Here is a 374028-nt window from a genome sequence, read left to right as displayed (position 1 = left end):
CTTGCATGTGTTAAGCACGCCGCCAGCGTTCGTCCTGAGCCAGGATCAAACTCTCCAATAAGGTTTGTTCGCCCCGGCAAGGACTAGCTGACAAAGATAAATCCTTGCCGCTGTTGTCCATTACCAAAGGAATCCACATCTGACACCAGAACCAAAGTCCCAGTGCCGACGGGGTAAATCATAATTGGCACTAACTTTCCGACACCCTGTTGAGTTCTCAAAGAACAAACACACACCACTCAGCAACCGATTAAGTCACCCTGGGGTTTTTGTTTACCGCTTATCTTGCTTGAGTTACTCTAGCAGGCCCATTCTCGCGTCTCAAACCGGGGTATTAATCCCTGTCGATCTGCTTGGTTCTGCTTTTTGGCTACCGGCCCGGCCACTCGCGATCAACTCCGTGGAGTGATCCGCTCGCCCGGCTCGCTGGCGCCTCTAGCAACTCTACCCGGTCGGTCTCGCTTTGCAAAATCGGCCCTCGCGGCCCGACTCGCTGCACCACCCGGCACCCGATCCCCCCAGCTAGGCCAGCTGGATCAGGTCACCCCTCGGGTTCGTCGCTTTCCGGTTGTTTCTTCCGGTCCGCCCCGTTCCCTCCGGGCAGAGAGAAAGTTACGCGACGGTTCACCGTCGGGTCAAATCGAGGCGGCGTGGCAGCGGTCACCCGCTGTCGGCCAGGGCGGACTTCGGGGGACTTCCAGGCAGTCGAACGGACATCGTCCCAGGTCAGATGCGGTCCCGATCACGTCCGGATCACGGGCGACTCGCGAAGCCGACAGTGTGCCGTCGGGGCTCGGATCGTGTCCGTCGGGCTCGGATCGGAAGCCGCCGTCCCGGGCGGGCGGGTCCAGGCTGGAAGGCGGCGCCCCAGATGGAGCGAGTCCGGGCCAGGAGCCGGTGAACCGGAGGGGCGGCGCGGGCCAGGAGCTGGCGCCCCGGGTGGAACGAGTCCGGGCCGGGAGCCGGTAGACCGGAGGGACGGCGCGGGCCCCGCCACCAGGGAGGTGACGGGGCCCGGGACACGTGCGGTTACTTCTTGGCGGCCTTCGTCGCCGTCTTGCGGGCGGCCACCTTCTTCGGGGCGGCCTCGGTGGTCGGCTCCACAGCCATCTTCGAGGCCGCGGTCTTCTGAGCACCCGCCTTCGGGGCAACCGACTTCGCAGCTGCCGCCTTCGGCGCCGCCCCGGCCTGAGGAGCGGCCACCGCCCTGGCGGCCGTCACCGCCTTGGCGGTCGCCTTCTTCGGCGCACCGGCGGCCGCGATCGGGGACTGCCCCTCCAGGAGCGGGCGCAGGTACGCCCCCGTGTGGCTGGCCTCCACCTCGATCACCTGCTCGGGGGTGCCCTCGGCCACGACCAGGCCGCCCCGGCGTCCGCCCTCGGGGCCCATGTCGATCAGCCAGTCCGAGGTCTTGATGACGTCGAGGTTGTGCTCGATCACGATCACCGTGTTGCCCTTGTCCACGAGGCTGTGCAGCACCATGAGGAGCTTGCGGACGTCCTCGAAGTGCAGTCCGGTGGTGGGCTCGTCCAGGACGTACACCGTTCGGCCGGTGGAGCGCTTCTGGAGCTCGGCGGCCAGCTTCACCCGCTGGGCCTCACCGCCGGACAGGGTCGGGGCGCTCTGGCCCAGCCGGACGTAGCCCAGGCCCACGTCGACCAGCGTCTTCAGGTGCCGGTGGATCGAGGTGATCGGCTCGAAGAACTCCGCGCCCTCCTCGATCGACATGTTCAGCACGTCGGAGATGGTCTTCCCCTTGTAGTGCACCTCGAGGGTCTCGCGGTTGTAACGGTCGCCCTTGCAGACCTCACAGGGCACGTACACATCCGGGAGGAAGTTCATTTCGATCTTGATCGTGCCGTCGCCCGCGCACGCCTCGCACCGGCCGCCCTTCACGTTGAAGGAGAACCGCCCCGGGGTGTAGCCGCGGACCTTCGCCTCGACCGTCTCCGCGAAGAGTTTGCGGATGTTGTCGAACACCCCGGTGTACGTCGCCGGGTTGGACCGCGGGGTCCGGCCGATCGCGGACTGGTCAACGCCGACCACCTTGTCCACGTGCTCCAGGCCGGTGATCCGGGTGTGCCGGCCCGGGACCAGGCGCGCGCCGTTGATCTGGTTGGCCAGCACCGTGTAGAGGATGTCGTTGACCAGGGTCGACTTGCCCGAGCCGGACACCCCGGTGACGGAGATGAACTGGCCGAGCGGGAACGCCACGTCGAGGCCGTGCAGGTTGTGCTCGCGGGCGCCCTTGACCACGAGTTCGCGGCCCTTGGTGCGGGGGCGGCGGATCGCGGGGACCGGGATGGCGGTCCGGCCGGAGAGGTAGGACCCGGTGAGGGACTTCTCGTTGGCGAGCAGGTCGTCGACCGTGCCGGAGTGCACGATGTGCCCGCCGTGCTCGCCGGCGCCGGGGCCGATGTCGACGATCCAGTCGGCGGTGCGGATGGTGTCCTCGTCGTGCTCGACCACGATCAGGGTGTTGCCCAGGTTGCGCAGCCGGACCAGGGTCTCGATCAGGCGGTGGTTGTCGCGCTGGTGCAGGCCGATCGAGGGCTCGTCCAGGACGTAGAGGACGCCGACGAGGCCCGAGCCGATCTGGGTGGCGAGCCGGATCCGCTGCGCCTCGCCGCCGGACAGGGTCGCGGCGGCCCGGTCGAGGGACAGGTAGTCGAGGCCGACGTCGAGGAGGAAGGTCAGTCGGGCGGTGATCTCCTTGAGCACCCGTTCGGCGATCATCTTCTGCCGGTTGTTCAGCTCCAGCTTCGCCAGCAGCTCGACGCACTCGCCGATCGACAGGGCGCACAGCTCGGCGATGTTCTTGCCGTCGATCAGGACGGCGAGGACCTCGGGCTTGAGCCGGGTGCCGCCGCAGTCCGGGCAGGGGACGTCGCGCATGTAGCCGGCGAACTTGTCGCGGCTCCACTCCGACTCGGTCTCCTCGTGCCGGCGCTCCAGCCAGGGCAGGACGCCCTCGAAGTTGGCGTAGTAGGAGCGCTCGCGGCCGTACCGGTTGCGCCACTTGACGTGCAGCTGGGTGTCCGCGCCGTACAGGATGGCCTTCTGGGCGCGGGCCGGCAGCGCGCGCCACGGCTTGTCCATGTCGAAGGAGAGCTGCTCGGCGAGGGCGGTGAGGAGTCGCTGGTAGTACTCCGAGGTCTGGCCGCCGGACCAGGGCTGGATCGCGCCGTCGGCGAGGCTGCGCTCCGGGTCGGGGACGATCAGGTCGGGGTCGACCTCCTTGCGGACGCCCAGGCCGGTGCAGGTGGGGCAGGCGCCGTAGGGGGCGTTGAAGGAGAAGGTGCGCGGTTCGAGGGACTCGATCGACAGCGGGTGGTCGTTAGGGCAGGCGAAGTGCTCGGAGAACCGGCGCTCGCGGGCCGGGTCGTCCTCCGGGAGGTCCACGAAGTCGACGAGCAGGATGCCGGCGGCCAGGCCGAGGGCGGTCTCGACCGAGTCGGTGATGCGCTGCTTGGCGGACTTCTTCACCGCGAGCCGGTCGACGACCACCTCAATGGTGTGCTTCTCCTGCTTCTTCAGGGTCGGCGGCTCGGTCAGGGAGTGCACGACCCCGTCGACCCTCGCCCTCGCGTAACCCTTCGACTGGAGTTCGTGGAAGAGGTCCACGTACTCCCCCTTGCGGCCGCGGATCACCGGGGCGAGGACCTGGAACCGGGTGCCCTCCTCCATGGCGAGGAGGCGGTCGACGATCTGCTGGGGGGTCTGCCGGCTGATCGCCTCGCCGCACAGCGGGCAGTGCGGCTCGCCGATCCGGGCGTAGAGCAGGCGGAGGTAGTCGGACACCTCGGTGATGGTGCCGACCGTGGAGCGCGGGTTGCGGGAGGTGGACTTCTGGTCGATCGAGACGGCCGGGGACAGGCCCTCGATGAAGTCGACGTCCGGTTTGTCCATCTGGCCGAGGAACTGGCGCGCGTAGGCCGACAGCGACTCGACGTAGCGGCGCTGGCCCTCGGCGAAGATGGTGTCGAACGCCAGGCTCGATTTGCCCGAACCGGACAGACCGGTGAAGACGATCAGCGCGTCGCGCGGGAGGTCGAGGCTGACGTCGCGCAGGTTGTGCTCTCGCGCGCCACGGATGATCAATCGGTCCAACACGATGCGACCCTCACGAAGTTTTTCGGCGGTGACGTACCCGGTCAGCGCCCAGACGGGCGCCAGTCAGCCACTGTATCCGTGCCCTCTGACATTTTGTGTCTGCCCAGCTGGCGGGGCAGTTTGGGGGTGTCGGGGACCCGACTAATCTCCAGGACGACGCCGCCGTCGGGGAGCACGATCAGCCCCTCGTCGGTGACGGTCTCCAGGCTCGTGACCACCGACCGTCCCACGCCGAGCAGACCCAGGGTGAACCCGACCGGGAACGGCACCGGCGGGGCCGCGACTGTCGGCAGGTCCTCCGGGCGCCAGCCGGCCGGGTCGTCGAGGAGGACGGCGTCGAGGTTGGCGGCCAGGGCGCGCGCCTCGCCGGGCCACACCCAGGTGGTCCGGCGCGGGAGTACCGCCTCGATGGTCTTCGGGCCGTCGGTCCAGGACCGCAGGACGACCCAGTCCCCCACGCAGGGCATGGTGAGCGGCGAGCGGGCGCCGCGGGAGAGCATGGCGCCGCCGAGGCTGCCCCGGACGATGCCCGCGGCGGTGTAGATCACGCAGATTCCCTGGTCGACTCTGAGCACGCGTCCGGGGCGCAGGCCCCGACGTCGGTACGGGGCGAACGCCGCGGCCAGGTCCTCGCCCCAGCCCAGGGAGTCAAGATCAATGCTCATCAGGGGATCCACGCTAGGTTCAACGGCCCCCGCGTTCCAGCCGATTATCCTGCATCACATGACCACCGACCCACTGGCCCTCCTGGCCGAACTCGAGCGCGCGACGGCGCGGCTCGCCCGTACCGTCGGGGGGCTGACCGACAAAGAGGTCGCCTCACCCTCCCTCCTACCCGGTTGGACCCGGGGCCATGTGCTCACCCACCTGGCCCGCAACGCCGACGGACTGGTCAACCTGCTGACGTGGGCGGAGACGGGGGTGCGGACCCCGATGTACACCAGCTACGAGGACCGGACGGCCGCCGTGGAGGCCGGGGCGGGCCGACCGGCCGCCGAACATGTCGCGGATGTGACCGACGCCTCGCGGGCGTTCGCGGAGCGGGCCGCCACGGTGCCGGCGGACGCCTGGAACACGGTGGTCTGGACCCTCAACGAGAAGCGGATCCCGGCGCTGACCGTGCCGTGGCTGCGGCTCAAGGAGGTGGAGATCCACCACGCGGACCTGGATGTCGACTACGGTTCGGAGTCCTGGCCCGAGTCGTTCGTCCGGCGGTTGCTGCGCGAGGTGACGCACGACTACACCGGTCGCAAGGACGCGCCCCGGATGGTGCTGACGGCCACCGACCTGGGGGCGCAGTACGTGGTCGGGGACGGGGAGGGCGCGCCGACGGTCAGCGGGCCCGGGCACGCGCTCGCCGCGTGGTTGATCGGAAGAGGGGCACACAAGTCGCTGGTCGGGACGTTGCCGACCCTGCCGAGCTGGGGCTGAGATGGACACGCACGAGACCACCGACCTGATCATCAAGAAGTTGTCCGTCGGCTCGTTCGACAACAACGCGTACCTGCTGCGCTGCCGGCGTACCGGCGAACAGTTGTTGATCGACGCGGCGGCCGAGCCGGACCGCCTGCTGGAGCTGGTCGGACCCGACGGGCTGGCGACGGTCGTCACCACGCACCGGCACCCCGACCACTGGCAGGGGCTCGCCGAGGTGCTGGAGTCGACCGGGGCGGCGTCGGTGGCGCACGCCGACGACATCGAGGGACTGCCGGTCGCGGCGGACCCGGTCGGGCCGACGGTGCGGGTCGGCGAGGTGGACCTGGACGTGATCCACCTGGTCGGGCACACCCCGGGCTCGATCGCGCTGCACTACCGGGACCCGTCAGGTGTCGGACACCTGTGGACTGGAGATAGTTTGTTCCCGGGTGGCGTCGGGAACACCCAGGGCGACGCGGAACGCTTCGCCTCCCTGATCCACGACGTGCGGACCAAGCTGTTCGACCGGTTCCCCGACGACACCACGGTCTACCCGGGGCACGGCGCGGACACCACCCTCGGCCGCGAGCGGCCCGCCCTGCCCGAGTGGGAGGCGCGCGGCTGGTGACCGCCGGAGTGACGGGCGTCGCCCACACAGTGACGCTCGTCAACTTTTGGGGGGCATAGGACCGATTTCCACTACCCTCAGATGCACACAACACCAACGTGCCGAGGGAGGTCCGGTGTCCGTCGTCGACGCCTCCGTGCCCACGCTCCCGGGTGCCCTCGACAGCCTGTTCGCGCACGCCGCCGACCGGGCCGCGCCGCCGCTGGAACGGATCCGGTTCATGGCGAACTGCGCGAGCGCCCTGGACGAGCTGTACATGTCCGGTGACGCGGGCCGGCGTCCCGACCTGGCCGCCGACTGGCTGCGCGCGCTGACCGCCGAGGCGGTGCCGACGCTCACCGCCGCCGGGGTCACGCTCGTCGACTGGACCGACCTGCCGACGGCGAGGGCCGACCGGCTCAGCGGGTACTTCCGGGACCGGGTGCTGCCCGTGCTCACCCCGATGGCCGTCGACCGGGCCCGGCCGTTCCCGCACGTCCGGGGGCTGGCCCTGCACCTCGCCGTGCTGCTGGACAACCCCGACGGCGGGCCGCACCTGTTCGCCTCCGTGCGGATGCCGACCACCACGCCCCGGTTCCTGCCCGTCGGGTCCGGGCGCTACCTGCCCGTCGAGGACCTCGTCGTGCGGCACCTGCCCGACCTGTTCCCCGGGATGCGGCTGGTCGACTGGCACGCCTTCCGGGTCACCCGGTCGGCGCCCGGCACCCCGCCGGTCCGGCTGGAGGTCGACGCCGACGTGTGCGACCGGGCGCTGGACCTGCTGCTGGACGAGCTCGAGGTGCGGCCCGAGGACGTGCTCCGGCTGTCGGGGCTGCTGGACCTGTCCGCGTTCCGCGAGCTCTACACGGGCTGAAAACCCTTCGTCTGGTACCGGATGACGGTTTGGTCCTTCTTCGTCCCGCCTGGTCAACCGGTTGGCAGTGCCCCCGGCGCGTCCTAGGGTTGGTCCATGGAGGAGGAACGCAAGTTCGAGGTCGACGAGGCGTTCACCCTGCCGGCGGAGCTCCTCGACGACCCGGCAGTGTTCGCCCTGGCCCCCGTGCGGTTGCGCGCGACATACTTCGACACCGCCGACCTGCGGCTCGCCCGCGCCGGCGCGTCGCTGCGGTTCCGCACCGGCGACGCCGAACCGTGGACGGTCAAACTGCCCACCGACCTGCCCGGGATCCGGCACGAGGTCAGCCTCGCCGGGCCGTCCGGGCGGGTCCCGGCGGAACTGGCGGACCTCGTGACCACCTTCCGCCGGTCCGAACCGCTCGCGCCCGTCATCGTGCTCCGCACCGTCCGGCAGCCCTACGAGGTGCGCGACGAGGCCGGCGCGGTGCTCGCCGAACTCGTCGACGACCACGTCAGCGTGCTCGTCGGGCGGCGGGTCGTCACCCGGTTCCGCGAGATCGAGGTCGAACGCAAACACGGCGGGCGCGACGTCCTCGACCGGGTCGCCGCGACCCTGACGACCGCCGGGGCCGTCGAGGGCGAGTTCACCGCCAAACACGTCCGGGCGCTCGGCTCCCCCGCCACCGCCCCCGCCGACCTGGCCGCCTCACCCCGGCCCGTGTCCCGGAAGAAGGCCACCGCCGCCGACGTGGTCGCCGGGGGCATCCGCCGCGACATCGGCCTCATCGTCGCGCACGACCCGCTCGTCCGGCTCCGCGCCGAGGTCGGGCAGGGCGACACCGCCGTGCACCAAATGCGGGTCGGCTGCCGCCGGCTCCGCAGCCGGCTGCGGACGTTCGCGCCGCTGCTCGACCCGCGCTGGGCCGACCCGCTGCGCGCCGAACTGGCCTGGCTCGCCGGTGTGCTCGGCGGGGTCCGCGACGCCGAGGTGCTCCGGGCCCGGCTCGCCGCGACCGCCGCCAAGGACCCGCTCGCGCCCCTGGACCCCGGACTCGTCGCCGAACTCGACGCGGCACTCGCCGACCGGCACCGCGACGCGCTGCGGGAACTCGACACGGCGCTGACGTCCGAGCGGTACCTGGTGCTCCTCGACCTGCTCGTCACCGTCGCCGCCAACCCCGGCATCGGGCGCGCCGGGCGGGCACGGGCCGCCGAGGCGCTGCCGCCGTTCGTCGCCCGGACCTGGAAGAAGCTGCTCAAGGACGTGCGCGGGCTGCGGGACGACGGGCCCGACGACGGGTGGCACGCGGCGCGGGTGCGGGCCAAGCGGGCCCGGTACGCGGTCGAGGCGGTGGTCGGGGTCGTGGGGCGGCCGGCCAGGAGGTTGGCCTCGGCGTTGGCCGCCGTGCAGGGGGAGCTCGGGGAGCATCAGGACGCCGCGATGGCCGCCGAGGCGTGGCTGGAGCTGGGGGCGGTGGATCCCGGGCGGTACGGGGTGGTCGTGGGGCGGTTGGTGGAGCGGGAGCGGGGGGCTGTGGTGGCGGCCCGGGGGAGATTCGGTGGGGTGTGGGCTGGGGCTCGGCGGGGGAAGGTGACGGAGTGGCTCGGGTGAGGCTTTCGCCGGGCTGGGTGGGGCTGTGTGAGACAGGGTGGGAGGCTTCGCCGGGCTGGGCGTGAGCTTGCGGGTCGGAGGCTTTCGCCGGGCTGGGTGGGGCTGTGTGGCAGTGGGTCGGAGGCTTGTGCCTGGCTGGGCGGTGCTGGGGGCTGGCGGGGGCTGTCACCGGGCTGGGCGGGGCCCGTCGGCGTGGGGCAGAGGGGCGGCCTGGGCTGGGTCGGGCTGATGCGCGGCGGGGACCGCCCCACTCGTAACCCTCTGATGTTTGTGGTTCAGAGGTTCGGGAGCGGGGCGGAGAACAGCCAGGCGCCGAAGAGGTCGTCCAGGGGTTGCTGGGCGTAGCTGGTCGCCAGGGCCGTGAACTGGGCCGTCGTGACCGTGCCGTGCCGGTGGTCCGCCGTCCAGGCCAGCATCATCGCGAAGAACCGCTGGTCGCCGAGCCGGTGCCGCAGCGCGTGCAGGGTCAGCGCTCCCCGCTTGTAGACCCGTTCGTCGAACATCCGGCGCATCCCCGGGTCGGCGAGGACCAGATCCTGGGGGGACGCGGCCAGCCGGGCGTGCCACTGCCGGGCGTGCAGGGTCGCCGCCGGACCGCCGGACCGCTCCGACCACAGCCACTCGCTGTACGTCGCGAAGCCCTCGTTCAGCCAGATGTGCCGCCAGTCGGCGACCGTCAGGCTGTTGCCGAACCACTGGTGGGCCAGCTCGTGCACGATCAGCCGCTCGTGGGTGCGCAGTCCGTCGACCAGGTTCGCGCCGAACACCGACATGCCCTGGGCCTCGATCGGGTCGTCGAGATCGTCGTCGGTGACCACGATCTGGTACTCCTCGAACGGGTACGGCCCGAACAGCAGTTGCAGCTGCTCCATGATCTCGCCGTGCCGGGCGAAGTCGTGCAGGAACGCGGCACGCAACCTCGGCGGGTACGCGGCCCGCTGCGCGACCAGCCCCGTGGCGATCACCCGCTCCTCGTACCGGCCGATCTGCACGCCCATCAGGTAGGTCGGGGTGGGCTCGGGGCGGTCGTACACCCAGGTGGTGGTGCTGCCGCCCCGCCGGCGTTCCGTGAGGTTCCCGGTCACCAGCACCGTGTACGGCGAGTCGGTGGCGACCGTGACCCGGTAGGCGGCCTTGTCGGCGGGGTGGTCGTTGCACGGGAACCAGGACGGCGCGCCGATCGGCTGGCTGGCGACGAGGGAACCCTCGGTCAGCTCGTCCCAGCCGATGTCGCCCCACGGGCCGCTGACCGGGTGCGGGTTGCCGGCGTAGCGGACCTCGACCGTGAACGTCGCCCCGTTGGACACCGGCCTGGCCGGTGTGACGTGCAGCTTGTGGCCCCGGTGTGCGAACCGGGCCGGTTTGCTGTCGACCAGGACCCGGGTGACCCGCAGGCCCGCGAGGTCGAGGCTCAGCCGGGACAGGGCCTGGCGGGCCGTCGCGGTGATCCGGGCGTGCGCGGCGAGCCGGTTCGGGCCGACCCGGTAGTCGAGGTCCAGGTCGTAGTGGGTGACGGCGTAGCCGCCGTTGCCGTGCGCGGGGAGGTAGGAGTCGCCGGAGGTGTCCGCCCCGGGTCCCGGCGCGCCGGCCGCCGGGCGGCTCACCCGCGGTTCCACACGGCGATCGGGTTGCCCAGCCAGCGCGAGTCGGCCGGCACCGCGTCGCCCCGGGTCACCAGCGAACCGGGACCGACCGTGGTGCGGGCCCCGATGCTCGCGCCCGGCAGGACGATGCCGTGCGGGCCGAGGGTCGAGCCCTCCGCGAAGTCGACGCCGGACATGCTCATGATCCGGTCGTGGAACAGGTGGGTCTGCACGACGCAGCCCCGGTTGACGGTCGCGCCGGCGCCGAGGCGGACCAGGTCGGACTCCGGCAGCCAGTACGTCTCCAGCCACACGCCCCGGCCGATCCGCGCGCCCATCGTGCGCAGCCACAGGGTCAGCCACGGGGTGCCGCCGATCCGGCCCACGAGCCAGGTGACGGCCAGTACCTCCACGAACGTGTCGGCCAGCTCGTTGCGCCACACGAACGAACTCCACAGCGGGTGCTCCACGACCCGGAACCTACCCACCAGCAGCCACTTCATCACCGTGGCGGTGAGGCTCGCCAGCACGCCGGCGACCAGCAGCACGACGCCGGACAGCAGCGGGCCCCCGACCGGGCCGAGCCAGAACACCGCGCCCAGCACGCCCACGGCCAGCGCCGCCGAGCACATCACCGGCACGATCCGGGCCAGTTCCACCAGGGCCCGGGCCAGCTTGAGCCGGACCGGCGGCCGGAACGTGCGGCTCGTGTCGGCCGACTCCACCGACCGGCTGATCGCCATCGGGGGCATGCCCAGCCAGGAGCTGCCCTTCTTCGCCTTGCGGGGCGTGGACGACAGGACGCCGACCAGGCCCCGGTTCGGCACGCTGCGGCCCGGGGCGGTCATGCCCGAGTTGCCGAGGAACGCCTGCTTGCCGACGCTCGCGGGCGCGATGTGCAGCCAGCCGTGGCCCAGCTCGTAGCTGGCGACCATCGTGTCGTCGGCCAGGAACGCCCCGTCGGCGACCGTGGTCATCGAGGGAAGCGCCAGGACCGTGGACGCCTCCACGTTCTTCCCGATCCGCGCCCCGAGCAGCCGGAGCCAGACGGGGGTGAACAGGCTCGCGTACAACGGGAACAGGCCCGTGCGGGCCATCCCCATCAGGCGCTCGGTGAACCACGCCTGCCAGGCGACCCGGCCGTGCACCTTGTGGTAGCCCTCGCGCAGGCCGATCGAGAGCAGCCGGACGCCGAGGAGGACGAGGAGGGCGTAGGTCAGGAAGTAGCCGACCGTGGCGGCCGGCACGAGCAGCAGGGCGGTGCGCAGCGCGTCGGGCAGGGTCGCCGCGTCCGCGGTGGCGTAGCCGATCCAGGCGACGGCCGGGGCGGCGGCGACCAGGGGCAGCAGGCCCAGGAACAGGGAGGTCGTGCCGTAGACGAGGGACCAGAACCGGCTGCGCGGCGGGCGCTCCTCCGGCCAGCGGCGCGGGTCCGGGGTGTCCTCGGCGGCCGGCGAACCCGCCCAGCGCAGCCCCGCCGGGACCACGCCCAGCACGGTCGAGCCGGCGGCGATCTCGGCACCCTTGCCGATCCGCACCCCGGGCAGGAGCGTGCTGCGGCCGCCGACCCGGGCCCCGGCCCCGATCCGGACCTTTCCGATGTGTACGCGGTCCCCGTCGACCCAGTGCCCCGACAGGTCCACCTCGGGCTCCACGGCACAGCCCCGGCCGAGCTTGAGCATCCCGGTCACCGGCGGGGCCGAGTGCAGGTCGACGTCCTTGCCGATCTTCGCGCCGAGCGCCTTGGCGTACCAGGTCATCCAGGAGGCGCCCGACACGCCCGTGACGCCGCTGAACTCGGCGAGCTTCTCGGCCGTCCACAGCCGCAGGTGCACGGAACCGCCGCGCGGGTAGCGGCCCGCCTTCACGCCGCGCAGCAGCAGGCGCGCGCCGCCGGCCGCCAGCGCGATCCGGCCCGGCGGGCTGAACAGCACCACCCAGCCGGCCAGCAGCCACCACCACGAGGTCGTCGGCGCCCACGGCGTGTCCAGCAGGTTCGCCAGCGCCAGGGCCACCACCGACCAACGCAGGCCCACGAGGGTGAGCAGCGGCAGCAACAGCAGGGACTGGACGAGGCCCGTCCGACGCGGGGTCGGCGCGATCTCCCGGCGCACGCTCGTCTCGCCCGACAACGCGTCGAGGAACGCGGCCAGGCCGCCCAGGGTCGGGTTCTGGTAGATGTCGACGATCGCGACCTGCGGGAACCGGGTGCGCAGGTGCGCCACCAGCTGGGCCGCCGACAGGCTGCCGCCGCCGTTGCTGAAGAAGTCCGCCTTCGAGGCGCCGACCTGCACGCCGAGGATCTCCGCCCAGGCCTCCGCCAGCCACAGCTCCGTGCCCGAGAGCATCGTGCGGGCCAGGTCCATCGTGGACAGCGGCCAGGGCAGGGCGGCCCGGTCGACCTTCCCGGAGGTACGGGTCGGCAGGGTCGCCACCCGGGCCAGCAGCGGCACCAGCGCGGCCGGCAGGTGCTTGCGGAGCCGCTTGACGGCCTTGTCCGCGTCGAACGAGTCCGGGGCCACCACGTAGCCGACGAGCACCTGGTTGCCGGCCTTCGTGCGCTGCACCGCCGCCGCCGCGCCCACCACGTCGGGCAGGGCGGACAGGGCCGCGTCGACCTCGCCCAGTTCGATCCGGCGGCCGCCCAGCTTGACCTGCTCGTCGCCCCGGCCCATGAACAGCAGGCCCTCGGGGTCGGCGCGGACGATGTCCCCGCTGCGGTACGCCCGGGCCCAGCCCAGCGACTCCAGCGGCGCGAACTTCTCCGCGTCCTTCGCCTCGTCGAGGTAGCGCGCCAGGCCCACCCCGCCGATCACCAGCTCGCCCGTCTCCCCCATCGTGACCGGCTGGCCGTCCGGGCCGACGACGGCCAGCTCCCAGCCGTCCAAGGCCAGCCCGATCCGGACCGGGCCCTCGCCGGTCAGCTTCGCGGCGGTGGCCACCACGGTCGCCTCGGTCGGCCCGTACGTGTTCCACACCTCCCGGCCCTCGACCGCGAGCCGCTCGGCCAGCTCCGGCGGGCAGGCCTCGCCGCCGAAGATGAGCAGCCGGACCTCCTCCAGCGCGTCCGTGGGCCACAGCGACGCCAGGGTCGGCACGGTGGACACGACGGTGATGCCGCGTTCGACCAGCCAGGGGCCCAGGTCGACGCCGCTGCGGACCAGCGCCCGGGGCGCGGGGACCAGGCAGGCGCCGTGCCGCCAGGCGAGCCACATCTCCTCGCAGGAGGCGTCGAAGGCCACGGACAGGCCGGCGAGCACCCGGTCGCCGGGGGCGAGGGGCTCCTCCTGGAGGAAGATCCGGGCCTCGGCGTCGACGAACGCGGCGGCGGAGCGGTGGGTGACGGCGACGCCCTTGGGCTTGCCGGTGGAGCCGGAGGTGAAGATGATCCAGGCGTCGCCGTCGAGGGTGGCCTCGCCGGTGGCGGGGCCGTCCGGTGCCGGGGCCGGGACGGGGGCGGTCGGCGGGGGTTCGCTCTGGTCCGTGGCCGGGTCGGCGGGTTCCGGGGTCACCGGCCGGGGCGGGTCCACGATGGTCAGTTCGCCGCCGTCGCCGAGGACCGCGCGCACGCCCGCCTCGCCGAACACCAGCTCCGCCCGCTCGTCGGGGTCGTCGGCGTCCACCGGCACGTACGCCGCGCCGGCCGCCAGGACGCCGAGGATCGCGAGGTACAGCTCGGCGGTGCCCGAGGAGATCCGGATCCCGACCCGGTGGCCCGCGCCGACGCCCGCCGCGTGCAGCCGGCCGCGCAGCGCCTCGACCTCCTCGGCGAGCCGCCGGTAGCTCAGGGGCGAGCCGTCGGCGTCGAGGGCGGGGGCGTTCGGGTGCCGGCTGACGGTCTCGTGCAGGACGTCGACCAGGGTGCGTCCCGTCGGCGCCTCGGCGGTCGGGAAGACAGCGCGGGCTGCGACTGCGGTGGTCACCGGGGTGCCTCACTCTCCGGGCCCAGTTCGGTGCCCGACCTACAACCCTACGACAGCACGGTGAACGGGGCCGGTGTTCGGTGTGCAGAGCCACAGCAGCGTCGCAGGCCACGGTGACGCGGGTGTGGCGAACGGGTGAACGGGCCCCCAACCCGGTCGGGGAGGCACGTCACAGGAAGGCGCGGACCAGCCCCGTCGTCGCCGCCGCCGCGATCAGCACCACCAGGAACGGCGCGCGCAGGACGAGCGCCAGCACCGCCACCCCGAGCCCGGACAGCCGCGCCGGGTCCGCCGTCACCTCCCGGCCGCTCGTGAGCACCTGCACGGCGATCAGCGCGGCCAGCAGGGCCACCGGCACGAGCTCGGCGAACCGGGCGACCCTCGGCTGGTCGAGGAGGTCGCGGGGGGCGGCGAGGCCGGCGAGTTTCAGGGCGTAGCAGCCGACACCCACGGCGGCGATCGCGAACCACAACGTCATCGGGTACCTCCCGGGCGGCCGACGCCGGTGCCCCCGACGCCGCGCAGCGAGACCACCAGGGCCGCCACCGCCGCGACGAGTACCGGGGTGCCGGCCGGCAGCCACGGCGTGCCGGCCAGCGCCAGCCCGGCCCCGCCGACGGCCACCCAGCGCGCCACCGGGTCCGCCGCCAGGCGCGGCCACAGGATCGCGAGGAACGCCGCCGGGGCCACGACGTCGAGGCCCAGGGCGGCCGGGTCGCCGATCCGTTCGACGCCGAGCGCGCCGACGAGGGTGGAGAGGTTCCACAGGATGTACAGGGTGGCGAACGACGTCCAGAACCCGGCCCGGGCGGCTCCCCGGTCGGGCTGGCCGACCGCGACGGCCGTGGTCTCGTCGATCACGCCGTGGGCGGCGACGAACCGGCGCGCGCCGGTCACCCGGAGCACGTCGGCGAGCCGGAGCCCGTAGAGGGTGTTGCGGCCGCCGAGCAGGAGGGCGCCGACCGCGCCGACGAGGAGGCTGCCCCCGGTGGCGACGACGCCGACCAGGGCGAACTGGGACGCCCCGGTGAACGCGACGAGGCTCAGGGCGCAGGCCTGGGCGACGCTGAGGCCGGAGGTGACGGCGGTGGCCCCGAAGGCGAGGCCGGACACGCCCACGGCGAGGCCGAGGCTGAACCCGGCCCGGACGGCGGCCCGCCGGGTGACGGAGGGGGTGGTGGTCACGGGCATACCCCAGACGCTAGGCGCCCGGGCCCCCGCGATCTTGTACGTTCTTGCGCCCCGTCCCGCCCACGTCCCTGCGGTACGCCCCCGGGGGCACGCCCAGGTACCGCCGGAAGTGCCGGGTCAGGTGGGCCTGGTCGGCGAACCCGACGGCCGCGGCGACCCCGGCCGGCCGTTCCCCCGCCGCGAGCAGCGACCGGGCGCGCCGGATCCGCTCCCCGACCACGTACGCGTGCGGCGGCAGCCCGGTAGCCGCCCGGAACGCCCGCTGCAACGCGTGCGGCCCGAGCCCGACGTGCTCGGCGAGCTCCGCGAGGGTCGGCGGGGCGGTCAGGCGGTCGTGCAGCAGTTCGCAGGCGAGGGCGACGGCGCGCGGGGCGGCGGCGGGCCGCTCGGCGGGGGCGGCCCCGGCGTTGAGGCCGAGCAGGGCCACGAGGACCGCGTGCTGGGCGCTGGACGCGGCCAGGTCGTCCCCCCGGTCGGCGGCGCGGACGGCGGCGAGCAGCAGCCGGTACGCGGCCGGGTCGGTGACCGTGGACTCGCGGAACCAGGGGGTCCCGGGCCGGCCCAGTTCGGCGGACACCGCCCGCACGGTGGCCACGTCGGGGTAGATGATCCGGTACGACCAGCCCTCGGGGACGCCCGCCTGGCCGGTGTGCGGGACCTCCGGGTTGACGAACACGAGCGCGCCCGCGCCGGCCCGGACCCGGCCGCCGTCGACGTCCCACTCCTCGACGCCGTCGACGATGGCCCCGATCGCGTACTCCTCGTGGGCGTGCCGGGCGAACACGTGCCGGACGAACCGGGCGGTGAGCAGTTCGGTGCCGGGCAGGGCGGTGCGGCGCCAGTACCTCGCCCGCTCTACCCCGTCGATCCCCATACGGCCCACTCTAGGTCGGGGGCCGGGCGCCGCCGAGAGCCAATCAGGAGCCCCTGGACCCGTTCCCCGGTGTTCGCGGGACGTCGAGGGGCCAGCCGCCGGGCCGTCCCGAACGGCCCCGTCCGGCGCAGGCCCCTGGAGCTGGACGTACCACCGGAGGAGCTGGCCGAACGGCTCGTCGACGTCGTCGCGACCGGTAGGTGGCCCTGGCCCCGGGCGATCGCCGCCCTGGAGTCGCTGGACCTGACCGCTGTGGCCCCGCGACGGCGTGACCTGGCGGAACGTGACACCCGGGTCGTGCCGATGGACCGCCAGGCCGACGACCAGCTCCGGGAGGCGGTCCGCCGGCCGCTCGCGGGACCGGACCAGTCCCACTAGGTACCAGATGATGGTTTTTTGGGGCTTTATGAAAGTGACAATCGGCACCCGGGGCCCGGCCCGTCGAGGGGACCAGGGACGATATAGGGATGTCGCTCCGCTCCGATCTCCGCAACTTTGCGATCATCGCCCACGTCGACCACGGGAAGACCACCCTCGTCGACGCCATGCTCCGTCAGGCCGGAGCGTTCAGCGCCCGCGCCGAACTCGTCGACCGGGCCATGGACTCCGGCGATCTGGAGCGTGAGAAGGGCATCACGATCCTGGCCAAGAACACGGCGGTGCACTACCACGCGCCGGACGGCCAGGAATTCACCCTGAACATCATCGACACCCCCGGCCACGCCGACTTCGGCGGTGAGGTCGAGCGCGGCCTGACCATGGTCGACGGCGTGGTGCTGCTCGTGGACGCCTCCGAGGGCCCGCTGCCGCAGACCCGGTTCGTGCTCCGCAAGGCCCTGGCCGCGAAGATGCCGATCGTCCTCGTGATCAACAAGGTCGACCGGCCCGACTCGCGGATCAAGGAGGTCGTGGACGACACCTACGAGCTGTTCCTCGACCTCGACGCCACCGAGGAGCAGATCGACTTCCCGATCGTCTACGCCTGCGCCCGCGACGGCATCGCCTCGCTGACCCAGCCGGCCGACGGCACCGTCCCGGAGGACAGCGAGAACCTCGAGCCGCTGTTCCGCACGCTGCTCACCACGATCCCGGCCCCGACCTACACCGAGGGCGCGCCGCTCCAGGCGCACGTCACCAACCTCGACGCCTCCCCGTTCCTCGGCCGGCTCGCGCTGTGCCGGGTCCGCGAGGGCGAGATCCGCAAGGGTCAGCAGGTCGCCTGGTGCAAGACCGACGGCACCATGCAGAACGTCAAGATCACCGAGCTGCTGATGACCGAGGGCCTCGAGCGCAAGCCCGCCGAGAAGGCCGGCCCCGGCGACATCATCGCCATCGCCGGCATCGCGGACATCATGATCGGCGAGACCCTCGCCGACTCCGAGAACCCGGTCGCGCTCCCGCTGATCACCGTCGACGAGCCGGCCATCTCCATGACCATCGGCACCAACACCTCGCCGCTCGTCGGCCGGGTCAAGGGCTCCAAGGTCACCGCCCGGATGGTCAAGGACCGGCTCGACAAGGAGCTCGTCGGCAACGTCTCGCTCCGGGTCCTGCCCACCGAGCGCCCCGACGCGTGGGAGGTGCAGGGCCGTGGCGAACTGGCGCTGGCCATCCTCGTCGAGCAGATGCGCCGCGAGTCCTACGAGCTGACCGTCGGCAAGCCCCAGGTGGTCACCAAGCAGATCGACGGCAAGCTGTGCGAGCCGGTCGAGCGGGTCACGATCGACGCCCCCGAGGAGTACCTCGGCGCGATCACCCAGCTGCTCGCCACCCGCAAGGGCCGCATGGAACACATGACCAACCACGGCACCGGCTGGGTCCGGATGGAGTGGCTCGTCCCGTCCCGCGGCCTGATCGGCTTCCGGACCGAGTTCCTCACCGACACCCGGGGCACGGGCATCATGCACCACGTGTTCGAGAAGTACGACGGCTGGTTCGGCGAGCTGCGCACCCGCAACAACGGCTCCCTCGTCGCCGACCGGGCCGGCGTGGTCACGGCCTTCGCGATGACCAACCTGCAGGAGCGCGGCTCCATGTTCGTCGAGCCCACCACCGAGGTGTACGAGGGCATGATCGTCGGCGAGAACTCCCGCGCCGACGACATGGACGTCAACATCACCAAGGAGAAGAAGCTCACCAACATGCGGCAGTCCACCAGCGACGAGACCGAGAAGCTGGTCCCGCCGCGGAAGCTGTCCCTGGAGCAGTCGCTCGAGTTCTGCCGCGAGGACGAGTGCGTGGAGGTCACCCCGACCGCCGTGCGGATCCGCAAGGTCAGCCTCAGCGCCACGGACCGGGCCCGCGCCACGGCTCGCCGCAAGCACGCCTAGGCACCCGCGTCGGAAAGGCCCCCACACTCCAGGTGCGGGGGCCTTTCCCGTTCACAAACCATCATCCGGGTACGAGTGACCGCGCCCCCTGGCCCCTCCCGGGCTCACCACGCCCACCCGCGCCCACCCCGACGGTCGGCGCGCGATCCCCCGCGTCCCCTCGGCGCACCATCCCGCAGCGCCCCGCCCCACCGAGGCGCGCCATCCCCGGCATCCCGCCCGACCCCGGTGCGCCATTCCCGGCACCCCAGGGCCTACCCCCCGCGCTCCGGCACGCCCTCACCCGGCTCTCCCGCCTCTTCCCCAGGGATCCGCACCCCCTCCGGGCTGGCGCGCCCCACCAACCCTTTTCTGGCCCCTCCCAAGCTGGCCACGGCGACGTAGTGTCGTCGGGGTGACGATCACCGAGGTCCGTACCCACCGGCTCAGCATGCCGCTGCACACCCCGTTCGTGACCGCGCTGCGCACCGCCACCACCATCGAGTCCCTCGTCGTGGAGCTCGTCGACGCCGACGGCCGGTCCGGGCTGGGCGAGGCGCCCGAGGTGTGGCGGGTCACCGGCGCGTCCCTGCCCGGGGCGGCCGCCTGCGTCGAGACCCTCACCCCGCTGCTCCTCGGCGCCGACCCGGACGACCTGGTCGCGCTCACCCGCCGGATCGCGGCCGCCGTCGTGGGCAACGAGTCCGCCAAGGCCGCCGTCGACGTCGCCCTGCACGACCTCGCGGCCCGCCGGCTCGGTGTCCCGCTGGTCCGGCTGCTGGGCGGGACCGCGCTCCGGGTGGCCACCGACGTCACACTCGCCGCCGGCACTCCGGAGCAGCTCGCCGCCGCCGCGCGGGCCCGGGTCGCCGAAGGGTTCACGGTGCTCAAGATGAAGGTCGGCACGGACGCGGCCGGGGACCTGGCCCGGGTCGCGGCCGTCCGCGAGGCGGTGGGCCCCGGCTCGGGCTCGGGCCCCGGCTCCGGCTCCGGCTCCGGCTCCGGCTCCGGCTCCGGGGTGACGATCCGGCTCGACGCCAACCAGGGCTGGACGCCCCGGGAGGCCGTCCGGGTGATCCGCCGGATCGAGGACGCCGGCCTGGACGTCGAGTTCGTCGAGCAGCCCGTCGCGGCCGCCGACCTCGACGGCCTGGCCTGGGTCACCGACCGGGTCGACACCCCCGTCATGGCCGACGAGAGCGTCTTCTCCGTCCGGGACCTGGTCGAGGTCATCCGCCGCCGCGCCGCCGACCTCGTCAACGTGAAGCTCGCCAAGTGCGGCGGCCTCGGCCCCGCCCGCACCCTCCTCGAACTGGCCCGCGCCCAGGGCATGGGCACCATCGTGGGCTCCATGATGGAGGGGCAGCTGGGGGTCGGGGCGGCGGCGAGCCTCGCCTCGGCGTACGGCACCACGGCCGTCGCCGACCTCGACGCCGCCTGGTGGCTGACGGCACCCCCGCTCCGGGACGGCCCGCGCTACGACGGCGCCACGGTCGTGCTCCCCGACGCCCCCGGCCTCGGCGTCACCCTGGACGGGCGCGGATGACCCCGCCCCCACGACCCCGCCCGGTGTGCGCGAATGACCCCGGAACCCCGGCACTCGGCCCCGCGTTTGCGGACGACCCCGCACCCACCACCCCGCTCGGCGTGCGCCAAATGGCCCCGGACCCCACCACCCCGCCCGGCGTACCCGGATGGCCCTGGCTCCTGGGGCCTCGCCCAGCCTGCGCGAATGACCCCGGCCCCCACGACTCCGCCCGACGTTCGCGGATGACCCCAGACCCCACCACCCGGCCCGGATGACCCCGGCTCCCGGCGCCTCGCCCGGCGTACCCAGGAAAGGAGCGTTCTAGATGCTCTCGGTTTTCGTCGCCGCCCTCGGCGAGCCCGGCGCGCCACGGCCCGCCTGCGAACGGAACGCGGACGTGCCGCACTACGCGGCCAGCACGATGAAGGCGGCCGTCCTCGCCGCGCTGTACCGCGCCGCCCTCGACCTCGACGCCCCCGTCCCGGTCCGCAACGGTTTCCCGTCCGCCCTCGACGGGGTCGAGTTCGCCAGCACGCCCGGCTACGACAGCGACCCCGAGGTGTGGGCCCGGCTGGGCGGCGAGGCGACCCTGCGCTGGCTGGGGTACCGGATGGTGGTCCGCTCCTCCAACTTCGCCACCAACCTGGTCCTCGCGCACGTCGGGTTCGACGCCGTCGCCGACGTGTGGCGGACGGCCGGCGCGCGGCACAGCGTCACCGGGCGCGGGATCGAGGACTACCGGGCCAACGAGGGCGGCATCGCGAACCTGGTGACCGCCCGGGACCTGGCCGCTCTGATGGCCACCCTGGAACCGGAGGTCCTCGACGTGCTCGCCGCCAACGAGCACCGGGTGGACCTCGCGGCGGGCCTGCCCGCGGGGACCAGGATCGCGTTCAAGAACGGCTGGATCGACGGCTGCCGGCACAGCGCGGGCATCGTGTACCCGCCCGACGCCCCGCCGTACGCCATCGCCGTCTGCTACTCGGGGCCGCTGGCGAACGGCCGGGCGACGGGTGACCCGGCGGCCCGGCTGCTGGCCCGGATCTCGGCGGGGGTGTGGGCGCGCCGCCGGTCACTGGGCGCGCCCTAGGCCGCCGTGTGCCGCACCGGCCGGGTAGGACGTGCCGACAAGCCCCGGCCCGGCCCGCATGCCCCGACAACCGGCCCGGGAGAGCTACGGCAATCCCGCATGGGGCGCCCTCAGGGTCAGCATGTCGTCGGGCGGTGCCGACAAGCCCCGGGGCCCGATCGTCGGGCAGTGCCGACAAGTAGACGTCATCCTCGGTACGCCTCCGCGAGCAGACGTCAGTCCCGGCGAGCCACCGACAAGCAGACGTCGGCCCCGGCACGCCGCCCACAAGCAGACGTCGGTCCCGCCGCACCGCCGACGAATCCCCCTCGTCGAACGCCCAACGCCTCCCCGGTCCCGGGCTGTGACCGGGCAGACGCACCCCAAGCTTCCTAGGGGGCTGGCTCGAATGAGGCGCGCCTCCCGGCGTACCCGTCGAAGGGTCTCATGCCAGCAGGTTCCGGCGCAGCGCCGCCGGCTCCACCCCGAGCCCGGCCGTCACGAACGTCGCGAAGTCCGGATACCCCCGGTCGACCTCCTCGAACGCCGCCGCCAGATACGCCTCCCGCGCCTCGATCAGCGGCGCGAACAACCCCACGTCCCGGACCAGCCCCCGCACCCGCAGCCCCTCCAGCAGCGCCCGCGACTGGTCGGCCGAGGTGTTGGTCCGCAGGTAGTCGGCGAACACGGCCTCCCGGTCCACGCCCACGGCGGTGAGCGCGACGGCCGCCAACCAGCCCGTGCGGTCCTTGCCGGCCGTGCAGTGGAACAGCACCGGAACGCCGGCCGGATCCGCCAGGGTCGCCAGCGCCGCCCCGAACTGGGCCCGCGCGCCCGGGTGCGTGACGAACCAGCGGTACATGTCCACCATCAGCTGCTCGCCCCGGCCGTCGCCGAGGAGCTCGGCCTGCCGGTCGGGGTCGCCGCTGCCGATCGCGGCGGTCATCAGGGCGTAGATGTCGAGGTCCTCGTCGTAGACGGAGAGGGCGCGCAACACCGGGCCGGTCGGCAGCCGGTCCGCGCCCAGGGTCGCGACCTCGGGGCCGCCGCGCAGGTCGAGCACGTGCGCCAGGCCCCAGCTCTCGACGACCGCGATATCGTCGTCGGTGAGCCGGACCAGCGAGTCCGCCCGGTACGCCCGGCCAGTGGCGAGTCTCTCTCCCCGCGCCGTGACGTGTTCTCCGAGGTCACGGGTGTTGGGGGCACCGCTCAGCAGAGTCATGGCCCCATGGTGCCGGACGGACCGGTTATCTTGGCCTTCGGGTGTCGGAAGTCCACAGCGAGGAGAGAGTCATGCACAGGGCGACAGTGGCGGTCGGGGTGGGCACGGTGTGGACCGGTCCGGAGGCTGCGCGGGATGTCGACTCGCCCGCGTTGAGCACACCCGCGCACCCCCGGCACTGGCTGAACGCCATGACCACCGCCGACCGGGCCGACCTCAACGGCCGGACGCTGACCCAGGTCCGGCTCGGCGAGTCCGTGCTGGTCGACGAGGTGCGCGGCGAGTGGACGCGGATCATCGCCCCCCGGCAGAGCACCGACCAGGACGAGCGCGGCTACCCGGGCTGGCTGCCCAGCGCCCAGCTGACCGAGTTCACCCCCGCCGACGAAGCCGACTACGTGGTCGACGCCACGAGCATCGCCCTGCTCGACGAGCCGAACGGCGACGTCACCCTGCCGGCCGTCGTCCTCGGTACCCGGCTGACGTCCGCCGGCCCCTCGCAGCGCGGCTGGGCCCCGATCCGGGTGCCCGGCGTCACCGAGCCGCTCTGGGGGCGGCTGCGTGACCTGCGGGCCGCCGACGCGCCCGCGCCCGACGCGATGACGGTCGCCTGGCGGATGCTGGACGTGCCGTACGTGTGGGGCGGCCTGTCGGCGTACGGGATCGACTGCTCCGGCCTGGTGTACGTGGCCCTCGGCGGCGCGGTGCCCCGGGACGCGGCGGACCAGTACGCGGCGGCCACCCCGGTCGAGCGGGGCACGGAGCAGGCCGGCGACCTGTACTTCTTCGCCCGGGACGGCCAGCCCGTCCACCACGTCGGCTTCGTGGTCGGCGACGGCCGGATGCTGCACGCGTGCGGGACCACCGGCCGGGTCGTGTGCGAGGAACTGACGGCGGAGCGGGTCGCGACCCTGTTGGGGATCGGCCGGCTGTAGACGCGACAGGGCGGCGACCTCCTCGGAGGTCGCCGCCCTGATCAGAGGCTTTCTACGACGCAGCGCGCAGGTCGCGCTTCTTGTCCCGCGAGGACTTCGCCAGGCTCAGCACCGTGGTCACCACGAGCGTGCCCAGGATGATCGTGAGGGACAGCCAGATCGGGATGTGCGGCACCCAGGAGATCTTCTCGCCGCCGTTGATGAACACGACGTTGTTCTCGGCGAGCGCCTCCATCACCAGCTTCACGCCGATGAAGCCGAGGACGATCGACAGGCCGATCGACAGGTAGACGAGGCGGTCGAGGAGACCGCCGATCAGGAAGTACAGCTGGCGCAGGCCCATCAGCGCGAACACGTTGGCCGTGAACACCAGGTAGGGCTCCTTGGTGAGCCCGAAGATGGCCGGGATCGAGTCCAGCGCGAAGATCAGGTCCGTGGTACCGATCGCGATCATGACGACCAGCATCGGGGTGAACATCTTCCGGCCGTTGAGCCGGGTGGTCAGGTCCGCGCCGTGGTACTCCTTCGTCACCGGCAGCACCCGGCGCGTCACCCGGATGAGGATGTTCTCCTTGAACTCGTCATCGTCGGTCTCGCCGCCCTTGGCCAGCTTGATCGCCGTGAACACCAGGAACAGGCCGAAGAAGTAGAAGACCCAGACGAACTTCTCGATCAGCGCCGCGCCGGCCGCGATGAACGCGCCACGCATGATCAGTGCTATCACGATGCCGACGAGCAGCACCTTCTGCTGGTAGATCCGGGGGACCGCGAAGTTCGCCATGATCAGGACGAACACGAAGAGGTTGTCCACCGACAGGCTGTACTCGGTGACCCAGCCGGCGAAGAACTCACCCGCGAACTTGGGCCCCGAGGTCGCCAAGATGCCGAACCCGAAGGCGACGGCCAGCCCGACGTAGAAGACGACCCAGAGGGTGGACTCGCGGATCGACGGCTCGTGTGGGCGACGGCCCACGATGGCCAGGTCGAACAGGAGCAGGGCGGCGAGCCCGACCATGGTCGCGATCCACACCCAGGTTGGGATATTCACTGTTCCTCCGGCAGGCGCAAAGCATCACCGGAGGTCTCTTCCGCCGCTACGACCAGCGACCGACGGTCCCGGGTTCCCGAGGGAACCGTGCTGACGAGACCGCCGCGGGGGAATACTCCCCTCCTTGTACGCCCCATTGTCTCCCATGGCCTGCGCGGAAACGACTTCGGGGCGCAACTTGTCTGCACTGTCACCACCGCCCGGCGGGTTCGCACCCCGGCGTCCGGTTCGCCCGCGCCGGCCGCCCCACCACGGACAGCGCCTGCCGTCAATGCGACGTATCTGCATGAACACGGTATTCATGGCCCGATGATCCCGACCGCACGGTCCTGAGGCCCGGTCCGAACGTGGCCACGATCGCTCTTTGCGTACCTTGCGTGAGCCTGTGGACACTGGCAGGCTGCGGTGCATGATTCTCGAAGTCGCCCTCATCGACGTCGTCCCCGGCCAGGAGGAGGAGTTCGCCGCGGCGTACGCCAAGGCCCTCCCCCTGCTCGCCACCACCCCCGGCTGCCAGAAGGTCCGGATGACCCGGGGCATCGAGTCGCCGTCGAAGTTCGTCCTGCTGGTGGAGTGGGACAGCGTCGAGGCCCACGTGGAGAACTTCCGGAACTCCGAGCGCTTCGAGCAGTGGCGGGGCCAGATCGGTGGGTACTTCGCGGCCCCGCCCGTGGTGGAACACTTCAACGACCTGTAGGCACCTGTGACCGGCACGCCCGGGGTCCGCCCCAGGCGTGCCGAAACCCCGCGGACCACCAGACGGGTACCGGCCGGCACGGGTGCCCCCAGGTTCAGGCGTTCGCCCGGCGCACCGACCCGCCCGGCCCACCCACGGCCCGCCCGTGGATCGTCACCGTCTCCGGCAGCGCCACCTGCCGCACCATCCGCACCTCGTCGAACCGGACATCGCCCACCGCGAGCCCGTTGGGGACGACCCCGTACACCGTGAAGCCGCAGTCCTCGTACAGCGCCACCGCGCCGTGGTTGTTGCCCCGGACCGACAGCAGCGCCACCTCCACGCCGACGGCCGCCACCGCGTCGACCAGGCTCGTCACGACCCGCCGCCCCAGGCCCAGACCCCGCGCCGACGGGTGCGCCATGATCCGGCTCAGCAGGGCCGTGTGCCCCTGCGGTCCGGGCGCGCCCCGCGCCCACGAGCCGAGCGCCTCGACCCGGCCGTCCACCCGGCAGAGCACCATCCCGGCCCGGCCCCCGGCGATCCCGCCGAGCAGCGAGTCGATCCACGCGTCGACCTCGGCCCGGTCGGGGGTGGCCAGGAAGCCGACCGCGCCGCCCACGTCCACGACCGCAGCGATCACCCGGTGGATCTCGGCGCGCAGCCGCTCGTCGGGCACCCCGACCCACTCCTCGACGACCACAGCCACCGACCGCCCGGCACCGTCAGGGTGGCGCGGGCCCGCCGGTCGCCTCGCGTCGGCATCGGCGGCCGGTCCGGGCCAGGGATCCGAGGGGCCCGGGGAGACCGGGCCCGCACCCGGGTCGCGTGGGCCGGCCCCGGTCTCCCCGGGGCCCCGCCCGCCGGTCACACCCCCGCCGCGTCGAGCTGCCGGAGCTCCTTCTTCAGCTCCTTGATCTCGTCCCGGATCCGGGCCGCCACCTCGAACTGCAACTCCCGGGCCGCGCCCAGCATCTGCTCGTTGAGCTGACCGATCAGGTCGGCCAGGTCGGCGCGCGCCATGCCCGGCTCCGCCGCCGTGGTGCTCCGGATCCGGCCGCTGCCCGGGCCGCCCGGCACCGGGGACTTGCCCCGGGACAGCTGCCGGCCGCCGCCGACCAGCGCGGCGTCGGTCTCCTCGGCCTCGCGGTAGATGCCCTCGAGCACGTCGCGGATCTGCTTGCGCAACGGCTGCGGGTCGACGCCGTGCGCCTCGTTGTACGCGATCTGTTTGGCGCGGCGCCGGTCCGTCTCGTCCAGCGCCTGGGCCATCGACGGCGTGATCTTGTCCGCGTACATGTGGACCTGGCCGGACACGTTCCGCGCCGCGCGGCCGATGGTCTGGATCAGCGAGGTCGCCGAGCGCAGGAAGCCCTCCTTGTCGGCGTCCAGGATCGCGACCAGGGACACCTCCGGCAGGTCCAGGCCCTCGCGGAGCAGGTTGATGCCGACCAGGACGTCGTAGTCGCCCTTGCGCAGCTCGCGGAGCAGCTCGACCCGGCGCAGGGTGTCGACCTCCGAGTGCAGGTACCGGACGCGGATGTCGTGTTCCAGCAGGTAGTCGGTGAGGTCCTCGGACATCTTCTTCGTCAGCGTGGTGACCAGCACCCGCTCGTCGCGCTCCGTCCGGATCCGGATCTCGTGCATCAGGTCGTCGATCTGACCCTTGGTCGGCTTGAGCACCACCTCGGGGTCGATCAGCCCCGTCGGCCGGATCACCTGCTCGACGAACTCGCCGCCGGTCGCGCGCAGCTCCCACGGGCCGGGCGTCGCCGACAGGTAGACCGCCTGGCCGACCCGCTCCGTGAACTCGTCGAACCGCAGCGGCCGGTTGTCCATCGCCGACGGCAGCCGGAAACCGTGGTCGACCAGGGAACGCTTCCGGGAGGCGTCGCCCTCGTACATCCCGCCGATCTGGGGGATCGTCACGTGCGACTCGTCGATGACCGTGAGGAAGTCCGCCGGGAAGTAGTCCAGCAGGCAGTGCGGGGGGCTGCCGCCGTCCCGGCCGTCGATGTGCCGGGAGTAGTTCTCGATCCCGGAGCAGAAGCCCACCTGGCGCATCATCTCCAGGTCGTAGGTGGTGCGCATCCGGAGCCGCTGGGCCTCCAGCAGCTTGCCCTGCCGGTCCAGCTCGGCGAGGCGCTCGGCCAGCTCCACCTCGATCTGACCGATCGCGCGCTCCATGCGCTCCGGGCCGGCCGCGTAGTGGGTCGCGGGGAACACCACCATCGAGTCGACCTCGCGGACCACGTCGCCGGTCAGCGGGTGCAGGTAGGAGAGCTTCTCCACCTCGTCGCCGAACAGCTCGATCCGGAGCGCCAGCTCCTCGTACGCCGGGATGATCTCGATCGTGTCCCCGCGCACCCGGAACGTGCCCCGGACGAAGGCCACGTCGTTGCGGGTGTACTGGATGTCGACCAGCCGGCGCAGGAACGTGTCCCGGTCCAGCTCCTCGCCCATCTTCACGACGGCGGCCCGCTCCAGGTACTCCTCCGGCGTGCCCAGGCCGTAGATCGCGCTCACCGTCGCCACCACGATCACGTCCCGGCGGCTGAGCAGGCTCTTCGTCGTCGAGTGCCGGAGCCGCTCGACCTCCTCGTTGACCGAGGAGTCCTTCTCGATGTAGGTGTCCGACTGCGCGATGTACGCCTCGGGCTGGTAGTAGTCGTAGTAGCTGACGAAGTACTCCACCGCGTTGTGCGGCATCAGCTCGCGGAACTCCGTCGCCAGCTGCGCGGCCAGGGTCTTGTTCGGGGCCAGCACCAGCGCCGGGCGCTGCAACTCCTCGATCAACCACGCCGTCGTGGCGCTCTTGCCCGTGCCCGTGGCACCCAGGAGCACCGAATGCTCCTCGCCGCGCCGCACCCTCGCGGCCAGCTCGGCGATCGCCGTCGGCTGGTCGCCAGCCGGCTTGTAGTCACTCACAACCTCGAAACGACCCGATGCCCGGGGGATGTCCAGCGCCATGGAACCCACCGTACGCGCCAGGTACGACATCCCCGATTTACGATGCGCCAACAAGCCCCAAAAGCATTGTGCCCCCAAGATCCCGGGGCTAGCCTCGATCGTGCAGCAGGCGGTGGCGACCTTTCCCGGCGGATGACCTCGGTCAGAGCCCCGGGCACCGGTCGCAGCTCCCGACCCCACACGTCGGTGAGCGCATCGGGCGTCGGTCGACCTCGTGTCGACCGGGGTCGTCGAGCCTGCCAAAAGGGAGAGCTTCGCCCCACCTGGCGAAGCTCTCCTCTTTGGGTGGGTGGGGCCCGCTGAGGGCGACGATGCGCGCGTTGTCGGCGTTTCCGCATACAACACCGGTATGCGGAAACGCCTCCGCCTTCGCCTCGCCGCCCTCAGCGGGCCAAGACGTCAGGTCAAAACCTCAAAAACCTTTTTTGGTTACGAATGGGGCGGTGACCCGGGCGCATCGGCCGGGGCCCAGGATGTCTCCGTTGCCCACTTTTCCGCCAGCGCGCCCGCCTCGTTGAACCAGGGTTCCTTCGCGTCGGCGTACTCGGAGGCCGTCAGGCCCTGGGCCGCCAGAGTGGCCTTGAGCTGGGCGTACGCGGACACCTCGGTCGGGTTGGCGCGGAGCCAGTCGCGGAAGAGGAGGGCCCAGCGCCAGCCCGGGGAGCCGACGGGGCGGACGTGCAGGTTGACAGGGCGGGCCGGGTCGGCGGCGCCGTGCACCCTTTTGTACCAGATGGTGGTGTCCGGGGGTTTCGGATTGTCCCACCACTCGCCCGGGTTGGCGGGGAAGCCGGCGGCGGCCAGCAGGGGGGCCAGGCGGTCGGCGGCGGCCAGGTCGGCGACGCCCAGCTGGAGGTCCAGGATGTCCTTGGCGGGCAGGTCGGGGACCGAGGTGGAGCCGATGTGGTCGAGGGTGAGGGCGAGGTCCCCGGCGGCGTGGGTGATCCGGGCGGCCAGCCGGGCGTACTGCTCCGGCCAGGTCGGGTCCGGGGCACTGATGACCAGCTCGGGCGGGCGGGGGGCGCGCTGGCCGGCGCGGAGGTTCGCCTCGAACGCGACGAGTCGGTCCCACACGGCGTCCAGGCGGGCGTGCAGCTCGGCCAGGGTGCCCGAGTTGTCCACCTCGATGTCGGCGGCGGCCCGGCGCTGATCGTCGGTCGCCTGGGCGGCCATCCGGGACTCGGCCTCGGCCCTCGGCAGGCCCCGTCCGATCAGGCGCCCGATGCGGACGTCGTGGGCGGCGCGCACGACCAGTACCAGGTGGAAGGTCGGAGCCAGGCCCACCTCGACCAGCAGCGGGATGTCGTTGACGACGACCGCGGCCTCCCCCGCCCCGGCCGTGAGTTCCTCGGACCTGGCGCGGACCCTCGGGTGGATGATCCGTTCGAGGCGGGCCCGGGCCGACGGGTCACCGAACACGACGGCGGCGAGCGCGGGGCGGTCCAGCGCGCCGTCCCGGAGCACCCCCTCGCCGAAGGTGGCGACGACCTCGGCGAGCCCGTCCGTCCCGGGTGCGACGACCTCGCGGGCCAGCACGTCGGAGTCCACGATCACGGCACCCCGCTCCGCGAGGTGCCGGGCGACGGCGCTCTTGCCGGCCCCGATACCGCCGGTCAGTCCCACTCTCAACATCTCCCGACCCTACCGACCCACCACCCCGACACCCTCCCCGAGCCACCAGGACGCCCCCGGCACCCGACCACCCCGGCACCCCGAGCCCTCCCCCTGACCCTGCCCGGCCTTCCGGGCTGGCCTCCCCCGCTGCCTCGGTCCCGGCACCCGACCAGCCCGGCACCCTGACACCCGCTAGCTCCCGGCCCGCCCTGCGAGCATGCGAAAGGGCCCCGGCGCTGCGCGCCGGGGCCCTTTCTACGAACTACGTGCTACCTACGCCTTGCCACCCGCGAGCTTCTCGCGGAGAGCCGCGAGCGCCTCGTCGGTGGCGAGGGTGCCAGCCGGCTCCTCGGGGGCCTTGGAGGCCGTCGGGGTGCTGCTGGTGCTCATGCTGGTCGCACCGGAGCCACCGGTCGGCGTGCCGACCGTGACGGGCTGCGGGTTCTCCGCGGCCTCGGCGTCGGCGACACGGGCCGCCTCGACCTGCTTGGCGTGCGCCTCCCAGCGGACGCGGGCGTCGGCGTACTGCTTCTCCCACACCTCACGCTGCGCGTCGAAGCCCTCGAGCCACTCGCCCGTCTCCGGGTCGAAGCCCTCCGGGTAGATGTAGTTGCCGGCCTCGTCGTAGGTGGCAGCCATACCGTAGAGGGTCGGGTCGAAGTGCTCGTCGCCCTCGACGAAGCCCTCGTTCGCCTGCTTGAGCGAGAGCGAGATCCGCCGACGCTCGAGGTCGATGTCGATGACCTTGACGAGAACGTCGCCGTTGACCTGGACGACCTGCTCCGGGATCTCCACGTGGCGCTCGGCCAGCTCGGAGATGTGCACCAGGCCCTCGATGCCGTCGTCGACCCGCACGAACGCACCGAACGGAACCAGCTTGGTGACCTTACCGGGCACGATCTGGCCGATCTGGTGGGTCCGGGCGAACTGACGCCACGGGTCCTCCTGCGTCGCCTTCAGCGACAGGGAGACGCGCTCGCGCTCGAGGTCCACGTCGAGAACCTCGACCTCGACCTCCTGGCCGACCTCGACAACCTCGGACGGGTGGTCGATGTGCTTCCAGGACAGCTCCGAGACGTGCACGAGGCCGTCGACGCCGCCGAGGTCCACGAACGCGCCGAAGTTGACGATCGAGGACACGACGCCCTTGCGGACCTGGCCCTTGGCGAGCTTGTTGAGGAACTCGGTGCGGACCTCGGACTGGGTCTGCTCGAGCCACGCGCGGCGGGACAGGACCACGTTGTTGCGGTTCTTGTCCAGCTCGATGATCTTCGCCTCGAGCTCACGGCCCACGTAGGGCTGGAGGTCGCGGACGCGCCGCATCTCGACCAGGGAGGCCGGCAGGAAGCCCCGGAGGCCGATGTCCAGGATGAGACCACCCTTGACGACCTCGATGACGGTGCCGCGAACGACGCCGTCGTCCTCCTTGATCTTCTCGATCGTGCCCCACGCGCGCTCGTACTGGGCGCGCTTCTTGGACAGGATCAGCCGACCCTCCTTGTCCTCCTTCTGGAGAACAAGGGCCTCGATCTGGTCGCCCACAGCGACCACATCGGCCGGGTCAACGTCGTGCTTGATCGACAACTCGCGCGAGGGAATGACGCCCTCGGTCTTGTAGCCAATGTCGAGCAGGACCTCGTCCCGGTCGACCTTGACGACGGTGCCTTCGACAATGTCACCGTCGTTGAAGTACTTGATGGTCAGATCAATGGCGGCGAGGAAGTCTTCCTCAGAGCCGATGTCATTGATTGCGACCGTATTCGTCGAGGAGACCTCGATGCTGCTCGTCATGTGGGCAGGTGCTCCGGTTGGGTTGTCGATCGTGTGTGCGGTGCGTCCGTGGGCCCATCCGCCGGCCTCTGCCAGCAGTTGCGGGCCTGCTCCCTGCCGAGACGCGCGACCCACCAACGCGTCGTCCAGCCTACCCCGCCCAATACCACACGGTCCAACCGTCCCCCGGCATAATGTCACGCCGTGAACCAAACGCACACCGCCCGAGGGGCCACCACCCGAGCTGAGAGCCGGCAGGCGAACACGCACTGGTGGGACAGTGACGCAGATCACTACCATGCCGAACACGGCGAATTCCTCGGCGAGGTGCTGCTGCGCTGGTGCCCCGAGGGGCTCACCGAGGAGCGCGCCGGACTGCTCGGACCCGTGGCCGGGAAGCGGATCCTGGAGATCGGCTGCGGGTCGGCGTCCAGCTCTCGATGGCTGCGTACGCAGGGTGCGGAGGTGGTCGCGACCGACCTGTCCGCCGGCATGTTGCGGCACGCCGTGGCGGGCAACGACCATTCGGGGGTACGGATCCCGCTCGCCCTCGCCGACGCCGAGTGCCTGCCCTTCCGGGACGGCGCGTTCGATGTGATCTTCACCGCATTCGGGGCCGTTCCGTTCGTGACCGACTCGGCCCTCGTGATGCGCGAGGCGGCCCGGGTGCTGCGCCCGGGAGGCCGGTGGGTGTTCTCCGTCACGCACCCGATGAGATGGATCTTCCCGGACGATCCGGGCGAGGCCGGGCTGGTCGCGATCCACTCGTACTTCGACCGGCGGCCGTACGTCGAGTACACCGACGGGGTGCCCACCTACGTCGAGCACCACCGGACGCTCGGCGACCGGGTCCGCGAGATCGTGGCCGCCGGGCTGACCCTGGTGGACATCGTCGAGCCGGAGTGGCCCGAGGGGCACACCCAGGAGTGGGGCCAGTGGAGCCCGCTGCGCGGAAAGATCTTCCCGGGCACCGCGATCTACGTGACCACGAAGCCGGAGTAGGCCCCGGCGACGGCTCGGGGCGCGCCGGCCCTCCTGGGGCGAGGGACACCGCGCACGTGCGGGCACGCCGCTGGCGAGGCGGAAGGTCCGGTCGTGCGGGGCAACCAACCGGCCCGTGGGGCGCCCCGGCTCTGCGGGACGCCCCACGGGCCGGGTGCGGCGGTCACGCGCGGCGGATGGCCGGGAGGGTGAAGGCGGCGGCGACCGAGGCCGCGATGAGGACCCCGCAGACCGCGCACGCCGCCGGCACCCCGACCGCCGTGCCGAGGAGCCCGAAGAGCGTGAACGAGACGGGTACCAGGCCGAGGCCCTGGAGGACGAAGATGGAGCCGACCCGGGCCCGGTACCCGTCGGGGATCAGGTTCTGGGTCGAGCCCGCGAGCAGGGAACCCGCGACGCCGCCCGACGCCCCGATCGCCACCATCGCCGCGCACACCGCCGGCAGGGTCGGGCCGTAGCCGACGAACACCACGCCCACCGCCTGGACCAGCATCACCCACAGGCCGATCGTGACCGGGCGGGTCCACTTCCGGGCGAGCAGGACCAGCAGCGCGCCGCCCGCGCCGCCCACCCCGAGCGCGCCGAGCATCCAGCCCTGCCCCGTCGCGCCCCAGCCCTCGGCCACCGAGCGCAGCGGCACGGCGAGGTTGACCGGGCCCGTCACGCAGAACTCGAGGGTGGTGAGCACCAGGAACACGCCCCGGAGCACCGGCTGGCCGATCACGTAGCGCAGGCCGTCGCCCACCTCGGCGAGGAGGTTGCGGCGGGGCTTCGCCTCGCGTACCCCCCTGGTCTCGAACTGGGGTCTGATCTTCGCCAGGATCAGCACCGAGAGGGCGAAGCTGACCGCGTTGACCCCGCACGCGAGCGGGAAGCCGCCGACCGCGACGAGCAGGCCGCCGAGCGGCGCGCCGAGCAGCAGGGCGCCCCGGTTGGCGAGCTGGCGGGCGGCGACGGAGGCGGGCAGCTGGTCGCCGGGCAGGATCAGGGCCGGCAGGGCGGTGACCGCCGGCATGTACGCCGCGTCCACCGCGCCGAACACCAGCGCCGCCCCGACGAGCAGCCACATCGACGTGCCGCCCAGGCCGGCCAGCGCCGCGACGGCCATCACGAGCACCCGGAACGCGTCGGAGACCAGCATCAGCTTCCGCAGGCCGATCCGGTCGCCCAGCGCGCCGCCGAACAGCATCAGCACCGCGCGCGGGATCGAACTGGCCATCGACACCAGGCTGGTGAGCAGCGGATCCCCGAGCTGGGCGGCGGAGAAGGCGAACGCGATGAAGTAGATCTGGTCGCCGACGAGGGACAGCCAGTAGCCGGCGAGCCAGCCGAGGAACGTGGGGTTGCGGTAGGGCCGCTGGGGCGTGGTCGCCGGGGCCTCGACGGCGGCGGTCACGGGACGTAGGGGAAGGCGTGGGCGAACAGGTAGACGAACTGGCGGTCGTCGGACTCGTCGATCGGCCGGTCGCCCCAGCGCCGGAACAGCTCGGCCAGCTCGGCGGTGAACTCCGCGAGCTCCGCGCGGTCGACCCGGATCGCGCCGTTGGTGCTCCACGACGCGTCGCGCCACTCCTCCGGCCAGTCGTCCTGGTTGCGCAGGTACCCCTCCAGCAGCTGGAACCGGCGGCGGATCGTGTCGGCCGTGACCGCCTCGGAGATCGCCCGGCCCTCGCTGCCGGCCGGGAAGTCGCCCTCGCTCCAGCTGATCCCGCCCGGCACCGACCGCCACCAGCGCTCGCGGCCGTCCCGCGCCAGCTCCGGGGCCTCGACGACGAAGCCGAACCGGGCCAGCTGGTGCAGGTGGTAGCTGACCTTGGCGACGGCCAGGTCGACCCGCTCGGCGAGGGTGCTCGCGGTGGAGGGGCCGAAGGTGTTGAGGAGGCCGTAGAGGCGCAGCCGGAGCGGGTGGGTGACCGCCTTGAGGACCGCGGGGTCCTTGATCGGCGTGGTCTTCTCAGTCATGTGTGCAAGATTAGTTGCACAGTTTTAGTTGCGCAAGATTTCTTGACTAACTTCCCGGCTCCGTTCTCAGCGGAGCAGGGCCTCCACCAGGTCCGAGCCCAGCCTGCCGACCGCCGCCAGATCCAACCGGTGCAGCGTGTACCGGCCGCGCCGCTCCCGCTCCAGCAACCCGGCCCGATGCAGGACGGCCAGGTGCCGGGACACCTCCGGGGCCGACAACTGCCACGCCTCCGCCAACTCCCCCGTCGTGTGCGCACCCCGGGCCAGCAGCCAGCACAGCCGCATCCGGGCCGGGTTCGACAGCGCCTCCATCCGCCGGCGCACCAGATCCAGGGGCACCACGGCCTCCGGGGCCACCGGGTACTGCACCACCGGCCGCCAGCCCGGCTCGTCCGAGACCACCAGGTGCGGCCAGCCGAACGCCGTCGGCGCGAACGTGATCCCCCGCTGCTCCGCGGTGGCCGTACTGACCCGGAGCTTGTCGATCAGCAGCTTCGTACCCCGCACCGACAGCGCCGGGGACATCGCCTCGACCGCCGCCGCCAGCCCCTTCCGCCGGTACAGCTCGGACTTGTCCCGCGCGTCCGTCACCAGCCGCACCCGGACCTGCCGCCAGGCCTCGGCGAAGAACGCGGCCTCGCAGTCCTCGAACAGGCGGCGCAGCCAGGCGCGCAGGCCCGGGAGGTCCGTGAGGAGGCGGTCGACGAACTCGGCCTGGGCGGGGCCGCGGGCGCGGGAGAGGGCGCGGGCGCGGGTGGCGGACCGGTCCTCGGGGCGCCCCGGGGCGGGTGTGGCCCGACCGGCCGGCTCCGGGGTGCCTTCCGCCGGGTCGGCGGTTCGCTGGGGGGCGGGTGCCCGGTGGGGATGTCGCGGGTCGAACTCCGCTGGGCCGGGTGCCCCGTCGGAGTGCCTCGGGTCGGCGGGCTCCGGCTCCGCTGGACCGGATGCCTGGTCGGAGTGTCGCGGGTCGGCAGGCTGCGGCTCCGCTGGGCCGGGTGCCAGGTGGGAGTGTCGTAGGTCGGCGGGCTCTGGCTGCGCTCGGCCGGGTGCCCGGTCGGAGTGTCCCGGGTCGGCAGGCTCCGCTGGGCCGGAAGTGGCCGGGACGGTCACACCGACGGCGTTCGACTGCGCGGCAGCCTGCGTCCTTCGGCCCGGCCCCGGACGGGTCCGGCGGGCCCGACGGTCGGCCCCGCACGCCGGAATGAACGCGGCGTGCCGGAACGTGTCCTCGTCGAGCGCGTCCAGGTCGTCGAGGTCGTCGGCGAGGGTGGCGCGGACGGCGGACGGTACCAGGAAATCCGCCCTGCCGACCTGCCACAGGAAACTCGCCGCGTCGATCCGGTCCGCGAGGTCCGCCGGCAGCGTCGCCGCCACCGCCGCCGCCCAGGCGTGCTGCGCGGTATGGTGCGTCGGGGCGCTCAGGACGTGCAGGGCGCTGATCAACTCGCCCAACGGCGACGGACCGAACGCGACCTGCGGATCCGCCCCCAGCTCGATCGTCAGGGTCACCCCCCGATCCTCGCAGGCCACCCGGGACCGTCCGGCCGGAGTTGACGATGATCGTCAAGTGGCTGCCCGGCCCGGTCCCCCGGCGGCCACCGTGGCGGGCATGAGACTTCACGCGCTGGCGGCGGTCGGGGGCAGCCGACGGTACTCCGCGGCCCTCTTCGTCGACGCCCTCGGAGCCGGCCTGCTCCGCCCGTTCATGCTGCTCTACGGCCTGCGGGTCCTCGGCCTCGGACTCGCGCCCACCGGGGCGGCCCTCACCGCCGGCCTCCTCGTCGGACTCGCCGCGATCCCCCTCGCGGGCCGGTGGATCGACCGCTCCGGCGGCCGGTGGCCCGTCATCGGCGCGCTGCTGATCCGGGCGGCGGGCGTGGTCGTCCTGCTCGCCGCCGACTCCCTCGGCACCTTCGTCGCCGCTGCGGTGCTGCTCAGCTGCGGCACCCAGGCCTGGCCGGCCGCGCACGCCGCCGTCGTGAGCGCGCTCGTCACCGGGCGGGAACGGGATGTCGCGCTGAGCGCCGGGCGGGCAGTGCGGAACGCCGGACTCGGGGTCGGGGCACTGATCGCGACCCTGACGTTGGCGGGCGGGGCCGGGGCACTGCGGGGATTGGCCGTGGTGAGCGGGGTGGGGTTCCTGGTCGCCGGGGGGCTGGTGTGGCGGGTGCGGGTGCCGGCGTTGGGGCCGGTCGTGGACGGGGCCCGGTCGGTCGGGTGCGCGGAGGGTGCACGGTCGGCGGGCGCGACCACTGAGGCTTCGGATCCCGCCGGTGACCGGGCCATGACTCCGGCGCCCGCCGGCGCGTCACGATCGTGCGGGACGTTGGCGGACACACATTCCACACCCCCAACCTCGACGGGTACGCGGCCCGCGCGCGCGACGGCTGACGCCCCGACTCCGGCCGGCGTGTGGCCGGAAGGTGCGAGCGCTACCGGCGTCGCGTTTGCGGCCGCTCCACCGGTGCGAGGGATCCCGGCGGACACGCCATCTACGCACCAGAACTCCATGGCTACTCAGCCAGTCGGCACGACGGCTGACGGCCCGGCCCCGGCCGACGCGCGGTCGGAAGGTTCGGGCGCTACCGGTGTCGTGTTTGCGGGCGCTCCACCGGTGCGAGGGATCCCGTCGGACACGCCATCTACGCACCAGAACTCGACGGCTGCTCAGCCAGTCGGCACGACAGCTGACGGCCCGGCCCCGGCCGACGCGCGGTCGGGACACGGGAGCGCCCTTGGGGTGGGGTCCAGAGCAGGCTCCGCGTCGAGGGCGGGCTCCACATCCGAGACGGGCTCGGCATCGGGGGCGGGCTCGGCGCGGGGGGTGGGCTCGGCGCCGGGGGTGGGGTTCGAGTCGCGGGCGGCCTCGGCGTCGGCGGCGGGCTCCGAGTCGGGGGCGGGCTCCGAGTCGGGGGCGGTCGGGGGCTCGGGAACTGGGCGGGTGGCTGGCGCCAGGCGTGGGGCGCGGGGGCGGCGGGCGTTTCTGGTGCTGTTCCTGGGGAACCTGCCGTTCGCGCTCATGTTCGACGTACTCGAGGTGGCGCTGCCCGCCGTGTTCCTCGAACAGCTCGGCAGCGGCGCGGCCTGGCCCGGGGCCGTGTTCATCGGCAACACCGTCCTGGTGATCGCGCTGTCGGTGCCCCTGGTCGTCCGGTTCGCGGGCCGGTCCCGGCGGAGCGTGTTCGGGCTGGCCGGGCTCGCGTTCGCCGCCGCGTACCTGGGCTTTCTCGGCGCCGGGAGCCTGGGCGGGCTCGCGGGGACCATCGGGGTCGCGGCGTGCGCGGTGGTCTACACAGTCGCCGAGATCCTGTACTCCGGCACCGGCACGGCACTCGTGATCGCCGCCGCTCCCCCCGGGCGCCTGGGGCGGGCGCTGGCCCGCTGGGAGCTGTCCACCGGGCTCGGCAAGGCCCTGGCGCCCCTGGTGCTGACGGGACTGTTCGGGATGGCCCCAGCGGCCCTGTGGGTGCCGTTGGCGGTCGCGACCGGGGCGGCCGGCCTGGCAGTCGCCCGATACGGCCCCTCGGACCCGACGGCCACAACCGCGCCGGCCAGCCCTCGGGAGCACCGTTCTGTAGAACACGGCCTTGGAGAACACGGTTCTGTGGAACCCGCCGGATCCGCAGAACCGGCGGACACACTCGAACCGATAGGCCCAGTGGAACGAGTCGACGCCCCCGAGCCGTCAGGACCTGTGCTCATGCCCCGATGACCTGCCGCCCGCCACGGGGCCGCCCCACGACCTGGGTCCCCGACATCAGGCGAGCTACCCGCCGGCACCAAGCCACACCACGACCAGGCAAGCTCCCCGCCGGCAGCAGATCGCCCCATGATCAGGCGCCCTGTTCGCCGGCACCAGGCCGCCCGACGACCGAGCGAGCTGCTCGCCAGCACCAAGCCCGCACCACCGCGCCCACCAGTCGCCGTCACCGGACCCGACCGTTAGCCCCCATGCTCCCGGCACCTGGCCCGTGCGGCCAGCCCTGGCACGTGGCCCGGGTGCCTAGTGGCCCGCCTCCGACCAGTCCGCCCCGGCCCCCACCGACACCTCCAACGGCACCGCCAGCTCGTGCGCCGCGCCCATCTCCCGGCGCACCACCGCCTCCAGCCGCTCCCGCTCGCCCGGCGAGACCTCGAAGATGAGCTCGTCGTGCACCTGGAGCAGCATCCGCGACGCGAGGCCCTCGGCGCGCAGGGCCTTGTCGACCCGGAGCATCGCGACCTTGATGATGTCGGCGGCGGTGCCCTGGATCGGGGCGTTGAGGGCCATCCGTTCGGCCATCTCGCGGCGCTGGCGGTTGTCGCTGTTGAGGTCGGGCAGGTAGCGGCGGCGGCCGAGGAGGGTCTCGGTGTAGCCGTCGGCGCGGGCCTTCACGACGATCTCGCGGAGGTAGTCGCGGACGCCGCCGAACCGTTCGAAGTAGCCGTCCATCAGGACCTGGGCCTCGCCGGGGCTGATCCCGAGCTGCTGGGACAGGCCGTAGGCGGACAGGCCGTAGGCGAGGCCGTAGGACATGGCCTTGATGCGGCGGCGGTGCTCCGGGGTGACCTCGTCGGTCTCGAAGACCTTGCGGGCGACCGTGGTGTGCAGGTCCTCGCCGGACTGGAACGCGGCGATCAGGTCGGCGTCCTCGGAGAGGTGCGCCATGATCCGCATCTCGATCTGGCTGTAGTCGGCCGTCAGGAGGGTCTCGTAGCCGTTGCCGACGACGAAGGCGCGCCGGATCCGGCGACCTTCCTCGGTGCGGATCGGGATGTTCTGCAGGTTCGGGTCGGTGGAGGACAGCCGGCCGGTCGCGGCCACCGTCTGGTTGAGGGTGGTGTGGATCCGGCCGTCGTCGGAGACGCTCTTGAGCAGGCCCTCGACGGTGGACTTGAGCCGGGCGACGTCGCGGTGCCGGAGCAGGTGCTCCAGGACCGGGTGCTGGGTCTTCTCGAACAGGCCCTGCAGGGCGTCGGCGTCGGTCGTGTACCCCGTCTTGATCTTCTTGGTCTTCGGCAGCCCCAGCTCGTCGAACAGGAGCTGCTGCAACTGCTTCGGGGAGCCGAGGTTGAACTCGCGGCCCGCCACCGAGTACGCCAGCTCGGCGGCCGACTTCACCTCGGCCGCGAAGTGCGCCTCCAGCTCCGACAGGTACTCCGTGTCGGCGGCGATGCCCGCGCCCTCCAACCCGGCGAGCAGCACGCCGAGGGGCTGCTCCAGGTCGACGAGCAGCGAACCCGCGGCGCCCTGACCGGCGAGCTCGGTGGTCAAGGTCTCGGCGAGCTCGCGGGTGGCGGCGGCGCGGAGCATGAGCGCCTGGGCCTCGCTGTCGGAGTCGGCGCCGAGGCCGTCGAGGGTGAGCTGGCCGTTGGCGGGCTCGTCGGTGCGCAGGTCGCGGCCCAGGTAGCGGCGGGACAGCTCGGCGAGGTCGTAGCTGCGGGCGTCGGGGCGGGCCAGGTAGGCGGCCAGGGCGGTGTCAACGGTCAGGCCCGCCAGGGTCCAGCCGTGCGCGTTGAGGCCCCAGAGCGCCGGTTTCGCGTCGTGGACCGTCTTCGGCCGGGTCGGGTCGGCCAGCCAGGCGGCGACGGCGGCCTCGTCGGCCGGGTCGAGGCCGGTGGTGGTGAACCAGGCGGAGGACTCGGGGCCGGACACCGCGATGGCGTCGATGCTGCCGGTGCCCCGGCCGAAGGTGCCGGCGAGCGCGAGGCCCGCAGTGGCGGGGCCGAGCTTGGCCAGCCAGCCGGCGACCTCGCCGGAGCCGAGGACCACGCCGTCGAGGCTGGCCATGGCGTCGGCGGCCTCCGGCTGGTCGGAGCCGAGGATGCCGGTGAGCCGCTCGCGGAGCACCCGGAACTGGAGGGTGTCGAAGACCTGGTCGATCTCCTGCGGGTCGCCGCCGGACCAGGTGAGGTCGTCGGGGGCGCAGGGCAGTTCGAGGGTGCGGAGCAGCTTGTTCAGGCTGGCGTTGCGGATCACGGACGCGAGGTGCTCGCGGACCGCGTCGCCGACCTTGCCCTTGATGTCGTCGACCCGGGCGATGATGGTGTCCAGGTCCCCGTACTGGTTGATCCACTTGGCGGCCGTCTTCGGGCCGACCCCGGGCACGCCCGGCAGGTTGTCGGAGTCCTCGCCGACGAGGGCGGCCAGGTCCGGGTAGCGGTCGGGGGTCACCCCGTACTTCGCCTCGACGGCGGCCGGGTCGAACCGGTTGAGCACCGAGACGCCCTTGACCGGGTAGAGCACCGTGACCTTGTCGTTGACCAGCTGGAACGAGTCGCGGTCGCCGCTGGCGATCAGCACCTCGAAGCCGGCCGCCACCGCCTGGGTCGACAGGGTGGCCAGGATGTCGTCGGCCTCGAAGCCAGGCATCTCCACATATGTCACACCGAGGGCGTTGAGCACCTCGTGGATCAGGGAGACCTGGCCCTTGAACTCGTTGGGGGTCTCGGACCGGCCGGCCTTGTACTCCTCGTACTGCTCCGTGCGGAAGGAGCGGCGGGAGACGTCGAAGGCCACCCCGACGTGGGTCGGCTTCTCGTCGCGGATCAGGTTGATCAGCATCGAGGTGAAGCCGAAGACAGCGTTGGTGGGCTGCCCCGTCGTGGTGGCGAAATTCTCCACGGGCAACGCGAAGTACGCCCGGTATGCCAGCGAGTGTCCGTCGAGGAGCAGCAGCCGTTTCACGCAGGTGAGCCTAGTCGCTGCCTATGACAAAACCCGCTCCGCCCCACTCTCCCGGTCGGCCGGGACGCCGCGCGCGTCGGGCACCCGCCGGCCGCATCGGCCCACGCCCCGGACTGCCGGCCCGCGGGCCCCCGCTGCCGGCCCGCCGGCCCCCGCCGACGGCTCCGCCCCGCCCTCCCGAAGGAGCAGCGGGGCGGAGCAGTACCCGAAAAGTGGTTTCAGAGAACTTTGGACAGGAACGCCTTGGTGCGCTCGTGCTGCGGGTTGGCCAGCACCTCGCGCGGCGCGCCCGCCTCGACGATGACGCCGCCGTCCATGAACACCAGCGAGTCGCCCACCTCGCGGGCGAAGCCGATCTCGTGGGTGACGACCATCATCGTCATGCCGGACCGGGCCAGGTCCCGCATCACGTCGAGCACCTCGCCGACGAGCTCCGGGTCCAGGGCGCTGGTCGGCTCGTCGAACAGCATCACCTTGGGCTCCATCGCCAGCGCCCGGGCGATCGCCACCCGCTGCTGCTGGCCGCCGGACAACTGGCTCGGGTAGGCCCCGCCCCGGTCGCCCAGCCCGACCCGGGTGAGCAGTTCCAGGGCCTTCGTCTTGCACTCGGCCCGGGAACGGCCCAGCACCTGCGACGGCCCCTCCATGATGTTCTCCAGCGCCGTGAGGTGCGGGAACAGGTTGAACCGCTGGAAGACCATGCCGATGTCCCGGCGCTGGGCGGCGATCTCCTTCTCCCGCATCTCGTAGAGCTTGTCGCCCTTCTGCCGGTAGCCGATCAGGTGCCCGTCCACCGTGATCTGCCCCGCGTTGATCTTCTCGAGGTGGTTCACGCAGCGCAGCAGCGTCGACTTGCCGGACCCGGACGGGCCGAGCACGCAGCACACCTCGCCCGCCGCGATCTGGAGGTCGATGCCCCGGAGGACCTCGTGCAGACCGAATCTCTTGTGTACGCCGGAGATCGTGATCATCGGTTGCCTCCGAACCGCCAGAAGGCGCCCTGGTTGCGTCGTTGCCCGGCGCCGAACTTCCGCTCCAGGAACGACTGGACGACCATGAGCAGACTGGCGATGAACAGGTAGTACAGCGCGGTGGCCACGAGCATCGGGAACACGTTGAACGACGCGGTGCCGACGGCCTTGAGCTGGTAGTACAGCTCGAAGATCACGGGCGCGTACGCCAACAGCGACGTGTCCTTGAGCATCGCGATCGTCTCGTTGCCGGTCGGCGGCACGATCACCCGCATCGCCTGCGGCAGCACGATCCGGCGCAGGATCCGGCCCTTGGGCATGCCCAGCGCGGCGGCGGCCTCGGTCTGGCCCTCGTCCACGGACTGGATGCCGGCCCGGACGATCTCGGCCATGTACGCGGCCTCCGACAACCCGAGCGCCAGCATGCCCGCGACGAACCCGGTGAGCAGGGTCGCCGTGTCGAAGCCGAACAGCCTCGCCTCGAAGTTGTCGAATCCGAACAGCGCGCCGAGCTGGCGGTCGAACGGCAGCCCGAACTCCAGCCGCTTCCACAGGAACCCGAGGTTCGCGAACAGCACGATCAGCACGACCCGGGGCATCGCCCGGAACACCCACGTGAACAGCCACGCCGCGCCGGACAACACGGGGTTGTCCGACAGCCGCATGACGGCCACGACGATGCCGACCACGACGCCGATCGTCATCGCGATCGCGGTGCCGGCGAGCGTGCCGCGCAGCAGGCCGTCGATGACGGGCGGCCGGAACGCGTTGTCGACCATGAACGGCCAGTCGAACCCGGCGTTCGTCACCAGCAGGTGCACGAACATCGCGGCGAGTACCGCCAGCACGACGACGGCGACCCAGCGCCACGGGTGCCGGACGGGCACGACCTTCATCGGCCGTACCCCGCCCGGGATCTTCCGCTCGCTCACGACGGGTTGATCTCCGAGGTGCCGGGGAGCTTGCCGTCCTGCACGTTCCACTTCTTCAGGATCGTGTCGTACGTGCCGTCGGCCACCAGGGCCTTGTGCGCGTCGCGCAGCGCCTCGGCGAACGCCTGCTGGTCCTTGTTCAGCACCCAGCCGTACGGCGCCGAGTCGTAGATCTTGCCCTGCAGCTCCAGCTTGCCGCCGGTCTTGGCGACCGCGTCGACGCACACCGGGGAGTCGGCGAGCATCGCGTCGTCCTTGCCGGACGCGACGGCCGCGGTGGCGTCGGCCTGGGCCTGGTACGGCGAGACCTTGATCTCCGGCTTGCCGGCGGCCTTGCACGCGGCCTGGCGCTTGGGCAGGTCCTCGGTCTCCTGTACGGTGCCGGTCTGCACGGCGATCTTCTTGCCGCACGCGTCGTCCGGGGACACCTTCTGCGGGTTGCCCTTCGCGGTGATCCACTGCGTGCCGGCGCTGAAGTAGCTCACCATCAGCGTGTTCTTCTTGCGCTCGTCGTTGATGGTGAACGAGGAGACGCCGGCCTCGTACTTGCCCGACTGGACACCGGGCAGGATGTCGTCGAAGGCGCTCGTCGTCCACTCCGTCTTGAGCCCGAGCTTGGCGGCGACGGCGTTGAACAGCTCGACGTCGAAGCCGATCACGGTCTTGCCGTCCGCGTCCAGGTACTCGTTCGGCGGGTACGTCGAGTCCACACCAATGCTGATCTTGCCGTCGGCCTTGATCGCGGCGGGCACCTTGTCGGCGAGGGCCTTGTCGACCGTCGTCTTCGCGGTGGCGTCCGCCTTCGGGGCAGCGTTCTCCTTCTCGCCGCAGCCGGCGATCCCTGCCATCAGGGCGACCGTGCCGAGAACCGCCAGAACCTTGCGCACGGGGTCTCCTCCCAGAGTTTGCGTGGCCCGGCGGGCGGGCCGGGCCACGTCGAGCACTAGCTCAGGCCACACCCAGGTAGGCCTCTTGCACGGACGGGTCGACGAGCAGCTCGGCACCGGTGCCGGACTTGACGATCCGTCCAGTTTCCAGGACGTACGCGCGGTGCGCCCGGGAAAGCGCCTGCTGCGCGTTCTGCTCCACCAGCAGGATCGTCGTACCCTGCTGGTTGATCTCCGTGATGATCGAGAAGATCTGCTGGATCAGGATCGGCGCGAGGCCCATCGACGGCTCGTCGAGCAGGAGCAGCGTGGGTCGGGCCATCAGTGCCCGCCCGATCGCCACCATCTGCTGCTCGCCGCCGGACATGGTGCCGCCGACCTGCTTGCGCCGCTCGGCCAGCCGGGGGAACAGCCCGAAGACCCGCTCCAGGTCCGCCTTGATCCCGGCCTTGTCCCGACGGGTGTAGCAGCCCATCTCCAGGTTCTCCAGCACCGTCATGCCCGGGAACACGCCCCGGCCCTCCGGCGACTGGCTGATCCCGCGGATCACCCGGCGGTCGGCCCGCTCCTTGGTGATGTCCTTGCCGTTGAACCGGATCGAGCCCTGCGACACCGGGCGCAGCCCGGAGATGGCCCGCATCGTGGTGGACTTGCCGGCGCCGTTCGCGCCGATCAGGGCCACGATCTCGCCCTCGCCGACCTCGACGCTGATGCCGTGCAGGGCCTGGATCCGGCCGTAGTGCAGCGACATGTTCTCGATCTCAAGCAGCATCTTCAGGCACCCCCAGGTACGCGGCGACGACCTTCGGGTTCGCCCGGACCTCCGCCGGACTGCCCTCGGCGATCTTCTTGCCGAACTCCAGCACGACGATCCGGTCCGTGACCCCCATGACGAGGCGCATGTCGTGCTCGATGAGCAGGACGGTCAGGCCCAGGTCGCGGATCTTGCGGATCAGGTCCAGCAGCCGGGCCTTCTCGGTCGGGTTGAACCCGGCCGCCGGCTCGTCCAGGCAGAGCAGCTTCGGCTCGGTGGCCAGCGCCCGGGCGATCTCCAGCCGGCGCTGGTCGCCGTAGGACAGGTTCTTCGCCTGCTCGTCGGCGTGCGCGGTGATGCCGACGAAGGTCAGCAGCTCCAGCGCCTTGTCCCGCGCGGCGCGCTCCTCGGCGATGTAGCGGGACACCCCGAACGTCCTCGCGGACGCCAGCCGGACCTTCGCCCAGGCACGCACGATCGGGTTGCCACCCTCGGGGACCACGGGCAGCGTGTGCTCGTTGCCGCGGACCCGGCTGATCCGGAACAGCGCGCCGGGCACGCTGGTCTTGTGCCGGACGTCCGTGCCGACCAGCACGTTCTCCAGCGCGGTCATCTCGGGGAACAGCCGGATGTTCTGGAACGTCCGGGCGATGCCCATCCGGGTGATCGCGTACCGGGGCTTGCCGCTGACCCGGTCACCGTCGAAGGTGACCTGGCCCGACGTCGGCTTGTACACGCCGGTCATCACGTTGAAGCAGGTGGTCTTGCCCGCGCCGTTCGGCCCGATCAGGCCGAGGATCTCGCCCTTGCGGACCTCGAAGTTGACCTGGTCGAGGGCCACGAGGCCGCCGAACTTCAGCGTGACGTTGTCGACCCTCAGCAGGGTCTCGGTCGGGGCGTCGGTCGCCACGGAGGTGCTCGTCTGCTCGCTCACGCGGTCGCCTCCTCTGCCACGACCGGCGGCTGGGAGCTGCGGTACCGCTTGGGCAGCAGACCCTTCGGCCGGAAGGTCATGACGATGATCAGTGCCAGACCGAAGGCCAGCAGCCGGTACTCGCCGGTGTTGAGTTCGACGCCGAACAGTTCGATCCCGCGGAGGCGCTCCGGCAGGTACCACACCAGGATGGCGCCGAGCGTGACGCCGGCCAGGTTGCCGGCACCGCCGACCACGACCATCGCGACGAACAGGATGGAGGTCAGCAGGTCGAAGCTGTTGGAGCCCATGAACGCCTGCTTGCCGGCGAACAGCGCGCCCGCCAGGCCGCCGAGCGCCGCGCCGATCGCGAACGCCCACAGCTTGAACTTGAACGCCTGCACGCCCATGATCTCGGCGGCGTCCTCGTCCTCGCGGATCGCGACCCACGCCCGGCCGACCCGGCTGTGCTCCAGGCGGCGCGAGGCGTACATGCAGAGGATGACGCAGGCGAGGGCGAGCCAGTACCAGCCGAGGCTCGTCGCCGACCCGAAGATGGGCAGCGTGCCCCAGGCGGGGTCGAGGAAGCCGCCCCCGCCCTCCGGCCAGGTGCCGGGCGGGTACGGGATGTTGCCGATGCCGCGCTGGCCGTTCGTGAACGCCGAGTTCTGCGCGACGAGCCGGACGATCTCACCGAAGCCCAGGGTCACGATGGCGAGGTAGTCGCCCCGGACCCGCAGCGTGGGCCAGCCGAGCAGCACCCCGGAGATCATGGTGACCGCGATGGCGATCGGGACGCAGATCAGCCACGGGTACTTGGTGGCCAGCGGCGACTGCGGGGAGCCGAACAGGGCCACCGAGTACGCGCCGACGGCGAAGAACCCGATGTAACCGAGGTCGAGCAGGCCCGCGAGGCCGATGACGACGTTGAGGCCCACCGCGACGACGATGTACATCGCGACCGTGAACAGCACCGTGGTGAAGTCGATCTTCGTGGTCCGGATGATCGGGTCGATGATCGGGATCTGGACCCGGGGCAGCACCACCAGCAGCAGGACGAACGCGAGCCCAGCGGCGAACCGCCAGCCCTTCGGGATCGCCCGCCAGCGGTCCCCCATCTTGGCCAGGAAGCCGAGCCGACGGCCGTCGGCCTTCAGCAACTTGTCGATCATGCTCGAGCCCTCCCCATCGACTCGCCCAGCAGACCCGTCGGCCGGAACATCAGGATGAGAACCAGGACGGCGAACGGGACGACGTTCATCCAGATCGTGCCGAAGATGCCGGCGCCCCAGTTCTCGGCGAGGCCGAGCAGCAGGCCGCCGATGAGCGCGCCGCGCAGGTTGCCGATGCCGCCGAGCACGGCCGCCGCGAACGCCTTGACGCCGAGCAGGAAGCCCACGTCGTACTGCGCCGAGCCGACCTTGACGATGTGCAGCAGCGCGGCGCCGCCGGCCATCAGGCCGCCGATCATGAAGATCAGCATGATCACGCGGTCGCGGTTGACGCCCATCAGGGCCGCCGCGTCCGGGTTCTGGGCCACGGCGCGCACGCCCCGGCCGAGCCGGGTGCGGTTGATGAACTGCTCCAGGCCGAACATCATCACGACCGCCGCGACGACGATCATGATCTGGACGTTGTCGACCGACGCGCCGAAGAGCGAGAAGACCTCTTTCGGCTGTACCAGCGTGATCGCGCCCTTGAGCTTGCGGTCCGTCAGCAGACCCACGGCCTCGAACAGCACCACCGAGGCGCCGATCGCCGTGATCAGGAAGACCAGGGAGGGCGGATTCTTCCGCCGGAGGGGCCGGTAGGCGACCCGCTCGACGAGCAACGCCGTGCCCGCGGATGTCAGTGACGCCGCGACCAGGCCCGCCACGAGGAGTGCGATCACCACGCCGGTACCCGGACGCTGGGCGTTCAGGTCGTAGCCGAGCATGTCCCAGGCGATGATCACCGCGAACGTCCCGGTCATGAAGACCTCGGAGTGCGCGAAGTTGATGAGGCGGAGCACGCCGTAGACGAGCGTGTAGCCGAGCGCGACGAGCGCGTAGATGGCGCCCTGAGTCAGCCCCCCGACCGACAGGCTCCAGAAATTGTCCAACCAGTAATCGAAATGCACAGCAGACCCCCACTGGCCCCTTGTCTTATGGACTGGCCGGGGGCACTCGTGCCCCCGGCCAGATCCGTCTTGTCGAACTGAGCGCTACTACGGCTTCGGGATCTCCTGCAGAGCGACGATCTTGCCGCCCTCGACCTTGTAGGCCCACACGGCGACGGCGGAGAGGTCGATCTCGCCCTTGTCGGTGAACTTGAAGGTCGTGGTGACGCCCTTGCCGTTGTACGCGTCGACGAACTTCTCGACGTTGGGGCGGGTGATGTTGCCGGCCTTGACGGCGGCGACGAGGATGCTCGCGGCGTCGTACGCCTCGGCGGAGTAGGTGCCCGGCTCGTTGCCGGTCGCCTTCTTGTAGTCCGCGGCGAACGAACCGGCGGCCTTGTCCGGCGGCACGCACGGGCAGGTCAGGATCGCGCCCTCAGCCGCGTCCTTGCCCGCACCCTCGATGAACTTGTCGTCCTTGACGCCGTCGCCCGAGACGAAGGTCGCCTTGACGCCCTGGCCACGGAGCTGCTTGACGAACGGGCCGGCCTCGGCGTAGTAGCCGCCGTAGTAGACCGCGTCGGCGCCCGAGGACTTGATCTGGGTGATCAGGGCGGAGAAGTCGGTCTGACCCTTGCTCGTCGTACCGGTCGCGACCGGGGTGACGGTCTTCTTGACCTCGTCGGCCAGGCCCTTGCCGTACTCGGAGGTGTCGTCGATGACGAACACCTTCTGAGCCTTCAGGACGTCCTTGATGTAACGGCCGGCCGCCGGGCCCTGCGCCGCGTCGTTGCCGAGGGCGCGGTGGAACGTCTTCCAGCCCTGGTCGGCGAGCGTCGGGTTGGTGGCCGACGGGGTGATGATCGTGACGCCGTTGTCGGAGAGCTTGCCGTTGGCGGCCTTCGACTCACCGGAGAACGCGGGGCCGACGACACCGATGATCTTGGTGTCCTGCACGATCGCGTCCGCGATACCCGGGGCGGCCTTCTCGTCACCCTGCGAGTCGTTGTTCGCGAGCTCGATCTTGCAGTTGTCCGCGGTCTTCGCGGCGTTGTACTGGTCGATCGCCAGCTTCGCCCCGTCGCGGATGTTGATGCCCAGCGCGGCGTTCGGACCGGTCAGAGCGCCGAAGAAGGCGATCTTGACACTGCAGTCCTTGCCCGCCTTGTTCGCGTCTTCGCCGCTCTTCACGCAGCCGGCGCTGGCGCCCAGGGCGAGCGCGAGTACCGCTGCGCCGCCGAACGCCCGTACAAATGTCTGCCTCAAGGCTCCGAGCCCTCCTCCGTCGGTTGGCCGGCGTGGTCCACGCAATGTGAACGGGGACACACACCAGTCCGTGCGGCGGAAAGCTACTCCGAAATCGGGGCCGAGGGAAACACCTTGCACCGAGGCACACCCAAAACGTTACGTTTTCTTTTGCTGATCTTCGGAACCGACGCTGTCCGAACCCGTCTGATCAGCGATTATGCGGTCCGAGACCTGCCGCATGGACATCCTGTGGTCCATCGCGGCGCTCTGGATCCAGCGGAAAGCCTGGGGTTCGGTCATGTTGAACTGTGCCATCAACAGCCCCTTTGCCCGTTCCACCACCTTGCGGGTCTCCAGCCGGTCCGTCAGGCTCGCGACCTCGGACTCCAGCGCGTGCAGCTCCGCGAACCGGGACAGCGCGATCTCCACGGCCGGAACCAGGTCACTCTTCTGGAACGGCTTCACCAGGTACGCCATCGCCCCGGCCGCCCGGGCCCGCTCGACGAGGTCGCGCTGGCTGAACGCGGTCAGGATGACCACGGGGGCGATCCGCGCGCCGGCGATCTTCTCCGCCGCCGCGATGCCGTCCATGATCGGCATCTTGATGTCCATGATGACGAGATCCGGGCGCAGTTCCTCGGCTAGTCGGACCGCCGTCTCCCCGTCGCCGGCCTCTCCCACGACGTCATAACCCTCCTCCGTGAGCATCTCGGCGAGGTCGAGCCGGATCAGGGCCTCGTCCTCGGCGATCAGAACCCGGCTGGCCTGGGCTTCGCTACTCACGGTCGGGTACCTCCTGGCGGGTCACTACTGTCGGCCTCAGCGTAGTGGGTATGCTGAACCCCGCCTTGCGCCCCTGTAGACCAATCGGCAGAGTCACGGTGCTCAAACCACCGCCAGTGTGGGTTCGAATCCCACCGGGGGCACACAGAACGACGGTCGTCCCGCTCACCGGGGCGACCTTTTTTCGTTCGGCGTGTCGTCCCACCAGCCGGTCGTGTCGTCCCACGGACCACCGGAGGCGCGTTCGGGACGCGCCTCCGGTGGTCGGGTCAGTGCCCTAGTCGGTCACTCTCCGTCGCAGTGCGAGCAGCAGGCCCACACCCGCCAGGACCATGCTCACGGCCACTCCGACCAGGAGCCCGATCCTGCCGCCGGTCACGACGAGGCCGTCGGGTCCGGGTCCGGGGGTGGTGGGAACCACCACGGGGGTACCGGTCGTGGGGCCGTTGGACATCGACGGGACCGGGGTGGGGGTGGCCGTCGGGGTGGCCGTGGGCGTTGCGCTCGGGCTCGGGCTGGAACTCGCGCTCGGGCTGAGACTCGGGCTCGGACTCAAGCTCGGACTAGGACTCAGGCTCGGGCTAGGACTCAGGCTCGGGCTAGGACTCAGGCTCGGGCTAGGACTCGGACTCAAGCTCGGGCTGGGACTCGGGCTGGGACTCGGGCTCGGGCTAGGACTCGGGCTGGGACTGGGACTGGGACTCGGGCTCGGGCTCGGGCTGAGACTGGGGCTAGGACTCGGGCTCGGACTGGGGCTCGGGCTGAGGCTCGGACTCGGGCTCGGACTCGGGCTCGGGCTGGGACTCGGGCTCGGGCTCGGACTGGGGCTCGGGCTCGGGCTCGGGCTCGGGCTGGCGCTAGGGCTCGGGCTCGCCGTAGGAGTCGGAGTCGGGTTGCCGCACCGGGGCAGATCCCCGTCGAACGGATACGAGTGCAGCTCCTGCCCGCCACCCCCGCTCACCAGCGAGGCGTGGGTCAGCCCGCCCGTGGTGAAGAACCGCCCGTTCATGCCGGGCATCCGGACCGTGGTCATGCTCGCGGGGTTTCCGACGAGCACACTCCCCTGGTACTGGCCGGCCCCGTCGAACGCGATCGTGTCCGCCGAGGGCACGTTCCACAGCAGCTTCTGGCGGAACGGCTTCCAGTTCGCCTCGGCCCCGCTCGTGGTCCGCACGATCAGGGTGCCGGTCTTGACGACGTTGATCAGGATCGTGGCCGCGGCCGGCATGTTCGCGAAGACCATGTCCACGGCGCTGGTGCCGTTGGCCGCGACGATGTCGGCGTCGACGTTGATCACCTGGAGCATCGAGCTGCCGTCGCCGGTGAAGGTGGCGGTCGAGAACTCCACCTTGAAGGTGCCGGTCGGGGCGACCCGACTGGTGTCGGCGTAGCACTTCGAGGCGGTCTCGAGCTCGCCGCGCAGGTTGGCGTACCCGGCGACGGCGTTGACGTCCTTCACCGAGGTGTCGGTGACGTTGCCGGTCAGCGTCCCCGCGTACCTGACCACGCCCCCGTCGGCCGCCAGCGTCTGGTTGGCCGCGACGGACACGTTGCCGCCGACGGTGAGGTAGTCCGTGTTCGGCGAGGGCGGGACCCGCGAACCCGCGCCGACGACCCCGACGTTGTAGATCAGGCCGCTGGTCGTGTCCTTGTTCATGTCGAAGTTGCCGAGCACCACGATCTTGCCCTCGGACTCGGCGACCTTCTCCCGGACCAGGTAGTCGGCGCCGACGAAGGTGTTGATCCCGTCGTCGTACGACACGATGGGGTCGCTGTTGGGGTCAGTCCAGTTGGCGGGGCACTTGCCCGGCACGCAGGGCCCCAGGCCGCCCGGCAGCGGGTCGGCGAAGCCCGGCAGTCCCACCGCCAACGAGAACGCCGTCGCCGCCGTGAGCCCGACGGCGATGGCCGCCGCGCCCATTCTGGTTGTGCGGTCTACCCTCACGACGCCCCCCGAGGCCGATGGGTCAAAGCGCCCCAAGGGTATCTATTCCCTTTTATTCCGCAATCACGACACGCGAAGAAAAACCAGCCCACAGAATGAGAAAAAGCCGGGCGGCCACCACGGGCCGCGCGGCTCTGATCCGTGCGGCACGGGGCCTCTTCCCACGCGGTTCGGAGCCCCCGTCCGCCACCGCCGACGGGGGGCGAAACGGGCCGACCATCATGGAACGCCGGCCCGGCGCGCCGGCCCCCGTGAGCCGGGTCTCCCGCCGTTTACCGGCGCGACGTCCGTCGATCAGGCGAAGTACGATCCCCGGATGCTGAATTCGGGGATTGTAAGAGACATTCGGCGAGTCCTTCGTCCGGAAGAATGTCTTTTCCTGTTCTTTGGTGTGGTGCTCATCGTCCTCATGGTCTACACGGGCGAGGGCTACGCCACACTGCTCGGTCTGGTCAGCGACGTCCGGTTCCCCGCGATCGTCGCCGGCATGTGCGCCGTGGTCTACGCCCGGGCCTACTGGCGGGCCCGCCTCGACACCGTGCACCCCGCGCTCCTCAATCCCCGGGTGCACGGCGGGACCGGCCCGTGGCCGGCGAGCCACCGGCACCGGGCCAACGCCGGCTGGCGCACCCTCGGCCGCACGCTCCGCGAGTTCAGCCCGCTGTTCGCGTGCATGGCGATCTACGAGGCGCTGCACGACCTGACGCCGATCCTGCGCCCCGACGTCGTCGACCGGCATCTGGTCGCCATCGACCACGCCGTGTTCGGTACGGACGTCAGCCGGTGGCTCAACGACCACATCGGCTCGCCCCAGATGACCACGATCCTGACGTACTGCTACGTGAGCTACGCGTTCGCGCCGCCGGTCTACGCCGGGCTGCAGTACCTGCGGGGGCGGATGGACGCGTTCCGGGACTTCTCGCTGGCCATCGCGATCACCGCCTTCATCGGGTACTGCGGCTACCTGCTCGTCCCCGCCGTCGGCCCGTACATCTTCCAGGCGCACCTGTACCCCGACCCGCTGACCGACTGGGGGCACGGCGGGCTGCTGGACACCCTGAACAAGATGAAGGGCAGCGCCCGGGACGCGTTCCCCAGCCTGCACACCGCGATGACCACGGTCGTGCTGGGCCTGATGTGGCGGGACGCGCGCCGGCTGTTCTGGACGTACCTGCCGGTCGCGCTCGGCCTGTACGTCTCGACCATGTACCTGCGGGTGCACTACGCCGTGGACGTCGCAGCCGGGTTCGCGACCGCCGCGCTGGCCCTGTTCCTCACCAGCCGGATCAACTCGTGGTGGCACAACCGGAAGCCGGCGGTCCCGGAGACGGCCCCCGTCACGGCGGGCATCCCCCGGCAGCGGGCGGGCTCCGCGCGGGAGAAGACCCCGGTCTGACAACGCGGTGCCGGGTGGCCCGGCCCGCGCGTACCCGGAGAAGGGCTCTGTGGTCTAGGACCAGGCGGCCGGGTCGGCGGCCAGCGCCGTGATCCGCTCCGGGAGCTTGCCGGCCGCCACGTCCGCGACGGTGACCTCCTCCAGGATCTGCCGTTCGGCCGCCCGGAGCGCGATCCAGACCTCCTGGAGCGCCCGGGCGGTGCCGGTGTAGCCGAGGTCCTCGGGCCGGTGGCCGCGCACGTTCGACAGCGGGCCGTCGATCACCCGGATCACCTCGGCGAGGTGGATGTCGGCGGCGGGGCGGGCCAGCCAGTAGCCGCCCTCGGGGCCGCGCTGGGCGTTGACGATCCCGCCCCGGCGCAGCTGCACGAGGATGCTTTCGAGGAATTTGGGCGGAATGTCCTGGGCGCGGGCGAGCTTTTCCGCCGTCACCAGCTTCTCACCGGACGCGGCGAGCTCGGCGCAGGCGCGCAGGGCGTAGTCAACCCGGGCGGAGAGTCTCATGATCGGAGGGTACGGCCTCCGTCAGCCGACGCGCCGGAGGAGTCCCTCTTGTACGGCGCTCGCCACATGCCGGCCGTCCCGGGTGAACATCCGCCCGTTGGCCAGGCCCCGGCCCCCGGAGGCCGACGGGCTCCAGCAGTCGTACAGGAACCACTCGTCCGCGCGGAACGACCGGTGGAACCACAGCGCGTGGTCCAGGCTCGCCCCGATCACCCCGCCCGGTCCCCACACCTCCCCGTGCGTGGACAGCACCGAGTCCAGCAGGGTCAGGTCCGAGGCGTAGGTCAGCAGGCACGCGTGCAGCAGCGGATCGTCGGGCAGCGTGCCGTCGAACCGCATCCAGACCCGCTGCCGGGGCTCCGTCGGCCGGTCCCCACTGCGGGTCCAGCCGGACTCGCCCACGTACCGCACGTCCAGCGGCCGGGGCACGCCCGCCCAGATCTGGGCCCGCTCCGGGTACTTCTCCAGCTGCTCCAGCATCGTCGGCAGCTCGTCCGGCCCGGGGACCAGGTCGATCGGGGAGTCGCTCTGGTGGTCCATCGGGTCCCGGCCGCCCTCGTCGCGGTGGAACGAGGCCGACATGAAGAAGATGGGCTTGCCGTGCTGGATCGCGGTCACCCGGCGCACCGAGAAGGACCGGCCGTCGCGGATGTTCTCCACCGAGTACACGATGGGGATGGTCGTGTCGCCGGGCCGGACGAAGTAGCCGTGCAGGGAGTGCACCCTGCGGTCCGGCTCCATGGTGCGGCCGGCCGCGACGAGGGCCTGGCCGGCGACCTGGCCGCCGTAGACCCGCTGGGGGCCGACCGGGGGGCTGATGCCCCGGAACATGTTGACCTCGACCCGCTCCAGGTCCAGGACCTCCAGCAGGGCGTCGAGCGCCTCTTGACCGACCATCGCCACAGCGTCATCCCACTTCGTTCGATGCCGCGAGGCGGCGGATCCACGGTGCCGCGTCGCTGCGGCCACGCCCCCGCCGGGCGGCGGACCACGGTGCCGCGCGGCGGCGGCCACGCCCCGACTAAGCCGCCACCGACGGCCCACGGTCGCCGGGGCCGGTTGCCCCACGCGGCGACCACGGTGCCGCCGGGCGGCGGACCACGATGCTGCCACGCCGCGGCCCCCGGTGTCACGCCGCGACCGCGACGGACCCCGGTGCCGCGACGGCGGCCGGGCTACCTACCGATTCTCCGTCAGGTCACCCAGGCGGTGCAGGCGGATCGTGTTCGTGGAGCCGGGCGTCCCGGGGGGCGAGCCGGCGACGATGATCACCGAGTCGCCGAGCGTGGCCACCCCGAGGCCGAGGAGCGCCGAGTCGACCTGGCGGAACATCTCGTCGGTGTGCTGCACGAACGGCACCAGGAACGTCTCCACGCCCCAGGACAGCGCCAGCTGGCAGCGCACCGAGGGTTCGGGGGTGAACGCCAGCAGGGGCAGCTCGCAGTGCAGCCGGGCCAGCCGCCGGACCGTGTCGCCGGTCTGGCTGAACGCGACGAGGGCCTGGGCGTCGACCGCGTTGGCGATCTGGAACGCGGCGGCCGTGATCGCGCCGCCGGGGGTCTTCGGGGCGTGCCGGAGCTTCGGGGCCTTGAGCTCGCCGGCCTCGGTGGTCTCGATGATCCGGGCCATCGTGGAGACGGTCAGGATCGGGTACTTGCCGACCGAGGTCTCCCCCGACAGCATGACCGCGTCCGCGCCGTCGAGCACCGCGTTGGCGACGTCGGACGCCTCGGCGCGGGTCGGGCGGGAGTTCTCGATCATGGAGTCGAGCATCTGGGTGGCGACGATGACCGGCTTGGCGTCCTCGCGGCACATCTGCACGGCGCGCTTCTGGACCAGGGGCACCTGCTCCAGCGGCAACTCCACGCCCAGGTCGCCGCGGGCCACCATGATGCCGTCGAACGCGTCCACGATCGCGTCGAGCCGCTCGACGGCCTCCGGCTTCTCGATCTTGGCGAGGACGGGCACCCGGCCGCCGGCCTCGTCCATGATCTCGTGCACGAGCTTGATGTCGTCCGGGGACCGCACGAACGACAGCGCGACCATGTCGACCTTGAGGCCGAGCGCGAACCGCAGGTCGGCCGCGTCCTTCTCGCTCAGCGCGGGCACGGACACCGCGACGTTGGGCAGCGAGATGCCCTTGTTGTCGGACACCTGGCCGCCCTCGAGGACCAGGGCCTCGATGTCGGTGCCGCCCTCGACCCCGAGGACCTCCAGCGCGAGCCGGCCGTCGTCGATCAGGAGCCGGTCGCCGGTCTTCACCTCGGCGGGCAGCTTCTTGTAGGTGCAGCTCACCCGCTCGGCCGTCCCCAGGACGTCGTCGCTGGTGATGACGACCCGGTCGCCGTTGCGCCACTCGACGGGGCCGTTGGCGAACTTGCCGAGCCGGATCTTCGGGCCCTGCAGGTCGGCGAGCACCCCGACCGCGCGCCCGGTGGCGTCGGCGGCCTCGCGGACCAGATGGTACACCCGTTCGTGGTCCGCGTGCGTGCCGTGGCTGAAGTTCAGGCGGGCGACATCCATTCCGGCCTCGACGAGGTCGCGGATGCGCTCGGGGGTGGAGGTAGCAGGGCCGAGAGTGCAGACGATTTTCGCGCGACGAGTCACGTGTTCGAGCCTAGTCGGGGTGTTAGCCCAGCGTGACGCCGGTCTCCGTCGTCCCACGATGAGAACCATGACGTCCATGGCGAAAACCCCGCATAAGCATTTAATTCGAACCCATCGATGGGTACCGGCGGGCCGGTCGGGAAACCGAAGTGAGCGGATTTCGGATCCGACCTGCGGCGGTCCGTGCCAGGCGGCATGCTCAGGAGACGGGGAGGACCAGCCGAGGAGGGACCATGAGCAGCGCGCGGGACATCATGCACGCCGGGGTGGAATGCGTACCGGAGATGGAGACCCTGGACCGTGCGGCCCAGATGATGCGGGACCGCCAGGTCGGCTCGCTGCCCATCTGCGGGGCCGACAACAAGTTGAAGGGCATCATCACCGACCGCGACATCGTGGTGAAGTGCGTGGCGCACGGCCTCGACCCGTCGAAGGTCACGGCCGCCGAACTGGCCCAGGGCCGGATCTTCTGGGTGGACGCGGGCGCCGACGAGGACGAGGTCATCCAGATGATGCAGGACCACCACATCCGCCGGCTGCCCGTGATGGACAGCGACATGATGCTGGTCGGCATGATCAGCGAGGCGGACCTGGCCACGCACGTGTCGGAGGAGAAGCTCGCCCGGTACTGCAACGCGGTGTACTCGGCCCCGCCGAGCATGTAGCGCCCCAGGCCCCTGGTAGCGACACTTTGCGAAAAGGTGTCGCTACCAGGCCGTTTCGCAAGCGCGCGGCTGCCGGGGTCACTCCCTCGAACATGGCGTACAGAACGTACAGCCCGTACAGTCGAGGCATGTCCGAGGTAGCGCGCGAACTCACCGTCACCGACGCACGGGAGCAGCTCGCCAGGGTGGTCAACGAAGCGGCCTACGCGGGTGCGATCACCTATCTCACCCGGCACGGGCAGCGGATCGCGGCCATCGTTCCGGTCAATGTGGCCGTGGCCGCCGAGGAACTCGAAGACAACCACCTTGCCGCGCTGGCACACGACGCCCTGACGCGCATCGAGAGTGGCGAACCCACCGTCGAGTGGTCGGCGCTACGTGCCGAACTCGACGAACCCGAGGAGATCTAGCCGCTCGGCTCTCATTTACGCGCGCTTCTGCGCGTAAAAACTCCCCTACGCGTTGCCATGCGTCTTCGCATGATGCTAGCCTGACATGTCATTCGGACACCTAGCCATGCTCGTGACTAAAACGACGCCAGGCGCTGAGCACGCAAACGGAGCATTTCTGTTCATGAGCTCGCATATCCCCGAGCATGGCACTCACGAACCCTCCGCACCCCTGAGAATCGAACTCGACCCAGAGGCGGCGCGGCAGCTCCGCAAGCTCGACCGGGCGACCCGCACTCGGATCGGCACAAAAATCGACGGCCTGAGCGTGAATCCCCGCCCGGCCGGCTGCACCCCGCTCGTCTCCGACCCCCGCCTACTACGCCTCCGGGTCGGCGACTGGCGCATCGTCTACATGATCAACAACGGTTCACTGACCGTGCTGGTGGTTGCCATCGCGCACCGCGACAGCGTGTACCGCACGAAATCCTGACCACAGCCCGGCAATGAGTTCCCTGTCGCCCACATCGGGAGTGAAACCACCGTGTCGCCCGTAGTCTCCACAGTGCAAGAACACCCCACGCTGGCCGCCGCACAGGCAGCCGCCCACGATGAGGCCAGTGCCACCGGTGCCCGAATCTTTCCCGGCATCGTCTTCCGTCAGGGGGAAAGGACCGTCATCTCGACGAGCTTTCCCATGACGTTCATCGCCAAACACATCCGGTTCGACTCGGCGACCAAGGGCGGCAACCCCAAGGACGCGACCAACCGTCCCCTGATGACCGACCACGCCCGGTCCATTCGGGACTATGTCCTGGCCAACAGCTCCTACTACATGCTTCCGCCGGTCACCTTGAGCGCGGGCGAGCTGCTGTCGGTCCACGCACCGGTCAGCAAGGCCCCCACACGTACGGGATTCATGGTCATCCAGGACGAGACGAGGTTCAGCATCACCGACGGGCAACACCGCATCGCCGCGTTGGTCGGGCAGATTGGCGGGCGGGGTCAGTCCGGCGGCGCGGTCGAGATCAACGAGGATCTCCGCACCGATGGGCTCGCGGTGATGATCGTGTTCGAGAATGTCCGCGAGAGGATCCACCAGGACTTCGCCGACGCGGCCCAGACGAAGCCGATCCCGGCCAGCCTCCTCGCGGCGTACAACATGAGGGAACCCATCAACAGGGTCCTGTCGAGGTTCGTCGCGGAGACTCCCCTGTTCTGCGGGCGAATCGACCAGACCTCGAAGACGCTTCCGAAGATGTCCCAGTCGGTGTTCCTACTCAACCAGGTGCGCGCGATGGTGAAGGAGCTGTTGTTCGGCGACTACGCCATGAGCGAGGACACCTTAGCGCCCAAAGCCGCGCAGCTCCTCGGACGGGAGCAGCAGCAGGATGTGTTCGTCAGCCGGGCGACCGAGCTCGTGCAGATCCTCACCGAGCATATGGAACCGTGGAAGTCGATCGTGGCTCTGCCCGAGACCGGGGAGACGAATCCCATCCCCGAATTCCGCCAGCAGTACATCAACATGACCGCGACGGGGCTCAACGTGATCGGCCGGATCGGCTTCGTGGCCAAGGATCTTCCAGACGAGGAGCGGCACCTGCTCTATCGGAAGCTGGCCACAGAGGTGGACTGGCGACGCGAAGCAGCGATCTGGCAGAACAAAATCATCTCCGGAGGAAAGATCCAGACTCAGAGGGGACCTGTCACGGCAGCCGTTCTGGCCGTTCGCACGACGATCGGCATCTGAGCGGCCCGGGGGCCTGGCCGGATAGCGGCCCGCCCCCGGACTCCGCACTACACAGCGAGTGCCCGTGATGCGGGGCTGACCGGCGCGGGCAGCGCCCCCGGCGCCCCCAGGTAACTGTGGATCGAAGAGGCCGCCGCGCGCCCCTCGGCGATCGCCCACACGATGAGCGAGGCCCCCCGGTGCGCGTCCCCGGCCACGAACACGCCGTCGACGGCCGTCTGCCAGTCGTCGGCGGCCGGGATCCGACCGCCCTGGGCGAGGCCGAGCGGCGAGTCGGTGCCGGCGAACCCGATCGCGAGGAGTACCAGGTCGGCGGGCAGCACCCGGGTGGTACCGGGCACCGGGGTCGCGACCCGGTCCACGACGGTCACTTCGTCGATCCGCACGCCGGTGACCCGGCCGTCGGCGCCCTCGAACTCGGAGACGGCCACCCCGAAGGCGCGCTCGCCGCCCTCCTCGTGCGCGGCGTAGTCCCGCAGCAGCCAGGGCCAGGTCGGCCACGGGTCGCGTTCGCCGTCGCGGCTGGTGGGCGGCACCGGGTACCGGTCGAGCTGGGTCACGGAGGCCGCGCCCTGCCGGTGGGCGACGCCCAGGCAGTCGGCGGCCGTGTCCCCGCCGCCGATGATGACGACGTGCTTGCCGGCGGCGTCGATGGCCGGCTGCTCGCCGAACGCGATCCACCGGTTGGCCTCGACCAGGTGTTCCATGGCCTGGTGCACGCCGGAGAACTGCCGGCCGGGGGTGTCGACCTCGCGGCCGGCCAGGGCCCCGACGGCGAGCAGGACGGCGTCGAACTCGGCGCGCAGGGCCGCCACGTCCGTGACCTCCACCCCGCAGGAGAACACGACGCCCTCGGCGCGGAGCTGGTCGAGCCGGGCCTCCAGGACCGTCTTCTCCAGCTTGAAGTCCGGGATGCCGTAGCGCAGGAGCCCGCCCGGGGCGTCGTCGCGCTCGAACACCGTCACCGCGTGCCCGGCCCGGACGAGCTGCTGCGCGGCGGCGAGCCCGGCCGGCCCGGAGCCGACGACGGCCACCCGCCGCCCGGTGGACAGGGACGGAAGGAGGGGCGCCAGGGACGCCCGGTCCCCGATCGCCTGCTCGACCTGCTTGATCGTGACCGCGTCGGACGCGATGCCGAGCACGCACGCGGCCTCGCACGGGGCGGGGCACAGCCGGCCGGTGAACTCCGGGAAGTTGTTCGTGGCGTAGAGCTGCTCGGCCGCCGCGTCATAGCGCCCGGTGCGGACCAGGTCGTTCCAGTCCGGGATCCGGTTGCCGAGCGGGCAGCCGTCGTGGCAGAACGGGATGCCGCAGTCCATGCACCGCGACGCCTGGGCGGTGAGCAGCTCGTCGGACGCGGGCAGGTAGACCTCGCGCCAGTCGGAGATCCGGACCGGCACCGGCCGGCGCGGGGCCGTCTGGCGGCCGTGGGTGAGGAAACCCTTCGGATCAGGCATGGACGACCTGCCTTTCGGAAACCACGGCCAGCGCCGCCTTGTACTCCCGGGACATCACCTGGGTGAACCGCGCCGGGTCCCACTCGGACAGCAGGAGCGCCGCCGTCGTGGAGCCGGTGAGTTCGAGGTGCTGGGCGACGATGCCCTTCAGAGCGGCCGGATCCGCGACCGGCTCCAGGTCGACCAGCTCGCGGTTGACCATGAGCGGGTCGAGGTCGAGCACGTACGCGACGCCGCCGGACATGCCGGCCGCGAAGTTGCGCCCGGTGCGGCCGAGGACGACGACGGTGCCGCCGGTCATGTACTCGCAGCCGTGGTCGCCCACGCCCTCCACGACGCCGAGCGCCCCGGAGTTGCGGACCGCGAACCGCTCGCCGACCTGGCCGGAGGCGTGGAAGGCACCGGACGTGGCGCCGTACAGGATGGTGTTGCCCGCGATGACCTGCGCGGACGCGGCGAACCGGGCGGAGACGAACGGCCGGAGCACGATCCGCCCGCCGGACAGCCCCTTGGCGACGTAGTCGTTGGCGTCGCCGTACAGGCGCAGGGTGACGCCGCGCGGCAGGAACGCGCCGAACGACTGGCCGGCCGTACCCCGCAGGGTGATGTCGATCGTGCCGTCGGGCAGGCCCGCGCCGCCGGCGTGCCGGGTGACGGCGGAACCGAGCAGAGTACCCACCGACCGGTCGGTGTTGTGCACGTCGACGGTGGCCCGCAGCGGCCGGCCCGGGGTCCACCGGGACACCAGGTCCAGGTCGATCTTCGACAGGTCGTGGCTCTGGGTGGTGGTGCGCCGCCGCGCGGAGTCCACGTCCGGCATGTGCAGCACCGGCGCGAGGTCGAGGTCGCCGGAGGTCTGCCTCAACAGCTCGACCCGGCCCACGGCCTCGTCGATCGACCGGAGCCCGAGGGCCGCGAGGTACCCGCGGACCTCCTCGGCGAGGAACAGGAAGAAGTTCTCCACGAACTCGGGCTTCCCGGTGTAGCGCTCCCGGAGCACCGGGTCCTGGGTGGCGATGCCCACCGGGCAGGTGTCCAGGTGGCAGACCCGCATCATGACGCAGCCCTGCACGATCAGTGGGGCGGTGGCGAAGCCGTACTCCTCGGCCCCGAGCAGCGCGGCCACGACCACGTCCCGGCCGGTCTTGAGCTGGCCGTCGACCTGCACCGTGACCCGTTCGCGCAGGCCGTTGAGCAGCAGGGTCTGCTGGGCCTCGGCGAGCCCGAGCTCCCAGGGCGCGCCGGCGTGCTTCAGGGAGTTCATCGGCGAGGCGCCGGTGCCCCCGTCGTGGCCGGAGATCAGGATGACGTCGGCCTTGGTCTTGGCCACGCCGGCCGCGACGGTGCCCACGCCGACCTCGGACACCAGCTTGACGTGGATGCGCGCCGCGTCGTTGGCGTTCTTCAGGTCGTGGATGAGCTGAGCCAGGTCCTCGATGGAGTAGATGTCGTGGTGCGGCGGCGGCGAGATCAGCCCGACGCCGGCCGTGGAGTGCCGGGTCTTGGCGATCCAGGGCCAGACCTTGTTGCCGGGCAGCTGGCCGCCCTCGCCGGGCTTGGCGCCCTGGGCCATCTTGATCTGGATGTCGTCGGCGTTGACCAGGTACTCGCTGGTCACGCCGAACCGGCCGCTCGCCACCTGCTTGACGGCGCTCCGTCGCTCAGGGTCATAGAGGCGCGAAGGGTCCTCGCCGCCCTCGCCGGTGTTCGACTTGCCGCCGAGCCGGTTCATCGCGATCGCCAGGTCGGTGTGCGCCTCGGCGCTGATCGAGCCGTAGGACATCGCGCCGGTGTTGAACCGCTTCACGATCTCCGACGCCGGCTCGACCTCGTCCAGCGGCACCGGCTCCGTGTCGGTGAAGCCCAACAGGCCGCGCAACGACCCGCTGTCGGCGGTCAGAGCGTCGACCTTCGACGTGTACCTGCGGAACACGTCGAACTGCTTCGACCGCGTCGCGTGCTGGAGCAGGAACACGGTCTCCGGGTTGAACAGGTGCACCTCGCCGTCGCGCCGGTACTGGTACTCCCCGCCCGTGCCCAGTTCCGTCGCGCCCCCGTGGGCGGCCGCGTGCCGGCGGGCGACCGCGTCGGCCACCCCGTCCAGCCCGATGCCGCCGAGCCGGGCGGTGGTGCCCGCGAAGTACCGGCCGACGAGTTCCGTGGACAGGCCGATGGCCTCGAAGACCTGCGCGCCGCAGTACGAGCTGACGGTGGAGATGCCCATCTTGCTCATCACCTTGAGCACGCCCTTGCCGAGCGCCTTGACCACGTTGCGGGTGGCCTTCGCCGGCTCCAGGGCGAGCCCACCGGTGCTGATCAGGTCCTCGACGGACTCCAGGGCGAGGTACGGGTTGACCGCCGCCGCCCCGTACCCGATGAGCAGGGCGACGTGGTGCACGGCCCGGCAGTCGCCCGACTCGACGACCAGCGACGCCCGGGTGCGGGTCTGCTCGCGGACCAGGTGCTGGTGCACCGCCGCCGTGAGCAGCAGCGACGGGATCGGGGCCAGGTCCGCGGTGGAGTCGCGGTCGGACAGCACCAGGATCCGGACGCCGTCCTCGATCGCCTCGGACACGTGCCGGCAGATCTCGGTGATCCGGGCCTTGAGGCCGGCCGCGCCGTCGGCGACCCGGTACAGCCCGGAGACCCGGACGGCCTGGAAGCCGGGCAGGTTGCCGTCCTCGTCGATCGACAGGATCTTGGCCAGCTCGTCGTTGTCGATCACCGGGTAGGGCAGGGTGATCTGGCGGCAGCTCGCCGGCCCCGGGTCGAGCAGGTTGTGCTCGGGCCCGATGGTGGTCGCGACGCTGGTGACCAGCTCCTCGCGGATCGCGTCCAGCGGCGGGTTCGTGACCTGCGCGAACAGCTGGCTGAAGTAGTCGTACAGCAGCCGGGGGCGCTTGCTCAGCGCGGCGATCGGCGTGTCGGTACCCATCGAACCGAGGGGTTCCGCGCCGGAGGAGGCCATCGGGCCCAGCAGGAGACGCAGCTCCTCGGCCGTGTAGCCGAAGGTCTGCTGCCGGCGGAGCACCGAGGCGTGGGTGTAGACGATGTGCTCGCGCTCCGGGAGGGTCTCCAGGTGCATCAGCCCGGCGTGCAGCCAGTCGGTGTAGGGCTGCTCCGCCGCCAGGGACGCCTTCACCTCGTCGTCGGAGACGATCGTGTGCGCGGCGGTGTCGACCAGGAACATCCGGCCCGGCTGGAGCCGGCCCTTGGCGATCACGGTGGCCGGGTCCAGGTCCACGACCCCGGCCTCGCTGGCGAGGATGACCAGGTCGTCGGAGGTGCGCCACCAGCGGGCGGGGCGCAGGCCGTTGCGGTCCAGGACGGCCCCGATCTGGGTACCGTCGGTGAACGCGACACAGGCCGGCCCGTCCCAGGGCTCCATCAGCGATCCGTGGAACTGGTAGAACGCCCGCTTCGCGGGGTCCATGTCCGGGTCGTTCTCCCAGGCCTCGGGCACCATCATCAGCACCGCGTGCGGCAGGCTCCGCCCGGACAGGTGCAGCAGTTCGAGCACCTCGTCGAACGTGGCGGAGTCGCTGGCCCCGGGGGTGGCGATCGGGAACAGCCGCCGGATCCGGCCGGGCAGCACGGTGCTGTCCAGCAGGGCCTCGCGGGCGGCCATCCAGTTCCGGTTGCCCTTGATCGTGTTGATCTCCCCGTTGTGCGCGACGAGCCGGTACGGGTGCGCCAGCGGCCACGACGGGAACGTGTTGGTGGAGAACCGGCTGTGCACCAGCGCCAGCGAGCTGACGATCCGGGGGTCGGTCAGCTCGGTGAAGAACGTGCCCAGCTGGGCGGGGGTGAGCATGCCCTTGTAGACGACGGTCCGGGTGGACAGCGACGGGAAGTACAGGGGCGCGCCGCGTTCGCGGGACTCGCGCTCGGCCTGCTTGCGGACGCAGTACACGACGCGTTCGAGGTCCATGCCGCTCTTGCCCTCGTCCGAGGCGAGGAAGACCTGCCGGATCAGGGGCATCGCGTCGACGGCGTCCTGGCCGAGGCCCGTCTCGTCGGTGGGGACGTCGCGCCAGCCCAGGATGTGGGCGTGCTCGGCGATCGCGAACTTCTCCAGGACCCGGGTGTCGTCGGTCTCCATGAACACGAGGCCGGTGGCGTAGTGGCCGGGCGGCGGGAGGTCGAAGTCGACCGTGGCCCGGTAGTACGCGTCCGGGATCTGGATCATGATGCCCGCGCCGTCGCCGGTCCCCGGATCCGCGCCCTGCGCGCCCCGGTGCTCCATGCGAACCAGGGCGGAGAGCCCCTTGCGTACCACATCGTGGGACGCGCCACGAAGGTCCGCCACGAAGGCGACGCCACAGGCATCGTGTTCGTTGGCGGGATCGTAAAGGCCCTGGAGTGCGGGGATGCGGGAACCAGGCATCGAGCCTCCTGACGCGGTCGCATGGTGGCGGGACAGCGTCGGCCCGGTAGGTGGAACTGAGTGTACGCGACCGGAGGTGTCTAGCAGTACACCCGTCTTGTGATCAAAGTAACGAGCGGATGAATTGGCACATTCAGAATAGTCGCGACAACAGCTCGGCACCCAGATACGCCACCGGAACACCCGCCAGCAGGCCCGCGGCGAAGAAGACCCAGCCCGCCCGCGGCACCCGGTCGCGGGACGCGCGGATCCAGTGGTCGACCTGGGAGACGACGAGCAGCAGGGCCGCCGAGAAGACGATCAGCACGAACACCCCGACCGCGAACCGGCCCCACCACGGCAGGTCGTCGGGGAGCAGCCGGGCGAGCAGCCAGGCGAGGACCGCGGCGGGCACGTAGAACACCAGGGCCGCGCCACAGCCGGCGGTGCGGACGCCGAGGTTCGCGCCGGCGGGCAACATGGCAGTAGCGTACCGCCGGGAGTCACTGTGTGTAATGTCGGAAATCCGTCGCGGCGCGAGGTTTAGGCCGCCCGCCGTCCCCCACGGAAAACACGCGACGGGTACGGCGGGCGGCGCGGCCTCAGCAGAGCATGTCGCCGCAGCGGGCGCGCAGGATCGCGACCGAGTACCGGGTCAGGCTCTGTCCGCCCTGGCTGTAGGTGACCGTCGCGTAGATCTCGCTGTCGAACGCCCCGCCCGGCACGGACACCGCGCAGGCCACCGAGGACGAGGTGCAGCCGGTGATCACGGAGGTGTACGGCCCGCTGATGTTCCACGAGTAGGTGTAGGAGCCGGAGAGGTTCTGCACCTGGAAGGCCACGTTGTAGGTGGTCGCCGGCATGCTGTCGTGACAGCCCGCGCTCCAGGTGAAGATCGTGCCCGGCGCGATGCGGCAGCCGAACGTCTCGTCGCCGAACGCGGCGGCGGCGGGCGAGGTGGCGCCCAGGGTGAGGGCGGTGGCCGAGACGACGGCCGCGACGAGGCCGACCAGTACGGAACGCAGGCGAGACTTCATGGGAATCTCCGCTCTGGGGGGAATGTCGGGCGAGCCTAGCAACGCCGGGAGCCATCATTCAAGAGGTCTTGAACGTTGATCATCCATCGAAGATGAAGAATGGCATACCCGGCCCGGCGGTTCGGTCGCAGACCGGGTGGAGGGTGCCGGCCGGGGTGGGGCGGGACAGCAGGAAGCCCCGGCCACCACGTCGGCGGCCGGGGCTTCTCGTACCCGAAGAAAGGGTTATCGCAGGAAGGGTTTGCGCTTGCGGGTCTGCCACAGGTACGCCGGGTTGTTGCGGAAGTAGCGCCGCCACAGCCGCTTCGGCTCCTTGGTCAGCCGGAACGCCCACTCCAGGCCGCGCTTCTGGATCCAGGCCGGGGCCTGGGGCACGAGCCCCGCGTGGAAGTCGAACGCCGCGCCCACCCCGAACAGCGCGGGCGCGTCCAACCGGCCGACGTGCGCCGCCATCCACCGCTCCTGCTTCGGCGTCGACAGCCCGACCCAGACCAGCTCGGCCCCCGAGGAGTTGATCTCGCGGACGATCGCGTCGTCCTCCTCGGGCGTCAGCGGCCGGAACGGCGGGGAGTGCATCCCGACGATCTTCAGGCCGGGGAACCGCTCCGTGAGCTTCGCGGCGAGCAGCTCGGGCACGCCGTCGTTGCCGCCGTAGAGATAGGAACCCCAGCCGCGTTCGGCCGCGCGGGCCAGGACGGTGAGCATCAGGTCCGGGCCGTAGACCCGGGTCATCCAGTCCGCGCCGGCCTGGTGGCCCGCCCACACCATCGGCATGCCGTCGGGCGTGGTCAGGCCCGACTCGTTGTGGATCCGCAGCAGGTCGGCATCGCGCTGCGACTCCATCACGCCGTGCACGCCGGTGACGCACACGTAGTGCCGCTCGCGCTGGTCGACCCAGCGGGTGACCTCCTCGACGGCCATGTCCATGTTGACCGCGGACACGCCGACGCCGAGGACGTCGACCCGCTGGATCGGCGGGGCCTGCCCCTCCGACCGGGGATGCAGCCCTGACATCAGTTGGTGTACGCCAGACCCGCGGCCCGGGCCTTGGCCTGCTCCAGGATCCACGCGTACGTCTGGGCGATGCCGTCGCGCAGCCGCGTCGAGGGCTCCCAGCCGAACTCCTTGAGGATCAGCGTGTTGTCGCTGTTGCGGCCACGGACGCCGAGCGCGCCGGGCACGTGCTTGTAGCTCAGCTCGACGCCGGCGATGTCGGCGACCAGGGCGTAGAGCTCGTTGATCGTGACGACCTCGGAGGAGCCCACGTTGATCGGCTCGTCGAAGTGGCCCCGGGTGACCCGGAGGATGCCGTCGACACAGTCGTCCACGTAGGTGAACGAGCGGGTCTGCAGGCCGTCGCCCCAGATCTCGATCTCGTGGTTGCCGGTCAGCACGGCGTTGGCGACCTTGCGGCACGCGGCGGCGGGGGCTTTCTCGCGGCCGCCGTCCCAGGTGCCGTTCGGGCCGTAGATGTTGTGGAAGCGGGCGATCCGGGTCGCCATGCCGTAGTCCTCGCGGAAGTGCCGGGCGAGGCGCTCGGAGAACAGCTTCTCCCAGCCGTAGCCGTCCTCGGGCATGGCCGGGTAGGCGTCCTCCTCCTTCAGCGCGACGATGTCGGCGTCGGTCTGCTTGTCGGCCGCGTAGACGCAGGCCGAGGAGGAGTAGAAGAACCGGTCGACGCCGGCCTCCTTGGCGGCCATCAGCACGTGGGTGCTGGTGAGCACCGACAGCATGCAGGCGGCCTTGTTGTTCTCGATGAAGCCCATGCCGCCCATGTCGGCCGCCAGGTTGAACACCTCGCCGGCCCCGCCGTCGACCACGGCGCGCGCGTCCTGCAACAGGGAGACGTCGGCGACGACCTCCTCGGCGGTGTCGAACCTCTGGTACCACTCGTTGAGGGGTTTGATGTCCACCGCTCGGACGGTCTTGCCCTCCGCGAGGAGTGCCCTGGTGAGGTGTCCGCCGATGAACCCGCCGGCCCCGGTGACTACCGCGTCGATCTTCGCCATGCTTGAGGGTCTCCCATTCTTTTCCGCTCGACCCAGGATACTCGCGTTACTTCTGTTCTGTTTTATCCACGTTTGTCGCCGTCTCGGCGGGGGCTCCGGCGGGCTCCGCCGGCTCGGGATCCCCGTCGGTGTCGGGCTCGACGGCCGCCGCGTCGGCCTCGGCGGTCGTCGCCTCGGCGTCGGGCTCGGTGTCGGGCTCGGCGGCCTCGGGCCCGGAGGTCTCCGGGTCGGGCGCCCCGGGGTCCGGATCCTCGGACCCGTCGTCCTCGCGGTCGCCGTCCACCTTCGCCGCCGTGCCGGGCTCCGGCTCCCAGTCGAGGGGTACGGGGCGCAGCTCGTCGCCGATCGTGACCAGCTTCTCCTGGGGCATGCCGCGCTTCACCACGAAGTACGCCAGCGCGCCGAGGAACACCGCGATCGAGACCCACACGTTGATCCGGACACCCAGGAACTCGTTCGCCGTGTCGGTGCGCATCGCCTCGATCCAGGACCGGCCGGCGGTGTAGCCCATCACGTACAGCGCGAAGGCCCGGCCCCAGCCGAGCTTGAAGCGCCGCTCCGCGAAGATCACCAGGCCCGCGACCCCGACGTTCCACACGGCCTCGTAGAGGAACGTGGGGTGGTAGAGGCCGTCCTTGAGCAGCGGCTGGTTGTCCGGGCCGGTGAGCGCGCGGCCGGTCGTCGAGTCCCACTCGTGCACCTGGAGACCCCAGGGCAGGGTGGTCGGACCGCCGAACAGCTCGTTGTTCACCCAGTTGCCGAACCGGCCGATCGCCTGCGCGACGGGCAGCCCGGGGGCCAGCGCGTCGGCCACCATCCGCAGCGGCAGGCCCATCCTGCGGCACGCGATCCACGCGCCCAGGGCACCGCCCGCGACACCGCCCCAGATGCCGAGGCCGCCCTCCCAGATGTAGAGGGCCTTGATCGGCTCACCGGCCGCACCGAAGTACGCCTGCGGGGAGGTGACCACGTGGTAGAGCCGGGCGCCGACGATGCCGAACGGCACCGCCCACACCGCGACGTCGAGCACCGCGTACTTCGGCGCGCCCCGTCGGCGCATCCGTACCTCGGTGATCCAGCAGGCCACGACAATGCCGAGCACGATGCAGAGCGCGTAGCCCCGGATCGGCAGCGGACCGAGGTGCCACACGCCCACGGAGGGGCTGGGGATCGATGCCAAATTCACCCGCGCACCTTACCCCGCACTCCCCCCGCTGGCGAGATCAGCGTGCCGGCCGTGGCGTCGCCGGATGGTTGCCGGCGTTCACCAGTTCCTTCACCGCGTCCTTCGGGCTCTTCTGGGTCACCAGGCCCTCGCCGACCAGCACCGCGTCCGCGCCCGCCGAGGCGTACCGGATGAGGTCGTGCGGACCCCGTACCCCGGACTCGGCGATCTTGACGACGTTGTTGGGCAGCCCCGGCGCGATCCGCTCGAACGTCGACCTGTCGACCTCCAGGGTCTTCAGGTTGCGCGCGTTCACGCCGATCAGCCGGGCACCGGCCTCCAGGGCGATGTCGGCCTCGTCCTCGTCGTGCACCTCGACCAGAGCTGCCATGCCGAGGGACTCGATCCGTTCGAGGAGCCCGACGAGCACGTTCTTCTCCAGCGCGGCCACGATCAGCAGCACCATGTCGGCGCCGTAGGCCCGGGCCTCGTGCACCTGGTAGCTCGACACCACGAAGTCCTTGCGCAGCACCGGCACGTTCACCGCCGCACGCACGGCCGCGAGGTCGTCGAGGCTGCCGCCGAACCAGCGGCCCTCGGTGAGGACGCTGATCACCCGCGCCCCGCCGTCCGCGTACTGCGCGGCCAGATCCGCCGGGTCGGGGATGTCCGCGAGGGCACCCTTCGACGGCGAGGAACGCTTCACCTCGGCGATCACCCCGACCCCCGGGGCACGGAGTGCCGCATAGGCGTCGAGCGCCGGCCGAGCGGCGGCTGCGCGCTCCTTGACCAGCTCTAACGGAACCTGCTGTTGGCGGGACGCGACATCTTCGCGAACCCCGGCCAAAATTTCGTCCAGCACACTCACCGCGGACTCCCCTCTCCGGGCGCCATGCGGCCGATCGTAGGGCCAGGAACTCAGGGACCCGGACCCGGGGTATGTCCCACCTCACGTCACGGAATCGTGCATAATGCGCGACCTCTTGGCGACTCGGGCGTTAACCTCGGATCTTTTCACCGCGTTATCAGGATAAGTGGTGACCATCCGGGCGGGTGGGGTCCTCCCCCCGATCCAGGGCCGACCACATGTCGTCCTTCCGCTCCGTTCCGCGCTCGTAGCGCGCGCCCATGGTCGGCCAGCCCGCGCCGAACCGGAGGGTCGCCGCGCCCGCCGCGCACAGCGCCAGGCCGGACAGCGCGTTGCCGGCGGGCAGGAGCACCCGGGCCGCGCCGTCGGCGTCCAGGCCGTACCCAGAGGCCGCCAGGACGCCCAGGCCCGCCAGGACCAGGAGCGCACCCACCAGGCGGCGTCCGAGGCCCCTGGTGGCCAGCAGGGCGCCCGCGCCGGCCATCGCCACGACGGCCGAGGGGTTGAGCCACCCGGTGGTGTCCGCGCCCGAGCGGGTCAGGCGTTCCGCGGGGAGCGGGTCGGGGCGGGCGACCAGCTCGACCAGCCAGGGGCGGGTGCCCAGCCAGAGGGCCAGACCGGCGAAGACCAGGACACCCACGACGGTGTACGCGAGGCCACGGCCGCCGGTGAGGCGCGCGGCCAGGGAACGGTCCCCGGCCGGGTGGTCCCCGGCGGGGTCGCGCGGTGCGGCGCGGTCGCCGGGGGGCCGCTCCGACGCGTGGTCCGCCGGGGATGGCGCGTGGCCCGCCGGAGGTGCCGCGTGGCCCGTCGGGGGTGCCGTGTGGTCCGCCGGAGGTGCCGCGTGGCCCGTCCGGGGTGCCGTGTGGTCCGCCAGAGGTGCCGCGTGGCCCGTCCGGGGTGCCGCGTGGCCCGTCCGGGGTGCCGTGTGGTCCGCCAGAGGTGCCGCGTGGTCCGTCGGGGGTGCCGTGTGGTCCGCCGGGGTCGGGTCCGGGTCGGCGGCCATCAGCCGGTCCCCTGCCACCCGTCGGCGACCTTCGCGCCGGCCGGCGGGGCCGGGTGCCCGTGGGCCGGCTCGGCGGGCGTCGTCGGGCCCGCCGGGCGCATCGTGCCCGCCGAGGCGATCGCCGACAGCACCGCCGCCGCCTTGTTGCGGGTCTCCAGGTCCTCCGTCGCCGGGTCGGAGTCCGCGACCACCCCGGCCCCGGCCTGCACGTACGCCCGGCCGTCGCGGATCAGGGCCGTGCGGATCGCGATGGCCATGTCCAGGTCGCCGGCGAAGTCGACGTAGCCGACCGTGCCGCCGTACAGGCCGCGCCGGGTCGGCTCCAGCTCCTCGATGATCTCCATCGCGCGGACCTTCGGGGCGCCCGACAGCGTGCCGGCCGGGAAGGTCGCGGTCAGCGCGTCCAGGGCCGTGCGGTCCGGCTCCAGCTCGCCGACGACCGTGGACACGATGTGCATCACGTGGCTGTACCGCTCGACCTGGAAGAACTCCGGCACGTGCACGCTGCCCGGCACGCAGACCCGGCCCAGGTCGTTGCGGCCCAGGTCCACGAGCATCACGTGCTCCGCGCGCTCCTTGGGGTCCGCGAGCAGCTCGTGGGCCAGCGCCGTGTCCTCCTCGGGGGTGGCGCCGCGCGGCCGGGTACCCGCGATCGGGTGCAGCAGGGCGCGGCGGCCGGTGACCTTGACGTGCGCCTCCGGGGAGGAGCCGACGATGTCGAAGTCGTCGAACCGCAGCAGGTACATGTACGGGCTGGGGTTCGTGGCCCGCAGTACCCGGTAGATGTCCAGGGGGTCGGCGTCGGTGTCCGTCTCGAACCGCTGCGAGGGCACGATCTGGAAGCACTCCCCGGCCCGGATCGCCTCCTTGGCGACCTCGACGGCCTTGCCGTAACCGCCCTCGGGGGTCCGCCCGGCGACGTGCTCCGCCGGCATCCTCGTCATGGTGGCGACCATCGGCGGGGTGGGCTGGGCGAGCGCGGCGGCCATGGCGTCGAGCCGGCGGACGGCGTCGGCGTAGGCGTCGCCTCCCGAAGCGCCGGCCTCGGGGAGGATGGCGTTGGCGATCAGCAGGACCGAGCCGTCCAGGTGGTCCAGGACGGCCAGGTCGGTGGCCAGCAGCATGCCCAGTTCGGGCAGGTGCAGGTCGTCCTCCGCGATCACCGGGAGCTTCTCGATCCGGCGCACGATGTCGTAGGCCAGGTAGCCGACGAGGCCGCCCGTGAGGCTCGGCAGGCCCTCCACCCGGGGCGAGGCCAGCAGCTCGGCGGTCGCGCGGAGCATCTCCAGCGGATCACCCTCGACGGGTACGCCGGCCGGCGGGTCCCCGAGCCACACGCCGCGCCCGTCGCGCTCGGTGAGCGTGGCGCAGGACCGGACCCCGATGAAGCTGTACCGGGACCAGACGCCGCCCGACTCCGCCGATTCGAGCAGGAACGTGCCCGGCCCGCCGGCCAGCTTGCGGAACATCCCGACCGGGGTCTCCGCGTCGGCCAGCAGCCGGCGGGTCACCGGCACCACCCGGCGGCCGGCGGCCAGTGCGTGGAACGTCGCCTCGTCCGGGAGGATCTCGCCGGTGGTCATGCCAACTCCAAAGGGGTGAAGAAGCAGCTCGGTGCGCCGGTGTGGCAGGCGGGACCGGTCTGGTCCACCTTCAGGAGCAGGGCGTCGCCGTCGCAGTCCAGGTCCACGGACAGCACCCGCTGGACATGACCGGACGTGTCGCCCTTGACCCAGTATTCCCCTCGGCTCCGCGACCAGTACGTCGCCCGGCCGGTGGCCAGGGTGCGGCGGAGCGCCTCGTCGTCCATCCAGGCGAGCATCAGCACCTCGCCGGTGTCGTGCTGCTGGGCGATCGCGGCCACCAGGCCGTCGGCGTCGCGTTTCAGTCGGGCGGCGATCTCGGGTGCCAGAGTCTCGGTCACGAGGAGTGATTCTTCCTGATGTCGTATCGGTACGTGCCCCAGCGGGCCACGAACGGCCGGGACCGCCGGTCCGCGCCCACCCGGTCGAGCAGGTCCACGGTCAGCCGGCCGATCGCCGCCTGGGCCCGCTTGCCCGCCAGGATGCCCGAGGACCGCAGCTCGAACCGGCCGTAGGAGCCCGCGTCGACCCGCAGCCAGCGGGCCGCCCCGAACGGGTCGGAGAACGCGTCGACCCGTTCGACCGCGTCCACGGGCAGCCGGAGCTCCTGCCAGTCCTGTCTGCGGCCCTTGGCGCGCAGGACGAGCGTCGCGCCGCCCAGGGTCACCTCGACGTCGGACAGCACCGTCCGGCGCAGCCAGAACACGCCGCCGACGATCAGGACGAGCAGGACCGTCAGGTACAGGAACGGGGCGCCCACCGCGAACCTGCGGGCCGCCGCGTTGCCGATCAGGCCCAGGGTGGCGAACAGCGTGACCATCCCGAGCAGGCCGAAGCCGAGCCCCGCGACGATCGAGCCGGACAGGGTGGTGGTGCGCAACTGGTAGCGCTGGGCCTGCGCGGGCGGCGGCCCCGGGCGGCGCGGCCGGCCCCGGGCGCGGTCCACGGACCAGCCGACGGTGTGCGCGAGCAGGTAGCCGGCCACGGCCCCGGCCAGGCCGCCCCAGCCGGGCCAGCCGGCGAGGGCCCCGACCGCGACGAGGACGAGCATGCCGGCCACCCGCGCGGGCGCTCGGTTCCACCAGGCCATGTCATTCCCCTTCGCCGTCGTCAACATATGCGAGGGCGGGGGTGGCCGCCCAGCGGGTGACCCGACATTCCGGGAAGTGGGCGCGCCGTACGGGAGCCGGAGGCCCGGGGAGGACGCCCGCCGGATGGTGTAGCCGGGCGGCGTGGCCGCGCCCGCCGCAGCCCGGGGCCGGGAGCCCGCCCCATCGGCGGGGACGCGGACGGCCCCGGGCGCTGGGCCCGGGGCCGTGCCGTCGCGTACCCGTCGAAGGGTCTAGCGGGTCTGTTCCAGCCAGGAGGCGTAGAGCTTCGCGTAGACCGAGTCGGTCTGGGCGACGAGGTCGGCGTGCGGCCCGCGCTGCACGACCCGGCCGGCGTCGAACACGATCACCTCGTCGGCCGCCTGGGCCGTGGAGAGCCGGTGCGCGATGGCGACCGTGGTCCGGCCCCGGGTGACCGCGTCGAGGGTCCGGGCCAGTCGGACCTCCGTGGCCGGGTCGACGGCGCTGGTCGCCTCGTCGAGGACCAGCAGGTCCGGGTCCGCCACGTAGGCGCGGGCCAGGGCCACGAGCTGGCGTTCGCCGACGCTGAGCGCCTCGCCGCGTTCCCCGACCGGGGTGTCGAGGCCCTGGGGCAGGCCCACGACCCAGTCGGCGAGCCCGAGGCCCTCGAACGCGGCGAGCAGCTCCGCGTCGGTCAGGTCCGGGCGGGCGAAGCGGACGTTCTCGGCGACGGTGGCGTCGAACAGGAAGCCGTCCTGCGGCACCATCACGACCCGGCTGCGCAGCGAGGCGAAGCTGACCTCGTCCAGCGGCTCGCCGCCGAGCGAGACGGTGCCCGAGGTCGGGTCCATCAGGCGGGTGAGCAGCTTCGCGAACGTCGTCTTGCCGGAACCGGTCTCGCCGACCACCGCGATCTTCATCTGGGCCGGGATCACCACGTCCACATCGGCCAGCACCTTCGGGCCGCCCGGGTAGTTGAACTGCACGTTGTCGAACATGACGCCCAGCGGGCCGGCGGGCAGCGCCCGGCCGGGGACCGGGTCGGCCACGTCCGGGGCCACGTCGAGGACGTCGAGGACCCGCCGCCAGCCGGCGATCGCGTTCTGCGCGTCGTTGAGGATCTCCGTGGCCATCTGCACCGGCTGCACGAACAGCGCGACCAGGAACATGAACGCCGTCAGTTCGCCGACGCTCAGGTCGCCGCCGAGGCCCAGCGCGACACCGAGCAGCACGACCCCGGCGTTGACCAGGCCGGCCGCGAGCTCGCCCAGGGAGAAGATGCCGACGGAGGTGCGCAGGCCGCGGTACTGGGCGACCCGGTACTCCTCCACCGCCGTGTCGAGCCGGTCCGCAGTGCGCTCGTGCACGCCGTACGCGCGGATGACGCTCGCGCCCACCACGCTCTCCGCGACGACGCCCAGCAGGGTGCCGACCTTGACCCGGGCGATGCCGTACGCCTTCGCCAGGCGCTTCTGGAAGTGCCGGATCACGAAGGCCAGCGGGCCGAACGCGGCCCACACGACGAGGGTGAGCTGCCACGAGTACACGGCCATGATCACGGTCGCGACGAGCAGCTGGCCGAAGCTGATGATCAGGAGCATCCCGCCGAACTGGAGGAACTGGCTGATCGTGTCGATGTCGCTGGTCACCCGGGATACGAGCGAACCGCGCCGCTCGGTCTGCTGGTGCAGGGTGGACAGGTCGTGGATGTGCCGGAACGTGCGGACCCGCAGGCCCGCCAGCGCGCGCTCGCTGACCGTGAACAGCCGGACGTTCATGAAGTAGCCGCAGGTCACGGTCACGGTCAGCATCGCGACCGTCAGAGTCACGATGGTCGCGATCGCCCGCATGTCCGGCACCCCGGACGCGGTGCGCAGGCCCTTGTCGATGCCCTGCTGCACGGCCACCGGGACCGCGATCTTGCCGGCCGTGGCGACGACCGCCAGGCACAGCGTGCCGACCAGCCCGGTCCGCAGCTCCGGCGACAGGGCCAGGCCCCGGCGCATGGTGCCGTAGGTCGACTCCTCGACCTCCTCGACTGTGGCCGTGGTCACGCGTCCTCCAGCTCTTTCTCCGCGATGTCGTCCGGGTCGGTCAGGTCCTCGGCGAGCGCCTCCACCCGGCGCGCCTCCTGCTGCTCGTACGCCGTCACCAGGTCGATGTAGCCGGGCACCTTCGCGAGGAGCTCCTCATGGGTACCCGTCGCGACCACCCGGCCCTGTTCGACGTAGACGACCTGGTCGGCGAGCGCGATGGTGGCCCGCCGGTACGCCACGACCAGCACCGACGCCGAGGAGCCGCGCACCCCGGCGAGGACCGCCGCCTCGACCCGGGGGTCGACCGCGCTGGTCGCGTCGTCCAGGACCAGCAGCCGGGGGCCGCCGGCCAGGGCCCGGGACAGGGTGAGCCGCTGGCGCTGGCCGCCGGACAGGCTGGTGCCGCGCTCGCCCACCCTCGTGTCCAGGCCCTCGTCGAGCTTGCCGACGAACCCGGCCGCCTGGGCCAGGTCCAGCGCGGCCCACACGGCGTCGTCGTCCACGCCCTCGCGGCCGAGCGTGATGTTGCCCCGGATCGAGTCGTCGAACACGAACGGCAGCTGCGGGACCAGGCCCACGGTCGAGGCCAGCGCCGCGCCGCTCAGGTTGCGGGCGTCCACGCCGTCGATGCTGACCCGGCCGGAACCCGGGTCGACCAGGCGCGCGGCCAGGGAGGCGATCGTGGACTTGCCGGCGCCGGTCGGGCCGACGAGGGCCACGGTCCTGCCGGCGGGGACCGTGAACGACACGTCGGTGAGGACCTGGGTGTCGTCGTAGGAGAAGTCGACGTTGGCGAAGTCGAGGACGGCGGGGCCGGAGCCGCGGACGGTCGTCGCCCCGTACGTCATGTCGCCCTTCGCGGTGATCACGTGCTGCAACCGGTCCCAGCCGGCGACGCTGCGCGGCAGCTCGCCGAGCACCCAGCCGATCGCGCGGACCGGGAACGCCAGGATCGTGAACAGGAACGCCACGGCCACCACGTCGGCGACCGTGACCGCGCCGGCCGACAGCCGCCACGCGCCCACGACCAGCACCGCGAGCGTGCCGAGCTGGGGCAGCGCGTCCATCGCGGGGTCGAACGCGCCCCGGATCCGGCCGACCTTCACCATCGCGTCGCGCAGCTCGTTGGCCCGCTGCTCGAACCGGACGGTCTCGGCCTCCTCGCGGCCCATGGTCTTGACGACCAGCGCGCCGTCGAAACTCTCGTGGGCGATCTCGCTGACCTCGGAGCGCAGCTGCTGGGCCCGGGTGATGTTCGGGGACATCTTCCGCGAGTAGATGACGTTGAGCGAGAACACGGCGGGGAAGACCACGAGGCTGACCAGCGCCAGGACCCAGTCCACGGCGAACAGGGACGCGACCGCGCCGACCAGCATGACCAGGGTGCCGACGGCCATCGGGAACGGCGCGATCGGCGACCAGGCCGCGTCCACGTCGGCGTTCGCGTTGGACAGCAGGGTGCCGGTCGGGTGCTTGGAGTGCCACGCGAGGGGGAGCTGGAGGTAACGGCTGGTGACCCGGCGCCGGTACGTCGCCTGGAGGTGGAACTGCATCGCGCCCGCCCCGAGCCGCCGGCCCAGGATGCCGAGCACCTTGACCAGGGACACCGCGAAGATCGCGCCCGCGCCCAGGGCCAGCGAACCGCCGGCCACGTGCCCGGAGTCGAACGCGGGGACGACGATGTCGCCGATCACCCGGCCGACCACGTACGCGCTGGCCACCGTCGCCAGTCCGAACACACAACTACCGGCCACCGCGATCGCGAACCGACCTGGTTCGTCACGGATGGCCTGGCCCAGCACCCGCATTCCGCGGCCCAGAACACCATTGTCCATGTCAGCTCAACTTCCGTTCTTGGTCCTTACAAGTTCTAGCTGTTCCACGTGACGAACGCATCTCGAATGCGATCTAGATCACTGTCCGTTACGCGGTTACGCTTCCGGAATGACCTCCTACGCGCTCCGTGAAAGGCACCTGCTCGCCGACCTGCTCCTGGAGGTCGGCCCGGACGCCCCCACGCTGTGTGGCGACTGGGTGACCGCCGACCTCGCCGCGCACCTCGTGCTCCGGGAGCGGCGGCCCGACGCGGGGCTCGGCGTGTGGATCCCCGCGTTCGCCGGCTGGACCGACAAGGTGGCCGCGTCGCTGCGGGACCGGAAGACGTATCCCGAGATCGTGGAGCTGGTGCGGCACCGGCCGTGGTGGATCGCCCCGCTCGACGAGACCATCAACCTGATCGAGTACCTCGTGCACCACGAGGACGTCCGGCGCGCCACGTCGGGGTTCGAGCCGCGCGACCTGACCGAGGGTTTCGAGCACGCGGTCTGGGGCCGACTGCGCGCCCTGCGCCTCCTCCTGGGTAACGAGTCGGTGCGGCTCGTGGCGCCCGGTGTCGGCGAGCGGACAGCGGGGACCTCACCCACGGTGACGGTGACCGGGCCGCCGAGCGAGCTGGCGCTGTTCTGCTTCGGGCGGCAGCGGGTCGCGCAGGTGGCCTACGACGGACCCGAGGAGTCGGTGCGGGCGCTGCGGGTGGCCAAGCTCGGGTTGTAGCCGGGCCCGCCCCGCCGGGGTCGGCGGCCCCGTTCCGTGCCGACTCCGGGACCTGGCACCCGGCCAGGCTGGGCCGGAGCCGGTCGGCGGGGTACTCTCGCGCAATATTGAAGGAACCTTGCAATAAGGAGCCGGCATGCTGATCCCGCAGCCCACGTCGCACGAGCCCCGCCCCGGGCGGTTCCCGCTCACGGCCGACACCGGTGTGCACGCGCCCGACGCGCCGGAGGTCGCCGACCTGCTCCGGGCACTGCTCACCCCGGCCACGGGCCTGGCTCTGGCCGCCACGGAACCGGGCCCCGGGGTGATCTCCCTGCTGCTCGCCGACGGGGACCTCGGCCCGGAGGGCTACACCCTGGAGGTCACCGGGGACCGCGTCGTGGCCACCGCCGGCACCGCCGCCGGGCTCCGCTGGGCCGTGCAGACCCTGCGCCAGCTGCTGCCGCCGTCGGTGTACTCGCCGACCCCGGTCGAGGCCGACTGGTCCGTGCCGTGCGGCCGGACCACCGACCGGCCCGCGCACGCCTGGCGCGGCGGCATGCTCGACGTCGGCCGCTGGCACCACCCGGTGTCGTTCCTGTACGAGTTCGCCGACCTGCTCGCCGCGCACAAGCTCAACCGGTTCCACCTGCACCTCACCGAGGACCAGGGCTGGCGGTTCGACGTGCGGCGCTACCCCCGGCTGACCTCCGTCGGGGCGTACCGCAGCTCCTCCCCCATCGGGCACACCCTCGACAACCTGTCCGACCACACCCCGCACGGCGGGTACTACACCCAGGACGAACTGCGCGGGCTCGTGGCGTACGCGGCGCGGCTCGGGGTGACCGTGGTGCCCGAGATCGACCTGCCGGGGCACACCCAGGCGGCCATCGCGGCGTACCCGGAATTGGGCAACCGGCCCGACGTCCAGCACGAGGTGATGAACCGGTTCGGGATCAGCGAACACGTCCTCAATGTCGAGCGGTCCACGGTCGAGTTCATGTGCGGGGTACTCGACGAGCTGATCGACGTGTTCCCCAGCGAGTACATCCACCTCGGCGGGGACGAGGTGCCGCCCCGGGAGTGGTCGGAGAACCCGGGCGCGCGGGCGCTGATGGCGGAGCTGGGGATCGGTACCCCCGAAGGCTTGTTGGGGTGGTGGATCCGGCAGCTCGCCGACCACCTGGCCACCCGGGGCCGCAAGGTCATCGTGTGGGACGAGCTGGTCGGGGCGGGCGCGCCGGCCGACGCGGTCGTGATGGCCTGGCGCGGGCCGGAGCGGGTCGACGAGGCGCTCGCGGCCGGGCACCCGGTGATCGCGACCCCGCAGAGCCACCTCTACCTGGACCACGCCGAGTCCCTGGCCCCCGGCGAGCCGCTGTCCATCACCGGCCCGCTGCCCCTGGACAAGGTGTACGGCTACCGGCCCGGGGACGGGGTGCTCGGCGTGCAGGGGAACCTGTGGACGGAGTACCTGCCGAACGCGGCGCGGGCGGAGTACAACCTGCTGCCACGGTTGGCGGCGGTGGCCGAGGTGGCGTGGGGCACGGCGGGGGACGTCGCCGGGTTCCGGGAGCGGCTGGCGACGCAGGTGCTGCGGTACGAGGCGGAGGGTGTGAACTACCGGGCGCTGGACTAGGCCACGTCGCGGGCCGGCCGGTCGCCCGTCGCGGAATCTTCACGGCTCACCCGCCCGGTCCGCACCCCGGGCTCGTAGCCTCACGGCCATGGGGCGGTGGCGGCACGGGATCGGCCAACTGCTGGCGTTCGGCTGGCAGGAGGCGCTGAGCTGCGTGTTCGCCGTCGGGGTGTTCGGCTGCCTGGCGCTGTCCCGGCTGGTGGCGCTGCCGCTCGCCCCCTACGACGCGGTACTCGTCGGGTGCCTGCTGCTCACCGGGGTGCTGTGGGCGACCGGGGTGGAGACGACCCGCGAGGTGGCCGTGATCGGGGTGTTCCACCTGGTCGGGTTCGCGCTGGAGGTCTACAAGGTCCGGATGGGCTCGTGGTCCTACCCCGGCCACGGCCACACGAAGCTGTTCGACGTGCCCCTGTACAGCGGCTTCATGTACGCCGCCGTCGGCAGCTACATCCTGCACGCCTGGCGCCGGTTCGACCTGGAGCTGTCCGGGTACCGCCCGGTGCCGGTGACCGCCCTGGCCGTCGCGGTGTACGCGAACTTCTTCACCCACCACCGGCTGCCCGACCTGCGGTGGCCGCTGGCCCTGGCCCTGGTCTGGGCGTGCCGGCGGACCTGGGTGTCGTTCCGGGTCCGCCGGGCGCGGTACCGGATGCCGCTGGCCGTGTCGTTCGCGCTGATCGGGTTCTTCCTGTGGCTCGCGGAGAACGCCGCCACCTACCTCGGGGCGTGGCGGTACCCGCACCAGGCGGGCGGGTGGCAGCCGGTGCACGCGGCGAAGTTCGGGGCGTGGTCGCTGCTCGTGGTCGTGAGCTTCGTGCTGGTCGCGGCCGTGCGCCACCGCCCCGGGGCCGGCGGGTCGGGGGCCGCCGGGCCGGGGCCGCCGGGGCCGCCTACTCCCGGCTGATCGAGCGGGTGATCGCCGGCAGGACCGCGAACGCGAGGAGCCAGCCCAGGACCGACAGCGAGAACCACACCCAGAACCCCGACCCGTGCGGCCGGAACTGCACCTGATGCCCGAACGGTGAGGTCGGCAGCAGCGCGTCCAGGGCGTACAGCCACGGGCGCAGGACCGCCTGGTGGTGCTCGGCCACCGGCTGCGGCGGGTGCGCGGAGAAGTAGGCCGTGCCCGCGGCGAACGCGCCGATCAGCCACAGGACGGCGCGGCCGGGCGCGTAGCCGTACCCGATCAGGAGGTCCTGCAGGCCCCGCCAGAGCTGGACGGCGAACCGACGCGGGTGGCGCCAGTCGCGTTTCCACAGCTCACGGTGCTTGCGGAGCAGGGTGAGCCGGGCCCAGCGCGGGTGGCCGAGCCGGCGGTAGACGGCGGCGAGCTGCTCGTAGGGCTGGGCCGCGTACACGCCCTCGGCGTCGCGGAGCCACCGGCCGCGCAGCCGGGGGTGCAGGTCGGCCGGGGACAGCCGGTCGTAGGTGAGGCCGTCGAGACGGAGCGGCACCTCGTCGCCGGCCTTGCGGCACTCCAGGTCGCCGATCCGCGCGCCGATCAGGTCCACGCAGCCGCCCACCGCCGCGTGCGGGCGCAGGCGCAGGGTGCGGGCCTCCAGGCGGGCGCAGTCGAGCAGGACGGGTACGTCGCGCCACTGCCGGGACTCGCCGCCCGACAGCGCCGCGTCCCCGAAGTCGACCGTGCCCACCACCCGCGCGCCGTCGAGCCGGATCGTGCCCTCGGCGGTGAACCGTTCCAGGCGCAGCTCCACGGTGCCGTCGTCGGTGACCCGCTCGGCGGGGCGCGCGGTGCAGAGCAGGTCCCCGGCGATCGTCAGGTACTGCCCGCTGAACGCCACCGCGTCCCGGTTGCGCAGGGTGGCCCCGGACAGGTCCAGGGTCTTGCCGACCACCGCGCCGGACAGGAACACCTCCCCGTCCACGGTGAACGGGTGCCGGGCCCGCAGGTCGCCGCCGACGGTCAGGTTCGCCGCGTCCAGGGCGGTGCCCTCGGCGGTGACGACCGCGGCGTCGAGGCTCAGGGTGCCGGTGACGGTCGCGCCGACCAGGGACGCGCCGTTCGTGACCGTCAGGCCGGCGCCGAGCCAGGGGCCGCAGTACAGGTCGCGGCCGACGGTGAGGTTGTCCGCCGCGAGGGCCGGGCCGTCGGCGCTGGTCAGGGAGCCGGCGCTCAGGTTCAGGCCGCCGCGGACCGTCGCACCGCCCAGCCGCAGCGTGCCGACGCAGGTCAGGGGCAGGAACGTGCCGGCCACCCAGCCGCCGGTGAGGAACAGGTCGCCGTCCACGCCCAGGTTGTCCAGCAGCGCGGCCGGGCCGAACGCCGCCTCGAAGTGCGCCCCGATCAGCTCCGCGTTGTGCCGGACCGTGGCGCTGTGCAGCCGGAACGCGCCCTCGCCGGAGCTGGGCGCCCCGGGTTCGGCGCCGCCGGGATCGACCGGGTTCTCCAGCACGCACACCAGGCCGTGGGCGAACAGGCTCTGCTCGACGGTGAGCCGGTCGCCGCCGAACGCCGCCAGCCGGGAGGCGTTGCGCAGCTCCGCGCCGCTGAGGATCAGGTTGCCCTGGATCAGGCCGCCGTACATCTTCACCGGGCCGGTGACCCGCAGCTTCGCGCCCGCCCAGCCGGTGCCGTCCACGTTGCGGGCCACCGTGATGTTCGTGGCGTCGAGGGCGATGCCGTCCGGGTCGTCGAGGACCGCGCCGCTGAGCAGCAGGTTCCCGCCGATCCGGGCCCCGGACAGGCTGACCGCGCCCCGGGCCTCGAACGGCTCGTCGGGCCCGCCGGCCAGGATCACGTCCGCGTCGGCGCGCAGGCCGTCGGCCCGGAGCGCGAAGCCGGTGGACTCGCGGACCACGCCCTCGGGGACCTCCGGGGCCGGGTCGACCCGGTCGGCGGCCAGCAGCTCCGCGTACGACAGGTCGACCGCGCCGCTGACCGTCGCCCCGGACAGCGTGAACTCGCCGTGCGAGCGGAACCGCAGCTCCCCCACCGGCAGGGCCGACAGGGCGCCGGTGACCACGGCCCGCTCGGCGTCCAGGGTCCGGCCGCCGGGGCTGGTCAACAGCGCGCCCGCCAGGGTCAGGGAGCCGCCGACCCGGGCGTCGGCGAGAGCCAGCAGGCCGACCGTCTCGAAGGGGATGGGCACCGTCCCGTCGAGTCCACTCTGGAAGGACAGGTTGCCGCCGATCGTGGTGTTCGTGGCGTCGAGGGCAACGTGGGACTCCCAGAGCGGGCAGCCCTCCAGGTACGCGCCGTCGAACACCACGTCGCCGCTGACCGTGGCCCGGCTCAGGTCGATCCGGCCGCGCGAGTGCAGGGTGGCCCGCAGCGAGTCGTCGCGGTGGATCAGCGCCCCGCCCCAGTGGCAGATCACCGCGTTGCCGACCGTGAGGTTGGAACCGTCCAGGGTCACGCCGCCGGGGTTGTCGAGGATCGCGCCGTTCAGGTGCAGCGCGCCGTTGATCTGCGCGCCGTACATCAGGATCGCGCCGGCGGAGCGGAAGTACTCCACCTCGTCCTCGTCGGGGACGTACGCCCGGAGGAACACGTGCCCCTCCACGACCATCCGCTCGGCGAACAGGGACACGCCGCCGGGGTTGAGCAGCTGCGCGCCGTCGAGGGCGATCGAGCCGCCGACCCGCGCGCCGGGCAGCTGGAGCTGGCCGCGCACCTCCAGCGGCAGCCCGTCGAGCACCACCCCGGACAGCGACTGGCCGATGGTGATCTCGCCCGCGTCCAGGGCCACCGCGCCCGGTTCGGGGGCCTCCAGGAGCGCGCCGTCGACGCTGAGCGCGCTGAGCCGGGCGTTGCGCAGGAACAGGGTGCCCCGGATCCGGGGCCGCAGGTCGGGGCCGAACGGCCGGCAGATCAGCGCGCCCTCGACGCTGAGGCGTTCGGCGTTCACGGCCAGCCCGTCGGTGCCGGAGCGCAGGTCGGCGGCGTCCAGGTAGACCGAGCCGCCGACCCGGGCGTCCGCGAGCCGCAGGCCGCCGTCGGCCCGGAACGGCACCAGGACGTCGTGCCCCGGACAGGGCGCCTCGTCGCACCGGCGGTCCGCGACACCGGCTGCTGCGAATCTTTCGGGTGACCAGACCGAGCAGCTGATCGTGTACCGGGCCGGGCCGCACCCGAGCGTGCTGCCCACCCCCAGATGCGTGGCGTCGAGCACCACCCCTTCCGGGTACGACAGCTCCGCGCCCTCCAGCAGCACCGCCCCCGACACGGTGGCCGCGAACAGGGTCGCCTGCCCGCGCAGGGTGAACCAGGCGGCGTCGGTACCGGCCAGGTCGATGAAGCCGCCGCACGCCAGGTTCTGGCCGACGGTGAGGTTCTCGGCGTACAGGGCCAGGGAGGTCGGCGGGTCGGCGGTCAGTTCGGCGCCGCGCAGGTACACGCTGCACCGGACCGCCGCGCCCTGGAGGTTGAGCTGCCCGGTGGAGCGGAACGGCACGATCCGGCCGTCGACCTCGCGGGCGGAGCAGTGCAGGTCGGCCTCGATCGTGGTGCTGTCGATCCGCAGGGTGGTGCCGCCCGGGTTGGTCAGGGTCGCGCCGGCCAGGCTGAGGGTGCCCTTGACCTGCGCGTCGGGCAGGTAGATCTCGGTGGCCACCGCGCCCTCGAACTCCAGCGGCCCGTCCACGACCAGGCCCTGGGCGGTGACCCGGTCGAGCCGGCAGTCGTTGAACCGCAGCGCCCGGGTCCGCGCGTCGGTGAGGACGACGGTCTCGGCGACCCAGCACCGGGTCAGTTCCAGGGGGTGGGTGAACTCCGCGTCGGTCAGGTCGAGCCGCCCCGTGATCAGCGCGCCGGTGATCCGGACGGCGGCCGTGCGGCCCTCGGCGGCCGGGGCCGCGCCCCGGAGCAGGGCGACGATGTCCTCGGCGGCGATCCGTTGGTCGGGGGTCCAGTCGGCCGGGGTGGCGCCGGGGGCGGTCGGGTCGGGGCCGGCGAGGACGAGGGTGTCACCGCGTTGGAAGTGGTCCCGCAACCTGGTCTCGACCATGATCGAATTCTGCCGAACCGGGCAAGTCACCACAATGGCCAGTCACATTCCGGACTGTGCCCGGGGTTGCCGGTCGGCCCGGGACCGGCGCGACCGCTGGAGCGGGGACCGCCGCGAGGCCCGGGGCCGGAACGACCGCTGGAGCGGGGACCGCCACGAGGCCCCGGACCGGCGCGACCACCGGAGCGGGGACCGCCGCGAGGGCCGGGGCGGGGATGTCCGAGGCCGGGGCGGTCGGGCGGGTCGCCCGCGCGCCCCACAGCACCCCGCCCACGACCAGCACCGCCCCCACCAGGTCCGTCAGATGTGGCCGTTCACGCAGGGCCAGGGCCGCGAACCCCAGGCCGAAGAAGGGTACGAGGAGGGCGAAGGAGGACACGGTCGCCGCGGAGTACCGGCGCATCAGCGCGCCCCACACCCCGAACCCGAACAGCGTGGACACGACCGAGCCCCAGAACACCGCGCCCACCTCGGGCCAGCCCATCGCGCGCAGCGCCGCCAGGTCCCGGGCCGGCCCCTCGAACACCAGGGACAGCGCGAGCAGCGGCAGGGTGGCGACGGCGCTGACCCAGACCATGAACCGCAGCGCGTCGGGCGGCGCGGCCCGGCGGGTGAGCACGTTGGACACCCCCCAGGCGGCGGCCGCGCCGATCAGCAGCGCGAACGCGCCCAGCGGCAGGTCGCCGCCGATCCGCAGCCCGACGACGGCGATCCCGCAGGCGGCGATCCCCAGGCCGACGAGCTGCCGGCGGCGCGGGCGCTCCCCCAGGGCCAGGAAGCCGATGACCAGGGTGAACCCGGCGGCGCTCTGCAACAGGACCGAGGACAGCCCTGCGGGCATGCCGGCGTGCAGGCTCCCGTTCAGCAGCGAGTACTTGACGACGCCGAGCACCAGGCCGACCGCGACCACCCAGCGCCACCCGACCCGGGGCCGGCCGAGGAACAGGATCGCCGGGAACGCCGCGAACCCGAACCGCAGCGCGTTGAACAGCAGCGGCGGGACCGTCTCCAGCCCGACGTGCAGGAAGACGAAGTTGGCGCCCCAGACGGCGGCGACGAGCAGGGCCAGGAGGAGGTCGCGGGGTCTCATGCCCCTGAGCCTGCGCGCGGCAACCATGAAGCACCAGTTCATTCTTCTTCAGGATTGAATTAGTGTTACTACATGATTGAGCTCGCCCGGCTGCGCGCCCTGCACGCCGTCTCGCTGTACGGGACGGTGCTCGCCGCCGCCGACGCCCTGCACTGCACCCCGTCCGCCGTGTCCCAGCACCTCGGCAAACTCGAACGGGAGATCCGCGCACCCCTGGTCGAGAAGGACGGCCGCCGGCTCCGCCTCACCGAACTGGGCCGGGTGCTCGCCGACCACGCCGGCCGGGTGCTGGCCGCCGTCGAGGAGGCCGAGTCCGCCGTCGCCGCGCACCGCGACACCGTCGAGGGCCGGGTGACCGTCGCGTCCATCGCCACCGCGTGCCGGGGGCTGCTGCCGCACGCGCTGGAGACCCTGGCGGCGGCGTACCCGGACCTGACCGTCGCCGTCCGCGAGGGCAACCCGAACGTGGGCCTCGACCTGGTCCGGCGCGGGCTCGCCGACCTCGCGGTGGCCGACGACTGGCCGGAGGCGGTCCTCGAACTGCCGCCCGGCATGTCGCACCTCGAACTCGGCTTCGACGTCGCGGACCTGCTCGCCCCGGCGGGGCGGTTCACGGGGCCGGTGGCGCTGGCGGACCTGATCGGTGAGCGGTGGATCTCGGCGACCCCGGGGGCGATCTGCCACACGTGGCTGCTGCGGGTGCTGCCCGGGGTGCGGCCGGATTTTCTCATCGACGAGTTCGCGACGCAGTTCACGCTGATCGAGCGGGGGTTCGGGGTGGCGTTGGTGCCCCGGTTGGCGCGGACGGGGGTGCCTGCGGGGGTGGACATCCTGGAGGTGACGCCCACACCGACCCGGCGGATGGTGGTGGTGTGGCGGACGGCGGCGGGGAACCGGCCGGCGATCCGGGCGACTCTCGGGGCGTTGCGGGAGGCTTGGGCGGCGCGGGGGTGAGGGCCGGGCGGCAGCCCGGCCCGGGCGGGGGCTCAGCGCCGGCACGGCGCGCGCGACCCGGGGACAGGGGCGAACCGATGCGTGCCGGGGGCTGCCCACCGTAACCGTCTGATCGTCTTTTCGGGGTTGACCCGGGACCGTCCCAGCGGGTGGACCCGCCTAGGGTGGGGGCATGAGCGTCGCGATCCGTGTCATCCCCTGCCTCGACGTGGACAACGGCCGGGTGGTCAAGGGGGTGCGGTTCGCCGACCTGCGCGACGCCGGCGACCCCGTCGAGCTGGGCGCCACCTACGACGCGGCCGGCGCCGACGAGCTGACGTTCCTGGACGTGTCCGCCTCCGTGGCCGGGCGCGGCACCATGCTCGACGTGGTGCGCCGGACCGCCGAGACGGTGTTCATCCCGCTCACCGTGGGCGGCGGGGTGCGCAGCGTCGACGACGTGAACGCGCTGCTGCGCGCCGGGGCCGACAAGGTCGGGGTGAACACGGCCGCGATCAGCAGGCCGGAGCTGATCCGGGAGATCGCCGAGCGGTTCGGCAGCCAGGTGCTGACGTTGTCGCTGGACGTGCGCCGGTCGGGGGACGGTTTCGAGGTCACCACGCACGGCGGCCGGCGGGGCACGGGGCTGGACGCCATCGCCTGGGCCGCCCGGGTCGCCGAGCTGGGGGCCGGGGAGCTGCTGCTCAACTCGATCGACGCGGACGGCACGAAGGCCGGGTTCGACCTGGAACTGATCCGCACGGTCCGCGCGGAGGTCGACATCCCGCTGATCGCGAGCGGGGGCGCGGGGGCGGTCGGGGACTTTCCGGCCGCGGTGGCGGCCGGGGCGGACGCGGTGCTGGCGGCCAGCGTGTTCCACTTCGGCCAGCTGAGCGTCGCACAGGTCAAAGAAGCCCTTCGAGCGGCGAGTCTGCCAGTGCGTTGAGGTCCTCGTCGGGCAGGTAGGCCTCGACCTCGACCTGGACCAGCTGTTCCGGGTGCAGCAGCCGGGTGACGACCACGGTCGCGGCCGGCTTGACCACGCCGAACAGCTCGCCGTGCGCCCGGCCGACCGCGTCGGCGTGCATCGGGTCGGTGATGTACATCCGGGTCCGCACCACGTCGCCGACCGAGGCCCCCGCGTCCACGATCGCGTCGAGGGCGATCCGGAACGCCTCCTTGGTCTGGCCGCCCGGGTCGCCCACGCACCGCACGTCGCCCTGCACGGTGGCCGTGCATCCCGCCGTGACGATCCAGGGGCCGGCCTTCACGGCCCGGGCGTAGCCGTACAGGCTCTCCCACGGGCCGCCGGTCGTATATCGCTCCACAGACATGTCCTGATAACGCCGGTACACCGTGGATCGACACTGGCCTGTTCGGACAGTTTCGGGGCCACCGGTGCGTACGGTGGCCCCGAAACCGGTCATACCGTGATAGACCAGCCCGACAGGTTGCCGAAGTTCCAGGCCTTCGTGTCGGTCACCCGCAGCGTCCAGGTGCCGGCGGCCGGCGAGCTGACCCCGGGGACCTGGTAGGTGCCGCCGGAGTAGGTGGTGCAGCTCCCGGTCGCTTCCTTCAGGGGGTACTGCGCCCCGTTCGGCGCCACCAGCACGACCGCCAGGTCCGAGCCGCACCAGTGCGAGGCGGTGACCTTCACCGTGACCGTGCCCGCGGCGTTGCCGGAGGCGGTCGAGGTGACCGGGCTGTTCAGCGTGCCCGGGTCGGGGATGAAGCCGCCCTGGTTGCTGGTGAAGGTCCGGCCGGCCGGCGGGGCCGTGGTCGGCGGCTGCGACGTCGGCGGCCGGGTGGTGGGCGGCGCGCTCGTCGGCGGCCGGGTGGTCGGCGGCTGCGAGGTCGGCGGCGCCGTGGTCGGGGTCGACCCGCCGGTGACCAGGGTCAGGCCCCACTTGGTGAGCGCCTCGCTGACCGGCTGGAAGCTGGTCGTCGGGTTGCTCTGGCCGCAGCCGTTGCCGCCGCCGGAGTGGATGCCCACGGCCTTGGCCGTCGTCCCGGTGCCCATCACGTACGCGCCACCGGAGTCGCCGCCGGCCGAGCACGCGTTGGTGCTGGACAGGCCGTCGATGACCAGGCCGTTGCCGTAGTTGACGGACTGGTTGACCGCGGTGACCGTGCCGCAGGTCCAGTGGCTGGTGTTGCCGGACTTGCAGATCGCGGTGCCCACGACGGCCTCGCCCACGCCGTTGACGCTGACGGCCGCGCCGCCCCAGGTGTTCACGGTGTTGCTGAGCGTCCAGGCGTTGGCGTGGTTGACGGCCACGACGCCCATGTCGCCCTCGCGGGCGTTGACGCTGCGGCCGCCGCCCACATTGGAGGTACCGAGCTGCTCGCCCTTGGTACCCGAGGAGTTCTTGCCGTACGCGGCCTGGTTGGAGTCGTTCGTACAGTGCCCGGCGGTCACGAAGTGCTTGTTGCCGGACGAGTCGGTGGCCCCGAACGCGACGGAGCAGTTGGACTCCGTGCCCGGCCACCACGGGTCGCCGGCCTGCACGACCCCGGTCTGCTGGGCGTACGGCCGCGCGACCTCCTCGACCCGCACGGCGTCGCCGAGGGCCTTCGCGCGGGCGGTGAAGTCGGCGGCGGCGACGTTGTCGTACACGGAGACGACGACGGAGTTGGTCCGCGCGTCCACGCCCCAGCCGGCCACGCCCGGCGCCCCGCCCTCGGCCAGCCGGCCGAGGTTCCGCGCGATGCCGGCGAGTTCGGCCGAGGACCGCGCGACGGTCCGCGGCACACCCCCGGCGGCCCGGACCCGGGCGGCCGAGGCCTCGTCGGACACGGCGACGGTGAGCTTGCCGGTCGCCGGGTCGAACCACGAGCTGGCGACCAGCTCCCGGTCGAGGGATCCGGCGACCCGGTGGGCCGTCTCCTGCTGGTCGAGGCGCGCCCGCGCCTGCGGGGCGGTGAGGCCCAGGTCGCGCTGCATGCCGGCGAGCAATCCGGGGGACGCGGTCGCGCCGCCGGCGCCGGCGTACCCGGCCAGGGCCGGATAGGCGAGCGCCACACCCGTCGTCACCAGTGCGGCCGTGGTCACGGCCAGCCAGATCCTGCGTTTCATCGCACATCCTCAGTTGATCGTCGGTGTGCGTCAGAACGCTAGGGATCGACGGGCGTACGGGATATAGAGGTTTCCCTTGTCCCTACGGACAGTTACGGAAAGTTATTTCACGGTGACAAGATCGGCGTTGCCTTTCACCCTGCGTTAAGGAATTGTGCAGTAACGTCATCGAGACAATCGAGTCGATTGGGGGGTTGACAGTGCGACTAATCGGCCCTGCCGTCACCCTTGCCCTCGTCGGGCGGGACGAACTGCTCGCCGACCTGCACACCCGGCTCGCCCAGGGCGGCCAGGTCCTGCTCACCGGCCCCGACGGCGCCGGCAAGACCGCGCTCCTCGACGCGCTGGTCGACGGCACCGACGGGCCCTGCCTGCGGGCCGGCGCCCTGCGATCCGACGCCACCACGCCCTACAGCCTGGTCGCCGAGGTGCTCGCCGCCCTGCCCGAGGAGCTGGTCGAGGCCCTGCCCGGGCCGCAGCGCGCCGCCGCGCACGCCGTCCTCCGGCTCGCCGACCCGGTGCCCGGCCAGCCCGACCGGCTCGCCCTGCGGATCGCCGTCGCGAGCCTGCTGCGCCGGTACGCGCCCCGGCTGATCGTCCTCGACGACGTCCAGTGGGCCGACCCGGAGAGCGTCGCCGTCCTCGGGTACGCCCACCGGCGCGGCCAGCCCCCGATCCCGCTGATCGTCGCGGAGCGTAACGGCTGCGGCGGCCGGGGCCGGGCGCTGTGCCCCTCGCCGGTCACCGAACTGGCCGTCCCGCCACTGAGCTCCGACGATGTCGCCGCGTTCCTGGAGGCGCACGGGCTGCCCTGCCGGCTCGTCGGGCCGGTGCACGCGGCGAGCGGCGGGAACCCGTACCTGATGCTGGAGATCGGGCGGGCCGTCGCCGCCGGCGCGGGCAGCACCCGGCCGCTGGAGGACGTCGCGCTCCCCGAACGGCTCCGCGACCTGATCCGCGAACGCCTCGCCGCCGTGCCCGACCGGGTGCTGGACACCCTGCTCCCGGCCGCCCTGACCGCCGCGCCCACCGTGAGCCTGCTGCGCCGGGCCGGCCGGGACACCGCCGCCGAGGACCTGGCCGTCGCCGAGACCGCCGGGCTGGTCACCGTGTCCGACGGCGGGGCGGTCGCGTTCACGGCCGGGGTGCTGGCCACCGCGCTGACCGCCGACGCGTCCTGGGCCGACCGGACCGCCTGGCACGCCCTGCTCGCCGAACACGCCGCCGACCCGCTCGACCGGATCCGGCACCGCGCCCTGGCCACCGACGTGCCCGACGAGGAACTCGCCGAGGACCTGTGCGCCGCCGGCCGGACCGCCCGAGACCGGGCCTGCTCCGCCGAGCTGCACATCCTCGCCGCCGAACGCACCCCGCTCTGCCACCCCGAGGGCGCCGAGCGGCGGCTGCTGACCGCCGCCGAGGAGGCCGGGCACGCCGGCCGCACCGACCTGGCCCGGTGGGCCGCCGACGCCCTGCTCGCCCGGGCCACCGCGCCCGCCGTCCGGGTCCGGGCCCACCTGGCGATCATCGACGCCGCGGGCCAGGCCCTCGACGACCTGGACGAGACGTTCGCCCGGGCCGTCGCCGACGCCGCCGGCGAACCCGCGCTGCTCGCCGCCGTGCACCTGCGCCTCGCCTGGCGGGCCAACCTGTCCGAGGGCTCCCCGCAGCGGGCCCGGGCCGAGGCCGCGCGCGCCGCGACCCTGGCGGCCCAGGGTGGCGACCGGGTCATCGAGGCGATGGCGCTGACGATGCAGGCCCGGGTGGAACGCATCCTGGGGGTACCGGACTCCGGCCGCACCCTGGCCCGCGCGCTCGCCTGCGACGCCCCCGAGGCCCCGATGGGACTGCGGAACACGCCCAGCTACCTCGCCGCCCGGCACGCCGTGTACGACGACCAGCTCCCCCAGGCCCGCGCCGCCCTGCTCGGCCTGCTCCCGGTCGCCGAGCGCACCGGGGCCGAGGACCTGATCGAGGTGCTCCGCAGCCTGGCCGAGGTGGAGGCCAAGTCCGGCCGGTGCGTGGCCGCCCTCGACCACGCGCACCGGGCCGTCACCGTCAGCGAGGAGGCCGGCCTGTCCCCCGGCCCGTCCTGGTTCACGATGGCGCAGGTCGAGGCCACCGGCGGCAGCTTCGCCCGGGCCCTGGGCTACGCCGAGCGCGGCGCGCACGCCTCCGAGGAGGAGCACGACGTCGTGTTCCTGTCCCGCAACCTGCACGTGTACGGGCTGGTCAAGCTCATCACCGGCGACGCCACCGGCGCGGTCACCGCCCTGCGCCGGGTCCGCGAACTGGAGACCGCCGGCTACGTCCTCGACCCGGCCCTGCTGCGCTGGCACGCGGACCTCGCCACCGCCTTCGTCGCGGCCGGCGACCCCGACGAGGGGTACGCCCTGATCGCGGCCACCCGGCTCACCGCCCTGGCCCTCGACCGGCCCGGGGTGCTCGCCGCCCTCAGCCGCGCCGAGGGCATCTACCGGTCCGCGCTCGGCGACGCGGCCGGGGCCGTGGACCTCCTCGACCGGGCCGCGCTGGACTTCGCGCTGCTCGGGCTGCCCGTCGAGCACGGCCGGACCCTGCTGGCGCTGGGCCAGGTCGAGAAGCGGCGGCGCCGGCGCGGGGCCGCCCGGGAGGTGCTGACCGCCGCGCTGGAGGCGTTCGAACAGACCGGGGCGCGGCCCTGGGTGACCCTGGCCGCGACGGCGCTCGACCGGCTGGAGAGCGGGCCGGCCGAGCCCCGGGCGGCGGTGATCCAGCCGTTGACCGGGACCGAGGCCCGGATCGCGGAGCTGGTCGGGCAGGGGGCCAGCAACCGGGAGGTGGCGGCGACCCTGTTCCTGAGCGTGAAGACGGTGGAGGCGACGCTCACCCGGGTGTACCGGAAGCTGGGGGTGCGGTCGCGGACCCAGTTGAGTACGTTGCTGCGGTCGGGGTGAGGTGGGGCGGCGCGCGGAGCGCGCCGCCGAGGGGGCCGGACGCGTGCCGGGTGCCCCGGATCACGCCTCCCGGAGGACCGCCAGCGCCTCGGTCACCGTGAACGCGCCCGCGTAGAGCGCCTTGCCCGCGATCACGCCCTCCAGACCCTCGACCGTGGACAGTGCGCGCAGGTCGTCCAGTGTGGACACCCCGCCGCTGGCCACGACCGGCTTCGACGTGTGCGCGCACAGGTCGCGGTACAGCTCCAGGTTCGGGCCGGACAGCATGCCGTCCTTGGTGACGTCGGTGACCACGTACCGGGCGCAGCCGGCCCGCTCCAGGCGGTCGAGGACCTCGTACAGGTCGCCGCCGTCCTTCGTCCAGCCGCGCGCCGCCAGGGTCCGCCCCCGCACGTCCAGGCCGATCGCCACCCGGTCCCCGTACTCGCCGACGATCCGGTCGCACCACTCCGGGTCCTCCAGCGCGGCCGTGCCGATGTTCACCCGGGTCGCGCCCGTGGCCAGGGCCGCCTCCAGGGACGCGGTGTCGCGGATCCCGCCGGACAGCTCCACCTTCGTGTCCAACCGGGCCACCACGTCCGCCAGCAGGGCCGCGTTGGAGCCCCGGCCGAACGCCGCGTCCAGGTCCACCAGGTGGATCCACTCCGCGCCCTGGTTCTGCCAGTCGAGCGCGGCGGACAACGGGTCGCCGTAGGAGGTCTCGGTGCCGGCGGCGCCCTGGGTCAGGCGCACCGCCTGCCCGTCGGCGACGTCCACGGCGGGCAGCAGTTCCAGCGTCATCGGGTTCTCCGGTCCAGGGTCATCACGATCAGGGCGGGACTCGCCACCAGGAGCAGCAGCGTGATCGCCAGCTGCGCCGGGAACGAGTCCAGGTAGAACCAGGTGAGGAACATGAGCGCGGCGGCGACCAGCACGATGCCGGCCCGCTCGGCGCGGCTGCGGCGGGGGCTGATCCGGCCGGTACCCCTGCGGCGGGGGCGGAACAACGCCCGGAGCCGACGGCGCCGGGCCTCCTTGCGTTCCGCCTTCAGCCGGCGTTCCTGGCCCTCGGCGAGCCGGGCGGCGCGCTTCTTCGCCCGCTCCTTAGCCACGGCGCGCCCCTGCGGCGGCCGGCATGTCGCGGAACCCGGCACGCGCGGGCGCCCGGCCACCCGGCCGACCGGTCACAGCGTCGCCACCCAGTTCCGCAGCAGCCGCGCCCCGGCGTCCCCCGACTTCTCCGGGTGGAACTGGGTCACCGACAACGCCCCGTCCTCGACCGCCGCGACGAACTCCTCGCCGTGCGTCGCGGTGGTGACCCCGGCCGCGCCCCACGGCCGGGCCGCGTAGGAGTGCACGAAGTAGAACCGCTCGCCCTCGACGCCCTCGAACAGCACCGACCCCGGCGCGGCGACGACCGGCGACCAGCCCATGTGCGGCACCACGGGCGCCTTCAGCCGGGTCACCCCGCCCGGCAGCAGCCCCAGGCCCTCGGTGTGCGTGCCGTGCTCGTCGCCGGAGGAGAACATGATCTGCGCGCCCACACAGATGCCCAGCACCGGTCGCTCCGTGCGCAGCCGCTCCCGGATCATCGCGTCACCGCCGAGGTCCAGCAGGCCCGCGACGCACGCAGCGTAGGCGCCGACCCCGGGCACGACCAGCCCGTCGGCCTCCGCCGCGAGCGTCAGGTCGTCGGTCACCGTGACGTCCGCGCCCGCCCGGACCATGGCCCGCTCGGCGGAGCGCAGGTTGCCCGAACCGTAGTCCAGGACGACGACCCGCCTCACTTCGGGAACATCCACAGGATGCCGCCGACCAGCGACAACACCCCGAGCAGGCCGACGATGGCGACCGCGACCTTCGACCGCTCCTGCTGCTGCAACGACCACGCGCCGCCGAACAGGATGCCCGCCAGGGCCAAAAGCACAATGCTCACTACAGAATTCCCTTGGTACTAGGAACGTCCGTGCCCTCGATCCGGATCGCGTCCCGCAGCGCCCGGGCGACGGCCTTGAACTGGGCCTCCACCACATGGTGCGCGTCGGGCTGGGCTCCGGGCCGCGCGGCCCGCTGCACGGTCACGTGCAGGGTGATCCTCGCATGGTGCGCGAACGACTCCCAGATGTGCCGGGTCATGCTCGTCGGGTACGTCGGCCCGATCGTCGGCGCGAGCCCCAGGGGCTCCTCGTGCACGCAGTACGGCCGGCCGGACAGGTCGACCACGGCCTGGACCAGCACCTCGTCCAGCGGCACGATCGCGTGCCCGAACCGGCGCACCCCGATCTTGTCCCCGGCCGCCTCGGCGAACGCGTCGCCCAGGCCGATCGCCGTGTCCTCCAGCGTGTGGTGCGCGTCGATGTGCAGGTCGCCCTCGACGGCGATGTTCAGGCCGATCCCGCCGTGCCTGCCCAGCTGGTGCAGCATGTGGTCGTAGAACCCGACCCCGGTGGACACCGTGACCGGGCCGCCGTCGAGGTCGAGCTCGACGAGGACCTTGGTCTCCTTGGTGACCCGCTCGACCCGTCCGGTCCTCACAGTGACTCCTTCACAGCGCGCAGGAACGCGTCGGTCTCCTCGGCCGTGCCGGCGGTGACCCGCAGCCACCCGGCCAGGCCGACGTCGCGGACCAGGACGCCCGCCGCCAGCAGTTTCTCCCAGAAGACGGCCTGGTCGCCGCCCACCTGGAACAGGACGAAGTTCGCGTCGGAGTCGGCCACCGCGAGGCCGAGGCCGCGCAGCTCGGCCACGATCCGGTCCCGCTGCTCCTTGATGGCGGCCACGGTGCCGAGCAGGACGTCGCGGTGCGCGAGCGCGGCGCGGGCGGCGGCCTGGGTCAGCGCCGACAGGTGGTACGGCAGCCGGACCAGTTGGACGGCGTCCACCACGGCGGGGCTCGCCGCCAGGTACCCGAGCCGGCCGCCCGCGAACCCGAACGCCTTGCTCATCGTCCGGGTCACGATCAGCCGGGGGAACTCGGGCAGCAGGTCCAGCGCGCTGGGCGTACCGGCCCGGCGGAACTCCGCGTACGCCTCGTCCACGACCACCATGCCCCGGGCCGCGCGCGCGACCTCGCGGATGGTGTCCAGCTCCAGCGCGGTACCCGTCGGGTTGTTGGGCGAGCACAGGAACACCACGTCCGGGTCCGCCGCGCGCACCTGGGCCACCGGGTCGGCGAGGCCGAAGTCGGCGGTGCGCTCCCCCGGGATCCAGGTCGTGCCGGTGCCCAGCGCGAGCAGCGGGTGCATCGAGTAGGTGGGCGTGAACCCGAGCGCCGAACGCCCCGGCCCCGCGAACACCTGGAGGATCTCCTGCTGCACCTCGTTGGAGCCGTTGGCCGCCCACACCTGGTCGGTGGTGACGCCCAGGTAGTCGGCCAGGGCGGCGCGCAGGGCCACGGCGTCGCGGTCGGGGTAGCGGTTGAGCTGGGCCAGTTCCGCGCCGAGGGCGGCGGAGATCGCGTCGACGACCTCGGTGGGTACCGGATAGGAGTTCTCGTTGGTGTTCAGCCGGACGGCGACGTCGAGCTGGGGCGCGCCATAGGGCGACATGCCCCGGAACTCGGGCCGCACGGGCAGTTCCGCACCACCCGCCGACCCGGCCCCGCGCGCGGTCACGACTCCGACCCCGGGCACGACGCGGGTCGCTGCCCCGGCGACGGGCCGGTCCCCGGTCACCGGAACCTCGCCGTGACGGCCTCGCCGTGTGCCGGCAGGTCCTCCGCCTCGGCGAGCGTCACCACGTGCCCGGCGACCTCCCGCAGCGCCGCCTCGTCGTAGTGGATCACGTGCACGGCCTTGAGGAACGTGTGCGTGCTCAGCCCGGACGAGTGCCGCGCGCACCCGCCGGTGGGCAGCACGTGGTTGGAGCCGGCGCAGTAGTCGCCCAGCGACACCGGGGACCAGGCCCCGACGAAGATGGCGCCCGCGTTGCGGACCCGGTCGGCCACGGCGGGCGCGTCGGCGGTCTGGATCTCCAGGTGCTCGGCGGCGTAGTCGTCGACCACGGCCAGGCCCTGCTCGATGTCGCCGACCAGCACGATGCCGGACTGCGGCCCGGTCAGCGCCTCGCGGACCCGCTCGTGGTGCTTGGTGGCCGCGACCCGGGTCTCCAGTTCGCGGTCGACGGCGTCGGCCAGTTCGACGCTGGTGGTGACCAGCACGCTCGCCGCGAGCGGGTCGTGTTCGGCCTGGCTGATCAGGTCGGCGGCGACGTGCGCCGGGTCGGCGGTGGCGTCGGCGAGGATCGCGATCTCCGTCGGGCCGGCCTCGGAGTCGATGCCGACGGTGCCCCGGAGCAGGCGCTTGGCGGCGGTCACCCAGATGTTGCCCGGCCCGGTGATCATGTCGACGGGGCGGTTCTCCTCGGTGCCGTAGCCGAGGGCGGCGATGGCCTGGGCGCCGCCCATCGCGTACACCTCGGTCACGCCGAGCAGGGCGCACGCGGCGAGCACCCGGCGGTCGGGGAGGCCGTCGTTGTCGGCCTGCGGGGGGCTGGCGACGACGATCTGGCCGACACCGGCGACCTGGGCGGGGACGACGTTCATGACGACACTCGACGGGTACATCGCCAGGCCGCCGGGCACGTAGAGCCCGACCCGGCCGACGGGCAGCCACTTCTCCGTCACGGTGCCGCCGGGGGCGAGCGTGGTGGTGTGCGAGGGGCGCAACTGGGCGGCGTGCACGACGCGGACCCGGGCGATGGCCTCCTCGAGGGCCGCGCGGACCGGGCCCTCCAGGGCGTCGGCCGCCTTCGCGATCTCCGCCTCGGGCACCCGCAGCACCGGCGTCTCCACGCGGTCGAACCGATGCGTGGCCTCCTTGACGGCGGCGGCCCCATGCTCGCGGACCGCCTCCACGACCGGCCGGATCTGTTCGATCGCGGCGGTCACGTCGAACCGGGCGCGGGGCAGCAGCCCGCGCGGATCCCTGGTGTCACCCCGGAGGTCGATGCGGTTCAGCACCCGCTCAGCCTAGTCGGCGCTCCCAGCCACCGGACGGCTCGGTCCCAGCATCCGATCGACCCGTGACCAGGGTCACTCCGCCCAAGATCAAGATCCGCGACCGTCGACGGGTACGCCACCCGAGCGCTCCGATTCCCGCCGCTCGGTGCGGCGCACACCCACGGCTCGACGAGTCGCCCGCCCGCCCGGACGCGTGGCCGGGTGCCTTCACGGCCGGTCACGCCCCCACTCGTAACCCTCCGATGATTCTGACTTCGTGTCCGAATCCGGGCGCAGGCCCGGGAAGCGGGACCAGCCGGCGATCATCGTGTAGGTGAACACGGCCGCGAGCGCCTGGGCGGCCAGCGCGCCGCGCGGGAACACGGGCACGCCGAGGATCCGGAAGAACTCGCCCGAGTTCAGCGACGGGGGCCGGTAGAACTGCCAGCCGGCCTGGGCGGTGCGCTTGATCTCGGCGTAGTCGTCGAGGCCGATCCGGCGGCCGATCTGCCAGGCGACGCACGCGCCGAGCAGTGAGCCGACCATGAGGCCGAGGAGCACCGCCGCGCCGCGCCACCGGCGGAGCAGCAGCCAGACGCCGAGCCCGAGCAGCACGCCCACCGCGAGGCCGATCAGGGTGAAGACGACGTCGGAGCCCACGTACTCCTCCGGCTCCGCGTCGGCGAGCAGCGGCCCGTCGGCGGTCATCTGGACCAGCACCCGGGGGGCCAACGCCGACCAGAGCACGCCCAGCGGGGCGCCCAGGACGGAGATCGTCAGGACGACGAGCAGCCCGGCCAGGATCTCCCGCGGCCAGTCCCGGCGCGGCCGGGGCGGGGCGGGGGTCCCGTAGACGGCCGGTTCCGGCCAGATCGGGGGCGGCGGGGTCGGATACTTCTCCGGGGTGCTCACCCGCCCATCCTAGGTGCGGACGCCAGGTTGCGCCGGGCCCCGCGATCCGGGGCCCACCACCTGCGAAAACACCCTTTCCGGACCGAAGCGGCGGATCGACGTGGAGCTCCGCCGGCCTGCGGCTCGCCCGGCACCGGGCAACGCCGTCACGCGGGAACCCGGGGCCGGTGGCACGTCGTCACCCGGGAGGCCGGGGCCGGCCGCGCACCGTCGACGGAGGCCGGAGCCCGGAGCCCTGGGCACGGCCGCGCGCCGGTTAGTCGACGCCCCCCGCGCCCAGCAACGTCTTGATCTCCGACCGGAACGCCACGTCGTTGCGCACCTTGAGGTCCGCCCCCAGCGCCAGCAGGGTGTCCCCCGACCGGCTGCGCAGCCGCAGGTGCACCATGCAGTCGCCCCGGTGCCCGAGGATGATCCGCTTCAGCTCGTGCACGGTCGGCTCGACGATCTTGTCCCAGGTGGAGTTCAGCACCACCGGCGGGTTCGCCGCGAGATCCGCCTCGGAGACCTCCAGGATCAGCATGTCCGAACCGACGACGCTGATCGCCTGGTCGCGCTTGTTCACGTGGCCCTTGACGGTCACCACGATGTCCTCGGCGAGGTGGTGCGACAGCAGCTCGTACGTCTTGGGGAAGAACAGCACCTCCACCGAGGCGTCCAGGTCCTCCAGCATCACGATCGCCCAGCTCGCGCCCTGCTTGGTGATCCGGCGCTGCACCCCGGAGATCATGCCGGCGATGGTGACGGGCATCCGGTCGTTGACGTCCTCGTCGATCACCTCGACGATGCTCTGCTCGGAGTTGGCCTTCAGGATCCGTTCGGCCCCGGCGAGCGGGTGGTCGGAGACGTACAGGCCGAGCATGTCGCGTTCGAAGGCCAGGAGTTCCTTGCGCGGCCACTCGGTCGGCGTGAACTGCAGGTCCAGCCCCACCAGGCCGTCGTCGGAGCTCTCCTCCAGCCCGCCGAACAGGTCGAACTGCCCGACGGCCTCCTGGCGCTTGAGCCCGACCACCGCGTCGATGGCCGTCTCGTGCAGCTCGACGAGGCACTTGCGGGTGTGGCCGAGGGAGTCGAACGCGCCGGCCTTGACCAGGGACTCGACGGTCCGCTTGTTGCAGACCACCAGCTCGGACTTCGACAGGAAGTCGGGGAACGACGTGTAGTTGCCCTTGGACCCACGGGTGGCGACGATCGAGGCCACCACGTTGGTACCGACGTTGCGGACCGCGCCCAGCCCGAACCGGATATCGGAGCCGATCGGGGTGAACGCTCCGGCGGACTCGTTCACGTCCGGCGGCAGCACCTTGATGCCCATCTTGCGGCACTCGCCCAGGTACATCGCCATCTTGTCCTTGTCGTCGCCGACGGACGTGAGCAGCGCGGCCATGTACTCGGCCGGGTAGTTCGCCTTCAGCCACCCGGTCCAGTAGGAGATCAGCCCGTACGCGGCGGTGTGCGCCTTGTTGAACGCGTAGTCGGCGAACGGGACCAGGACGTCCCACACCGCCTTGATGGCCTCGGCGGAGTATCCGCGTTCGAGCATGCCCGCCTCGAACGGCACGAACTCCTTGTCGAGGACCTCCTTCTTCTTCTTGCCCATGGCCCGGCGCAGGTTGTCGGCCTGGCCGAGGGAGTAGCCGGCGAGCTTCTGCGCGGCGCGCTGGACCTGCTCCTGGTAGACGATCAGGCCGTAGGTGAGGCCGAGGATCTCCTCCAGGGGCTCTTCCAGCTCCGGGTGGATCGGGGTGATCTCCTGCTGCTTGTTCTTGCGCAGCGCGTAGTTGATGTGCGAGTTCGCGCCCATGGGCCCTGGGCGGTACAGCGCGAGGACGGCGGAGATGTCCTCGAAGCTGTCGGGCTTCATCAGCTTCAGCAGCTGGCGCATGGCCCCGCCGTCGAGCTGGAACACGCCCAGGGTGTCGCCCCGGCCGAGCAGCTCGTACGTCTTCGGGTCGTCCAGCGGCAGCGTGAGCAGGTCGATCTTCTGACCGGTGGTGTGCTCGACGTTCTTCACGGCGTCGGCCATGATCGTCAGGTTCCGCAGGCCGAGGAAGTCCATCTTCAGCAGGCCGAGGGACTCGCACGTCGGGTAGTCGAACTGGGTGATGATCGCGCCGTCGGCGTCGCGGCGCCACAGCGGCACGTGGTCGATCAGCGGCTCGGCGGACATGATGACGCCCGCGGCGTGCACGCCGGTCTGCCGGACCAGGCCCTCCAGCCCCTTGGCGACCTCCATCACCTTCGCCACGTCGGGCTCGTTGGCGACCAGGTCGCGGACCGCGCCGGCCTCGGCGTAGCGCGGGTGCTTCGGGTCGAAGATGCCCGAGAGCGGGATGTCCTTGCCCATCACGGCCGGCGGCATCGCCTTGGTGATCTTGTCGCCGAGGGCGTAGGGGAAGCCGAGTACCCGGCCGGAGTCCTTGATCGCGGCCTTGGCCTTGATCGTGCCGAACGTGGCGATCTGCGCGACCCGGTCGGCGCCCCACTTGTCCGTGACGTACTTGATGGTCTCGTTGCGCCCGTGCTCGTCGAAGTCGATGTCGATATCCGGCATCGAGATGCGCTCGGGGTTGAGGAACCGCTCGAAGATCAGCCCGTGCGCGAGCGGGTCGAGGTCCGTGATGCCCAGGGCGAACGCCACGATGCTGCCGGCCGCCGAGCCACGCCCCGGACCGACGGAGTGCCCGTTGTTCTTCGCCCACATGATGAAGTCGGAGACCACCAGGAAGTACGACGGGAAGCCCATCTGCAGGATCATGTTGATCTCGTACTCGGCCTGCGCGCGGTGTTCCTCGTCGTACCCGTCCGGCCAGCGCCGGTCCATCCCCGCCCAGACCTCCTTGCGGAACCAGGAGTCCTCGGTCTCGCCGTCCGGTACCGGGAACAGGGGCATCAGGTTCTTGAACTTGAACATCCCCTCCGTCTCGACCTTGGAGGCGACCAGCAGGGTGTTGCGACAGCCCTCGGCCCAGATGTCGGAGGTGTCGATCGCGCGCATCTCGTCGGCGGACTTGATGTAGTAGCCGTCGCCGTCGAACTTGAACCGGTTCGGGTCACTCAGCAGCGAGCCGGACTGCACGCACAGCAGCGCGTTGTGCGCGTCGGCCTCCTCCGGCCGGGTGTAGTGCGAGTCGTTGGTGACCACCGGCGGGATGTTCAGCTTGCGGGAGATCTCGACCAGGCCGTCGCGGACCCGGCGCTCGATGGACAGCCCGTGGTCCATGATCTCCAGGAAGAAGTTCTCCTTGCCGAAGATGTCCTGGTACTTCGCGGCGGCCTTCAACGCCTCCTCGGTGTGCCCGAGGCGCAACCGGGTCTGGATCTCCCCCGACGGGCAGCCGGTGGTGGCCATGATCCCGGCCGAGTACTCCGCGATCAGCTCGGTGTCCATCCGGGGCTTGTAGTAGTAGCCCTCCATGGAGCCGCGCGAGTTGAGCCGGAAGAGGTTGTGCAGCCCCTCGGCGTTGCGGGCCCACATCGTCATGTGGGTGTAGCCGCCGTTGCCGGAGACGTCGTCGCCCTTCTGGTCGGGCGTGCCCCAGTTGATGCGCTTCTTGTCGAACCGGGAGGCCGGCGCCAGGTAGGCCTCGACGCCGATCACCGGGGTCACCCCGGCGGCGGTGGCCTGCTTGTAGAAGTCGTACGCCCCGTGCATGTTGCCGTGGTCGGTGATCGCCACCGCCGGCATCTCCTGCCGGTTCACCTCGGCGAACAACTGCTTCATCCGGGCCGCGCCGTCCAGCATCGAGTACTCGGTGTGCACGTGCAGATGCACAAAAGAGTCACTCATCGGCGGGGGCCTCCTCTGGAGTTGGGGAACACCCCGAGCCTAACCGGAGCCGCCGACGGATTCGATCGAGGCACGCCCTCTAGAAGCCGTCGCTGACCGCCGTCGCGGCCTGTAACCACGCCATCCGGGTCTCCGGCTTCAGGCTGGCGTAGTCGATGCTCGATCCGGATTCCAGAGCCGGGTCATAAGGGACGACAGCGACTGTCCGGGTACGGCTCTGGAAGTGTTTGACCAGGTCACCGAGCATCGGCGACGGGGTCGGCGTGGGGCAGGACAGCAGCGTCACGGCATTGGCCACGATGTCGCCCATGCCCATCTCCTCCAGCAGGTCGAGCATCCAGTCGGCCGTGAACGCCGCGTCCTCCCGGGGGACGGACGTCACCACCAGCTGGTCGGCGGCCTTGATCACGGTCTGCCAGTTCGCGCTCTCGACGTTGTTGCCGGTGTCGACACAGATCACGTCATGGGTACGCCGCAGCAGCTCCAGCACCCGCCACACCATCGGCGGGTCCAGCAGCCGGGCCACCCGGTGGTCCTCGTCGCCGGCCAGCACGTCGTAGGAGCCGTCGGCGGCGTGCCGGAGGAACTCGTCCAGCCGGTCGCGGAGCTCCTCGCCGCTGGAGTTCTCCACCTCGACCAGGTTCTCGATCAGGTGCCGGATCGTGCGCGCGTGCCGGGCGCTGCCGGCGCGCAGCCCCAGGGTGCCGCGCAGCTCGTTGTCGTCCCACGCCAGGACGCCCCGGCCCCGGGCGCTGCCGATCGTGGCCGCGCACAGCACCGTCGCGGTCGTCTTGTGCACCCCGCCCTTGGGGTTGGCGAACGCCACCACCTTGGCCGGGCCCATGTCGCGGCGCAGCCGGGCCACGTACTCGTCCACCGCGGACGCCTGAGCGGCCCGCTGACCGCCGTTCTGGGGGTCGCCGTGGTCCGCGCCACGATCGCCCCTCCCTCGGCCCAGGAGGTTCCGCCAGCGCGGCGCCGCCTCACCTGACCGGCTCCAGCCGGCCTCGGTTCGCTCCGCCACTGTGTTCGTCCTCTCGCCGCCCGCCTCGACACGTCAGCGTATTCGGTTACCTAACGCTCCGGACAGGGGCTGGGTGCGCGAACCTCCGTCGATCCGGGTCGGGGTCGCGGTCGGGGTGGGCGAGGGTGAGGAGGGCCACTCCGGCATCGGGCCGGTCGGCGGGGCCGTCGGGGCGGGGCGGTCGGGCGTCCGGGCGGGCGACGGGCTCGGGGCCGGGGTCGGCGTGGGCGACGGGGCGGGCTGCGGGTCCGCCGGGTCGGAGACGACCGTGTGCTGCTCGGGGAGCAGGGGCTGGAACACCGCCTGCTCCGGCCGGTCGAGCCCCGGGGTCGGGTCCACGGCGCGCACCCCGGGCCGGCGGGACAGTTCCGTGAGGGTGGGCGGGGCGGCCCGCACGACGGCCGCGTACACGCAGGAGCAGTGTTCCCGGTACGCCGTCGCCTCCAGCCCCGCCTGGGCGGCCCGCGCCTCGTACTCCTCGCGCAGTTCCCTTTCCCGGGGGCTGTCGCCGGTCAGCCGGCCGGCGAGGCGGCGCGCGGTGCCGATCTCGCCGTCCTTGCGCTGGGCGGCGGCGTCCATCCCCGCGACCACGTCGTCGGGCAGCCGGCGCACGTCGACCGCGATGACCTCGGTGGAGATGCCGGGCAGCGGAACCCGCAGGTACACCCGGGAGGGGTGCGCGTTCTCCAGCAGGGCGCCGAGCCGGTCGGGCCCGAGGTACGCGGCGAGGGAGACCAGCGCCAGGGTCGGGCGGTCCACGCTGGCCAGCCGCACCTTGGCCCCGGCCACGTACGCCGGGACCGAGTCGCCGTCGGCCACCCCGACCCGCAGCGGCGTACCCGCGTCGTGGCCCCGGCCCGGCACCGGCTCGCGGGCGGACAGCACGGCGGCGAGCAGGACGGCGATCGCGAGGGTCATGCCGACGGCGGCCAGGGCGGCCCGGCGGCTCCGGCCACCGATCACCCGGCGCACGGCGGCGGCGAGCGGCGGCACCACCCGCCGGTCCAGCCGGTGGAGCAGGTCACGCACGACGACTCCCTAGGGAGCGTCACCCCGCAGGATGCGCAGCGCCCGCTCCAGATCCTCAGGGTAATCGCTGGTGAACTCAACGTAGTTTCCGGTACCGGGGTGGGCGAAGCCCAACGTGCGCGCGTGCAGCCACTGACGGTCCAGTTTGAGCCGGGCCGACAGGGACGGGTCCGCGCCGTATGTCAGATCCCCGACACACGGGTGCCGCAGCGCGGAGAAGTGCACCCGGATCTGGTGGGTCCGGCCGGTCTCGAGGTGCACGTCGAGCAGGCTCGCGGCCGGGAAGGCCTCCAGCGTGTCGTAGTGCGTCACGCTCGGCTTGCCACCGGACATCACGGCCCAGCGGTAGTCGGCGGTCGGGTGCCGGTCGATCGGGGCGTCGATCGTGCCCCGGGACGGGTCCGGGTGGCCCTGGACGACCGCGTGGTAGCGCTTCTCGACCGTGCGCTCCTTGAACGCGCGCTTGAGCACCGTGTACGCGACCTCGCTCTTCGCCACGACCATCAGGCCCGTGGTGCCGACGTCGAGCCGGTGCACGACGCCCTGGCGCTCGGCGGCGCCGCTGGTCGAGATGCGGTAGCCCATGCCGGCGAGCCCGCCGATCACGGTCGGCCCGGACCAGCCGGGGCTCGGGTGCGCGGCGACCCCGACCGGCTTGTTGACCACCACGATGTCGTCGTCGTCGTGGACCACGACCAGGCCGTCGATCCGCTCGGGCGTGATGCTCGGCGGCTCCGGCGGCGGCGGCAGGGTCACCTCCAGCCAGGAGCCCGCCTTCACCTTGTCGGACTTCCCGGCCCGGACGCCGTCGAGGAGGATGTTGCCGTCCTCGGCGAGGTCGGCCGCGACGGTCCGGGAGACGCCCGTCAGGCGGGACACCGCCTGGTCCAGGCGCAGGCCGTCCAGGCCGTCGGGCACGGGCAGGGTACGACTTGTCATGCTTTCTCCGCCTTCACGACGCGGGTGCCGTTGAGCCGGCGCCCCGTCAGTTCGAGAACGACGGCCAACGCGACCCCGCACACCAGCGCGGAGTCCGCGAAGTTGAAGATCGGCCAGACGTCGCCGTGCTTGTCGAACAGGCTGAGGAAGTCGATCACCGCGCCCCGCAGGGGGCCCGGCGCGCGGAACAGGCGGTCCACCAGGTTGCCGGTCGCGCCGCCCAGGATCAGCCCGAGGGCGATGGCCCAGGGCATCGAGCGCAACCTCGCGGCGAACCGGATGATGACCGCGACCACGGTCAGGGAGACGACGGTCAACACGACCGTGTACCCGCTGGCCAGGCTGAACGCCGCCCCCGTGTTGCGGGCGAAGCTCAGGTACAACGCGCCGCCCAGCAACCGGACGGGCTCGCGGCCCTCCAGCGCGGACAGCGCCCAGATCTTCGTGCCAAGGTCAACGGCCAGCGTGGCCAGCGCGAGAAGCGCCAACCACAGTACTGGCCGCTGCTTGTGTCCTGTTTCTTGGGATTCCGGGGTACTCAGCGCCGCTCCTCCAGCTGCTTACACGTCACACACAAGGTAGCGGACGGGAAAGCGGCCAGGCGTTCGACCGGGATGGCGTTGCCACACTTCTCACAGTGGCCGTAACCGCCCTCGTCGACCCGCTCGAGCGCGCGCTCCAGCTGGGTCACCCGCTCGAGGAGGTTGTTGGCCAGCGAGATCTCCTGCTCGCGCTCGAAGGTCTTCGTCCCCGTGTCGGCCTGGTCGTCGCCGGCCGAGTCGGTGAGCCGCTCGCGCTGCATCTCGTTGGAATCGGTGATCATCTGCTCGTACTCGCCGCGCAGCTCGGTGAGCCGATCGGAGAGCGCGACGCGGATCTTGTCGGTGTCCGAGGCACTCCGGGCGGAGCCACGGGCAGTCTTACCGGCCACGCTCTTGGTGGCCGTACTGGTATCGGCTGGCTTGGCCATCGTCGCTCCCTTGGCCGCGGATCGCGCGGCGGTCGGCGGTGCCTTCACGGGGGGTGTCGCCGGGGCCTGGGTCCCGGCGGCCTTACTGGTCTTCGAACCTGTCACTACCCGAGGCTTGGCATCCTCGGCGATCTCGGCACCCGCCGCAGTCCTTTTCTCGACCCTCGGCGTTCGAGTCGTGTTCGAGACCGCCGCGGCGGTCTTCTTCGGGGCGGGCGCCGCCGTGGTGGTGGCGGGTTCCGCGCCCTCGGGGGCGGCCTTCTCGACCGCACTCTTGGCAGCCTTGGCCGGGGCGGTCCTGACCGCCGCGACCGGGGCGGTGACCTTGGCAGCCTTGACCGGAGCGACCTTCCGCGAAACCCCCGCACGCTCGGCCATGACTGCCCCCAAGAGAGAAAAAATGGGTACGCGGCGGGGCGCCGCGCACTCCAGAGGGTGGCAAGAATACGTAACGAATCGCCGAGCCACAAACACGCCACACCTGAGGACGCGTTTTTACAATTTTACGCCCAGCCCCACCAAACCGGTCACGACTCGAGAAGATCGCGTAACCGTCCCGCGACCTGGGGAGTGTCCGGTTCGACGGTGAGGAGCTTGTCCCGGCTGGTCTGCCCGGTCCGGAGGGCCACGGCGCGCGGCCTCAGGCCCAACGCGCTGGCCACGGCCCTGATCACGGCCTCGGTGGCCCGGCCGTCCACGGCGGGGGCGGACACGGCCACCACGAGCGCCGGCCCGTACGGCCCGGGGTAGCTGCCGCCGACCTTGGTCCGGGAGGCGCCGGGGCGGACCCGGACCGCGACGGTCAGCGTCCCGCCATTGTCTGCGGCGTTGGCCCGGCTACCGACGGGCACGGTCGCGCCCCCTGCCCGGAGGCGGGCGGGTGGCAGGGCCGGTCGTGCCCGGCTGGAGGCCACGGGTGACCGAGCCGAACTGGGGAGCGCGGGTGGCCGAGCCCATCCGGCCGGTGGCTGGGCAGGTCCCGGACCTCCGGCGGCCGGTCAGCTCCGGCCGCCGAGCGTGGTCGCCGGCTCGCACAGCCCGCACGGGGAGAAACCCAGGGCCTGGGCCTCGCCGACCGGCAGGGGTTCGGGATCGCGGCCGACCAGGTGGTGGCAGCCGGAGAGGTGGTAGCGCGGCCGGCCGTCGACGACCCAGACCCGGGTGGTCAAACGGCCGATCCGGGAGGCGACCGCCGGCGCGACGTCCTGCGCGGGTGGCTCGTCCTCCGGGTCGTCGTCCTCGTACTCCGGGTCGTCGTCCCCGTCGGCCGCGGCGCGGTTGGCCGGTCCCGCGAACGCCGAGCCCCCGAGATGGCCCGGCGGCGGCGCGGAGACCGGCTCGGCCGGCGGCGCGGTGTGCGGAGAGGAGTCGGAGCCGAGGTCGACGGCTTCGGTGCGGTTCGCGTCGGATTCGTCACTGTGCGTAACGGAGTCGGCGCCACCGAGGACAGCGGAGGTCGCGGGTGGAGAGTCGGCGTCGTCCGGGGACGCGTCGCCGGGTCGCGACCCGAACCAGTCCGGATGCGCCACCTCGGCCGCCGCGAGCCGCTCGGCCCGCCGGACCCGTTCCGCGTACCGGTCGGGCAGGGGCTCCTCGACGGACTCCCCGGACGGCTCGACCGGGGACGTGTCGGATTCCCGACCCTGGGCGGCGAGCGTCGCCCGGGGTGCCGTCGTCGGGGCGGTGACCGGCTGGCGGGAGCCCCGGTAGACCAGGACCGCCGCCACCCCACAGAGCACGATCGCGCTGATCAACAGCACGTTCGAGGCCTGGATCAGCCCGAAGACGACGAGCACCGCCGCGACGAGGATGAGCAGGAGACTTCCGACTATCACGGCTCACCCCCGCCGCGTCACAGGTGGATGGTCAGCGGCCCGGACCGTCGAGGCTGTTGCGCCCCGCCGGACCGTACCCGCCGCCGCCGAGACCGGCCGTGGCCAGCCCGCCGGCAGGGGTGCCGTTGCTCCGGCCGCTCTCGGCCCGGGTCAGCTCGTCCTCGAGCCCCTGTCCTTTGCCGGACAGGTCCCGCAGCTGGCTCTCCAGGTACGCCTTGAGGCGCGTCCGGTACTCCCGCTCGAAGGCCTTCAGCTCCTCGAGGTGCTTCTGCAGCGCGTTGCGCTTCGTCTCCAGGCCGCCCATGGCCTCCTGGTGCCGCTGCCGCGCGTCCCGCTCCAGCGCCTCGGCCTTGCCGCGCGCGTCCCGGGTGACCTCGTCGGCCTTGGCCCGGGCCTCGGCGAGCACCTTGTCTGCCTCACGGCGCGCGTCGGCGACGTGGTCGTCGGCCGTCCGCTGCGCCATCATCAGGACCCGGAGCGCCTGCTGCTCGCCGGCGTCGCCACCGGCGGCTCCGCCACCGGCGTTGATCTGCTCCAGCTCCTGCTGCATCTGCCGGGCGGCCTGCTCGGCGGCAGCCTTCTCCCGCTGGACGCGCTCGAACTGCGCCTTCAGGTCGGTCAGCTCAGCGACGAGGCGCGGGTCGTTCCCCCCGCCAGCGGGGGCCTGACGGCCACCGGCGGCGCTGGCCGCGCGGATGTCGGTGTTCTCCTCGATCAGTCGGGCGAGCTCGCGCTCGACCTCGTCGAGGAAGGCGTCCACCTCGTCCTCGTCATAGCCCCGCTTGCCAATCGGGGGTTTCTTGAAGGCGACGTTGTGCACGTCGGCCGGGGTCAGCGGCATCGGAACTCCTCGGGTCAGTTAGAGGCCGCGCGGTCACACGGTCCCGGCGGCTAGGCCGCCTGGACCAGAGGCCCTACTACGAAATACATCAGCACTAACACGATAGCGAGCAGAGCTAGGAAGGCCAGGTCCACGCTCACCGTACCAATCCTGAGCGATGGGATCACTCGCCTCAACGCCCGAAGGGGTGGTTCAGTGACGCTCCACACGCACTCCATCGCCGCTGCGGCCCCACGGCCGGGTCGCCAGCGGCGGGACAGGGAGCGAACCCAATCCAGCACAATGCGGGCGAGCAGGAAGAGGAAAAAAACGTATAGGAGCAGGTAGACGACCTGGACTACGTTCGACAGCACCGGCCCTGCGCCCTCGCTTCAGCTCTGGTGGAAGAACCCGCCCTCGGCGATCTTCGCCTTGTCCTCAGCGGTCACTGTGACATTGGCGGGTGAGAGCAGGAACACCCTGTTGGTGACGCGCTCGATCGTACCCCGGAGTCCGAAGGCCAGGCCCGCCGCGAAGTCGACCAGCCGCTTGGCGTCCGCCTCGTCCATCTCCGTGAGGTTCATGATCACGGGTGTTCCGTCCCGGAACCGCTCCCCGATCGTCCGTGCCTCGTTGTACGTGGTGGGGTGCAGGGTCATGATCCGGTAGTTCGTGTCGTCCTCTTCCACCACGACCGCCCGTTCGCGGAGCTGCACCTGCGGAGCGAGCGCGAGATTGTCCTGAGTGAGGGTCGTCACACCGGCCCGACCGTCGCGCAGGGGTCGGACACTCGCCCGCTCCGCACGGGTCTCCATCGCGGCGGCGGCGGCCCGCAGGCGCGGGGCGTCCTCCTCGTGCTGACGGCCCCGGGAGTCCTCGTGGTGCGCCTCAGGCTCCTCGTCCTCGTACTCGTCGTACCTGTGGTCGCGGTCCCGATCCCGATCACGGTCCCGCGAGCTGGGCCGACGGTCACGCTCCGTGTAGCGGCCGTTGTCGTTCTCGTCCGCGTAGCGGTCCTCGTCATCCTCGATGAGGCCGAGCCAGACGCCGGCCTTCCGCAGAGCACCCATAGCGTCTCCCCCCTCGCAAACGTTGGTCTGTTAATCACACCGATGTGATTCGATGCTCGTTCAGGCTAACCCAGCCGGCGGCCGGCTTCCGAGGATTGCGCTGCCGACACGCACATGAGTGGCACCGAACGCAATGGCCTCGGCGAGATCGCCACTCATACCGGCCGACAGCACGGTGGCTGTCGGATATCCGACAAGAAACGTCGACGTGTACTCCGCGAGAACACCGAACGCCCGCGCCGCCTCCCAGTCCAGGGGAGCCACCGCCATCAGTCCGCGCAACCGGAGCTCCGGGCGGGCCAGCACCGCGTCGGCGAGGGCCGCGAGCTCCGGCCGCGGTACGCCGCCCCGGCCGACGGCCCCGTCGAGGCTCAGCTGGAGCAGTACGTCGAGCGGGCGGTCCGGACGCTCCCGGGCCACGGCGGCGGCCAGGGCCTCCACCAGGGCCGGGCGGTCCACGGAGTGCACCATGTCCGCGTACCGGACCACGGAGCGCGCCTTGTTGCGCTGGAGCTGCCCGATGTAGTGCCAGATCGGCTGCCCGGCACCGAGCCCGGCCGGGCCGGGGATCTCACCGGCCAGCGCCTCGGCGACCAGGGCCGCCTTGGGAGCGGCCTCGGCGTCGCGGTTCTCCCCGACGTCGCGCACCCCGAGATGCCGCAGGTGCACGACGTCACTGGCCGGATACGTCTTGGTGACCGCGACCAGGGTGACCTCGCCGGGATCGCGCCCGGCGGCGGCACAGGCCGCGTCGATCCGCGCCCGGACCCGCGCCAACCCGTCGGCCAACTCCCGGCGCCGGGTGTCCCCCGCGCTGTCGGCGGCCGACTCCGGGCCAGAACCCACGCCCCTGCCTGCCGGGCGGCCCCCACCCCGGGCGTCGTGCCCGGAGCCGGCGCCGCCCCCGCCGGAAAGGCCCTCGGCGGAGCCCACCGCACCCTCCGCCGGACGACCCGACCGGTCGGAGGCAGCGGACGAGCCGCCGGGAACCCCCGACGGCTCGACCTGTGTCGCCGCGTTCTCTCCGGCGCCCGGCCCGCGGCCGCCCGCCGGCGTCTCCTCAGGTAACAGCTCAGGCACCGTTCTTCAGGAAGTCCGGAACGTCCACGTCGTCGAACAGCACCCGGCGCGGCGCCGGCTGGGTCGGTGCCGGGGTCGCCGGACGGACCGGGGTCACGTTCGACGGGGCGGACTGCTCGACCGGCTGCGGGGCCTTGCGGGCGGGCTCGGCCGGCTTGTACGCCGGGCTGCCGCCGTCGAAGCCCGCCGCGATCACGGTGATCCGGACCTCGTCGCCGAGCGCGTCGTCGATGACCGCGCCGAAGATGATGTTCGCGTCGGGGTGCGCCGCGTCGGTGACGAGCTGCGCCGCGTCGTTGATCTCGAACAGGCCGAGGTCGGAGCCGCCGGCGATGGACAGCAGGACGCCGCGCGCCCCGTCCATGCTCTGCTCCAGCAGCGGGCTGGAGATCGCGGCCGTGGCGGCCTCGACCGCGCGGGAGTCGCCCCGCGAGGAGCCGATCCCCATCAGCGCGCTGCCGGCGCCGGACATGACGCTCTTCACGTCGGCGAAGTCGAGGTTGATCAGGCCCGGCGTGGTGATCAGGTCCGTGATGCCCTGGACACCGGACAGCAGCACCTGGTCGGCCTGGCGGAACGCGTCCATCATCGACATCGACCGGTCGCCGAGCGCCAGGAGGCGGTCGTTCGGGATGACGATGAGGGTGTCGCACTCGTTGCGCAGGTCGTCGATGCCCGACTCGGCCTGGACCTGCCGGCGCTTGCCCTCGAACGAGAACGGCCGGGTGACCACGCCGATGGTGAGCGCGCCGAGCTTGCGGGCGATGCTCGCGACGACCGGCGCGCCGCCGGTGCCCGTGCCGCCGCCCTCGCCGCAGGTCACGAAGACCATGTCGGCCCCCTTGAGGACCTCCTCGATCTCGTCGCGGTGGTCCTCGGCGGCCTTCTTGCCGACGTCGGGGTTCGCGCCCGCGCCGAGGCCCCGGGTGAGCTCGCGACCCACGTCGAGCTTGACGTCGGCGTCGCTCATCAACAGCGCTTGCGCGTCGGTGTTGATCGCGATGAACTCGACGCCCTTCAAGCCGACCTCGATCATCCGGTTGACGGCGTTGACGCCGCCCCCGCCGATCCCGACAACCTTGATGACCGCGAGGTAGTTGTGCGGAGTTGTCATCGGTCTGCCATCCCTTCGAGGTGATCTGCTCGCCCGTTCAGGGTGCCCGCGTGGTGCACGCTTCCCCCCGTGCCGTCTGTGGCGAAGGACAAAACTCTAACTCTCTACTAGAGACTTACAGTTATGTCAACTTCCTGTACTGGCCCGGAACGTATTCCGCATCCGGCCTCAAACCAAAGACATCCCCCGGCGTGTCGCGGATCTTGTTCCGAACTCTGGGAACAGATCACCGCATCACGGGGAAGTCCGGCGCGCTGACGTCGATGACCGCACCAGGACGGCCGAGCAGCAGCGTCGCGGTACGCGACTTCTTGTCGCTGGCCTCGGCGTCGCCCCAGACCACGGAACGCCCCTTGGCCAGCTCCAGCCGGATCCTGGTGACCGACTCGGCCTCCAGAGTACCCAGTTGGGAGCGCAGTTCAGGACTCAAAGCCGACAGGACCCGCAAAGCGGCCTGCGTGGTCGGATCCGAGGGCCCCGGACTGGGCAGCCTCAACAGCGGCAGACCGGCCGGGCGCGTGCCGACGACCTGGAACAACACGCCCTCGCGGTCGAGCAGACCAAAGGCCTTGTCCTGGGGTACGACCGCGATCGGCCTACGCTCCGTGACGGTGACCACCACGGCACTCGGCCACGACCGGGACACGTCCACCCGCTCCACCGGGGCCAGCTGGGCGACCCGGCGCTCGGCCCCGTCGGTGTCGACTCTGGCCAGTGGCGTACCGGGCGCGACCCTGGCCGCCTCGCGGATCTGCTCCGGGCTGAGGATCGCGGCCCCGCGGACCCGGACCTCGGACACGGAGAGCAACGGACTGCCGTAGACGCCCCAGGTCAGCAGGGCGAGGACGACGAGTCCGGCGGCCACGAACAGCCACGGCCGGGCCGTGTTCAGCCGGCGCTGGCGGGCCCGGGCGGCGAACCGGCGCACGGAGACCGGCACCGCCTCGCGTCGGGCCCGGACCAGCTGCCAGCGCCGGGGCACGTCAGGCCCCGGGGTCCGCGCCGCGGGTGGACAGCGCCGCCAGCAGCTCGTCGCCCAGCAGCGAGATCGGCGGCGCGCCCATGGTCACGACCACGTCGCCCTGGCGGGCCCGGCGGGCCACCTCGGCGGGCACGTCCGACCAGGACGGCACGAACACCTTGCGGTCCTCGTCGAGCGCGACCGCGCGGGTCAGCGCCGCGCCGCCCTCGCCCGGCTCGCGGACCTCGCCCGGGCCGAACACCTCCATCACCACGGCCTCGTCGGCCAGCGACAGGGCGGCGGCGATCTCGGTCTGGAAGTCGCGGGTCCGGTACATCCGGTAGGGCTGGAAGACCACGATCAGGCGGCCCGGGTCGGCCACCCCGCGCAGGGTGCGCAGCGCGGCGTCCATCGAGGTCGGGTGGTAGGCGTACTCGTCGTAGACCCGGACGCCGTCGGCGGTGCCCTTGAGCTCGAACCGGCGGCGGACCCCCGGGAACGCCGCCAGGCCCTCCACCACGCAGGTGGCGTGCAGGCCGAGCCGGAGCGCGGTGAGTACGGCTGCGGCCGAGTTGAGGGCCATGTGGTGGCCCGGGGTCGGCACGGTGATCTCGCCGAGCGGCTCGCCGTCCAGCCAGGCCCGGTACCGGGCGCCGGAGGAGTCGGACGTGACGTCGGCGATCCGCAGGTCTGCGTCCTCGGCCTCGCCGTACGTGAACACGGTGCGGCCCTCGGCGCGCAGCTGGTCGGCCAGGCTCCGGCACCGGACGTCGTCGGCGCAGGTGACCACGAAGCCGTCCGGGGTGGTCTGCCGGCAGAACTCGGCGAACCCCTCGGCCAGCCCGTCGAGGTCGCCGTACGTGTTCAGGTGGTCGGCGTCGATGTTGGTGACCAGGGAGACGTGCGGCCGGTACCTCAGGAAGGATCTGTCGCTCTCGTCGGCCTCCGCGACGAAGTACTCGCCGGTGCCGTGGTGCCCGTTGGAGCCCGCCTCGGAGCTCTCCCCGCCGATGCAGAACGACGGGTCCTGTCCGCAGTGCTGGAGGATCAGCGTGGTCATGGAGGTCGTGGTGGTCTTGCCGTGGGTGCCGGCCACCGCGATGGTCCTCCGGCCCGTCATCGTGGCCGCCAGGGCCTCGGAACGGTGCAGGATCCGCAGGCCCAGCCGGCGGGCCTCGACGAGTTCGAGGTGGTCGTCGGGGATGGCCGTGGAGTAGACCACCGTGTCGACGTCGCGCAGGTTCTCCGCGACGTGCGCCATGTGGATCACGCCGCCGAGGGCGCGCAGGCCGACCAGCGACGGCCACTCGCGCAGCTCGCTACCGGACGTCGGCACGCCCCGGGTGAGCAGCAGGCGGGCCAGGCCGCTCATGCCGACCCCGCCGATGCCGATCAGGTGGACCCGGCCGAGGTCCTCGGCGGTGACTCCGTCGTCGATCAGGGACTTCACGATGCACCATTCTGCTCGTTCGACAGCTCGACGGCCCTCATGCGGCGCTCCCGCGCGGCGCGGTGGCGACCAGCTCCTGGACATAGGACAGCAGGGCCTCGTCGCCGTCGCGGCGGCCGTACCCGGCGGCGGCGGCGCTCATCGCGTCGAGCCGGGCCCGGTCGCCGAGCAGCGGGATGACGGTCGACTCGACCCAGGCGGGCACGCAGTCGGCGTTGTCGACCAGGATGCCGCCCCCGGCCTCGACGACCGGGAGCGCGTTGCGGCGCTGCTCGCCGTTGCCGAACGGGAGGGGTACGTAGATGGTCGGCAGGCCCAGGGCCGCGACCTCGGCGCAGGTCATCGCGCCGCCCCGGGACAGGACGAGGTCCGCCGCCGCGTACCCCAGCTCCATCTCCTTGAGGAACTCGACGGTCACGTACGGCGCGTCCAGGCCGGTCGGGATCTCCACCGGCTCGTCCTGGCGGGCGCCGGTGATGTGCAGGACCTGGTACCCGGCGGAGGTGACCGCCTTGGCGGCCCCGGCCATCGCCAGGTTGATCTGCCGGGCGCCCTGCGAGGCGCCGAACACGAACAGGGTGGGCCGGTCGGGGTCGAGCCCGAAGTGCGCGCGGGCCTCGGCGCGCCGGGCCGCCCGGTCGAGCCGGGTGATCGAGGTGCGCAGCGGCACGCCGACGACGCGGCCGCCGGCCAGGGACGGGACCTTGAGCTGGGCCGGGAAGCCGAGGGCGATGTGCCCGCCGATCTTCATGCCCATCTTGTTGGCGACGCCGGGGGGCACGTTGACCTCGTGGATCACGGTGGGGGTGTGCCGCCGCCACGCCGCCAGGTACGCCGGAACCGATACATAACCACCGAAACCGACCACGACCTCGGCCTGGACCTCGTCGAGGATCGCGCGGGTGGCCCGCATCGCCCGGTACATCCGGGGCGCGGTCTTGAGCAGGTCCACGTTCACCGAGCGCGGCAACTGGTACGCCGGGACGTTCCGCAGGTCGTAGCCGGCCGCCGGGATGATCTCGTTCTCCAGGCCGCGCGGCGTACCCAGGCAGGTGATCCGGATGTTCGGGTCGTGCCGCCGCAGACAGTCGGCGAACGCGAGCAACGGATAGATGTGTCCCCCGGTGCCGCCGCCGGCGAGAACCACTGACCTCATGCGCTGTCCTTCACTTCGATCGGCCCTGCGTAGTCGAACCGCTGCGCTGGCGGGGGCGGGTGACCCCGCCGGCCGGACGCCCGGCGTCCCCTCTCCGCTCGGAGGGCCCGGCGGAGGTCAGGGGCGGCAGCGGTGCCCAGAGTATCCGGCCCCACTTCCCCGGGGGCCGGGCGTGCAGCGCGGCGGCCGCCTCCGGCTCGGCCCGGGCGAACGACGCGAGCATGCCCACGACGGCCACCGACACCACCAGCGAACTGCCGCCCGCCGAGATGAACGGCAGCGTGATGCCCGTGATGGGGATCAGGCCGATCACGACCCCGATGTTCAGGATCGCCTGGCCGGACAGCCAGATGGTGGCCGCCCCCGCCGCGAGCCGGCGGAACGGGTCGGTCACCCGGCGGGCGATCCGCAGGCCCGCGTAGGTCAGGACGGCGAACAGGGCCAGGACCACCATGCAGCCGACGACGCCCAACTCCTCGGCGATCACGGCGTAGATGAAGTCGTTGGCGGACTCGGGCAGGTAGCCCCACTTCTGGCTGCCCGCGCCGAGGCCCACGCCGAACCAGCCGCCGTTGCTGATCGCGAAGTACGACTGCATGGCCTGGAAGCCGTCGCCGTCCTTCATCCGCTCCGGGTGCAGGAACGAGGCCAGCCGCGCGCTCCGGTACTCGTTGCCGACGAAGATGAGCACCAGCACGCCGGCGACCGCGATGCCCAGCAGCAGGCCCAGGATCCGGGTCCGGACGCCGCCGATGAACAGCAGCGCGCCGAAGATGGTGAGCATCGACAGCATGGTGCCCAGGTCGTGGTACCCGACGAGGGCCAGCAGCAGGCCCGCCACCGGGAACAGCGGGACCACCAGCTCCTTGAGGTCGCCGAGCAGCTCGCGCTTGCGGACCAGGATCTCCGCGCCCCACAGCAGCAGCGCCAGCTTGGCGAACTCCGCCGGCTGCACCTGGAACGCCCCGACGTGCAGCCAGTTGGCCTTCTCGTCGACGCTGATCCCGGCGAAGGCCAGCTTGCCGCCCATCTCGCCGCCGATCAGCATGAACAGCTGCACCGGGATCGCCACGGCCATCAGGACCGTGCCCACCGACCGGTACGTGTTGACCGGCAGCCGCTGGAACAGCCAGAAGCCGACCAGCCCGAGCATCGCCCACATGCCCTGCTTGGCGACCACCGCGAACGAGTTGCCGGTGTCCTTGAACGAGTCCACCCCGGTCGCGGAGAACACCATCACCAGGCCGATGGCGACGAGCAGGCCGACGCTGGCCAGGAGCAGGTAGTACGACGCCAGGGGCCGCGACAGCAGCCCACGCAGCGCCGCCAGGGGGCTCGTGGACAGCCGCGGGGACGTCATTGCCCTAGTCCCCGCACGGCGGTCTCGAAGGCCGCGCCACGGGCCGCGTAGCTGGCGTACATGTCCAGGGAGGCCGCCGCCGGGGCGAGCAGCACCGTGTCCCCCGGTACCGCCAACCGGGCCGCCGCCGCCACCGCCTCCGCCATGGCCCCATCATCGGTCCTCGGCACATCGACCACCGGGACGTCCGGGGCGTGTCGCGCCAGCGCCCGGGCCAGCTCGCCCCGATCGATCCCGATCAGCACCGCCCCGGACAGCCGGTCGGCGACCGCCGCGACCAGGTCGTCGACGTCCACGCCCTTGAGCTGGCCGCCCGCGACCCAGACGACCTTCGGGTACGAGCGCAGCGACGCGTACGCCGCGTGCGGGTTCGTGGCCTTGCTGTCGTCCACGTACAGCACGCCGCCGACCGTGGCCACCGGCGCGTTGCGGTGCGGCTCGGGCGTGTACCCGGACAGCCCCGCCCGGACCGCCTCCCGGTCGACCCCGTGCGCCAGGGCCAGGGCGGCGGCGGCGAGCGCGTTGGCCACGTTGTGCGGCCCGGACGGCCTCACGTCGTCCAGGACGGCGATCTCGTGCGCGTCGCCGTCGGCCATCCGGTCGATCAGCATGTGCTCCACGACGCCCAGGTCGCCCTGCCGGGGCGCGTCGAGGGTGAACCCGATCGCCCGGCCCGCGTGCCGCCGCAGCTCGCGGGCCACGTACGCGTCGTCGCGGTTGCCGACCGCGACCGGCCCGCGCCACACGGCCTTCTTGGCGCCCGCGTAGGCGTCGAAGTCGCCGTGCCACTCCAGGTGGTCGTCGGCCAGGTTCAGCCACGCGCCGGCCTGCGGGGCCAGCGTGCTCGACCAGTGCAGCTGGAAGCTGGACAGCTCCACGGCCAGCACGTCCAGGTCGCTGGTGACCGCGTCGACCAGGGGCACGCCGATGTTGCCGAGCGCCTCGGTGCGCAGCCCGGCGGCGCGCAGGATCGACACCAGCATGGTCGTGGCGGTCGTCTTGCCGTTCGTGCCGGTGACCGCGAGCCACGGGGCCGCGTCCGCCGGGCGCAACCGCCAGGCGAGCTCGGGCTCGGAGTACACGTCGAGGCCCTGGGACGTGGCCGCGACCGCCAACGGGTGGTGCGGCGGGAAGCCCGGCGAGACCACCAGCTCGTCGACCCGGTCCAGGAGGTCCTTCGGCGGCTCGTCGCTGACCAGCGCCTCCGCGCCGGCGGCCGTCAGGCGGTCGACCCAGTCGCCCGCGGACCGGTCCAGGACCGTGACCCGCGCACCGCGCCGGAGCAGGGCCTCGGCGGACGCGATGCCCGCCACCCTCGCCCCGGCGACCAGGAACCTGCGGCCCTCGGGCCGCCAGGGAACTTCCGGCCCCATCAGCCGTACGCCCGCAGGAAGTCGGAGTAGAAGACGCCCAGCGCGATGAGCACGCCGAGCCCCGCGATGATCCAGAACCGGACCACGATGTTGACCTCACTCCAGCCCTTGAGCTCGAAGTGGTGCTGCAACGGCGACATCCGGAATATTCGTTTACCGGTGGTGCGGAACGAGATCACCTGGAGCACGACCGACATCGTGATGATCACGAACAGGGCGCCCAGGATCGGGGTGAGCAGCACCGTGCGGGTGGCCATCGCCATGCCGCCGATCAGGCCGCCCAGGCCCAGCGCGCCCGTGTCGCCCATGAAGATCCGGGCCGGCGAGGTGTTCCACCACAGGAAGCCCAGCAGGGCCCCCGCCGCCGCCGCGCCGACCATGGCGATCTCCAGCGGGTCGCGGGAGACGTAGCAGTAGGCGCCGGCCTTGGCCGCCGGGTACTCCGGGCACCAGTGCCGGTACTGCCAGAACGCCATCATCGTGTACGCCATCAGCACCAGGATCGACGCGCCCGTGGCCAGGCCGTCCAGCCCGTCCGTCAGGTTCACCGCGTTGCTCATCGACATGATCACGAAGATGAAGATGACGATCGCCGTCACCTTGCCCGTGTACAGCCAGTCGATGTCCCGGACCAGCGACAGGTTCTCGCTGCCCACCGTGAGCGAGAAGTCCTTGTAGCCGTGCACGGTGCGCGGGAAGCTCAGCGCGATCCAGCCGAACACGCCGCCGACCGCGATCTGGCCGAACAGCTTGCCCTTCTTGCTCAGGCCCGCCGAGTTCTTCTTCCGGACCTTGATCCAGTCGTCCAGGAAGCCGACCAGGCCGCAGCACACGAACAGGCCCAGCAGCACCAGGCCGGTGATCGTGAACCCGTCCTCGCGGCCGCCCTTGGCGCCCATGTTGAGCTGCACCAGGTGGCCCGCCCCGTACGCGATGACCGTGGCGAGGATGAAGACCACGCCGCCCATCGTCGGGGTGCCCCGCTTGCCCAGGTGGGTCTGCGGACCGATCTCCCGGATCGGCTGCCCCGCCTTCAACGCCCGGAACACCCGCACCGCGAGCGGTGTGATGAGCAGCGACAGTACGAACGCGACGAATGCCGCTGCGATGACGGCCCTCACGCCGACAACCCTTCCCTGAGCGCGTCCGCGACCTGCCAGGTCCGGTACCGCGAGCCCTTCACCAGCACTACGTCACCGGGGCTCAGTGCCCCGTCCAACAGCGCGATCGCCGCCTCCTGGTCCGTCACCCGCACAGCCTCTCCTGCCCAGTCGGCCACCTTCTCGGCGCCGTCGGCGAGCGGACCCGCCCCGTCACCCACGGCGACCAGCCGGTCCACGCCCAGCTCGGCGGCGAGCCGGCCCACCGACTCGTGGCCGGGGACCTCCTCCGCGCCGAGTTCCGCCATGTAGCCCAGCACGGCCCAGCTGCGCCGCTTCCCGCTCATGTCCGCGAGCGCGCGCACGGCCGCCGACATCGAGGCCGGATTGGCGTTGTACGAGTCGTCGATCACCGTGACCCCGTCGCGCCGGTCGAACACGTCCATCCGTCTGGCGGAGACTAGCCGCAGCCGGGGCAGGATGTCACCCAGCTGTGCCAGCGACAGCCCGAGCTCCCGGCCCACGGCGGCGGCGACCAGCACGTTGCCCACCTGGTGACGACCCGAGACCCCCAGAGCCACAGGGGTACTGCCCTCCGGCGTGACCAGCGTGAACGCCGCCCGGCCCCGGTCGTCGACCGTGACGGCCTCCGCGCGCACGTCCGCGTCCGCCGCCTCGCCGACCAGCAGCACCCGCGCCCGGGTCCTCGGCGCCATCGCCCGGACCCGGGGATCGTCGGCGTTCAGGATCGCCAGGCCGGTGTCCGGCAGCGCCTCGACCAGCTCCGCCTTCGCCGTGGCGATGTTGTCCTGGGAACCGAACTCGCCGATGTGCGAGGTGCCCACGTTCAGCACCGCCGCGATCCGGGGACCGGCGATCCGGCACAGGTAGTCGATGTCCCCGATGTGCCGGGCGCTGTACTCCAGCACCAGGAACCGGGTGTCCTCGTCCGCCCGCAGCACCGTCGACGGGTGGCCCAGCTCGTTGTTGAGCGAACCCGCCGGGGCGATCGTCGGCCCCAGCTCGGCGACGACCTGCGCGATCAGGTCCTTCGTGGTCGTCTTGCCCGAGGAGCCGGTCACGCCCACGATGGTGGCGTCCAGCCGGGGCGCGACGAAGGTGGCCAGCAGGCCGATCGCGCGCAGCGGGTCGTCCACCACGATCGTCGGCGCGTCCACCGGCCGCAGCCCGATCACGGCCACCGCGCCCCGCTCCACGGCGGCCGGCGCGAACTCGTGGCCGTCGACCTTCTCGCCCGGGAAAGCGATGAACAGCCCGCCGGGTACGACCTTGCGGGAGTCGTGCTCCACCGGGCCCGTCACGCGGGTCTCCGGGTCGCCGCCGACGAGCGTGCCCTCCACCGCCCGCGCGATGTCCGCCAGGGTCAGTGCGATCACTCGGTCCTCCCGGTCGTGGTACCGAACCGCTCGCCGAGGGCGGCGGCCAACTCGATCCGGTCGTCGAACGGCAGCACCTCGCCCGCGACCTCCTGGCCCTTCTCGTGGCCTTTGCCCAGCAGCGCGATCGTGTCGCCGGGTTCCGCGATCCGGACGGCCTCCTCGATGGCCGCGCGCCGGCCGGAGACCTCGAAGCAGGAGCCCGGGCCGCCGAGACCGCCGGTTCCGGGGATCCCCGCGATCAGCTCCGCCCGGATCACCGCCGGGTCCTCGGTGCGCGGGTTGTCGTCGGTCACGACCACCACGTCGGCACCCGCCGCCGCCGCCGCGCCCATCACCGGCCGCTTGGCCCGGTCCCGGTCGCCGCCCGCGCCGATCACGCAGATCAGCCGGCCCGCCGTCACCTCGCGGAGCGCCGCCAGGGCCGCGGTGACCGCGTCCGGCTTGTGCGCGTAGTCCACGACGCCGAGGACCGGCTTGTCCACCACCAGTTCCAGCCGGCCGGCGACCCCGGTGCACGCCGCGACGCCGTGCGCCGCCACCTGCGGGTCCACCCCGACCTCCACCAGCATCGCGATCGCCAGCAGGGCGTTGGCCACGTTGTGCCGGCCGGGCAGGCGCACGCCCGCCGCCACCGGGCCGGCCGGGCCGACCGCCGTGAACGTCTGCTCGTAGCCCGAGCCGGCGATGTCCGTCGCGTACCAGGTGGCCTCGGGGTTCCCGGCCACCGAGAACGTCACCGTGTCCGCCGTGAGCAGGGCCTTGAGCGCCGGGTCGTCGTGGTTGAGCACCGCGCGCGCCGACCGGCCGTCGAAGAGGCGCGCCTTGGACGCGAAGTAGTCCTCGACCGTGAGGTGCAGGTCCAGGTGGTCCATGCCGAAGTTGGTGTAGCCGCCGACCGCGTAGCGCACCGCGCCGACCCGACCGAGCTTCAGCGCGTGGCTGGACACCTCCATCGCCACCGCCGTCACGCCGCGCTGCACCGCGCGGGCCAGCAGGGCCTGCAGGTCCGGGGCCTCGGGGGTGGTGCGCACGCTGCCGATCGTCTCGTCGCCGAGCCGGGTCTCCACCGAGCCGATCATGCCGGTCACGTGGCCGGCGGCCCGCAGACCCGACTCCAGCAGGTACGAGGTGGACGTCTTGCCCGCCGTACCCGTCACGCCCAGCATCAGCAGGCGCGCGCTCGGGTCGCCGTACACCCGGGCCGAGACCGTGCCGAGCACCGCGCGCGGATCGGGCACCACGAGCGCGGGCAGGCCCTGCTCGACGGCCCGGTCGGCACCGGCGGCGTCGGTCAGCACCGCGACCGCGCCGGCCGCCCGCGCCTCGGCGAGGAACTCGGCACCGTGCCGGCGCGCGCCGGGCAGCGCCGCGTACAGATCACCGGGGCGCACCTCCGAACTGGCGAGGGTCACGCCGGTGACCGGCACGGAGTGGACGGGGGGCGTCGAGCCGACCAGCGCGGCGAGTTCCGCCAGCGGACAGGGGCGGACGTTCTCAGGTCGTGGGTAGCCTGGCACGGCCCCGTACCCTACCCGCACCGGCCGGTGGCCCGACGCACCACCACGCCCTCCGTGATCTCCTCCGCACAGTGTTTTATCCGTGTAGCTGGAACTCTGGCGGGTTTGTTCCACTCGGGGGTACTCCGTACTTACGGAGCGTGAAGCTCATCACGTCCTTGAACACCGAACCGCAGATCGAACTGCCCTCCTTGCCGGGCGTGTACGTGAACACCGCCACGACGTACCGGGGGGCCTCCGCCGGGGCCATCCCGATGAAGGACTGCACCTCGTACTGCCGGTAGTTGCCGTTGTAGGCGCCCGTACCCGTCTTGCCCGCGACCCGGAACCCGGGGATCGCCGCCGAGTGCCCCGTACCGCCGTCCGCGGTGGTCACCGCCTCCATCGCGGTGCGCAGCTCCTGGGCGTGCACCGGGTCGAGCACGCGGTGCTGGGCGGGCTTCGCGGCCGGCTTCACCTTGCCGTCCGCGCCGACCGTGGCCTTGAGCAGGTGCGGCTGCACGTACAGCCCGTCGTTGGCGATCGTCGCGTACGCCCCCGCCATCTGGAGCGGCGTCGTCGACACCCCCATGCCGATCGGGATGGAGCCCTCGCTCTCCGAGGTCCAGTCGGCCGGGTCGGCCACGATGCCCGGCGCCTCGTTGGGCAGGCCGACGCCGGAGGACGCGCCCAGGCCGAACTTCTTCTGGTACTCGTACAACTTCTGCGGTCCGAGTTTTTCGGCAATGTGGACGGACCCCACGTTGCTCGACCACGCCAGGATCCCCGGCAGGGTCAACTGACCGGTGTACGGGTGCGTGTCGCGGACCTGGAGCGTGCCCTTGCGGATCTCCGGCGTGACCCCGACCAGATCCTTCGCCTTCACGCTGCCCTCCTGCAGGGCCGCCCCGATCGTGATCGCCTTGTGCACCGAACCCGGGTCCACGACCTGCTGGGTGCACGAGTCCGGCGGCGGCGGGCCCTGCGGGTTCGCCGCGTTGTACGTCGGGGTGCTCGCCATCGACAGCACCTCGCCCGTGCGGGCGTCCATCACCACCGCGCACGCGAACGCCGCGCCCGTCTTCGCCGCGCCCTGGGTCAGCAGCCGCTGCGTCTCGAACTGCAGGTCCCGGTCCACGGTGAGCCGCAGGTCCGTACCCGGCCGGGCCGGCGTCGTCCGGCTGAACCCGCTCGGGATCACCTGGCCCGTCCGGCTCGTCTCGAACTCCCGCTTGCCGTCCTCGCCGTAGAGCACCTTGTCGTAGGCGAGCTCCAGCCCGAACTGGCCCCGGCCGTTCTGGCCCGTGAAGCCCACCATGTTCGCGGCCAGGTCGCTGCCCGGCACCTCGCGGCGGGTGTCCCGGGACACGACGATGCCCTTGAGGTTCAGGCCCATGATCCGGTCCCCGGTGTCCACGTCCAGGCCGCGCTGGAGGATCACGTACTGGTTCGGCTTGCCGTCCTCGTGCTTCGTCCGCTGCAACTTCGCCGACAGGTCGGTGCGCGACACCCCCAGCAGCGGGGACAGCGCCTCGGCCACCGCGCCGGGATCGTCGATCAGGGTCGGGTCCGCGTACACGAACCGGGCCTCGACGCTGTGCACCAGCACGTTGCCGTCGCGGTCGAGGATGCCGCCGCGCGCGGCCGGCAGGATCAGCCGGGTGAGCCGGTCGCTGAGCCCCTCCGCCGCGTAGGCCGCCGCGTCGGTGATCTGGAGCTGGATCAGCCGGCCCCCCAGCACGGCGAACAGCAGCAGGATCATCGCGACGCTGACCCGGAGCCGGCGGCGCGGGTCGGCCAGCCGCTTCCGGCGGGCGGGCCGGGTGGAGTCGGTGGTGAAGAACCTGACGAGCTTGCCGAGCCGGCGGGGTTCGGCCGGCGGGCGGGGCCGCACGCCGTCGCGGCGCGGTTCGACGGCCTTGCGGGTACCGCGACTCTTCGGGGCGTCGCCGGCGCGGCGGGGCACGGCGGTGGGCCTGCCGTCGGTGGTCCGGGGCGGGCGGGCGGTCCGGTTGCCGGCGCGGTCGGTCGTCCTGGCCTCGCCCGTCTCGCGGTCGGTGGTCCTGCCGGATCGGGCGGCGCGCTCGCCGCGGTCGGCGGTCCTGCCCGGCCGGGCGGCGCGCTCCTCGTCCCGCTCGTCGCGGGAGCCCCGGACCCGGGCCGACCTCGCCGCGTCGTCGGCCTCGGCGGCCCGACGCGCGCCGGAACTCCGGCGCGCGTCCGTGGCCTCGTCCGCCTCCCGCCCGGCGTCCGCCCGACGGCGCGGCCGGGGCGGGGCGGTGGTCTCCTCGTCGGCGACGACACGGAGCCGGGGACGCTCGGTGTCCCCGGCGTCCCCGGCCTCCTTCAGTGTCCTGCCCCGAGGGGTGTACCGCCGGGCGTCGGAGATCGCACTCCGGTCCCGGCGGAGCGGCACCACGTTGTCGTCGCGCGGCTGGTCTCTGGGCCTGCCGCGATCCGTTGCCACCGTGCTACCTCCTCGGCTGCCCTGCCGGCTGCGGAACGCCGAGGATCCGGCCGTCGGGCAGGGTGATGTACGCGGGCGTGCCTGCCGGCACCATGCCCTGGCGGGCGGCCTCGGCGGCCAGGTAACCCGGGGCCTCCTTGTCCGCCAGTTCCTTGTTGAGCTGCTGCTCCGCCGTCTGCAGCTCGGCTTGGCGCTTCTGCAGCTCGGTGAGCTTGAAGGCGTCCTGGTTGATCTGCGTGTTCAGCAGCAGCAGGCCCACGATGCCGCCCACGATCAGGACGAGCGTGAGCACCACGAACGGCATCCGCGCGACCGTCACCGGGGCCGGCGGCGCCAGGCGCAGCGCCTCGGCCCGGGTCCGGCTGGCCGCCGGGGTCTCCTCCGGCAGTCGTTCGGGCTTGAGCGCGGCGGTGCCGACCGTGACCGGGTCGACGTCGACCCGGCCGACCACCTCGACCTTCTTCGGACGCTTCGGAGCCACGGGCTCGAAGTCGAAGTCGGCGTCGGTGACCAGGGTCAGCTTGCGGTCGCCACGGCGTGCCGGGGCCGACCCGCCCTGGGCCGAGACCCCGGCCCGGGTCGGGCGACGGGTGGACGTGCCGGTGAAGTCGTCATCGGACGGGATGTTGCGCGCGGTGGCGGTCATCGGACCACCTCGCGTCGCTCGGCGTGGGTCATTGTTCCTCCCCTTCGCGGAACCGCCCCCCGGGGCTCCGCGTTGGCATGTGGGTACGACGTCCCTCGGCTCTGGTGGCCTCGGTGCGTCGCGCCGCCGATTCACGTATGCGTTCCGCGCCGCGGAGCTTCGCCGAGGCCGACCGCGGATTGCTCGCGATCTCGGCCTCGGTGGGCGGCTCCGCGCCCCGGGTGATGAGCCGGAGTTCCGCCGCGCCCTCGGGCAGCTCGACCGGGAGGTCGAGCGGACTCGTCGAGCGGGCCCGTTTCGTCAGCTCTCGCTTGACGATGCGGTCCTCCAGTGAGTGGTACGCCAGCACGGCTATCCGACCGCCGACGGCCAGCGCTTCCAGCGCCGCCGGCATAGCCGTCTCCAGTGCGGACAACTCCTCGTTGACCTCGATGCGAAGGGCCTGGAAGGTCCTTTTCGCAGGGTGCCCACCTGTTCGACGTGCCGCGGCCGGAATCGACTCGCGCACCAGTTCGGCCAGGCGGGACGACGAGGTCAGTCGCTCACGGTCCCGCTCGCGAACGATCGCGGCGGCAACCCTGGATGCGAACTTCTCCTCGCCGTAGACGCGGAGGATGCGACTCAGCTCCTTGGCTGAGTAGTCGTTGACGATGTCCTCTGCGGTACGGCCCCGGGTCGGGTCCATCCGCATGTCCAACGGCGCGTCCTGCGCGTAGGCGAAGCCGCGGGCGGCCTCGTCCAGCTGCAGGGAGGACACGCCGAGATCGAACAGCACGCCGTCCACCCGCTCGTAGCCGAGCCGGGCGAGGACGTCGGTGAACTCATCGTACACCGCGTGCACCGGGCGGAACCGGTCGCCGAAGCCGGCCAGGCGCTCACCGGAACGCCGCAGCGCCTCCGGGTCCCGGTCGAGCCCCACGACGGTCAGCCGCGGAAAAGTCGTGAGCAGGGCCTCGGTGTGCCCACCGAGACCGAGCGTGGCGTCCACGCAGACCGCGTCGCGGTCCTCCAACGCCGGGGTGAGCAGGCCCAGGATCCGGTCGAGGAGGACTGGCACGTGCGTACCCGGTGTGTGCTCCGCCGGGACCCCCCCGGGCCGACGTCGCGTTGACTTGTCCTTCATCTCGCCCCCCTTACCCTGTCCTCAGCGGCTCCGTGCCGCGAGATTTCCTGGCGCCGGGGAAGTGGCGCCAGGCAATCTCGCGGCACGGTCACCGCATATCCACGGAGCTCGCGACGCGCCTCGGAGTCCCCGAGAGCGGCACCGCCCCAGCCCGCGTGGCTACAGCCCCCCGGGCAACACCCCCTCCTCGATGTCAGCGAAATCGTCCTCGCTGTCCTCGAGGTAGGACGTCCACGCTGTGGCGTCCCAGATCTCGACCCGGCTGCTGGCCCCGATCACGACGAGTTCCCTGTCCAGGCCCGCGTAACCGCGCAGGTGGACCGGGACGGTGACCCGACCTTGCTTGTCGGGCACCTCGTCGTGGGCGCTGGCGAAGAACACCCGGCTGTACGCGCGAGCCGCCTTGTGCGTCATGGGCGTCTCGTGCAGTTGCTCCGCGATCCGCCGGAACTCGGCCATCGGAAACACGTAGAGGCAGCGTTCCTGCCCTTTCGTGATCACCAGACCTCCAGCGAGTTCGTCGCGAAACTTCGCCGGGAGGATCAGCCGACCCTTCTCGTCCAGCCTGGGGGTGTGAGTGCCGAGAAACATCCGACATCTCCCTCCCCCCGGATGGAGCAGTCAGCAGGGCCTCCCGACCCCACCAATGCGCTCCACCATACTCCACTTCCCTCCACCTGCAACGGCGAAACGGCGTACATCGATCCTGAAGAGGGGGTAAACACGCAGGTCAGAGGGGGTGGAGGGAGGTGGAGGGCAGAACGCTTCCGCCGGTTGCGGTCGGCTAATCGACAGCGTGTCGCGCCTTCACAAACCCTCAGAATTCACTGGATTTCAGCCGGTTCGAGACTCCTCGTGGGCGGCTGTCAATCCATCGGTGGAGGGATGTGGAGGGGTTCGGAAGCCCGGAACGCCCCGCACGAAGAGGACCGCGTAGGAGCAGAGGACGATCGCCGCCGCCGAGCCGACCGCCAGGGCCGGTATCCCGACGAGGTGCATCAGGACCGGGGTGACCGCGAGCCCGACCGGATTGAGGACGAACGTCAGCAGCGAGTCGAGGGAGAACACCCGGCCCTGGAGGTCCGCGGGGAACTCCCGCTGCAACGCCACGGTCCACAGCGCGAAGAAGACCGAGATGCCGGCGGCGCCGAGCAACTGCGCGAGAACATAGACCCAGAGGGGTACCGGCACGGCCAGGAACAGGCACATCGGCGCGAACAGCGCGAGCGCGTGCATGCCGGTGACCCCGGGGCGCTTCGGCCGGTACCGCAGGATCAGCAGCCCGCCCAGGATGCTGCCGACCCCCTGGAAGAAGGCGAGCGTGCCGTAGCCGCTGGCGCCGTAGCGCTCCATCGCGACGATCGGCAGCAGCACCGTGAACGGGGCGAAACCGATGACGACCTGCACGGTGCCCTGGGCCATGATCACGGCCACCCACGGCCGCTTCCAGACCGCGCGGATTCCCTCCACCGCCTCGCGGAACACCCCCTGGACCGCCTCGGACCGGGCGACCCGGGGCAGCGGGATCGCCAGCAGCGTGACGATCGACACGGCGAACGTGGCCCCGTCGACGGCGAAGGCCCACCGGGCACCGACGGCCACGGCGTCGGGGGCGTCGCCGCCCGCCGTGGCGATCAGCAGGCCGGCGAGCGCGCCGCCCACCGCGAACGCGCCCTTGTTGGCGATGCCCTGCAGCGCGTTGGCCTGCCGGAGCTGTTCGGGCGGCAGGATCTGGGCGAGCGAGGCGCGGAACGCCGGGGTGTAGAGGGCCGCGCCGAAGCCGCCGAGCGCGGACAGCGCGCCCAGGGTGGCGAGCGGGGTCCGGCCGGCGAGCAAGATGTAGCCGACGACGACGCCGAGCCGGACCACGTCGGCGACGGCCATCACGGCGGTCCGGGAGTACCGGTCGGCGATCACCCCGCCGAGGAGCATCGGGACGCCGTAGCCGAGGGAGTAGCAGGCCAGGGCGATGCCGAAGCCGGACGGGCCGTGGTAGTGCAGGACCAGCGCGGCCATGGCGACCGGGGTCATCCCGTCGCCGAGCACGCTGACCGCCTGGCCCAGCCAGAAGATCATGAAGCGTCGGTTCGCCAGGAGTTCACGCACGGTGGTCACCCTCCGGGTTGATCGGGCCGCGCGCAACCCGATTACTCTGGGCGGGTGAACACCGAACCGGTTCCCCTTCCGCTGAGAGCCAAGCTGGCCACGACGCTGCTGAAGAGCGCGGCCGCCCTGTCGCGGGCCACCGGCCGGGGTGACGGGTCCGTCATCGGCGGCCGGGTCGGCCTGAAGGTCGAGCCCCAGTTGCTGGCCCTGCTGGCCCGGGGGCGCGAGGTCGCCCTCGTCAGCGGGACGAACGGGAAGACCACCACCACCCGGTTCGTCGCCGCCGCTCTGGGCGTCCTCGGCGACGTCGCCACCAACAGCTTCGGCGCGAACATGCCCACCGGGCACACCACCGCGCTGGCCCAGTCGGTCGGCGCGCCGTACGCGGTGCTGGAGGTCGACGAGCACTACCTGCGCGGGGTGCTGCCGCAGACCACGCCCCGGGTGGTGGCCCTGCTCAACCTGTCCCGCGACCAGCTCGACCGCGCGATGGAGGTCGGCATGATGGCCGAGGCGTGGCGCAAGGCGCTCGACGGCGTGCACACCCACATCGTGGCCAACTGCGACGACCCGATGATCGTGTGGGCGGCGTCCACCAGCCGCGAGGTGACCTGGGTCGCGGCCGGCCAGCGCTGGCAGGAGGACTCCTTCGTCTGCCCGAACTGCGGCCGGCACCTCGACCGCGAGGGCGTGCACTGGGCGTGCCCCGGCTGCCAGCTGCGCCGGCCCACCCCGACCTGGTCGCTGGACGACACGGACGCGGTGCTGGCCCCCGACGGCAACCGGTACGAGGTGACGTTGCAGCTCCCCGGCCGGGTGAACAAGGCCAACGCGGCCACGGCGCTGGCGGTGGCGGCCCGGTTCGGGGTGTCCCCCACCCAGGCGCTGCCCCGGATCGCGCAGGTGGCGTCCATCGCCGGGCGGTACGCGACGGTGGTCAAGGGCGACCACGTGATCCGGCTGCTGCTCGCGAAGAACCCGGCCGGCTGGCTGGAGGCCCTCGACATGGTCGAGCCGGGCTGCCCGGTGCTGCTCGCGATCAACGCGCGCGACCCCGACGGGCTGGACACCTCCTGGCTGTACGACGTCGACTTCTCCCCGCTGCGGGGCCGGCACGTGCTGGTCAGCGGGGACCGGGCGTACGACCTGTGCGTGCGGCTCGACATCAACGAGGTGCCGTTCGAGCACGTGCCGAACTTCGGGACCGCTCTGGCGCGTACCGGCAACGGGCGGCTCGAAGTGATCGCCAACTACACCGCGTTCCAGGACATCCGGGCGGAGCTTGACCGTGTCAACTGAGGCCATCCGCATCGTCTGGGTGTACCCGGACCTGCTCTCCACGTACGGCGACCGGGGCAACCTGCTCATCCTCGAGCAGCGGGCCCGACGTCGCGGCCTGCCGGTCGAGGGGATCGGCGTGCACTACGACCAGCCGCTGCCCGACAGCGCGGACATCTACCTGCTCGGCGGCGGCGAGGACCGGCCCCAGGTGCTCGCGGCGGAGAAGCTGCGCGCCGACGGGGGCCTGCACCGCGCGGTCAGCCGGGGCGCGGCGATCTTCTCCGTCTGCGCCGGGTACCAGCTGCTGGGCACGAGCTTCTACGGCAACGGCGAGCGGTACCAGGGCCTCGGGCTGATCGACCTGTCCTCGGACCGGGGCGAGACCCGCGCGGTCGGCGAGCTGGCCGGCGACGTCACCCCGGAACTGGGGCTCCCGCCGCTGACCGGGTTCGAGAACCACGGCGGGCGTACCCATCTGGGGCCGAACGTCCGCCCGCTCGCGGCGGTGCGGCACGGGGTCGGCAACGACGGGACCACCGAGGGCGTGTGGTCGGGCCGGATGATCGGCACCTACCTGCACGGTCCGGCGCTGGCCCGCAACCCCGCGCTCGCGGACCTGCTGCTGTCCTGGGTGGTCGGCCAGCAGCTGCCGCCGTTGCAGGACGAGTGGCCGACGAAGCTGCGCGGGGAACGCCTCGCGGCGCTGGGCTAGACCCTCTTTCCGGGTACGGAGGGGCCGCCAGGCCCCTCCGTCGTTCCGGGCGGAGCCTTCTCTTCATCGAGACGTGGCGATATGCTGCCTCGCGTCTGTCTATAGTAGATAGACGTTCGACGCCGCTCCGCCACCCGAGGAGAGCACATGAACCGCACCGCCGTCGCCCGCATGTTCGCGGGCCTGACCCTCGTCGCCGCCACCGGGGTGGCCACCCTGACGGGCGCGACCCCCGCCCACGCCGCCTGGTGCGGGGTGACCGAGGGCGAGGTCGTCGTGGACCCGCCCGTGCTGAGCGCGTGGGGCTACTACACCTGCTCCACCGGAGCGGAGGGCTCCGCGTACTACCGGATCGAGCGGCTGAACTACGACAGCACCTGGGTCACGGTCGGCTCCGGCTACCACGCCGTGTACGCGTGCGTCGGTTCGGCGGCCAACGCCTACCGGTTCTGGCAGCGCACCCCGGCCGGCTGGTGGGTCGGCGGCGTCTACCACCGCGCCTGCGGTTAGCCGGCGGCCCGGGGAGGCCCGACAGCCTCCCCGGAACCCGCTCAGACGACGACCGAGACCATCCGGCCCTTGACGACGATGACCTTCTTCGGGGTCCTGTCGTCCAGGGCGCCCGCGATCTCGGCCAGCGCCGCCGCCTGGACCTCGGCCTCGGGCAGGTCCGCCGCGACCTCGATCCGGCCCCGGACCTTGCCGTTGACCTGCACCGGGTACGTCACCGTGTCGGCGACCAGCATCGCCGGGTCGGCCACCGGGAAGTCCACGTAGGACAGCCCGCCGTCGTGGCCCAGCCGGGACCACAGCTCCTCGGCCAGGTGCGGCGCGAACGGCGACACCATCAGGACCAGCGGCTCCACGACCTCGCGCGGCGGCACGGCCAGCCCGGTGACGTGGTTGGTCAGGCCGATCAGCTTGGCGATCGCGGTGTTGAACCGCAGCTCGGCCGTGTCGCCCCGCACGCCGTCGACCGTCCGGTGCAGCAGCCGGCGGGTCTCCTCGTCGGCCGGCGCGTCGCCGACCCGGACCGCGCCGGTCTCCTCGTCGATCACCAGGCGCCACACCCGCTGCAGGAACCGCTGCGCGCCGACCACGGCCCGGGTCTCCCACGGGCGGTTGACGTCCAGCGGGCCCATCGACATCTCGTACACCCGGAAGGTGTCCGCGCCGTACTCCTCGCACATCGCGTCGGGGGTCACCACGTTCTTCAGGGACTTGCCCATCTTGCCGTAGCTGCGCTTGACCTCCTCGCCCTCGAAGAAGTACTTCCCGTCGCGCTCGGTCACCTCGGCCGCCTCGACCGGGAACTCGCGGCTGTCGCGGAACACGTAGGCGTCGACGTAGCCCTGGTTGAACAGCCGGCGGAACGGCTCCTTGGCGGACACGTAGCCCAGGTCGAAGACGACCTTCTGCCAGAAGCGGGCGTACAGCAGGTGCAGGACCGCGTGCTCGACGCCGCCGACGTACAGGTCGGCGCCGCCCGGGTCGCCGTCCGCGCGCGGGCCCATCCAGTACTTCTCGTTGTCCGCGCCGACGAACGCCTCGGCGTTGGCCGGGTCCAGGTAGCGCATCTCGTACCAGCACGAACCGGCCCAGTTGGGCATGGTGTTCGTCTCTCGGGTGTACGTCCGCACGCCGTCGCCCAGGTCCATCTCGACCGTGATCCAGTCGGTGGCCCGGCCCAGCGGCGGCTCCGGCGAGCTGTTCGCGTCGTCGGAGTCGTAGGTCTTCGGCGAGAAGTCGTCGATGTCGGGCAGGACGACGGGCAGCATCGAGTCGGGTACCGCGTGCGCGAAGCCGTCCTCGTCGTACACGATCGGGAAGGGCTCGCCCCAGTACCGCTGGCGGCTGAACAGCCAGTCGCGCAGCCGGAACGTGGTCGCGCCGACCCCGCGCCCGGTCTCCTCCAGCCACGTGATGATCTTCGCCTTGGCCTCGGCGACGGCCAGGCCGTCCAGGCTGATGGCCGGCCCGCCGGCGAACCCTTCCGGGGTCGCGCTGTTGACCGCCACGCCGTCGCCGGTGAACGGCCCCTCGAAGCCCTCCGGGGCCTGCACCGTGCGCACGATCGGCAGGTCGAACGCCTCGGCGAACTCCCAGTCCCGGGTGTCCTGGGCGGGCACGGCCATGATCGCGCCGGTGCCGTAGCCGGCCAGCACGTAGTCCGCGACGAAGATCGGCACCTCGGCGCCGTTCACCGGGTTCACGCCGAACGCGCCCGTGAACACGCCGGTCTTGTCCTTGCCCTCGGTCTGCCGCTCCAGGTCGCTCTTCGTGGCCGCGAACTTGCGGTACGCGGCGACGGCCGCCGCCGGGGTCGCGTGCCCCCCGGTCCACCGCTCGCTGACGCCCACCGGCCACGCGTCCGGCACCAGCGCGTCGACCAGCGCGTGCTCGGGGGCCAGCACCATGTACGTCGCGCCGAACAGGGTGTCCGGGCGGGTGGTGAACACCCGGATGTCGCCGGCCGGGGAGGCGAAGTCGACGTGCGCGCCCGTGGACCGGCCGATCCAGGTCCGCTGCATCGTCTTCACCGACTCGGGCCAGTCCAGGGCCTCCAGGTCGGCCAGCAGCCGGTCCCCGTACGCGGTGATCCGCATCATCCACTGCTTCAGGTTGCGCTTGAAGACCGGGAAGTTGCCCCGCTCCGAGCGGCCGTCGGAGGTGATCTCCTCGTTGGACAGCACCGTGCCCAGGCCGGGGCACCAGTTGACCGGGGCCTCGGAGATGTAGGCCAGCCGGTGCGCGTCGATCGCCCGGCGCCGGTCCCCCGCCGACTTCTCCGCCCAGCCGGGCTCGGCGGACAGCTTCTCGACCAGGGTGTCGATCGGGCGGGCCCGGTCCTGCTCCGGGTCGTACCACGAGCTGAAGCACTTCAGGAAGATCCACTGGGTCCAGCGGTAGTACTCCGGGTCGGTGGTCGCGAACGAGCGGCGCTCGTCGTAGCCCAGGCCCAGGCGGCGCAGCTGCTGCCGGTACCGGATGATGTTCCGCTCGGTCGTGATCTTGGGGTGGGTGCCGGTCTGCACCGCGTACTGCTCCGTCGGCAGCCCGAACGAGTCGAAGGCCATCGGGTGCAGCACGTTGAAGCCGGCCATCCGCTGGAACCGCGAGTACGCGTCCGTGGCGATGTAGCCCAGCGGGTGCCCGACGTGCAGGCCCGCGCCCGACGGAAACGGGAACATGTCCATCACGAACAGCTTCGGGGCGCCCGCGCGGGGATGCGCCGGGTCGGCCAGCTCGCCGGTCGGGTTCGGCGCGTGGAAGGTGCCGTCCACCGCCCAGATCTCCTGCCAGCGCAGCTCGATGTCCTGGGCCATCGCGGCCGTGTACCGGAATGCCGGGGTATCTGTCTCGCTCATTGTCTCCACCTGTGGTGTTCGGTCGGACTCGTCGTCACGCCCGGTCCCCGGGCTTCAGGCACAAAAAAGCCCCTCACACAGGAGGGGGCGCCGTGCTGGTTGGACCCGTCAGCACGGCTCGATAAGGAGCAGGAAGAACCCGGTCATGGTGGCATCATACCCCGAGCGCGCGACCGGGCCCCGGCACCGTCCGGCGGGTGCGGTCCGGCGGGCACCGTCCAGCGGGCACGGTCCAGCGGGCACGGTCCAGCGGGCACGGTCCAGCGGGTGCGGTCCGGTGGGTGCGCGGTCCGGCCCGTGGGCCGCGCTACCGGGTGCGGTCCGGGCGGCGGGCGGCCCCGGCCGCCGGAGGTGGTCCGGGCGGCGGGCGGCGACCGGCGGCACCGGGCCGCCGCCGCCGCCGGCCGGGTCAGCGCGGGGCGATCCGGAACTCCGGGGCCGCGGGGCGCTCCATGTACGTGTGGTCCGGGGCCGCGAAGCCCAGCTTGGCGTACAGCGGGTGCATGTCTGCGGTGTGCAGCATCCACCGGAACTGGGCCCCGGGCCCGCCGTCGACCATCAGCTCCACCAGCGCCCGGCCCAGCCCGGCCCCGCGGTGCGCGTGCTCCACGTAGACGTCGTTGAGGATGGCGATCGACTCCCCGTCCGAGGTCGCCCGGCCGAAGCCGACCATCCGGCCCGACGCGCGCTCGTAGGCCCCGACGACGCGCCAGGCCCGGTCGAGCTGGCGGTCGAGGACGTCGCGGGTGCGCCAGGTTCCCCAGTACGCGTGCCGGGAGAGGAAGGCCCAGGCCGCGTCGCGGTCGATCCGGGCGGGTTCGTCGTCGAGCTCGTACGCGTCCACCCGCACCAACCTAGCGGTACGCCGACATCGCCGCCTGCGCAATTTCGTGCTCGGCGGCGGACAGGATCGCCCGGAGCATCGGGTGCAGCGCGGCGGACACGGCGGCGAGGTGGCCGGCGGGCAGGCCGTCGAGGAACACCCGGCTCTCCAGCCCGAGGATCCCGACGACGGCGCACAGGGCCGCGTCGGCGACCGGGACCTCGTCCTGGCCGCGCAGGGCGTAGCGCAGCCGGGCCCGGACCCGGACGGCCAGCTCGGGGTCGACGGGCTGGATCCGGGTGACCGGCACGAGGCCCAGCCTGCGGGTCTGCACCTTGCGGAGCAGACCCGCGGCCGTGAGCGCGCCGGAGATCCGGTCGTGGCTGTCCGAGGCGACGGCCCGCAGCCAGTAGTTCGGCGGGTGGTTGGCCACCGAGAAGATCGCCCCCAGCGCGCTGTCGGCGACAGCCAGGCCGGTGGGTCGGCGTTCGTAGCCGATCACCTTGCCCTCGCTGACGCCGATCCGGCCGGCGAGCATGAGGTCGATCAGGACGGCAGTAGCCAGGCCGACACTCAGCGAGGGCATGTGGATGTACGGTTTGCCTTCGCTGGAGTGGGCCAGCAGGTAGAGATCATCGCCAAGGGGCACGTTCAGATCCTCGCAGCAGCAGCCCGGAGTCTGTCGTGCACCCCGTCGTACGGGAGCGCCCCCCGCAAGACGGACTTGTCGATCTTGGCCACCATTGTGTAGTTCGGGTCGCAGACATTGCCGACCGGGGCCTCGCCCGCCTGACTGACGAGCTGGTACGCGTCGAGGGTGTCCAGGCCGGTCAGCCCGCTGACCCAGGTGACCAGGTCGTGCTGGCTGATCCGGAACGCGTCCTCCAGCGGGCGCGCCGACCCGGTGGCCATGATCGCCGAATCGGACTCGAAGCGCGGCCACGGGGTGGCGTGCCCCTTGATCACGTCCACGATGACGACGGTCTCCATCGCCGACTCCACGGCCGTGCCGCACACCTCGCCGTGCCCCTGCCGGGCGTGCCCGTCGCCGAGGGCGAACAGGGCACCGGGGACGTTCACCCCGAAGTACGCGGTGACGCCGGCCCGCAGCTCGGGGCTGTCCATGTTCCCGCCGTGCGCGTCCGGGGTGATGGTCATCCGGGACTCGAACGCGGCCGGGGCCACCCCGACCGTGCCGTGCATCGGGTCGAGCGGCAGGTCGACCGTGTAGTCGGAGTTGCGGGCCGAGTAGCGCGCGATCCCCTTGGCCACGTCCAGCTCGTACACCCAGATGCGTTCTTCCAGGGGTGGTTGCAGCGTCGGGGTGTGCGAGGTCGAGGTCAGCGCCCCGAAGTGCGGGAACGTGGTCGACACCGCCCGGTCCCGCGCGGGGGTGATGGACACGAAGTGCACGGCGAGGGTGTCGCCGGGCTCCGCGCCCTCCACGTGGAACGGCCCGGTGACCGGGTTCAGGTACGGGAACTCGCACACCTGGGAGGGGAGGTCGTCGAAGCCGAGCACCTTCCCCCCGAAGCAGTCCTCGGTGTAGACGGACAGCGCGTCGCCGGCCCGGAGCCGGGCCACGGGGGCCCGGCCGCCGAACGTGTACGCGTAGTCCTCCGGCGTGGGCCGGTAGGTCCGCATCTCCATCAGCCCTTGTCTTCCATTCCCGACAGTCGCGGCCGACGGCCCGAGAGGTAGAGCCCCGCGACGATGAGCAGCCCGAGGCCGAGCCAGACGTAGCCCACGATCTGGTGGGTGACCTTCTGGTTGTAGATAACGTACCCGAGGATCAGGAAGCCCAGGCCGGGCAGCACGAGGTGGCGCAGGTAGTCGCGGCTGCGCAGCCGGACCAGGAAGTGCCACACGACCGCGACGTGCAGGATCATGAACGACAGCAGCGCGCCGAAGTTGATCCAGCTCGCCAGCAGCGGAATGCCGTCCGCCCGGAGGTTCATGCCGATGCCCAGGATCAGGGCGACGGCGCCGACGAGCACGACCGCGTAGACGGGCACACCGCGCCGGGGGCTGATCCGGGACAGGATCTTCGGCAGCTGCCGGTCGCGGGCCATGGCGTAGATCAGGCGCGAGGTGGCGACCTGGGCGACCAGGGAGTCCGCGAAGCCCCACGCGATGGCGGTGGTCACCGCGGTCAGCACGGCGAGCCAGTGCCCGCCGGCCGCCGTCGCGACCTCGTAGAAGGCCGGGCCGTTGTTGTCACCCGTGGCGAGCAGGGCGGCCGGGTCCTCGACGTACATGGTCGCGACCCAGGTCTGGACGATGAAGAGCAGCCCCGCCAGCAGCAGCGCGGCGAACATCGACCGGCCGATCTGGCGCGCCTGGCCCTTGTTCTCCTCGGAGAGCATCGCGACGCCGTCGAATCCGAGGAAGGACAGTGCTGCCACGGAGACGCCGCCGAACGCCAGTTGCCAGGAGAAGGTCTGGCTGTTGTACAGCGCGTCCATCGCCGAGCCGTGGCCCTTGCCCTGCGCCAGCCCGACGATGCCCACGACGAGGAAGATCGCCAGCACGATGAGCTCGCCGACCAGCATGACCTTGGTGACGAGCGCCGTGAGCTTGATGCCCAGGAAGTTCACCACGGTGTTGAAGGCCACGAAGCCGATCAGCCACAGCCACACCGGCACGGACGGCACCACCAGCGCCATGAACGCCGAGGCGATCAGGTAGAGCAGGCTCGGCACCAGGATGTAGTCGAGCAGGATCATCCAACCGGCGATGAACCCGACCGGCGGGGCGATTCCCCGGCCGGCGTAGGCGTACACGGAGCCCGCCATGGGGAAGACCTTGGACATCTGCGAGTACGAGTAGGCGGTGAACATCAGGGCCACCACCCCGATCGCGTACGCCAACACCACCATTCCGCCGGAAGCCTGGTAAACGCTGCCGAAGATACCGAATGGTGCGATCGGGACCATGAAGATGAGCCCGTAGAACAACAGATCGGTAAAGCTCAGCGACCGTCTGAGCTCCTGGGGGTAACCGAACTGTTCGAGGGATTGCCCCTGTTGCTGGGTAGTCATAACGCGGCAGAGTAGTCCCGTTACTTAAAAGAGAAAAGGTTTCCCTAGAAACTTCTGAGGACGTCGAACGAAAGTCCGTCAGCCCGTGCGAGGTGCACGGACTGCGCCACATGACGATGTGTCACGGTGAGCATTCCCCGCCCCGCCATAATGGACACACCATCCGATGTGACGTCAATCTCAGCCGAATGCAGCGAACGGGCACGGTCCGCGAGTGCCGCCAGCAACCGGAGACCGCCGTACAGACCCTCGGCGTGCCCGTTGAGGATCGGGGCCGGGGTGCCGAAGCTCCGGGTGTAGCGGCCCGTGAAGTCCAGGCACGCCTCCGTGGCCATCGAGGCGAAGAAACCCATCGACGCGTACAGCTCACCCGTGTCGTCGCCCCCCGCGCCCAGCAGGCCGTTCTCCTCCAGTGCCGCACACAGCCGGACCACCCGGCCGGCCAGCGGACTCGCCGCGAACGCCCGGTTGAACAGCGTCAGGTCCGCGCCCACGAGGGTGAGCAGCACCGCGTCGGCCCGGGAGGCGGCGATCGCGTGCAACAGGGGGCCCGGATCCGTCAGGCCCCGGGGCGCGTGACGCTCGGTGACCACCTCGGCGCCGCAGGCCTTCAGGTACCCGGTGGCCGCACCGTGCAGCCGGCGCGGCCAGACGTAGTCGTTGCCGACCAGCGCCCAGCGCCGCCGGCCCCTGACCTCGGCGAACCAGCGGAGCACCGGGAGCAGCTGGCGCTCGGGGGTCTCGCCCGACAGGTACACGCCGGGGGTGTGCTCGCCGCCCTCGTACGGCGGGGTGTAGACGAACGGCAGCCGGCCGCCGAGCGCCCTGGTCAGCGCGATCCGGACGTCGCTGGCGTGCGAACCGACCAGCGCCCGGACCGCGCCCGCCTCGACCAGGCCCATCACGTCGGCGGTCACCTCGACCGGGGACCGCCCGCCGTCCACCAGGACCAGCTCCACCGGGCGGCCCAGGATGCCGACGCCGGCGTTGAGTTCGGCGACCGCGAGGGTCGCGCAGTTGACCGCGGCGGGGCCGACCATGCCGAGCGTTCCGGACAGCGGGATGACCAACGCGACCCGGACCGCCTCGTGCGGTTCCGGCGCCAACAGTCGGGCTTCCAACAGGTCACTGACGATGGTCACATCCGTGCGCACCAGCCGAGTATCGTCTGCACAGACCGTGAGGGAAAGGGGCGCCCCATGCCAGCGAGTGACTTGCGCACACACCTGGCCTACGCCCTGAGCGCGGCGGAACGGGCGGCGAACCGCGAACTCTCGGCGGCACTGGCCGAGTCCGGGATTACCGTGGAACAGTGGCGCATTCTCAGTGCCCTGGCCGAAAACCCAGGTCAGCCCATGGGCGAGCTGGCCGAGACCGTGCTGATGCCGCACCCGACGCTGACGAAGGCGGTCGATCGGCTCGTGGACTCCGCGCTGGTCTACCGGCACCAGGACCCGACGGACAGACGCCGGGTCGTGGTGTACCTGTCCGATCAGGGGTCGGCTCTGCTCGATCGCGCCAAAAGGCGTGCGGCGTCCCAACACAGAGCGATGGAACGGGCGCTTGGTCCGGAGCGGACCGAACGGCTGATGCACGACCTCGTCGCATTGGTCAGGATGATCGAGTAGGCTCCGTTCCCCGTGCCCGGACGGTAACCGAACTGATGCCGTTCTGCCGGCACCATCAACCGTTGAAGCTGAAAAAATTCAGTCCGTTCCTGAACTGAATGAGGAGGCCCCTGGTGACCACACCGCGCACCGCCGACGAGCTCGGACCGCCCCTGGGAGCGGAAGAGCTGAAAGAGGCGACCTCCGCGATCGTCGCCAACATCGAGCAGGTGATCGAGGGCAAGACGGCCATCGTCCGGCTGGCACTCGCCGTCCTCCTGGCCGAAGGGCACCTCCTCATCGAGGACGTACCCGGCGTCGGCAAGACAAAGCTCGCAAAGGCCCTCGCACGGTCGATCGACTGCTCGGTGCGCCGGATCCAGTTCACCCCGGACCTGCTGCCCAGCGACGTGACCGGCGTCAGCGTCTACAACCAGGAGAACCACGACTTCGAATTCAAGCCCGGGGCCGTGTTCGCGAACCTGGTCGTCGGCGACGAGATCAACCGGGCCTCGCCGAAGACCCAGTCCGCGCTGCTGGAGTGCATGGAGGAACGACAGGTCACCGTCGACGGGACGACCTACTACCTCCAGACGCCGTTCATGGTGATCGCGACGCAGAACCCCATCGAGATGGAGGGCACCTACCCGCTGCCCGAGGCCCAGCGCGACCGGTTCACCGCGCGGCTCGCCATGGGGTACCCGGCACCGGGCGCCGAGCTCGCGATGCTCGACCACCACGGCGCGTCCGACCCGCTGGACGAGCTGCGCGCCGTCACCGACGCGAACATGATCCGCCGGCTGATCCACACCGTCCGCCAGGTGTACGTGGCCGACAGCATCAAGCAGTACGCGGTCGACCTGGTCACCGCCACCCGCGAGGCCCCCGACCTGCGGCTCGGCGCGAGCCCCCGGTCCACCCTCCAGCTGCTGCGCACCGCGCGCGCCGTCGCCTCGCTCGAGGGCCGCGACTTCGTCCTCCCCGACGACCTGCAGGCGCTCGCCGTACCCGTCCTCGCGCACCGGCTCATCCCGACCGCCGAGGCGCAGCTGGCCCGCCGCACCACGGACGCGATCGTGTCCGACATCCTGCACAAGCTCCAGATCCCCACCAACGACCAGCACAACTCCAGGCGGCGATAGCGATGCGGGAGGCACTGGCCGGGCTCACCACACGGGGCCGGTCGTTCCTCGCGGCGGCCGCGGCGGCCCTGCTGTCGGCGATCGTGCTCGGCGAGAAGGACCTGCTCCCGGTCGCCCTGCTGCTGGCCACGCTGCCGCTGCTCGCGGCGGCGGCCATCTCCCGGACCCGGTACCGGCTGACGTGCAGCCGGGTGCTCGACCCCCGGCGCGCGTCGGTGGGGGCCAGCGCCCGGGTCGTGCTCCGGCTGCAGAACCTGTCCCGGATCCCGACCGGCACGATGCTGCTGGAGGACCGGCTGCCGTACGCGCTGGGCTCCCGGCCCCGGCTCGTCCTGGAACGCCTCGGTTCGTACCAGACGTCCACTGTGGCCTACACGGTGCGCGCCGACGTGCGCGGCCGGTACGAGGTCGGGCCGCTCATCGTCCGGCTCACCGACCCGTTCGGGCTGTGCGAGCTGACCCGCTCGTTCCCGTCCACCGACCGGCTGACCGTCATCCCGCAGGTCACGCCGTTGCCCGAGATCCGGCTGGCCGGCGAGTACGCGGGGTCCGGCGAGAGCCGCGCCCGGTCGGTGGCCGTGCACGGCGAGGACGACGCGGCGACCCGCGAGTACCGGCACGGCGACGACCTGCGCCGGGTGCACTGGCGCTCCACCGCGCGGGTCGGCGAACTCATGGTCCGCCGCGAGGAACAGCCGTGGGAGTCCAAGGCCACCATCGTCGTGGACACCCGGGGCACCGCGCACCGGGGCGAGGGCCCCACCTCCAGCTTCGAGTGGTCCGTGTCCGCCGCCGCCAGCATCGCGCTGCACCTGCGGCACGAGGGCTACAAGCTGCGGATGGTCACCGACACCGGCGCCGACATCGACGCCAACGAGGGTGACGGCGAGGGCGCGATGCTCGACTACCTCGCCGACGTCAAGCTCGGCCCCCGGGGCGACCTGACCCGGCTGATGGAGCGGATCCGGCGCCGGTCCGACGGCGGACTCGTCATCGCCGTCCTCGGCCTGATCACCCCGGAGGAGGCCGAACTGCTGGCCGGCCTGCGGCGTACCGGCTCGATCTGTGTGGCCTTCCTGCTCGACAGCACCACCTGGCTCCAGCTTCCGCCCGGCCAGCGGGCCGCCGCCGAACAGGCGCACGAGGCCGGCGCGCTGGCCCTGCTCCGGGCCGGCTGGCGGGTCGTCGGCGTCCAGCACGGCTCCCGGCTGGCCGCGCTGTGGCCGCAGGCCGCCCGGGGCAACCAGGGCTTCGCCTTCCGCGCCGCCATGGCCGAAACCGTCTCCACAGGGGTGAATCCGTGACCACCTGTCCGTCACCGACCAGGGGGGTGCGGCGATGACCCAGCGCCGGCACGTGGCGATCATCGCGGGCATCGCGTCCCTGCTGTCGATCGCGCCCCTCACGGCGGTCTTCGAGCACTGGGGCTGGCTCCTGATCCTGTCGACCATGCTGGTCGTGCTGATCGTGGGCGCGGCGGTCACCGCCCGGGCCCTGCGCGCCCCGGCGTGGGCGCAGCCCCTGATCACGATGTCCGTCCTGCTGCTGTTCCTGACCTCGCGGTTCGGCGAGGGCGCGCTGTTCGGCGTCCTGCCCACCCCGGGCGTGATCGGGCACTTCAACGACCTGCTCAAGACGGCCGGCGACGACATCCAGCAGGTCGCGGTGCCCGCCCCCTCCCGGGTCGCGCTCCAGTTCCTCACCCTGCTCGGCGTCGGCATGGTCACCCTGCTCGTCGACATGCTCGCCGTCACGCTCCGCCGGCCCGCGCTCGCCGGCCTGCCGATGCTCGCCATCTACTCCGTGCCCGTCGCCGTCATGGAGAGCGGCATCCCGGTGTGGCCGTTCGTGCTGGGCGCGACCGGGTACCTGTGGCTGCTCGTCGCCGACAACACCGACCGGGTCCGGCGCTGGGGTCGGCGGTTCAGCGGCGACGGCAAGGACATCGACGCCTGGGAGCCGTCCCCGATGGGGGCCGCCGGCCGCCGGCTCGGGATCGCCAGCCTCGCCGTCGCCGTCGCCCTGCCCCTGCTCGTGCCGAGCCTCGGCAGCGGCATCCTGAACACCGTCGGGGTCACTGGCAGCGGCGAGGGGCCCGGCGGCACCGGACCCGGTCGCGGCGGGTCCATGGTCAACCCGATCACGCAGCTCCAGGGCTTCCTGATGCGCAACGGGACCATCGAGATGGCCCGGATGACGACCGACAACCCCAATCCGGGGTACCTGAAACTGGCGGTCGCCGACGAGGTCACCGACTCCGGCTTCCGGCCCTCCAACCCGCACACCCCCAAGGCGCTCGGCTCGCTCCCCGAGCCCGGCCAGGGCATGCCGTCCGACGTGAAGCGCCAGCAGCACACGGCCTCCGTCGAGGTGCTGACGCTGGACACCCCGTACCTTCCGCTGTACCCCCGGGCCAGCACCGTCGACGCGAAGAAGGTCAAGGGCAGCTGGCAGTACGACCCGATCACCGGGGTCGCGTTCTCGAACAAGGGGAACAACGCGCGCGGGGCCAAGTACACCCAGAGCTACGTCGAGTACGCGTTCTCCGCCGACGTGCTCCGCCGGGCCCCCGACGTGAGCCCCGAGGACCCCGCCGTACAGCTGTTCACCCGGGTGCCGCAGAACGCGTACGTGGCCTCCGAGGTGCTCCGGGCGACCAAGGGCGCGACGAACCAGTACGACAAGGTGCTCGGGATCCTCAACAACTTCTCCGACACCAACGGGTTCAGCTACACCCTGAGCACCAAGCCGGGTACCAGCGGCAGCCTGATCGAGGACTTCCTCAAGAACAAGAAGGGGTACTGCGAGCAGTACGCCTCCGCCATGGCCTGGATGGTCCGCCAGGCCGGCATCCCGTCCCGGGTGGTCACCGGCTTCACCCAGGGCCAGCAGGTCCCGGGCTCGCCGAAGACCTGGAAGGTCACCAACTACAACCTGCACGCCTGGGTCGAGGTGTACTTCGTCGGCTACGGCTGGGTGCCGTTCGACCCCACCCCGTCGGCCCTGGTCGCCGGTTCCGTGGCCCTGCCCTGGGCCCCCGACCCGAGCCGGCCGAACCCGACCCCGACCAACGGCGGCCCGTCCTCCGGCCCGACCGACGAGACCGACCCGCTCGCGCCGAAGACCGACCCGGGGTTCAAGGACGGCGGCAACGACCCCGCCGCCGGCGCGGCTGCCGAGAAGCCGGCCCAGTGGCCGTACTACCTGGTCGGCGCCCTGTTCCTGCTCGCCCTGCTCCTCAGCCCCGCCCTGGCCCGGATCCTGACCCGGCGACGGCGGCTCGCGTGGACCACGTCCGCCGACCCCGACGTCATCCGGCAGAACACCCACCAGGCGTGGACCGAGTTCGGCGACCTGCTCACCGACTACGGGCTCGACAGCGACGCCATCGAGACGCCCCGGGGCCTCACGGCCAGGCTCACCGGCCGCACCGTCGGCGAGCGCGCCTTCGCCGGGCTGCTCACCGGGGCCGCCGCCGAGGGGGCCAAGCTGCTCGGTACGGCCGAGGAACGCGCCCGGTACGCCCGGGAGCCCCTCGCCGGGGAGGGCATGCGGTCCGCGCTGGACGCCGTGCGCGCCGGGCTGCGCAAGGACTCCGGTCGGGGCGTGCGGATCACGGCCGTGCTGCTGCCGCCGTCGACCATGGAACGGTGGCGGCGGGCGACCGGGAACGCCGGGTTCGCGACGGTGGAGTGGCTGGCGAAGCTGCACCACCACCTGACGCCACGGAAGCTGTTCCGGACGCGTTGAGAGGTACGTGACACGGCCCCCGCACCTGGTGGTGCGGGGGCCGTTTCGTGGCGGATACGCGTGTGCCGGATGGGTGGACGGCGATAATGGCGGCGTGGAGTATGTGTCCAGGGTGCCCGGCCCGCCGCTGGACGGGCTGATCGATGACCTCTACTACCTGGAGGGCGTCCCGCCGTACTCCCGGTTGCTGCTGCCGGCCGCGCCCGCGCCATTGCTCATCGTCAACCTCGGGGCGCCGTTTCTCCTTCGCGCGGGCACCGACGTGGACGCCGTCGAGTACGCCGACGGTTGCGTGGTCGCCACGCCCACGCGTGCGTGGGAGTTCAGTTACCCGACCCCGACCCGGTCCGTGGGCGTGCACTTCAGGCCGTGGGGCCTGGCACCGTTCCTTCCGATGCCCGCGTTCGAGTTGTGCGACCGGCCCGCGACGGTGGGGCAGATCTGGGGCCGGCCCGCTGCCGCCGCGTTGCGACACCGACTGACCTTGGCGGACGCGCCGCACGACATGCTGGTGTTGTTCGAGGAGGAACTGGTGCGACGGCTGCGGGCGATCGACGGTCTCGACCTGGTCCGCCACATGAGCAGCGCCATCGCGGCGACAGGCGGGACAGTGCCGATCAGCGACATCGGAGTGGCGGCCCGCGCCAGCAGCACGTACTTGGCGAAGCGGTTCAAGGCCGTAGTCGGTGTCACGCCGAAACGGCTGGCTCGCAGCTACCGCTTCAGCTCCACCGTGTTGGCGCTCGACGTCACCGGACCGATCGACTGGGGAGCCGTCGCCGCTGGCGCGGGCTACTTCGACCAGGCCCACTTCGTGCGCGAGTTCCGGGAGTTCACCGGGCTCACGCCGACCCGGTACGCCGAGGTCCGGCGACGGTTCCTGCGCGATCATCCCGACCACGTCCTGGACGGCTGGCCGCTTCCGGCCGATTGATTTCGTACAAGAGCGACAGCGCACGCCGCACAAGACTGGGGACTCCAGACAGAGGGGGAATCATGGGGAAAGTGGTCATGAACGCGTCGGTGTCGGTGGATGGTTTCATCGCGGCCGACAACGACGATCCCGGTCCGATCTTCGAGTGGCTGGTCAGCGGTGACGTGCCGTTGGACGACAGTGGCGTTCTGAAGGTGTCGCAGGCCTCGTTCGACTACGTCCGGCCGTACTGGGACGAGATCGCGGTGACCATTGCCGGCCGGCACGCCTTCGACATCACCGACGGCTGGGACGGGACGCCCCCGAGTGGGATCGACCATGTGGTCGTGGTGAGTCACCGTGGTGCGCCCGAGGGCTGGGACCTCCGGGCGCCGTTCCACTTCGTCGACGGCATCGAGGCGGCCGTGGCCAAGGCGCGGGAGCTCGCTGGTGACCGCACCGTCGAGTTCGCCGCTGGCGACGTCGGCGGCCAGGCGCTCGCGGCAGGCTGGGTCGACGAGGTACGCATGGACGTCGCACCCGTCGTGCTCGGGTCCGGCAAGCGATACTTCGGCTCCGTCGACGCACAGCACCTGTTGGAAGGCCCCGACGTCGTCGTTCAGGGCAACCGGGTGCTCCACGTGCGCTATCGGGTGCGCCGTTGACCGCCCTGACCTGACCATGTGATGAGCCCGTTTCGTGCGTGCGGCCATGCTGGGCTCGTGCCGATGCGTGTCGGGTGAGGGACGCGGCGTAACCGTCTGCTGCGTTTGACCGGGATCTCCGGGGTGGGTGGGCCGACCGACGGCGCGTGCGCGGCTTCGGCCCGGAGATTGTGGGGACGCGTCGGGGCCCGGCCGGGACTACCCGGCCGGGCCCCGTGCACGACAGGTCAGCGGTCGTCCATGCGGCGACGCCAGCGTTCCTCGAGACGGTCGACGAAGGAGGACTTTCGGGTGCGGGTCCGGCGCGTGGCCTGACCACCCACGGCGCGCAACTCAGGGCGGTGCGCCCGGCGTTGCGACTGCAGTCCGTAGGCCGCGGACCCGAGCATCACCACAAAACCGGCGACACCCAGCAACGGGACCTTACTGACCACGCCATACATCAGCAGTGCGAGGCCGATGACCAAGAGGCCGCCGGCGGCGACCAGGCGACGCCGGCTGCGGTAGCCCGGGTCACTGGCCCGCACCGCCGAGGCGAATTTGGGGTCATCGGCGAGCGACCGCTCGATCTCCTCGAACAGTCGCTGCTCGTGCTCGGAGAGCGGCACGGCACTCCTCCCCGGTCATCGAGCCGACCCGGGCGGGTCGGCGGACCGCGCAGCCGTTCGGCTGCCTATAGGCCAGTCTACGAGGGGGTCACCGACTCGGAAAGCCGGATGTTGGCCAGTTATCAAACCTGACCGGATTCCGCACTTTCCAACTCGGGGTGTAGTGGACCTCCACCCGCTGTCACTCCTCTATCCTGCCACCTTCAGGGCCTTCCTGGGCAGTCGATCTCAGGTCACGTTCATTACCCGGTTTCCGCCCGGCCATCCCACCGCCCCGGGGGCGCAACAGGCTGGCCGGCCGCAGCGCCGCCGACCCGAACCGGGCGGTCACGGCGTCCGAGGCCTGGTCAGCCTCTCGCCAGCCCCGGTCGGGCTCCCCCAGGGTCATCTGGCGGGGCTGTCCGTCGGCACCGACGAGGCCCTCCACCCGCACCCCGATCAGACGAACCGGGCGGGAACCCACAGACTCCCGCAAGATCTGATAGAGCGACCAGGACGTCTCGAAGACCTCCCTGGTCACGTCCGTGGGCACCGCCAGGGTCCGGGAGCGCGACACGGTACTGAAGTCGTCGAAGCGGACCTTCAGCGCCACCGTCCGGCCCACCATCGCCGCCGCCCGCAGCCGCCGGCTCGCCTTGTCCGCCAGGGCCAGCAGCGCCCGGCGCAGCAGGTCGGGCTCCGTGACGTCCAGGTCGAACGTCGTCTCGGCCCCGATCGACTTCTCCACCGAGTCCGTGACCACCCGGCGGGGGTCGCGGCCCCACGACAGTTCGTACACGTGGCGGCCGACCGCCTCGCCCAGGGCGCGGCGGAGGGTCGCGGTCGGGGCGTGCGCGATGTCGCGGACCACGGTCAGGCCCAGCCTGCGGAGCACCTCGGCCGTGCGCTCCCCCACACCCCACAGCGCGCCGACCGGCAACGGGTGCAGGAAGTCCAGGATCAGTGCCCGCGGGACCACGAGCATCCCGTCGGGCTTGGCCCGGGTGGAGGCCAGCTTGGCCAGGAACTTGTTCGGGGCGACCCCGACCGAGCACGTCAGGCCCATCTCCGCCGAGACCCTGGTCCGCAGGCGCTGGGCGATGCCGGCCGGCGGGCCGAACAGCCGGACCGCGCCGGAGACGTCCAGGAACGCCTCGTCGACGGACAGCGGCTCCACGAGCGGGGTCACGTCGCGGAACAGGGCCATCACGGTCCGGGAGGCCTCGCTGTACGCGGTGAAGTCCGGCGGCAGGTACACCGCGTGCGGGCAGGCGCGGCGGGCGCGGGCCATCGGCATGGCGCTGCGGACGCCGAACCTGCGGGCCTCGTAGCTGGCGGCGCTCACCACGCCCCGGGGGCCGAGCCCGCCGACGATGACGGGTTGGCCGCGCAGCTCGGGGCGGCGGCGGAGCTCGACCGAGGCGTAGAAGGCGTCCATGTCGACGTGCAGGATCGGGCAGCCGGCATCGTCGGCGCCCGGACCGAACCGGACGTCGCGCTCCTCGGGGAGCGGTTGATGACGGCCCACAGCCGTGAACCTACCGGGGCGGTACGACAATCAGCGGAATGCCGACCTCTTCCGGCGTGACCGAGCCGTGGTACCCGACCAGGTCGGACGCGCCCGCTTCGAGATCCGAGGCGATCACGACCCGGCAGCCGAGACAGGTCACCACGAGATCCCCGATCCGGGCGCGGTGCGCGGCGGGCACCGGACCGAACCAGCCGGAGTCGATCGCCTCGGACCTGCTCACCACCGAGGCGGTGTCGCCGAGGACGGCGCGCCACGCTGCGAGGACGTCGGACTCCGCGCCGGGCAGGGTGTGCACGTAGCGCACCCGGGGCTCGCCGGCCAGTACCCGCACCCCGGACCGCAGCTCGGGAACGGCGTCGAAGTCGATCCGGTCCTCCTCGGTCACGTTGACCATGCCGTGGTCGGCGGTCACCACGAGCGCGGTGTCCGCCGGCAGCTCGTCGACCAGCCGGCCCAGCATGGCGTCGACCGTCGCGACCTCGGCCAGCCACTCGGGCGAGCCGACCCCGAAGAGGTGGCCGGCGGTGTCGACCCGGGGGTGGTACCCGTAGACCAGGCGGGCGTCGCTGGCCAGCACCCGGTCGACGAGCGTGCCGGTGCCGGCCGGGACGTAGGGGGCGCCCCGGTACGCGGCGACGGTCAGGCCGCTGCCCTCGTACGCCGCCGGGCCGAGGACCGCCGTGGACACCCCCGCCGACTCGAACCGGGTACGCACCGGCTGCCAGACGCCCGGGTCGGGTTCGTCCCGCCACTGGGTGTGGTCGAGCACCTCGTCGGTGCCCGGGACGTTGACCCGGAAGCCGAGGACGCCGTGCGCGCCGGGCAAGGCGCCCGTGCCGAGACTGACCAGGCTCGCGGGGGTCGTCGACGGGAAGTTGCAGGCGATCTCGGTCATGCCGCCGAGCCGGCCCGCCCGGATGTCCTCCAGGACGGGGGCGACCGGGGCGGCGGACGGCAGCACGCGGGAGCCCAGGCCGTCGAACAGCAGCACCACGACCCGGCGCGCGCCGGCGAGTCGGGCGGTCAGGTCGAGGCGGTCCGGGCCTTCGCCGGTGATCGCGGCGAGGACGCCGGGCAGGATGTCGGAGATCGAACCTGTCATGCCCGCTCCCTGGGGTCGGTGGTCCGGGTCAGGTCTGGTTGGTTGGGGTCGGTGGGGCTGGGGTGGGGCCGGGTGGGGTGGGCCTGGATGGGTCGGGTGGGGTCGGCCCGGGTGGGCCGGGTCAGGTCTGGCTCTCTGGTGCCGGGGTGGGCTCGGGTGGGCCAGGTCCGGTCCGGCTCTCTGGTGCCGGGGTGGGCCCGGATGGGCCGGGTCCGGTCCGGCTCTGTGGTGTCGGCGGGGCCCGGGGTGGGCCGGGTGGGCGGCCGGTGGCTGGGTCGCTGGGCCGGCCCGGGGGTCATGACCTGCGGGCCAGCAGGTGGATCTGGGTGGCGATGTCCCGGTACGGCGGGACGGCGGCTGTGGCCAGCTCGAACCGGAGCAGTGCCTCGTACGCGCCCGGCTCGGTGTCCAGCAGCGCGCCCGGGACGAGGTCGGCGGCGACCCGGACCCCGTGCACCTGCTCGACGGAGAGGCCCGCCCGGGCGAGGAGGGCGGAGGCGGAGTCCGCGTCGTACCGCCGCAGGAGGGTGTCCCGGGGGCCGCCGCGCCCGTCGGGGTCCTGGAAGGTCGCCAGGGCCGCCGGCAGCTGGCCCGCGATCGCGCGGGCCAGGGCGGCCGCGACCCGGTTGGCCACCACGATGCTGGCCGCGCCGCCGGGGCGCAGCGCCCCCGCGAGGTCCCGGGCCACGGCGACCGGGTCGTCCACGAACTCCAGCACACTGTGGCAGAGCACCAGGTCCGCGCCGCCGGTGGGCACGAGCTCGCCGAGCCGGTCCGCGTCGCCCTGCACGGCGGTGACCCGCTCGGCGACGCCGGTCTCGGCCGCGCGCCGGGCCAGGGCGGCCAGGGCGTCGGGGCTGGCGTCCACGACGGTCACCGTGTGGCCGGCCTCCGCGAGGGGCACGGCGAACCCGCCCGTGCCGCCCCCGACATCGACGATGGTCAGCTTCTCGCCGGCCCGCCGCTCCAGCTCGGCCCGCAACACGGCCCAGACGACCGCTGTGCGCGGCGCCGCGTGGGTACGCTCCACGGTTCCCTCTCCTTCGTCGACGTCAACGCCTGGAAGCCTAGCCTCCCGGCGGTGGGCAGCAGCCGGACCCGACCGTGTCCGACGAGGGTGAGCGGGTCGAGGTAGACCCGGCCCCGGCGCAGGCCCCAGTGCAGGCAGGCCGGGGCGCCGCAGCCGGGATGACCCGGGTCGAGCGTGCCGAGTGCCGTGCCGGCTCCGACCATGGTCCCGGCCCTGACGGACGACTTCACAGGTTGGTACGTGGTGAGCAGGCCGTTCGGGTGCGCGACGCTCACGACGCCGACCCCGGCGATGACCCCGGAGTAGTGCACGGTGCCCGGGCCGGCGGACAGGACGGGCTGGTCGGGGGTGCCGGCGAGGTCGACGCCCCGGTGGCCGGGGAGCCAGGGGGCGGGCGGGGGCTCGAATCCGCGGAGGACCGCGGGGCGGGGGGTGAGAGGCCAGCGGTATCCGGAGGCGGGGGTCGGGGTGTCGAACTGTGCGCGGCGGGGAGTCGGGGGTGGGCAGTACCCCGGAAATGGGGTCGGGTCTTCGGGCTGGGCGAGGCGCGGTATCGGCGTGCGCAGCCGGCCGTACCCAGGAAATGGGGGTCGGTCTTCGAGCTGGGCGGGGCGCGGTGTCGGCGTGCGCAGCCGGTCGTATCCCGGAAATGGGGGTCGGTCTTCGGGCTGGGCGAGGCGTGGCGTCGGCGTGCGCGGCAGGCCGTACCCGGGGAATGGGGGTGGGTCTTCGGGCTGTGGACTGGCGGCTGTGGGAGCGGCGTCCGGGGCGGGGATGTTCGGCGGTGACTGCGTGGTGGCTGGTTCGCGCGTGGGGGCGGCCGGGGTCGGGACGGCGAGTAGGAGGGCGAGAAGGGCGCTGAGGAGCGGCATGGCCCCAGGGTCGCCCCGCCCGCCCCCGCACCCGGCTCCCCTGTGGATAACCGACCCGCCTGTGGATAACCAGGTGCAGGTCACGCCACTCCTGGTCGGAGAGCCGGGCAGCACCCGACGGGCGCCCCACCCGAACGACGGCGCCGAGACCGCCGCAACCCGTGGCTCAGCGTCTCGCCCGTGGCGCAGCGTTTCGCCCGTGGCTCAGCGTTTCGTCAGGGCGGGAAGCCGCTCGGCGAGGCGTTCGTACTCCTCGGCCGTGTTGTACACCTGCGCCGACAGCCGGAGGATCCCCATGCCCTGCCAGAAGCTGAGCGCCACCTCGGCGCGGATCTCCTCGACGATGCGGGCCCGGAGCGCCAAGGCCGCGTCCTGGCTGTCCACCAGCCCCGGCCGGAGCGGGATGGGGCGCATCGGCACGCCCGACGAGCCCGGGGTCGGGGCGTCGAGGGCGGCGGCGACGATCCGCTGGCCGTACTCCACCAGGGCCGTGTTGTGCGCCCGGACCTCGGCCCAGCCCAGGTCGCGGAGCACCTCGATGCCGACCGGGGCGGCCAGCCAGGCCGAGTAGTCGAGGGTGCCCTGCCACTCGATCGCGCCCGGGAAACCCCGGTGCGCCTCCCAGGACACGATCGTCGGTTGGATGCTCGGCCGCCACCGCTCGGCGACGGTGAGGACGGCGGTGCCGCGCGGCGCGTACGCCCATTTGTGCAGGTTGCCGAGCCAGAAGTCCGCGCCCAGGGCGGTGACGTCCACGGCCAGCGCGCCGGGTACGTGCGCCCCGTCGACCAGCGTCGCGACCCCGAGCGCGCGGAGGGCGGCCACGATCCGGGCCACCGGGAACAGCAGCGCGGTCGGGGAGGTGATCTGGTCGACGTACGCCAGCCGGGTCCGGGGTCCGACCGCCGCGACCAGGGCCTCGACGATCTCGTCATCGGTGGCGGCGAACCCGACGGGTACGGTCACCACGCTCGCCCCCACCCGGGCGCACGCGCGCTCCAGCCCCATGGTGACCGCGCCGTACCCGTGGTCGGTGACCAGCACCTCGTCGCCCGGCGCGAGCGCCACCGAGTCGGACACGATCTGCGCGGCCGTCGTGGCGTTGGCGACCAGGGCGGTCCCGTCCGGGTCCGCGCCGAGGAACTCCGCGATCGTCCGCCGCGCCGCCTCGACCCGGTCGATGGCGACCCGGCTGAAGAACCGCATCGGGTTGGACTCGACCTCGTCGCGGACCGCCTGCTGGGCGCGTTGGACGGGCCTCGGGACGGCGCCGAAGGAACCGTGGTTGAGCTGCAGCGTCGTCCGGTCGAGGGTGAACAGGTCCCGGGCACCGGGCAGTGGAGTGGGAGGGTTCGCCATGGACCCCGAGGCTAGGGCCTGGCGGGGGTCCGGGACAGGGGTACGGGGGAAAGTCTCATCCGGGGGCGCGGGGACGCGGGGTCGGTGCGGGACACGTCAGCCCCGGGTGGGCTCGACTCGGCGTGGGGTCGGGCCGCCGGTGGGGCCGAGCGGGTTCGCCTGGTGGATGGGGCGGGCTGGGCGAGCACGGCTGGCCCGTCGGGCCCGGACACACGGGTCCGCGCGACCTGGCCGCAGCCGGCCTGCCAGGCCCGGGAGCACGTGGGTCTTCCGACCTGGGCGTAGCTGGCCTGCCAGGCCCGGGAGCACGCAGGTCGTCCGACCTGGGCGTGGCTGGCCCGCCCGGAAGCACGCGGGTCCTCCCAACCTGGCTCAGCCAGCCCGTCGGGCCCAGCGAGCACGCAGGTCGTCCGACCTGGCCGTAGCCGGTCCGTCAGGCCCGGGGGTGGGCCTGGTTGTAGGCCTGTCGGAGCCGGTCCACCGACACGTGCGTGTAGATCTGGGTCGTCGCGAGCGAGGCGTGTCCGAGGAGCTCCTGGACGGAACGCAGGTCCGCCCCGCCGTCGAGCAGGTGGGTGGCGGCGGCGTGCCGGAGGCCGTGCGGCGACAGGTGCGGCAGTTCCGCGTCGCCCGCCGCCCGCTCGACGATCCTGCGGGCGCTGGACACGCCGAGCCGTCCGCCCCGGTCACCGAGGAGCAGGGCCCTGTTCTCGGGCTTCTCCGTGCGGTACAGGGCCGCGCGGCTCCGGCCCAGGTACGCGTTGAGGGCCAGCTCGGCGGGGACCCCGTACGGCACGGCGCGTTCCTTCGCGCCCTTGCCGAGGACCCGCAGGACCCGGCGTTCGCGGTCGATGTCGTCCAGGTCGAGGCCGCACAGTTCGCTGACCCGGATGCCGGTGGCGTAGAGGAGTTCGAGGACGAGGCGGTCGCGCAGGCCCGCCGGGGTCGTGTCGTCGGCGCCCTCGACGAGCGCGGTGGCCTGCTCGGCGCGCAGCACGGCGGGCAGGTCGCGGTGGGCCTTCGGGCTGGCCAGGAGCTGGCCCGGGTCCACGTCGAGGAGGCCGGTGCGGTGCGCCCACGCGCAGAACACCCGGGCGACGGCCGCCCGGCGCGCCAGGCTGGCCCGGGCGGCGCCGCCCTCGCGGACCCCCGCCAGCCAGCCCCGCAGGACCCGGATGTCCAGCCCGGCGACGGCGTCCTGCCCGGCGGCCGCGGCGTGTGCCAGGAGGGAGACCGTGTCCGCCGTGTACGCCCGCACGGTGTGCACCGACCGGCCCCGCTCGCTGGCCAGGTGCCGGGCGAAGTCGTCCACGGCGTCCCGCATGGCCTCGGGCAGCGCGGCATGGCTCTCGTGGGCGGTGCTCACCCCCCGACCCTAGCGCCCGCTCCTCCATGCCGGACGTTCCCGCCGCACACCCGACGCCGCCCGGGGACGAAGGCTCGCTCGTGACCAGGCCCGCCGTGACACCCGGTACCCGTCAAGCGCACGGTCCCCCGAGCCCTGGAGCCGCCCGGCCGCTACGCACCGGCCTGCGGCTCGCGCCGTCCGAGCCGGGCACTGTCCACCGCTTCCGTGCCCCCGGACCACCGGTCCAGGGCTCCCGCGCGGAACCTACGCCGCCGGACGCGCCACCGGTCGCCGCCGCGTCTGGAACCGCCCCTGCTCGTCCTCCACGACCAGCTCCCGCGCCACCAGCGCCGGCAGGTTGCGCCGCGCGTCCGTCGGCGACACCCCCGCCACCACCGCGATCTCGGCGGCGGAGATCGCGCGCCCACGGGGTACCGCGTCGAGCACCCGCGCCGTCAGCGCGTCCAGCCCGTCGCGCTCGGTGGCGCGGCCCCGGACCGGCGGCGCGGCGTACTCCCCGATCCGGCCGACCTCCTCCAGGATCTGGTCGGGCGTCGTCACCAGCCGGGCGTGGTGGTCGCGGATCTCCGCGTTGCTGCCCTCGCTGGTCGCCGACGTCGCCGGCCCGGGGCACGCCATCAGCACCCGGTTGAGCTGGAAGGCGCGGCGGGCCGTGCTCCGGGCCCCGCTGCGCGCCGCCGCCTCGACCACGACCGTGCCCCGGGACAGGGCCGCGATCAGCCGGTTGCGGACCAGGAACCGGGTCCGGTGCGGGGTCGCGCCGGGCGGCCACTCGGAGAGCAGCAGGCCCTCGGCCGCGATCTGTTCGAAGAGGCCGGCGTGGGCCACCGGGTACACCGTGTCGATGCCGCAGGCCAGGACGGCCACCGTGCGGCCACCGGCGCCGAGTGCGCCCCGGTGCGCGGCCGCGTCGATCCCGTACGCGCCGCCGGACAGGACCGTCCAGCCCCGCTCCGCCAGGCCGAAGCCGAGCTCGGTGGCCATGTACAGCCCGTACTGCGAGGCGGCCCGCGCGCCGACCACCGCCACGGAACGGTCCACGGTCTCCGCGACGGACCCCGCGCCGCGCACCCACAGGCACACCGGCGGCTGGCTGTCGACATCGAGGCCGGTGGCCGCGCCGCGACTCATCCGGGCCAGGTCCTCGGCGCGGGTCGGCCAGTCGGCGTCCTCGGGGGTGACCAGGCGCGCGCCCAACCGTTCGGCGGCCTCGCGGGCCTCCTCCGCGAGCCGCCACGGATCCCGGTCGCCGAGCCGGGCCCGCGCGGCCAGGGACAGGCTCGCGACGTCGTCCGGGGCGTCGGGCCCGTCGAGCAGTTGGCGCAGGGCCTCGACCGGCCCCGAGGTCCGCACGAGGCGGGCGAGGACGGCGTTGCCGGGTTCGACCAGGCTCGCCAGGACGATCCGGGCCAGGGTGACGGTCATGATGTGCTCCTCAGTCGTAGGTGGATTGCCTCACGGACATCGCCCTTGTCGGGCCGGACCCGGCCGCCCAGGTCACCCAGGGTCCAGGCGAGCCGCAGCACCCGGTCGTACCCGCGCGCGGAGAGCAGCCCCAGTTCCAGGTACCGGGTGAGGTCCTGGCCGACGGAGACGGGCAGCCGCCACGGGGCGCTCCGCAGCTCCGGGCCGGGCACCTGGCTGTTCGCGGTCCAGCCCCGGCCGGCCCAGCGCTCCTTCGCGGCGGCCCGCGCGGCCCGGACCCTGGCCGCCACGGTCGCGGAACTCTCCGCCGCCGCGTCCACCATCAGCTGGGCCGGCGTGACGGGACGGAGGCTGAGCTGGACGTCGATCCGGTCGAGCAGCGGGCCGGAGATCCGGGCCAGGTACCGCCGGCGGGCCAGGGAACTGCACAGGCAGACCAGCGCCCCGGTCGCGCACGCGCACGGGTTCGCGGCGATGACGAGTTGCACCCGGGCCGGGTACTCCGTGGTGCCCCGGGTCCGGGCCAGGCGGACCCAGCCGGACTCCAGGGGCTGGCGCAGGGTGTCCAGGACCGTGCCGCTGAGCAGCGGGGCCTCGTCCAGGAACAGGATGCCCCTGTGGGCGAGGCTCAGCACCCCGGGCCGGGCCAGGCCGCTCCCGCCGCCGACCAGGGCCGCCGCGCTCGTGGTGTGGTGCGGGGCCTGGAACGGCGCCCGGCGGATCAGCGAACCGTCCGGCGGCAGGACGCCCGCCACCGAGTGCACGGCGGTCACCTCCAGGGCCGCCTGGTCGTCGAGCGGCGGCAGCAGGCCGGGCAGGCGCTCGGCGAGCATCGTCTTGCCCGCGCCCGGCGGGCCGAACAGCGCCAGGTGGTGTCCGGTCCGGGCGGAATTGCATCTGATGCAAGGTCTGGAGGTGTTTGGGGCAGGTGCTGGGTCGATGGTAGACGCTCGGCGAGGCGTGGAGGAAGGCTGCGACCTGGGGGTTTGCGATCGCTTCGCATCGGATGCATGATTCGGTCATCCGATGCGAGAGGCTTCGAGGTGGTCAAAGGGGCTCATGAGCCGGAGGGATCTGCTCGTTTGGAGCTGGTCTCGGGTGTTCGCCTGCTGCACGAGGAGGACATGGTTTTCGAGGCCATGTTGAGCGGGTGGGCGCGGCAGCAGCGTGGCGGACGACGGCTCCAGCCGAGGACGATTCAGTCTCGGGCGTCGGTGGTCCAGCGGTTCCACGTCTTCACCGAGAGCTTCCCCTGGCACTGGCGGGCCGCCGATATGGACGCCTGGATGACGGAGCTGCTCAGCGAGAACGGCTACAGCGACTCCACGATTCGGCAGTACCAGGGCGCGATCCGGGGATTCTGCGACTACCTGATCGATGCGAACTATCACTGGGTCGAGGAGTGCGAGACCCGGTTCGGCACGCATCCGATCCAGATCTGCCACGAATGGAACACGGTCTCTCACCTGCTCGACTACGAGGGCGACCCGGGTCGGCGGCCGTTCACCCGGCAGGAGTTGCAGCAGTTCTTCGACTACTGCGACGACCGGGTCGAGCTGGCGGTTCGCAGCCGACGCAAGGGGGCGTTGGCCGCCTACCGGGACGCGACCTTGTTCAAGGTGATGTATGCCTGGGGGCTGCGACGGACGGAGACGTCACGGCTGGACGTAGTGGACTTCCACCGCAACGCCCAGGCGCCCGAGCTGGGCTCGTTCGGGATGCTGCACGTTCGCTACGGGAAACGGTCGGCCGGGTCGGCACCGAAGCGACGGGAGGTCCTGACCGTCATGCCCTGGTGCGTCGAGGTCGTGGAGGACTACATCGCCAACATCCGACCCAGGTTCGGATTCACCGACCACCCGGCGTTGTGGTTGACCGAGCGGGGAGGGCGGTTGAAGCCCCGAGAGATCAACAGCAGGTTCGAGGACTATCGCGACGCCTTGGGGCTGCCGAAGGAGCTCGTTCCGCACTGCCTGCGCCACTCCTACGTCACGCACCAGGTCGAGGACGGGACTGATCCTCAGTTCGTTCAGCACCAGGTCGGGCACGAGTATCAAGCCACGACGGCCGTTTACACCTCCGTCAGCGGCGACTTCATGAACACGATGATGCGCAAGGCGCTCAATCGGGGCTGGGAACAGGAGAACTGACGATGACGGCGAAGCTCGACTACCAGTGGCACCTTCGGAAGCTCATGGCCAGCCAGGACATGTTCTCCACCGCACAGCTTCGGCCACTCCTGGCCGAGCGGGGCATAGAGCTGTCAACCAGCCAGGTCTATCGGCTGGTCACCGAGACTCCCGAACGGCTGAGCCTGAAGCTGCTCATGGCGTTGTTGGACATCCTCGGCTGCACGATGGAACAGCTCATCGAGCCGGTCGCGACGACGGTCCGCCTCCGCAAGGCCGCCGCGGCCGGTTCCGCGAAGGGCGTCGGGGACTTCCGGCCCAAGCGGGCCAGAATCACCCCTGCGGAGTAGTCGATGCCGCTGCCACTGACGGCGGCGACCCCCATGCCCACCGCCTTGGAAGACTCCCTGGTGGAGATCGCCGCTGCGCTGGAGCCGGGGTTGAGCCGCGAGACGATCGTCTCGGCGTTGAAGGCCGGTTGCAGCACACGGGCCAAACGACGCCGGGCCGCCCAAGCCGTGATCACCGACCCCGGACTGCTGACCTGCGGGCGGCCGGACGGGCCCGTCGCGGTTGACGACTTCATCCACAGCCTCGCCGCCGCCGGGGCCGCTCACGTCGTCCTGCCAGCCTGCCCGTCCTGCCAGAAGCCGTCGCCACTGAGCGAGGGCTGGGAGCAGACGAGGATCTGTCGTCCCTGCAAGGGAGCCAAGCGGCGCGTTGCGCACCCCTGCGAGGTTTGCGGCCGACGCCGGTTCGCCCACCACGACCGAGAGGGCCGGAAGGTCTGTCGGCGCTGCCGCCCCGGCCAAGACGTCGACCCGGTCGAAGTGATCGCCGAACTGGTCGCCCCGCTGGCGGCCGGAGTCGACCCGGTCGCGTTGCGCGGGGCGATCCGGTCGGTGACCAAGTTCCCCTACGACCTGCTGACGCTGTCCTGGGAGATCGAAGACCGCCCGGACCTGCTCACAGGTCAAGGCCAGCAAGGCTCCGCACCACTGGCCCGGCTCGTCGTCAACCTAATCGCCGCCGGGGCACCCGGCGTCATCGCCCCGCCCTGCCCGCAATGCTCGAAGACCCTGCCGCTGACTCACACCCGCAACGGACTTCGCGTTTGCAAGCCCTGCTACCGCAGGACAGCCCCGACCGAGCCGTGTTCAGGCTGCGGACGCGACCGGGCCCCGCACGGCCGCACGGACGACGGCGGAGCCCTTTGCGCCACCTGCTTCAACATCCACCCCGACAACCTGATCACCTGCATCCGCTGCGAGAAGATCCGACCGGTCGGCCGGCGCACCTCCGACGGCACACTCTGCAAGATCTGCTACCGGCTACCCATCGCCCTCTGCTCGATCTGCGGCAAACAACGCCCCTGCTTCCAGGCCAGCACCGCCCTGCCCCGCTGCGAGAACTGTTCGCGGATCCCGGACCTCTGCGTTCGCTGCAACAGGACCGTCCAGGTCATGGCCCGCATCCCGGAAGGACGTCTCTGCCAGACCTGCTGGGCGAAAGAGCCCAGCTACTTCAAGACCTGCGCCTCCTGCGGCTCCGTCGAACACCTCCGCCACCAGGGACTATGCGACCGTTGCGCCTGCGACAAGCTCGCCCGCAGCATGCTCAACGGCCCCGACGGGCAACTCCGCGACGGTCTCGAACCCGTCCACCAGGCGCTGGTCACCACCAACCGCCCGGCCGGGGTCATGATCTGGCTGACCCGTCGCTCCCACGCCGCCGATGTCCTTCGGCGGCTCGGCACCGCCGACACCCCGATCAGCCACGACACCCTCGACCAGCTCGCCCCGGACCAGTCGATCGAGCACCTCCGCGCCATCCTGGTCGGGGCCGGCGTCCTGGAACCCCGCGACGAACGCATCATCGGCATCGAACGCTGGCTGGCAACCGCCACCTCGGACCTGGACCCCGACGACCGCAAGCTGGTCCAGGCGTTCGCCACCTGGAACCAGCTCGGCCGACTCCGCCGACGGCTCGCTGGCCGGCCGGCCAGCCAAGAACAGGTCACCGCCGTTCGCGCCAACATCCGCGAGGCCCTGCGCCTGCTGGCCTGGCTCCGCGAACACAACCGGACCCTGGCCACCTGCACCCAATACGACCTCGACATCTGGATAGACGAAGGCGCCAGCACCCGGCTGCACTCGCGGACGTTCGTCCGCTGGGCCGTCGCGAACAAGCACGCCACCCGCATCGAGGTCCCAACCCCTGCCCGGCTCAACCCCACCGACCCGATCGATGACGACGCCCGCTGGGCGCTGGTCCGCCAACTCCTCCACGACGACACCATCCGACTCGAAGACCGCGTCGCCGGACTCCTCGTTCTGCTCTACGCCCAGCCAATCACGGCCCTGGCCCGCCTCCGCGTCGACCAGGTCCACCAAGACGGCGATCAAGTTCACCTCCACCTCGGCGACGCCCCACTCGAACTGCCCGCCCCCTTCTCCCACCTCGCCGCGGCCCTGGCCACCAACCGCCGCAGTTGGGCACTGATCGGCCGGAACAAGCCTTCCCCCTGGCTGTTCCCCGGCGCCCACCCCGACCGACACCTCAGCCCGGTCCATATCGGCACCCGCCTCAAACGCCTGGGCATCTACTCCCGGCCCACCCGCAACAGCGCCCTACGCGACCTCTCAGCCCAGCTCCCGGCCGCCGTGATCGCACGCCTCCTCCGGCTCAGCGTCTCCACCGCGACCCGATGGCAACAGACCGGCGGCCACTGGACCGAATACGCCTCCGAAGTCGCCCGCCGCCAAGACACCCGGACCGACCCATTCCTCAAGGACTGATATCCGTGCTTGCCAACACCGGCGGCGGCGACCTCCAGCCCGCGGCGACCGTCCTCCTGGCCGGCGATATCGGCCAGGTCGGGCCCGCGCGCCGGGGTCGCCCGGGTCTCCTCGGGCGGGTCCAGCAGCTGGCCGGCCCCGCGGGCGAACGCGATCAGCCGGCCGAGATCGTCCACGGCCTTCACCAGGATCCCCGGCACCAGGGCCGCCTCGCAGGCGTTGCCGAGGGGCACGACGACCCGGCGCATCCCCGCCCGGGCGGCGGCCAGCACGGCCGGCAGGGTGCCACGGACGGGCCGGACCTGGCCGTCGAGCCCCAGCTCGCCGAGGAACACGGTGTCGGCGACCACGGCGGCCGGCAGCGCGCCCTGGGCGCACAGCAGCGCGACGGCGATGGCCAGGTCGAACCCCGAACCCGACTTCGGCTGCGAGGCGGGCAGCAGGTTGACGACGGCGTGCCGGGACGGCCACTCCTCGCCGCAGTTGACGATGGCGGCGCGCACCCGGTCCCGGGCCTGGTTCAGGGCGGTGTCCGGCAGGCCGGTCAGGAGCAGCCCCGGCAGGCCGGCGCGCACGTCGGCCTCCACCTCGACCAGGTAGCCGCGCACGCCGGTCAGGCCGATGGCGTGCACCCTCGCGTACCCCATCAGAAGGCTCCCCGGAGGTGTTCGACCGTGGCGGGGCCGCTGCGCCGGGGCCGGACGCACACGACGTCGAACCGGACCTCGACTGTGGACAGTTGGGTCACGGCGAGCCAGCGTTTCGCCAGCCGGCGGAGCCGGGCCACCTTCGTCGGGGTCACCGCGTCGGCGGGCGTGCCGTGCGAGTCGCCGCTGCGGGTCTTGACCTCGCAGAAGACGAGCGTGTCGGCGTCGCGGGCGATGATGTCGACCTCGCCCTCGGGACAGCGCCAGTTCCGTTCCAGCAGGACCATGCCCGCGTCGAGCAGGTAACGGGCCGCGACCCGTTCGCCGTACTTCCCCACGCCGTCCTTCGCCGCCACGCGCCCCCACCTCCGTCACCCCGACCCGACCGGTCGAACGCGACAAACGATGCCGGCCCGCCGCGCGCACCGGAGCCAACCTGTGGACAACCACCCCGCCTGTGGAAAACTCCCCGGAAATAACCCCAGGTGGAGGCGCTGGGCCGTAACGGGGGCACCCGCACGGGTAGGTCGGCAGGGACCAAACCCGCGGCCCAGACGGGTACCGGACGAGCAGGTCACCCCGGCGCGACGAAACTCCTCCCGCCCCCACCAACCGGCCGCCTAGACTGTCGGCGAGTCCCGATCCCCGGCGATGGCCCGCGTGCGCCGCGAAGCACGCCCCCGATGCACCCACGCACCACCCCGGGCGGAGCCGCCCACCCCCGATGAGCCCCGCGATCCGGGTCCGTCCGCGCCGCGAACTCCGGGCCGCCCGCCGCCGATCCGCCCACCGCTGCTGGGGCCACCTGATCGCCGCCCCGCTCTGGCCCCTGCACGGCACCAACCTCGGCACCCTGCTGCGCACCTGCGACGCGGTCGGCGCCTGCCTGGCCGTACCGCCGTTCCCCTGGGTCGACGAGGCGCTGGCCAGGGGAAACACTCTGCGCCGTCCGACCTGTGTGCACCGGGTCCGCGATCCGCTGCGCTGGCTGGCGGACGAACGTGCCGCCGGTACGCGGGTCCTCGGCGTCGAGCTGGCCGACGAGGCGGTCCGGCTGGCCGACCTACCGGCCGCCCGGCAGCGCACCGTCGCCGTCCTCGGCCACGAACGGACCGGCATCCCGCCCGAGGCCCTGGACCTGCTCGACGCGTGCGTGGAGATCCCGATGGTCGGCACCGGGCTGAGCCTCAACGTGGCGGTCGCCGGCTCCCTGGTGCTCTACAGACTCGCCGGACTGCTCTGAAAACCGACCCCAGTTGGCCGGAAACACGGAACGACCCGGACCCCCACGGGGCCCGGGTCGTTCCGGTCAGCTCAGATCTCGCTCGGCAGGGAGATGTCCGGCTTCTCCAGCTCCTCGATGTTCACGTCCTTGAACGTGACCACCCGGACGTTCTTCACGAAGCGCGCCGGCCGGTACATGTCCCAGACCCAGGCGTCCTGCATCTCCACCTCGAAGTACACCTCGCCGTCGCCGTTGCGCACCCGGAGGTCGACCTGGTTGGCGAGATAGAAGCGGCGCTCGGTCTCCACGACGTAGGAGAACTGACGGACGATGTCGCGGTACTCCCGGTAGAGCTGCAGCTCCATCTCGGTCTCGTACTTCTCGAGATCCTCAGCACTCATCGTCCACCGCCGTCCATGCCGACATTCTCACTCACGTAGCCCCCTGATCGCGCGTCGACCCCCGACGCCACGCCGATCGTGGCACCTTCTAGGCGCTAGCGTACTTTTTGTCCGAAACTCGCGCCACGTTCGCGTACGAGCGCCGGTGTTCCGGGCACGGGCCGTGCTCCTCGAGCGCCGCCGCGTGCACCGGGGTGACGTAGCCCTTGTGCACCCCGAAACCGTACTCCGGGTAGGAGGCGTCCAGGTCGACCATGATCCGGTCCCGGGTGACCTTGGCCAGGACGCTCGCCGCCGCGACGCACGCGGCCACCTGGTCGCCCTTCCAGACCGCCAGCCCGGGGACCCCGGTGCCGTCGACCCGGAAGCCGTCGGTCAGCGCGTAGTCGGGCCGCAGGTCCAGGCCCGCGATCGCGCGGCGGAGGCCGGCGATGTTGCAGACGTGCAGCCCGTACGTGTCGATGTCGGCCGGTTCGATGATCACGATCGCGTAGGACACCGCGTGGGCGAGCACCTCGTCGAACACCCGGTCCCGGGCGGCGGGGGTGAGCAGCTTCGAGTCGGCGAGCCCGGGCACCGGGGTACCGCCGAGCACGGCCGCCGCGGCCACCAGCGGGCCCGCGCAGGCACCGCGGCCGGCCTCGTCGGCCCCCGCCACCGCCGCGAACCCGCGGCGGTGCAGGGCCTTCTCGAGGGCGTAGAGCCCGCCGTCGCGGCGGATCACCCCACGGGTCGGAGAGATCATGACGGCGGGTCGGGCACCTTGTCGTAGGAGTCCGGCACGGACAACCACCTCGCCCGGTCGAACGGCCAGAACAGGACGAAGGCCCTGCCCACCACCGACTCCTCCGAGATCGTCGCCGTCGTCGCGTCGTGGCTGCTGCGCACGTAGTGCTCGCGGGAGTCGCCCGAGTGGTAGCGGTGGTCGCCCATCACCCACAGCCGGCCCTTCGGCACCACCACGTCGAACGGGTCGGGGCTGGGGTCGCGCTCCACGCCCGGCTGGTCGTAGACGTAGGAGGACTCGTCGAGGGGCACGCCGTTGACGGTGAGCCGGTTGTTGTCACAACAGACGATGTGGTCACCGCCGACCCCGATGACCCGCTTGATGAAGTCCTTCTCGTCCGGATTGCTCCGCCAGCCCTGCGGGGCCTCGAAGACGATCACCTCGCCGCGGTGCGGGGAACGGAAGTCGTAGACCAGCTTGTTCACCAGGACCCGGTCGTCCTTGACGAGCGTCATCTCCATCGATTCGGACGGGATGTAGAACGTCTGGAGCACGAACCCCCGCACCAGGAGGGCCACGACCACGGCCACGACCAGGAGGAACGGCAGTTCACGCCAGAACGATCCAGAACTCTTCTTACTGGTCTCCTCGGCAATCACCAAGGGAGCCTACGTCCCCGACGCCGTGCTGTGTGCACCGACACCGCCATGCCCGGTATTAACAGACCCATACCCAAGGGAGCCATGGCCACGTGTCGCGGTTCCAACCGGAGGGCGTTCAGCTTCGGTACCCCGGAAAAGGTCTCCGGCACGGACAGCGAGCCCCACCGGCCCGCCGGCCACGCGATCACGAACGCCCGACCGATGATCTTGTCGATCGGCACCTGCCCGTTGCACCGGGAGTCCTGCGAGACGGCCCGGTGGTCGCCCATCACGAACACGTGCCCCGGGGTCACGGTCACCTTCGGGAACTTCCGCGACCGGCACTCCTGGCCCGGGATCGACTCCTGGAGCAGCGAGTTGTCGGCCACGTAGGGCTCGTCGAGGCCCTTGCCGTTCACCGTCACCCGGCCCTCGGCGTCACAGCAGGCCACGACGTCGCCCGGTACCCCGATGATGCGTTTGATGAAGTCCTTCTCGCTGGGCTCGCTGAACCCGACGAGATCGCCGAACCCGCGCCCGATCCGGCCGAACAGCCCCGAACTGGGGGCGGCCACGACCTCGGGCGCCCACTTGTCCGTGCCCTGGAAGACCACGACCTCGCCCCGCTCGGGCTGCCACAGGTCGTAGACGACCTTGTTGACGAGCACCCGGTCGCCGATCATCAGCGTCGGCTCCATCGAGCCGGACGGGATGTAGAAGGCTTGCACCAGGAAGGTGCGGAGCAGCACCGCCATGCAGAACGCGATGATCAGCAGGAGGGGCATCTCCTGCCACCACGGCATCTGCTGACGCCGCTCCTTGATCCGCTGTCTGATGCCGGCACGGCGATCGCCCCCGGGTTCACGTGAACCACGGGGGCGATCAAACGGTCGTTCGGGCTCGCTCACGGGAGAGAGCCTATGTCAGACGATCTCGAAGCGGCTAGCTGACCGGCTTCGGGTCGCGGAGCTCCTTGATCTTGGCCTTCTTGCCACGGAGCTCGCGCAGGTAGTAGAGCTTGGCGCGACGGACGTCACCGTAGGTGACGACCTCGATCTTGTCGATCACCGGGCTGTTGATCGGCAGGGTCCGCTCGACGCCGACGCCGAAGCTGACCTTGCGGATGATGAAGGTCTCCCGCAGGCCGGCGCCCTGGCGGGCGATCACGACGCCCTGGAAGGCCTGGACCCGGGAACGGTTGCCCTCAACGACCCGAACAGACACCTTGAGCGTGTCGCCGGCGCGGAAGTGCGGGATGTCAGTCCGCTGAGACTGGGCGTCTAGGGTGTCCAGCGTGTTCATCGCTGCTGCTTCCCTCGTGCTCAAGGCGCGCATAGGCGCGCGGGTCGGTCAATACGGTTTGGGGCTGCCAGAAGCAACCCCACTACTCTGCCACATCCTGGGCTGATACCTGAAATCCGGCCTCGGACAGGGCAGCGAGATCACGCTTGTCAAGCGTGTCGTAACTTCGTTTCAGCAGGTCAGGCCGCTGCTGTGCCGTACGTAACAGCGACTGGTCACGCCGCCATCGAGCAATTTTCGCATGATCCCCCGAGCGGAGAATCTCCGGGACCCCATGCCCGCGCCATTCGGCCGGTTTCGTGTACATCGGCGCCTCGAGCAGGCCGGCCGCGTGCGACTCCTCCAGCAGCGAGTCCGCGTTGCCCAGCACGCCCGGCAGCAGCCGCGTGACGGCCTCCAGGACCACCAGGACGGCCACCTCGCCCCCGAAGAGCACGTAGTCGCCCAGGGACACCTCCTGGACCCGGCAGACGCCCCCCGCCTCCGTCAGCACCCGCTGGTCGATGCCCTCGTAGCGCCCACAGGCGAAGACGAGGTGCTCCTCGGCGGCCAGCTCGTGCGCCATCGCCTGGTCGAACCGCCGCCCGGCCGGGCTCGGCACCAGCAGCAGGCTCGCGGGCGTCAGGGCCGTGTCCAGCGCCTGACCCCACGGCTCCGGGCGCATCACCATGCCGGGGCCGCCGCCGTAGGGCGTGTCGTCCACCGTGCGGTGCACGTCGTGGGTGAAGTCCCGCAGGTCCGTCACGCGCAGGTCCAGCGCGCCGGTGCCGCGGGCCTTGCCGATCAGGGACAGCTCCAGCGGGGCCAGATAGTCCGGGAAGATCGTGAAGACGTCGACTCTCACAGGTCGAACAGCCCGCCGGGCGGGGTCACCACGACCCTGCCGCCCGCCACGTCGACCTCGGGCACGATCGCCGCCACGAACGGCACCAGCGCGTCGTGGGTGCCCGGCCGGCGGACGACCAGCTGGTCGTGCGCGGGACCGTGGATCACCCGGACGACCTCGCCGATCTTCTCGCCGTCGACCATGACCGCGAGCCCGACCAGCTGGTGGTCGTGGAACTCGTCCGGGTCGTCGATCTCGGGCAGGTCCTCGACCTCGACACCGAGGAACACGCCCCGGAGGCTGTCGGCGGTGTCCCGGTCGTTGACCTCCTCCAGGGCGAGGAGGAGGCGGGCCTTGCCGGCCGTGGTGTGCTGGCGGGCGAACTCCAGGGTCAGCGGACCCCGGGCCACCGGGTCGGTGGTGAACACCGTCCCGGGGATGAAGCGATCCTGGGGGTCGTCCGTGCGGAGTTCCGCGACGACCTCGCCACGGATCCCGTGCGGACGGATGATCCGCCCCACAATCAACAACATGACCTGAACTCCCACACAGAAGAGAAGTGGCGCCGGGTAGTCACCCGGCGCCACCAACAGACGTGCCTAGTACGCGTCGACGATCTCGACCCGGACCCCACGGCCACCGATCGAACCCACGACGGTGCGCAGCGCGCGGGCGGTACGCCCGCCCCTGCCGATCACCGTGCCGAGGTCGTCGGGGTGCACCCGGATCTCCAGGCGCGCGCCGCGCCGGGAGTCGACCATCCGCACCCTGACGTCGTCAGTGTGCTCGACGATGCCCTTGACCAGGTGCTCCAGCGCGGGGCGGAGCACTTCAGGCGTCCGCGCCTGCGTCCGCAACAACGGCCTGCTCCTCGGTCTTGGTCTCAGCCTCGACGGCCGGGGCGGCCTCGGCCTTGGGGGCCTCGGTCTTCTCGGCGGCCTTCTTGGCCGGCTTCTTCTCGGCCTTCGGGGCCGGGGCCTCGGCGAGACCGGCGGCGAACTTCGACTCCGCCTCGTACGCGGCCTTCTTGTCGGCGCGCGGGGCGGCGACCTTCAGCGGCGCGGGGGCCTCGAGGCCCTTGAACTTCTGCCAGTCACCGGTGAGCTTCAGCAGCGCCAGGACGGGCTCGCTCGGCTGCGCGCCGACCCCGAGCCAGTACTGCGCCCGCTCGGAGTTGACCTCGATCAGCGAGGGCTCCTCCTTCGGGTGGTAGATGCCGAGGAACTCGATCGCCTTGCCGTCGCGCTTGGTGCGCGAGTCGGCGACGACGATGCGGTACTGCGGGTTGCGGATCTTGCCCATCCGCAGAAGACGAATCTTTGTAGCCACGGTAGAACTGCTCCTGAGCGGTAGCTTCGGTTGAGTGGCTTCGCGCCCGTGGGGTTGGGCGCTGGCTCCTCGGGTGGACTGCCGCCGTGCCGGGGTTAGAGGGCGCCGACACGACAGTGTTACCAGCCGACCATTCTGCCAGACCATCCCGCGATCGGCGCCATCGGGCGGCCCGGCTCACTCCCCGGCGCGGCCCCGCTCACTCCACCGGACAGCCCCGGGCCGCCGGGTGCGCGTCGTCGAGCGTGCCGCACTGCCACTCCAGGGTCGGCCGGGGCTGCCCGACCTGGGCGAGCATGACCAGAACGACCTTGTTCCTGGGTACCTGTCCGGTAGGGGCGTGCGCGTAGTCGATCAGGCCGCTCGCGCCCACGAAGGGCTTCGGGTCCCCGATCCGCCAGATCCCCCACCGGATCTCGCCGGGGCTGACCGGGATCTGGGCGCCGTTGGCCTGGATCCGCGACACCGCCTGGGCGATCACCAGCACCGCGTCCCGGCCGATCAGCGCCCGGCCGTCGAGCGCGTCGTCGCACTGCCGGGAGAAGAGCTCCTGGTAGAGCTGGTAGAACCGGGCCGGCTGGCAGCCCGTCAACCCGCCGCCGGTCGCCAGCGCGGCGCTGCTCGCGAACGACATGTAGCGCAGTTCCACGTTCGGGAAGCCGGCGAGCTTGCCGTCCAGGACGAACCGGGTCGCGTCGTCGCCAGCCAGGATCCGGACCCGCTTCGACGGGCAACTCTGCGACAGGCCGCTGAGGAACTCGCTGAGCTCCGCCTCCCGGCCGGCGAAGAAGGGCAGGCTGTCGCTGCCGCACGCGTCGATCCCGCGCTGGGCGGCCGTCGGGAGCGGCAGGGTCGGGGCCGCCTCGGTGCGGTAGCGGCCCTGGCCGGGGAGTTCGACCGTGAGCCCCGCCTTCGCGAACTCCTCCTCGGCGTCGCGGGCCAGGTTGTCGCTGTAGGTGTCGGCGGGGTCGCCCGAGGCGTACACCCGGATGGTGGTCGCCTGGAGTTTGACCTTCGCGAACGCCGCGGCGACCGTGGCCTCGCGCCGGTTGGCCGGGCCCACCTGGTGGTAGAGCGGATACAGCGTGGGCAGCTCGTCGTCGGAGGTCACGCTGCCCACCATCGGCAGCCCGGCGGCCTGGAGCCGACCCATCGCGACCTTGGTGGGGGCGAGACTCTGGCCCATGCCGGTGACCGCGACCACGCCCCGGCGGGCGGTCAGGGCCACGACCAGGTCGGCGACCCGGGGCGCGTGGCCCATCCGGTAGCCGGCGTTGGCGATCAGCACCCGGATCGGGGTGCCGGACTCCACCAGTTCGCGCTGGGCGACGGCGACGCCCTCCAGCTCCTCGCGCGCGCCCTTGAGCAGGGCACCGGAGGGGCTGGACACCGAGATGGCGGTCATGTGCACGATCGTCACGTAGGCCCGGCCGCTGCCGACGATCTCGGCGTTGCGGGCGCCGATCGTGGTCTGCACGGTGCGCAGCCGGTCGATCTCGGCCCGCCGGACGCCCAGGGTGGAGGACGCGGGCGCCTTCGACAGATCAAGATCGTTCACGAAGGGGTACGACCCGTCCGACACCCCCACGCACTCGCGCCCCACGGTCAGCACGTCCACGCCGCCGACCGGCCCCGCCAGTCCGCAGTGCTCCGCCGACCACGTCCGGCGGTCCTGGAACCAGGTGCCGCCCACCCCGCCCAGGAGCGCCACGACCAGCACCCCGGCGACCGCGGGCCAGACCCAGCCGGGCCACAGCCGGCGTTCCCGCAGCGTGAACGGCACCTCGGTCACCGGGGCCGCCGCGTCGGGCACGGACAGGGACTCGATCTCCTGGCCCTGCACCCCGTTGTCGAGCTGCTGGCGGAGCGCCGGGGCGGCGATGGCCAGTTCGCCCGGGGGTTCGGCGAGGGGTTCGGTGTCGGCGACGAGCAGGAGCAGCGGGTCGCCCAGGGCCGCGCGGCGCTCGTCCAGCAGGGCCTGGAGCAGCCGGGGCCCGACCGGGGCGCTGGTCAGGTCGTCGATCAGGAGCGCGACCGGGCGGCGGCGCCACCGGGGCCGGGTCCAGCCGAACAGCCGGCGGGTGGACGCCGCGCTCAGGTCGGCGAGGAACGCGGCGACCAGCAGCTGCTCGACCTGCACCGGGTGCCGTTCGACGTGCCGGGCGTTGCCGAGCTGGCGGCTGAACCCGGTCAGTCCGGCTGCCCCGGCCGGGTTCAGGTACGGCTGGGTGGTCAGCCAGCGGGCGTGCCGGCCGAACCGGCCGATCAGGGCCGCCGCGACCGCCGTCGCCGGGGTGATCAGGGCGCCGACCAGCACCCGGAGCCACTCCTTCGGCACGGCCTCCTTGGCCTGGTCCACCGCGCCCAGCCAGCGGACCAGCCGCCTGCGGAGCCGGTCGCGGTTGGCCGCGTCGGCGGTGCCGTCCTGGGGCAGGGGCTGGAGCAGGTACTCCACCAGCTGGTGCCTGCGGAACCGCAGCCGGCCGCCGGAGGCCCGCGCCCCGGCCAGCAGCTCCACGAGATGGGCGAGCACGGCGCGCAGGTTGTCCCCGTCGTCCGCGGTGAGCTGGAGCCGCGCGGTCGGGATCTGCTCGGAGAACCGGAGCTTGACCCGGTCGAGCAGGTCGGCGTTCGCCGGGCCCCGGACGAGGTGCACGACCGGCATCCGGCGCCGCCACCGCCGCCAGCGCAGGTTGGGCGGCGGCGCGTACAGGCTGCCCAGGAGTTCCATCAGCTCGGCGGCACCGTCGAAGGCGGGGAGCGTGTCGCGCCGTCTCGTCATGAATCCATGATGGACGATCCGACCCGCTCCCCCGCCACGCCGCTTTGTCCGATCAGTGACGTGGATCGGACAGTACGGATCAGTGCCGGATCACCAGCCGGGCCGCGCGGCCCTGCTCGCCGGACGCCCAGACGTACTTCCCGTCGGCCACCGACACCGCGTCGAAGCTGCCCGCGTCGAACTGCTTCCAGGTGATCCCGTCGACCGAGTAGTCGCTGCCCGTGGGGCCGACCGCGATGTACTCCGAGCCCGTCCAGACCGCGCCCGAGCGGTACCCCTTCGGGGCGGTGTCGGCGACCTCGGTCCACGTCGCGCCGCCGTCGTGCGTGACGGCGAGCAGCTGGCCGGCCCGGTCGGGGGCCGCGAAGTCCCCGCCGATCGCGATGCCCTCGGTGGCGGTGCGGAACGCCAGGGAGAAGATGCCGCCCGACTCCAGGCTGCGGACGGGGGTGTTCGCCACGGTCCAGTTCCGGCCGTGGTCGGACGAGTGGAACACCCGGGCGAACGCGCCGCCGCCCGTGGCCAGCCAGTAGTCCTGGCCCCGGGCCACCAGGCAGGTGCCCGACGCCGCGAACGCCGCCTCGCCCGGCAGCGCCGCCGGCATCCCGGCCGGGTCCACCAGCGACCAGGTCCGGCCGCCGTCGGACGTCGACTGGAACCGGAACTTGCCGTCCACCGGGTCGGACATCACCAGGCCGTGCTGGCGGTCACCGAAGGCGGCGCAGTCGTAGAAGGCGTTCTCGTCGGTGTTCTGGAACGACTTCGTCCAGGTGCGGCCGGCGTCGGCCGTCACGTAGATCCGGGAGTCCGTGCCCGGGCCGATCGACAGCGCGACCGCGTTCCGCGCGTCGAACGCCTCGATGTCGCGGAACTGGAGCGTCTCCACGCCGGCCGGGCCGACCGAGGCCCAGTTGTGCCCGGCGTCGGTGGTGCGCAGGATCCGGCCGCCCGAACCCGAGGTCCACGCGATGTGCGAGTTCACGGCGGCCAGGCCGCGCAGCCGGGAGGTGGTGGGAGTGGAGTTGAGCTCCCAGGCGTACGTCCGGTGCGGTGCGGCCTGGGCCGCCGTACCCGACAGGGGGATCAGGGCGGCGACCGCTGCGGTCACGACGATCTTCTTCATCATGCATCCGGAAAGTACTCTAAGGACGCAGGTCGGTCCACGTTCCGTCGAACGGGAACTCCCCCGCCTCGATCAGTTTCACGACCCGATTCCCTTCCGCCCGGATATCGGCCGCCTCCGCCGCCGACCAGAACCGGGGATCGCCGGTCTTGGCGGCGAACGACTCCTCGTCCTTCCACTGCCAGGTCCGGTCCGGCTCCACCCAGATGTCGAGCTCCTGGTCGGTGACGTGGACGCCGTCGGGGCTGCGGGTCTCCAGGTTCACGTACCAGCCGGCGAACTCGCCCGCGTCGGTGAAGAACCACCAGACCGCGTGGTCCGCGCCGTGCGGCTGGAAGATCAGCACGCCGTTGCCGAACCAGACGTCGTCGGAGAGGGGGAAGCCGCCCTCCGGCCAGTCGTCGCGGGGGATCTCGCGCAGCGGCGGGTCCGTCAGGGTCCGCCGGACCGGGGTGCCGCCGGGCAGGGCGAGCAGCGGGCCGCGCTCGTCGTCGAGCACCGGGCGGACGGGCAGGATCTGGCAGACGACGCCGCCGAAGGACAGTCGGATCTCGTGGGGCATCGGCCCACCATAGCCAGAGGGGCGGCCGTCAGGCCGCCCCCGTGTGCTCCGTGCTCGGTGACCCTGGGCGGTGCCGATGGCACCGGGCCGGGGCCCACCGTAACTACATAAAAATCTCTTTAGTACGAACGCGCCAGGTACGCGGTCAGGCCGGGCTCGTCCTGGCTCAGCGGCACGCCGCCGTCCTCGCGGACCAGGCAGCGCACGCTGACGGCCGACTGGTTGGCCTTCGCCTCGCCCTCGACGCCGACCTTGTCCCACGCGATCCGCGCGAACCCGGAACCGGCGACCTCGATCGCCTCGTCGAGGGTCGCGGCGTCGGCGGTCTTCGCCGCGCGGGCCGCGAGCGCCTGGTCGTACAGCGCCTGCTGGTCGGACTCCAGGGCGTTGAGCACGGCCTTGACCACGCCGTCCACGGTCACCGCGACCTTGGAACTGTCGGTGCGCCGGGCGATCGTCACGTTGCCCTCGGCGATGTCGCGCGGGCCGATCTCGATCCGGACCGGGTAGCCCTTGAGCTCCGCGTCCACGGCGCGCCGGCCGAACGGGGTGTCGGTCCGGTCGTTGACCTGCACCCGGACCCCGGCGGCGCGCAGCTCGGCGAGCACCCGGTCGGTGGCCTCGGACACGCCCTCGCCGTCCTTGACGACCATGACGTACGCCTGGATCGGGGCCAGCTTCGGCGGCACCCGCAGCCCGTTGTCGTCGCCGTGCACCATGATCAGGCCGCCGACCATCCGGGTGGACACACCCCAGGAGGTGGTCCAGGCAAGCTGCTGGCCGCCCTCCTTCGCGGAGAAGGAGATGTCGAAGGCCTTGGCGAAGTTCTGACCCAGCTCGTGGCTGGTGCCCATCTGGAGCGCCTTGCCGTCGCCGGTCTGGGCCTCCAGGGTGTAGGTGCTGGTCGCGCCCGCGAACCGCTCCCGGTTCGTCTTGCGGCCCACGTGCACCGGGATGGCCAGGACGTTGACCATGAAGTCCTCGTACACCTCGTGCAGGATGCGGCGCGCGTAGTCGCGGGCGTCCTGCTCGTCGGCGTGCGCGGTGTGGCCCTCCTGCCAGAGGAACTCGCTGGTCCGGAGGAACACCCGGGGGCGCATCTCCCAGCGGACCACGTTGGCCCACTGGTTGAGCAGCAGCGGGAGGTCCCGGTAGGACTGGGTCCACTTCGCCATGAACTCGCCGATGACCGTCTCGGAGGTCGGCCGCACGACGACCGGCTCCTCGAGCTTCTTGCCGCCGCCGTGGGTGACGACGGCCAGCTCGGGGCTGAAGCCCTCGACGTGCTCGGCCTCGCGCTTGAGGTAGCTCTCGGGGATGAACAGCGGGAAGTACGCGTTCTCCGCGCCGGTGGCCTTGATCCGCGCGTCGAGGTCGGAGACCATCCGCTCCCACAGGGCATAGCCCGTCGGTCGGATCACCATCGTTCCGCGCACGGGGCCGTTGTCGGCCATCTCGGCCTTGGAGATCAGATCCTGGTACCAGCGGGGAAAGTCTTCCGCCCGGGGAGTGAGCACACGCGCCATGGGCACCGATCCTAGTCGCGGGCCGCGCCGTCACCTCGGCGACCCCTTTTCAAACGCTTATACCCGTTTAAGGGTACTTAGTCGTTAATGATCCGTACACTCGGGCCCGAGAAGACTTTTTCAGTACGGGAAGTCGCACACCTCGCGCAGCCCGCACACATGCTCCGAGGAGAACAATGAGGACACGCACCCCCATCCTGTCCGTGCAGGCCCAGGTGGCCGGCGCGGTCGGGGTGTTCGCGGCCCTGGCCGCCTTCGCCATGACCACCGGTGCGGGCGAGGCTCCGGCCGTCGCCGCGCCCGTCGCCGCGCCGGTCGCCGCGCCGGCCGCGCCCGGGGTCAAGGCGGCGCCCATCGTGGGCCTCGCCCCGGCCAGCCACAACTTCGGCGGCCACCAGGTCGGCACGACCAGCCCCACCCAGACGTTCACCGTCACCAACACCGGCAACGCGCCCTACGCCATCACCTCCGTGACGATCGGCGGCACCAACGCCGGGGACTTCCTCAAGAGCGAGGACACCTGCACGGGTACGTCGGTCCCCGGGCCGGCCGGCAGCTGCACCGTGAAGGTCGCGTTCAAGCCCACGTCGGGCGGGCCGCGCTCCGGCACGCTCACGGTCACCGACCAGGTGGGGCCGGAGCACGTCCGGGTCGCGAAGCTGTACGGGTCGGGGTCCCAGTCGGGGCCGACCCCGTCCATGACGCCGTCGCCCTCGGGGTCCCCGTCGCCTTCGCCGTCGCCGTCCACGTCTCCGTCCCCTTCGGCGACCGCGTCTCCGTCGGCGACCGCCAGTGTCACGCCGAGCGCGCCCGTGACGACGCCGCCGACGCCGGAGCTGCCGGTGACCGGTGGGGGGCCGTTGGTGCCGACGCTGCTGGGGGTGGCCGGGTTCCTGGTGGTCACCGGGTTCGCGTTGCGGCGGTTGACGAAGGCTCGTAAGGCGGCGTAGCCGCAGGAGGGACGCTCTCAGGGGTGGGCCACGCAGGTGGTGCCGCCGCTGGGAACTGGCCGGGGGTGACGGGGGCGCGTATGTGCCCTGTCATCCCCGGTCGGCGTCGGGGGCGGGTGGTTGGCGGGCGGGGTGGGCGGTTGGCGGGCGGGGCGGGCCGTTGTCGGGTGTTGCTGGCGGCGCGGGGGGTGATTCAGGGGTTCGCGCCGCGCGGGGTCAGCCGCACCAGGATCAGGCACGCGCCCCGGGTCTCCACCCAGGCGCCCTCGGCGACGTAGTCGCCCGGCTCCAGGTCGATCCGCAGGTGTTCCTCCCCTGCGAGCTCAGCGCCGCCGTATGCCGAGTCGAACAGGACGACGGGTTCCGTGATGGCCCAGCCCACCACTGACGTCCACACCGCGTCCGGGAGGAGTTCCCCGACGAGTGCGGGGAGGTCGACGTCGCTATCGGCGGCTCCGAGCCGGACGAGCGTCCGGTGCGCCGGCAGGTACGTGGTTCGGAACTGCTCCTCGCCCAGTACCAGGACCTGCGCGTCGTGGAAGTCGATGACGTCCACGTACTCGTCGACCTCGCCGGCCCGGTCGTGGTCGCCGGTGCCGTCCGGGTACGGGTCCGGGGCGCCGGGCCAGTCGGCGCACGCCGACTCGGGGACGAGGATCAACGGGCCGAACAGTGAGGTCACCCAGGTCGGGGGCATGCTGCCTCCACTCGACGGTCGGACGGGCGCCGGGGAGCCGGGGCCAGGGCCGCGGGGTGGTCGGCCGGGACGAAGGTACAGCGGGTGGGCCGTGGTGGCGGGCAGGCGGTGCGATGCGGTGCGGGCGGTGCGGCGGCGGGCAGGCGGTGCGATGCGGTGCGGGCGGTGCGGCGGCGGGCAGGCGGTGCGGTGCGGGCGGCACGGCGGCGGGCAGGCGGTGCGGTGCGGGCGGCGGCGCGGGGTGCGGCGGTGCGGAGCGCCGCCGCTACAGGAGGACCCTGCCCCGAAGAATGATCCGGACCGGCTCGCGGACCGTGGACAGGTCGCGCCGGGGGTCGGCCGGGTAGACCACCAGGTCGGCGAGCCCGCCCTCGACCAGGCCGGGGAAGCCGAGCCACTCGCGCGCCTTCCACGACGCGGCGGCCAGTACGTCGAGGGCGCTCATCCCGGCCCGTTCGTGCAGGAGCAGCATCTCCTCGGCGGCCAGTCCGTGGCTGATCCCGCCGCCCGCGTCGGTGCCGATGAAGATCTGCACCCCGGCCTCGTACGCGGCGGCCACCACCGCCGGGAAGTCGCGCTGCAGGCGGCGCATGTGAGCCGCGTACACCGGGAACTTGCCGTCGGCCTGGCTGGCGATGCCCTCGAACGTGTCGATATTGATCATGGTGGGGGTCAGGGTGGTGCCCCGGGCGGCCATGGTGTCGATCAGGTCGAGGGACAGGCCGGTGCCGTGCTCCACCGAGTCCACCCCGGCGTCGACGAAGATCCGCACGGCCTCCTCGTCGAAGGTGTGCACCGCGATCCGCGCGCCCGCCGCCTGGGCCTCCGCGACGGCGGCCCGGATCACGTCGGCGTCCCAGGACGGGGCCAGGTCGCCGGTGTCGCGCTGGATCCAGTCCCCGACGATCTTCACCCAGCCGTTGCCGGCCGCCGCCTGTCGGCGGACGCCGTCGAGCAGGGTGTCGGCCTCGTGCTCCTCGCCGATCCCCCGGAGGTAACGCTTGACGGGGGCCAGGTGCCGGCCGGCCCGGGCCAGGCGGGGCATGTCCTCGGCGTCGTCCAGTTCGGCGTACGGGAACGGGGAGCCCATGTCGCGGATCGCCAGGACACCGGCGTCGCGGTCGATGGCGGCCAGGCCGCGGGCCTCGTCGAGAGAGGCCACCGGACCGCCGCCGGGGCGGATGCCGGGGTGGCAGTGCGCGTCCACCAGGCCGGGGAGGATGAACCCGCCGTCGACCACGGTCGTCGCGTCGGGCACCGGCTCGAAGGTGACCCGGTCGCCGACCAGCCACAGGTCACGGACCTCGTCGTCGGGCAGGACGACACCACGCACATGTAGGGCCATGGCCCTCTTTCTACCAGCCCCCACCACCGGGTGGCAGGGGCTGGGCACACGTACCAAATAAAGCTATTTGTCTTTCTTGAACTTGTTGAAGTCGATCTTCGGCAGCTTGAAGCCGGGGGGCAGGTCCGGCATGCCACCGGCCGGCGGGAGCTGCGGGGGCAGACCCGGCGGCAGGGTCGGCATCCCGCCCTTGGCCCGGGCCCCGGACGCGCCGCCGCCCTTCTTCTTGGCGTCCTTGCGCTTGTTCTTCTGCGACTTCGTGAAGCTCGCCTTGCCCCGGCCGGGCAGGCCCATCATGCCGCCCATCTGGCGCATCATCTTCTGCGCCTCGGTGAACCGGGTGATGAGCTGGTTGATGTCCGTGACGGACGTGCCCGAACCGTTGGCGATCCGGGTGCGGCGCGAGGCGTTGAGCAGCTTCGGGTCGGTGCGCTCGCCCGGGGTCATCGACCGGATGATCGCGGTGACCTTGTCGAGGTGCTTGTCGTCCACCTCGGCGATCTGGTCCTTCATCTGGTTCATGCCGGGCATCATCGCCAGCAGGTTGGAGATCGGGCCCATCCGGCGGACCGCGAGCAGCTGGTCGAGGAAGTCCTCGAGGGTGAAGTCCTGACCGCCCATGAGCTTGGCGGTCATCTTCTCCTTCTGGTCGTCCTCGAAGACCCGCTCCGCCTGCTCGATGAGCGTGAGCATGTCGCCCATGCCGAGGATCCGCGACGCCATCCGGTCGGGGTGGAAGACGTCGAAGTCCTCCAGCTTCTCGCCGGTGGACGCGAACATGATCGGCTGGCCGGTCACGTTGCGGACCGACAGCGCGGCGCCACCGCGGGCGTCGCCGTCCAGCTTGGACAGCACGACACCGGTGATGCCGACCCCGTCGCGGAACGCCTCGGCCGTGGCCACCGCGTCCTGGCCGACCATCGCGTCGATGACGAACAGGACCTCGTCCGGGTTCGTCACGTCGCGGATCGCGGCGGCCTGGGCCATCATCTCCTCGTCGATGCCCAACCGGCCGGCGGTGTCGACGATGACGATGTCGCGCAGGTGCCGCTTGGCGTGCTCGATCGCGTCCCGGGCCACCTGGACCGGGTCGCCGACCCCGCTGCCCACCTCCGGCGCGTAGACCTCGACGCCGGCCCGCTCGCCCAGCACCTGGAGCTGCTGGACGGCGTTGGGCCGCTGGAGGTCGGCGGCGACGAGCATCGGCTGGTGGCCGAGGCCCTTGAGGTGCAGGGCGAGCTTGCCGGCCAGGGTGGTCTTACCGGCGCCCTGGAGGCCGGCGAGCATGATCACCGTGGGGGGCTGCTTGGCGAACTGGAGCCGGCGCGCCTCGCCGCCGAGCACCCCGACGAGCTCCTCGTGCACGATCTTGATGACCTGCTGGGCCGGGTTGAGGGCCTTGGAGACCTCGGAGCCCCGGGCGCGCTCCTTGAGCTGGTGGATGAAGGACTTGACCACGGGCAGGGCGACATCCGCCTCGAGCAGCGCCATCCGGATCTCCCGGGCGGTGCGGTCGATGTCGGCGTCACTGAGGCGCCCCTTGCCCTTGAGCTGGGCGAAGATGCCAGAGAGCCGGTCGGAGAGCGTGTCGAACACGTCAGGTCATCCCTTGGTGGTGGTTGAATCCGCGTCGCTCCAGACTACCGGCCCCGTCCCAGTTCATTCAGGCCGGTCAAAAGCCTCATCTGGTACCCGCCACCCGCCGCGACTTCCGCTGTGACGTAGCTAATAATGTTGCGATGCGTATCCCGTACGAGCGGTACTTCGACCTGCGGGCCATCCCCCAGGGGGGCATGGCGATGGACTCCTACGAGTACCTCAGTCAGGTCACGGCCTCCGCCGTCGAGAACGCCCCGATCTGGGACGCGCACACCCACCTCGGTACGGACACCGACGGCAAGACGCTGAACGCGGAGGGGCTGCTCGCCGACCTGGCCAAGTTCGACGTCACCGGGGCCGTCGTGTTCCCGTTCAACGACCCCGACCAGGGCGAGGACTTCCACGTCCCCAACGAGCGGATCTTCGCCGAGTGCGCGCCGCACGCCGACCGGCTGCTGCCGTTCATGCGGCTGAACCCGCACGGGCCGTGGGAGGCGGAGTACGAGACCTGCCTCGCCCGGGGCCACGTGGGCGTGAAGCTGCACCCCCGGGCGCAGGAGTTCGAGATCGGCTCGGACCTGGTGCGCCCCATCTACAGGCGCGCCGCCGACGACGGGCTGCCGGTGCTCGTGCACACCGGGTACGGCATGCCGGCCATCTCGCACGACGTCGCCACGGTCGCCGCCGCGCTGCCGCACCTGAAGCTGATCCTCGGGCACGCCTCGTTCATCGACATGCCCCGGGCGCTGCGGGTGCTCAAACCCTTCCCCAACGTGTACTTCGAGACCTCGGTCGTCCGGGTCTACGACCTGTTCCAGGTCCTCCGCGAGGTCGACCCGTCCCGCGTGATGTACGGCTCCGACAAGCCCTACTCGTCGAGCACCGTGTCCCTGCAGTCGATGGGGATCATGGCGGCGATGGCCGGGGTGCCCGAGGAACGGATGCCGGACCTGTTCGGCGGGAACCTGCTGCGGGTGCTGGACGTGACGTCGTGAGGACCACCGTCAAGGGCACCGACGTGCACGACGTCTGCCGGGAGGTCGTCGAGCGCGGCCTGCACCCCGAACAGGTCGACGTCGACCTGGGCGACGGCCGGCTCCTGCCCCTCGTGCTGGACGACCCGGCGCACTTCACGCTGTACGTCCGGCTCTACTCCCGGGCACTGGCCGCCCGCAACCTGTTCCTGTCCGGCAACATCCGCCGCACCCTGTGGGAGATCGGCGCGGCCCTGATCGCCGCCGACGAGCCGCCCTGCTTCCTGGAGGGCGTCTACCTCGCGGAGATCCGGTTCGCGCTGGCCAACGCGGAGGAGGCGCTGCGCACCGGGCAGACCAGCGCGAAGCACCACGGGCCGTACGCGTCGATGACGATCGCGGAGAACCTCTGCCTGATGCGGCTCTTCCGCCGCCAGCTGCACCCCACACCCCCGGGCTAGACGGGTACGGGCGGGGGCCGGCCCAGCGCGGTTCAGCCCCCGACCCGCGCCGTGACCGCCCGCTCGACCTCCGCTCGCGAGTACTCCCCCACCAGGTAGAACGCGTCCACCGCCGCCGCGCCGTACGTCGCCACCCTGGCCGTGCGCACGTCCGCCCCCGCCTCGGCGAGCGCCGTGGTGATCCGGTGCAGCAGCCCGGGCGCGTCGGTGGCCCGCACCTCCAGGATCGTGGCGTCCGTCGCGTCGTGGCACCAGCGCAGCCGGACGTCGGCGGGCGACTCCGCCGGCCGGGGCTCCGCAGGACCGGCGAGCACGGCCCGGCGGAGCGCGTCGAGCAGCAGCCCGGACGTCGGCGGAGCGCCGTACCGGGGCCGCACCTCGCACTCCACGAGCGCCCGGGGCCCCTCGCCCCCGGTCGCCGCAGCGCCCTCCGCCGGTCCCACCGAGGACGACACCGTCGCGCCGAGCACGTCGAGGCGGTGCCGGGCCAGGCACCCCGCGACCGCCGCGAGCAGGCCCGGCCGGTCCGGGGCCAGCACGGACACCAGCCCGTTCCGCCAGGTCACCACGGGCAGCGGCCCGCCCGCGAACCGCGCCGGGTCGGGCAGCCCCGGGGCCGGCACCGGGCCGGAGCCCAGGTAGCGGCCGACCCGCCCGACCAGTTCCGCGACGAGCTTGCCCTTCCAGTCCGACCACGCGCCGGGCCCGGTGGCCGCCGCGTCGGACAGGGTGAGCGCGTACAGCAGGTCCAGCTGGTCGGTGGTCCCCACGGCCTCGGCCACCGGCGGCAGGGTCGCCGGGTCGGCCAGGTCGCGCCGGGTGGCCACGTCCGCCAGCAGCAGGTGGTGCCGGACCAGGTTCGTGACCACCGCCGTGTCTGCGGCCGACAGCCCGATCCGGGCGCAGACCAGCGCGGCGGGGGCCACGCCCGCGACGCAGTGGTCCCCGGCGGCCCCCAGGCCCTTGCCCAGGTCGTGCACGAGCGCGCCCAGGACGAGCAGGTCCGGCCGGCCCACCTCGTGCGCGTACCGGGCCGCCGTCGCCGCCGTCTCGATCAGGTGCCGGTCCACGGTGTGCCGGTGCACGGGGTCGTACTGCGGCGCGAACCGCACCCGGCCCCACTCCGGCAGCCACCGGGTCACCAGCCCCGCCCGGTCGCACGCCTCCCACACGTCCACCAGGGCCGGCCCCGCGCCGAGCAGGGTCAGGAAGGCCTGGCGGGCGCCCGCGGGCCAGGGTTCGGGCAGCGGCGGGCAGTTCTTCGCCAGCCAGTCGAGCGTGCTCGTGGCGATCGGCAACCGGTGGGTGGCCGCGGCCGCCGCGACCCGCAACGGCAGGACCGGGTCGGGCCGCAGCGCCCGGGCCAGCCGGACCTCGCCCCCGGACTCGACCACGCCGTCGGCCAGCGGGCGCCTCGGCCCCGGCTTCCCGGAGCGGGCCCGCCACCGGTCGACGGCCCGCCACGCGTCGTCGGCCGCGTACGCCAGGGTGCGCGCGTCCTCGGACACCCGGCGCAGCAGCGTCTCCCGGTCCGGTACCCCCAGAAGGTCCGCGACGGGTTCGCGCAGTTCCGCCAGCAGCCGGTCGCAGCGCCGGCCCGCCGCGTGGTGCAGGGCCTCGCGGGTCTCCCGCAGCCGGGCCGCGGCGGCCCGGGCGGCGGGTCGGGGCGTGTCGGCGATCTGCGCGTAGCCGATGCCCCGCAGTGTGGTGGCGTCCCGCAGCCCGCCCCGGGCCTCCTTCAGGTCGCCCTCCAGCAGGAACGCGAGCTCGCCCCGGTCGCGCCACCGGGCCTCGGTGACCTCCCGCAGCGCCGCCAGCCGGTGCGCCGCCCGGGACTGCCAGCTGCCGACCGCGACGCCCCGCAGCCGGGCGGTCAGCGCCGGGTCCCCGGCCAGGTGCCGGGCGTCGAGCAGGCCGAGGGCCGCCTTCACGTCCTGATCGGCGACCGCGAGCGCCTCCTCGACGGTGCGTACCGCGTGGTCCAGGGGCAGTTTCTGCTCCCAGATCGGGTACCAGACCTGGTCGGCGACCGTCCCGATCCCCGGCCAGCCGTCGTGCAGGAGCAGCAGGTCCACATCCGGGTACGGCGGGAGCTCCCGCCGCCCGAGGCCCCCCACCGCGACCAGCGCGACGCCGCCCCCGGGTGGCAGGAGCCCCGCCAACCAGCCGTCGAGGAGCTCGGCCCGCTCCCCGACGGCCGAGGCGGCGACCAGCTCCCTCAGGGGCCGGCCGCCGTCCCGGCCCCGGCCGGGGGTCAGGTCCCCGGCAGGCGCCGGGGACCTCGGCCGGGCCGACTCAGAGGGCATCGAGGCCGTGCTCGCCGGTCCGGACCCGGACCACGTCCTCGACGGGCGTGACCCAGACCTTGCCGTCGCCGATCCGCCCCGTCCGGGCGGCGGTGACCAGCGCGTCGACCACCTTCGCGGCGTCGAACTCGTCGATCACCACCTCCAGGCGGATCTTCGGCACGAACTCGACGGTGTACTCCGCGCCCCGGTACACCTCGGTGTGGCCCTTCTGCCTGCCGTAGCCCTGCACCTCGCTGACCGTCATGCCGGCCACGCCGAGCGCCGCGAGGGCCTCCTTGACCGTCTCCAACTGGTGCGGCTTGATGACCGCCGTGATGAGCTTCATGTTCACTCGGCTCCAACCTTCTCGGCCTCGGGGGCGGTCTTCTCAGCGGCCTTCGGGGCCGGTCCCGGCGCGATGCCGGCCAGGGCGAAGGCGCTGCCGCCGCCGGTCGTGCTCAGCTCGTACGCGCTCTCCGCGTGCTCCGCCGTGTCGATGCCCTCGGCCTCCGCCTCCGGGCTGAGCCGGAACCCGACGGTCTTCTCGATCGCCCAGCCCAGCAGCCAGGTCACGGCGAAGGAGTACGCCCCGACGGCCGCGACCGCGATCGCCTGCTTGCCGAGCTGGGCGAAGCCGCCGCCGTAGAACACGCCGTTGATGTCGCCCGTGCCGCCCGACAGGGTCGTGGCGAACAGGCCGATCAGCAGGGCGCCCACCGCGCCGCCGACCAGGTGCACGCCGACCACGTCGAGGGAGTCGTCGAAGCCCAGCTTGTACTTCAGCCCGATCGCCAGGGCGCACACCGCGCCCGCGATCAGACCGATCGCGATGGCCCCGATCGGCTCCACCGTCGAACAGGCCGGGGTGATCGCGACCAGGCCGGCGACCGCACCCGACGCGCCACCCACGGCCGTCGGCTTCCCGTCGCGCAGCCACTCGACCACGATCCAGCCCAGCAGCGCGGCACCCGTGGCGACCTGCGTGTTCATGAACGCCATCGCGGACAGCCCGTTGGCGGCCAGCGCCGAACCGGCGTTGAACCCGAACCAGCCGAACCACAGCAGCCCCGCGCCCAGCAGCACCATGGGCACGTTGTGCGGCTTGAAGGACTCCTTCTTCGGCCAGCCGACCCGCTTGCCGAGCACCAGGCACAGCGCCAGGGCCGCGGCACCGGCGTTGACGTGCACGGCGGTACCGCCGGCGAAGTCGAACGCCTTCAGCTCGCTCAGGATCCACCCGTCCGCGCCGAACACCCAGTGCGCGACCGGGAAGTACACGATCGTCGCCCACAGGCCCACGAACAGCAGCCAGGAGCCGAACTTGGCCCGGTCGGCGATCGCCCCGCTGATCAGCGCCGGGGTGATGATCGCGAACATCAACTGGAAGGCCGCGAAGGCCAGAACCGGGATCTTGTGCTCGTCCACGCCCGTCGTACCGTCGAGCGCCCCGCGCAGCCCGAGGGCCTCGAAGCCGCCGAACAGCCCCTGGTACCTGTCGGTGGTGAACGCGACGCTGTAGCCGTAGGCCACCCACAGCACGCTGACCAGCCCGACCGTGGAGAAGCTCATCATCATCATGTTGAGGACGCTCTTGCTCCGGACCAGGCCGCCGTAGAACAGGGCCAGCCCGGGCGTCATCAGCAGCACCAGGGCGGTCGAGGCGAGCACCCAGGCGGTGTCACCCGCGTTGATCGGCGGCATGCGCCGCTCCTCTCGTAGCCAAAACGTCCGGCTCAAGGGGGCGACACTGCCCTGCAACCGGCTGGCTGAAGCTAACCGGGCGGGTGTTTCACGCACAGAGTCTGATCGATTTCGACCAGGTGACGTGTTGTTTCCGGCTGGTTACACCCCGGCGGGATCGCGGGCCGGCTCCGGCTTGTCCGCGTTCGGTAGTCTCCTTGGGAGCAGCAAGATCACCAAGATGCCATCAAAGAGGGATTAATCGTATGGATATCTCCAAACTCACCGCACTCAGCGGGTTCAACATGGACGCGATGCTGCGCCAGGCGGAGGAGTCCCAGCGACGAGTCACCGAGATGGAAGCGGCCCGTGCCGAGCTCCGGATCACGGGCACCAGCCCCGACGGCATGGTCGAGGCGACCGTCAACGGCGACGGCCGGTGCGTGGACATCCAGATCAACGGCCGGGCGATGCGCGGTGACTCGTTCACCATCGCCGACGGCGTCCAGGCCGCCCTCAACGAGGCGTACCGGCAGTTCGACGAGACGTTGGACCAGATGATGGGCGAGGCCATGGGAGACGCGGACCTCTACCAGAAGATGAAGTCCGGCGACTACGACCCCTACGAGTACCTGAAGTCGATGGGCATAAGCATGCCCGAACTGCGCGGAATGATCCGCTAGCGAGCAGCAGAGAGGAGTATCGCCATGGCTGCAGTAGACGTACCCGGCCTCCGCAAGGCGGCCGAGAAGCTGACCTCGGAGGACGGTGGGCCGATCGTCTCCCTGATGAACACCCAGACGGCCATCGAGGAGACCCGGCTGTCGGGCCTGACGTTGTCGGTGTTCGGGTCGGGCGCGGTCGCGGCCCACAACCAGGCACTCGAACGCCACCTGCAGAACGTCAAGGGTGGCATCGAGAAGGTCCGCGAGATCGCCACGAAGCTGAACGCGGTGGCCGACAACTGGGCGAAGTCCGACCAGGACTGGGTGGTCAAGAAATGACGACGAAGGAGTCCACCCGATGAGCGGTCTGCTCGGCCCCGACGGCCTGCCCCTGCGCCCGCCCGTGCCCCCCGCGCCCGCCTCGGGCATCGGCCGGCTCGCCGCCATGACCCGCGGCAACTGGTACGCGATCGCCGGCGCCGTCGCCCTGCTCGCGTTCACCATCGCGCTGGACATGTACGACGACAAGGACGCCGTGAAGGGCGTCGAGAAGTGGATGAAGGCGGCCGACCTCCTCGGGCCCGACGACCACGGCTCCTTCGTCCAGCAGCTCAACGACTGGGAGGGCCAGTACCTCCCCGAGGACGTCTGGGACGCGGACGACCGCGAGGCCTTCGACAGCTTCATCCGCAACATCAAGAACGAATCCGCCGCCATCCGTACGGCCTGCCTGCGCAACGCCGGCGAACTGGAGCGGGTCCGGTCCTTCTACCAGGACGCGATCGACTCCCTCGGCGCCATCACGATCCCCGCCTGTATCGCGGCCATCGTGGCGATCCCGATGCAGTACTTCCCCGTGACGGCCGCGGCGGCCGCCGCGATCGGGATCGCCGCTTCGGCGATCACCGCCACCGCACTGGTGATCATCGGCGGTGCGATCGTCATGGCCCTCGCCGACCTGGGCATGAAACTCAACAACAACACCACCGACGGTTTCACCCAGGACTCGAAGGCCACGGACACCACCAAGGACCGGGACTTCAAGGAGATCTCGATCACCTGGGCGAACCACGACCCGGACTTCTACATGAAGCCGAAGACCGCCTGAGTGACGCCTCCGGTGGCTGGCCGGCCGATCGCCGGTCAGCCACCGGAAAACCCTAGGATTGCCACACAGGCCACGAGGGGAGAACGAACGTGAAGTCCAGCGGATTGAGCGCGATGGTATGGCTGGTGGGCCTCTTCACGCTCATCAATCTGATTTGGCTCCTGGCCTCCAGCTCCGGAGGCTCGTTCGGCGCCGCGTTGCGCACCCACGCCGCCGGGCTGGTGGTCTCGGTGATCGGCTGCGCCACCCTCATCGGCCTGATCGCCGCCGACGCCGGGCGCACGGTGAACCTCGCCGCCACCGGTGTGCTGTTCGTCGCCTACGTGGGCGCCTTCGTCCTCGACATCCGCCGGACGAGAGGCACCACGCGGTAGTACCGCGCGACTCCGGTCAGCTACACAGGACGCGACAGAGGCAGAACAGACCTGAGTGGTGTCGAGGCCCCTGGCAACCGTCGGGGGCCTTCGACACCACTCGAATGGTTTCAGGGCATGGCTCGCGGCGTCGCCGGCCAGGCGACTCGCGGCATCGACGGCCAGGCACCGCCGGCCACGTGGCTCACGGCGTCGCCCTGGTCAGGGTCGGGCTCGACCGCCGATCCGGGTCACAGCGTGGCCCGGACCCCCTGGAGCAGTGCGATCTTGCTGTTGCGGCAGTAGTCCGTCTCGGTCACGTCGAACCGACCGTGCTCGAAGTACTTGTTGCCCGGGTGCCCGCCGCCGCAGAAGTCGAAGAACGTGCAGATCTCCCGGCAGCGCGCGACCCCGGCCAGGAACTCCGTCGGCCACCGCTCGCGCAGCCCGGCGTCGACCAGGGCGGGCAGCGGGGTCTCCAGCACGTTCCCGCAGGCGAAGTCGCCGTACTCGGGTGAGTCGAACCCCGCCATCTCCGGCGACAGCAGGGTTACGGAGCCGTCCCAGCCGACCGTCGGCAGCGGGTCGACCCAGATGCCGCGCCCGCCCGGGGCCCGGTCGCGGGCCAGGTGGTCGAGCACGTAACCGATCTCGCGGACCCCGATCACCGGGTTGGCCCGCCAGGCCGTGGTCAGCGCCGCCCAGAAGTCCGCCATCCGGACGGTGGAGCGACCGGTGTGCCGGGTGTTGACGCCCTCCTGCTCCTCGATGTTCACGCCCACCGAGGTGCAGCCGAGCTGGGCGAAGAAGTCGTAGAACTCCTGCGCCAGGGCCGGGAACGGGTGCGACACGACCGCGATGGCGCTGAACGGGACGTCCCGCTCGCGCAGCTTCGCGATCCCGCGCATCGTCTGGGCCCAGGACGGCCGGCCGGCGAGGTTCAGCCGGTACCGGTTGAACTCCTCCGGCCCGTCCACGCTGACCCCGACGTGCACCGACCGGCGGGTGAACAGCTCGCACCACGCGTCGTCGACCAGCACACCGTTGGTCTGGATGCTGTGCCGGACGTCGAGCCCGTCGAACCGGGCCATCATGGCGTCCAGCCCGGCCGCGCCGACGAGCATGGGTTCGCCGCCGTGCCAGACGATCTCGGTCGGCCCGTGCTCGTTCCAGCCGGCCAGCCCGGACGCCACGGCGTCGAGGACCTCGGTCGACATGGTGTTCTTCAGTTTCCGGAACGGCAGGTAGCAGTAGGTGCAGTCGAGATTGCACAGTGTGGTGGGCTGCAGGATGACGGCGGGTGGCCGGATGACCTGCGGTGCGAGGGTGTCCATGGTGTCAGCGGGGTCCGGACGGGCCCGTCGGCGGGGGCGGCCACCCGGTGTCGGTGTGGGGTTCCCCCGCACCGGCGGGCGGGGGCCCACCGAAGGTCGGCGGCCCGGACTGCGGCGCTCCGGGGGGCCCGGACGGCGGTCCACCGAACGTCACTGGCCCGGTGGGCGGGGCGGAACCCGGCGCGCCGAAGGGCTGCGCCGACCCGGACGTCTGCCACGGCTGCGCACCGGGCGGCCCGCTCCCCGGCGGCCCACCGAGCGGCGGCGCCCCGGCGGCGGACTTCCGGCGCCGGCGCAGGACCAGCACCACGACGAGGACGATGACCGCCACGATCAGCAGGCAGGCGATGCCGCCGATCAGCGTGCGGAACGGTGAGGTGGCGCTGTCGTCGGACTTCCCGGCGTCGGCCGCCGGCGTTCCCGTGCCCGGGTTGGCCCTGGTCGCGGACGGACTTCCCCCGGCCCCGCCCGGCGCGGGCCCGGCGAGCAGCGGGTTGGTGGTCACGTCCGACACCTGGGTGCTGAACGCGCGGTTCGGGAAGACCCGGCCGAAGCCGTACTGCGGGTCGCGACCCTTCGGGCCGACGTCCTCGGAGGTGACCAGCAGCCGGTTGATCACGCTGGCCGCGTTCGCCTGGGGGAACTTCTGCCGGACCAGTGCGACGACCCCGGCCACGATCGCGGAGGCGTCACTGGTGCCGTCCGCCGTGGAGTAGCCGGTCGCCTTGGGAGCGGTCCGCGAGTCGATGCCGGTGATCCGTTCGGCGGGCGCGGACAGCACGGCCTCGGGGCCCTGGACGGAGCCGGAGTAGAACGCGCCCTTCTTGTCCAGCCCGGTGACCGCGACGACGCCGGGGATCCGGGCGGGCGAGCCGATGTCCGAGCCGCCGGCCTCCCGGTTGCCGGCCGCCGCGACGATGATGACGTCCTTGCCCGTCGCGTACTCCACGGCGCTGGTCAGCTCCGCCGGCGGGGTGCTCCAGTTGCCCAGCGAGATGTTGATGACCTTGGCGCCCCGGTCGACGGCCTGGCGGATCCCGCCGCCCAGCGCCTGACTGAGGGCCTTCTCGTCGTCACGGATCTTGACGGGCAGGATCTTCGCGCCGGGGGCGACGCCGAGGATGTCGTTCGGCCCGGAACCGCCCTTGGCGGCGATGATGCCGGCCATGTGCGTGCCGTGGCCGTCGATGTCCGACTGGCCGTTGCCCCCGCCCTGGACCTCGAGCCCCGGGAGCACCTGGCCGGCGAGCAGCGGGTGCCCCGCGTCGACGCCCGTGTCGATGACGGCGACCGTCACGCCCTGCCCCTTGATGCCCTGGTCGTGGAGCGCGGTGATCTTCAACGCGTCCAGGTACCACTGCTCGCCGCGCAGGCCGGGGGCCGCCGAGGCGGGGGCCGGAACCGCCACCGTGGCGGCCGCGACCGCGGCCACCACGGTGGTCAGGAGGCGACGAGACGTCACCGCAGCACCCCGGGGGCCGCGTCGTCGTCGTTGCCGCCCCAGATGTCCTCGTCCTCTCGGAGCCAGGTGTCGGTGGCACCCTCGGCGCCACCGGCGCCGCCCATGCCTCCGCCGCCCATGCCGCCCATCATCCCCATGCCGCCCATGCCGGCACCGCCCTTGGTGGTGTCGGTGAGGTACTTCATCGGGTCGGTGAACGCGCCCATCGGCGCCCGGCCGCTGCCGGAACCGAGGGAGCCGGTGCCCATCTGGCCGGGCACGGCACCGCCGCCGCCTCCGGCGGTGGTACCGATGCCCCCGCCGCCGCCGCCGTCGTAGCCGCCGCTACCGAAGCCGCCACCACCGCCGCCACCGCCACCGGCGAGGCCGCCGATGCTGCCGTCCTTGTTGTCCCAGGGCTTGTTCTCCCAGCCTCCGGTCCCGGTGTTGTCCCACGGCTTGATCTCGCCGGGGCCGCCGCCGTTGTCCCAGGGCTTGTTCTCCCAGCCACCGGTCCCGGTGTTGTCCCACGGCTTGATCCCGTCGGGGCCGCCGCCGTTGTCCCAGGGCTTGTTCTCCCAGGGCTTCGGCAGTTCCGGGGTCTTTCCCGGGCCGGGGCCGGGACCGGGACCCGGGCCCGGGCCAGGACCGGGTCCCGGTCCGGGGCCGTTCGGGTCGTTCGGGTCCCTGATGTCCTTGTGGTCGAACTTGATCTTCGGGTCACCGAGGACCATCTTCGACGACTCGCCGTCCATGTCGGAGCCGAACTTACCCGCGACGTTGCCGGACGTGCCGTTGTTGGCGTCCCACCACCAGCCGATCTTCTTGGCGCCCTCACCGTTGTCGATGTTGCCGTTCCAGCCGTCGTTCCACGAGTCGTTCCAGCCGACCTTGGGGCGGTTGCCGGCGTCGAACTTGCCGTCCTTGACGGAACCCTCCTGGCTGTACCAGTGGTCCTTGTAGACGGCGAGCGCGCGCTGCCGGAAGCCCTTCTCCCCGTACCACTCGCGACCCTTCATCCGGTCGTCGGCGAGCTTGGTCGCGAAGGTGTTCGGGTCGCTGTAGGCGCCGTCGACGCCGGTGCCGCCCGGCAGCTCCTTGGTGTAGAACAACGGGATCGGGATGCCGGCGACGGCCGTGGCGAGGTAGCCCGCGCACCGCTCCACGCCCCGCTGGACCTCGCCACCGCGCTCGTTGAGATCCAGGAACGCCTTGCCCAGCTTGTCGAGGTGGGCCCGGTACGCGTCGGCCGCCGCTCCGCTCCACTTCTTACCCGTGGGCAGGCTCAGGCGGCCCTTCATCATCTGGATCTCTTCGGCGTCGGTGAGCGGGCGGTACTTGTCGTTCTCCGTGAGGTTGTGGACCTCCAGCAGGGCCTGCCACACGCTCGACACGCCCTGGTTGAAGTTCAGCCACTCCTCGGAGAGCTTGTGTGCGTCCCGTGGCCGACCGTCAATCGAGATCTGATTGACGTGATCTTCCCACACACCTGCCATCTGCTCTCGCCTCTCTACCGCTGTTGGTCCGGGGCTAACCGTTGCCGTACGTCGGCGGCTGCTGGGTCGGGTTGGACACCGGGTTGTAGCCCGGCGGCTGGCCCGTGGGCGGCGCCATCGGCGCCTCGAACAACGCCTCGATCTTCTTGACGTCGGCGGTGTTCTTCTCCTCGAGGGTCTTGTAGTCCTCTTGGATCTTCTTGGTCACCGAGACGAGCCGCTCGATCTCCTGCTGCAGCGTGCCGAGTTCCTGCGCGGCCGCCGTGCGGGCGCTGGACACCCTCCCGCTGATGTCCCTGCCCTGCTCGCTGGAACCGAACACCGGGGTCGCCGCGCCGGCCCCACCGGGGCCACCGCCCTTCTCGGCCTCGCCGATCCGGTTGAGTGCCTGCTTGAGCAGGTCCTCCTTGACGTACCGGTTGATCTCGTCGAGCTTCTTGATCAGGCCGTCGAAGGTCGACAGGTCGACCGCGATGCCGCCGGTCCTGCTCTCGAGGCTGCTACCCATCCGCGTATTCCCCCTCTCCGATCAGCACACGGACGGCCCCAGCCCACACCGGGGCCGGGGCCACGCCCGTGATCAGTTGTTCCAGAGCTTCGAGTTCTGCATTTCGGTGTCCATGTAGTTCTGCTTGGCCATACCGACCGCGGCGCCGATCTGGGCGAGGACCGAGTTGAGGTCCTTGACCGCGTCGTCCCACTTCTTCTGGTGCTGGTTGTAGGCCTCGCGGTCGTTGCCGTCCCACTGCAGGCGCTGCAGACCCTGGCGCAGGGTGTCCAGCTTCTCGTCGATCTGACCGGAGAGCTTCTTGATCTCGCCGGTCGCGTGCTCGAGAACCTCGTAACTGACCTGGATGCTCATGCTCGTCGTCCCCCCTTACCGGTTCGGGCTCAGCGCGTTGTGGATCTGGTCCACGATCTTCTGGTTGTTCTCCTCGTTGACGGAGTGGGTCGTGCCCGCCTTGTCGAGGAGGTCCGCGATGTCCGCCAGCGCCTGGAGGAGCTTGGTCGCGTCGCCGTTCCACTGCTCCATGAGCCGCTGGAAGGCGCCGGCCGCGTTGCCCTTCCACGCGGAGGCGAGATCCTGTTCGACCACGCCCTTCAGGCTCTTCAGCAGACCCTGCACGTCGGTCCGCACGCCGCGCACGTCGTTGGCGCCGGAGTGCAGAGTGCTGTGATCGACGTTCACGCCATTGCCGGTCGTCATCACACCCCCAAGGAGTTTGACCTGCGGCCGGAGCTGCTCTCCAGCCATCTGCCGCCCAGGCTAACCGACCCGCGCAACCCTAGATCAAGAGCAGTTGGCCCAAACGGTGATATGACCGTTTTGCTAGCGCAACGCGTACTCAAGCACCGGTCGTTCGTGGTCGATGAGTTGCAGGTCGCGCAGGGGGCGGCGGAGGTGACCCTTGTGGACGATCCGGACGAAGGCGGGGTCGCCCGCGCCCGCCATCCGCTGGATGCCCTCGACGTGGTCCACGATGCGCTTGCGGATCGTCCGGACCAGGCGGTGCCGGTCGCGGGGGATCAGGCCGTACGCGTCGGCGAACAGGCGCAGGCGGCGGGGCCGGTCGGGGCGCTTCCAGCCCAGGGTCACCGAGTCGCGGTCGGAGAACAGCGGCACCCAGGTCCAGGCGGCGTAGGCGACGTCGTAGATCCGGGCGCCCGGGGACGCCAGGTCGAAGTCGATCAGGGACAGGGTGCCGTCGGGCCGCCAGATCACGTTGTGCGGGGCGGCGTCGTGGTGGCAGACGATCTCGGTGTCGGGCGGCGGCGGGCCGAACGAGCGCCACACGGCGCCGGGCTGGGGCCGGAACCCGTACTGCGCGTCGTGGAACATCCGGAGCATCGTCGCCACGGTCACCAGCGCCTCGTCGGTGACCCAGTGCTCCTTGAGCGGATACTCCCCGCACTCGCCCTCGGTGAACGAGAGCACCTCGCGGCCCTGCTCGTCGATGCCGAACGCCTTGGGCGCGCCGGTGAACCCGACCAGGTCGAGATGGCGGAGCAGCGCGTGCACAGCAGGGGTCCACGGCCCGGTGTTGCGGCGCACGGTGTCGCCGATCCGGACGACCGTGGACGTGTTCCCGCCGTAGAGCGGAATCTCCTGCTGCGTCAACGTCAGTCCCCCAGCAGAGCGTCCACGAAGGCGGCGGGTTCGAACGGGGCCAGGTCGTCCGGGCCCTCTCCCAGGCCGACGAGCTTGACCGGGATGCCGAGTTTACGCTGGACCGCGATCACGATGCCTCCCTTGGCCGTACCGTCGAGTTTCGTCAGCACGACGCCGGTGACGTCCACCGCCTCGGTGAAGACCCGCGCCTGTGCCAGACCATTCTGACCGGTCGTCGCGTCCAGCACGAGGAGGGTCTCGTCCACGGGCCCGTGCTTCTCCACGACCCGCTTGACCTTGCCCAACTCGTCCATGAGTCCGACCTTGTTCTGGAGCCGGCCGGCGGTGTCGATCAGGACGGTGTCCACGCCCGTGTCGATGCCGCGCTTGACGGCGTCGAAGGCCACGCTGGCGGGGTCGCCGCCCTCGGGGCCCCGGACGATCTCGGCGCCGACCCGGCCGGCCCAGGTGGCGAGCTGGTCGGCGGCGGCGGCCCGGAAGGTGTCGGCCGCGCCGAGGAGGACGGTGCGGCCGTCGGCGATCAGTACCCGGGAAATCTTTCCGCAGGTCGTGGTCTTGCCGGCCCCGTTGACGCCGACGACGAGGATCACGGCGGGCCGGCCCTCGCGGGCGCTGTTGAGGGAGCGGTCCATCCCCGGGTCCAGGGCGGCGGTCAGCTCCTCGGCGAGCAGGGCGCGCAGCTCGGAGGCGGTCTTGGTGCCGAGCACCCGGGTGCGTTCGCGGAGCCGGGCGACGAGCTCGCCGGTGGCCTCGACCCCGACGTCGGCGGTGATCAGGGTCTCCTCGATCTCGTCCCAGACCTCGTCGTCGAGGCAGTCCCGGGACAGCAGGCCGAGCAGGCCCTTGCCGAGGGTGCCCTGCGACCGGGCGAGCCGGGCCCGGAGCCTCACGAGCCGACCCGCGGTGGGTTCCGGTTGGTCGACCGGTGCGGGCGCGGGAGCGGCTTCGCCGATGTCATGGGTACGAGTGGGGGCCGACCCGGCTTCGGTCGGCTCCTCCGGCGTGGCCCGCGGGGGGAGCTCCGGGCGCGTCGGGGGTGCCTCGACGGCCCGCCGGGAGCGCTGGGCGACGACCAGTCCCGCGCCGCCCAGCAGCAGCACGACCCCGAGAATGACGGCGTAAACCCACAAGTCCATGGAGAAGATCCTGACAGACGCCCGCCCGGTCACCGATAGCTGCTCGGGACTGGGGCAGGATGGTCACATGTTGGGACGGGCGCCGCTGGCCGGCTTTGTGAACAAAGTAACCCCCCGGGGGAATCTGATCGGTTACGCCGGCCTGGCGGTCCTCGACACGCTGGCGATCCTCGCGGGGAAGCCGAAGGCCCGCCGGCTGACCAAACCGGCCCTGATGCCGGTGCTCGCGGCGGCCGTCTCCGACCCCGACCCGAGCCCGGCCCAGCGCCGGATCGGCACCGCGCTGACCCTGTCGGCGGCCGGGGACACGGCCCTGCTCGGGTCGAGCCGGCTGGCGTTCCTGTCCGGGGCGGGCGCGTTCGCGGGCGCGCACGTGAACTACCTGGCGGCGGTGCACGAGCTGGGCGAACGGCCGGGCATGCTGAGCTACCGCCCGTGGCTGGCGGCGCCGTACGCGCTCGCGCTCGCCGGCTTCGCCGCCGTGCTGCCGAAGGTCGCCCGGCGCACCGGGTGGGGCGAGGCGCTGGCCGGCCTCGGGTACGCGGGGCTGCTCACCGCCGTGGGCGTGGCGACCCTGGACCTGCGCGGCCGGGGCGGCGAGCGGAACCCGGGCTGGGACTCCTCGGCGGCCCGGGCGGCGGCGGGCGGCGCCCTGTTCGTGGCCTCGGACCTGCTGGTGGGCGTCCGGCGCTACCGGCAGGCGGGCGGCGCGGACGGCGGCCGGGCGGACACGCTGCTCGACGCGGGCGTGATGGTCTCGTACACGGCGGCGCAGGCGCTCCTGGCCCTCGGCCTGACGGACCTGTCCCGCCAGCAGAAGGCCACCCCGCCCGCGTAGCCGGTCCGGCGCACCCCGCCGGCGCGCTCCGCACGCCGGCCCCACCCGACAGCACAGGGGCACCCCGGAAAAACCCGAAGCACCCCTGTACCCAAAAACTGGCTCTTCCCGCCCGCCTAGGCGTTGACCAGCTCCCGGTCCTCGGCGGAGCTGGGCACCACGGTCCCCGGCCGCGTCAGCCGCGACCCGACGGCGATCGCCACCGACACCCCGACCACGATCCACAACGCGGTCCGCAGACTCGAGTGGTCGGCGGCGAACCCGAGCACGACCGGCCCCAGCAGCAGCCCGGTGTACCCCATGGCCCCGACCTGCGCCACGGACGCCCCCGACTGTGCCCCGCCGATGGTCCCGGCCATCGACATCGTGATCGGGATGACGGTGCAGATCGCGAACCCGACCACGAACAGCGCGGCCAGCCCGCCGAACGGACCCGGCGCGGCGATCAGCCCGACCAGCACCAGGGCGGTGGCCGCCCCGGAGCCGACCAGCATGTTGCGGGTGCCGAACCGGTTGCGCAGCCGGTCGCCGAACAGCCGACCGATGATCATGGACAGCTCGAACAGCGGGTACCCGAGCGCGGCGACGGCCTCCGTGGACCCGAGATCCTTGGTCAGGTACAGCCCCGACCAGTCCGCGATCGAGCCCTCGACGAGGAACGCCGCGAACGCCAGCGCGCCGATCAGGTAGACGGTGCGCGGCAGCCGGGGACGCGGCCCCGAACCGGCGACCTTGGCGCCGCGCGCGTCCGGCAGGTAGGTGAAGCCGAGCGCGAGGGCCGCCGGCACGCCGATCGCGGCGGCACCCAGCAGCGCCTGGCCGAAGGTCAGCCCGAGCGCGGCGGTACCGGCCCCGAGCAGGCCTCCGGTGAGCGCGCCGACGCTCCAGCCGGCGTGCATCCCGTTCATGATCGAGCCGCCGTGGGCCTGCTCGACGGTGACGGCCTGGGAGTTCATCCCGATGTCCATCATCCCGAAGACCATGCCGTAGACCACGACGGCCGCGAGCAGGACGGGATAGCTGGGGGCGAGCGCGACCAGGACCAGCGAGGCCGCGGTCAGCGGGGTGGCGAACCGGAGCACGGCGTGGCTGCCGAACCGCAGCATCACGGCGCGCATCGACTGCATGGCCACGAGCGCTCCGACGCCCCAGGCGAGGACGGCGACGCCGACCTGGCCGGCGTCGAGGCCGAACGTGGCGGCCAGCGCGGGGATACGCGTGACCCACACCCCCATCAGGAGACCTGCCAGTGCGAACGTCAGTGTGGTGCCCCAACGGGCGCGGTTGATCATCGTGTACCTCCCTGCACGGGTAGCAGCCGTCACCCACGCGGGTGACGGCTGGAGAGCGTTGGTTCAGATCAGGTCGAGCAGGCGCTGCCGCAGCTCGGCGAGCCGCTGCGCGTCGTAGGTGCCGGGGGCCATGTGGCAGACCTCCCACACCCCCTCGGCGGCGAGCCGGACGAGCTGGCTGGTCACCTCGTCCCCCGAGTCGGGGTGGGTGTGCCAGCGGCGGAAGGCGACCCGGAGCGGCTCGGACATCCCGGCGTCGGTGGCGGCGGCCGTGACGACCGCCCAGCGCCGACCGGTGACGGCCGGGTCGCCGGCGACGATCTCGAACGTCGCGTTGACGTACGCCCGGGCGTAGGAGCCCTCGAAGTGCGACTCGATGGCCGCGTCGAACTCGGAGACCAGGCGCTCGACCAGGGCCTGGACCAGGGCTTCCTTGGACTTGAAGTGGTAGAGCAGGCCGCCCTTGCTGACCCCGGCCCGCTCGGCGACGGCGGACAGCGTGAACGCGCCGGTGCCCTGCTCCACGAGCAGCGCCTCGGCGGCGTCCAGGATCCGTCCGCGAGTCATGGGATGACTGTACCGTCCGGTCGGTACAGCGAATATGGATGGAGAGGGGACTCACAAGGGTGATAGACCTCTATATCCATTCCCATGCGCACCTCCAGCCCCAGGAGCCCCCCATGAAGCGCAGGCAACTGCTGTCCACCCTCGCCCTCGCCGGCCTCGCGGGGGCGCTCGCCCCGGCGGCCCCGGCGGCGGCCTCCCGACCGTTCGACGACACGGTCCCGTTACCCGACGGATTCGCCCCGGAGGGGATCGCCATCCGGGGCGCCACCTTCTGGACCGGCTCGGTCCTCGACGGCCGGATCTACCGGGGCGACCTGGTCACCGGACACGGCGCGGTGCTCACCCCGGGCACCGAGGACGGGATCGCGCTCGGCGTCCACGTCGACGCGTACAACCGGGTGTGGGTCGCGCGGGGCTACACCGGCGACGTGGAGGTGCTCGACGGGCGGACCGGGCTGCGGATCGCCCTCTTCCACCTCACCGACGACCTGGACAACACGTTCGTCAACGACCTGGTGATCACCCGTGACGCGGTCTACCTGACCGACTCCGGCCGGCCGTACCTGTACGTGGTGCCGCTCGGGCCCGGCGGCCGGCTGCCCGCGCCCGGGGCGGTGCGCGCGCTCCCGCTGACCGGCGGGGCCGCCGACCCCGACGGGTTCAACAACGGCATCGAGGTGCTGCCCAACGGGCACCTGATCCTGGTGCAGATGTACCCCGGAACACTGTGGACCGTCGACCCGCGCACCGGCGCGAGCACCGCGGTGGACACGGGCGGGGCCACGTTCGTCCGGGGCGACGGGCTGCTGCTCCGGGGCCTGACGCTGCACGTCTGCCAGAACCTGACGAACAGGATCTCCGTGGTCGACCTCGACCCGCGCGGGACGCGGGGGCGGGTCCGGCGGGAGATCACCGATCCCCGGTTCGACTCGCCGGCGACGATCGCGGCGTTCGGGCCGTACCTGTACGCCACGAACGCGAAGTTCGCGACGGATCCGACCCCGACGACGAAGTACGAGCTGGTCAGGGTGCGGGCCTAGGGGCGGTTCCGGACCGGTCCGAGGGTTCGGGCCGGTCCGGGCCGCGTCCGATGATTCGGGCCATGTCCGAGGCTTCGGGCCGTGTCCGAGGCTTCGGGCCGTGTCCGAGGCTTCGGGCCGTGTCCGAGGCTTCGGGCCGTGTCGGCGGCTGCGGGCCGTCCGGGTTCCCGGGCGTGGGTCCGGGCGCGGGTTCCCGGGCGTGGGTCCGGGCGCGGGTTTCCGGGTCAGGCGTCCGCGGCGTCGGCCCGGCCCGCCCGCGCCAGCCCCAGCGCGACCCGCAGGTAGTCCAGGTCCGCGTGGTTGTTGAACCGGTAGGCGGCCATGTTCGCGACCCGGGCCCCGTTGATGATCCGGTCACTGTCGTCGACGAACAGACACAACTTGGGGGGTACGCCGACCATCGCCGACGCCTCGATGAAGTACGCCTTGTCGGGCTTGCGGAACCTGATCGCCGAGGAGTTCACGACCACGTCGAACTCGTCGGCGAGCCCCAGCTCCGCCAGGTCCGCGTCGAGCCGGTCCGAGGCGTTCGTGCACAGCGCGACCGGCACCCCGGCGGCCCGCACCTCCCGCACGAACTCCAGCAGCACCTTGTCGATCTCGCCGTGGTCGGACTGCCAGTCGGCGACCGCCGCCCGGGCCCGGGCGAGCCGGTCGTCCGGCCCGTCCTCCGGGGTCGGCCACGCCAGGGTGTGCAGCGCCTCGGCGGTCAGCAGCTCCCAGTCGGCGTGGGTGATCTCGCCCTCCACCAGCGGATTCAGCAGGCTGTGGTGGAACGCGATCTCGGGCAGCGCCCCGGCGCGCAGCCCGTGCCGCTCCTCCACCGCCGCCAACCTCTCGATCGAGAAGAAGCGGAGCACACCGTCGAAGTCGATCAGCAGTGCTTTACAGGCGTCTCTCACGACTGGGTCTCCTAGTTCATGGATCACATCGGCGGGAGCGGCCGTTTCGACCACTCACGCTTCCTTGAGTTTCTGGCTGATCACCTGGGACACGCCGCCGCGCATCGTGACCCCGTACAACGCGTCGGCGATCTCCATTGTCCTCTTCTGGTGGGTGATGACGATGAGCTGGCTGGTGTCCTGCAACAGCCGCATCACGTCGAGGAGCCGGCCCAGGTTCACGTCGTCCAGGGCGGCCTCGACCTCGTCCATGATGTAGAACGGGCTCGGCCGGGCGCGGAAGATCGCGCACAGCAGGGCCACGGCCGTCAGCGACCGCTCGCCACCGGACAGCAGCGACAGCCGCTTGACCTTCTTGCCGGGCGGCCGGGCCTCGACCTCCACGCCCGTGATCAGCAGGTTGTCGGGGTCGGTCAGCACGAGCCGGCCCTCGCCGCCCGGGAACAGGGTCTGGAACACGATCTGGAACTCCCGCGCCGTGTCCTCGTAGGCGTCGCGGAACACCTCCAGGATCCGGTCGTCCACGTCCTTGACCACGGTCAGCAGGTCCCGCCGGGTGGCTTTCAGATCCTCGAGCTGATCCGACAGGTACTTGTACCGCTCCTCCAGCGCCGCGAACTCCTCCAGCGCCAGCGGGTTGACCTTGCCCAGCAGCGCCAGTTCCCGTTCGCCGCGCGCGGCCCGCTTCTCCTGCACCGCCCGCTCGAAGGGCACCGGGTCGCCGTCCTCGACGGGGATCAGCGCCTGCGGCCCGTACTCGTCCAGCAGGACCGTCGGCTCGATGCTGTAGTCCTCGACGGCCTTGGCCTCCAGCTGCTCGATCCGCAGCCGCTGCTCGGCGCGCGCCACCTCGTCGCGGTGCACCTGGCTGGTCAGCCGCTCCAGCTCGCCGGACAGCTCCCGGACCCGGGCGCGCACCCCGACCAGCGCCTGCTCCCGCTGCGCCTTCGCCGTACTGGCCTCCTCGCGCTCGGCCGTCGCGACGCTCAGCGAGCCGCCGATCCGGTCGAGGGCGATCCCCGCGCCCAGGGACACCGCGTGCGCGACCCGGGCCGCGCGCTCGCGGGCCGCCCGCCGCTCGGCGGCCTTCTCCCGGGCGGCGCGTTCCTGGCGGGCCTGCCGGGCGAGCCCCTCGGCCCGGCCGGACAGGGCCAGCACCCGCTCCTCGGCGGTCCGGACCGCGAGCCGGACCTCCATCTCGCCCTGCCGGGCCGCCTGGGCCGCCGACGCCAGGTAGTCGCGCTCCTCCGTGGACGGGTCCTCGTCCACCGGCAGGTCCTCGGCCGCCTGGAGCCGTTCCTCCAGCTCCGCGAGCCCGGCCAGGTCACGCTCGCGGGCGGCCTCGGCCTTCTCCCACGACGCCTTGTACCGGTCGACCTCGCTCTGGGCGCTGCGCGCGGCCGCGCCCAGCTCGGCGAGCCGGCGCTGCACGGCGTTGCGCTGCGCGTCGGCCTCCCGGCGCAGGTTGGCCACGACGGTGACGGCCTCGCGCCGGACGGCCAGCTCCTCGCGGGCCACCTCCAGCTGATCGGCCAGCTCGGCGGCCCGCTCCTCGAACTCCGCCTGGCGCAGCCGGGCCTCGTCCACGGCGGCCTGGACCTCCAGGAGGCTCGGGGCCTTGGCGGAGCCGCCGGCCGCGTGCCCGGCGGACAGCACGTCGCCGTCGGTCGTGACGGCGGTCAGGCCGGGCTGGTCGGCGACCAGCGCGCGGGCGGCGGCCAGGTCGCCGACGAAGGCGAAGCCGCGCAGCACGGCGGCCACGGAGTCGCCCAGGCTGGCGGGGGCGCGCACGACGTCGAGGGCCCAGCGGGCGCCGGACGGCAGGGCGGGGCGGCCGCCCGGGGCCGCCGCCGGGGCCGCGCCCGCCACCAGCAGCGACACCCGGCCGGCGTCGTCGCCCTTGAGCAGCGTGATCGCCGCCGTCGCGGAGTCGACCGAGTCCACGGCCACCGCGTCGGCCAGCCCGCCGAGGGCGGCGGCCAACGCGGCCTCGTACCCCGACTCGACGGTCAGCAGGGACGCGACACTGCCCAGCACGCCCGGGGTGCGCTGGGCCGCGGCGAGCAGCGCCCCGGCCGCGTCCTTGCGGCGCAGCCCCAGCTCCAGGGCCTCGGCGCGCGCCTTCCAGCCGGAGACCTCCCGCTCGGCGGCGCGTTCCCCGTCGGTCAGTTCCTTGATCCGCGCGGACACCAGGTCGGCGGCCTGCTTGGCGTCGGTGTGCCGCAGGTCCAGGTCCGCGTCGCCCTCGTCGACGGCCTCGCCCTCGCCCTGGGCCTCGGCGAGCGCGACGGCCGCGTCCTCGGCCCGGGTCCGGGCCTCGTTCAGGGCGGTGGTGAGCCGGGTCAGCTCCTCGGCGGCCGCCGCAACCCGGCTGCGGACCGCGCCGACCTGGCCGGACAGCTTGGCGAGCCCCTCGCGGCGGTCCGCGACGGCCTTGGCGGCGGTGACGAGCGCGCGCTCGGCCTCGCGGAGCCGGACCTCCAGCTCCTGGCGGGCGAAGACGGACTCCTTGAGCCGTTCCTCGTCCTCCTCCAGGGCCTCGCGGAGCCCGTTCTCCTGCTCGCGGACCTTCTGCGCCTCGGCCTCCAGCTGCTCCGGGTCCCGTCCGGCGCGCTCGTCGGCCGGCTCGGTGGACAGGTAGCGCAGCTTCTCGGCGGCCAGCTGGGCGGTGGACCGCAGCCGCTCCTGGAGCGCGGACAGCCGGTACCAGGTCTCCTGGGCCCGGGCGAGCGCCGGCGCGTCGGCGGCCAGCGCGTTCTCCAGCCCGGTCAGCTCGGCCGAGGACTCCGCGTACGAGGCCTCGACGACCTCCCGGCGCTCCCGCAGGGCCGTCTCGTCGGCGACCTCCCGGTGCAGGGTGCCGCGCAGGGTGGCCAGGTCGTCGGCGAGCAGCCGGAGCCGGGAGTCGCGCAGGTCGGCCTGGATGCCGGCGGCCCGCCGGGCGATCTCGGCCTGCTTGCCGAGCGGCTTGAGCTGGCGGCGCAGCTCCGAGGCCAGGTCGCCGATCCGGGTGAGGTTGGCGAGCATCGCGTCGAGCTTGCGGAGCGCCTTCTCCTTGCGCTTGCGGTGCTTGAGGACCCCGGCGGCCTCCTCGATGAAGGCGCGGCGGTGCTCGGGGTTGGCGTGCAGGACGGTGTCGAGCTGGCCCTGGCCGACGATCACGTGCAGCTCGCGGCCGATACCGGAGTCGCTGAGGAGTTCCTGGATGTCGAGGAGACGACAGGAGTCGCCGTTGATCTCGTACTCGCTCTCGCCGGTCCGGAACAGCCGGCGGGTGATCGACACCTCGGTGTAGTCGATGGGCAGCGCACCGTCGGAGTTGTCGATCGTCAGGGTCACCTCGGCGCGACCGAGCGCGGCCCGGCCCGTCGTACCGGCGAAGATGACGTCCTCCATCTTGCCGCCACGCAGGGATTTCGCGCCCTGTTCACCCAGAACCCACGCGATGGCATCGACGACGTTGGACTTACCGGAGCCGTTCGGGCCCACCACACAGGTGATCCCGGGCTCCAGCCGGAGCGTCGTGGCGTTGGCGAAGGACTTGAAGCCCTTGACCGTGAGGCTCTTGAGATGCACCTGCCGAGGTTACCTACCTGGTCACAGCAGTGCGCGCCGACCCACAACCAGGGACGGCGCGCTTATGTTTGATCTCTTCGAAGAGACCGGTGTTGCTGTGTGGTGCGGTAGGGCGTGCGTCGGGTGGCCTCAGGCCATGACCGGCTCGGAGAGGCGCAACAGCTCCTCCTCCGTAGATACCGCGGCAGCCAGCCGGTCGTTCTCGGCCCGCAAGCGGGTCATTTCGAACTCCAGCGCATGTACCGTCGCACGCAGTTTGGTGACCTCGTCGAGCAGCCGGCGATCGGGCAGGCTACCGACGTGGCCATAGAGGGCCTTCGCCATAGCATCTCCTTGATGAATAAATGTCGCTGAGTGCAGATGTGCCAGTTGGGCCAGACCCGCGCCTCGCCGCCGAATATCAGGCGCACGTGGGCGCGACTAGCGACCTCTATATCGTCCACCGCACCCCGTTGCAAGTCAAGTTAAGGTGAGTCACCTTGGCTCAACTCTGTAACGGTTAACTGTCCCAAGTCTGACAAACATACACTTACAGCGTGTGATCTTCGTTGTAAGAGGTGTGGCATGGCTGGTGACAGGTGGAGCCGGGTATATCGGTGCGCACGTCGTGCGCGCGCTCATGGGTGCTGACCTGCGCGTCGTCGTTCTGGACGACCTGTCCGCCGGGAGGCCGGCGCGGCTGCCGCCCGGCGTGCCGTTGATCCGCGCCGACGTCCGGGACCGGGTGACGGTCCGTGACACGCTCGTGCGGTACCACGTGAGCGGAGTCATACACCTGGCAGCCCTGAAGAACGTCGCCGGCTCCTTCGACGACCCGCTCGGGTACCACCGGGGCAACCTCGACACCCTCGCCGACCTCCTCGAGGTGATGGTCGACCAGCGCACCCCGCACCTCGTGTTCTCCTCCACCGCCGCCGTCTACGGCACCGGCGACTCGTACGCCGAGGACGCGCCGACCCGGCCCGGGAGCCCGTACGGCCGGACGAAACTGGCCGGCGAGTGGCTGATCCGCGACGTCGGGGCCGCCGCCGGGCTGCGGCACGCGATCCTGCGGTTCTTCAACGTCGCCGGCGCCGGGGCCCCCGAACTCGCCGACACCGGGGGCGACAACCTGCTCCCCCGGCTGCTGCGGGCCACCGCCGAGGGCGGGAAGGCCACCGTGCACGGCACCGGGCATCCGACCCCCGACGGCAGCTGCGTCCGGGACTACGTGCACCCCGCCGACATCGCCGACGCGCACGTCGCCACCGTGCGGGCCCTGCTGGACGGCGACCTGGCCGCCGACACGTTCAACGTGTCCCGCGGGGTCGGCGTGTCCGTCCTCGACCTGATCTCCGCCGTGGAACGGGCCACCGGCCACCCGCTGCCGTACGAGGTCGGGGAGCCCCGGGCCGGCGACCCGCCGAGCGCGGTGGCCGACCCGGCGCGGATCCGGGACCGGCTCGGCTGGCGGGCCCGGCGCACCCTGGACGACATCGTCGGGTCCGCGTGGGCCGCCACCGCCGCCGGCCTGCGGATCGCCCGCCAGCGCCGCCCGCACGACGTGGCCACGACCCTCTGATGCTGCGGGTGGCACTCCTCGTCGACCGGGTCGGGCACGAGGTCCTCGACCTGCTGCGCGGGCTCCGCCGGCACGAGTTCCACCTGGTCACCCTGGACGAACCGGTCCCGCTGCCCGACCGGGTGTGGGCGGCCCGGGGCGCGCTGCCCGGCAACGTGCTGTCCCGGACCCACGTGCCGCACCAGCTGCCGGTCGGCGGCCGGACCGGTGCCGGAACGCCGCGCCCGGGCGCCGGGTCGGCGGGGAGCGGTTGGCGGCAGCGCGGCCGGGGGGTGTCCGGGACGTCCGGGCGGACGGGTTACTGGGGGATCCGGGAGACGGCCGCGCGGCACGTGTGCCGGGGATACCCGCGCGCGGACCACCGGGCCACGGACACCGGCTCCGGATCCGACCCCGGCTTCAGCGCCGACTTCAGCTTCGGATCCGGCCCCGGCGCGGGCCCCGGCTTCGGCTCGGGCTGGGGCTCGGGCTGCGGCTCAGACTTCGACCCCGGCTCAGACTTCGACCCCGGCTTCGACTTCGACCCCGACTCCGGCTTTGGATCCGACTTCGGATCCGGCCAGCGGTCCTCGCCCGGTCTCCGCCCCGCCGCCGACGCCGACCACCGCCTTCTCACCACCGGCCTGCGGATGCTGTCCGGGCTGTCGGGCCCCGAAGACGGCTGCGGGGACAGCCCGATCAGACCGGTCGTCGGCCCGCACCCCCTCGGCGGGGTCCGGCTCGACGCGCTCGGGGCCGAGTCGCTGCCCGTCGAGGAGGCCGCCGCCCTGCACGACGCGCTGCGCCCCCTCGCGCTGCGGCTGCCCCCGGTGCACGTCGTGCACGCGATCGGGGTCCGGGCGGGGCTCGCGGCGTTGGCGCAGAGCTGGCGGCGCGGGACGCCGTACCTGCTGAGTGGGGTCGATCGGGGTGAGCCCTTCGGGAGGCTGTGCCGCGAGCGGGCGCACCGGGCCCTCGACCCGCGCCCGGTGCTCGACCCCACCGACTACCCGCCCCGGCGCGCCGAACCCGACGTGCCGTCCGTCGTGCGGGTCGGCGGCGGGGCTCCCCTGGGCTCCGCGCACTACGCGCGGGCCACTGTGGTCGAGGCCACCGGCGGGGTGTCGTTCCCCCTGGTGGAGGCCATGATGTCCGGGTTGCCGGTGGTGGCGGTGGCGGGCGACGGGGTCGCGGAGCTGGTCGGCGACGCCGGGCTCGTGGTGCCCGCCGCCGGCCTGCGCGCGGCCCGCGACCGGCTGCTCGCCGACCCGGCGGCGCGCTGGCAGCTCGGGCTGCGCGCCCGGCGGCGGGCCCTGGAGCGGCACGCGCTCGGCCCCTGGCTCGCCGCCCACGAGGAGCACTACCGCGCGGCGGCCGGCTCCTGAGCCACCCTCCCGGCAGCCGACATCCGACCCGCCGTCGCGGCAGCCGGCTTCCGGGCCACCCTCACGGCGGCCGGCTTCCGAGCCACGCTCGCGGCGGCCGGCTTCCGACCCGCCGCGCCGCCGACCGGCCTCACGCCCCGGGCGGCTTCTGACAGGTCGGGCACGAGTACGCGGAGCGGTTCATCCACGGCTCCCGGCGGATCGGGTCGCCGCACCGCTTGCAGGGTTCGCCCTCGCGGCCGTACGCGTTGATCACGAGCGAGAAGTAGCCGCCCTGCCCGTTGACGTTGACGTACTGCGAGTCGAAGCTCGTACCCCCCTGGGTCACGGCCTCGGCGAGCACGTCCCGGATGTGGCCGAGCAGCTCGGCGACCTTCTCCTCCGACAACTCGGCCACCGGGTGCGCCCAGTGCAGCCGCGAGCGCCACAGTGCCTCGTCGGCGTAGATGTTGCCGATCCCGGAGATCAGCGTCTGGTCCAGGAGGGACCGCTTGACCTCGGTCTTCTTCCGCCGGAGCCGGGCGCTGTACTCCGCGTCGTCGAAGAGCGGGTCCAGCGGGTCGCGGGCGATGTGCGCGACGCTCGCCGGCAGTTCGGCGCCGCCGTCGGCATAGTCCAGGTACCCGAAGATGCGTTGGTCGACGAACCGCAGCTCCGGCTGGTCGTCGGCGAAGGACAGCCGGACCCGCAGGTGCTTCTCGGCCGGCTCGGCGGCCGGCTTGAGCAGGAACTGGCCGGACATGCCCAGGTGGCACAGCAGGGCGTCCCCGGAGTCCAGCGGCAGCCACAGGTACTTGCCGCGCCGGGCCGTGCCGGTGATCGTCCGGCCCTTCAGGAGGGCGGCGAAGTGGTCCGGGCCGGGCTCGTGGTTGCGCACCGATCGGGCGTGCAGCACCTCGACGGCAGCGATGGACCGGCCGGGCAGCCAGCGGTCCAGTCCGGCCCGGATGGTCTCGACCTCGGGGAGTTCAGGCATGTGACGAGTTTCGCACTGCTGTGCGACACCCGGCCACCCGGCCGCCGACCCCGGGACCGTGCCCGGCCGCGTCGCTGGTCGACGCGGCACCCCGGGCCACCGGAACGGCGGGCCGCCCGGCGACGATGCCCGGAGCACCACCGCACCCCGGGCCCGTGAAGAGAGAAGAGCCGCACCCACGACGGGTACGGCCTCCCGCGCCTACTCGGTGACCGGCGTCCGGTCCGACAGGTCCCGCCACGCGAGCTCGGCGGCCCGCTGCTCGGCTTCCTTCTTGGTCCGACCGCCCCCGGCCCCGAACCGCTCCCCGGCGACGACCGCCCACGCCGTGAACGTCTTGGAGTGGTCCGGCCCCTCCTCGGCGATCAGGTACTCGGGCACGCCGAACCCGTGGGTCGCGGTCAGCTCCTGGAGGCTGGTCTTCCAGTCCAGGCCCGCGCCCCGCTGGGAGGCGGCCTCCATCACCGGGTCGAACAGGGTGTGGATCACGCCGGTGGTGACCTCCAGCCCGTGTTCCAGGTAGATCGCGCCGAGCATGGCCTCCAGGGTGTCGGCGAGGATGCTCGACTTGTCCCGGCCGCCGGTGGCCTCCTCGCCCTTGCCCAGGTAGAGGTACTCGCCGAGCCCGTTCGGGCCCAGGTCCCGGGCGACCTCGGCGAGGGCGCGCATGTTCACGACGCTCGCCCGGAGCTTGGCGAGCTGGCCCTCGGGCAGGTCGGGGTGGTTCAGGTACAGGGCGGTGGTGACGACCACGCCGAGCACGGAGTCCCCGAGGAACTCCAGCCGCTCGTTGGTCGGCAGGCCGCCGTTCTCGTAGGCATACGACCGGTGGGTCAGCGCCCGTTCGACCAGGCTCTGTTCGAGTCGCACGCCGAACGCGGCTTCCAACAGACTCAGCGCTGGTCGGTGATGGGCGGCCATCGGTCCCCTCTCGTGCAGTAGCGGATTCCCAAAAGGGACATTACCGGCATGGGTAAAAAGTTAAGGGTTGCCCACGCGCATCTCTGCGCGTGGACAACCCCGAAAACTACGGAGAGGTGTTTAGACCTCGACGACCTGGCGGCCGTTGTACGTGCCACAGGTCGGGCAGACCGCGTGCGGCAGCTTGTCCGACTTGCACTGCGGGCACGCCACGGTCGAGACCGCCTGGGCCTTCCAGTTGGCCCGGCGGGACCGGGTGTTGCTGCGCGACATGCGGCGCTTCGGAACGGCCACGTCTCTACTCCTCAGATGCTTTGATCTTGCCAAGCGCGGCCCAGCGTGGGTCAACCGCCTCATGGCTGTGGTCATCAGGCAGATCGTCCCAGTGCACTCCGCACTCGGAGCACAGGCCTGGGCAGTCCTCACGGCACACCGGATTGGTCGGCAGGGCCAACACCACCGTGTCCCGCAGCGTCGGCTCGAAGTTGATCAGGTCACCCTCGATCCGACTGACCTCGTCCTCGTCGGTGGTCTCCGCCGTGGTGCTGTCCGGGTAAGCGAACAGCTCCGAGAGGTAGACCGCCTTCGTGGTCACGATCGGACGCAGACACCGGCCGCACTCGCCCTCGAGCGACACGGTCGCCGTGCCGCTCACGAGGACTCCCTCGGAGACGGACTGCAACCGCAGCTCGAGCGTGAGCTCGGAACCGGCGGGAACGCCGATCAGCTCCACGCCGAGATCCGCCGGCGCCGGGACGGTGCGACGCAACTCACGCATGGCGCCAGGGCTCCGCGGCAGCTCCCGGGTGTCCAGGACCAGCGGTGCTTTGGCATCAAGATGAGTAGACATGCTTCCGTCTGCGGGCGTCGAAGAATCTCGACCCGGATAGGCCGACGAACCAGGTTACCTGACCAGTGCGCCGGCACCCAACTCGGCCCGGAGCCGGGAACCGCCTCGCGGAGCCCCCCATACGAAACTAGAACGGAAGCGGACGATCCCCGTCATCCGGGGTGAACGACCCGATCTCGCGCAGAGCGTGCATCTTGTCGCGGCCCCGTTCGATCGCGGCCAGCGCCTTCGTCAGGAACTGCTCGAAGTTCGCCAGGGTGGTGTCGACGTAGTCGTCCACCTCGTCGCGGAGCCGCTGCGCCTCCTGTCGGGCCTCCGACACCAGCCGGGACGCCTCGTGCTCGGCGGACACGGTGATCTCGTTCTGCGACACCAGGCGCGCGTGCTCCGCCTCGGCCTCCGAGACGATCCGGTCGGCCTCCCGCTGGCCCGCGTTGATGATCTTGTCGCGCTCCTCCAGCAGGGCCTGGGAGCGCCGGAGGTCCGCCGGGAGCTCCCCGCGCAGCTCGTCGAGGAGGGCGATCATCTCGGAGCGCTCGATCACGCAGTTGCTGCGCGACATCGGCATCGAGCGCGCAGCCTCGACGTACGTGACCAATTCGTCGATCCGGTCGAGCGGGTCCACCTGACGCCTCCCCTAAGCCTGAGCGAACTTGTCGACCAGCCGCGCGGCGACCACGTCCGGCACGTAGGCCGAGACGTCACCGCCCCACTTCGCCACTTCCTTGACGAGACTGGACGCGATGAAAGAGTAGAGCGGATTGGTGGCCATCAAGAGTGTCTCCACCCCCGCGAGTCCGAGATTCATCTGCGCCATCTGGAGCTCGTAGTCGAAGTCGCCGGCGACCCGCACCCCCTTGACGATGGCCGACACGCCGTTCGCCGTGCAGTAGTCGACGACGAGGCCCTGGAAGGAGTCGACCCGCACGTTCGGGAACCGCGCGGTGGTCTCGCGCAGCAACTCCAGCCGCTCGGGCAGCGCGAACAGGCCCGCCTTCGCCTGGTTGACGGCGACGGCCACCACCACCTCGTCGAACAGCCGGCTGGCCCGCTCGACGATGTCGAGATGTCCCTTGGTCACCGGGTCGAAGGATCCCGGACAGAGAGCACGATTCACGAGGCGGACCGTACCAAAGACCGGGGCCGGGCGACGGTCCGGCGCGCTCCCCCCGAGGCGCCGCCGGACCGTCACACCGGTTCGGACTCCTCGGCGGCGGCCTCATGACGCGAATACCACAAAGTGGTGTCGCCGTACTTCCGCGGCTTGTCCGCCACCAGCCCCGGCGGCCACTCCGGCTCGGCCGACCGCTTGGCCCGCTCGACGACGACCACGCCGCCCTCGGTCAGCCAGCCGTGCCGCACGAGTCCGGCCAGCATGCCGGCCACTTCGGAGTCGGTGACCGCATAGGGCGGATCGGCGAAGATGATGTCGTAGGGGGCCGGAGGGGCGCTCTGTACGACATGGTCGACCTTGGAGACCATGAGCTCCACCGAGCCCGTGGCGCGCAAGGTCACAATGTTGTCACGAATGGTCCGGGCGGCCCGGGCACCCGCCTCGACCAGCAGCACGTGGGCCGCGCCCCGGCTGTACGCCTCCAGGCCGATCGCGCCGGAGCCCGCGTACAGGTCGGCGAATCTGGAGCCATCAACGCCAATCCGGCTCTCGAGCGCGCTGAACAGGGCCTCGCGCACCCGGTCCGAGGTCGGGCGGGTGTCCTGCCCGTCGGGGACGGCGAGCCGTCGTCCGCCATGGGCTCCGGCGACGATCCGGGTCATCGGGTGAGTCCTTTCCGGCCTTATTCGTTCTGCGTTCTGACGGTACACGCGTGTTTCGTCCTCGCGGCCACAGCGCGTTACTCTCCGCGAGCCTGGCGAGCACTGGCCGCCGGCACCCCTCGATCTTCCCCTGGAGTCCCACCTTGAAGCGAACCCTCCGCCGCCTCGGGGCGGTTGTCGGCGCCGCGCTGATCGGCACCGTGGCGACCTTCGCCCTGGCGAGCCCGGCCAGCGCGCACGACTCGGCCGTCAAGCCGAAGGCAGAGTGCGACAGCGCCACCGGCAACTGGATCGTCACCTGGACCGTCGACAACGACTGGCGCACCGCCGCCACCCTGAGTGACGTCAAGGGCGCGCCGTCCGACGTCGTCTTCGACGCGCTCTCGGTGCCGGCCCGTTCGGGCAAGCAGAACGGCTCGGTCGCCGGCAGGCAGACGGTGCCGGGCACCGCGAAGGACGCCACGCTGGGCCTCAAGGTGAGCTGGCCGGACAAGTACTCGGTCACGTTCCCGGACCGCAAGCACAAGCAGCCGAAGATCACGTTCGACGGGGTGTGCAAGAAGAAGACGGTCCCGACGTGCGTCAAGGCGTCCAAGGCCCAGTACAGCCACACGTTCGACGGGCCGAAGGGTCTGGCGACCGTCACCCTCAAGGGCAACCTGCCGCTGTGCGAGGGCGACAAGCAGCCCTTCACGCTGATCTCGTTCGTGTCCCCGGCCGACAGCCCGGACGACCCGTCGTTCGTGTTCGACGTGGACGGCAAGTTCATCGACCCGACCCACAAGTCGGTCTCGCTGTCGGTCAAGGTCCCCGCGTGCATGGTCGAGGTGCTGCTGATCAGCGCCGAGCTGACCAACCCGGAGCTGGGCATCGACGTCTCCGCGCAGGGTACGAACGCGAAGGTCGGCGCGCCGCTGACCAAGAAGGGCGGCAAGGGCAAGCCGCTGCCGTACCTGCTGGACCACTACTCCGGCCCCGACACCGCGTGTGCCGCCGTACCCAGCGTCAACGCCCTGCCGGCCTGTGACGGCAGCGTCGCGCTGACCCTGATGAACGGCGAGGACGCCACCCTGGACGCCGTCTTCGTCGTCACCGCCGCCGGCGGCTACGCCGAGAACGTCACCCTCAAGGCCGGCGAGGTCAAGGTCCTGACGATCCCGGCCGCGAAGGCCACCGGCATCAAGGCCGGCGTGAAGAGCGCCGACGGCAAGAGCACCAAGGAGCTGTACGCGGGCGACTGGACGGCCCCCCGGGACTGCGCCGCGCCGACCGTCGCCGGCACCTCGGACTGCAAGAACCTGACGATCACCCTCACCAACCCGGTCGGCGGCCTGCCGAGCGTGACGGCGACCGTCGAGTACGGCGACAAGAAGTCCGAGGTCGTCAAGCTCGCCGCCGGTGAGAAGAAGGACCTCGTGCTGGCCGGCACCGCCGGGCTCACGGCGACCGTGACGATCGACGAGAAGGTCACGAACCTGGCGTACTCGCCGGACGCGTCCTGCACCGCGACCAAGCCGGGCGGCGGCGACCTGCCCGTCACCGGTGCCTCGATCGGCGTCGCGACCGGCGTGGCGGCCCTGCTGCTCGCCGTCGGTGGCTTCCTGTTCGTGTCGGCCCGCCGCCGCCGGACGACGTTCACCGCGTAACCACCCGCACGTGAGGAAGGCCCCGCTCCGGCGGGGCCTTCTTCGTGTCGGGGGCCGGGGGACCGCACACCCCGAAGAGCCTCAACCCTTCTCGAGGTACTCCGCGCGGTCCTCCGCCACCAGCGTCGCCACCGTGGCGGCCAGTACCGGATGGTGTTCGAGTTCCAGGTCCGTCGCCAGCAGCTCGGTCGCCGCGGCCCGCGCCTCGGTGATCAGGTCGGCGTCCTTGATGACGGACAGCAGCCGCACCGCCGAGCGCTTCCCCGACTGGGCCGCGCCGAGCACGTCGCCCTCGCGGCGCTGCTCCAGGTCGAGTTCGGCGAGCCGGAAGCCGTCCGTCGTGGACGCCACGGCCGCGAGCCGTTCCCCGGACGGGGACTCCGGCACGGCCTCGGAGACGAGCAGGCACAGCCCGGGGGCGCTGCCCCGGCCGACCCGGCCGCGCAGCTGGTGCAGCTGGGAGACGCCGAACCGTTCCGCGTCGAGGATCACCATCATGGTCGCGTTGGGCACGTTGACCCCGACCTCGATCACGGTGGTGGCGACGAGGACGTCGAGGTCGCCGGCCGCGTAGGCGCGCATCACCGCGTCCTTGTCCTCGGCGGCCATCCGACCGTGCAGGATGCCGACGCCGAGCCCCTTGAGCGGGCCCTCGGCGAGTTCCGGGGCCACGTCGAGGACCGCGAGCGGGGGCCGCCGGTCGGTCGCGCCACCGGGCTCCTCGTCGCCGATCCGGGGACACACCACATAGGCCTGGTGGCCCTTGCCGACCTCCTCGCGGATCCGGGCCCAGCCCCGGTCCAGCCAGCGTTGGTCGGCCATGGGCACCACGTGGGTGGCGATCGGGGACCGGCCGGCGGGGAGTTCGGTGAGCGCGGACACCTCCAGGTCGCCGTAGACCGTCATGGCCACGGTGCGCGGGATCGGGGTGGCCGTCATGACCAGGGTGTGCGGCGGCTGGTCGGCCTTGGCGCGCAGGATGTCGCGCTGTTCCACGCCGAACCGGTGTTGCTCGTCCACGACGACGAGGCCCAGGTCGGCGAAGTCGACGCCCTCGGAGAGCAGCGCGTGGGTACCGATGATCAGGCCCGTCTCCCCCGCCGCGAGCCCGGCGAGCACCCGGCGGCGGGCGGCGGCGCCCAGGGAGCCGGTCAGCAGCTCGACGCCGAGCCGGCCGGCGCCGCCGGTACCCCCCGCGTGGTCTGTGTCGCCGAGCATCCCGGCCAGGGCCTTCTCGTCGGCGCGGGCGGCCAGCGGGCCGAGGAGCTCCACGATCCCCCGGTGGTGCTGCCCGGCGAGCACCTCCGTGGGGGCCAGCAGCGCGGCCTGCCCGCCGGAGTCGACGATCTGGAGGATGGCCCGCAGCGCCACGAGGGTCTTGCCGGCGCCGACGTCGCCCTGGAGCAGCCGGTGCATCGGGTGCTCGGCGGCCAGGTCCGCGGCGATCTCGTCGCCGACCTGGACCTGCCCGTTCGTCAGCGTGTACGGCAGCGACTTGTCGAACGCCGCCAGCAGCCCGTCGGCGCGCCCCGGCCGGGCCTTGGCGGGCCAGTCGGCGGCCCGTTGCTTGCGCTGCACGAGCGTGACCTGCAACGCGAACGCCTCGTCCCACTTGAGGCGCTTCTTGGCCGCGTACAGGGCCTCCTTGGTCGACGGCCGGTGGATGTCGCGGAGCGCGGTGTCCAGGCCGACGAGCTTGCGGGCGGCGCGCAGGTCGGACGGCAGCGGGTCGGGCGGGGCGGCCACCATCTCCAGGGCCAGCCGGACGCAGCGCGAGATGGTCCAGGTGGGCAGGCCGGCCGCCGCCGGGTACACCGGGATGATCGCGCCCGCGAACTCCTCGATCTCGTTCGCGGCGTTCTCGTCGTCGGGGTCGAGCAGGACGTATTCCGGGCCGTTGAGCTGCCGTTTCTCCCGGAACTCGGTGACCTTCCCCGCGAACAGGCCCCACTTGCCGACCTTGAGTTCGCGTTCCCGCCACGGCTGGTTGAAGAAGGTGGCCGTGACGGTGCGGATCCCGTCGCCGATCAGCACCTCCAGGATGCTGCCCCGGCGCTGCTTCATCTGCTTGGCGGTGACCCGCTGCACCTGGGCCATCAGGGTGACCTGGTCGCCGATCTCCAGCGCCGCGAGGTCGGTGTGCTCGCCGCGCTCGTCGTACCGGCGGGGGTAGTGCCGCAGCAGGTCGCCCACGGTCCTGAGGCCGAGCGCCTTCTCCAGCGGCCCGGCGGCGGCGCCGACGATGCCCTTCAGCGGGGTGGCGAGTGTCGCCTTCTCCATCTACTCGACCCCGATCAGCAGTGGCTGGGACTGTCCTCCCGGATAGGCCCGGGCCTCCACGAACGGCCACTTGCGGGCCAGGTGGGCGAGGAGTTCGGCGGCCAGGTCGTCGGGGGCGTCCGCGCCGAGGAGGAGGGTGACGAGTTCGCCGCCGGCGGCGAGCACCCGGTCGAGCACGGTCACGCTGGCGGTGGCCAGGTCGTGCCCGACGAGGTTCACCTCCCCGTCGACGAGGACGACGATGTCGCCCGCGTGGCAGGGCCCGGCGATGGTCATGGCGTCGCGGGTGGCGACGGTCACGTCCGCGTACCGGCAGGCGCCGGCCGCCTCGGCCATCGCGATCACGTCGTCGTCGAACGCCCGGCCCGGATCGTGCACGGCCAGCGCGGCGAGCGCCTGCACCGGGGAGCGCAGCGGGATGACCCGGTCCCCCTTCCAGCCGGCCGGGGGCGTACCGAGCGCGATCACGGGGCCGGTCACCCCGTCGGTGCTGGTCAGGACGCCCTCGGCGGCGAGCAGCTCGCGCAGGCCGTCGCCCTCGACGAACGCGACGACGCTGCGGGCGGTCGGCGGCTCGTCCTCGAAGCGGGTGACCCGGATCCGGTACGGCCGGCCCGCCTCCACCCCGGCCTCGATCGCGGCGCCGACGTCGTTGACGTGCGCGTGCACGTTCCACGAGCCGTCCCCGGTGCCGACGATCACCACGGAGTCGCCGAGGTCGCAGAGGATGTCGCGGAGCGCCCCGGTGTCGGGCGCGTCGAGCAGGTACTGCACCTCGTAGGCGAACTCCTGCGAACCCGCCTCGCGGGCCGTGAGCAGCAGGGTCGGGTCGGCGGCCACCCGGGCGAGTGGCGCGCGGGCGGGTGCGACCCCGGTCACGACCTCGACCAGGGCGTTGAGGAACAGGACGAGCCCCCGACCGCCCGCGTCGACCACGCCGGCCCGGGCCAGGGCGGGCAGCTGTCCGGTGGTGTGCGCGAGGGCGACCTCGGCCCCGAGCGCGGCGGCGGAGGCCACGGCGGCCAGGTCGTCGGAGTCGGACTCCTCGGCGGCGTCGGCGGCGGCCCGCGCCACGGTCAGCACGGTCCCCTCCACGGGCGTGGACACGGCCGCGTACCCCGTGGTCACGGCCGCGCGCAGCGCCCCGGCGAGCGCCCGGCCCCGGGCGTCCGGACGGGCGGAGAGCGCGTCGGCGATCCCGCGCAGCAGCTGGGACAGGATCACGCCGGAGTTGCCGCGCGCGCCGAGCAGGGCGCCCCGGGCCATGCAGTGCAGCACCTTGCCCAGTTCGGCGAGCTCCGGTTCGGCGAGGAGCGCCCGTTGCGCGGAGTCGAGGGTGAACACGAGGTTGGTGCCGGTGTCGCTGTCGGGCACCGGGTACACGTTGAGGTCGTTGATCTCGCGTTGGTGCCGGCGGAGCGCCGCGAGCGCGGCGGCGCACCAGCGGCGCACCGCACCCGCGTCCAGACTGTCCAGCACGACTAGTTACCCTAGCGGAGATCCCGGTGTGTGTTTCGTGACCTGCTGTCCGGTCCGCGGGGAAGACCGTGACCCGGATTGGAAGTTCCGCCCCCCTGTCAGGTAACCTTGCCGGGTTGCCCTGCACCCCGGGCGACCGTGTCTTGCTGCGACCAACGCGCGGCCGGAAGTGACTGATCCAGGAGAACAATCATGTCTAGCGTGTGCGACGTCTGCGACAAGCGGCCGGGCTTCGGCCACAACGTGCCTTGGTCGAAGAAGAAGACCAACCGCCGCTGGAACCCGAACATCCAGACCGTGCGTACCCCGGCTGGTGGCGGCAACACCAAGAAGGTCAACGTGTGCACCTCCTGCCTCAAGGCCGGCAAGGTCACGCGCGCCTAGTTTTCGCTTCCCATCCGCCCGCCACCCCTTGATCAACTGGGGTGGCGGGCGGATTTTTTTACAGTACTCTTGCTTTTCGTGCGCCCCCTTCACCCGAGGGTCCTGCTCGTCGCCATCCCCGTGTTCCTGGGGCTCGCACTGACCAGCTGCGGACCACTACCGACCCCCGAGGCCAGGCCAGGCCCGTCGTCGGGTACCAGCTCGGCCCCTCCCGGCTCGCCCCTGCCGGCCACCCCGCGGCCCACGCCGGAGGGTGCACGCACCTCCCCGCCGGGCCCGCAGCGCCGCAACCTCGCCCCCGCGCTGAACGGCAAGCCGATCGGCCCCGGCGGTTCACTGCAGGGCACCGGCAACGCGTCCGTGGCGCTGACGTTCGACGACGGCCCCGACCCGGTGCACACCCCCGCGCTCCTGGACACCCTGAAGCAGAACCACGTGCGGGCCACGTTCTGCCTGGTCGGCAAGCGGGCGAAGGAGTATCCGGCCCTGGTCCGCCGGATCGTCGCCGAGGGCCACACGGTGTGCAGCCACTCGTGGCAGCACCGCGACGACCTGGGCGTGCTGCCCGACCCGGAGATGCTGCGCGACCTGACCGACACGAACAACGCGATCCACGAGGCCGAACCCCGGGCCCGGATCCGGTACTTCCGCGCCCCCTACGGCAAGTTCACCAAGCGGCTGGTCGACAACGCCGCGATCCTCGGCATGAACTCCATCTTCTGGGACATCGACGACCTCAGCTACAAGGACGACCAGCACGGCACCGGCGACGCGATGGTCGCGTTCATGTCCAAGCGGCTGCGCACCCTGGTCCGGCCGGGCACGATCGTGCTGTCCCACGACTTCGGGCGCCCGCAGACCCCGGTCACCTACCGCAACATGCTGCCCTGGCTGCGGACCCAGTTCACCCTGGAACCCCTGCCCGTGACGGACCTCCCGGACGAACGCTGACCGGCACCCCCAACCACAAGAGCATCATCTGATTACGGTGAGCGGTGGCCGGTGTCCGGAGGCACTCCGCCGCCGGCAAAGGCCCTGGCCGGGGACCACGCGGCGGTCACGCCGCCGACGGGTCGGCGTTGTCGGCGGGCCGGGATACGGTGGCGGGGCAGATGTCCCACGGGAGCGGAGGAAGACCATGACCACACTCGAGAACCGGCCGAACACCGCGCTCCTCGTCGTCGACGTGCAGGCCGGCGTCGTCGAGGGGGCGCACGGGCGCGACACGGTCGTCGCGAACATCGCCGGTCTGGTCGACCAGGCCCGGCGGGAGCGGGTGCCGGTCGTCTGGGTCCAGCACAACGACGAGGAGCTGGTCGAGGGCACCGACGGCTGGCAAATCGTCCCCGAGCTGACCCCGGACCCGGCCGAGCCGCTGGTCGGCAAGAGCTACGGCGACTCCTTCGAGGACACCACGCTGGAGTCCGTACTGGCCGGGCTCGGGGTCGGGCGGCTCGTGGTGGTCGGCGCGGAGACCGACGCGTGCGTGCGGTCGACGCTGCACGGCGCCTTCGCCCGGGGGTACGACGCGACGCTGGTCAGCGACGCGCACACCGCGGGCGACAAGTCGGCCTGGGGCGCGCCGCCGGTCGCCCAGGTGATCGCCCACACGAACCTGTACTGGACGTACCAGACGGCTCCCGGGCGTACCGCCGGCACGGTCGAGACGAAGGACGTCGACTTCGGCGCCTCGCACTGACCCCGACGGGGAGCGGCCCCGGCCAGCGCGCTGCGGGCATTCGGCCCCCGCGCCGGCATCCGGCGTCGGAGCCCGGTGGAACGGCCCGCGCGCGGTGCCCGGAGGCGCGCCCCGGGCCGGAGGTCAGAGGACGCGGCCCAGGAACACGGCGTTCGGGTAGTCCTTGTAGTGGCCGTAGGGCTCGATCGGGTCGTAGCCGCACTTCTCGTACAGGCTGATCGCCTCGGGCTGCTTGAGCCCGGTGTTCAGGATCAGCCGGGTCCGGCCGGCGGCCCGGGCGCTGTCCTCCACGGCCCCGAGCAGCGCGATGGCCACGCCCCGGCCCCGGACGGCGGGCACCGTGTACATCCGCTTGAGTTCGGCGTCGTCGCCGGCCTCGGAGCGCCAGCCCGCGCAGCCGACCGGCTCGCCGTCCTGCCAGGCGGTCAGGAAGTCCCCGCGCGGCGGCGCGAACTCGGCGGGGTCGACGGACGCCGCGTCGGGGCCGCCGTACCGCTCGGTCTGGTCGAGGTAGATCTCCTCGAGCAGCCGCTGGACCACGGGATCGGTGTACGACAGGGCGCGGAAGACAAGATCGCTCACAGTCAACAACCCTATCGGAAGTGGTCCCAGCCCTTCTGGCCCACGTACCTGCGGCCGTCGACGGTCACTCCGCCGCCGTGGCTGACCCGGCCGACCACGTGCCAGTCGTCGGTCAGGTCCGCGTACGGCGGGAAGGTGGCCGCGAGCGCGTGGTCGTCGCCGCCGGCGAGTACCCAACTGTAGGGGTCCACGCCGAGTGCCTTGGCCGCGTCGACCATCGCGGCCGGCACGTCGAGGGCGGAGCGCTGCACGTCGATGGCGACGCCGCTGGCGGTGGCGATGTGGCCGAGGTCGCCGAGCAGCCCGTCGGAGATGTCGAGCATCGCGGTCGCGCCCAACGCGTTGGCCTGCGGGCCGGCGGCGTAGTGCACCTCGGGGTGCCGGTAGGCGTCGACCAGGAGTTTCGGGGACCGGAAGCCTCTGGACAGGATGGTCAGGCCGGCGCCCGCGTAGCCGAGCCGGCCCGCGACGGCCACGACGTCGCCGGGGCGGGCGCCGCTGCGCAGCACGGGTTTCGCGCCGCGCAGGTCGCCGAGCGCGGTGACGGCGATGGTCAGGACGGGGCTGGCGGAGATGTCGCCGCCGACGACGACGGCCCCGGCGAGCGCGGCCTCGGCGGCGAGCCCGTCGGCGAGTTCCTCGGCCCAGGCGACGTCGAGGTCCGGCGGGCAGCACAGGGCCACGAGCAGCGCGGTCGGGTGGCCGCCCATGGCCGCGATGTCGGCGAGGTTCGCGGCGGCGGCGCGGCGGCCGATCTCGCTGCCGCTGGCCCAGTCGCGGCGGAAGTGCCGGCCCTCGACGAGGACGTCGGTGCTCGCGAGGACACGGGCGTCCGGGGCCGCCACGAGCGCGGCGTCGTCACCGGGTCCGAGGAGCACTCCCGGTCCGGTACCCAATCGGGCGGTTATTCGGGCAATCAACCCGAACTCCCCCGTCTTGGCGACTGTCATTTCCGCACTCCCCTGCGCTCTGCGATCCGAATCCTGCCCCGCTGCGGTAGTTTCACAGTTCATACCCTGTGCGTCGACGGCAAAGGAGTCGTGTCGTGGTCCAGGCGTACATCCTGATCCAGACCGAAGTGGGCAAGGCGAGGGACGTGGCCGCCGCGATCGTGGACGTCCCCGGCGTCGCGAAGGTGGACGCCGTCACCGGCCCGTACGACGTGGTGGTCCTCACAGAGGCCCAGACCGTGGACGAGTTGGGCAAGATGGTGGTGAGTAAGGTGCAGGCGGTCCCCGGGATCACCCGGACACTCACGTGCTCGGTGGTGCATCTGTAGGTCCACCCCGGGCGTCGTACCCGAGGAGCCTGCGTGACCGATCCCGACCGGCGGGCCGCCGCGCGCACCGCCACGTTCGTCGCAGTCCCCGTAGCCGTCGCCGTCGGCGTCGCCGCGCTGTGGTTCGCGAGCCGGCAGGCCACCCCCGAGCCGCGCCCCACGTCCACGGCCGTGCCCAGCACCGGGGTCTCCGTGCCCGCCCTGCCCCTGGCCGGCGACGACATCGCGCGCTGCCGGGCCCTGGTGGAGGGGCTGCCGCCGACCTTCGGGGACCTGCCGCGCCGGCCCGTGACCGGCAACGCGGGGCAGACCGCCGCGTACGGCGAGCCGGCCGTGACGTTGGCCTGCGGCGGGCCCGCGACGACGTTCCCCCCGACGGGCACGCTGTTCCCGCTCAACGGCGTGTGCTGGTACGGGGAGCAGGCGAAGGACGCGAACGTCTTCCACACCGTGGACCGGGTGACACCGGTGCGGGTGAGCATTCCGACGGCGTACCAGGGGGAACTCATCTCCGCGTTCTCCTCCTCGGTCGCGGCGGCCGTGCCGGCGGTGGCCACGCCCCCGGCCGCGTGCCTGAACGAGGCCCCACGGACGGCGGGCCCCACGGCCCGGTGACACCGGGGCTCGCCGGGACTAACGCAGCCCGGTGCCCTTCCGCAACGCCGTCCGGATCAACCGCGACACCAGCTTCGGGTACGCCAGCCCCGAGGCCGCCCACATCTGCGGGAACTGCGAGATCGGCGTGAACCCCGGCATCGTGTTGATCTCGTTGATGTAGACCTCCAGCTCGGGGGTCACGAAGAAGTCCACCCGGGCCAGGCCGGCGCAGTCCAGGGCGGTGAAGGCCCGGACCGCGTAGTCCTGGAGCTTCGCGGTGACCTCGGCGGGCAGGTGCGCCGGGAGGTCGTACTCGCAGGCGTCGTCCAGGTACTTGGTGTCGAAGTCGTACCAGCCCGACACGCTGCGCACCATCCGGATCTCCGAGCACAGGCTCGCCTCCGGGGCGCCGCCGTGCTCGCCCTCCAGCACGCCGCACTCGACCTCGCGGCCCACGATCCCGGCCTCGATCACCACCTTCGGGTCGGCCTCGCGGGCCTTGGCGATCGCGGCGTCCAGGTCGGCCCAGTCGGTGACCTTCGAGATGCCGATGCTGGAACCGCCCCGGGCCGGCTTCACGAACACCGGCAGGCCCAGGCGCTCCTTGTCGGCCTCGTCGAACTCCTGGCCGGGCCGCAGCACGGTCCACGGGCCGATCGGGAGCCCCTCGGCGGCCAGCAGCTTGCGGGTGAACTCCTTGTCCATGCCGGCGGCGGAGGCGAAGACACCCGCGCCCACGTACGGCACGCCGGCCATCTCCAGGAGGCCCTGGATGGTGCCGTCCTCGCCGTACGGGCCGTGCAGGAGCGGCAGGACCACGTCGATGTCCGCGAGACCGGGCATGCCGGCGGTGGGCTCCAGCGCGACCACGGCGCCGCCGCCCCACAGTGCCACGGCCGCACCGGAGTCGCCGGTCACCTCGGGCAGCTCCCGGCCCTCGATCGCGAGGTCCGCCGGATCGCCCTGGGTGAGCACCCAGTGACCTTCGCGGGTGATGCCGATCGGCACGACCTCGAACTCGTCGGGGTCGAGCGCGGCGAACACGCTGCCCGCGCTGACTGCCGAAATGGCGTGCTCCGTGCTCCGACCGCCGAAGACGACCGCGACTCTGATCTTCCGCGCGCTGTTCACGGAGAGTCAATCTACCCGGCTGCGCGGTCCAGGGCGGTCGCGAGGTCGGCGAGAAGATCGTCGACATCCTCACACCCGCACGACAGCCGCACGAGGCCCTCGGGCACGTCCTCGCCCCACTGGGCCCGGCGGTCGGCCGTGGTGTGCAGCCCGCCGAAGCTGGTCGCGGGGTGCACCAGGCGCGCATGGGTCAGGAACGCGCCGACGTGGGCGGCCGAGGGCAGCTCGAAGGCCAGCACCCCGGGGATCCGGCGCATCTGGCGCAGGGCGACCGGGTCCGTGCCGGGCCAGCGCAGGTTCGTCACCTCGGGCCGCCGCGCCAGCAATCCGTGTACGGCCGCCGCGTTGGCGCTCTGCCGGGCCAGCCGCAGGTCGAGGGTGCCCAGGGACCGGTGCGCCAGCCACGCCTCGAACGGCCCGGGCAGGCCGCCGGTGTGGCTGCGCCAGGACCGCAGGGTGGCCAGCAGGTCGGGGTCGTTGCTGGCCACGTACCCGAGGAGCAGGTCCGAGTGGCCGGTGAGCGCCTTGGTGCCCGAGGCGACCACCAGATCCGCGCCGAGGTCCAGGGGCCGCTGGCCGAGCGGGGTGGCCATCGTGTTGTCCACGGCGACCAGCGCGCCGGCCGCGTGCGCCCGGGCCGACAGCGCCACGAGGTCGCAGACGGCCATGCTCGGGTTCGCCGGGGTCTCCAGGACCGCGAGCCGGACGCCGGTGAAGTCGTGCTCCCCGTCGGTCCGGATCGCGCGGACCTCGACCCCGCGCGGGGCCAGGTCGGCGTCCGCGAACAGCCGGACCCCGAAGTAGCCGTCGGCGGGGACGGTGACCGCGTCGCCGGGGCGGGTCAGGGCGAGCATCGCGGCGGACACGGCGGCCATCCCGTTGGCGAACACCAGGCAGCCGGCCGCGCCCTCCAGCTCGGCGATCGCGGACTCCAGCCGGCCCAGGGTCGGGTTGGTCTCCCGGCCGTACGCGTCGGGGGCGGCGGCCGGGCCCGTGACCGGGTCGAGGTGGTACGGGCCCGCGAACACCGGGCCGGGCAGGAAGGGCTGGCCGGGCACGGGCTCGGGCAGGCCGGCGCGGACCGCGAGGGTCCCGTCCCTGTACTCCACGGTGTCTCCTCTGATCAGAAAGGCCCGCCAGGCCTCACGCCCCGGCCCGGAAGCACGGTCCCCGGCTACTCCGGCTTGGTCTCGCGCCCCATCAGCGCCGCCAGCGCCTTCCGCGGATCCACACCCTCGTGGCACACCTGCTCGACCTGCTCGGTGATGGGCATCTCCACCCCGCAGCCGCGCGCCAGGTCCCGGATCGCCAGGCAGCTCTTCACACCCTCGACCGTCTGACGGGTACCGGCCTGCGCCTCCGCCAGGGTCGCGCCCCGCCCGAGCACCTCGCCGAACGCCCGGTTGCGCGCCTGGGGCGAGGAGCAGCTCGCGAACAGGTCGCCGAGCCCGGCCAGTCCCGCGAACGTCATCGGGTCCGCGCCGAGCTTCGCGCCGAGCCGGGCGGTCTCCGCGAGCCCCCGGGTGATGAGCGTGGCCTTGGTGTTGTGGCCGAGGCCCATGCCGGTGGCGATGCCGTACGCGAGCGCGATGACGTTCTTCACGGCGCCGCCCAGTTCGCACCCGATCACGTCGGCGCTGGTGTAGGGCCGGAAGTACCCGTTGGCGACGGCGTCCTGGACGAGTTCGGCGCGGGCCGGGTCCTCGCACGCGATCACGGAGGCGGTCGGCTGTTCGGCGGCGATCTCGGGGGCCAGGTTGGGGCCGGTGAGCACGCAGATCCGGTCCGCGGACAGGCCGGCGGCCTCGGCGATCACCTGGCTCATCCGCAGCCCGGTGCCGAGTTCGATGCCCTTGGCGAGGCTCACGACGGTGGCGGTGGGCGAGATCAGGTCCCGCCAGGCGACCAGGTTGTCCCGCAACGCCTGCGCCGGCACCGCGAGGACGACGAGCTCCGCGCCGTCGAGTGCCGCCCCGGCGTCGTCGGTGGCCGTGATGGCCGCCGGCAGCACGACCCCGGGAAGATAGTCGGGATTGTCGTGGAACCGGTTGATCCGCTCGGCGATCTCGGGCCGGCGGGCCCACAGGGTCACGTCGCTGCCGGCGTCCGCGAGCACCTTGGCGAACGTGGTGCCGAACGAACCAGCACTCATGACGACAGTCTTCACGCGTGGCCGCCCTTGTTCTGAGGGGAATACAACTCCGGGGCGTGACCGCCGCGGATGTCCTGCAACAGGTCCCGGATCGCGTACATGATCTCGTCCGTCACCTCCTGGAGCACCTTCGTCGTCAGCGGCGAGTCCCGCCACCGGCTCAGGTCGACCGGCGGGCCGGCCACGATGGCCAGGTCGTTGCGGAACCGCAGCCCGACCTTGTGGGTCACCGGGTCGAACATCCGCTCCGGGCCCCACTGGGCCATCGGGATCACCGGGGCGCCGGTGGTCAGGGCCAGCCGGGCGACGCCGGTCTTGCCCCGCATCGGCCAGTACTCCGGGTGCCGGGTGACCGTGCCCTCCGGGTAGAAGATGACGATCTCGCCCCGGTCCAGGGCCGCCTCCGCCGCCGAGAGGGCCTTGGAGGCGTCGGCGGTGTTGCGGTACACGGGAATCTGGCCGATGGCCCGGATCCAGGGGCCGACGACCGGGAGGTGGAACAGGCTCGCCTTGCCGAGGAACTGGGGCCACCGGCCGGCTTCGTAGACGTAGTGGGAGAGGCCGAACGGGTCGGCCTGGGAGATGTGGTTCGCCGCGAGGATCGCCGGGCCGGTCGCCGGAATGTGGCCCATGCCCCGGTAGTCCCGACGCGTCAGCGCCAGCACCGACGGCTTGACCGCGCTCACCGCCAACCGTCGCCAGAACCCCAGCCTGCGGCCCATCCGCAACCTCCCTGTTTCCCTGTCTGCCTGCTGATCGTCCGCCATCGCCGGCCCGCTGTCCATCGCGGGGTAGCCTGCCGGAGTGTCCCGTCCCGATCTGGGCCCCCTGGTCCCCGGCCCCCGTCCGGCCGGCCGCGACACCCCCGGCGGCGGCCCGTGGTGGTCGGTGGTCGTGCCGGTCAAGCGGGCGGCGCTCGGCAAGTCCCGGCTGCGCGGCGCGGTGCCGTGGGCCCGGCACGAGGATCTGGCCCGGGCGCTGGCCCTCGACACCGTCGCCGCCGTGGTGGCGTGTGCGGCGGTCCGGCGGGTGCTGGTGGTCACCGACGACGAGGAGCTGCGCGCGGCCCTGCCGCCGGGGGTGCTCGTCACCGCCGACCCGGGCGAGCTGGCGGCCGACCTGCGCGGGATGGCTGCCGGCCTCGGGGGGCTCCCGGGCGAAGACGGGCTGAACACCGCGATCCGGCACGGCCAGGCGGCCCTGGGCCCCCGGACCGGTCCGACCGCCGCGCTGACCGCCGACCTGCCCGCGCTCCGCCCCGCCGAGCTGGCCGCCGCGCTCGCCGCCGCGCTGGGCCACCGGCGCTGCCATGTCACCGACGCGGCGGGCACCGGCACGACTTTGCTCGCCTCCGCCGGGCCGCTGGACCCGTTGTTCGGTCCCGGTTCCGCCGCCGCCCATGTCCGGTCGGGCGCGGTGGCCCTTTCCGGGGACTGGCCGTCGCTGCGCCGGGACGTGGACACGGCGGCCGATCTCGGGTTCGCCGACGCGCTCGGGCTGGGCCGGTGGACCCGCGCCGTGATCGGCCGTCGCGCGGCGGACCAGGTGTCTCCGTAACAATCGAAAAGTCCTTGATCTGGTACCGCTAGGGTTGGCCCCATGCAGGGGACAGTCGCGACATGGAACGCCGGGGACCACTCGGGCACGGTGCTGCTCGACAACGGCCAGGAGCTGGACTTTTCCGCCGAAGCGTTCGAAGCTTCCGGGCTGCGGCTGCTCCGGTTGGGGCAGCGGCTCCGGCTGGACACCGATGAGCAAGGTCTCGTTTACCGGTTGGCCATCCCGACGATGCCCTGATCTGACCATGATGAACGGGTGACTGACGCACCCGATCTGCCCGCTGACCGGTTCCTCAACCGCGAGCTCTCGTGGCTCGACTTCAACGCCCGGGTCCTCACCCTCGCGGAGGACCCCCGGCTGCCGCTGCTCGAACGTGTCAAGTTCCTGGCCATCTTCGCCAGCAACCTCGACGAGTTCTACATGGTCCGGGTCGCGGGCCTCAAACGGCGGCTCACCATGGGCCTGTCGATGCACAGCCCGGACGGCCTGACGCACCGCGAACAGCTCGAACGGGTCGCGGCCCGGGGTTCGAGCCTGGTCGCCCGGCAGGGCCGGTGCTTCTCGCACGAGGTGCTGCCGGCGCTGGCCGCCGAGGACATCCACCTCGTGACGTGGTCGGAGCTGGGCGCGACCGACCAGGAGCGGCTCCGGGCGTACTTCCGGGACCAGATCTTCCCCGTCCTCACCCCGCTGGCGGTGGACCCGGCGCACCCGTTCCCCTACATCTCGGGGCTGTCGCTGAACCTGGCGGTCGTGGTCCAGGGCCCCGACGAGAGCCCGGAGCGGTTCGCCCGGGTGAAGATCCCGAACAACGTGCCCCGGTTCGTGACGGTCGGCCCGGGGCGGTACCTGCCCGTCGAGGAGCTGATCGGCGCGCACCTGGACCAGCTGTTCGAGGGCATGACCGTCATGGAGCAGCACGTGTTCCGGGTGACCCGCAACGCCGACCTGGACGTCGACGAGGACCGCGACGAGGACCTGCTCCAGGCCCTGGAGCGCGAGCTGGCCCGGCGCCGGTTCGGCCCGCCGGTCCGGCTGGAGATCGCGGCCGGGGTGTCCGACCACGTGCTGGAGCTGCTGATCCGCGAGCTGGACATGGACGCCCACGACGTGCTGCGGGTGCCGGGGCTGCTGGACCTGTCGGGACTGTGGCAGGTGTACAACGCCACGGACCGGCCCGACCTGAAGGACCGGCCGTTCGTGCCGGTGACGCACCCGCAGTTCGCGGACGGCGAGACGCCCAAGAGCGTGTTCGCGCAGCTCCGCGAGGGCGACATCCTGGTGCACCACCCGTACCACTCGTTCTCCACCAGCGTGCAGCGGTTCATCGAGCAGGCGGCCGCAGACCCGGGCGTGCTGGCCATCAAGCAGACCCTGTACCGCACCTCCGGCGACTCGCCCATCGTGGACGCCCTGGTGGCGGCGGCCCAGGCCGGCAAGCAGGTCGTGGTGCTGGTCGAGATCAAGGCCCGGTTCGACGAGCAGGCCAACATCGGCTGGGCGCGCACCCTGGAACGCGCGGGCTGCCACGTGGTCTACGGCCTCGTCGGCCTGAAGACCCACTGCAAGACCGCTCTGGTGGTACGCCAGGAGGGTGGCGTCCTGCGCCGGTACTGCCACGTCGGCACCGGCAACTACCACCCCAAGACCGCGCGGCTGTACGAGGACTTCGGCCTGTTCACCGCCGACCCCGAGGTGGGCGCGGACCTGACCGACCTGTTCAACCAGCTCACCGGATACTCGCGCCAGACCGGCTACCGGCGGCTGCTGGTGGCCCCGGTGCGGATGCGCCCCGGGCTCCTCGAACGGATCGAGGCCCAGGCGGCGCTCGGCTCCGAGGGGCTGATCCAGTTCAAGACGAACTCGATCGTGGACGAGCAGATCATCGACGCGCTGTACCGGGCCAGCCAGGCGGGCGTCACGATCGACCTCATCATCCGGGGCATCTGCGCGCTGCGACCCGGGGTGCCGGGCCTGTCGGAGACGATCCGGGTCCGTTCCCTGCTGGGCCGGTTCCTGGAGCACTCCCGGGTCTACCGGTTCGGCCGCACCGACCCGGAGTACTGGATCGGCTCCGCGGACCTGATGCACCGCAACCTCGACCGCCGGGTGGAGGCGCTGGTCCGGGTGACCGGGGAGGCGTCCCAGCAGGCCCTGGCGCTCGCGCTGGACCTGTCGATGGCCGACGACGTGTCGACGTTCGAACTGGACGGCAAGGGCGTGTGGAGCCGCCGGGCCGCCGAGGGCCCGAACCCGCAGGAGGAACTGCTCCGCCGGATGAACGCCTAGACACACGACAGGGCACCCGCCTCCATCCCCCAGGCGGGTGCCCTTATCAGCGTTCGTGCGGGGCGCTCGTTACTTCTTGGCGGCCTTCTTGGCCGGGGCCTTCTTCGCGGCGGCGGCGGGCTTGGCCGCGGCGACCTTCTTGGCCGGGGCGGCAGCCTTGGTGGCGGCGACCTTGGTGGCGGCGACCTTCTTCGCCGGCGCGGCCTTGGCGGCCACGGTCTTCTTGGCCGGCGCGGTCTTGGTGGCCGCCTTCTTCGCCGGCGCGGTCTTGGCCGCGGCGACCTTCTTCGCCGGAGCCGCCTTGGTGACGGCGACCTTCTTGGCCGGCGCCGCCTTCGCGGTGGTGGTGGTGGCCTTCTTGGCCGGAGCGGCCTTCGCGACGGCCTTGGTGGCGGTCTTGGTCGCGGCCTTGGCGGCCGGCTTCGCGGCGGCCTTGGTGGCGGTCGCCTTCGGCGCCTTGCCCGCGGCCACCAGCTCCTTGAAGCTGGCACCGGCGCGGAACGCCGGCACGTTGGTCTTCTTCACCTTGACGGCCTCGCCGGTCCGCGGGTTGCGTGCGGTGCGCGCGCCCCGGGTCCGCTTCTCGAAGACGCCGAAGCCGGTGAGCGAAACCTTGTCGCCCTTGGTGACCGCGTTCTGGATCTCAGCCAGTACCGCGTCGAGCGCCGCGGTCGCCGACTTCTTGTCCCCCAGCCGAACGGCCAGCGCCTCGATGAGCTCTGCCTTGTTCACGTATCCCCCTCAGAAGTTGCAGTGTGGTTCACACTGTTGTCATTCTGCGCGCACGTTAGGCCGGTTTGAGGCTGGATACAAATACCGATCGTAAGAGAATTGTTGTGTCGCAAGGATTTCCAACGCCCTCCGATAGTGGTAGTGGACGCGAAAACCGTTGGCACACAAGGAATCCAGATCATAAAGGAGCCGGTCGACGCCTCGCATCGACCGGCCCCGTCCGCGTGGCGGACCTCACCCTCTTCTACCTGGTGGAAGGCAGCCAGGCGGCCCTCGTCTGCTCGTACGAGCCGATCGCGTCGACGTTGCGGAGGGTCAGTCCGATGTCGTCCAGACCCTCCAGCAACCGCCAGCGGCTGAACTCGTCCAAGGGGAACGGCCGCACCCGGTCGGCGTAGCGCACCTCGCGCGCGACGACGTCCACGGTGACCGTCAGCGTCGGGTCCTCCTCGACCCGCTGCCACAGGTCGTCGATGACCGGCTGGCTCAACTCGACCGGCAGCAGCCCGCCCTTGAGCGCGTTGCCCCGGAAGATGTCGCCGAACCGGGGCGACAGCACGGCCTTGAACCCGTAGTCCAACAGGGCCCAGACCGCGTGCTCCCGGGACGAGCCGGTGCCGAACTCGGGCCCGGCGATCAGCACGCTGGCGGCGGCGTACCGGGGCTGGTTCAGCACGAACTCGGGGTCGGCGGCCCGCCAGGCGGAGAACAGCCCGTCCTCGAAGCCCGTCCGGGTGACCCGCTTGAGGTAGACCGCCGGGATGATCTGGTCCGTATCCACGTTGGAACGGCGCAGCGGGACGGCGGTACCGGTGTGCTCGGTGAACTTGTCCATCACTTCACATCCCCTGGGGCGGCCAGGCGGCCGACGATGGCGGTGGCTGCGGCGACCTGCGGGGACACCAGGTGGGTACGCCCGCCCTTGCCCTGCCGGCCCTCGAAGTTGCGGTTCGACGTGCTGGCCGCGCGCTCCCCCGGCTTCAGGGTGTCGGGGTTCATGCCCAGGCACATGGAGCAGCCGGCGAACCGCCACTCGGCACCCGCGGCCGTGAACACCTCGTGCAGGCCCTCGGCCTCGGCCTCCAGGCGGACCCGCGCGGAGCCGGGGACGACGAGCATCCGCACCCCGTCGGCGACCTGGTGTCCGCGCAGCACCTCGGCGGCGGCGCGCAGATCCTCCAGCCGGCCGTTGGTGCACGAGCCGACGAACACGACGTCCACCGCGATGTCGCGCAGCGGGGTACCGGCCGTCAGGCCCATGTACTCCAGCGCCTTGGCCGCCGCGACCGGGTCGTCGGTCTCCTCGGGCACCGGGACGGTGGCGCCGAGCGGCGCGCCCTGCCCCGGGTTGGTGCCCCAGGTGACGAACGGGGTCACGCTCGACGCGTCGATCTCGACCACCGTGTCGAACACGGCGTCGGCGTCGGTCGTCAGGGTGCGCCAGTAGGCCACGGCGGCGTCGAAGTCGGCTGGCGCGTGCGGCTTGCCCCGCAGGTACTCGAAAGTGGTGTCGTCCGGCGCGATCATGCCGGCCTTCGCGCCCCACTCGATAGACATGTTGCACACCGTCATCCGGCCCTCCATCGAGAGCGCCTCGATGGCCGGTCCCCGGTACTCCACGATGTGGCCGCGCCCGCCGCCCGTACCCACCTGGGCGATCAGCGCCAGGATCAGGTCCTTGGCCGTGACGCCCGGCCGCAGCTCGCCGGTCACCTCGACGGCCATGGTGCGCGGGACGGACTGCTGCAACGTCTGGGTGGCCAGGACGTGCTCCACCTCGCTGGTGCCGATCCCGAACGCCAGCGCCCCGAAGGCGCCGTGCGTGGCGGTGTGCGAGTCGCCGCACACGATCGTCATGCCAGGTTGGGTGAGCCCCAACTGGGGGCCGATCACGTGCACGATGCCCTGTTCGGCATCGCCCAGCGGGTGCAGCCGGACCCCGAACTCCGCGCAGTTCTTGCGCAGCGTCTCGATCTGGGTCCGCGACACCGGGTCGAGGATGTCGACCAGGTTGTCGGTCGGGGTGTTGTGGTCCTCCGTCGCGATCGTGAGATCGGGTCGGCGGACAGGACGCCCGGCGAGCCGTAGCCCGTCGAACGCCTGCGGACTGGTCACCTCGTGCAGCAGGTGCAGGTCGATATACAGCAGATCGGGCTCATCCGGGGCGCTGTGTACGACATGCGCGCCCCATACCTTCTCCGCGAGCGTGCGCCCCATGGTGGCTCCCACGATCTGGACTTCCCAAGGATTGGGAGGTATGTTTCGTCTCGTGGGACACAGTATCAGCGGAGTCGGCGTACTAGATAAAGCCGTCCTAATCCTTGAGACGTCCGTGGACGGCGCGAGCCTCGCCGAGTTGGTCGAGCGCACGCAACTGCCCCGGGCCACCGCGCACCGCCTGGCGCAGGCGTTGGAACAGCACAGGTTGCTGGTCCGCGACGCCCAGGGCCGGTGGCGCCCCGGGCCACGCCTGGGCGAACTCGCCAACGAGGCCCCCGACGTGCTCCTCACGGCGGCCGAGCCGATCCTGGCGATGCTCCGCGACCAGACCGGTGAGAGCGCCCAGCTCTACCTCCGCCGGGCCGACGACCGGATCTGCGTCGCCGCCGCCGAACGGTCCAGCGGCCTGCGCGACACGGTCCCGATCGGTTCGGTGCTGCCGATGACCGCCGGTTCCGCCGCCCAGATCCTGTTGGCGTGGGAGCCCCCGGAGGCCGTGCTGCCGCTGCTGCCCCGGGCCAAGTTCACGGCCCGGATCCTCGCCGAGGTGCGCAAACGGGGCTGGGCGTCCAGCGTCGCCGAGCGCGAGGCCGGGGTCGCGTCGGTGTCCTCACCGGTGCGGGACCGGACCGGCCGGGTGATCGCCGCCGTCAGCGTCTCGGGGCCGATCGAGCGGCTGACCCGGCGGCCGGGTGAGCGGCACGCGATGGCCGTGGTCCGCGCGGGCCAACGCCTCTCGGGCCTGTAGCCGAGGGGTCAGCGCCGGGGTCTGTGCTCCAGCACGGCGTCACGGATCTGGTCCGCCAGCCCGACCAGATCCGCGCGAAGACCGAAATACCAGTCCCATCGGGTACTGGCCACCACGTCGATCTCCATCTGGTGCCCGGTACCGAACCGCGTCACGGCCCGCAGCCGGCCGTCCTCGCGCAGCACGACGGTGAACTGGAAACCCGGGTCGGCCACCAACTCGACCGACCCCTGCCCCTCGCGCGCCAGCCCGCCCAGCGCCGCCGCGAACCGGTCCAGGTCCGGCCAGCGGACGAACCCGGTATCCGACCGCAACCGGGTCTCCTCGGCACCCGGCACGGTGAGCGGCCCCGGGACGTCGACGTGCAGGTGCGCGTGCCGGGGATCGCCGTCCGGCTCGTCCATCCAGCTCCGCCCACTACCGGCGGCCACGCTGAGACCGATGCCGTGCACGGGATCGAAGAAGGCGACACGACTCATGCCCCGAGTCTGTCAGCCCCGCAGGCGCCCGCCCGGTCCTGGCCTGCCAGCCCCGCAGGCGCCCGCCCGCCGCCACCCGCCCGGCCCCGCACCGGCTACCCATCCGGTCCTGCCACCCCAACCGCCTAGCCCCGCCGCCGCCACCTGTCTAGCCCCGCCGCATCCGCCCACATGGCCCTGGCGCATCCGCTGAACCGGACGGGCGGGACGTGCCGCGCAGTCCCCCCGGCCGGACGCTCCCCGACCTAAACTGAGGTCGAGCATTCCCACCGCCCCTGGACCCCTTCCAAGGAGGCCGGGCCATGTCCAAGCTCATGGACGTACAGACCGAGGCGCAGACCGGCACCGAGGCGCAGACCGGCCCCGCGTCGCCCGGGCCGGACCTGAGCCGGATCAGTCCGCCGTACCGGGTCGCCGGGCCCGACGAGGGCTTCTCCCCGGAGGAACTGGCCCTCGCCGCCCGCAACCACGGCATGCCGCAGGAGGCGCTGCGCTACGACGTCACCCCGGTGGGCCTGCACTATCTCCTGACCCACTACGACATCCCCGCCATCGACCCGGCGGCCTGGCGCCTCACGGTCGGCGGCCGGGTCACCCGCCCCCTCACCCTGGACCTGCACTCCCTGCGCGCCATCCCCGCCCGGACCATCCGCGTCACCATGGAGTGCGCCGGCAACGGCCGGGCCGGGCTCGACCCGCGCCCGGTGAGCCAACCGTGGCTGGTGCACGCGGTGGGGACGGCCGAGTGGACGGGCGCGCCGCTCCGCGACCTGCTCGCCATCACCGGCATCGAGGAGGACGCCGTCGAGATCGTGTTCACCGGGGCCGACCACGGGCTGGAACGCGGCGTCGAACAAGACTACCGGCGCAGCCTGCCGCTCGCCGAGGCCCTGTCCAGGGACGTGCTCCTCGCCTACGCCATGAACGGCGCCCCGCTGCCGCCCCAGCACGGCGCCCCGGTCCGCCTGGTGGTCCCCGGCTGGTACGGCATGGCGCACGTCAAGTGGCTCCGCGACATCACCGTGGCCTCCGAGCCGTTCACCGGCTACCAGCAGAACGCCTACCGCCTGCGCCAGACCCCGCAGGAGCCCGGCGAGCCGGTCACCCGGATCCGGCCCCGCGCCCTGATGGTCCCGCCCGGCTTCCCCGACTTCCTGTCCCGGACCCGGATCGTGCACCCCGGCCCGGTACTCCTGCGCGGCCGCGCCTGGTCGGGCTCCGCCCCGGTCACGGGCGTGGCGGTGAGCACCGACGGCGGCACCCGCTGGGCCCCGGCGATCCTCGACGAGCCGGACGGCCACCGGCACGCCTGGCGCGGCTGGTCCTTCGCCTGGCGCGCCACCCCGGGCGAGTACCTCCTGGCCGCCCACGCCACGGACGACTCCGGCGCCACCCAGCCCACGACCCAGTCCTGGACGGCCGGCGGCTTCGCCAACAACGCCATCCAGCTCGTCAGAACCGTCTGCGTCCCCACGACGACCACTTGACCGGGCAGACCAACCCGCGACGAGCACCGGCTGAGACGTGCCCACTCCCGGCAACCACCACGGGAGGGGGTGTGGGTGGAGCGAAGCTTCCCCACCACGCGCCCGGAACGGGCGCAGAAATAACGAAGGAGCCCCCACTCACGCTTTCCGTGAGTAAAGAGCTCCAAGCTACGTAGTCCCGAGGGGATTCGAACCCCCGCTACCGCCTTGAGAGGGCGGCGTCCTAGGCCGCTAGACGACGGGACCGCAGATACCACTTGTCTTGCTGAAATACTGTCGTGCGTAGCCCCGAGGGGATTCGAACCCCCGCTACCGCCTTGAGAGGGCGGCGTCCTGGGCCGCTAGACGACGGGGCCAGGTGGTGCGAGGACATTTTGCTGGGGTACCAGGACTCGAACCTAGACTAATGGAACCAGAAACCATCGGGCTGCCAATTACCCCATACCCCATCGGTGCCCTCGCACCGGAGATGAACTCTACCCGACGCCCTCCGTGACCTTCAAATCGGATCCCCGGTCGGGAAGTCCGAGCAGGCCAGGCAGGTCGAAGAGGGTCCGGATCCGCCTCGGGAAGGGGTTCGGACCACCGGTTCGGTCCAGCCACACCCCGAGAAGTCCGGCGTCGGAGGAACCCTGCGCGTCGAAGGCGAGGTTGTCGCCCACGTACGCGGTCTCAGCTGGGGAAACGTCGAGGGCCGCGCACGTGGAGTGGAAGATGGCGGGCGCCGGCTTCGCGATCCCGTATGTGTCGCGGCCCACAGAAATCGTGAACCGGTCCGCGATGCCGGTCAGGGCCAGCTTGGTGCGGGTGTAGTCCTCGTCGTTGTTGCTGATCACACCGAGGGTGAGCCCGGACAGCGCCGCCAGGCACGTCAGGACGTCGTCGAACAGGGTCAGGCTGGCCTCGTAGTGCGCCAGGTAGGCGTCGAACCAGGTGCCGGGGTCCGCCGGGCCCCGGCCGCCGAGGGCGCGGCGCATGCCGAGGGCCCGGTGCCGGCGCTGGTCGGCGAAGGTGAGCTCCCCCGCCAGGTACCTCGGAAAGTGTTCCTGTTCGAGCCTGGACCATTTTCCGGCCGCCGCCGGCAGTCGGGGTGCCGGGACGCCGAGCTCGGCGCAGTAGGCGATGATGCCCGCCCGCGCCGAGCTCTCGTAGTCCGTCAACGTCTGGTCGACGTCGAACAGGACAGTGGTGACCCGTGGACTCACAGTGCCTTCCGGAGCCTCTCCAGGGTCGTCTCGCGGCCCAGCAGCTCCATCGACTCGTAGAGGGGCGGCGAGACCGTCCGGCCCGTCACGGCGACCCTCAGCGGCGCGAACGCCACCTTCGGCTTCAGGCCCAGGCCGTCGATCAGGGCGGCCTTGAGGGCCTCCTCCAGCGCCGGGGTCGTCCACTCCACCTTCTCGACGACGCCGATCGCCGCCTCCAGCACCGGCCGGGCAGCCTCGGTGAGGACCTTGGCCGCGTGCGCCTCGTCGGGGGCGAAGGCGTCGCCGGAGAACAGGAAGCCGAGCATGTCCCGGGCCTGCGCCAGGGTGGTGATCCGGGTCTGGATCAGCGGAGCGGCGGCGGCCACCAGGTCCGGGTCGGCGCCGTCGGGCAGGAACGCCCGGATCCGGTCCGCGAAGTCGGCCGGGTCGAGCCGGCGCACGTGCTCGGCGTTGATGGCCTCGCACTTCTTCTCGTCGAACCGGGCCGCGCTGGAGTTGACGTTGTGCAGGTCGAACGCGCTGATCAGCTCCGCCATCGTGAAGATGTCGCGGTCCGGCGCGATGGCCCAGCCCAGCAGGGCCAGGTAGTTCGCGAGGCCCTCGGGGAGGTAGCCGGCGTCGCGGTAGGCGAAGAAGTTCGACCGGGGGTCGCGCTTGGACAGCTTCTTGTTGCCCTCGCCGGTGACCAGCGGCAGGTGCGCGTAGTCCGGGACGGTCTCGGCGATGCCGAGTGCCACCATGGCCCGGAACAGCACGATCTGGCGCGGGGTGGACGACAGCAGGTCCTCGCCCCGGGAGATCAGGTTGATCCGCATCATGGCGTCGTCGACCGGGTTCGTCAGGGTGTACAGCGGCTGGCCGTTGCCCCTGACGATCACGTAGTCGGGCACGCTGCCGGACTTGAAGGTGACCTCGCCGCGCACCGCGTCGACCCAGGTGATGTCCTCGTCGGGCATCCGGATCCGGAGCACGGCCTCGCGGCCCTCCGCCTTGAACGCGGCGACCTGCTCGGCCGTCAGGTTCCGGTCGAAGCCGTCGTAGCCCAGCTTCGGGTCGCGGCCGAGCGCCTTGTGCCGGGCCTCGATCTCCTCGGGCGTGGAGTAGGACTCGTAGGCGTAGCCGGCCTCGAACAGCTTGGCGGCCACGTCGCGGTAGATGTCGCCGCGCTCGGACTGCCGGTACGGGCCGTAGGGGCCGCCCAGGTCCGGGCCCTCGTCGTAGTCCAGGCCGAGCCAGCTCATGGCGTCGAGCAGCATCTGGTACGACTCGGCGGAGTCGCGCGCCGCGTCGGTGTCCTCGATCCGGAAGATCAGCTTGCCGCCGTGGTGCCGGGCGTGCGCCCAGTTGTAGAGGGCCGTGCGCATCAGCCCGACGTGCGGCGTACCCGTCGGCGAGGGACTGAACCGGAGCCGGAGATCAGACAAGTTCCACAACCTTGTTCGTGAGGGCCCCGAGGCCCTCGATGGAGACGGTCACGGAGTCGCCGGCCGTCAGGACGTCCACGCCGGCGGGCGTGCCGGTGAGGATCACGTCGCCGGGCAGCAGCGTCATCACGTGGGAGACATAGGAGACCAGAGTCGGGACGTCGAACACCATGTCTTTTGTCCGGCCCAGCTGGCGGACCTCCTCGTTCACCTCGCAGCGGATCTCGAGGTCGCGCCAGTCCAGCTCGGTCTCGATCCACGGCCCGAACGGGCAGAACGAGTCGAAGCCCTTGGCCCGGGTGAACTGCACGTCCTTCTTCTGCAGGTCGCGGGCCGTGACGTCGTTGGCGATCGAGTACCCGAAGATGGCCTGTTCGGCGCCGGCCCGGTCGACCCGGCGCGCGCCCGGCAGCCCGATCACGATCGCCAGTTCGGCCTCGTGCTCGACCTGCTTGGACTGCGGCGGCAGCGAGATGGCGTCGTTCGGGCCGATGATCGTGGTCGACGGCTTGAGGAAGAGCAGCGGCTCCGCCGGGACCTCGCCGCCCATCTCCTTGGCGTGGTCGGCATAGTTGCGGCCCACGCACACGATCTTGCTGGGCAGCATCGGGGCGAGCAGCCGCACGTCGGCGAGCGCCCACCGCTGACCGGTGAACGTGAGCCGACCGAAGGGGTGCCCCTCCAGCTCGGCGATGGTGGGCGACTGGTCACCCTCCACCACGCCGAACGACATGCCGCCCGCATGGGCAAACCGGGCAATACGCACTGTGATAAGTCCCTTGGCCAGAGCAGATTCGGTACCCCAGAATCTATCTCTTCGCCCGCGCGCGCCTGGTTGGAGCCCTCAGGGGTCACATTCGCGGTCCTGGCCGACCGGGCCGCCGGGCCGCTCCGGTAACTTCGGAGGGTCGGCCGGCGTGCCGGGCCGGGGGCCGGGAGCCGGGCGGGGAGCGGCCGGAATCCCGGCGGAGACAGGGGAAGCGGGCAGGTGGACAGGCGGGCGGCACACGAGGCGCGGGTGGACGCGCTGGTCGCCGCGCACCTCGACCGCCGCCGGCAGGGCCTGAAACACCCCGTCGAGGACTTCCTGTTCACGTACTACAACCACCGGCCCAACCAGCTGCGCGCCTGGTACCCCGGCTTCGACCGGGCGCCCACCGGGAAGGAACGGGCCCGGATCGGCTGGATCCGCGACCTGCTCGCTGCGACCCGCGACCGGCCACCGCACCTGGGCTGCTTCGGCCTGCACGAGTGGGCGATGGTCTACAGGGACACCGAAACCCGCCATCCGGTACCGCTGCGGATGGGCCACGACGAGCTCGCCGCGTTCGTCGAGTCCCAGAACGTCCGGTGCGGGCACTTCGACGCGTTCCGGTTCTTCACGCCCCCGGCCCGGAGCCTGAACCTGCTGCAGCCGACCCGGGACACCCAGCGCGACCACGAGCAGCCGGGCTGCCTGCACGCGAACATGGACCTGTACAAGTGGGCGTACAAGCTGGCGCCGCTCGTGCCGGCCGAGCTGGTCGTCGACTGCTTCGAGCTGGCCCGCGACATCCGGACCCTGGACATGCGGGCCAGCCCGTACGACCTGGCGGCGCTGGGCTACCCGCCCGTCCGGATCGAGACCCCGAACGGCCGGGCGGAGTACGTGACCCACCAGCGGGCGTTCGCCGGACGGGCCGCGCCGCTCCGCGACCGGCTGGTCGACGCCTGCGACCGGCTGCTCGCCACCGCGCCGGACCCGGCGACGGTCGGCGGCGACAGGGTCCCCTAGGCGAACCTCTCCACCAGCGCCGGGACCAACCCGGCGAAGCGGGCCTCGGCCCGCAGGCCGTGCAGCAGGGGCCCGATCGTGCTGTCGGCGGGCCCGATGAGCAGGGCCGTGACATCCACGGCCCAGGCGTGGGCGGCCCCGACCCGGCGGAGTTCCCAGGACACCCGGTCGCCGGCCAGGTCCCGGCGGGCCACGCCGAGCACCCGGGCGTCGGAGGTCGCGGTCAGCCCCCACCCGGCGGCCAGCCCGGCCACGGCGGCGGGGCCCAGCTCGCCCGCGAACAGCAGCCGGTACATCCTGCGGCTGTGGTAGCCGGCCGGCGGTCCGGCGGGGCCCAGGGCCAGCGGGGCCGTGACGGCCAGGTCGTGGCGATCGCGGAACTCCGCCCGCAGTTCCGCCTCCCCGGGCAGCGGCCCCCCGCTCAGCCTGCGAAAAGCCGTCTCGGCCCCGGCCCGCGACACCGGCCGGACCTGAGCGCGCAACTCCCGGTCCACCCGCATCCGACGGCAGAACTCGGCGGTGCTCCACCAGCCCGGGTCGGATCCGGTCCAGCCGGCGCTGTCGATGGCCAGCACGGTGTGGTCCGGCGCGGTGACGAACTCCTCGACCAACAGGCCGCCGGGGCCCCTGCCGAGAAGGTAGTAGTCGAGTGGCGGTGCCGCGGTGGGCAGCAGTTCGACGGGCATGTGGGCATGGTGCCCTGTCCGGCGGGCGCGGGACGGGCGGCGTGGCCGGCGCGGCACAGGAAATCTGGACCGCGCCGGCCACGCCGCCCGGGTGGAGAGCGCCTCGGCACAGGACCTACCGGACAGGCCCTAGTCGCCGAGCCGGCGCCGGGCCTTGTCGCCGCCCTGCTGGAGCGCGTGGGTGAGCGCGTCGACCAGGGCCAGCCAGCTCGCCTCCACGATGTTGCCGTGCACCCCGACCGTGGTCAGCTCGGCGTCGCGGTGCGTGGACTCCACCAGCACCCGGGTCACCGCGTCCGTGCCGTGCGAGCCGGCCAGGATCCGCACCTTGTAGTCGACGAGTTCCAGCGAGGACAGGGCCGGGTAGAACTCGACCAGGGCGAGGCGCAGCGCCTGGTCGAGGGCGTTGACCGGCCCGTTGCCCTCGGCGGTGGCGATGGTCCGCTCCCCGCCCACCACGATCTTGACCGTGGCCTCGGAGACCACCGCGCCGTCGGGCCGGTGCTCGACGATCACCCGGTAGGACTCCAGGTCGAAGGGCGCCTTCACGTCGCCGAGCGCGGACCGCACCAGCAGCGCGAACGACGCGTCGGCGGCCTCGAACGACCAGCCCTGCGCCTCCAGGGACTTGACCCGGTCGGCGACGGCGGTGAGTACAGTGGGTTGGCCGGCCAGGTCCAGTCCGAGCTCACGGGATTTGAGCTCGATGCTGGCCCGGCCGGCCATCTCGGTGATCAGGATGCGCATGTCATTGCCGACGGTGGTCGGATCCACATGGTTGTACAGCTCCGGATCGACCTTGATCGCGCTCGCGTGCAGCCCCGCCTTGTGAGCGAACGCTGCGTGCCCGACATAGGCCTGGTGGGTGTCGGGTGCGATGTTGGCGATCTCCGCGATGGCGTGCGAGACGCGCGCCATCTGCTCGAGGCACCCCGGCGGTAGCACGGGGAGCCCGAGTTTGAGGGCGAGGTTGCCGACGACCGCGAACAGGTCCGCGTTGCCGGGTCGCTCGCCGTAGCCGTTGGCCGTGCCCTGGACGTGCAGGACACCGGCCTCCACGGCCGCGATGGTGTTGGCCACCGCGCAGGAGGTGTCGTTCTGGGCGTGCATGCCGAGCAGCGCGGGGTCGACGCCCAGCTCGGTGATGGCCCGGGTGATGCCGGAGGGCAGGGAGCCGCCGTTGGTGTCGCAGAGCACGACGCGCTCGGCCCCGGCCTCCAGAGCCTTTTCCACGACCCTTTTCGTGTACGCCGCGTCGAAGCGGAACCCGTCGAAGAAGTGCTCGCAGTCCACGAACACCCGGCGACCCTCGGCGACGAGGTGCGTGACCGTGTCGTACACCATCGCGAGGTTCTCTTCCGGGGTGGTGCGCAGCGCGCGCTCGACGTGCCGCAGGTCGGCCTTCGCGACGAGGGCGATGGCCGGGGTCTCCGCGTCGAGCAGCGCCCGGACCTGCGGGTCGTCGGCGGCGGTCAGCCCGGCCTTGCGGGTGGCGCCGAACGCGACCATGACCGCGTGCTTGAGCTGGAGTTCGTCGCGGGCCCGGCGGAAGAACTCGGTGTCCTTGGGCATCGCGCCGGGCCAGCCGCCCTCGATGAACCCCACGCCGAACTCGTCGAGCAGCCGGGCCACGGCGAGCTTGTCCACCACCGAGTAGGTGATGCCCTCGCGCTGGGCACCGTCACGCAATGTCGTGTCAAAGACCTGGAAGTCCATCGTTATCTCCAGAAGATTCCTGCAACAAAAAAGACCCTCCGCGGGATGCGGAAGGTCTGCGCACTGACGGGGACGGGCTTCGATGCCCTACAGGTCAGCGCGCCGGGCCAATAATGAGCAGGCTGGTCACAAGGGCAACCTTTCCATGACGTCCGGTTATCTGGAAATCACTCCCAGATAACGGGACGAGTGTGAGCTACTTCATACTAGTGTCGCCCCCCTGGGCGATTTCGGCACTCGTAGGGCACAATCTGGAATGACTCCAATCAACCGCCCTACAGGAGAACCTCTGTGCTTACCGTTGGTGACCACTTCCCGGCCTACGAGCTGACCGCCTGCGTGTCGCTCGACGCCGACAACGCCTTCGAGACCATCACGAACAAGTCCCACGAGGGCAAGTGGCGCGTCGTCTTCTTCTGGCCGAAGGACTTCACCTTCATCTGCCCGACGGAGATCGCCGAGTTCGGCCGGCTGAACGGCGAGTTCGCCGACCGCGACGCGCAGGTCCTGGGCGCCTCCGTGGACAACGAGTTCGTGCACTTCGCGTGGCGCAAGGACCACCCGGACCTGCGCGACCTGCCGTTCCCGATGCTGTCGGACATCAAGCGCGAGCTGTCCGAGGCGGCCGGCATCCTGGGCGAGGACGGCGTGGCGCAGCGCGCGACGTTCATCGTCGACCCGAACAACGAGATCCAGTTCGCCATGGTCACCGCCGGTTCCGTGGGCCGCAACGTCGCCGAGGTCCTCCGGGTCCTCGACGCGCTGCAGACCGACGAGCTGTGCCCCTGCAACTGGAACAAGGGCGGCGACACCCTGGACGCCAAGTCCCTGATGGCCAGCTAGTTCTCCGTGGAGAGGGGGCCTGTCGGCCCCCTCTTTCCCGTTCGCGCGAAAGGAACCACCCCGTGGGTCTCGACACCCTGAAGGACGCCCTGCCGGCGTACGCGAAGGACACCAAGCTCAACCTGGGCTCCGTGCTCGGCAACGCCACCCTGCCCGAGCAGCAGGCCTGGGGCGCGGCGCTCGCCTGCGCCATCGCGGCGCGCAGCCCGCGGGTGATCCGCGAGATCGCCGCCGAGGCCGCCGACCGGCTCAAGCCCGAGGCCGTCGAGGCCGCGAAGGCCGCCGCGTCCATCATGGCCATGAACAACGTGTACTACCGCGCCAAGCACCTGATCGGCGACGAGGCGTACCAGACCCTGCCCGCCCGGCTGCGGATGTCCGTCATCGGCCAGCCCGGCGTGGACAAGGTCGACTTCGAGCTGTGGTGTCTGGCGGTCTCCGCGATCACCGGCTGCGGGGTCTGCCTGGAGTCGCACGAGAAGGCGCTGATCAAGGCCGGCCTCGGCCGGGACGCGATCCACGACGCGCTGCGGATCGCCGCCGTCGTGCACGCCGCCGCCGTCACGCTCGACGCCGAGGCCGCGCTGGCCTAGTCGCCGCGCCCGGCGCGGAAAGCGCGCTGGCATAGGCACTTCCGAGGAGAAGTTGTCGTCCACCCGACCCGGGTGACGGCAACTTCTCCTTTCCCGTTCCTTGACACGGCACCACCCCGCGCGACATTGTCGAATCGATGCATGTCACTGCATGATCGACTGGGGGCGCGGGGAAGGCGCGGCGTGACGCCGACGGAACACCCATATGCCACGGGCGAACTCGCCTCCGTGGTGGACACCGCACCGGGCGAGGGCTGGATCGGTCTGCACCGCCGCCCGCCACCCCGCACGGTCCTGTCCCGCAGGTCCGAACTGGCCTGGTTCCTGTTCTGCGCGCTGATGCTGTTCCTCGTCGCGTCCTCGACCAGCGAGCTGCTCACCGAACCGTCGGGCCGCGCCGCCGGGCGCGCCGACGAGCCGGGGGTGATGGCCCCGCCCGGTTCGGGTTCGCTGGACTCGCAGACGGCCGCGCTCCGGGCCCGGGCCACGGCCACCCGGACCGCCAGCCCCTCCCCCACGCCCACGGCGTCCGGGTCGGCGCGGAGCACGCCCGCCGGCCAGCCACCGGTTTCCCAGGGGCCGACCAGCGTGCCGACCACGGGCGGCACCGGCGTGACCGTCAACGCGACCGGAACCCCGGAGTGCGGGGCGTCCTCGTGGAGCGTGGCGGTCAGCGCGACCGTGGTGGGCGGCACGGCGACCGAGGCCAGCGTGTACGCGCGCCGCGACGACCTCGGCGGCAGCTGGCAGTTCAGCCGGATGGCGGGCGGGCCGAGGACGTACTCCGGCAGCACCTACACGGAGCCGTCCTTCTCCGCCATCGCGTGGTACGTGTCCGTCCGGTTGTCCGACGGCCGGATGCTGTCCTCGCCGATGCGGGTGACCGGCGGCTGCTGAGCGGGACGCCGCCCGTCCGAGAGGTGCCGCCGGAGCGGGACTTGTCGCCGCCCGGGGACCGCCGGACCGCGACGTGCCTCCGCCCCGGAACCAGTCGGACCGGGACCCGCTAGACCGTGACCTGCTCGGCCGGCAGCTGGGACACCGACGGCCGGGGGGTCGCGAGCAGTCGGCGCAGGCGCGGCGCGGTGGCCACGGCCAGCACGACCGCGAGCAGCCCGGCGACCACCGGAACCGTGAAGGCCCCCTGGTAGCCGTACCGGTCGGCGAGGACGCCCGAGAGCGCCGAACCGACCGCGTTGCCGGCGACCGTGCCGCTGGCCATCAGGGTCATGGCGGCGCCCGCCCGGCGGGCCGTGGTGAGCCGCTCGGCGAGGACGTACCCCGTGATCAGGTACGGGGCGACCGCGACGCCGAGGAACGCCAGCGCGGCCATCGCCGAACCCAGCGAGTCCACCAGCAGCAGCGACGCCGCCCCGACGAACAGCGCCACGGCGAACACGACATAGCGCAGCGACACCCGGAACCGGGTGGGCAGCACGGCGGTGAGCAGGCCGGCGACGACACTGCCGACGCCCATCATCGCGTACACCAGGCCGCCGGCCCCGGTCTGGCCGATGTCCTTGGCGAGCGCGGTGATGCCGGTCTGGGTCGCGCCGAACACCACGCCGATGAACACCATGGCCGCGACCAGGCCCCACAGGTCCGGGCTGAGCCGGTCCTTCGGGGCGTCGGACGGCACCCGGAGCACGGGCGGCGCGGTCGGGTGCAGGGCGAACAGGGTGCCGGCGACCAGGAGCAGCGCGATCGCGCCGATCAGGGGCAGGGTCGGGTGCCCGGTCAGGGCGAGCGCGCCGACCAGGGCCGGGCCGGTGATGTACGCGGTCTCGTCGGCGGTGCCCTCGTACGACATCGCGGTGGGCATCAGCCGCTGCTGGCCGCGCTCGCCGAGCAGGGCCGCCCAGCGCACCCGGACCAGCGGCCCGACCTGCGGGGTGGCGAATCCGGCGAGCGCCGCGGCGGCGGCCGTGACGACGAGCGGGGCGTGGCTGAGGGCGGCGTAGAGCAGGGCCGCGTACGCGAGGGCGTCGGCCAGCGAGGCGACGAGTCCGACGAGCCGCTGCCCGTACCGGTCGGCCAGAGAACCGACCACCGGGCCGCCGAGGGCGGAGCCCACCCCGAGCGCGCCGGCCGCGACACCCGCGGCGGTGAGGCTGTCGGTGGTGGTGACGACGAGGGTGAGCGCGCCGACGATGCCCATGGCGGCGGGCAGTCGGGCGAGGAAGGCGAGCAGGAGGAAGCCGGGTCCGGTCGTGGACAGCAGCCCCCGGTAAGCGCCCAGGGCAGGCATGGTCGTCCCTTTCGAGGTTGCCGAAAGTGACGCGCAGCCCCGCCCCCAGCGCGTGCTCTTCATGAGCCCTGTGCACTGCCGACAGAGATCGACAGCGCTTCCATCGTAGATCGACTCTGCGTCCCGGGTCACGGGTGAGTGGCCGGGATCTCCAGAACAGGTAGTGATCAAGTCCGCAATACCGTAGAAAGCGGTCATACGACTATGGAAGGGGTACACATTGAGGATCCGGTTGGCCCTGCTACCGCTCGCCGCCCTGCTCCTGACACCCGGGATCGCCCTGGCCGCTCCCCCGGAGGCCGACGCCGGGAGCCTCCGGGGGACCGGCACCGGGGGCCCGCGCGCCACGCCCTCCGCCCCGCCCGCGCTGGACGCCGTCGTGGCGCTCGGCGACAGCCTCACCTCCGGGGAGGGCGCGGGGAACTACCACGACGGGGCCAACCCGGACTGCCACCGCTCGGCCGACGCCCAGCTCGCCGCCGCCCGGATCCCGGGGACCAACGTCGTCAACCTCGCCTGCTCGGGCGCGGAGACCGCCGACGTGCTGGTCCGGGGCCAGGGCGGGGAGAAGCCGCAGATCCAGGCGCTGCGGGAGGCGGCGGCCCAGTACCGGATCAGACTGGTACTGGTCACCGTCGGCGCCAACGACGTCGGCTTCACGGAGATCGTCACCGACTGCGCGGTCGGGTACGCGCTGTCCACCGCGAGCTGCAAGGACGAGTGGACGCCGAAGGTCACCGAACGGCTCACCGCCCTGCGGCCGCGCCTCGACTCCGTCCTCGCCCAAGTGCGCGGCGTGCTCACCGACACCGGGCAGTCCGACGCGCGGGTCGTGCTCCAGTCCTACCCGTCGCCGCTGACCGTGCACAACCGGTGGGACAGCCGGTTCTCCCGGGTGGTGCACGGCTGCCCGTTCCACGACGACGACGCGGCGTGGGGCCGGGGGACGTTCGTCCCGCTGCTCGCGGCCACGATGCGCGGGGCGGCGCAGACCGCCGGGGTGGACTTCCTCGACCTGACCGCCGCGATGGACGACCGGGAGGTGTGCTCGCCCGGGGACGAGCCGAAGTGGACGCGCGGGATCAGCATCCGGCTGAAGGAGGACGGGAGCCCGGAGTGGACCGGATTCCGGGGCGGGGAGCCGGACACGCGGGCCGGTGGGGCCTCGGGGTCCGGTCGGGCCGGGGGGCCGCGAGGATCGGGGCAGGTCGGGGAGGCGGGTGCTGTCGACGGGGATCCGGAAGGGGTCATCTCTCGGGAGTCGCTGCATCCGAACCAGCTCGGGCACGCGATGCTCGGGCAGTGCCTCGCCGGGTACTGGGCGCATCTGACCAGTGGGGTGTGTCATCGGCAGCCGGACGGGTTGCGGTTCCTGGCGGTGCCGATCACCGGGGCGCCTTAGGTGGGGAGGGCGGGCCCGGAGGGGCCGACCGGGGACAGCCCGGGCTCCAACCTTCAGAAGCCGGGCCGGGCGCCCCCGTAACCGTCTGATCGTGGTCTGGGTGTGTCCGTCGCACGGAAAAGGGTGCCGCGCCTCCCCGGGAGGAGGTGCGGCACCCCGTCGACAGGGGGGCTAGCCCCGGAGCATCTCCGTCACGAGGAAGGCGAGCTCCAGGGACTGCTGGGTGTTGAGGCGCGGGTCGCACGCCGTCTCGTAGCGGTCGGGCAGGTGCCGGTCCTCGATCGCCTGCGCGCCGCCCAGGCACTCGGTGACGTCCTCGCCGGTCAGCTCGACGTGCAGGCCACCCGGGTGGGTGCCGAGGCCGCGGTGCACCTCGAAGAAGCCGAGCACCTCGTCGACGATCCGGTCGAAGTGCCGGGTCTTGTACCCGTTGGACGCCTCGATCGTGTTCCCGTGCATCGGGTCGCACTGCCAGACGACCTTGTGGCCGGCCGCGTGCACCTTCTCCACGATCGCCGGCAGCGCGTCGCGGACCTTGCCGTTGCCCATCCGGGCGATCATCGTCAGCCGGCCCGGGATGTTGTCCGGGTTGAGCTTCTCGGCCAGCTCGATCGCCTCGTCCGGGGTGACGGCCGCGTCGATCTTCACGCCGATCGGGTTCACGATCCTGCTGATGTAGTCGAGGTGCGCGCCGTCGAGCTGGCGGGTCCGGTTGCCGATCCAGAGGAAGTGGCCGGACAGGCCGTACGCCTTGTCGTGCGACACCCGGGTGAGCGAGCGGTCGTACTCCAGGGCGAGGGCCTCGTGCGAGCAGTACAGCGTGACGGTGCGCAGGGCCTCGTCGTCGCGCAGCCCGCACGCCCGCATGAAGGCGAGCGCCCGGTCGATCTCGCGGGCGATGGCCTCGTAGCGCTCGCCGGCGGCGGAGGTCCGCACGAAGTCCTTGTTCCAGTCGTGCACCGCGTGCAGGTCGGCCAGGCCGCCGCCGAGGTAGGCGCGCAGCATGTTCATCGCCGACGACGCGTTCGCGTAGGCGCGGATCATGCGCTGCGGGTCGTTGACCCGGGCCTCCTCGGTCATCTCGAGGGAGTTGAGCATGTCCCCCCGGTACGACGGCAGGCCGAAGGCGTCCAGGGCGGCCGAGCGCGGCTTCGTGTACTGGCCGGCGACCCGGGCCACCTTGATCACCGGCATGCTCGCCCCGTAGGTGAGCACGACGGCCATCTGGAGCAGGGTGCGCGCGTTGGCCAGGATGTGCGACTCGGTGTTGTCCGCGAACGTCTCGGCGCAGTCGCCGCCCTGGAGCAGGAACGCCTTGCCCTCGCAGACGAGCGCGAGCCGCTCGCGGAGCTGGTCGACCTCGTACGGCGCGACGATCGGCGGCACGGTGGCCAGGACGCCTGCGACCTGCTCGACCACGGAATAGTCCGGCCAGGGCGGCATCTGCTCACGAGGGAGCTCCCGCCATCGGTCGATCCCGAGGGAGGCGGCCTCGGCGGTGTTCGCCGGGCGGGTGATCTGGAGGCCTGGGTTCCGGAACTGATGCCATTCCTGTTGCACGGGTCAACCTTAGTGCGCGCTCCGGGGTGGCACATCGTCGAGGTGGTCAGTCCCACTCGGCGGGAGCCCTGGAGCCGGGTTGATCGTTAAGGGATCGTGGAGACGATGGATATGCCCGATATTTCCCTTTACGACGTGCACAAGATCATCGAGGACGTCGATTTCGAGGGTACGCCCGTGCCCGGCCTGCGCGGCGCCTTCTACCGCCGCCCCGCCGGGGACCGCACCGAGTCCGTCGGCGTGTACAGCTACGCCGACGACGAACTGTTCATGGCCTGGGGGTACGTCGGCGAGGAGCACTGCCGGGCCGCCGCCGCCCGCCGGCCCGACGGCGCCTGGGACGCCGTCCGCACCGGCTGCCCGGACGTGCGGGTGCTGCGGACCGGCGACGAGGTGACCGGGCTGGCCGTGGGGCTCGCCGACGGGGGCGTCAGGAGCTGCGGACGTACAGCCCGACCGTGAAGGCGCGCTTCGCCCAGGCGCGCTCCAGCCGGTAGCCGTCGCGGAGCAGCCGTTCCTTGGCGCCCGACTCCTTGGCCGGGTCGGTCAGGTTCTTCAGCGGGTCGGCCAGCTTCTTGTCCTCGAACCGGACCACCCACACCCGGGGCGCGTCCGCCAGGCACCGGACCAGCTGGTCGTCGGGGCACTCCTCGGCGAGGAAGTTGTCCCCGGCCCGCTGCCCGACCAGCGCGAACGCGTCCCGGGGCCGCCGGTCGGCCGGCACGTACCGGGCCACCACGTCGCGGGCCTCCCACGGCACGACCGGCTCGTGCAGCGCGTACGCGACCGCGTCGCCCGGGCGGTACTCCGCCGCGATCAGCGCGCCCACCCCCCGGGTGTCGTGCTCGTGGCCGTCGGGCCAGCGGTAGAAGAGGTTGATGTTCGCGCCGAGCGCGGCGAGCGCCACGAGCCCGGCCACGATCGGGACCAGCTTCGCCCGGGCGAGGGTGATGCCGGCCGCCAGGACGAGGGCCGGCATGGTGAAGAGCAGGTAGCGGTACCAGAACAGCTCGTGGAACTGGGCCGCGACGAACAGCACGGCCGGCGGCACGACCAGCCAGGACAGCACCAGGACCGAGGACCGCCGCCGCGAGTACGCGAGCACCGCCAGCGCGACCAGGAAACCGCCCACCGCCGCCGCCGACGTCAGCTTCTCCGGCAGGGCGATCACGGTGCGCACGCTCGACTCGGGGATCCAGCTCACCTGGCCGGTCTGCCCGATCGACAGCGCGATCAGGGGCAGCACCGGCAGCACCCCGAGGGACGCCGCCAGGAACCAGCGCCAGAACACCGGCCGGCGGGCCCGCCACAGGAACAGCAGCGCCACGACGCCGTGCGCGGCCACGATCAGGATCGCCAGGATGTGCAGGAGACCCATCAGGGCGACGGTGACGGCGTACCCGATGAGCAGTCTCTTCGACGGACGGCGCAGGATCCGGTCCATCAGCAGGGTGGCCACCACCGCGCCGAGGATGACGAACGGGTAGACCCGGGCCTCCTGGGCGTACCGCGACGCGGCCGGGACCAGGGTGAACGCCAGCCCGGCGACCAGCCCCGCCCGGTAGGACACGAGCCGGCGGCCCAGCACCGCCAGCAGCCCGGCCGCCGCCGCCATGGCCAGCACCGACGGGAACCGGAGCGCGAACTCCGAGTCCCCCGCGACCCTGATCCACAGGTTCATGGCGAGGTAGTACAGCCCGTCGACCGCGTCGACCTCGCCCAGCATCCGGAGCATGTCGCCCAGGGGCATCCGGGCGGCGCCCCAGGTCGCCAGCTCGTCGGCCCACATCCCGGGCCGGCCCAGCCGCCAGACGCCCAGCGCGAACATCACCAGGGCCGGGGCCGACCACACGGGAACCCGGAGACGCGAGGTTGGGAGCACGAGCCAGTAAACCATTTGCGTGATCGACGACCGGCGCTCACCACCGTGCCACCCATGTCACACGGCTCACAGGGTGCTCGGTAGCATCGGGTAAGGTGCCCGGAGCGGTCCCCACACTCTTGACCGCACAAAATCGGGCAAACAAGTGAGGGAAGTACTGAAATGACCGATCTTGGTGGAGACCAGCAGGTCCAGGAGGAGGTCCTCGAGGGCCTCGCCGAGGCCGTCAACCATCGCAAGTGGTTCTCCTCCATGGCGTTCCCCTACCTGGGGGACGATCCGATCGAGGTCGGCAGCGGTTTCGGGGACTACGCGCTGGAGTGGGCACCGCGGGTCCGCCGCTTCACCTGCACCGAGGCCGAGCCCAACCGCCTCCGCGAGCTCGCCGAGCGGATGGCCGTCGAGGCCCCCAACGTCGAGGTCCGCCAGCTCCTCCTCCCCACCACGGAGATCGGCCAGCACACCGGCCTGGTCACGTACAACGTCCTCGAGCACATCGAGGACCACGTGGGCGCGCTGCGCAGCATGGCCGGCCTGCTCAAGCCCGGCTCCGCGATCGTGGTCGTGGTCCCCGCGTTCATGATCGCGATGAGCAAGGTGGACATCGCCACCGGCCACGTCCGGCGCTACACCAAGAAGTCGATGCGCGCGGCGATGGAGGAGGCCGGCCTGGAGATCGAGGTGCTCAAGTACGCGAACATCCTCGGCTTCTTCGGCTACTTCGTCTCCGCCAAGCTGCTCGGCCAGGCCCCCAAGCCCGGCCCGGTCGTGCGGATCTACGACAAGTTCGTGCTCCCGGTCACCCGCGCGTGGGAGAGCGTCTTCGGCGCGCCGTTCGGGCAGTCCGTGATCTGCGTGGCCCGTACCCCGAAGAAGTAGTCAGACCCGGCACGGCACCGGCCGGCGGCACCCTGTTGTGGGGGTGCCGCCGGCCGGTGCCATTTCCGCGGGTCGGTGCGTGGGTGTGCGCCCGGCCGCAGAACCGGGTGCGCGGGGCGGTCCGGCCGGGACACGCCGGTCCGGCCGGTGGAGCCCCGCACGGCGGAGGGACGGCCGCAGCCCCTCCGGTCGGTGGACGTGGCGGGCCGCCCCGACCGGCGGGTGGAGCCGCCGGGCCGGGCGGGCGCGTGGTGCCGCCGGCCGGCCGCGCTCTCGCAGACCGACCGACAGCAGGTCAGATCACTCGGTGACGGGCGCGAACCGCTCCGACCGGACGGACCGGCGGGTGAGGCGGAGCGCCGAACCGGTGAGCACGAGCGCGCCGACGAGGGCCGCGCCGTGCAACCACGGGTTGAGGATGGGCACGAACGCCACGACCCCGACCGGGATCTGGACCATCGCGACGAGCGCGATCAGCAGGGCCTTGCGGTTGCCGCCCCACAGGTACGCCGTCCACAGTGGCGAGGAGACCACCGCCAGGGTGAGGACGTCCAGCAGGGTGTGCAGGTAGACGTTGTGCACCCGGTCGTGGGCGAACGCCGACGCCGGACTGGAGATCAGCAGGACCCCGATGGTGGTGCCCAGGGCCAGGAGTACTCGCCGCATGGGGTGCCCCCTTTCGACTACGAGTTGTGATCACCCTACGGCGTTGCGTAGTCACGGGGAACCCGGGCGGACGTGAGTGAATATCCACGAACGCTAATTTCCTCTGGTACGGGGCTCGCGGACGGTCGGTCTGGCGTCGGCCGCGCCAGGGAGGTCGGAGCGGCGCGCGGCCGGGCCACCGTGCTCGGGGAGCGGCGCGCGACCGGGCCACGGTGCTCGGGGCGGCGCGCGGCCGGCCCCCGGGGCTACTCCGCCGCCGAGGCGATCTCCCGCGCCCGGTCCCGCGCCGCCTCCAGGGCCGCGAGCAGCGCCGCGCGCACCCCGTGGTTCTCCAGCTCGCGGATCGCGCTGATCGTCGTCCCCGCCGGGGAGGTCACGGCCTCGCGCAGCGTCACCGGGTGCTCCCCCGAGTCGCGGAGCATCACGGCCGAGCCGATCGCGGTCTGCACGATCAGGTCGCGGGCCACCTGGCGGGGCAGCCCGAGGAGGATGCCCGCGTCGATCATGGCCTCGACCAGGAAGTAGAAGTACGCCGGGCCGGAACCGGACAGGGCCGTCACCGCGTCCTGCTGGGACTCCGGGACCCGGATCGTCTTGCCCAGCGGCTTGAACAGCTCCTCGGTGAGGGTCATGTGCGCGGGCAGCGCGTGCGCCCCGGCGGAGAGGGCCGTCATCGCCTCGTCGACCAGGGCCGGCGTGTTGGTCATGACCCGCACGACCGGGGTGCCCGGCTGGAGACGCCGCTCGAAGAAGGAGGTCGGCAGGCCCGCGCACAGGGAGACGACCAGCTTGTCGGCGGGGATCTTGCCGCCGAGCTCCTCCAGGAGTACCCCCGCGTCCTGGGGTTTGACCGCGATCGCCACGACCGCGGCCTCGTCGATCGCCGCCAGGTTGTCCAGCACCCGGATGCCGAGCCGGTCCCGCAGGTCCTGGGCCCGCTCGGGGCGGCGGGCGGTGGCGATCAGGCGGCTCGCCGGCCAGCCGGCCTTGACCAGGCCCGTCAGCAGCACCTCGCCGATCTTGCCCGCTCCGATGACGGCAACGGTGTCCACGCTCGTGTTCCTCTCCCAGAGCTGACCGGGAGCCCTCGCCGGGCCCCCGGTCACCAACGATTCCTACCCGAAGAAGACCTCGGCCTCGGCCAGCCGCGCCGCCGGCACGGTCTTCAGCTCGCGGGTCGCCTCCTCCAACGGGACGCGGACGATGTCCGTGCCGCGCAGCGCGACCATCTTCCCGAAGTCGCCCTCGTGCACCGCGTCGATCGCGTGCAGCCCGAACCGGGTCGCGAGCACCCGGTCGAACGCGGTCGGCGTGCCGCCGCGCTGGATGTGGCCGAGGACGACCGCGCGGGCCTCCTTGCCGGTGCGCTTCTCGATCTGGTCGGCGAGCCACTGGCCCACCCCACCCAGCCGGACGTGCCCGAACGCGTCGAGCTGACCACCCTGGGTGACCAGGTCGCCGTCGGACGGCATCGCGCCCTCGGAGACGACCACGATCGGGCTGTACCGGGTCTGGAACCGGGTCTCGATGTACTCGACGACCTTGTCCAGGTCGAACTTCTGCTCGGGCAGCAGGATCACGTTCGCGCCGCCGGCGAGGCCGGAGTGCAGGGCGATCCAGCCGGCGTGCCGGCCCATCACCTCGACGACGACGGTGCGGTGGTGGCTCTCGGCCGTGGTGTGCAGCCGGTCGATGGCCTCCATCGCGATGTTCACGGCGGTGTCGAACCCGAACGTGTAGTCGGTGGCGCCCAGGTCGTTGTCGATCGTCTTCGGCACGCCGACGACGGGCACGCCCAGCTCGGTCAGCTTCGACGCGACGCCCAGGGTGTCCTCGCCGCCGATCGCGATCAGCGCGTCGATGCCACCCTCGGCCAGGTTGGCCTTGATCCGCTCGACGCCGCCCTCGATCTTGAACGGGTTGGTCCGCGAGGAGCCGAGGATCGTCCCGCCGCGCGGCAGGATGCCCCGGACCTCCGGGATCCCCAGCGGGCGGGTGTCGCCCTCCAGCGGGCCCCGCCAGCCGTCCCGGAACCCGACGAACTCGTGGCCGTAGTCCGTGACGCCCTTGCGCACCACGGCGCGGATCACCGCGTTCAGGCCGGGGCAGTCTCCGCCGCCGGTCAGCACACCGATACGCATAGCTGTGGATCCCTTCGTTGGATCGCGTGAAAAAGGTGCGAACCACCTAGGAACGAGCGGCGCCGTTGCCGGCCGCGGGGCCGCGATTCCCACTGTAGTCGCAGTCAGTGACGGATGGCGTTCCACCGCGCCAGGTTGTGCCGGGCGTCGGCGAGCGCGTCGTGCTGGTCCGGAGGGGCCGCCGGCAGGTGCGGTTTGCCCGCGTCATCCCAGGCCTGGCGCAGCTCCTTGGTGAACCGCGGGATGATCCGCGGCAGGGCCGGCATGGCCCCCCAGAGCTGGGCGAGGACGACGTGGTCGTAGGCGGCGTACCAGGCCCACAGCTCCAGTTCGTCGCCCGGGGCGAGCGGCTCGGTGAGGAACGCCAGCAGGTCCTCGCGGATCCGCTCCCGGCTCCGCCACGCCTTGTCGGACGGGGACGGCAGCTTGTCGAGGACGTTGCGGCGCACCCAGGGCACGGCCTTCGAGTCGTCGAACTGGGTCGACACGGCGTAGAACTCACGGCCGTGTTCGTCCACCACCCCGATGGAGACGAGGTCGACTATGCGGCCGTCCTCAATGAATTCGCAGTCGTAGAAATAACGGTAGATCACCCCGACAGGGTACGCACCCCGCGCGCGACCCCCCGGTGACCTGGGCGGACTCGCCCCGACGAGTATCGTGGAACGCTCACTTGCACCGCTGGATCGGTTTTGTACCCGAACGGTGCCCTGTCGGGAGACCGATATGGGGGATGTACATAGCGCGACAACCGTGCATGATCTGTGGTGTTCGGTTGCATGAGAAGTAAACCGGGGAGGAGTACTACCGTGGAGGCTCGCCTTCCGGATCCCACCGACGCGCTCACCGGCGTGGAGTTGTTCGCTGGGCTGGAGCCAGAGGCGCGGGAGCGTGTGCTCGCCGCCGCCGTGCCCCGCACGTACCGCAAGGGGCAGTTGCTCTTCGTCGAGAACGATCCCGGCGAGTCCCTGATCGTGCTCAAGCGCGGCGCGGTGGCGGTCTTCCGCACGGCGCCGACCGGCGAGCGCGCGGTGCTGCACGTGGCCCGCCCGCCCGGTGTCATCGGTGAGATCGCGCTGCTCGACGGCGCGGCCCGTTCGGCGTCCGCCGAGGCCATCGAGGACTGCGTGGCCCTCGCCCTGTCGCGGGGCGCGTTCCTCGAGCTGGTGCACGCCAACCCGCGGATCCTGGACCCGGTGCTGCGCGCGCTGGGCGCCTACATCCGCCGGCTCACCGAGCAGAACGCCGACCACGTGTTCCTCGACCTGCCGGGCCGGGTCGCCAAGACGCTGGTCCGCCTGGCCGGGGAGACACCGGCGACGATGGTGACGATCGAGCTCAACCAGAGCCAGCTGGCCGAGATGGCGGGCGGTTCCCGGCAGAGCGTGAACCAGGCGATCGGTTCCTTCGCGAACCGGGGCTGGCTGCGCACCGAGGGCCGCCGGATCGTGCTGACCGACATCCTGTCGCTGCGGCGACGCGCGGGGATGCCGGACCGGTAGCGACAGGTTCGCCGCGGCTGTCAAGTGTGACGTTTTCAGATGGCGCACAGAATCTCCGACGAAAATATGGCGGGACCTGGATCAGCAGGCCCCGCCATCGTCGTGCGCGTCGCGGCCTACGTGGGGCCGACCCAACCGTCGGTCTTCTTCGGGTCCTTCACGGTCGGGCCGACCCAGTCGCACACGCCCTGGGCAGCCAACTGGCTCGCCGTGAGGTCGTCGACCGCGAGAACCTCGCCGGCGTGGTGCACGGTCCCCTTCGGGTCCGTCCAGTCCTGGGTCAGCGTTACCTGAGCCATATCCCTCCCCCTCCTATAAGAATTTGCCGCGCTGACTGTAGGCACAAACACTTGACAGGCGCATGCCCAGTGTCGGTATCCGAACAGCCCATTCCGTTCATGGTGGACTTCCCGGCATACTCGGCGTCGGCCGATGATCTACAGGGGGTAGGGGCATCTCCAGTCGAAGCTGCACACAGTGTGGCCGCCCGGGCGCGGACGACGATAAGTTCTGCGGCGGTTGCGGCAAGTCCCTGTCCCTGGATTGCGCCAATTGTGGACGCACCCTCAAGCCTGACGCGCAGTTCTGCACCGGCTGCGGCACGCCCGCCGGGGACGGCGACGCGCCCGGCCAGCAGACCGCCCACGAGGACCGCCGCCGGGTGAGTGTCCTGTTCGTGGACCTGATCGACTCGACGCCGTACGCGGAGCGGGTGGACCCCGAGCAGGTCCGGGCGATGCAGCACAAGTTCTTCGGTACGGCCCGCCGCGTGATCCGCCAGCACGGCGGCGTGGTGGAGAAGTACATCGGGGACGCGGTGATGGCGCTGTTCGGCGCGCCCGTGGCCACGGAGACCGACCCGTTGCGGTGTGTGCGCGCGGGTCTGGAGTTGCAGCGGGCGCTGATCCACGAGGCGCCGGACGCGGGGCTGCGGTTCCGGGTCGGGATCGTGACGGGCGAGGCCCTGGTGGACGTGGCGGCGGCCCGGGACGGCGGTCAGGCCATCGTGGCCGGTGACGTCGTGAACACCGCCGCCCGGTTGCAGACCTCCGCGCCGCCCGGCGGGGTGCTGGTGTGCGGGGTGACGTACGCGGCGACCCGGGACGCGGTGCGCTACGCCGAGCAGGCGCCGCTGAACCTGCGCGGCCGTTCGGTGGCCACCGAGGTGTGGCTGGCCGAGGCCCCGGTGCGCCGCCGGCCGCCGGAGGAGTTCGACCACACGCCGCTGATCGACCGCGAGCACGAGCTGAGCCTGCTGACCAACGCCCTGCACCGCGCCGTCTCGGAGCGGACCCCGCAGCTGGTGACCGTGCTCGGCCGGGCCGGGATCGGCAAGAGCCGGCTGGTCCGCGAGCTGTACACGCACACCCAGCGGATCCTGGACGCGCCGGTGGCCTGGCGGACCGGGTACTGCCCGCCGTTCGGCGAGGACGTCACGTACATGGCGCTCTCCGACATCGTCAAGGCGCACGCCGGGATCCTGGACACCGACGGGGCGGAGACGGCCCGGCACCGGTTGACCATCGCGCTGCGCGAGTCCGGGGCCGAGAGCGATGGGCGGCTCGCCGACGCGCTCGCGCCGCTGGTCGGGCTGTCGGGGTCGAAGCTGTCGGCGGAGGACGCGAGTTCGCTGTGGCGGCGCTACCTGCGGTCCATGGCCGCGCAGCGCCCGACGGTGCTGCTGTTCGAGGACATCCACCTCGCCGACCCGGCGCTGCTCAACTTCATCGAGCTGCTGGTCGGCGGCGCGCGGGACCTGCCGCTGCTCGTGCTGTGCACCGCCCGGCAGGAACTGCTCGAACGCGAGCCGTCCTGGGCCGGGGCCGTGGCCGGCTCGCTGACCATCGCGCTGCCGCCGATGCGCGACACCGACATCGCCGCCATGTACGCGCAGATGTTCGGGCAGGCCGCGTTCCCGGCGGAGATGCTCGCGCCGCTGGTGGAGTTCGCCGGCGGCAACCCGCTGTACGCGCACGAGTACGCCCGGATGCTGATCGAGCGGGGCACCCTGCGCCGGGGCGAGCGGAGCTGGTCGCTGCGGGGCGACGACGACCTGCCGATGCCCGACAGCGTGCACGCCGTGATCGCCAACCGGATCGACCTGCTCGAAGCCTCCGACCGCACGGTTCTTCAGGCCGCCGCCGTCGTGGGCGCGACGTTCTGGCCGGGCGCGGTGGCCGCCGCCGTGGGCCGGTCCGTGGAGACCGTGGAGAAGGCCCTGCGCCGCCTGGAGCAGCGCGACCTGATCAGCGAGCAGCACGAGTCCACGATGGCCGGCCAGGCGGAGTACCGGTTCCGGCACGTCCTGGTCCGCGAGGTCTGCTACCAGCGCCTGCCGCGCACCGAACGCATCGCCCGGCACGAGCGCACCGCCACCTGGCTGACCGGGGTGTCAGCTAGTCGTGCGGACGATCTGGCCGAGGTGACCGCCCGGCACCGGGCGGCGGCGTACGAGATCGCGCTGTCGTTGGGCCTGGAGCCCGAGCGGTACGCCCGCGCGGCCCGTCAGGCCCTGCACGCCGCCGCCCGCAAGGCCTACCGGCTCTACGCCCTCGACCGGGCCGCCACCTACGCCGAGCGGGCCATGCAGCTGTGCCCGGAGGACGAGCCCGACCTGGCCACCGGCCGGCTCCAGCTCGAACTCCTCGTCACGGAGCTGGCCTACTACCGCGACCGGGACTCGTTCCTGCGCAGCGGCGGGGTCGAGCAGCTCGCCGCCCTGGGTGAGCGCCTGCACGCCATCGGCGACATCGCCGGGGCCGCCCAGGCCGCCACCCTGTCCGGGACGGTGGCCATCATGACCGCCGACCGCACCGCCGCCCTGGGCTGGCTGGAACGCTCGGTGGAACTGTTCACCCAGCTCCCGGACTCCGCCGAGAAGGCGACCGCGTTCACGGAGCTGTCCCGGGCGCACATGCTCAACTACGAGCACGACCCGGCCGCCAACGCCGCCGCCGCCGCGCTCGACATCGCCGACCGGCTCAACCTGGTCGAGGTCCGCGCCTCCGCGATGATCACGATGGGCGTGACCCGGGTGCTCGCCGGCGACCCGACCGGCCGGCAGGACCTCGACGACGCGCTCGCCTACTGCCGGGGCCGCGAGCTGCCGGCCGTCAAGCGGGTCGCGATCAACATCGCCTGGGCCATGCAGGAGGACGGCGACATGGCCGGCTCTCGCCCCCTGATCGAGCAGTACCAGAGCGGGAACGTCGGCAGCGGGCACGCCACGGTCGCCGACTTCTCCGAGGAGGCGATGTGGAGCTTCTTCGCCGGGGACTGGCCCCGGCTGCTCACCGCCGCCGACGCCTACCTCGACACCCCCAGCGGGGAGTGGGACCTGCAGAACCGGTCCATCCGGGCCTGGGTCCGCGAGCTGTGCGGCATCCCGACGACCGGTGACGCCGACGGCGGCGAGGACGAGATCTCCCGGGCGATCGGCACGGCCCGGCGGACCGGGTTCCACCGTCCCCTGTGGGCCACCGTCAGCCACGGCGCGTTCTGCCGGGCGTTGCAGGGCCGCCACGACGAGACCAACGAGCTGATCGGCGAGCTGATCGACGACTGGCTGCCCACCCGGATCATCGCCAGCCGCGAGTGGGTGGCCGCCGCCGCGTTCGCCGCCGCCCTCGCCGGCCCCGCCACCGCCGACCGGCTGCACAAGGTCCTGGAGGCCTCGCCCCGGCGCACCCCGTGGGTCGAGGCGGCCCTCGCCGTCACCTCCGCCGGGATGACCGGCGGGGACCACCGCCAGGCCGGCTCGCTGTACGTCAGGGCGGCGGAACTCTACCGCCAGATCGGGGACGCCACCGACCAGGCGCTCGCGACGGCCCTGGCCGCCCGCGCGTACGAGACCGCCGGCGATCCGGCCGCCCAGGGCCCGCGCGCCGAGACCCGGGCGTTCGCGGCCCGCAACTCCGCGCCCGGACTCACCACGATCGGCCTGACCGCGACGGTCACACCGCTACGGGCGGCTGGTTCTTGAGCTTGGCGGCGTAGACGTCCACGTACTCCTGGCCGGAGAGTTCCATCAGCTCGTACATCACCTCGTCGGTGATCGAGCGCTCCACGAACCGGTCGCCGACGAAGCCGTCGTACCGGGAGAAGTCCAGGGGTTTGCCGATCTTGATCTCGACCCGCATGATCCGGGGCCAGATCCGGCCGGGGGGCTGCACGAGGTGCGTGTTCACCATGGCGCACGGGACGACGGGCGCGCCGGTCTCCAGGGCGAGCCGGGCGACGCCGGTCTTGCCACGGTAGAGCCGGCCGTCCGGGGAGCGGGTGCCCTCCGGGTAGATGCCGAACAGGTGGCCGTCGCGGAGCACCCGCGCGCCGGTCTCCAGGGCCCCGGCACCCGCGCCGCCGCCGCTGCGGTCGACGGGGATCTGGCCGGTACCGCCGAAGAAGATCCGGTTGATCCAGCCCTTGACGCCCTTGCCGTTGAAGTACTCCGCCTTGGCGACGAACGTGATCCGGCGCTTCACGACGAGCGGCAGGAAGATCGAGTCGGAGAACGACAGGTGGTTGCTCGCCAGGATCGCGGCACCGGACTCGGGAATGTTCTCCAGACCCTCGACCTTGGGCCTGAAGAACAGCCAGAGCCAGGGACCGATCACGAGGTGTTTGAGCACCCAGTAGAGCACATCATCCTCCGCACGATCGGTGACTGGTGACCATTCAACCCCATGAACCCGCCCCGGTGTTGTGACCCGGGGGCGGAAACGTGTCACGATGTTTTCGACGAATGATCGCAGAGGTCGGAGGAACACGGGTGAACGCTGACGCCGAGCGGGCCGAGCCGGACCCGGACGACGTGGATGCCCAGTTCGCCCGGATAGTCGCCGGATATCACAGCGACGCCCCCGATCGGCCGGAAATCGAGTCCGTGGAGCTCACCGACATGACCGCCCTGTCGGGCCTCTCGCCGCGCGGGCCGGAGCCCGACGAGCCGGGGCTGCTCGAGGGCCTCGACACGTTCGGGATGGACCTGGAGGGCGACGAGGACGAGCACTACGTGCCCCCGCCGCCCCCGCCGCTCCCCCGGCCCACCAAGCGGGTCGTGACGGCGGCGCTGGTGTTCTCCGTGGGCACCCTGCTGCTGTTCTGGCCCGAGCTGCTGCCGATCTCCGACCAGCTGGTGCGGTTCGCCGGGATGGGCGGGATCGTGGCGGCCGTCGTGATGCTGGTGATGCTGCTCAAGCCCGGGGACGAAGAGGACTACGACCCGGACCAGGGCGCGAGGGTCTGAAGACCTTTCGACGGGTACGCCGTACCCGTCGAAGGGGTCTAGGGTTTCGCGACCGTCTGGTCGAGCCAGTCCAGCAGGCCCTCCAGCGGATAGAGCCACGACGGGTCCGACAGCCGGCGCGGCTCCGACAACAAGGTCGGCGTGACCCGGTAGTGCTCGCCGGCCTTCGTCAGCCCCCGGCCCGCCCCGCCCACCAGGAGCACCTGCGCGCGGCCGACGACGTCCTCGTCGGGCAGCTTCGCCGGCGGGTCGATCAGGACGGCGGCCTTCGCCGGGTACCGGGTCAGCGCGGCGGCCACCCAGCGCGCGCCCGGCCCGTGGCCGACGAGCACCGCCTGCCGGGGCAGGGACGCGGCGACCTGCACGACGTCGTGGCAGTGTTCGCGGACGCCGACGAACCGGCCGGGGCGCGGGGTCAGCGCGTGCGCCGCCCAGCCGCGCTCGGCGCACCGGTCCAGCCAGTGCTCGGCGAAGAACTCGGCCGGCCGGCCCACGAACAGCAGCGGCGGGTGCAGGTCCTCGCCGGGCAGCGCGGAACGCACCTCGCGGGCGACGGGCCGGACCGGCCGGGACCAGTCGCGCGTCCGCAGGACCCTGATCACGCGGTCAACTCCTTCAGCAGACTCTCGACGGCCTTCAGGTACGTCACGTGCGACACCTCGAACCAGTGCCGTTCCGTGGCGCTGACCTTGGCCTTCGTCCACCGCCACTCGGCCCGGTCGGCCGCGCCGGCCCAGATCTGCGCGGCCCGCTCCGGGTTCGTGTTCCGCAGCGTCAACCAGCGGGCGATGGCCTGGGTCTGCCAGTGCACCAGCGGGAACTGCCCCGAGTCGGGCTGCACCAGGCCGGCGACGGCCAGGGTGGGGTGCCGGGGGGCGAACATGTGCAGCCACAGCCGGGGCGGGTTCGCGCCGAGGATGCCCGGATCCAGGAATTCGAACCGGGGCGCGTAGCCGGTCGCCAGCACGACCAGATCCGGCTCCGCCTCGGTGCCGTCCTCGAACTCGACCGTGCGGGCGTTGAACCGCTTCACGTCGTGCACGGGGGTGATCGCGCCGTGGCCGACGTAGTAGACGAGCTGGCTGTTGACGATCGGGTGCGTCTCGTACACCTTGTGGTCCGGCTTGCGCAGGCCGAAGCGGGTCAGGTCGCCCACGGTCAGCCGGAGCACCCGGTGGAACGCCCACTGCCGCAGCCGCAGCGGCAGCCACTGCGCGCCGTCGTTGACCTGGTCGGCGGGCCGGCCGAACACGTACTTCGGCGCGTACCAGTAGCCGCGCCGGGTCGAGTGCCAGCATGCGGCGGCCTGCTGGGCGGCCTCCACCGCGATGTCACACCCGGTGTTGCCACCCCCGACGACCAGCACCTTCTTGCCCCGCAGCACGGCGGCGTCCTTATAGGACCCGGCGTGGATGACCGTGCCCCGGAAGTCCTCGATCCCGGGCAGCGCCGGGGTGCGCGGCTGCGAGTTGTGCCCGTTGGCGACGACCACGGCCGCGTAGCTCAGTTCGCGCTCCGTCCCGCCGTGCGCCGGCCGGACCCGGACCCGCCACCGGTCGTTCTCGATCGGGTCGGCGGACACCACCTCGGTACCGAACCAGATGTGCTCGCGGAGGCCGAAGTGCTCGGCGTAGCGCTCGAAGTAGGCGAGCAGCTGGGAGTGGTGCGGGTAGTCCGGCCAGTGGTCGGGAAGGGGGAAGTCCGGGAACTGCGTCATCGGCTTCGACGAGATCAGGTGCGTGCTGGAGTACACCGGGCTTCGTTCGTGCCGGATGTTCCACGCCCCGCCGATCCCGGTCTCCCGGTCGTAACAGTCGACGGCGAAGCCGTGTTCCAGAAGGTTCTTCACCGCAGCCAGGCCGCTCGACCCGGCACCGATCACACAGACGGCGGCACCACGATCATCCACCGCGACAGTCTGCCCCCACGGGCCGTCGTTGGCAATAAAAGATCCCTTATCCGGTAAGGGCCAACACCGCGAACGTCCGTGCCTCCCCCAACCGGTAACCGGTCCGTTCCCGAATGGCGACCGCCCGCCGGGCGTGTTCCCCGGCCGCCGCCCGGTCGCCGGCCGCGAGGTCGAGTTCGGCGAGCCGCGTGTGCGCGTCGCACAACTGACGCATGAAGTTGTGCTGGACGGCGAGCTTCCGGGCGAGCTCCACGACGGCCCGCGCCCGTCCGACCTCGGCGAGCGACACACAGGCGTCCGCCAGCCACAGCAGCGCCCGCGCCTCCGGCTCCGGCGAGTCCGTCTCGCGACCCAACTCCGCCGCCCGCTCCTGGAGCGCCACCGCCTCGCCCGGCCGACCCGACAGTCTCGCCACCTCTCCGACCGCGCTCAACGCCCCCACCTCGAGCCGGCGGTCACCCGCGGCCCGCGCGATCTCCAGGGCCTGATCCGCGTGCCGACGGGCGTCCCCGATCCGGCCGAGTTCCCGGCACGCCTCGGAGGCGTTGTAGTGCGCGGCGCTCTCGTACTGGTCACCCAGTCGGTGGAAGAGCACCGCCGAGGCCTCCGTGTACTCCAGCGCCTTCTCGAAGTCACCCATGTGCAGGTGGCACCAGCCGACGTTGTGCAGCCCGTGCGCCTCGCCGCCCTCGGCCCCCATGTCGCGGAAGAGCCCCAGTGCCCGCTGGTGGTGGTCCGCGGCCTCGCGCAGGCGGCCGAGATCGGCGTACACGTTGCCCAGGTTGCCGAGGTTGTTCGCCTGGGCCGGCAGCGAACCCATCCGCCGGCCGGCGTCGACCGCGCGCGTCAGGTGCTCGGACGCCTCCTCCAGCCGTCCCGAACTCCAGAGGATGTTGCCGAGGTTGCCCTCGGCCGCCGCCTCGGCCGCGCTCCAACCCGCCTTCGGGGCGACGGCCAGCACCCGGTTGTAGTGCGCCGTCGCCGTGTCGAAGTTGGCCGCCGTCTGGTGCGCGTGCCCCAGGCTCAGTTCCCCGGCCGCGCTGGCGGCGTGGTCACCCGCGGCGTCCGCGGACGTGACCGCCGCCGTGGCGGTCGACAGCCAGTCGGCCAGGTGCCGCCCCAGGTAGAAGTACCCCCGGAGGGTGCTGGCCAGCAGCCACGCCTCCCGGAGCGGGCCGTGCTCGGCACAGTGCCGCACGATCGCGACCAGGTTCGCCCGCTCCGCGTCCAGCCAGGCATTGGCCTCCGCTGGCGCGGCGGCCGGCCCCGCGCCGTCCACCTCCAGCCGGAGCAGCTGCGGGTAGAGGCTGCGGGCTGCGGCGTCCGACCGGGACAGCGCCCACCCCGCGAGCCGGCGCACCGCTGCGGCGCGGTCCTCGGCGCTGTCCTCGGCCTCGGCGCGGTGCCGCGCGTACACCCGGATCAGGTCGTGCGGCGCGTAGCGCCCGTGCCCATCGGTCTCCAGCAGGTGCGCGGCGGCCAGGGCGCCCAACAGCTCCGCCGCCCGGTCCGCCGGGATCTCCGCCAGCGCCGCCGCCGCGTCCGCCGTGACGTCCGCGCCCGGCAGGAGTCCCACGAGCCGGAACAGCCGCGCGTGCCCGGGTGCGAGCGCCCGGTACGAACGGCCGAAGACCACCCGCACCGAAGCCAGTGCGTCCCCGGGCACCTCCAGGGAGGCCAGCAGGTCACCGGCGCGCAGTTCCGCGTTGTAGTCGGCGATGTCCCGGCCCGGCTGACTGACCAGGTGCGCGGCGGCGATCCGCAACGCCAGCGGCAACCCGCCGCACAGCCCGGCCAGCTCGGCGACGGCGTCCAGCTCGTCCACGACGCGGCGCCGGCCGAGGATGCGGGTGAGCAGTTCGACCGCCTTGTCCGGAGGCAGGACACCGAGTTCGAGCAGGCGGGCGCCGTCCCGGGCGATGAGGCCCGCCAGCCGGTCGCGGCTGGTGACGACCACGCGGCTGCTCCGACTACCCGGCAACAGGGGCCTGACCTGGTCCGGTCCGCTCGCGTTGTCGAGGATGACGAGGACCCGCCTGTCGGCGAGAAGTGTCCGGTAGGCGGCGGTGGCCTCCGCCAGGTCGACAGGGATCTCCTCGCCCGGTACGCCCAGGGCCCGCAGGAAACCGGTCAGCGCGTCGAGGGGCCGCACCGGTTCCGTCGCGGAGTAGCCGTGCAGGTTCACGTACAGCTGGCCGTCGGGGTACAGGTCGCGGACCCGGTGCGCCCAGTGCAGCGCGAGGGCGGTCTTGCCGACCCCGCCCGCACCCTCGATGGTGCTGATCACGACCGCGCCGGCACCGTCGAACAGCTCGTCGAGCCGGGCGGTCTCCCCCACGCGGCCCACGAAATCGGGCACGTCCGGTGGGAGCTGCGCCGGGCCGGCCGGGCGGAGGGCGGCGGCCGGGGCGGGGCGCAGGGCCGGGTCGTCGGTGAGGATGGCCCGCTCCAGGTCGACGAACTCCTTCCCCGGGTCCAGGCCGTGCTCCTCGGCGAGCAGCGCGCGGTAGTCGCGGGCCACGGCGAGGGCGTCGGCCTGGCGGTCGAGGCGGTACAGGGCGAGCATCAGGTGCCGGCGCAGCCGTTCGCGCAGCGGGTGCTCGGCGGTCCAACCGGTCAGCTCGTCCACGACCAGCGCGGTGCGGCCGGCCGCCAGGTCCAGTTCGGCGAGGCGTTCGACGACGGCCAGGCGCTGGTCCTCCAGCCGGGCCCGGGCGGCCTCCACGTACGGCGCGGACACGTCGGCCAGCGCCGGCCCCCGCCACAGGGCCAGCGCCCCGCGCAGGGCGGCGGCGTCGTCGGGGGACGCGGCCAGGGCGGCGAACGCGTCCACATCGAACTGCTCGGGGGTGACGTCCAGCACGTACCCGGCTGATCGGGTCTGCAGCAGGTGTTCGGCCCCCGCGTCCCGCAGCGTGCGGCGCAGTGCGGACACCGCGACCTGGATCTGGCCCCGGGCCCGGTCCGGCGGCGTGTCGCCCCAGATGGCGTTGATCAGGCGCTCGGAGGAGACGGTCCGGCGGGCGTGCAGGAGCAGGCAGCAGAGCACCGCCCGGTGCCGGGGCGCGAGATCCGCCACCGGACGGTCGTCGACCAGCACCTGAACCGGACCCAGCAGACCGAAACGCAGCGTCACCACGGCACCCCCTATACCCCAGGAGAATAGGTGATGACAGCCCCGACCGAAAACGAGTTGGGTCACTCTCCGGGGTCGGCTGGGCCGAGTTCGGCGAGGCCCGCCGCGATCCGGTCCTCGGTGTCCGGGCCGGCCGCGTCGACGTCCAGCGCCCGGGCCCGCTCCAGGTGCTCGCGGGCCTCCGCGCGCCGGCCCAGGCGGAGCAGCACCTCGCCGAGGAGTGCCAGGTCGTCCTTCTCGCGCCGCCGGTCCCCGAGGCGGTGCTTGATCTCCAGCGAGCCGCGGAGGTGGTCGAGGGCGTCGGCCAGCTCGCCGCGGACCCGGTGCAGGTCGCCCAGGCTGTTGAGCACGTCGCCCTCGCCGCGCAGGTCGCCCAGTTCCCGGGAGATGACCAGGGCCGCGCGGAACACGTCGCCGGCCTCGGCGTGCTCGCCGCGTTTCTGGTGCGCGATGCCCAGGCAGTTCAGCGACATCGCCTCGCCCCGCCGGTCGCCGGTGCGGCGTTGCAGGACGATGGCCCGGCGGAAGTGGTCGACGGCGTCGGCGGACCGGTCGCCCTCGGCGGCGCAGATCCCCAGGTTGATCAGGGCCACCGACACCCGGAACAGGTCCCCGGTCTCCTCGAAGTGCCCGAGCGCGGCCTCCAGCGGGCCGACGGCCTCGGCGTAGCGGCCCTGGGTCACGCACAGCGCCGCGAACAGGTTGTTGGCCGCCGCCAGCCCGGCCCGGTCGCCGGTGGCGCGGTGCAGCTCCATGGCGTGCCGGAGGTGTTCGCGGGCGTCGTCGGCGCGGCCGACCTGCCGGTACACGGTGGCCAGGTCGGTGTGCGCGCCGGCCGTGCCGACCGGGTCCCCGAGCCGCCCGGCCACCTCCAGCGCGGCCTCGAAGAGTTCCACCGACTCCGGGCCGTGCCCCCGGTCGACGAAGAAGTCCTTCAGCCGGTACGCCAGCTCGTACGCCGACGCGTCGTCGCCGCGCAGTTCCGCCAGCCGGAACACGGGCAGCAGGTTGGCCCGTTCGGCGTCGAGGAACACGAGCGCGTCGAACGGGTCGGGCGGGAACGGCGGCGCCTCCGGTGCGCGGCGGGCGGACAGCTTCACCCGGTCGCGCTGCGGGGCGATCAGGGCGGCGGCCGCGTGCAGGACCGCGAGGTACCAGTCGACGAGCCGGCCCGCCGCCCCGTCCAGCTCCGCCGGGGACTCCTCGGCCGCCGCCCGGTGCGCCGCGTACTCCCGCAGCAGGTCGTGCAGCGCGTACCGCCCCGGCGCGTGCTCCGCCACCAGGTGCGCCGCCGCCAGCCGGTCGAGGAGGAACTCCGCCTCGGGCACCGACGTGTCCACGAGGGCGGCGGCCGCGTCCACGGTCAGGTCCGCGCCCGGGACGCGGCCCAACAGCCGGAACAGCCGCGCCTCGGCCGGTGCCAGCGCGGCGTAGGACTGGTCGAACGCGGCCCGCACCGACGACTGCTCGTCGCCGTCCACGGTCAGCGCGAGCAGCCGGTTGCCCTCCCGGAGCACGGCCGCGTGTTCGGCGAGGCCGACCTCCGGCCGGTCCACGAGGTAGGCGGCCGTGATCCGCAACGCCAGCGGTAGCTGTCCACACAGGACCGTCAGTTCGACGGCCGCCGCCGGTTCCGCCCCGACCCTCCCGGCCCCGACGATCCGGGTCAGCAGCGCCAGCGCGTCGGCCGGCCCCAGCTCGGTGAGCGTGACCCGGCGGGCGCCGTCGCGGGCCACCAGGCCGGCCAGCCGGTCGCGGCTGGTCACCACCGCCAGGCTGCCCGGGCCGACCGGCAACAGTGGACGGACCTGCTCGGGGCTGTTCGCGTTGTCCAGCACCACGACGAGCCGGAGACCGGCAACCTTCTCCCGGTACGCGGCCACGGCGGCCGGCAACTCCGCCGGGATCCGGCCGCCCGGCACCCCGAGGGCGCGCAGCAGCCGGGTGAGCGCGTCGAGGGGGCGCAGCGGCGCGGTGGCCGCGCTCGCGTAGCCGTGCAGGTTCAGGTACAGCTGGCCGTCGGGGAACCGGTCGCGGACCCGGTGCGCCCAGTGCACGGCCAACGCGGTCTTCCCGACGCCCCCGACCCCGGCGATCGTGGTCAGCACCACGGCCGTCGCGCCCGGCCGGCCGTGGTCGGGCAGCAGGCCGTCGAGGAGTTCGAGCTGGTCCGCGCGGCCCGTGAAGTCGATGACGTCCGGCGGGAGCTGCGCGGGGGCCGGCGCCGCCCGGACCGGGGCCGCGACCGGCTCGGACCGGCGGATCGACTCCTCCAGCGCGGTGAACCCCGGACGGGGGTCCAGGCCGTGCTCCTCGGCGAGGTACCGGCGGAAGTCGCCCGCCACGCGCAGCGCGTCCCGGGACCGGCCGCAGCCGTGCAGGGCGAGCATCAGCTGCTCCCGGAACCGCTCGCGCACCGGGTGCGCGGCGACCAGCTCGGTCAGCTCCGGGACCAGGTCACGGTGCCGGCCCCGGTCGAGTTCGCGGTCCACGAGGCGTTCACGCGTGGTGAGCCGCAGGTCCTCCAGCCGGCCCCGGGCGGCCTCCGCGTACGGCGCGGCCACGTCGTCCAGCGCCGGCCCCCGCCACAGCGCCAGCGCGGCCCGGAGCGTCGCGGCGTCCGCGTCGGCCGGCGCGACCCGGTCCGTGAACGCGTCGAGGTCGAGCTGGCCCGGGCCGGGCGTCAGCGCGTACCCGGCGGGCAGGGTCTCCAGCAGTTCGGCGAGTCCCACCTGGCGCAGCACGCCGCGCAGGGTGGAGATGGCCACCTGCACCTGGGCCCGGGCGGTCACCGGCGGGGCCGCGCCCCAGATCGCCGCGACGAGCCGGTCGGCGGACACCGGCCGCCCCGCGTTCAGCAACAGGTACGCCAGGACCGCGCGCTGTCTGGGCTGCATGGACAGACACGAGCCGTCGGGGCCGCACACCCGCACCGCGCCGAGGACGCCGAACCTCATCCACGCCTTCCTCCGTCAGCCCCCGCGAGCCTCCGTGGGCGGATCCCCCGCCCTCCGCGAGCGTAGGCGACGGGTCGGTGTGCCATAAGGGGTGCCGACCCCCGGTTGGGGGGTAGCGGACACCGACGTCGGGGGCGTAATGTTCCCACCACGGAGCGCCTCACCGCCTTCTTCCCCCGTGGAAGGCGGAGGGGCGCTCCCCTTGTTGGCGGCACGACGGGCGGGCGGCGGCATCGGCGTCGCGGCTCGACGTCGTCACCGTTGTCACCCCGCATCGTCGCTGCTCAGACGGGGTCATGCGTGCGGCCGGCACCGCTCACCCACAGTCTTCGCGGCCACGCGCGCGGAGACTGTCACCGTTGTCACGCGGCCGGGCGCGCCGCCCGGGTGCGGTGTGCCGGCGTGGTCGCGGCCACGCGCGGGCGGGCTGTCACCGTTGTCAATGCCGTCGTGGGCTACAGCTCGACCTCGGCGTAGATCGGGAAGTGGTCGCTGGCCCGGCGCACGGCGGGGGTGTCCACCACCCGGTACCCCGAGACCCTGCACGACTCGTCCGCGAAGAGCGCGTCGATCCGCCGCTGCGGGTTGTTGATGCTGAACGTCGGCGTCTGGTCGCCGACCCCCGCGTCGATCCGGCCGTCGGCCAGGGTCCGCCAGGCCGACCCACCCTCGGTCTCGTTGATGTCCCCGCCGAAGATCGCGGTCCCGCCCGCCTCGCGGATCGTCGACGCGAGAAGCGCCGCCTGGGCCGGCCGCTCGTGGTCGTCAGTGGCGAGATGGCTGCCGACGGCGAGGAACGGCACCCGGCCCACCGAACACCGGGCGAACGCCGCCCCGCGCAGGTGCCGGCCCGGGGTCAGCGGATACCGCAGCCCCCAGGCCTCCTCGACGTCGACGCGCATGCTGACCAGGATCGCGTTGCCCAGCCCGGGCAGGCCGCCCGACGCGTAGATCATGCCGCCCCAACGGGCGAGCTCCGCGCACCTCTGCCGCCACCGGAACCGGCGCGGCGCCTCCTGGGCGAACAGCACGTCGGGCGCGAGCTCGCGGATCACCTCGCCCAGGGCCGCCCGGTCGTCCTTGAGACCCCGCACGTTGTACGAGACCACCCGCAGCTTCGGCATGCCGTCCCTCTTGAGCAGCTAACGTTGCCTGGGAAGAGCTAGGGTCGCCGGGCCAGGTCCGCGGCGCCGACGAGCCCCGCGAGATTGCCCAGCCGGGCCTGGCGGATCTCCGCCACCGGCAGCTTGCCGCGCTGGGTCAAGCGGTCCGCGTAGGCGCGCCGCGCCGGGTCGAGCAGGAGCTCCCCGGCCTCGCTGACGCCGCCGCCGACCACGATGACCGCCGGGTCCAGGATCTGCACGGCGTCGGCCATCCCGTAGCCGAGCCACCGGCCGATCTCGGCGAACGCGGCCCGGGCGGTGGGATCGCCGTCGCGGGCGGCCCGGGTGACCGTCGGCCCGTCGATCTTGTCCACGTCGCCGCCGACGAGGGCGAGCAGTTCCGCGGCCGGGCCGGTGCCGCCGTCGCGGACCGCCGCGCGGGCGTACCGGACCAGGGCGGTGCCCGACGTGTACTGCTCCAGGCAGCCCCGCGCCCCGCACCCGCACGGATGCCCGTCGGCCACGGCCAGGGTGTGCCCGAACTCCGCGGCGATACCGTGCTCGCCCCGGACCAGGTTGCCGGCGAGCACGATGCCGCCGCCGATCCCGGTGCCGACGGTGAGCAGGACGAGCGAGTCCGTACCCTGCCCGGCCCCGAACCGGAACTCCGCCCAGGCCGCGGCGTTGGCGTCGTTCTCGACCACCACGGGCAGGTCGATGTCGGCGGCGACCGAGTCGCGGAGCGGCTCGTGCCGCCAGGCCAGGTTGGGCGCGTAGAGCACGGTCGACCGTTGTGCGTCGATCCAGCCGGCCGCCCCGATGCCCACGGCGTCGACCGGGTGCGCGGCCGACAGTTCCCGGATCACGTCGACGATCAGCTCGCGGGTCCGGCCGACGTCGTCGGCCGGGGTGTCGCGGCGCGCCTGGGCGATGACCGTGCCGTCCGCGTCGACGACCCCGGCCAGCACCTTGGTGCCGCCGACGTCGATCCCGATGGTGAGTCCCACCCGACTCCTTAGTTTCTGTGACGACACGGTGCTACGGGACAGGGGCCCGGGCGGGCGGGTCTCAGGCCTTCGAGCCCTCGACGCGCCGCTTGAGCTCCTTGAGCGCCGTGTCCATGATCATTTTCTCGGCCTTGCGCTTGAACATGCCCAGCATGCTCATTCCCAGCTCCACCGCGAGCGTGTACGTCACCGTCGACGTGCCGTCGCCGTTGTCCGCGAGGTCGTAGGAGCCGACCTGGCTCTTCTGCAACGCGGACGGCGCGACGAGCCGCCACTCGATCCGGGAGATGTCCTCGGCGTACTCGTAGCTCAGGGTGTACTCGTCCTTCGCCACCCCGGCGTCGAGGGAGAACCGGACCTGGCTGGCGTAACCGTCCTCGTACTCCTCGATCACCTCGATCGACCGCACGGCGGCGGCCCACTCCGGATATCTCGGGAAGTCGCAGATCACCGCAGCGATGTCGGCGGGCGAGGCCGCGACGACGATCGACTGGGTCGAGGAGTCCGCCATGACAGCGAAGACTACCTGGCCGCGTGCGTGGGGTGCCGCTCGCCGCGTGGTTTCGGTGCGGGCGCGCCGACCCGCCCGGCGTGGCGGCCCTGATAGGTTCGAAAAGTATCAGCTGCGTGACGGGCCTGTTCACGAAAGGGTACTCGCGGGTAAGTTCGCGGTGACCCCACGCGTGTGGGGCTGCTCGGGGGGCTAGAAAAGGAGTCGGAAGTGCGCGAATTCTCCGTACCAGCGGCCGTGACCGTCCCCGACGACCTCACGCTGACGGACAAGATCTGGTCCAACGCGCAGGACCACGGCGACGTCGTACAGTTCCGCCGCCCCGGTCCGGACGGCTGGCTGGACGTCACGTGCCGCGAGTTCCGCGACGAGGTGGCCGCGCTGGCCGCCGGCATGATCGCGGCCGGCATCTCCGGCGGCGACCGGGTCTGCCTGATGAGCAAGACGCGGTACGAGTGGGGCGTCGTCGACTACGCCATCTGGGCGGCCGGTGCCGTGACCGTACCCATCTACGAGACGTCCTCGGCCGAGCAGGTCGAGTGGATCCTGGCCGACTCCGGGGCCGTGGCCATCTTCCTGGAGACCGACGAGCACGCCGCGCTGATCCCGACGGCCGACCTGCCGGCGCTGAAGCACATCTGGAAGATCGACGCCGGGGTGATCGCCGAGCTGTCGCCCGCCGCCCCGGACCTGGCCGGGGTCGAGGCCCGCCGGGGCGCCACCCAGGCCGCCGACGTGGCCACGATCATCTACACCTCGGGGACGACGGGCAAGCCGAAGGGCTGCGTCCTGACCCACCGCAACCTGTACTCGAACGCGGAGAACGCCCTCTTCAACTACGGCACCATCCTCGGCAACGGCGGCACGACGCTGCTGTTCCTGCCGCTGGCGCACTCGCTGGCCCGGATGGTCCAGCTCGCGTTCGTGCACGGCCGGATCGCCATCGGGCACACCGCCGACGTGAAGAACCTGCTCGACGACCTGAAGACGTTCCAGCCGACCATCATCCTGTCGGTGCCCCGGGTGTTCGAGAAGGTCTACAACGGCGCCAAGCAGAAGGCGCACGCCGCCGGCAAGGGCAAGATCTTCGACCGGGCCGCCGGGGTGGCCATCCAGTGGAGCAGGGCGCAGGACTCCGGCGGCGCCGGCTTCGGCCTCAACCTCCAGCACAAGCTCTTCGACAAGCTGGTCTACAGCAAGCTGCGGGTCGCCCTCGGCGGCCGGTGCAACTGGGCCGTGTCCGGCGGCGCGCCGCTCGGCGACCGGCTGGGCCACTTCTTCCGCGGCATCGGCGTGACGGTCCTGGAGGGCTACGGCCTGACGGAGACCGCGCCGGTCACCAACATCAACGAGCCGGGCATGCAGAAGATCGGCTCGGTCGGCCGGCCGATCCCGGGCACGACGATCTCGATCGCCGACGACGGCGAGATCCTGGTCAAGGGCCCGCAGGTGATGAAGGGGTACTGGAACAACCCCGCCGCCACCGCCGAGGCCATCAACTCCGACGGCTGGTTCCACACCGGCGACATCGGCCACCTCGACGACGCGGGCTTCCTGTTCATCACCGGCCGCAAGAAGGAACTCATCGTCACCGCCGGCGGCAAGAACGTCGCCCCGGCCGTCCTCGAGGACCGGGTCCGGGCCCACCCGCTGATCAGCCAGTGCGTCGTCATCGGCGACCAGCAGCCCTTCATCGCCGCGCTGGTCGCGATCGACGAGGAGGCTTTCCCGCGGTGGCTCGAGGCGAACGGACGAACCGGTACGATCGCGGAGTTGAGGACCGACGAATCGTTGCGGGCCGAGGTGCAGACCGCGGTCGACGACGCCAACAGGGCCGTCTCGCACGCCGAGGCGATCAAGGTCTTCCGGATCCTGCCCCGGGACTTCACCGAAGCCACCGGTGAGCTCACGCCGTCGATGAAGGTGAAGCGCAACGTTGTCCACAAGGAGTACGCCGACGAGATCGCAGCCATCTACGGGGCCTGACCTCGACACCGAGCCGGGCGGCGCGTGGTACAGACCGAGCACCATCACCACGGCCGTCCGCCTCGGACTCCTGGCGCTCGTCACCATCCTGAGCCTGGTGGCGACGAAGGACCCGAGAACCCTGGTGTGGATCGGTCTCCTGACGATCGCCGCGCTGCCGGCGACCCTGAGACCGACCCATCCGGTGTACGGCCGGGCCGGCCGCGCCGCCGAGACCATCGTGACCGTGATCGGCGCGGTGGCCCTGGCCGACGAGGGCTGGACCCTGCTGCCCTACCTGCTCGCCCCGGTGATGAGCGCCGCCCTGTACCGGGGCGCCGCCGAGGCGTTCCTGCTGGTCGCGATCGCCGGGATCGGGCTGCTCGGCAGCGGGACGTTCACCGGCAACTTCAGCCGCTCCGACAACCTGCTGACGGCCGTGCAGTGGCTGGCCATCTCGACGGCCACCGCCGCGTTCGGGGGCGCGTTGCACCGGGCGCTGGCGACCCGGAACAGACCCCAGCCGTACGCGGAGGCGACCCGGCTGCTCACCCAGCTCCGGACGGTCGCCCGGCACCTGCCCGGCGGCACCCTGGACCCGGGCGGCATCGCCTCGCACATGCTCGACGAGGTGCGCGAGGCGGCCGGCCTGGACCGGGCCGCGGTGTTCGGGGCCAGTGGCGGCGGGCGGCTCGTGGTGCTCGCCCAGTTCGGCGTGGAGCGGGTCGACTGGGAGACGTCGGTGGACTCCGAGAGCGCCGTGGCGGACGCGTGGGCCACCCAGCAGCCCCAGGTGGTGTCCCGGTCGCTGTCGCGGTCCCGGGCTGCCGCCAAGGGCGAGGTGTCGGCCCTGGTGGTGCCCCTGATGGCCGGGGTGCGCACGATCGGGCTGCTGGCGATCGAGAGCGACAAGCCGGGGGCGTACCCGGCGCAGGTCGTCGCGCGGGTCGCCGAGCTGGCCGGCCCCGCCGCGCTCCGGCTGGAGGCCGCGCTGCTGTTCGACGAGGTGCGCACGCTGGCCACGAGCGAGGAGCGCCAGCGCCTGGCCCGGGAGATCCACGACGGGGTCGCCCAGGAGCTGGTGATGGTCGGCTACGGGATCGACAACGCGCTCGCCCAGCTCCCGCCGGGCAGCGAGGGCGCGGAGAACGACCTCAAGGAGCTGCGGACCGAGGTGACCCGGGTCATCACGGAGCTGCGGCTGAGCCTGTTCGAGCTGCGCAGCGAGGTGGAGCGGCACGGCGGGCTCGCGGCGGCGATCTCCGACTACGCCCGGACGATCGGTTCGTCGGCCGGGCTCCGGGTGCATCTGTCCCTGGATGAGTCAACTTCCCGACTTCCGGCGGCGATTGAGGGGGAATTGCTCAGAATCGCCCAGGAAGCCATCACGAACGCACGGAAGCACGCCCGGGCGGAGAACCTGTGGGTAACTTGCGAGGTTGATCCCCCGTACGCTCGAATCGAGGTCTCCGACGACGGTGCCGGTATCGGGGACGGCCCCGCTGACGGCAGCTACGGGCTGGCCATCATGGCCGAGCGCGCGGAGCGGATCCGGGGCGATCTGAGCATCGCCCCCCGCGACCCACGGGGCACGACCGTGGTGATGGTGTTAGGCACGGCTGTCCGGCACGGTAGCGTATCGGCATCAGAGGGGGTGGGCATCAAAGATGAGTGACCCGACGTCCAGCGAACCGACCCGGGTGCTGTTGGTCGACGACCATGACCTGATCCGCAAGGGTCTGAGGCATGCTTTCGACCGCGACCCGCAGTTCGAGGTGGTCGGCGAGGCCGGCACCACGGCGGATGCTTTGCGGCTGTGCGCCGCACTGTCGCCCGAGGTGGTGATCATGGACCTGCGGCTGCCCGACGGCAGCGGTCTCGACGCGACCCGTGAACTGCGGAAGAACAACCCGACCATGGGCATCGTGGTGCTCACCATGTACGCGGGTGACGACCAGCTCTTCGGCGCCCTGGAGGCGGGTGCGAGCGCCTTCGTGCCGAAGAGCTCGCCGGCCGACGACGTGGTGGCCGCGGCACGGCACGCGGCGAGCACGCCGAACGCGTTCACCGCCGCCGACCTGGCCGAGGCCATGAAGCGCCGGTTGGCCCCGTCCGGGCCGCAGCTCTCGCCCCGCGAGGGGCAGGTGCTGAAGCTGCTCGCCGACGGCATGAGCGTGGCCGGCATCGCCAAGCAGCTCTACGTGTCGGAGTCGACGGCGAAGACCCACATCTCCAAGTTGTACGAGAAGCTGGGTGCCGCCAACCGCGCGCAGGCGCTGATGACGGCCCTGCGGCTCGGCATCCTGGAGCCACCGGACAAGCAGCGCTTCTAGCCTGTCAGGCGCCACGTATCCACACTTGCGGTTGTGGTACCTATTATCACGTCTATTTCGGACAAAATAGGTGCCACAACCGCAAGGGGGATCCGTGGAGGCCACGCCCCTCCTCGACATCGTCACGCGTCGCCCCTGGCCTGCCGTGCTCCGCGGCGAGCAGGGCCTGCGCCAACTCGGCCGCCAGCTGCGCGAACGCCACGCCCGCGCCCCGCGCGCGCCCCGGCCCGCCGGCTACCTGGACTGGGAACTGTCCGGCGCCCGGAGTCCGCTGATCGACCTCTGCCAGCTCACCTGGGCCATCGCGCCGATCTCCCTGCGACCGTTCAGCGAGTTCGGGTTCCGCGCCGAGCCCGACCGGTTGCGCAGGATCGAGGGCCTGTGCGAGGCGTACGGGGTGGATCCCGAGATCGTGCTGCTGGCCGCGCCGGAGTGCATGCGGACGGCGGCGCGCAGGCTCGAACGGCGCTCGGCGACCGGGGCGGCCGAACTACGCGAGACCATCGACTGGTACCTCGGATGGCTTAAAAGGTGACAAAAGAAATGCATCCATGGCGCCCGGCGCAGGAACTGGGTAACCTCCGACCGTTCGACCAATTTGGAGGAGCGATGGGCGACTGGCGGGAGGACCGCATCGGAGCGGCCCGACGCGGTGAGAATCCGACCGTGTTGGCGAGGATGCGCAGCGGCTTCGCCGTCATAGGCGACACCCAGTTCCTTCCGGGGTACTGCGTGCTGCTGTCGGACATCGACGACGCCGAGCACCTCTCGGACCTGCCCCTGGCGGAGCGGACCCAGTTCCTCACCGACATGGCACTGTTGGGCGAGGCGGTGTTCAACGCCTGCAACGGCGACGACCCGCACTTCCGCCGGATCAACTACGAGATCCTCGGCAACCAGGACCACTACCTGCACGCGCACGTCTTCCCGAGGTACGCGTGGGAGCCGCCGGAGATGCGCAGCGGGCCGGTGCGGCGCTACACCCGGGACCGGTGGACGCATCCGGAGTGGCAGCTGTGCAGCGACCACGACGGGCTGCGCAAGGCGATCACCCGGGAACTGGAGCGACTGATGGCCACGGCGTACACGCTGCCGGCCAACACGCTCTCCTAGCCGTTACGACGACCGGCCCGCTCCCCTTTTACCCGGGAGCGGGCCGATTCTCGTCTCAGGGGTGCAACAGGGCCTTCATGCGGTCCGCCTGGGCGTCCCAGTGCCACTCCTTCTCCACCCAGGCCCGGCCGGCCTTGCCGAGGCGGGCGGCCAGGTCCCGGTCCGTGAGCAGGTCCACGAGCCGGTCGACGAGGGCCGGGGAGTCGTGGTCGACCACGTAGCCGGTCTCCCCCTCCAGCACGGCGTCCGGCGAGCCGCCCGAGTTGCCGGCCACCACGGGCAGCCCGACGGCACTGGCCTCCAGGAACACGATGCCCAGGCCCTCCACGTCGAGGCCGGCGGCCCGGGTCCGGCACGGCATCGCGAACACGTCGCCGGCCGCGTAGTGCGCGGGCAGTTCCTCGTACGGGACGGAGCCGGTGAACACGACCGCGTCGGAGACGCCGACCTGGGCGGCGAGCTTGACGAGCCTCGACCGGTACGGGCCGCCGCTGACCAGGAGCAGCCGGGCGTCGGGTACCCGGCGGAGCACGGCCGGCAGCGCCCGGATCAGGGTGTCCTGGCCCTTGCGGGGCACCAGGCGGGACACGCACACGATGACGGGGCGGTCGCCGAGGCCGTGCCGGGCGCGGATCGCGGTGCCGTCCACGCCCGGGTGGAACATGTCGACCTGCACGCCGGGCGCGAGCCGTTCGAGGGTGGTGAGCTCGCCGAGGGCCGGCGCGAGGCGTACCCGTTGGAATTCCGTCAGGTAGGTCAGCACGTCGGTGTGCCGGGCGATCCGGCGCAGCAGCCCGCGGGCCCCGGGCAGCTTGGCCCAGCCGATCTCGTGGCCGTGGGTGAGGCCGATCGCGCGTTCGATCCCGGTGCGGCGGCGCAGGCCCTCGGCGAGCAGGCCCAGCGGGGCGGCGGCCCCGAACCACACCGCGTCGCAGCCGTGCGCGCGGGCGATCTCGGCGGCCCGGCGGGCGACGGCCCTGGTCGGCAGCATCATCCCGGTGTCCTCGCGGACCACCTCGAACGGTTGCTTCGCGTCGAACGCGGTCGACTCCGCGCCCCGCCAGGTGGACGAGTAGACGACCAGCGAGGGCTGGCGCACGGCGAGGGCGTGCACGAACGACTGGATGCCGCCGGGGCGGGGCGGGAAGTCGTTGGTGACGAGGAGCGTGGTCATGCCGGGGTCCCCCGGTGCGCGCGGGACCGCGTCGGCGACGGGCGTGGTGTGGTCATCAGGGCTTCTTCCAGGTGCGGGCCACGGCCATCCGCTGCACGGCGGACGGGTGGCTGGAGAACAGCAGGTATTCCGGCGCGGGTGGGTCCGGGTCACCCAGGTTGACCAGCGACAGCCGGCGCTGCATCGCCCCGAACGTGTCCGGGTCGCCGGTCAGGGCCAGGGCGTGCCGGTCGGCCCGGGCCTCGACCTGCCGGGACACCAGGTTCTGGACCGGGCCGGCGAGCAGGCCGACGATCCCCGCGACGGCGAACAGCAGCGCCAGGGCGCGCGGGTCGGTGACCGCGTCGACCCCGGCCCGGCGGAGCAGCCCGGTCCAGCCGCCGAGGAGGTAGAGCCCGACGACGCCGGCCGCCGCGCCCAACGCGCCGGTCACGGTACCCAACAGAACGTCGTTGTCCTTGGCGTGGCCCAGTTCGTGGGCGACGACGGCCGCGACCTCCTCCGGCGGGGCCTCCTTGAGCAGGGTGTCGTAGACGACGATCCGGCGGGTGGGGCCGAGCCCGGAGACGTAGGCGTTCACGGCGCGGGTCCGGCGCGAGGCGTCGGCGATCAGGACATCCTTGACGGGTACGCCGTCGCGGGCGGCGAGCTCCATCAGCGTCGACCGCAGCGGCCCCTCCGACAGGGGCACGAACTTGTTGAACACGGGCTCGACCAGCACGGGCAGCGCGAAGGACAGCAGCACGACGACGAGCGCCGCCCCGGCCGCGCCGAACGCCCACCACCAGCGGGGCGCGTACCGGACCAGGGTGTAGAACGCGCCGAGGGCCACGGCGGACAGCACGGCGCTGAGCAGGTACCCCTTCAGCACGTCCCCGCCCCACGAGCCCCAGTCCCGGGTGGACAGTCCGTACCGGCGGAGGATCGTCTCCTGCCAGGCCGCCACGGGCAGGGTCAGCAGCTGGGCCAGGGTCACCAGCAGCAGGCCGCCGAGCACGCCCCTGACCAGCCAGTGCGCCGGCAGCAACCCGATCAGCCGGGCGCCGAGCGGGGTCAGGCCGAGGACCACGGACAGCGCGAGGCCGAGCAGCAGGGCGCCGTAGCTGCCGGGGCGCAGCGCGGTGTGGAACTCCCGGGCCCGGGCCACCTTGTCGGCGGGCAACTCGCCGAGGGCCGCCAGCTGCTCGGACCTCGGCGGGGTGGGGGCCCAGGGCACGAGGAACACCAGGATCGCGGCGATCAGGACGGCCAGGCCGGCCAGTACCCACCACGCGGTGGTTCTCATCCGAGCCGCCTCTCCACGTACTCCCGCCAGTGCGCGACGAGGTGCGCCTCGCTCAGGCCCAGCTCCTCGCGGAGCACGGTGTCGATGGCCGCGCCCGCCGACATTCTCCGGTACACCTGTTTCAGGGTCGCCTCGCCGGCCCGTTCGACCATGAAGCGGCAGGCCAGCCACGCCTCCTGGTACGCCTGGGCCTGGCGGGGACCCGCGAAGTCCGACCGGGCCGGGAGCCGCGCGGGCAGCCGGCCGAGCCGCACCTCGTCGGCCAGCTCCTTGGCGACGCTGCGGTCCCGGGTGGCGGTGCCCCGGTGCGCCACGTACTCCGCGAGGCCCTCGGCCAGCCAGTACGGCGTGCGGTCGGACGTCGTACCCCGGACCGCCGCGTGCGTGATCTCGTGGGTGAGCACGATCTGCCGGCCGGCCGGGGACAGCCCGCCGAACACCTCCGGGTTGACGACCACCCGGCCGCCGGGGTCGGTGAGCGCGGCCACGTGCGCCAGGTCGCCGTCCTCGTCGATGAGGGCGCGCAGCTCGTCCGCGTCGGCCGGCACGATGATCGTGACGTGCCGGGGCCAGTCGGACCACACCTCGGTGACGACCTTCACGGCCGCGGTGGCGGGCCACAGGATCCGGCCCATCAGCCGCTCGCCGCCGGGGTGCCCGAGGACGAGGACGGTGTCGGAGCTGCGGTCGATCCACGGCAGGGGCGCGGGCCGGGTCCCGGAGTCGCCGACCAGGCGCTTGCGGATCGTCGCCGGGGCGAGCCCGGGCGGCCCGGCCAGCGACAACGCGACAAGCACGAGGACCGCCATCGCGACGGCGCGGCTGACCGGCCCGGCGGGGGCTCGGTCGATCGCGGGCCAGCGCGTCATTTCCGGTTGAGCCTCCGCAGCAGGGTCTCGGAACTCAGCGGGTACGCCCCGTGCCGGCGGACCCCGTCGGCGACCTCCCGGTCCGTGGAGACCACGACCACCGGGCGGCCCGAGGGCTCGGCCCGCACCAGGCGGCGGATCAGGTCGTCGGCCGTCTCGCCCTTCTTGCTGAACAGCACGCGGACCCCGCGCGGGGTGGGCGGCAGGCCGTGCATCCGCTCGGCTCCGTCGAACACGCAGGTCACCTCCGCCCCGGTCTGCGCGGCGATCCCGCCGAGGCCGGTCACCAGGCGGGTCCGTTGCTGCTCCAATGACAACTCACCGAAGCCGGTCTTGGTCACGTTGTACCCGTCGACGACCAGATGAACTCTCGGCAACGACAGGAGCTGGTCCAGCCGGGCCGGGTCGTTGGCCTCCAGGGCCCGGGCGCTGGACGCGAGCTTGTCGGGCAGGTCGGCGGCCACCTCGGCCACGAAGTCGGCGGGCAGCCGGGTGGTCGGTTCCAGGGACAGTTCGCGGCGCAGGCCCTGGGCGGCCTGGCTGATCGTCTCCAGCAGCAGCCAGGTCCGCGCGTCGCCGAGCGCCCGGGCGTCGCGGCCGGTGTGCCGGGCCGTCTCCAGCGCGCCCTCCAGGTCGGTCACCTTCGCGCGCATCCGGCGCAGTTCGGCGTCGTGGTCGGCCGCCGCCTTGGTCCAGCGGCCCTTCTCGGTACCCAGGAGCTCGGCGGCCTTCTTCTCCTTGCGCTCCGACTCCTGGACGGCGCGGGCCAGCCCCCGGGTCTCCTCGCGGAGCTGGCTGGCCTCGACGCGCAGCTTCGCCAGCTCGTCGCGGGCCCGGTCCAGCTCGACGCGGGTGGTGTTGCGCTCGTGTTCGGCGCGGTTGGCCCGGGCCTCGGCGGCGTGGATCCGTTCCTCGACGGCGGCGCTGTCGGCCTCGGCGCGCACGGCCTCGGCGGTGGCCTCGACCAGGTCCAGCCAGCCCTCGGGCCGGGTCAGGTACGCCAGCGCGGCCACCTCGACCGGGTCGGCCGCCGCCGGGCACGCGCCCTCGAGCAGCGCCTCGCCCAGTTCGCCGGCCTCTTCCAGCACCTTCTTGCCGATCCGCTGCCGGAACAGCGGGTCGGCGGCGACGTGCGCGGCGAGCAGCGGACCGCCCAGCCGTGCCCTACGATTCGGGGCGAATCTGGCGATCTTCTTGAGTGCCGCAGGAACCTCATCGAACGGCAAACCCGACAAAGCTCCGGCGACCAGCGCGATGACCCGCTGCCGGACCGGCTCCGGGAGCTGCGGCTCGGCGTCGGGAATGTCCGGGGTGTACTCCTCGCCCGTCATGACGCCACGGCACCGCACGACGGGCGGCCGGCGGGGCCGTACGGCGCGGTCGGGTTCGCGGCGGGGCGGTACATCCCAGTAGTGTCTCACCGCCCACGTCCGCGCGGCCACGTGACGGGCGGTGTCGGACCCCACGGGTACGGTGTCCCGGTGCTGCAGACCACCATCGACGACCTCGGCGAGCCGCTGCGGGATGTCACCTTCGTCGTCGTGGACCTGGAGACCACCGGCGGTTCGCCGCAGGGCTCGGAGATCACCGAGATCGGCGCGGTCAAGGTGCGGGGCGGCGAGGTGCTCGGGGAGTTCTCCACGCTGGTCAACCCGGGCGGCCCGATCCCGCCGTACATCTCGGTGCTGACCGGGATCACCGACGCGATGGTGATCGAGGCGCCGCCGATCGCGGAGGTGCTGCCGCAGTTCCTCGCGTGGGCCGAGGGCGCGGTGCTCGTGGCGCACAACGCGCCGTTCGACATCGGCTTCCTCAAGGCGGCGTGCGCCCGCACCGGCCGGACCTGGCCGAACGCGCGCACCCTGGACACCGTCCCCCTGGCCCGCAGGACGCTGAGCCGCGACGAGGTGCCCAACTGCAAGCTCGGCACCCTGGCCGCGTTCTTCCGCGCCGACACCGAGCCGATCCACCGGGCCCTCGACGACGCCCGCGCGACGGTCGACGTGCTGCACGGCCTGCTCGGGCGGCTCAAGCACGTCGACACGTTCGACGAGCTGACGGCCTACATGAAGACCACGGACCCGGAGCGCCGGCTCAAGCGGCACCTGGCCCGGGGCATCCCCAGCGCGCCCGGGGTCTACATCTTCCGCGACGCCGAGGACCTCCCGCTGTACGTCGGGACGAGCTCGGATCTCGCCACTCGGGTGAACAGCTACTTCACCGCCTCGGAGAACCGCGCGAGAATGACCTCGATGATCAGGCTGGCCGAGCGGATCGAGGCCGTGGAGTGCGCGCACGCCCTGGAGGCGGAGGTCCGCGAGTTGCGCATGATCGTGGCGCACCAGCCCCCGTACAACAAGAGGTCGAAGTACCCGCGCCGGCCGCCCCGTCCGCTGAAGGACCTCGACAGCAGCGTCAAGCGGCACCTGGGCCGGATCGACCGGCTCGCCACCTCCCAGCGGTACGAGGAGGCGGCCGTCGAGCGGACCAAACTCGCCCGGCTGCTGCGGGGCGCGATCCGGGTGGCCCGGCTGGGCTCGCTCGCCGCCGTCCCCGAGTTGGTCGCGGCCCGGCCGACGACGGCGGGCGGCTGGGAGATCAGTGTGATCCGGCACGGCCGGCTGGCCGCCGCGGGCGCGTCGCCGCCCCGCCAGCACCCGCGGCCGACCCTCGATCTTCTGCTCGCGACCGCCGAGACGGTGCTCGGACCGACCGAGGCCTTGGAAGAGACCGATCTGTTACACACGTGGTTGGAGAAGCCCGAAACCCGCTTGGTGTCCAGTACAGCGGGGTGGTCGACCCCCACGGACGGGGCCCTGCGGTGGACCGATCTACTCGCCAGGGCGGAAATACATACCAACAAGTGGTCGACCACGGAGCGTTTGGATCGTTAGGATCTGTATTAGGTCCCATTCCGACTGTCGGGGAGGGGGTGTCGAGTGGCGCTTGACGCCAGCATGCCGCATCTACCCGCACAGTGGCTCCGTTCGGTTCTGCCCTGGGGAAACAGCAACAACGATCCGGTCTCACCGGTCGACCCCGTGGTCCAGTCCCATCGGAAGCTGCACCCGCGGGCGGATCCGGCTGTCATCCGCCGGGCGTACGAGGTAGCCGAGCGCGCGCACAAGGGCCAGATGCGCAAGAGCGGTGAGGAGTACATCACCCACCCGCTCGCGGTCGCGCAACTGCTCGCCGACCTCGGCATGGACACGATCACACTGGTCGCCGCGCTCCTGCACGACACGGTCGAGGACACGAACTACACCCTCGAAGCCCTCAACACCGACTTCGGCACCGAGGTGTCCTACCTGGTCGACGGGGTCACGAAGTTCGACAAGGCGTTCTACGGGGCGGCGGCCGAGGCCGAGACGTACCGGAAGATGATGCTGTCGGCGGGCCGCGACATCCGGGTCCTGATCATCAAGCTGGCCGACCGGGTGCACAACATGCGAACCCTCGGGGCCCGGGGCTCGGCCTCCAAGACCCGGATCGCCAAGGCCACCAGCGAGGTGCTGATCCCGCTCGCCGACCGGCTCGGCATCCAACGGATCAAACGAGAGCTGGAGGACATCGTCTTCTTCCATCTCGATCCGTCCGGCTGGGCCCAGGTCGACCAGTACTTCCGCGCCCAGCCGGACCGAACCCCGTACCTCTCGGCCGTCGCCGGCGAGATCCTGAGCGAGCTGCGCACCGTCAAGGTGCACGCCGACATCGCCGAACGGCAGCGCCACCACTGGTCCATCCACAGTGACAAGGTGAAGCGCGGCCAGATCTACGACCCGCCCCGCCTGGCGATCATCGTCAGCGGCCCGGACACCGACTGTTACGCCGCCCTCGGCGCGGTGCACGGACTGTGGCGGCCCCTCCCGGGCCGCTTCAAGGATTTCATCGCCAGTCCGAAGTTCAACCTCTACCAGTCGCTGCACACCACGGTCCTCGGCCCGGGCGACCAGCCGGTGGAGCTGCTGATCCGGACCCGCGACATGCACGAGACGGCGGAGTACGGCATCGTGGCCCAGTTCCGGGTCGCCGACGGCAACGCCAACCCCGAACGCAGCAACCCCGACCAGTTGCAGTGGCTGCACCGGCTGCTCGACTGGCAGCGCGACGCGGTGGACGCCGCGGACTTCCTCAACGCCCTGCACTGCGACCTCTCCGAGGACCAGATCCAGGTGTTCACCACGGGCGGCGCGCAGGTGGCCCTGCCGGCCGAGGCGACACCGGTGGACCTGGCGTACACGCTGGGCGACGGCGACCGGATGATCGGGGCGTACATCAACGGCCGGCTGTCGCCGCTGTCCGCCCCGCTGTCCGACGGGGACCGGGTCGAGATCATCCACGCGACGATCGGGGACGAGCCGGTCCGGCCGTCCGCCGACTGGCTGGAGTTCATCCGCAGCCCGCACGCGCGGATCCAGGTGACCCAGTGGCTCGCCGAGCACGGGTACGGCGAGGACATCGCCCAGACCGCCGCCCCGGTGTCGCTCGGCAACAAGCTCCGGCTCGGCCGGTCCGCGATCGGCCTGGCGCTGCGGCAGCACAACCGGGCGCTGGCCAGCGACCACCCGCTGCGTGACCTGGCCCGGAGCCTCGGCTACCCGGACCTGGACGCGCTGCTGATCGCCGTCGCGGAACGCAAGCTCGTCGCGGCCGAGATCGTGCAGAAGCTGATCCGCGCGGTGGACCAACCGGACGCGGCTACGCTGGCCGGATGACCGACACCCTCCAGGCCGGCACCCGGGCGGGCGCGTGAGTGTCCGACAGCTCGCCTACCGGACGTTCTACCGGCTCCCCATGAAAGTCCGGCACCGCCTCGTGCGGGTGCTGTCCCCGACGTACATCATCGGCGCCGTGACGCTCGTGCTCAGCCCCGACGAACGCCAGATCCTGCTGCTCCGCCAGCCACCCGGCCGGGCCTGGTCGCTGCCGGCCGGCCTGCTCAACCGCCGGGAGAAGCCGGTCGTCGGCGCGGCCCGCGAGGTGCGCGAGGAGACCGGGCTGCCGGTCCAGCCCGAGCAGCTGACCCCGATGAACCCGAACGCGGTCGTGCACTACCTCGGCGGCTGGGTCGACATGGTTTTCACCACCCGGGTCGCCACGGACGTGCCGCTGGAGATCGACCCGGCGGAGGTGATCGAGGCGCGGTGGTTCGACGTGGACGCGATGCCGAAGCTCACGAGGGCGACGGCCGGGCTGATCGGGCGGTACGGGTACGGCCCGCAGGCGGGCGATCGGGCGGACGCGCCGTGAACGCCGGGATCTGCGCCCTGATCCTCGCGGCCGGCGAGGGCACCCGGATGCGCCCGCTCACCCTGACCACGCCCAAACCGCTGCTCCCCGTCGGCGGCGCCCCGCTGCTGGACCGGGCGTTCGCGCTGGTCGACGGCCTGGACACCGCCGTGAACGCGTTCCACCTGTCCGACCAGATCGTCGCGCACGTCGGCAACCGGGCGCACGTCGAGGTCGAGAAGGAACTCCTCGGCAGCTCGGGGTCCGTCGGCAACCTGCGGGGCTGGATCGCCGGCCGGGCGGTGCTGGTGCTCAACGGGGACGCGTACCTGCACGGCGGGGACCTGTCCGTGCTCCTCGACGGGTGGGACGGCGACAAGGTGCGGATGCTGGGCGTGCCGGCCGGGGACGAGCCGTTCGCGTTCGGGGCACACGTGTTCGCCGGGGCTTCGCTGCTGCCGTGGCGGGTCGTCGCCGACCTGGAGCCGGTGCTGTCGCACCTGGTGCTCACGGCGTGGCGGCCGGCCGAGCGGGCCGGGCTGCTGGAGGTCCGGGAGTTCGGCGGCACCTACGTCGACTGCGGCACACCGGCCGACTACACCCGGGCGAACGCGCTGGCCGCCGGGCGCGGGTAGGTCGGGGCGCGCCGGGCGGCGCGTAGGCCGGGGCTCGGCGGGCACGGGCAGGCCGGAGCCCAGCGGGCACGGGTGGGCCTGGGCACGGGTGGCACGCGCGGCGCCGGGGCCGACCACGTGCCGCGTCCTGGCCGGACGACCGCGTATCCGGGCATCTGACCGCCCACTCCGGCGGCTGGTCGCCCGCCCGCCGGCGGCCCCGGTTAGCATGAACGCACCTACCGACCCCGGGAGTTCACGGTGATCACCGCCATCGTCCTCATCGACTGCGCCGCCGACTCGATCCCGGAGGTGGCCGACACGTGCGCCAACCTCCCCGGCGTCAGCGAGGTCTATTCCGTCGCCGGCCACGTGGACCTGATCGCCATGGTCCGGGTCCGCGAGTTCGAGCAGATCGCCGAGGTCATCGCCGGCAGCATCTCGAAGGTGCCCGGCGTGATCAAGACGGAGACGCACATCGCGTTCCGCGCGTACTCGAAGCACGACCTCGAGGAGACCTTCTCCATCGGCCTGGAGTAGAAAACCCCAGATCAACAGCATTCGAGGGTTACGCCGCGTCTCTGGGCCGGCGCGCATCGGCACTTCGGAGCTCGCGGCCCTGGGGTGTGGCCGGCATGCGCCAGCCCGTCAGGGGGTGCGTTCTCCTGGGGTGGGCGGTCACGCACCGGGCTGTTCGGGGCTGTGGCCGCCTAGGGTGCGGGGTGTGCGCCAGCCCGGCAGGGGGTTCCTTTCCCTGGGTGGGCTGGTAGGTGACCGGCCTGTTCCGGGCTGTGGTTCACGGAGGCTCGCCGGCATGCGCCAGCCCGGTAGGAGGCTCGGCCCCCGGGGTGGGCTGCCTTGCAGCGGGCTGTTCGTGGCCGTCGAGGGCGCGGGGTGGGCGCCAGCCCGGCAGGGGGTGCCTTTCCCTGGGTGGGCTGGTAGGTGACCGGGCTGTTCTGGGCTGCGGTTCCCGGGGGCTCGCCGGCACTCGCCAGCCCGTCAGGGGTGCCTTGCGCCTAGGGGCGCTTTCTTGGATCGGGGCTTTCGGGAACGGGGTTCTGGTGGCGCGCCGACATGGCACGGGGTACGGGGGCTGACAATGGTCCTCGCACCGTTACCTACTCGCGAGTAGGATAGCCGGGTGACGTTCGAGCAGATCCATCTCGACCATGACGGGCAGCGCCTCGGGGTGCACGTCTACCCCGACGCCGCGCCCGACTCCCCCGTCGTCGTGTTCCTGCCCGCGATGGGCGTGCCCGCCGGCTACTACCGCCCGTGGGCCGCCGCCCTCGCCCGGCACGGCCTGACCGTGATCATCCCGGACCTGCGCGGCACGGGCAGCAGCCGGCCGCGCCCGGTGCGGGCCAGCCGGCACGGCCTCGCCGAGCTGGTCGGGGACGTGCAGACCGTGTTCGACGCGATCGCCGACCGCACGGCCGGTCGCAAGGTGCTCCTCGCCGGGCACTCCCTCGGCGGGCAGCTCGCGTCCCTGCACCTGTCCCGGGTCGGTACCGCCGGGGTGGACGGCCTGCTGCTGCTCGCCACGGGCCTGCCGTACTACCGGGTCTACAAGCAGCGCCGGCTCGGCGTCCTCGCGTTCAGCCACACCATCTACGCGGGGGCCAGCCTGATCGGGTACTGGCCCGGTTGGGGCTTCGCCGGCCGGCAGTCCCGGGGCGTGATCCGGGACTGGGCGTACACGTCGCGGCACGGGCGGTTCCCGGCCCTGGGCGGGGTGGACGCCGAGAAGGCGCTGGGGACCGTGGACCTGCCGGTGCTCGCGGTGAGCGTCGCCGGGGACCACTTCACGCCCTCGTCGACGCTGGAGCACCTGGTCGGGAAGCTGTCCGGGGCCCAGGTGACCCGCACGCACTACCGGGCCCCCGAGCGGGTGGACCACTTCACCTGGGTACGGGCGGCGGACCCGCTCGCGGCACAGGTGGCCCGGTTCGTGGCGGACCTGTAACCCCCGACGAAGGCACCCACACAACGGGCAGCGGCGGCCCTCCCCCAGGGAACAGCCCACCCTCACGGGCTGGCGCGCGGCGACCCACCCCCGGGAACCGCACACCCCGACGGACCACCACCCGCCCCGCACCCCCGGGGGGCCGCGCCGTCAGAAGTGCCGATGCGCGCCCGCCCGGAAACGCGGCGTAACCATCACATGATCTTGATCTAGAGCACCGCCATCGCGTCGATCTCCACGAGCATCGCCTCGTGCGGCAACTCCACGAAGATCGTCGTGCGGCACGGCAGCACCCCGCTGGGCACGTGCTCCTTGATGAACGCGCCGTAGACCTCGTTCATGGCGGCGAAGTCCGACCGGGTGGTGAGGTAGACCCGGAGCGACACGACGTCCTCCATGGTCGCGCCGCCGGCCTCGACCACGGCCCGGACGTTCTCCAGGGTGCGCAGGGTCTGGGCCTTCACGTCGCCGGGGTGCAGGTACTCGCTCGTGGCCGGGTCCTGGGGGCCCTGGCCGGAGACCTGCAGGATCGGGCCCTTGCGGATGCCCTGGGAGAACACCCAGGCGGGCGCGGGGGCCCCGTCGGTGAGTACGGCGGTCTTGGTGGTCATGGCGCGCTCCATCCACAGTCGATCGATATCGCCCGGGTGGCCCCGAGCAGTTCCGGTACCAGTGCGAGGACCCGCTCGTAGTCGAGGACGAAGTCCGGCACGGAGATCGAGACGGCGGCCGTCACCTTGCCGTCGGGGCCCCGGACGGGGGCGGCCACGCAGTTCATGAAGGCCTCGTGTTCGCCGTGGTCGACGGCGTAGCCCCGGTCGGCGACGGCGGTCAACTCGGCCAACAGCTCGGCGGGGCCGGTCAGGGTGCGGGGCGTGTGCGGGGTGTAGGTGATGGCGCGCGCGATCCGGCGGCGTTCCGGCTCGTCCAGGTCGGCGAGCAGCACCTTCGCGACGGCGGCGGTGTGCGGGCTGGCGGGGAGGCCGATCCGGGAGTACATCCGGACGGTGTGGGCGGCGTCGCGTTTGTCCCAGTAGACGACGTGGCCGTCCTCGTAGCCGGCGAGGTGCACGGTCTGGCCGGTGGCGGCGGCGAGCGCGGTGAGGTGCGGGCCGGCGGCGGTGCGGACCTGGCGCTGGTCGAGGGCCGTGGTGGCGAGGGCGAAGAACTGGGAGCCCAGGTGGTACCGGAAGGAGGGGTCGCGGTAGACGAACCGGTCCTCCTCCAGGGTGCGCAGGAGGCGCAGGGCGGTGCTCTTGTGCACGTCGAGGACGCGGGCGGCGTCGTCGAGGGAGCAGGGCTGTCTGCCGAGTTCGACCAGGAGGCGGAGGGCGCGGGAGAGGCTCTGGCTCATGCGGGGGCCGTCGCGGCCGTGATCCGGGCGGCGGCCCACTCCGCCGGGCTCGCGTCGAGCAGGTGGTCGAGCCCCAGCGGCGCCCCGTGGTCCCCCGTCACCACCAGGGTCGCGGCGGCCGACAGGTGCCCCATCCGCAGCCGGCGCGGCTCGTCGAGGCCCCGGAGCACGCCCGTCAGGTACCCCGCGGCGAACGCGTCGCCCGCACCCACGGCTTCCACCACCTGGACCGCGAGGGCCGGTTCGGTCACGCAGCCGCCGTCGCGGTCGACCGTGGTGGCCCGCAGCGCCCCGTCCTTGATGACCAGGGCGCGGGGCGAGGGCAGGAGTTCGCGCAGCTTGTCGGGGGTGTTCACCCCGAACGCGGACAGGGCCTCGTCGGCGCCGAGGAGCACGATGTCGGCCGCGTCGAGCAGGGGGCGCAGGACGGCCGGGTCGTAGTCCCGCCAGAGGGCCGGCCGCCAGTTCAGGTCAAAACTCACCACCTGACCGGCCCGACGCCCGATCATGAGATGGTGCAGCAACGCCAGGCAGCTGTCGGAGAGCGCCGCCGTGATGCCCGACAGGTGCAGCACGTCCGCCTCGGCCAGCAGTGCGGCCACGGCCGGGCGTTCGACGAACTCCGGGCCCATCGCCGAGGCGGCCGAACCGGCCCGGTAGTAGTGCAGCCGGCTGCTGCCCACGGGCAGGTCGTGCGGGAGGCCGGCGCCGATCTCCTTGACGTAGAGGCCGGTGGGGCGGTCGGGGTCGGTCTCGACGGCGGTGACGTCCACGCCGTCGGCGCGCAGGGCCTCGACCAGGTGCCGGCCGAAGCCGTCGTCGCCGACCCGGCTGAGCCAGGCCGTGCGGTTGCCGAGCGCGGCGAGGCCCCGGGCGACGTTGGACTCCGCGCCGCCGATGCCGCGCCGGAAGGTGTCGACCTCGTCGAGCGGGCCGGGGGTGGCGGGAACCAGGACCGCCATCGACTCGCCCAGGCAGACGGCCAGCTTTGTCATCGGACCCCTTTGTCTTGCCCACCTGGTCACGGTGATGCTACAACGACTCTAGCGCGGGTCGCAACGAACGTTGCATCCTGCGCAACAAAGCAGTTCAGAGGGGTACGATGCGGCCGGGCATGGCAGCGCGACGCGGTGGGTATGTGGCCACGGGGCAGACGGAGGTGGTGGCGGTGATCGACGGCCCAGCGGTGGACAGGCTGCGCGACGAGCGGCTCGACTGGCGGTTCAAGGCCGTGCCCGCCGACGCGTGGGGCGCGACCGTCGGGGAGTACCTGGCGACGAAGCCCGCCCGGGGCGACCTGGGCACCCCGCTGCTGACCCTCGACGCCGACGCGCTCGACCACAACGTGTCCACCATGGCGGACTGGTGCGCCCGGTCCGGCCTGGCGCACGCCCCGCACGGCAAGACCACGATGGCCCCGGCGCTGTGGCGGAAGCAGCTCGACGCCGGAGCGTGGGGCATCACGCTCGCCAACGCGGCCCAGGTCCGGGTCGGCCGCGCGTTCGGGGTCCGGCGGATCATGCTGGCCAACGCCCTGGTCGACCCGGGGGCGCTGCGCTGGCTCGGGGCACAGCTGGACGCCGACCCTGGGTTCGAGTTCGTGTCGTGGGTGGACTCCACCCGCACCGTGGACCTGATGACGGAGGCCCTGCGCGGCGTCGGCCGGCCCGTGGACGTGTGCGTCGAGCTCGGCGCCCCCGGCGGCCGGACCGGGTGCCGCGACGACGACGAGGCGGTGGCCGTCGCGCGGGCCGTCCGGCAGAGCCCGGCGCTCCGCCTGGTCGGGGCCGCCGGGTACGAGGGCGCCCTCGCCCACGACACCTCCCCCGAGGGCCTGGCCGCCGTGGACACCTACCTCAAGCGCCTCGGCCGGTTCGCGGGCGCGATCGACGCGGGCCTGGTGAGCGCCGGCGGCAGCGCGTACTTCGACCAGGTCGGCGACATCCTCGGCCCCCTGGTCGCCACGGGCGCGACGGTCCTGCTGCGCTCCGGGGCGTACATCACGCACGACGACCTCTTCCTCCAGGGCGTCTCCCCGCTGACGAGGCGCGGCGGCGCGGCGTTCCGGCCGGCGGCCCGGGGCTGGGCCCGGGTGGTGTCGCGGCCCGAGCCCGGGCTGGCGCTCCTCGACGGCGGCAAGCGCGACTTCCCGTACGACGAGGGGCTGCCCGTGCCGCTGGACCTGCCCGGCGCGCACGTGTCCGCGCTCAACGACCAGCACTCCTTCCTCCGGCTGCCCGCCGGGGCGGCCCTCGCGGTCGGCGACGTGGTCCGCCTGGGTCTGTCGCACCCGTGCACGATGTTCGACAAGTGGACGCTGATCCCGGTGCTCGACGCCGAGGACACCGTCGTCGACCTGGTCCGGACGTACTTCTGATGGTGGTCTTCCGCGACGCCACGGTCATCGACGGGACGGGCGCGCCCGGCTACCGGGCCGACGTGCGGGTCACCAGCGGCCTGATCACCCAGATCGGCGCGATCGGCGGGGACGGGATCGACGCGTCCGGCCTGGTGCTCGCGCCCGGGTTCATCGACATGCACGCGCACTCCGACCTGCGGCTGCTGCTGGAACCCAGCCACGTGGCGAAGATCAGCCAGGGCGTGACGTGCGAGGTGCTGGGCCAGGACGGGCTGTCGTACGCGCCGGTGGACGACGTCACGCTCCCCCAGCTCCGGCAGCAGATCGCCGGCTGGAACGGGGACCCGGACGGCTTCGACTGGTCGTGGCGGAGCGTCGGGGAGTACCTGGACCGGCTGGACGAGGGCATCGCCGTCAACGCGTGCTACCTGGTGCCGCACGGCTCGGTGCGGGCCCTCGTCACGGGCTGGGAGAACCGGCCGCCCACGACGTCCGAGCTGGACCGGATGCGCGCCATCCTCGCCCGGGGCCTGGAGGAGGGCGCGGTGGGCATGTCCAGCGGGCTGACGTACGTGCCGGGGATGTACGCCGACACCGCCGAGCTGGTCGCGCTGTGCCAGGTGGTGGCCTCGTACCACGGGTTCCACGCCCCGCACCAGCGCTCCTACGGCAAGGGTGCCCTGGAGGGCTACGCGGAGATGATCGAGATCTCCCGGCAGTCCGGCTGCGCCCTGCACCTCGCGCACGCCACGATGAACTTCGGCGTGAACCAGGGCCGGGCCGGCGAACTCCTCGACCTGATCGACCGGGCCGGGGTCGACGTCACCCTCGACACGTACCCCTACCTGCCCGGCTCGACCACGCTCGCCGCGCTGCTGCCGAGCTGGGCGGCGGAGGGCGGCCCCGCGGCGACCCTGGACCGGCTGGCGGACCCGGGGGTGCGCGACCGGATCCGGCACGCGATGGAGGTCGAGGGTTCCGACGGCTGCCACGGGGTGGTCACCGACTGGGAGACGATCCAGATCGCCGGGGTCCGCGACCCGGAACTCGCGCACCTGGTCGGCACCCGGGTGCCCGACACCGACGCGTTCCTCGACCTGCTGGTCCGCGACCGGCTCGGCACCACGATCCTGCAGCACGTCGGGCACGAGGAGAACGTCCGGGCGATCATGCGGCACCCCGCGCACACGGTGGGCTCCGACGGCCTGCTGGTCGGCGACCGGCCGCACCCGCGCGCCTGGGGCACCTTCCCCCGCTACCTGGGCCACTACGTGCGCGAGCTGGGCGTGCTGTCCCTGGAGGAGTGCGTGGCGCACATGACCGGGCGGCCCGCGCGCCGGCTGCGGCTGACCCAGCGGGGGCAGATCCACGTCGGGTACCACGCCGATCTGGTGGTCTTCGATCCCGCGAAGATCACCGACACGGCCACCTTCGACGAGCCCCGGCGGGCGGCGAAGGGCATCGCGCACGTGTACGTCAACGGCGTCGCCGTGCTCGCCGACGGCCGGCCGACCGGGGCGCTACCGGGCCGGGCGCTGCGCCGGGGCGACCGGGGCACCGAGAGCACCACCTCCTGACCAGCACCGCGCACGCCCTGGCCGGTGCTCCTGTCGGCCAGGTGTCCCCTCAGGCGAAGGAACACACATGATCCACTGGCTGCAGAAGGAGACCGGCGGGCTGCTCGTCCTCTGCGGGCTCGCCATCGCGGTGCTGCTCGTCCTCATCATCCGGGTGAAGCTCGAACCGTTCATCGCCCTGCTGATCTCCGGCCTGCTCCTCGGGCTCGCCGCCGGCCTGCCGGTCAGCAAGCTGGTCGGCACGGCCCTGAAGTCCGGAGACTCGATCCTGGAGACCGGGTTCGGCGGCATCCTCGGCCACATCGCCGTGATCATCGGGCTGGGCACGGTGCTCGGCGCGATCCTGGAGGCGTCCGGCGGGGCGGAGGTGCTCACCCGCAAGCTGCTGTCGACGTTCGGGGAACGCGGCGCGCCCGTCGCGATGGGCCTCGCGGGCCTGATCTTCGGCATCCCGGTGTTCTTCGACATCGGGATCTTCGTCCTCGCCCCGCTGGTCTACGTGGCGGCCCGGCGCGGCGGCCGCTCCCTGGTCCTCTACGCGCTCCCCCTGCTCGCCGGCCTGTCCATGACGCACGCGTTCCTGCCGCCGCACCCCGGCCCGGTCGCGATCGCCGGCCTGCTCGGGGTCGACATGGGCTGGATCATCGTGATGGGCCTGGCCTGCGGGCTGCCGGCGTTCGCGGTGGCGGGCATCCTGTGGCCGACCTGGATCGGCAAGCGGGTCATGGTGGAGGTGCCGGCGGACTTCGTGGCCGCCGAGCCCGACGAGGACCACCGGCCGGTGTCGCTGGGCCTGGTGGGCGCGATCATCGGGATCCCGCTGCTGCTCATCCTCGGGGCGACGTTCAGCAACGTGTGGGCCCCGAAGAGCGCGGTCACGCCCTACCTGACGTTCCTCGGCAACCCGTCGATCGCGCTGACCATCGCGGTCCTGCTCGCCTTCTGGCTGCTCGGCATCCGGCGGGGCATGACGGGTACGGAGCTGGCCGCGCTCACCGGCGCCTCCCTCAAGCCGATCGGCATGATCCTGCTCGTGGTCGGCGCGGGCGCGTTCTTCGGGAAGGTGATCTCCGCCACCGGGGTGGGCGCGGCGCTGGCCGGCACGCTCAAGTCGGCGGGCCTGCCGACCATCGTGCTGGCGTACCTGATCAGTTGCGGCCTGCGCCTGGCCCAGGGTTCGGCGACCGTCGCGATCGTGACGACCGGCGGCATCGTGGCCCCGCTGGTGGCCGCCGACGGGCTCAGCCAGCCCAGGATCGCCCTGGTGGCGTGCGCGATCGCCGCCGGTTCGATCATCGCCTCGCACGTCAACGACGGCGGCTTCTGGATCGTCTCGCGGTACTTCAACATGTCCGTCAAGGACACCCTGAAGACATGGACCGTGCTGGAGACGATCCTGTCCGTGGTCGGTTTCGCGATGGCCGGCCTGTTGAGCCTGGTGCTGTGAAACACCCCGAGGACCTTGTCCGAACAACAATCCGCCCGATACCGTCGCGCTCATGACCGACTTTGTGGAGATGGCTCGCCAGGGCGACCTCGAGGGTTTGGCCGTCCTGCCGGCCCCGCTCGCGTACCGCTGGCTCCAGGTCGCCCGCGACTTCGGCCACGTGGCCGCCGACCCGCTGATCGACGACCTGCTCGACGGCGGGCTCCAGGACGACGAGGCCGTGGTGGCCGGCGAGCACTTCACCCTCGGCGTGGACTACCTGCGCGGCGGCGGGCTGCCGGTGGACCTCGAACGCGCGGAGATGCACCTGGAGGCGGCCCGCGACCTGGGGCACCCGGCCGACGGGAGTGCCCGGGAGGGGCTGGCCCCGGCCGCGTTGGACGTCCTGGACCGCGTCTACGCCTGACCCCGGCCGGCGGGCCACAGTCCCCGCCGGACGAGGCGGTCAAGATGGTCGAGCATCGTCAGCTCGCTCCGGGCCAGCCGCTCCCGCTCGGCCGCCGGCAGCTCGGCGAGGAGGTCCGGGAGGTGTTCGTCCCGCGGGACGAACACCATGGCGCCGGCGTACTCGCGGCAGTTCGAGCACCACGTCAGGCCGACGCAGCGCTCGTAGGAGCTGTCGGCGGGTGGGTGGAGGCGGTACCTGTGGGAGTGGATCCCACCGGCGCAGGCGACGGCGTCCCCACCACGGGCCCCGTGGACGGCGCCGACCTTCGACCACACCCACCCGTGTCCCATGGCCATGATCTTCCCGGGTAACCCGCCCGGGCCGCCATCCCGAACCCACCAAGGTCGACACCGTGCGTCGGGTACGTGGGGCGCCCCGGGACCTCTGGGGAAGCAGGTCCCGGGGCGACACCGGGGCTAGAAGGTCACCGACCAGGTGGTCAGGGTGCCCGTGTCGGCGCTGGCCGTGTCCGCCACCCGGAGTTTCCACACCCCGTTGGCGACCTCGGCCGACGCGTTCACCGTGTACTGCTTGACCACGTTGTCCGCGCTGTCGTTGTTGGCGAAGTCCTCCAGGAGGTACACCGTGCCGTCCGGCGCGACCAGGGACAGGACCAGGTCACCCCGGTAGGTGTGCAGGATGTTCACGTCCACCTTGAGGGTCGCGGGCGCGTTGCCGGCCACCCCGCCCACCGTGATCGGGCTCTCGACCGTGGAGTTGTCCGCGATCGCGAAGTCGGCGTCGTTGGTGAACTTCCGCGGCCCGGTGGTCGGGGACGCCGACGGGGACGGGCTCGCCGAGGCCGTCGGGGTCGGCGTGACCCCGGTCTTGGCCGTCACGACCAGCGCGTAGTCCGCGTCGGTCGCCGGGGTCTCCGGGTGGCCGTCCACGTTGACCTCGTCCGCGAGTACCTCGATCGTCCAGGTTCCGGCCGCCGGGGTCTGGACCAGCACGTTCTCCGTGGTGTCGAGGGTGTTGGAGGACCCGCCCGAGGTGGACCAGTTGCCGGCCTTCAGGCCGTTGTTGCCCCAGTACACGGTGCCGTTGGGGGCCGTGACCTTCAGGGACAGGTCGTTGACCCGGGCGACCGACGCCGTCGGCGAGCCCTGCGGGTCCGTGTAGACCATGGTGGCGCGCAGCGGCTGCGTACCGTCCGTGGTGATCGTGTAGGTCTTCTTCTGGCCGACGCCGAGCAGGTCGGACTCGTTGACCAGGATCGGGAGCCGCCAGCCGTTGGCCTGCGCCTGGCTGTACAGGTTGCCGACGCTCGCCGTGCCCCAGCCCTGGTGCACCCGGGTCAGGTCGGCGGTCTCGCCGGTGAACGCGTAGGAGTTCGCCTGGTTGACCATCAGCGCCTTGGCCGTGGCGGCGTGCGGGCGGCTGTCGAACACGTCCCGGGCCTGGCCGGGCGCTCCGGAGAACACCCCGTCGGACCACATCTGGTACAGCAGGCCGAAGTTGCCGCAGGTGATCGGGGTCGCGCCGCTGGTACCCCCGAAGGAGCTCGTGTAGGAGGTGTTGCTGCTCGACGAGGTCGTGTAGATCGCGTCGTAGTAGTTGGACAGCTCGGGCTTGATCCGGCCGTCGGTGGCCGGCCCGATGCTCGCGCCGCCGCTCCACTTGTCGTCGGTCCGGCCGAGGGTGTCGTAGTGGTACTGGCCGCCGACGCTGACCACGTTCTTCGCCCACGCCTCGGGCCGGGAACTGCGGGTGCCGGCGTTGCTCTGCGACTGGCAGATCAGCAGGTCGTGGTCGAAGACGATGTCGTCCATGGCCGCCGAGACGGAGGTGTAGGACGTGGTCAGGGTGCCGCCCCAGCTGTTGCTCTGGAACACCGCCCGGTACGGGCCGGCCGGGTCGACGAGCTGCGCGGAGTGCGCGTACCGGTCGGTGACCTTGCTGTAGGCGGCGATGATGCCCTGGGCCTGGGGCAGCAGTCCCCGGGCCGCCGGGGTGACCCCGGAGGCGAAGATCTGGCCGTAGGTGGACGTGCCGTGGCTGGTGTCGGTGGTGTTCGCCCCGTGCAGCACCGGGGGCTTCGCGCCGAACTCCTGGTGGGTGGTCCGCAGCCCGCCGTCCATCACCTCGCCGCGCACCCCCTGGCCGGCGTACCCGCGCGCGGCCTCGATCGCGTTCGCGCCGCCGTCCTCGCGGGCCTTGTCCATGTCGGTGCCCGGGGCGCCGACCGGGTCGAGGGCGAGCACCGCGCCGAGGCCGGCGAGGGACGCCACCTGGGCGGGGGTCAGGGTCGCCTCGATGAGCCGCTGGCTCGCGGACACGGCCTCCAGGGTCGCGCCGAGCGCCCGGATCCGGTCCACGACGTCGCTCTGGTCCTGGGTGTCGCGCTCGACCAGGGTGATCGCGTACCGGCCGGCGGTCGGGGCCGGGTCGTACTTGTCGGCCGCCTCGTAGCCGCCGACCCAGCGCACGTACGGCAGGGACTCGACCTTGGCGCGGGTGGCCGGGTCCATCCGGACCACGTACGCGAAGTCGGGGACGAACGCGCCGAGCCGCGCGCCGAGCCGGGCCAGCTCGCGGCGCTGGCTGTCCAGGGGCGCGCCGGAGAACTGCACGAGGTACGCGCCGCCGTCGACCCGCCGGCCGAGCGTCATGCCCTGGGCCTTGGGGTCGAAGGTGCGGTTGCGCAGCTTGATCCGGCTGGCCTGGGGCCGCGACCGGCTCCAGGTCCGGCCGTTGTCCAGGCTGACCTGGTAGGTGCCGTCGGCGCCGAGCTTGACGCGTTCGGAACTGCCGGCCACCGACAGCGTGTGGCCGGGGTCCGCGCCCTCGGCGCTGACGGCGGTGAGGGCCAGGACCGCGACGAGCGTGGTCAGGCCTACGAGTAGGGGGGTAGGTCGCATGGTGCCTCCTCCACAGGGGACCGTCCGGTGGAGAGGGGACCGACCGAACGGTGGAAGCAGGCTACCGAACCCGTGATATCGATGCATAGAAATGTGTCACACTACCCGCGCCCCGGCCCGCCACACGGCGTGGGTTAACGGCATCCCCGGCCGGTAGGCCAGCCAGGTCGCGCTCGGGGCCGCCAGGACGTGCACGTCCGCCCGGGCGCCGACCTTCAGCACGCCCACGTCGTCGCGGCGCAGGGCGAGGGCTCCGCCCAGGGTCGCCGCCCGCACCGCCTCGGCCACGGTCATCCGCATCTGGAGCACGGCCGTGGTCACACAGAACGCCATCGACGACGTGTACGAGGACCCCGGGTTGCAGTTGCTCGCCAGCGCCACCGTCGCCCCCGCGTCGAGCAGCCCCCGCGCGTCGGGCAGCGGCTGGCGGGTGGACAGGTCGCACGCCGGCAGCAGGGTCGCCACGGTGTCGCACCCGGCGAGCATGGCGATGTCGTCCCTGGTCAGGTAGGTGCAGTGGTCGACGCTGGCGGCCGTCATCTCGCAGGCCAGCCGCACCCCGGGGCCGGGGCCGAGCTGGTTGCCGTGCACCCGCAGGCCGAGGCCCTTGGCGGCGGCGGCCTCCAGGACGTACCGGGACTGGTCGTAGTCGAACGCGCCCCGCTCGCAGAACACGTCGGCCCAGCGCACGTACGGCGCGACCGCGTCGAGCATCTCCCCCGCGACGAGTTTCACGTAGTCGTCGGCGGTGCTGCCGGCCGGCACCAGGTGCGCGCCGAGGAAGGTGCCCTCGTCGACGGCCGAGGCGGCGATCACCCGGGCCGAACGCACCTCGTCGGGGACGTTGAGCCCGTAGCCGGTCTTCGTCTCCAGGCAGGTCGTGCCCCCGGCGACGGCCTCGGCGACGTGCCGGGCCAGGTTCGCGGCGAGCTCCTCGTCGGAGGCCGCCCGGGTCGCGTTCGTGGTCACGGAGATGCCGCCGGCCGCGTACGGCTGACCGGCCATCCGGGCCGTGAACTCCGCGGTCCGGTCGCCGGCGAACACCAGGTGGCTGTGGCTGTCCACCCAGCCGGGGAGGACGGCGCGGCCCTCGGCGTCGAAGACCTCGTCGGCGGCGGGCGCGCCGTATCCGATCCAGGAGATCCGGTCGCCCTCGATGACCAGGGCGTCGCCCTCGGCGTCGAACAGTTCGCCGACGTTCTTGATGAGCAGGCTCAAGCCCATGCCTCCGCGATCGCGTCCCGCAACAGGATCCCTACGTTACCGAGGGACACGTGCTCCCCGTCGCGGGCGACCGTCGACCCGCCGACGACGACCCGGGAGATGTCGGCGGCGGACGCGGCGAGCAGCAGTTGGGCCGGGGCCGCGCCGGCCGTGCGGACCGTGTCGGTGCGGATCGTGACCAGGTCCGCCGCCGCGCCGGGGCTGATCGTGCCGGTGCCCTCCCATCCGAGGCTGGCGTGGTTCGTCAGGGCCGTGACCAGCTCGGAGCCGGTGAACCGGCCGCGCTGCCCGGTCCGGAGCCGGTCGTGGTGCTCCAGCCGGCGGGCCTCTTCGAGGGGGTCGATCAGCGCGTGCTGGTCGCTGCCCAGGGACAGCGGGCTGCCGGCGTCGGCGAGTTCGCGGGCCGGGCCGATGCCGTCCGCCAGGTCCGCCTCGGTCGTCGGGCAGAAGCACGCGGTGGTACGCGTCGCGCCCAGCAGGCCGATGTCCTCCGGCGTGAGGTGGGTGGCGTGCACGGCGCTGGTCCGGGGCCCGAGGACGCCCGCCCCGTGCAGCAACGCGGTGGGGGTCACGCCATAGGCGGCGAGGCACTGGTCGTTCTCGGCCGGCTGCTCGGAGAGGTGCACGTGCAGCGGGCCGCCGTTGTCCACTGCGGACAGCTGGTCGCGCGGCACGGCGCGGACGGAGTGGATCGCCGCGCCGACCACGGTGTTCGGGTCCGGCGTCAGCCCGCGCACCCGGTCCTGCCAGGCCGCCGCGTCGCCGTCGGAGAACCGCAGCTGCGTCTCGTTGGGGGCGACGCCGATCCCGCCGGCCAGGTAGCAGGTGTCCAGCAGGGTGAGGCGGATCCCGGCGTCGCGGGCGGCCCGGATCAGGGCCTGGCCCATCGCGTTCGGGTCGGCGTAGGGGCGGCCGCCGGGGCCGTGGTGCAGGTAGTGGAACTCGCCGACGGAGGTGACGCCGGCCAGGGCCATCTCCGCGTACGTCGCCGTCGCGAGCCGGAGGTAGGTGTCCGGGGTGAGGCGGTCGGCGAGGGCGTACATGCCCTCGCGCCAGCTCCAGAAGGAGTCACCCCTGGTGCGGCCCCGCAGCGCGCGGTGGAAGGCGTGGGAGTGGGCGTTGGCGAAGCCGGGCAGGGTGAGGCCGGGCAGGCGTTCGCCCTGCGGGGGCTGGTCGACCATCACGGAGGCGATCCGGCCGTCGTCGACCACGATCAGCACCCCGTCGGCGGGCCCGTCGGGCAGCCAGGCGTGCTCACACCAGAAGACCTGCAACGCCACTCCTCAGCATTCTCGACGCGAAGGGGAGGCAGCCCGATGGCCGCCTCCCCGCACGATCCCTACTGTCCCAGTGCCGGCCCGGGCACGACGCCCGACTCGCGCATCGGGATCCGGACGCCCATCTCGGCCGCCACCTCTTCGGCGATCGAGTACCCGGCGTCCACGTGCCGGATCACGCCCATCCCCGGGTCGTTGGTCAGCACCCGCTCGATCTTCTGCGCGGCCAGCTCCGTGCCGTCGGCGACGCACACCTGGCCGGCGTGGATGGACCGGCCGATGCCGACCCCGCCGCCGTGGTGCAGCGACACCCAGGACGCGCCGCTCGCGGTGTTCAGGAGCGCGTTGAGGATCGGCCAGTCCGCGATCGCGTCGGACCCGTCGGCCATCGACTCGGTCTCCCGCTGCGGGGACGCCACCGAGCCGCAGTCCAGGTGGTCGCGGCCGATCACGATCGGGGCCTTGAGCTCGCCGGACGCGACCATCTCGTTGAACTTGAGGCCCGCGAGGTGCCGCTCGCCGTAGCCGAGCCAGCAGATCCGGGCCGGCAGGCCCTGGAAGGCGACCTTCTCGCCGGCCAGCTTGATCCACCGGGCGAGGGACTCGTTCTCGGGGAAGAGTTCGAGGATCGCCTTGTCGGTGGCCGCGATGTCGGCCGGGTCGCCGGAGAGCGCCGCCCAGCGGAAGGGGCCCTTGCCCTCGCAGAACAGCGGCCGGATGTACGCCGGTACGAAGCCGGGGAAGTCGAACGCGCGCTCGTACCCGCCGAGTTTGGCCTCGCCGCGCAGCGCGTTGCCGTAGTCGAACACCTCGGCGCCGGCGTCCTGGAAACCGACCATGGCCTCGACGTGCTTGGCCATGGAGGCGCGCGCCCGGTCGGTGTACTCCGCCGGCTTCTTCGCCGCGTAGTCCGGCCCGTCCTCCAGGGAAACATCCTCGGGCAGGTAGGACAGCGGGTCGTGCGCGCTCGTCTGGTCGGTGACGATGTCGATGGGTACCCCGCGACGGAGCAGCTCGGGGAAGACGGTCGCGCAGTTGCCGACGATGCCGATGGACAACGGCGTCCGCGCCTCCTTGGCCGCCAGGGCCTGGGCGATCGCGTCGTCGAGGTCGTCGGCGACCGTGTCCAGGTAGCGGGTCTCGACCCGGCGGCGCAGGCGCGCGGCGTCGACGTCCACGACCAGGCAGACGCCGTTGTTCATCGTGACCGCGAGGGGCTGGGCGCCGCCCATGCCGCCGCAGCCGCCGGTCAGGGTCAGGGTGCCGGCGAGGGTGCCGCCGAACCGCTTGTGCGCGACGGCCGCGAAGGTCTCGTAGGTGCCCTGGAGGATGCCCTGGGTGCCGATGTAGATCCACGAGCCGGCGGTCATCTGGCCGTACATGGTCAGGCCGAGCTGCTCCAGGCGGCGGAACTCCGGCCAGTTGGCCCAGTCGCCGACCAGGTTGGAGTTGGCGATCAGGACCCGCGGCGCCCACTCGTGGGTGCGGAACACGCCGACCGGCCGGCCCGACTGGACCAGCAGGGTCTCGTCGGCCTCCAGGGTCGCCAGCGCGCGGGCGATGGCCTCGAAGCTGGCCCAGTCCCGGGCGGCCTTGCCGGTGCCGCCGTAGACCACCAGGTCGTCGGGGCGCTCGGCCACGTCCGGGTCGAGATTGTTCAGCAGCATCCGCAGCGCGGCCTCGGTCTGCCAGTTCTTCGTGTGCAGCGTGGTGCCGTGCGGCGAGCGCACGGTGCGGGGGCCGACGGGGGTGGTCATGCGATCTCCTTCTGGACGACGGCGAGCAGGGTGCCGCTGAGGATCAGTTCTTCGGCCGCCGCGATCTCCGGAGCCAGGTGCCGGTCAGGACCGGGACCCTCGACGAGTACCCGCAGCGCGGCCACAGCGGCGGCCGTCGCGGGGGCGGGCAGCAACGGTTTGCGCAGGTCCAGGGCACGGGCGGCGGTGAGCAGCTCGACGGCGAGCACCTTGCGCAGGCCGTCGACGGACCGGCGCAGCTTGCGGGCCGCGCTCCAGCCCATGGACACGTGGTCCTCCTGCATGGCGCTCGACGGGATCGAGTCCACGGACGCCGGGTTGGCCAGCCGCTTGAGTTCGCTGACGATCGCCGCCTGGGTGTACTGGGCGATCATGTGCCCCGAGTCCACCCCCGGGTCGTCGGCGAGGAACGCGGGCAGCCCGTGCGAGCGGTGCACGTCGAGCATCCGGTCCGTCCGGCGCTCGCTGATGCTGGCGACGTCCGCGATCGGGATGGCCAGGAAGTCCAGCGCGTACGCGACCGGCGCGCCGTGGAAGTTGCCGTTGGACTCCACCCGGCCGTCGTCGAGGACCACCGGGTTGTCGACGGCGCTGGCCAGCTCGCGGCCGGCCACGATGCCGCAGTAGTCGGCGGTGTCGCGGGCCGCGCCGTGCACCTGGGGGGTGCAGCGCAGCGAGTACGCGTCCTGGACCCGGTTGCAGTCCGGGCCCCGGTGGCTGGCCACGATGGGCGAGTCGCGGAGGATCCGGGTCAGCCGGGCGGCGGAGACCTGCTGGCCCGGGTGCGGGCGCAGCGCGTGCAGGTCGGGGGCGAACACTCGGTCGGTGGCCAGCAGCGCCTCGATGGTCATCGCGGCGGTGATGTCGGCGACGTCGAGCAGGTCGCGCAGGTCCTCCAGGGCCAGCACCAGCATGCCGAGCATGCCGTCGGTGCCGTTGATGAGGGCCAGGCCCTCCTTCTCGCGCAGCTCGACGGGGGTGATGCCGGCCTTGGCCATCGCCTCGGCGGCCGGCTGGAGCACGCCGTCGACCCGGACCTCGCCCTCGCCCATCAGCGCCAGCGCGCACGCCGACAGCGGGGCGAGGTCGCCGGAACAGCCGAGCGAGCCGTACTCGTGCACGACCGGGGTGATCCGCGCGTTGAGCAGCGCGGCCATGGTCGACGCCGTGTCGGGGCGCACGCCGGTGTGCCCGGTGGCGAGGGTGTGCAGCCGCAGCAGCATCAGCGCGCGGACCACCTCCTCCTCGACCTCGGGCCCGGCGCCGGCCGCGTGCGACCGGACCAGGGACTTCTGGAGCTGGGCGCGCAGTTCGGGCGCGATGTGCCGGGTGGCGAGCGCGCCGAAGCCGGTGGAGACCCCGTAGGAGGGGGTCTCGGCCTCGGCGAGCGCCTCGATGGCGACCCGGGCGCGGGCGAGCGCCTCCAGGGCTTCGGGGGTCAACTCGACGGCCGCACCGTGCCGGGCGACCGCGACGACCTCGCGGGGGGTGAGAGGGGCTGGGCCGACGAGTACCTTCATGCCCCTCATCCCATCCTCTTTTCCCCGACCCCGGTGCGCTTCCGGGTGAATGGTGTCTGGTATCCCAGACGTATGACGGATGTCCCCGCCCTGCGCAACGGGCTCGCGCTGCTGCGGCACCTCGCCGCCCGGCCCGGCCCGCAGTCGGCCGCCACGCTGGCCCGGGAGCTGGGTCTCCCCCGGTCGACGACCTACCACCTGCTCGCCGAACTGGCCGCCGCCGGCTTCGTCACCCACCTCCCGGAGGAGCGCCGGTACGGCCTGGGCGTGGCCGCGTTCGAACTGGGCTCGGCGTACCTGCGGCACGAGCCCCTCGAACGCCTGGCCCGGCCGCTGCTCCAGGCGCTGGTCGACTCGACCGGCCGGACGGCGCACCTGGGCGTCCTGCACGGCCCCGAGACGCTCTACCTGCTCAAGGAACAGCCGCGCAGGCCGCAGACCCTGGTCACCGACATCGGGGTCCGGCTGCCGGCCCAGCTGACCGCCGCCGGCCGGGCGCTGCTCGGGCACCTGCCCGCGCCCCAGGTCCGGGCGCTGTTCCCCCGGGCGTCGGCGTTCGTGGACCGGACCGGGCGGGGGCCGCGCACCCTGGCCGCGCTGCGCCGGCTGCTGGCCGCCGAGCGGGAGTGGAGCGTGGAGGACGGGCACGTCACGCCCGGGTTCGCGTCGGTGGCGGCGGCGAGCTTCGACCACGGGGGCCGGCCGGTGGCGGCGATCAGCGTGACCTTCCGGCACCAGTGCGAGGCCGAGGGGCGCGGGGCCAGGCCGGCCGCCGGGCCGGGCGAGTGCGGGGAGCGGTGGCCGGACCTGGCGGCCGAGGTCTGCCACGCGGCGGCCCAGCTCACCACCCGGATCGGGGGCCGACTGCCGGTCCCCGAGGGCGGCTAGGACCCGGCGCCCGAAGCCTGGACCCCCTGGTCAGGCCTGGGGCAGGCCGAACTTCTCGCGCTGGTCCACCGGTACCAGATCGAGGTATTCCCGGTTCTGGTCGATGAACTTGCACACGAACGGGCAGAACGGCAGCACGGAGAGCCTGCGGCTCCGGGCTTCGTCGAGCGCGTGGCCGATCAGCTGGCCGGCCAGCCCCCGGCGGGCGAACGCCGGGAACACCTCGGTGTGGGTGAAGGAGATCACCGACCCGCGCAGGGTGTAGTCCGCGAAGCCGGCCAGCTCCCCGTCCACGGTGATCTCGTAGCGCGACTGGGTGGGCTCGTCCCTGATCTCGATCATGTCCACCAGACTACGAGCGCGGCGCGCGCGACCTTGGGCGCGGAGCCCCCGGATGTGGGCCGCGCTACGAGTGCGACGAGGCCCGGTGGTTGAAGGACGACCGGGCCACCCGGCGGGGCAGCAGCGCCGTCCCCCGTTCCGGGGCGGTGTCGACCATCGGGGACAGCCCCGCGACGATGTCGTCCTCGTCCTCGGCGGGCGGGGACAGCACGCTGAAGATCAGCATGACCAGCGCGCAGCTGATCAGCAGGGTGATCGGCGCGACGAACAGGAACGGGCTGACCCCCTCGATCGGGCTGTCCATCCGGTGCAGGTGCACCCGCACCCCGAACATCGCCGTGTAGTGCATGCCCACGACGGCCACGCCCATGATCAGGGCCGCGAGGACGACCGGGCCCCAGCCCCGGACGTTGACCGTGAACCACAGCGCCACCGAGGAGGCGATGACCGCGATCAGCACCGAGGCGACGAAGTACGTCCGGTCGTAGGAGATGGTGCCGCCCATCCGCATCGCGGCCATCCCGGTGTAGTGCATCGCGGCCACCCCGAGGCCGGTGAAGATCCCGCCGAGCAGGATCCGGACCAGCCCCGCGCCGCCGTGTCCGACGATGAACAGTCCGATCCCGACCGCGAGGATCGCGATCAGCGCGCTGGCGGTGGTGAGCGCCACGTCGTACCGGACGATGGAGCCGGGGACGTCGAAGCCGAGCATCGCGATGAAGTGCATGGGCCAGATTCCGGTACCGCCGATGGAGACGGCCCCCAGGACCAGCCATTTCTCCCGGTGTGCCCCGTTGAGCGCGGCGCGGGCCCGGGCTGTGCACACCAGTCCGATCGCGCAGCCGAAAGCCGCGATCACGTACGAGATCACCGGATTCACCCAGCCATATGCGAACTGATGCAACTCAGCCATGTCGCCCTCCACGGGAACCATGCGCCGCCCGACGACGACAGGGATCATTCAGCCATCCCGAGGTGAATCAGGGTCGCACAGGCTGTGTGCTCTCAACGAATTTGTCTCTTGATCAACGGACATGTCGGATGGGGAACAGCCACGTCCCCGCCAGCGTTTTCCCAGTGACGCCCCGTGTCGACCCAAGGAGAGAAAGTGGCGACGATCACAGTCACCAAGGACAACTTCAACGAGCTGGTCTCGCAGCACGACTTCCTCGTGCTGGACTTCTGGGCCGCCTGGTGCGGGCCGTGCGTCCGGTTCGCGCCGACGTTCGAGGCGGCTTCGGGATCCGAGGCCAACGACGGCATCGTGTTCGGCAAGATCGACACGGAGGCCGAGCAGGAGCTGGCCGCGTCGTTCCAGATCCAGTCGATCCCGACCCTGATGATCATCCGCGACAAGGCGATCGTGCACTCCGAGCCGGGTGCGCTGAGCCCGTCGCAGTTCGACCTGCTGCTGCAGAAGGCGCGGGAGCTGGACATGGACAAGCTGCGCGCCCAGGCGGAGGAGTCCGCCTGATCCGCCCGCGCACGGTGGGCCCCCGCGACTGTCGCGGGGGCCCACAACCCTTTGTCGGGGTACTTTCCCGGGGGTGGCGCCTTCCGGTGCGGGTTGACCCCCACGCCGCCCCCGGCTCGACCGGTTAGGGTGCGACGCATGGACGAGCACGACCAGGAAGCGACGGAGATCGTGCGGTTTCCCGGCTTCACGGCGCCGGTCCGCCCCCGGTCCTTCATGGCGCGGGTGATCCGGGAGGCCGCGCGCCAGTCCTGGCGCGAACACGAGCAGGGCTACAGCGACGAACCCTGGACCCTCGGCCGACTGGGTGACCTCCTGTGGTGGCACTCCCCCGGCTCCCACGAGGGTATTCGGGAGCTGGTGTCCGGAACCTTCGCCTCGGCGGCCCACTCCCACAACCTCCCCGCGACGCTCACGGGCCTCGACCTCGCGTACCTCGTGTACTACTGCGGCGTGCTCAAGCCGCTCCTCTCGTCCTGGCCCGACAGCCGGGAGGAGCTCACCGCCGAACTGGACTTCATCCGGGTCGCCCTCGCGTATGACGGCCCGGACCAGGACACCATTCACTATGAGATCCGCCAGAACGTCCTCTACTACCTCGACGCCCCGGAGGACGTGGAGAAGATCCGACTGGACAACCCGGACATCGCGGAGTTGATCGCCCCGTCGGGCTGACCCCGGCCCGAGAGCACGGCCCCGACCGGTACACGGTCGGGGCCATCACCGCGTCCCGCCATCTGGCCCCCGTCTTGACCTGCGCAGCCGCTCCCGCCTACTCTCACGGCACAACTGCACACGCCATCGATCCCGGCGGGAGAGCTGACCTTCGAGGTCACGCCGAAGGAGCAAGACTCCCCGCACACTCTCAGGCCCACGTACCGCCCGGGTTAGGCAACTCTGGAAAGCAGCCGCGAGGCTCACCCACGGTGCAAGCCGCCCACCACGGCGGTGAAGCTCTCAGGTTCCGATGACAGAGGGGGAGGCCCACCCACTCCACCCTGGGAGCCTCCTGTGCGCACCGCGCTGTACGAGCACCATCTCGCCCTGGGCGCGACCCTGACCGACTACGCGGGCTGGCGCATGCCCCTGCGGTACGGCAGCGAGAGCGCCGAGCACCTCGCCGTGCGCAGCGCCGCCGGACTCTTCGACCTCGGTCACATGGGCCAGTTCGAGGTCATCGGGCCCGAGTCCGCCGCCGCGCTCGACTACGCGCTCGTCGGCCGGCTGTCGGAGCTGGACGTCGGCCAGGCCCGGTACACGCTGCTGTGCCAGTCCGACGGGGGCATCCTCGACGACCTGATCTGCTACCGGCTCGCCGAGGACCGCTACCTGGTGGTGGCCAACGCGGGCAGCACGAACGTGGTGGCCGACGCGCTGTCGGTGCGGCTCGCCGGGTTCCGGGCCGACCTCGTCCGGCTCGACCGGTCCCTGATCGCGATCCAGGGGCCGAGCGCCGCCGGGATCCTGGCCCTGATCTGCGACGCGCACCTCGGCGGCCTGCCGTACTACGCGATCACCCCCGGCTCGATCAACGGGATCCCGCTGTGGGTGGCCCGGACCGGGTACACCGGCGAGGACGGCTTCGAGCTGTACGTGCCCGCCGAGCACGCGTCCGCCGTGTGGTGGGCGCTGACCACGACCGGGGAGCCGCACGGGCTGCGGTCGGCGGGGCTGGCCTGCCGGGACACGCTCCGCCTGGAGGCCGGCATGCCGCTGTACGGCCACGAGCTCAACCCCGACACCACGCCCTACGACGCCGGGCTCGGCCGGGTGGTCCGCCTCGACAAGCCCGACGACTTCGTGGGCCGGGCCGCGCTCACCGCCGCCGCCGAGGCACCCCGTACCCGTCGGCTGGTGGGTCTGGTCTCCGCCGGCCGCCGGGTCCTGCGCGCCGGCCAGCCCGTCGTGGACCTGCGCACCGGCGAGCGGCTGGGCACCGTCACCTCCGGGGCCACGTCCCCCGTCCTGCGCCGTCCCATCGCGATGGCCTACGTGTCGACCGTCAACGCGCCGCTGGCCGTGGACGTGCGAGGCAGCCTCGAACCCGTCGAGCTGTCTGCCCTACCGTTCTACCGAAGGAGCACGTCGTGAGCCTGTCCTACACCGCCGAGCACGAGTGGATCACCGGCGAGGAGCCGGCGACCGTCGGCATCACCGCGTACGCGGCGGAGGCCCTCGGCGACATCGTCTACGTGGAACTCCCCGAGCCGGGTACCGAGCTGAAGGCCGGCGAGACCTGCGGCGAGCTGGAGTCCACCAAGTCCGTCAGCGAGCTGTACGCCCCGGTCACCGGCACCGTCGTGGCCCGCAACGAGGCCGTCGTGGCCGACCCGTCCCTGATCAACTCGGACCCGCAGGGCGCGGGCTGGCTGTTCTCCGTGGCGGTCACCGAGGCGGGCGAGCTGCTCACCGAGGAGGCGTACCAGGCGCTCATCACGGCCTGATCCACGCCCACGGCCGGCACGCGGTCCGGGCCGGCGTCCGGTCCGGTCGGCATCCGGTCAGGGTCGGCGGCCCCGGGGCCGGCGGGGTCTACCAGGAGCTGGTCTCCACATGCCGGGCCAGGCGGCGCAACCCCCACCGCAGGGACGCCGCCGCGCCCGGCCTGACCAGCGGCCATCCGAGCTGCCCGGCCCTCCCGCCGGGCAGCTCGAGCCATTCCCGCCACTCCAGGTCCGTGGCCCCGTCCGCGCGCCGCACGCACCGGAACTCCCCCGGCCCGCGCACGACCTTCCCCACGTGCAGAACCCTGATCGAGTACGGCGGTTTCAGCTCCTCGACCCGCATCACGTCCACGAACCGGGCCGGCCCCAGCCCGGTGACCGCCTCGACGATGCTGCCCACCCCGCCGTCGCCCTCGGTGACCCGGACCGTGGTCAGCGGGATCCACGTGCCCTGGGACTCCCAGTCGACCAGGGCCGCGTACACCCGCTCCGGGGTGGCTCTGATCGTCGTCCTGGCCGTGACCTGCGCTGTCATCTCCCCAGCCTATGCCCCTCGGCCCGGGTCCGGCGGGGACGACAGCGTCCGGCCACCACCGACCGCCGGCCCGTCCGCCCGCTGCGGGCCGCAGGCCTGGCGGATCGCCACCGTCCGCGGGCCCATCCGGCCGTTACCGACCGCTGGCCCGTCCGCCCGCTACGGCCACCGCAGCCCCGTCAGGACCAGTTCCGCCTCCGCGCGGCCGTAGGAGCCGGTGACGATGACCGAGACCCCGTGCCCGTCCCAGTCGGGCACCCGGAGCGCGTGGTAGCGCACCCCCTTCGTGCCCTCGTCCCAGAACGCCGGTTGTCCCGCGACGGTCGTGTTCGGAGTCTCGCCCGGGTTGGGGCCGAACTTCGGCCCGCCCCCGTGCACCTCGAAGGTGGCGCCGGCCGGGCCGTGGTAGACCCGTCGGTCGTTGTACAGCTCCCCCGTCTCCAGGACGGTCGAGTCGCACCGGTACAGCGTCGCCCCCGGCGGGACGGCGGTCACCCGCATCGTGTTGAGGCACTGCCCGACCCGGTCGTAGCGCAGTTTCCCCGCGACGGCGAGCAGCGTCGCCTCCGGTGCGCCGTTGACGCCCTCGACCACCATCGGGACGCCCGGCATCGCCTCCCAGCTCACCGACGTGTAGGCCTGGATGTAGCCGCCCTCGTCCCCGCGTTCGTAGAGCTTGCCCGGCTTGCCGGCGACCACGACGTCCCGGACGAAGGTCATCTTGTCCAGTTTGTCGGCGGACCAGGGGCCGGCGTACACGTGCACGCCGACCGTGCCGCCGATGGACAGGTACTCGTTGCCCGGGAAGCTCGCCCACCGCGTCGTGACCGTCGACTCGCCGGAGGACCTCGCCACCGGCAGCCCGAGTGGCAGCGGGTCCATCGCGAGGTGCACCAGGGCCGGGTCGCTGCCGAGCACCGCCGGGCTCTCCGCCAGGGTCCGCTGTCCGGTGACCGGCGGCAGGTTGGGCACGGCCAGCGCGGTCGGGGACGGGCTCACGGACGGGGAAGGGGTGACGGGGACGGCGATCGGGACGGTCGGCGCGGGCCGGGCCGGCCACAGCGCGACCGGGACGGCCACCGCGACGCCCAGGACGGCCACGGCCGCCAGGGCGATCCCCGCGTGCCGGCGTCGCCGCACGGACCTGCCCCGGGCGGTCGACCGGGCCAGCAGGGCCGCCGTGTCCACGTCGCCCCCGGCGTGCGCCGCCAGGGTCTCGGCCAGCCTCTCCTCGATCTTCACAGCTGTCCTCCCGTACTGGGCGCCAACTCCGGCGCGTGGAGCTCGCGGAGTCGGGCCAGTGCCCGCATCGCGTGGGTGCGGACCGTGCCGGGCGACACGTCGAGGATCTCCGCGATGGCGGCGTCGTCGAGGTCCTCGTAGAAGCGCAGCACCAGCACGGCGCGCTGCCGCTGGGGCAACGTGAGCACCATGCGCCACAACGCGTCCCGTTCGACCACTCCGGACTCGGCCCCGGCCACGGTCGCCGAGGCGGCCGGCTCGGACACGGCCAGTTCCCGGTTGCGGCCCAGCCGCCACCAGGACCGGTTCTGGTTGACGAGCATCTGGCGCACGTACAGATCGGGCCGCTCGGTACCCGCGATCCTCCGCCACCGCGCGTACGCCTTGGCCAGCACCTCCTGCACCAGGTCCTCGGCCCGGTGCGGGTCCCCGCACAGCAGCCTGGCCAGCCGGACCAGCCCCGGTCCCCTGGCCGTCACGTACTCCTCGAACGTCACCCCGCAGATCCTCCCCGCTCGGTCGTCAGAGAGGAGAACGCCGCGACCCCGCCGATCTGTCTACTCCCAGTCCCACCGGATTCCGACGATCCCCGGCGGCACCTCCGTGGCGATCAGGTGGATCGTCCGGTGTCCGGTCACGGTGAGCTCGGTGCGCTCGATGTCCGGTCCGTTGAGGTACCGCTGGTTGTACCGGTAGCACCGCACCGGCATCACCTCGGGCGCGAACCGGACCTGCACGGTGAGCTGCCCGGTGGGGAACCTGACCCCGCGGTGGTAGTCGCGGCACTCGACCCCGCCGGCGTCGCGGTACTCGTACTCCAGGATGTGGGTCTCGTCGATCCGCAGGGTCCGGTCGAACAGCAGTTCGGCGACGACGATGCCGGAGGCCGCGTCGCGGCGGGTCCGGCCGAGCCGGCAGTTCGCGAGGGGGACGACCTCGATCAGGTAGGGGTCGCAGCCCTCGTCCCCCTGGAAGATCGTGACATACCGGTCGACCTCCTGGTGTGCCTTCACGACGTGCAGACATCGTCGGCGCAGCCCGGACCGGTCGGCCCCGATGTCGATGTCCTCGAACAGGCTGACCGTGTGCAGCCTGCCGTCGGCCGGGCTGTCGAGTTCGGCGAGCATCCGGTCGAGGGCGGACACGGGCGAGATCAGCTCCGCGTACCGGCGGGCGCCCGGCGGCAGGCCCACCCCCCGGCCCCGGGGGCGCGGCGGACCGAGGAGCACGGTCAGCGCGGCCGGCGGCAGGCCGAGGATCTCCTCCAGCGCCGTGACGGCCCGCAGCGAGTCCTGCCGTTCGGGTCGCCGGCGGCCCTGCTGCCAGTAGCTCAGGGTGGCGACGCCCACGTGCAGGCCCTGTTCGGCCAGCCGGAACTGGATCCTCTGCAACGCGAGGCCCCGGGCCTCGATGGCGGCGCGCAGCGCGAGGTGGAAGGGACCACTCCGCAGCACCGCCGTCAGATCATCACGCCCCATGTGCGCCTCCCCAGCGTCAGGGGTGAGTCGTTCGACAGTTGGCTCCGCCGGACGGCCGAGGGGGTGACCGTCCGTACGTCGCTATCTGTGAATGTTCACAGCCCTGTCACCTGAAAGCCACCCCTGAGCGTGCCCAATTCACTGAGTTCCCGCTGGTTGACGCTGGGCTGTTGTCTCGGGGGCCCGGCGGGGAGATCGTGTGCGAACGGCACTTCTCCTACCCCTCAAGGAGCGGATATGAATTCCCTGACCCGCGGTCCCACACAGTGGGCACGTGCGGCGGCACTGTCGGTGGCACTCCTGGCGGCGGTGGCTGTTCCCTCAGCGGCCTCCGCTGCCTCGTCCTCCGGCAGCACGGCGGCCCCGGCCGCCGCGGCCGGCCAGTCCACCTCCGTGGTGGGCGCGGCCCTGGCCTCCAAGCGCCTGAACATCACGATGCAGGCCCAGCAGTACTCGAACTGGTGCTGGTCGGCGTCCGGCAACACGGTGGCCGCGTTCTACGGCTACAACTACAGCCAGAACCAGTTCTGCAACCTGGCGTTCAACCGGTCGATGAACTCGAGCTGCCCGAACAACCAGGCGACCCTCGGCAACGACCAGACCGCGTTCAGCAAGATCGGGATCCGGCCCGGCCGGTACGTGACGGGCTACCTGAACTACAGCACCGTGCAGACCGAGATCAACGCCAACCGTCCGATCATGACGCGGATCGAGTGGCAGTCCGGCGGTGGCCACATGATGGACATCTACGGCTACGACACGGCCAGCAGCTGGGTCTACTGGGGCAACCCGTGGGGTTCGAGCACCCGCTACAACTGGGGCACCCACAGCTACTACGTCAACAACAACTCGTTCTTCTGGACCCACTCCCTCTACCAGATCGGCCTGTGAGGTGAACACCATGAACATGCCCAGACTGGTACTGGTGGGAGCAGGCGCCACCCTGGCCCTCCTGATCGCGAGCCCCGCCTCGGCGGCGCCCGGCGTGGCGGCCCCCTCGGCGGCGGACCTCGCGGCGGCCCGGCAGGCCACCTCCGCGAACCTGTCGGAGGTCGGTCGGTTCTTCGCCGCGAACGGCAAGAGCCCGCAGGGCGTCGCTCCGGCGGACCTGGCCGCGCGGGCCACGGCGGCCGCGCCCCGCGTCGTCGGTGACGCCGTGGCGATCTACTCGCTGAACCCGGCGTTCGTGAAGTCCGGGTCGGCGGCCGTGGCGGTCACCGACATGATCGCGACGAAGGCGGTGGCCAGCGACGGCCGGTCCGCCTCGGTGTGGACGGCGAAGCAGAGTGGCGCGTGGACGGTGGTGAACATCGCCGAGGGCAGCGAGGAGGTCGACTACGCCCTGGCGGGCGCCGGCGGCACCGTGTTCAAGGAGCCCCAGATCAACGCGTGGTACGTGCTCCGTGGCGACCGGGTCACCCCGCTCAACGCCGACGCGCGCACCTCGGTCGGCGAGGGCGTGAGCCTGGCCGCGTACCAGAAGCTCGTGAACTCGCGCTACGCCGACAAGCTGCCGGGCTCCGCCTATGACAAGGCGGGCAAGGCCGGCGGTTACGGCGAGTCTGCCGGGGACGGTTCCCCGACGTGGCCGTGGCTCGTGGCGCTGGCCGCGCTCGGACTGGTCGTGTTCGCCCCCCGCCTGCGCAGGCAGTAGAAAAGAAGGTTCCCGCCCGGACGACGGTATGTTCCCGCCGTCCGGGCAGGACCTATTTTTATGGAAAGTGCGTAATATACGATTCCCGACTGGTATATCCGCGCCCTGACTGGCATGATCGTGGCTGTCGGAGCGGTAACGGGCGCGTTTGCCCATACCGAGGCTACGCTGGTGTGGCTGAACAAAGACACACCCTCAACGCCCGGGGAGCACGGGATGACGTTTGCGGTCGACGTTGCTGACCTCGGCGGTCGGCAGATTGTGGTCACCGTCTCCGGTGAGATCGACTACGCGACGGCCCCTGACCTGCGCGCCGCCATCTCCGAGGCCATCGACCAACTGGGTCCCACCCGGATCCGGGTCGACCTCGCCCGGGTGACCCTGCTGGACTCCACGGGCATCGGCATCCTCGTCGTGGCGTACCGGATCAGTCGCCAGATGGGCATCGATTTCTCGGTGTACAACCAGAACGCGCTCGTCGACCGGGTGCTCACGGCCGTCGGCGTCCGCGACCTGCTCTGCCCGCCGGCGCCCCCGGCCACCCAGCTGGTGCCCCGTTCCCGGTCCACACTCGCCGACCGGGCGGAAGATTCAGCCGTCTAGCCATCGAAAACTGACCTCTTTACTGAGGCGCCAACTTCCGTACACTCAAGCCATGTCAGTCGGCGGGGGCACCAGCAGCGTCGATGGCGGCGCCGTTCCCCTGGAGCTGGCCCGCCACTATCGACAGTTGGCGGACGACCTGCTCGCGCAGGGCCGGTCCACCGAGGCGGCCGACACGCTGCGTGCCGGCCTCCTGGCGGTCGAGGAGCGGATCAGACGTCGTCCCACCTGAACAGCCGGGTCGCCACCGCCGTGAGCACCACGGCGAAGCCGAGCAGGATGCCCATCGGGGTCAGCACGCTCGCGATCGACCCGTCCCGGACCAGCGCGTCCTGTAGGCCGGTGACCAGGTGCCGCATGGGTAGCAGGTTCGACACGCTCTTCAGCCAGCCCGGCGCGTTGTCCAGCGGGAAGAACGCCCCGGACAGGAACGCCATCGGCATGACGATCAGCTGCACGATCGCGTTCGCCGACTCGGCCGTTTTCGCCACGGCGCCCGCGACCAGCCCGATCGACATGAACGCCAGCGTGCCGCACAGCACCATCGGGACCGCCAGCCACCAGTTGTGGGCGAGCTTCAGCCCGAAGTAGGGCAGCGAGGCGACGCCGATGAAGACGGCCAACTGGGCCAGGGCGACCAGGGCGCTCACCGAGACCCGGGCCCCGACGATGGTGGCCGTGCGCACCGGGGCCAGCCGGAGCCGGCGGAGGATCTTCTTCTGCCGCCACTCCACCAGGGTCAGCCCGGCGCTGAACGTCGCGCCGATCGAGATGGCCCAGGACAGCAGCCCCGGCGTGAAGTACTGGATCGCCTTGAGGGACCTGTCCTCCACCTGTTCGGTGGCGAGGGTGAACCGCTGCGGGGCGCCGTCGCGGTTCGCGGCGTCCACCACGGACTGGAGCACGCCGCGCACGACCCCGGCCCGGACCTGGTCGGCCGCCGAGTAGTGCACGACGAGCCGGTCGCCGTCGGCCTCGATGGCCGCCGCGTAGTCGCCCTGCCGGACGGCTTCGAGGGCCTTCGCCCGGTCGGACTGCCGCGAGATCTCCAGGACCTCGTCGAAGGCCCCGGCCGGCGCGTTGTCCAGGATCGACACCTGGCCGATCTCGATCACCCGGGACTTCGACACCCCGGCGTCCTTGAAGATCCCGCCGAAGACGACGAGGAACATCAGCGGGAAGAGCAGGGTGAAGAACATGGCGGTGCGGTCGCGCACGAACGCGCGGACCATGGCGCCGGAGAGCGCCGCGAAACTGCCCTTCATGCCCGGTACTCCCGTCCGGTGAGGTTGAGGAACACGTCCTCCAGGGTGGCGCCGCGCGCCTGCAACCCGCGCAGGGCGTCGCGCTCTGCCAGCGCCACCAGCACGCCCGCCGGCTGCCGGGTCTCCAGGGTGAGGGTCACGCCGTCGTCGGCGACCCGGTCCACGTCGGGCAGCTGGCCGGCGGCGGCCTCGGTGAGCAGCCCCGACTCGATGGTGATCCGGGTCGGGCTGTCCAGGTCGCTGATCAGCGCGGCCGGTGGCCCCAGTTCCAGGATCCTCCCGTGGTCCATGACCGCGACCCGGTCGCAGAGGATCTCGGCCTCGTCCATGTAGTGCGTGGTGAGCACGACGGTGCGGCCCTGGGCGTTGATGGCGCGCAGCAGGTCCCACAGGTTGCGGCGGGCCTGCGGGTCCAGCGCCGCCGTGGGTTCGTCGAGGAACACCAGATCGGGGTCGTGCACGAGGGCGCACGCGATCGACAGCCGCTGCATCTGGCCGCCGGACAGCTTCTCGGTGCGCACGTCGGCCTTCTCGGCGAGCCCGACGGTCTCCAGCATCGCGTCGGCCTTCTTTCCGCCGACGCCGTAGAGGGCCGCGAAGGTGCGGATCTGCTCGCGGGTGGTCTGCCGGTCGAAGAAGGCGGTGGCCTGGAGCTGGACCCCGATCCGGGGCAGCAGCCTCGGGTTGCGCGGCCACGGGGACTCGCCGAACACCTTCACCGTGCCGGAGTCGGCGGCCCGCAACCCCTCGATGATCTCCAGGGTGGTGGTCTTGCCCGCCCCGTTGGGGCCGAGGATGCCGAAGAACTCGCCCTCCTCGACGGCGAACGAGACGCCATCGACGGCCTTGACGTCCTTGTAGCGCTTGGCGATCTCGTGGACCTCGATGGTCTGGGCCATGGAATTACTCTAGAGCGCATGGTCAACATCGAGTACGTGGATCGGCCGCAGCTGTATCCGACGCTGGTCGCGACGAACCCCGTCATCATCCTGGGCGACGGCTCCGCCACCAGCGACTATCCGACGCACCGGGTGGTGTCCGTCAAGGTGCGCGACCTGAGCGCCGTCGACCTCGTGGAGCTGCTGGAGGCGTTGTCGATCACGGGCGGGGTGGAGCTGCGGCGGGGGTGACGCTCAGCTGGCGGCGGGGGTCCGCTCCGCTCCGGCGTCCGTGAGCGCCGGCACGCCGAGGCGGGTCCGGGCCCAGCCTGCGGCCCAGGTGCCGCCGAGCATCAGCAGGCCCAGCGCGCCGGCCCCGACGGCCAGCGCGGTGGGGCTGGCGGTGAGGGCGGCGGCGCCCACGGCCGCGTACCCGAAGCTGGTCGGGGTGGCGCCCAGCGCGCTGCCGGCGAGGAAGTCGCGGAACCGGGTACCGGTGGTGCCGAACGCGTAGCTCATCAGCCCGTACGGGGCCAGGGGCACCAGGCGGACGGCGAGCACCCCGAACACGCCGCGCCGGCCGAGCCAGGCGTCGAGGCGGGCGAGCCGGCCACCCGCGCGGGACGCCGTGCGGGCGGCCACGAAGTCGCGGCCGAGCAGCCGGCCGGCCGCGAAGCCGACGCTCGCGCCGAGCAGGGCGCCGACGAGGACGTAGAGGCCGCCGGGCAGGGCGCCGAACAGGAGGCCGCCGACGAAGGCCAGCACGGTGCGGGGCACCATCGCGAGGGTGAGGACCATGGATCCGAGGACGGCGACGAGCGGGGCGGCCCGGCCGCTGCCGGCGATGAACGCGTCGATCGCGGCGACGTCCGGCGGGCCGTACAGTGCGACGAGCCCGCCCAGCACGGCCAGTCCTGCCAGAAGGAGGACAAACCGGGCCGCCGGGCGGCGTAACAGCTGCATGGACCCACGGTAGCCGGCGACCCGGAGCACGCTCGGGGACGGGCGGCCCAGTACGTTGGACGATGACCAGACTTCACCTGACCCTTACTTTTCGGGGGGATTGTGGCAACCCAGGCCGAGGAGAATCGCTCCGGCTGGACCCGCAGTGTGCCAAGCGTGTTCGCGACCATACTCACCGTGCTCGCGGTGCTCTGCGCGCTCATGGCGCTCAGCCTGGTCCTCCGCGAACGGGTGTACGGCGTCCGGCAGACGATCGAACGCGTCTTCGTGCCCGCGCCGCCCAACCTGGCGTACGCGCTGTTCATCGGCGTGCTCGCCGCGGCGGTGTCCCGGCGTAAGCGGGTCGCGTACTGGCTGCTGCTCGGCTACTTCGCGCTCCAGATCGTGCTGGACGCGTTCCTCGGCGCGCTGATGCTGTACTACCGGTACCAGGAGCCGTCCGACGTCGGCCCGGTCCCGACGTACCTGCCGTACGCGACGGCCGTCAACGCCCTGCTCGCCACGGTCGCCGTCCTCGTGCTGACCCGGGCCAAGCACCAGTTCTACGCGAGCGTGCAGACCGCCAGCCTGCGCAAGGCCATCGTGGTCTTCGGCGCGCTCGCGGTCCTGTTCACCGGCGCCGGCTACGCGCTGGTCACGGCCTTCCCCGGCACCCTGGAGGGCGGCCGGTACCGGTTCAGCTGGACCATGGAGAAGGTGTTCGGCGGGGCGGTCAAACTCGACATCGCCCGGACCGGCGGCGCGCCCGGCTGGGTCAACTTCACCGTCGGCCTGTTCGGCGCGGTCGCGCTGTTCGCGGCCCTGTTCACCCTGTTCCGCTCGCAACGGGCCGGCGCGGTGCTGCCCGCCGAGGACGAACGCCGGCTCCGCCAGCTCCTCGCCGAGCACGGCGAGCGCGACTCCCTCGGCTACTTCGCCACCCGGCGCGACAAGGTCGCCGTGTTCTCGCCCAGCGGCAAGGCGGCGGTCACCTACCGCGTGGTCGCCGGGGTGTCCCTGGCCAGCGCCGACCCGATCGGGGACCCCGAGGCGTGGGGGCACGCGATCGAGGAGTGGTTGAAGGAGGCGCAGGCGCACGCGTGGACCACGGCCGTGATGGGGGCGAGCGAGGAGGGCGCGACCGCGTACAAGCGGGCCGGGCTGCGGGTGCTGGAGCTCGGCGACGAGGCGATCCTGTACGCGTCCCGGTTCAGCCTGGACGGCCGGGACATGCGGGTCGTCCGGCAGGCCGTGAACCGGGTGGAACGCGCCGGGCACACCGCCCGGATCCGCCGGCACGCCGACATCTCCGCCGAGGAGATGGTCCGGATCGTCACCCTGGCCGCGCAGTGGCGGGACACGGAGACCGAACGCGGGTTCTCGATGGCGCTCGGCCGGCTGGGCGACCCGGCCGACAACCGGTGCGTACTCGTCGAGTGCCTGGACGCCGAGGGCAACGAGACGGCCCTGCTGTCGCTGAGCCCGTGGGGCGCGCGCGGCCTGTCCCTGGACCTGATGCGCCGGGACCGGGGGGCCGACAACGGGCTGATGGAGTTCATGGTGGCCTCGCTGATGGCGGCCTGCCCGGGGCTCGGCGTGGACCGGGTGTCGCTGAACTTCGCGATGTTCCGTTCCGTGTTCGACGAGGGCGGCCGGATCGGCGCGGGCCCGGTGCTGCTGCTGTGGCGCAAGACCCTGCTGTTCTTCTCCCGGTGGTACCAGCTGGAATCGCTGTACCGGTCCAACGCCAAGTACCACCCGGAGTGGTTGCCGCGGTTCGTGTGCTTCGCCGAGCGCCGCGAACTGATCCGGATCTCGATCGCGTTCGGCATCGCCGAGGGCTTCGTGACCGTGCCGAGCCTGCCGCAGCTGTTCAACCGGGGACGGCGCGACGTCACCGCCGAGCGCGACGTGCACGACGTGGCCCCGCTCGCGGCGGCCCCCGCCCTGAATGGTCCCGTGTACGGCGAGCAGACCCTGGTCCGGATCGCGAAGCTGGAGCGGCTGCGCGGGGAGGGCCGGGAGCCGTACCCGCTGGGATATGACCGGACCGCGACCTGCGCCGACGTGGTGACCAGGTTCTCGGGCCTGGCCCCCGACACCGCGACCGGCGACCGGGTCTCCCTCGCCGGCCGGGTGCTGCTGCTCCGCGACCACGGCGGGGTGTGCTTCGCCCGGCTGCGGGACTGGACCGGCGACGTGCAGCTGCTGCTCACCGGTTCGGCGATCGGCTCCTGGGGCGCCGACATCGACCTCGGCGACCACGTCGGGGTCACCGGCGAGATCGTCACCTCCCGGCGCGGTGAGCTGTCCGTGCGGGTCGAGGACTGGACCCTGACCGCCAAGTGCCTGCGCCCGTTGCCCGACAAGCGGCACGGGCTGGGCGGCGAGGCGGCGGTCCGGCAGCGTTACCTGGACCTGGCGGTCAACCCCGAGACCCGCGCGGTCCTCACCGCCCGGAGCGCGGCCGTGCACAGCCTGCGGACCACGCTGATCGGCCAGGGCTACCTGGAGGTCGAGACGCCCATGTTGCAGACGGTGCACGGCGGGGCCAACGCCCGGCCGTTCCGGACGCACATGAACGCCTACGACATGGACCTGTACCTGCGGATCGCCCCCGAGCTCTACCTCAAGCGGCTCGCGGTCGGCGGCGTGGAGAAGGTGTTCGAGCTGGGGCGCACGTTCCGCAACGAGGGCGTGTCCTACAAGCACAACCCCGAGTTCACGATGCTGGAGGCGTACCAGGCCTACGCCGACTACACCACCATGCGGGTACTCGCCCAGGACCTGATCCAGAACGCCTGCCGCGCCGCGAACGGCTCCCTCGTCGTGGGCGGCCACGACCTGGGCGGGGACTGGCCGGTCGTCCCGGTCAACGCGGCGATCTCGCGCGCCCTGGGCGAGGAGGTCACCGCCGACACCGAGATCCCGGCGCTGCGCAAACTGTGCCAGGCCGCGCGGGTGCCGCTGAATCCGCAGTGGAACCGGGGCCAGATCGTGCTGGAGATGTACGAGCGGCTCGTCGAGGAGCCCACCACCGCCCCGACGTTCTACACGGACTTCCCGACCGAGGTGTCGCCGCTGACCCGGCCGCACCGCGACGACCCCCGGCTCGCCGAGCGCTGGGACCTGGTGGCGTACGGCACGGAGCTGGGCACGGCGTACTCCGAACTGGTCGACCCGATCGAGCAGCGCCGGCGGCTGACGGAACAGTCGCTGCTGGCCGCCGGGGGCGATCCGGAGGCGATGGAGCTGGACGAGGACTTCCTGACCGCGCTGGAGTACGCGATGCCGCCCACGGGGGGTCTGGGGCTCGGGGTGGACCGGCTGGTGATGCTGCTGACCGGGAAGTCGATCCGGGAGACGTTGGCGTTTCCGCTGGTGCGGACGAGGTAGGGCCCGGACTCGGCTCCCCGGCCCGGCCCGCTCACAGGCCCGGTCGGCTCACAGGCCGTTCGTCAGCACCAGGACCGTGCCGTCGACCGAGATCGCGTACCGCTCGGACGGGGTGGCGGTGTCGGCGCGCTCCGCCAGGCCCTCCACCCGGACCGACCGACCGTCCGTCGCCCGCCCCGTGCACACCGTGTGGACGGTGCGCCAGTCGTCGGGGCTGGTGGTGACGCAGCGCAGGCGCTTCGTGAGGTGCACCCCCTGGTCGGCCAGTGCCCGGCCCGCGCCGAGGGCGACGGCGTTGCGGTAGGAGCCCTCGGCGATGGTGGTCGCGGGATCGGTGCAGCCGGCCAGCAGCAGCGGCAGCACGAGCAGCGGCCACCAGAGCCTCCCGGGCGCGCGTCCGGTGCCCGCCCGGCCGGGACCTCCCGTTCCGGGCACGGGGCGCCTGGCGGTGCCCCCCGGGCCGCGCGCGGGGCCCCTCACGGCGCCTCCCCGGCCCCGGAGACCTCGCGGACCGCCGCGACGACCACCTCCGGCCGGTCGACCTGGAACATGTGCCGCGCGTCGGCCAGTACCTCCTGCCGCCCGCCGAGCAGCGCCGCGAGGGCCGCGTGCCGCTCCCGCCACTCGACGGCCTCGTGGCCGGACACGTCGCCGAGCGCGGTCAGCACGACCACCGGCACGGGCGGGAACCCGGTCGTCGCGCGTAGTGCGAGCAGCTCGGCGGCCATGTCCCGGTAGCCGAGGAGTTCCTTGACGGCGGTGCCGAGCACCCGGGCCGAGCCGAACACCTCGCGGACCTGCCCGGGGCTGCCCGGCGCGATCCCGGCGGCGGTCTGGGCCCGGACCGCGCGGTTGCGGAACCACGGGCCGAGCGCCGGGGCCGGGCCGGCGGCGAGCAGGCTGGCCACGGGCGGAACGGCCCGCAGCGGCCACGACAACCAGCCGGGCCGGCGGCTCATCTCCGGTTCACAGCTCGGGTCGACCAGGACCAGACCGAGAACCTTCTCCGGGTACCAGCGGGCGAAGGCCTCCGCGTGGAACCCGCCCAGCGAGTGCGCGACGACCACGGCCGGCCCGGGGCACACCGCCGCGATCCGGTCGGCCTCGGCGCGCAGGGTCGACGGCCCCGGTTCGGGCACGCTCCGCCCGAGGCCGGGCCGGTCGAACCGGACCACCCGGGTGTCGAGCCGCCCGGCCACGGCGTCCCAGTCGAACCAGGCCTCCCCCAGACCGCTGACCAGCACGACCGTCGGCTCCCCGGTGCCCTCGTCGACGACGTGCAGGGCGGTACCCGTCTCGTGGTGGGGTGTGATCCTCTGCTCCTTCGGTCGGGTCCGGTCGGGGCGGGGCCGGGCCAGGAGGATCGCGCCGAGGGCCACCAGCCACACCGACACCACCCCGACCTGGACCCGCTGGGCTACCCCCATCCAGTCGCCGACCAGCATCGCGACCAGCGACAACGCGACGGCGAGCAGCTCGACGGCGGCCAGGGCCCAGATCCACCGCCGCCGCCACGCCAGCGCCATGGCCAGCATGCTCACGCACGCGCCGGTCACCGCGAGGCTGCTCGTGGTCGCGTGCAGCTCGTGGGCGAGGGAGACGTGCCCGGAGCGTTCGAGCAGCGCGCACGTCGCGTCGCTGTACGGCGAGCAGTCCAGGGTGAGGACCGAGTCGGCGACCGTGCCCGCGCCGAACAGGCCCAGGCCGAGCCAGCCGGCCACCGCCCACAGGTTCCACACGCCGGACCGGGCCACGGCGACCAGGAGGACGGCGAGGACGACGAGTACCCCGGTGGCGCAGTCGCCGAAGAGGAAGAGGGCGCGGTGCGGCTGGTCCGTGGCCGCGTACGAGCTGACGTAGCCCGACCGCGCGTCCACCCCCGGATTCACCCAGAACCCGAGCACCCACGCCGCGTACGTGCACCCCGCGACCACCAGCGCCCAGCCGGCGAGCCGTCCCGGACCCCCGTCAGTCGCCACGCGTCCCATTCTCACCGCCCACGTACGCGTTGGGTTAGATTTCGGCCATGCGTTTCGTCGCCGCGATCGACCAGGGCACGACCAGCTCCCGGTGCATCCTCTTCGACCGGTCCGGCCGGGTGGTGGCCGTCGACCAGCGGGAGATCACCCAGCACTACCCCCGGGCCGGCTGGGTCGAGCACTCGGCCACCGAGATCTGGGAGTCGGTGCGGGCCGTCGTGGCCGGGGCGCTCTCCCAGGTGGACGGCGAGATCGTGGCGCTCGGCATCACCAACCAGCGCGAGACGACGGTGGTGTGGGACGCCGCGACCGGCGAGCCGCTGCACAACGCCCTGGTCTGGCAGGACACCCGCACGGACGCGCTGATCAGGGAACTGGCGGCGGCCCCGCCCGGGCCGTCGACGCGGACCTGGGGCCCGACCGCGCCCGGCGCCGGATCCGCGCCCGACAGCCCGCCGCCCGGACCCGCCGGGCCGGGGACCGGTCACGGAGCGGCCCCGCGCCCGGCCGGCGGGCTCGACCGGTTCCGGGACCGGTGCGGCCTCCCGCTGGCCACCTACTTCGCCGGCCCCAAGATGCGCTGGCTCCTCGACCACCTCGACCTGCGCGAACGGGCCGCCGCCGGAGAGGTGCTGTTCGGCACGATCGACTCGTGGCTGCTCTGGAAACTCACCGGGCGGCACATCACCGACGTCACCAACGCCAGCCGCACCATGCTGATGAACCTGACCACCCTCGACTGGGACCCGCTGCTCCTCGACGCGATCGGCGTGCCCCGGGCGGCGCTGCCGGAGATCGTGCCGTCCTCGGCCGTGTACGGGCCGGTCACCGGGCTGCCCGAGCTCGCCGGGGTGCCGGTGGCCGCCGCGCTCGGCGACCAGCAGGCCGCGCTGTTCGGCCAGACCTGCTTCTCCCCCGGCGAGGGCAAGAACACCTACGGCACGGGCAGCTTCCTGCTGCTCAACACGGGTACCACCCCGGTGCACTCCTGGCGGGGCCTGCTCACCACCGTGGCGTGCCAGCTCGACGGCCAGCCGGCCACGTACGCCCTCGAGGGGTCCATCGCGATCACCGGCGCGCTCGTCCAGTGGCTGCGCGACAACCTGGAACTCATCTCCTCCGCCGACGAGATCGAACCGCTGGCCGCGAGCGTCCCGGACACCGGCGGCGCGTACTTCGTGCCCGCCTTCTCCGGCCTGTACGCCCCGCACTGGCGGCTCGACGCGCGCGGCGTGATCGCGGGCCTGACCCGGTTCGTGACGAAGGCGCACCTGGCCCGCGCCGCGCTGGAGGCCACCGCCTGGCAGACCCGCGAGGTCGCCGACGCGATGATCAGCGACGCCGGGGTGGCGTTCACCGAGCTGCGGGTCGACGGCGGCATGACCGCGAACTCGCTGATGATGCAGCTCCAGGCGGACATCCTCGGGGTACCGGTCGTGCGGCCCACGGTGCCGGAGACCACGGCCCTGGGGGCGGCGTACGCGGCCGGGCTGGCGGTCGGCTTCTGGTCCTCGCTGGACGAGCTGCGCGCCAATTGGAAGGCCGACGCGCGCTGGGAGCCCGGGCTGGCGGTGGAGGAGCGGGAGGCCCGGTACGCCCAGTGGCGCAAGGCCGTCTCGAAGACGTTGAACTGGGTGGACTAGGGGGTCAGGGTCGGGCGGGGATCGGTCGCCAGGACCGCGTACTGCACGGAATCCCGCCAGACCCCGCGGATGAGTACGTAGTCCCGGAGGCTGCCCTCCTGCCGCATGCCGATCTTCTCCAGCACCCGCCGGGACGCGAGGTTCCCCGGCGCGGTGCCCGCCTCGATCCGGTGCAGGTCGAGCTGGTCGAAGCCGAACTCCAGCAGGAGGGCGGCGGCTTCCGTGGCGTATCCGTTGCCCTACCGGTCCGGGTGCACGATGTAGCCGATCTCGCCGCACCGGTGCCGGGCCTGCGCCCTGGTCACCTCAAGGCCGCCCGTGCCGACGATCTGGCCGTCGAGCGTCAGGACCAGGCTGTAGCTCGTCCGTTCCGGGGCCCACACCCTGGCGAGCAGGGCCGCCCGCACCGCCTCGGCACTGGGTGGGTTGCCCTCCGGCAGGTTCTCGGCGACCCGCGGGTGGGTGATCAACGCGAAGAGAGCGTCGGCGTCGACGGCGAGCAGCTCGCGCCACCGGAGTCTGGGCCCGCCCAGCTCGATCGGACACCTCGGGCCCGGGTCCACCCGCGCCGTACAGGCAGCGGCTTCGTCGCGCATCGAGCCTCCAGGGCCGGCAGTGTTCACCAGAACGCCATCATTAACGCCTGCGTGAATGATGGCATCCGAGTGAACACCTGGCAAGATGGCCGCCATGAACGGAACGCCCGTCCCAGTCCGGACCGTGCACGACGCGGAGACCCTCAAGGTGCTCTCCGACCCGCTCCGCCTGGCGATCCTGCGGACCCTGGGGACCGGTGCCGGGTCTGAGCCACCCGTCATGTCGGTCAAGGAACTGGCCAGGGAACTGGCCGAGCCGCAGACCAAGCTCTACCGGCACGTCAAGCAGCTTGAGGCGTGCGGGCTGATCCAGGTCGCCGAGAGCCGGCTCGTCAACGGCATCCTGGAACAGCGCTACCGCACCGGCCAGCTCACCCTGCGCCTGGACCCCGGACTCATGGCCGGCCACGCGGGGGCGACCGCCTCGGCCGGGATGGTCGGCGCGAGCTTCGACGAGTTCCGCGACGGGTACCTGGCCGCCATCAGCACCGGTCGGGTCAGCTTCACCGGGGAACAACCGGCGGAACCGGACCACCTGCGACCCCTCGTGTTCACCATGGCCGAGACGATTCCTTCGGCTCAGGCGGCGGAGTTCCGGGAGCGGCTGGCCGCACTCGTGAAGGAGTTCTCGCTGGTCGAGCAGGAGGGCGAGGGCATACCGGTGCGCTTCTTCACCGCGTTCTACAGCCCGCGCTGACCGGCCAACGGGAAGCCAGGGCCGCATCGACGGCCGCATATCATCTGGATGGGCGGTTTCGTCGCTGTCGACCTTTTCTTGGCCGGTGGTCTGGGTGCGCAACGACTGGCGCGTCCAGCCGGGTACGACCCGGCGCGGGCACCGGACGCGGAGCCAGCCGAAAGGTGCGGGCGCCGGCTCCTCGTACCCATCAAAAAGCGCTGAAGCCTGTCTCCTGGTCGCCCCTCAACGACCAGGGGACAGGCCCCAGCTTCCTCGTGTGCGACCCGAAGCCCCTCAACCCCGGCCCGCACACCCCCTCACCGTGTTCAGCCTGTGGGGCTCTCGCCCACCGTGACCGTGACCGTGACGTTCTTGCCGTCGCGGACCACCGTCAGCGTGAGCTTGTCGCCCGGTTTGCCCGACTGGATCGCGGAGACCAGCTCGTCGCTGTTCTTCACCGACTTGCCGTTCACCCCCGTGACCAGGTCGCCCTTGACCAGACCGGCCTGGGCGGCCGGGCTGTTGGCCTCGGTGCTGTCCACGACAGCGCCGGCCTGGGTGGTGCTGTTGACGACGCGGACGCCGATGTACGGGTGTCCGACCTTGCCGCCCTTCATCAACTGTTCGACGACGCTCTTCACCTTGTTACTCGGAATCGCGAATCCGACACCGATGTTGCCCTTGGAGCCGGAGCCGCCGGTGGCGATGGCCGTGTTGATGCCGATCAGCCGGCCGGCCGCGTCGGTGAGCGCGCCGCCGGAGTTGCCGGGGTTGATGGCCGCGTCGGTCTGGAGCAGGCCCGAGAGCCGCTTGCCCTGGCCCTGCGACTCGTTGTCGCCGCCCTCGTCGATCGTGCGGTTCCGGGCGCTCAGGATGCCCTTGGTGACGGTGCCGTCGAGGCCGAGCGGGTTGCCGATCGCCAAGACGTCGTCGCCGACCTTGATGTCGCCGCTGTCGGCGAACGTGATCGGCTGGAGGCCGTCGACCCCGGTGATCTTCAGGACGGCGAGGTCGTTGGTGGGGTCGGCGCCGACCAGGGTCGCGGGGACGGTCTTGCCGTCGGACAGGGTGACCGTGATCTGGCCCCGGGCGCCCTCGATGACGTGGTTGTTCGTGACGATGTAGCCGTCCTTGTTGAACACGACGCCCGAGCCCTCGCCGGTGCCGGTCTTGACGCCGACGACGCTCTTCTGGGCCTGCTCGGCCACATCGGCGAGCGTGCCGCCGTTGGTGACGGCCCGGCCGTTGGAGGTGGACACGACGGTGGAGCCGTTGCTGTCGCCGAGCGCGAAGCCCACCAGGCCGCCGACCGTGCCGGCGCTGACCGAGAGGACCAGGGCCGCGGCGGTGCCGATCAGGATCTTCGGCAGCGCGCCCATCTTCTTGCGCGGGGTCGGCTGGGGCTGGAAGGCCGGCATGGGGTGCCCGCCGGGGTAGTACGGCGGGCCGCCGGGGCCGGCGGGGCCGCCCATCGGGAGCGGGGCGCCGGGCTGGCCGGGGGCCGGCATGAAGACCGGGGGGTGGTGCGGGTGCGCCTGCGGCGGGACCGGACCGGTGGTCGGGAGCGCGGCGGTGACCTGGGTGCGGGCCGGGGTGTCGTAGCCGGGGGCGTCGTAGCCCAGGGTGGCGGGGGCGGCCGGGGCCGGGTGGCTGGCCACGGGCTGGATCTCGCCGACCAGGGCCGCCTGGTCCGGGCCGAGGTTGGTCTCCCGGGCGACCTCGACAGGGGCCTGGTAGGCACCCTGGTCGAGGTCACCCCGGAGCGCTGCGGAGCGCTCGGCCTGGGCCCTGACGGCGTCGGCGAGCTGCTCGGGGGTGACGGCCAGCGCCTCGGTGGGCGCGGCGGCCGGGACGGCCACGGTCGGCGCGGTGCCGGCGGCCGGGGTGGCCACGGTCGCGGACTCGACGGGCGGGGTCGCGGCGGGGGTGTCGGTGGGCGTCGACGGGGCCGGGTTCACCGTCGTCGACTGCGGGTCGCGGTTGGTCTCGTCGTTGCTCATGGAAACCACTCTGCCTTCCGAAGCTTGAATCCCCCTGGGCCCCAGCTGAAAGTTTCCTGGGAGCGCTTTAAACCCTTTTCAGTGCTTTTGAGCTATTCGGTACTGTCGGGCGGGGCCAGCGGCAGCCGGACCCTGAACGTCGCGCCCTCCCCCGCCGCCGAGGACACCTCGACCGTGCCGCTGTGCGCGGCGACGATGGCCGCGACGATCGCCAGCCCCAGGCCGGTGCCCGTGCTCCCGCTCCGCCGGCTCCGGGCCGGGTCCGCGCGGTAGAACCGTTCGAAGACGCGTTCGCCCTGCTCCGGGGTGAGGCCGGGGCCACGGTCGGCGACCTCCACGACCGCCTGGCCGTCCGCCGTCGAGAGCCGGACCGCCACCGGGGAGCCGGCCGGGGTGTGGGTCAACGCGTTGGTCACCAGGTTGCCGATCACCTGGCGCAGCCGGGACTCGTCGCCGGTCACGACCACCGGGGACGCGGCCGGCGCCACCATCAGGAGGATCTCCCGGTCCGGGGCCTGCGCGCGGGCACCCTCGGCGGCGTCGGCCACCAGGACGTCGAGGTGCACGGGCTCCCGCGCCAGGGGCCGCTGCTGGTCGAGCCGGGCCAGGAGCAGCAGGTCCTCGACGAGCAGGCCCATCCGGGCGGCCTCGTCCTCGATCCGCTTGACGACCTGGACGGGCTCGCCGGCACCCTGGCGGTACAGCTCCGCGAAGCCCCGGATCGTGGTCAGCGGGGTGCGCAGCTCGTGCGAGGCGTCGGCCACGAACCGGCGCATCCGGTCCTCCGAGCGCAGCGCCCGGTGCTCCGAGGCCGCCCGGGCCGCGAAGGCCGTCTCGATCTGGGCGAGCATGCCGTTCAGGGCGCGGCCGAGGCGGCCGATCTCGGTGCCCGGGTCGCGTTCGGGCACCCGCTGGCTGAGGTCGCCGCCGGCGATGGCCCCGGCGGTGCGCTCGATCTCGACGAGCGGGCGCAGGCTCCGGCGGACCACGGTGACGCCGATCAGGGCGACGAGCATCAGCACCGCCGTACCGACGAACAGGTCCAGCCAGATCAGCCGGGCGACCGCGTTGTCCAGGTCGGACAGGGTCGAGGCGATCACGACCCGCTGACCGGGGTCCGGGCCGGACACGACGACGACCCGCCAGCGGCTGCCGTAGCCGTCGACGATGAAGTAGTCCTGCCGGGCCAGGTCGGCGGCGGTGAGCCGGGGGCCCTCGTCGACGTCCAGGTCACTCGGGTACTCGGCGAGCACGTTGCCCTCCGGCCCGCGCAGCTGCACGACGAACGGGTTCGGCACCGAGAACGACGACTGGACCCCGCTCGGCGGGTCGAAGCCCAGCTTCGTCGCCCCGCGCCGGACCTGGGTGTCGATCGGGTCCGCGACGGACTTGAGCTGGGTGTCGACCCGGTCGAGGAGGTAGCCGCGCAGGGCCGTCACGGTGGCGACGCCCATCACGAGCAGCGCCGCGGCGACCAGGCCGAGGACGGCGGCGACGAGCTTGACGCGCAGCGGGACGCGCTCAAGCATCGGAGGTCCGCAGCACGTACCCCACGCCGCGGATCGTGTGCAGGATCCGGGGCTCCGTCGTGTCGATCTTGCGGCGCAGGTAGGACATGTACGACTCGACGATGTTGTCCTCGCCGCGGAAGTCGTAGTTCCACACGTGTTCGAGGATCTGCCGCTTGGACAGCACCCGACCAGAGTTGATCATGAGGTACCGCAGGAGCTTGAACTCCGTCGGGGACAGCGAGACGCGCTGGCCCGCCCGGTACACCTCGTGGGTCTCCTCGTCGAGTTCCAGGTCACCGAAGCTCAGCCGGCCGGTCGGACCCGCGCCCTGGGTCCGGCGCAGCACGGCGCGGATCCGGGCGGTGAGCTCCTCCAGGCTGAACGGCTTCGTCACGTAGTCGTCGCCGCCGAGGGTCAGGCCGCGGATCTTGTCGTCGGTGTTGTCCCGCGCGGTCAGGAACACCACCGGCACCCGGCGGCCGTCGGCGCGCATCCGCCGGATGACCTCGAAGCCGTCGTAGTCGGGGAGCATCACGTCGAGGACCACCAGGTCGGGGCGGTGCTCGCCGGCCGTGGTGATCGCGTCGGCCCCGCTCATGGCGGTGGCCACGTCGAAGCCCGCGTACCGCAGGCTGGCGGACAGCAGCTCGACGATGTTCGGGTCGTCCTCGACGACGAGCAGGCGGGCCTCCGGCGTGGTCATACACCCATCATTCCGGGCGCGGCTCGACCCCGGCTGAGAACAGGCTGAGAGTTTCCTGAGAGCCACCCAGGTCCTGGGTACCGACCACCCGGAGCAGTTCCAACTTCTGCGCGGCGTCCGTCCCCGGCCGGGGGCTGTACAGCAGCAGGGTCTGGTCGTGCTCCGGGGTGAGCAGTTCCTCGCAGTCCAGCTCGATCCGGCCGACGGTGGGGTGCAGCACCGTCTTCGTGTCGGCCCGGCGCACCGCGACCTCGTGCGCGTCCCAGAGGGCCCGGAACTCGTCGCTGACCGCCAGCAGCCGGGCCACCAGGTCGGTCACCTCCGGGGACCGCCGCCGGCCCGCCGTGGCCCGCAGGTGCGCCACGTGCGCCCGGGCGTGGTGCGCGCGCTCCTCCACCGGGAACAGCTCCCGGGTCTCCGGGCGCGCGAACCACTCCCAGATGATGTTGCGGCCCAGGGTGCCCCGGAACAGGGCCGAGGCCAGCGGGTTCTGGGCCAGGATCCCGCCCAGGTCGGACAGCACCTGGGCCGGGGTGTCGGTCAGCCGGTCCAGCAGCTTGAGCAGCGCCGGCCTCACGTGCCCGGTCGGGTGGTTCGGGACCGGCGGCGGCTGGTCGGCCAGGTGGTACAGGTGGTCGCGCTCGTCGGACGTGAGCCGCAGCGCCCGGGCCAGCGCGTTCAGCAACTGGGTCGACGGGTGCGGGCCCCGGCCCTGTTCGAGCCGGATGTAGTAGTCGGCGGACATGCCGGCGAGCTGGGCGACCTCCTCCCGGCGCAGCCCCGGGGTCCGGCGGCGCGCCCCGGCGGGCAGCCCGACGTCGGCCGGGGTGATCCGGGCCCGGCGGGCGCGCAGGAAGTGGGCGAACTCGACGCGGTCCATGGCTCCCAGCATGCCCCAGCCCCGTGGGCCCAGCCTGGGATCGTCGGTCCCAGGCTCCACGGGTCTCTCCCGCCCCCGCCCCGGCCGCCGCAGGCTGGGTGCCATGAACACGCGAACCCTGGGCACCACCGGCCCGACCGTCTCCGCCCTCGGCCTCGGCACGATGGGCATGTCCGACCTGTACGGGCCGTCCGACCGGGCCGAGAGCGTCGCCACCGTGCACGCCGCCCTCGACGCCGGGATCACCCTGCTCGACACCGGCGACTTCTACGGCATGGGCCACAACGAGCTGCTGGTCCGCGAGGCGCTGGCCACCCGCGACCGCGACCGGGTCACCCTGAGCGTGAAGTTCGGCGCGCTGCGCGGACCCGACGGGGCGTTCCTCGGCTACGACGGCCGGCCGGCGGCGGTGAAGAACTTCGCCACCTACAGCCTGCGGCGGCTCGGGGTCGACCACCTCGACGTGTACCGGCTGTCCCGGGTCGACCCGGACGTTCCGATCGAGGACACGGTGGGCGCGATCAAGGACCTGATCGACGCGGGGTACGTGCGGCACGTCGGCCTGTCCGAGGCCGGCCCCGACACGATCCGGCGCGCGCACGCCGTGCACCCGGTGACCGACCTGCAGATCGAGTACTCGCTGATCTCGCGGGGGATCGAGGAGAGGATCCTGCCGGTGATCCGGGAGCTGGGCATCGCCGTCACCGCGTACGGGGTGCTGTCCCGGGGCCTGATCAGCGGGCACTGGACCCCCGACCGGTCGCTGGCCGCCAACGACTTCCGGGGCCACAGCCCCCGGTTCAGCGGGTCGAACCTGGAGACCAACCTGCGGCTCGTGGAGACGCTGCGGACGGTGGCCGCCGCGAAGGGCGTGTCCGTGGCGCAGCTGGCCATCGGGTGGGTGCTCGCCCGGGGCGCGGACATCGTGCCGCTGGTCGGGGCCCGGACCCGGGTCCGGTTGGCCGAGGCGCTCGGGGCGCTGGACGTGGTGCTGGACGCCGGGGACCTGGCCGCGATCGAGGCGGCGGTGCCGGCGGGGGCGGCGGCCGGGGACCGGTATGCGGCGCCGATGATGGCGCATCTGGACAGCGAGCGGTAGGTGGCGGGGCTGGAGGGCCGCCCACGGCCTGCCGGGCCTGCCATGGCACCCACGGGCCCGCCGTGGCCCGGGCTCACCCGGGCCCGGGTGAGCCCGGCTACCGCCCGTAGGGCCGCCCCTGCCCCGGATCACGCCCGGGGGCCGGTGCCGGCCCGGGCGCGGCCGGCCCGGACGTCACGTTCCAGCCCTCGACCCGGACCGTCACCGCCCCGGCCGCCCGGTGCGTCGCCCGCAGGGTCACCGACTCCCCCGGCCACAGGCACACCAGATTGTCCGACCACCGGACCGGCAGCACCGGCCGGCCGTCCGCCCCGAGCACCCGGGCGCCGACCTGCAACGCCGGCACCTGCGAGGTGTTGCTCAGGGTCACCGTCGTCACGGTGTCGCCGTTCGACCGGACCTCCGACGAGTACGCGGCCGCCACCTCCGCGCGGGCCATCCCGGCCAGGCCGGTCAGGTCGGCGTAGGAGGACGTCGGGGTGGTGATGTAGCTGGTCGCCGGGTAGTCGAGGACGTCGGGGGCGGCGGAGAGCCAGTACACGTTGCGGCTGCGTTCTCTGCCCTTCGCGTCGGTGGCGACCAGCCTGAGCAGATAGGTGGGCGCGTCGGGGACCGCGACCGTGCCGAGCCGGGTCACACCGACCGTGCCGCCCCGGTTGCCGCCCTCGGCGGTGACATCGGTGTACTCCTCGCCGTCGAGGCGGCGGCCGTCCAGCCCGAACAGCTCGGCGCGCACGGTCAGCCCGGACAGGTCCCGGCCCCGGCGGACGAGCACCACGGACCGGTCGTCGTAGGAGTACTGCACGTGCAGCGGCTCGTGCGCCCGCTTCGCCGCGTGGTAGCCGGCCGTCGGGTCCAGCGAGCTGTCGAACAGCTGCCAGTGCATCGAGGGCCAGGCGGCGGTCAGGTTCCAGTAGATCTGCCCCGTCGCGGGGCGCTCGGCGTCGGCGGAGTTGCGCGCGTACGCCTCGAACTGCGCCCGGACGGCCTCGAACTGGGCCAGGTGCGCCTTGCCGACGTAGTCCTCCAGCCCGGTCGGCGGCCCGTACCGCCCCGCGAGCGCCGCGTGGAAGATCCGCAGGTCGGCGAACCCCTGGGTGCCGGCCCGGTACACGGGCGCGTCCGGTTCGCGCCACAGCCGGTCCAGCTCCTCACGAGTCGACATCGCGCGCAGGGTGTCCATACTGGGCAGTGCCGCCCCCGCGCTGGTCTCCGCGTTGAAGCCCCACGCGCCGCCGTCCCGCTTGGCGTACCAGTAGCCGGGCGGCACCCAGTCGTACGGCCCGGTCATCCGCAGCCCCGGCGGCCCCGTCCCCGGGCTCTCGGCCCCGGACGCCGAGGACAGCACCGGGGTCGGCCAGTCGGCGGCGCCCAGCGCGGCCAGGTACTCCCCCGCGATCCGCTCCGGCGGGGCCTCGTCGCTGCCGATCAGGAACGACAGCACGCTCGGGTGGTTGCGCAGCCGGGCGGCGACCCCGGCCATCGAGGCGCGCGCCACCGCGTGGTCCTCCGCCGTCCAGCTCTCCGGGTCCTCCCACCTGCCGCAGCACTCCCAGCCGGGGAGCAGCAGCAGGCCGAGCCGGTCGGCCTCCTCGTACAGGTCGTCGTTGCCGAGCCGGCCCTCCAGGCGGAGCGTGTTGAGCCCCAGGTCCAGGGCCGCCGCCAGCCGGGGGGCGAGCCCGGCCGGGTCGTCGCGGAGGAACAGGTCCGGCGACCAGCCCGCGCCCCGGATCACCAGCGGCCGGCCGTTGATCGCGTAGTGCCGGATGTCGTCGTCGTCGACCCTCGTGGTGACGCCCCGGACCCCGAACCGGTCGCGGGCCCCGTCGGAGTACCGGCCGGCCACCGTCGCGTCGACCAGCAGCTCGTACCGGTGCTGCTCCCCCATCCCCGCCGGCCACCACACCCGGGGCTGGACCACGGTGGCCCGCTCGAACGTCACCGTCCGGGTCTCGCGCGGAGCCAGGGCCACGGTGGCGTTCAGCGGGACCGGGCCCGCGTACCCGGTGAGGGCCGCCAGTACCGGCCGGTCGGAGTTGTTGCGGGCCTCGACCTTCGCGGTGAGGTCAGCGTGGTCCCGGCCGGGCAGCTCCAGCCGGGTGAGCACCCGCGCGCCGCGCAGCGCCACCGGGCCCGACTGCCGGATGGTCACGTCCCCGACCAGGCCCATGTTCCGGTCGGGCGGGGCCGGGTTCCAGTCGATCCAGCCGGTGGTCAGGTCGCGCGCCGGGTCGTTGGGGTGCACCAGGAACGCCAGGGTGTTCACCCCCGGCCGGACCAGGGCGGACAGGTCGAACTCGTAGGTCGGGTACATGCCGACGACGGTGTCCGCGCCGGCCACCCGGGTGCCGTTCACCCACACCTCGGCCCGGGACAGCACCCCGCTGAACTCCAGGGCCGTGTGCTCCCCGGCGTCCGGGGCGACCGGGAAGTCCGCGCGGAACCACCACGGCACGGCGAACGCGGCCGGGTCCACGGCGGCCATGGCGGTGGAGTGGAACGGGTCGGGGTACGCGCCGGTGCCCAGCAGCCCGCCGAACACGGTCGAGCGGGCGGGCACCGGGGCCCAGCCGGCGGTGTCGAAGCCGGTCCGCGACACCTCGGATCCGCCGACGGGGACCAGGGCGGAGGACCTGATCTGGTACCCGGTGAGCACGCCCGTCCGGGCCGGGCCGCCGACGGCCAGGTGTTCGGGCCCGGGGGCGCGGCGCGCGACGGGTTCCGCCCGGGCGACGGTCAGCACCCCGGCGAGGACGAGCAGGACGAGCAGTGTGCGGCGCATCAACCAGATCAAACCGCACAAAGCACGCGAAAGCTACTACTCCTCGAAGTCGTCGTCCAGCCGGGCGAGCCAGGTCGCCAGCCGCTCGACGGGGATCTCGAAGTCCGGGTTGATGTCCACGAACTCCTTCATCCGCTCGGCGAGCCAGTCGAGCGTGACGGTCTCCTCGCCGCGCCGCTCGGCGAGCTCCTCGATACCCCGGTCCGTGAAATACATGACGCCCCCTGGAAACAGTGCCGGGGAAGCCGCCGCGACGACTTCCCCGGAACAGACGTGGAACCTAGCTGGCGAAGGCCTCGTTGATCAGCGCCGCCTGCTCGACCTCGTGGACCTTGCCGGAGCCCGTGGACGGGGCGGCGGCCGACGGCCGGGAGACCCGGCGCGGGTTGATGCCCACCTCGCCGAACAGGTTCAGCGCCACGAACGAGTAGGCGCCCTGGTTGGCCGGCTCCTCCTGGACCCAGGAGACCGCCGCGCCCGGGTGCGGGGCCAGCGCGGCCCGCAGCTCGTCGACCGGCAGCGGGTAGATCTCCTCGACCCGGACGATCGCCGTGTCGGTGATCCCCCGGTCGGTCCGGGCCTGGAGCAGGTCGTAGTAGACCTTGCCCGAGCACAGCAGCACCTTGGCGGCACCGGTCACCGTCGGGTCCCCGATCACCGGCTGGAACGTGCCGGTGGTGAAGTCCTCGATCTGCGACACGGCCAGCTTGTGCCGGAGCAGGGACTTCGGCGTGAACACGACCAGCGGCTTCTTCTTCGGCGACAACGCCTGGCGGCGCAGCAGGTGGAAGTAGTTCGCCGGGGTGGTGCAGTTGGCGATCCGCATGTTGTCCTCGGCGCACAGCTGCAGGTACCGCTCCGGGCGGCCCGAGGTGTGGTCCGGGCCCGCGCCCTCGTGGCCGTGCGGCAGGAGCAGGGTCACGCTCGCGCGCTGGCCCCACTTCGCCTCGCCCGAGGACAGGTACTCGTCGACGATCGACTGCGCGCCGTTGACGAAGTCGCCGAACTGGGCCTCCCAGAGGACCAGGGCCTCGGGGCGCTCGACCGAGTAGCCGTACTCGAAGCCCATCGCCGCGTACTCACTGAGCAGCGAGTCGTACGCGAAGAACGAGGCCTGGTTCTCGGCCAGGTGCTGCAACGGCAGGTAGTCGGAGCCGTCGACCGCGTCCACGATCGCCGCGTGCCGGTGCACGAACGTGCCACGCCGGGAGTCCTGGCCCGCGAGCCGGACCGGCACGCCCTGCATCAGCAGCGAACCGAAGGCCACGATCTCGCCCATGCCCCAGTCGATGTCGCCCTCGACGGACATCTTCGCGCGCTTCTCCAGGAGCTGCGTGATCCGCTTGTGCGGGGTGAAGCCCGCCGGCACCGCCGCGTGTACCTCGCCGACCCGGCGCAGGACGGATGCGTCGACCCGGGTCTCCACGACCGGCTCGGCCTCGGTGACGTGCGCGCGCAGGCTGGCCGGCTTCGCGCTGGCCGTGGCCTCCTTGGTCGCCCGGAACACCGTCTCCAGCATGCCGCCGAAGTCGCGGAGCGCCTCCTCGGCGTCCTCGACCGTGATGTCGCCCCGGCCGATCAGCGCCTCGGTGTACAGCTTGCGGACGGAACGCTTGGTGTCGATGATCTGGTACATCTGCGGGTTGGTCATCGAGGGGTCGTCGCCCTCGTTGTGACCGCGCCGGCGGTAGCAGATCAGGTCGATCACGACGTCCTTGTTGAACGCCTGGCGGTAGTCGAACGCGAGCTTCGCGACCCGGACCACGGCCTCGGGGTCGTCGCCGTTCACGTGGAAGATCGGCGCCTGGATCATGCGGGCGACGTCCGTGCAGTACAGCGACGAGCGGCTGTACTCCGGGGCGGTCGTGAAGCCCACCTGGTTGTTGACGACGATGTGCACCGTGCCGCCGGTGCGGTAGCCGCGCAGCTGGGACAGGTTCAGGGTCTCGGCGACCACGCCCTGTCCGGCGAACGCCGCGTCGCCGTGGATCAGGACCGGCAGCACCGTGTAGCCCTCGAGCTTGAGGTCGATCTTGTCCTGCTTGGCGCGGACGATGCCCTCCAGGACCGGGTTCACCGTCTCCAGGTGCGACGGGTTGGCCACCACGGAGACCGTGGTCGCGTGCTGCCCGTCCGGGGTGGTGAACTTGCCGGTCATGCCCAGGTGGTACTTGACGTCCCCGGAGCCCTGCACGGTCTTCGGGTCGATGAAACCCTCGAACTCGGAGAAGATCTTCTCGTAGGGCTTGCCGACGATGTTCGCCAGCACGTTCAGCCGGCCGCGGTGCGCCATGCCGATGACGACCTCGTCCATGCCGGCCGTCGCGGAGTCCGCGAGCACCTCGTCGAGCAGCGGGATCAGGCTCTCGCCGCCCTCGAGGGAGAACCGCTTCTGCCCGACGTACTTCGTCGCGAGGAACGTCTCGAACGACTCGGCCGCGTTCAGCCGGTTGAGGATGTGCTTCTGCGCCTCGACCGGGGGCTTCTCGTACTTCTTCTCGACCCGCTCCGCGATCCAGTTGCGCTCCTCGGGAGCCTGGATGTGGAAGTACTCGATGCCGATCCGGCGGCAGTAGGAGTCGCGCAGCACGCCCAGGACGTCGCGCAGCTTCATCTTCTGCTGGCCGTTGAAGCCGCCGACCGGGAACACCCGGTCCAGGTCCCACAGGGTCAGCCCGTGCTCGAGGATGTCGAGGTCGGGGTGCCGGCGGATCTCGTATTCCAAGGGGTCGGTGTCCGCCATCAGGTGGCCGCGGACCCGGTACTCCCGGATCAGCTCGATCACCCGGGACGCCTTGTCGATCTGGCCCTCGGAGGTGCGCGGCACGTCCTTGACCCAGCGGACCGGCTCGTACGGGATCCGCAGCGACGTGAAGATCTCGTCGTAGAAGCCGGACTCGCCGAGCAGCAGCTCGTGGATGCGCTTGAGGAACTCGCCCGACTGCGCGCCCTGGATGATCCGGTGGTCGTAGGTGCTGGTCAGCGTGATGATCTTGCTGACGGCCATGTCGGCGAGCTGCTCGTCGCTCATGCCCTGGAACGGCGACGGGTACTCCATCGCGCCGACCCCGATGATCGTGCCCTGGCCGGCCATCAGCCTCGGCATCGAGTGCACGGTGCCGATCCCGCCCGGGTTGGTCAGGGAGATCGTGGTGCCGACGAAGTCGTCCATCGTCAGCTCGTTGCGCCGCGCCCGCCGCACGATGTCCTCGTACGCCTGCCAGAAGCCCCGGAAGTCGTACTGCTCGGAGCCCTTGATGCTGGCCACCACGAGGGTGCGCGAGCCGTCCGGCTTCTTCAGGTCGATCGCGAGCCCGAAGTTCACGTGCTCGGGGGTGACGACCGCCGGCTTGCCGTCGACCTCGGTGAACGAGTTGTTCATCTCGGGGAAGTCGGCCAGGGCGCGCACGATCGCGTACCCGATCAGGTGGGTGAAGCTGACCTTCCCACCCCGCGCGCGGCTCAGGTGGTTGTTGATGACCACCCGGTTGTCGGCCAGCAGCTTGGCCGGCACGGCCCGCACGCTGGTGGCGACGGGGACGGTCAGCGACGCGTCCATGTTCTGCACCAGCTTGGCGCCGACGCCCTTGATCACCGTGGTGCCGGGCGGCACGGCCTTCTTGACCGCCGGGGCCTTGGCCGCCGGGGCCGGGGCGGGCTTGACCGGCGTCGCCGGGGCCGCGGCAGCCGTCTCCACGGGCGGCGGGGCCGTCACCGGGGGTGTCACCGGCACGGGGGCCGGTGCGACGGGAGCCGGGGCGGCCGGGGCGGCCTCAGGCTTGTAGTCAGCGAAGAAGTTATGCCAGGCGGGGTCCACACTCGCTGGATCGGACAGGTACTTCTGGTACATGTCCTCGACGATCCACTCATTGGGGCCGAAGCCCGCGAGGGGGTTGTCCTGAGCATTCTGCTGGGTCGACACGGCCGCGATCGCCTCTTTCAGCGCGGTTTGTGGAGCTCTAAGCACGTCCGACGATCCAGGCTACGCGCCCGAAAGCGGATTTGGGTAACCGGGTCAGGCCAGCGCGATCCACGTGGCGCGGGCCACAGCCAACAGCTGGCCGGACGGGCCGTAGAGGCTCGTCACAGGGTGCGATTTGCGCCCTTCGGAACCGCGCAGCTCACCCACGATGACGCATTCGCTACCCGGCGCGGGCAGTTCGTCGATCCGGACCGCGAACCGGCCCAGGACCGACGGGCGCTCCTCCAGCTGGATCGTCCAGCCGCCGGGACAGTCCAGCGCGGCCCACACTGTGGCTGAACTCACATCCTCGGGGACGAGCCAGTCGGCGGCCGTCCGGCCCGGCGCGATCCGGCCCGGGTAGATGCGCAGGCCGTCCTTGTTGTCCGGGCCGCACACGTAGCAGGACGGGAAGGGGTGGTGGGTGTGTCCGGGGTAGACGCCGCGCTCGGCGGTCCACGCGGCGGGCTCGACGTCGAGGTGGTCCAGCAGGACGGCGTGCGCCACCACGATGTCGTCCCCCGGACCGGGCCGCAGGACCGTCGCGGAACCCTCTTCGGCCTCGACGGGCAACTCCACACCCAGCGGCGGCGGGCGGCGCAGGGTCACCTCGACCGCGTCGCCGGGCCGGGCCCCCGGCACCGAGCCCGCGAGCAGCCCCGCCGTGTACCCGCCGTTGCCCGAACCGGGCGGACCACAGAAACGTCCATCAATAAGCACAGGTCGAGGATAATTCACCTGCGCGAAATTCCGTTGTCGATGGCCGTAGGCCTGCGGCCCTCAACCTCAGACCCATGGCATCCCGAGTGCTCGTACCGGCGGCCCCCGCGATCGACGAGGCCGCGCGCTATTCCGTGGTGATGACGGATGACTCCGTCGAGGTGCGAGCCGCCCAGCGGCTGCGGCACGAGGTATTCGCCGGCGAGCTCGGCGCGAAGCTGTCCGGGGACTCCCACGACGAGGACGAGTTCGACGCGTACTGCGACCACCTGATCGTCTACCAGGACGGCACGGGCATGCCGGTGGGCACGTACCGCCTGCTGCCGCCCGGCCGGATGGACCGGCTCTACTCGGACACCGAGTTCGCGCTCGGCAACCTGCGCGACCTGCGGCCCAGCCTGGTCGAGGCCGGCCGGTCGTGCGTGCACCCCGACCACCGGGGCGGGGCGGTCGTGAACCTGCTGTGGGCGGGGCTCGCGCGGTACATGCACCTCACCGGGCACCGCTGGCTCGCCGGCTGCGCCTCCGTGCCGGCCGCCGACGCCGCCGCCGTGTGGTCCAAGGTCCAGGGCAAGCACCTCGCGCCGCCGGCCCTGCGGGTCACCCCGCACCGCCCGTTCGACGTGTCCGGCCCCGTCGGCGGCCGGGTGGCGATCCCGCCGCTGCTGCGCGGCTACCTGCGGCTCGGCGCGTGGGTCGGCGGACCGCCGGCCGACGACCCGGACTTCGGCTGCGCCGACCTGTTCACCCTGCTGCCGCTCGACCGGGTCGACCAGCGGTACATGCGCCACTTCCTGGGCGAGACATGATCGACCATGACCACCCACCGGCCCTGGGCTGGCTGCCGCTCTCGCCGTGCGAGGTCGAATGCCTGCCCGCGCACGACGGGCCCCGGGCCGGGTGGGCACGCCAGCTGGTCCGGTGGCTCGGGGTGTTCGCCCTGCTCCTGGCCGCCCCGTTCCACCCGCCGGCCCTGCGCCGGGTGCCCCGGATCATCGGGGTCCGGGTGGACGCCCGGGGCGTCCTGGGGTCCGGCGAGCTGATCGTCCCCAACCACGTGTCGTGGCTCGACGTGCTCGTCCTGCTCAGCCACACCGGGGCGGCCCCGCTGTCCAAGCACGAGGTGGACGGCTGGCCGCTGCTGGGCCGGGTCGCGCGGTCGTTCGGCACGGTGTTCGTGGACCGGACCCGGCCGCGCGCGCTCCCCGACACCGTGGCGACCCTCACCTGGGTCCTGCGGGCCGGCCGCAGCGTGCTCGTCTTCCCCGAGGGCACCACGTGGTGCGGGGCCCGGGTGGGGCCGTTCCGGCGGGCCGCGTTCCAGGCCGCGATCGACTCCGGGGCCCGGATCCGGCCGGTCAGCCTGCGGTACAGCACCCGGTCGGCGTCGTTCATCGGCGAGGACACCCTGTGGGCCTCGCTGCGCCGGGTGATCGCGCTGCGGGAGCTGACGATCGAGGTGACCGCCCTGCCGGCCATCGAGCCCGACCGTTCCCGCCGCCGGTTGGCCCTGGCCGCCGAGAACGCGGTCCGGTGTGACCTGGGACAAGAACGGGAGCCCGAGCGCGTGGGGGCGCTAGCGTAGTGCCCGTGACCACCTGCGTGTACGTGGCCGGCATGAGCTCCGGCGGCGGCAAGTCCACCGTCGCCCTCGGCGTGGCCGAACTCCTCGTCGCCCGGCTCGGCCGGGTCGCCGCGTTCCGGCCACTCGTGCGGGGCGCGGCGCCGGGCGGGGCCGGGGACGGCATCCTCGACCTGCTCGCCGGGCACTACGGGCTCGCGGTCGGCCACGGCGCGACGTACGCGGAGGCCAGCGACCTGGTCGGCCAGGGCCGGACCGAGGAGCTGGTCAGCCGGATCGTCGGCGCGTACAACGAGCTGGCCCGGTCCGTGGACGCCGTGGTGGTGGTCGGCAGCGACTTCGGCTACCAGGACGACCACACGGAACTGCCCGCCGAGGTGGCGTTCAACGTCCGGCTGGCCGCCGAGTTCGACGCGGTGCTGCTGCCGGTCGTGGACGGCCGGGGCCGCTCCGCGGAGGCCACCGCCGCCGCCACCCGGGCCGCGTTCCACACCATGGAGCAGCTCGGGGCGCAGGTGCTCGCGGTCGTGGTCAACCGGGCCGTCGAGCCGTCGTCGGTGACCCTGCCCGTCCCGGTGTACGCGATCCCCGACGAGCCGACCGTCGCCGCGCCCACCGTCGCCGAGGTGGTCACCGCGCTCGGGGGCCGGCGGTTGGCGGGCAGCGACGCGGCGTACCAGCGCAACGTCCTGGATTTTCTGCTCGGGGCCGCGCACGTGCCCACCGCGCTGTCGCACCTGTCCGACGGCGCGCTCCTGGTCACGCCCGCCGACCGGGCCGACCTGATCGTGGCCGCGCACGCCGCGCACGCCGCCGGGCTGTGCACCCCCGCCGGCCTGGTGCTCACCCTCGGCGAGAAGCCCGACCGGCGGATCGCGGAGCTGCTGTCCCGGCTCGGCGACCTGGCCATCGTGGGTGTGAGGTCCGACAGCTTCGACACCGTGGCCGCGCTGGCGGGGCTGGAGGGCCGGCCGACCGCCGACAACCCGCGCAAGGTGCAGGCCGCGCTGGGCGCGTTCGCCGCCGGGGTGGACACGACGGAGCTGGCCGACCGGATCGCCGCCCCGCACACCACCCGGGTGACCCCCCTGATGTTCGAGTACCGGCTGATCGAGCGCGCCCGGGCCGCGAAGCGCCGGGTGGTGCTGCCCGAGGGCACCGAGGACCGGATCCTGCGGGCCGCCGACGCGGTGCTCCGCCGGGGCGTGGCCGACCTGGTGCTGCTGGGCCCCGTCGCCGACATCGAGCGCAGGGCCCGCGACCTGGGGCTGGACGTGTCCGGTGCGACCGTGCTCGACCCGGTGACCGACCCGCTGCGCGACGAGTTCGCGCACACCTACGACGAGCTGCGCAAACACAAGGGCTCCACCCTCGACGCCGCCTACGACCGGGTCACCGACGTCAACTACTTCGGCACCCTGCTCGTGCACAGCGGCCGGGTCGACGCCATGGTGTCCGGGGCCGCGCACACCACCGCCGACACGATCCGCCCCGCCTTCGAGATCATCCGGACGGTACCGGGGGTGTCGGTCGCCTCCAGCGTGTTCTTCATGTGCCTGGCCGACCGGGTCCTCGTGTACGGCGACTGCGCCGTCAACCCCGACCCGACCGCCGAACAGCTCGCCGACATCGCGCTGTCCTCGGCGGACACGGCGGCCCGGTTCGGCGTCGAGCCCCGGGTCGCGATGCTGTCCTACTCGACCGGGGCCTCGGGTGCCGGCGCGGACGTCGAGAAGGTCGCCCGGGCCACCGCCCTGGTGCGCGAACGGCGGCCGGACCTGGCGGTGGAGGGTCCGATCCAGTACGACGCGGCCATCGATCCCGGGGTCGCCGCCGCGAAACTGCCGGGCAGCGCGGTCGCCGGGCACGCCACGGTGCTGATCTTCCCGGACCTGAACACGGGGAACAACACGTACAAGGCGGTGCAGCGGTCGGCGGGGGCGGTCGCGGTCGGGCCGGTGATCCAGGGGCTGCGGGCGCCGGTGAACGACCTGTCGCGGGGGGCCACGGTGCAGGACATCGTCAACACGATCGCGATCACGGCGATCCAGGCGCAGTCGTGAGCGGGGACCCGCGACCGGGTGCGGCCTCGCGGCCCGGGGCGGCGACACGGCCCGGGGCGGCCTCCGAGCCCGGGGCTGCCACACGGCCCGGGACGGCCCCGGAGCCTGGCGCGGCCCCCGGCGACCGCGTCCTCGTCCTCAACGTCGGCTCCTCCAGCGTCAAGTACCGCGTCCTCGACGGCGACACCCGGATCACCGAGGGCCTCGTCGAACGCGTCACCGACCCCGCCGCCGCGATCACCGCCCTCGCCGACCTGTTCGCCGACCCGGCCCTGACAGCGATCGGCCACCGGGTCGTGCACGGCGGCACCCGGTTCTCCGAGCCGACCCTGATCGACGCGGCCGTCGAGGCCGCGATCCGGGACCTGATCCCGCTGGCCCCGCTGCACAACCCGGCGAACCTGGCCGGCATCGAGGTCGCCCGCGCCCTGCGCCCCGACCTGCCCCAGGTCGCCGTGTTCGACACCGCGTTCCACAGCACCATCCCGGAGGCGGCGGCCACGTACGCGATCGACGCGGCGGTCGCGGCGGAGCACGGCATCCGGCGGTACGGCTTCCACGGCACCTCGCACCGCTTCGTCTCCCGGCGCACGGCCGCGCTGCTGGGTTGGCCGGCCTCGGAGCTGAACACGATCGTGCTGCACCTGGGCAACGGGGCCAGCGCCACGGCCGTCCGGGGCGGGATCAGCGTGGACACGTCGATGGGACTGTCCCCGTTGGAGGGTCTGGTGATGGGTACCCGGCCGGGCGACCTGGACCCGGCGGTCCCCGGACACCTGCACCGGGCGGGCTGGTCCCCGGCGGACGTGGACGACCTGCTCAGCCGCCGCTCGGGGCTGCTCGGCCTGTCCGGGATCTCCGACATGCGCGACCTGCTGGCGAGTACCGCCCCGGAGGCCGCCCTGGCCTTCGACGTGTACTGCCACCGGATCCGCAAGTACGTCGGCGCCTACCACGCGGTGCTCGGCCGGCTCGACGCGATCGCGTTCACGGCCGGGGTGGGCGAGAACTCCCCCGTGGTCCGGGCGGGCGTCCTCGCCGGGCTCGAACCGCTCGGCATCCAGGTCGACCCGCGCCGCAACGAGGCGGGCGAGGCGGTCATCTCCCCGCCGGGGGCCCGGATCGCGGTGTGCGTGGTGCCGACCGACGAGGAGCTGGAGATCGCGACCCAGACCCGGTCGGTGCTCGGCCGGCGGTAGACCGGCTAGCGGTCAGCGCACGGGAAGCGCCATGCACGCGGGAAGGCCCGGCACGCGGGCAAGGGCCGACCGCCCGGCGGTCAGTGCTCCAGCACCAGTTTCCCGAACACGTCCCCCGACGCCAGCACCTCGAACGCGCCCCGGACGTCGGCGAACGGCCGTACCGAATCGATCACGGGTTGGATCCGGGTCGTGGCCACCAGATCGAGGAGCGCCGCCAGCTCGTCGCGGGTGCCCATGGTCGACCCGAGGATCTCCTGCTGGAGGAAGAAGACCCGGCGCAGGTCCACGGTGGCCAGGTGCCCGCTGGTCGAGCCGGACACCACGATCCGGCCGCCCGGCAGGGTGCACTTGATCGAGTGGTCGAGGGTGGCCTTGCCGACGGTCTCGATCACCACGTCGACCCGCTCGGGCAGCCGCGCCCCGGAGTCGAACGCCACGGCCCCCAGGGCCTCGATCTGGGCGCGTTTCTCGGCGGACCGGCTCGTGGCGTACACCCGGGCCCCCAGGGCCCTGGCGAGCACCACGGCGGCCGTGGCGACCCCGCCGCCGGCCCCCTGCACGAGGACGCTGCCGCCCTTGGGCAACCGGCCCCGGGTGGTGAGCATCCGGTACGCCGTCAGCCACGCCGTCGGCAGGCACGCCGCGTCGGTGAAGCTGATCGAGTCCGGCAGGTCGATCACGTTGCGCGCCGGCACCCGCACCGTGTCGGCCAGGGTGCCGGGCCACTTCTCGCTGAGCAGGGTGCGGCGCGGGTCGAGGGTCTCGTCCTCCCCCTCGCCGATCACGGCGTGCACGAGGACCCGGCGGCCGTCGTACACCCCGGCGGCGTCGCAGCCGAGCACCATCGGCAGGGCCTCGGCGCCGAGACCGACCCCGCGCAGGGACCACAGGTCGTGGTGGTTGAGCGCGCTGGCCCTCACCTCGACGGTCACCCAGTCGGCGGGCGTCTCCGGTTCCGCCAGGTCGCCGACCTCCAGGGCCGACAGCGGGTCCTCGGGGCTGATCCTGGCGGCGTAGGCGGCGAACATGCCGCGAACCTATCAGCGCCGCAGGCCCCGGACCGTGAGCGACGTCACCCTGACGGTCGAGCCGCCCGAAGTGCGGACAGAGCCGGCACAATGGTCCGATGCCCGCGATCACCGCCGCCGAGTACCGCCGCGTCCTCGGCCACTTCCCCACCGGCGTCGTCGTGGTCACGACCCTCGGCCCCGAGGGTCCGGCGGGGCTGAGCATCAACTCGTTCACCTCGGTGTCGCTCGACCCGCCGCTGATCGGGTTCTTCCCCGCGCACACCTCCGGCTCGTGGCCGACGATCCGCCGGCACGGCGCGTTCTGCGCCAACATCCTCGCCGCCGGCCAGGAGGACGTGGCCCGGCTGTTCGCCAGGCCCGGCGCGGACCGGTTCGCGGGCCTGGAGTGGCGGCCGGCCCCGCATTCGGGCGCGCCGGTCCTCGACGGGGTCACGGCGTGGCTGGACTGCGTGATCGAGGCGGTCATCCCGACCGGGGACCACGACTTCGTCCTCGGCCGGGTGCACGCCCTCGACGCGGCCACCACCGAGCCCCTGATCTACCACCGGGGCGGCTACACCCTTTAGAACCCTTTCGATGGGTACGCCGGGGAAGCGGCCCACTTCCGGGCGCCCGGTGGACCGGAACGCCTACCGGGGCCGGGACGGTTCCCCGGGCGGCACGGCTGCCGGGCGGCGGTCCTGGTGATGGATGCGAGACGCGCGCAGGACCCGTGCGCACAGCCCCGGCGGACCGGCCCCGGTGGGTACGCGGAAGGCGGCGCCCCTCCCGGAACGCCGCCCCCTGGCCGCCCGCGCGGCCCGGTACCCCCCGGAACGCGCAGCGTGGTTGTTCAGATCTTGGACGCCGCCGCGACCGCCGCCGCCACGGCCGGCCCCACCCTCGGGTCCAGCGCGCTCGGGATGATCTGGTCCGGGCGCAGGTCGTCGGCGACGAGCCCCGCGATGGCGTCGGCCGCCGCGAGCTTCATCGCCTCGGTGACCCGGGTGGCCCGGGCGTCCAGCGCGCCCCGGAACACCCCGGGGAAGGCCAGCACGTTGTTGATCTGGTTCGGGAAGTCGCTGCGCCCGGTGGCGACGACCTTCGCGTACCGTGCGGCCAGCTCCGGGTGCACCTCCGGGTTCGGGTTGGCCAGGGCGAAGATGGCGCCGCCCGGGGTCATCCGCTCCAGCGCCTCGGCCGGGATCTGCCCGCCGGACACGCCGACGAGCACGTCCGCCCCGTGCAGGGCGTCGCCGATCCCGCCCCGGATCCCGGTGACGTTGGTGCGGGAGGCCAGCTCGGCCTTGACCCCGCCCCGGCCCGCGTCGATGACGCCCCGCGAGTCGACCACGATGACGTCGCCGACCCCGGCCGCGAGCAGCATGTTCGTGACGGCCACACCGGCCGCCCCGGCACCGGAGACGACCACCCGGGTGTCGGCCAGCGACCGGCCGAGCAGCGTCGACGCGCTGCGCAGGGCCGCCGTGACGACGATGGCGGTGCCGTGCTGGTCGTCGTGGAAGACGGGGATGTCGAGGAGGTCGTCGAGGCGGCGCTCGATGTCGAAGCAGCGCGGGGCGGAGATGTCCTCCAGGTTGATGCCGCCGAAGGACGGGGCGAGCGCCCGGACGATCTCCACGATCGCGTCGGGGTCCTTGGTGTCCAGGCAGATCGGCACGGCGTCGACGTTGCCGAACTTCTTGAACAGGGCCGCCTTGCCCTCCATGACGGGCATCGCGGCGCGCGGGCCGATGTCGCCGAGCCCGAGTACGGCGGTGCCGTCGGTGACCACGGCGACGGTGTTGCCCACCCAGGTGTACTCCCGGGTCAGGCTCGGATCGGCCGCGATGGCCTCACACACCCGGGCTACCCCCGGGGTGTACGCCAGGGAGAGGTCCTCCCTGCTGTCCAGTCCCACCGTGGGAGTGACGGCGATCTTGCCGCCGCGGTGCAGTTCAAAGACGGGGTCCACGGATCTCCTAGCTCAGAATGGCGGGTGGGCCGTGCAGTGGGCCCGGACGTGGGCTGGCCCGGAAGAGGATCCGACCGAGGATCTCCGCCGCGCCGAGGGTGTGGGAGTCGTCCCCGCCGAACGGGTTGTCGCTGGTCAGCCACCAACCGTCGGGAACCTGCCGGGCGACCCGCCGCACCACGATCGTGTCGGGACGGGCTCTGAACCGGGCCACGACCAGGTCACCGGGGCGGATGGCCCGGCCACCGCGTCGCGCGATGAGCCTGTCTCCGTCGCGCAGGGTCGGCGTCATTGACGGCCCCTCGACGAGGACAGTGAACACCTCATCACCTTACGCCTTCCGGCCCGAGTTCCAAGCATCCCGCGTGAGCGATTGGCCATAGAACAGGAGTCAGCAATTTAGGAGAATCACTGTGATCATCTGTTTTCGTACGGGCACCGGCGGTGACGCGCTCCGCATACTGTGGACTTTTCGCCATTCAGCCGCCATCCGGGCTTTCACCTGGGCTCTTGCGATCAAGGCTCCTTGCCGGAAGGATGACTCCTCGAAAGAGCAAACCGGGGTAACCCGGACCTGGCCATTACCGATGGCCGCGCCGCCCGTTTGGCTAGACGTGACCACGACAGCAGCAGGGGGTCGATAGACCATGACCGCCCAGACGATGACCGATGACATCGTGGAGCTGACCGTTCCGGCGGACGGCGCCTACCTCTCCGTTCTTCGCACCGCCACGGCGGGCCTCGCGGCCCGGTTGCACTTCACCCTCGACGAGATCGAGGACCTCCGGATCGCCGTCGACGAGGCGTGCGCACTCCTGCTCCCGGCGATCGGGAACCCGCAGGACACCGAGCTGACGTGCCGGTTCGACGTCGGGCCAGACAGCCTGGCCGTGGCGATCAGCGCCCCGGCCACCGGCGCCCTGCCGGACACCCAGACGTTCGCCTGGCGGGTTCTCGCCGCACTGGTCGCCGACGTCGCCGCCGAGCTGCAGTCCGGCGTGGCGACGATCCGGATGACCAAGCGTCGGGCGAGCGCCGGATGACGACAGCCACGCTGACGACCATGATCCCGCGACCCAGTCGCTCGGTCGAGCCCCTCAGCTATTTTCCGTCGATTTATCTTGATAAAGCACCCGAACCCGAGACCCGGGAACTGCTCGCCCGACTCGCCGCCGCCGAGCAGTACTCGCGGCCGTGGCGGGCCCTGCGCACCCAGCTGGTCCGTCGGCACCTTCCCCTGGTCAAGGGGCTGGCGCGCCGGTTCAAGGGCCGGGGCGAGGACTTCGACGACCTGATCCAGGTCGCGATGGTCGGACTGCTCAAGGCCATGGACCGCTACGACCCGGACCGGGGCGCGGAGTTCACCACGTTCGCGACGCCCACCATGACCGGGGAACTCCAGCGGCACCTGCGGGACAAGAGCAACACGCTGCGCCTGCCCCGCCGGCTCCAGGAACTGCGGTCGGCCGCGAGCCGGGCCTCCGCCGAACTGCACCAGCGGCTCGGCCGGGCCCCGACCCTGGTCGAGCTGGCCGGCATCCTGGGCTCCTCGGCCGCCGCGGTGTCCGAGGCCCTGGAGAGCGAACGGCTCTGCGTGGTGCCGCTGGACAACGCCGACCGGGCCGCCCCGGACCAGGCGCTGGACTCCGTGGAGTTCCGCGCGGCGCTCCGTCCGCTGCTCAGCCAGCTCCCCGAACGGGAGAAGCGGATGGTGGCCCTGCGGTTCTTCGAGTACCGGACCCAGGCCGAGATCGCCGCCGAGTTGGGTATCTCACAGGTCCAGGTGTCCCGCCTGCTGACCCGGACCCTGGCCGGGCTCCGGGTGGCACTGACCGAGACGCGCTGACCCGACCCGCGCCGGCTCAGGGACTCTGACGGGACACGTCGAGGCCCAGGGCCGCGCGGGTGCGCGGGTGCAGCGTGAGGAACACCCCGAGGGCGCCGAGCGCGATCACGGGCACGCCCAGCAGCGGCTGCCCGCCGGCGACCATGTAGTAGCCGATCGGCAGCAGGAACAGCTCCAGCATCATGGCCGGCCCGCGCGACCAGCTCCGCCGCCGGAACACCGCCCAGCCGACGAAGAGCAGGAGCACCGCGTACGCGGCGGCGTAGACCGTGACGAAGTTCGCGAGTCTCGCGCTGCCCGCGCGACCGGAGAGGTCCGCGTAGAGCAGCCAGCCGGTCAGCCCGACCAGCACCGCGGCCTTTCCCCAGAGGAGGCCGACGAGGGCCTTGAGGGTGATCGGTCGCACTGGGTCCACCGGTTCTGCCACGCCGGACAGCCTACCGGGCGGTACAGTGCCGGCCATGCGGGCGCTCCTCGTGGTCAACCCGAAGGCCACCACCACCAACGAACGCAGCCGGGACGTCCTGGCCCGGGCACTGGCCTCGGAACTGGACCTCACGGTCGAGCACACCGGACATAGAGGACACGCGGCGGAACTGGCGCGAAAAGCCGTGGAAGCGGGCATGGACCTCGTCGTCACCCTCGGCGGGGACGGCACGATCAACGAGGCCGTCAACGGGCTGCTCGCCGACGGCCCGGCCCCGCACACCGCCCTCGCCGTCGTACCCGGCGGCTCGACGAACGTGTTCGCCCGCGCCCTCGGCTTGCCCAACTCCTGGGTCGACGCGGCGGGCGTCATCCTGGAGGCCGTCCGAGAGGGCCGTAGCCGCTCCGTGGGGCTCGGCCGGGCCGACGACCGGTACTTCACCTTCTGCGCCGGCTACGGGATGGACGCGGCCGTCACCCGCCGCGTGGAGCGCTCCCGCCGCCGGGGCCGGACCGCGTCCCCGCTGCTGTACCTCCAGGCCGCGATGACCCAGTACGCGAGTCGGCAGGAACGGCACCCGCACCTGACCCTGAGCCGGCCGGGCGAACCGGACGAGACCGGCCTGTCCATGGCGATCGTGCAGAATACCGCCCCGTGGACGTACATCGGGACGAAACCGGTGCATCCCAACCCGGACGCGTCGTTCGACCTCGGGCTCGACGTGCTCGCCCTGCGGGGGCTGTGGCTGCCGAGCACCATTAGAACAATCACCCAGATGTTGTCAAGCGGGCGGGAACCCCACGGGAAGCGCGTCCTGAGGCTGCACGACTCGGCCGGTTTCACGCTGAGTACACCGAAGGCGATGGCGTTCCAGGTCGACGGCGACTACGTCGGCGAACGGCGCAGTGTCGAGTTCCGCGCCGTTCCCGACGCGTTGCGCGTAGTTTGCTGATCGGCGGTCGTATCGTCTGTTCGTCCGTCTCGTTGTTCCACCAAACGGGTTTTCCCGATCCGGGACATCGTCTGAGTCCACTGGATGCCGCCTCTGCTGGGCGTCTCGTGGGCTATCGCGGAGATGGTGACGCTCGGCTCACGGAAATCGCGGGCACGCGGTCACGACAGGCTCTACCATAACTACATACAGTCGCGATCGCAGGATCGAGAATCCCGATAAAATTCGGACAAACAGTCGGTGACGTTGCTCACCGTGTCGAAGTTTCTTGGGACTCACCTCTTGACATCGCGTGAGTTCGTGAAAGTATTCACAAGCGAACGAAGCAAGACGTGTACCACAGCCCGCTCCCGCGCTTGCGGTGGCCCCCAGCTTCGCTTGAGCGCGGGACACGTAAGACATCCGCAGTCATTGAAGATCCACAATCCAAGGAGAGTTGCCCTCATGGACTGGCGTCACGTTGCCTCCTGCCGCGACGAGGACCCGGAGCTGTTCTTCCCGATCGGGACGTCCGGCCCCGCCCTCCTCCAGATCGAGCAGGCCAAGGCCGTGTGTCGGCGGTGTCCCGCGACCAGCGAGTGCCTGCAGTGGGCCCTCGAGAGTGGTCAGGACGCCGGCGTGTGGGGCGGAATGAGTGAGGAAGAGCGGCGCGCCCTCAAGCGGCGCGGCAGCTTCCGGGTCCAGGCTCGCACCGCCTGATCCACACCGCGCACTGTCGACACGCGCGATCAAGATCTCAGAACCACCAGAATTCCGCGGCAGGACCGGAACCTCATAGTTCCCGTGAACGCCGCAGTGGTCCGGAACTTCTTCTCCGGAGCGCACCACAGAACGTCGCAGCACCTCGCACGCCAGCACCTGTATTGAGTTGTGCGCATCTCGTTTTCGACCGAGGCCCGGGTGACCAACCCGGGCCTCGGTCGTTTTCGCGCGCGCGGGCCCCACTGACCGAGGAGCCGTCGTCAGACCCGGGCGGCCACGGCCGTGGAACCTCCCGGGCCGAACCTGACCCCAATATTCGAACACACATTCGAACGCCGTGCAAGTGTCCTCATGCGACCGCCGACACTGGCAGAGTCGCCGCCGCGTACCGGGCCAGGACGACCGCCACCAGCTCCGGTGCCGCCCCCAGCGGCTCGGCCACGGCGACCGCCCCGGCCCGGAGCGCGCGGTCGCGGGCCCTGTCGTACAGCCGGCCCTGGGCCAGGAAGCACGAGGCGACGCCGACCCGGAGCGCGCCGGCCGCGTACAGCGCCGCGACGGCCTCGTCGGGCCTCGGACCGGGCCCGGAGGCGAAACCGATCCGCGCCGGGACCCCCAGGCGCTCCCCCAGCCCGGCGGCCGCCAGGGCCAGGTCGGCGCGGGCCGCGTCGTCGGACGTGCCGGCGGCGATCACCACGAGCCCGTCACACTGGCCCCCGACCGGCCAGCCGCCGACGCCCACCCCGGGGAGGCCAGTCCTGCCGGCGGCACGGGACTGTGCGGTCGGCTGCCCGGGGACGGTCCGTCGCCGGGAGTCCGCGTCCGCCGGGTCGGGCGACGTGCGGGGTTGGTGGGACGCCGCCGGGCCGCCGGGCGGGACCAGTTGCCACCCCGACTCGGCCGGCCGGGGTCCCGACAGGGCGGGCATCCGGGCGTGCGGCACCGGGAACCACGAGGCGTCCGGTTCCGGATCGTCGAACCGGCCCGGGTCCGCGGATCGGGTCGGCCCGGAGAGGCTGCCCGGCCGGGCGAGTGGAGTCGGCCCGGGCACATGGGCCAGCTCCGCCAGTCCGGGCGGGCAATCCGCGTAGACCGACTGGTCCGGGACATGGAGCTGGTCCGGCCCAGGGAGAACATCCGACTGCGGCGACCGGTCCGGTACCGGGAAGCGGGGGGCTCCGGCGTAGCCGATGACCGGGAACCGGGCCCGGACGGCCGAGCGCAGGCCGCGCAGCAGGGCCGGGTACAGCGCCGGGTCGGTGCCCACGACCGGGGCGCGGTGCACGGGCAGGGGCGGGTCGACGAGGACGGCGGGGACGTCGACGGTGCCGTGGTACGCCGAGGTGAGCAGGAGCGGCACCACCACCGCCGAGCCGGCCCCCGAGGCGGCCAGGTCGGCAAGGACCGCGCCCGGCCGGGGCCAGGCGTGGTCGAGGTAGGCGACCCGGACGTCGAGGCCCGGACGGGCGGCGGACACGGCGAGTGCCAGGTCCTCCGTCGTCATGGCCGCCCGGGGGTCGCGGCTGCCGTGGGCCAACAGGACCAGCGCCGGCCGGGACGCGGAGTGCCCGACACCGTCGAGCGCCGGGAGCGCCGGCCCTTCAGACGCGCGCCGGGACAGGTGCCCGAAGCCGTCCAACGCCGGGCCCTCGGGCGCGTGTCCGGCAGCCTCCGGCGCCTGGCCCTCGGACGCGCGCCGGGGCAGGTGCCCGGCACCTTCCAGCACCTGGTCCTCAGACGCGTGTCCGGCACCTTCCAGCGCCTGGCCCTCGGACGCACGCCGGGACAGGCGCCCGGCACCGTCCGACGCCGGGCCACCGGAGGGCTGCCTACCGGCCCCGTCGAGGGCCGGCGACGGCGACCCTACTGGTGGATGCCGCACTCGGTCTTCTCCTCGAACATCGCCCACCGGCCCGCGCGCGGGTCCTCCCCGGGCGCGACGGCCCGGGTGCACGGCCAGCAGCCGATCGAGGGGAAGCCCTGGTCGATGAGCGCGTTCACGGGTACGTCGTGCAGCGCGATGTAGGCGTCCGCGTCGGCTGCCGTCCACCGGGCCAGCGGCGCGATCTTGACCTTCTCGCGCTCGTAGTCGTAGGCGACGACGGCGGTGTCGGCGCGGGTCGGGCCCTCGTCGCGGCGCAGGCCGGTGGCCCAGGCCACGTACGGGTCGAGGGCCCGGATGAGCGGCTCGACCTTGCGCAGGTGGCAGCACTGGTTCGGGTCGCGGTGGAACAGCCGGGGCCCGTGGTCGCCGTCCTGCTGGCCGACGGTGCGCTGCGGCGGGACGGACTTCACCGTGATCGGCAGGCTCCGGACCGCCCGGTCGCGCACGTCCAGGGTCTCGGCGAAGTGCAGGCCGGTGTCCAGGAAGATCACGTCCACGCCGGGCGCGACCCGGGACACGACGTGTGCCAGGAGCGCGTCGGCGAACGAGCTGGTCACGCAGAACTTCGGGCCGAACTGTTCCACGGCCCAGGTGACGATCTCCTCGGCGGTGGCTTCCTCCAGGTCGTTGCCGGCCTTGTAGGCCAGCTTCTCTAAGGCGGCGGTCATGCCAGTGCCTCCTCTTCGGCGCGGGCCACCCAGGCGGCGAAGGTCTCGCCGTCGGAGCGGGCGTCCAGGTAGCGGCGGGTCAGGCGTTCGACGTAGTCGGGCAGGTCCTCGGCGGTGGACTTCAGCCCGCGCAGTTTGCGGCCCAGGCCGCCGGTCGGGACGGCGTCGGGGTCGTCGGGGTCCTCGGCCCACGCGCCGGCCGAGACGGCCAGCCCGCCGCCGAGGTGCAGCTGGAAGCCCTCCTTGCCGCCGAGCAGGATCCCCTTCAGGCCGATGTCGGCGACCTGGGTCCGGGCGCAGGCGTTCGGGCAGCCGTTGATGTTGATCGAGATGTCAGCGTCGACGTTCCCGAGCCGGGACTCCAGCTCGTTGATCAGCTTCTCGGCGGTGCCCTTGGTCTCGACGATGGCGAGCTTGCAGTACTCGATGCCGGTGCACGCCATCGTCGCGCGCCGCCAGGTGGAGGGCCGGCTGCTCAGGCCCAGCCCGTCGAGCTCGGCCGCGACGGTGTCCACGGCGGCCGGGGGAATGTCCAGAACGAGGAGTTTCTGGTACGCCGTCGTGCGTACTCGTCGGAGGTTGTGCCTTTCGAGCACGTCGGCCAGCGCGTGCAGCTTCTCGCCCGACACCCGGCCGACCACCGGCGCGACGCCCAGGTAGAAGTTGCCGTCGACCTGCGGGGCGGCGCCGATGTGGTCGATCGGGCGCTCCGGGAGCACCGGCGGGGGCCCGTCGGAGAGCTTGCGCTTGAGGTACTCGTTCTCCAGGACGTCGCGGAACTTCGCCACGCCCCAGTCGTTGACCAGGAACTTCAGCCGGGCCTTGGTGCGCAGCCGGCGGTAGCCGTAGTCGCGGAAGATCCCGATCACGCCGGACCAGACCTCGGGGATCTCGTTCAGCGGCACCCAGACACCGAGCCGCTTGGCCAGCATCGGGTTGACCGCCAGGCCGCCGCCGACCCACAGGTCGAAGCCCGGGCCGTGGTCGGGGTGCACGCTGCCGACGAAGGCCACGTCGTTGACCTCGTAGGGCACGTCCGGCAGCCAGGAGATCGAGGACTTGAACTTGCGGGGCAGGTTCGAGAACTCGGGGTTGCCGACGAAGCGCCGTTCGATCTCGCGGATCACGTCGGTCGGGTCGATCACCTCGTCGGCGGAGACCCCGGCCACCGGGCTGCCGACGATGACCCGGGGGACGTCGCCGCACGCCTCCTGGGTGGACAGGCCGACGGCCTCCAGCGCCTTCCAGATCGCCGGGACGTCCTCGATCCGGATCCAGTGCAGCTGGATGTTCTGCCGGTCGGTGAGGTCGGCGGAGCTGCGGGCGTACTTCACGGAGATGTCGGCGATGACGCGCAACTGCTCCAGGGACAGCTGGCCGCCGTCGATCCGGACCCGGAGCATGAAGTACTCGTCCTCGAGCTCGTGCGGCTCCAGGACGGCCGTCTTGCCGCCGTCGATCCCGGGCTTGCGCTGGGTGTAGAGACCCCACCAGCGCAGACGGCCCCGCAGGTCGGAAGGGTCGATCCCGGCGAAACCGGTGTACTGGTACACGTTCTCGACCCGGGCACGGACGTTCAGCCCGTCGTCGTCCTTCTTCATCCGCTCGTTGGGGTTGAGCGGTTCGCGGTATCCGAGGGCCCATTGGCCCTGTCCCTTGGCTCTGGTCGTCATGCTGCGTCTCCTGGATACGGAGAGGCGCACGGTCTGTGCCGAGTTGCGAAGTTGCCGGCGCGAACCGCGCGCCCGGCGAGGAAATTGCGGGCGGCGTCTACAGGGCCGGACAGATGGCGCTGCGCACGCGGCCGTAGTCCACGTGGCGGCGGACCACGAGGCGGCGGCGCAGGGCGGCGTACATGGTGGCCATCGTCGCACGTCGGGCCGTCGCGCACCAGTATGGTCCCGGTCACTGGGCGTGGATGGTCGCCGGCTTCGGCCGCCCTGGCGGGATGGGGCGGTCCCGGGGTCGCGGGTCGGGGCGGGGACCGGTGCGGCCCCGGGGGCGCGGGCGCGTCGGCGGCCCGGTTCGTCCGGGGCTGTGAGGTGCGAAAACAGCCGGTCCGAGCCGAGTTGGACGCCGCGCAAGGGTCCGTCAAGGGTGGATCGGCATTGACCGATCTGTTAACAGTCTTATTTATTTGGTGCTGACAGTTACACAGATAACAGTCGCCTAGGAGCACCTCAGTGAAACGGACAGCAACGATCTTGCTCGGGATCGGCATCGTAGCCGCGACCGCGCAGATCATCCCCTCAAGCGCTGCCGCCATCCCCAGTCCATCAGCGGTCGATCTCGCGAATCGCGCCGTGTCCGCCGCCGACGTGGCAGCGGACTCGGGCCTCGACGGGCTCGCCAAGGGCCCCGGCGAGAGCCTCCGCCGGACCAAGTCCGTCGCGGGCGAGCGCGGTCTCTTCTACAACGCCTACGAGCGCACCTACCGTGGCCTGCCGGTCATCGGCGGGGACGCGGTCGTCACCACCGACACCGACGGGAAGGTCCGGGGCGTCAACGCCTCGCCGACCGCCCGGATCACCGTCGGCACCCAGCCCACCGTGACCGCCGCCGCCGCGGCCGCGACCGCGAAGGCCCAGCTCGCCCAGGTCACCGACGTCAGCGCCCCGGTGCTGTCGGTGCTCGCCGGCGACAACCCGCGCCTCGTGTGGTCGACCACCGTCGCCGGACGGACCGCCACCGCGCCGAGCAACCTGCACGTCTACGTCGACGCCCGGACCGGGGCCGTCGCCGACAAGTACGACGACGTCAAGGCCGGCACCGGCAACGGATACTTCAACGGCAACGTCACGATCAACACCAGCGGCTCCGGTACCTCGTGGTCGATGACCGACACCACCCGCAGCAGCCTGCGCTGTGGTGGCCAGGGCGGCACCGCCTACACCGGCACCGACGACGCGTGGGGCAACGGCCAGGGCACCAACCTGGAGACCGCCTGCGTCGACGCGCTGTACGCCGCCCAGAAGGAATGGGACATGGCCAGCCAGTGGCTGGGCCGCAACGGCTTCAACGGCTCCGGCGGGGCGTTCCCGGCCCGGGTCGGCCTCGCGGACGTCAACGCGTTCTGGAACGGCAGCTACACCAACTTCGGCCACAACCAGGCCAACACCAAGCAGGCCACCCCGATCGACGTGGTCGCGCACGAGTACGGGCACGCGATCTTCCAGTTCTCGGGCACCGGACAGGGCGGCTCGGGCAACGAGACCGGCGGCCTGAACGAGTCCACCGGTGACATCTTCGGCGCGCTCACCGAGGCCTACGCCAACAACCCGAACGACCCGCCGGACTACGACGTCGGCGAGGAGGTCGACCTGGTCGGCAGCGGGCCGATCCGGAAGATGTACAACCCGTCGCTCGTCGGCGGCGACCCGAACTGTTACAGCTCCTCGATCCCCAACACCGAGGTGCACGCGGCGGCCGGCCCGCAGAACCACTGGTTCTACCTGCTCGCCGAGGGTTCCGCCCCCGGTGGCGGCAAGCCGAACAGCCCGATCTGCTCCGGCGGACCGGCGTCCATCACGGGCATCGGCATCCAGAAGGCCGGCAAGATCTTCCACACCGCGCTGCTGACCAAGGGCTCGACCTGGGTGCACGCCACGGTCCGCAAGGCGACCGTGCAGGCCGCCGCGAACCTCTACCCGGGCGGCACCGAGTGCGCCACGGTCAAGGCCGCGTGGCTCGCCGTCTCCGTCCCGGCCCAGTCCGGTGAGGCCGTCTGCGGCACCACCCCGGCGAACGACTTCTCCATCTCGCTGAGCCCGTCCTCGGGTTCCGTGCAGCCGGGGTCGAACGTCACCACCACGGTCGGCACCACGACCACCACGGGCAGCGCGCAGACGGTCAACCTGACCGCCTCGGGCCTGCCGGCCGGCGTCACCGCGGCCTTCACCCCGGCGTCGGTCACCTCCGGCTCCTCGTCCAGCCTGCGCCTCACCGCGTCGACCTCGGCGACCCCGGGCAGCTACACGGTCACGGTCACCGGTACCGGCAGTGTCACGCACACCGCCACGTACAACCTGACCGTCGGCACGGTGAACCCGAACCCGAACGCGCCGGACATCGACGTCGCGAAGGTCCAGGCGCACCTCACCCAGTTCAACACGATCGCCTCGCAGAACGGCGGCAACCGGCGCGCGGGCTCGGCCGGGTACACCCAGTCGCTGGCCTACGTGAAGGGCAAGCTCCAGGCGGCCGGCTACACGGTCACCGAGCAGCAGTGCACCAGCTGCACCTACGTGTCGAACAACCTGATCGCCGACTGGCCGGGCGGTGACGTCAACAACACCGTCATGTTCGGTGCGCACCTCGACGGCGTCAGCGCGGGCCCGGGCATCAACGACAACGGCTCCGGCTCGGCGGTACTGCTGGAGAACGCGCTGGTCCTGGCCGCGCAGAACCCGACCATGACCAAGCACGTGCGGTTCGGCTGGTGGACGGACGAGGAGCAGGGGCTCAACGGCTCCAAGCACTACGTCAACTCCCTGTCGGCGAGCGCGAAGGCGGCCATCAAGGGCTACTACAACTTCGACATGATCGCCTCCACCAACGCCGGGTACTTCATCAACAACGTCAACTCGACGACGGCCACCCCGTTGCGCGAGTACTGGGCGTCGCTGAACCTGGCGCCGGAGGAGAACGTCGAGGGCCAGGGCCGTTCCGACGACTACTCGTTCCAGCAGGGCGGCATCCCGACCTCGGGTTACGCCACCGGTGCGAGCGCGCGGAAGACCTCGGCACAGGCCACCAAGTGGGGCGGCTCGGCCAACGCCGCGTACGACCCCTGCTACCACTCCTCGTGTGACACCACCAGCAACATCAACCCGACCGCCCTGAACCGGGGCGCGGACGGTGTCGCGTACGCCATCTGGAAGCTCGCCGTCGGCGGCACCCAGACGAACGACTTCTCGGTCTCGGTCAGCCCGAACTCGGGCAACACCCAGCCGGGCGGCTCGGTCTCCAGCACGGTGAGCACGGCCACGACCTCCGGCACGGCCCAGACGGTCACCCTGACCGCCTCCGGCCTGCCCAGCGGGGCCACCGCCACCTTCAACCCGTCGTCGGTGCAGTCCGGCGGCTCCTCGGCACTGTCGATCCAGACCAGCGCCTCGACGCCGGCCGGTTCGTACACCGTGACCGTCACCGGCAGCGGATCCGTCACCCGGACCGCGAGCTACACGCTGACGGTCGGCACCGTGGCCAACGACTTCTCGGTCGCGCTGAACCCGACCTCGGGCTCCGCGCAGGCCGGCGCGTCGGTCACGTCCACGGTGGGCACCACGACCACCGCGGGCAGCGCGCAGACCGTGACGTTCAGCGCCTCGGGTCTGCCGAGCGGCGCCACGGCGAGCTTCAGCCCGTCGTCGGTGCAGTCCGGCTCCTCGTCGAGCCTGACGATCGCCACGTCGGCCAGCACGCCGGCCGGCGTCTACACGGTCACGGTCACCGGGACGGGGACGAGCGCGACGCACTCGGCCACCTACACCCTGACCGTGACGGGCACCGGCCCCGGCGGCTGTGGCGGGCTCCCCGCCTGGTCTGCCAGCCAGGGCTACGTGCCGGGTGACGTGGTCAGCTACAACGGCCACAAGTGGACCTCCACCTGGTACTCCACCGGAGCCGAGCCGGGCGCCCCGCAGTCGTGGGCCGTCTGGTCGGACGCCGGAGCGTGCTGACCGCCTGATGCCTCACCTCCCCGGGTGAGGGCGACCGAGAGCGCCCTCACCCGCGGGGCAACAGGGTGACAGCCCCTGCCGGACCTCCACCCGGCAGGGGCTGTCGCGCGTCCGGGGGGTGGCAGCGGGGCCGGGTGCGAGGCCGGCCCCGCCGGTCACAGGGATCGCACGAAAGCCGTGAGCTCCCGCGCCGGGCGGGCCGGTTCCTCCACATAGAAGCAGTGGCCGGCGTCGGGCAGCACCACGAGCGACGCCCGGGGCAGGGCCGCCACCCGGGCCCGCTGGTCCGGCAACGACAGCACCGGGTCGCGGTCCCCGCAGAGCGCCAGGACCGGCGCGGTGATCCTCGCCAGGTCGTCGGCCGAGGAATCGGCGACCAGACCCTCCAGGAGGGCGCGCCACACCCGGGCCGGGACCTTGAGGTTCTCCTCGACGAGGACGTCCAGGACGTTGTCGGGGACCGGGTCGCGGAAGAGTGACGTCCACATGCGACGGACGTACGCCGGCTCGACCGGGTCGGTCAGGAACCCCGCGCCGAACTCCTCCACCGCCGGGTTGCCCCGCAGGGTCACCGGAGCGCCGAGGAGCACCAGGCCCCGGACCCGGCCCGGCCGGTCGGCCGCGAACCGCTGGGCGACCAGCCCGCCGCTCGACGCGCCCACCAGGACCGCGTCGTCCCGGCCGAGCACGTCGAGGAACATCGCCACGTCGGCGGCCAGGTCGGGGGTGCCGTAGCCGTCCCGGGGCCGGGTCGCGTCGCCGCAGCCGCGCGGGGTCAGGGCCACCGCGTGGATGTCCGGCGGCAGGTGGGCCAGCAGCGGCTCGAACACCCGGTGGGAGTCGCCGACCCCCGGGAGGAGGACGACGGGTACCGCGGCCGGGTCGCCCTGCTCGGAGTAGGGCAGGGTCAGGCGGCCTGGCAGTTCGGCGCGCACGGGTACATTGTCCCGCGCCGGGGACGCCCGGGAGGTGCGAACGCGCGGGACCGGCCGGGCGGCGGGGGCACTCGGTCGTCCCGGGACGGCCGGGTCACCGGGCGGACGGTCCCAGCCGGGTGGGGCTCATGCCGGTGACATCCGACCGAACCCCTCCGCCTCCGGGGACCGCCCCACCCGTAGCCGTCGAAAGATCTTCTACCGGCGGCTCAGGGGGACCACCACGACGGCCTCCATCCCCGAGTCGACGCGGTTGCGGAGTTCGATCGTGCCGCGCAGCTCACCCGTGGCCAGGGTCCGGACGATCTGCAGGCCCAGGCGCTTGGACGCGTCCAGGTCGAAGTCGGCCGGCAGGCCCTGGCCCGAGTCGGACACCGTCACGTGCAGCTGCCGGCGCCAGCGGTGCGCGGAGATGACGACCTCGCCCTGCTCGGCCGGGCCGTAGGCGTGCTCGACGGCGTTCTGCAACAGCTCGTTGAGGACCATGACCAGCGGGGTGGCGATCTCGGCCGACAGCACCCCGAACGTGCCCTCCCGGCGGATCGTCACCCGGCTCTCGGCCACCGACAGCTCGGCGGCCATCGACGCCACCCGGTCCACGATCGTGTCGAACTCGACCGTCTCGTCCGAGGCCATCGACAGGGTCTCGTGCACCAGCGCGATCGACGCGACCCGGCGCACCGACTCCTCCAGCGCCGACTTGGCCTGCGGCGAGTCCACCCGGCGGGCCTGGAGCCGCAGCAGCGCCGCCACGGTCTGGAGATTGTTCTTCACCCGGTGGTGGATCTCGCGGATCGTCGCGTCCTTGGTGACCAGCGCGCGGTCCCTGCGGCGCACCTCCGTGATGTCCCGGCACAGCACCACCGCGCCGATCGGGTGCCCGCCCGGCAGCAGCGGCAGGGCCCGGAGCAGCAGCGTCGCGCCCCGGCCGTCGATCTCCTTGCGGGCCGGCGACTCCCCGCGCAGCGCCGCGAAGATCCGCTCGACCGCCTCGCCGCCCTCCAGGGGGTCGTCGGCGAGCCGGCCGGTCAGGGCCGCCAGGTCCTCCCCCGTGAGATGACTCGGAAAACCCATCCGCCGGTACGCCGACTGCGCGTTCGGGCTCGCGTAGACCACCTTGCCGTCCGCGTCGAGCCGGATCAGGCCGTCCCCGACCCGGGGCGCGCTCGTCGTCTCCCCCGGCCGGTGCGGCGGCGGGAACGTGCCGTCCGCGACCATCTGGGTCAGGTCGTCGGCGGTCGTGAGGTAGTTGAGTTCCAGCTGGCTGGGCGTGCGGGCCGTCGACAGGTTCGTGTCCCGGCCGAGCAGGGCGATCACCCGGGCGCTGTCGGGCGTGCGCACCGGGATGGCCTCGCGCCGGGCCGGGGTGTCCCCGTACCAGACCGGGTCGCCCTCCCGCCAGATCCGGGCCTCGTCGAGCGCGACGGCGAGGTGCGCGACGTCGGGGCCGCCGAGGACGTGGCCGACCTGGTCGTCGAGGTAGGCCGTGGGGGCGGTCGTCGGGCGCACCTGGGCGACACACCGGAACTCGCCGTTCTCCACCGGTACCCACATCAGCAGGTCGGCGAAGGACAGGTCCGAGAGGAGCTGCCAGTCGCCGGCCAGGCGGTGCAGGTGGTCGATGTCGGGCTGTTCGAGGTCGGTGTGCTCCTCGACGAGGTCTCTCAGGGTGGACACGGTCCTACCCTACGGGGCCCGGGGTGGGGCGGGCGGTGGTCAGTGACCAGGGTCAACGGGTCGGTGGTCGGTGGCAGGGCCTGGGTGTGCCCGGCCCGGGGCGGCCCGGGTGGGGCAGATGGGGGCGGCTCGCGCCGGATGGGGCGGGCTGGGCTGGGCGGGCTGGGCTGGGCGGGCTGAGCCGGATCAGCGGCCGTCTACGGCCCGGTGGTCCCGGAGCGCGGCCCGGTCGGCGGCGAGGGAGCCCGAGTTCCACCCGTCCCGGCTCGGCACCGCCACCGGCACGCTCTCCACCTCGGGGAACAGCTTGTCGGCCGCCGCCCGCACCTCCACGTCCCGGGACGCGAGCACGGGCAGCAGATCCTCGGGGGTCGCCTCCCCCGTGGTCCGGGCCAGGCGGGCGCCGATCCGGTCGGCGTAGGCGATCAGGAAGGACTCGCGGAACGCTGGGGTGTCGGGGCGGCCGTACCGGGCCCGGGTGCGCGCCTCGCGGACCATCGCCTTCGTGGCCTGCACGATGACCGAGCCATAGAGCACCTCGACGGCGTCCAGGTCAGCGGCGAACCCGAAGACCGTGGCGTAGCCGCCCTCCCGGGACCAGACGGCCCGGCACCGGTTCGCGTCGGCCACCGCGTCGAGGAGCATGGCCTTGGCGGTGTCGTGCGGCGGCGGGACGGGGATCCGGCGGTGGGTCGGGCCGGTGTCCGCGCCCGGGCCGAGGTCGTCGATGCCGTGCTTGGCCATCAGCTCCTGGGCCTTGGCGGTGAGGGCGTCGGCCTCCTCGGGGAAGGTGGTGGACTCCGCCTTGCGGAGCAGGGCGCGTACCCGGTCGAGCATCCGCTGGTCAGCCACGGGTCGAGCCTAACCCCGGGCGGCGGCCCGGTGCCGTGCGCTCCCCGGCTGGGCCGGAACCCCGGGGCAGGTGGCCGATCGCCGGGGGCGGATGGCCGATCACCGGGCGCGGCTCCACGGCGGCCGGCCCGGAACGGAAGCGGCGCGGCGGCCCCCGGGGAGCCGTCGCGCCGCTTCGGGCGGGTTACAGGTCGACGATGTCGCGGCCCAGCGGCGTCAGCGACACCGGGATCAGCTTGAAGTGGGCGATCCCGAACGGGATGCCGATGATCGTGACGCACAGCCCGATCGCGGCGACCAGGTGCCCGAGCGCCAGCCACCAGCCGGCGACCACGAACCAGAGGATGTTGCCGAGGGAGGACATCGCCCCGTGCCCGGGGGCCCGGACGATGGTGCGGCCGAAGGGCCACAGCGCGTAGTTCGCCATCCGGAACGCCGCGATGCCGAAGGGGGCGGTGACGACGAGGAGGAAGCAGATCGCGCCGGCGATCGCGTAACCGAGGGCCAGGAAGAATCCGCCGAAGACCAGCCACAACACGTTCAGTATGAATCGCACCTCTCCAGCGTGCCCGGCCGTGGCACGTCTGCCATCAGGGATCACCCTGACGCGGCCCCCATACTGGGGAACGGGGTCCCGGAGAGGCGGGTGGCGCGGTGCGGATCGGAGCGGAACACAACGGTGGCTCGGTGGCGGTGTCACCGGGGCAGACCCTGGAGCTGGTGCTCCCCGAGCGCGGCGGCACGGGCTACCGCTGGGAGCTGGAGCCGCTGCCGGCCGGGGTGAGCCTGGTCGCCGACCGGGTCGAGTCGGGCGTGCTGCCGGGGGCGCAGGGGCAGCGGGTGTTCACGTTGTGCGCGTCCCTCACGGAGGACACCCATGTCCGGGCGCGGCTGCGCCGCAGCTGGGAACCCGCGGAGCTGACGGCCGACCGGTTCAGCATCAGGCTAGTGCGGTAGATCAACACCATTTTCTGGTTACGAGTGGGGCGGTCACCGGCGACGGAGGCACTCGATCACATGTCCGAGTCCGCGCGCCGGGTGGCCGGAGCGCCCTGGTCTCAGATCGGCTGGGGCTGCCCGGAGCCCCTGCCGGCGCGTCCGAGTCGGGGTGCAGCGAAGGCGCGGCCACTCTGTCGGCGGGAGTGCTGCCAGGCCAGCGCCCGTGGCCACCCGGAGCCCCGGCTCTGATCGCATCCGAGCCGGGGCGCCCGAGCCTCGCGCAGAGTAGCCGCAGCGCCCGGGCTTCAGGCGCGCTCCGGCCGCCCGAAGCCCGGTCCGGTTGCCCGAGTGGGTGTCCCGGTGGGGTCAGAGCGCCCGAGCGGTGTAGCGGCCCTGGCGGAGTTCGACGGTCAGCGGCAGGCCGAACGTCGCGCTCAGCGTCACACTGTTGATCACGTCGCCGATCAGCCCCTGGGCGACGATCCCGCCGTCCCGGAGCAGCATCGCGTGGGTGAACCCGGGCGGGATCTCCTCGACGTGGTGGGTGACGAGCACCATCGCCGGGGCCTCCGGGTCGAAGGCCAGCTCGGCGAGGCGGCGGACCAGTTCCTCGCGGCCGCCCAGGTCCAGCCCCGCCGCCGGCTCGTCGAGGAGCAGCAGTTCGGGGTCGACCATGAGGGCGCGGGCGATCTGGACGCGCTTGCGCTCGCCCTCCGACAGGGTGCCGTACTCCCGGTCGGCGAGGTGCGCGACGCCCAACTGGTCGAGGAGTACCCGGGCGCGGATGTCGTCCATCGCCTCGTAGTCCTCGCGGAACCGGCCGACGACGTCCCAGGCGGCGGTGACGACGACGTTGTGCACGGACTCGTGCACGGGGATCCGGTCGGCGAGCGCCGCGCTGGTCAGGCCGACCCTGGTCCGCAGTTCGGCCAGGTCGACGGCGCCGAGTTTCTCGCCGAGGACGTGCGCGGAGCCGGAGCTGGGGTGCAGCCGGCCGCCGGCCAGCCGGAGCAGGGTGGTCTTGCCGGCGCCGTTGGGGCCGAGGACCACCCAGCGTTCGTCCAGCTCGACCTGCCAGTCGATGTCGGCGACGAGACGGGTGTCGCCGCGGGTGACCGTGACGGCGGCGAGGTCAACAACGGTGTCGGCGTGTGGCACGTGACCATCCAACCACGAGTGCCCACAGCGGGCACCGCGACGTACTGTGGTGCGGCACACGTTCCGCCGCGCCCGCCCCGACCGGGAGGACGGCGCGTCGGCCCCCGACGGTGCGGGAGGGATGCCATGACTGCGGTCATCGAGATCGAGGGACTGAGAAAGACGTACAAGGGCGTGTTCGGGGGTGAGCACCGCGCCCTCGACGGGCTGGACCTGAGCGTCACCGCCGGCCAGGTGCACGGCTTCCTCGGCCCGAACGGTTCGGGCAAGACGACGACCCTGCGGACCCTGCTGGGCCTGATCCGGGCCGACGCCGGCCGGATGGTGCTGCTGGGCCGGGAGGTGCCGGCGGCGCTGCCCGAGGTGATGGACTCGATCGGCGCGATCGTGGAGAGCCCGCAGTTCTTCGGCAACTTCTCCGGGCGCAAGACGCTGACCCTGCTGGCCCAGGCGGGCGGCCTGCCGCTGTCCCGGGTGGACGAGGTGCTCGCGACCGTCGGCCTGACCGACCGGGCCCGCGACCGGGTGAAGGGGTACTCGCTGGGGATGCGCCAGCGGCTCGCGGTCGCGTCCGCGCTGCTGAAGAAGCCGCGGCTGCTGATCCTCGACGAGCCGGCCAACGGGCTCGACCCGGCGGGCATCCGGGAGATGCGGGACCTGATGCGCGACCTGGCCGCCGACGGCGTGACCGTCGTGCTGTCCAGCCACATCCTCGGCGAGGTGCAGCAGATCTGCGACTCGGTGACGATCGTGGCCAAGGGTCGGGCCATCGTGTCCGGGCCGGTGGAGCACGTGCTGGCCAGCCAGGACCGCGGCGAGTACCGGGTACGGGTGGACCAGCCGCTGCTCGCCGCCGAGATCCTGACGGAGGCGGGGGCCCAGGTCGACGTACACGATGACGGGTTCGTGGTCCGTGATCTGGTCGACCCCTCGTGGATCACCCGCACGCTCGCGGCCCGGGAGCTGTACGTGGCGGAGCTCGTGCCGCTGCGCCCCGACCTGGAGAGCGTGTTCCTGACCCTGACCGACAGCGTGGACCAGCAGGTGGGTATCCGATGAATCTCCTGAAGGCGGAGTGGAACCGGCTGGCCAGTCGCCGGTTCACGAAGATGACCCTGCTGGTGCTGGTGGGCGGCCTGCTGCTCATCGCGGCCGGGTTGTTCATCGGCAACCAGAAGATCTCGGAGTCGGACTGGGCGGCGGCCCGGGTCAGGGCGGCCGCGACGACGACCGAGATGCGGGACAGCTGCCAGCGGGGCACCCCGGACTCGAACGGCCCGGGCCGGAACTGCGACGTGATCGAGCCGGCGAACCCGGAGTGGTTCCTGCCGTCGACGTTCGCGTTCCGGGAGAACGCCGAGCCGCTGGTCGCCGTGTTCGGCGGGCTGATGTGCCTGTTCGCGTTCCTGGTCGGCTCCTCGTTCATCGGGGCGGAGTGGTCCAGCGGCGGCGTGGCGAACCTGCTGCTCTGGCGGCCGAAGCGTGCCCCGACCCTGCTGGGCAAGTACGTCGCCCTGCTCACCGGGCTGACCGGTGTCTTCGTGGCGGTCGGCGCGGTGTGGACGGCGATCCTGTGGCTGACCGCCCGGTTCCGGGGCAACTTCGACGGGGTCACGTCGGGTTACGCCTCCTCGCTGGGGCTCACCTGGCTGCGGATGCTCGCCCTGACCCTGGTGATCGGCACGGTCGCGTTCGCGGTGGCGTCGGTCGGGCGGCGGACGGCGGCGGCGTTGGGCGCGGCGATCGGGGTGATCCTGGTCGGCGAGGTCGGGGTCCGGATCCTGTTCGCCGGCCTGTTCGAGGTGCCGCAGTACGAGCGGTTCGTGCCGTCGAGCTACGCGGGCGCCTGGGTGCTCAAGAAGCTGGAGTTCGCCGACTACACGAAGTGCTCCGGGACGGCCGACTGCATGCCGCAGGGCTGGACCCTGACGATGAACGACTCGGCGGCCGTGTTCGGGGCCGTGGTGGTGCTGGCGCTCGGGGCGGCGTTCTGGTCGTTCACCCGGCGGGACGTGACCTGAGGCTGGACGCGGCCTGGGCCGAGGCCTCGCGGTCCCGGCCGCGTGCCAACCACCTACCCCGCGCACCGTGCAGGGGGCCATCCTGGTCGGATGGCCCCCTTCAGCGCGTTCTCAGGACTCGAAGATCTCCTCGCGGGCCGCGTCCACGGCCGTGAGCAGCGCCCCGTTCAGCACTGGGTCGGTGTCGACCTCGGCCAGCACCACCTTCGGGTGGATGATCGGCGCGATCGCGTGCACCTCGCGCTCGACCCGTTCGGCCAGGTCCCGGCCGCCCTCCAGGGACACGGAGCCGGCGAGGACGACGAGGCTGGGGTCGAGGACCACGCACGCGCCCGCGACCCCGAGGGCGAGCCGGCGGGCCATCTCGTCGGAGTCGGTGACCGTCGCGACGGCCTCGGCGCCCATCACCTTCTGGAACGAGCCCTGCTCGCGGTTCGAGACGCCCTGCGGGAGCGGGCCGCCGGGGACGGGCAGGTAGCCGATCTCGCCGGCCGCGCCGGTGACCCCCCGGTGCAGCCGACCGTTGATCATCGACGCCATGCCGACGCCGCGGTCCACCCAGATCAGGACGAAGTCATCCACTCCGACCGCCGCGCCCTGCCGGGACTCCGCGACGGCGGCGAGGTTCACGTCGTTCTCGAACACGACGGGGACGCCGAGGTCCTCCCGGAGCGCGCCGAGCAGGCCCTGGTGCCAGTGCGGCAGGTCCCAGGCGAACGACAGGTCGCCGGTGGCGGGGTCGACGAGGCCGGGGGTGCCGAGCACGACCCGCTTGAGGCGGGACAGCGGCGCGGAGCCGAGGGCCTTGGTCACCGCCGCGTGCACGACGCCGACCGGGTCGTCGGAGTCGTGGGTCGACATGGTGACCTGTCCGACGACCTTGCCGGTGATGTCGGCGGCGGCGGCCTGCACCCGGGTGGGGCCGACATCGACGCCCACCACGTACGCGGCGTCGGCGACCAGGGCGTAGAGCAGCGCGTTCGGCCCCCGGCCGCCGGCCTGGGAACCGACGTGGGTCACCAGTCCCCGCTGCTCGAGACGCTCGACGAGCTGGGACGCCGTGACCTTGGATAGACCTGTAAACTCTCCTAACTGAGCCCGGGTGAGGGGGCCGTGGGCAAGGAGCAGTTCGAGTGCGGCTCGATCGTTGAGCGCGCGCAGCAGCCGGGGCGTGCCGGGGCGGCGGCCTGGACTCATACTGATATCGTCCTCTAGTCTTTAGGAAAGTTTCCTATTAGATTTCCGCACCGTGAGAATATGGACAGCTTACGGTGAGCCAGCGAAAGGACACCCCAGGGCATGACCGACCCGACGCTCCGCCGGCTCGCCCTCAGCACCATGCTGCCCGCCTTCCCGGGAACGACCGCTCCCCCTTGGGCAATCAGACTGCTCAAAGAGGGCTTGGCTGGGTATACCCTCTTCGGCTATAACATCGTGGACCGTGCCCAACTCGCCACACTTGTCACCCAGCTCCGGGACGCCAACCCCGACGTGCTGCTGGCCCTGGACGAGGAGGGTGGCGACGTCACCCGGCTGTCGTACCACGAGGGAAGCCCCTATCCCGGCAACGCGGCACTCGGCGCGGCCGACGACCCGGAGCTGACCCGGGCGACGTACCGGGGCATCGGCCTCGAACTCGCCACGGTCGGCATCAACGTGAACTTCGCGCCCACAGTGGACGTCAACTCCGCCGACGAGAACCCGGTGATCGGGACCCGCTCGTTCGGCGCGGACCCGGCCCTGGTGTCCCGGCACACCGCCGCCGCGATCGACGGGCTGCAGTCCGCCGGGGTGGCCGGCTGCGCCAAGCACTTCCCGGGCCACGGGGCCACGGTCAGCGACTCGCACCTGGAGCTGCCGACCATCACCGACTCCCTCGCGGTCATGCGCGGCCGGGACCTGCCGCCGTTCCAGGCCGCGATCGACGCCGGCGTCCGCATGATCATGACGGCGCACATCCGGGTACCGGAGCTGACCGGCGACTCCCCCGCCACCGCCAGCGGCCGGGTGCTCAACGATCTGCTGCGCGACGAGCTGGGCTTCACCGGCGCGGTCGTCACCGACGCGCTGGAGATGCGCGGCGCGAGCGGGGCGATCGGCCTGCCCGAGGCGGCCGTCCGCGCGCTGCTCGCCGGCGCCGACCTGCTCTGCCTGGGCTCCGACATCAACGAGGCGCTCTGCGAGTCCATCGTCGACGGTATCGTCTTCGCGGCCCGGGGCGGCCGGCTGCCGGTCGCCCGGCTGGAGGAGGCCGTGGCCCGGGGCGCCGCCTCGGTCGCCGACCTCAAGCCGGTGGCCGCCGAGAGCGCCGAGGCGGTCCGGGACGCGATCCGCACCGCCGCCCGGCGCGCCGTGCGGGTCGAGGGCTCGCTGCCGCCCCTGAAGGAGCCGCTGCTCGTGCAGTTGGGCTCGGAGTCCAACATCGCGGTCGGTACGGTGCCGTGGGGGCTGCCGCTGGAGGGCGAGCTGGTCACGGTGTCGATCTCCCAGAACGGCGCGCCGTACCTGGGGCCGTCCGCCGCCGACCTGTCCGCCGTGGCCGGCGACCGGGACATCGTGGTCGTGGGCCGCGACACCCACCGCTGGCCCCAGGCCCGCGCGCTGATCGAGGCGCTCGCGGCCCGGCATCCGGCGGTCGTGGTGGTCGAGATGGGCTGGCCCTCGGCGTGGCGTCCGGCGGGCGTGTCCGCGTTCGTGACGACGCACGGCGCGAGCCGCGCGAACGGGCAGGCCGCGGCGGAGGTGCTGGGTGCGCCCCGGGACGCGGCGAGCCCGGGGACGGGTACCGCAGAATTGGTCTAGACCATTTACCCGACCGAACTTCACCCGGCGGACACCTCGGGGACGCCTGGATGCCACCCCGCCCGAGCAGCCTGACGATCGACAAGATCGTGAGGAGTTGCGAGTGCGGATCGTCATCGTCGGCGGCGGCGTCCTGGGCACCATGCACGCGTGGTGGGCCATCGAGCGCGGCCATCAGGTCGTACACCTGGAACGGGAGGCGGAGGCGCGCGGCGCGTCCGTCCGGAACTTCGGCCTGGTCTGGGTCAGCGGCCGGTTGGACGGCCCCGACGTCGAGACGGCGTTGCGGGCCCGCGAACTGTGGGAACGGATCGGCGCGGCCGTGCCCGGCGTGGGCTTCCGGCCGGCCGGCTCGCTGACCGTCTGCCGGACCGAGGCCGAGGTCGAGGTCGCCGAGAACGCCCTCAAGGAACCCACCGCGGGGGTACGGGGCCTGCGCCTCCTCAGCCGCGCCGACGCCCGGGCGCTGAACCCGGCACTCGGCGGGGAGTACCTGGCGGCGCTGCACTGCGAGCGGGACGCGGCCGTGGAGTCCCGGGTGGCCCTGCCGGCCGTGCGCGCGCACCTGGCCCTCAGCCGCCGGTACACGTGGCTGCCCGGCCGGGAGGTCCGCGACGTGGCCACCGGCAGGGTGCGCGACGACCACGGGGACGCCCACGAGGCCGACCAGGTGGTCCTGGCGACCGGCGCGTGGCTCGGCGGGCTGGTCCGCGAGCTGGCCCCGGAGCTGCCCATCCGCAAGGTACGGCTCCAGATGGCGCAGACCGCCCCGCTGGACACGCCGCTGACCACGGCCGTCGCGGACGGCGACAGCTTCCGGTACTACCCCTTCTTCCGCTCCGAGGGCCTCACCGCACCGCAGACGCCGATCGCGGCGGAGCACAAAATGCAGCTCCTGATGGTCCAGCGGCTCGACGGCGGGCTGACCATCGGCGACACCCACGAGTACGAGCACCCGTTCGGCTTCGACGTGGTGGAGCCGCCGTACGACCATCTCACCGAGGTGGCCTCGGCGCTCCTGGGCCGCCCCCTGCCGCGGATCACCCGCCGCTGGGCCGGCGTGTACGCGCAGTGCCTGGACCCGAAGGCCGTCCTGCACCGGTCGCAGCCCCTGCCCGGGGTGTGGCTGGTGACCGGCCCCGGCGGCCGGGGCATGACCGGATCGCCCGCGATGGCGGAACAGACAGCGGAAGAGGCGGGGTGGTGACCATGACCGACGTGGTGGCGACGATGGGCCGGGACACGGCTCGGACGGGGTGGCGGCGATGATCGATCTCGTGGTGCTGGACATGGCCGGTACGACGATCGCGGACGACGGGCTCGTGATCGAGGCGTTCCAGGCGGCGCTCCCCGCGCACACCGAGGACCAGCTCGACTACGTGCGGCGCACGATGGGCGAGTCCAAGATCTCGGTGTTCCGGGCCCTGCTCGGCGAGGAGGCGGCCGCCCAGGGCGCGAACCTGGCGTTCGAGGAGGCGTACGGCTCGCTGGTCCGGGCCGGGCGCGCCGCCCCGATCGCGGGGGCGGCCAACACGATCGCCGAGCTGCGGGAGGCCGGGATCAAGGTCGCGCTGACCACCGGGTTCGCCCGGACCACGGCCGACGCGCTCCTGAAGGCCCTCGGTTGGCAGGACATCGCGGACCTGACGCTGACGCCGGCGGAGGCGGGGCGCGGCCGGCCGTACCCGGACCTGGTCCTGACCGCGCTGCTCCAGCTCCAGGTGGACGACGTGCGGGCGGTGGCGGTGGTCGGGGACACGTCCTCGGACGTGCTGACGGGGCTGCGGGCCGGGGCGTCGTTCGTGGGTGGGGTGCTGACGGGGGCGCACGACGCGGACACGCTGCGGACCGCGGGGGCGACGCACATCCTGAACTCGGTCCGGGAACTGCCGGACCTGCTGCTCTAGGCGTTGGCGTACGTCGGAGAGGCCCCGCACCGGGAGACCGGGCGGGGCCTCTCCGGCATGGGCGGGGTGGGGTCCGTCCGGGCCGACCTCCGGCCGTGGAGCTGGCGGGGACCCGGGACGGCGGGGACTGCCGGGGCCCGGCTGGCAGGGGCCGCCGGGCCGGAAATGCCGCCGCAGGCGGGTCACTTCCCCGGCGTACCTGGAGAATGGTTTTAGCCGTGGCGTCCCGAGATCAGTTCCTGGACGTAGATCTTGGCCTTGATCACCGGCTTGCGGTAGCGCCGCTCCCGGCGCAGCGCCCGCGCCATCTGGCGCGAGTCCGGCGCGTACCGCCAGTGCGCCCACGGCGACGCCGGCCGGGCCACCCGGATCGCCCCGACGATCAGCAGCACCGGCAGGAAGATCCCGACCAGGCCCGTCCAGATCTTGCCCTTGAGCAGGGTCAGCACGGCCAGCAGCCCGTTGACCAGCAGGGTGAACACGACCACGGCCCGGGTGCCGTTGCGGCTGACCGCGCCGTCGTCGTTGTACACCGTCACGTCCTCCAGGCCGAACGGCCGCACGCCGAGCAGCAGGAGCCCGGTGAGCGCGACGGCGACGAACACCGCGTCGACGGAGGTGCGGCCCTGCTCGCCCCAGTACACGTCCTTGAGGTGCAGGATCAGGGCGAACTCGTCCAGGACGAGCGCCGTGCCGATCCCGAACAGGGAGGCCGAGCAGGCCAGCCAGATCGTCTTCTCGTCGGAGATCGAGATGCCGGCGACCCCGCCCACGATCATGAACACGACCCCGAACACGACGTGGTGGATGTGCAGCCCGCCCGGGGTGACGTTGCCGGGCCACCACTTCACCTGCGCCCGGATCATCCGCACCGACAGCCGGATGAACGAGAACGCCAGCACCAGGCAGGCGAAGAAGCAGAACAGCGGCAGCCGCCCCGTCTCGATGATCCGATGGTCGAACCAGTCCCCCATCGCCCCATCCTCCGCCGCCGGCGCCCCGCCGTCCCGCATTATCCGGCCTTTGCGCCGCCGGGTGGGTGGCGCGCCGATGACCGCTCCGCGTCCGGGGAGGCGGAAAGGGACGCCCCAGGACGGGACATCCCTTTCCGATCAAACCCGTTCGAGGGGTACGGAAGGCTTCCGTACCCCTCTGTATGGTCTACGCCGCCGACGTCCTGACCAGGGTGCGGATCTGGCGGAGCAGCACCGACAGCGGGGCCAGGTCCGCGCGCGAGTCGTCGAACTCGCCGATCGCGTTGCGGGCCCGCACGATGGACGCCGCGTTGACCTGCTCCCACACGTCGACCCGCTCCTCGGCCGACAGGTCGGGACCCGACGCCGCGAGGACCTCGGCGGTGAGCGCCGCCAGGGCCGCGTACAGGTCGTAGCGCAGGGCCATCCGGGCGAGGGTCTGCCAGGTGTCCGCCCGGGGCAGCTGCGAGATCTTCGTGAGCAGGGAGTCCACCCGGAACCGCTCGGACAGGACGAAGTACACCCCCGCGACCTCGTCGAGCTGGGCCCCCGTGGCGGTGGCCACCTCCACGATGTCGATGACCCCGAAGCCGTAGATGAGCCGGGTGGCCCAGTCCGCGAGCTGCTCCGGGATGCCCTTCTCGGTGAGCATCGTGATGTGCGCCCGCAGCGCCGTCCGCTCCGCGCCCCGGAACAGGGTGTTCAGCTCGGGGAGGAGCTTGGCCACGCCGGGCCGGAGTCGGGCGATCTCGGCGGGCACGTCCAGCGGCACCCGGCGGTTCTGCACGATCCAGCGCACCGCCCGGTCCATCAGCCGGCGGGCCTCCAGGAGCACGAGGGTCTGGGTGTCGGTCGGGACCTCGTTGTCGAGGGCCTCCACCGCCCGCCACAGGTCGCGCAGCCCGAACACCTCGCGGACCACCACGTACGCGCGCAGGACGTCGGCCGGGTCCGCCCCGGTCTCGGCCGCCGCGCGGAACACGAAGGAGATGCCGCCCCGGTTGACGACCTCGTTGACGAGGACCGTGGTGACGATCTCGCGGCGGAGGGCGTGGTTGTGCATGTCGGCCGCGTACCGCTCCCGCAGCGGGGTCGGGAAGTAGCCGGCCAGCACCTCGGTCGTCCAGTCCTCGTCGGGCACGGCGGACGCCAGGATCTCGTCCTCCAGCACGATCTTGACGTAGGCCAGCAGCACCGCGAACTCCGGCGAGGTGAGGCCCAGACCCGCCGCGTCGCGGGCGTCGAGCTCCTCCTCCGTCGGCAGTGCCTCGAGTTCCCGGTTGACCCGGCCGACCCGCTCCAGCTCCGCGATGAGGCGGCGGTGCACGGGCAGCAGCGAGTGCGACTGGGCCCGGGCGTTGCCGAGCGCGGTGGCCTGGCCGTAGTTGTCGGCCAGCACCAGCTCCGCGACCTCGTCGGTCATCTCGGCGAGCAGGACGTTGCGCTCGGCCAGGTCCAGCTCGGCGCGCTGCATGACCCCGTTGAGCAGGATCTTGATGTTGACCTCGTGGTCGGAGCAGTCGACGCCGGCCGAGTTGTCGATGGCGTCGGTGTTGATGTGCCCGCCCGCGAGGCTGTACTCGATCCGGCCGCGCTGGGTGCAGCCCAGGTTGCCGCCCTCGCCGACGACCTTGACCCGCAGGTCCCTGCCGTTGACCCGGATCGCGTCGTTGGCCTTGTCGCCGACGTCCGCGTGGCTCTCCTGCGAGGACTTGACGTACGTGCCGATGCCGCCGTTCCAGAACAGGTCGACGGGGGCCTTGAGGATGGCCTTCATCAGGTCCGGCGGGGACAGCTCGGTGACGCCCTCGTCCAGGCCGAGCGAGGCCCGGACCTCGGGGGTCAGCGGGATCGACTTCAGGGTGCGCGGGAACACGCCCCCGCCGGCCGAGATCAGCGACTTGTCGTAGTCGTCCCAGCTGCTGCGCGGCACCTCGAACAGGCGCGCGCGCTCGGCGAACGACGTCGCCGCGACCGGGGTCGGGTCGAGGAAGATGTGCCGGTGGTCGAACGCGGCCACCAGCCGGATGTGCTCCGACAGCAGCATGCCGTTGCCGAACACGTCGCCGGACATGTCACCGACGCCGACGACCGTGAACTCCTGCGTCTGGGTGTTGAGCCCCATCTCGCGGAAGTGCCGCTTGACCGACTCCCACGCGCCCTTGGCGGTGATGCCCATCTTCTTGTGGTCGTAGCCGGCCGAGCCGCCGGAGGCGAACGCGTCGCCCAGCCAGAAGCCGTACGCCTCGGAGATGCCGTTCGCCGTGTCCGAGAACGTCGCGGTGCCCTTGTCCGCGGCCACCACCAGGTACGGGTCGTCGCCGTCGTGCCGGACCACCTCGGCCGGCGGCACGATCTTGCCCGCGACCAGGTTGTCCGTGACGTCGAGGAGCGCCGAGATGAACAGCTTGTAGCAGGCCACGCCCTCGGCGAAGAACGCGTCCCGGTCGGCGGCCGGCGGCGCCTGCTTGAGGACGAAGCCGCCCTTCGAGCCGACCGGCACGATGACCGCGTTCTTCACCATCTGGGCCTTGACCAGGCCGAGGATCTCGGTCCGGAAGTCCTCGCGGCGGTCCGACCAGCGCAGACCGCCCCGGGCGACCGCGCCGAACCGCAGGTGCACGCCCTCGAAGCGCGGCGAGTACACCCAGATCTCGTACTTCGGGCGGGGCTGGGGCAGGTCCGGGATCGCCTCCGGGTTGAGCTTGAAGGCGATGTAGGACTTCGGCCGGCCGCCGGTCGAGCGCTGGAAGAACGAGGTGCGCAGCGTCGCCTGGATCAGGGTGAGGAAGCTGCGCAGGATCCGGTCCTGGTCGAGGCTCCCGACCTGGTCCAGCTCCGCCTTCAGCGCGACGACCAGCTCGTCGGCGTGCGTCGAGCGGGCCTCCTCGGTCAGGCCCAGCTGCGGGTCGAACCGGGTCTCGAACAGCGCCACCAGCAGCGTCGCGACGCCCGGGTAGGCGATGAACGTCTCCTCCATGTACTCCTGGGAGAAGACCGTCCCGGCCTGCCGCAGGTACTTCGCGTACGCGCGGAGCACCACGACCTGCCGCCAGGACAGCCCGGCGCGCAGCACCAGCTGGTTGAGCCCGTCGACCTCGGCCTCGCCGTGCCAGGTGGCCGAGAACGCGTTCTCCACGGTGGCCCGGATCTCGGGCGCCGGGGAGGAGTCCTCGGGCGCCACGAGGCCGAAGTCGTACAGGTAGACCGTGCCGTCGGAGCGGCGGATCTCGTACGGCCGCTCGTCGGTGACCTTGAAGCCGAGGGAGTGCAGCACGGGCAGGACCGCCGAGAGCACCATGGGCTCGCCGAACCGGAACACCTTGAACCGCAGGTCCGCGTCGTTCTTGCGCCGGCGGAACAGGTGCAGGGCCAGCTCGCCCGGCTCGTCCACCAGCTCCAGCTTCGCGATGTCCTTCGCGGCCTCGGTCGGGGTGTGCTCGTCCTTGTAGGTCTGCGGGTACGCGTCGATGTACCGCGCGAACAGCCGCTTCTCCTGGTCCTCGCCGAGGTGCCGGTCGAGGACGAGCCGGAAGTCGTCGTCCCACAGCCGGGTCGCGTCCGACAGCTTCTCGCTGATCGCGTCGGTGTCGATCTCCCCGGGCGGGGCGGCCGGGTCGGTGCGCACGATGAAGTGCACCCGGGCCAGGGTCGACTCCGACACCCGGGTCGTGTAGTCCACCCCGATGCCGTTGAGCTCGGCGAGCAGGATCTCCTGCATCTTCAGCCGGTTGCCGGTGGTGAACCGGTCCCGCGGCAGGTACACCATGCACGAGATGAACCGGCCGTAGGCGTCCTTGCGGACGAACAGCTTGAGCTGGCGGCGCCCGGCCAGGCGCAGCACGCCCATCGCGGTGTGGAACAGCTCGTCGGTGGAGATCTGGAACAGCTCGTCGCGCGGGTAGGTCTCCAGGACCTCCATCAGGTCCTTGCCCGAGTGGCTGCGCGGGGACAGGCCCGAGCGGTCCAGCACCTCGTCGACCTTGCGCCGGATCACCGGCAGGTCGCGCACCGAGTGCAGGTACGCGCCGGAGCCGAACAGGCCCAGGAACCGCCGCTCGCCGTTGACGACGCCGTTCTCGTCGAACGTCTTCACGCCGATGTAGTCCAGGTACGCGGTGCGGTGCACCGTGGCCCGGGAGTTGGCCTTCGTGATGATCAGGAGCCGCTGGTCCAGCGCCTTCGCGTACGCCTCCGGGGTCATGGAGGACAGCGCGCGCGGCGTCGTGGAGTCCTGGCGCAGGATGCCGAGGCCCGTGCCGAGCTTGGCCTGGAGGAACTCGCCGTCCACCAGGTCGTACTCCCGGTAGCCCAGGAGGGTGAAGTTGTCCTGCGCCAACCAGCGCAGCAGCTCCACGGTGTCGTTGATGTCCTTGTCGGGCACGGGCAGCTTGGCGCCGGACAGCTCGTCGGCCAGGCTCAGCGCCCGGTGCTGGAGCTTCGGCCAGTCCTCGTTGACCTCGCGCACGTCGGTGAGGACCCGCTGGATGGCGTTGCGCAGCGACGTGGCCTGGTCCTCGTCGCGGACCCGGTCCACCTCGATCCGCATCCAGCTCTCCACGAGCTGGTCGCCGGTCGCGTCGTCGGGGTCGACCGACGGGAACAGCGCCGTCAGGCGGCCGAGCGGCTCGCGGCTCACCACGACCTGCGGGTGCACGAGCAGGCGGATGCCCAGGCCCTCGCCCATCAGGGCGGCGGTCACGGAGTCCACCAGGAACGGCATGTCGTCGGTCACCACGGTGACGGTGGTGTGCCCGTCGCTGGTCGGCGTGCTGACGTCGAGCTTCAGCTCGCCCGGGAGCCGTTGGGCCGCCAGGGCCTGGTGCTCCAGGGTCGCGTGCAGCATGTCCTGCGGGCTCTCGTCGACGAGCTCCTCGTCGGGGACGAGGCGCCAGTACAACTCGGCCAGTTCTTGATCTTTCTCACCCGCCAACGCGCACGCATCGGCGATC

General features: G+C 72.2%; 324 protein-coding genes, 4 tRNA genes, 1 rRNA gene, 7 pseudogenes and 1 riboswitch (1 of these 337 only partly in view). Of the genes and pseudogenes, 113 read left to right on the top strand and 223 right to left on the bottom strand.

Annotated elements, in window-relative coordinates:
• From AB0M43_RS27055 to AB0M43_RS27045, 3 genes and pseudogenes are all read right to left on the bottom strand, one after another.
• Positions 1 to 61 (bottom strand): 16S ribosomal RNA (locus tag AB0M43_RS27055); the annotation flags it as partial.
• Positions 62 to 1251: 1190 nt separating this feature from the next.
• Positions 1252 to 4113 (bottom strand): annotated as a pseudogene (gene uvrA, locus AB0M43_RS27050) (excinuclease ABC subunit UvrA); the annotation flags it as partial.
• 41 nt (positions 4114 to 4154) lie between these two features.
• A complete protein-coding gene (locus AB0M43_RS27045) occupies positions 4155 to 4778 on the bottom strand; it encodes a hypothetical protein (protein WP_363728548.1) in 624 nt (207 codons plus the stop codon).
• 58 nt (positions 4779 to 4836) lie between these two features.
• On the opposite strand from AB0M43_RS27045, the gene AB0M43_RS27040 reads away from it, so the two are divergent.
• The 4 genes from AB0M43_RS27040 to AB0M43_RS27025 all read left to right on the top strand — a co-directional run bounded on the left by AB0M43_RS27040 (position 4837) and on the right by AB0M43_RS27025 (position 8606).
• Positions 4837 to 5544 (top strand): maleylpyruvate isomerase family mycothiol-dependent enzyme, encoded by a 708-nt coding sequence (locus AB0M43_RS27040; RefSeq protein ID WP_363728547.1) that lies wholly within the window; start codon positions 4837 to 4839, stop codon positions 5542 to 5544.
• A gap of 1 nt (position 5545) precedes the next feature.
• A complete protein-coding gene (locus tag AB0M43_RS27035; RefSeq protein ID WP_363728546.1) occupies positions 5546 to 6157 on the top strand; it encodes an MBL fold metallo-hydrolase in 612 nt (203 codons plus the stop codon).
• Positions 6158 to 6272: 115 nt separating this feature from the next.
• Positions 6273 to 7010: a hypothetical protein gene (locus tag AB0M43_RS27030; protein ID WP_363728545.1), complete on the top strand. Its 738-nt coding sequence runs from the start codon at positions 6273 to 6275 to the stop codon at positions 7008 to 7010.
• Positions 7011 to 7106: 96 nt separating this feature from the next.
• Positions 7107 to 8606, top strand: coding sequence for a CYTH and CHAD domain-containing protein (locus AB0M43_RS27025; RefSeq protein ID WP_363728544.1), 1500 nt, complete (start codon positions 7107 to 7109; stop codon positions 8604 to 8606).
• A 275-nt stretch (positions 8607 to 8881) separates the two neighbouring features.
• Here the strand turns inward: AB0M43_RS27025 and AB0M43_RS27020 are convergent, their stop codons facing one another.
• The 5 genes from AB0M43_RS27020 to AB0M43_RS27000 form a co-directional block, all read right to left on the bottom strand.
• Entirely contained in the window at positions 8882 to 10210 is a 1329-nt protein-coding gene (locus AB0M43_RS27020; RefSeq protein ID WP_363728543.1) for a M1 family metallopeptidase, read from the bottom strand.
• Positions 10207 to 14112 (bottom strand): Pls/PosA family non-ribosomal peptide synthetase, encoded by a 3906-nt coding sequence (locus tag AB0M43_RS27015; RefSeq protein ID WP_363728542.1) that lies wholly within the window; start codon positions 14110 to 14112, stop codon positions 10207 to 10209. The genes AB0M43_RS27020 and AB0M43_RS27015 overlap by 4 nt, the downstream gene beginning before the upstream one ends.
• 169 nt (positions 14113 to 14281) lie before the next feature.
• On the bottom strand, positions 14282 to 14590 hold the full coding sequence (locus tag AB0M43_RS27010) for an AzlD domain-containing protein (RefSeq protein ID WP_363728541.1): 309 nt from the start codon (positions 14588 to 14590) through the stop codon (positions 14282 to 14284).
• Positions 14587 to 15303, bottom strand: coding sequence for an AzlC family ABC transporter permease (locus tag AB0M43_RS27005; RefSeq protein WP_363728540.1), 717 nt, complete (start codon positions 15301 to 15303; stop codon positions 14587 to 14589). The genes AB0M43_RS27010 and AB0M43_RS27005 overlap by 4 nt, the downstream gene beginning before the upstream one ends.
• Before the next feature lie 10 nt (positions 15304 to 15313).
• A complete protein-coding gene (locus AB0M43_RS27000; protein WP_363728539.1) occupies positions 15314 to 16177 on the bottom strand; it encodes an AraC family transcriptional regulator in 864 nt (287 codons plus the stop codon).
• Positions 16178 to 16246: 69 nt separating this feature from the next.
• Here AB0M43_RS27000 and AB0M43_RS26995 point away from each other — a divergent pair, with 69 nt between their 5' ends.
• The 4 genes from AB0M43_RS26995 (at position 16247) to AB0M43_RS26980 (ending at position 21104) form a co-directional block, all read left to right on the top strand.
• Complete coding sequence (locus AB0M43_RS26995) at positions 16247 to 16555, top strand: hypothetical protein (RefSeq protein ID WP_363728538.1); 309 nt, start codon at positions 16247 to 16249, stop codon at positions 16553 to 16555.
• An 89-nt stretch (positions 16556 to 16644) separates the two neighbouring features.
• On the top strand, positions 16645 to 18507 hold the full coding sequence (gene typA / locus AB0M43_RS26990; RefSeq protein ID WP_363728537.1) for a translational GTPase TypA: 1863 nt from the start codon (positions 16645 to 16647) through the stop codon (positions 18505 to 18507).
• 394 nt (positions 18508 to 18901) lie between these two features.
• Entirely contained in the window at positions 18902 to 20032 is a 1131-nt protein-coding gene (locus tag AB0M43_RS26985; RefSeq protein ID WP_363728536.1) for a dipeptide epimerase, read from the top strand.
• A gap of 307 nt (positions 20033 to 20339) precedes the next feature.
• Positions 20340 to 21104 carry a serine hydrolase gene (locus tag AB0M43_RS26980; protein ID WP_363728535.1) on the top strand — a complete coding sequence of 255 codons (765 nt, stop codon included), beginning with the start codon at positions 20340 to 20342 and terminating at the stop codon, positions 21102 to 21104.
• A gap of 424 nt (positions 21105 to 21528) precedes the next feature.
• Here the strand turns inward: AB0M43_RS26980 and AB0M43_RS26975 are convergent, their stop codons facing one another.
• The gene (locus AB0M43_RS26975) at positions 21529 to 22305 is read right to left on the bottom strand and encodes a tyrosine-protein phosphatase (RefSeq protein WP_363728534.1); all 777 of its coding nucleotides are present in this window, start codon (positions 22303 to 22305) and stop codon (positions 21529 to 21531) included.
• Positions 22306 to 22376: 71 nt separating this feature from the next.
• On the opposite strand from AB0M43_RS26975, the gene AB0M43_RS26970 reads away from it, so the two are divergent.
• Positions 22377 to 23240, top strand: coding sequence for a C40 family peptidase (locus AB0M43_RS26970; RefSeq protein WP_363728533.1), 864 nt, complete (start codon positions 22377 to 22379; stop codon positions 23238 to 23240).
• Between the two features lie 52 nt (positions 23241 to 23292).
• Here AB0M43_RS26970 and AB0M43_RS26965 read toward each other — a convergent pair whose 3' ends face one another.
• Positions 23293 to 24288, bottom strand: coding sequence for a TerC family protein (locus tag AB0M43_RS26965; protein ID WP_363728532.1), 996 nt, complete (start codon positions 24286 to 24288; stop codon positions 23293 to 23295).
• Positions 24289 to 24697: 409 nt separating this feature from the next.
• Between AB0M43_RS26965 and AB0M43_RS26960 the strand changes: the two genes are divergently transcribed.
• Positions 24698 to 24985: an antibiotic biosynthesis monooxygenase gene (locus AB0M43_RS26960; protein WP_363728531.1), complete on the top strand. Its 288-nt coding sequence runs from the start codon at positions 24698 to 24700 to the stop codon at positions 24983 to 24985.
• A gap of 94 nt (positions 24986 to 25079) precedes the next feature.
• On the opposite strand, the gene AB0M43_RS26955 is transcribed toward AB0M43_RS26960, so the two are convergent.
• The 4 genes from AB0M43_RS26955 to rpsA all read right to left on the bottom strand — a co-directional run bounded on the left by AB0M43_RS26955 (position 25080) and on the right by rpsA (position 31339).
• On the bottom strand, positions 25080 to 25673 hold the full coding sequence (locus AB0M43_RS26955; protein WP_363728530.1) for a GNAT family N-acetyltransferase: 594 nt from the start codon (positions 25671 to 25673) through the stop codon (positions 25080 to 25082).
• A gap of 158 nt (positions 25674 to 25831) precedes the next feature.
• The gene (gene uvrB / locus AB0M43_RS26950) at positions 25832 to 27934 is read right to left on the bottom strand and encodes an excinuclease ABC subunit UvrB (RefSeq protein WP_363728529.1); all 2103 of its coding nucleotides are present in this window, start codon (positions 27932 to 27934) and stop codon (positions 25832 to 25834) included.
• A gap of 429 nt (positions 27935 to 28363) precedes the next feature.
• Positions 28364 to 29566 (bottom strand): dephospho-CoA kinase, encoded by a 1203-nt coding sequence (gene coaE / locus AB0M43_RS26945; RefSeq protein ID WP_363728528.1) that lies wholly within the window; start codon positions 29564 to 29566, stop codon positions 28364 to 28366.
• A 255-nt stretch (positions 29567 to 29821) separates the two neighbouring features.
• The gene (gene rpsA / locus AB0M43_RS26940) at positions 29822 to 31339 is read right to left on the bottom strand and encodes a 30S ribosomal protein S1 (RefSeq protein WP_363728527.1); all 1518 of its coding nucleotides are present in this window, start codon (positions 31337 to 31339) and stop codon (positions 29822 to 29824) included.
• A 183-nt stretch (positions 31340 to 31522) separates the two neighbouring features.
• Between rpsA and AB0M43_RS26935 the strand changes: the two genes are divergently transcribed.
• Positions 31523 to 32320, top strand: a complete 798-nt coding sequence (locus AB0M43_RS26935; protein WP_363728526.1) for a class I SAM-dependent methyltransferase — start codon at positions 31523 to 31525, stop codon at positions 32318 to 32320.
• Between the two features lie 163 nt (positions 32321 to 32483).
• On the opposite strand, the gene AB0M43_RS26930 is transcribed toward AB0M43_RS26935, so the two are convergent.
• From AB0M43_RS26930 to AB0M43_RS26920, 3 genes are all read right to left on the bottom strand, one after another.
• A complete protein-coding gene (locus AB0M43_RS26930; RefSeq protein WP_363728525.1) occupies positions 32484 to 33716 on the bottom strand; it encodes an MFS transporter in 1233 nt (410 codons plus the stop codon).
• Complete coding sequence (locus AB0M43_RS26925; protein WP_363728524.1) at positions 33713 to 34282, bottom strand: helix-turn-helix domain-containing protein; 570 nt, start codon at positions 34280 to 34282, stop codon at positions 33713 to 33715. The genes AB0M43_RS26930 and AB0M43_RS26925 overlap by 4 nt, the downstream gene beginning before the upstream one ends.
• A gap of 66 nt (positions 34283 to 34348) precedes the next feature.
• Positions 34349 to 35791, bottom strand: a complete 1443-nt coding sequence (locus AB0M43_RS26920) for a DUF5937 family protein (RefSeq protein WP_363728523.1) — start codon at positions 35789 to 35791, stop codon at positions 34349 to 34351.
• Between the two features lie 100 nt (positions 35792 to 35891).
• Here AB0M43_RS26920 and AB0M43_RS26915 point away from each other — a divergent pair, with 100 nt between their 5' ends.
• Positions 35892 to 37994, top strand: a complete 2103-nt coding sequence (locus AB0M43_RS26915) for an MFS transporter (protein WP_363728522.1) — start codon at positions 35892 to 35894, stop codon at positions 37992 to 37994.
• Positions 37995 to 38285: 291 nt separating this feature from the next.
• On the opposite strand, the gene polA is transcribed toward AB0M43_RS26915, so the two are convergent.
• From polA to AB0M43_RS26865, 10 genes are all read right to left on the bottom strand, one after another.
• Positions 38286 to 40949 (bottom strand): DNA polymerase I, encoded by a 2664-nt coding sequence (gene polA, locus AB0M43_RS26910; protein ID WP_363728521.1) that lies wholly within the window; start codon positions 40947 to 40949, stop codon positions 38286 to 38288.
• 218 nt (positions 40950 to 41167) lie between these two features.
• Positions 41168 to 41920 carry an amino acid ABC transporter ATP-binding protein gene (locus AB0M43_RS26905; protein ID WP_363728520.1) on the bottom strand — a complete coding sequence of 251 codons (753 nt, stop codon included), beginning with the start codon at positions 41918 to 41920 and terminating at the stop codon, positions 41168 to 41170.
• Positions 41917 to 42816, bottom strand: a complete 900-nt coding sequence (locus AB0M43_RS26900) for an amino acid ABC transporter permease (protein WP_363728586.1) — start codon at positions 42814 to 42816, stop codon at positions 41917 to 41919. Before AB0M43_RS26900 ends, AB0M43_RS26905 begins: the two co-directional genes overlap by 4 nt.
• A gap of 32 nt (positions 42817 to 42848) precedes the next feature.
• The gene (locus AB0M43_RS26895; RefSeq protein WP_363728519.1) at positions 42849 to 43739 is read right to left on the bottom strand and encodes an ABC transporter substrate-binding protein; all 891 of its coding nucleotides are present in this window, start codon (positions 43737 to 43739) and stop codon (positions 42849 to 42851) included.
• Positions 43740 to 43800: 61 nt separating this feature from the next.
• Positions 43801 to 44511 (bottom strand): ABC transporter ATP-binding protein, encoded by a 711-nt coding sequence (locus tag AB0M43_RS26890; protein ID WP_363728518.1) that lies wholly within the window; start codon positions 44509 to 44511, stop codon positions 43801 to 43803.
• Positions 44501 to 45427, bottom strand: a complete 927-nt coding sequence (locus AB0M43_RS26885) for an ABC transporter ATP-binding protein (protein WP_363728517.1) — start codon at positions 45425 to 45427, stop codon at positions 44501 to 44503. Before AB0M43_RS26885 ends, AB0M43_RS26890 begins: the two co-directional genes overlap by 11 nt.
• A complete protein-coding gene (locus AB0M43_RS26880; RefSeq protein WP_363728585.1) occupies positions 45424 to 46524 on the bottom strand; it encodes a branched-chain amino acid ABC transporter permease in 1101 nt (366 codons plus the stop codon). Before AB0M43_RS26880 ends, AB0M43_RS26885 begins: the two co-directional genes overlap by 4 nt.
• 50 nt (positions 46525 to 46574) lie before the next feature.
• On the bottom strand, positions 46575 to 47525 hold the full coding sequence (locus tag AB0M43_RS26875) for a branched-chain amino acid ABC transporter permease (RefSeq protein WP_363728516.1): 951 nt from the start codon (positions 47523 to 47525) through the stop codon (positions 46575 to 46577).
• A gap of 87 nt (positions 47526 to 47612) precedes the next feature.
• Positions 47613 to 48770 (bottom strand): branched-chain amino acid ABC transporter substrate-binding protein, encoded by a 1158-nt coding sequence (locus tag AB0M43_RS26870; protein ID WP_363728515.1) that lies wholly within the window; start codon positions 48768 to 48770, stop codon positions 47613 to 47615.
• Positions 48771 to 48908: 138 nt separating this feature from the next.
• Positions 48909 to 49535, bottom strand: coding sequence for a response regulator (locus AB0M43_RS26865; RefSeq protein WP_363728514.1), 627 nt, complete (start codon positions 49533 to 49535; stop codon positions 48909 to 48911).
• A gap of 69 nt (positions 49536 to 49604) precedes the next feature.
• On the opposite strand from AB0M43_RS26865, the gene AB0M43_RS26860 reads away from it, so the two are divergent.
• Positions 49605 to 49678 (top strand) — tRNA-Leu (locus tag AB0M43_RS26860).
• Positions 49679 to 49812: 134 nt separating this feature from the next.
• Here the strand turns inward: AB0M43_RS26860 and AB0M43_RS26855 are convergent.
• On the bottom strand, positions 49813 to 51480 hold the full coding sequence (locus AB0M43_RS26855; protein ID WP_363728513.1) for a choice-of-anchor A family protein: 1668 nt from the start codon (positions 51478 to 51480) through the stop codon (positions 49813 to 49815).
• A 394-nt stretch (positions 51481 to 51874) separates the two neighbouring features.
• Between AB0M43_RS26855 and AB0M43_RS26850 the strand changes: the two genes are divergently transcribed.
• Entirely contained in the window at positions 51875 to 52876 is a 1002-nt protein-coding gene (locus AB0M43_RS26850; protein WP_363728512.1) for a phosphatase PAP2 family protein, read from the top strand.
• Positions 52877 to 52930: 54 nt separating this feature from the next.
• Here the strand turns inward: AB0M43_RS26850 and AB0M43_RS26845 are convergent, their stop codons facing one another.
• The 3 genes from AB0M43_RS26845 to pyk all read right to left on the bottom strand — a co-directional run bounded on the left by AB0M43_RS26845 (position 52931) and on the right by pyk (position 55987).
• Positions 52931 to 53380: an Rrf2 family transcriptional regulator gene (locus tag AB0M43_RS26845; protein ID WP_363728511.1), complete on the bottom strand. Its 450-nt coding sequence runs from the start codon at positions 53378 to 53380 to the stop codon at positions 52931 to 52933.
• Between the two features lie 21 nt (positions 53381 to 53401).
• Entirely contained in the window at positions 53402 to 54277 is an 876-nt protein-coding gene (locus AB0M43_RS26840) for an acyl-CoA thioesterase II (protein ID WP_363728510.1), read from the bottom strand.
• 282 nt (positions 54278 to 54559) lie between these two features.
• On the bottom strand, positions 54560 to 55987 hold the full coding sequence (gene pyk, locus AB0M43_RS26835) for a pyruvate kinase (RefSeq protein ID WP_363728509.1): 1428 nt from the start codon (positions 55985 to 55987) through the stop codon (positions 54560 to 54562).
• 233 nt (positions 55988 to 56220) lie between these two features.
• Between pyk and AB0M43_RS26830 the strand changes: the two genes are divergently transcribed.
• From AB0M43_RS26830 to AB0M43_RS26815, 4 genes are all read left to right on the top strand, one after another.
• Positions 56221 to 56652, top strand: a complete 432-nt coding sequence (locus AB0M43_RS26830; RefSeq protein WP_363728508.1) for a CBS domain-containing protein — start codon at positions 56221 to 56223, stop codon at positions 56650 to 56652.
• Between the two features lie 128 nt (positions 56653 to 56780).
• Positions 56781 to 57062: a prevent-host-death protein gene (locus AB0M43_RS26825; protein WP_363728507.1), complete on the top strand. Its 282-nt coding sequence runs from the start codon at positions 56781 to 56783 to the stop codon at positions 57060 to 57062.
• Positions 57063 to 57225: 163 nt separating this feature from the next.
• Positions 57226 to 57534 carry a type II toxin-antitoxin system RelE/ParE family toxin gene (locus tag AB0M43_RS26820; protein ID WP_363728506.1) on the top strand — a complete coding sequence of 103 codons (309 nt, stop codon included), beginning with the start codon at positions 57226 to 57228 and terminating at the stop codon, positions 57532 to 57534.
• A 72-nt stretch (positions 57535 to 57606) separates the two neighbouring features.
• Positions 57607 to 58791, top strand: a complete 1185-nt coding sequence (locus tag AB0M43_RS26815) for a DNA sulfur modification protein DndB (RefSeq protein WP_363728505.1) — start codon at positions 57607 to 57609, stop codon at positions 58789 to 58791.
• Positions 58792 to 58838: 47 nt separating this feature from the next.
• Here AB0M43_RS26815 and AB0M43_RS26810 read toward each other — a convergent pair whose 3' ends face one another.
• The 14 genes and pseudogenes from AB0M43_RS26810 to AB0M43_RS26745 form a co-directional block, all read right to left on the bottom strand.
• Entirely contained in the window at positions 58839 to 60248 is a 1410-nt protein-coding gene (locus AB0M43_RS26810) for a glutamate synthase subunit beta (RefSeq protein WP_363728504.1), read from the bottom strand.
• Entirely contained in the window at positions 60241 to 64635 is a 4395-nt protein-coding gene (gene gltB, locus AB0M43_RS26805) for a glutamate synthase large subunit (RefSeq protein ID WP_363728503.1), read from the bottom strand. The genes AB0M43_RS26810 and gltB overlap by 8 nt, the downstream gene beginning before the upstream one ends.
• Before the next feature lie 133 nt (positions 64636 to 64768).
• Positions 64769 to 65095 (bottom strand): hypothetical protein, encoded by a 327-nt coding sequence (locus AB0M43_RS26800; protein ID WP_363728502.1) that lies wholly within the window; start codon positions 65093 to 65095, stop codon positions 64769 to 64771.
• A 121-nt stretch (positions 65096 to 65216) separates the two neighbouring features.
• A complete protein-coding gene (locus AB0M43_RS26795) occupies positions 65217 to 65651 on the bottom strand; it encodes a hypothetical protein (RefSeq protein WP_363728501.1) in 435 nt (144 codons plus the stop codon).
• 225 nt (positions 65652 to 65876) lie between these two features.
• Positions 65877 to 66665 (bottom strand): WecB/TagA/CpsF family glycosyltransferase, encoded by a 789-nt coding sequence (locus AB0M43_RS26790; protein WP_363728500.1) that lies wholly within the window; start codon positions 66663 to 66665, stop codon positions 65877 to 65879.
• A complete protein-coding gene (locus AB0M43_RS26785; protein ID WP_363728499.1) occupies positions 66665 to 67660 on the bottom strand; it encodes an NAD-dependent epimerase/dehydratase family protein in 996 nt (331 codons plus the stop codon). The genes AB0M43_RS26790 and AB0M43_RS26785 overlap by 1 nt, the downstream gene beginning before the upstream one ends.
• Positions 67661 to 67706: 46 nt before the next feature.
• Positions 67707 to 68846 carry a prolipoprotein diacylglyceryl transferase gene (lgt, locus tag AB0M43_RS26780; RefSeq protein ID WP_363728498.1) on the bottom strand — a complete coding sequence of 380 codons (1140 nt, stop codon included), beginning with the start codon at positions 68844 to 68846 and terminating at the stop codon, positions 67707 to 67709.
• Between the two features lie 37 nt (positions 68847 to 68883).
• Positions 68884 to 69687, bottom strand: a complete 804-nt coding sequence (gene trpC, locus AB0M43_RS26775; protein ID WP_363728584.1) for an indole-3-glycerol phosphate synthase TrpC — start codon at positions 69685 to 69687, stop codon at positions 68884 to 68886.
• A 163-nt stretch (positions 69688 to 69850) separates the two neighbouring features.
• On the bottom strand, positions 69851 to 70333 hold the full coding sequence (locus AB0M43_RS26770; RefSeq protein ID WP_363728497.1) for a Trp biosynthesis-associated membrane protein: 483 nt from the start codon (positions 70331 to 70333) through the stop codon (positions 69851 to 69853).
• Between the two features lie 461 nt (positions 70334 to 70794).
• Positions 70795 to 72282, bottom strand: a pseudogene (locus AB0M43_RS26765) (anthranilate synthase component I); the annotation flags it as partial.
• A complete protein-coding gene (gene hisI, locus AB0M43_RS26760) occupies positions 72279 to 72623 on the bottom strand; it encodes a phosphoribosyl-AMP cyclohydrolase (protein ID WP_363728496.1) in 345 nt (114 codons plus the stop codon). The pseudogene AB0M43_RS26765 and the gene hisI, both read right to left, overlap by 4 nt.
• The gene (locus AB0M43_RS26755) at positions 72620 to 73372 is read right to left on the bottom strand and encodes a hypothetical protein (RefSeq protein WP_363728495.1); all 753 of its coding nucleotides are present in this window, start codon (positions 73370 to 73372) and stop codon (positions 72620 to 72622) included. Before AB0M43_RS26755 ends, hisI begins: the two co-directional genes overlap by 4 nt.
• Before the next feature lie 252 nt (positions 73373 to 73624).
• A complete protein-coding gene (locus tag AB0M43_RS26750; protein WP_363728583.1) occupies positions 73625 to 75358 on the bottom strand; it encodes an ABC transporter ATP-binding protein in 1734 nt (577 codons plus the stop codon).
• A 44-nt stretch (positions 75359 to 75402) separates the two neighbouring features.
• Positions 75403 to 77223 carry an ABC transporter ATP-binding protein gene (locus AB0M43_RS26745; RefSeq protein ID WP_363728494.1) on the bottom strand — a complete coding sequence of 607 codons (1821 nt, stop codon included), beginning with the start codon at positions 77221 to 77223 and terminating at the stop codon, positions 75403 to 75405.
• Positions 77224 to 77332: 109 nt separating this feature from the next.
• Between AB0M43_RS26745 and AB0M43_RS26740 the strand changes: the two genes are divergently transcribed.
• From AB0M43_RS26740 to AB0M43_RS26730, 3 genes are all read left to right on the top strand, one after another.
• The gene (locus AB0M43_RS26740; protein ID WP_363728493.1) at positions 77333 to 77941 is read left to right on the top strand and encodes a TIGR03085 family metal-binding protein; all 609 of its coding nucleotides are present in this window, start codon (positions 77333 to 77335) and stop codon (positions 77939 to 77941) included.
• Between the two features lie 136 nt (positions 77942 to 78077).
• A complete protein-coding gene (locus AB0M43_RS26735) occupies positions 78078 to 79559 on the top strand; it encodes a beta-N-acetylhexosaminidase (protein ID WP_363728492.1) in 1482 nt (493 codons plus the stop codon).
• Positions 79560 to 79647: 88 nt separating this feature from the next.
• Positions 79648 to 80463 (top strand): DUF817 domain-containing protein, encoded by an 816-nt coding sequence (locus tag AB0M43_RS26730; RefSeq protein ID WP_363728491.1) that lies wholly within the window; start codon positions 79648 to 79650, stop codon positions 80461 to 80463.
• On the opposite strand, the gene AB0M43_RS26725 is transcribed toward AB0M43_RS26730, so the two are convergent.
• Both AB0M43_RS26725 and AB0M43_RS26720 read right to left on the bottom strand, forming a co-directional pair.
• Positions 80450 to 84526 carry a hypothetical protein gene (locus AB0M43_RS26725; protein WP_363728490.1) on the bottom strand — a complete coding sequence of 1359 codons (4077 nt, stop codon included), beginning with the start codon at positions 84524 to 84526 and terminating at the stop codon, positions 80450 to 80452. The genes AB0M43_RS26730 and AB0M43_RS26725 overlap by 14 nt on opposite strands.
• A complete protein-coding gene (locus tag AB0M43_RS26720) occupies positions 84486 to 85616 on the bottom strand; it encodes an EamA family transporter (RefSeq protein WP_363728489.1) in 1131 nt (376 codons plus the stop codon). Before AB0M43_RS26720 ends, AB0M43_RS26725 begins: the two co-directional genes overlap by 41 nt.
• Before the next feature lie 72 nt (positions 85617 to 85688).
• Here AB0M43_RS26720 and AB0M43_RS26715 point away from each other — a divergent pair, with 72 nt between their 5' ends.
• Positions 85689 to 86570: a LysR substrate-binding domain-containing protein gene (locus AB0M43_RS26715; RefSeq protein ID WP_363728488.1), complete on the top strand. Its 882-nt coding sequence runs from the start codon at positions 85689 to 85691 to the stop codon at positions 86568 to 86570.
• Positions 86571 to 86742: 172 nt separating this feature from the next.
• The gene (gene hisF / locus AB0M43_RS26710; RefSeq protein WP_363728487.1) at positions 86743 to 87495 is read left to right on the top strand and encodes an imidazole glycerol phosphate synthase subunit HisF; all 753 of its coding nucleotides are present in this window, start codon (positions 86743 to 86745) and stop codon (positions 87493 to 87495) included.
• Here hisF and AB0M43_RS26705 read toward each other — a convergent pair.
• A complete protein-coding gene (locus AB0M43_RS26705) occupies positions 87455 to 87883 on the bottom strand; it encodes a RidA family protein (protein ID WP_363728486.1) in 429 nt (142 codons plus the stop codon). The genes hisF and AB0M43_RS26705 overlap by 41 nt on opposite strands.
• Positions 87884 to 87972: 89 nt before the next feature.
• Entirely contained in the window at positions 87973 to 89625 is a 1653-nt protein-coding gene (locus tag AB0M43_RS26700) for a proprotein convertase P-domain-containing protein (protein WP_363728485.1), read from the bottom strand.
• Between the two features lie 200 nt (positions 89626 to 89825).
• Here AB0M43_RS26700 and AB0M43_RS26695 point away from each other — a divergent pair, with 200 nt between their 5' ends.
• Positions 89826 to 92561 carry a LuxR family transcriptional regulator gene (locus tag AB0M43_RS26695; protein ID WP_363728582.1) on the top strand — a complete coding sequence of 912 codons (2736 nt, stop codon included), beginning with the start codon at positions 89826 to 89828 and terminating at the stop codon, positions 92559 to 92561.
• A 60-nt stretch (positions 92562 to 92621) separates the two neighbouring features.
• Here the strand turns inward: AB0M43_RS26695 and priA are convergent, their stop codons facing one another.
• The 34 genes and pseudogenes from priA to AB0M43_RS26525 all read right to left on the bottom strand — a co-directional run bounded on the left by priA (position 92622) and on the right by AB0M43_RS26525 (position 128700).
• On the bottom strand, positions 92622 to 93341 hold the full coding sequence (gene priA / locus AB0M43_RS26690) for a bifunctional 1-(5-phosphoribosyl)-5-((5-phosphoribosylamino)methylideneamino)imidazole-4-carboxamide isomerase/phosphoribosylanthranilate isomerase PriA (RefSeq protein ID WP_363728484.1): 720 nt from the start codon (positions 93339 to 93341) through the stop codon (positions 92622 to 92624).
• Entirely contained in the window at positions 93338 to 93652 is a 315-nt protein-coding gene (locus tag AB0M43_RS26685; RefSeq protein WP_363728483.1) for a hypothetical protein, read from the bottom strand. Before AB0M43_RS26685 ends, priA begins: the two co-directional genes overlap by 4 nt.
• A 72-nt stretch (positions 93653 to 93724) precedes the next feature.
• Positions 93725 to 94327, bottom strand: coding sequence for an imidazole glycerol phosphate synthase subunit HisH (gene hisH / locus AB0M43_RS26680; protein ID WP_363728482.1), 603 nt, complete (start codon positions 94325 to 94327; stop codon positions 93725 to 93727).
• Positions 94324 to 94476 carry a hypothetical protein gene (locus tag AB0M43_RS26675; protein WP_363728481.1) on the bottom strand — a complete coding sequence of 51 codons (153 nt, stop codon included), beginning with the start codon at positions 94474 to 94476 and terminating at the stop codon, positions 94324 to 94326. Before AB0M43_RS26675 ends, hisH begins: the two co-directional genes overlap by 4 nt.
• Positions 94476 to 95075: an imidazoleglycerol-phosphate dehydratase HisB gene (gene hisB / locus AB0M43_RS26670; protein ID WP_363728480.1), complete on the bottom strand. Its 600-nt coding sequence runs from the start codon at positions 95073 to 95075 to the stop codon at positions 94476 to 94478. The genes AB0M43_RS26675 and hisB overlap by 1 nt, the downstream gene beginning before the upstream one ends.
• Positions 95072 to 96088: a histidinol-phosphate transaminase gene (locus tag AB0M43_RS26665; protein WP_363728581.1), complete on the bottom strand. Its 1017-nt coding sequence runs from the start codon at positions 96086 to 96088 to the stop codon at positions 95072 to 95074. Before AB0M43_RS26665 ends, hisB begins: the two co-directional genes overlap by 4 nt.
• A 122-nt stretch (positions 96089 to 96210) precedes the next feature.
• Positions 96211 to 97500: a histidinol dehydrogenase gene (gene hisD / locus AB0M43_RS26660; RefSeq protein ID WP_363728479.1), complete on the bottom strand. Its 1290-nt coding sequence runs from the start codon at positions 97498 to 97500 to the stop codon at positions 96211 to 96213.
• Positions 97501 to 97707: 207 nt separating this feature from the next.
• Entirely contained in the window at positions 97708 to 98391 is a 684-nt protein-coding gene (locus AB0M43_RS26655) for a DUF2567 domain-containing protein (RefSeq protein WP_363728478.1), read from the bottom strand.
• Between the two features lie 256 nt (positions 98392 to 98647).
• Entirely contained in the window at positions 98648 to 102181 is a 3534-nt protein-coding gene (dnaE, locus tag AB0M43_RS26650) for a DNA polymerase III subunit alpha (RefSeq protein ID WP_363728477.1), read from the bottom strand.
• A 79-nt stretch (positions 102182 to 102260) separates the two neighbouring features.
• A pseudogene (locus AB0M43_RS26645) lies at positions 102261 to 103037 on the bottom strand (AAA family ATPase); the annotation flags it as partial.
• 201 nt (positions 103038 to 103238) lie between these two features.
• Positions 103239 to 104234 carry a hypothetical protein gene (locus AB0M43_RS26640; protein WP_363728476.1) on the bottom strand — a complete coding sequence of 332 codons (996 nt, stop codon included), beginning with the start codon at positions 104232 to 104234 and terminating at the stop codon, positions 103239 to 103241.
• A gap of 9 nt (positions 104235 to 104243) precedes the next feature.
• Complete coding sequence (locus AB0M43_RS26635) at positions 104244 to 105173, bottom strand: RluA family pseudouridine synthase (RefSeq protein ID WP_363728475.1); 930 nt, start codon at positions 105171 to 105173, stop codon at positions 104244 to 104246.
• Positions 105170 to 105715: a signal peptidase II gene (gene lspA, locus AB0M43_RS26630; RefSeq protein ID WP_363728580.1), complete on the bottom strand. Its 546-nt coding sequence runs from the start codon at positions 105713 to 105715 to the stop codon at positions 105170 to 105172. The genes AB0M43_RS26635 and lspA overlap by 4 nt, the downstream gene beginning before the upstream one ends.
• A complete protein-coding gene (locus AB0M43_RS26625; protein ID WP_363728579.1) occupies positions 105712 to 106143 on the bottom strand; it encodes a TraR/DksA family transcriptional regulator in 432 nt (143 codons plus the stop codon). Before AB0M43_RS26625 ends, lspA begins: the two co-directional genes overlap by 4 nt.
• A 527-nt stretch (positions 106144 to 106670) precedes the next feature.
• On the bottom strand, positions 106671 to 106994 hold the full coding sequence (locus AB0M43_RS26620) for a DUF167 domain-containing protein (protein ID WP_363728474.1): 324 nt from the start codon (positions 106992 to 106994) through the stop codon (positions 106671 to 106673).
• 147 nt (positions 106995 to 107141) lie between these two features.
• Positions 107142 to 107369 (bottom strand): annotated as a pseudogene (locus tag AB0M43_RS26615) (hypothetical protein); the annotation flags it as partial.
• Between the two features lie 640 nt (positions 107370 to 108009).
• Positions 108010 to 108819, bottom strand: coding sequence for a DivIVA domain-containing protein (locus AB0M43_RS26610; protein ID WP_363728473.1), 810 nt, complete (start codon positions 108817 to 108819; stop codon positions 108010 to 108012).
• A 50-nt stretch (positions 108820 to 108869) separates the two neighbouring features.
• Positions 108870 to 109172 carry a YggT family protein gene (locus tag AB0M43_RS26605; RefSeq protein WP_363728472.1) on the bottom strand — a complete coding sequence of 101 codons (303 nt, stop codon included), beginning with the start codon at positions 109170 to 109172 and terminating at the stop codon, positions 108870 to 108872.
• Between the two features lie 18 nt (positions 109173 to 109190).
• Positions 109191 to 109868 carry a cell division protein SepF gene (gene sepF / locus AB0M43_RS26600; RefSeq protein WP_363728471.1) on the bottom strand — a complete coding sequence of 226 codons (678 nt, stop codon included), beginning with the start codon at positions 109866 to 109868 and terminating at the stop codon, positions 109191 to 109193.
• A 60-nt stretch (positions 109869 to 109928) separates the two neighbouring features.
• Entirely contained in the window at positions 109929 to 110714 is a 786-nt protein-coding gene (locus tag AB0M43_RS26595) for a YggS family pyridoxal phosphate-dependent enzyme (protein WP_363728470.1), read from the bottom strand.
• A 226-nt stretch (positions 110715 to 110940) separates the two neighbouring features.
• Complete coding sequence (ftsZ, locus tag AB0M43_RS26590) at positions 110941 to 112062, bottom strand: cell division protein FtsZ (protein ID WP_363728469.1); 1122 nt, start codon at positions 112060 to 112062, stop codon at positions 110941 to 110943.
• A gap of 226 nt (positions 112063 to 112288) precedes the next feature.
• Entirely contained in the window at positions 112289 to 112861 is a 573-nt protein-coding gene (locus AB0M43_RS26585) for an FtsQ-type POTRA domain-containing protein (RefSeq protein WP_363728578.1), read from the bottom strand.
• Positions 112862 to 113045: 184 nt separating this feature from the next.
• Positions 113046 to 114473, bottom strand: a complete 1428-nt coding sequence (gene murC, locus AB0M43_RS26580) for a UDP-N-acetylmuramate--L-alanine ligase (protein WP_363728468.1) — start codon at positions 114471 to 114473, stop codon at positions 113046 to 113048.
• Between the two features lie 37 nt (positions 114474 to 114510).
• Positions 114511 to 115629, bottom strand: a complete 1119-nt coding sequence (gene murG, locus AB0M43_RS26575) for an undecaprenyldiphospho-muramoylpentapeptide beta-N-acetylglucosaminyltransferase (protein WP_363728467.1) — start codon at positions 115627 to 115629, stop codon at positions 114511 to 114513.
• 10 nt (positions 115630 to 115639) lie between these two features.
• A complete protein-coding gene (locus AB0M43_RS26570; protein ID WP_363728466.1) occupies positions 115640 to 116989 on the bottom strand; it encodes a putative peptidoglycan glycosyltransferase FtsW in 1350 nt (449 codons plus the stop codon).
• Positions 116986 to 118362, bottom strand: coding sequence for a UDP-N-acetylmuramoyl-L-alanine--D-glutamate ligase (murD, locus tag AB0M43_RS26565; RefSeq protein WP_363728465.1), 1377 nt, complete (start codon positions 118360 to 118362; stop codon positions 116986 to 116988). Before murD ends, AB0M43_RS26570 begins: the two co-directional genes overlap by 4 nt.
• Positions 118362 to 119483, bottom strand: coding sequence for a phospho-N-acetylmuramoyl-pentapeptide-transferase (gene mraY / locus AB0M43_RS26560; protein WP_363728464.1), 1122 nt, complete (start codon positions 119481 to 119483; stop codon positions 118362 to 118364). The genes murD and mraY overlap by 1 nt, the downstream gene beginning before the upstream one ends.
• Positions 119480 to 120859, bottom strand: coding sequence for a UDP-N-acetylmuramoyl-tripeptide--D-alanyl-D-alanine ligase (murF, locus tag AB0M43_RS26555; RefSeq protein ID WP_363728463.1), 1380 nt, complete (start codon positions 120857 to 120859; stop codon positions 119480 to 119482). The genes mraY and murF overlap by 4 nt, the downstream gene beginning before the upstream one ends.
• The gene (locus AB0M43_RS26550; RefSeq protein ID WP_363728577.1) at positions 120856 to 122337 is read right to left on the bottom strand and encodes a UDP-N-acetylmuramoyl-L-alanyl-D-glutamate--2,6-diaminopimelate ligase; all 1482 of its coding nucleotides are present in this window, start codon (positions 122335 to 122337) and stop codon (positions 120856 to 120858) included. Before AB0M43_RS26550 ends, murF begins: the two co-directional genes overlap by 4 nt.
• Before the next feature lie 118 nt (positions 122338 to 122455).
• The gene (locus AB0M43_RS26545; RefSeq protein ID WP_363728462.1) at positions 122456 to 124825 is read right to left on the bottom strand and encodes a penicillin-binding transpeptidase domain-containing protein; all 2370 of its coding nucleotides are present in this window, start codon (positions 124823 to 124825) and stop codon (positions 122456 to 122458) included.
• A gap of 4 nt (positions 124826 to 124829) precedes the next feature.
• Positions 124830 to 125471, bottom strand: a complete 642-nt coding sequence (locus AB0M43_RS26540) for a hypothetical protein (protein ID WP_363728461.1) — start codon at positions 125469 to 125471, stop codon at positions 124830 to 124832.
• A gap of 28 nt (positions 125472 to 125499) precedes the next feature.
• Positions 125500 to 126594, bottom strand: a complete 1095-nt coding sequence (gene rsmH / locus AB0M43_RS26535; protein ID WP_363728460.1) for a 16S rRNA (cytosine(1402)-N(4))-methyltransferase RsmH — start codon at positions 126592 to 126594, stop codon at positions 125500 to 125502.
• A 159-nt stretch (positions 126595 to 126753) separates the two neighbouring features.
• Positions 126754 to 127185 carry a division/cell wall cluster transcriptional repressor MraZ gene (gene mraZ, locus AB0M43_RS26530; RefSeq protein WP_363728459.1) on the bottom strand — a complete coding sequence of 144 codons (432 nt, stop codon included), beginning with the start codon at positions 127183 to 127185 and terminating at the stop codon, positions 126754 to 126756.
• 243 nt (positions 127186 to 127428) lie between these two features.
• Positions 127429 to 128700, bottom strand: a complete 1272-nt coding sequence (locus tag AB0M43_RS26525) for an MFS transporter (protein ID WP_363728458.1) — start codon at positions 128698 to 128700, stop codon at positions 127429 to 127431.
• A 54-nt stretch (positions 128701 to 128754) separates the two neighbouring features.
• Here AB0M43_RS26525 and AB0M43_RS26520 point away from each other — a divergent pair, with 54 nt between their 5' ends.
• The 3 genes from AB0M43_RS26520 to AB0M43_RS26510 all read left to right on the top strand — a co-directional run bounded on the left by AB0M43_RS26520 (position 128755) and on the right by AB0M43_RS26510 (position 131203).
• Positions 128755 to 129999 carry a MurT ligase domain-containing protein gene (locus AB0M43_RS26520; RefSeq protein ID WP_363728457.1) on the top strand — a complete coding sequence of 415 codons (1245 nt, stop codon included), beginning with the start codon at positions 128755 to 128757 and terminating at the stop codon, positions 129997 to 129999.
• Positions 129989 to 130693 (top strand): glutamine amidotransferase, encoded by a 705-nt coding sequence (locus tag AB0M43_RS26515; protein WP_363728456.1) that lies wholly within the window; start codon positions 129989 to 129991, stop codon positions 130691 to 130693. Before AB0M43_RS26520 ends, AB0M43_RS26515 begins: the two co-directional genes overlap by 11 nt.
• A gap of 147 nt (positions 130694 to 130840) precedes the next feature.
• Entirely contained in the window at positions 130841 to 131203 is a 363-nt protein-coding gene (locus AB0M43_RS26510; RefSeq protein ID WP_363728455.1) for a hypothetical protein, read from the top strand.
• Positions 131204 to 131244: 41 nt separating this feature from the next.
• Here the strand turns inward: AB0M43_RS26510 and leuS are convergent, their stop codons facing one another.
• The 6 genes from leuS to AB0M43_RS26480 form a co-directional block, all read right to left on the bottom strand.
• Entirely contained in the window at positions 131245 to 134070 is a 2826-nt protein-coding gene (gene leuS / locus AB0M43_RS26505) for a leucine--tRNA ligase (protein ID WP_363728454.1), read from the bottom strand.
• Between the two features lie 400 nt (positions 134071 to 134470).
• Positions 134471 to 134905 (bottom strand): GNAT family N-acetyltransferase, encoded by a 435-nt coding sequence (locus AB0M43_RS26500; protein ID WP_363728453.1) that lies wholly within the window; start codon positions 134903 to 134905, stop codon positions 134471 to 134473.
• Positions 134906 to 134915: 10 nt separating this feature from the next.
• Positions 134916 to 135533: a GPP34 family phosphoprotein gene (locus AB0M43_RS26495; protein ID WP_363728452.1), complete on the bottom strand. Its 618-nt coding sequence runs from the start codon at positions 135531 to 135533 to the stop codon at positions 134916 to 134918.
• A gap of 2 nt (positions 135534 to 135535) precedes the next feature.
• A complete protein-coding gene (locus AB0M43_RS26490) occupies positions 135536 to 136534 on the bottom strand; it encodes an acetamidase/formamidase family protein (protein ID WP_363728451.1) in 999 nt (332 codons plus the stop codon).
• The gene (locus AB0M43_RS26485; RefSeq protein ID WP_363728450.1) at positions 136534 to 137925 is read right to left on the bottom strand and encodes an APC family permease; all 1392 of its coding nucleotides are present in this window, start codon (positions 137923 to 137925) and stop codon (positions 136534 to 136536) included. The genes AB0M43_RS26490 and AB0M43_RS26485 overlap by 1 nt, the downstream gene beginning before the upstream one ends.
• 44 nt (positions 137926 to 137969) lie before the next feature.
• Positions 137970 to 139079 carry a substrate-binding domain-containing protein gene (locus AB0M43_RS26480; RefSeq protein WP_363728449.1) on the bottom strand — a complete coding sequence of 370 codons (1110 nt, stop codon included), beginning with the start codon at positions 139077 to 139079 and terminating at the stop codon, positions 137970 to 137972.
• 45 nt (positions 139080 to 139124) lie between these two features.
• Between AB0M43_RS26480 and AB0M43_RS26475 the strand changes: the two genes are divergently transcribed.
• The 6 genes from AB0M43_RS26475 (at position 139125) to AB0M43_RS26450 (ending at position 146002) form a co-directional block, all read left to right on the top strand.
• Positions 139125 to 139553 carry a MarR family transcriptional regulator gene (locus AB0M43_RS26475; RefSeq protein WP_363728448.1) on the top strand — a complete coding sequence of 143 codons (429 nt, stop codon included), beginning with the start codon at positions 139125 to 139127 and terminating at the stop codon, positions 139551 to 139553.
• A 113-nt stretch (positions 139554 to 139666) separates the two neighbouring features.
• Positions 139667 to 140674: a MoxR family ATPase gene (locus tag AB0M43_RS26470; protein ID WP_363728447.1), complete on the top strand. Its 1008-nt coding sequence runs from the start codon at positions 139667 to 139669 to the stop codon at positions 140672 to 140674.
• 2 nt (positions 140675 to 140676) lie between these two features.
• Positions 140677 to 141978 carry a DUF58 domain-containing protein gene (locus AB0M43_RS26465; protein ID WP_363728446.1) on the top strand — a complete coding sequence of 434 codons (1302 nt, stop codon included), beginning with the start codon at positions 140677 to 140679 and terminating at the stop codon, positions 141976 to 141978.
• Between the two features lie 34 nt (positions 141979 to 142012).
• A complete protein-coding gene (locus AB0M43_RS26460) occupies positions 142013 to 144424 on the top strand; it encodes a DUF3488 and transglutaminase-like domain-containing protein (RefSeq protein ID WP_363728445.1) in 2412 nt (803 codons plus the stop codon).
• Positions 144425 to 144518: 94 nt separating this feature from the next.
• Positions 144519 to 145358: a helix-turn-helix domain-containing protein gene (locus AB0M43_RS26455; RefSeq protein WP_363728444.1), complete on the top strand. Its 840-nt coding sequence runs from the start codon at positions 144519 to 144521 to the stop codon at positions 145356 to 145358.
• 62 nt (positions 145359 to 145420) lie between these two features.
• Positions 145421 to 146002, top strand: coding sequence for a dihydrofolate reductase family protein (locus tag AB0M43_RS26450; protein ID WP_363728443.1), 582 nt, complete (start codon positions 145421 to 145423; stop codon positions 146000 to 146002).
• Positions 146003 to 146229: 227 nt separating this feature from the next.
• Here AB0M43_RS26450 and AB0M43_RS26445 read toward each other — a convergent pair whose 3' ends face one another.
• From AB0M43_RS26445 to AB0M43_RS26405, 9 genes and pseudogenes are all read right to left on the bottom strand, one after another.
• The gene (locus AB0M43_RS26445; protein ID WP_363728442.1) at positions 146230 to 146610 is read right to left on the bottom strand and encodes a DUF3040 domain-containing protein; all 381 of its coding nucleotides are present in this window, start codon (positions 146608 to 146610) and stop codon (positions 146230 to 146232) included.
• Positions 146611 to 146791: 181 nt separating this feature from the next.
• Complete coding sequence (locus tag AB0M43_RS26440; RefSeq protein ID WP_363728441.1) at positions 146792 to 148117, bottom strand: DNA polymerase IV; 1326 nt, start codon at positions 148115 to 148117, stop codon at positions 146792 to 146794.
• A 10-nt stretch (positions 148118 to 148127) separates the two neighbouring features.
• Complete coding sequence (locus AB0M43_RS26435) at positions 148128 to 149222, bottom strand: nucleotide pyrophosphatase/phosphodiesterase family protein (RefSeq protein WP_363728440.1); 1095 nt, start codon at positions 149220 to 149222, stop codon at positions 148128 to 148130.
• A 295-nt stretch (positions 149223 to 149517) separates the two neighbouring features.
• Complete coding sequence (locus AB0M43_RS26430; protein ID WP_363728439.1) at positions 149518 to 150252, bottom strand: methyltransferase domain-containing protein; 735 nt, start codon at positions 150250 to 150252, stop codon at positions 149518 to 149520.
• Positions 150165 to 151124 (bottom strand): peptidoglycan DD-metalloendopeptidase family protein, encoded by a 960-nt coding sequence (locus AB0M43_RS26425; RefSeq protein ID WP_363728438.1) that lies wholly within the window; start codon positions 151122 to 151124, stop codon positions 150165 to 150167. Before AB0M43_RS26425 ends, AB0M43_RS26430 begins: the two co-directional genes overlap by 88 nt.
• A 204-nt stretch (positions 151125 to 151328) precedes the next feature.
• Positions 151329 to 152483, bottom strand: coding sequence for an aminotransferase class V-fold PLP-dependent enzyme (locus AB0M43_RS26420; RefSeq protein WP_363728437.1), 1155 nt, complete (start codon positions 152481 to 152483; stop codon positions 151329 to 151331).
• 433 nt (positions 152484 to 152916) lie between these two features.
• Positions 152917 to 153807 carry a tyrosine recombinase XerC gene (locus tag AB0M43_RS26415; protein WP_363728576.1) on the bottom strand — a complete coding sequence of 297 codons (891 nt, stop codon included), beginning with the start codon at positions 153805 to 153807 and terminating at the stop codon, positions 152917 to 152919.
• 288 nt (positions 153808 to 154095) lie between these two features.
• Entirely contained in the window at positions 154096 to 155277 is a 1182-nt protein-coding gene (gene dprA, locus AB0M43_RS26410; RefSeq protein WP_363728436.1) for a DNA-processing protein DprA, read from the bottom strand.
• Positions 155274 to 156155 (bottom strand): annotated as a pseudogene (locus AB0M43_RS26405) (ATP-binding protein); the annotation flags it as partial. The pseudogene AB0M43_RS26405 and the gene dprA, both read right to left, overlap by 4 nt.
• A gap of 204 nt (positions 156156 to 156359) precedes the next feature.
• On the opposite strand from AB0M43_RS26405, the gene AB0M43_RS26400 reads away from it, so the two are divergent.
• Entirely contained in the window at positions 156360 to 157427 is a 1068-nt protein-coding gene (locus tag AB0M43_RS26400) for a tyrosine-type recombinase/integrase (protein ID WP_363728435.1), read from the top strand.
• A 2-nt stretch (positions 157428 to 157429) separates the two neighbouring features.
• The gene (locus AB0M43_RS26395) at positions 157430 to 157756 is read left to right on the top strand and encodes a helix-turn-helix transcriptional regulator (RefSeq protein ID WP_363728434.1); all 327 of its coding nucleotides are present in this window, start codon (positions 157430 to 157432) and stop codon (positions 157754 to 157756) included.
• Positions 157757 to 160008: 2252 nt separating this feature from the next.
• Here the strand turns inward: AB0M43_RS26395 and AB0M43_RS26390 are convergent.
• Positions 160009 to 160851, bottom strand: a complete 843-nt coding sequence (locus AB0M43_RS26390) for a magnesium chelatase domain-containing protein (protein WP_363728433.1) — start codon at positions 160849 to 160851, stop codon at positions 160009 to 160011.
• Positions 160851 to 161207 (bottom strand): YraN family protein, encoded by a 357-nt coding sequence (locus tag AB0M43_RS26385; RefSeq protein ID WP_363728432.1) that lies wholly within the window; start codon positions 161205 to 161207, stop codon positions 160851 to 160853. Before AB0M43_RS26385 ends, AB0M43_RS26390 begins: the two co-directional genes overlap by 1 nt.
• Before the next feature lie 368 nt (positions 161208 to 161575).
• On the opposite strand from AB0M43_RS26385, the gene AB0M43_RS26380 reads away from it, so the two are divergent.
• On the top strand, positions 161576 to 162094 hold the full coding sequence (locus AB0M43_RS26380; protein ID WP_363728431.1) for a TrmH family RNA methyltransferase: 519 nt from the start codon (positions 161576 to 161578) through the stop codon (positions 162092 to 162094).
• Between the two features lie 71 nt (positions 162095 to 162165).
• On the opposite strand, the gene AB0M43_RS26375 is transcribed toward AB0M43_RS26380, so the two are convergent.
• The 13 genes from AB0M43_RS26375 to proS form a co-directional block, all read right to left on the bottom strand.
• A complete protein-coding gene (locus AB0M43_RS26375) occupies positions 162166 to 162477 on the bottom strand; it encodes a DUF2469 domain-containing protein (protein ID WP_197007576.1) in 312 nt (103 codons plus the stop codon).
• Between the two features lie 88 nt (positions 162478 to 162565).
• Entirely contained in the window at positions 162566 to 163222 is a 657-nt protein-coding gene (locus AB0M43_RS26370; protein WP_363728430.1) for a ribonuclease HII, read from the bottom strand.
• Positions 163219 to 163860 (bottom strand): signal peptidase I, encoded by a 642-nt coding sequence (lepB, locus tag AB0M43_RS26365; protein WP_363728575.1) that lies wholly within the window; start codon positions 163858 to 163860, stop codon positions 163219 to 163221. The genes AB0M43_RS26370 and lepB (AB0M43_RS26365) overlap by 4 nt, the downstream gene beginning before the upstream one ends.
• Positions 163860 to 164648, bottom strand: coding sequence for a signal peptidase I (lepB, locus tag AB0M43_RS26360; protein ID WP_363728429.1), 789 nt, complete (start codon positions 164646 to 164648; stop codon positions 163860 to 163862). The genes lepB (AB0M43_RS26365) and lepB (AB0M43_RS26360) overlap by 1 nt, the downstream gene beginning before the upstream one ends.
• Before the next feature lie 139 nt (positions 164649 to 164787).
• Complete coding sequence (gene rplS / locus AB0M43_RS26355; RefSeq protein ID WP_363728428.1) at positions 164788 to 165147, bottom strand: 50S ribosomal protein L19; 360 nt, start codon at positions 165145 to 165147, stop codon at positions 164788 to 164790.
• 82 nt (positions 165148 to 165229) lie between these two features.
• Positions 165230 to 165991 (bottom strand): tRNA (guanosine(37)-N1)-methyltransferase TrmD, encoded by a 762-nt coding sequence (gene trmD, locus AB0M43_RS26350; protein ID WP_363728427.1) that lies wholly within the window; start codon positions 165989 to 165991, stop codon positions 165230 to 165232.
• The gene (gene rimM / locus AB0M43_RS26345; RefSeq protein WP_363728574.1) at positions 165988 to 166503 is read right to left on the bottom strand and encodes a ribosome maturation factor RimM; all 516 of its coding nucleotides are present in this window, start codon (positions 166501 to 166503) and stop codon (positions 165988 to 165990) included. The genes trmD and rimM overlap by 4 nt, the downstream gene beginning before the upstream one ends.
• A 69-nt stretch (positions 166504 to 166572) precedes the next feature.
• Positions 166573 to 166830: an RNA-binding protein gene (locus tag AB0M43_RS26340; RefSeq protein ID WP_197008862.1), complete on the bottom strand. Its 258-nt coding sequence runs from the start codon at positions 166828 to 166830 to the stop codon at positions 166573 to 166575.
• The gene (rpsP, locus tag AB0M43_RS26335) at positions 166805 to 167302 is read right to left on the bottom strand and encodes a 30S ribosomal protein S16 (RefSeq protein ID WP_363728426.1); all 498 of its coding nucleotides are present in this window, start codon (positions 167300 to 167302) and stop codon (positions 166805 to 166807) included. Before rpsP ends, AB0M43_RS26340 begins: the two co-directional genes overlap by 26 nt.
• A gap of 199 nt (positions 167303 to 167501) precedes the next feature.
• Positions 167502 to 170084 (bottom strand): ABC transporter substrate-binding protein, encoded by a 2583-nt coding sequence (locus AB0M43_RS26330; RefSeq protein ID WP_363728425.1) that lies wholly within the window; start codon positions 170082 to 170084, stop codon positions 167502 to 167504.
• Positions 170085 to 170163: 79 nt separating this feature from the next.
• Complete coding sequence (locus AB0M43_RS26325) at positions 170164 to 171210, bottom strand: oxidoreductase (protein ID WP_363728424.1); 1047 nt, start codon at positions 171208 to 171210, stop codon at positions 170164 to 170166.
• 16 nt (positions 171211 to 171226) lie between these two features.
• Complete coding sequence (locus AB0M43_RS26320) at positions 171227 to 171769, bottom strand: DUF402 domain-containing protein (RefSeq protein ID WP_363728423.1); 543 nt, start codon at positions 171767 to 171769, stop codon at positions 171227 to 171229.
• Between the two features lie 119 nt (positions 171770 to 171888).
• Entirely contained in the window at positions 171889 to 173295 is a 1407-nt protein-coding gene (gene proS, locus AB0M43_RS26315) for a proline--tRNA ligase (protein ID WP_363728422.1), read from the bottom strand.
• A gap of 176 nt (positions 173296 to 173471) precedes the next feature.
• Here proS and AB0M43_RS26310 point away from each other — a divergent pair, with 176 nt between their 5' ends.
• Positions 173472 to 174245, top strand: coding sequence for a choice-of-anchor D domain-containing protein (locus AB0M43_RS26310; protein WP_363728421.1), 774 nt, complete (start codon positions 173472 to 173474; stop codon positions 174243 to 174245).
• 193 nt (positions 174246 to 174438) lie between these two features.
• On the opposite strand, the gene AB0M43_RS26305 is transcribed toward AB0M43_RS26310, so the two are convergent.
• The 3 genes from AB0M43_RS26305 to ffh form a co-directional block, all read right to left on the bottom strand.
• Positions 174439 to 174942, bottom strand: coding sequence for an Imm21 family immunity protein (locus AB0M43_RS26305; protein ID WP_363728420.1), 504 nt, complete (start codon positions 174940 to 174942; stop codon positions 174439 to 174441).
• Between the two features lie 265 nt (positions 174943 to 175207).
• Positions 175208 to 176287, bottom strand: a complete 1080-nt coding sequence (locus tag AB0M43_RS26300) for an amidohydrolase family protein (protein ID WP_363728419.1) — start codon at positions 176285 to 176287, stop codon at positions 175208 to 175210.
• Positions 176288 to 176350: 63 nt separating this feature from the next.
• Positions 176351 to 177883: a signal recognition particle protein gene (ffh, locus tag AB0M43_RS26295; protein WP_363728418.1), complete on the bottom strand. Its 1533-nt coding sequence runs from the start codon at positions 177881 to 177883 to the stop codon at positions 176351 to 176353.
• Positions 177884 to 178026: 143 nt separating this feature from the next.
• Here ffh and AB0M43_RS26290 point away from each other — a divergent pair, with 143 nt between their 5' ends.
• A complete protein-coding gene (locus tag AB0M43_RS26290; RefSeq protein WP_363728417.1) occupies positions 178027 to 178881 on the top strand; it encodes an amidohydrolase family protein in 855 nt (284 codons plus the stop codon).
• A complete protein-coding gene (locus AB0M43_RS26285; RefSeq protein WP_363728416.1) occupies positions 178878 to 179321 on the top strand; it encodes a hypothetical protein in 444 nt (147 codons plus the stop codon). The genes AB0M43_RS26290 and AB0M43_RS26285 overlap by 4 nt, the downstream gene beginning before the upstream one ends.
• Positions 179322 to 179353: 32 nt before the next feature.
• Here AB0M43_RS26285 and AB0M43_RS26280 read toward each other — a convergent pair whose 3' ends face one another.
• The 3 genes from AB0M43_RS26280 to AB0M43_RS26270 are packed head-to-tail and all read right to left on the bottom strand — an operon-like array spanning position 179354 to position 183310.
• Positions 179354 to 181627 (bottom strand): [protein-PII] uridylyltransferase, encoded by a 2274-nt coding sequence (locus AB0M43_RS26280; RefSeq protein WP_363728415.1) that lies wholly within the window; start codon positions 181625 to 181627, stop codon positions 179354 to 179356.
• Entirely contained in the window at positions 181617 to 181955 is a 339-nt protein-coding gene (locus tag AB0M43_RS26275; protein WP_363728573.1) for a P-II family nitrogen regulator, read from the bottom strand. The genes AB0M43_RS26280 and AB0M43_RS26275 overlap by 11 nt, the downstream gene beginning before the upstream one ends.
• Positions 181956 to 181957: 2 nt before the next feature.
• The gene (locus AB0M43_RS26270; protein WP_363728414.1) at positions 181958 to 183310 is read right to left on the bottom strand and encodes an ammonium transporter; all 1353 of its coding nucleotides are present in this window, start codon (positions 183308 to 183310) and stop codon (positions 181958 to 181960) included.
• A 245-nt stretch (positions 183311 to 183555) separates the two neighbouring features.
• Between AB0M43_RS26270 and AB0M43_RS26265 the strand changes: the two genes are divergently transcribed.
• The 4 genes from AB0M43_RS26265 (at position 183556) to AB0M43_RS26250 (ending at position 185436) form a co-directional block, all read left to right on the top strand.
• Positions 183556 to 183972, top strand: coding sequence for a YbaB/EbfC family nucleoid-associated protein (locus AB0M43_RS26265; RefSeq protein WP_363728413.1), 417 nt, complete (start codon positions 183556 to 183558; stop codon positions 183970 to 183972).
• Positions 183973 to 183996: 24 nt separating this feature from the next.
• A complete protein-coding gene (locus tag AB0M43_RS26260) occupies positions 183997 to 184293 on the top strand; it encodes a hypothetical protein (RefSeq protein WP_363728412.1) in 297 nt (98 codons plus the stop codon).
• 19 nt (positions 184294 to 184312) lie between these two features.
• Entirely contained in the window at positions 184313 to 185062 is a 750-nt protein-coding gene (locus AB0M43_RS26255; RefSeq protein ID WP_363728411.1) for a hypothetical protein, read from the top strand.
• A gap of 89 nt (positions 185063 to 185151) precedes the next feature.
• Positions 185152 to 185436, top strand: coding sequence for a hypothetical protein (locus AB0M43_RS26250; RefSeq protein ID WP_363728410.1), 285 nt, complete (start codon positions 185152 to 185154; stop codon positions 185434 to 185436).
• Positions 185437 to 185666: 230 nt separating this feature from the next.
• On the opposite strand, the gene amcB is transcribed toward AB0M43_RS26250, so the two are convergent.
• The 8 genes from amcB to ftsY form a co-directional block, all read right to left on the bottom strand.
• Positions 185667 to 186749: a cyclophane-forming radical SAM peptide maturase AmcB gene (gene amcB, locus AB0M43_RS26245; protein WP_363728409.1), complete on the bottom strand. Its 1083-nt coding sequence runs from the start codon at positions 186747 to 186749 to the stop codon at positions 185667 to 185669.
• A 4-nt stretch (positions 186750 to 186753) separates the two neighbouring features.
• Positions 186754 to 188211, bottom strand: coding sequence for a S8 family serine peptidase (locus tag AB0M43_RS26240; protein WP_363728408.1), 1458 nt, complete (start codon positions 188209 to 188211; stop codon positions 186754 to 186756).
• Complete coding sequence (locus AB0M43_RS26235; RefSeq protein WP_363728407.1) at positions 188208 to 189677, bottom strand: hypothetical protein; 1470 nt, start codon at positions 189675 to 189677, stop codon at positions 188208 to 188210. The genes AB0M43_RS26240 and AB0M43_RS26235 overlap by 4 nt, the downstream gene beginning before the upstream one ends.
• Before the next feature lie 43 nt (positions 189678 to 189720).
• Positions 189721 to 190194 carry a hypothetical protein gene (locus tag AB0M43_RS26230; protein WP_363728406.1) on the bottom strand — a complete coding sequence of 158 codons (474 nt, stop codon included), beginning with the start codon at positions 190192 to 190194 and terminating at the stop codon, positions 189721 to 189723.
• A 72-nt stretch (positions 190195 to 190266) separates the two neighbouring features.
• Positions 190267 to 190548, bottom strand: coding sequence for a WXG100 family type VII secretion target (locus AB0M43_RS26225; protein ID WP_363728405.1), 282 nt, complete (start codon positions 190546 to 190548; stop codon positions 190267 to 190269).
• 15 nt (positions 190549 to 190563) lie between these two features.
• Entirely contained in the window at positions 190564 to 190893 is a 330-nt protein-coding gene (locus AB0M43_RS26220) for a WXG100 family type VII secretion target (RefSeq protein ID WP_363728404.1), read from the bottom strand.
• A gap of 123 nt (positions 190894 to 191016) precedes the next feature.
• Positions 191017 to 191805, bottom strand: a complete 789-nt coding sequence (locus AB0M43_RS26215; protein WP_363728403.1) for an aminoglycoside phosphotransferase family protein — start codon at positions 191803 to 191805, stop codon at positions 191017 to 191019.
• Positions 191806 to 191807: 2 nt separating this feature from the next.
• Positions 191808 to 192953, bottom strand: coding sequence for a signal recognition particle-docking protein FtsY (gene ftsY / locus AB0M43_RS26210; protein WP_363728402.1), 1146 nt, complete (start codon positions 192951 to 192953; stop codon positions 191808 to 191810).
• Positions 192954 to 193020: 67 nt separating this feature from the next.
• Between ftsY and AB0M43_RS26205 the strand changes: the two genes are divergently transcribed.
• A complete protein-coding gene (locus AB0M43_RS26205) occupies positions 193021 to 193791 on the top strand; it encodes a lysoplasmalogenase family protein (protein ID WP_363728401.1) in 771 nt (256 codons plus the stop codon).
• A 116-nt stretch (positions 193792 to 193907) separates the two neighbouring features.
• Here AB0M43_RS26205 and AB0M43_RS26200 read toward each other — a convergent pair whose 3' ends face one another.
• A complete protein-coding gene (locus tag AB0M43_RS26200; protein ID WP_363728400.1) occupies positions 193908 to 195083 on the bottom strand; it encodes an MFS transporter in 1176 nt (391 codons plus the stop codon).
• 63 nt (positions 195084 to 195146) lie between these two features.
• The gene (locus tag AB0M43_RS26195) at positions 195147 to 195650 is read right to left on the bottom strand and encodes a TetR/AcrR family transcriptional regulator (protein WP_363728399.1); all 504 of its coding nucleotides are present in this window, start codon (positions 195648 to 195650) and stop codon (positions 195147 to 195149) included.
• 113 nt (positions 195651 to 195763) lie between these two features.
• Here AB0M43_RS26195 and AB0M43_RS26190 point away from each other — a divergent pair, with 113 nt between their 5' ends.
• Entirely contained in the window at positions 195764 to 196690 is a 927-nt protein-coding gene (locus AB0M43_RS26190; protein ID WP_363728398.1) for a superoxide dismutase, read from the top strand.
• Positions 196691 to 196914: 224 nt separating this feature from the next.
• Here AB0M43_RS26190 and AB0M43_RS26185 read toward each other — a convergent pair whose 3' ends face one another.
• The 3 genes from AB0M43_RS26185 to AB0M43_RS26175 all read right to left on the bottom strand — a co-directional run bounded on the left by AB0M43_RS26185 (position 196915) and on the right by AB0M43_RS26175 (position 201492).
• Positions 196915 to 197592: an HAD-IA family hydrolase gene (locus AB0M43_RS26185; protein WP_363728397.1), complete on the bottom strand. Its 678-nt coding sequence runs from the start codon at positions 197590 to 197592 to the stop codon at positions 196915 to 196917.
• A gap of 54 nt (positions 197593 to 197646) precedes the next feature.
• Complete coding sequence (smc, locus tag AB0M43_RS26180; RefSeq protein WP_363728396.1) at positions 197647 to 201168, bottom strand: chromosome segregation protein SMC; 3522 nt, start codon at positions 201166 to 201168, stop codon at positions 197647 to 197649.
• A 129-nt stretch (positions 201169 to 201297) separates the two neighbouring features.
• Positions 201298 to 201492: a hypothetical protein gene (locus AB0M43_RS26175; RefSeq protein ID WP_197007549.1), complete on the bottom strand. Its 195-nt coding sequence runs from the start codon at positions 201490 to 201492 to the stop codon at positions 201298 to 201300.
• A gap of 214 nt (positions 201493 to 201706) precedes the next feature.
• Between AB0M43_RS26175 and galE the strand changes: the two genes are divergently transcribed.
• Positions 201707 to 202729 (top strand): UDP-glucose 4-epimerase GalE, encoded by a 1023-nt coding sequence (gene galE / locus AB0M43_RS26170; protein WP_363728395.1) that lies wholly within the window; start codon positions 201707 to 201709, stop codon positions 202727 to 202729.
• An 8-nt stretch (positions 202730 to 202737) separates the two neighbouring features.
• Positions 202738 to 204093 (top strand): glycosyltransferase, encoded by a 1356-nt coding sequence (locus AB0M43_RS26165; protein WP_363728394.1) that lies wholly within the window; start codon positions 202738 to 202740, stop codon positions 204091 to 204093.
• A gap of 130 nt (positions 204094 to 204223) precedes the next feature.
• On the opposite strand, the gene mutM is transcribed toward AB0M43_RS26165, so the two are convergent.
• The 7 genes from mutM to rsmD form a co-directional block, all read right to left on the bottom strand.
• A complete protein-coding gene (gene mutM / locus AB0M43_RS26160) occupies positions 204224 to 205069 on the bottom strand; it encodes a bifunctional DNA-formamidopyrimidine glycosylase/DNA-(apurinic or apyrimidinic site) lyase (protein WP_363728393.1) in 846 nt (281 codons plus the stop codon).
• Positions 205070 to 205270: 201 nt separating this feature from the next.
• A complete protein-coding gene (gene rnc / locus AB0M43_RS26155; RefSeq protein WP_363728392.1) occupies positions 205271 to 205990 on the bottom strand; it encodes a ribonuclease III in 720 nt (239 codons plus the stop codon).
• A 120-nt stretch (positions 205991 to 206110) separates the two neighbouring features.
• Positions 206111 to 206284: a 50S ribosomal protein L32 gene (gene rpmF, locus AB0M43_RS26150; protein ID WP_363728391.1), complete on the bottom strand. Its 174-nt coding sequence runs from the start codon at positions 206282 to 206284 to the stop codon at positions 206111 to 206113.
• A gap of 4 nt (positions 206285 to 206288) precedes the next feature.
• Positions 206289 to 206840, bottom strand: coding sequence for a YceD family protein (locus AB0M43_RS26145; RefSeq protein WP_363728390.1), 552 nt, complete (start codon positions 206838 to 206840; stop codon positions 206289 to 206291).
• 127 nt (positions 206841 to 206967) lie between these two features.
• Positions 206968 to 207465, bottom strand: a complete 498-nt coding sequence (locus AB0M43_RS26140) for a hypothetical protein (protein ID WP_197007543.1) — start codon at positions 207463 to 207465, stop codon at positions 206968 to 206970.
• Between the two features lie 12 nt (positions 207466 to 207477).
• Positions 207478 to 207957, bottom strand: a complete 480-nt coding sequence (gene coaD, locus AB0M43_RS26135) for a pantetheine-phosphate adenylyltransferase (protein WP_363728389.1) — start codon at positions 207955 to 207957, stop codon at positions 207478 to 207480.
• A gap of 71 nt (positions 207958 to 208028) precedes the next feature.
• The gene (gene rsmD, locus AB0M43_RS26130) at positions 208029 to 208616 is read right to left on the bottom strand and encodes a 16S rRNA (guanine(966)-N(2))-methyltransferase RsmD (protein ID WP_363728388.1); all 588 of its coding nucleotides are present in this window, start codon (positions 208614 to 208616) and stop codon (positions 208029 to 208031) included.
• Between the two features lie 143 nt (positions 208617 to 208759).
• Here rsmD and AB0M43_RS26125 point away from each other — a divergent pair, with 143 nt between their 5' ends.
• Positions 208760 to 210262 (top strand): hypothetical protein, encoded by a 1503-nt coding sequence (locus AB0M43_RS26125; RefSeq protein WP_363728387.1) that lies wholly within the window; start codon positions 208760 to 208762, stop codon positions 210260 to 210262.
• Between the two features lie 81 nt (positions 210263 to 210343).
• Here AB0M43_RS26125 and recG read toward each other — a convergent pair whose 3' ends face one another.
• Together recG and AB0M43_RS26115 are read right to left on the bottom strand one after the other, a co-directional pair.
• Entirely contained in the window at positions 210344 to 212542 is a 2199-nt protein-coding gene (recG, locus tag AB0M43_RS26120; RefSeq protein WP_363728386.1) for an ATP-dependent DNA helicase RecG, read from the bottom strand.
• Complete coding sequence (locus AB0M43_RS26115) at positions 212543 to 214021, bottom strand: DAK2 domain-containing protein (RefSeq protein ID WP_363728385.1); 1479 nt, start codon at positions 214019 to 214021, stop codon at positions 212543 to 212545. It abuts the gene before it with no gap.
• Positions 214022 to 214213: 192 nt separating this feature from the next.
• On the opposite strand from AB0M43_RS26115, the gene rpmB reads away from it, so the two are divergent.
• The 3 genes from rpmB to AB0M43_RS26100 all read left to right on the top strand — a co-directional run bounded on the left by rpmB (position 214214) and on the right by AB0M43_RS26100 (position 216104).
• Positions 214214 to 214405 carry a 50S ribosomal protein L28 gene (rpmB, locus tag AB0M43_RS26110; RefSeq protein ID WP_197007537.1) on the top strand — a complete coding sequence of 64 codons (192 nt, stop codon included), beginning with the start codon at positions 214214 to 214216 and terminating at the stop codon, positions 214403 to 214405.
• 78 nt (positions 214406 to 214483) lie between these two features.
• Complete coding sequence (locus AB0M43_RS26105) at positions 214484 to 215356, top strand: polysaccharide deacetylase family protein (protein ID WP_363728384.1); 873 nt, start codon at positions 214484 to 214486, stop codon at positions 215354 to 215356.
• Positions 215357 to 215543: 187 nt separating this feature from the next.
• Positions 215544 to 216104 carry an isochorismatase family protein gene (locus tag AB0M43_RS26100; RefSeq protein WP_363728383.1) on the top strand — a complete coding sequence of 187 codons (561 nt, stop codon included), beginning with the start codon at positions 215544 to 215546 and terminating at the stop codon, positions 216102 to 216104.
• Positions 216105 to 216227: 123 nt separating this feature from the next.
• Here the strand turns inward: AB0M43_RS26100 and AB0M43_RS26095 are convergent, their stop codons facing one another.
• On the bottom strand, positions 216228 to 216686 hold the full coding sequence (locus AB0M43_RS26095; RefSeq protein WP_363728382.1) for a GNAT family N-acetyltransferase: 459 nt from the start codon (positions 216684 to 216686) through the stop codon (positions 216228 to 216230).
• Between the two features lie 11 nt (positions 216687 to 216697).
• Entirely contained in the window at positions 216698 to 217636 is a 939-nt protein-coding gene (locus tag AB0M43_RS26090) for a thiamine-phosphate kinase (RefSeq protein WP_363728381.1), read from the bottom strand.
• A 95-nt stretch (positions 217637 to 217731) separates the two neighbouring features.
• Here AB0M43_RS26090 and AB0M43_RS26085 point away from each other — a divergent pair, with 95 nt between their 5' ends.
• Entirely contained in the window at positions 217732 to 217965 is a 234-nt protein-coding gene (locus tag AB0M43_RS26085) for an Lrp/AsnC ligand binding domain-containing protein (RefSeq protein ID WP_197007534.1), read from the top strand.
• Between the two features lie 33 nt (positions 217966 to 217998).
• Positions 217999 to 218580 carry a DUF3515 family protein gene (locus AB0M43_RS26080; RefSeq protein ID WP_363728380.1) on the top strand — a complete coding sequence of 194 codons (582 nt, stop codon included), beginning with the start codon at positions 217999 to 218001 and terminating at the stop codon, positions 218578 to 218580.
• Between the two features lie 18 nt (positions 218581 to 218598).
• Here the strand turns inward: AB0M43_RS26080 and AB0M43_RS26075 are convergent, their stop codons facing one another.
• The 4 genes from AB0M43_RS26075 to AB0M43_RS26060 all read right to left on the bottom strand — a co-directional run bounded on the left by AB0M43_RS26075 (position 218599) and on the right by AB0M43_RS26060 (position 222567).
• Entirely contained in the window at positions 218599 to 219693 is a 1095-nt protein-coding gene (locus tag AB0M43_RS26075; protein WP_363728379.1) for a D-alanine--D-alanine ligase family protein, read from the bottom strand.
• Positions 219694 to 219704: 11 nt separating this feature from the next.
• Entirely contained in the window at positions 219705 to 220802 is a 1098-nt protein-coding gene (locus AB0M43_RS26070; protein WP_363728378.1) for a cystathionine gamma-lyase, read from the bottom strand.
• 65 nt (positions 220803 to 220867) lie between these two features.
• Entirely contained in the window at positions 220868 to 221845 is a 978-nt protein-coding gene (locus tag AB0M43_RS26065; RefSeq protein ID WP_363728377.1) for an NAD(P)H-dependent glycerol-3-phosphate dehydrogenase, read from the bottom strand.
• A gap of 11 nt (positions 221846 to 221856) precedes the next feature.
• Complete coding sequence (locus tag AB0M43_RS26060; protein WP_363728376.1) at positions 221857 to 222567, bottom strand: lysophospholipid acyltransferase family protein; 711 nt, start codon at positions 222565 to 222567, stop codon at positions 221857 to 221859.
• Positions 222568 to 222673: 106 nt separating this feature from the next.
• Here AB0M43_RS26060 and cofC point away from each other — a divergent pair, with 106 nt between their 5' ends.
• From cofC to AB0M43_RS26045, 3 genes are read left to right on the top strand one after another with little or no spacing between them, the layout of a single operon-like run.
• A complete protein-coding gene (cofC, locus tag AB0M43_RS26055) occupies positions 222674 to 223402 on the top strand; it encodes a 2-phospho-L-lactate guanylyltransferase (protein WP_363728572.1) in 729 nt (242 codons plus the stop codon).
• A gap of 42 nt (positions 223403 to 223444) precedes the next feature.
• On the top strand, positions 223445 to 223642 hold the full coding sequence (locus tag AB0M43_RS26050) for a cold-shock protein (RefSeq protein ID WP_363728375.1): 198 nt from the start codon (positions 223445 to 223447) through the stop codon (positions 223640 to 223642).
• Positions 223643 to 223660: 18 nt separating this feature from the next.
• Positions 223661 to 225694: an RNA degradosome polyphosphate kinase gene (locus AB0M43_RS26045; protein ID WP_363728374.1), complete on the top strand. Its 2034-nt coding sequence runs from the start codon at positions 223661 to 223663 to the stop codon at positions 225692 to 225694.
• Between the two features lie 69 nt (positions 225695 to 225763).
• Here AB0M43_RS26045 and AB0M43_RS26040 read toward each other — a convergent pair whose 3' ends face one another.
• From AB0M43_RS26040 to leuC, 3 genes are all read right to left on the bottom strand, one after another.
• Positions 225764 to 226426, bottom strand: coding sequence for an HU family DNA-binding protein (locus AB0M43_RS26040; RefSeq protein WP_363728373.1), 663 nt, complete (start codon positions 226424 to 226426; stop codon positions 225764 to 225766).
• A 244-nt stretch (positions 226427 to 226670) separates the two neighbouring features.
• Complete coding sequence (leuD, locus tag AB0M43_RS26035; RefSeq protein WP_363728372.1) at positions 226671 to 227261, bottom strand: 3-isopropylmalate dehydratase small subunit; 591 nt, start codon at positions 227259 to 227261, stop codon at positions 226671 to 226673.
• A complete protein-coding gene (gene leuC, locus AB0M43_RS26030) occupies positions 227261 to 228658 on the bottom strand; it encodes a 3-isopropylmalate dehydratase large subunit (protein WP_363728571.1) in 1398 nt (465 codons plus the stop codon). The genes leuD and leuC overlap by 1 nt, the downstream gene beginning before the upstream one ends.
• A gap of 49 nt (positions 228659 to 228707) precedes the next feature.
• On the opposite strand from leuC, the gene AB0M43_RS26025 reads away from it, so the two are divergent.
• A complete protein-coding gene (locus tag AB0M43_RS26025) occupies positions 228708 to 229394 on the top strand; it encodes an IclR family transcriptional regulator (protein ID WP_363728570.1) in 687 nt (228 codons plus the stop codon).
• Between the two features lie 8 nt (positions 229395 to 229402).
• On the opposite strand, the gene AB0M43_RS26020 is transcribed toward AB0M43_RS26025, so the two are convergent.
• The gene (locus tag AB0M43_RS26020; protein WP_363728371.1) at positions 229403 to 229873 is read right to left on the bottom strand and encodes a hypothetical protein; all 471 of its coding nucleotides are present in this window, start codon (positions 229871 to 229873) and stop codon (positions 229403 to 229405) included.
• Between the two features lie 302 nt (positions 229874 to 230175).
• Between AB0M43_RS26020 and AB0M43_RS26015 the strand changes: the two genes are divergently transcribed.
• Positions 230176 to 231360, top strand: coding sequence for a sulfite oxidase (locus AB0M43_RS26015; RefSeq protein WP_363728370.1), 1185 nt, complete (start codon positions 230176 to 230178; stop codon positions 231358 to 231360).
• A gap of 173 nt (positions 231361 to 231533) precedes the next feature.
• On the opposite strand, the gene AB0M43_RS26010 is transcribed toward AB0M43_RS26015, so the two are convergent.
• The 6 genes from AB0M43_RS26010 to AB0M43_RS25985 all read right to left on the bottom strand — a co-directional run bounded on the left by AB0M43_RS26010 (position 231534) and on the right by AB0M43_RS25985 (position 234758).
• A tRNA-Glu gene (locus AB0M43_RS26010) sits at positions 231534 to 231606 on the bottom strand.
• Between the two features lie 37 nt (positions 231607 to 231643).
• Positions 231644 to 231716: transfer RNA gene (locus AB0M43_RS26005), tRNA-Glu, on the bottom strand.
• A gap of 21 nt (positions 231717 to 231737) precedes the next feature.
• Positions 231738 to 231809 (bottom strand) — tRNA-Gln (locus AB0M43_RS26000).
• Between the two features lie 27 nt (positions 231810 to 231836).
• Positions 231837 to 232565: an HAD family hydrolase gene (locus tag AB0M43_RS25995; RefSeq protein WP_363728369.1), complete on the bottom strand. Its 729-nt coding sequence runs from the start codon at positions 232563 to 232565 to the stop codon at positions 231837 to 231839.
• Entirely contained in the window at positions 232562 to 233992 is a 1431-nt protein-coding gene (gltX, locus tag AB0M43_RS25990; protein ID WP_363728368.1) for a glutamate--tRNA ligase, read from the bottom strand. The genes AB0M43_RS25995 and gltX overlap by 4 nt, the downstream gene beginning before the upstream one ends.
• Positions 233985 to 234758, bottom strand: a complete 774-nt coding sequence (locus tag AB0M43_RS25985) for a fumarylacetoacetate hydrolase family protein (RefSeq protein ID WP_363728367.1) — start codon at positions 234756 to 234758, stop codon at positions 233985 to 233987. Before AB0M43_RS25985 ends, gltX begins: the two co-directional genes overlap by 8 nt.
• 222 nt (positions 234759 to 234980) lie before the next feature.
• Between AB0M43_RS25985 and AB0M43_RS25980 the strand changes: the two genes are divergently transcribed.
• A complete protein-coding gene (locus tag AB0M43_RS25980; RefSeq protein WP_363728366.1) occupies positions 234981 to 235766 on the top strand; it encodes a 3-methyladenine DNA glycosylase in 786 nt (261 codons plus the stop codon).
• On the opposite strand, the gene AB0M43_RS25975 is transcribed toward AB0M43_RS25980, so the two are convergent.
• Both AB0M43_RS25975 and cimA read right to left on the bottom strand, forming a co-directional pair.
• The gene (locus AB0M43_RS25975) at positions 235763 to 236452 is read right to left on the bottom strand and encodes a hypothetical protein (protein WP_363728365.1); all 690 of its coding nucleotides are present in this window, start codon (positions 236450 to 236452) and stop codon (positions 235763 to 235765) included. The genes AB0M43_RS25980 and AB0M43_RS25975 overlap by 4 nt on opposite strands.
• A 129-nt stretch (positions 236453 to 236581) precedes the next feature.
• Positions 236582 to 238168, bottom strand: coding sequence for a citramalate synthase (gene cimA, locus AB0M43_RS25970; RefSeq protein WP_363728364.1), 1587 nt, complete (start codon positions 238166 to 238168; stop codon positions 236582 to 236584).
• Positions 238169 to 238459: 291 nt separating this feature from the next.
• On the opposite strand from cimA, the gene AB0M43_RS25965 reads away from it, so the two are divergent.
• The 3 genes from AB0M43_RS25965 to AB0M43_RS25955 all read left to right on the top strand — a co-directional run bounded on the left by AB0M43_RS25965 (position 238460) and on the right by AB0M43_RS25955 (position 240501).
• On the top strand, positions 238460 to 239011 hold the full coding sequence (locus tag AB0M43_RS25965) for a peroxiredoxin (RefSeq protein WP_363728363.1): 552 nt from the start codon (positions 238460 to 238462) through the stop codon (positions 239009 to 239011).
• A 62-nt stretch (positions 239012 to 239073) separates the two neighbouring features.
• Complete coding sequence (locus tag AB0M43_RS25960; protein ID WP_363728362.1) at positions 239074 to 239604, top strand: carboxymuconolactone decarboxylase family protein; 531 nt, start codon at positions 239074 to 239076, stop codon at positions 239602 to 239604.
• A 183-nt stretch (positions 239605 to 239787) separates the two neighbouring features.
• Positions 239788 to 240501 (top strand): hypothetical protein, encoded by a 714-nt coding sequence (locus tag AB0M43_RS25955; RefSeq protein WP_363728361.1) that lies wholly within the window; start codon positions 239788 to 239790, stop codon positions 240499 to 240501.
• Positions 240502 to 240610: 109 nt separating this feature from the next.
• On the opposite strand, the gene AB0M43_RS25950 is transcribed toward AB0M43_RS25955, so the two are convergent.
• Positions 240611 to 241852, bottom strand: coding sequence for an MFS transporter (locus AB0M43_RS25950; protein ID WP_363728360.1), 1242 nt, complete (start codon positions 241850 to 241852; stop codon positions 240611 to 240613).
• A gap of 220 nt (positions 241853 to 242072) precedes the next feature.
• Between AB0M43_RS25950 and AB0M43_RS25945 the strand changes: the two genes are divergently transcribed.
• Complete coding sequence (locus AB0M43_RS25945) at positions 242073 to 243254, top strand: SGNH/GDSL hydrolase family protein (RefSeq protein ID WP_363728359.1); 1182 nt, start codon at positions 242073 to 242075, stop codon at positions 243252 to 243254.
• A gap of 171 nt (positions 243255 to 243425) precedes the next feature.
• Here the strand turns inward: AB0M43_RS25945 and AB0M43_RS25940 are convergent, their stop codons facing one another.
• Positions 243426 to 244814, bottom strand: a complete 1389-nt coding sequence (locus tag AB0M43_RS25940) for a class II 3-deoxy-7-phosphoheptulonate synthase (protein ID WP_363728358.1) — start codon at positions 244812 to 244814, stop codon at positions 243426 to 243428.
• Positions 244815 to 244919: 105 nt separating this feature from the next.
• Here AB0M43_RS25940 and AB0M43_RS25935 point away from each other — a divergent pair, with 105 nt between their 5' ends.
• Complete coding sequence (locus AB0M43_RS25935) at positions 244920 to 245276, top strand: hypothetical protein (RefSeq protein ID WP_363728357.1); 357 nt, start codon at positions 244920 to 244922, stop codon at positions 245274 to 245276.
• Here the strand turns inward: AB0M43_RS25935 and AB0M43_RS25930 are convergent.
• The gene (locus AB0M43_RS25930; RefSeq protein ID WP_363728356.1) at positions 245245 to 246696 is read right to left on the bottom strand and encodes a glycosyltransferase family 39 protein; all 1452 of its coding nucleotides are present in this window, start codon (positions 246694 to 246696) and stop codon (positions 245245 to 245247) included. The genes AB0M43_RS25935 and AB0M43_RS25930 overlap by 32 nt on opposite strands.
• Before the next feature lie 162 nt (positions 246697 to 246858).
• On the opposite strand from AB0M43_RS25930, the gene AB0M43_RS25925 reads away from it, so the two are divergent.
• On the top strand, positions 246859 to 247575 hold the full coding sequence (locus AB0M43_RS25925; RefSeq protein WP_363728355.1) for a class I SAM-dependent methyltransferase: 717 nt from the start codon (positions 246859 to 246861) through the stop codon (positions 247573 to 247575).
• Positions 247576 to 247875: 300 nt separating this feature from the next.
• Here AB0M43_RS25925 and AB0M43_RS25920 read toward each other — a convergent pair whose 3' ends face one another.
• The 4 genes from AB0M43_RS25920 to AB0M43_RS25905 form a co-directional block, all read right to left on the bottom strand.
• Positions 247876 to 248241, bottom strand: coding sequence for a hypothetical protein (locus AB0M43_RS25920; protein WP_363728354.1), 366 nt, complete (start codon positions 248239 to 248241; stop codon positions 247876 to 247878).
• A gap of 245 nt (positions 248242 to 248486) precedes the next feature.
• Positions 248487 to 249293 carry a pyrroline-5-carboxylate reductase gene (proC, locus tag AB0M43_RS25915; RefSeq protein ID WP_363728353.1) on the bottom strand — a complete coding sequence of 269 codons (807 nt, stop codon included), beginning with the start codon at positions 249291 to 249293 and terminating at the stop codon, positions 248487 to 248489.
• A 63-nt stretch (positions 249294 to 249356) separates the two neighbouring features.
• Positions 249357 to 250382 carry a 6-phosphofructokinase gene (locus AB0M43_RS25910; RefSeq protein ID WP_363728352.1) on the bottom strand — a complete coding sequence of 342 codons (1026 nt, stop codon included), beginning with the start codon at positions 250380 to 250382 and terminating at the stop codon, positions 249357 to 249359.
• Positions 250383 to 250486: 104 nt separating this feature from the next.
• Complete coding sequence (locus AB0M43_RS25905; RefSeq protein WP_363728351.1) at positions 250487 to 250975, bottom strand: polyadenylate-specific 3'-exoribonuclease AS; 489 nt, start codon at positions 250973 to 250975, stop codon at positions 250487 to 250489.
• Positions 250976 to 251191: 216 nt separating this feature from the next.
• Here AB0M43_RS25905 and AB0M43_RS25900 point away from each other — a divergent pair, with 216 nt between their 5' ends.
• Complete coding sequence (locus AB0M43_RS25900) at positions 251192 to 251884, top strand: Crp/Fnr family transcriptional regulator (RefSeq protein WP_363728350.1); 693 nt, start codon at positions 251192 to 251194, stop codon at positions 251882 to 251884.
• Positions 251885 to 252000: 116 nt separating this feature from the next.
• Here AB0M43_RS25900 and AB0M43_RS25895 read toward each other — a convergent pair whose 3' ends face one another.
• Positions 252001 to 252183, bottom strand: coding sequence for a hypothetical protein (locus AB0M43_RS25895; RefSeq protein WP_363728349.1), 183 nt, complete (start codon positions 252181 to 252183; stop codon positions 252001 to 252003).
• 155 nt (positions 252184 to 252338) lie between these two features.
• Here AB0M43_RS25895 and AB0M43_RS25890 point away from each other — a divergent pair, with 155 nt between their 5' ends.
• Positions 252339 to 255866: an adenylate/guanylate cyclase domain-containing protein gene (locus AB0M43_RS25890; protein WP_363728569.1), complete on the top strand. Its 3528-nt coding sequence runs from the start codon at positions 252339 to 252341 to the stop codon at positions 255864 to 255866.
• Here AB0M43_RS25890 and AB0M43_RS25885 read toward each other — a convergent pair.
• Positions 255838 to 256524: a lysophospholipid acyltransferase family protein gene (locus AB0M43_RS25885; RefSeq protein ID WP_363728348.1), complete on the bottom strand. Its 687-nt coding sequence runs from the start codon at positions 256522 to 256524 to the stop codon at positions 255838 to 255840. The genes AB0M43_RS25890 and AB0M43_RS25885 overlap by 29 nt on opposite strands.
• 128 nt (positions 256525 to 256652) lie before the next feature.
• On the opposite strand from AB0M43_RS25885, the gene AB0M43_RS25880 reads away from it, so the two are divergent.
• Positions 256653 to 257129 (top strand): hypothetical protein, encoded by a 477-nt coding sequence (locus tag AB0M43_RS25880; protein WP_363728347.1) that lies wholly within the window; start codon positions 256653 to 256655, stop codon positions 257127 to 257129.
• A 245-nt stretch (positions 257130 to 257374) separates the two neighbouring features.
• On the opposite strand, the pseudogene AB0M43_RS25875 reads toward AB0M43_RS25880, so the two are convergent.
• The 7 genes and pseudogenes from AB0M43_RS25875 to AB0M43_RS25845 form a co-directional block, all read right to left on the bottom strand.
• Positions 257375 to 257728 (bottom strand): annotated as a pseudogene (locus AB0M43_RS25875) (alpha/beta hydrolase); the annotation flags it as partial.
• Positions 257728 to 259074, bottom strand: a complete 1347-nt coding sequence (locus AB0M43_RS25870; RefSeq protein ID WP_363728568.1) for an NAD(P)-binding domain-containing protein — start codon at positions 259072 to 259074, stop codon at positions 257728 to 257730. The gene AB0M43_RS25870 and the pseudogene AB0M43_RS25875, both read right to left, overlap by 1 nt.
• Positions 259075 to 259084: 10 nt before the next feature.
• Positions 259085 to 262174 (bottom strand): BTAD domain-containing putative transcriptional regulator, encoded by a 3090-nt coding sequence (locus AB0M43_RS25865; protein WP_363728346.1) that lies wholly within the window; start codon positions 262172 to 262174, stop codon positions 259085 to 259087.
• A gap of 62 nt (positions 262175 to 262236) precedes the next feature.
• Positions 262237 to 265131: a tetratricopeptide repeat protein gene (locus tag AB0M43_RS25860; protein WP_363728345.1), complete on the bottom strand. Its 2895-nt coding sequence runs from the start codon at positions 265129 to 265131 to the stop codon at positions 262237 to 262239.
• Between the two features lie 455 nt (positions 265132 to 265586).
• On the bottom strand, positions 265587 to 266255 hold the full coding sequence (locus AB0M43_RS25855; RefSeq protein WP_363728344.1) for an endonuclease/exonuclease/phosphatase family protein: 669 nt from the start codon (positions 266253 to 266255) through the stop codon (positions 265587 to 265589).
• Positions 266256 to 266293: 38 nt separating this feature from the next.
• Positions 266294 to 267241, bottom strand: coding sequence for an ROK family glucokinase (locus AB0M43_RS25850; protein ID WP_363728343.1), 948 nt, complete (start codon positions 267239 to 267241; stop codon positions 266294 to 266296).
• A gap of 61 nt (positions 267242 to 267302) precedes the next feature.
• Positions 267303 to 267752 carry an SRPBCC family protein gene (locus AB0M43_RS25845; RefSeq protein ID WP_363728342.1) on the bottom strand — a complete coding sequence of 150 codons (450 nt, stop codon included), beginning with the start codon at positions 267750 to 267752 and terminating at the stop codon, positions 267303 to 267305.
• Positions 267753 to 267962: 210 nt separating this feature from the next.
• On the opposite strand from AB0M43_RS25845, the gene AB0M43_RS25840 reads away from it, so the two are divergent.
• The 5 genes from AB0M43_RS25840 to AB0M43_RS25820 all read left to right on the top strand — a co-directional run bounded on the left by AB0M43_RS25840 (position 267963) and on the right by AB0M43_RS25820 (position 273163).
• Entirely contained in the window at positions 267963 to 269738 is a 1776-nt protein-coding gene (locus AB0M43_RS25840; RefSeq protein ID WP_363728341.1) for a long-chain fatty acid--CoA ligase, read from the top strand.
• A 43-nt stretch (positions 269739 to 269781) separates the two neighbouring features.
• Positions 269782 to 271392: a GAF domain-containing sensor histidine kinase gene (locus AB0M43_RS25835; RefSeq protein WP_363728567.1), complete on the top strand. Its 1611-nt coding sequence runs from the start codon at positions 269782 to 269784 to the stop codon at positions 271390 to 271392.
• Positions 271385 to 272050, top strand: a complete 666-nt coding sequence (locus AB0M43_RS25830; RefSeq protein ID WP_363728340.1) for a response regulator transcription factor — start codon at positions 271385 to 271387, stop codon at positions 272048 to 272050. The genes AB0M43_RS25835 and AB0M43_RS25830 overlap by 8 nt, the downstream gene beginning before the upstream one ends.
• Positions 272051 to 272144: 94 nt before the next feature.
• Entirely contained in the window at positions 272145 to 272585 is a 441-nt protein-coding gene (locus tag AB0M43_RS25825) for a hypothetical protein (RefSeq protein WP_363728339.1), read from the top strand.
• 131 nt (positions 272586 to 272716) lie between these two features.
• Positions 272717 to 273163: a diadenosine tetraphosphate hydrolase gene (locus AB0M43_RS25820; protein ID WP_363728338.1), complete on the top strand. Its 447-nt coding sequence runs from the start codon at positions 272717 to 272719 to the stop codon at positions 273161 to 273163.
• Positions 273164 to 273218: 55 nt separating this feature from the next.
• Here AB0M43_RS25820 and AB0M43_RS25815 read toward each other — a convergent pair whose 3' ends face one another.
• From AB0M43_RS25815 to AB0M43_RS25800, 4 genes are read right to left on the bottom strand one after another with little or no spacing between them, the layout of a single operon-like run.
• A complete protein-coding gene (locus AB0M43_RS25815) occupies positions 273219 to 274337 on the bottom strand; it encodes a glycosyltransferase family 4 protein (protein ID WP_363728337.1) in 1119 nt (372 codons plus the stop codon).
• Between the two features lie 55 nt (positions 274338 to 274392).
• The gene (locus AB0M43_RS25810) at positions 274393 to 275622 is read right to left on the bottom strand and encodes a M48 family metallopeptidase (protein WP_363728336.1); all 1230 of its coding nucleotides are present in this window, start codon (positions 275620 to 275622) and stop codon (positions 274393 to 274395) included.
• A complete protein-coding gene (locus tag AB0M43_RS25805; RefSeq protein ID WP_363728335.1) occupies positions 275619 to 276491 on the bottom strand; it encodes a hypothetical protein in 873 nt (290 codons plus the stop codon). The genes AB0M43_RS25810 and AB0M43_RS25805 overlap by 4 nt, the downstream gene beginning before the upstream one ends.
• Positions 276488 to 277822, bottom strand: coding sequence for an NYN domain-containing protein (locus AB0M43_RS25800; RefSeq protein WP_363728334.1), 1335 nt, complete (start codon positions 277820 to 277822; stop codon positions 276488 to 276490). The genes AB0M43_RS25805 and AB0M43_RS25800 overlap by 4 nt, the downstream gene beginning before the upstream one ends.
• A gap of 150 nt (positions 277823 to 277972) precedes the next feature.
• Between AB0M43_RS25800 and AB0M43_RS25795 the strand changes: the two genes are divergently transcribed.
• From AB0M43_RS25795 to AB0M43_RS25770, 6 genes are all read left to right on the top strand, one after another.
• Positions 277973 to 279385, top strand: coding sequence for a DEDD exonuclease domain-containing protein (locus AB0M43_RS25795; RefSeq protein WP_363728333.1), 1413 nt, complete (start codon positions 277973 to 277975; stop codon positions 279383 to 279385).
• 147 nt (positions 279386 to 279532) lie between these two features.
• Entirely contained in the window at positions 279533 to 281206 is a 1674-nt protein-coding gene (locus AB0M43_RS25790; RefSeq protein WP_363728332.1) for an HD domain-containing protein, read from the top strand.
• Between the two features lie 79 nt (positions 281207 to 281285).
• Positions 281286 to 281741: an NUDIX hydrolase gene (locus tag AB0M43_RS25785; protein WP_363728566.1), complete on the top strand. Its 456-nt coding sequence runs from the start codon at positions 281286 to 281288 to the stop codon at positions 281739 to 281741.
• On the top strand, positions 281738 to 282355 hold the full coding sequence (locus AB0M43_RS25780; protein ID WP_363728331.1) for an NTP transferase domain-containing protein: 618 nt from the start codon (positions 281738 to 281740) through the stop codon (positions 282353 to 282355). The genes AB0M43_RS25785 and AB0M43_RS25780 overlap by 4 nt, the downstream gene beginning before the upstream one ends.
• A 240-nt stretch (positions 282356 to 282595) precedes the next feature.
• Positions 282596 to 282874, top strand: coding sequence for an Lrp/AsnC family transcriptional regulator (locus AB0M43_RS25775; RefSeq protein WP_363728330.1), 279 nt, complete (start codon positions 282596 to 282598; stop codon positions 282872 to 282874).
• Positions 282875 to 283475: 601 nt separating this feature from the next.
• On the top strand, positions 283476 to 284300 hold the full coding sequence (locus AB0M43_RS25770) for an alpha/beta fold hydrolase (RefSeq protein WP_363728329.1): 825 nt from the start codon (positions 283476 to 283478) through the stop codon (positions 284298 to 284300).
• Positions 284301 to 284509: 209 nt separating this feature from the next.
• Here the strand turns inward: AB0M43_RS25770 and AB0M43_RS25765 are convergent, their stop codons facing one another.
• From AB0M43_RS25765 to AB0M43_RS25755, 3 genes are read right to left on the bottom strand one after another with little or no spacing between them, the layout of a single operon-like run.
• Complete coding sequence (locus AB0M43_RS25765; protein WP_363728328.1) at positions 284510 to 284911, bottom strand: RidA family protein; 402 nt, start codon at positions 284909 to 284911, stop codon at positions 284510 to 284512.
• Positions 284908 to 285654 (bottom strand): IclR family transcriptional regulator, encoded by a 747-nt coding sequence (locus tag AB0M43_RS25760; RefSeq protein WP_363728327.1) that lies wholly within the window; start codon positions 285652 to 285654, stop codon positions 284908 to 284910. Before AB0M43_RS25760 ends, AB0M43_RS25765 begins: the two co-directional genes overlap by 4 nt.
• Positions 285651 to 286649, bottom strand: a complete 999-nt coding sequence (locus AB0M43_RS25755) for a sugar kinase (RefSeq protein WP_363728326.1) — start codon at positions 286647 to 286649, stop codon at positions 285651 to 285653. The genes AB0M43_RS25760 and AB0M43_RS25755 overlap by 4 nt, the downstream gene beginning before the upstream one ends.
• A 119-nt stretch (positions 286650 to 286768) precedes the next feature.
• On the opposite strand from AB0M43_RS25755, the gene AB0M43_RS25750 reads away from it, so the two are divergent.
• From AB0M43_RS25750 to AB0M43_RS25735, 4 genes are all read left to right on the top strand, one after another.
• Positions 286769 to 288031: an amino acid deaminase gene (locus tag AB0M43_RS25750; protein ID WP_363728325.1), complete on the top strand. Its 1263-nt coding sequence runs from the start codon at positions 286769 to 286771 to the stop codon at positions 288029 to 288031.
• Entirely contained in the window at positions 288031 to 289590 is a 1560-nt protein-coding gene (locus AB0M43_RS25745; protein ID WP_363728324.1) for a D-aminoacylase, read from the top strand. The genes AB0M43_RS25750 and AB0M43_RS25745 overlap by 1 nt, the downstream gene beginning before the upstream one ends.
• A gap of 67 nt (positions 289591 to 289657) precedes the next feature.
• On the top strand, positions 289658 to 291037 hold the full coding sequence (locus AB0M43_RS25740; RefSeq protein WP_363728323.1) for a gluconate:H+ symporter: 1380 nt from the start codon (positions 289658 to 289660) through the stop codon (positions 291035 to 291037).
• Between the two features lie 52 nt (positions 291038 to 291089).
• A complete protein-coding gene (locus tag AB0M43_RS25735; protein ID WP_363728322.1) occupies positions 291090 to 291443 on the top strand; it encodes a hypothetical protein in 354 nt (117 codons plus the stop codon).
• Here AB0M43_RS25735 and AB0M43_RS25730 read toward each other — a convergent pair.
• From AB0M43_RS25730 to hutH, 6 genes are all read right to left on the bottom strand, one after another.
• Positions 291434 to 291775 carry a hypothetical protein gene (locus AB0M43_RS25730; protein ID WP_363728321.1) on the bottom strand — a complete coding sequence of 114 codons (342 nt, stop codon included), beginning with the start codon at positions 291773 to 291775 and terminating at the stop codon, positions 291434 to 291436. The genes AB0M43_RS25735 and AB0M43_RS25730 overlap by 10 nt on opposite strands.
• A gap of 126 nt (positions 291776 to 291901) precedes the next feature.
• On the bottom strand, positions 291902 to 294346 hold the full coding sequence (locus tag AB0M43_RS25725; protein WP_363728320.1) for a proprotein convertase P-domain-containing protein: 2445 nt from the start codon (positions 294344 to 294346) through the stop codon (positions 291902 to 291904).
• Between the two features lie 96 nt (positions 294347 to 294442).
• Entirely contained in the window at positions 294443 to 295570 is a 1128-nt protein-coding gene (hutI, locus tag AB0M43_RS25720) for an imidazolonepropionase (protein ID WP_363728319.1), read from the bottom strand.
• Positions 295561 to 296844: a formimidoylglutamate deiminase gene (locus AB0M43_RS25715; RefSeq protein ID WP_363728565.1), complete on the bottom strand. Its 1284-nt coding sequence runs from the start codon at positions 296842 to 296844 to the stop codon at positions 295561 to 295563. The genes hutI and AB0M43_RS25715 overlap by 10 nt, the downstream gene beginning before the upstream one ends.
• Before the next feature lie 65 nt (positions 296845 to 296909).
• Positions 296910 to 298604 carry a urocanate hydratase gene (gene hutU, locus AB0M43_RS25710; protein WP_363728318.1) on the bottom strand — a complete coding sequence of 565 codons (1695 nt, stop codon included), beginning with the start codon at positions 298602 to 298604 and terminating at the stop codon, positions 296910 to 296912.
• Entirely contained in the window at positions 298601 to 300133 is a 1533-nt protein-coding gene (hutH, locus tag AB0M43_RS25705) for a histidine ammonia-lyase (protein WP_363728317.1), read from the bottom strand. Before hutH ends, hutU begins: the two co-directional genes overlap by 4 nt.
• A 63-nt stretch (positions 300134 to 300196) precedes the next feature.
• On the opposite strand from hutH, the gene AB0M43_RS25700 reads away from it, so the two are divergent.
• Complete coding sequence (locus tag AB0M43_RS25700; RefSeq protein WP_363728316.1) at positions 300197 to 301012, top strand: IclR family transcriptional regulator; 816 nt, start codon at positions 300197 to 300199, stop codon at positions 301010 to 301012.
• Between the two features lie 30 nt (positions 301013 to 301042).
• Here the strand turns inward: AB0M43_RS25700 and AB0M43_RS25695 are convergent, their stop codons facing one another.
• Together AB0M43_RS25695 and AB0M43_RS25690 are read right to left on the bottom strand one after the other, a co-directional pair.
• On the bottom strand, positions 301043 to 301354 hold the full coding sequence (locus tag AB0M43_RS25695) for a GNAT family N-acetyltransferase (protein ID WP_363728315.1): 312 nt from the start codon (positions 301352 to 301354) through the stop codon (positions 301043 to 301045).
• Between the two features lie 64 nt (positions 301355 to 301418).
• On the bottom strand, positions 301419 to 302267 hold the full coding sequence (locus AB0M43_RS25690; protein WP_363728314.1) for an MHYT domain-containing protein: 849 nt from the start codon (positions 302265 to 302267) through the stop codon (positions 301419 to 301421).
• A gap of 195 nt (positions 302268 to 302462) precedes the next feature.
• On the opposite strand from AB0M43_RS25690, the gene AB0M43_RS25685 reads away from it, so the two are divergent.
• The 4 genes from AB0M43_RS25685 to gcvH all read left to right on the top strand — a co-directional run bounded on the left by AB0M43_RS25685 (position 302463) and on the right by gcvH (position 305272).
• Positions 302463 to 302828, top strand: a complete 366-nt coding sequence (locus tag AB0M43_RS25685) for a thioredoxin domain-containing protein (RefSeq protein ID WP_363728313.1) — start codon at positions 302463 to 302465, stop codon at positions 302826 to 302828.
• Positions 302829 to 302966: 138 nt separating this feature from the next.
• Positions 302967 to 303503, top strand: coding sequence for a hypothetical protein (locus AB0M43_RS25680; RefSeq protein WP_363728312.1), 537 nt, complete (start codon positions 302967 to 302969; stop codon positions 303501 to 303503).
• Between the two features lie 126 nt (positions 303504 to 303629).
• Positions 303630 to 303719: riboswitch (glycine riboswitch) on the top strand.
• Between the two features lie 120 nt (positions 303720 to 303839).
• Entirely contained in the window at positions 303840 to 304919 is a 1080-nt protein-coding gene (gcvT, locus tag AB0M43_RS25675; RefSeq protein ID WP_363728311.1) for a glycine cleavage system aminomethyltransferase GcvT, read from the top strand.
• Positions 304916 to 305272 (top strand): glycine cleavage system protein GcvH, encoded by a 357-nt coding sequence (gcvH, locus tag AB0M43_RS25670; protein WP_363728310.1) that lies wholly within the window; start codon positions 304916 to 304918, stop codon positions 305270 to 305272. The genes gcvT and gcvH overlap by 4 nt, the downstream gene beginning before the upstream one ends.
• Positions 305273 to 305360: 88 nt before the next feature.
• On the opposite strand, the gene AB0M43_RS25665 is transcribed toward gcvH, so the two are convergent.
• From AB0M43_RS25665 to AB0M43_RS25650, 4 genes are all read right to left on the bottom strand, one after another.
• Positions 305361 to 305807 carry an SRPBCC family protein gene (locus tag AB0M43_RS25665; RefSeq protein ID WP_363728309.1) on the bottom strand — a complete coding sequence of 149 codons (447 nt, stop codon included), beginning with the start codon at positions 305805 to 305807 and terminating at the stop codon, positions 305361 to 305363.
• Between the two features lie 159 nt (positions 305808 to 305966).
• Positions 305967 to 307049, bottom strand: coding sequence for a hypothetical protein (locus AB0M43_RS25660; protein ID WP_363728308.1), 1083 nt, complete (start codon positions 307047 to 307049; stop codon positions 305967 to 305969).
• Positions 307046 to 307546, bottom strand: coding sequence for a SigE family RNA polymerase sigma factor (locus AB0M43_RS25655; protein WP_363728307.1), 501 nt, complete (start codon positions 307544 to 307546; stop codon positions 307046 to 307048). The genes AB0M43_RS25660 and AB0M43_RS25655 overlap by 4 nt, the downstream gene beginning before the upstream one ends.
• A gap of 60 nt (positions 307547 to 307606) precedes the next feature.
• Positions 307607 to 308527 carry a hypothetical protein gene (locus AB0M43_RS25650; protein WP_363728306.1) on the bottom strand — a complete coding sequence of 307 codons (921 nt, stop codon included), beginning with the start codon at positions 308525 to 308527 and terminating at the stop codon, positions 307607 to 307609.
• Positions 308528 to 308764: 237 nt separating this feature from the next.
• On the opposite strand from AB0M43_RS25650, the gene AB0M43_RS25645 reads away from it, so the two are divergent.
• The 4 genes from AB0M43_RS25645 (at position 308765) to AB0M43_RS25630 (ending at position 311016) form a co-directional block, all read left to right on the top strand.
• Entirely contained in the window at positions 308765 to 309418 is a 654-nt protein-coding gene (locus tag AB0M43_RS25645; RefSeq protein ID WP_363728305.1) for a papain-like cysteine protease family protein, read from the top strand.
• A gap of 10 nt (positions 309419 to 309428) precedes the next feature.
• On the top strand, positions 309429 to 310181 hold the full coding sequence (locus tag AB0M43_RS25640) for a hypothetical protein (protein ID WP_363728304.1): 753 nt from the start codon (positions 309429 to 309431) through the stop codon (positions 310179 to 310181).
• A gap of 216 nt (positions 310182 to 310397) precedes the next feature.
• Positions 310398 to 310784 (top strand): STAS domain-containing protein, encoded by a 387-nt coding sequence (locus tag AB0M43_RS25635; protein ID WP_363728303.1) that lies wholly within the window; start codon positions 310398 to 310400, stop codon positions 310782 to 310784.
• Positions 310785 to 310836: 52 nt separating this feature from the next.
• Positions 310837 to 311016, top strand: coding sequence for a hypothetical protein (locus AB0M43_RS25630; protein ID WP_363728302.1), 180 nt, complete (start codon positions 310837 to 310839; stop codon positions 311014 to 311016).
• Here the strand turns inward: AB0M43_RS25630 and AB0M43_RS25625 are convergent.
• Both AB0M43_RS25625 and AB0M43_RS25620 read right to left on the bottom strand, forming a co-directional pair.
• On the bottom strand, positions 310997 to 312049 hold the full coding sequence (locus AB0M43_RS25625; protein ID WP_363728301.1) for an ABC transporter permease: 1053 nt from the start codon (positions 312047 to 312049) through the stop codon (positions 310997 to 310999). The genes AB0M43_RS25630 and AB0M43_RS25625 overlap by 20 nt on opposite strands.
• Positions 312046 to 312948: an ABC transporter ATP-binding protein gene (locus AB0M43_RS25620; RefSeq protein ID WP_363728300.1), complete on the bottom strand. Its 903-nt coding sequence runs from the start codon at positions 312946 to 312948 to the stop codon at positions 312046 to 312048. Before AB0M43_RS25620 ends, AB0M43_RS25625 begins: the two co-directional genes overlap by 4 nt.
• Positions 312949 to 312966: 18 nt before the next feature.
• Between AB0M43_RS25620 and AB0M43_RS25615 the strand changes: the two genes are divergently transcribed.
• Positions 312967 to 313179 (top strand): hypothetical protein, encoded by a 213-nt coding sequence (locus AB0M43_RS25615; protein ID WP_363728299.1) that lies wholly within the window; start codon positions 312967 to 312969, stop codon positions 313177 to 313179.
• Between the two features lie 3 nt (positions 313180 to 313182).
• Here AB0M43_RS25615 and AB0M43_RS25610 read toward each other — a convergent pair whose 3' ends face one another.
• Positions 313183 to 313890: a VTT domain-containing protein gene (locus AB0M43_RS25610; protein ID WP_363728298.1), complete on the bottom strand. Its 708-nt coding sequence runs from the start codon at positions 313888 to 313890 to the stop codon at positions 313183 to 313185.
• 102 nt (positions 313891 to 313992) lie between these two features.
• On the opposite strand from AB0M43_RS25610, the gene lysX reads away from it, so the two are divergent.
• The gene (lysX, locus tag AB0M43_RS25605; protein ID WP_363728297.1) at positions 313993 to 317265 is read left to right on the top strand and encodes a bifunctional lysylphosphatidylglycerol synthetase/lysine--tRNA ligase LysX; all 3273 of its coding nucleotides are present in this window, start codon (positions 313993 to 313995) and stop codon (positions 317263 to 317265) included.
• A 48-nt stretch (positions 317266 to 317313) separates the two neighbouring features.
• On the opposite strand, the gene AB0M43_RS25600 is transcribed toward lysX, so the two are convergent.
• Both AB0M43_RS25600 and AB0M43_RS25595 read right to left on the bottom strand, forming a co-directional pair.
• Entirely contained in the window at positions 317314 to 317700 is a 387-nt protein-coding gene (locus AB0M43_RS25600; protein ID WP_363728296.1) for a hypothetical protein, read from the bottom strand.
• A 41-nt stretch (positions 317701 to 317741) separates the two neighbouring features.
• Positions 317742 to 319244 carry an alpha/beta fold hydrolase gene (locus AB0M43_RS25595; RefSeq protein ID WP_363728295.1) on the bottom strand — a complete coding sequence of 501 codons (1503 nt, stop codon included), beginning with the start codon at positions 319242 to 319244 and terminating at the stop codon, positions 317742 to 317744.
• A gap of 47 nt (positions 319245 to 319291) precedes the next feature.
• Here AB0M43_RS25595 and glpK point away from each other — a divergent pair, with 47 nt between their 5' ends.
• Positions 319292 to 320887, top strand: coding sequence for a glycerol kinase GlpK (gene glpK, locus AB0M43_RS25590; protein ID WP_363728294.1), 1596 nt, complete (start codon positions 319292 to 319294; stop codon positions 320885 to 320887).
• Here glpK and AB0M43_RS25585 read toward each other — a convergent pair.
• Positions 320884 to 321483, bottom strand: a pseudogene (locus AB0M43_RS25585) (GNAT family protein). The gene glpK and the pseudogene AB0M43_RS25585 overlap by 4 nt on opposite strands.
• 94 nt (positions 321484 to 321577) lie before the next feature.
• Here AB0M43_RS25585 and AB0M43_RS25580 point away from each other — a divergent pair.
• Positions 321578 to 322180 carry a helix-turn-helix domain-containing protein gene (locus AB0M43_RS25580; RefSeq protein ID WP_363728293.1) on the top strand — a complete coding sequence of 201 codons (603 nt, stop codon included), beginning with the start codon at positions 321578 to 321580 and terminating at the stop codon, positions 322178 to 322180.
• A 308-nt stretch (positions 322181 to 322488) separates the two neighbouring features.
• On the opposite strand, the gene AB0M43_RS25575 is transcribed toward AB0M43_RS25580, so the two are convergent.
• The 4 genes from AB0M43_RS25575 to AB0M43_RS25560 all read right to left on the bottom strand — a co-directional run bounded on the left by AB0M43_RS25575 (position 322489) and on the right by AB0M43_RS25560 (position 327256).
• Positions 322489 to 324162 (bottom strand): trypsin-like peptidase domain-containing protein, encoded by a 1674-nt coding sequence (locus AB0M43_RS25575; protein WP_363728292.1) that lies wholly within the window; start codon positions 324160 to 324162, stop codon positions 322489 to 322491.
• Between the two features lie 92 nt (positions 324163 to 324254).
• The gene (locus AB0M43_RS25570) at positions 324255 to 325691 is read right to left on the bottom strand and encodes a HAMP domain-containing sensor histidine kinase (protein ID WP_363728291.1); all 1437 of its coding nucleotides are present in this window, start codon (positions 325689 to 325691) and stop codon (positions 324255 to 324257) included.
• A complete protein-coding gene (locus tag AB0M43_RS25565; protein ID WP_363728290.1) occupies positions 325684 to 326376 on the bottom strand; it encodes a response regulator transcription factor in 693 nt (230 codons plus the stop codon). Before AB0M43_RS25565 ends, AB0M43_RS25570 begins: the two co-directional genes overlap by 8 nt.
• Positions 326377 to 326383: 7 nt before the next feature.
• Positions 326384 to 327256, bottom strand: a complete 873-nt coding sequence (locus AB0M43_RS25560; protein ID WP_363728289.1) for a helix-turn-helix transcriptional regulator — start codon at positions 327254 to 327256, stop codon at positions 326384 to 326386.
• Between the two features lie 103 nt (positions 327257 to 327359).
• On the opposite strand from AB0M43_RS25560, the gene AB0M43_RS25555 reads away from it, so the two are divergent.
• Positions 327360 to 328355 carry an aldo/keto reductase gene (locus tag AB0M43_RS25555; protein ID WP_363728288.1) on the top strand — a complete coding sequence of 332 codons (996 nt, stop codon included), beginning with the start codon at positions 327360 to 327362 and terminating at the stop codon, positions 328353 to 328355.
• 97 nt (positions 328356 to 328452) lie between these two features.
• Here the strand turns inward: AB0M43_RS25555 and AB0M43_RS25550 are convergent, their stop codons facing one another.
• The 4 genes from AB0M43_RS25550 to AB0M43_RS25535 all read right to left on the bottom strand — a co-directional run bounded on the left by AB0M43_RS25550 (position 328453) and on the right by AB0M43_RS25535 (position 335818).
• On the bottom strand, positions 328453 to 331137 hold the full coding sequence (locus AB0M43_RS25550) for a hypothetical protein (RefSeq protein WP_363728287.1): 2685 nt from the start codon (positions 331135 to 331137) through the stop codon (positions 328453 to 328455).
• 36 nt (positions 331138 to 331173) lie between these two features.
• On the bottom strand, positions 331174 to 331353 hold the full coding sequence (locus AB0M43_RS25545) for a DUF6104 family protein (RefSeq protein WP_197007437.1): 180 nt from the start codon (positions 331351 to 331353) through the stop codon (positions 331174 to 331176).
• Positions 331354 to 331417: 64 nt separating this feature from the next.
• Complete coding sequence (locus tag AB0M43_RS25540; RefSeq protein ID WP_363728564.1) at positions 331418 to 335059, bottom strand: multifunctional oxoglutarate decarboxylase/oxoglutarate dehydrogenase thiamine pyrophosphate-binding subunit/dihydrolipoyllysine-residue succinyltransferase subunit; 3642 nt, start codon at positions 335057 to 335059, stop codon at positions 331418 to 331420.
• A 93-nt stretch (positions 335060 to 335152) separates the two neighbouring features.
• Positions 335153 to 335818, bottom strand: coding sequence for a hypothetical protein (locus AB0M43_RS25535; RefSeq protein WP_363728286.1), 666 nt, complete (start codon positions 335816 to 335818; stop codon positions 335153 to 335155).
• A gap of 74 nt (positions 335819 to 335892) precedes the next feature.
• Here AB0M43_RS25535 and AB0M43_RS25530 point away from each other — a divergent pair, with 74 nt between their 5' ends.
• The 4 genes from AB0M43_RS25530 to AB0M43_RS25515 are packed head-to-tail and all read left to right on the top strand — an operon-like array spanning position 335893 to position 340662.
• Positions 335893 to 336627: a GNAT family N-acyltransferase gene (locus AB0M43_RS25530; RefSeq protein WP_363728285.1), complete on the top strand. Its 735-nt coding sequence runs from the start codon at positions 335893 to 335895 to the stop codon at positions 336625 to 336627.
• Positions 336624 to 337403, top strand: a complete 780-nt coding sequence (locus AB0M43_RS25525) for a lysophospholipid acyltransferase family protein (protein WP_363728284.1) — start codon at positions 336624 to 336626, stop codon at positions 337401 to 337403. The genes AB0M43_RS25530 and AB0M43_RS25525 overlap by 4 nt, the downstream gene beginning before the upstream one ends.
• Positions 337404 to 337408: 5 nt before the next feature.
• On the top strand, positions 337409 to 339463 hold the full coding sequence (pta, locus tag AB0M43_RS25520; protein WP_363728283.1) for a phosphate acetyltransferase: 2055 nt from the start codon (positions 337409 to 337411) through the stop codon (positions 339461 to 339463).
• Positions 339460 to 340662: an acetate kinase gene (locus AB0M43_RS25515; RefSeq protein WP_363728282.1), complete on the top strand. Its 1203-nt coding sequence runs from the start codon at positions 339460 to 339462 to the stop codon at positions 340660 to 340662. Before pta ends, AB0M43_RS25515 begins: the two co-directional genes overlap by 4 nt.
• Positions 340663 to 340742: 80 nt before the next feature.
• Here AB0M43_RS25515 and AB0M43_RS25510 read toward each other — a convergent pair whose 3' ends face one another.
• Entirely contained in the window at positions 340743 to 341693 is a 951-nt protein-coding gene (locus AB0M43_RS25510) for a zinc-binding dehydrogenase (protein ID WP_363728281.1), read from the bottom strand.
• A gap of 98 nt (positions 341694 to 341791) precedes the next feature.
• On the opposite strand from AB0M43_RS25510, the gene AB0M43_RS25505 reads away from it, so the two are divergent.
• Entirely contained in the window at positions 341792 to 342262 is a 471-nt protein-coding gene (locus AB0M43_RS25505) for a flavin reductase family protein (RefSeq protein WP_363728280.1), read from the top strand.
• A 266-nt stretch (positions 342263 to 342528) separates the two neighbouring features.
• On the opposite strand, the gene AB0M43_RS25500 is transcribed toward AB0M43_RS25505, so the two are convergent.
• On the bottom strand, positions 342529 to 343650 hold the full coding sequence (locus AB0M43_RS25500; protein WP_363728279.1) for an NADP-dependent malic enzyme: 1122 nt from the start codon (positions 343648 to 343650) through the stop codon (positions 342529 to 342531).
• Positions 343651 to 343657: 7 nt separating this feature from the next.
• On the bottom strand, positions 343658 to 343972 hold the full coding sequence (locus AB0M43_RS25495; RefSeq protein WP_363728278.1) for a S24/S26 family peptidase: 315 nt from the start codon (positions 343970 to 343972) through the stop codon (positions 343658 to 343660).
• Positions 343973 to 344297: 325 nt separating this feature from the next.
• On the opposite strand from AB0M43_RS25495, the gene AB0M43_RS25490 reads away from it, so the two are divergent.
• Positions 344298 to 344693, top strand: coding sequence for an anti-sigma regulatory factor (locus AB0M43_RS25490; RefSeq protein WP_363728277.1), 396 nt, complete (start codon positions 344298 to 344300; stop codon positions 344691 to 344693).
• Complete coding sequence (locus AB0M43_RS25485) at positions 344690 to 345496, top strand: sigma-70 family RNA polymerase sigma factor (protein WP_363728276.1); 807 nt, start codon at positions 344690 to 344692, stop codon at positions 345494 to 345496. The genes AB0M43_RS25490 and AB0M43_RS25485 overlap by 4 nt, the downstream gene beginning before the upstream one ends.
• A gap of 16 nt (positions 345497 to 345512) precedes the next feature.
• On the opposite strand, the gene AB0M43_RS25480 is transcribed toward AB0M43_RS25485, so the two are convergent.
• Complete coding sequence (locus AB0M43_RS25480; RefSeq protein ID WP_363728275.1) at positions 345513 to 345923, bottom strand: hypothetical protein; 411 nt, start codon at positions 345921 to 345923, stop codon at positions 345513 to 345515.
• Between the two features lie 34 nt (positions 345924 to 345957).
• Here AB0M43_RS25480 and AB0M43_RS25475 point away from each other — a divergent pair, with 34 nt between their 5' ends.
• Together AB0M43_RS25475 and AB0M43_RS25470 are read left to right on the top strand one after the other, a co-directional pair.
• On the top strand, positions 345958 to 346875 hold the full coding sequence (locus AB0M43_RS25475) for a diacylglycerol kinase family protein (protein ID WP_363728274.1): 918 nt from the start codon (positions 345958 to 345960) through the stop codon (positions 346873 to 346875).
• Positions 346876 to 347319: 444 nt separating this feature from the next.
• A complete protein-coding gene (locus AB0M43_RS25470) occupies positions 347320 to 347574 on the top strand; it encodes a WhiB family transcriptional regulator (protein WP_197007424.1) in 255 nt (84 codons plus the stop codon).
• Positions 347575 to 347926: 352 nt separating this feature from the next.
• On the opposite strand, the gene AB0M43_RS25465 is transcribed toward AB0M43_RS25470, so the two are convergent.
• From AB0M43_RS25465 to AB0M43_RS25455, 3 genes are all read right to left on the bottom strand, one after another.
• Positions 347927 to 349303, bottom strand: a complete 1377-nt coding sequence (locus AB0M43_RS25465; protein ID WP_363728273.1) for a CbiX/SirB N-terminal domain-containing protein — start codon at positions 349301 to 349303, stop codon at positions 347927 to 347929.
• A gap of 137 nt (positions 349304 to 349440) precedes the next feature.
• The gene (locus AB0M43_RS25460) at positions 349441 to 350130 is read right to left on the bottom strand and encodes a phosphoadenylyl-sulfate reductase (RefSeq protein WP_363728272.1); all 690 of its coding nucleotides are present in this window, start codon (positions 350128 to 350130) and stop codon (positions 349441 to 349443) included.
• Positions 350127 to 351803 (bottom strand): nitrite/sulfite reductase, encoded by a 1677-nt coding sequence (locus tag AB0M43_RS25455; RefSeq protein ID WP_363728271.1) that lies wholly within the window; start codon positions 351801 to 351803, stop codon positions 350127 to 350129. Before AB0M43_RS25455 ends, AB0M43_RS25460 begins: the two co-directional genes overlap by 4 nt.
• Before the next feature lie 630 nt (positions 351804 to 352433).
• Between AB0M43_RS25455 and AB0M43_RS25450 the strand changes: the two genes are divergently transcribed.
• Positions 352434 to 355811: a M28 family peptidase gene (locus tag AB0M43_RS25450; RefSeq protein WP_363728270.1), complete on the top strand. Its 3378-nt coding sequence runs from the start codon at positions 352434 to 352436 to the stop codon at positions 355809 to 355811.
• 155 nt (positions 355812 to 355966) lie between these two features.
• On the opposite strand, the gene AB0M43_RS25445 is transcribed toward AB0M43_RS25450, so the two are convergent.
• The 4 genes from AB0M43_RS25445 to AB0M43_RS25430 form a co-directional block, all read right to left on the bottom strand.
• Complete coding sequence (locus AB0M43_RS25445; protein ID WP_363728269.1) at positions 355967 to 356746, bottom strand: alpha/beta hydrolase; 780 nt, start codon at positions 356744 to 356746, stop codon at positions 355967 to 355969.
• Positions 356747 to 356944: 198 nt separating this feature from the next.
• Positions 356945 to 358423 (bottom strand): histidine kinase N-terminal domain-containing protein, encoded by a 1479-nt coding sequence (locus AB0M43_RS25440; RefSeq protein ID WP_363728268.1) that lies wholly within the window; start codon positions 358421 to 358423, stop codon positions 356945 to 356947.
• 186 nt (positions 358424 to 358609) lie between these two features.
• Entirely contained in the window at positions 358610 to 359275 is a 666-nt protein-coding gene (locus AB0M43_RS25435; protein WP_363728267.1) for a DUF2786 domain-containing protein, read from the bottom strand.
• A 184-nt stretch (positions 359276 to 359459) separates the two neighbouring features.
• Positions 359460 to 359831 (bottom strand): YccF domain-containing protein, encoded by a 372-nt coding sequence (locus AB0M43_RS25430; RefSeq protein ID WP_363728266.1) that lies wholly within the window; start codon positions 359829 to 359831, stop codon positions 359460 to 359462.
• Between the two features lie 98 nt (positions 359832 to 359929).
• On the opposite strand from AB0M43_RS25430, the gene AB0M43_RS25425 reads away from it, so the two are divergent.
• Complete coding sequence (locus AB0M43_RS25425) at positions 359930 to 360232, top strand: protease inhibitor I42 family protein (protein WP_363728265.1); 303 nt, start codon at positions 359930 to 359932, stop codon at positions 360230 to 360232.
• Positions 360233 to 360580: 348 nt separating this feature from the next.
• Here AB0M43_RS25425 and AB0M43_RS25420 read toward each other — a convergent pair whose 3' ends face one another.
• Positions 360581 to 361372: an ABC transporter ATP-binding protein gene (locus AB0M43_RS25420; RefSeq protein WP_363728264.1), complete on the bottom strand. Its 792-nt coding sequence runs from the start codon at positions 361370 to 361372 to the stop codon at positions 360581 to 360583.
• Positions 361373 to 361498: 126 nt separating this feature from the next.
• Between AB0M43_RS25420 and AB0M43_RS25415 the strand changes: the two genes are divergently transcribed.
• Both AB0M43_RS25415 and AB0M43_RS25410 read left to right on the top strand, forming a co-directional pair.
• Entirely contained in the window at positions 361499 to 362431 is a 933-nt protein-coding gene (locus AB0M43_RS25415; protein WP_363728263.1) for an ATP-binding cassette domain-containing protein, read from the top strand.
• The gene (locus AB0M43_RS25410) at positions 362428 to 363393 is read left to right on the top strand and encodes an ABC transporter permease subunit (protein WP_363728262.1); all 966 of its coding nucleotides are present in this window, start codon (positions 362428 to 362430) and stop codon (positions 363391 to 363393) included. The genes AB0M43_RS25415 and AB0M43_RS25410 overlap by 4 nt, the downstream gene beginning before the upstream one ends.
• Before the next feature lie 111 nt (positions 363394 to 363504).
• Here AB0M43_RS25410 and AB0M43_RS25405 read toward each other — a convergent pair whose 3' ends face one another.
• Entirely contained in the window at positions 363505 to 364590 is a 1086-nt protein-coding gene (locus AB0M43_RS25405) for an ROK family transcriptional regulator (RefSeq protein WP_363728261.1), read from the bottom strand.
• A gap of 102 nt (positions 364591 to 364692) precedes the next feature.
• Between AB0M43_RS25405 and AB0M43_RS25400 the strand changes: the two genes are divergently transcribed.
• From AB0M43_RS25400 to AB0M43_RS25390, 3 genes are all read left to right on the top strand, one after another.
• Positions 364693 to 366195, top strand: coding sequence for a glycoside hydrolase family 3 N-terminal domain-containing protein (locus tag AB0M43_RS25400; RefSeq protein WP_363728260.1), 1503 nt, complete (start codon positions 364693 to 364695; stop codon positions 366193 to 366195).
• A gap of 103 nt (positions 366196 to 366298) precedes the next feature.
• Complete coding sequence (locus AB0M43_RS25395; RefSeq protein WP_363728259.1) at positions 366299 to 367402, top strand: TIGR03364 family FAD-dependent oxidoreductase; 1104 nt, start codon at positions 366299 to 366301, stop codon at positions 367400 to 367402.
• Positions 367403 to 367460: 58 nt separating this feature from the next.
• Complete coding sequence (locus AB0M43_RS25390) at positions 367461 to 368102, top strand: phosphonatase-like hydrolase (protein WP_363728258.1); 642 nt, start codon at positions 367461 to 367463, stop codon at positions 368100 to 368102.
• 212 nt (positions 368103 to 368314) lie between these two features.
• Here AB0M43_RS25390 and AB0M43_RS25385 read toward each other — a convergent pair whose 3' ends face one another.
• On the bottom strand, positions 368315 to 369076 hold the full coding sequence (locus AB0M43_RS25385; RefSeq protein WP_363728257.1) for a hypothetical protein: 762 nt from the start codon (positions 369074 to 369076) through the stop codon (positions 368315 to 368317).
• Positions 369077 to 369263: 187 nt separating this feature from the next.
• A protein-coding gene (locus tag AB0M43_RS25380) for an NAD-glutamate dehydrogenase (RefSeq protein WP_363728256.1) crosses the window boundary here: on the bottom strand, positions 369264 to 374028 show its 3' portion. 107 nt of this gene lie beyond the right edge of the window; the window shows 4765 of its 4872 coding nt (coding positions 108-4872); its start codon lies off the right edge, out of view; its stop codon occupies positions 369264 to 369266.

The organism is Longispora sp. NPDC051575 (assembly GCF_040681875.1).
Taxonomy (GTDB): Bacteria; Actinomycetota; Actinomycetes; order Mycobacteriales; family Micromonosporaceae; genus Longispora.
This window is presented reverse-complemented; position numbering and strand designations above follow the sequence as displayed.

Bases quoted from the DNA above. Each gene is read 5' to 3' on its own strand.
- priA (WP_363728484.1), bottom strand. From the start codon at position 93,341: ATGACGCTGGAACTGCTGCCCGCCGTGGACGTCGCCGACGGGCAGGCG.
- AB0M43_RS26925 (WP_363728524.1), bottom strand. From the start codon at position 34,282: ATGACTGAGAAGACCACGCCGATCAAGGACCCCGCGGTCCTCAAGGCG.
- AB0M43_RS26490 (WP_363728451.1), bottom strand. From the start codon at position 136,534: ATGGAGATGCGGACCTACCGGCCCACGCCGGAGGACTACGCGTACACG.
- ftsY (WP_363728402.1), bottom strand. From the start codon at position 192,953: ATGGACTTGTGGGTTTACGCCGTCATTCTCGGGGTCGTGCTGCTGCTG.
- AB0M43_RS26960 (WP_363728531.1), top strand. From the start codon at position 24,698: ATGATTCTCGAAGTCGCCCTCATCGACGTCGTCCCCGGCCAGGAGGAG.
- AB0M43_RS26735 (WP_363728492.1), top strand. From the start codon at position 78,078: ATGCTGATCCCGCAGCCCACGTCGCACGAGCCCCGCCCCGGGCGGTTC.
- AB0M43_RS26485 (WP_363728450.1), bottom strand. From the start codon at position 137,925: ATGACTACCCAGCAACAGGGGCAATCCCTCGAACAGTTCGGTTACCCC.
- AB0M43_RS26510 (WP_363728455.1), top strand. From the start codon at position 130,841: ATGAACCGCACCGCCGTCGCCCGCATGTTCGCGGGCCTGACCCTCGTC.
- hutH (WP_363728317.1), bottom strand. From the start codon at position 300,133: ATGAGGGGCATGAAGGTACTCGTCGGCCCAGCCCCTCTCACCCCCCGC.
- AB0M43_RS26745 (WP_363728494.1), bottom strand. From the start codon at position 77,223: ATGGACAATGGTGTTCTGGGCCGCGGAATGCGGGTGCTGGGCCAGGCC.
- proS (WP_363728422.1), bottom strand. From the start codon at position 173,295: ATGGCGCGTGTGCTCACTCCCCGGGCGGAAGACTTTCCCCGCTGGTAC.
- AB0M43_RS26290 (WP_363728417.1), top strand. From the start codon at position 178,027: ATGCGTATCCCGTACGAGCGGTACTTCGACCTGCGGGCCATCCCCCAG.
- AB0M43_RS26425 (WP_363728438.1), bottom strand. From the start codon at position 151,124: ATGCCGCTCCTCAGCGCCCTTCTCGCCCTCCTACTCGCCGTCCCGACC.
- AB0M43_RS26830 (WP_363728508.1), top strand. From the start codon at position 56,221: ATGAGCAGCGCGCGGGACATCATGCACGCCGGGGTGGAATGCGTACCG.
- AB0M43_RS25640 (WP_363728304.1), top strand. From the start codon at position 309,429: ATGAACATGCCCAGACTGGTACTGGTGGGAGCAGGCGCCACCCTGGCC.
- AB0M43_RS25570 (WP_363728291.1), bottom strand. From the start codon at position 325,691: ATGCTTGAGCGCGTCCCGCTGCGCGTCAAGCTCGTCGCCGCCGTCCTC.
- rpmB (WP_197007537.1), top strand. From the start codon at position 214,214: ATGTCTAGCGTGTGCGACGTCTGCGACAAGCGGCCGGGCTTCGGCCAC.
- AB0M43_RS25800 (WP_363728334.1), bottom strand. From the start codon at position 277,822: ATGACGGGCGAGGAGTACACCCCGGACATTCCCGACGCCGAGCCGCAG.
- AB0M43_RS26020 (WP_363728371.1), bottom strand. From the start codon at position 229,873: ATGAGTCGTGTCGCCTTCTTCGATCCCGTGCACGGCATCGGTCTCAGC.
- AB0M43_RS26915 (WP_363728522.1), top strand. From the start codon at position 35,892: ATGAGACTTCACGCGCTGGCGGCGGTCGGGGGCAGCCGACGGTACTCC.
- AB0M43_RS25545 (WP_197007437.1), bottom strand. From the start codon at position 331,353: ATGTATTTCACGGACCGGGGTATCGAGGAGCTCGCCGAGCGGCGCGGC.
- AB0M43_RS26050 (WP_363728375.1), top strand. From the start codon at position 223,445: ATGCAGGGGACAGTCGCGACATGGAACGCCGGGGACCACTCGGGCACG.
- AB0M43_RS25575 (WP_363728292.1), bottom strand. From the start codon at position 324,162: ATGAGCAACGACGAGACCAACCGCGACCCGCAGTCGACGACGGTGAAC.
- AB0M43_RS26905 (WP_363728520.1), bottom strand. From the start codon at position 41,920: ATGATCACGATCTCCGGCGTACACAAGAGATTCGGTCTGCACGAGGTC.
- gltB (WP_363728503.1), bottom strand. From the start codon at position 64,635: ATGCCTGGTTCCCGCATCCCCGCACTCCAGGGCCTTTACGATCCCGCC.
- AB0M43_RS25620 (WP_363728300.1), bottom strand. From the start codon at position 312,948: ATGGCCCAGACCATCGAGGTCCACGAGATCGCCAAGCGCTACAAGGAC.
- AB0M43_RS25845 (WP_363728342.1), bottom strand. From the start codon at position 267,752: ATGGCGGACTCCTCGACCCAGTCGATCGTCGTCGCGGCCTCGCCCGCC.
- AB0M43_RS27045 (WP_363728548.1), bottom strand. From the start codon at position 4,778: ATGAGCATTGATCTTGACTCCCTGGGCTGGGGCGAGGACCTGGCCGCG.
- AB0M43_RS26100 (WP_363728383.1), top strand. From the start codon at position 215,544: ATGACCACACTCGAGAACCGGCCGAACACCGCGCTCCTCGTCGTCGAC.
- AB0M43_RS26725 (WP_363728490.1), bottom strand. From the start codon at position 84,526: ATGGTCGAGACCAGGTTGCGGGACCACTTCCAACGCGGTGACACCCTC.
- hisF (WP_363728487.1), top strand. From the start codon at position 86,743: ATGAGCGTCGCGATCCGTGTCATCCCCTGCCTCGACGTGGACAACGGC.
- dnaE (WP_363728477.1), bottom strand. From the start codon at position 102,181: ATGAGTGACTCTTTTGTGCATCTGCACGTGCACACCGAGTACTCGATG.
- AB0M43_RS25830 (WP_363728340.1), top strand. From the start codon at position 271,385: ATGAGTGACCCGACGTCCAGCGAACCGACCCGGGTGCTGTTGGTCGAC.
- AB0M43_RS25645 (WP_363728305.1), top strand. From the start codon at position 308,765: ATGAATTCCCTGACCCGCGGTCCCACACAGTGGGCACGTGCGGCGGCA.
- AB0M43_RS25750 (WP_363728325.1), top strand. From the start codon at position 286,769: ATGGCAGCGCGACGCGGTGGGTATGTGGCCACGGGGCAGACGGAGGTG.
- AB0M43_RS26825 (WP_363728507.1), top strand. From the start codon at position 56,781: ATGTCCGAGGTAGCGCGCGAACTCACCGTCACCGACGCACGGGAGCAG.
- AB0M43_RS26305 (WP_363728420.1), bottom strand. From the start codon at position 174,942: ATGCCCCCGACCTGGGTGACCTCACTGTTCGGCCCGTTGATCCTCGTC.
- AB0M43_RS25810 (WP_363728336.1), bottom strand. From the start codon at position 275,622: ATGAGAACCACCGCGTGGTGGGTACTGGCCGGCCTGGCCGTCCTGATC.
- AB0M43_RS26420 (WP_363728437.1), bottom strand. From the start codon at position 152,483: ATGGCGAACCCTCCCACTCCACTGCCCGGTGCCCGGGACCTGTTCACC.
- AB0M43_RS26145 (WP_363728390.1), bottom strand. From the start codon at position 206,840: ATGTCTACTCATCTTGATGCCAAAGCACCGCTGGTCCTGGACACCCGG.
- dprA (WP_363728436.1), bottom strand. From the start codon at position 155,277: ATGACCGTCACCCTGGCCCGGATCGTCCTGGCGAGCCTGGTCGAACCC.
- AB0M43_RS25555 (WP_363728288.1), top strand. From the start codon at position 327,360: ATGAACACGCGAACCCTGGGCACCACCGGCCCGACCGTCTCCGCCCTC.
- AB0M43_RS27010 (WP_363728541.1), bottom strand. From the start codon at position 14,590: ATGACGTTGTGGTTCGCGATCGCCGCCGTGGGTGTCGGCTGCTACGCC.
- AB0M43_RS25910 (WP_363728352.1), bottom strand. From the start codon at position 250,382: ATGCGTATCGGTGTGCTGACCGGCGGCGGAGACTGCCCCGGCCTGAAC.
- AB0M43_RS26785 (WP_363728499.1), bottom strand. From the start codon at position 67,660: ATGGCGAAGATCGACGCGGTAGTCACCGGGGCCGGCGGGTTCATCGGC.
- AB0M43_RS26880 (WP_363728585.1), bottom strand. From the start codon at position 46,524: ATGGGGGACCGCTGGCGGGCGATCCCGAAGGGCTGGCGGTTCGCCGCT.
- AB0M43_RS26450 (WP_363728443.1), top strand. From the start codon at position 145,421: ATGGGGAAAGTGGTCATGAACGCGTCGGTGTCGGTGGATGGTTTCATC.
- AB0M43_RS26980 (WP_363728535.1), top strand. From the start codon at position 20,340: ATGCTCTCGGTTTTCGTCGCCGCCCTCGGCGAGCCCGGCGCGCCACGG.
- AB0M43_RS25490 (WP_363728277.1), top strand. From the start codon at position 344,298: ATGACCGCCCAGACGATGACCGATGACATCGTGGAGCTGACCGTTCCG.
- AB0M43_RS26465 (WP_363728446.1), top strand. From the start codon at position 140,677: ATGCGGGAGGCACTGGCCGGGCTCACCACACGGGGCCGGTCGTTCCTC.
- AB0M43_RS27005 (WP_363728540.1), bottom strand. From the start codon at position 15,303: ATGCCCGTGACCACCACCCCCTCCGTCACCCGGCGGGCCGCCGTCCGG.
- AB0M43_RS25610 (WP_363728298.1), bottom strand. From the start codon at position 313,890: ATGCAGCTGTTACGCCGCCCGGCGGCCCGGTTTGTCCTCCTTCTGGCA.
- AB0M43_RS27040 (WP_363728547.1), top strand. From the start codon at position 4,837: ATGACCACCGACCCACTGGCCCTCCTGGCCGAACTCGAGCGCGCGACG.
- rsmH (WP_363728460.1), bottom strand. From the start codon at position 126,594: ATGAAGGACAAGTCAACGCGACGTCGGCCCGGGGGGGTCCCGGCGGAG.
- AB0M43_RS26260 (WP_363728412.1), top strand. From the start codon at position 183,997: ATGGCTGCAGTAGACGTACCCGGCCTCCGCAAGGCGGCCGAGAAGCTG.
- AB0M43_RS25510 (WP_363728281.1), bottom strand. From the start codon at position 341,693: ATGTTCGCCGCCTACGCCGCCAGGATCAGCCCCGAGGACCCGCTGTCG.
- AB0M43_RS26015 (WP_363728370.1), top strand. From the start codon at position 230,176: ATGTCCAAGCTCATGGACGTACAGACCGAGGCGCAGACCGGCACCGAG.
- AB0M43_RS26435 (WP_363728440.1), bottom strand. From the start codon at position 149,222: ATGACAGGTTCGATCTCCGACATCCTGCCCGGCGTCCTCGCCGCGATC.
- AB0M43_RS25695 (WP_363728315.1), bottom strand. From the start codon at position 301,354: ATGATCGAGATCAGGGACGAGCCCACCCAGTCGCGCTACGAGATCACC.
- AB0M43_RS25690 (WP_363728314.1), bottom strand. From the start codon at position 302,267: ATGGCTGAGTTGCATCAGTTCGCATATGGCTGGGTGAATCCGGTGATC.
- AB0M43_RS25650 (WP_363728306.1), bottom strand. From the start codon at position 308,527: ATGGGGCGTGATGATCTGACGGCGGTGCTGCGGAGTGGTCCCTTCCAC.
- AB0M43_RS26200 (WP_363728400.1), bottom strand. From the start codon at position 195,083: ATGATCAACCGCGCCCGTTGGGGCACCACACTGACGTTCGCACTGGCA.
- ftsZ (WP_363728469.1), bottom strand. From the start codon at position 112,062: ATGACAACTCCGCACAACTACCTCGCGGTCATCAAGGTTGTCGGGATC.
- AB0M43_RS26380 (WP_363728431.1), top strand. From the start codon at position 161,576: ATGAGCCCCGCGATCCGGGTCCGTCCGCGCCGCGAACTCCGGGCCGCC.
- AB0M43_RS26065 (WP_363728377.1), bottom strand. From the start codon at position 221,845: ATGAGTGCTGGTTCGTTCGGCACCACGTTCGCCAAGGTGCTCGCGGAC.
- AB0M43_RS25860 (WP_363728345.1), bottom strand. From the start codon at position 265,131: ATGAGGTTCGGCGTCCTCGGCGCGGTGCGGGTGTGCGGCCCCGACGGC.
- AB0M43_RS26900 (WP_363728586.1), bottom strand. From the start codon at position 42,816: ATGAAGGTCGTGCCCGTCCGGCACCCGTGGCGCTGGGTCGCCGTCGTC.
- AB0M43_RS25460 (WP_363728272.1), bottom strand. From the start codon at position 350,130: ATGACCGCCGCCTTAGAGAAGCTGGCCTACAAGGCCGGCAACGACCTG.
- cimA (WP_363728364.1), bottom strand. From the start codon at position 238,168: ATGGACTTCCAGGTCTTTGACACGACATTGCGTGACGGTGCCCAGCGC.
- AB0M43_RS25615 (WP_363728299.1), top strand. From the start codon at position 312,967: ATGGTCAACATCGAGTACGTGGATCGGCCGCAGCTGTATCCGACGCTG.
- rplS (WP_363728428.1), bottom strand. From the start codon at position 165,147: ATGAACACGCTGGACACCCTAGACGCCCAGTCTCAGCGGACTGACATC.
- AB0M43_RS26395 (WP_363728434.1), top strand. From the start codon at position 157,430: ATGACGGCGAAGCTCGACTACCAGTGGCACCTTCGGAAGCTCATGGCC.
- hutU (WP_363728318.1), bottom strand. From the start codon at position 298,604: ATGACCACCCCCGTCGGCCCCCGCACCGTGCGCTCGCCGCACGGCACC.
- AB0M43_RS26375 (WP_197007576.1), bottom strand. From the start codon at position 162,477: ATGAGTGCTGAGGATCTCGAGAAGTACGAGACCGAGATGGAGCTGCAG.
- murG (WP_363728467.1), bottom strand. From the start codon at position 115,629: ATGAGGTCAGTGGTTCTCGCCGGCGGCGGCACCGGGGGACACATCTAT.
- AB0M43_RS26475 (WP_363728448.1), top strand. From the start codon at position 139,125: ATGCCAGCGAGTGACTTGCGCACACACCTGGCCTACGCCCTGAGCGCG.
- AB0M43_RS26840 (WP_363728510.1), bottom strand. From the start codon at position 54,277: ATGGTCGGTCAAGAGGCGCTCGACGCCCTGCTGGAGGTCCTGGACCTG.
- AB0M43_RS26205 (WP_363728401.1), top strand. From the start codon at position 193,021: ATGTTGGGACGGGCGCCGCTGGCCGGCTTTGTGAACAAAGTAACCCCC.
- AB0M43_RS26625 (WP_363728579.1), bottom strand. From the start codon at position 106,143: ATGGCCAAGCCAGCCGATACCAGTACGGCCACCAAGAGCGTGGCCGGT.
- AB0M43_RS25855 (WP_363728344.1), bottom strand. From the start codon at position 266,255: ATGCCGAAGCTGCGGGTGGTCTCGTACAACGTGCGGGGTCTCAAGGAC.
- AB0M43_RS25765 (WP_363728328.1), bottom strand. From the start codon at position 284,911: ATGACCACCAAGACCGCCGTACTCACCGACGGGGCCCCCGCGCCCGCC.
- murD (WP_363728465.1), bottom strand. From the start codon at position 118,362: ATGGGGCCGGAAGTTCCCTGGCGGCCCGAGGGCCGCAGGTTCCTGGTC.
- AB0M43_RS26330 (WP_363728425.1), bottom strand. From the start codon at position 170,084: ATGACGAGACGGCGCGACACGCTCCCCGCCTTCGACGGTGCCGCCGAG.
- AB0M43_RS26265 (WP_363728413.1), top strand. From the start codon at position 183,556: ATGGATATCTCCAAACTCACCGCACTCAGCGGGTTCAACATGGACGCG.
- AB0M43_RS26390 (WP_363728433.1), bottom strand. From the start codon at position 160,851: ATGGGGTACGCGAGGGTGCACGCCATCGGCCTGACCGGCGTGCGCGGC.
- AB0M43_RS25730 (WP_363728321.1), bottom strand. From the start codon at position 291,775: ATGGGACACGGGTGGGTGTGGTCGAAGGTCGGCGCCGTCCACGGGGCC.
- AB0M43_RS26665 (WP_363728581.1), bottom strand. From the start codon at position 96,088: ATGTCGCCCTATGGCGCGCCCCAGCTCGACGTCGCCGTCCGGCTGAAC.
- AB0M43_RS26270 (WP_363728414.1), bottom strand. From the start codon at position 183,310: ATGCCGCCGATCAACGCGGGTGACACCGCCTGGGTGCTCGCCTCGACC.
- AB0M43_RS25920 (WP_363728354.1), bottom strand. From the start codon at position 248,241: ATGCGGCGAGTACTCCTGGCCCTGGGCACCACCATCGGGGTCCTGCTG.
- AB0M43_RS25390 (WP_363728258.1), top strand. From the start codon at position 367,461: ATGATCGATCTCGTGGTGCTGGACATGGCCGGTACGACGATCGCGGAC.
- typA (WP_363728537.1), top strand. From the start codon at position 16,645: ATGTCGCTCCGCTCCGATCTCCGCAACTTTGCGATCATCGCCCACGTC.
- uvrB (WP_363728529.1), bottom strand. From the start codon at position 27,934: ATGGCGCTGGACATCCCCCGGGCATCGGGTCGTTTCGAGGTTGTGAGT.
- AB0M43_RS26060 (WP_363728376.1), bottom strand. From the start codon at position 222,567: ATGGGCCGCAGGCTGGGGTTCTGGCGACGGTTGGCGGTGAGCGCGGTC.
- AB0M43_RS25630 (WP_363728302.1), top strand. From the start codon at position 310,837: ATGTCAGTCGGCGGGGGCACCAGCAGCGTCGATGGCGGCGCCGTTCCC.
- AB0M43_RS26730 (WP_363728491.1), top strand. From the start codon at position 79,648: ATGGGGCGGTGGCGGCACGGGATCGGCCAACTGCTGGCGTTCGGCTGG.
- AB0M43_RS26175 (WP_197007549.1), bottom strand. From the start codon at position 201,492: ATGGCGAAGGCCCTCTATGGCCACGTCGGTAGCCTGCCCGATCGCCGG.
- AB0M43_RS26790 (WP_363728500.1), bottom strand. From the start codon at position 66,665: ATGTCAGGGCTGCATCCCCGGTCGGAGGGGCAGGCCCCGCCGATCCAG.
- rsmD (WP_363728388.1), bottom strand. From the start codon at position 208,616: ATGACCCGGATCGTCGCCGGAGCCCATGGCGGACGACGGCTCGCCGTC.
- AB0M43_RS26705 (WP_363728486.1), bottom strand. From the start codon at position 87,883: ATGTCTGTGGAGCGATATACGACCGGCGGCCCGTGGGAGAGCCTGTAC.
- AB0M43_RS25505 (WP_363728280.1), top strand. From the start codon at position 341,792: ATGCCCGCGATCACCGCCGCCGAGTACCGCCGCGTCCTCGGCCACTTC.
- AB0M43_RS25785 (WP_363728566.1), top strand. From the start codon at position 281,286: ATGAAAGTCCGGCACCGCCTCGTGCGGGTGCTGTCCCCGACGTACATC.
- AB0M43_RS26370 (WP_363728430.1), bottom strand. From the start codon at position 163,222: ATGATCTCTCCGACCCGTGGGGTGATCCGCCGCGACGGCGGGCTCTAC.
- leuD (WP_363728372.1), bottom strand. From the start codon at position 227,261: ATGGACAAGTTCACCGAGCACACCGGTACCGCCGTCCCGCTGCGCCGT.
- AB0M43_RS26090 (WP_363728381.1), bottom strand. From the start codon at position 217,636: ATGACAGTCGCCAAGACGGGGGAGTTCGGGTTGATTGCCCGAATAACC.
- AB0M43_RS25580 (WP_363728293.1), top strand. From the start codon at position 321,578: ATGAACGGAACGCCCGTCCCAGTCCGGACCGTGCACGACGCGGAGACC.
- sepF (WP_363728471.1), bottom strand. From the start codon at position 109,868: ATGGGTGCTCTGCGGAAGGCCGGCGTCTGGCTCGGCCTCATCGAGGAT.
- AB0M43_RS26460 (WP_363728445.1), top strand. From the start codon at position 142,013: ATGACCCAGCGCCGGCACGTGGCGATCATCGCGGGCATCGCGTCCCTG.
- AB0M43_RS26800 (WP_363728502.1), bottom strand. From the start codon at position 65,095: ATGTTGCCCGCCGGCGCGAACCTCGGCGTCCGCACCGCCGGCTGTGGC.
- AB0M43_RS26320 (WP_363728423.1), bottom strand. From the start codon at position 171,769: ATGCCCCACGAGATCCGACTGTCCTTCGGCGGCGTCGTCTGCCAGATC.
- AB0M43_RS26845 (WP_363728511.1), bottom strand. From the start codon at position 53,380: ATGAGACTCTCCGCCCGGGTTGACTACGCCCTGCGCGCCTGCGCCGAG.
- AB0M43_RS26755 (WP_363728495.1), bottom strand. From the start codon at position 73,372: ATGGCCTGGTGGAACCGAGCGCCCGCGCGGGTGGCCGGCATGCTCGTC.
- AB0M43_RS26255 (WP_363728411.1), top strand. From the start codon at position 184,313: ATGAGCGGTCTGCTCGGCCCCGACGGCCTGCCCCTGCGCCCGCCCGTG.
- AB0M43_RS26820 (WP_363728506.1), top strand. From the start codon at position 57,226: ATGAGCTCGCATATCCCCGAGCATGGCACTCACGAACCCTCCGCACCC.
- hutI (WP_363728319.1), bottom strand. From the start codon at position 295,570: ATGGGCTTGAGCCTGCTCATCAAGAACGTCGGCGAACTGTTCGACGCC.
- AB0M43_RS25485 (WP_363728276.1), top strand. From the start codon at position 344,690: ATGACGACAGCCACGCTGACGACCATGATCCCGCGACCCAGTCGCTCG.
- AB0M43_RS26975 (WP_363728534.1), bottom strand. From the start codon at position 22,305: ATGACTCTGCTGAGCGGTGCCCCCAACACCCGTGACCTCGGAGAACAC.
- AB0M43_RS26715 (WP_363728488.1), top strand. From the start codon at position 85,689: ATGATTGAGCTCGCCCGGCTGCGCGCCCTGCACGCCGTCTCGCTGTAC.
- AB0M43_RS26325 (WP_363728424.1), bottom strand. From the start codon at position 171,210: ATGATGAAGAAGATCGTCGTGACCGCAGCGGTCGCCGCCCTGATCCCC.
- AB0M43_RS26795 (WP_363728501.1), bottom strand. From the start codon at position 65,651: ATGAAGTCTCGCCTGCGTTCCGTACTGGTCGGCCTCGTCGCGGCCGTC.
- AB0M43_RS25680 (WP_363728312.1), top strand. From the start codon at position 302,967: ATGGACGAGCACGACCAGGAAGCGACGGAGATCGTGCGGTTTCCCGGC.
- AB0M43_RS25635 (WP_363728303.1), top strand. From the start codon at position 310,398: ATGACGTTTGCGGTCGACGTTGCTGACCTCGGCGGTCGGCAGATTGTG.
- AB0M43_RS26740 (WP_363728493.1), top strand. From the start codon at position 77,333: ATGACCTCCTACGCGCTCCGTGAAAGGCACCTGCTCGCCGACCTGCTC.
- AB0M43_RS25565 (WP_363728290.1), bottom strand. From the start codon at position 326,376: ATGACCACGCCGGAGGCCCGCCTGCTCGTCGTCGAGGACGACCCGAAC.
- recG (WP_363728386.1), bottom strand. From the start codon at position 212,542: ATGGAGAAGGCGACACTCGCCACCCCGCTGAAGGGCATCGTCGGCGCC.
- AB0M43_RS26190 (WP_363728398.1), top strand. From the start codon at position 195,764: ATGAAGCGCAGGCAACTGCTGTCCACCCTCGCCCTCGCCGGCCTCGCG.
- AB0M43_RS25935 (WP_363728357.1), top strand. From the start codon at position 244,920: ATGGATATGCCCGATATTTCCCTTTACGACGTGCACAAGATCATCGAG.
- AB0M43_RS26225 (WP_363728405.1), bottom strand. From the start codon at position 190,548: ATGAGCATCCAGGTCAGTTACGAGGTTCTCGAGCACGCGACCGGCGAG.
- AB0M43_RS26275 (WP_363728573.1), bottom strand. From the start codon at position 181,955: ATGAAGCTCATCACGGCGGTCATCAAGCCGCACCAGTTGGAGACGGTC.
- AB0M43_RS26890 (WP_363728518.1), bottom strand. From the start codon at position 44,511: ATGCTGCTTGAGATCGAGAACATGTCGCTGCACTACGGCCGGATCCAG.
- amcB (WP_363728409.1), bottom strand. From the start codon at position 186,749: ATGGACACCCTCGCACCGCAGGTCATCCGGCCACCCGCCGTCATCCTG.
- AB0M43_RS26750 (WP_363728583.1), bottom strand. From the start codon at position 75,358: ATGCGCCGGGGCCTGGCCCTGTCGCCGGAGCTGCGGACCGGGCTGGTC.
- AB0M43_RS25740 (WP_363728323.1), top strand. From the start codon at position 289,658: ATGATCCACTGGCTGCAGAAGGAGACCGGCGGGCTGCTCGTCCTCTGC.
- AB0M43_RS26300 (WP_363728419.1), bottom strand. From the start codon at position 176,287: ATGGCCCTACATGTGCGTGGTGTCGTCCTGCCCGACGACGAGGTCCGT.
- AB0M43_RS26970 (WP_363728533.1), top strand. From the start codon at position 22,377: ATGCACAGGGCGACAGTGGCGGTCGGGGTGGGCACGGTGTGGACCGGT.
- coaE (WP_363728528.1), bottom strand. From the start codon at position 29,566: ATGTTGAGAGTGGGACTGACCGGCGGTATCGGGGCCGGCAAGAGCGCC.
- AB0M43_RS25415 (WP_363728263.1), top strand. From the start codon at position 361,499: ATGACTGCGGTCATCGAGATCGAGGGACTGAGAAAGACGTACAAGGGC.
- AB0M43_RS27000 (WP_363728539.1), bottom strand. From the start codon at position 16,177: ATGGGGATCGACGGGGTAGAGCGGGCGAGGTACTGGCGCCGCACCGCC.
- AB0M43_RS25725 (WP_363728320.1), bottom strand. From the start codon at position 294,346: ATGCGACCTACCCCCCTACTCGTAGGCCTGACCACGCTCGTCGCGGTC.
- AB0M43_RS26635 (WP_363728475.1), bottom strand. From the start codon at position 105,173: ATGACAAGTCGTACCCTGCCCGTGCCCGACGGCCTGGACGGCCTGCGC.
- AB0M43_RS25700 (WP_363728316.1), top strand. From the start codon at position 300,197: ATGACGGATGTCCCCGCCCTGCGCAACGGGCTCGCGCTGCTGCGGCAC.
- AB0M43_RS26720 (WP_363728489.1), bottom strand. From the start codon at position 85,616: ATGAGACCCCGCGACCTCCTCCTGGCCCTGCTCGTCGCCGCCGTCTGG.
- mutM (WP_363728393.1), bottom strand. From the start codon at position 205,069: ATGCCTGAACTCCCCGAGGTCGAGACCATCCGGGCCGGACTGGACCGC.
- AB0M43_RS25385 (WP_363728257.1), bottom strand. From the start codon at position 369,076: ATGGGGGACTGGTTCGACCATCGGATCATCGAGACGGGGCGGCTGCCG.
- AB0M43_RS26195 (WP_363728399.1), bottom strand. From the start codon at position 195,650: ATGACTCGCGGACGGATCCTGGACGCCGCCGAGGCGCTGCTCGTGGAG.
- AB0M43_RS25625 (WP_363728301.1), bottom strand. From the start codon at position 312,049: ATGAAGGGCAGTTTCGCGGCGCTCTCCGGCGCCATGGTCCGCGCGTTC.
- AB0M43_RS25400 (WP_363728260.1), top strand. From the start codon at position 364,693: ATGACCGACCCGACGCTCCGCCGGCTCGCCCTCAGCACCATGCTGCCC.
- AB0M43_RS26810 (WP_363728504.1), bottom strand. From the start codon at position 60,248: ATGCCTGATCCGAAGGGTTTCCTCACCCACGGCCGCCAGACGGCCCCG.
- AB0M43_RS26415 (WP_363728576.1), bottom strand. From the start codon at position 153,807: ATGCGGGACGCCGTGGACGACTTCGCCCGGCACCTGGCCAGCGAGCGG.
- AB0M43_RS26610 (WP_363728473.1), bottom strand. From the start codon at position 108,819: ATGCCGCTGACCCCGGCCGACGTGCACAACGTCGCCTTCAAGAAACCC.
- AB0M43_RS25525 (WP_363728284.1), top strand. From the start codon at position 336,624: ATGATCGACCATGACCACCCACCGGCCCTGGGCTGGCTGCCGCTCTCG.
- AB0M43_RS25745 (WP_363728324.1), top strand. From the start codon at position 288,031: ATGGTGGTCTTCCGCGACGCCACGGTCATCGACGGGACGGGCGCGCCC.
- AB0M43_RS26310 (WP_363728421.1), top strand. From the start codon at position 173,472: ATGAGGACACGCACCCCCATCCTGTCCGTGCAGGCCCAGGTGGCCGGC.
- AB0M43_RS25405 (WP_363728261.1), bottom strand. From the start codon at position 364,590: ATGAGTCCAGGCCGCCGCCCCGGCACGCCCCGGCTGCTGCGCGCGCTC.
- AB0M43_RS25550 (WP_363728287.1), bottom strand. From the start codon at position 331,137: ATGCGCCGCACACTGCTCGTCCTGCTCGTCCTCGCCGGGGTGCTGACC.
- AB0M43_RS25735 (WP_363728322.1), top strand. From the start codon at position 291,090: ATGACCGACTTTGTGGAGATGGCTCGCCAGGGCGACCTCGAGGGTTTG.
- AB0M43_RS25455 (WP_363728271.1), bottom strand. From the start codon at position 351,803: ATGACGACCAGAGCCAAGGGACAGGGCCAATGGGCCCTCGGATACCGC.
- AB0M43_RS26540 (WP_363728461.1), bottom strand. From the start codon at position 125,471: ATGACCGCCACCGCGCGCAACATCCCGTCCGATGACGACTTCACCGGC.
- AB0M43_RS25925 (WP_363728355.1), top strand. From the start codon at position 246,859: ATGACCGATCTTGGTGGAGACCAGCAGGTCCAGGAGGAGGTCCTCGAG.
- AB0M43_RS25475 (WP_363728274.1), top strand. From the start codon at position 345,958: ATGCGGGCGCTCCTCGTGGTCAACCCGAAGGCCACCACCACCAACGAA.
- AB0M43_RS25560 (WP_363728289.1), bottom strand. From the start codon at position 327,256: ATGGACCGCGTCGAGTTCGCCCACTTCCTGCGCGCCCGCCGGGCCCGG.
- AB0M43_RS25665 (WP_363728309.1), bottom strand. From the start codon at position 305,807: ATGACAGCGCAGGTCACGGCCAGGACGACGATCAGAGCCACCCCGGAG.
- AB0M43_RS25530 (WP_363728285.1), top strand. From the start codon at position 335,893: ATGGCATCCCGAGTGCTCGTACCGGCGGCCCCCGCGATCGACGAGGCC.
- AB0M43_RS27025 (WP_363728544.1), top strand. From the start codon at position 7,107: ATGGAGGAGGAACGCAAGTTCGAGGTCGACGAGGCGTTCACCCTGCCG.
- AB0M43_RS25950 (WP_363728360.1), bottom strand. From the start codon at position 241,852: ATGCCTGCCCTGGGCGCTTACCGGGGGCTGCTGTCCACGACCGGACCC.
- AB0M43_RS25760 (WP_363728327.1), bottom strand. From the start codon at position 285,654: ATGAGCCAGAGCCTCTCCCGCGCCCTCCGCCTCCTGGTCGAACTCGGC.
- AB0M43_RS25470 (WP_197007424.1), top strand. From the start codon at position 347,320: ATGGACTGGCGTCACGTTGCCTCCTGCCGCGACGAGGACCCGGAGCTG.
- mraZ (WP_363728459.1), bottom strand. From the start codon at position 127,185: ATGTTTCTCGGCACTCACACCCCCAGGCTGGACGAGAAGGGTCGGCTG.
- AB0M43_RS26570 (WP_363728466.1), bottom strand. From the start codon at position 116,989: ATGACGTCCCCGCGGCTGTCCACGAGCCCCCTGGCGGCGCTGCGTGGG.
- AB0M43_RS26230 (WP_363728406.1), bottom strand. From the start codon at position 190,194: ATGGGTAGCAGCCTCGAGAGCAGGACCGGCGGCATCGCGGTCGACCTG.
- AB0M43_RS25895 (WP_363728349.1), bottom strand. From the start codon at position 252,183: ATGGCTCAGGTAACGCTGACCCAGGACTGGACGGACCCGAAGGGGACC.
- AB0M43_RS27035 (WP_363728546.1), top strand. From the start codon at position 5,546: ATGGACACGCACGAGACCACCGACCTGATCATCAAGAAGTTGTCCGTC.
- AB0M43_RS25410 (WP_363728262.1), top strand. From the start codon at position 362,428: ATGAATCTCCTGAAGGCGGAGTGGAACCGGCTGGCCAGTCGCCGGTTC.
- AB0M43_RS26700 (WP_363728485.1), bottom strand. From the start codon at position 89,625: ATGAAACGCAGGATCTGGCTGGCCGTGACCACGGCCGCACTGGTGACG.
- AB0M43_RS25815 (WP_363728337.1), bottom strand. From the start codon at position 274,337: ATGACCACGCTCCTCGTCACCAACGACTTCCCGCCCCGCCCCGGCGGC.
- rpsA (WP_363728527.1), bottom strand. From the start codon at position 31,339: ATGACGAGCAGCATCGAGGTCTCCTCGACGAATACGGTCGCAATCAAT.
- glpK (WP_363728294.1), top strand. From the start codon at position 319,292: ATGCGTTTCGTCGCCGCGATCGACCAGGGCACGACCAGCTCCCGGTGC.
- rnc (WP_363728392.1), bottom strand. From the start codon at position 205,990: ATGGCCGCCCATCACCGACCAGCGCTGAGTCTGTTGGAAGCCGCGTTC.
- AB0M43_RS25755 (WP_363728326.1), bottom strand. From the start codon at position 286,649: ATGACAAAGCTGGCCGTCTGCCTGGGCGAGTCGATGGCGGTCCTGGTT.
- AB0M43_RS26280 (WP_363728415.1), bottom strand. From the start codon at position 181,627: ATGCCCTCTGAGTCGGCCCGGCCGAGGTCCCCGGCGCCTGCCGGGGAC.
- AB0M43_RS26220 (WP_363728404.1), bottom strand. From the start codon at position 190,893: ATGACGACCGGCAATGGCGTGAACGTCGATCACAGCACTCTGCACTCC.
- AB0M43_RS25975 (WP_363728365.1), bottom strand. From the start codon at position 236,452: ATGCCCGTCGAACTGCTGCCCACCGCGGCACCGCCACTCGACTACTAC.
- AB0M43_RS25805 (WP_363728335.1), bottom strand. From the start codon at position 276,491: ATGACGCGCTGGCCCGCGATCGACCGAGCCCCCGCCGGGCCGGTCAGC.
- lepB (WP_363728429.1), bottom strand. From the start codon at position 164,648: ATGCCGTGGTGGCAGGAGATGCCCCTCCTGCTGATCATCGCGTTCTGC.